The sequence below is a fragment of the Pseudomonas sp. GL_091 genome (assembly GCF_057837725.1).
Genome location: NZ_CM174451.1, coordinates 4548145 through 5009517, shown reverse-complemented (window position 1 = coordinate 5009517; position 461373 = coordinate 4548145). Strand labels below are relative to the sequence as shown.

General features: G+C 61.0%; 412 protein-coding genes and 6 pseudogenes (2 of these 418 cut by a window edge). 198 read left to right on the top strand and 220 right to left on the bottom strand.

Going from position 1 to position 461373, the window contains the following annotated elements; translation table 11 throughout:
- A protein-coding gene (locus AC3ITY_RS22690) for a type I secretion system permease/ATPase (protein WP_489305096.1) crosses the window boundary here: on the bottom strand, positions 1-644 show its start. The gene continues 1093 nt to the left of window position 1, outside the view; only the first 644 of its 1737 coding nucleotides appear in the window; its start codon is at positions 642-644; the stop codon falls past the left edge of the window.
- 670 nt (positions 645-1314) lie between these two features.
- On the opposite strand from AC3ITY_RS22690, the gene AC3ITY_RS22685 reads away from it, so the two are divergent.
- Entirely contained in the window at positions 1315-12066 is a 10752-nt protein-coding gene (locus AC3ITY_RS22685) for a peroxidase family protein (RefSeq protein WP_489305094.1), read from the top strand.
- Between the two features lie 199 nt (positions 12067-12265).
- Here AC3ITY_RS22685 and AC3ITY_RS22680 read toward each other — a convergent pair whose 3' ends face one another.
- Positions 12266-12643, bottom strand: coding sequence for a hypothetical protein (locus AC3ITY_RS22680; protein WP_489305093.1), 378 nt, complete (start codon positions 12641-12643; stop codon positions 12266-12268).
- A gap of 468 nt (positions 12644-13111) precedes the next feature.
- On the opposite strand from AC3ITY_RS22680, the gene AC3ITY_RS22675 reads away from it, so the two are divergent.
- The 5 genes from AC3ITY_RS22675 (at position 13112) to AC3ITY_RS22655 (ending at position 29674) form a co-directional block, all read left to right on the top strand.
- Complete coding sequence (locus tag AC3ITY_RS22675) at positions 13112-24343, top strand: peroxidase family protein (RefSeq protein ID WP_489305092.1); 11232 nt, start codon at positions 13112-13114, stop codon at positions 24341-24343.
- A 200-nt stretch (positions 24344-24543) separates the two neighbouring features.
- Positions 24544-25125 (top strand): hypothetical protein, encoded by a 582-nt coding sequence (locus tag AC3ITY_RS22670; protein WP_489305090.1) that lies wholly within the window; start codon positions 24544-24546, stop codon positions 25123-25125.
- 613 nt (positions 25126-25738) lie between these two features.
- Positions 25739-26386 carry a hypothetical protein gene (locus AC3ITY_RS22665; RefSeq protein WP_489305089.1) on the top strand — a complete coding sequence of 216 codons (648 nt, stop codon included), beginning with the start codon at positions 25739-25741 and terminating at the stop codon, positions 26384-26386.
- Positions 26387-26636: 250 nt separating this feature from the next.
- On the top strand, positions 26637-28676 hold the full coding sequence (locus AC3ITY_RS22660) for a 2,4-dienoyl-CoA reductase FMN-binding domain-containing protein (protein ID WP_489305088.1): 2040 nt from the start codon (positions 26637-26639) through the stop codon (positions 28674-28676).
- 71 nt (positions 28677-28747) lie between these two features.
- Positions 28748-29674 (top strand): 1-aminocyclopropane-1-carboxylate deaminase/D-cysteine desulfhydrase, encoded by a 927-nt coding sequence (locus AC3ITY_RS22655; RefSeq protein WP_489305087.1) that lies wholly within the window; start codon positions 28748-28750, stop codon positions 29672-29674.
- 57 nt (positions 29675-29731) lie between these two features.
- Here AC3ITY_RS22655 and AC3ITY_RS22650 read toward each other — a convergent pair whose 3' ends face one another.
- The 3 genes from AC3ITY_RS22650 to AC3ITY_RS22640 all read right to left on the bottom strand — a co-directional run bounded on the left by AC3ITY_RS22650 (position 29732) and on the right by AC3ITY_RS22640 (position 32576).
- Positions 29732-30292 (bottom strand): cytochrome b, encoded by a 561-nt coding sequence (locus tag AC3ITY_RS22650; protein ID WP_489305086.1) that lies wholly within the window; start codon positions 30290-30292, stop codon positions 29732-29734.
- 183 nt (positions 30293-30475) lie between these two features.
- The gene (gene phnX / locus AC3ITY_RS22645; RefSeq protein ID WP_489305084.1) at positions 30476-31303 is read right to left on the bottom strand and encodes a phosphonoacetaldehyde hydrolase; all 828 of its coding nucleotides are present in this window, start codon (positions 31301-31303) and stop codon (positions 30476-30478) included.
- A 163-nt stretch (positions 31304-31466) separates the two neighbouring features.
- Positions 31467-32576: a 2-aminoethylphosphonate--pyruvate transaminase gene (locus AC3ITY_RS22640; protein ID WP_489305083.1), complete on the bottom strand. Its 1110-nt coding sequence runs from the start codon at positions 32574-32576 to the stop codon at positions 31467-31469.
- A 109-nt stretch (positions 32577-32685) separates the two neighbouring features.
- On the opposite strand from AC3ITY_RS22640, the gene AC3ITY_RS22635 reads away from it, so the two are divergent.
- Complete coding sequence (locus AC3ITY_RS22635) at positions 32686-33549, top strand: LysR substrate-binding domain-containing protein (RefSeq protein ID WP_489305081.1); 864 nt, start codon at positions 32686-32688, stop codon at positions 33547-33549.
- 49 nt (positions 33550-33598) lie between these two features.
- On the opposite strand, the gene AC3ITY_RS22630 is transcribed toward AC3ITY_RS22635, so the two are convergent.
- Positions 33599-34471 (bottom strand): LysR family transcriptional regulator, encoded by an 873-nt coding sequence (locus AC3ITY_RS22630; RefSeq protein WP_489305080.1) that lies wholly within the window; start codon positions 34469-34471, stop codon positions 33599-33601.
- Positions 34472-34741: 270 nt separating this feature from the next.
- Here AC3ITY_RS22630 and AC3ITY_RS22625 point away from each other — a divergent pair, with 270 nt between their 5' ends.
- Positions 34742-36067 (top strand): MFS transporter, encoded by a 1326-nt coding sequence (locus AC3ITY_RS22625; RefSeq protein ID WP_489305079.1) that lies wholly within the window; start codon positions 34742-34744, stop codon positions 36065-36067.
- A 70-nt stretch (positions 36068-36137) separates the two neighbouring features.
- A complete protein-coding gene (locus AC3ITY_RS22620; RefSeq protein ID WP_489305077.1) occupies positions 36138-37529 on the top strand; it encodes an FAD-dependent oxidoreductase in 1392 nt (463 codons plus the stop codon).
- Positions 37530-37532: 3 nt separating this feature from the next.
- Here AC3ITY_RS22620 and AC3ITY_RS22615 read toward each other — a convergent pair whose 3' ends face one another.
- Positions 37533-38954, bottom strand: coding sequence for a type VI secretion system Vgr family protein (locus tag AC3ITY_RS22615; RefSeq protein WP_489310974.1), 1422 nt, complete (start codon positions 38952-38954; stop codon positions 37533-37535).
- Between the two features lie 225 nt (positions 38955-39179).
- Here AC3ITY_RS22615 and AC3ITY_RS22610 point away from each other — a divergent pair, with 225 nt between their 5' ends.
- Positions 39180-39884, top strand: a complete 705-nt coding sequence (locus AC3ITY_RS22610) for a YebC/PmpR family DNA-binding transcriptional regulator (protein ID WP_489305075.1) — start codon at positions 39180-39182, stop codon at positions 39882-39884.
- A 141-nt stretch (positions 39885-40025) separates the two neighbouring features.
- Here AC3ITY_RS22610 and AC3ITY_RS22605 read toward each other — a convergent pair whose 3' ends face one another.
- The 9 genes from AC3ITY_RS22605 to AC3ITY_RS22565 form a co-directional block, all read right to left on the bottom strand.
- Positions 40026-41345, bottom strand: a complete 1320-nt coding sequence (locus AC3ITY_RS22605) for a leucine-rich repeat-containing protein kinase family protein (RefSeq protein ID WP_489305074.1) — start codon at positions 41343-41345, stop codon at positions 40026-40028.
- 108 nt (positions 41346-41453) lie between these two features.
- Entirely contained in the window at positions 41454-42578 is a 1125-nt protein-coding gene (zapE, locus tag AC3ITY_RS22600; RefSeq protein ID WP_489305073.1) for a cell division protein ZapE, read from the bottom strand.
- 203 nt (positions 42579-42781) lie between these two features.
- Entirely contained in the window at positions 42782-43843 is a 1062-nt protein-coding gene (locus AC3ITY_RS22595) for an ABC transporter substrate-binding protein (RefSeq protein WP_489305071.1), read from the bottom strand.
- An 18-nt stretch (positions 43844-43861) separates the two neighbouring features.
- Positions 43862-44977 carry an NAD(P)/FAD-dependent oxidoreductase gene (locus AC3ITY_RS22590; RefSeq protein ID WP_489305070.1) on the bottom strand — a complete coding sequence of 372 codons (1116 nt, stop codon included), beginning with the start codon at positions 44975-44977 and terminating at the stop codon, positions 43862-43864.
- Entirely contained in the window at positions 44974-46329 is a 1356-nt protein-coding gene (locus tag AC3ITY_RS22585) for an FAD/NAD(P)-dependent oxidoreductase (protein ID WP_489305068.1), read from the bottom strand. The genes AC3ITY_RS22590 and AC3ITY_RS22585 overlap by 4 nt, the downstream gene beginning before the upstream one ends.
- Positions 46330-46370: 41 nt before the next feature.
- Positions 46371-46661 (bottom strand): (2Fe-2S)-binding protein, encoded by a 291-nt coding sequence (locus AC3ITY_RS22580; protein WP_223444668.1) that lies wholly within the window; start codon positions 46659-46661, stop codon positions 46371-46373.
- A 7-nt stretch (positions 46662-46668) separates the two neighbouring features.
- The gene (locus AC3ITY_RS22575; RefSeq protein ID WP_108219103.1) at positions 46669-47463 is read right to left on the bottom strand and encodes an ABC transporter permease; all 795 of its coding nucleotides are present in this window, start codon (positions 47461-47463) and stop codon (positions 46669-46671) included.
- A 6-nt stretch (positions 47464-47469) separates the two neighbouring features.
- Entirely contained in the window at positions 47470-48339 is an 870-nt protein-coding gene (locus tag AC3ITY_RS22570; protein WP_489305067.1) for an ABC transporter permease, read from the bottom strand.
- Positions 48336-49361, bottom strand: coding sequence for an ABC transporter ATP-binding protein (locus tag AC3ITY_RS22565; protein WP_489305066.1), 1026 nt, complete (start codon positions 49359-49361; stop codon positions 48336-48338). The genes AC3ITY_RS22570 and AC3ITY_RS22565 overlap by 4 nt, the downstream gene beginning before the upstream one ends.
- A 244-nt stretch (positions 49362-49605) precedes the next feature.
- Here AC3ITY_RS22565 and AC3ITY_RS22560 point away from each other — a divergent pair, with 244 nt between their 5' ends.
- Entirely contained in the window at positions 49606-50442 is an 837-nt protein-coding gene (locus tag AC3ITY_RS22560) for an IclR family transcriptional regulator (RefSeq protein WP_489305064.1), read from the top strand.
- 61 nt (positions 50443-50503) lie between these two features.
- On the opposite strand, the gene AC3ITY_RS22555 is transcribed toward AC3ITY_RS22560, so the two are convergent.
- Entirely contained in the window at positions 50504-51256 is a 753-nt protein-coding gene (locus AC3ITY_RS22555; RefSeq protein WP_489305062.1) for an anti-sigma factor family protein, read from the bottom strand.
- On the bottom strand, positions 51253-51759 hold the full coding sequence (locus tag AC3ITY_RS22550; RefSeq protein ID WP_489305060.1) for a sigma-70 family RNA polymerase sigma factor: 507 nt from the start codon (positions 51757-51759) through the stop codon (positions 51253-51255). Before AC3ITY_RS22550 ends, AC3ITY_RS22555 begins: the two co-directional genes overlap by 4 nt.
- 163 nt (positions 51760-51922) lie before the next feature.
- On the opposite strand from AC3ITY_RS22550, the gene AC3ITY_RS22545 reads away from it, so the two are divergent.
- A complete protein-coding gene (locus AC3ITY_RS22545) occupies positions 51923-53008 on the top strand; it encodes a catalase family peroxidase (RefSeq protein WP_489305058.1) in 1086 nt (361 codons plus the stop codon).
- Complete coding sequence (locus tag AC3ITY_RS22540; RefSeq protein WP_489305056.1) at positions 53005-53550, top strand: cytochrome b; 546 nt, start codon at positions 53005-53007, stop codon at positions 53548-53550. Before AC3ITY_RS22545 ends, AC3ITY_RS22540 begins: the two co-directional genes overlap by 4 nt.
- A 62-nt stretch (positions 53551-53612) precedes the next feature.
- Here the strand turns inward: AC3ITY_RS22540 and AC3ITY_RS22535 are convergent, their stop codons facing one another.
- Positions 53613-54764 carry a M14 family metallopeptidase gene (locus tag AC3ITY_RS22535; RefSeq protein WP_489305055.1) on the bottom strand — a complete coding sequence of 384 codons (1152 nt, stop codon included), beginning with the start codon at positions 54762-54764 and terminating at the stop codon, positions 53613-53615.
- Positions 54765-55247: 483 nt separating this feature from the next.
- A complete protein-coding gene (locus AC3ITY_RS22530; protein WP_489305053.1) occupies positions 55248-55589 on the bottom strand; it encodes a DUF6124 family protein in 342 nt (113 codons plus the stop codon).
- Positions 55590-55718: 129 nt separating this feature from the next.
- Between AC3ITY_RS22530 and AC3ITY_RS22525 the strand changes: the two genes are divergently transcribed.
- A complete protein-coding gene (locus AC3ITY_RS22525) occupies positions 55719-56366 on the top strand; it encodes a LexA family protein (RefSeq protein ID WP_489305051.1) in 648 nt (215 codons plus the stop codon).
- A 39-nt stretch (positions 56367-56405) separates the two neighbouring features.
- Here AC3ITY_RS22525 and AC3ITY_RS22520 read toward each other — a convergent pair whose 3' ends face one another.
- The 4 genes from AC3ITY_RS22520 to AC3ITY_RS22505 all read right to left on the bottom strand — a co-directional run bounded on the left by AC3ITY_RS22520 (position 56406) and on the right by AC3ITY_RS22505 (position 62085).
- A complete protein-coding gene (locus tag AC3ITY_RS22520; RefSeq protein ID WP_489305049.1) occupies positions 56406-58361 on the bottom strand; it encodes an acetyl/propionyl/methylcrotonyl-CoA carboxylase subunit alpha in 1956 nt (651 codons plus the stop codon).
- Positions 58361-59173, bottom strand: coding sequence for a gamma-carboxygeranoyl-CoA hydratase (locus AC3ITY_RS22515; protein ID WP_489305047.1), 813 nt, complete (start codon positions 59171-59173; stop codon positions 58361-58363). Before AC3ITY_RS22515 ends, AC3ITY_RS22520 begins: the two co-directional genes overlap by 1 nt.
- A 128-nt stretch (positions 59174-59301) precedes the next feature.
- Positions 59302-60909 (bottom strand): carboxyl transferase domain-containing protein, encoded by a 1608-nt coding sequence (locus AC3ITY_RS22510; protein ID WP_489305046.1) that lies wholly within the window; start codon positions 60907-60909, stop codon positions 59302-59304.
- A 12-nt stretch (positions 60910-60921) separates the two neighbouring features.
- Positions 60922-62085: an isovaleryl-CoA dehydrogenase gene (locus tag AC3ITY_RS22505; RefSeq protein ID WP_223459915.1), complete on the bottom strand. Its 1164-nt coding sequence runs from the start codon at positions 62083-62085 to the stop codon at positions 60922-60924.
- A gap of 204 nt (positions 62086-62289) precedes the next feature.
- On the opposite strand from AC3ITY_RS22505, the gene AC3ITY_RS22500 reads away from it, so the two are divergent.
- Positions 62290-63987, top strand: coding sequence for an AMP-binding protein (locus AC3ITY_RS22500; RefSeq protein ID WP_489305044.1), 1698 nt, complete (start codon positions 62290-62292; stop codon positions 63985-63987).
- 692 nt (positions 63988-64679) lie between these two features.
- Here AC3ITY_RS22500 and AC3ITY_RS22495 read toward each other — a convergent pair.
- From AC3ITY_RS22495 to AC3ITY_RS22485, 3 genes are all read right to left on the bottom strand, one after another.
- A complete protein-coding gene (locus tag AC3ITY_RS22495; protein ID WP_489305042.1) occupies positions 64680-65579 on the bottom strand; it encodes a hydroxymethylglutaryl-CoA lyase in 900 nt (299 codons plus the stop codon).
- Positions 65580-65734: 155 nt separating this feature from the next.
- Complete coding sequence (locus AC3ITY_RS22490; RefSeq protein WP_460157330.1) at positions 65735-66136, bottom strand: MerR family transcriptional regulator; 402 nt, start codon at positions 66134-66136, stop codon at positions 65735-65737.
- A gap of 216 nt (positions 66137-66352) precedes the next feature.
- Positions 66353-67282: a LysR family transcriptional regulator gene (locus tag AC3ITY_RS22485; RefSeq protein ID WP_489305040.1), complete on the bottom strand. Its 930-nt coding sequence runs from the start codon at positions 67280-67282 to the stop codon at positions 66353-66355.
- Positions 67283-67447: 165 nt separating this feature from the next.
- On the opposite strand from AC3ITY_RS22485, the gene AC3ITY_RS22480 reads away from it, so the two are divergent.
- Positions 67448-68677 carry an acyl-CoA dehydrogenase gene (locus AC3ITY_RS22480; protein WP_489305039.1) on the top strand — a complete coding sequence of 410 codons (1230 nt, stop codon included), beginning with the start codon at positions 67448-67450 and terminating at the stop codon, positions 68675-68677.
- 107 nt (positions 68678-68784) lie between these two features.
- On the opposite strand, the gene AC3ITY_RS22475 is transcribed toward AC3ITY_RS22480, so the two are convergent.
- Positions 68785-70125, bottom strand: coding sequence for a substrate-binding domain-containing protein (locus AC3ITY_RS22475; RefSeq protein WP_489305038.1), 1341 nt, complete (start codon positions 70123-70125; stop codon positions 68785-68787).
- Positions 70126-70250: 125 nt separating this feature from the next.
- The gene (xthA, locus tag AC3ITY_RS22470) at positions 70251-71063 is read right to left on the bottom strand and encodes an exodeoxyribonuclease III (RefSeq protein ID WP_007999540.1); all 813 of its coding nucleotides are present in this window, start codon (positions 71061-71063) and stop codon (positions 70251-70253) included.
- 315 nt (positions 71064-71378) lie between these two features.
- On the opposite strand from xthA, the gene AC3ITY_RS22465 reads away from it, so the two are divergent.
- The 7 genes from AC3ITY_RS22465 (at position 71379) to AC3ITY_RS22435 (ending at position 82492) form a co-directional block, all read left to right on the top strand.
- Positions 71379-72029, top strand: coding sequence for a GNAT family N-acetyltransferase (locus AC3ITY_RS22465; protein ID WP_489305037.1), 651 nt, complete (start codon positions 71379-71381; stop codon positions 72027-72029).
- Between the two features lie 78 nt (positions 72030-72107).
- Positions 72108-73835, top strand: coding sequence for an autotransporter assembly complex protein TamA (locus AC3ITY_RS22460; RefSeq protein ID WP_489305035.1), 1728 nt, complete (start codon positions 72108-72110; stop codon positions 73833-73835).
- Entirely contained in the window at positions 73832-77503 is a 3672-nt protein-coding gene (locus AC3ITY_RS22455) for a translocation/assembly module TamB domain-containing protein (RefSeq protein ID WP_489305034.1), read from the top strand. The genes AC3ITY_RS22460 and AC3ITY_RS22455 overlap by 4 nt, the downstream gene beginning before the upstream one ends.
- Positions 77504-77740: 237 nt before the next feature.
- A complete protein-coding gene (locus AC3ITY_RS22450) occupies positions 77741-78214 on the top strand; it encodes a MarR family winged helix-turn-helix transcriptional regulator (RefSeq protein WP_489305032.1) in 474 nt (157 codons plus the stop codon).
- Positions 78211-79680 (top strand): efflux transporter outer membrane subunit, encoded by a 1470-nt coding sequence (locus tag AC3ITY_RS22445; RefSeq protein WP_489305031.1) that lies wholly within the window; start codon positions 78211-78213, stop codon positions 79678-79680. The genes AC3ITY_RS22450 and AC3ITY_RS22445 overlap by 4 nt, the downstream gene beginning before the upstream one ends.
- A gap of 15 nt (positions 79681-79695) precedes the next feature.
- Positions 79696-80898, top strand: a complete 1203-nt coding sequence (locus AC3ITY_RS22440; RefSeq protein WP_489305030.1) for an EmrA/EmrK family multidrug efflux transporter periplasmic adaptor subunit — start codon at positions 79696-79698, stop codon at positions 80896-80898.
- Between the two features lie 64 nt (positions 80899-80962).
- Positions 80963-82492 (top strand): DHA2 family efflux MFS transporter permease subunit, encoded by a 1530-nt coding sequence (locus tag AC3ITY_RS22435; protein WP_489305028.1) that lies wholly within the window; start codon positions 80963-80965, stop codon positions 82490-82492.
- Positions 82493-82551: 59 nt separating this feature from the next.
- Here AC3ITY_RS22435 and lpxH read toward each other — a convergent pair whose 3' ends face one another.
- Both lpxH and AC3ITY_RS22425 read right to left on the bottom strand, forming a co-directional pair.
- Positions 82552-83304: a UDP-2,3-diacylglucosamine diphosphatase gene (gene lpxH, locus AC3ITY_RS22430; RefSeq protein ID WP_489305026.1), complete on the bottom strand. Its 753-nt coding sequence runs from the start codon at positions 83302-83304 to the stop codon at positions 82552-82554.
- A complete protein-coding gene (locus AC3ITY_RS22425) occupies positions 83301-83804 on the bottom strand; it encodes a peptidylprolyl isomerase (protein ID WP_008053603.1) in 504 nt (167 codons plus the stop codon). The genes lpxH and AC3ITY_RS22425 overlap by 4 nt, the downstream gene beginning before the upstream one ends.
- Before the next feature lie 250 nt (positions 83805-84054).
- Between AC3ITY_RS22425 and AC3ITY_RS22420 the strand changes: the two genes are divergently transcribed.
- The gene (locus AC3ITY_RS22420) at positions 84055-85752 is read left to right on the top strand and encodes a glutamine--tRNA ligase/YqeY domain fusion protein (protein ID WP_489305025.1); all 1698 of its coding nucleotides are present in this window, start codon (positions 84055-84057) and stop codon (positions 85750-85752) included.
- A gap of 20 nt (positions 85753-85772) precedes the next feature.
- Complete coding sequence (gene cysS / locus AC3ITY_RS22415) at positions 85773-87155, top strand: cysteine--tRNA ligase (protein WP_007970481.1); 1383 nt, start codon at positions 85773-85775, stop codon at positions 87153-87155.
- Positions 87156-87353: 198 nt separating this feature from the next.
- On the opposite strand, the gene AC3ITY_RS22410 is transcribed toward cysS, so the two are convergent.
- Entirely contained in the window at positions 87354-89186 is a 1833-nt protein-coding gene (locus AC3ITY_RS22410) for a sigma-54-dependent Fis family transcriptional regulator (RefSeq protein WP_489305024.1), read from the bottom strand.
- A 397-nt stretch (positions 89187-89583) separates the two neighbouring features.
- Between AC3ITY_RS22410 and AC3ITY_RS22405 the strand changes: the two genes are divergently transcribed.
- From AC3ITY_RS22405 to AC3ITY_RS22370, 8 genes are all read left to right on the top strand, one after another.
- The gene (locus AC3ITY_RS22405; RefSeq protein ID WP_489305023.1) at positions 89584-90678 is read left to right on the top strand and encodes an ABC transporter ATP-binding protein; all 1095 of its coding nucleotides are present in this window, start codon (positions 89584-89586) and stop codon (positions 90676-90678) included.
- The gene (locus AC3ITY_RS22400) at positions 90678-91793 is read left to right on the top strand and encodes an ABC transporter ATP-binding protein (RefSeq protein ID WP_489305021.1); all 1116 of its coding nucleotides are present in this window, start codon (positions 90678-90680) and stop codon (positions 91791-91793) included. The genes AC3ITY_RS22405 and AC3ITY_RS22400 overlap by 1 nt, the downstream gene beginning before the upstream one ends.
- Entirely contained in the window at positions 91790-92656 is an 867-nt protein-coding gene (locus AC3ITY_RS22395; RefSeq protein ID WP_489305019.1) for a carbohydrate ABC transporter permease, read from the top strand. Before AC3ITY_RS22400 ends, AC3ITY_RS22395 begins: the two co-directional genes overlap by 4 nt.
- Positions 92657-92664: 8 nt before the next feature.
- Entirely contained in the window at positions 92665-93465 is an 801-nt protein-coding gene (locus AC3ITY_RS22390) for a carbohydrate ABC transporter permease (protein ID WP_489305018.1), read from the top strand.
- Between the two features lie 10 nt (positions 93466-93475).
- Positions 93476-93748 carry a DUF2160 domain-containing protein gene (locus AC3ITY_RS22385; RefSeq protein WP_095943787.1) on the top strand — a complete coding sequence of 91 codons (273 nt, stop codon included), beginning with the start codon at positions 93476-93478 and terminating at the stop codon, positions 93746-93748.
- 47 nt (positions 93749-93795) lie between these two features.
- Complete coding sequence (locus AC3ITY_RS22380) at positions 93796-95538, top strand: ABC transporter substrate-binding protein (RefSeq protein WP_489305016.1); 1743 nt, start codon at positions 93796-93798, stop codon at positions 95536-95538.
- 217 nt (positions 95539-95755) lie between these two features.
- Complete coding sequence (locus AC3ITY_RS22375) at positions 95756-95956, top strand: co-regulatory protein PtrA N-terminal domain-containing protein (RefSeq protein WP_489305015.1); 201 nt, start codon at positions 95756-95758, stop codon at positions 95954-95956.
- 73 nt (positions 95957-96029) lie between these two features.
- Positions 96030-96362, top strand: coding sequence for a DUF2790 domain-containing protein (locus AC3ITY_RS22370; protein ID WP_223453946.1), 333 nt, complete (start codon positions 96030-96032; stop codon positions 96360-96362).
- A 118-nt stretch (positions 96363-96480) separates the two neighbouring features.
- Here the strand turns inward: AC3ITY_RS22370 and AC3ITY_RS22365 are convergent, their stop codons facing one another.
- From AC3ITY_RS22365 to AC3ITY_RS22245, 25 genes and pseudogenes are all read right to left on the bottom strand, one after another.
- A complete protein-coding gene (locus AC3ITY_RS22365) occupies positions 96481-96858 on the bottom strand; it encodes a type II toxin-antitoxin system VapC family toxin (RefSeq protein WP_223453948.1) in 378 nt (125 codons plus the stop codon).
- Positions 96855-97238 carry a type II toxin-antitoxin system Phd/YefM family antitoxin gene (locus tag AC3ITY_RS22360; protein WP_223453950.1) on the bottom strand — a complete coding sequence of 128 codons (384 nt, stop codon included), beginning with the start codon at positions 97236-97238 and terminating at the stop codon, positions 96855-96857. Before AC3ITY_RS22360 ends, AC3ITY_RS22365 begins: the two co-directional genes overlap by 4 nt.
- Before the next feature lie 266 nt (positions 97239-97504).
- Positions 97505-98968, bottom strand: coding sequence for an NADH-quinone oxidoreductase subunit NuoN (gene nuoN, locus AC3ITY_RS22355; RefSeq protein WP_108217843.1), 1464 nt, complete (start codon positions 98966-98968; stop codon positions 97505-97507).
- A 7-nt stretch (positions 98969-98975) separates the two neighbouring features.
- A complete protein-coding gene (nuoM, locus tag AC3ITY_RS22350; protein WP_489305013.1) occupies positions 98976-100508 on the bottom strand; it encodes an NADH-quinone oxidoreductase subunit M in 1533 nt (510 codons plus the stop codon).
- A gap of 39 nt (positions 100509-100547) precedes the next feature.
- Complete coding sequence (gene nuoL, locus AC3ITY_RS22345) at positions 100548-102401, bottom strand: NADH-quinone oxidoreductase subunit L (protein WP_489305012.1); 1854 nt, start codon at positions 102399-102401, stop codon at positions 100548-100550.
- A complete protein-coding gene (nuoK, locus tag AC3ITY_RS22340) occupies positions 102398-102706 on the bottom strand; it encodes an NADH-quinone oxidoreductase subunit NuoK (RefSeq protein ID WP_007946416.1) in 309 nt (102 codons plus the stop codon). Before nuoK ends, nuoL begins: the two co-directional genes overlap by 4 nt.
- 2 nt (positions 102707-102708) lie before the next feature.
- A complete protein-coding gene (gene nuoJ / locus AC3ITY_RS22335; protein WP_057399869.1) occupies positions 102709-103212 on the bottom strand; it encodes an NADH-quinone oxidoreductase subunit J in 504 nt (167 codons plus the stop codon).
- Between the two features lie 9 nt (positions 103213-103221).
- Positions 103222-103767, bottom strand: coding sequence for an NADH-quinone oxidoreductase subunit NuoI (gene nuoI, locus AC3ITY_RS22330; RefSeq protein WP_223453956.1), 546 nt, complete (start codon positions 103765-103767; stop codon positions 103222-103224).
- Positions 103768-103779: 12 nt separating this feature from the next.
- Complete coding sequence (gene nuoH, locus AC3ITY_RS22325) at positions 103780-104787, bottom strand: NADH-quinone oxidoreductase subunit NuoH (RefSeq protein WP_046037838.1); 1008 nt, start codon at positions 104785-104787, stop codon at positions 103780-103782.
- Complete coding sequence (gene nuoG, locus AC3ITY_RS22320) at positions 104784-107498, bottom strand: NADH-quinone oxidoreductase subunit NuoG (RefSeq protein ID WP_489305009.1); 2715 nt, start codon at positions 107496-107498, stop codon at positions 104784-104786. The genes nuoH and nuoG overlap by 4 nt, the downstream gene beginning before the upstream one ends.
- Before the next feature lie 137 nt (positions 107499-107635).
- Entirely contained in the window at positions 107636-108991 is a 1356-nt protein-coding gene (nuoF, locus tag AC3ITY_RS22315) for an NADH-quinone oxidoreductase subunit NuoF (RefSeq protein ID WP_489305008.1), read from the bottom strand.
- A complete protein-coding gene (nuoE, locus tag AC3ITY_RS22310) occupies positions 108988-109485 on the bottom strand; it encodes an NADH-quinone oxidoreductase subunit NuoE (RefSeq protein ID WP_008020715.1) in 498 nt (165 codons plus the stop codon). Before nuoE ends, nuoF begins: the two co-directional genes overlap by 4 nt.
- Before the next feature lie 2 nt (positions 109486-109487).
- Complete coding sequence (gene nuoC, locus AC3ITY_RS22305) at positions 109488-111272, bottom strand: NADH-quinone oxidoreductase subunit C/D (RefSeq protein ID WP_223453962.1); 1785 nt, start codon at positions 111270-111272, stop codon at positions 109488-109490.
- Between the two features lie 73 nt (positions 111273-111345).
- On the bottom strand, positions 111346-112020 hold the full coding sequence (locus tag AC3ITY_RS22300; protein WP_007970441.1) for a NuoB/complex I 20 kDa subunit family protein: 675 nt from the start codon (positions 112018-112020) through the stop codon (positions 111346-111348).
- A gap of 10 nt (positions 112021-112030) precedes the next feature.
- Positions 112031-112444: an NADH-quinone oxidoreductase subunit A gene (locus tag AC3ITY_RS22295; protein ID WP_003223812.1), complete on the bottom strand. Its 414-nt coding sequence runs from the start codon at positions 112442-112444 to the stop codon at positions 112031-112033.
- 648 nt (positions 112445-113092) lie between these two features.
- Positions 113093-114419, bottom strand: a pseudogene (gene aceA / locus AC3ITY_RS22290) (isocitrate lyase).
- 473 nt (positions 114420-114892) lie between these two features.
- A complete protein-coding gene (locus AC3ITY_RS22285) occupies positions 114893-115654 on the bottom strand; it encodes a secretin N-terminal domain-containing protein (protein WP_223453964.1) in 762 nt (253 codons plus the stop codon).
- Between the two features lie 295 nt (positions 115655-115949).
- Positions 115950-116375, bottom strand: a complete 426-nt coding sequence (locus AC3ITY_RS22280) for a GNAT family N-acetyltransferase (RefSeq protein ID WP_223453966.1) — start codon at positions 116373-116375, stop codon at positions 115950-115952.
- Positions 116368-117537 (bottom strand): ribosomal protein uL16 3-hydroxylase, encoded by a 1170-nt coding sequence (locus AC3ITY_RS22275; protein ID WP_489305006.1) that lies wholly within the window; start codon positions 117535-117537, stop codon positions 116368-116370. The genes AC3ITY_RS22280 and AC3ITY_RS22275 overlap by 8 nt, the downstream gene beginning before the upstream one ends.
- 86 nt (positions 117538-117623) lie before the next feature.
- Positions 117624-118994, bottom strand: a complete 1371-nt coding sequence (gene purB / locus AC3ITY_RS22270; protein WP_007972090.1) for an adenylosuccinate lyase — start codon at positions 118992-118994, stop codon at positions 117624-117626.
- 124 nt (positions 118995-119118) lie between these two features.
- Positions 119119-119742, bottom strand: coding sequence for a high frequency lysogenization protein HflD (gene hflD / locus AC3ITY_RS22265; protein ID WP_046037849.1), 624 nt, complete (start codon positions 119740-119742; stop codon positions 119119-119121).
- Complete coding sequence (gene mnmA / locus AC3ITY_RS22260) at positions 119739-120872, bottom strand: tRNA 2-thiouridine(34) synthase MnmA (protein WP_007972086.1); 1134 nt, start codon at positions 120870-120872, stop codon at positions 119739-119741. Before mnmA ends, hflD begins: the two co-directional genes overlap by 4 nt.
- A 59-nt stretch (positions 120873-120931) precedes the next feature.
- Positions 120932-121378 carry an NUDIX hydrolase gene (locus AC3ITY_RS22255; RefSeq protein ID WP_489305002.1) on the bottom strand — a complete coding sequence of 149 codons (447 nt, stop codon included), beginning with the start codon at positions 121376-121378 and terminating at the stop codon, positions 120932-120934.
- Positions 121379-121469: 91 nt separating this feature from the next.
- Positions 121470-123695 carry an NADP-dependent isocitrate dehydrogenase gene (locus AC3ITY_RS22250; protein WP_489305000.1) on the bottom strand — a complete coding sequence of 742 codons (2226 nt, stop codon included), beginning with the start codon at positions 123693-123695 and terminating at the stop codon, positions 121470-121472.
- Positions 123696-124021: 326 nt separating this feature from the next.
- The gene (locus AC3ITY_RS22245) at positions 124022-124189 is read right to left on the bottom strand and encodes a hypothetical protein (protein ID WP_489304998.1); all 168 of its coding nucleotides are present in this window, start codon (positions 124187-124189) and stop codon (positions 124022-124024) included.
- On the opposite strand from AC3ITY_RS22245, the gene icd reads away from it, so the two are divergent.
- Entirely contained in the window at positions 124188-125444 is a 1257-nt protein-coding gene (gene icd / locus AC3ITY_RS22240) for an NADP-dependent isocitrate dehydrogenase (protein WP_007972065.1), read from the top strand. The genes AC3ITY_RS22245 and icd overlap by 2 nt on opposite strands.
- A gap of 80 nt (positions 125445-125524) precedes the next feature.
- Here icd and cspD read toward each other — a convergent pair whose 3' ends face one another.
- Complete coding sequence (gene cspD, locus AC3ITY_RS22235) at positions 125525-125791, bottom strand: cold shock domain-containing protein CspD (protein ID WP_223453974.1); 267 nt, start codon at positions 125789-125791, stop codon at positions 125525-125527.
- Positions 125792-126015: 224 nt separating this feature from the next.
- Between cspD and clpS the strand changes: the two genes are divergently transcribed.
- Together clpS and clpA are read left to right on the top strand one after the other, a co-directional pair.
- Positions 126016-126378, top strand: a complete 363-nt coding sequence (gene clpS / locus AC3ITY_RS22230; RefSeq protein WP_015094394.1) for an ATP-dependent Clp protease adapter ClpS — start codon at positions 126016-126018, stop codon at positions 126376-126378.
- A gap of 30 nt (positions 126379-126408) precedes the next feature.
- The gene (clpA, locus tag AC3ITY_RS22225; protein ID WP_056723817.1) at positions 126409-128679 is read left to right on the top strand and encodes an ATP-dependent Clp protease ATP-binding subunit ClpA; all 2271 of its coding nucleotides are present in this window, start codon (positions 126409-126411) and stop codon (positions 128677-128679) included.
- 264 nt (positions 128680-128943) lie between these two features.
- Here the strand turns inward: clpA and infA are convergent, their stop codons facing one another.
- The 4 genes from infA to trxB all read right to left on the bottom strand — a co-directional run bounded on the left by infA (position 128944) and on the right by trxB (position 131741).
- On the bottom strand, positions 128944-129162 hold the full coding sequence (infA, locus tag AC3ITY_RS22220; RefSeq protein ID WP_002553999.1) for a translation initiation factor IF-1: 219 nt from the start codon (positions 129160-129162) through the stop codon (positions 128944-128946).
- A 111-nt stretch (positions 129163-129273) separates the two neighbouring features.
- Positions 129274-129981, bottom strand: coding sequence for an arginyltransferase (locus tag AC3ITY_RS22215; RefSeq protein ID WP_223447812.1), 708 nt, complete (start codon positions 129979-129981; stop codon positions 129274-129276).
- 57 nt (positions 129982-130038) lie between these two features.
- On the bottom strand, positions 130039-130719 hold the full coding sequence (aat, locus tag AC3ITY_RS22210; protein ID WP_489304995.1) for a leucyl/phenylalanyl-tRNA--protein transferase: 681 nt from the start codon (positions 130717-130719) through the stop codon (positions 130039-130041).
- 62 nt (positions 130720-130781) lie between these two features.
- Complete coding sequence (gene trxB, locus AC3ITY_RS22205; RefSeq protein ID WP_489304993.1) at positions 130782-131741, bottom strand: thioredoxin-disulfide reductase; 960 nt, start codon at positions 131739-131741, stop codon at positions 130782-130784.
- Between the two features lie 306 nt (positions 131742-132047).
- Here trxB and AC3ITY_RS22200 point away from each other — a divergent pair, with 306 nt between their 5' ends.
- The 6 genes from AC3ITY_RS22200 to cysG all read left to right on the top strand — a co-directional run bounded on the left by AC3ITY_RS22200 (position 132048) and on the right by cysG (position 139689).
- Positions 132048-134459, top strand: a complete 2412-nt coding sequence (locus AC3ITY_RS22200) for a DNA translocase FtsK (RefSeq protein WP_489304991.1) — start codon at positions 132048-132050, stop codon at positions 134457-134459.
- 67 nt (positions 134460-134526) lie between these two features.
- Positions 134527-135150, top strand: a complete 624-nt coding sequence (gene lolA, locus AC3ITY_RS22195; protein ID WP_223453983.1) for an outer membrane lipoprotein periplasmic chaperone LolA — start codon at positions 134527-134529, stop codon at positions 135148-135150.
- 150 nt (positions 135151-135300) lie between these two features.
- The gene (locus tag AC3ITY_RS22190) at positions 135301-136623 is read left to right on the top strand and encodes a replication-associated recombination protein A (RefSeq protein ID WP_489304988.1); all 1323 of its coding nucleotides are present in this window, start codon (positions 135301-135303) and stop codon (positions 136621-136623) included.
- Complete coding sequence (gene crcB / locus AC3ITY_RS22185; protein ID WP_008049383.1) at positions 136623-136997, top strand: fluoride efflux transporter CrcB; 375 nt, start codon at positions 136623-136625, stop codon at positions 136995-136997. Before AC3ITY_RS22190 ends, crcB begins: the two co-directional genes overlap by 1 nt.
- A 16-nt stretch (positions 136998-137013) precedes the next feature.
- Complete coding sequence (serS, locus tag AC3ITY_RS22180; protein ID WP_489304986.1) at positions 137014-138294, top strand: serine--tRNA ligase; 1281 nt, start codon at positions 137014-137016, stop codon at positions 138292-138294.
- Positions 138295-139689: a siroheme synthase CysG gene (gene cysG / locus AC3ITY_RS22175; RefSeq protein ID WP_489304984.1), complete on the top strand. Its 1395-nt coding sequence runs from the start codon at positions 138295-138297 to the stop codon at positions 139687-139689.
- A 117-nt stretch (positions 139690-139806) separates the two neighbouring features.
- Here cysG and AC3ITY_RS22170 read toward each other — a convergent pair whose 3' ends face one another.
- The 9 genes from AC3ITY_RS22170 to AC3ITY_RS22130 all read right to left on the bottom strand — a co-directional run bounded on the left by AC3ITY_RS22170 (position 139807) and on the right by AC3ITY_RS22130 (position 144735).
- The gene (locus tag AC3ITY_RS22170; protein ID WP_489304982.1) at positions 139807-140808 is read right to left on the bottom strand and encodes a glutathione S-transferase family protein; all 1002 of its coding nucleotides are present in this window, start codon (positions 140806-140808) and stop codon (positions 139807-139809) included.
- 91 nt (positions 140809-140899) lie between these two features.
- A complete protein-coding gene (locus tag AC3ITY_RS22165; protein WP_489304980.1) occupies positions 140900-141901 on the bottom strand; it encodes a glycosyl transferase family protein in 1002 nt (333 codons plus the stop codon).
- On the bottom strand, positions 141898-142233 hold the full coding sequence (locus tag AC3ITY_RS22160) for a TusE/DsrC/DsvC family sulfur relay protein (protein WP_223447804.1): 336 nt from the start codon (positions 142231-142233) through the stop codon (positions 141898-141900). The genes AC3ITY_RS22165 and AC3ITY_RS22160 overlap by 4 nt, the downstream gene beginning before the upstream one ends.
- A complete protein-coding gene (gene tusB, locus AC3ITY_RS22155; protein WP_489304978.1) occupies positions 142230-142523 on the bottom strand; it encodes a sulfurtransferase complex subunit TusB in 294 nt (97 codons plus the stop codon). The genes AC3ITY_RS22160 and tusB overlap by 4 nt, the downstream gene beginning before the upstream one ends.
- Positions 142523-142885: a sulfurtransferase complex subunit TusC gene (tusC, locus tag AC3ITY_RS22150; protein WP_489304976.1), complete on the bottom strand. Its 363-nt coding sequence runs from the start codon at positions 142883-142885 to the stop codon at positions 142523-142525. The genes tusB and tusC overlap by 1 nt, the downstream gene beginning before the upstream one ends.
- Before the next feature lies 1 nt (position 142886).
- Entirely contained in the window at positions 142887-143279 is a 393-nt protein-coding gene (tusD, locus tag AC3ITY_RS22145) for a sulfurtransferase complex subunit TusD (protein ID WP_489310972.1), read from the bottom strand.
- 127 nt (positions 143280-143406) lie between these two features.
- Positions 143407-144111 carry a YoaK family protein gene (locus AC3ITY_RS22140; protein ID WP_489304974.1) on the bottom strand — a complete coding sequence of 235 codons (705 nt, stop codon included), beginning with the start codon at positions 144109-144111 and terminating at the stop codon, positions 143407-143409.
- 25 nt (positions 144112-144136) lie between these two features.
- Positions 144137-144466 (bottom strand): DUF6388 family protein, encoded by a 330-nt coding sequence (locus AC3ITY_RS22135; protein ID WP_489304972.1) that lies wholly within the window; start codon positions 144464-144466, stop codon positions 144137-144139.
- Between the two features lie 20 nt (positions 144467-144486).
- Entirely contained in the window at positions 144487-144735 is a 249-nt protein-coding gene (locus AC3ITY_RS22130) for a hypothetical protein (protein ID WP_489304970.1), read from the bottom strand.
- A 148-nt stretch (positions 144736-144883) separates the two neighbouring features.
- Between AC3ITY_RS22130 and AC3ITY_RS22125 the strand changes: the two genes are divergently transcribed.
- Positions 144884-145234 (top strand): hypothetical protein, encoded by a 351-nt coding sequence (locus tag AC3ITY_RS22125; protein WP_489304968.1) that lies wholly within the window; start codon positions 144884-144886, stop codon positions 145232-145234.
- Between the two features lie 68 nt (positions 145235-145302).
- Here AC3ITY_RS22125 and AC3ITY_RS22120 read toward each other — a convergent pair whose 3' ends face one another.
- Positions 145303-145728 (bottom strand): GNAT family N-acetyltransferase, encoded by a 426-nt coding sequence (locus AC3ITY_RS22120; protein WP_489304966.1) that lies wholly within the window; start codon positions 145726-145728, stop codon positions 145303-145305.
- A 166-nt stretch (positions 145729-145894) separates the two neighbouring features.
- Between AC3ITY_RS22120 and AC3ITY_RS22115 the strand changes: the two genes are divergently transcribed.
- Entirely contained in the window at positions 145895-146488 is a 594-nt protein-coding gene (locus AC3ITY_RS22115) for an NUDIX domain-containing protein (RefSeq protein ID WP_489304964.1), read from the top strand.
- On the opposite strand, the gene AC3ITY_RS22110 is transcribed toward AC3ITY_RS22115, so the two are convergent.
- Entirely contained in the window at positions 146489-147001 is a 513-nt protein-coding gene (locus tag AC3ITY_RS22110; protein ID WP_489304962.1) for a methylated-DNA--[protein]-cysteine S-methyltransferase, read from the bottom strand.
- A gap of 136 nt (positions 147002-147137) precedes the next feature.
- On the opposite strand from AC3ITY_RS22110, the gene ggt reads away from it, so the two are divergent.
- Positions 147138-148865, top strand: coding sequence for a gamma-glutamyltransferase (ggt, locus tag AC3ITY_RS22105; RefSeq protein ID WP_489304960.1), 1728 nt, complete (start codon positions 147138-147140; stop codon positions 148863-148865).
- A gap of 69 nt (positions 148866-148934) precedes the next feature.
- Complete coding sequence (locus AC3ITY_RS22100; RefSeq protein WP_489304958.1) at positions 148935-149468, top strand: cysteine hydrolase family protein; 534 nt, start codon at positions 148935-148937, stop codon at positions 149466-149468.
- Between the two features lie 20 nt (positions 149469-149488).
- Here AC3ITY_RS22100 and AC3ITY_RS22095 read toward each other — a convergent pair whose 3' ends face one another.
- Positions 149489-150391 carry a LysR family transcriptional regulator gene (locus tag AC3ITY_RS22095; RefSeq protein WP_489304956.1) on the bottom strand — a complete coding sequence of 301 codons (903 nt, stop codon included), beginning with the start codon at positions 150389-150391 and terminating at the stop codon, positions 149489-149491.
- Between the two features lie 199 nt (positions 150392-150590).
- On the opposite strand from AC3ITY_RS22095, the gene AC3ITY_RS22090 reads away from it, so the two are divergent.
- The 7 genes from AC3ITY_RS22090 to AC3ITY_RS22060 all read left to right on the top strand — a co-directional run bounded on the left by AC3ITY_RS22090 (position 150591) and on the right by AC3ITY_RS22060 (position 160078).
- The gene (locus tag AC3ITY_RS22090) at positions 150591-152090 is read left to right on the top strand and encodes a purine-cytosine permease family protein (protein ID WP_489304954.1); all 1500 of its coding nucleotides are present in this window, start codon (positions 150591-150593) and stop codon (positions 152088-152090) included.
- Positions 152087-152929 (top strand): nitrilase family protein, encoded by an 843-nt coding sequence (locus AC3ITY_RS22085; RefSeq protein WP_489304952.1) that lies wholly within the window; start codon positions 152087-152089, stop codon positions 152927-152929. The genes AC3ITY_RS22090 and AC3ITY_RS22085 overlap by 4 nt, the downstream gene beginning before the upstream one ends.
- Before the next feature lie 87 nt (positions 152930-153016).
- Positions 153017-154039 (top strand): helix-turn-helix transcriptional regulator, encoded by a 1023-nt coding sequence (locus AC3ITY_RS22080; protein ID WP_489304950.1) that lies wholly within the window; start codon positions 153017-153019, stop codon positions 154037-154039.
- Positions 154040-154240: 201 nt separating this feature from the next.
- Complete coding sequence (locus AC3ITY_RS22075) at positions 154241-156037, top strand: amidohydrolase (protein ID WP_489310970.1); 1797 nt, start codon at positions 154241-154243, stop codon at positions 156035-156037.
- 18 nt (positions 156038-156055) lie between these two features.
- Positions 156056-157795 (top strand): amidohydrolase, encoded by a 1740-nt coding sequence (locus tag AC3ITY_RS22070; protein WP_489304948.1) that lies wholly within the window; start codon positions 156056-156058, stop codon positions 157793-157795.
- Between the two features lie 108 nt (positions 157796-157903).
- Positions 157904-158644, top strand: a complete 741-nt coding sequence (locus tag AC3ITY_RS22065; protein ID WP_489304946.1) for a TorF family putative porin — start codon at positions 157904-157906, stop codon at positions 158642-158644.
- Positions 158645-158689: 45 nt separating this feature from the next.
- The gene (locus AC3ITY_RS22060) at positions 158690-160078 is read left to right on the top strand and encodes a purine-cytosine permease family protein (RefSeq protein WP_489304944.1); all 1389 of its coding nucleotides are present in this window, start codon (positions 158690-158692) and stop codon (positions 160076-160078) included.
- An 83-nt stretch (positions 160079-160161) separates the two neighbouring features.
- Here AC3ITY_RS22060 and AC3ITY_RS22055 read toward each other — a convergent pair whose 3' ends face one another.
- From AC3ITY_RS22055 to AC3ITY_RS22025, 7 genes are all read right to left on the bottom strand, one after another.
- Positions 160162-160878 (bottom strand): L,D-transpeptidase family protein, encoded by a 717-nt coding sequence (locus tag AC3ITY_RS22055; RefSeq protein WP_489304942.1) that lies wholly within the window; start codon positions 160876-160878, stop codon positions 160162-160164.
- Positions 160875-161633 carry a M15 family metallopeptidase gene (locus AC3ITY_RS22050; protein WP_489304940.1) on the bottom strand — a complete coding sequence of 253 codons (759 nt, stop codon included), beginning with the start codon at positions 161631-161633 and terminating at the stop codon, positions 160875-160877. The genes AC3ITY_RS22055 and AC3ITY_RS22050 overlap by 4 nt, the downstream gene beginning before the upstream one ends.
- 33 nt (positions 161634-161666) lie before the next feature.
- Positions 161667-162656 carry a lipoyl synthase gene (lipA, locus tag AC3ITY_RS22045; RefSeq protein ID WP_489304938.1) on the bottom strand — a complete coding sequence of 330 codons (990 nt, stop codon included), beginning with the start codon at positions 162654-162656 and terminating at the stop codon, positions 161667-161669.
- A gap of 142 nt (positions 162657-162798) precedes the next feature.
- Positions 162799-164055 (bottom strand): serine hydroxymethyltransferase, encoded by a 1257-nt coding sequence (glyA, locus tag AC3ITY_RS22040; protein ID WP_489304936.1) that lies wholly within the window; start codon positions 164053-164055, stop codon positions 162799-162801.
- 41 nt (positions 164056-164096) lie between these two features.
- Complete coding sequence (gene gcvH / locus AC3ITY_RS22035) at positions 164097-164480, bottom strand: glycine cleavage system protein GcvH (protein WP_489304934.1); 384 nt, start codon at positions 164478-164480, stop codon at positions 164097-164099.
- A gap of 272 nt (positions 164481-164752) precedes the next feature.
- The gene (locus tag AC3ITY_RS22030) at positions 164753-166261 is read right to left on the bottom strand and encodes a sigma-54-dependent transcriptional regulator (protein ID WP_056723748.1); all 1509 of its coding nucleotides are present in this window, start codon (positions 166259-166261) and stop codon (positions 164753-164755) included.
- Between the two features lie 68 nt (positions 166262-166329).
- On the bottom strand, positions 166330-167244 hold the full coding sequence (locus AC3ITY_RS22025; RefSeq protein ID WP_008049321.1) for a LysR family transcriptional regulator: 915 nt from the start codon (positions 167242-167244) through the stop codon (positions 166330-166332).
- A gap of 151 nt (positions 167245-167395) precedes the next feature.
- Here AC3ITY_RS22025 and speB point away from each other — a divergent pair, with 151 nt between their 5' ends.
- The 5 genes from speB (at position 167396) to AC3ITY_RS22000 (ending at position 174202) form a co-directional block, all read left to right on the top strand.
- Positions 167396-168397, top strand: coding sequence for an agmatinase (gene speB / locus AC3ITY_RS22020; RefSeq protein ID WP_095943760.1), 1002 nt, complete (start codon positions 167396-167398; stop codon positions 168395-168397).
- 53 nt (positions 168398-168450) lie between these two features.
- Positions 168451-169962 (top strand): aldehyde dehydrogenase family protein, encoded by a 1512-nt coding sequence (locus AC3ITY_RS22015; RefSeq protein WP_489304931.1) that lies wholly within the window; start codon positions 168451-168453, stop codon positions 169960-169962.
- A 334-nt stretch (positions 169963-170296) separates the two neighbouring features.
- Entirely contained in the window at positions 170297-171871 is a 1575-nt protein-coding gene (locus AC3ITY_RS22010) for a purine-cytosine permease family protein (RefSeq protein ID WP_223454032.1), read from the top strand.
- A 17-nt stretch (positions 171872-171888) separates the two neighbouring features.
- The gene (gene betA, locus AC3ITY_RS22005) at positions 171889-173577 is read left to right on the top strand and encodes a choline dehydrogenase (RefSeq protein ID WP_489310968.1); all 1689 of its coding nucleotides are present in this window, start codon (positions 171889-171891) and stop codon (positions 173575-173577) included.
- A 166-nt stretch (positions 173578-173743) separates the two neighbouring features.
- A complete protein-coding gene (locus AC3ITY_RS22000) occupies positions 173744-174202 on the top strand; it encodes a GNAT family N-acetyltransferase (protein ID WP_489304929.1) in 459 nt (152 codons plus the stop codon).
- Between the two features lie 13 nt (positions 174203-174215).
- On the opposite strand, the gene AC3ITY_RS21995 is transcribed toward AC3ITY_RS22000, so the two are convergent.
- The gene (locus AC3ITY_RS21995) at positions 174216-174521 is read right to left on the bottom strand and encodes an NIPSNAP family protein (protein ID WP_489304927.1); all 306 of its coding nucleotides are present in this window, start codon (positions 174519-174521) and stop codon (positions 174216-174218) included.
- A 230-nt stretch (positions 174522-174751) separates the two neighbouring features.
- Between AC3ITY_RS21995 and AC3ITY_RS21990 the strand changes: the two genes are divergently transcribed.
- The 6 genes from AC3ITY_RS21990 (at position 174752) to AC3ITY_RS21965 (ending at position 178452) form a co-directional block, all read left to right on the top strand.
- Entirely contained in the window at positions 174752-175414 is a 663-nt protein-coding gene (locus tag AC3ITY_RS21990) for an ATPase (protein ID WP_489304925.1), read from the top strand.
- Between the two features lie 67 nt (positions 175415-175481).
- On the top strand, positions 175482-175820 hold the full coding sequence (locus AC3ITY_RS21985) for a hypothetical protein (protein WP_489304924.1): 339 nt from the start codon (positions 175482-175484) through the stop codon (positions 175818-175820).
- Positions 175821-176105: 285 nt separating this feature from the next.
- Complete coding sequence (locus tag AC3ITY_RS21980) at positions 176106-177035, top strand: Ppx/GppA phosphatase family protein (RefSeq protein ID WP_489304922.1); 930 nt, start codon at positions 176106-176108, stop codon at positions 177033-177035.
- Between the two features lie 23 nt (positions 177036-177058).
- Positions 177059-177502, top strand: coding sequence for an arsenate reductase ArsC (locus tag AC3ITY_RS21975; RefSeq protein WP_489304920.1), 444 nt, complete (start codon positions 177059-177061; stop codon positions 177500-177502).
- Between the two features lie 62 nt (positions 177503-177564).
- The gene (locus tag AC3ITY_RS21970) at positions 177565-177960 is read left to right on the top strand and encodes a DUF1801 domain-containing protein (RefSeq protein WP_489304918.1); all 396 of its coding nucleotides are present in this window, start codon (positions 177565-177567) and stop codon (positions 177958-177960) included.
- A 102-nt stretch (positions 177961-178062) separates the two neighbouring features.
- Positions 178063-178452 (top strand): c-type cytochrome, encoded by a 390-nt coding sequence (locus AC3ITY_RS21965; RefSeq protein WP_489304916.1) that lies wholly within the window; start codon positions 178063-178065, stop codon positions 178450-178452.
- Here AC3ITY_RS21965 and AC3ITY_RS21960 read toward each other — a convergent pair whose 3' ends face one another.
- On the bottom strand, positions 178453-179328 hold the full coding sequence (locus tag AC3ITY_RS21960; protein ID WP_489304915.1) for a LysR substrate-binding domain-containing protein: 876 nt from the start codon (positions 179326-179328) through the stop codon (positions 178453-178455). It lies immediately after the preceding gene.
- A gap of 134 nt (positions 179329-179462) precedes the next feature.
- Between AC3ITY_RS21960 and AC3ITY_RS21955 the strand changes: the two genes are divergently transcribed.
- From AC3ITY_RS21955 to AC3ITY_RS21940, 4 genes are read left to right on the top strand one after another with little or no spacing between them, the layout of a single operon-like run.
- On the top strand, positions 179463-180515 hold the full coding sequence (locus AC3ITY_RS21955; RefSeq protein ID WP_489304913.1) for an agmatine deiminase family protein: 1053 nt from the start codon (positions 179463-179465) through the stop codon (positions 180513-180515).
- Between the two features lie 4 nt (positions 180516-180519).
- On the top strand, positions 180520-181428 hold the full coding sequence (gene aguB, locus AC3ITY_RS21950) for an N-carbamoylputrescine amidase (protein ID WP_223454054.1): 909 nt from the start codon (positions 180520-180522) through the stop codon (positions 181426-181428).
- Between the two features lies 1 nt (position 181429).
- The gene (locus tag AC3ITY_RS21945; protein ID WP_489304912.1) at positions 181430-182530 is read left to right on the top strand and encodes an extracellular solute-binding protein; all 1101 of its coding nucleotides are present in this window, start codon (positions 181430-181432) and stop codon (positions 182528-182530) included.
- Between the two features lie 48 nt (positions 182531-182578).
- A complete protein-coding gene (locus tag AC3ITY_RS21940; protein ID WP_489304910.1) occupies positions 182579-183703 on the top strand; it encodes an agmatine deiminase family protein in 1125 nt (374 codons plus the stop codon).
- A gap of 137 nt (positions 183704-183840) precedes the next feature.
- Here AC3ITY_RS21940 and AC3ITY_RS21935 read toward each other — a convergent pair whose 3' ends face one another.
- The 9 genes from AC3ITY_RS21935 to AC3ITY_RS21895 form a co-directional block, all read right to left on the bottom strand.
- Positions 183841-184269, bottom strand: a complete 429-nt coding sequence (locus tag AC3ITY_RS21935) for a nuclear transport factor 2 family protein (protein ID WP_489304908.1) — start codon at positions 184267-184269, stop codon at positions 183841-183843.
- A 2-nt stretch (positions 184270-184271) separates the two neighbouring features.
- On the bottom strand, positions 184272-185006 hold the full coding sequence (locus AC3ITY_RS21930; RefSeq protein ID WP_489304906.1) for an SGNH/GDSL hydrolase family protein: 735 nt from the start codon (positions 185004-185006) through the stop codon (positions 184272-184274).
- Between the two features lie 6 nt (positions 185007-185012).
- On the bottom strand, positions 185013-185585 hold the full coding sequence (locus AC3ITY_RS21925) for a chorismate mutase (RefSeq protein ID WP_489304904.1): 573 nt from the start codon (positions 185583-185585) through the stop codon (positions 185013-185015).
- An 80-nt stretch (positions 185586-185665) separates the two neighbouring features.
- The gene (locus AC3ITY_RS21920) at positions 185666-185956 is read right to left on the bottom strand and encodes a DUF7693 family protein (protein ID WP_489304903.1); all 291 of its coding nucleotides are present in this window, start codon (positions 185954-185956) and stop codon (positions 185666-185668) included.
- A gap of 252 nt (positions 185957-186208) precedes the next feature.
- Complete coding sequence (locus AC3ITY_RS21915) at positions 186209-187762, bottom strand: amino acid permease (protein ID WP_489304901.1); 1554 nt, start codon at positions 187760-187762, stop codon at positions 186209-186211.
- Positions 187763-187896: 134 nt separating this feature from the next.
- Positions 187897-189057: an iron-containing alcohol dehydrogenase gene (locus AC3ITY_RS21910; RefSeq protein ID WP_489304900.1), complete on the bottom strand. Its 1161-nt coding sequence runs from the start codon at positions 189055-189057 to the stop codon at positions 187897-187899.
- A 3-nt stretch (positions 189058-189060) separates the two neighbouring features.
- A complete protein-coding gene (locus AC3ITY_RS21905; protein ID WP_489304898.1) occupies positions 189061-190452 on the bottom strand; it encodes an aldehyde dehydrogenase family protein in 1392 nt (463 codons plus the stop codon).
- Positions 190453-190459: 7 nt separating this feature from the next.
- Complete coding sequence (locus AC3ITY_RS21900; RefSeq protein ID WP_489304897.1) at positions 190460-191833, bottom strand: glutamine synthetase family protein; 1374 nt, start codon at positions 191831-191833, stop codon at positions 190460-190462.
- Between the two features lie 244 nt (positions 191834-192077).
- Positions 192078-193667, bottom strand: a complete 1590-nt coding sequence (locus AC3ITY_RS21895) for a winged helix-turn-helix domain-containing tetratricopeptide repeat protein (protein ID WP_489304895.1) — start codon at positions 193665-193667, stop codon at positions 192078-192080.
- 259 nt (positions 193668-193926) lie between these two features.
- Here AC3ITY_RS21895 and AC3ITY_RS21890 point away from each other — a divergent pair, with 259 nt between their 5' ends.
- Together AC3ITY_RS21890 and AC3ITY_RS21885 are read left to right on the top strand one after the other, a co-directional pair.
- Positions 193927-194679: an SDR family oxidoreductase gene (locus tag AC3ITY_RS21890; RefSeq protein WP_489304894.1), complete on the top strand. Its 753-nt coding sequence runs from the start codon at positions 193927-193929 to the stop codon at positions 194677-194679.
- A gap of 44 nt (positions 194680-194723) precedes the next feature.
- Positions 194724-195137 (top strand): cupin domain-containing protein, encoded by a 414-nt coding sequence (locus AC3ITY_RS21885; protein ID WP_489304892.1) that lies wholly within the window; start codon positions 194724-194726, stop codon positions 195135-195137.
- Between the two features lie 64 nt (positions 195138-195201).
- On the opposite strand, the gene AC3ITY_RS21880 is transcribed toward AC3ITY_RS21885, so the two are convergent.
- The 4 genes from AC3ITY_RS21880 to AC3ITY_RS21865 form a co-directional block, all read right to left on the bottom strand.
- The gene (locus AC3ITY_RS21880; RefSeq protein ID WP_489304891.1) at positions 195202-195525 is read right to left on the bottom strand and encodes a hypothetical protein; all 324 of its coding nucleotides are present in this window, start codon (positions 195523-195525) and stop codon (positions 195202-195204) included.
- Positions 195526-195773: 248 nt separating this feature from the next.
- Complete coding sequence (locus tag AC3ITY_RS21875) at positions 195774-196466, bottom strand: RES family NAD+ phosphorylase (protein ID WP_489304889.1); 693 nt, start codon at positions 196464-196466, stop codon at positions 195774-195776.
- Complete coding sequence (locus tag AC3ITY_RS21870; RefSeq protein WP_489304888.1) at positions 196460-196864, bottom strand: antitoxin Xre-like helix-turn-helix domain-containing protein; 405 nt, start codon at positions 196862-196864, stop codon at positions 196460-196462. The genes AC3ITY_RS21875 and AC3ITY_RS21870 overlap by 7 nt, the downstream gene beginning before the upstream one ends.
- Positions 196865-197402: 538 nt before the next feature.
- Entirely contained in the window at positions 197403-199013 is a 1611-nt protein-coding gene (locus tag AC3ITY_RS21865) for an ArnT family glycosyltransferase (RefSeq protein ID WP_489304887.1), read from the bottom strand.
- Positions 199014-199563: 550 nt separating this feature from the next.
- Here AC3ITY_RS21865 and AC3ITY_RS21860 point away from each other — a divergent pair.
- Entirely contained in the window at positions 199564-202527 is a 2964-nt protein-coding gene (locus AC3ITY_RS21860; RefSeq protein WP_489304886.1) for a multicopper oxidase domain-containing protein, read from the top strand.
- Between the two features lie 67 nt (positions 202528-202594).
- Here the strand turns inward: AC3ITY_RS21860 and AC3ITY_RS21855 are convergent, their stop codons facing one another.
- Positions 202595-202867, bottom strand: coding sequence for a hypothetical protein (locus AC3ITY_RS21855; protein ID WP_154862424.1), 273 nt, complete (start codon positions 202865-202867; stop codon positions 202595-202597).
- A 440-nt stretch (positions 202868-203307) separates the two neighbouring features.
- Between AC3ITY_RS21855 and AC3ITY_RS21850 the strand changes: the two genes are divergently transcribed.
- The 3 genes from AC3ITY_RS21850 to AC3ITY_RS21840 all read left to right on the top strand — a co-directional run bounded on the left by AC3ITY_RS21850 (position 203308) and on the right by AC3ITY_RS21840 (position 206291).
- Positions 203308-204666, top strand: coding sequence for an MATE family efflux transporter (locus AC3ITY_RS21850; protein ID WP_489304884.1), 1359 nt, complete (start codon positions 203308-203310; stop codon positions 204664-204666).
- Between the two features lie 232 nt (positions 204667-204898).
- A complete protein-coding gene (locus tag AC3ITY_RS21845) occupies positions 204899-205570 on the top strand; it encodes a phosphoribosyltransferase (RefSeq protein ID WP_489304882.1) in 672 nt (223 codons plus the stop codon).
- A gap of 136 nt (positions 205571-205706) precedes the next feature.
- Positions 205707-206291 carry a YceI family protein gene (locus AC3ITY_RS21840; protein WP_489304881.1) on the top strand — a complete coding sequence of 195 codons (585 nt, stop codon included), beginning with the start codon at positions 205707-205709 and terminating at the stop codon, positions 206289-206291.
- Between the two features lie 131 nt (positions 206292-206422).
- On the opposite strand, the gene AC3ITY_RS21835 is transcribed toward AC3ITY_RS21840, so the two are convergent.
- Positions 206423-209821 (bottom strand): Ig-like domain-containing protein, encoded by a 3399-nt coding sequence (locus tag AC3ITY_RS21835; RefSeq protein WP_489304879.1) that lies wholly within the window; start codon positions 209819-209821, stop codon positions 206423-206425.
- Between the two features lie 446 nt (positions 209822-210267).
- Here AC3ITY_RS21835 and AC3ITY_RS21830 point away from each other — a divergent pair, with 446 nt between their 5' ends.
- Positions 210268-210990 carry a GNAT family N-acetyltransferase gene (locus AC3ITY_RS21830; RefSeq protein ID WP_489304878.1) on the top strand — a complete coding sequence of 241 codons (723 nt, stop codon included), beginning with the start codon at positions 210268-210270 and terminating at the stop codon, positions 210988-210990.
- A 76-nt stretch (positions 210991-211066) separates the two neighbouring features.
- Here AC3ITY_RS21830 and AC3ITY_RS21825 read toward each other — a convergent pair whose 3' ends face one another.
- The gene (locus AC3ITY_RS21825) at positions 211067-211507 is read right to left on the bottom strand and encodes a hotdog fold domain-containing protein (protein ID WP_489304877.1); all 441 of its coding nucleotides are present in this window, start codon (positions 211505-211507) and stop codon (positions 211067-211069) included.
- 165 nt (positions 211508-211672) lie between these two features.
- Between AC3ITY_RS21825 and AC3ITY_RS21820 the strand changes: the two genes are divergently transcribed.
- Positions 211673-212293: a TetR/AcrR family transcriptional regulator gene (locus AC3ITY_RS21820; protein ID WP_489304875.1), complete on the top strand. Its 621-nt coding sequence runs from the start codon at positions 211673-211675 to the stop codon at positions 212291-212293.
- Positions 212294-212513: 220 nt separating this feature from the next.
- Here AC3ITY_RS21820 and AC3ITY_RS21815 read toward each other — a convergent pair whose 3' ends face one another.
- Positions 212514-213644: a DmpA family aminopeptidase gene (locus AC3ITY_RS21815; RefSeq protein ID WP_489304873.1), complete on the bottom strand. Its 1131-nt coding sequence runs from the start codon at positions 213642-213644 to the stop codon at positions 212514-212516.
- Between the two features lie 178 nt (positions 213645-213822).
- Positions 213823-214926: an extracellular solute-binding protein gene (locus tag AC3ITY_RS21810; RefSeq protein WP_489304871.1), complete on the bottom strand. Its 1104-nt coding sequence runs from the start codon at positions 214924-214926 to the stop codon at positions 213823-213825.
- Positions 214927-215036: 110 nt separating this feature from the next.
- Here AC3ITY_RS21810 and AC3ITY_RS21805 point away from each other — a divergent pair, with 110 nt between their 5' ends.
- On the top strand, positions 215037-215810 hold the full coding sequence (locus AC3ITY_RS21805; protein ID WP_489304870.1) for a helix-turn-helix transcriptional regulator: 774 nt from the start codon (positions 215037-215039) through the stop codon (positions 215808-215810).
- 44 nt (positions 215811-215854) lie between these two features.
- Here AC3ITY_RS21805 and AC3ITY_RS21800 read toward each other — a convergent pair whose 3' ends face one another.
- A complete protein-coding gene (locus AC3ITY_RS21800; RefSeq protein WP_489304869.1) occupies positions 215855-216790 on the bottom strand; it encodes a class I SAM-dependent methyltransferase in 936 nt (311 codons plus the stop codon).
- A 281-nt stretch (positions 216791-217071) separates the two neighbouring features.
- On the opposite strand from AC3ITY_RS21800, the gene AC3ITY_RS21795 reads away from it, so the two are divergent.
- The 8 genes from AC3ITY_RS21795 to AC3ITY_RS21760 all read left to right on the top strand — a co-directional run bounded on the left by AC3ITY_RS21795 (position 217072) and on the right by AC3ITY_RS21760 (position 226033).
- On the top strand, positions 217072-217689 hold the full coding sequence (locus AC3ITY_RS21795; RefSeq protein WP_477753147.1) for a cytochrome b/b6 domain-containing protein: 618 nt from the start codon (positions 217072-217074) through the stop codon (positions 217687-217689).
- A complete protein-coding gene (locus AC3ITY_RS21790) occupies positions 217686-218471 on the top strand; it encodes a molybdopterin-dependent oxidoreductase (protein WP_489304868.1) in 786 nt (261 codons plus the stop codon). The genes AC3ITY_RS21795 and AC3ITY_RS21790 overlap by 4 nt, the downstream gene beginning before the upstream one ends.
- A gap of 53 nt (positions 218472-218524) precedes the next feature.
- Positions 218525-218806 carry a pentapeptide MXKDX repeat protein gene (locus tag AC3ITY_RS21785; protein WP_489304867.1) on the top strand — a complete coding sequence of 94 codons (282 nt, stop codon included), beginning with the start codon at positions 218525-218527 and terminating at the stop codon, positions 218804-218806.
- Between the two features lie 48 nt (positions 218807-218854).
- Positions 218855-221122 carry a hypothetical protein gene (locus AC3ITY_RS21780; RefSeq protein WP_489304865.1) on the top strand — a complete coding sequence of 756 codons (2268 nt, stop codon included), beginning with the start codon at positions 218855-218857 and terminating at the stop codon, positions 221120-221122.
- Positions 221123-221509: 387 nt separating this feature from the next.
- Positions 221510-222022 (top strand): formaldehyde-activating enzyme, encoded by a 513-nt coding sequence (fae, locus tag AC3ITY_RS21775; RefSeq protein WP_075948975.1) that lies wholly within the window; start codon positions 221510-221512, stop codon positions 222020-222022.
- Between the two features lie 10 nt (positions 222023-222032).
- Positions 222033-223067: an aldo/keto reductase gene (locus AC3ITY_RS21770; RefSeq protein ID WP_489304863.1), complete on the top strand. Its 1035-nt coding sequence runs from the start codon at positions 222033-222035 to the stop codon at positions 223065-223067.
- Positions 223064-224497, top strand: a complete 1434-nt coding sequence (locus AC3ITY_RS21765) for an NAD-dependent succinate-semialdehyde dehydrogenase (protein WP_489304861.1) — start codon at positions 223064-223066, stop codon at positions 224495-224497. The genes AC3ITY_RS21770 and AC3ITY_RS21765 overlap by 4 nt, the downstream gene beginning before the upstream one ends.
- Positions 224498-224668: 171 nt before the next feature.
- Positions 224669-226033: an MFS transporter gene (locus AC3ITY_RS21760; protein WP_489304860.1), complete on the top strand. Its 1365-nt coding sequence runs from the start codon at positions 224669-224671 to the stop codon at positions 226031-226033.
- 143 nt (positions 226034-226176) lie between these two features.
- On the opposite strand, the gene AC3ITY_RS21755 is transcribed toward AC3ITY_RS21760, so the two are convergent.
- The 6 genes from AC3ITY_RS21755 to AC3ITY_RS21730 form a co-directional block, all read right to left on the bottom strand.
- On the bottom strand, positions 226177-227052 hold the full coding sequence (locus tag AC3ITY_RS21755) for a LysR substrate-binding domain-containing protein (RefSeq protein ID WP_489304859.1): 876 nt from the start codon (positions 227050-227052) through the stop codon (positions 226177-226179).
- A gap of 223 nt (positions 227053-227275) precedes the next feature.
- On the bottom strand, positions 227276-228424 hold the full coding sequence (locus tag AC3ITY_RS21750) for a hypothetical protein (protein WP_489310966.1): 1149 nt from the start codon (positions 228422-228424) through the stop codon (positions 227276-227278).
- A gap of 128 nt (positions 228425-228552) precedes the next feature.
- Positions 228553-230202: a dipeptide ABC transporter ATP-binding protein gene (locus tag AC3ITY_RS21745; protein ID WP_489304857.1), complete on the bottom strand. Its 1650-nt coding sequence runs from the start codon at positions 230200-230202 to the stop codon at positions 228553-228555.
- A 2-nt stretch (positions 230203-230204) separates the two neighbouring features.
- Positions 230205-231041 carry an ABC transporter permease gene (locus AC3ITY_RS21740; protein ID WP_489304856.1) on the bottom strand — a complete coding sequence of 279 codons (837 nt, stop codon included), beginning with the start codon at positions 231039-231041 and terminating at the stop codon, positions 230205-230207.
- A complete protein-coding gene (locus tag AC3ITY_RS21735) occupies positions 231038-231991 on the bottom strand; it encodes an ABC transporter permease (RefSeq protein ID WP_489304854.1) in 954 nt (317 codons plus the stop codon). The genes AC3ITY_RS21740 and AC3ITY_RS21735 overlap by 4 nt, the downstream gene beginning before the upstream one ends.
- A gap of 76 nt (positions 231992-232067) precedes the next feature.
- Positions 232068-233702 carry an ABC transporter substrate-binding protein gene (locus AC3ITY_RS21730; protein WP_489304853.1) on the bottom strand — a complete coding sequence of 545 codons (1635 nt, stop codon included), beginning with the start codon at positions 233700-233702 and terminating at the stop codon, positions 232068-232070.
- A gap of 562 nt (positions 233703-234264) precedes the next feature.
- On the opposite strand from AC3ITY_RS21730, the gene AC3ITY_RS21725 reads away from it, so the two are divergent.
- From AC3ITY_RS21725 to AC3ITY_RS21695, 7 genes are all read left to right on the top strand, one after another.
- Positions 234265-235197 carry a LysR substrate-binding domain-containing protein gene (locus AC3ITY_RS21725; RefSeq protein WP_489304852.1) on the top strand — a complete coding sequence of 311 codons (933 nt, stop codon included), beginning with the start codon at positions 234265-234267 and terminating at the stop codon, positions 235195-235197.
- A 145-nt stretch (positions 235198-235342) separates the two neighbouring features.
- Complete coding sequence (gene aldA, locus AC3ITY_RS21720) at positions 235343-236767, top strand: aldehyde dehydrogenase (RefSeq protein ID WP_489304850.1); 1425 nt, start codon at positions 235343-235345, stop codon at positions 236765-236767.
- A gap of 85 nt (positions 236768-236852) precedes the next feature.
- Entirely contained in the window at positions 236853-238187 is a 1335-nt protein-coding gene (locus tag AC3ITY_RS21715; RefSeq protein ID WP_489304848.1) for an MFS transporter, read from the top strand.
- A gap of 1 nt (position 238188) precedes the next feature.
- Positions 238189-239406 carry a mandelate racemase/muconate lactonizing enzyme family protein gene (locus tag AC3ITY_RS21710; protein ID WP_489304846.1) on the top strand — a complete coding sequence of 406 codons (1218 nt, stop codon included), beginning with the start codon at positions 238189-238191 and terminating at the stop codon, positions 239404-239406.
- A gap of 185 nt (positions 239407-239591) precedes the next feature.
- Positions 239592-241202: a GMC family oxidoreductase gene (locus AC3ITY_RS21705; protein ID WP_489304844.1), complete on the top strand. Its 1611-nt coding sequence runs from the start codon at positions 239592-239594 to the stop codon at positions 241200-241202.
- Between the two features lie 115 nt (positions 241203-241317).
- Entirely contained in the window at positions 241318-241725 is a 408-nt protein-coding gene (locus AC3ITY_RS21700; RefSeq protein WP_489304843.1) for a response regulator, read from the top strand.
- A 60-nt stretch (positions 241726-241785) separates the two neighbouring features.
- On the top strand, positions 241786-242451 hold the full coding sequence (locus AC3ITY_RS21695) for an HAD family hydrolase (RefSeq protein WP_489304841.1): 666 nt from the start codon (positions 241786-241788) through the stop codon (positions 242449-242451).
- A 34-nt stretch (positions 242452-242485) separates the two neighbouring features.
- On the opposite strand, the gene AC3ITY_RS21690 is transcribed toward AC3ITY_RS21695, so the two are convergent.
- A complete protein-coding gene (locus tag AC3ITY_RS21690; protein ID WP_489304839.1) occupies positions 242486-243145 on the bottom strand; it encodes a methyltransferase family protein in 660 nt (219 codons plus the stop codon).
- A 72-nt stretch (positions 243146-243217) separates the two neighbouring features.
- Entirely contained in the window at positions 243218-244162 is a 945-nt protein-coding gene (locus AC3ITY_RS21685; protein WP_489304838.1) for a GlxA family transcriptional regulator, read from the bottom strand.
- A gap of 124 nt (positions 244163-244286) precedes the next feature.
- Between AC3ITY_RS21685 and AC3ITY_RS21680 the strand changes: the two genes are divergently transcribed.
- A complete protein-coding gene (locus AC3ITY_RS21680) occupies positions 244287-245078 on the top strand; it encodes an SDR family NAD(P)-dependent oxidoreductase (RefSeq protein ID WP_489304835.1) in 792 nt (263 codons plus the stop codon).
- A 103-nt stretch (positions 245079-245181) separates the two neighbouring features.
- Positions 245182-246114 carry a pyridoxal-phosphate dependent enzyme gene (locus AC3ITY_RS21675; RefSeq protein ID WP_489304833.1) on the top strand — a complete coding sequence of 311 codons (933 nt, stop codon included), beginning with the start codon at positions 245182-245184 and terminating at the stop codon, positions 246112-246114.
- Positions 246115-246167: 53 nt separating this feature from the next.
- Here the strand turns inward: AC3ITY_RS21675 and AC3ITY_RS21670 are convergent, their stop codons facing one another.
- The gene (locus tag AC3ITY_RS21670; RefSeq protein WP_489304832.1) at positions 246168-246488 is read right to left on the bottom strand and encodes a DUF2388 domain-containing protein; all 321 of its coding nucleotides are present in this window, start codon (positions 246486-246488) and stop codon (positions 246168-246170) included.
- 118 nt (positions 246489-246606) lie between these two features.
- On the opposite strand from AC3ITY_RS21670, the gene AC3ITY_RS21665 reads away from it, so the two are divergent.
- From AC3ITY_RS21665 to AC3ITY_RS21655, 3 genes are all read left to right on the top strand, one after another.
- Positions 246607-247716: an NAD(P)/FAD-dependent oxidoreductase gene (locus AC3ITY_RS21665; protein WP_489304830.1), complete on the top strand. Its 1110-nt coding sequence runs from the start codon at positions 246607-246609 to the stop codon at positions 247714-247716.
- 72 nt (positions 247717-247788) lie between these two features.
- Complete coding sequence (locus AC3ITY_RS21660) at positions 247789-248385, top strand: DinB family protein (RefSeq protein WP_477777997.1); 597 nt, start codon at positions 247789-247791, stop codon at positions 248383-248385.
- 265 nt (positions 248386-248650) lie between these two features.
- Positions 248651-249679: an IS110 family RNA-guided transposase gene (locus AC3ITY_RS21655; RefSeq protein ID WP_223460745.1), complete on the top strand. Its 1029-nt coding sequence runs from the start codon at positions 248651-248653 to the stop codon at positions 249677-249679.
- A gap of 262 nt (positions 249680-249941) precedes the next feature.
- On the opposite strand, the gene AC3ITY_RS21650 is transcribed toward AC3ITY_RS21655, so the two are convergent.
- The gene (locus tag AC3ITY_RS21650) at positions 249942-250841 is read right to left on the bottom strand and encodes a LysR substrate-binding domain-containing protein (protein ID WP_489304829.1); all 900 of its coding nucleotides are present in this window, start codon (positions 250839-250841) and stop codon (positions 249942-249944) included.
- Positions 250842-250971: 130 nt separating this feature from the next.
- Here AC3ITY_RS21650 and AC3ITY_RS21645 point away from each other — a divergent pair, with 130 nt between their 5' ends.
- From AC3ITY_RS21645 to AC3ITY_RS21635, 3 genes are read left to right on the top strand one after another with little or no spacing between them, the layout of a single operon-like run.
- Entirely contained in the window at positions 250972-251988 is a 1017-nt protein-coding gene (locus AC3ITY_RS21645; RefSeq protein WP_489304828.1) for an aldo/keto reductase, read from the top strand.
- Between the two features lie 2 nt (positions 251989-251990).
- Entirely contained in the window at positions 251991-252788 is a 798-nt protein-coding gene (locus tag AC3ITY_RS21640) for an SDR family NAD(P)-dependent oxidoreductase (protein ID WP_489304827.1), read from the top strand.
- Between the two features lie 26 nt (positions 252789-252814).
- Positions 252815-253225: an SRPBCC family protein gene (locus AC3ITY_RS21635; protein WP_489304826.1), complete on the top strand. Its 411-nt coding sequence runs from the start codon at positions 252815-252817 to the stop codon at positions 253223-253225.
- Between the two features lie 130 nt (positions 253226-253355).
- On the opposite strand, the gene AC3ITY_RS21630 is transcribed toward AC3ITY_RS21635, so the two are convergent.
- The 3 genes from AC3ITY_RS21630 to AC3ITY_RS21620 form a co-directional block, all read right to left on the bottom strand.
- The gene (locus tag AC3ITY_RS21630; RefSeq protein ID WP_489304825.1) at positions 253356-254759 is read right to left on the bottom strand and encodes a sensor histidine kinase; all 1404 of its coding nucleotides are present in this window, start codon (positions 254757-254759) and stop codon (positions 253356-253358) included.
- On the bottom strand, positions 254737-255420 hold the full coding sequence (locus tag AC3ITY_RS21625) for a response regulator transcription factor (protein ID WP_020796732.1): 684 nt from the start codon (positions 255418-255420) through the stop codon (positions 254737-254739). The genes AC3ITY_RS21630 and AC3ITY_RS21625 overlap by 23 nt, the downstream gene beginning before the upstream one ends.
- A 210-nt stretch (positions 255421-255630) precedes the next feature.
- Positions 255631-256236, bottom strand: coding sequence for a glutathione S-transferase (locus AC3ITY_RS21620; RefSeq protein ID WP_489304824.1), 606 nt, complete (start codon positions 256234-256236; stop codon positions 255631-255633).
- A 370-nt stretch (positions 256237-256606) separates the two neighbouring features.
- Between AC3ITY_RS21620 and AC3ITY_RS21615 the strand changes: the two genes are divergently transcribed.
- From AC3ITY_RS21615 to AC3ITY_RS21605, 3 genes are all read left to right on the top strand, one after another.
- Positions 256607-257011, top strand: coding sequence for a TraR/DksA family transcriptional regulator (locus AC3ITY_RS21615; protein WP_007907888.1), 405 nt, complete (start codon positions 256607-256609; stop codon positions 257009-257011).
- Between the two features lie 235 nt (positions 257012-257246).
- Positions 257247-258854 (top strand): methyl-accepting chemotaxis protein, encoded by a 1608-nt coding sequence (locus AC3ITY_RS21610; RefSeq protein WP_489304822.1) that lies wholly within the window; start codon positions 257247-257249, stop codon positions 258852-258854.
- 129 nt (positions 258855-258983) lie between these two features.
- Complete coding sequence (locus tag AC3ITY_RS21605; protein WP_489304820.1) at positions 258984-259187, top strand: hypothetical protein; 204 nt, start codon at positions 258984-258986, stop codon at positions 259185-259187.
- Positions 259188-259274: 87 nt separating this feature from the next.
- On the opposite strand, the gene AC3ITY_RS21600 is transcribed toward AC3ITY_RS21605, so the two are convergent.
- Positions 259275-259505: a hypothetical protein gene (locus tag AC3ITY_RS21600; RefSeq protein WP_489304818.1), complete on the bottom strand. Its 231-nt coding sequence runs from the start codon at positions 259503-259505 to the stop codon at positions 259275-259277.
- A gap of 161 nt (positions 259506-259666) precedes the next feature.
- The gene (locus AC3ITY_RS21595; protein ID WP_489304817.1) at positions 259667-259915 is read right to left on the bottom strand and encodes a hypothetical protein; all 249 of its coding nucleotides are present in this window, start codon (positions 259913-259915) and stop codon (positions 259667-259669) included.
- Between the two features lie 413 nt (positions 259916-260328).
- Between AC3ITY_RS21595 and AC3ITY_RS21590 the strand changes: the two genes are divergently transcribed.
- The 4 genes from AC3ITY_RS21590 to AC3ITY_RS21575 all read left to right on the top strand — a co-directional run bounded on the left by AC3ITY_RS21590 (position 260329) and on the right by AC3ITY_RS21575 (position 262673).
- On the top strand, positions 260329-260799 hold the full coding sequence (locus AC3ITY_RS21590) for a hypothetical protein (RefSeq protein ID WP_007986246.1): 471 nt from the start codon (positions 260329-260331) through the stop codon (positions 260797-260799).
- Complete coding sequence (locus tag AC3ITY_RS21585) at positions 260799-261002, top strand: hypothetical protein (protein ID WP_489304816.1); 204 nt, start codon at positions 260799-260801, stop codon at positions 261000-261002. The genes AC3ITY_RS21590 and AC3ITY_RS21585 overlap by 1 nt, the downstream gene beginning before the upstream one ends.
- Before the next feature lie 118 nt (positions 261003-261120).
- On the top strand, positions 261121-262134 hold the full coding sequence (locus AC3ITY_RS21580) for an ABC transporter substrate-binding protein (RefSeq protein WP_489304815.1): 1014 nt from the start codon (positions 261121-261123) through the stop codon (positions 262132-262134).
- Positions 262135-262235: 101 nt separating this feature from the next.
- Positions 262236-262673, top strand: coding sequence for a DUF3995 domain-containing protein (locus AC3ITY_RS21575; RefSeq protein ID WP_489304814.1), 438 nt, complete (start codon positions 262236-262238; stop codon positions 262671-262673).
- 147 nt (positions 262674-262820) lie between these two features.
- Here AC3ITY_RS21575 and AC3ITY_RS21570 read toward each other — a convergent pair whose 3' ends face one another.
- The 7 genes from AC3ITY_RS21570 to AC3ITY_RS21540 form a co-directional block, all read right to left on the bottom strand.
- Positions 262821-263183 carry a Na+/H+ antiporter subunit G gene (locus tag AC3ITY_RS21570; RefSeq protein WP_007973772.1) on the bottom strand — a complete coding sequence of 121 codons (363 nt, stop codon included), beginning with the start codon at positions 263181-263183 and terminating at the stop codon, positions 262821-262823.
- Positions 263180-263458, bottom strand: a complete 279-nt coding sequence (locus AC3ITY_RS21565) for a K+/H+ antiporter subunit F (RefSeq protein WP_007986253.1) — start codon at positions 263456-263458, stop codon at positions 263180-263182. The genes AC3ITY_RS21570 and AC3ITY_RS21565 overlap by 4 nt, the downstream gene beginning before the upstream one ends.
- On the bottom strand, positions 263455-263943 hold the full coding sequence (locus AC3ITY_RS21560) for a Na+/H+ antiporter subunit E (RefSeq protein ID WP_489304813.1): 489 nt from the start codon (positions 263941-263943) through the stop codon (positions 263455-263457). The genes AC3ITY_RS21565 and AC3ITY_RS21560 overlap by 4 nt, the downstream gene beginning before the upstream one ends.
- Positions 263940-265625, bottom strand: coding sequence for a monovalent cation/H+ antiporter subunit D (locus AC3ITY_RS21555; RefSeq protein ID WP_489304812.1), 1686 nt, complete (start codon positions 265623-265625; stop codon positions 263940-263942). Before AC3ITY_RS21555 ends, AC3ITY_RS21560 begins: the two co-directional genes overlap by 4 nt.
- A complete protein-coding gene (locus AC3ITY_RS21550) occupies positions 265622-265966 on the bottom strand; it encodes a Na+/H+ antiporter subunit C (RefSeq protein WP_007973781.1) in 345 nt (114 codons plus the stop codon). The genes AC3ITY_RS21555 and AC3ITY_RS21550 overlap by 4 nt, the downstream gene beginning before the upstream one ends.
- Positions 265966-268884, bottom strand: a complete 2919-nt coding sequence (locus tag AC3ITY_RS21545) for a monovalent cation/H+ antiporter subunit A (RefSeq protein ID WP_489304810.1) — start codon at positions 268882-268884, stop codon at positions 265966-265968. The genes AC3ITY_RS21550 and AC3ITY_RS21545 overlap by 1 nt, the downstream gene beginning before the upstream one ends.
- 159 nt (positions 268885-269043) lie before the next feature.
- Positions 269044-269979: a DMT family transporter gene (locus AC3ITY_RS21540; RefSeq protein ID WP_489304809.1), complete on the bottom strand. Its 936-nt coding sequence runs from the start codon at positions 269977-269979 to the stop codon at positions 269044-269046.
- Between the two features lie 84 nt (positions 269980-270063).
- Here AC3ITY_RS21540 and AC3ITY_RS21535 point away from each other — a divergent pair, with 84 nt between their 5' ends.
- Positions 270064-270627, top strand: a complete 564-nt coding sequence (locus AC3ITY_RS21535) for a helix-turn-helix domain-containing protein (protein ID WP_489304808.1) — start codon at positions 270064-270066, stop codon at positions 270625-270627.
- 14 nt (positions 270628-270641) lie between these two features.
- The gene (locus tag AC3ITY_RS21530) at positions 270642-272093 is read left to right on the top strand and encodes an FAD/NAD(P)-binding protein (RefSeq protein WP_489304807.1); all 1452 of its coding nucleotides are present in this window, start codon (positions 270642-270644) and stop codon (positions 272091-272093) included.
- 537 nt (positions 272094-272630) lie between these two features.
- Here AC3ITY_RS21530 and AC3ITY_RS21525 read toward each other — a convergent pair.
- Together AC3ITY_RS21525 and AC3ITY_RS21520 are read right to left on the bottom strand one after the other, a co-directional pair.
- A complete protein-coding gene (locus AC3ITY_RS21525) occupies positions 272631-274880 on the bottom strand; it encodes an Ig-like domain-containing protein (protein ID WP_489304805.1) in 2250 nt (749 codons plus the stop codon).
- A 35-nt stretch (positions 274881-274915) separates the two neighbouring features.
- A complete protein-coding gene (locus tag AC3ITY_RS21520; protein ID WP_489304803.1) occupies positions 274916-276262 on the bottom strand; it encodes a hypothetical protein in 1347 nt (448 codons plus the stop codon).
- Between the two features lie 276 nt (positions 276263-276538).
- Between AC3ITY_RS21520 and AC3ITY_RS21515 the strand changes: the two genes are divergently transcribed.
- From AC3ITY_RS21515 to AC3ITY_RS21500, 4 genes are all read left to right on the top strand, one after another.
- Positions 276539-277984, top strand: coding sequence for a sensor histidine kinase (locus tag AC3ITY_RS21515; protein ID WP_489304802.1), 1446 nt, complete (start codon positions 276539-276541; stop codon positions 277982-277984).
- Between the two features lie 201 nt (positions 277985-278185).
- Positions 278186-279286: an SCO family protein gene (locus AC3ITY_RS21510; protein ID WP_489304800.1), complete on the top strand. Its 1101-nt coding sequence runs from the start codon at positions 278186-278188 to the stop codon at positions 279284-279286.
- Positions 279287-279388: 102 nt separating this feature from the next.
- The gene (locus AC3ITY_RS21505; protein ID WP_489304799.1) at positions 279389-280882 is read left to right on the top strand and encodes a sensor histidine kinase; all 1494 of its coding nucleotides are present in this window, start codon (positions 279389-279391) and stop codon (positions 280880-280882) included.
- Positions 280851-282284, top strand: a complete 1434-nt coding sequence (locus AC3ITY_RS21500) for a sigma-54-dependent transcriptional regulator (RefSeq protein ID WP_489304798.1) — start codon at positions 280851-280853, stop codon at positions 282282-282284. The genes AC3ITY_RS21505 and AC3ITY_RS21500 overlap by 32 nt, the downstream gene beginning before the upstream one ends.
- A 271-nt stretch (positions 282285-282555) precedes the next feature.
- Here AC3ITY_RS21500 and AC3ITY_RS21495 read toward each other — a convergent pair whose 3' ends face one another.
- Positions 282556-282936, bottom strand: coding sequence for a hypothetical protein (locus tag AC3ITY_RS21495; protein ID WP_489304797.1), 381 nt, complete (start codon positions 282934-282936; stop codon positions 282556-282558).
- A gap of 172 nt (positions 282937-283108) precedes the next feature.
- On the opposite strand from AC3ITY_RS21495, the gene AC3ITY_RS21490 reads away from it, so the two are divergent.
- Both AC3ITY_RS21490 and AC3ITY_RS21485 read left to right on the top strand, forming a co-directional pair.
- Positions 283109-283915 (top strand): class I SAM-dependent methyltransferase, encoded by an 807-nt coding sequence (locus AC3ITY_RS21490; protein ID WP_489304796.1) that lies wholly within the window; start codon positions 283109-283111, stop codon positions 283913-283915.
- Positions 283916-284260: 345 nt separating this feature from the next.
- The gene (locus tag AC3ITY_RS21485; protein WP_489304795.1) at positions 284261-284716 is read left to right on the top strand and encodes a hypothetical protein; all 456 of its coding nucleotides are present in this window, start codon (positions 284261-284263) and stop codon (positions 284714-284716) included.
- 243 nt (positions 284717-284959) lie between these two features.
- Here the strand turns inward: AC3ITY_RS21485 and AC3ITY_RS21480 are convergent, their stop codons facing one another.
- The 16 genes from AC3ITY_RS21480 to AC3ITY_RS21405 all read right to left on the bottom strand — a co-directional run bounded on the left by AC3ITY_RS21480 (position 284960) and on the right by AC3ITY_RS21405 (position 303474).
- A complete protein-coding gene (locus tag AC3ITY_RS21480; protein WP_150752979.1) occupies positions 284960-285754 on the bottom strand; it encodes a ChbG/HpnK family deacetylase in 795 nt (264 codons plus the stop codon).
- A complete protein-coding gene (locus AC3ITY_RS21475; RefSeq protein ID WP_489304793.1) occupies positions 285726-286943 on the bottom strand; it encodes a GNAT family N-acetyltransferase in 1218 nt (405 codons plus the stop codon). Before AC3ITY_RS21475 ends, AC3ITY_RS21480 begins: the two co-directional genes overlap by 29 nt.
- 4 nt (positions 286944-286947) lie before the next feature.
- The gene (locus AC3ITY_RS21470; protein WP_489304791.1) at positions 286948-287634 is read right to left on the bottom strand and encodes an N-acetyltransferase; all 687 of its coding nucleotides are present in this window, start codon (positions 287632-287634) and stop codon (positions 286948-286950) included.
- A gap of 84 nt (positions 287635-287718) precedes the next feature.
- Positions 287719-289638, bottom strand: a complete 1920-nt coding sequence (locus AC3ITY_RS21465) for a hypothetical protein (RefSeq protein ID WP_489304790.1) — start codon at positions 289636-289638, stop codon at positions 287719-287721.
- Positions 289635-290939, bottom strand: a complete 1305-nt coding sequence (locus AC3ITY_RS21460) for a lipopolysaccharide biosynthesis protein (protein ID WP_489304788.1) — start codon at positions 290937-290939, stop codon at positions 289635-289637. Before AC3ITY_RS21460 ends, AC3ITY_RS21465 begins: the two co-directional genes overlap by 4 nt.
- Positions 290936-291934 (bottom strand): polysaccharide deacetylase family protein, encoded by a 999-nt coding sequence (locus AC3ITY_RS21455; RefSeq protein WP_489304786.1) that lies wholly within the window; start codon positions 291932-291934, stop codon positions 290936-290938. The genes AC3ITY_RS21460 and AC3ITY_RS21455 overlap by 4 nt, the downstream gene beginning before the upstream one ends.
- Before the next feature lie 12 nt (positions 291935-291946).
- Positions 291947-293083 carry a glycosyltransferase gene (locus AC3ITY_RS21450; protein WP_489304785.1) on the bottom strand — a complete coding sequence of 379 codons (1137 nt, stop codon included), beginning with the start codon at positions 293081-293083 and terminating at the stop codon, positions 291947-291949.
- Entirely contained in the window at positions 293076-294044 is a 969-nt protein-coding gene (locus tag AC3ITY_RS21445) for a glycosyltransferase (protein ID WP_489304783.1), read from the bottom strand. The genes AC3ITY_RS21450 and AC3ITY_RS21445 overlap by 8 nt, the downstream gene beginning before the upstream one ends.
- Entirely contained in the window at positions 294041-295408 is a 1368-nt protein-coding gene (locus tag AC3ITY_RS21440) for an O-antigen ligase family protein (RefSeq protein WP_489304781.1), read from the bottom strand. The genes AC3ITY_RS21445 and AC3ITY_RS21440 overlap by 4 nt, the downstream gene beginning before the upstream one ends.
- The gene (locus AC3ITY_RS21435; RefSeq protein WP_489304780.1) at positions 295405-296499 is read right to left on the bottom strand and encodes a glycosyltransferase family 4 protein; all 1095 of its coding nucleotides are present in this window, start codon (positions 296497-296499) and stop codon (positions 295405-295407) included. The genes AC3ITY_RS21440 and AC3ITY_RS21435 overlap by 4 nt, the downstream gene beginning before the upstream one ends.
- Positions 296496-298088 carry a GumC family protein gene (locus AC3ITY_RS21430; protein ID WP_489304778.1) on the bottom strand — a complete coding sequence of 531 codons (1593 nt, stop codon included), beginning with the start codon at positions 298086-298088 and terminating at the stop codon, positions 296496-296498. Before AC3ITY_RS21430 ends, AC3ITY_RS21435 begins: the two co-directional genes overlap by 4 nt.
- A gap of 15 nt (positions 298089-298103) precedes the next feature.
- On the bottom strand, positions 298104-299135 hold the full coding sequence (locus AC3ITY_RS21425) for a polysaccharide biosynthesis/export family protein (RefSeq protein ID WP_489304777.1): 1032 nt from the start codon (positions 299133-299135) through the stop codon (positions 298104-298106).
- A 22-nt stretch (positions 299136-299157) separates the two neighbouring features.
- Positions 299158-299805: a CpsD/CapB family tyrosine-protein kinase gene (locus tag AC3ITY_RS21420; RefSeq protein ID WP_489304776.1), complete on the bottom strand. Its 648-nt coding sequence runs from the start codon at positions 299803-299805 to the stop codon at positions 299158-299160.
- Entirely contained in the window at positions 299806-300552 is a 747-nt protein-coding gene (locus AC3ITY_RS21415) for a sugar transferase (protein WP_489304774.1), read from the bottom strand. It lies immediately after the preceding gene.
- A 131-nt stretch (positions 300553-300683) separates the two neighbouring features.
- Positions 300684-302036 (bottom strand): UDP-glucose dehydrogenase family protein, encoded by a 1353-nt coding sequence (locus AC3ITY_RS21410; protein ID WP_489304773.1) that lies wholly within the window; start codon positions 302034-302036, stop codon positions 300684-300686.
- A gap of 397 nt (positions 302037-302433) precedes the next feature.
- Positions 302434-303474 carry an AraC family transcriptional regulator ligand-binding domain-containing protein gene (locus AC3ITY_RS21405; RefSeq protein WP_489304772.1) on the bottom strand — a complete coding sequence of 347 codons (1041 nt, stop codon included), beginning with the start codon at positions 303472-303474 and terminating at the stop codon, positions 302434-302436.
- A gap of 71 nt (positions 303475-303545) precedes the next feature.
- Between AC3ITY_RS21405 and AC3ITY_RS21400 the strand changes: the two genes are divergently transcribed.
- A complete protein-coding gene (locus tag AC3ITY_RS21400; protein WP_489304770.1) occupies positions 303546-304460 on the top strand; it encodes a LysR family transcriptional regulator in 915 nt (304 codons plus the stop codon).
- A 49-nt stretch (positions 304461-304509) separates the two neighbouring features.
- On the opposite strand, the gene AC3ITY_RS21395 is transcribed toward AC3ITY_RS21400, so the two are convergent.
- Positions 304510-305430 carry a LysR family transcriptional regulator gene (locus tag AC3ITY_RS21395; protein WP_489304768.1) on the bottom strand — a complete coding sequence of 307 codons (921 nt, stop codon included), beginning with the start codon at positions 305428-305430 and terminating at the stop codon, positions 304510-304512.
- A gap of 94 nt (positions 305431-305524) precedes the next feature.
- Here AC3ITY_RS21395 and AC3ITY_RS21390 point away from each other — a divergent pair, with 94 nt between their 5' ends.
- The 6 genes from AC3ITY_RS21390 to ycaC all read left to right on the top strand — a co-directional run bounded on the left by AC3ITY_RS21390 (position 305525) and on the right by ycaC (position 311340).
- Positions 305525-306364: an AraC family transcriptional regulator gene (locus AC3ITY_RS21390; RefSeq protein ID WP_489304766.1), complete on the top strand. Its 840-nt coding sequence runs from the start codon at positions 305525-305527 to the stop codon at positions 306362-306364.
- 867 nt (positions 306365-307231) lie between these two features.
- Entirely contained in the window at positions 307232-307591 is a 360-nt protein-coding gene (locus tag AC3ITY_RS21385; RefSeq protein ID WP_489304765.1) for a DUF6124 family protein, read from the top strand.
- A gap of 196 nt (positions 307592-307787) precedes the next feature.
- Positions 307788-308204, top strand: a complete 417-nt coding sequence (locus AC3ITY_RS21380; RefSeq protein WP_489304764.1) for a DoxX family protein — start codon at positions 307788-307790, stop codon at positions 308202-308204.
- On the top strand, positions 308197-308805 hold the full coding sequence (locus AC3ITY_RS21375; RefSeq protein WP_489304763.1) for an antibiotic biosynthesis monooxygenase: 609 nt from the start codon (positions 308197-308199) through the stop codon (positions 308803-308805). Before AC3ITY_RS21380 ends, AC3ITY_RS21375 begins: the two co-directional genes overlap by 8 nt.
- Positions 308805-310643: an amidohydrolase gene (locus AC3ITY_RS21370; RefSeq protein ID WP_489304761.1), complete on the top strand. Its 1839-nt coding sequence runs from the start codon at positions 308805-308807 to the stop codon at positions 310641-310643. The genes AC3ITY_RS21375 and AC3ITY_RS21370 overlap by 1 nt, the downstream gene beginning before the upstream one ends.
- 70 nt (positions 310644-310713) lie before the next feature.
- Positions 310714-311340 (top strand): isochorismate family cysteine hydrolase YcaC, encoded by a 627-nt coding sequence (ycaC, locus tag AC3ITY_RS21365; RefSeq protein ID WP_489304759.1) that lies wholly within the window; start codon positions 310714-310716, stop codon positions 311338-311340.
- Positions 311341-311463: 123 nt separating this feature from the next.
- Here ycaC and AC3ITY_RS21360 read toward each other — a convergent pair whose 3' ends face one another.
- The gene (locus tag AC3ITY_RS21360; RefSeq protein ID WP_489304757.1) at positions 311464-312891 is read right to left on the bottom strand and encodes a mechanosensitive ion channel domain-containing protein; all 1428 of its coding nucleotides are present in this window, start codon (positions 312889-312891) and stop codon (positions 311464-311466) included.
- Positions 312892-313036: 145 nt separating this feature from the next.
- Here AC3ITY_RS21360 and AC3ITY_RS21355 point away from each other — a divergent pair, with 145 nt between their 5' ends.
- The gene (locus AC3ITY_RS21355) at positions 313037-313933 is read left to right on the top strand and encodes a LysR family transcriptional regulator (protein WP_489304755.1); all 897 of its coding nucleotides are present in this window, start codon (positions 313037-313039) and stop codon (positions 313931-313933) included.
- 96 nt (positions 313934-314029) lie between these two features.
- Here the strand turns inward: AC3ITY_RS21355 and AC3ITY_RS21350 are convergent, their stop codons facing one another.
- From AC3ITY_RS21350 to gspG, 3 genes are all read right to left on the bottom strand, one after another.
- Positions 314030-314650 (bottom strand): hypothetical protein, encoded by a 621-nt coding sequence (locus AC3ITY_RS21350; protein ID WP_489304754.1) that lies wholly within the window; start codon positions 314648-314650, stop codon positions 314030-314032.
- 172 nt (positions 314651-314822) lie between these two features.
- Positions 314823-316010, bottom strand: coding sequence for a type II secretion system F family protein (locus AC3ITY_RS21345; protein WP_489304753.1), 1188 nt, complete (start codon positions 316008-316010; stop codon positions 314823-314825).
- A 14-nt stretch (positions 316011-316024) separates the two neighbouring features.
- Positions 316025-316459: a type II secretion system major pseudopilin GspG gene (gene gspG, locus AC3ITY_RS21340; protein WP_489304751.1), complete on the bottom strand. Its 435-nt coding sequence runs from the start codon at positions 316457-316459 to the stop codon at positions 316025-316027.
- A 207-nt stretch (positions 316460-316666) separates the two neighbouring features.
- Here gspG and AC3ITY_RS21335 point away from each other — a divergent pair, with 207 nt between their 5' ends.
- Positions 316667-317275, top strand: a complete 609-nt coding sequence (locus AC3ITY_RS21335; protein ID WP_489304750.1) for a lytic transglycosylase domain-containing protein — start codon at positions 316667-316669, stop codon at positions 317273-317275.
- A 115-nt stretch (positions 317276-317390) separates the two neighbouring features.
- Here the strand turns inward: AC3ITY_RS21335 and AC3ITY_RS21330 are convergent, their stop codons facing one another.
- Positions 317391-317555, bottom strand: coding sequence for a hypothetical protein (locus AC3ITY_RS21330; protein WP_489304749.1), 165 nt, complete (start codon positions 317553-317555; stop codon positions 317391-317393).
- Between the two features lie 40 nt (positions 317556-317595).
- On the opposite strand from AC3ITY_RS21330, the pseudogene AC3ITY_RS21325 reads away from it, so the two are divergent.
- The 14 genes and pseudogenes from AC3ITY_RS21325 to AC3ITY_RS21260 all read left to right on the top strand — a co-directional run.
- A pseudogene (locus tag AC3ITY_RS21325) lies at positions 317596-317841 on the top strand (hypothetical protein); the annotation flags it as partial.
- 27 nt (positions 317842-317868) lie between these two features.
- The gene (locus tag AC3ITY_RS21320; RefSeq protein WP_489304748.1) at positions 317869-318534 is read left to right on the top strand and encodes an SCO family protein; all 666 of its coding nucleotides are present in this window, start codon (positions 317869-317871) and stop codon (positions 318532-318534) included.
- Complete coding sequence (locus tag AC3ITY_RS21315) at positions 318531-318956, top strand: SCO family protein (protein WP_489304747.1); 426 nt, start codon at positions 318531-318533, stop codon at positions 318954-318956. The genes AC3ITY_RS21320 and AC3ITY_RS21315 overlap by 4 nt, the downstream gene beginning before the upstream one ends.
- A gap of 9 nt (positions 318957-318965) precedes the next feature.
- Positions 318966-320516, top strand: a complete 1551-nt coding sequence (locus AC3ITY_RS21310; protein ID WP_489304745.1) for a cytochrome c/ABC transporter substrate-binding protein — start codon at positions 318966-318968, stop codon at positions 320514-320516.
- A gap of 390 nt (positions 320517-320906) precedes the next feature.
- Complete coding sequence (locus AC3ITY_RS21305; RefSeq protein WP_223448898.1) at positions 320907-321440, top strand: response regulator; 534 nt, start codon at positions 320907-320909, stop codon at positions 321438-321440.
- An 84-nt stretch (positions 321441-321524) separates the two neighbouring features.
- Positions 321525-323231, top strand: a complete 1707-nt coding sequence (locus tag AC3ITY_RS21300) for a GspE/PulE family protein (RefSeq protein WP_489304744.1) — start codon at positions 321525-321527, stop codon at positions 323229-323231.
- Positions 323212-324015, top strand: a complete 804-nt coding sequence (locus AC3ITY_RS21295; protein ID WP_489304743.1) for a hypothetical protein — start codon at positions 323212-323214, stop codon at positions 324013-324015. Before AC3ITY_RS21300 ends, AC3ITY_RS21295 begins: the two co-directional genes overlap by 20 nt.
- Before the next feature lies 1 nt (position 324016).
- Positions 324017-324562, top strand: a complete 546-nt coding sequence (locus AC3ITY_RS21290; RefSeq protein WP_489304742.1) for a PilN domain-containing protein — start codon at positions 324017-324019, stop codon at positions 324560-324562.
- Positions 324549-325097 (top strand): pilus assembly protein PilO, encoded by a 549-nt coding sequence (locus AC3ITY_RS21285; RefSeq protein ID WP_489304741.1) that lies wholly within the window; start codon positions 324549-324551, stop codon positions 325095-325097. Before AC3ITY_RS21290 ends, AC3ITY_RS21285 begins: the two co-directional genes overlap by 14 nt.
- Positions 325097-325615 (top strand): hypothetical protein, encoded by a 519-nt coding sequence (locus AC3ITY_RS21280; RefSeq protein WP_489310964.1) that lies wholly within the window; start codon positions 325097-325099, stop codon positions 325613-325615. The genes AC3ITY_RS21285 and AC3ITY_RS21280 overlap by 1 nt, the downstream gene beginning before the upstream one ends.
- Complete coding sequence (locus AC3ITY_RS21275; protein WP_489304740.1) at positions 325612-327438, top strand: secretin N-terminal domain-containing protein; 1827 nt, start codon at positions 325612-325614, stop codon at positions 327436-327438. Before AC3ITY_RS21280 ends, AC3ITY_RS21275 begins: the two co-directional genes overlap by 4 nt.
- Positions 327439-327440: 2 nt before the next feature.
- The gene (locus tag AC3ITY_RS21270; protein WP_223458509.1) at positions 327441-327914 is read left to right on the top strand and encodes a type II secretion system protein; all 474 of its coding nucleotides are present in this window, start codon (positions 327441-327443) and stop codon (positions 327912-327914) included.
- Between the two features lie 4 nt (positions 327915-327918).
- A complete protein-coding gene (locus AC3ITY_RS21265) occupies positions 327919-328293 on the top strand; it encodes a type II secretion system protein (protein ID WP_223458511.1) in 375 nt (124 codons plus the stop codon).
- Positions 328268-328807, top strand: a complete 540-nt coding sequence (locus AC3ITY_RS21260; RefSeq protein WP_489304739.1) for a type II secretion system protein — start codon at positions 328268-328270, stop codon at positions 328805-328807. Before AC3ITY_RS21265 ends, AC3ITY_RS21260 begins: the two co-directional genes overlap by 26 nt.
- A gap of 993 nt (positions 328808-329800) precedes the next feature.
- Here AC3ITY_RS21260 and ppnN read toward each other — a convergent pair.
- A complete protein-coding gene (gene ppnN / locus AC3ITY_RS21255) occupies positions 329801-331174 on the bottom strand; it encodes a nucleotide 5'-monophosphate nucleosidase PpnN (protein ID WP_489304738.1) in 1374 nt (457 codons plus the stop codon).
- A 234-nt stretch (positions 331175-331408) separates the two neighbouring features.
- Between ppnN and AC3ITY_RS21250 the strand changes: the two genes are divergently transcribed.
- Entirely contained in the window at positions 331409-331936 is a 528-nt protein-coding gene (locus tag AC3ITY_RS21250) for a DUF3087 family protein (RefSeq protein WP_489304737.1), read from the top strand.
- Between the two features lie 84 nt (positions 331937-332020).
- On the top strand, positions 332021-333565 hold the full coding sequence (locus tag AC3ITY_RS21245) for a sensor domain-containing diguanylate cyclase (protein WP_223458519.1): 1545 nt from the start codon (positions 332021-332023) through the stop codon (positions 333563-333565).
- 10 nt (positions 333566-333575) lie between these two features.
- Here AC3ITY_RS21245 and AC3ITY_RS21240 read toward each other — a convergent pair whose 3' ends face one another.
- From AC3ITY_RS21240 to AC3ITY_RS21225, 4 genes are all read right to left on the bottom strand, one after another.
- Positions 333576-334493 (bottom strand): LysR family transcriptional regulator, encoded by a 918-nt coding sequence (locus AC3ITY_RS21240; RefSeq protein WP_489304735.1) that lies wholly within the window; start codon positions 334491-334493, stop codon positions 333576-333578.
- Positions 334494-334523: 30 nt separating this feature from the next.
- The gene (locus AC3ITY_RS21235; RefSeq protein WP_489304733.1) at positions 334524-334886 is read right to left on the bottom strand and encodes a DUF2784 domain-containing protein; all 363 of its coding nucleotides are present in this window, start codon (positions 334884-334886) and stop codon (positions 334524-334526) included.
- Positions 334887-334946: 60 nt separating this feature from the next.
- The gene (dapA, locus tag AC3ITY_RS21230; RefSeq protein WP_489304732.1) at positions 334947-335822 is read right to left on the bottom strand and encodes a 4-hydroxy-tetrahydrodipicolinate synthase; all 876 of its coding nucleotides are present in this window, start codon (positions 335820-335822) and stop codon (positions 334947-334949) included.
- 285 nt (positions 335823-336107) lie between these two features.
- Positions 336108-337043 (bottom strand): GGDEF domain-containing protein, encoded by a 936-nt coding sequence (locus AC3ITY_RS21225; RefSeq protein WP_489304730.1) that lies wholly within the window; start codon positions 337041-337043, stop codon positions 336108-336110.
- 168 nt (positions 337044-337211) lie between these two features.
- On the opposite strand from AC3ITY_RS21225, the gene AC3ITY_RS21220 reads away from it, so the two are divergent.
- From AC3ITY_RS21220 to AC3ITY_RS21210, 3 genes are all read left to right on the top strand, one after another.
- Positions 337212-337910, top strand: a complete 699-nt coding sequence (locus tag AC3ITY_RS21220) for an AzlC family ABC transporter permease (protein ID WP_223458531.1) — start codon at positions 337212-337214, stop codon at positions 337908-337910.
- On the top strand, positions 337910-338221 hold the full coding sequence (locus AC3ITY_RS21215) for an AzlD domain-containing protein (RefSeq protein ID WP_167362889.1): 312 nt from the start codon (positions 337910-337912) through the stop codon (positions 338219-338221). The genes AC3ITY_RS21220 and AC3ITY_RS21215 overlap by 1 nt, the downstream gene beginning before the upstream one ends.
- Positions 338222-338286: 65 nt before the next feature.
- Positions 338287-338433 carry a hypothetical protein gene (locus AC3ITY_RS21210; protein WP_008051909.1) on the top strand — a complete coding sequence of 49 codons (147 nt, stop codon included), beginning with the start codon at positions 338287-338289 and terminating at the stop codon, positions 338431-338433.
- Between the two features lie 190 nt (positions 338434-338623).
- Here the strand turns inward: AC3ITY_RS21210 and AC3ITY_RS21205 are convergent, their stop codons facing one another.
- Positions 338624-339304, bottom strand: a complete 681-nt coding sequence (locus AC3ITY_RS21205; protein WP_489304729.1) for an SOS response-associated peptidase family protein — start codon at positions 339302-339304, stop codon at positions 338624-338626.
- A gap of 197 nt (positions 339305-339501) precedes the next feature.
- Between AC3ITY_RS21205 and AC3ITY_RS21200 the strand changes: the two genes are divergently transcribed.
- The gene (locus AC3ITY_RS21200; RefSeq protein WP_489304727.1) at positions 339502-340401 is read left to right on the top strand and encodes a polysaccharide deacetylase family protein; all 900 of its coding nucleotides are present in this window, start codon (positions 339502-339504) and stop codon (positions 340399-340401) included.
- 131 nt (positions 340402-340532) lie between these two features.
- On the opposite strand, the gene AC3ITY_RS21195 is transcribed toward AC3ITY_RS21200, so the two are convergent.
- Positions 340533-341420 (bottom strand): LysR family transcriptional regulator, encoded by an 888-nt coding sequence (locus AC3ITY_RS21195; protein WP_489304725.1) that lies wholly within the window; start codon positions 341418-341420, stop codon positions 340533-340535.
- Between the two features lie 127 nt (positions 341421-341547).
- On the opposite strand from AC3ITY_RS21195, the gene AC3ITY_RS21190 reads away from it, so the two are divergent.
- The 10 genes from AC3ITY_RS21190 (at position 341548) to AC3ITY_RS21145 (ending at position 350125) form a co-directional block, all read left to right on the top strand.
- Positions 341548-342687, top strand: coding sequence for a muconate cycloisomerase family protein (locus tag AC3ITY_RS21190; RefSeq protein WP_223458537.1), 1140 nt, complete (start codon positions 341548-341550; stop codon positions 342685-342687).
- A 10-nt stretch (positions 342688-342697) separates the two neighbouring features.
- A complete protein-coding gene (gene catC, locus AC3ITY_RS21185; protein ID WP_060541777.1) occupies positions 342698-342988 on the top strand; it encodes a muconolactone Delta-isomerase in 291 nt (96 codons plus the stop codon).
- Positions 342989-343040: 52 nt separating this feature from the next.
- The gene (catA, locus tag AC3ITY_RS21180; RefSeq protein ID WP_223458539.1) at positions 343041-343970 is read left to right on the top strand and encodes a catechol 1,2-dioxygenase; all 930 of its coding nucleotides are present in this window, start codon (positions 343041-343043) and stop codon (positions 343968-343970) included.
- A 196-nt stretch (positions 343971-344166) separates the two neighbouring features.
- Positions 344167-345126, top strand: a complete 960-nt coding sequence (locus AC3ITY_RS21175; RefSeq protein ID WP_489304724.1) for an AraC family transcriptional regulator — start codon at positions 344167-344169, stop codon at positions 345124-345126.
- A 268-nt stretch (positions 345127-345394) separates the two neighbouring features.
- A complete protein-coding gene (benA, locus tag AC3ITY_RS21170; protein WP_489304723.1) occupies positions 345395-346759 on the top strand; it encodes a benzoate 1,2-dioxygenase large subunit in 1365 nt (454 codons plus the stop codon).
- Positions 346756-347244, top strand: coding sequence for a benzoate 1,2-dioxygenase small subunit (gene benB, locus AC3ITY_RS21165; protein WP_223458543.1), 489 nt, complete (start codon positions 346756-346758; stop codon positions 347242-347244). Before benA ends, benB begins: the two co-directional genes overlap by 4 nt.
- Before the next feature lie 10 nt (positions 347245-347254).
- Positions 347255-348268, top strand: coding sequence for a benzoate 1,2-dioxygenase electron transfer component BenC (gene benC / locus AC3ITY_RS21160; protein WP_489304721.1), 1014 nt, complete (start codon positions 347255-347257; stop codon positions 348266-348268).
- A gap of 24 nt (positions 348269-348292) precedes the next feature.
- Complete coding sequence (locus AC3ITY_RS21155) at positions 348293-349066, top strand: 1,6-dihydroxycyclohexa-2,4-diene-1-carboxylate dehydrogenase (RefSeq protein WP_489304719.1); 774 nt, start codon at positions 348293-348295, stop codon at positions 349064-349066.
- A 42-nt stretch (positions 349067-349108) separates the two neighbouring features.
- Positions 349109-349807, top strand: a complete 699-nt coding sequence (locus tag AC3ITY_RS21150; RefSeq protein WP_489304717.1) for an alpha/beta hydrolase — start codon at positions 349109-349111, stop codon at positions 349805-349807.
- A 117-nt stretch (positions 349808-349924) separates the two neighbouring features.
- Entirely contained in the window at positions 349925-350125 is a 201-nt protein-coding gene (locus AC3ITY_RS21145; protein ID WP_489304716.1) for an SPOR domain-containing protein, read from the top strand.
- Positions 350126-350277: 152 nt separating this feature from the next.
- Here the strand turns inward: AC3ITY_RS21145 and osmE are convergent, their stop codons facing one another.
- Complete coding sequence (osmE, locus tag AC3ITY_RS21140) at positions 350278-350628, bottom strand: osmotically-inducible lipoprotein OsmE (protein ID WP_489304715.1); 351 nt, start codon at positions 350626-350628, stop codon at positions 350278-350280.
- A gap of 13 nt (positions 350629-350641) precedes the next feature.
- On the bottom strand, positions 350642-350881 hold the full coding sequence (locus AC3ITY_RS21135; protein WP_223458556.1) for a hypothetical protein: 240 nt from the start codon (positions 350879-350881) through the stop codon (positions 350642-350644).
- A gap of 269 nt (positions 350882-351150) precedes the next feature.
- Here AC3ITY_RS21135 and AC3ITY_RS21130 point away from each other — a divergent pair, with 269 nt between their 5' ends.
- Entirely contained in the window at positions 351151-351486 is a 336-nt protein-coding gene (locus AC3ITY_RS21130; RefSeq protein WP_489304714.1) for a hypothetical protein, read from the top strand.
- Positions 351487-351586: 100 nt separating this feature from the next.
- On the opposite strand, the gene AC3ITY_RS21125 is transcribed toward AC3ITY_RS21130, so the two are convergent.
- Complete coding sequence (locus AC3ITY_RS21125; RefSeq protein ID WP_489304712.1) at positions 351587-352147, bottom strand: RrF2 family transcriptional regulator; 561 nt, start codon at positions 352145-352147, stop codon at positions 351587-351589.
- 309 nt (positions 352148-352456) lie between these two features.
- On the opposite strand from AC3ITY_RS21125, the gene AC3ITY_RS21120 reads away from it, so the two are divergent.
- The 4 genes from AC3ITY_RS21120 to AC3ITY_RS21105 all read left to right on the top strand — a co-directional run bounded on the left by AC3ITY_RS21120 (position 352457) and on the right by AC3ITY_RS21105 (position 357035).
- Positions 352457-353659, top strand: coding sequence for an NAD(P)/FAD-dependent oxidoreductase (locus AC3ITY_RS21120; protein ID WP_489304711.1), 1203 nt, complete (start codon positions 352457-352459; stop codon positions 353657-353659).
- 139 nt (positions 353660-353798) lie between these two features.
- Entirely contained in the window at positions 353799-355088 is a 1290-nt protein-coding gene (locus tag AC3ITY_RS21115; RefSeq protein ID WP_489304709.1) for an NAD(P)/FAD-dependent oxidoreductase, read from the top strand.
- Between the two features lie 25 nt (positions 355089-355113).
- The gene (locus AC3ITY_RS21110) at positions 355114-355668 is read left to right on the top strand and encodes a helix-turn-helix domain-containing protein (RefSeq protein WP_489304708.1); all 555 of its coding nucleotides are present in this window, start codon (positions 355114-355116) and stop codon (positions 355666-355668) included.
- Positions 355669-355688: 20 nt separating this feature from the next.
- On the top strand, positions 355689-357035 hold the full coding sequence (locus tag AC3ITY_RS21105) for a glutamine synthetase family protein (protein WP_489304707.1): 1347 nt from the start codon (positions 355689-355691) through the stop codon (positions 357033-357035).
- Between the two features lie 183 nt (positions 357036-357218).
- Here the strand turns inward: AC3ITY_RS21105 and AC3ITY_RS21100 are convergent, their stop codons facing one another.
- The 5 genes from AC3ITY_RS21100 to AC3ITY_RS21080 form a co-directional block, all read right to left on the bottom strand.
- Entirely contained in the window at positions 357219-358583 is a 1365-nt protein-coding gene (locus AC3ITY_RS21100; protein WP_489304706.1) for a purine-cytosine permease family protein, read from the bottom strand.
- Positions 358584-358588: 5 nt separating this feature from the next.
- Positions 358589-359266 (bottom strand): cysteine hydrolase family protein, encoded by a 678-nt coding sequence (locus AC3ITY_RS21095; RefSeq protein ID WP_489304704.1) that lies wholly within the window; start codon positions 359264-359266, stop codon positions 358589-358591.
- A gap of 91 nt (positions 359267-359357) precedes the next feature.
- Positions 359358-359510, bottom strand: coding sequence for a hypothetical protein (locus tag AC3ITY_RS21090; RefSeq protein ID WP_223444509.1), 153 nt, complete (start codon positions 359508-359510; stop codon positions 359358-359360).
- A gap of 108 nt (positions 359511-359618) precedes the next feature.
- On the bottom strand, positions 359619-360662 hold the full coding sequence (locus AC3ITY_RS21085) for an LLM class flavin-dependent oxidoreductase (RefSeq protein WP_489304703.1): 1044 nt from the start codon (positions 360660-360662) through the stop codon (positions 359619-359621).
- A 280-nt stretch (positions 360663-360942) separates the two neighbouring features.
- Positions 360943-361428, bottom strand: coding sequence for a flavin reductase family protein (locus AC3ITY_RS21080; protein WP_223533798.1), 486 nt, complete (start codon positions 361426-361428; stop codon positions 360943-360945).
- Between the two features lie 323 nt (positions 361429-361751).
- On the opposite strand from AC3ITY_RS21080, the gene AC3ITY_RS21075 reads away from it, so the two are divergent.
- Positions 361752-363158, top strand: coding sequence for a purine-cytosine permease family protein (locus AC3ITY_RS21075; RefSeq protein ID WP_489304700.1), 1407 nt, complete (start codon positions 361752-361754; stop codon positions 363156-363158).
- A gap of 144 nt (positions 363159-363302) precedes the next feature.
- Here the strand turns inward: AC3ITY_RS21075 and AC3ITY_RS21070 are convergent, their stop codons facing one another.
- Positions 363303-363923, bottom strand: coding sequence for a glutathione S-transferase family protein (locus AC3ITY_RS21070; RefSeq protein ID WP_489304699.1), 621 nt, complete (start codon positions 363921-363923; stop codon positions 363303-363305).
- Positions 363924-364278: 355 nt separating this feature from the next.
- Here AC3ITY_RS21070 and AC3ITY_RS21065 point away from each other — a divergent pair, with 355 nt between their 5' ends.
- Positions 364279-365604 (top strand): OprD family porin, encoded by a 1326-nt coding sequence (locus AC3ITY_RS21065; RefSeq protein ID WP_489304698.1) that lies wholly within the window; start codon positions 364279-364281, stop codon positions 365602-365604.
- A 179-nt stretch (positions 365605-365783) separates the two neighbouring features.
- On the opposite strand, the pseudogene AC3ITY_RS21060 reads toward AC3ITY_RS21065, so the two are convergent.
- Positions 365784-365914, bottom strand: a pseudogene (locus AC3ITY_RS21060) (IS110 family transposase); the annotation flags it as partial.
- A 267-nt stretch (positions 365915-366181) separates the two neighbouring features.
- Between AC3ITY_RS21060 and AC3ITY_RS21055 the strand changes: the two are divergent.
- On the top strand, positions 366182-367282 hold the full coding sequence (locus AC3ITY_RS21055) for a polyamine ABC transporter substrate-binding protein (RefSeq protein ID WP_223460836.1): 1101 nt from the start codon (positions 366182-366184) through the stop codon (positions 367280-367282).
- Positions 367283-367453: 171 nt separating this feature from the next.
- Here the strand turns inward: AC3ITY_RS21055 and AC3ITY_RS21050 are convergent, their stop codons facing one another.
- Positions 367454-368242, bottom strand: coding sequence for an AraC family transcriptional regulator (locus AC3ITY_RS21050; RefSeq protein WP_489304696.1), 789 nt, complete (start codon positions 368240-368242; stop codon positions 367454-367456).
- 85 nt (positions 368243-368327) lie between these two features.
- Between AC3ITY_RS21050 and AC3ITY_RS21045 the strand changes: the two genes are divergently transcribed.
- Positions 368328-369326 carry a bile acid:sodium symporter family protein gene (locus AC3ITY_RS21045; protein WP_489304694.1) on the top strand — a complete coding sequence of 333 codons (999 nt, stop codon included), beginning with the start codon at positions 368328-368330 and terminating at the stop codon, positions 369324-369326.
- A gap of 45 nt (positions 369327-369371) precedes the next feature.
- Here the strand turns inward: AC3ITY_RS21045 and AC3ITY_RS21040 are convergent, their stop codons facing one another.
- From AC3ITY_RS21040 to ribBA, 6 genes are all read right to left on the bottom strand, one after another.
- Positions 369372-371087, bottom strand: a complete 1716-nt coding sequence (locus AC3ITY_RS21040; RefSeq protein WP_223460841.1) for an amidase — start codon at positions 371085-371087, stop codon at positions 369372-369374.
- A gap of 264 nt (positions 371088-371351) precedes the next feature.
- On the bottom strand, positions 371352-372506 hold the full coding sequence (locus tag AC3ITY_RS21035; protein WP_489304692.1) for an ABC transporter ATP-binding protein: 1155 nt from the start codon (positions 372504-372506) through the stop codon (positions 371352-371354).
- A gap of 16 nt (positions 372507-372522) precedes the next feature.
- Positions 372523-373332, bottom strand: coding sequence for an ABC transporter permease (locus AC3ITY_RS21030; RefSeq protein WP_007976227.1), 810 nt, complete (start codon positions 373330-373332; stop codon positions 372523-372525).
- A 6-nt stretch (positions 373333-373338) separates the two neighbouring features.
- Entirely contained in the window at positions 373339-374283 is a 945-nt protein-coding gene (locus AC3ITY_RS21025) for an ABC transporter permease (protein ID WP_056723593.1), read from the bottom strand.
- On the bottom strand, positions 374280-375305 hold the full coding sequence (locus AC3ITY_RS21020; RefSeq protein ID WP_489304690.1) for an ABC transporter substrate-binding protein: 1026 nt from the start codon (positions 375303-375305) through the stop codon (positions 374280-374282). Before AC3ITY_RS21020 ends, AC3ITY_RS21025 begins: the two co-directional genes overlap by 4 nt.
- Positions 375306-375594: 289 nt before the next feature.
- Positions 375595-376701, bottom strand: a complete 1107-nt coding sequence (gene ribBA / locus AC3ITY_RS21015) for a bifunctional 3,4-dihydroxy-2-butanone-4-phosphate synthase/GTP cyclohydrolase II (RefSeq protein WP_489304688.1) — start codon at positions 376699-376701, stop codon at positions 375595-375597.
- Between the two features lie 70 nt (positions 376702-376771).
- On the opposite strand from ribBA, the gene AC3ITY_RS21010 reads away from it, so the two are divergent.
- Entirely contained in the window at positions 376772-377068 is a 297-nt protein-coding gene (locus AC3ITY_RS21010; protein WP_489304687.1) for a DUF1330 domain-containing protein, read from the top strand.
- A 78-nt stretch (positions 377069-377146) separates the two neighbouring features.
- Here the strand turns inward: AC3ITY_RS21010 and AC3ITY_RS21005 are convergent, their stop codons facing one another.
- A complete protein-coding gene (locus AC3ITY_RS21005) occupies positions 377147-378451 on the bottom strand; it encodes an IS4 family transposase (RefSeq protein ID WP_489304686.1) in 1305 nt (434 codons plus the stop codon).
- A 378-nt stretch (positions 378452-378829) separates the two neighbouring features.
- Here AC3ITY_RS21005 and AC3ITY_RS21000 point away from each other — a divergent pair, with 378 nt between their 5' ends.
- From AC3ITY_RS21000 to AC3ITY_RS20975, 6 genes are all read left to right on the top strand, one after another.
- A complete protein-coding gene (locus AC3ITY_RS21000) occupies positions 378830-380656 on the top strand; it encodes a DUF1302 domain-containing protein (protein WP_489304685.1) in 1827 nt (608 codons plus the stop codon).
- A gap of 11 nt (positions 380657-380667) precedes the next feature.
- Positions 380668-382005, top strand: coding sequence for a DUF1329 domain-containing protein (locus tag AC3ITY_RS20995; RefSeq protein ID WP_489304683.1), 1338 nt, complete (start codon positions 380668-380670; stop codon positions 382003-382005).
- A 97-nt stretch (positions 382006-382102) separates the two neighbouring features.
- The gene (locus AC3ITY_RS20990; RefSeq protein WP_489304682.1) at positions 382103-383452 is read left to right on the top strand and encodes a DUF1254 domain-containing protein; all 1350 of its coding nucleotides are present in this window, start codon (positions 382103-382105) and stop codon (positions 383450-383452) included.
- Entirely contained in the window at positions 383449-384834 is a 1386-nt protein-coding gene (locus AC3ITY_RS20985; protein ID WP_489304681.1) for a DUF1254 domain-containing protein, read from the top strand. The genes AC3ITY_RS20990 and AC3ITY_RS20985 overlap by 4 nt, the downstream gene beginning before the upstream one ends.
- A gap of 290 nt (positions 384835-385124) precedes the next feature.
- On the top strand, positions 385125-386429 hold the full coding sequence (locus AC3ITY_RS20980; RefSeq protein ID WP_489304645.1) for an IS4 family transposase: 1305 nt from the start codon (positions 385125-385127) through the stop codon (positions 386427-386429).
- A gap of 633 nt (positions 386430-387062) precedes the next feature.
- Positions 387063-388493, top strand: coding sequence for an IS1182 family transposase (locus tag AC3ITY_RS20975; RefSeq protein ID WP_489304679.1), 1431 nt, complete (start codon positions 387063-387065; stop codon positions 388491-388493).
- A gap of 500 nt (positions 388494-388993) precedes the next feature.
- Here AC3ITY_RS20975 and AC3ITY_RS20970 read toward each other — a convergent pair whose 3' ends face one another.
- Both AC3ITY_RS20970 and AC3ITY_RS20965 read right to left on the bottom strand, forming a co-directional pair.
- Entirely contained in the window at positions 388994-389410 is a 417-nt protein-coding gene (locus AC3ITY_RS20970) for a DUF3010 family protein (RefSeq protein WP_223537759.1), read from the bottom strand.
- 18 nt (positions 389411-389428) lie between these two features.
- A pseudogene (locus AC3ITY_RS20965) lies at positions 389429-389590 on the bottom strand (helix-turn-helix domain-containing protein); the annotation flags it as partial.
- Positions 389591-390136: 546 nt separating this feature from the next.
- Between AC3ITY_RS20965 and AC3ITY_RS20960 the strand changes: the two are divergent.
- Complete coding sequence (locus AC3ITY_RS20960; RefSeq protein ID WP_223537764.1) at positions 390137-391477, top strand: MATE family efflux transporter; 1341 nt, start codon at positions 390137-390139, stop codon at positions 391475-391477.
- Positions 391478-391687: 210 nt separating this feature from the next.
- Positions 391688-391837 (top strand): annotated as a pseudogene (locus AC3ITY_RS20955) (helix-turn-helix domain-containing protein); the annotation flags it as partial.
- Positions 391838-392001: 164 nt separating this feature from the next.
- On the opposite strand, the gene AC3ITY_RS20950 reads toward AC3ITY_RS20955, so the two are convergent.
- On the bottom strand, positions 392002-393975 hold the full coding sequence (locus AC3ITY_RS20950; RefSeq protein WP_489304678.1) for an alkyl/aryl-sulfatase: 1974 nt from the start codon (positions 393973-393975) through the stop codon (positions 392002-392004).
- Positions 393976-394112: 137 nt separating this feature from the next.
- On the opposite strand from AC3ITY_RS20950, the gene AC3ITY_RS20945 reads away from it, so the two are divergent.
- The 4 genes from AC3ITY_RS20945 to AC3ITY_RS20930 all read left to right on the top strand — a co-directional run bounded on the left by AC3ITY_RS20945 (position 394113) and on the right by AC3ITY_RS20930 (position 399028).
- Positions 394113-394781 carry an ABC transporter ATP-binding protein gene (locus AC3ITY_RS20945; RefSeq protein ID WP_489304676.1) on the top strand — a complete coding sequence of 223 codons (669 nt, stop codon included), beginning with the start codon at positions 394113-394115 and terminating at the stop codon, positions 394779-394781.
- A 1-nt stretch (position 394782) separates the two neighbouring features.
- The gene (locus tag AC3ITY_RS20940; RefSeq protein WP_489304674.1) at positions 394783-397254 is read left to right on the top strand and encodes an ABC transporter permease; all 2472 of its coding nucleotides are present in this window, start codon (positions 394783-394785) and stop codon (positions 397252-397254) included.
- Positions 397244-398317 carry a lipocalin-like domain-containing protein gene (locus AC3ITY_RS20935; RefSeq protein WP_489304673.1) on the top strand — a complete coding sequence of 358 codons (1074 nt, stop codon included), beginning with the start codon at positions 397244-397246 and terminating at the stop codon, positions 398315-398317. Before AC3ITY_RS20940 ends, AC3ITY_RS20935 begins: the two co-directional genes overlap by 11 nt.
- A 132-nt stretch (positions 398318-398449) precedes the next feature.
- The gene (locus AC3ITY_RS20930; RefSeq protein ID WP_489304672.1) at positions 398450-399028 is read left to right on the top strand and encodes a hypothetical protein; all 579 of its coding nucleotides are present in this window, start codon (positions 398450-398452) and stop codon (positions 399026-399028) included.
- Between the two features lie 350 nt (positions 399029-399378).
- Here AC3ITY_RS20930 and hglS read toward each other — a convergent pair whose 3' ends face one another.
- From hglS to AC3ITY_RS20915, 3 genes are all read right to left on the bottom strand, one after another.
- A complete protein-coding gene (hglS, locus tag AC3ITY_RS20925; RefSeq protein ID WP_489304670.1) occupies positions 399379-400785 on the bottom strand; it encodes a 2-oxoadipate dioxygenase/decarboxylase HglS in 1407 nt (468 codons plus the stop codon).
- 374 nt (positions 400786-401159) lie between these two features.
- Positions 401160-402116, bottom strand: a complete 957-nt coding sequence (locus AC3ITY_RS20920; protein ID WP_489304668.1) for an alpha/beta fold hydrolase — start codon at positions 402114-402116, stop codon at positions 401160-401162.
- A gap of 22 nt (positions 402117-402138) precedes the next feature.
- On the bottom strand, positions 402139-403593 hold the full coding sequence (locus AC3ITY_RS20915) for a flavin-containing monooxygenase (protein ID WP_489304667.1): 1455 nt from the start codon (positions 403591-403593) through the stop codon (positions 402139-402141).
- A gap of 198 nt (positions 403594-403791) precedes the next feature.
- Between AC3ITY_RS20915 and AC3ITY_RS20910 the strand changes: the two genes are divergently transcribed.
- Positions 403792-404865 carry a diguanylate cyclase gene (locus AC3ITY_RS20910; protein WP_489304665.1) on the top strand — a complete coding sequence of 358 codons (1074 nt, stop codon included), beginning with the start codon at positions 403792-403794 and terminating at the stop codon, positions 404863-404865.
- Between the two features lie 56 nt (positions 404866-404921).
- Here the strand turns inward: AC3ITY_RS20910 and AC3ITY_RS20905 are convergent, their stop codons facing one another.
- The 3 genes from AC3ITY_RS20905 to AC3ITY_RS20895 all read right to left on the bottom strand — a co-directional run bounded on the left by AC3ITY_RS20905 (position 404922) and on the right by AC3ITY_RS20895 (position 408034).
- Entirely contained in the window at positions 404922-405791 is an 870-nt protein-coding gene (locus tag AC3ITY_RS20905) for an isocitrate lyase/PEP mutase family protein (protein ID WP_489304664.1), read from the bottom strand.
- A 142-nt stretch (positions 405792-405933) separates the two neighbouring features.
- Positions 405934-406968: an arginine N-succinyltransferase gene (gene astA, locus AC3ITY_RS20900; RefSeq protein ID WP_223459851.1), complete on the bottom strand. Its 1035-nt coding sequence runs from the start codon at positions 406966-406968 to the stop codon at positions 405934-405936.
- A gap of 49 nt (positions 406969-407017) precedes the next feature.
- Positions 407018-408034, bottom strand: a complete 1017-nt coding sequence (locus tag AC3ITY_RS20895) for an arginine N-succinyltransferase (protein ID WP_223459849.1) — start codon at positions 408032-408034, stop codon at positions 407018-407020.
- 563 nt (positions 408035-408597) lie between these two features.
- On the opposite strand from AC3ITY_RS20895, the gene AC3ITY_RS20890 reads away from it, so the two are divergent.
- Together AC3ITY_RS20890 and cobF are read left to right on the top strand one after the other, a co-directional pair.
- Positions 408598-409173 carry a histidine phosphatase family protein gene (locus tag AC3ITY_RS20890; protein WP_223459848.1) on the top strand — a complete coding sequence of 192 codons (576 nt, stop codon included), beginning with the start codon at positions 408598-408600 and terminating at the stop codon, positions 409171-409173.
- The gene (cobF, locus tag AC3ITY_RS20885) at positions 409170-409931 is read left to right on the top strand and encodes a precorrin-6A synthase (deacetylating) (RefSeq protein WP_223459846.1); all 762 of its coding nucleotides are present in this window, start codon (positions 409170-409172) and stop codon (positions 409929-409931) included. Before AC3ITY_RS20890 ends, cobF begins: the two co-directional genes overlap by 4 nt.
- Positions 409932-410070: 139 nt before the next feature.
- Here the strand turns inward: cobF and ftrA are convergent, their stop codons facing one another.
- Complete coding sequence (gene ftrA, locus AC3ITY_RS20880) at positions 410071-411039, bottom strand: transcriptional regulator FtrA (protein ID WP_489304662.1); 969 nt, start codon at positions 411037-411039, stop codon at positions 410071-410073.
- 101 nt (positions 411040-411140) lie between these two features.
- Between ftrA and AC3ITY_RS20875 the strand changes: the two genes are divergently transcribed.
- Positions 411141-411575 (top strand): rhodanese-like domain-containing protein, encoded by a 435-nt coding sequence (locus AC3ITY_RS20875; protein WP_489304660.1) that lies wholly within the window; start codon positions 411141-411143, stop codon positions 411573-411575.
- 153 nt (positions 411576-411728) lie between these two features.
- Here the strand turns inward: AC3ITY_RS20875 and AC3ITY_RS20870 are convergent, their stop codons facing one another.
- Positions 411729-412370, bottom strand: a complete 642-nt coding sequence (locus AC3ITY_RS20870) for a type 1 glutamine amidotransferase (protein ID WP_489304658.1) — start codon at positions 412368-412370, stop codon at positions 411729-411731.
- Positions 412371-412700: 330 nt separating this feature from the next.
- Here AC3ITY_RS20870 and AC3ITY_RS20865 point away from each other — a divergent pair, with 330 nt between their 5' ends.
- From AC3ITY_RS20865 to AC3ITY_RS20855, 3 genes are all read left to right on the top strand, one after another.
- Positions 412701-413480, top strand: a complete 780-nt coding sequence (locus tag AC3ITY_RS20865; protein ID WP_150752940.1) for an ABC transporter substrate-binding protein — start codon at positions 412701-412703, stop codon at positions 413478-413480.
- 107 nt (positions 413481-413587) lie between these two features.
- Complete coding sequence (locus AC3ITY_RS20860) at positions 413588-414700, top strand: succinylglutamate desuccinylase/aspartoacylase family protein (protein ID WP_489304657.1); 1113 nt, start codon at positions 413588-413590, stop codon at positions 414698-414700.
- A gap of 201 nt (positions 414701-414901) precedes the next feature.
- Positions 414902-415618 (top strand): alpha/beta hydrolase, encoded by a 717-nt coding sequence (locus AC3ITY_RS20855; protein ID WP_489304655.1) that lies wholly within the window; start codon positions 414902-414904, stop codon positions 415616-415618.
- Between the two features lie 3 nt (positions 415619-415621).
- On the opposite strand, the gene AC3ITY_RS20850 is transcribed toward AC3ITY_RS20855, so the two are convergent.
- The 4 genes from AC3ITY_RS20850 to AC3ITY_RS20835 all read right to left on the bottom strand — a co-directional run bounded on the left by AC3ITY_RS20850 (position 415622) and on the right by AC3ITY_RS20835 (position 418220).
- Complete coding sequence (locus AC3ITY_RS20850) at positions 415622-416188, bottom strand: DcrB/PsbP domain-containing protein (RefSeq protein WP_489304654.1); 567 nt, start codon at positions 416186-416188, stop codon at positions 415622-415624.
- Between the two features lie 98 nt (positions 416189-416286).
- Positions 416287-416613 (bottom strand): putative quinol monooxygenase, encoded by a 327-nt coding sequence (locus AC3ITY_RS20845; RefSeq protein ID WP_489304653.1) that lies wholly within the window; start codon positions 416611-416613, stop codon positions 416287-416289.
- Positions 416614-416644: 31 nt separating this feature from the next.
- Positions 416645-417316 carry a glutathione S-transferase family protein gene (locus AC3ITY_RS20840; RefSeq protein WP_489304652.1) on the bottom strand — a complete coding sequence of 224 codons (672 nt, stop codon included), beginning with the start codon at positions 417314-417316 and terminating at the stop codon, positions 416645-416647.
- A 97-nt stretch (positions 417317-417413) separates the two neighbouring features.
- A complete protein-coding gene (locus AC3ITY_RS20835; protein WP_489310962.1) occupies positions 417414-418220 on the bottom strand; it encodes a hypothetical protein in 807 nt (268 codons plus the stop codon).
- A 166-nt stretch (positions 418221-418386) separates the two neighbouring features.
- On the opposite strand from AC3ITY_RS20835, the gene AC3ITY_RS20830 reads away from it, so the two are divergent.
- Entirely contained in the window at positions 418387-418917 is a 531-nt protein-coding gene (locus tag AC3ITY_RS20830; protein ID WP_223459833.1) for a chalcone isomerase family protein, read from the top strand.
- Between the two features lie 186 nt (positions 418918-419103).
- Here the strand turns inward: AC3ITY_RS20830 and AC3ITY_RS20825 are convergent, their stop codons facing one another.
- From AC3ITY_RS20825 to AC3ITY_RS20815, 3 genes are read right to left on the bottom strand one after another with little or no spacing between them, the layout of a single operon-like run.
- Positions 419104-420285: an acetyl-CoA C-acetyltransferase gene (locus AC3ITY_RS20825; protein ID WP_223459831.1), complete on the bottom strand. Its 1182-nt coding sequence runs from the start codon at positions 420283-420285 to the stop codon at positions 419104-419106.
- A gap of 11 nt (positions 420286-420296) precedes the next feature.
- The gene (locus AC3ITY_RS20820) at positions 420297-420962 is read right to left on the bottom strand and encodes a CoA transferase subunit B (RefSeq protein WP_008026717.1); all 666 of its coding nucleotides are present in this window, start codon (positions 420960-420962) and stop codon (positions 420297-420299) included.
- A 36-nt stretch (positions 420963-420998) separates the two neighbouring features.
- Positions 420999-421697 (bottom strand): CoA transferase subunit A, encoded by a 699-nt coding sequence (locus AC3ITY_RS20815; RefSeq protein ID WP_046043267.1) that lies wholly within the window; start codon positions 421695-421697, stop codon positions 420999-421001.
- A 175-nt stretch (positions 421698-421872) separates the two neighbouring features.
- Here AC3ITY_RS20815 and AC3ITY_RS20810 point away from each other — a divergent pair, with 175 nt between their 5' ends.
- Positions 421873-422775 (top strand): LysR family transcriptional regulator, encoded by a 903-nt coding sequence (locus tag AC3ITY_RS20810; RefSeq protein WP_489304651.1) that lies wholly within the window; start codon positions 421873-421875, stop codon positions 422773-422775.
- A 38-nt stretch (positions 422776-422813) separates the two neighbouring features.
- Here the strand turns inward: AC3ITY_RS20810 and AC3ITY_RS20805 are convergent, their stop codons facing one another.
- Both AC3ITY_RS20805 and AC3ITY_RS20800 read right to left on the bottom strand, forming a co-directional pair.
- Positions 422814-423656, bottom strand: a complete 843-nt coding sequence (locus tag AC3ITY_RS20805) for an NAD-dependent protein deacetylase (protein WP_489304650.1) — start codon at positions 423654-423656, stop codon at positions 422814-422816.
- A 122-nt stretch (positions 423657-423778) separates the two neighbouring features.
- Positions 423779-424825: a class I SAM-dependent methyltransferase gene (locus tag AC3ITY_RS20800; protein ID WP_489310961.1), complete on the bottom strand. Its 1047-nt coding sequence runs from the start codon at positions 424823-424825 to the stop codon at positions 423779-423781.
- A 411-nt stretch (positions 424826-425236) separates the two neighbouring features.
- On the opposite strand from AC3ITY_RS20800, the gene AC3ITY_RS20795 reads away from it, so the two are divergent.
- The 4 genes from AC3ITY_RS20795 (at position 425237) to AC3ITY_RS20780 (ending at position 429823) form a co-directional block, all read left to right on the top strand.
- Positions 425237-426571, top strand: a complete 1335-nt coding sequence (locus AC3ITY_RS20795) for an acetamidase/formamidase family protein (protein WP_489304648.1) — start codon at positions 425237-425239, stop codon at positions 426569-426571.
- A gap of 171 nt (positions 426572-426742) precedes the next feature.
- Positions 426743-427573: an HvfB family MNIO-type RiPP peptide maturase gene (locus AC3ITY_RS20790; RefSeq protein WP_489304647.1), complete on the top strand. Its 831-nt coding sequence runs from the start codon at positions 426743-426745 to the stop codon at positions 427571-427573.
- Positions 427574-427576: 3 nt separating this feature from the next.
- Complete coding sequence (locus AC3ITY_RS20785; RefSeq protein WP_489304646.1) at positions 427577-428323, top strand: HvfC family RiPP maturation protein; 747 nt, start codon at positions 427577-427579, stop codon at positions 428321-428323.
- Positions 428324-428518: 195 nt separating this feature from the next.
- On the top strand, positions 428519-429823 hold the full coding sequence (locus AC3ITY_RS20780) for an IS4 family transposase (protein WP_489304645.1): 1305 nt from the start codon (positions 428519-428521) through the stop codon (positions 429821-429823).
- A gap of 894 nt (positions 429824-430717) precedes the next feature.
- On the opposite strand, the gene AC3ITY_RS20775 is transcribed toward AC3ITY_RS20780, so the two are convergent.
- Together AC3ITY_RS20775 and AC3ITY_RS20770 are read right to left on the bottom strand one after the other, a co-directional pair.
- Positions 430718-432028 (bottom strand): ATP-binding protein, encoded by a 1311-nt coding sequence (locus tag AC3ITY_RS20775; RefSeq protein ID WP_489304644.1) that lies wholly within the window; start codon positions 432026-432028, stop codon positions 430718-430720.
- Entirely contained in the window at positions 432025-432765 is a 741-nt protein-coding gene (locus AC3ITY_RS20770; protein ID WP_489304642.1) for a response regulator, read from the bottom strand. The genes AC3ITY_RS20775 and AC3ITY_RS20770 overlap by 4 nt, the downstream gene beginning before the upstream one ends.
- 306 nt (positions 432766-433071) lie before the next feature.
- Here AC3ITY_RS20770 and AC3ITY_RS20765 point away from each other — a divergent pair, with 306 nt between their 5' ends.
- The 3 genes from AC3ITY_RS20765 (at position 433072) to AC3ITY_RS20755 (ending at position 435002) form a co-directional block, all read left to right on the top strand.
- Positions 433072-433335 (top strand): DUF2790 domain-containing protein, encoded by a 264-nt coding sequence (locus tag AC3ITY_RS20765; RefSeq protein WP_489304640.1) that lies wholly within the window; start codon positions 433072-433074, stop codon positions 433333-433335.
- Positions 433336-433383: 48 nt separating this feature from the next.
- Positions 433384-433638, top strand: a complete 255-nt coding sequence (locus AC3ITY_RS20760; protein ID WP_489304639.1) for a hypothetical protein — start codon at positions 433384-433386, stop codon at positions 433636-433638.
- 146 nt (positions 433639-433784) lie between these two features.
- Complete coding sequence (locus AC3ITY_RS20755) at positions 433785-435002, top strand: cytochrome c biogenesis protein DipZ (protein WP_489304637.1); 1218 nt, start codon at positions 433785-433787, stop codon at positions 435000-435002.
- Positions 435003-435011: 9 nt separating this feature from the next.
- Here AC3ITY_RS20755 and AC3ITY_RS20750 read toward each other — a convergent pair whose 3' ends face one another.
- Entirely contained in the window at positions 435012-436004 is a 993-nt protein-coding gene (locus tag AC3ITY_RS20750; protein ID WP_489304635.1) for an AraC family transcriptional regulator, read from the bottom strand.
- Positions 436005-436182: 178 nt separating this feature from the next.
- Between AC3ITY_RS20750 and AC3ITY_RS20745 the strand changes: the two genes are divergently transcribed.
- Entirely contained in the window at positions 436183-436452 is a 270-nt protein-coding gene (locus AC3ITY_RS20745; protein ID WP_223457785.1) for a DUF4242 domain-containing protein, read from the top strand.
- Between the two features lie 45 nt (positions 436453-436497).
- Complete coding sequence (locus tag AC3ITY_RS20740) at positions 436498-437310, top strand: class I SAM-dependent methyltransferase (RefSeq protein WP_489304634.1); 813 nt, start codon at positions 436498-436500, stop codon at positions 437308-437310.
- Between the two features lie 129 nt (positions 437311-437439).
- On the opposite strand, the gene AC3ITY_RS20735 is transcribed toward AC3ITY_RS20740, so the two are convergent.
- Together AC3ITY_RS20735 and pcsA are read right to left on the bottom strand one after the other, a co-directional pair.
- On the bottom strand, positions 437440-437826 hold the full coding sequence (locus AC3ITY_RS20735; protein WP_489304633.1) for a DUF488 domain-containing protein: 387 nt from the start codon (positions 437824-437826) through the stop codon (positions 437440-437442).
- Between the two features lie 2 nt (positions 437827-437828).
- Positions 437829-438551 carry a phosphatidylcholine synthase gene (pcsA, locus tag AC3ITY_RS20730; RefSeq protein WP_489304632.1) on the bottom strand — a complete coding sequence of 241 codons (723 nt, stop codon included), beginning with the start codon at positions 438549-438551 and terminating at the stop codon, positions 437829-437831.
- A gap of 258 nt (positions 438552-438809) precedes the next feature.
- Here pcsA and AC3ITY_RS20725 point away from each other — a divergent pair, with 258 nt between their 5' ends.
- Positions 438810-439541, top strand: a complete 732-nt coding sequence (locus AC3ITY_RS20725) for a tellurite resistance TerB family protein (RefSeq protein WP_489304631.1) — start codon at positions 438810-438812, stop codon at positions 439539-439541.
- Between the two features lie 102 nt (positions 439542-439643).
- Here the strand turns inward: AC3ITY_RS20725 and AC3ITY_RS20720 are convergent, their stop codons facing one another.
- The 8 genes from AC3ITY_RS20720 to potE form a co-directional block, all read right to left on the bottom strand.
- Positions 439644-440318: a DUF3313 domain-containing protein gene (locus tag AC3ITY_RS20720; RefSeq protein ID WP_489304630.1), complete on the bottom strand. Its 675-nt coding sequence runs from the start codon at positions 440316-440318 to the stop codon at positions 439644-439646.
- Positions 440319-440368: 50 nt separating this feature from the next.
- Positions 440369-441637: an OmpP1/FadL family transporter gene (locus tag AC3ITY_RS20715; protein WP_489304629.1), complete on the bottom strand. Its 1269-nt coding sequence runs from the start codon at positions 441635-441637 to the stop codon at positions 440369-440371.
- Between the two features lie 68 nt (positions 441638-441705).
- The gene (locus tag AC3ITY_RS20710) at positions 441706-443319 is read right to left on the bottom strand and encodes an arylsulfatase (protein WP_489304628.1); all 1614 of its coding nucleotides are present in this window, start codon (positions 443317-443319) and stop codon (positions 441706-441708) included.
- Positions 443320-443539: 220 nt separating this feature from the next.
- Positions 443540-443818, bottom strand: coding sequence for a DUF3303 domain-containing protein (locus tag AC3ITY_RS20705; RefSeq protein ID WP_489304626.1), 279 nt, complete (start codon positions 443816-443818; stop codon positions 443540-443542).
- Between the two features lie 203 nt (positions 443819-444021).
- The gene (locus AC3ITY_RS20700; RefSeq protein WP_489304625.1) at positions 444022-444561 is read right to left on the bottom strand and encodes an HD domain-containing protein; all 540 of its coding nucleotides are present in this window, start codon (positions 444559-444561) and stop codon (positions 444022-444024) included.
- The gene (locus AC3ITY_RS20695; RefSeq protein ID WP_489304624.1) at positions 444561-444962 is read right to left on the bottom strand and encodes a hypothetical protein; all 402 of its coding nucleotides are present in this window, start codon (positions 444960-444962) and stop codon (positions 444561-444563) included. Before AC3ITY_RS20695 ends, AC3ITY_RS20700 begins: the two co-directional genes overlap by 1 nt.
- Before the next feature lie 228 nt (positions 444963-445190).
- Positions 445191-447476: an Orn/Lys/Arg family decarboxylase gene (locus tag AC3ITY_RS20690; RefSeq protein ID WP_489304623.1), complete on the bottom strand. Its 2286-nt coding sequence runs from the start codon at positions 447474-447476 to the stop codon at positions 445191-445193.
- Entirely contained in the window at positions 447473-448882 is a 1410-nt protein-coding gene (gene potE / locus AC3ITY_RS20685; RefSeq protein ID WP_046040324.1) for a putrescine-ornithine antiporter, read from the bottom strand. The genes AC3ITY_RS20690 and potE overlap by 4 nt, the downstream gene beginning before the upstream one ends.
- Before the next feature lie 182 nt (positions 448883-449064).
- Here potE and AC3ITY_RS20680 point away from each other — a divergent pair, with 182 nt between their 5' ends.
- Both AC3ITY_RS20680 and AC3ITY_RS20675 read left to right on the top strand, forming a co-directional pair.
- On the top strand, positions 449065-449394 hold the full coding sequence (locus tag AC3ITY_RS20680; protein WP_489304622.1) for a hypothetical protein: 330 nt from the start codon (positions 449065-449067) through the stop codon (positions 449392-449394).
- A 124-nt stretch (positions 449395-449518) separates the two neighbouring features.
- Positions 449519-449935 carry an organic hydroperoxide resistance protein gene (locus AC3ITY_RS20675; protein ID WP_150725279.1) on the top strand — a complete coding sequence of 139 codons (417 nt, stop codon included), beginning with the start codon at positions 449519-449521 and terminating at the stop codon, positions 449933-449935.
- 120 nt (positions 449936-450055) lie between these two features.
- On the opposite strand, the gene AC3ITY_RS20670 is transcribed toward AC3ITY_RS20675, so the two are convergent.
- The 6 genes and pseudogenes from AC3ITY_RS20670 to AC3ITY_RS20645 all read right to left on the bottom strand — a co-directional run.
- Positions 450056-450565 carry a copper chaperone PCu(A)C gene (locus AC3ITY_RS20670; RefSeq protein WP_489304621.1) on the bottom strand — a complete coding sequence of 170 codons (510 nt, stop codon included), beginning with the start codon at positions 450563-450565 and terminating at the stop codon, positions 450056-450058.
- A gap of 1 nt (position 450566) precedes the next feature.
- Entirely contained in the window at positions 450567-451172 is a 606-nt protein-coding gene (locus tag AC3ITY_RS20665; protein WP_095945888.1) for an SCO family protein, read from the bottom strand.
- A 188-nt stretch (positions 451173-451360) separates the two neighbouring features.
- Entirely contained in the window at positions 451361-452245 is an 885-nt protein-coding gene (locus AC3ITY_RS20660; RefSeq protein WP_489304620.1) for a ChaN family lipoprotein, read from the bottom strand.
- A gap of 52 nt (positions 452246-452297) precedes the next feature.
- A complete protein-coding gene (locus AC3ITY_RS20655; RefSeq protein ID WP_489304619.1) occupies positions 452298-453065 on the bottom strand; it encodes a heme ABC transporter ATP-binding protein in 768 nt (255 codons plus the stop codon).
- Entirely contained in the window at positions 453065-454048 is a 984-nt protein-coding gene (locus AC3ITY_RS20650; protein WP_489310959.1) for a FecCD family ABC transporter permease, read from the bottom strand. Before AC3ITY_RS20650 ends, AC3ITY_RS20655 begins: the two co-directional genes overlap by 1 nt.
- 166 nt (positions 454049-454214) lie before the next feature.
- A pseudogene (locus tag AC3ITY_RS20645) lies at positions 454215-454358 on the bottom strand (hemin-degrading factor); the annotation flags it as partial.
- Positions 454359-454472: 114 nt separating this feature from the next.
- Here AC3ITY_RS20645 and metE point away from each other — a divergent pair.
- Positions 454473-456761, top strand: coding sequence for a 5-methyltetrahydropteroyltriglutamate--homocysteine S-methyltransferase (gene metE / locus AC3ITY_RS20640; protein WP_489304618.1), 2289 nt, complete (start codon positions 454473-454475; stop codon positions 456759-456761).
- 72 nt (positions 456762-456833) lie between these two features.
- Here the strand turns inward: metE and AC3ITY_RS20635 are convergent, their stop codons facing one another.
- From AC3ITY_RS20635 to AC3ITY_RS20605, 7 genes are all read right to left on the bottom strand, one after another.
- The gene (locus AC3ITY_RS20635) at positions 456834-457505 is read right to left on the bottom strand and encodes a class I SAM-dependent methyltransferase (RefSeq protein WP_223457833.1); all 672 of its coding nucleotides are present in this window, start codon (positions 457503-457505) and stop codon (positions 456834-456836) included.
- Positions 457506-457616: 111 nt separating this feature from the next.
- Entirely contained in the window at positions 457617-457835 is a 219-nt protein-coding gene (locus AC3ITY_RS20630; protein ID WP_150725287.1) for a DUF4287 domain-containing protein, read from the bottom strand.
- 111 nt (positions 457836-457946) lie between these two features.
- A complete protein-coding gene (locus tag AC3ITY_RS20625; protein ID WP_489304617.1) occupies positions 457947-458468 on the bottom strand; it encodes a cytochrome C in 522 nt (173 codons plus the stop codon).
- A 228-nt stretch (positions 458469-458696) separates the two neighbouring features.
- Positions 458697-459218, bottom strand: a complete 522-nt coding sequence (locus AC3ITY_RS20620) for a methylamine dehydrogenase light chain (RefSeq protein ID WP_008050506.1) — start codon at positions 459216-459218, stop codon at positions 458697-458699.
- 18 nt (positions 459219-459236) lie between these two features.
- Positions 459237-459863: a methylamine dehydrogenase accessory protein MauD gene (mauD, locus tag AC3ITY_RS20615; protein WP_489304616.1), complete on the bottom strand. Its 627-nt coding sequence runs from the start codon at positions 459861-459863 to the stop codon at positions 459237-459239.
- A gap of 5 nt (positions 459864-459868) precedes the next feature.
- A complete protein-coding gene (locus AC3ITY_RS20610) occupies positions 459869-460408 on the bottom strand; it encodes a MauE/DoxX family redox-associated membrane protein (protein WP_489304615.1) in 540 nt (179 codons plus the stop codon).
- 11 nt (positions 460409-460419) lie between these two features.
- Positions 460420-461373 carry the 3' portion of an amine dehydrogenase large subunit gene (locus AC3ITY_RS20605; RefSeq protein ID WP_489304614.1) on the bottom strand. Its footprint extends 195 nt past the window's final position, so 954 of the gene's 1149 nt are visible here — the last part of the coding sequence; the start codon falls outside the window, past its right edge — the gene reads right to left on this strand; its stop codon occupies positions 460420-460422.

Here is a 461373-nt window from a genome sequence, read left to right as displayed (position 1 = left end):
GACGGCAGCATGCCCATGGCCTCGATGACCTCGGCATTGCGCAGGTTGTTGTTGGCGTATTGGGCGGAGGAGAGGGCGGCCTGATTGGCATCGGCCAGCGGCTTCTGCGTCGCCTTCTCGGTGAGCCAAGCCAGGGCCACCAGAATCAGCGAGCCGATCAGCGTGAGCAGTCCGAGCAGTGGGTGGATCAGATAGGCGACCAGCAGGTAGATCGGCGTCCACGGTGCATCGAAGAAAGCGAACAGGGAATTGCCGGTGACGAACTGACGAACCTGGGCGAGATCTTGCAGGGCCTGGGCCGGATTACCTCCGGCGCGGCTCAGGTTGCGCTCGAATGCAGCGGTGAAAATACGTCGGTTGAGGTCCATGTCGAGGCAGTTGCCGACCCGGATCAGCACGCGGGTGCGGACCATTTCCAGCGTGGACATCAGCAAGAACAGGCCCACCACCAGAACGGTCAACATCGTCAGCGTCGTGACGTTGCGACTGACCAGGGCTCGATCATAGACCTGCAACATATAAACGGCTGGCGTCAACATCATGACGTTTATGACGCCGCTGAACGCTGCCAGCGAGTAAAAACTGTGGCGCATGCGAAAGAGCGCGTCGGCCAGTTCGGAACGGATGCTCGACTGCTTGGGCATGTTGGTCCTCCCACTTCGAAAAGCCGGTTGCCCTTGTGGCGCAACAGCTAACGGTAAATGTAGTTCCGTAAACAGCTTATGGACACGCAGGCTGGTCGCTCTATGGATGGCGAGTCTCCCGAAATCGCTGCGTTGCTCCCTTATGCAGCAGCGTAGGTGGCGATGAAACAGTTAGAAATAACATTTCGCTCTATACCTGCACTCAACTGCCTATATGTCTTTTAAAAACAGCTAGTTGGGATACCTACCACCGGTCGTCTGTTTTAGCGACGTAATATTGACAAAATTTTGCTATGGAACTTTAGTCTTAGTTATCGGGGGGGCCGCCCGCCTGAAACCTGCCATCGCTTTGGCAACGCAAGGTGCGGTGATTTTCCCGAGAGGAGCCGAATCATGTCGATCATTTCGTTCTTTTTCAGAGGGAAGGAGCTGTCCAGGACGTTCGCCTTCACTTCCAGATTCCATGGCCCGCCCAGGGCTCGAATTCGCTCTGCCTGATCGCCCGGCGAGCAATTCATTTCGCGAATTCCAGGCGCGTATCCCGGGTCCCGGGTAACGCCAGCTCTCGCTAAAAAACATAACCAACAAACTGCGCAAGCCAGCACTTGACTTGGCGCGGCGGGACTTTCTCGTCCCGTGCCTTTACCCAGACATATCGAGGGCAATCCAAATGGCCAACTTTAATCAATCCGATCTTGAGTTCATTCTCCAGCAGATTTTCATCTCGGAGGCAAACTCGGCTGGTCAGTTGCTTGTCGACCTGATACCGAGCCCGGAATTTGCTTTCGGTCTGCGTACGGTCGACGGGACGTTTAACAACCTGGGTCTGGGTCAGAGCGAGTTCGGCGCAGCCGACAACTTTTTTCCGCGCTTGACCACTCCAGTCTTCAGCCCGGCTGAGGCGGGCACCTCTTACACCCAGACCAGCGGCCTGGTGATCGACTCGCAGCCGCGCACCATCAGCAACCTGATCGTCAACGATACCGCCACCAACCCGGCGGCGGTCGCGGCCACGTTCGATCCCGGTCTGGATGGCATCCTCGGCACGGTTGACGATGTCTTGAAGGCCGGTGCGCAGGTCGTTACTGGAACCCGTACCGACGGCACGACTTTCCAGACCTTTTTCATTCCTAACCAGTCGCCGGACGCGGGCCTGTCCGCGCCGTTCAACTCGTGGATGACCTTCTTCGGTCAGTTCTTCGACCACGGCCTCGACTTGGTGACCAAGGGCGGTAGCGGCACGGTGTTCATCCCGCTGCAGCCGGACGATCCGTTGTTTGTTCCGGGTAGCCCGACCAACTTCATGGTGTTGACGCGGGCCACCAACCTGCCCGGGCCCGATGGCATCCTTGGCACCGCCGATGACATTCACGAGGCTTCAAACACCACCACGCCGTTCGTCGACCAGAACCAGACCTACAGCTCGCATCCCTCGCACCAGGTGTTCCTGCGCGCCTATGAATTCGATGCCGCCGGCAAGCCGATGGCGACCGGCGAACTGATCACCAATCGTGACCTGGGCGCCGATGGCCTGTTCGGCACTGCCGACGACGTCGCAATCGGCGGGATGGCCACCTGGAAAGTGGTGAAGGCGCAGGCGCGCGACCTGCTTGGCATTAATCTTACCGATGCCGACTTCGACAACGTGCCGCTGCTCGCCACCGATGCCTACGGCAATTTCATCAAGGGCCCGAACGGCTTCCCGATGGTCATGATGAGGGGCGCGGATGGTATTGCTGATACCGCCGATGATGTTCTCGTCGAGGGAAATCCTGCTGCGCCGATCAGCCTGGTCAATGCCGTGCGCACCGGCCACCAGTTCCTCATCGATGTCGCCCATAATGCCGTTCCGGTGGACAGCCAGACCGGTGCGCCACTGACGGCCGATGCCGACCTCGTTGCCGGCGGCCCTCTGGCCGCAGGCTTCTACGACAACGAACTGCTCGACGCGCACTACATCGCCGGCGATGGCCGGGTCAACGAGAACATCGGCCTGACCACCGTCCACTCCATCTTCCACTCGGAGCACAACCGGCTGGTCCAGCAGACCAAGGACACGATCCTCGCCTCAACGGCCGCCGGCGACCTGACGTTCCTGAACCAGTGGCTGCTGACGCCCGTCACGGCTGTTCCTGCTGATCTGTCGACCTTGAACTGGAACGGTGAGCGCCTGTTCCAGGCGGCCAAGTTCGGCACCGAGATGCAGTATCAGCATCTGGTGTTCGAAGAGTTCGCGCGTACCGTTCAACCGCAAGTCGACGCCTTCTTGGACTTCGATGACACGATCAATCCGTCGATCGTCGCCGAGTTCGCGCACACGGTCTTTCGCTTCGGCCACTCGATGCTGACCGAGACCATTGACCGGCTGGACCCCAACTTCGTCTCCAGCGAGATCGGCCTGATTCAGGCCTTCCTCAACCCGCTGGCGTTTGCGACCAGCGGCCTGACCCCGGAGCAGGCGGCCGGCGCCATCGTCCGCGGCTTGACGCGCCAGGTCGGCAACGAGATCGATGAGTTCGTCACCGAAGCGGTGCGCAACAACTTGCTGGGCCTGCCGCTCGACCTGCCCGCCCTCAACATCGCGCGCGGCCGCGATACCGGCATCCCGTCCTTGAACGCGGCGCGCCGTGAATTCTACGCCGGCACCGGCGACAACCAACTGAAGCCCTACACCAGCTGGGTTGATTTGGTGCAACACCTGAAGCACCCGGAATCGCTGATCAACTTCATCGCCGCCTACGGCACGCACGCCTCCATTACCAACGCCACCACGCTCGACGCGAAACGCGCAGCGGCCACGCTCCTGGTGTTGGGCGGCGTCGGTGAGCCGGCGGATCGCCTGGACTTCCTCAACAGCACCGGCGTCTATGCCAACCTGGCAAATGGGGCAACCATTACCGGCGTTGATGCCATCGACTTCTGGGTCGGCGGCCTGGCCGAGGAAAAAATGCCGTTCGGCGGCATGCTCGGCTCGACCTTCAACTTCGTCTTCGAGGACCAGCTCGAGAAGCTGCAGAACGGCGACCGGCTCTACTACCTGCACCGCACCCAGGGACTCAACTTCCTGAGCGAGCTCGAGAACAACTCGTTCGCCAAGATGGTGATGCTCAACACCGACGCGACCCATCTCCCGGCCCTCATGTTCTCGACCCCGACCTTTACTCTCGAGGTCGACCCCACCAGGCAGTTCAACCGGAGCGTGATTGCCGGTCTGGACGGCATTGTGGGCACCGCCGACGACCTGCCTGGCAACACCGATCCCACTGGCGGCACCATGATCAACGGCGTCGTGATCACGCCGCTGGTCATCCGCGACAACCCCAACACGGTCGGGCCCGATACCAACTACCTGCAGTACACCGGCGAAGACCATGTCGTGCTCGGCGGCACCGCCGGCAATGACATTCTCGTCTCTGGCGACGGCGACGACACGCTCTGGGGCGACGCCGGTAATGATCGCCTCGAAGGCGGCTACGGCAATGACGAGATCGAGGGTGGCGATGGCGACGACATCATCACCGACATGGGCGGCGACGACGTCATCCACGGTGAGGCCGGCAACGACGTCATCCACGGCGGCAACGGCACCAATATCATCCTCGGCGGTGACGGCAACGATTTCATCGTCACCGGCGAGGACTTTTCGGAGGTCTTCGCTGGCGCTGGCGATGACTTCATGCTCGGCAGCCGGCTGAACTTACAAATGATGGGCGGCGATGGCGACGACTGGATCGAGATCGGGACCCAGGACGGCGCCCCCGGCGACAATTTCGCCGGTAACCTGCCACTGGCTTTGCTGACAGAGTTGATCAGCGGCAACGACGTCTTCAGCGGTGACGGCGGCTTCGATGAAATGATCGGTGAAGGCGGCGATGACATCTTCATCGGCAGTGAGGGCCCGGACAAGATGTTGGGCATGTCCGGTTTCGACTGGGCCACCTACAAGAATGATCATTACGGCGTAACTGTGGACATGAGCCGCATCGCATTCGAGCAATCGGCCCTGTCGCCTTCAGTTGCAGGCGTGCATACCAAGTTCCCTCAGGTGGAAGGTCTGTCGGGGTCGGCGTTCAGCGACATGCTGACCGGCGATGATGCCGACGCGGCCACGATCGCCGCTGCCGGTGCCCAAGGCAGCGTGCTCACCAATATTGACCTCGTCGCCGGTCTGCGGGCGTTTCTTGGCGCGGCTGCAGCCGGCCCGGACGGTATCCTGGGCACGGCAGACGATCAGTTCGGCGCGGGCAACATCCTCCTCGGCGGTGGTGGCAGCGACATCATCGAAGGCCGCGGCGGTGACGACCTGATCGACGGCGACATGTGGCTGAATGTGCGCATCAGCGTGCGCCAGAACCTTGACGGAACTGGGCCGGAGATTGCCACCTTCGACAGCATGGAGCCCATGATCCCGTTCATGCTCGATGGCACCTACAACCCCGGTCAGTTGGTCATCGTCCGCGAGATCCTGACGGCGGCCCCCGCCTTCGACACGGCCTTGTTCACTGGCAACCGGCTCGACTATACCGTCACCACTGTGGGCGGCGTGACCACCGTGGCCGACAGCGTCGTCGGGCGCGACGGCACCGACCGCCTGACCAATATCGAGCGGCTGCAGTTCAACGATCAGTCGCTCACCCTGCCAGGCGGGGTCGGGCTCAACAACGACCCGCTGGGCTTGCTGGCCATCCTCGATGCTGCCAGCAACACCCCGGACGCTACGCCAACCACGGGTCAACTGCTGAGGGTATCGGCTGCCGGCGTGACCGATGCCGACAACGCCGGCGGTGCCATCACCGGACCGATCGCCTTCTACTGGCAGTTCGAAGCAGTCCCGGGTACGGGCGTCTTTCAGGACATCACCCGTATTGCGGACGGGGGCGCAGCATTGGCGCACATAACCGGGCCGACCTTCAGGGTGACCCCGGATCTCGCCGGGCTGGAGTTGCGCGTCAGGGCCGTTTATAAGGATCAAAATGGTGTGCTTGAGACTGCGTTCTCTGCTCCAACCGCAGCGGTCGTAGCCGGCGTTGCTCCGCCACCGGCAGCCCCGCTGCCGGTCGAGACTCCGGTCGCCAGCACCGGTGTGCACTATATCCGGGCCGATCTGCAGTTCATTCTCGATCAGATTCTGATCTCGGAAAGGAATGCGGCCGGTGAGGATCTTCTCAGCATGCTGCCAAATGCACGGGTGCCTTTGGGCCTGCGCACGGTCGACGGGTCGTTCAACAACCTGGTGGCGGGTCAGAACGCGTTCGGTGGAGCCGACACGATCTTCCCGCGACTGGTTCCGGCGCAGTTCGATACGGCGGAGGCGGGCACCTCTTACGCCCAGACCAGCGGCCTGGTGACCGACTCGCAGCCTCGCACCATCAGCAATCTGATCGCCGACAACACCGCCACCAACCCGGCGGCGGTCGCGGCCACGTTCGATCCCGGTCTGGATGGCATCCTCGGCACGGTTGACGATGTCTTGAAGGACGGTGCGCAGGTGGTTACTGGAACCCGTACCGACGGCACGACGTTCCAGACCTTTTTCATGCCTAACGAGGCGCCGGACGCAGGTCTGTCCGCACCGTTCAATACCTGGATGACCTTCTTCGGTCAGTTCTTCGACCACGGCCTCGACCTGGTGACCAAGGGCGGCAGCGGCACGGTGTTCATCCCGCTGCAACCGGACGATCCGCTGTTCGTCCCGGGCAGCCCGACCAACTTCATGGTGTTGACGCGGGCCACCAACCTGCCCGGGCCCGATGGCATCCTCGGCACCGCCGACGACATTCACGAGGCTGCAAACACCACCACGCCGTTCGTCGACCAGAACCAGACCTATACCTCGCACCCTTCGCACCAGGTGTTCCTGCGCGCCTACGAGTTCAATGCCGCCGGCGAGCCGGTGGCGACCGGCAAGCTGATCACCAATCGTGACCTGGGCGCCGATGGCCTGTTCGGCACTGCCGACGACGTCGAAATCGGCGGGATGGCCACCTGGAAAGTAGTAAAGGCGCAGGCGCACGACTTGCTTGGCATTAATCTTACCGATGCCGACTTCGACAACGTGCCGCTGCTCGCCACCGATGCCTACGGCAATTTCATCAAGGGCCCGAACGGCTTCCCGATGGTCATGATGAGGGGCGCGGATGGTATTGCTGATACCGCCGATGATGTTCTCGTCGAGGGTAATCCGGCGGCGCCGATCAGCCTGGTCAATGCCGTGCGCACCGGCCACCAGTTCCTCATCGATATCGCCCACACCGCCGTTCCGGTGGACAGCCAGACCGGCGCGCCACTGACGGCTGATGCCGACCTCGTTGCCGGCGGCCCGGTGGCCGCAGGCTTCTACGACAACGAGCTGCTCGACGCGCACTACATCGCCGGCGACGGCCGGGTCAACGAGAACATCGGCCTGACCACCGTCCACTCCATCTTCCACTCGGAGCACAACCGTCTGGTCCAGCACACCAAGGATGTGGCCATCGCCTCCAACGATGTCAACTTCCTGAACCAGTGGTTGATGCCCGATGCCCAATTGTTGGTGTTGCCAACAACCGCGGCTGAGATCGCTGCCCTGCACTGGAACGGAGAGCGCCTGTTCCAGGCGGCGAAATTCGGTACCGAGATGCAGTACCAGCACCTGGTGTTCGAAGAGTTCGCGCGTACCATTCAGCCGAACATCGATCCCTTCCTTGGCGAACACCAAAATTATCAAACCGAGATCGACCCGGCGATCGTCGCCGAGTTCGCGCACGCGGTCTACCGCCTCGGCCACTCGATGCTGGTCGAGACCATCGACCGGCTGGACCCCAACTTCGTCTCGAGCGAGGTCGGCCTGATTCAGGCCTTCCTCAATCCGCTGGCGTTTGCGGCCAGCGGCCCGACCCCGGAGCAGGCGGCCGGTGCCATCGTCCGCGGCGTAACGCGCCAGGTCGGCAACGAGATCGATGAGTTCGTCACCGAAGCGGTGCGCAACAACTTGCTGGGCCTGCCGCTCGACCTGCCCGCCCTCAACATCGCGCGCGGTCGTGATACCGGGCTTCCGACCCTGAACGAGGCGCGTCGTGAGTTCTACACCGCGACCGGCGACAGCAACCTGAAGCCCTACATCAGCTGGTCCGATTTGGTGCAACACCTGAAGCACCCGGAATCGCTGATCAACTTCATCGCCGCCTATGGCACGCACGCCTCCATTACCAGCGCCACCACGCTCGACGGGAAGCGCGCCGCGGCCTCTCTCCTGGTGTTGGGCGGCGCCGGCGAGCCGGCGGACCGGCTGGACTTCCTCAATAGCACCGGCACCTGGGCGAGTGGCCCGACCGGCGTCACCATTACCGGTCTGGACAACATCGACCTCTGGATCGGTGGCCTCGCCGAGGAAAAAATGCCGTTTGGCGGCATGCTCGGCTCGACCTTCAACTTCGTGTTCGAGACCCAGATGGAGAAGCTGCAGAACGCCGACCGCTTCTACTACCTGGAACGCAACGCGGGGCTTAACTTCGTCACCGAGTTGGAGAACAACTCGTTCGCGAGACTGGTGATGGCCAACACGGATGCGACCCACCTCCCAGCCGTCATGTTCTTGACTCCGGCCTTTACCCTCGAGGTCGATCCGACCAGGCAGTTCAACGCGAGCGTGATTGCCGGGCCGGATGGCATATTGGTCGACAATCCATTGACGCCAGTCAATGAGGCAGCCGACAACCTGCCGGGCAATGCCGACCCTGTCGGCGGCATCCTCCTCACGCCGCTGGTCATTCGGGACAACCCTGCGACGGTCGGCCCTGATACCAACTACCTGCAGTACACCGGCGAAGACCATGTGGTGCTCGGTGGCTCGGCCGCCAATGACATTCTCGTATCTGGCGACGGCGACGACACGCTCTATGGCGACGGTGGCAATGACCGCCTCGAGGGTGGCAACGGCAACGACTTCATGGTCGGGGGCGACGGCGACGACATCATCACCGACATGGGCGGCGACGACACCATTCATGGCGGCGACGGCAACGACGTCATCCACAGTGGCAACGGCCTGAATCTGAACCTCGGCGGCTTCGGCAAGGACTTCATCGTCACCGGTGAGGACTCCTCGGAGGTCTTCGGTGGCGCGGGCGACGACTTCATCATGGGCAGTATCGCCGACGAACAACTGATGGGTAACGAAGGTGACGACTGGATCGAGAGGGGAACCGCCGATGGTGCTCCCGGCGACAATTTCGACCCGAACGGGCTCGACTTGATACGCGGTAACGACATCTTCATCGGCACCGGCTCGCCCGACAGATTCATGGCCGAAGGCGGCGACGACATCATGTTCGGCAACGGCGGCGCGGGCGACCGCTACCTGGGTGGTTCCGGTTACGACTGGGCCGGTTTCAAGGACGACCCGTTCGGCGTGTCCGTCGACCTGGGCCTCGCCGACATCGCTATCGCGCCGCCACTGCCGGAGTTGGCCGCAACCGTGGCTCGGTTCCAACTGGTGGAAGGTCTGACTGGATCGCACTTCAGCGACATCCTGCGTGGCGATGATGCCGATGCCACCGTGATCGCGGCTGCCGGTGCTCAGGGCAGCGTGCTCACCAACTTCGACCTGGTCAGCGGCCTGCGCTCGTTCGTCGGCACCGCAGCAGCCGGCCCGGACGGCATTGTGGGCACGGCAGACGATCAGTTCGGCGCCGGCAACATCGTCCTCGGCGGCGGCGGCAGCGACATCATCGAAGGTGGTGGTGGCGATGACCTGATCGACGGTGACAAGTGGCTCAACGTACGTATCAGCGTGCGGCAGAACATTGATGGCACAGGTCCGGAGATCGCAACGTTCGACAGCATGGTCCCGTTGGTGCCGCTCATGCTCAACGGCACTTACAACCCCGGCCAACTTGTCGCCGTCCGTGAGATCCTGACGGATGCGCCTGACCCCCTTAACCCTGGCCATTCCTTCGACACGGCCCTGTACACCGGCCTTCTGGCCGACTACACCGTCATCGAGAACGTCGACGGCACGATCACCGTGACCGACAGCGTCGTCGGTCGGGACGGTACTGACAGGCTCAGCAATGTCGAGCGGCTGCAGTTCGCCGATCAGTCGCGGGTCCTGGTGTCGGGCTTGAACGCCGAGCCGGTGGGCTTGCTGAGGATCGACGATGGCACGCCGGCCGTCGGCCAGGTGCTGACGGTATCGGCGGCAGGCGTCACTGATGCCGACAATACCGCGACCGGCGGTGCGATCACCGGTCCCATCGCCTTCGTATGGCAGGTCGAAACGAACCCAGGCACCGGTATCTTCGACGACATTGGTATTGCGATCGGAGGTGGACTAGGAACCGCGACCGGCTCGACCTTCACGGTGACCGCGGCTGAGCTGGGACTGGCGCTGCGCGTCAGGGCCATCTATCAGGACGGCCACGGCGTGCTGGAAAGCATATTCTCGGCGCCGACCGCGCCAACTGCGCCGCTCGGCGGCAGCCCCGTCAACGTCCTGCCGGTTGGCACTGTGCTGATCAGCGATACGACCCCGACGGAAGGCTCAGCCTTGACCGCCACGGATGCGTTCACCGACGCCAACGGGACCACGACCTCGGTGATTACCCATCAGTGGCAGGTGGGGAGCGGTGCGATCTTTGCCGACATCGCCGGCGCGACGGGCACGACCTTCACGCCCGGCCAGGCGCAGGTCGGTCAGCAACTGCGTGTCGTCGCGAGTTACACCGATGACCTCGGCACACTTGAGCAAGTCACCTCTGGCGCAACGACAGTGGTCGGTGATCTGTTTGTCGGTACCGCCGGTGTCGACATATGGACCGGCACGGCAGGCGACGACGTGGCCAGCGGAGGTGCTGGCAACGACATCCTGAACGCCTTGGGCGGCAACGACATCCTCAATGGTGACGCGGGCAACGACTTCCTCAATGGTGGTGCGGGTGCTGACCAGATGGTCGGTGGCACCGGCAACGATACCTACCGCGTCGATTCAGTCGGGGACGTGGTGGTCGAGTTGGCGGGTGAGGGTCAGGATTCCGTACAGACCTCGCTGGCCAGCTTCACACTGAGCGCCAATCTCGAGCACCTGCTCTACCTCGGAGTCGGCAACTTTGTCGGCACCGGCAACGCGTCGAATAACGTCATGACCGGAGGGGTGGGTAATGACACCCTCAGCGGCGGCGCCGGCAACGACACCTTGATCGGCGGCGCCGGCAACGATTTCCTCAATGGCGGTGCGGGTAATGACCGGATGGTCGGCGGAGCCGGCAACGATACCTACCGCGTCGATTCCGCCGCGGACGGGGTGGTCGAGTTGGCGGGTGGCGGTGCGGATTCGGTACAGACCACGCTGGCCAGTTACACACTGGGCGCCAATGTCGAACATCTGCTCTACCTCGGAACCGGCAACTTCGTCGGCAATGGCAACGCGTTGAGTAACGTCATGACCGGTGGGGTGGGTAATGACAGCCTCAACGGCGGTGACGGCAACGACACATTGATGGGGGGCGCCGGCAATGACGTCCTCACGGGTGGTGCGGGTAATGACGCGATGGTCGGCGGAGCCGGCAACGATACCTACCGCGTCGATTCTGCCGGGGACCTGGTGGTCGAGTTGACGGGTGAGGGTGCGGATTCCGTACAGACGTCTGTAACCAGTTACACACTGGGTGCCAATGTCGAGCATCTGCTCTACACCGGCGTCGGCGACTTCGTCGGCACCGGCAACGCGTCGAACAACGTCATGACCGGTGGGGTGGGTAATGACAGCCTCAACGGCGGTGACGGCAACGACACATTGATGGGTGGCGCCGGCAACGACGTCCTCACGGGTGGTGCGGGTGCTGACCGGATGGTCGGCGGAGCCGGCAACGATACCTACCGCGTCGATTCTGTCGCGGACGCGGTGATCGAAGTGGGGAATAACGGTGAGGACTCCGTACAGACGTCGCTGAGCAGTTACTTACTGGGGGCCAATGTCGAGCATCTGCTCTACACCGGAGCCGGCGACTTCGTCGGCACCGGCAACGCGTCGAACAACGTCATCACCGGTGGGGTGGGTAATGACAACCTCAACGGCGATGCCGGCAACGACACACTGTTGGGTGGTGCCGGCAACGACATCATCGATGGCGGTGCCGGCAACGATAGTGTTGCTGGCGGTGCTGGCAACGATACGATGAATGCCGGCAGTGGCGAGGATGTCTTCGTGTTCACCGCGGGCTTCGGCAACGACCGGATCACCAGCTTCGATACCAACGCGGCGGGCGGCCAGGATCTGCTCGATTTCACCGCGCTCAACATCACGGCTGCGACCTTTGGCAGCAGCGTCACCATCGCCGATGTCGGTGCGGATACGTTGGTCACCTTCGGCGCTGACTCTATCACCCTGGTAGGTGTGGCCGACGCAACAACCGTCACTGCCACAGACTTCGTTCTGGCCACTTGAGGTCCCGGTCAGTACTGGCGCAGGGAGCGTGCACATCAGAGGGGAGGGCAATGGATGCCCTCTCTTTCTCCTTCCACTCAATTGCCTCATGAATGCATTCGTTGTGGGAATTCAGGGAGGGCTGAATCGACCAGGTTTTTGCAGCGATAGCGATGATCATGGCGTTGCGAGCTGCTCTCGCATAATCGGAGACGTTTTTCTATTTTTCCGGCGTGAAATAGCTCTTTTCAATAGCTTTGCGGGTCGAGGCAATGATTTCCTTGTGAGTTCGTTCATTCTCGACTGCTCGGGACAGGACTAGCGCTCCCACACATTGAGCGATGACGGCCCATGCCGCATCAGGGCTACCGAGACGATCGGCCCAGGCTTTCTGTATTTGCTTCAGGCCTTTTTCGACGGCCAGCCGTACCTCCGGTTCGGCGCGTGCAATCTCTCCACCCAAGGCTGGAAGGACACAACCCTCTTCTGGATGAAGGACATGAAAGGTACTTGGGTAGTTACGCGCTGCGACGTTATTCCTTTGTTTTATGCACTCCGGGCAGTAAGAAATAACATTTCGCTCTATACCTGCACTCAACTTCCTATATGTCTTTTAAAAACAGCTAGTTGTGTCGCCTAACGCCAGTCGTCAGTTTTAGCGACGTAATATTGACAAAGGTTTGCTATGGAACTTTAGTCTTAGTTATCGGGGGGACCCGCCCGCCTGAAGCTTGCCATCGCTTTGGCAACGCAAGGCGCGGTGATTCTCCTGAGAGGAGCAGAATTATGTCGATCATTTCGTGCTTTTGCAGAGGGAAGGGGCTGTCCAGGACGTTCGCCTTCACTTCCAGATTCCATGGCCCGCCCAGGGCTCGAATCCGCTCTGCCTGATCGCCCGGCGAGCAATTCATTTCGTGAATTCCAGGCGCGTATCCCGGGTCCCGGGTAACGCCAGAGCTCTCGCTAAAAAACATAACCAACAAACTGCGCAAGCCAGCACTTGACTTGGCGCGGGAGGGTTTTCTCGTCCCGTGCCTTTACCCAAATAGATCGAGGGCAATCCAAAATGGCCAATTTCAGCAAGTCGGACCTGGAGTTCATCCTCAAGCAAATCTTCATCGCAGAAGCGAATGCAGACGGCGCCAGCCTCATTGATTTGCTTCCCAACACTCAGGTGCCATTCGGCCTGCGTACCGTCGATGGCAGCTTCAACAACCTGGTCACCGGCCAGGCCGAGTTTGGCGCCTCGGACAATACCTTCCCGCGCCTGCTTGATCCCTCGTTTCTGGATGCATACGCCGGGACAGGGAATGTGACCGATCCGCAACCACGGATTATCAGTAACCTGGTTGTCGATCAGACCGCCAACAACCCGGCGGCCTATGCCTCAGCGTTCGACCCGGGCCTGGACGGTGTGCTCAACTTCGGCGTGGTGGGTGCGGGTAATGACGACGTACTCAAGGATGGCGTACAGATAGTCACCAGCCCCGGGCTGGATGGCGTGTTCGGCACGGCCGATGACAAGGATGTGTTCTTCTTTCCCAACGTGTCGCCGGACGTCGGCCTGACCGCCAGCTTCAACTCGTGGATGACCTTCTTCGGCCAGTTCTTCGACCACGGTCTCGACCTGGTCACCAAGAGCGCTACCGACTTCGTGTTTATTCCGCTGCAGGCGGACGATCCGTTGTTCGTACCGGGCAGCCCGACCAACTTCATGGTACTGCCACGTGCGGTGCGTACCGCCGGCGCGGACGGAATAGTCGGCACCACCGATGATGGCCAGACCAACACCACCTCGCCATTCGTCGACCAGAGCCAGACCTACAGCTCGCACCCGTCGCATCAGGTGTTCCTGCGCGAGTACGTCCTCAACGCGGCAGGTGATCCTGTTGCAACGGGGCGCTTGATTACCAACCGCGATCTCGGCGCCGATGGCCTGTTCGGCACGGCCGATGATGGCAGTGGCGAAAATGGCGGCATGGCGACCTGGAAGGTGGTCAAGGCCCAGGCCCGTGACATTCTCGGCATCAACCTGACTGACGCCGATGTACACAACGTGCCGTTGCTGGCAACCGATGCGTACGGCAACTTCATCCGCGGGCCGAACGGCATGCCGCAGGTGGTGATTCGCATCAGTAACGGCGCTGACGGCATCGCGGGGACGGCTGATGACGTCACTCAACTGGTCGAAGGCAACCGGGCAGCTCCGATCAGTCTGGCCAACGCCGTGAGCGCCGGGCATGGCTTCCTCGACGACATCGCCCACAATGCCGCGCCGGTCGTCGTCGGTGGGGTACTGCAGGCGGATGCCGACATCGCTGTCGGCAATGCGCAGCCCGTTGACGCGGGCGGCAACAACCTGACCTATGACAACGAACTGCTCGACGCCCACTACATTGCCGGCGACGGCCGGGTGAACGAGAACATTGGCCTGACCACCGTGCACCATGTGTTCCACTCTGAGCACAACCGCCTGGTCCAGCAAACCAAGGACACCCTCATTGCCGCCGGCGATCTGGTCTTCCTCAATGAGTGGCTGGTAGTCGACGTGGCTGCAATACCGACTACACCTGCCGAGATCGCGGCGTTGGTGTGGGACGGCGAACGCCTGTTCCAGGCTGCCAAGTTCGGCACCGAGATGCAGTACCAGCACCTGGTGTTCGAGGAATTCGCGCGGACTATCCAGCCGCAGGTCGACGAATTCCTTGCACCCAGCGGCTATGACACTTCGATCAACCCGGCAATTCTCGCCGAGTTCGCCCACGTGGTGTACCGCTTCGGTCACTCGATGTTGACCGAGACCGTCGATCGCTTCGACCCCGCGTTCAATCCGCTGCTCACTGACCCGACCAACCCGGACTCGCAACTCGGCCTGATCGCGGCCTTCCTCAATCCGCTGGCGTTCGCCAGCAGCGGGGTGACTGCGGACCAGGCGGCAGGAGCGATCATTCGCGGTGTGACCCGCCAGGTCGGCAACGAACTCGATGAGTTTGTCACCGAAGCGTTGCGCAACAACCTGCTCGGTTTGCCGCTCGATTTGCCGAGCCTGAACATGGCGCGTGGTCGCGACACCGGCATCCCCACGTTGAATGAGGCGCGCCGTGAGTTCTACGCGTCAACCGGCGACAGCCAACTCAAGCCGTATATCAGTTGGGCTGACCTGGCGGACAGCCTCAAGCACCCCGAGTCGCTGATCAACTTCATCGCGGCCTATGGCACGCATGCCTCGATCACGGCGGCGACCACGCTGGCAGACAAACGCGCTGCGGCCTTTTTGCTGGTATTCAATGGTGCGGGTTCGCCGGCTGACCGCCTGGACTTCCTCAACAGCACCGGAGCCTATGCCAACGTAACGACGGCCGGCAGGGATGGAGTACTGGGTACTGCCGATGACCTGACGGGTGTGACAGTCACGGGCGTCGACGACATCGACTTCTGGGTCGGTGGCCTCGCCGAACAGAAGATGCCGTTCGGCGGCATGCTCGGCTCGACGTTCAACTTCGTGTTTGAAACCCAGATGGAGGCGTTGCAGAACGGCGACCGCTTCTACTACCTGTCGCGTACCGCGGGCCTGAACTTCGGCACTGAACTTGAGAACAACTCCTTTGCCAAGCTGATCATGCTCAACACCGATGTCACCCACCTGGCGAACACCGTGTTTCTGACGCCGACGTTCACTCTCGAAGTGAATCAGGCCGCCCAGTTCACAGGCCTGGGCGTGGACAGCCGTGCCGATCCGACGGGCGGCATCATGATCAACGGCGTGGAAGTCGTGCCGCTGGTGATTCGCGACAACCCCGACACCGTGGGGCCGGACACCAATTATCTGCAGTACACCGGTGAAGACCATGTCGTCATGGGCGGCACCGCCGGCAATGACATCATCATTTCCGGTGACGGCGATGACACCCTTTACGGCGACGCCGGCAACGACCGTCTCGAAGGTGGTGCCGGGAACGATGCGGTACTGGGCGGCGCGGGCGATGACATCATCTCCGACTCGTTCGGCGACAACCGTCTGGAGGGCAATGCCGGTAACGATGTGATCGTGGCCGGCAGCATGCTTGCTGCAGGCAACCTGATCCTGGGTGGCGATGGCCAGGATTTCATCATCACCACCGAAGACATCAGCATCACCTTCGGCGGTCAGGGTGACGACTTCATCCTCGGTGCCAAGACCAACCTGCCACCTACCGGCAACGAAGGTGATGACTGGATCGAGAAGGGCACCCAGGACGGTGCGCCTGGCGACAACTTCTCGCCGTTGCTCAATGACGATGTGATCGGCAACGACATCTTTGTCGGTGGTGGCGGCTTCGACGAAATGATCGGCGAGGGTGGCGATGACATCTTTGTCGGCAGCGATGCCCAGGACAAGATGGACGGCATGTCCGGCTTCGACTGGGTAACCTACAAGAACGACAAGGTTGGCGTGACCGTTGACCTGAGCCTGGCCGCACTGGCGCAGCCCCACGGCAATACACCCAACCAGAATGCCGGCATATTCAATCCGGTCGGCGCCTCGCCCGCCTCGATTCTTGACCGTTTTGCCGAGGTCGAAGGCTTGTCCGGTTCGAGTTTCGGCGATGTGCTCAAAGGCGACAATGTTGATGCAGTCACTATCATCAACCACGGCGGTACCACGGGCAGTGCGCTGACCAATGTCGCGTTGATCCGCGGCCTGGATCAGTTCCTGGCCGATGCCGGTTTGCCGGTCACCGGCTTTGCCACTGGCAACATCATCCTCGGCGGCAATGGCAGTGACCTGATCGAAGGCCGCGGTGGCGATGATCTGATCGATGGCGACAAATGGATCAACGTCAGAATTGCCGTTTATGCCGCCGGCGACGTCAACCATACCGGCCCTGAGATCGCTACCTTCGACAGCATGGTCGATATGATTCCGTTCATGCTGGACGGTACCTTTAACCCGGGTCAACTCAAGGCCGTGCGGGAAATCATGCCCGGTACCTCAACGGGCGGGGCGGCCTTCGACACCGCCATTTTCTCCGGGCTTCAGGCCGAGTATACGGTTACTGTTGACGACCGCGGCACGGCCACTTTGGCGGACGATGTCTATACAGTGATAGATAGCGTAGCGGGTCGCGACGGCACCGATACTCTGCTGCATATCGAACGCCTGCAATTCGCCGATGACCAGCTAGTGCTGGTACCGGGGCAGAATGCCCAACCGGTTGGCAGTCCGACCGTTTCGGATGGCAACGGCGGGGCGATAACAGTGGGCGACACGCTAACGGTCAGTGTGGCCGGGGTGCGCGATGCCAACAACGTCGCGGCGGGTAATCCGCAGGGCTTTATCACCAACTCCTCGGTGTCCTACATCTGGCAGTTCGAGGCAACCCCAGGCAGCGGCGTATTCGAGGACATCATCCTGTTGCCGGCTGGCGACCTGGCGTTCCAAAGCGCCGACGGCACCGCGTTCAAGGTCTCTCCTGACCTCGCCGGGTTGTCGTTGCGGGTCAAGGCGATCTATCAGGACGGTCACGGCACCACGGAGATCCTGTTCTCCACGCCGACGGCTGCCATAGTCGCCGGTGCACCGGTCACGCCAACGGCGGCGGTACCTGTAGTCGATGCCACCTCGGGTGGTGCAGGCCTGCACATGGTCCGCTCCGACCTCAACTTCATCCTCGACCAGATCAAGATTGCCGAGGCTGATGCGGCCGGTCAGGACATCCTCTCGCTGATCCCGAACATCCGCGCGCCGTTGGGCCTGCGTTCGGTCGACGGGTCGAACAACAACCTGATGAACCTCAACGGCAACAATCACACCGAGTTTGGTGCCGCCGATAACGTCTTCCCTCGCTTGACCGATCCGGTCTTCAATCCGGCGGAAGGGGGAACGTCGTATGCGCAGAACAGCGGCCTTGTGATTGACTCGCAGCCACGCACCATCAGTAACCTGATCGTCGATCAGACGGCGAACAACCCGGCGGCCTATGCCACGGCTTTCAACCCGGGCCTGGACGGTGTGCTCAACTTCGGCGCGGTGGGTAACGACGATGTGCTCAAGGATGGCGTACAGATTGTCGCCAGCCCCGGCCTGGATGGTCAGTTCGGTACTGCCGATGATCACGATGTGTACTTTTTCGAGAACACCACGGCGGACGCGGGGTTGTCCGCGCCATTCAACGCCTGGATGACCTTCTTCGGGCAGTTCTTCGATCATGGTCTGGACCTGGTCACCAAAGGTGGTTCGGGCACCGTCTTCATTCCGCTGCAACCGGATGATCCGCTGTTTGTGCCAGGCGGCAACACCAACTTCATGGTGCTGAGCCGCGCGACCAACCTGCCAGGGGCGGATGGCATTCTCGGCACGGCCGACGACATCCATGAGCAAACCAACACCACCTCACCGTTCGTGGACCAGAACCAGACCTATAGCTCGCACCCGTCGCACCAGGTGTTCCTGCGCGCTTATCAAATGACCGCCGACGGCCCCATAGCGACTGGCAGGTTGATCACCAACCGTGACCTGGGGGTGGATGGCCAGTTTGGTACCGCGGACGACGTCGAAATCGGTGGCATGGCGACCTGGAAGGTGGTCAAGGCGCAAGCCCGTGACATTCTCGGCATCAACCTGACCGATGCCGACGTCGATAATGCCCCGCTGTTGGCGACTGACGCCTATGGCAATTTCATCAAGGGGCCGAACGGCTTCCCGATGGTCGTGATGAAGGGTGTTGACGGTCTTGGCGGCACGCCTGATGACGTCCTTGTCGAAGGCGATCCGACTGCTCCCCTTGACCTGACCAATGCTGTGCGCACCGGTCACCAGTTCCTCGTCGACATTAACCACAATGCCGCGCCGGTAATCGTCGGTGGGGTTCTGCAGGCGGATGCCGACACCGCTGTCGGCAATGCGCAGCCCGTTGACGCGGGCGGCAACAACCTGACGTATGACAACGAACTGCTCGACGCTCACTACATCGCTGGCGACGGCCGGGTCAACGAGAACATCGGCCTGACCGCGGTGCATGCGATCTTCCACTCCGAGCACAACCGCCTGGTCCAGCAAACCAAGGACACCGTGCTCGATTCGGGTGACGTGGCCTTCCTCAACGAGTGGCTGCTCACTCCGGTGGCCGCATTGCCAGCTACCCAGGCTGAGTTCGATGCGCTGGTGTGGAATGGCGAGCGCTTGTTCCAGGCTGCCAAGTTCGGCACCGAGATGCAGTATCAGCACCTGGTGTTCGAGGAGTTTGCGCGGACCATCCAGCCCAACATCGACCTGTTCTTCGCACCGACCCAGGTCTATGACGTCGACCTCGATGCCTCGATCGTCGCCGAGTTCGCCCACACCGTGTACCGGTTTGGTCACTCGATGCTGACCGAGACCGTCGATCGCTTCGATATCAACTTCAACGTGGTGGGCGACGGCAATCCGAATGCCCTGGGCAATCAACAGACTGGCCTGATCGCGGCATTCCTCAACCCGTTGGCGTACGCCGCCAGTGGCGTGTCGCCAGAGGATGCGACCAGTGCGATCATACGTGGGGTAACTCGGCAAGCTGGTAACGAAATCGACGAGTTCGTCACCGAGGCGCTGCGCAATAACCTGCTCGGCCTGCCGCTCGACCTGCCGGCGCTTAACATCGCCCGTGGCCGCGACGTGGGGATTCCCTCGCTCAATGCGATCCGCCGCGACATCTACAGCCAAACCGGTGATACCCAACTCAAGCCGTACAACAGCTGGGTCGATCTGGTGCAGCACCTCAAACATCCGGAGTCGTTGATCAACTTCATCGCGGCCTATGGCACGCATGACACGATCACGGCGGCGACCACGATGGATGGCAAACGCGCTGCAGCACTGGCGCTGGTCTTCGGTGGTGTGGGTGCTCCGGCTGACCGCCTGGACTTCCTCAACAGTACCGGTGCCTTTGCCAACGTAACGCTGGCCGGCAAGGATGGGCTGGTGGGTACTGCCGACGACCTGAAGGGTGTGACGGTCACGGGCGTCGATGCCATCGACCTGTGGATTGGCGGCCTGGCCGAACAGAAAACCCCGTTCGGCGGCATGCTCGGCTCGACCTTCAACTTCGTGTTCGAGAACCAGCTGGAAAAACTGCAGGACGGCGACCGCTTCTACTACCTGGAGCGTACCTCTGGCCTGTCGATGAATGCGGAACTTGAAAGCAACTCGTTCGCCAAGCTGATCATGGCCAACACCTCGGCCACGCACTTGCCGGGCCTGGTGTTCTCGGACATGGCGTTCTATCTGGAAGTGGACCCTGGCAAGCAGTTCAACGAAGGCCTGCTCGCCCTTGATCCGCTTGGTCCGAACGGCGCGCAGGTGGTGTTCCGCGACAACCCGCTGACCGTGGGGGCGGACACCAACTACATCAAGTACACAGGTGAAGAGCACATCGTGCTGGGTGGCACCGACAACGCAGACATCCTTCTCTCGGGTGATGGCGATGATACGGTCTGGGGTGATGGCGGCAACGATCGCCTGGATGGCGGTAATGGCAACGACCAGCTGCGTGGTGGCGCCGGCGACGACATCATCACCGACACCGGTGGCGACGATAACATCCAAGGTGGCGACGGCAACGACGTGCTGCACGGAGGCAACGGCATCAACCTGATCATTGGCGGGTTCGGCAGCGACTTCATCGTGACCGGTGAGGATGCCTCCGAGGCCATTGGTGGCCAGGGTAACGACTTCATCCTGGGCAGCAAAGCCAACGAACAGGACATGGGTAACGAAGGCGACGACTGGATCGAGAAGGGCACCTCGGACGGTGCACCTGGCGACAACTTCGATCCGCTCGGCAACGATCCGGTGATCGGTCATGACGTCTACATCGGCGGCAACGAGAACGATAAGTTCAACGGCGAAGGTGGCGACGACATCATGGTCGGCAGTCTCGGCTTCGGTGACCGCTATATCGGCGGCTCCGGCTATGACTGGGCGACCTTCAAGGATCTCGCCCAGGGCGTGACCATCGATTACAGCGACCGCTTCTTCGATGTGCCAGTGCAGCCGGGTTCGGGGGCTTCGGCACTGGTGCGTTTCGACATCATGGAAGGGCTGTCGGGTTCGTCCCACGGTGACTTCCTGCGCGGTGATAACGAAGATGCGACATCGCTACCCACCGCGGGTGCCACCGGCAGTGTGCTGACCAACATCAGCCTGATCAACGGTCTGGCGGGTCTGTTGCCAGTCGGAGCGACGTTCTTCGACGGCGGCAACATCATCCTCGGTGGCAGCGGCAGCGACCTGATCGAAGGTCGCGGTGGTGACGACATCATCGATGGTGACAAGTGGCTGAACGTACGCATCAGCGTACGGGCGAACGCTGATGGCACTGGCGCGGAAATCGCCACGTTCGACAGCATGGCGCCGATGGTCCAGGCGATGCTCAACGGTACTTACAATCCGGGCCAGCTGGTCATCGTGCGGGAGATTCTGACCGGCACTGACAACTTCGACACCGCGGTGTTCTCCGGTAATGCGTCGGAGTACAGCGTCGCTGTCGATGGCAACGCCGTCATCGTGACCGACCTGGTGGCCGGGCGTGATGGCGTCGATCGCCTGACGGGCATCGAGCGTCTGCAGTTCGCAGACCAGGCGCAGGCGTCCGGCGTTGGCACCGCCTTGAACAGCGCTCCTGTGGGGCGTCTGGCGATCCTCGATGCTGCCACCGGTGCGCGTACCGATGCGTCTGTCGCCGGCCAACTGTTGCGCGTCAGCGATCAGTCGATCCGCGACGCCGACAGCGTGAGTGCGGCCAATCCGACCGGAGCGGTTACCGGTCCGGTGGCTTACTACTGGCAGGTCGAAAACATCCCTGGTTCGGGTGTCTTTGAAGACATCACCTTTTTCGCCGCTGGCGAGGTATCACGGTCGGTCGGCGCCACCTATCGGGTGGCAGATGATGTCGCCGGTCTGAGCATCCGCGTTCGGGCGGTGTATCAGGATGGCAATGGTACGCTGGAGATCGTCGATTCTGCGGGGAACAGCGCAGCGACCGCAGGACCGACCATCCTCGGGCTTGCGGTGCAGAACCAGGTGTTGACCGCCGACCCGTCGACCATCATCGACGTTGATGGTCTCAGCAATCCGCAGTTCACCTTCCAGTGGCAGGAGACCAACGGGGTCACCTTCGTTGACATCGTCGGAGCCACCGCTAGCACCTTCACGCTTGGTCAGGCTCAGGTCGGCGATCAGGTGCGCGTGGTGGTCAGTTACGTGGATGACTTTGGTACGGCCGAAAGCGTTGCGTCCGACGCCACGGCCCCGGTGGGCAATGTCAACGATGCACCGACTGGTGCGTTGCTGATCAGCGATACGACACCGGATCAAGGGCAAGTACTAACCGCACTGACGGCCGGGATTGCCGATCCGGACGGACTGGGCACATTCAGCTTCCAATGGCAGCAAGGTGTCGGGACTACCTTCACCAATATCGCCGGCGCGACTGGCGCGACCTTCACCCCTGGTGCGGCGCAGAGCAATCAGCAACTGCGGGTGATCGCGCGCTACACCGACGGCTTCGGCACACTGGAGTCGGTGACCTCTGCGGCGACGGCGGCGGTAGTGCAACTGGGTGCGGTGCAAACGGGCGACGCCCTGGCGAACACCCTCAACGGTACCGCGGGTAGTGATGTGCTGTTTGGCCTGGGCGGGAACGATACGCTCAATGGCCTGGGCGGTGTCGACCAGTTGTTTGGCGGCACTGGCGACGACATTCTCAACGGCGGGGACGGCGACGACCTCCTCAATGGCGAGGAAGGCAACGACCTTCTCGATGGCGGTGCGGGCAATGACCAGATGCTGGGCGGCGTCGGCAACGATACCTTCCGCGTCGATTCCGTCGGGGACGTGGTGGTCGAGTTGCCGGGTGAGGGTCAGGATTCCGTACAGACCACGCTGGCCAGCTTCACACTGGGTGCCGATGTCGAGCACCTGCTCTACCTCGGAGTCGGCAACTTTGTCGGCACCGGCAACGCGTCGAATAACGTCATGACCGGTGGGGTGGGTAATGACACCCTCAACGGTGGTGCCGGCAACGACACATTGATGGGTGGCGCCGGCAACGACGTCCTCACTGGCGGTACGGGTAATGACCGGATGGTCGGCGGAGCCGGCAACGATACCTTCCGCGTCGATTCCGCCGGGGACCTGGTGGTCGAGGCGTCGGGTGAGGGTGAGGATTCGGTACAGACCACGATTGCCAGTTACACACTGGGCGCCAATGTCGAGCATCTGCTCTACACCGGAACCGGCAACTTCGTCGGCACCGGCAATGCGTTGAACAACGTCATGACCGGTGGGGTGGGTAATGACACCCTCAACGGCGGTGACGGCAACGACACATTGATGGGTGGCGCCGGCAACGACGTCCTCACGGGTGGTGCGGGCAATGACCGGATGGTTGGCGGAGCCGGCAACGATACCTACCGCGTCGATTCAGCCGGGGACCTGGTGGTCGAGGTGACGGGTGAGGGTGCGGATTCCGTACAGACCACGCTGACCAGCTACACGCTGGGTGCCAATGTCGAGCATCTGCTCTACACCGGCGTCGGCAACTTCGTCGGCACCGGCAACGCGTTGAACAACATCATCACCGGTGGGGTGGGTAATGACAGCCTCAACGGCGGTGACGGCAACGACACATTGACGGGTGGCGCCGGCAACGACGTCCTCACGGGTGGTGCGGGTGCTGACCGGATGGTCGGCGGAGCCGGCAACGATACCTATCGCGTCGATTCTGCCGCGGACGCGGTGGTCGAGGTGGGGAATAACGGTGAGGACTCCGTACAAACCTCGCTGACCAGTTACTTGCTGGGGGCCAATGTCGAGCATCTGCTCTACACCGGAGTCGGCAACTTCGTCGGCACCGGCAACGCGTCGAACAACGTCATCACCGGTGGGGTGGGTAATGACACCCTCAACGGCGCTGCCGGCAACGACACACTGTTGGGTGGTGCCGGCAACGACATCATCGATGGCGGTGCCGGTAACGATAGTGTTGCTGGCGGTGCCGGCAACGATACGATGAATGCCGGCAGTGGCGAGGATGTCTTCATGTTCGCCGCGGGCTTCGGCAACGACCGGATCACCAGCTTCGATACCAATGCGGCGGGCGGCCAGGATCTGCTCAATCTCACCGCGCTCAACATCACGGCTGCGACCTTTGGCAGCAGCGTCACCATCGCCGATGTCGGTGCGGATACGTTGCTCACCTTCGGCGCTGGCTCTATCACCCTGGTAGGTGTGGCCGACGCAACAACCGTCACGGCCACAGACTTCATTCTGGCCACTTGAGGTCCTGGTCGGTACTGTCGCAGGGAGCGTGGACCACGGAGGGGAGGGCAATGGATGCCCTCCCTTTCTCTTTCCACTCTTCGGTTTTTTGTCAGCAATGCCATTAGTTATCGGGGTGCCAGCAGCGTACTGGAACTCATCAAAGCAGGTTGGAACCGAGCGGCGAAAACAAAAAATAATGGAAAAAAGGAAGCCCGGCCTTGAACATTTCAGCCATCTGCCTCTTGAGCAGCCTATTGGTTTCGGTCGCGGTGTCTGCTACCGGTGGGACTCCGCTCTTCGACCTGGACTTCACCAGATCAGCCACGGAAACGCTGAAAAAACTGGATATCAACGACGCTTGTATTATCGCCGTCTCAAGTCCTGCAGCGTTTACCTTCTGCCGAAAAGGGTCGTCAACGCTCTGGAAGTATCAGGTGTTGGATCTGGAGCAACTGGCGGCGATCCAGACTGGCCCAAAGCGCTCTTCGACGGATGATCAGCGAATTACCATTGAGGAAGTCGATAGCGCTGCCTGCGAGCAGGATCACCTTGCGCTATTGGTTAATCCGGTTGTCAGGCGTGGACTTGTCCTCGGCCTGATCAGCCTGTTTCTGTTGATTGGCCTGCGACAGACCTACCGGGCAATCCTGTATTGCCGATATGACCAATCCGGGTTTTCGAAGTCCGGCTTGCGGCGGTTGAGCGAATCCCGGTTACCGCACAATTCAACGGTAATGGCGTTGGCCGCGTGGGGTGTAGCTGCAGCCATGGCATTTGTTTACTTCGGGTTTTGGGCATGACCACAGATGACGATTAAGTAACTTTATTCACGCCCTGATTGATTCAATTGATCCTGCGTTGCGGCCTGCTTGAAGTGGTGGCCGGATTATCGTGGAATCCGCAGTTGGAGTTGGCTCTGGATGAGACTCGCTCGCTATTGTGCGTGTTGTCGGATGTATAACAACTAGTGGATCCAATGTGCAGTTATAAAAGTGCATGTAGTCAAGCAGACCAGTTGTGGTGGGGCATAGAGTGAAAGTTGGCTCATTACTGTCGCTTCAGGCGCACTTGCGCTACGCACCGTTTGTCGGTGGTTTGTTTAAGAAATGAACATTGGAGCGTCTGTGGCCTCTGATTCCTAAGCACGTCAGTCATGACCTGCCCCTGCAATCGCAAAAAAAGAAGTGGAAGTTGAGTCTCAAGTGCAGTGAATGCACATGGGGGGAGTTATCTGAAACTCATGGAGGTGATAAACCAGTCGGTCATTGATTTGCCAGGCGAGTCAATGAGGTTAACAGTGCCGAGTCCATGATTTGGCTTATCTTTTAGAAGTAAGGTCGTGCAGGGTTTTTAATAATTAAAGATTCTGTCAGGTGGTCGATCCGTACTCTCGAATAAGGTGGAGAAAATACCGTGGCGATAAATACCATTATGAGTCTGCTGGAAAATAAGGAATTCCTGGAGTTTTTGCGTCTGGGCGTTATTTACGTTCATTTGGTGGCGTGTTGTGTGGCCATCAGTTTGGTGCTGACCAGTGATGTTGCGATGGTTAGAGATCTTTTAAAACGGAAAGTATTTACTGAGCATGATAATGCTCACATGGAAAGTCTTCAGAAGTCGGTCATCGTTGCACTAATAGCGCTGTGGGTAACGGGTGTCGCTGTCGTCGGTATTGATTACCTGGGTAAAGGTGTCGAATACTTCATGAATCCAAAGCTTCAAGCCAAAGTCATTATTGTCGCGCTGCTGAGTTACAACGGCGTCTTGTTGCATCGCCTGGTACTGCCGGCACTGCAAAAGGCAGGCTCGTTGCTCAACCTCGGATTCAGTGCGCGGATGCTGGCGTTGGCCTGCGGGTCGTTGTCGGCAGTGTCCTGGATGTATGCCGCCATGCTGGGTGTCGGACGTCCTCTGGCCTGGAAGTTTTCCCTCTCCGAACTGTTGATGGCTTATCCGGTACTGATTGTGCTCGGGTTCCTGACGATGGTGGCGTTGACCCAGCGAGCGAAACAACGGGACGACTACGTTGCGCCTGCGCGGACGGTAGCAAGCGCATGCTAAGCCGGTTCTGCGCGTAAATCTTGCGGGCTTGTCCAGAGTCTGAAAGGTAGCGACCTTCCTGGAGCAGGGTTCAACCCGGACCTGCACCGGAAGGTCGTTTTAGTTTTGAGTTGTAGCTGCTCACTTCGATCATTAAGTTGTCAGTTACGGTCATTGAGCGACAGCGTCGCGACTCTTAGTCTGTCGAACATGACTGATGGGGGCCGTAGAGCTTCCGCACTTTCCGTGATCGCTCGATGTGGAGTTACCGATGACCACCGCTCAATACCCGCACCTGTTGGCTCCGCTGGACCTGGGGTTCACCACGCTGCGCAACCGCACCCTGATGGGGTCGATGCACACTGGCCTTGAAGAGAAACCGGGTGGCTTCGAGCGCATGGCGGCGTACTTTGCCGAGCGTGCCCGTGGCGGTGTCGGCCTGATGGTCACCGGGGGTATCGGCCCGAACGACGAGGGTGGCGTGTATTCCGGTGCGGCCAAGCTGACGACCGAAGAAGAGGCGCTCAAGCACCGTATCGTCACCCGTGCCGTGCATGATGCGGGCGGCAAGATCTGCATGCAGATCCTCCATGCCGGTCGTTATGCCTACAGCCCGAAACAGGTTGCGCCCAGCGCAATTCAGGCGCCGATCAACCCGTTCAAGCCCAAGGAGCTGGACGAGGAAGGCATCGAGAAGCAGATCAGCGATTTCGTCACCTGCTCGGTACTGGCACAAACCGCCGAGTACGACGGCGTGGAAATCATGGGCTCGGAAGGTTATTTCATTAACCAGTTCCTCGCCGCCCACACCAACCACCGCACCGACCGCTGGGGCGGCAGCTACGAAAACCGTATGCGCCTGCCGGTGGAAATCGTGCGTCGCGTGCGCGAAGCGGTAGGCCCGAACTTCATCATCATCTTCCGTCTGTCGATGCTCGACCTGGTCGAAGGCGGCAGCACCTGGGAAGAGATCGTGCAACTGGCCAAGGCCATCGAGCAGGCCGGTGCGACCATCATCAACACCGGTATCGGCTGGCACGAAGCGCGGATTCCGACCATCGCCACCAAAGTGCCGCGCGCGGCCTTCAGCAAGGTCACGGCCAAACTGCGAGGTTCGGTCAATATTCCGCTGATCACCACCAACCGCATCAACACCCCGGAAGTGGCCGAGCAGATCCTGGCCGAAGGCGATGCCGACATGGTGTCCATGGCGCGGCCGTTCCTCGCCGACCCGGATTTCGTCAACAAGGCCGCTGAAGGTCGCGCCGATGAAATCAACACCTGCATCGGTTGCAACCAGGCCTGCCTCGATCACACCTTCGGCGGCAAGCTGACCAGTTGCCTGGTCAACCCGCGTGCCTGCCACGAAACCGAGCTCAACTATCTGCCCGTGCAGCAACTGAAGAAAATCGCCGTGGTCGGTGCCGGCCCTGCGGGTTTATCCGCCGCGACCGTGGCCGCCGAGCGTGGTCATCAGGTGACGCTGTTCGATTCGGCCAGCGAAATCGGCGGTCAGTTCAACATCGCCAAGCGCGTTCCGGGCAAGGAAGAGTTCTTTGAGACCATTCGCTACTTCAACCGCAAATTGCAGACCACCAACGTCGAGGTGTGCCTGAACACCCGCGTGGACGTAGCGCAACTGGTCGAAGGCGGTTACGACGAGATCATTCTGGCCACCGGCATTGCGCCGCGCCTGCCGGCCATTGCGGGGGTGGAAAACGCCAAGGTGCTGAGCTATCTGGACGTGATCCTGGAGCGCAAGCCGGTTGGCAAGCGCGTCGCGGTGATTGGTGCCGGTGGTATCGGTTTCGACGTCTCCGAGTTCCTTGTGCATGAAGGTGTCGCTACCAGTCAGGATCGCACCGCGTTCTGGAAGGAGTGGGGCATCGATACGCACCTTGAAGCACGCGGCGGTGTCGCTGGTATCAAGGCCGCACCCCATGCCCCGGCCCGCGAGGTATTCCTGCTGCAACGCAAGAAATCCAAGGTCGGCGACGGCCTGGGCAAGACCACCGGCTGGATTCATCGCACCGGTCTGAAGAACAAGCAGGTGCAGATGCTCAACAGCGTCGAATACCTGAAGATCGACGACGAAGGCCTGCACATCCGCATCGGCGAAACCGGCGAGCCGCAGGTGCTGCCAGTGGACAACATCGTGATTTGCGCCGGGCAGGATCCGCTGCGTGAGTTGCATGACGGTCTGGTGGCGGCGGGGCAGAGCGTGCATCTGATCGGTGGCGCGGACGTTGCGGCAGAGCTGGATGCCAAGCGGGCGATCAATCAGGGTTCGCGGTTGGCGGCGCAGTTGTAATCCACTTCCGACAAGCTCCCTCGCCACAAAGGTGCTGCTAAGATGCCGGATCACTCCAATGATCCGGCATCATGCTTTCTCCTCCTGACAACTGGCTTCCTCAAGTCCCCCTCGACCCCCTTCACCTCGACTGGCTCACTCACGCCGGCATCGAAGTGGCGATCCTGCGCCTGGACCAGATCGACCCGCTGATCAGCGGCAACAAATGGTTCAAGCTCATCGAGCACCTGAAGACCGCCGAGCGCCTCGGTGCCGAAGGCATCATCAGTCTCGGTGGCGCGCACTCCAATCACCTCCACGCGTTGGCGGCGGCGGGCAAGCGTTTCGGCTTTTCCACCGTCGGCCTGTTGCGCGGGCACCCTCAGCAAAACCCGACGGTCAAGGACTTGCAGGCGTTCGGCATGCAGTTGCACTGGCTGGGTTACGAAGGCTATCGAGCGAGGCATGAAGAGGGCTTCTGGCAACCCTGGCAAACCCGCTATCCGACGTTGCATCCGGTGCCTGAAGGGGGAGGAGGTTTGCCTGGCGCCCTGGGTTGCACGCAACTGCGGGCCAGCGTTTGCGCGCAATTGGAGGGTTTGGGCTGGAGTGACTACGACGGCTGGTGGCTGGCCTGCGGAACCGGCACGACCCTGGCCGGCCTGGTGCTGGGCGAAGCGGGGGATCATCCGGTGTACGGTGCCCTGGCGGTGCCGGACGATCATGGGGTGGCGCAGCAGGTCGAGAGGATCGTGCAGGAAGCGGGTGTGGTCGATGCGGCGTATGAGCTGTTCGAGGCCAGTCGCGGCGGGTTTGCCAAGGTTGATCCGCTGCTGCTCGACTTTATCGAACAGACAGAGCAGGCGGGAAGTATTCCACTGGAGCCGCTGTATACCGGCAAGGCACTGCTGGCACTCAAGCACCAAGTCGAAGCGGGCCGATTCGCCCAAGGTACGCGACTGATCTTCATCCACACCGGCGGCTTGCAGGGGCGGCGGGGATTGAGTTCAAAAAACTGAGCGGCGCTGCGATCCAATGTGGGAGCAAGCCCGCTCCCACATTGGAATTCATTGGTCTCAGGAATCGTGGTTCACGCGCTTGGGCATCATCCGCAGCAAGGTGTTATCGCCGACCACATAGTGGTGATACAGCCCGGCCACGGCATGCAGGCCGATCAGCCAATAGCCGATAGTGCCGCCGAGTTCGTGCCAGCCCTGGAGCTGTTTGGCCAGGTCCTTGTTTTCCGCTACCAGCATCGGCAGGTCGAAACCGTAAAACATCACCTGATTGCCTTTGGCGCTGGTGACCAGCCACCCGAGAATCGGCGTGACGATCATGAAAATGTACAGCGCCCAGTGCATCAGCCTGGCCAGCGTCGTTTGCCAGTGCGGCGAGGCCGGGAAGATCTGCGGCGCCGGGCCGAGACTGCGGGCGAACAATCGCACCCAGACCAGAACGAATACGGTCAGGCCGAGCAGGAAGTGTGATTCGACGATCAGCGTGCGCCCGCCACTGCCCTTGGGAAAGATCCCGCGAAACTCGATACAGGCGTAAACCAGCACCAACAGGACCAGCATCAACCAATGCAGCGCGATCGACACGGTGCTGTAGCGCGATTCGGAGTTTTTCCACGGCATACGGTGTTCCTCAGAGGTCCGGTTTAAAGCCACCGTTCTTGTCCGACGGTGTGCTCTAACTGTAATCCTGTTTCACCGGGTTTGCCTGAGGCGATTGGTCGCTGGATGCTCTGGTTCGGGTAATACACAGAAAAAAACTGTAGGAGCGAGCAAGCTCGCTCCTACAGGGGGGAGTTGCGTTTTTTAGCTCGATTGTGGCATTTCACCGTTGGCCAGACGCTTGTTGATGTCGGCGATCACTTCCGGCAGATCAGTGATGGTGTCGATCATGTAGTGCGGGCGCGAACCTTCGAACATTGCGTGGATACGCTTGCGCTCGCTGTCCAGTTGATCGCTGCCCAGAGCGCGATAACCTTCGTAGTCCAGGCCCAGGGCGTTGCCCGAGCAGATCAGCGCCACGGTCCACATGCCAGCGCGGCGACCTTCGAGAATGCCCGGCACCGTGTCGTCGATCTTCACGCACGCGGCGACATCGTCGATGCCCAGGGCGATGACGTTGGCCAGCGCCTGGGCGGGCCATGGGCGGCCATTCGGGACTTCGTCGGTGGCAACCACGTGATCGGCGACGTAGCCGTTGCTGGCGGCCAGTTCGACCACTTTGTCCATGACCTGTTTCGGGTAACCGGAGCAGGAGCCGATCCTGATCCCTTGCTGGCGCAGGTTGGCGATGGTCTCCAGCGCCCCCGGAATCAGCGCGGAGTGTTCGGCGATTTTTTCGATCTGCAGCGGCATGAAGCGTTGGTAAATCGCGGTCACGTCATCGTCGGTCGGCGTGCGGCCGAACGCTTTGCGATAACGCTCGGCAACTTGCGGTTGATCGCACAGGGTGCGGATGTGGTCCCACTTGCCCATGCCCATCGGGCCACGGGCCTCTTCGATGGACACCTGGACATCGAACTCGGCGAAGGCCTCGACGAAAATCTGCGTCGGGGCGAAGGAGCCGAAGTCGACCACGGTGCCGGCCCAGTCGAGGATGGCGGCTTGCAGTTTGGTTGGGTTGGTGTAGTTCATGGTGATCTGAGTCCTGTAATAACTGGCTATTGGAGAGCAGCTTTACTGTAGGAGCGAGCTTGCTCGCGATGGTCTTTCATTCAACATGTGAGTCGACTGACCGGGCCTCATCGTCGGAGCGCCGCCCGGAGCAAGCTCGCTCCCACAGGGGATGTGGTGTGGGTTAGATCTCTAACACTTCCATCTCGCGCAACACTTCAGCAATCGCCGCCACGGCTTCGCGCATTTCGGCTGGTTGGACATGGCCGATGCAGCCGACGCGGAAGGTTTCGACCTGGGTCAGTTTGCCGGGGTAGAGGATGTAGCCCTTAGCCTTGACCCGCTCATAGAACTCCTTGAATGCGTAGCGCGGATCTTTCGGGGCGTGGAAGGTGGCGATGATCGGCGCCTGGATAGCCGCCGGCAGGAAGCTGCGCAACCCCAGTTTGCTCATCTCTTCCATCAATGCCTGGCAGTTGGCGGCGTAGCGTTCGTGCCGCGCCGGCAAGCCGCCTTCTTCGTTGTATTGCAGCAGGGCTTCGTGCAGCGCCGCGACCACATGGGTTGGCGGGGTGAAGCGCCACTGGCCGGTCTTGGCCATGTAGGCGTGCTGGTCCTGCAAATCCATGGCCAGCGAATGCGAGTTGCCGGCGGCGCTGGCCAGGGATTCTTTGCGAGCGAAGACAAAACCCATGCCCGGTACGCCCTCCAGGCATTTGCCCGAGGCGGCGATCAGTGCGTCGAACGGCACTTGCTGTGCATCCACTGGCAGGGCGCCGAAGGAACTCATGGCGTCGATGATCAGGCGCTTGCCGTGTTCTGCGACGACCTGGGCGATCTGCGGCAGCGGATTGAGGATGCCGGTGCTGGTTTCGCAGTGAATCAGGGCGACGTGGGTGATGCCGCTATCGGCGCGCAGCAGGCGGTCGACGTCGGCGGCGGTGGTCGGCTCGTCTTCTGCGGTTTCGAAGGTGCTGAAGGAGCGGCCCAGCACTTCGCAGATTTTTGCCAGGCGTTTGCCGTAGGCGCCGTTGATCAGTACCAGAATCTTGCCGTCCCGAGGCACCAGCGTGCCGATCGCTGCCTCGACCGCGAAGGTGCCACTGCCTTGCAGTGGCACGCAGTGGTGGGTGGCGGTGCCGTTGATGATTGCCAGCAGTTGCTCGCAGAGGCTGGCGGTCAGTTGGTTGAAGCGGTCATCCCATGAACCCCAGTCGATCATCATCGCCTGTCGGGTGCGGGGCGAAGTGGTCAATGGGCCGGGGGTGAGCAGGATGGGTTCGGCAGTACTCATTCTCGTGTCCTCGCAATCGATGGGATGAAGCGTTGGTGCCTAAATTGCAATTTGCCGTGTTATCAATCAAATTGTTTGTTGTTATGCCAGCTATCAGCGAGGGTTATTAATGAACCTGTTCCAGCTCCGCGCCTTCGATGCCGTGGCCCGGGAAGGCAGCTTTACCCGGGCGGCGGCGCGGCTGTTCATCAGCCAGCCGGCGGTTACCGGGCACATCAAGGCCCTGGAGGAGCACTACCAGATCACCCTGCTGCGTCGCACCGCCCGCCGCGTGGAACTGACTGAGGAGGGCATCAAACTGGCGGCAATCACCCGGGCGATGTTCGGCCTGGCCGAAGAGGCGCAGGTGATGCTCGAAGCCAACCGGCAATTGCTGACCGGGCGCCTGGAGGTGGCGGCGGACGGTCCGCACATGGTCATGCCGATGCTCGCCAGCCTGCGTGCGCGCTATCCCGGGATCACGGTGAACCTGCGCCTGGGCAATGCCCAGGAAACCCTGGCGGCGTTGTTGTCCGAGCATGCCGACGTGGCGGTACTGACCGAGGTCGAGCCGCGCAAAGGCTTGCATCTGCAGGCGCTGAACGAATCACGGATATGCGCGCTGGTGCCCGACGGGCATCCTTGGGCGCAGAAGACCAAAGGCGTGCAGCTCAAGGAACTGGATCAGGTGATCATGGTGCTGCGCGAACCGAGTTCGATTACCCGGCGCACCTTCGATGAGGCGTGTGCCCAGGCCAAGGTCAATCCACGGGTGTTGCTGGAACTGGACAGCCGCGAAGCGGTGACCGAGGCGGTGGCCGCCGAACTGGGGGTGGGGGTGGTGTCGTCGGTGGAGGTCAGTCACGATCCACGGGTGGCGGCGGTGCCGATCATAGGTGAGGGGTTGGTGAATCGGCACATGATCGGGTGCATGGAGCGGCGTCGGGATTTGCGGTTGATTCAAGCGTTTTTCGGGTTGGCACCCGTCAGGTAGACCGAGCTGCCTGCCATCGCGAGCCTGCTCGCGATGGCGTCGGTCCTGCCTACACCAGACTCTCGCGCACCATCTGCAGAAAAGTCGCCACCACCCGCCGCGAACTCTGCTCGCGCAAACACACCAGGGTTTCAGTCAACCGTCGCTTGCAATCGATAATCGGCAACGCACACACCCGCGAATCCGCACCAAACTCGGCAGCCGACACCACACCCACCCCAATCCCCACCACCACTGCCTCCCGCGCTGCCTCCCGACCTTCAACCTGAATCGCCGGGCGAATGCGGAACCCGGCACCGGCCATTTCCTCCTCCAGCGTCTGCCGGGTCACCGAACCGATTTCCCGCAACACCAGTGGCGTGTCGTCGAGGTCGGCGAGGGTGATGGATTCGCGCTCGGCCCACGGATGATTGCGCGACACGAATGCCACCATCGGGTCGTTACGCAGGGGCAGGGAAATCAGTCGTTCATCGCTGACGTCACGGCCCAGCAACGCCAGGTCGGCCTGATAGTTGAACAGTCGGAACAGTGATTCATCGGTGTTGCCGGTTTCGATCTTCACGCTGATCCCGGGGTAGCGCTCACAGAACCGGGCGATCTGCGGCAGCACATGCACCGGCGCATCCACCGCCAGAATCAGGCTGCCGGTCTGCAAGGCCTGGGAGTCCTGCAACAGTTCCTGGGCCTCGGCTTCGATGACAAACAATTTCTGCGTCACGCTCAGCAGGCGTTCGCCCAGATCGGTCAGGCGCACCGAGCGCTTGTTGCGGTGAAACAGCAAAACGCCGTAGCGCTCTTCGAGTTTGCGCACCTGGTCGGAAATCGCCGGTTGCGTCAGAAACAGGCGTTCGGCGGCCTTGGTAAAGCTTCCATGGACCGCCACGGCATGGAAAGCTTTGAGCTGGGCGTGGGACACCGACATGGGAATCTCCAGTAACAAGCTGAACTTATATTTGAAATACGATAAATCGATTTCACTTATTAATCAGTAATTGTTTTTATCCACCTCAGCCCCGGTGACTGGTCAGTCGAACAGCAGCGGGTGCCATGAGCCTGGGCGTGCAAAAAAACAGGACTCATCTGACCGGTATCCGCCGTAGGGACAGGGCGATATCGCAGTGCTCAACAATAAAAAGACAGGCGTTTTCTTCCAATTCTGCCGGCACACTCACACCCTGAGGTCAGAACCACAATGAACAAGCACATCGGCACCATCAAGCGTTGGCGCGTGCAGATCTTCGCGATCACCTGGCTCGCCTACGCCGCGTTCTACTTCACCCGCAAAGCATTCTCGGTCGCCAAGCTCGGTATTGGCGAAGACCCGACCTTCATGCTCGACAAAATGGCCATGGCCAACCTCGACGCCATCTACCTGACGGCTTACGCCGTCGGCCAATTCACCTGGGGCATCCTCGCAGACCGTTTTGGCCCGCGGGTCGTTGTGCTCGGCGGGTTGCTGATTTCCGCCGCCGCGGCGCTGGTGATGGGCAACTTTGCAACGTTACCGATATTCGCTACCTGCATGCTGATACAAGGCCTGGCGCAGTCCACCGGTTGGTCGGGGCTGTGCAAGAACCTCGGCAGCTTCTTTCCCTCCGATCAACGCGGACGGGTATTGGGCCTGTGGAGTTCCTGTTACGCCTTTGGCGGTCTGGTAGCCTCGCCGTTTGCCGGTTGGTGGGCGTACACGCTCATCGGCAGCTGGCATGCGGCGTTCATTTCCAGTGCGGCGGTGGTTGGGCTGGTCGCCGTGCTGTTTTTTATTTTCCAACGCAACAAACCGGAAGACGTCGGCTTGCCGGCGGTGGAACCGGAACCCGAGCTGACCGCCGAACAGGCTGACGCGCAAAGCAAAATCAGCATGTGGGCGCCGTTGAAGGAAATCCTGCGCAATCGCACGGTGCTGGTACTCGGGTTGGCGTACTTCATGCTCAAGCCGGCGCGCTACGCGATTCTGTTGTGGGGGCCGGTGATCGTCTTCGAACAGATGCCTTCGGTGGGCAAGGTCGGTGCGGCGATCATTCCGACCGCGTTCGAACTGGCCGGGTTGCTCGGGCCGATCCTGATTGGCCTGGCCTCGGACAAGCTGTTCGGCGCCCGGCGCATGCCGGCCTGCGTGATAAGCCTGTTGGCGCTGACGGTGTCCCTGGCGTTTTTCATGGGCGCCCTGCATACCGGCAGCGTGCTGCTGGTGGTGGCGCTGCTGTTCGTCATGGGCCTGACCCTCTATGGGCCGGACTCGATGATCAGCGGCTCGGCCGCCATCGACTTCGGCACCGCCAAGGCCGGCGCCACGGCAGCCGGTTTCGTCAACGGCTGCGGCTCGGTTGGGGCGATTCTCGGCGGGTTGCTGCCGGGCTACTTCGACACCGTTACCGTGTTCATCGTCTTCGCCGGCTGCGCCATGTTCTCGGCGCTGGTGTTGATCCCGCACTGGAACAGCCGCCCCGGTGGCCTGGGTACTCACTTCGCCTACGTGCCCAATAAAGCGATGACCATCAAACCCCTGCGTACCTGAATCCTGTCCCTCGTCGCCTGCTGCACCTGCGGCAGGCTGGCGTGTGGGCAACTGACCGGAGATTGACCCCATGAGACCCTTTTGGCTGGACCAGGCCTTGAAGGCTGATGCATCCGAAACCTGTCCGCCACTGCAAGGCGACAGCCGCGCCGACGTGTGTATCGTCGGTGGTGGTTACACCGGGTTGTGGACCGCGATCATGCTCAAGGAACAGAACCCCGAGCTGGACGTGTTGCTGATCGAAGCGGACATCTGCGGTGCCGGGGCCAGTGGACGCAACGGCGGTTGTGCGTTGTCGTGGTCGGCCAAGTATTTCACCCTTGAGCGTTTGTTCGGCGTCGAAGAAGCCGTGCGACTGGTCAAGGAGTCCGAGCGCAGCATTCACGCCATTGGCGCCTTCTGCGAACAGTATGCGGTGGACGCCGATTACCGCCTTGATGGCACGCTCTACACCGCTACCAACCGTGCGCAATGCGGCTCGACTGATGCGGTCATCGCCGCCCTGGAGCGCAATGGCATCAACTCGTTCACCCAGCGACCTGTGGCCGATGTGCAGCGCATGGCCGGTTCCAGCAAACACCTGGAAGGCTGGTTTTCCCCGGCCGCGGCCAGTGTACAACCGGGCAAGCTGGTGCGTGGCTTGCGCCGGGTGGCCTTGCAACTGGGGGTGAAGATTCATGAAAACACTGCCATGACCGGGCTGGAAGAAGGCAAACCGGTAGGGATCGAAACCCGTAACGGCACCATTCGCGCCGACCGCGTGGTGCTGGCGATGAACGCCTGGATGGCCCGGGCGTTCCCGCAGTTCGAACGCAGCGTGGCGATCGTTTCCAGCGACATGCTGATCACCGAGCCTCGACCGGATTTGCTCGATGAAATCGGCTTGACCAGCGGTGTCACGGTGCTCGATTCGCGGATTTTCGTGCACTACTACCACAACACCCCGGACGGCCGGATCATGCTCGGCAAGGGCGGCAATACCTTCGCTTATGGCGGGCGCATGCTGCCGGTGTTCGACCAGCCTTCGCCTTACGCCGGTTTGCTGCAGAACAGCCTGGCGGATTTCTTCCCGGCGTTTGCCGACGTTAAGGTCGAAGCGACCTGGAATGGTCCGTCGGATCGTTCGGTGACCGGGCTGCCGTTTTTCGGGCAGATGAGCGCCAGTGGCAATGTGTTCTACGGTTTCGGCTATTCCGGCAGCGGCGTCGGACCCTGCCATATGGGCGGGCAGATTCTGGCGTCGATGGTCCAGGGCCTGGACAACCCTTGGACCCGCTCGCCGCTGGTCAATGGACCGCTGGGTTTTTTCCCGCCGGAGCCGATTCGCTACATCGGCTCGCTGATGGTGCGCAACGCCATCCGCCGCAAGGAGCGGGCTGAGGATCATGGACGTCGGCCACGGCACCTGGACGTGCGTCTGGCGAAGTTCGCCGCCGCGGCCGGCAAGGCCGACAAGGGCTGAGGGTCAGGGCGCAAGGTCCGAGCGGCTGAGCAGCCAGTCGAACAGCAGGCGGGTATCGCCACGGGGCTCACGCGGACGAGGTCCGCGAGGTTGTGGCCGATGGCCCATGGCCGTACAGAGCACCGGGCGATCCGGGTCACTGTCGAGGAAAACCACCAGTACCTCGCTGCCAGCCACGGGCAAGCGGGCCGGATCGATCCAGTCCTCGGCGGTGGTCAGCGCCAGCGGCAACCACAGGCCGGTGGACGCCTCTGCGGTTGATTGTGTGGCGGGCCAAAGGTGCACCTGAACCCGGCCATCCTCATCCACTGTCGCCGGTTGCCCGACCCGGCCGCACACCTGGCCGGGCTGATACCCGGGGATACTCGGCCTGGGTTGTTTGAGCGCGGGCCGGAACACCGTCGACCAGGGGATGGCGCTGAATTGATTGCGGTAACCCGGGGCCGTGCCCGCTGTGTCGTCGAGCAGAATGGACGACTGACGCCCCTGATGGCGGATTTCGGTGACCAGCCATTGATCATTGAAATTCGCCAGCGGATGCTCGGCTACCTGAACGATCCGGCCGCTACGTAGTGCACCCTGGTTACTTTGACCGTGGATCTTCAGGTGTCGGCAGCGCAGGCGTTCCAGTTGTCGACGGCTGAGCTGGTCGCGATGTTGTTGCTCGCGAGCGCAAAGGTGCCTTGCAGTGGCGAACGAGTGATTGGCTGCGCCTTCGCTGATGTCCGCTGCACCCGGATTCCTGGCGCCTGGGCGCACAGGGGAGAGCGGAGCATCATGGCGCTGGAACAGTTCGCTGATCACAGGTTCGAGATGTTTGTCGAGGGCATCGCTGCGCATCGGCATGAGCAGCGGTTCCTGGGGAAAACTCAGGCTGTCATCGGCCAGCACCAGCACATGGCCGTCGCGTTGATGCTCGAAGTGATAATGGATGCCTTCCTCCTCGCACAGTCGTTGCAGCAACGCCAGGTCGGTTTCTTCGTACTGAATGCAAAAAGGGCGCAGGGGATAGTGCCCGGTTGCCAGTTCAAAGCGATAGCTGCCGACGGGCAACCCATGTTCCTCCAGCAACTGGCGCAGGATCATGGGCACGCTGGCACGCTGGAAAATACGTCGGCATCGTTGCTGTTCCAGCGCCTGGACACGGGGTACCAGCGCCAGTTTGTAAGCGACCCGGTATCCGCTTCGATGTTCACAACTGGCGCTGTGCACCACGCCATGAATGCCTTGGTCGTGGCCGAAGTCGAGGAATGCCGGTTGGTGCAGTAATCGCTCAAGGTTCAGGGCCGGTGCCAGCCCGATCACCTCGATGTCGAATCGATAGGGCTGGTTGAGAGCTTCATGACCACTGAACCGGACCACCTGGAAGCTCAGGTCGTCGTCCAGAAGCGTCAGGGTGGTGGGACTTTCCTTGTCGTTGTGCATCGAATGCGCTACCGCCGTGGAGTAGGGTGCAAAGCGTACGAAACCCCGGCGCATTGCGGGCACGGTAAAGCGACATTTCCGAATCGCCCTACAACCGCTGGTGAAGATGTCGATGCAAGTCGGGATTTTTTGGTCGATTGCCAACTTTAGGCCGTATAAACTTGTGCAAAGCGTCGGCCAATAGATGTCTCGGCGCCACAGATGCCACAGATAAGAGAGTGAGAAATGGGCGCACAGTGGAAGGTTAAACACAAAGAAGCGGCAGCCAATGCCAAGGGCAAGATCTTCGGCAAACTGGTGAAAGAAATCACCATTGCTGCGCGCAACGGCGCTGATATTGCTACCAACGCACACTTGCGCCTGGTGGTTGAACAGGCCAAGAAAGCTTCGATGCCCAAGGAAACACTGGATCGCGCCATCAAGAAGGGCGCGGGCCTGTTGGGCGAGACCGTGCAATACCATCGCGTGACGTATGAAGGGTTCGCCCCGCATCAGGTGCCGTTGATCGTTGAATGTGTGACCGACAACATCAACCGTACCGTCGCCGAGATCCGCGTGGCGTTCCGCAAGGGTCAACTGGGCGCTTCCGGTTCCGTGGCCTGGGACTTCAACCATGTCGGCATGATCGAAGCGTCGCCGGACACCCCGGACGCCGATCCGGAAATGGCCGCCATCGAAGCCGGTGCACAGGATTTCGAGCCGGGTGAAGAGGGTGCAACCCTGTTCCTGACCGAGCCGACCGACCTCGACGCGGTACAGAAAGCCCTACCGGAACAAGGCTTCACCGTGCTGTCGGCCAAACTGGGCTACCAGTCGAAAAACCCGGTCAGCGGCCTGAGCGATGAGCAGATGGCGGAAGTCGAAGCGTTCCTCGAAGGCCTCGATAACCATGACGACGTGCAGGATATGTTTGTCGGCTTGGCGGGTTGATCGAACTGGCCTGGATCTGACTTGTGGCGAGGGGGCTTGCCCCCGTTGGACGGCGAAGCCGTCCCAAAAGCGACGGCTGCTGCGCAACCGAACGGGGCGGTTCGGCGTTCCGACAAGCCCCCTCGCCACATTGTTTTGTATTTACAATTTGAACTCAGCCAATTCCTGAACAACTTCATCAAACCCCGGCCGCGCCAGCACTTGCGGCTGACAGCAACGCCGCTCCAGATCTTCCAGCACCCCACGCTGTTCATCGCTCAACCCCGAGTCGATTCGCTCCAGCAACTCCCCCAGCAACACCCCGAACGCCCGCACCTCGATTCGCTGCAAGGCACGGCTTTCAAGGCTGTCGGAAATCGCGTGGAATGACGCCGCGCCAAAATCCCCCAACAAGCAGTCACCCTGTTCATTCCACAGAATATTGTGCCCGTAGAGGTCGCCGTGGGTGATGCCATGGCCGTGCAAGTGCTCGGCCACCGAGGCAATGCCCGAGGCAATGCGCAGCGCCACCGCCGCACTGAAGCGCAAGTCGTCGGGATAAATGTCGCGGCTGCACGACGCCAGGCTCGGCAGGCTGGCGAGGTTGCGAAAACTCGGCGGGATCAACTGCATGACCAGCCCTGCCGTTTGTTGTGGGTGATCGACAATCCGCCCTTCGACGCGAATCAGGTTCGGGTGCAGGCCGGCGGTGATGCAGGCGTTCATCTCGTGCAGTGGCGAACCGTCGCTGGTCATTTCGCCCTTGTAGAGCTTCACTGCAACGGCCATGGGCGGCTGATCAGCCGGTTGCCAGACGGCCTGATGAATCACCCCGGACGCCCCTTCGCCGAGTTTTTTCTCCAGGTGCAATGCCGACCAGTCAATGCGCGGTGTGGCGTCGAGGGCGGCGGCATCGGCTTCGGTTTCCAGCGGGTTACCGGCGTAGGCCAGCCAGGTCAGGCTCGGCAGCGTCAGTAGCCATTGCGGCAAGTCGGTGAGCTGGTTGGCGGCGATGCGGATCAGCTCCAGCCGATGACAATTGCGCATCGACTCCGGCAATGCCTGCAGGCGATTACCGGCAAGCATGAGCTTTTGCAGGTATGGCCGCTCTCCCAACTCGCTCGGCAGCGTCTCGATGCAATTGTCGGTCAGGATCAGCCAGCGCAGCAGCGGTGGGAGTGCCGCAGCGGGCACGTGAGCGATGCGGTTGGCCTTGAAGCCGATCATCGTCAGTGCAGCGCATTGACCAACACAGGCCGGCAACTCGGTGAAACGGTTATCGGAGCAGAACAGCACGCGCAAACGGGTCAGGCGATGCAAGTCCTCCGGCAGGGCGCTCAAGGCGTTGCCGCTGAGGTTGAGCACTTGCAGCGAGTCTGCCAGATCGAAAATCTCCCGAGGGAATTCGGTGAGGTTGTCGACCAGATCCAGCCGCGTGATGCCGGACAACTCGCCGGCACGCAATTGAGCAAGGGTATGCATGAACAGATTCGCTATTGATCAAGGAAAAGGCGCGTGGCCCCGGAAATGCGCGACATGATAGCGGCAATGACGGCTGATCTGTCAGGCCGTGCAGTCGACAAACATCGCTCATGCCGGTTCGCTGACTTCGACCAGTTGCCCCAATCGGCTGCGGGTGCGCGCCAGATCAATGGCATCGCCACCCAGGCTTTCGCGCAATGAGTGCTGCCCGAGCAACGTCAGGTGCTTGTCCTGGTCGTACAGCACGTCGATGAGATTGATAAAACGCTGCTGGGCGGCAATCGTGCAATCGCCCAGCAGTGGCAGTTCATCGATGATCCAGCGGTCAAACTGGCGGCACAGCTCCAGATAATCCATCACCGCCGTGGGCTGATCGCACAAATCGGTGAAAGTAAAACCGATGCCGCGCCCTTCACAGAAACGCGCTCGCAAATGCCGGGTGCCCACCGGCAACGAAACAGGCGAGGCATTGCGCTTGGGCAGGTTCAGCGATTGTCGTTGCGCCACGCTCGCCGGCCAGACGTAGTGACCTTGAGTGAATAACTGATGCGCATGGGTGCGGGCCTGGCTGCGATAGTCGTGGGCCCCGCCGACTTCCATCACCTGCATGCGCGTATTGATCAAGTCGATCACCGGTTTGAAGCGGGCGTGGTACAGCGGATTGGGCAGCAGGCCTTCGGGCGGGTAATTTGAGGTGACCAGCAACAGGATGCCGCGCTGAAACAGTGCCTTGAACAACCGGGTGATGAGCATCGCATCGCCGATGTCGTGCACATGGAATTCATCGAAACACAGTACCCGGCAATCGCTGAGCAGTTCATCGAGGGTGATCCCCAGGGCGTCGGCCTGTTCGCGGTGCTTGAACATGCCCTGGTGCAGTTGGGCGAAGAACTGATGGAAGTGCAGGCGTTGTTTTTGCGCGAGGGGAATGGCCTGGAAAAACCCGTCGAGCAACCAGCTTTTGCCGCGCCCCACGGCACCATGCAGGTAAAGGCCGGGAAGGGGGTTCGCCGCAGTACCCATCAGCATGCAGGCATGCCGGGCCATGCAGTCGATCACCCGCTGTTGGCTGTGACTGAGGGTGTAGCCCTGGGCATGGGCCTGCTGGCGAAAGTAGTCGTGGATGACTTGGCCTGCCGCGCCGCTGCCCGCTGCCGGTGCCTTGCCGAGAAGGCGACGCAACGTTTGCCAGCGCGATTTGATTCGCGAACGGTTGGGCGGTCGAACGGCCACTGGGATATCACCTCTGGTGTACGGGCAGGCTCTTTGTGCTGCGGCGCCATAGTGTAACCAGAGCCGGGAATTTGCTTCCAGCTGTGTCGGCATATTCTGGGCTAACGTCACTGGGTTCTAAAGGAACACCGCAAACCCTGTGGGAGCAAGCTCGCTCCCACAAGGTTATGCCAATGTCCAGACCACTGCGCCTGGCCAGTGACCTAGCGCTCGATACTGCGGTTCCACCGCGCACTCCATGCCGGGCGTTGTTCGTTGACCTGATCCCAATCCACGGCAATCGCCGTATCGAGGTACTGTTTCATGGCTTCGACCTGACCATGGGTTCGCTCGGTGGTCGGGGTGTTGGGGTTGGACGGAATCTGGTCGCCATCCTCGAGTGCGACGGCCTGGGCTTCGGGGGTCAGCAAGAAGGCGGCAAGTTTTTGCGCCAGCTCCGGTTGCGTGTTGTTGGCGATTGCGCATTCGGCGACGTTGAGCACCACGGCGCCTTCCTTCGGCTGTGCGTATTCCACTGGCATGCCCTTGAGCTTGAGAGCCGTCACCTGGGTCGGCGTCAACGGGAACAGTGCCGCTTCGTCGGTCTGAAGCATTTCGGAGATCTTCGCCGAGCTCGGAATGTATTCCAGTACGTTACGCCCAACGGTGTTCGGCCAGGCCTTGAAACCAGGGTCGACATTGGTTTCAGTGCCGCCCTGGATCCGGTTGAACATCAGGAAACCGTGCAAGCCGAACGTCGAAGAGGCCATCGACTGGAACACCAGTTTGTCCTTGAAACGCGGGTCGGCCATGTCCATCCACGAGGTCGGCGCGCTCCAGCCTTTTTCTTTGAACAACCGGGTGTTGTATGCCAGCCCGGTGACCCCGAGGCTGACCGCCACGGCCTGGTCCTTGATCCGCCCCTTGGCCGGAATCTGTTCCAGCGTCGGGCTGTCCTCGAGTTTGTCGCACAGGCCCATGGAGATCGCGCGGTACATGATGCCGTCGTCGAGGAACATCACGTGCATCTGCGGGTTGCCCTTGCTGGCCTGGACCTTGGCCAGGATATCGGCGGAGGTGCCCGGCACGATCACCACTTTGACGTTGTTGGCCTTCTCGAAAGCCGGCAGCACCTTGTCGGCATAGAGCCGTTCCATGGTCCCGCCGTTCATGCCCAGATAAAGTGTCGGCTCAGCCTGGGCCTGAGTGACCGTGAGCAGGGCGCCCACGCAAGAAAAACTTAGCCAAGAGAAACCGAGCAGTGCAGTGCGTTTGACATTATTCATTGGCGCGACCTTCCTCTATCAAGCTACGGAGATGGAGTGAAACCGGGTGATGGAAAACGCATCCAGCGACGTCTTTGACGCGCCGCTACAGATGATTTCGGTGAGCGCCTGGCCCACCGCGGGACCGATCTGGAAACCGGCGCCGGCAAAGCCGAACGCGTGCAACAGACCGGGTTGGGTACGACTGTGGCCGATCACCGGTTGGCGATCGGGCAGATAACCTTCGGTGCCGCTCCAGGTACGAATCGCCTGGGCACCTTCCAGAAACGGGTAGAGCTCGACGGCCTGGCGGAGTATTTCCAGCACGGCGCTTTGACCGGGGCGGGCGCGGGCCTCGTCGAGGGCAAAGCCCTGGCCGCCGCCCAGTACGCAATTTCCCCGGGTAACCTGACGGGCATAAATGCCTCCGCCCTCGACGCCGGTGCTGGCATCCATCACCAGCGGCAACGGTTCGGTGACCAGCATCGCCGGGTGACCTGAATGCATCGGCACCGGTTCGCCGAACTGCGTGGCCAGGCTGCCGGCCCAGGCTCCGGCGCAGTTCAACAGCCAGGGTGCACGCCATTCCAGGCCAGTTTGCGTACGCACACGAAATCGTTGTCCGTCATGTTCTACAGCGCTCACCGCGCATTGTTCGTAAACCTGCGCGCTCTGTTGCCGCGCCGCCCGAGCGAACGCCGGAGACACCAGGCGCGGGTTGGCGTGACCATCGTCTGGGCAATAGGACGCGCCTGCCGCCACGTCTCCGACCCACGGAAAACGCGCGCGCAATTCGCTTCGGTCGAGCACTTGCAGATCGAGACCGAACCCCCGACTGCTATCTGCGTAGTCCTGCAGGGCTTGCAGATCGTTGAGGCTGCGGGCCAGTTTCAGGTGACCGCTACGCTGGTATTCGCCGTCGATTCCGATCAGTTGTGGCAACTGCGCCCAGATTTCGTGGGCCTTTTGCGACAGCGGCAATTGCGCCAGGGGACGACCCTGACGCCGCACGCCGCCGTAGTTCACGCCGCTGGAATGTGAACCGCAAAAATCTCGCTCCAACAACGCCACGCGCCGGCCGGCCCGACTGAGAAACAGGGCGGCGGAAGCACCGACAATGCCACCGCCAATGATGACTGCATCGACTTCGTTCAAAGCTCGATCTCCAGGCCAAACGGCAGCGGTTTGATCGGTGCCTGGGCGCGCAACCGGCCGATATCGGACACGGCGCGCTGGCTCTGGCAGGCAATGATTTCTGCTGCGGCGGCACCGCACATCCGACCCTGGCAACGCCCCATGCCGACACGACAATGAGCCTTTACCCGGTTGATTTCCCAATGACCTTCGCGCACCACCTCGCGAATATCCCCGGCGCGCACTTCTTCACAGCGACAGACCATCACGTCATCGGCGAGACCAGCGGCCCAGTTGTCGGGAAATGTAAAGGCGCGTTCGAGACCCTGGCGAAATTCGCCAATGCGTTCCAGGCGGAATTCCAGTTGCGCAAGGCGCTGTGCTGGAATCAGATGCCCCATGTCTTCGAGCAACGCCAAAGCGGCGCGCTCACCGGCCATTTCCGCCGCGTCCGCACCCATGATGCCGGCGCCGTCACCCGCCAGATAAACCTCGGCGACACTGCTGCGGCCCGCACGGTCACGCTGGGGTAACCAGGCGCGATTGAGCGGGTTCCAGGCGAATTCACAGCCGAGCAGATCGGCCAGTTGGGTTTCACTGCGCAGGCCGTGAGCGAAGGCCACCGCGTCGCAGTCGAGTGAGTGGTTGCACTTGGCGTTGGACCAGCGCAGCGATTGCACGCGTTGCTCGCCGTCGATGGCTGCCAGGGTCGCGCCTTGATGTACAGGGATGCCGTGCGCGGTCAGCCAGCCGCGGTAATAAATGCCTTTGGCCAACGTTGACGGTTGCGCCAGCAGGCCGGGCAGGGCTCGGGCCTGTGCGCTGAAGGGTGAGCTGTCGAGCACCGCGACCACGTTGGCCCCAGCCTTGGCGTATTGATAGGCGACCAGATACAGCAACGGGCCGCTGCCGGCGAACACCACGCGTTCGCCGATGGCGCAGCCCTGGAACTTCAAGGCGATTTGCGCCGCGCCGAGGCTGTAGACCCCCGGCAATGTCCAGCCCGGTACGGGCAGAATCCGGTCGGTGGCGCCGGTGGCGACGATCACCCGGGAGAACTCCAAACGTGCTGCGCGGCCGTTCTGCAAGGTGTCGAGGGTGCCGTCTTCGGCATTCCACACCAGGGTTTCGGGGCGGTAATCGATTTGTTCGCGCAGTGCGTCAATCGTCTGATGCAGCGCATTGGCTTTGCCTGTTTCAAAGCCATACAGTTTGACCGGCGATCGTTTGAAGTTGGCCGGTTGACGCCGATAAATCTGCCCGCCGCCGCGTGCGGCTTCGTCCAGTAGCACCGGACGCACGCCATGGGCAACCAGCGTTTGTGCCGCACGAATGCCCGCCGGACCGGCGCCGACGATGACCACAGACTTCATACTCCCACAAGGGATTCGGTTTCTGCAGATGGAATGTTTATTCATAACGATCGCCCCGGTTCGCGGCAGACCTGCTGCCCGGCTTCGAGCAGCGTCGAGCAGGCGCGCACCCGGCGGCCATCGCCCAGTCGCACCCAGCAATCCTGACAGGCCCCCATCAGGCAGAAGCCGGCGCGGGGTTCGGCGCTGAAGTCGCTGCCGCGCAGGTGTTCGCTGCAAGTCAGCACGGCGGTCAGCACGGTATCGCCGAGCAAACCACTGGCGGGATGGCCGTCAAGGGTAAAGTCCAGGGCCGGGCGGTCAGCTTCGGCCAGTCGTTTCAGCAGAGCCATGGCGCCCTCATTGTTTACCCACCAGAACCCGATCCAGGCCGTAGACCCGATCAAGCAGAATCATCGTCAGCGCGGTCAGCGCAATCACCAGTGCCGACACCGCCGCCATCATCGGATCGATGGATTCAGTGGCGTACACGTACATGCGCACCGGCAGGGTTTGTGTGGCCGGCGAGGTGACGAAAATCGACAGCGTGACTTCGTCGAAACTGTTGATGAACGCCAGCAACCAGCCACCGGCCACCCCCGGCAGAATCATCGGCAGGGTGATCTGGCGGAACAGCGTGAAGCGCCCGGCACCCAAGGATTGCGCGGCGTGTTCGGCGCTGCGATCCAGGCCAATGGCCGAGGCCAGCACCAGACGCAGCACATACGGTGTAATCACCAGCACGTGGGCGAAGATCAGCCAGACGAAGCTGCCATTGACACCCAGCAATGCAAACAGGCGCAGCAACGCCACACCGAGTACCAGGTGCGGAATGATAATCGGCGACAGAAACAGGCCGTTGAGAAAGTCTCGACCGGGAAACTCGAATCTGGTGATCGCCAGCGCGGCGGGCACCGCAATCAGCGTCGCCAGGGTGGCGGCACTGAACGCCAGGATCAGGCTGTTGTAGAACGCATCGACAAAATCGGCACGCTCGAACACCGCGCGAAACCAGCGTAGAGAGAACTCCGTGGTCGGCAGGCTCAGGGTGTTTTCCGGGGTGAAGGCCACGAGGCAAACCACCACCAGCGGCGCCATCATGAACAACACCACCAGGGTATGAAACAGCAAGGCGAAAGGACCGTTCCTGGACATGACGAATTATCCCAATGACTTCTTGTAGCGGCCTTCGATCATGCGATTCCACGACAGCATGATCAGCAGGTTGATGAGCAGCAGAGCCACGGCAATAGTCGCGCCCATGGGCCAATTGAGTTCCGACAGGTACTGGTCGTAGATCAGCGTGGCAACCATCTTCAGCCGACGACCGCCGAGCAGGCCGGGGATCGCGAAAGAGCTGGCGGCCAGGCCAAACACGATCAATGTGCCGGACAACACACCGGGCATGACCTGTGGCAGCACGACCTGGCGAATCACCGTGAAGTGACTGGCGCCCAGCGACTGCGCGGCTTGTTCGGCGGCGGAGTCGAGTTTCTGCAGCGAGGTCCAGACCGGAATGATCATGAACGGCAGCATCACGTGCACCAGCGCAATTACCACCGCGAACGGCGTGTAGAGCAGCTTCATCGGCGCGCCGCCGAGGGCTTGCAGGGTCTGGTTGACCAGGCCGTCGGCGCCGAGCAACAGGCTCCAGCCGAAGGCGCGTACCACCACCGAAATCAGCAGCGGGGTGAGGATCAGAATCAGGAAAATCGAGCGCCAGGGTGTACCCATGCGGCTGAGGATGTAGGCCTCGGGCACCCCGATCAGCACGCAGAGCAAAGTGGTCAGGGCGCTGATCCACAAGGTGCGCAGAAAGATCTCGTAGAAATACGGATCGCCCAGCAGGCTGCTGTAGTGCTCGACGGTGTAGGCGTCGCCGTTGATCCCCGAGCTGTAGTCGAAGACGTTGAATGACAGCACCAGGGTCAATCCCAGCGGGATGATCAGCAAACTGAGGTACAAGGCCAGGGCCGGTGCGGACAGCCAATACCCCTGGCGTCCCTGGCGGGTGGCGGTGAGCGTACTCATGCGGGCACCTCGTCGACACTCAGCACTCGCAGCAGCGCCGCGTCCCAGTCCAGACCGACTGCAGTACCTTCGTTCATCGGCGCCGAGCCATCGTTGCGGCGCACCACGCAGAGTTCGCCCAGGCTCGTCCCGACGCCGTACAGCCATTGGCTGCCGAGGAAAAACCGACTGACGATCTTGCCTTGTAAACGACCGTGGCCGGCATCGCGCAGATCGATTTTTTCCGGACGCAGGCTCAGGGTCAGATCGCCTTTGCCAACACTGCACACCTGAACCGCGCCGGCACCATTGCGCTCGCCGGGCAGCAGATTGGCCTTGCCGACGAATCCGGAAATGAACTCGGTGCGCGGGTGTTCGTAGAGGGTGTAGGGCGCGTCGATCTGGGTGATGCGCCCGGCCTGCATCACCACGACACGGTCGCTGATGGACAGCGCTTCCGACTGGTCGTGGGTGACCATCAGCGTGGTGATTGCAACTTCGCGCTGGATGCGGCGGATCTCGAATTGCATCTCTTCGCGCAGATTGGCGTCGAGGTTGGACAGTGGCTCATCCAGCAACAGCACCGGCGGCTGAATCACCAGGGCGCGGGCCAGGGCGACGCGCTGGCGCTGGCCACCGGAAAGCTCCCGCGGGTAACGCTCGGCGTGCTGGTTCAGGCGCACCAGTTTCAATACCCGGTCGACCCGTTGCTGGATATCGGCGTTCGGCACCTTGCGCATGCGCAGGCCAAAGGCGACGTTGTCCTTGACGGTCATGTGCGGGAACAGCGCGTAGCTCTGGAAGACCACCCCCAAACCGCGGCTGGCGGGTTTGGCGTGGGTGATGTCGCGGCCATCGAGCACGATGCACCCGCTGGTGACTTCGACGAAGCCGGCAATCATTTGCAGGGTGGTGGTCTTGCCGCATCCCGAGGGGCCGAGCAAGGACACGAATTCACCTTTCTCGACCGAGAGGTCGGTGGCGACGACGGCGTCGATTTCGCCGTAGCGTTTGCAGAGTTTTTCAAGTTGCACAAAAGCCATGACTGCGCTCCACCTGAGATTGTTATGCGTCACCCAAAGGCGCGCTTTTTTGTATGGGCAGATACGAAAAGATGTTGCCGGGGTGCGTGGCGCTCGACTTGAGTCGGCTGCCGCTGTTGTTCGAATCGCACCTGTCTGGACGCAGAGTAGGACGAAGACTAGGATGGGCTCAATGGCCTATTTCACTGAGGCGATGACTATTTTAAGTTTTATTCGATCAGTAAATTAATTTACGGAAAACAAGATGCCAGATTCCATTGAGCGGAATGAAAACAAAAATGAAGTCGGTGTCGGCGCCGTCTCAAGGTTGTTTGCGGTACTGCGAACACTGGGTGATACCGTCGAGGGCGGCGAGCGGGTTACGCAACTGGCGCAGCGCATTGGTTTATCGCAACCGACCACGCATCGGTTGCTGCGCAGCCTGATGGACGAGGGCATGGTCGAGCAGGATGCGCGCAGTAAGCGCTATCGCCTGAGCCTGGATTTTTTCGCTCTGGCGGCTCGTGCGGGCAACACCGGAAACTTGCGCGAACTGGCACGGCCGGCGCTACTGAGACTCTCGGCGTCGCTGGGTGATTCGTTGTTTTTGCTGGCGCGCTGCGGCTTTGATGCGATCTGTCTGGACCGCAGCGAAGGGCCGTTCCCGATCCGCACCTTTACCGGGGATATCGGCGGGCGTGTGGCGCTTGGCGTGGGTCAGGGCAGCCTGGCGATTCTGGCGTTCCTGCCGGAGGAGGAGCGCGACACCGTCATCCATTACAACTTGCCGCGCCTGAAAGACTTCCACCTGTATGACGAGGTGTTCCTGCGTTCGGAAGTCGACAACGTGCGCGCCCTGGGGTACGCCGGGCGCAATACCGGCGTGCTGCAGGGCATGGCCGGGGTGGCCGTGCCGATTCTCGATCGTGAAGGTCGCGCGGTGGCGGCGTTGAGTGTGGCGACCGTGAGTGACCGATTGGGACCGGATCGCCTGCCGACTGTGGTGGACATGCTCAAGCGCGAAGCGGCGCTGATCGGGCCACGGATCAATCCGTTCGACCCGATACTGCGGCGGCCTTCGCAGGTGTTTGGGCAGGGGTGAAAACTTCCCCAATCCCTGTAGGAGCGAGCAGGCTCGCTCCTACAGGGGGCTGGTGTGGTCATCAGAATTGCGTGGTCTGTTTGAGCATCCGCGCCGCCGGCGTATCCGCCGGGCTGACCATTGCATAGTTGTAGCCGCTTCCCGACCAGTACTCGGCCTGCAACTCGCCATCACTGCGACTTCCCCTCGGCAGCAGGAAGTTTTTCGGCCCTGGCGGGCGCACGTAGAAACTGATTTTCTGCCCGCTCTGGTTCTCGTAAACCACCATCGCCGCCGGGCCTTGCTCGGTACTCAGCAGGCGCCCGCTGACCGGATTGAAACCCGCATCCGAAAGGTCGGGCAGGCGATTGGCCTGAGTGAAGTAACGGTCGAGCCAGCCTTGCATATCGCCGTCTTCGCCGACTTTGTAATCGGCCGGCAGGATGCCTTGCTGGGCAATCAGACGATAGGCCTGCATTGCGTCGGCCATCGGTGCCTGAGCGCTGACCAGGGTCATTTCCCGTGCTTGCCAACCGCTGAAACCGCCGACGCTGACCGCGATCAACAGCACCGCTGCGCTGGCCAGATGCCGACGGGACTGGCGTTGCAGGCGTTGGCGAATCACCGCTGGATCGAGGTCCGGGTTGGCCGGTTGCTGCAAGGCGCCACCGAGGGCTGCACGCAGTTGCCGGGCGTCCAGTTGCCAGGCGCGTACTTGCGCGGAAATTTCCGGATTGCTCGCCAGAAAAGTCTCCACCAGGCGTCGGTCGGCGTCGCTCAGTTGGTGGTCGACGTAAGCGTGCAGGTCTCGTTCGCTGGGGGGCATGCTGATCATTTGAGTCTCCGCAGGGAAGGGCGGTTGATTTCGCCATCGCTGAGTTGGCGCAGGGCCTGGCGAGCCCGGGACAGGCGGGACATCACGGTGCCGGTGGGTACGTCGAGAATCTCGGCGACCGCTTTGTAACTCAAGCCTTCCACCGACACCCAGAGCAGCAGCGCGCGTTGCTCGGTGGGCAGTCGGTCGAAGGCGTTGAGGGTCGATTGCGCAATCACGGTGCGTTCCACCGAGGGCTGGGCATCGTCACGCCCGGTGAAGAATTCAAGCATGCGCGCATAGCGCCGGGAGCGGCGGTGGGCATCGAGAAACTGCCGATAGAGAATCGAGAACAGCCAGGCGCGCAAGTCGCCCTCGGCGCGTTTGCCAGCCCAACTCGACAGAGCCCGCTCCAGGCTCGCCTGCACCAGGTCGTCAGCGCTGCTGGTGTTGCGCGTCAACGACACGGCAAACCGCCGCAGTCCGGGAATGATTTCTCTGAGTTGTTCGTCGATATCGTTCATGAAGTTCTGGCTAGTCACTACGCTGGACTGTGGACCAGGAAGACGCCCGGCATTCGAGGTTATTCCACGTCAGAAAAAATAAAAACCGCGCGTGGGAATAAACCTGCGTGGGGTTCGTCTGCTTGATTCCTCTCATTTGTGGCCGATGGCCCTGGAGTCTTTCATGGTAGATCGATCATCACCGCCACCCCGGCCACCCTTGAGTGCGGCGAGCCTGACGTTGCGTCTGGCTGGCATCGCCGTGGTCGTTGCCGCCGTGGCTGGGGCGTTTGCCTACGTCAATGGCACCTTTGACCCGCAGCGCCTGACCCCGAAGAAACTGATCAACGTGCTGGAAACCAACAATGGCGTGCACCCGGGATTCCGTCGCAACCATTCCAAAGGCGTGTGCGTGATCGGGCATTTCGAGAGCAGCGGTGAGGCGCGCAGTTATTCCACCGCCCAGGTGTTCAACGAAGCGCGGACGCCGGTGGTCGGACGATTCGCCTTGCCGGCCGGCAACCCATACGCGCCGGACAGTGCCGTGCCGATCCGCAGCATGGCCTTGCGCTTCACTCAGGCCAACGGCCAGCAGTGGCGCACGGGGATGAACAGCATGCCGGTATTCCCGGTTGGCACGCCCGAGGCGTTCTATCAACTGCAAAAAGCCCAGTCGCCAGACCCGGCTACCGGCAAACCGGACCCCAAGGCCGTGCCGGCGTTCTTTGGTTCACATCCCGAATCCGCACCGTTCCTGGCTTGGATCAAAACTGCCAAGCCGTCGGCCAGCTACGTGACCGAAAACTACAACAGCGTCAATGCGTTCTACCTGGTCAACGCGGCCGGCCAACGCCAGGCCGTGCGCTGGAACATGGTGCCGATGGTCCAGGACGCACCAGGAGCCACGGCACCGGAGGGCAATGATTTCCTGGAGAAAGATCTGGTTCAGCGAATCGCTGCAGGCCCGTTGCGCTGGCAGTTGAGCATCACCCTGGCCAACCCCGGCGATCCGGTCAACGACGCCAGCAAGGCCTGGTCCGAAGGGCGCAAAGTGTTGAACGCGGGCACCCTGGTGCTGGAAAAAACCCAGCCGCAACTCAATGGCGAATGCCGTGACATCAACTACGATCCGCTGGTATTGCCCGCCGGCATCGAAGGCTCCGACGACCCGTTGCTCGCCGCTCGCTCAGCCGGTTACGCCAATTCCTACCTGCGTCGCACCAGCGAAGTCAGCCAGTTGCCCGCCGCCAAACAGGAGGCCCAGCAATGAGCGCCCAACCGAACCACTTCGCCCCGCTGGCGCGCCTGCTGCACTGGCTGATGGCGCTGATGATCATCGCCATGCTGTTTATTGGTGCCGGCATGGTCGCCTCGGTGTCCGAGCGGCATGAATGGCTGATTCATCTGCACAAACCCTTGGGCGTTGCGATCTTGCTGCTGGTGATCGTGCGCCTGGTGGTGCGTTTCTCCACCACACAGCCACCGCTGCCGGCGGATCTGCCGGGTTGGCAGGTGCTGGCGGCGAAGGCGTCGCATGTGTTGCTGTACGCCTTGATGCTGGTCTTGCCGCTGCTGGGCTGGGCGATGATTTCGGCGTCGGGTGAGCCTGTGATGCTCAGCAGTTCGTTGCAGCTGCCATCGATTGTGCCGGCCAACGCGCAGCTGTTTGCGTTTTTGCGCAAGGCGCATGGGTATTTGGCGTACCTGCTGTTTCTGACCGTGTTGCTGCATTTGGCGGCCGCGTTGTTTCACGGCTGGGTGCGTCGCGATGAGGTGCTGGACAGCATGTTGCGGGGCAAGGATCGCAGCTAGTTGCAATGGAGAAAAAGATCGCAGCCTACGGCAGGCGGCGATCTTTTGATCTTGAGGGGTGATCAGCGCAAGGTGTCGACCATATCTGCAAGCGTGGTCAACACATCCTTGCCCAGCTGTTTAGAACGCTTGCCCGACCAACCGGTTTCCGCGTTCGGGTGGTCGTCGTGATCCTTGAACGGCATTTCCAGGGTCAGCGACAGGCAGTCGTACTTCTGCCCCACACTGTTGCAGGCTAGCGTCATGTTGGCCTGGCCCGGTTCGTCGCGGGTGTAGCCGTACTTGGTCTGGAAGTCTTTGGTGGTGTGCTTCAGGTGGCTGCGGAAGTGCTCTTCAAGCTTTTCGATCCGTGGCGTGTAACCTGGATTACCTTCGCAACCGGCGGTGAACACGTGAGGAATTTCCTCATCACCGTGAGCGTCGAGGAACATATCGACGCCGTACTTTTCCATCTGCTGCTGTACGAACAGGACTTCCGGGCTGATTTCCTGGCTGGCGTTCTGCCAGGCTCGATTGAGGTCCTGGCCCATGGCGTTGGTCCGCAAGTGACCGTGGAAAGCGCCGTCCGGATTCATGTTGGGCACCAGGTACAGGTCGGCGCTGGCCAGCAGTTTGTTCAGCACAGGGTCGTCGTGTTTTTCCAGGCGCTCGATCACGCCTTCCATGAACCACTCGGCCATGTGCTCGCCCGGATGTTGCTGGGCAATTATCCACACCTTGCGTCGGCCTTCGGCCCCGGTGCCTTTACGCAACAACTGGATGTCGCGGCCTTCGACACTTTTGCCGGTTGCCAGCAACTCGGTACCGGCCTTGGTCAGCGCCTGCTCGATCAGCCAGTCGTGGCGGCCACGGCTGTAGGGTTCGAAGTAGGCGAACCAGGCGTGGGTCTGCTCGGCTTCGAGGCTGAATCGCAGGCAGTCGCCTTCGAAAATGGTGGGTACGCGGAACCAGTTGACGTGATCGTAGGACGCCACCGCCTGATAGCCGGTCCAGGCCTTGTTATAGGAGGATTGGCTGGCATTGTTCAGGCGAAACCAGTGCTCCTGGCCGACATGCAGGCCGCTGGCCTTGAAGTGGAACCATTGGAAATGGTTGCTTTTGGTATCGGGGCGGATCGCCAGCAGGGGCTTGAGCGGGTCGCTGACGTCGATCACCTGGATGTTGCCGCTATCGAAGTTGGCACTGATGTCGAAAGAGGATTTAGCCACGCTCATAATCGGGTCCTGAATATGATTTTTATGGCGGCTACTTTACACGCAAGAGTGGGGTGAAACCGAGGGAAATTGCGGGGTGCAGAGGTGGGGGCGTCCTCCTTGACGCCGTCGCAGCTTAGAGGCTGTGCGATTGATTCTCAAGTGCTATCTGTCGCTGGTTTCAACCCATGATGCCGGGCTTCTCTTGCCAACCGGCATTCTTTTGATATCATCCGCGCCATCGAATTTGCGGCACCCAAAGACTTCATTAGCCTGAAGCCAAAGCCAGAAAACTGGCAAAAAAAGACCCGGCAAAAAGCCGGGTCAAAAACCGTGATTAGCCTGATGAGGAGATAGTCCAGGAGACCGACCTAAGGTCACCTGGTCCATCGACTGATCTCGCGATCAGTTGATGCAATAATAATCATTCTCGTTTGCGGGTCAAGCGTTTTTACCTGCGCGATAGGAAAATTCTTTCCTGTCCTCTCGATTTGCCTTCTCACCTCAACCGTTTTCATACTTCTCCAGTGATCGATCGACCATCGCCTTGGCCATGTCGATCATGTGCACCGTCGAAAACGCCAGGTCGCGGTTTGCGCCTTGCAGGTGATTGGCTGACTCGTACGCAGTGGCGGCAGCACAGCGCAACAGGTCCAAAGCATGGACCAGCGCCTCTTCGCCGCTGATATTGCGGTTCACATCAAAAAAACGCGGCTCGGCCGCTTCCTCCGAAATAGCTGGTTTCAAGTAATAGTCCAGCGCGCGTTGTGCCGCCGCTGAGCCCAGGGGTGAGGTGAAGGTGGTGTCGATTTGCATGTCCGGCAGGTCATTGGTGGGTTGGTTCATGGCGATGGCAAGCTCCGTGTTAGATTCAGATCCGTGAATCGATCCTAATACGAACTGTATTTGTGACGATAATTTAAATACTACAATTTGTGTTTTGATGGCCGGAGTCGCCCACGTATCGTGCCGCACATGGATAAATGGATTGAATTGGTCAAGGCCAAGATGAGTGAACTCAAAATCACTCAAGAGATACTCGCCGAGCGCCTCGGGATGTCCCAGGGCGGCATTGGCCACTGGCTCAACAAACGTCGTGAACCCGGCATCGAAGACATGAACCGTGTGCTTCGGGCGCTGGGCCTTGAGTTTCTCGAAGTGGCGCTGGTGATCCGGGAACCGCAGGCGTCAACGGATGACGAAATCCCCCTGACACAGAAGTACAACCCGTACTTTCGCTACCCGGTCAGTGACTGGCGCGAACCTGCCGAAGTGCGCGACGGCGAGGTCCCGGCGTATGGAAAAGGGCACTTTGAGCTGTCCGATTACCACGCCAGGGGGCCGGCATTCTGGTTGAGAGTGGCAGGCGATGCGATGACCGCACCCAATGGCATCAGCATCCCGGAAGGCATGCTGATTCTGGTGGACCCTGCGGTGGACGCCGAGCCTGGCAAACTGGTCATTGCCCAGTGGCCGGACAGCACCGAAGCCACGTTCCGCAAGCTCATCGAAGAGGGCGGGCAGCGTTATCTGGTCCCGCTCAATCCGACGTATCCGAAAGCCTTGTACGCCGAAGAATGTCGAATCATCGGCGTAGTGGTTCAGGCAACAGCCAGGTTCTGATCAGATCGGTCCTCGCGATGCGTAGGACCGATCTTCATTTCACACTTCTTCCAGTTCGACCAGCGCACTGCCTTCACTGACCATCTCGCCTTCCTGGCAATACAGCGACTTGATCACCCCGGCGTGGGGCGCGCGGATGCTGTGCTCCATCTTCATCGCTTCAAGTACCACCAATTGCGCCCCGGCTTCGACCGATTGCCCGGCCTCCACCAGCACGCGCACGATGCTGCCGTTCATTGGGGCGGTCAGCCCGCCGTGATGGCTGTGGCTGGCCTCGACGGCGCTGATCGGGTCGTAAGCCTCGATGCGGTGCAACTCGCCATCCCACTGCAAGTACACATGTTCGCCACGGCGTATTGCGCGGTGTTGACGGCGCACGCCAGCTTGCTCGGTCAGCAGATGCTCGCCCTTGAGTCGAGCGCTGTGGGCATTGATGTCGCCCAGCGTCAGCGCTCGGTCCTGGCCTTCACAGCTCAGGTGAAGAGTGATTTCGCTCGGCAATCCAGCGCGCAGCCCGTTACCCGCCGCCCATGGTGAACTCGGGTCATCGGATCGGGTGGCAGGCGGCTGGCTCTGGGCAAACGCTTGGGCGGCGGCTTGCCAGAAATCATCGCTGAGTTCCGCTGAGGCCGGCAGTAACTGCTCCTGATAGCGCGGAATGAAGCCGGTATCCAGTTCGGCAGCAGCAAATGCCGGGTGGCCGATGATGCGCCGCAGAAAATTGATGTTGGTCTTCAGCCCGCCGATGGCGAACTCGTCGAGCATGCTCAGCAGGCGCAAACGCGCTTGTTCACGATCCTCGCCCCAGGCAATCAACTTGCCGAGCATCGGGTCATAGAACGGCGAGATCTCGTCGCCTTCTTCAACGCCGCTGTCCACTCGACGCCCCGGCCCCGGGGCGGATTCGCGATACAGCTCCAGACGACCGGTCGCCGGCAGGAAATCATTGCCCGGGTCTTCGGCATACAGCCGCACTTCAATCGCGTGACCCACCAGCGGTACCTGGTCCTGAGTCATCGGCAATGCTTCGCCACGAGCCACGCGAATCTGCCAGGCCACCAGGTCGAGGCCGGTGATGGCTTCGGTGACTGGGTGTTCCACTTGCAGACGCGTGTTCATCTCCATGAAGAAGAACTCGCCCCGCGCATCCAGCAGAAACTCCACGGTGCCAGCGCCGACATAGCCGATGGCCTGGGCCGAACGCACGGCGGCCTCACCCATGGCGCGCCGCAGTTCCGGGCTCAGGCCTGGCGCCGGGGCTTCTTCGACGACTTTCTGGTGCCGCCGCTGAATCGAGCAGTCACGTTCGTTGAGGTACAGGCAGTTGCCGTGTTGGTCGGCGAACACCTGGATTTCCACATGACGTGGCTTGAGCAGGTATTTCTCCACCAGCATCCGCGAGTCGCCGAACGACGATTGCGCCTCACGCTGGGCCGAGGCCAGGGCTTCGGCCAGTTGGCTGACGTCCTCGACCACTTTCATGCCTTTGCCGCCGCCCCCGGCCGTGGCCTTGAGCAGCACCGGGTAGCCGATGCGCTCGCAGGCATCGCGGAAGGTGTCGAGGTCTTGAGCCTCACCGTGATAACCGGGCACCAGCGGCACGCCAGCGATTTCCATCAAGGCTTTGGCGGCGGATTTGCTGCCCATGGCGTCGATGGCCGAGGCGGGCGGGCCGAGGAATATCAAGCCGGCGTTTTCGATGGCGCGGGCGAATCCGGCGTTCTCCGACAGAAAACCGTAGCCGGGGTGAATCGCCTGGGCGCCGCTGGCCTTGGCGGCAGCGATCAGTTTGTCGATCTGCAGATAGCTGTCGGCGGCTTTGCTGCCACCGAGGTCGACCCGAATGTCGGCTTCGCGGCTGTGCCGGGCGTCACGGTCGGTGGCGCTGTGCACGGCCACGGTGGTCAGGCCCAGGGCCTTGGCGGTACGCATCACCCGGCAAGCGATTTCGCCACGGTTGGCCACCAACAGGGTGGTGAGGACAGGTGCGCTCATCAGCGGGGCTCCTTGGTTGATTCGGCTTGCCAGCTCGGCGGACGTTTTTGCAGGAAGGCGCGCAGGCCTTCCTGGCCTTCTGGGCTGACGCGAATGCGGGCGATGGCGTTTTCGGTGTAGCGACGCAATGCCGGGGTCAGTGAGCCGTCGCCGACTTCACGCAGCAGGTCCTTGCTGGCGCGCATTGCGGCTGGACTGTTGAGCAGCAGATTGTCGATCCACTGCTCGATTTTTTGCTCCAGTTCAGCGAGCGGATAGCTTTCCGACAACAGGCCGATTTCCCGTGCCCGTTGCCCGCCGAAGCGCTCAGCGGTCAAGGCATAGCGACGGGTCGCGCGCTCGCCAATGGCTTGCACCACGAACGGGCTGATCACCGCCGGCGCCAGGCCGATGCGCACTTCCGAGAGGCAGAACTGTGCGTCATCGGCACCGATGGCCATGTCGCAGCAACTGATCAGGCCCAGCGCGCCACCAAAGGCTGCGCCTTGCACCACTGCCAGGGTCGGGATTTTCAGTTTGGCCAGGTTGTACATCAACTCCGCCAGTTCCCGGGCGTCATCGAGGTTGGTGGCGTAATCGAGCTCGGCCGATTGCTGCATCCATGCCAGGTCGGCGCCGGCGCTGAAATGCTTGCCGCGACCGCGCACGATCAGAAACCGCAGGCTGGCATCGCTCGCGACTTTGTCGAGGGCGAGGATCAGCTCGCGGATCATTTCGGCATTGAAGGCGTTGTTCTTTTCTTCACGGCTGAGCCAGAGGGTGGCAAAACCCCGGGGGTCGGTCAGCAGTTCGAGGGTGTTGAAGTCGTTCATATTCGTCCGTCTCCACGGTCCTTGTAGGGGCGAGCTTGCTCGCGATGGTTTACAGGGCGGCGCGTTTATTCAGAAAACACGCGTTATCGTTAACGTCCATCGCGAGCAAGCACGCTCCTACAAAAAAATCACATCCGGAACACGCCGAAGCGGCTCGGTTCGATTGGCGCGTTCAACGACGCGGACAAGGCCAGGGCCAGTACGTCGCGGGTCTGGGCCGGGTCGATGACACCGTCGTCCCACAGGCGCGCGCTGGAATAGTAGGGGTGACCCTGTTCTTCGTACTGGTCGAGGATCGGTTGCTTGATCTCGGCTTCCTGCTCGGCGCTGAAACCCTGGCCGCTGCGTTCGGCCTGTTCGCGCTTGACCTGCACCAGCACGCCGGCCGCCTGCTCGGCACCCATCACGCCGATGCGCGCATTCGGCCACATCCACAGGAAGCGTGGATCGTAAGCTCGACCGCACATGCCGTAGTTACCGGCACCGAAACTGCCGCCGATGATCACGGTGAACTTCGGCACCTTGGCGCAGGCCACTGCCGTCACCAGCTTCGCGCCGTGCTTGGCGATGCCGCCGGCCTCGTATTTCTGGCCGACCATGAAGCCGGTGATGTTCTGCAGGAACAGCAGCGGGATACCGCGCTGGCACGCCAGTTCGATGAAGTGCGCGCCTTTCTGCGCCGCCTCCGCAAACAGGATGCCGTTGTTGGCGAGGATCGCGATCGGGTAACCGTGCAGGTAAGCAAAACCGCAGACCAGCGTCGTCCCGAACAGCGCCTTGAACTCGTCGAACACCGAACCATCCACCAGTCGTGCAATCACTTCGCGCACGTCAAACGGTTGCTTGGCGTCGGCCGGAACCACACCGTACAACTCGTCGCTGCTGTAGAGCGGGGCGATCGGCGTGCGCTGCTGAACCTCACCTTGCTTGCGCCAGTTGAGGTTGGCGACGCTGCGGCGTGCCAGTGCCAGGGCGTGTTCATCGCTCTCGGCGTAATGGTCGGCCACACCGGAAATCTTGCAGTGCACATCGGCCCCGCCGAGGTCCTCGGCGCTGACCACTTCACCGGTCGCGGCTTTCACCAGCGGCGGGCCGGCGAGGAAGATCGTCGCTTGCTCGCGGACCATGATCGCTTCGTCGGCCATCGCCGGTACATAGGCGCCGCCAGCCGTGCAGGAACCCATGACCACGGCAATCTGCGGAATGCCCATGGCGCTCATGTTGGCCTGGTTGAAGAAGATCCGCCCGAAGTGCTCGCGGTCCGGAAACACTTCATCCTGGCGAGGCAGGTTGGCGCCGCCGGAGTCCACCAGGTAGATGCACGGCAGACGGTTCTGCTGGGCGATGGTCTGGGCGCGCAGGTGTTTTTTCACCGTCAGCGGGTAATACGAGCCACCTTTGACCGTGGCGTCGTTGGCAACGATCATGCACTCGACGCCTTCCACACGGCCGATCCCGGCAATCACGCCAGCGGCGGGGACGTCTTCGCCATACACCTCGTAAGCCGCCAGTTGGCTGATCTCCAGAAACGGCGAACCCGGATCGAGCAAGCGGTTGATGCGCTCGCGAGGCAGCAGTTTGCCCCGCGAGGTGTGGCGTTCCTGGGCCTTCGGGCCGCCACCTTGCGCCACTTGGGCGAGCAGGGTGTGCAGGGCGTCGACCTGTTTGAGCATCGCCGCGCTGTTGGCGGCGAACTCCGCTGAACGGGGGTTGAGCTGGGTATGCAGGGTAGCCATGGACAGCTCCGATTAGCGGGTTTCGTTAAACAGTTCGCGACCGATCAGCATGCGACGGATCTCACTGGTGCCCGCGCCGATTTCGTACAGCTTGGCATCACGCAGCAGACGACCGGCCGGGAATTCATTGATATAGCCGTTGCCACCGAGAATCTGGATCGCGTCGAGGGCCATTTGCGTGGCGCGTTCGGCGCTGTAGAGGATCACACCGGCAGCGTCCTTGCGCGTGGTTTCGCCGCGCTCGCAGGCCTGGGCCACGGCGTACAGGTAGGCGCGGCTGGCGTTGAGTTGGGTGTACATGTCGGCGACCTTGCCCTGGATCAACTGGAATTCGCCGATGCTTTGGCCGAACTGCTTGCGGTCGTGGATGTACGGCACGATCAGGTCCATGCACGCCTGCATGATCCCGGTCGGGCCACCTGAAAGGACAACGCGCTCGTAGTCGAGGCCGCTCATCAGCACTTTCACGCCGCCGTTGAGCACGCCGAGGATGTTTTCTTCCGGCACTTCGACGTCATCGAAAAACAGCTCGCAGGTGTTCGAACCGCGCATGCCGAGCTTGTCGAATTTGTTGCTGCGGCTGAAGCCTTTCCAGTCGCGCTCGACGATGAAGGCGGTGATGCCATGAGGGCCTTTTTCCAGGTCGGTCTTGGCGTAGATCACGTAGGTGTTGGCGTCCGGACCGTTGGTGATCCAGGTCTTGCTGCCGTTGAGCACGTACTTGTCGCCGCGTTTTTCGGCGCGCAGTTTCATCGATACCACGTCGGAACCGGCATTCGGCTCGCTCATGGCCAGGGCGCCGATGTGCTCGCCGCTGATCAGTTTGGGCAGGTACTTGGATTTCTGTTCGTGGTTGCCGTTGCGGTTGATCTGGTTGACGCAGAGGTTGGAGTGCGCGCCGTAGGACAACGCCACCGATGCCGAGCCACGGCTGATTTCTTCCATGGCCACCACGTGGGCCAGGTAGCCCAGGCCGGCACCGCCGTACTCTTCCGGCACGGTAATGCCCAGCAGGCCCATGTCGCCGAACTTGCGCCACAGGTCGGCGGGGAACAGGTTGTCGATGTCGATCTGAGCGGCGCGCGGGGCGATCTCCTTGGCGACGAAGGACTGAACCTGATCGCGCAGCATGTCGATGGTTTCACCGAGGGCAAAGTTCAGGGATGGATAGCTCATGGGTCACCTTTTGGCTTTTTTGTCGGTTGGTGAGACTGTCAATGGGTTCTCACCTTTACGTTAACGTAAGCCTGTGACGAATGGCTGTCAATCACCCTTTACGTTAACGTCAACTTGAGCGAGAGTAGAGCCAGTTCAAGATAGAACGCGGACCACGCCTGTGGGACCGCCGGTAGCCCATAAATAAAGACAATAGGGGTCGTCATGGATCAACCCAGTGCAAGCCCGCAACGCAGTTACACCCGTGGTTCCCAGGACAAAGCCTTGCTGGCGATGACCATTGGCCAGGCGTTTGACAACATGGTTGCGCAGTACCCGGACGGGGAGGCGCTGGTGGTGCGCCATCAGCAGCTGCGTTACACCTGGCGGCAATTGGCCGAGGCCGCGGACCTGCACGCCAGAGCACTGCTGGCTCTGGGGCTTCAAGCCGGGGACCGCCTTGGCATCTGGGCGCCGAACTGTGCACAGTGGTGCATCAGCCAGATTGCCACCGCGAAAATCGGCGTGATCCTGGTCAACATCAATCCGGCGTATCGCAGTTCCGAACTCGAATACGTATTGAAGCAGTCCGGCTGCCAATGGCTGGTGTGTGCCGGGGCCTTCAAGTCCTCGAACTATCACGCGATGCTGCAAGGCCTGGTACCGGAACTGGCCGGGCAATCCATCGGCAAGTTGCAGAGTGAGCGGTTGCCGGAACTGCGTGGCGTCATCAGCCTGGATGCGCAGCCACCGTCGGGGTTCCTGCCATGGTCGCAACTGGCCGATCTGGCGGGCAGCGTGACGGTCGGGCAACTGCTTGAGCGCCAGGACAGCCTGCATTTCGATCAACCGGTGAATATCCAGTACACCTCCGGCACCACCGGTTTCCCCAAGGGTGCGACCCTCAGTCACTACAACATTCTCAACAACGGTTACATGGTCGGCGAAAGCCTCGGCCTGACCGCGGCCGATCGCCTGGTGATCCCGGTGCCGCTTTATCACTGCTTCGGCATGGTCATGGGCAACCTTGGTTGTATCACCCACGGCAGCACCATGATTTACCCAAACGATGCGTTTGATCCGCTGCTGACCCTCAGCACCGTCGCCGAAGAGAAAGCCACTGCGCTGTACGGCGTGCCGACCATGTTCATCGCCATGCTCGATCAGCCCCAGCGTGCCGAATTCGACCTGTCGAGCCTGCGTACCGGGATCATGGCGGGCGCGACCTGTCCTATCGAGGTGATGCGCCGGGTCATCAGCGAAATGCACATGAGCGAAGTGCAGATCGCCTACGGCATGACGGAAACCAGTCCGGTGTCGTTGCAGACCGGTCCTTCAGACGACCTGGAACTGCGCGTGACTACCGTCGGCCGCACCCAGCCGCAGCTTGAAAGCAAGATCATCGACGAGGCGGGCAACCTGGTGCCGCGTGGCACCATCGGTGAACTGTGCACCCGTGGTTACAGCGTGATGCTCGGCTACTGGAACAACCCCGAAGGCACGGCGGACGCCATCGATCAGGCAGGATGGATGCACACCGGTGACCTGGCGAGCATGAATGACGAGGGTTACGTGTGCATTGCCGGGCGCAACAAGGACATGATCATCCGCGGCGGTGAGAATATTTACCCGCGGGAGCTGGAAGAGTTTTTCTTCACTCATCCGGCTGTCGCGGACGTGCAGGTGATCGGCATTCCTTGTTCGCGCTACGGCGAAGAGATCGTCGCCTGGATCAAGTTCCACCCCGGCCACAGCGCCACCGAGCAAGAGCTGCAAACCTGGTGCAAGGAGCGCATCGCGCACTTCAAGACGCCGCGTTACTTCAAGTTCGTCGAGGAGTTTCCAATGACGGTGACCGGCAAGATCCAGAAATTCAGGATGCGCGAGATCAGTATCGAGGAGTTGCGTAGCAAGCAGGTCTGACGAAGGCCGACTGTAGGAGCGAGCTTGCTCGCGAAGAACGTCAACGATAACGCGTGCAGTCTGGAAATACGCGGTGCCCTTGTGTTCTTCGCGAGCGAGCTCGCTCCTACCAAGGGCTGCGGAAATCTCAAACGTCAGACAGCACAAAGGGGAGCCGAAGCTCCCCTTTAATTTTCGTTGCGCGTGCTCTTTTTTTATTATTGAGGGTCGGTCTGTTTTTGTTTTTGGCAACCGTTGCCCTTTACCGCTGTTTTTGGCGATCCCCATTCGGGATCAAGAGCAAACGTATTTTTTTGAGCGCTGATCTACTTTCTCGCTGAGCGATCCAACCAGTACGGGAGCTACCTGAAGGTAGTTTTATTATTCTCTGTCCGGTTGCGGGTAACTCCGAAAAGCACCCTGAAAAGTACATCTTCTCCAAAAAAATCTGTTAGCTGCGTCTCTGCCGTGTTGTTTTTGTTATGTCAGAGTCGTTACGTCTTGTTTTTATTAGGTTTGCCGCAATTTTTTTATTCTTGTTGTGCGATAGATATAGCAGGAGGCGTGCCAACTTTATAAAATCCTTTAAAAACAATGATTTGCGAATTTGTAGGGTTTTACTCCTCAGGCAAAACCCTACATTTTGTTTCCGTGTTACTCGCTTACGCCCACGTTTCAGACACAGCGGTAACACCCGGACACACTCAGCGCACTCACTGTGCGCTGCGGGCCTTGGCCACGCGGGAGCCGGTAGGGCGACCCAATACTGCGCAAATCTGCTGACCGGCGAGCATCAAGGCGTCGAGGTTGATTCCGGTATCGATGCCCAGGCCGTTGAGCAGGTAAACCACGTCTTCGGTGGCGACGTTACCGCTGGCGCCCTTGGCATAGGGGCAGCCGCCGAGACCGGCGATGGAACTGTCGAACACCGAGATGCCTTCCAGCAGACTGGCGTAGATGTTGGCCACAGCCTGGCCGTAGGTGTCGTGGAAGTGCCCTGCGAGTTTCTCCCGGGGCACATCCTTCGATACCACTTCAAACATCCTGCGGGTTGCGCCAGCGGTGCCGGTGCCGATGGTGTCCCCCAGCGAGACCTCATAGCAGCCCATGGCATACAGCTCGCGGGCGACCACGGCGACCTGCTCCGGGGCGACGTTACCTTCATAGGGGCAGCCCAGCACGCAGGACACATACCCGCGCACAGTCACTCCATGTTGTCTGGCCGCCTCCATGATCGGCCCGAAACGCTCCAGGCTTTCGCTGATCGAGCAATTGATGTTGCGCTGGGAAAACGCTTCGGACGCCGCCGCGAACACGGCCACTTCCTTGACCCCGGCGGCGAGGGCATCTTCGAAACCGCGCAGGTTGGGGGCGAGCGCGCCGTAGACCACGCCCGGTTTACGCTGGATCTGCGCGAAAACCTCGGCGGAGCCGACCATCTGCGGCACCCACTTGGGCGACACGAAACTGCCGACTTCTATATAGCCGAGCCCGGCTGCGGTCAGCGCATCGACCAGTTGCACCTTGTCGGTAACACTGATGGGCTGGGCCTCGTTCTGCAGGCCGTCGCGTGGGCCGACTTCGACAATGCGTACGTGGGTGGGGAGGGGCATGGGGTTCGACCTGTTTTATTTGTCTGAATGAACAGAAAACCCTGTAGGAGCGAGCTTGCTCGCGATGGACTCCCAGGCACCGCGTTTATTCAGCAGACACGCGTTATCGTTAACGACCATCGCGAGCAAGCTCGCTCCTACAAGGGGGGCGGGTTTTATTGAATGACTTCCTGGTTCTTGAGCGTCTGCTCCAGCGCCTGCACGCAGCGCTCTTCGGCAGTATCGAGTTCCAGTTTCATCTGTTCGATGTCGAGCATTTGTTGTTCAAGCTGCTCCCGGCGCTCGCTGATTTTCGCCAGCATGCTGTGCAGTTGCTTGGTGTTACCGCTGGACGGGTCGTAGAGCTCGATCAGCTCGCGGCATTCAGCCAGGGAGAAACCGATGCGCTTGCCCCGCAGGATCAGCTTCAGGCTGACCTTGTCGCGGGGCGAGTAAATGCGTTCCTGGCCACGGCGCTCGGGGCTGAGCAGGCCTTGCTCTTCATAAAAGCGAATGGCGCGGGTGGTGATGTCGAGCTCGCGGGCGAGGTCGGAAATGCTGTAGGTCTGGCTGCTCATGGGCGCGCTCGCAAAAGGTCATGGCGCTAAGCTAATGTCAGGTTGACGTTTACGTCAAGTGGCAGGGTTTTTCTGTGTGCTGACGGGCCTCATCGCGGGCAAGCCGCTCCCACAAAGATTTTCGGTGTACACATTTCTGTGCATGACCAAGATACCTGTGGGAGCGGGCTTGGCCGGGCGGCGATCCGACGATGAACGATAACGCGGTGTGACGGCTTACACCTTCTCGAGCTTCTTCTCTTGCGCCGTCACCTGCTGGCACAACTCGATCATCTGCTCGCGCATCCAGCGGTTCGCCGGGTCCTGGTCAGTGCTTTCATGCCAGTAAAGATGGGTTTCCACCGGCGGCACATCGTTGACCGGCAGATAAAAGGCATGCAGGTCGTTTCGGCGGGCGAAGCGTTCCGGCACGGTCATGACCATGTCGGTCTGTTGCAACACTTGCGAGGCCATCAGGTAATGCTGGGAGCGCAGGGCGATCTTGCGCTGGATGCCCATCTTGCCCAGGGCCAGGTCGACATAGCCGAGGCCGCTGCGACGGCTGGAAATATGGATGTGGGTCAGGCCCAGGTAATCATCCAGCGTGAGTTTCTCCTTGCCCGCCAGCGGATGCCCCTTGCGCATGGCGCACACGTAGCGGTCCTCCATCAACTTGACGTGACGCACCTGCGGGTCAGTGTTGAGCGGCGCATCCACCGCGAAGTCGAGGCGACCGGCCGCCAGTTCCTTGGTGGTTTCACGGCGTTTGGACAGGAAGCTTTCGATGATCACCGCCGGCGCCAGGCGACGCAGGCGTTGGAACAGCGGCGGCAGGATCACCGCTTCGGTGAGGTCGGTCATGCTGATGCGATAGGTCTTGACCGCTTGCTGCGGGTTGAAAATGCGGCTTTCCTGCACCGACACGCGCAGCAGCGAGAGTGCGTTGCGCACCGGGCCGATGATGTTCTGCGCCATGGGCGTCGGCACCATGCCCTGGGCGGTGCGCACGAACAGCGGGTCGTTGAAGGTCTCGCGCAACCGGGCCAGTGCGTTCGACACCGCTGGCTGGGTAATGCCCACAATCTGCCCGGCACGGGTCAGGTTGGCTTCGGTGTAGATCGCGTCGAAGACGATGAAAAGGTTGAGATCGACCTTGCTCAGATTCATTACGCGGCTCTCTTATTGTGTGGGCGGACTGACCGTGACGATCAGCCGATCATATATCGGTGATGAATGTTTATACACGCCGAGAATAGGCTAGGTAAATTATCAACGCTGTTCTAGCATCGATACATGACCTAAAACAACCTCCCCCAAGAAGGTATCTCGCTCATGGATTTCGCTTATTCGCCCAAGGTTCAGGAACTGCGTGAGCGCGTAACAGCGTTCATGGACACCTACGTCTATCCCGCCGAAGCCGTGTTCGAGCGCCAGGTCGCCGAAGGCGATCGCTGGCAGCCGACCGCGATCATGGAAGAACTCAAACTCAAGGCCAAGGCAGAAGGCCTGTGGAATTTGTTTCTGCCTGAGTCCGAACTGGGTGCCGGGTTGACCAACCTCGAATACGCGCCGCTGGCGGAAATCATGGGCCGCTCGCTGTTGGGGCCAGAGCCGTTCAACTGCTCGGCACCGGACACCGGCAACATGGAAGTGCTGGTGCGTTACGCCAACGAAGAGCAGAAACAGCGCTGGCTCGAACCCTTGCTGCGCGGGGAGATCCGCTCGGCATTCGCCATGACCGAACCGGATGTCGCATCCTCCGACGCTACCAACATGGCCGCCCGTGCCGTGCGCGATGGCGACGAGTGGGTGATCAACGGCAAGAAGTGGTGGACGTCGGGTGCTTGCGACCCACGCTGCAAAATCCTGGTTTTCATGGGGCTGAGCGATCCGGACGGGCCACGTCATGCCCAGCACTCGATGATTCTGGTGCCGGTCGACACCCCTGGGGTAAAAATCCTGCGTCCACTGCCAGTGTTCGGCTATGACGATGCTCCTCACGGTCACGCCGAAGTACTCTTTGAAAATGTCCGGGTACCGTACGAAAACGTCCTGCTGGGCGAAGGACGCGGCTTCGAAATCGCGCAAGGTCGCCTTGGCCCGGGCCGGATTCACCACTGCATGCGTTCGATCGGCATGGCCGAGCGCGCGCTGGAACTGATGTGCAGACGCTCGGTGAACCGCACGGCGTTCGGCAAGCCTCTGGCACGCCTGGGCGGCAACATCGACAAGATCGCCGACTCGCGGATGGAAATCGACATGGCACGCCTGCTGACGTTGAAAGCGGCGTACATGATGGACACCGTCGGCAACAAAGTGGCGAAAAGCGAGATCGCGCAGATCAAGGTCGTGGCGCCAAACGTTGCATTGCGGGTGATCGACCGGGCGATCCAGATCCATGGCGGGGCAGGGGTTTCCAACGATTTCCCGCTGGCCTACATGTATGCGATGCAGCGCACCCTGCGCCTGGCCGACGGCCCGGACGAAGTGCACCGTGCGGCGATCGGCAAGTTCGAAATCGGCAAATATGTGCCGAAGGAGATGATGCGTAGCGGACAGTAAGACCGCGTTATCGTTCATCGCGAGCAGGCTCACTCCCACAGGTTCACTGCGATCCCTGTAGGAGTGAGCCTGCTCGCGATGACGTCAGTAAATTCACCCTCTCAACCTCAATACACCCAAACCTCAACCCGCCGATTCTTGATCCTTCCCTCATCGGCGCTATTGGCCGCCACCGGCATTTCGGCACCGAATCCGCGAATCTCGCGAAACACCACGCCGCTCTTCACCAACTCCCGCCGTACCGCCATGGCCCGCAACTTCGACAACAGATCGGCGCGTGCCGAGTCACTCTTGGCATCGCCAAACCCTACCAGCGTCACTTGCCCAGACATTTTGTCTTGCTGCTTTATATAGTCGAGCACGCGCGTCAGGTCTTGCCGCGCCTTGTTGTCCAGGCTGGCACTGCCTTCTTCAAAGCGAAAGTTCACCGACAGCCGCTGGGCATGACGACTGAGGGACTGGTATCCCTCGGGCATCAGCGCATTCGGCGTGACGGCCATGGCCTGGACGGTCTGGGCAATAAACCCGTTGGCGGCGACAATCGCTTGTCCTTTGCTGCTTTGGGCATAGGCCACCAGCGCTTGGGCCCAGGGATTTTTCCCCGTCGGTGGCAGGTAAAAGAACAACCGACGGGACAGCGGATAATCTTCCGTGGCAATCAGGCTGTTGAGCGGCAGCATGGCTTGCGATTGACCGTCGACAATGGCCACGGTTTTGGACTGGCGCACGTAGGGCAAACCGATAAAACCGATGCCTTGTGGGTCGGCGCTGACCGCATCAGAGAGTTGCTCGCTGGACTCGAAGCGTTTCGCCGCGCTGGCGAGGGTTTTCCCACGGCCACTGAGGACCAGTTCCTTGAAGGTGTCGTAGGTCCCGGACTGATCATCCCGCGCATACAGATGAATCGGCCCGCCGCGGCCGCCGATGTCTTCCCAGGTCTTCACCTCGCCACTGAAGATACGCGCCAGTTGCACAGTGTCGAGCTGGTTCAGCGGATTGTCCGGGTGAAGGATGATCGCCAGGCCATCGATGGCAATGACCTGTTCGGCGCTCGGGCTTTTCAGGTCACCGAGGGATTGCAGGCTGGCCAGTTCGCTGTCCTTGATCGGGCGCGACGAGGCGGCAAGATCGGCACTGGCGGTTTTCAGCGCGGTGAAACCGGTGCTGGAACCATGGGCCGCCACCTCCACCACGACCCGATGGCCTTGAACGGTTTCGCCGACGATGCGCAGCTCGTTGGCGGTGTCCGGGGTTTCGCGGTGAATCTTGCGCAGGCCCTGTTCACTGAGCAGGCCCTCGACCAGCGCCGGTCCCAATGCCGCACCGATGGTGTTGGAGCCCTGAATCCGCAGCACCGGGCCGTGTTCGGGTGTCGGCAAGTCGCCGGCCGAGGCCGCCTGCGGCAAGCCCGTGCACAGCAACAACAGGAACAACACGCGCAGCATCATGCCGGCACCTTATATAACCAAAGGAGGTGTCGGGAGATTAAGTCAGTAAGGTTTCCGAAAAATGACACTTTCTCATGTGGGAGCGGCGATGCGGCGATCCCACATTCGAGTTGTGTTAGACAGGATCAGCTCAACTCAAGCCAGATCGGCGCATGGTCCGAAGGTTTTTCCATGCCACGCAGTTCGTAGTCCACACCTGCAGCCTTCACCCGTGGCAGCAAGCCGTGGGAGGCGAGGATCAGGTCGATACGCAGGCCACGCTTGGGCTCGTCTTCGAAGCCACGGCTGCGGTAGTCGAACCAGCTGAAAGTGTCGGTCACGTCGGGGTTCAGGTGGCGGAAACTGTCCACCAGGCCCCAGTTCTTCAGGCGGGCCATCCACTCGCGCTCTTCCGGCAGGAAGCTGCATTTGCCGGTTTTCAGCCAGCGTTTCATGTTGTCCGGGCCGATGCCGATGTCGCAGTCTTCCGGGGAGATGTTCACATCCCCCATCACTACCAGTGGCTGGTCGTTCTTGAACTGGCTTTCCAGCAGTTGCTGCAAGTCGCTGTAGAAACGTTCCTTGGCCGGGAACTTGGTCGGGTGGTCGCGGCTTTCGCCCTGTGGGAAATAACCGTTCATGATGGTCACCGGCACGCCGTTGGCGTCGGCGAAGGTGCCCCAGATGAAGCGCCGCTGGGCATCTTCTTCGTCGGTGGCGAAACCTTTATGCAGGGCCAGCGGCTCCTGGCGCGAGAGCAGGGCGACGCCGTAGTGGCCTTTTTGCCCGTGGAAATACACGTGGTAGCCCAGTGCTCTGACTTCATCGAGGGGAAACTGGTCGTCGTGGACCTTGGTTTCCTGCAAGCCGATCACATCGGGTTGGTGCTTTTCGATCAGCGCCGCCAGCTGATGGGGACGGGCGCGCAGCCCGTTGATGTTGAAGGAGACGATCTTCATGGTCGGCAGTCCTGGCAAAAGGGCGATGCTAGCTGACATGTGGGAATCGGGCCAGTGTGGGGTGAGGGGATTTACTGGGTTCTGTCAGATCTGTGTAGGCAGTCCTGGCCCCTTCGCGAGCAAGCCCGCTCCCACAGTGGGTTGTATCGTCCACAGAATTTGCTCACTCCACGGCACCTGTGGGAGCGGGCTTGCTCGCGAAGGCAATTTCATTGCCTACACTGATTGCGAATCTGTAAGGAACTGTGTCAGCGCCGATCAGCTCGTAACAACAAGAGCGCAGCCACCCGAGCTGTGCCGGGGAGATCAACCGTCATGCCCGAAACCTCGACCGTCATCGCCGATATTCACATGCTCGACAGCGGCTACGCCCGCGAAGCGCGTTCGCTGCTGTACCAGGCTTATCGACACGAGCCGACCTTCGGCTATCTGTTCGAAGCCGAACGCCCCGGCTATGAACAGCGGGTTCGCGCCACCGTGCGCGAGCTGGTGACCCAGCATTTTCTTCAGGACCTGCCGGCCATCGGCCTGCTGGTCAACGACCGCCTGATCGGCATCGCCCTGATCGCACCGCCGCAACGTCGCCTCGGCGTCACCGAAAGTTGGGCCTGGCGCCTGCGCATGGTGCTCAGCACGGGATTTCGCTGCACCCGTCGCTACCTCGAATATCACGCTGCCGTGGAAGCCTGTGTGCCGAACGACTCGGTGCATGTCTTGCCATTGCTGGGGGTGCATCCACAGTTCCAGGGCAAGCATTTCGGCGAGCAACTGTTACAAGCCGTGCACAACTGGTGCGCAGTGGATGAAAATTCACAGGGCGTGATCCTCGATACCGGGAATCCTCGCTATCTGGAGTTCTATAAGCGCCAGGGGTATGAGGAAATCGGTGAAGTTGCTGTAGGACCGATTCGCGAGCACGTATTTTTTCACCCCAATCCCCAGGTGTTACAAACAGCAACGGCTTGAACCGCGAACTTTCTTTGCATGTCAGGCTCTATCACGCTTCCATGTTCATGATCCATGCTCGTGATAGCATCCGCGCCTATGAAGTTTCCAGGAAGAATTACCAGCGGCGTACTGATGCTGATGACCAGCTGTGCGGCGCTGGCACAAAGTGAATTGGATGTACGGATCAAACCGTCCAATGATGAGCTGAAAGCCAATATTGAAGGCTATATCGGCAGCCTCGGCGATCGCGATGAGGAAGCGTTGCTGCGCTTCAGCCGTGGCGCCGAAGAACAGGCGCGCAAGGCCGCCCAGGCCTTGGGTTATTACCAGCCGCACATCGACAGCGAGGTGAAGGGCGGCGAAAAGCCGCGCCTGGTGCTGAAGGTCGACCCCGGCGAGCCGGTGCATCTGCGCAACGTCACGGTGCGTGTCGACGGTCCGGCAGCCGCCCTCAAATCCTTTCGAGTCCCCAAAAGCGACGCGCTAAAACCCGGCGCCGTGCTCAACCATGGGCATTACGAGGACGCCAAGCGCCTGATCCAGAATCAGGCTTCGCGTTATGGTTTTTTTAGTGGCCGATTCACCCGTTCAAAATTGTCGGTCGACCCCCGTGCCGGCGTCGCCGATATCGAACTGATCTATGAAAGCGGTCCGCGCTATACCTTGGGCAAAGTCAGTTTCGAAGGTGATACGCCGTTCGATGACGAGCTGCTGCAACGCATGGTGCCGTTCAAGGCCGGTACGCCGTATGACTCGGAGCTGATCGCCGAACTCAATCAGAACCTGCAGTCGAGCGGTTACTTCGAAGGCGTGCGGGTGGACGCGGCGCCTGCGGCGTCCAAGGACGATGCGATCCCGGTGGACGTCAAACTCGAAACCCGCAAGCCCCGGACCATGGGCCTGGGCCTGGGTTTCTCCACCGACGTCGGTCCACGGGCCAAGGCCAACTGGACCCGGCACTGGGTCAACGCACAAGGGCACAGTTATGGCTGGGAGACCGAAGTCTCGGCGCCTCGGCAAAACGTCGGGTTGTTCTACGACATTCCGCTGGACCCGCCACTGACCGACAAACTGCGTTTTGCCGGCGGCTATCAGAATGAGGACATCGCCGGCACCGACACCCACAGCAAGCTGTTGACCCTCGGCCCCGAGTGGCACAGCAAGTTGCCCAGCGGCTGGCAGCGGGTGGTATCGCTCAAATGGCAGCGCGAGGATTACCAGCTCGGCGACGACTCGGGCCTGAGTAACTTGCTGATGCCAGGTGTGAGCTATTCGTACCTCAAAAGCGACAACCGCATCGACCCGCACAACGGCTATCGCCTGCAATTCGAATCCAAAGTGGCCAAGGAAGGTCTGGGTTCCGACAGCAACCTGATCTACGGCACGGCGCTGGTCAAAGGCTTGACCACGGTGTTCGATAATCACCGCTTCCTCGGGCGGGTGCAGGTTGGCGGCAGTGCCACCAACGGTTTCAAATCGGTGCCGCCATCGTTGCGCTTCTTCGCCGGTGGCGACCAGAGCGTGCGTGGCTACGACTATCAGAGCCTGTCCCCGGAAAACTCCGACGGCGACCGCATCGGTGGCCGCTACATGGTCGCCGCCAGCGCGGAATACCAGTATTCCATCGCCGAAAAATGGCGGATCGCGACCTTTGTCGATCAGGGCAACTCCTTCAATACACTCGAACTGCCGAACCTCAAGACCGGGGTCGGTATCGGCGTGCGCTGGGTATCGCCGGTGGGGCCGATCCGCCTCGACCTGGCCCACGCGCTGGACGACGATGGCGGCATTCGATTGCACTTTTCCATGGGGCCTGAGCTGTGACGCGTGGTTTGAAAGTAACGCTGCTGACGATGACGGCGCTGTTGATGCTGGTCGTCCTGACGCTGGCCACGGTGTTGGGCACGGCGACGGGCAGCCGCTGGGCATTGGGTTTTGTGCCCGGCTTGACCCTGGAAAACTTCCAGGGCCGGCTGGGCGGGCAGTGGAGTGCCGACCGGGTGCTGTGGCAGCAGGACAGCAACCGGGTTGAACTGAGCAAAGTGATTTTTGCCTGGTCGCCGTTGTGCCTGACCCGAATGACCTTGTGCATCGAGCAATTGCAGGCCGATCAGGTCAGCCTGACGTTCCCGCCGGGTGCCGAAGAGCCAGACAGCGGCCCGATCACGCTCCCGGAGCTCAAGTTACCGTTGGCCCTCGAACTGGGGGAGATCAAGGTTGGCAGCCTGTTGTTCAACGGCAGCGAAGAGCTCAAGGGCTTGCAACTGGCGGCTCACTGGACGACAGCCGGTTTGAAGATCGACGCGGTGTCTTTGCAGCGCGATGACCTGAGCCTGAACCTGTCCGGCCTGCTGCAACCCTCCGGCAACTGGCCCCTCAGCGCCTCCGGCAAGCTGACCCTGTTGTCGACGCCTGAGCCCCTGGCGTTGGCGCTGAAAGTCGACGGCGACCTGCTCAAGACCCTGAACCTGAAAGCCGACAGCAGCGGTTACCTCAACGGGCAACTGACCGGTGAACTGCAACCTCTGGTGGAAAACCTGCCGGCCAAAGTGCGGATCACCGCCGACGGCTTCAAGCCCAGTGCCGATCTGCCGGACACCCTGCAACTCAATCAGCTTGAACTCACCGGCGCTGGCGACCTGAAGAACGGCTACGTGCTGCTCGGCAAAGCCACACTGCCCGCCGAGCAAGGGCCAGTCGCACTGGCGCTGCAAGGCACGGTCGACGCCAAGGGCGCGCGGATCGCCGCGCTCGACCTGACCGCCAGCGACAAGCAAAGCCTCAAGCTCACAGGGCTTCTGGACTGGAGCAAAGGCCTGAGCGCCGAGGTGAAGATCGACTGGCTGGACTTCCCGTGGCACCGTCTCTATCCGTTGATCGACGAGCCCGAGGTGGCGTTGCGCCGCTTCAACGGTGAGGTGTCTTACACCGACGGCAAGTACCTCGGTCATTTCGACGCCGCGGCGGATGGTCCGGCCGGCGCCTTCACCCTGGCCAGCCCTTTCGCGGGCGACCTGACGAAAATCTACCTGCAACAGATTCAACTCCAGGCCGGGCAGGGCAAGGCTGAAGGGCACCTGAACCTGCAATTCGCTGACGGCATTGCCTGGGACACCGCGCTGGACCTGTCGGCGATCAACCCTGCGTACTGGGTCGCGGAGCTGCCGGGCACGCTGGCCGGGCCGTTGCGCAGTCAGGGCGAGATGAAAAACGAAGTGCTCAGCCTCAATGCCGACCTGGACCTCAAGGGCAAACTGCGCGGGCAGCCGGCGGTGATCCAGGCCAAGGCCGATGGCCGTGGCGAGCAATGGAACCTCAACGCCCTGCAAGTTCGCCTCGGCGACAACAGCATCAGCGGCAAAGGCAGCCTGCAACAGAAACTCGCCGGCCAGATCGATCTCAAGCTGCCGCGCCTGGCCCAGCTCTGGCCGCAACTGCGCGGCCAGCTCAATGGCCGCGTGGATGTCGCCGGCACGCTCAAGGCGCCCCAGGGCAAGCTTGACCTGCAAGGCTCGCAACTGGCTTTCCAGGACAATCGCCTGCAAAGCCTGAACCTGGACGCCACGCTGGACAGTGCGCAACGGGCGAAAATCGACCTCAAGGGCAGCGGCATCCGGGCGGGCGATACTTCACTGGGAACGCTGACCGCCAGCGGCCAGGGCGACATCAAGAACCAGAAGTTGAGCCTCGACCTGCAAGGGCCGAAGCTGAAACTGACGCTGGGTCTGGACGGTGCGCTGGATAAAGGCAATTGGCGCGGACGCCTGGCCAGCGGTGATATCCAGGCCGGTGGCCAGGACTGGAAGCTGCAAGGGCCGGCGAAACTCGAACGCCTGGCGGACGGCAAAATCAACTTTGGTGCCCATTGCTGGGCATCCGGCCAGGCCAGCCTGTGCGGGGAAGACTCGCGCCTGATGCCCGAGCCGAAGTTGCGTTATCACCTCAAGCAATTCCCGATCGACAGCCTCGCGCAGTGGTTGCCGAAGGATTTCGCCTGGCAGGGCCGGCTCAACGCCGACCTGCAACTGGACCTGCCGGCCAGTGGCCCGAACGGCCAGGTCAGCGTCGATGCCGGCGGCGGCACGTTGCGCATCAAGGAAAAGGACCAGTGGCTGGACTTCCCGTACCAGACCCTGAAGCTCACCAGCAAACTCACGCCCAAACGCATCGACACCGAGCTCAATTTCGTCGGTGGCAAACTCGGCGAGCTGATGGTCCAGGCACAGCTCAATCCCTTGCCAAAGAACAAACCGTTGAGCGGCTCGTTCCGCTTGAGCGGGCTGGACCTGTCGGTGGCGCGGCCGTTCGTGCCGATGGTCGAGAAGCTGACCGGGCGCTTGAATGGCAGCGGCACGATTTCCGGTGGGCTGCTGGCGCCGCAGGTCAATGGCAGCCTGCAACTCAGCGACGGTCAGATCTCCGGGCCTGAATTGCCAATGGAGCTGAAAAACCTGCACGTTCAAGCGCTCATCGCCGGTGAAAACGTGCAATTGAACGGTGGCTGGAACAGCGGCAAGGCCGGGCAGGGCAGCCTGAACGGCAACATCGCCTGGGGCCAGGCGCTGGTGATGGACCTGGCGCTCAAGGGATCGCAGTTGCCGGTCACCGTCGAGCCTTACGCCAAGCTGGAAGTCGCACCGGACCTGAAAATCTCTATGAAGGGCGATGAACTGGCCATCGCCGGCAAAGTGCTGGTACCCAAAGGCGACATCACCATTCGCGAGTTGCCGCCGTCGACGGTCAAGGTCTCCGATGACACGGTGATCGTCGGTCAGCAGACCGAGGAGGGCAAACCGCCGCTGGCAATGAAGATGGACATCGAAGTGGTGGTCGGCGAGGACAAGCTGAGCTTTGCAGGATTTGGCCTGACGGCGAATGTGCAGGGGCATGTGCACATTGGCGACAACATGGACACCCGTGGCGAGCTGTGGCTCAACGACGGCCGTTATCGCGCCTATGGCCAGCGGCTTTCGGTGCGCCGGGCGCGTTTGCTGTTTGCCGGGCCCATCGATCAGCCGTACCTGGACATCGAGGCCATTCGCAAGACCGACGACATCATCGCCGGCATTCGATTGAGTGGCAGTGCCGAGCAGCCGACCACGCAGATCTTCTCCGAGCCGGCCATGAGCCAGGAGCAGGCCCTGTCCTATCTGGTGCTCGGGCGTCCATTGAGCAGCAATGGCGAAGACAACAACATGCTCGCCCAGGCCGCCCTCGGTCTGGGCTTGATGGGCAGCTCCGGTGTGACCAGCGGCATCGCCAAAAACCTGGGCATCCAGGACTTCCAGCTCGATACCCAGGGCAGTGGCGATGCCACCAGTGTGGTGGCCAGCGGCAATATTTCCGAGAAGCTCAGCCTGCGCTATGGCGTTGGCGTGTTCGAACCGGCCAACACCATTGCCTTGCGCTACAAGCTGAGCAAAAAGGTCTACCTCGAAGCCGCTGGCGGCGTGGCCAGTTCGCTGGACATCTTCTACAAGCGGGATTTCTAAGCCTGCGTTTTCTTTAAAACCGAGTCGCCCCCATCGCGAGCAAGCTCGCTCCCACAAGGTCCAGTGCAATCCCTGTGGGAGCGAGCTTGCTCGCGATGGCGTCAGTGTGGCCGCAACAAATCCCGACGCCATTGGTCAACTATTTACAAAGCATCCTAACTATTACGTTGACATTCGCTGCCTAGGCAGTAACATCTCGACATACATTCACTGCCTAGGCAGCTAATTGGTGGTCAGATGAAGCATTTCACCCCAGACGATTTCCACAATTGCCATCTCGGCCTGTTGCTCGGGCGCGCTGCGCTGCTCAAGGACCGGATCATCGACACCCACATGGAACCCCACGGCATCACCGCCGCGCAGTTCAAGGTGTTGATCATCATCGCCCAGTTCGGCGTCGATTCGCCGGGCGAGCTGTGCCGGCACCTGTCCCTGGACAGCGGTTCGATGACGCGCATGCTCGATCGTCTGGAACAGAAAGGTTTCCTCGCTCGCCAACGCTCCGAGGCGGATCGCCGTCAGGTGCAGCTTGTGCTCACGGAAGAAGGGCAGAAGCTCGCCGGGCTGCTGCCGCACATCGGCGCCGAAGCCATGAATGAACTGGCCGGTGCCATCACTCCAGAAGAGTTGAAAACCCTGGAGCTGATCCTGAAGAAAATTTTGGTGGCAGCCGGTGACGCGATCACCCTGCTGCGGGTAGGTGACAAATGAGCAGTAACCCCTTGCGTACCGGCCTGAGCCTGGTGCTGTTGGCCATGAGCGTCGCCGGTTGCGCCAGTTACAGCGGCCTGAAAACCGAAGGCGTCAACCTCGATGCGAAGAGCCTCAAGGCAGGGCAATCCCTCAGCGGTGTGACGTTGTCGCCGGCCGCCTGGCCGAAAAGCGACTGGTGGAAAAGCCTCGGCGACCCGCAGCTCGACGGCCTGATCCGCGAGGCCCTGCGCGACAGCCCGGACATGCAGATCGCCGACGCCCGTGCCCATCAAGCCAGCGCTGCCGCTTCCGCCGCCGACGCCGAGCGGATGCCGACCCTGGATGCCAGCGCCGGTGTCAGCCGCTCGCGCCTGGCCCGGGACCAGGACCCGCGCGGGCAGGGCGACACGTACGCCACCGTGCGTAACATCAGCACCAGTTTTAATTACAACTTCGACCTCTGGGGCGGTCAGCGCGATGCCTGGGAAGCGGCCTTGGGCCAGGCCCGTGCCGCCGAAGTCGACCAGCAGGCTGCGCAACTGACACTGGCCGCCGATGTTGCCCGCGCCTACAGCGATCTTGGTCAGGCGCACATCGTCTACGACCTGTCCAACGAAGACCTCAAGCGCACCCGGCAAATGCTCGACCTGAGCCAGCGGCGTCTGACTGCCGGGATCGACAGCCAGTACCAGTTCCAGCAGACCGAAAGCCTGGAAGCCACTTCCCAGGCCAACCTGATCGACGCCGAAAAGCGCCTGAACAGCGCGAAAATTGCTCTCGCGGTGCTGCTCGGCAAAGGCCCGGACCGCGGCAATGAAATTGCCCGCCCCAACATTCTTCAGCCGAGTGCGGTAGCGCTACCTTCGGTGCTGCCGGCCGAGTTGCTCGGGCGTCGCCCGGACCTGGTGGCCGCGCGCTGGCGGGTCGAAGCGGCGAGCAAAAGCATCGACGCCGGCAAGACCCGGTTCTATCCCAACTTGAACCTCAGTGCCGCTGCCGGCGCCGAATCCTTGTTGGGCGATGCGATGTTTGGATCGGCCAGCCGCTTCTTCAACATCGCACCGACGATCTCGGTGCCGATCTTCGACGGTGGCCGCTTGCGCGCCGACCTCGACTCCCGCGACGCCGATTACGACCTCGCCGTGGCGCAGTACAACAAAAGCCTGGTGAAGGCGCTGGGGGATGTCAGCGACAGCATTAACCAGCTGCGTGATATCGGCCGGCAGATCGCTGCCCAGCAACACGCCACCGACATCGCCCAGGACTCCTACAACACCGTGGTCCAGCGTTACGGTTCCGGCATCGGCAACTACCTGGACGTGCTCAGCATCGAGCAGCAACTGCTCCAGGCCCAGCGCCAACTCGCCAACCTGAATGCCGAGCAGATTGACCTGTCGATCCAACTGATGCAGGCGCTGGGCGGCGGTTTCCAGCCTGAGGCCATCGCCTCGGCCAACGCCACGCCAGCCACGCTGACCCACTAATTCAAGGTACTTGTCATGGCCACTGCCGATACAACTCAACCTCCTGAAAACATCCAGGGCAACCCCAATTCGGGCAAGCGCAAGTTCATGCTGCTGGTCCTGGCGGCCGCCGTCGTGCTGAGCGGCGCGGGCGTCTGGGCCTACCACGAGTTTTACGGGCGCTGGAGCGAAAGCACCGACGACGCCTATGTGAACGGCAACGTGGTGGAAATCACGCCGCTGGTCACTGGCACCGTGGTCAGCATCGGCGCCGATGACGGCGATCTGGTCCATGAAGGCCAGGTGCTGGTGAACTTCGACCCGAACGATGCCGAAATCGGCCTGCAAAACGCCCAGGCCAATCTGGCGCGCACCGTGCGTCAGGTGCGTGGCTTGTACAGCGATGTGGATGGCATGAAGGCCCAGGTCAACGCCCAGAAAGCCGAAGTGCAAAAGGCCCAGGACAACTTCAGCCGGCGCAAGAACCTCGCCGCCGGCGGGGCGATCTCCCAGGAAGAGCTGTCCCACGCCCGCGACGACCTGACCTCGGCGCAAAACGCCCTGGCCAACGCCGAACAAAAGCTCAAGACCACCAGCGCGCTGGTCGATGACACCGTGGTTTCATCGCACCCGGACGTGATGGCCGCCGCCGCGCAATTGCGTCAGGCGTACTTGAACAACTCGCGCAGTACGCTGATTGCACCGGTGACCGGTTACGTGGCCAAGCGTTCTGTACAACTTGGCCAGCGCGTACAACCGGGTACCGCGCTGATGGCGGTGATTCCCCTGGATCAGCTGTGGATCGACGCCAACTTCAAGGAAACCCAGCTGCGTGACATGCGCATCGGCCAACCGGTGGAGATCGAGACCGACCTGTATGGCAGCAGCGTGAAATACAGCGGCACCATCGACAGCCTCGGTGCCGGGACCGGCAGCGCCTTTGCCTTGCTGCCGGCGCAGAACGCCACCGGCAACTGGATCAAGATCGTGCAACGCGTGCCGGTACGGGTTCACGTCAACGCCGAGGAACTGGCCAAACATCCGCTGCGGGTCGGTCTGTCGACCATGGTCGCTGTGGACCTGCACGATCAGAGCGGGCCGGTGCTGGCGCAACAGCCACCGCAGAAGGCTTCGTTCAGTACCAACGTCTACGATCGTCAGTTGGCCGAGGCCGACGCGATGATCACTCAACTGATCCACGACAACAGCGCCGCGGTCAGCAAAACCGCGCAACGCTGATTCGCCAATCCGTCAGCTGCGCCGGCAACCGGCGCAGCGCCAGACCTGTTTCAAAGGATTCGCGATGAGCAATAACGCGTCTTTCACGCCGCCCAGCCTGCTGCTCAGCACTATCGGCCTGTCGCTGGCGACCTTCATGCAAGTGCTCGACACCACCATCGCCAACGTGGCGTTGCCGACGATTTCCGGCAACCTCGGCGTGAGTTCGGAGCAGGGCACCTGGGTCATCACCTCGTTCGCCGTGAGCAACGCCATCGCCTTGCCGCTGACCGGCTGGCTCAGTCGGCGTTTCGGCGAGGTGAAGCTGTTTGTCTGGGCGACACTGCTGTTCGTGTTGGCTTCGTTCCTGTGCGGGATTTCCACCTCGATGCCGGAACTGGTGGGCTTCCGGGTGCTGCAAGGGGTAGTGGCCGGGCCGCTGTACCCGATGACCCAGACCCTGCTGATTGCGGTTTACCCCCCGGCGAAACGGGGGCTGGCGCTAGCACTGTTGGCGATGGTCACGGTGGTCGCGCCGATTGCCGGGCCGATCCTCGGCGGCTGGATCACCGACAGCTACAGCTGGCCGTGGATTTTTTTCATCAACGTGCCGATCGGTCTGTTCGCCGCGTGGGTGGTGACCCAGCAGATGAAAAAGCGCCCGGTGGTCACCAGCCGCCAACCGATGGATTACGTCGGTCTGATCGCGCTGATCATCGGCGTCGGGGCGCTACAGATCGTGCTCGACAAGGGCAACGATGCCGACTGGTTCGAATCCAGCTTCATCGTGATCGGCTCGGTGATTTCGGTGGTGGCCCTGGCGTTCTTCGTGATCTGGGAAATGACCGACGAACACCCGGTGGTCAACCTGCGCCTGTTTGCCCATCGCAACTTCCGCTACGGCACCATCGTGCTGATCCTGGGCTATGCCGGGTTCTTCGGGATCAACCTGATCCTGCCGCAGTGGCTGCAAACGCGATTGGGATACACCGCGACCTGGGCCGGGTTTGCCGTGGCGCCGCTGGGGATCCTGCCGGTGCTGCTGGCGCCGTTTGTCGGCAAATACGCACCGAAATTCGACATGCGCCTGCTGGCGGGCGGGGCGTTCCTGGCCATCGGCCTGAGCTGTTTCATGCGCGCCGGCTTCACCAATGAAGTGGACTTCCAGCACATCGCACTGGTGCAGTTGTTCATGGGGATCGGCGTGGCGCTGTTCTTCATGCCGACCCTGACCATCCTGCTCTCGGACCTGCCGCCGAGCCAGATTGCCGACGGTTCGGGGCTGGCGACATTCCTGCGGACCCTGGGCGGCAGTTTCGCGGCGTCGCTGACCACCTGGATCTGGATTCGCCGCGCCGATCAACACCATGCCTACCTGACTGAAAGCATTACCCCCTTCGATCCGGCGACCCGAGAAGCACTGACCAACCTGGGCGGGGCAGGGGCCAAGGCCTATACGCAACTGGAGCAGACGGTGATCAGCCAGGCGTACATCATGTCCACGGTGGATTACTTCACCTTGCTGGGCTGGATGTTCTTCGGGCTGATATTGATCGTGTGGCTGGCGAAGCCGCCGTTTACGGCGAAGGCCGGGCCTGTGGCCTCAGGACACTAAGGCACACATAACCTGTGGGAGCGGGCAAGCCCGCTCCCACAGGTTTTTGTGTTCGGCTGTTAGTTGGCGGGTGCAGCCAGTTGCGGTGGCGGAGTGAAATCAAAGGGCGCCAGCGCAAACCCTTGCTCATCCACCTGCAATGCCCACCCTTGACGATCCCAATCCCCCAGCACAATGCGCCTGGCCGCTTGCTCGCCAAGCTGCAACTTGTGAATCGCGGGACGGTGGGTGTGCCCGTGGATCAAGGTCTTCACGCCGTATTCCTGCATGATCCGCGGAATCTCCTCGGGCGTAACATCGACGATGTCATTGGCCTTCATCCGCGTTTGCGCACGGCTTTCACTGCGCAGCTTGCGCGCCAGCTTGTGCCGGGTGCGCAGGGGCAGATGCCGCAGGATGAACAGGGTGATCGGATTGCGCAGGTAGCGACGCAGCTTCATATAGGCTTCGTCGCGGGTGCAGAGGCTGTCGCCGTGCATCAGCAGCACCGGCTCGCCGTTGAACTGCACGACACTCGGATCTTTCAGCAAGGTGCAGCCGGCTGCTTTGCAGAAGGCCTTGCCCAGCATGAAGTCTCGATTGCCGTGCATCAGGAAAATGGCCGTGCCGCTGTCGCTTAACTCGCGCAGGGCCTGGCAGATGGAACGCTGGAAGGGCGTCATGGCGTCGTCGCCAATCCACACCTCGAAGAAGTCGCCCAGAATGTACAACGCACTCGACGAGCGGGCGCGTCCGGCGAGCAAATCCAGAAACGCCCGGGTAATGTCCGGGCGCTCCTCTTCCAGATGTAAATCTGAAATCAGCAATATCACTCAATGATCTCGGCTTTCTCGATGATCACGTCGTCTGCTGGTACGTCCTGGTGGCCGGACTTGGAGGTGGTGGCCACGCCTTTGATCTTGTCGACAACGTCGGTGCCGGCAGTCACTTTACCGAATACCGCGTAGCCCCAGCCCTGCACGTTCTTGCCGCTGTGGTTCAGGAAGCTGTTGTCGGCCACGTTGATGAAGAACTGCGCGGAAGCCGAATGCGGCTCCATGGTGCGGGCCATGGCGACGGTGTACTTGTCGTTGGAAAGACCGTTGTCCGCTTCGTTCTGGATGCTTGGGCGCTTGTCTTTCTTTTCTTTCATGCCTGGCTCGAAACCGCCGCCCTGGATCATGAAGTTACCGATGACACGGTGGAAAACGGTGTTTTCGTAGTGACCGGCTTTAACGTACTCAACGAAGTTGGCCACGGTGATCGGGGCTTTGTCGGCGTTCAGTTCGAGGACGATGTCGCCGAAGTTGGTAGTCAGTTTGACTTGGGTCATGATCGTTACTCTTTTAAGAAATTCGTGGTGTTGGAACATCACGTCCCGCCACCGGTTCAGCCTTTTTGGCCAAGGTGCGCAGTTTAGCGTGCCAGACGCGAATTTCGAGGCAGTTTTTTCATTTACGGCCTATTAAATGCGACGGTTTACAGAGTGCGCTCTGTCAGGTACTTGACGGCATCGGCTATGATAGCGGCTTTGTTTTGTCCGGCCTTCATTACGGCCACGCACTTGTACGTTCAAGGATCCTATGAGCAAGCCCACTGTCGACCCTACCTCGAATGCCAAGACCGGCCCTGCCGTGCCGGTCAACTTCCTGCGGCCGATCATCCAGGCAGACCTGGACTCGGGCAAGCACACGCAGATCGTCACCCGTTTTCCGCCTGAACCCAACGGCTACCTGCACATCGGTCACGCCAAGTCGATCTGCGTGAACTTCGGCCTGGCCCAGGAGTTCGGCGGCGTCACGCACCTGCGTTTCGACGACACCAACCCGGCCAAGGAAGACCAGGAATACATCGACGCGATCGAAAGCGACGTCAAATGGCTGGGCTTCGAATGGTCCGGCGAAGTGCGCTACGCCTCGCAGTATTTCGACCAGTTGCATGACTGGGCGGTGGAGTTGATCAAATCCGGCAATGCCTACGTTGACGACCTGACCCCGGAGCAAGCCAAGGAATACCGCGGCAGCCTGACCGAGCCGGGCAAGAACAGCCCGTTCCGCGACCGCAGCGTCGAAGAAAACCTGGACCTGTTCGCCCGCATGAAAGCCGGCGAGTTCAAGGACGGCGCACGGGTGCTGCGGGCCAAGATCGACATGGCCTCGCCGAACATGAACCTGCGTGACCCGATCATGTATCGCATCCGCCACGCTCACCACCACCAGACCGGTGACAAGTGGTGCATCTACCCGAACTACGACTTCACCCACGGTCAGTCGGACGCCATCGAAGGCATCACCCATTCGATCTGCACCCTGGAGTTCGAAAGCCACCGTCCGCTGTACGAGTGGTTCCTCGAGCACTTGCCGGTGCCGGCCAACCCGCGCCAGTACGAGTTCAGCCGCCTGAACCTGAACTACACCATCACCAGCAAGCGCAAGCTCAAGCAGCTTGTGGACGAAGGTCACGTCAACGGCTGGGACGACCCGCGCATGTCCACGCTGTCGGGCTTCCGCCGCCGTGGCTACACGCCGAAATCGATTCGCAACTTCTGCGAAATGATCGGCACCAACCGTTCCGACGGCGTGGTGGACTTCGGCATGCTCGAATTCAGCATCCGCGACGACCTCGACCACAGCGCTCCGCGCGCCATGTGCGTACTGCGTCCGCTGAAAGTCGTGATCACCAACTACCCGGAAGGCCAGGTCGAGAACCTCGAACTGCCGTGCCACCCGAAAGAAGACATGGGCGTGCGCGTCCTGCCGTTCGCCCGTGAAATCTACATCGACCGTGACGACTTCATGGAAGAGCCGCCGAAGGGCTACAAGCGCCTGGAACCGGCCGGTGAAGTGCGTCTGCGTGGCAGCTACGTGATCCGTGCCGACGAAGCGATCAAGGACGCCGATGGCAACATCGTCGAACTGCGCTGCTCGTACGATCCGGACACCCTGGGCAAGAACCCTGAAGGCCGCAAGGTCAAAGGCGTGGTCCACTGGGTGCCGGCCGCTGCCAGCGTCGAGTGCGAAGTGCGTCTGTACGATCGTCTGTTCCGCTCGGCCAACCCTGAGAAGGCCGAAGACAGCGCCAGCTTCCTGGACAACATCAACCCTGATTCGCTGCAGGTACTCACCGGTTGTCGTGCCGAGCCTTCGCTGGGCAATGCACAGCAGGAAGACCGTTTCCAGTTCGAGCGCGAAGGTTACTTCGTCGCCGATCTCAAGGACTCGAAACCAGGTCAGCCGGTGTTCAACCGTACCGTGACCCTGCGTGATTCGTGGGGCCAGTGATTTAGCGTCAAGGAAAAAACGTGCTTACGATCTACAACACGCTCACCAAGAGCAAAGAAGTCTTCAAGCCGCTCGATGGCAACAAGGTGCGCATGTACGTGTGCGGCATGACCGTGTACGACTACTGCCACCTGGGCCACGGCCGCAGCATGGTCGCGTTCGACCTGGTGACGCGCTGGTTGCGCTTCAGCGGTTACGACCTGACTTACGTGCGCAACATCACCGACATCGATGACAAGATCATTAACCGGGCCAACGAGAACGGCGAGTCGTTCGAAGCCCTGACTGAGCGCATGATCGCGGCGATGCACGAAGATGAAGCGCGCCTGAACATCAAGAAGCCGGACATGGAGCCGCGTGCCACGGATCACATCCCGGGCATGCACGCGATGATCCAGACCCTGATCGACAAGGGCTATGCCTACGCCCCGGGCAATGGCGACGTGTACTACCGCGTCGGCAAGTTCATGGGCTACGGCAAGCTGTCGCGCAAGAAGATCGAAGACCTGCGCATCGGCGCGCGCATCGAAGTCGACGAGTCCAAGCAGGACCCGCTGGACTTCGTATTGTGGAAAGCCGCCAAGCCGGGCGAGCCGAGCTGGGAATCGCCGTGGGGCGCCGGGCGTCCGGGCTGGCACATCGAATGCTCGGTGATGTCCACCTGCTGCCTGGGCGAGACCTTCGACATTCATGGCGGCGGCAGCGACCTTGAGTTCCCGCACCACGAAAACGAAATCGCCCAGAGCGAAGCGGCCACAGGCAAGACCTACGCCAACGCGTGGATGCATTGCGGCATGATCCGTATCAATGGCGAGAAGATGTCCAAGTCCTTGAACAACTTCTTCACCATTCGCGACGTGCTCGACAAGTACCACCCGGAAGTCGTGCGTTACCTGCTGGTGTCGAGCCACTACCGCAGCGCCATCAACTACTCGGAAGACAACCTCAAGGACGCCAAGGGCGCCCTGGAGCGTTTCTACCACGCGTTGAAAGGCCTGCCGAACGTGGCGCCAGCAGGCGGCGAAGCCTTCGTCGAGCGTTTCACCCAGGTGATGAACGACGACTTCGGCACGCCGGAAGCCTGCGCGGTGCTGTTCGAGATGGTCCGCGAGATCAACCGCCTGCGTGAGAGCGATCTGAACGCAGCGGCCGGTCTGGCAGCGCGCCTCAAAGAACTGGCCAGTGTGTTGGGTGTGTTGCAACTGGAAGCCGATGACTTCCTGCAGGCCGGCGCTGAAGGGCGCGTGGATGCAGCGGAAGTCGAGGCGCTGATCGCAGCGCGCCTGGCGGCACGTGCCGGCAAGGACTGGGCCGAATCCGACCGCATCCGCGACCAGCTCACCGCCATGGGCGTGGTGCTGGAAGACGGCAAGGGCGGTACGACCTGGCGTCTGGCTGACTGATAGATGTAATGCTTAAAAACAAAACCCGCCAAGTGCGGGTTTTGTTTTTAAGGGCAGCTCGCTAATTCTGCGGTGACAGGGCCGGCGCCTTCGCTGGCAAGCCAGCTCCTACAAGGTCGCGCCGTTCGCCAAAATTACATACACCACGGACACTGTAGGAGCTGGCTTGCCAGCGATGGGGCCCGTCCGGCCAACCCATCATTCAGCCTGGCGCAACCGCTTGTAAAGGGTATTCCTGCTCACCCCCAACCGCCTCGCCAGATACGAAATATTCCCCCCAGCCGCCTGCAACTGCCGGTTCAAATCCTCGGCATCATTCAGATCCACGGCCAACGGTTCCGGCGTATCGACCGGCTCCATCTCCAGATCAACAAAAAAATCATCCGGCAAATGCTCCGGCCTTATCGGTTGTTCCTCGGCCATCGCCAATGCCACCTGCATCACACTGCTGACCTGACGCAAATTCCCCGGCCAGGGGTGGCGGTCGAACAGCTCAAACACCTCGCGGCTCAGTCCGGCCCATTGGCTGGGTTCGCGGTGTTGTTCCCACAGGCGTTTGAACAGCGCCTCCTTATCGCTGCGTTCGCGCAGGGGTGGCAGTTCCAGGGTCAGGCCGCCGATGCGGTAATACAGGTCTTCACGAAACCGCCCCAGCTGTACCTGCTCGCGCAGCGAGCGATTGGTCGCGGAAATGATGCGCAAGTCCACAGGAAACAACTCGCTGCTGCCCACCGGCTGCACGCAACGCTCCTGCAATACACGCAGCAACCGGGCTTGGGTTGGCAGCGGCATGTCACCGATTTCATCGAGGAACAGCGTGCCTTTGTCAGCCTTGCGGATCAGCCCGATGCTGCCTTTCTGGTTGGCTCCGGTGAACGCGCCTTTTTCGTAGCCGAACAACTCGGACTCCACCAGTTCGGCGGGAATCGCTGCACAGTTGACGGCGATGAACGCTTGTTTGCTGCGCGAGCTGGCCTGATGCAGGGCTTTGACGAACACTTCCTTGCCGACCCCGGTTTCACCGTGGATCAGCAGTGGAATGTCTTTTTCCAGCAAGCGCTCGGCCTGACGCACGGCTTTTTCCACGCGACTGTCGCCGAAATGCAGGGTGTTGAGGCTGATGGCCGCGGGTGCAGTTACAACCGGCTCGGTGAATACTCGGGGTTGAATTGATGCCTGTTTCGGCCGCTTCAACAGGCACTGGAAGCGGATGCGCCCCGAGGTTTGCAGGGCGAAGGGCAGGCCTTCTGGCTGGTTCAGCAACTCCAGCAGCGAGACCTTGAACAGGCTTTCGACACTGACCCGCGACAGGCTGATGCCCAGCAGATTGTCGGCCCGGCGGTTGGCCGACAGCACCTGGCCGGTTTCATCGAAGATCAGCAAGCCGGCCCATTGGCTGTCGAGGTTGTTCAGCCCGGTATTGAATGTCAGCTGGAAATGCTGGCCATGGAACAGGTTGAGGATCAACCGGTTTTCCACGGTCTGGCTCATCATCTTGACCATGCCCAGGGTGTGGGAGGGCGGCAGGTAGCTGTCACTGGATACGTCCAGCACCGCGATCACCTTGCGCTCGGCATCGAAAATCGGCGCGGCGGAACCGGTCATGAAGCGGTTGGCCTTGAGATAGTGTTCATCGTGCTCGATGTGCACCGCTTGTTCGCAGGCCAGGGCGGTGCCAATGGCGTTGGTGCCGGTGCAGCGCTCCATCCAGCTGGCGCCGGCGCTGAAACCCCGGGCCAGTTTCGGTTCGATAAAGCGCTGAGTGCCCCAGGACGTGAGTACCTGGCCCTGATGGTCGGCGAGCATGATCAGGCAATTGGAATTGCTCAGGATGTTCTCGTAGTAGGGCAGCACTTCCTGATGGGTGGTTTGCACCAGTGAATGCTGACTCTCCAGCAGTTGCGCGATGCCCGCGGCCGGCAATTGGTCGAATGCCGGCGTGCTCTGATGACTGAGGCCGAACGCGCGGCAACGGGACCAGGAGTCCTGGATGATGGCGTCGTGGGACAACGGCGATGCGGGTGCGGCCATGGCAGTCGATCTCTGAGCAAGCTTTTATTGTTTTTATGGTGGCTTCAACTACACACGGTCACTGTAGGAGCGAGCTTGCTCGCGATGGACGTTAACGGTGATGAGGGCTGCCTGAATAAACGAGGCGCTCTCAAGTGCATCGTCGGAACGCCGCCCGGAGCAAGCTCGCTCCTACAGGGGGGCGTGAGCAGTCCGTAGAGTGTTGTTCACTATTGTTCACTGTCAATGGGTGAACTGTTCAATTGTTCATTTCCGATTGTTCATTTGTGTTCAGCAACGAACGCGTTTTTGCCGTCTTGTTCTGGAATTTGAAGCTGAATCAAAGGCTTGGGTTTTTTGGCATGGATGTCGCTATGTAGCTCCGGTCGCTTGACTCCAATAATAAAAAGGCCGAGCCATGTCACTCACCCTGGAGCACGTCAGCCGCACCGTCGAGGGCCAGACCTGGATCGACGATGCCAACCTGAGTTTTGAACCCGGTTCCTTCAATGTTTTGCTGGGGCGCACCTTGTCCGGCAAGACCAGCCTGATGCGCCTGATGGCCGGTCTGGACAAGCCCGACAGCGGCCGCGTCCTGATGAACGGCGTCGACGTCACCCAACGCCCGGTGCGCTTGCGCAATGTGTCGATGGTCTATCAGCAGTTCATCAACTACCCGACCATGACGGTGTTCGACAACATCGCCTCGCCGCTGCGTCAGGCCGGTGTATCCAGCGAAGTGATCCAGAACAAGGTGCTGGAAACCGCGAAGATGCTGCGCATCGAGAAGTTTCTCAAGCGCTATCCACTGGAGCTTTCCGGCGGACAGCAACAACGCACGGCCATGGCCCGGGCGCTGGTCAAGGATGCCGAGCTGATCCTGTTCGACGAGCCACTGGTCAACCTCGACTACAAGTTACGCGAAGAACTGCGCCAGGAAATGCGCGAGCTGTTCAAGGCGCGCCATACCATCGCGATCTACGCCACCACCGAACCCAACGAGGCCCTGGCCCTGGGCGGCACCACGACCATTCTTCACGAAGGCCGGGTGATCCAGAGCGGCCAGTCGGCCTCGGTCTATCACCAGCCGCAAACCGTGCTGGCGGCCGAACTGTTCTCCGAACCGCCGATCAACCTGATGCCGGGGCGCATTGCCGGCAACGAAGTGAGTTTCGCCAACTTCGTGCATTTCCCGCTGAACGTCGATCTGCGCCCGGTGGGCGAGGGCGAGTTCCGTTTCGGCGTGCGGCCCAGCCATATCTCGCTGGTGCCGAGCAACGACGATGACCTCGAATTGGCGGTGACCGTCGAAGTCGCGGAAATCAGCGGCTCGGAAACCTTCCTGCACGTGCGCAACGAGCATTTCCTGCTGGTGCTGCACTTGCCGGGTGTCCACGAATACGACGTCGATGCGCCGATCCGCATCTACATCCCGACCCATAAACTGTTTGTGTTCGATACGCAGGGGCGGCTGGTCCAGGCGCCAGGCCGGCGTGTCACGAGGGTTGCCTGATGGCCGAAATCCGTTTGCAGAACCTCGCCCACAGCTACACCAAGACCCCGGCGGGACCGGAGGACTACGCGATCCGCGAGATGGACCACATCTGGGAACAGGGCGGCGCCTACGCGTTGCTCGGTCCATCGGGCTGCGGCAAATCAACGTTGCTCAATATCATTTCCGGGCTGCTCAGCCCGTCCCAGGGCCATGTGCTGTTCGACGGCAAAGCGGTCAACAACCTGACCCCGGAAAAGCGCAACATCGCGCAGGTTTTCCAGTTTCCGGTGGTCTACGACACCATGACGGTGTTCGACAACCTGGCCTTCCCGTTGCGTAATCAGGGCATGGCCGAGGCCAGGGTTCATAGCAAGGTGCAGGAAATCGCCGAAGTCCTCGACCTGCAGAACCTGCTGAGCAAAAAGGCCCGCAACCTCACCGCCGACGAAAAACAGAAAGTCTCCATGGGCCGCGGGCTGGTGCGCGACGACGTGTCGGCGATCCTCTTCGACGAGCCGCTGACGGTGATCGACCCGCACCTGAAGTGGAAACTGCGGCGCAAGCTCAAGCAGATCCACGAGCAGTTCAACATCACCATGGTCTACGTCACCCACGATCAGCTGGAGGCCTCGACCTTCGCCGACAAGATCGCGGTGATGTACGGCGGGCAGATCGTGCAGTTCGGCACGCCAAGGGAGTTGTTCGAGCGACCGAGCCACACCTTTGTCGGCTACTTCATTGGCAGCCCTGGGATGAACCTGATCGACGTGCAGCCGCAAGCGGGTGGCGTCGGGTTCGCCTCGACCCATCTGCCGCTGTCCGAGGCCATGCAGCAGCGTATTGCTGAATCGGAGTGGAAAACCCTCAAGGTCGGCATTCGTCCGGAGTTCGTCCATGTGTGGGACGAAGCGTTCGATGAAGCGTTGCGGGCACAGGTCGTACACGTCGAAGACCTGGGCACCTACAAGATCATGACCCTCAACCTCGATGGCGCCACCCTGAAGGTGCGCTTGGCCGAAGACAAACCGGTGCCGCAAGGCACGGCGTACATCAGTTTTCCGGCGCAGTGGCTGATGGTCTATGTCGACGAATTCCTCCTGGAAGCCCAAGCCAACATTGAGGTGCAGCCATGAACAAGGTGCAGAACAACAAGGCCTGGTGGCTGGTGCTGCCGGTGTTCCTGCTGGTGGCGTTCAGTGCGGTGATCCCGATGATGACCGTGGTCAATTATTCGGTGCAGGACATTTTCGACCAGTCCAGCCGCTACTTCGTCGGCGCCGACTGGTACAAGCAGGTGCTGCTCGACCCGAGGCTGCACGACTCGTTGCTGCGCCAGTTCATCTACTCGGCCTGCGTGCTGCTGATCGAAATCCCCCTGGGGATTGCGATTGCCCTGACTATGCCGACCAAGGGCCGCTGGTCTTCGGTGGTGTTGATCGTGCTGGCGATCCCGTTGCTGATCCCGTGGAACGTGGTCGGCACCATCTGGCAGATCTTCGGCCGGGCCGACATCGGTCTGCTGGGGGCGAGCCTCAAGGCCATGGGCATCAGCTACAACTATGCGGCGAACACCATGGACGCCTGGGTCACCGTGCTGGTGATGGACGTCTGGCACTGGACCTCGCTGGTGGCGCTGTTGTGCTTCTCCGGACTGCGGGCGATTCCGGACGTGTACTACCAGGCAGCACGGATCGACCGTGCTTCGGCCTGGGCGGTGTTCCGGCATATCCAGTTGCCCAAGCTCAAGAGTGTGCTGCTGATCGCCGTGATGCTGCGGTTCATGGACAGTTTCATGATCTACACCGAGCCGTTCGTGCTCACGGGCGGCGGTCCGGGCAATTCCACGACCTTCTTGAGCCAGACCCTGACGCAAATGGCGATCGGGCAGTTCGACCTGGGGCCGGCGGCGGCATTTTCGCTGGTGTACTTCCTGATCATCCTGTTGGTGTCCTGGCTGTTCTACACCGCCATGACTCACTCCGACGCCAACCGCTGAGGCCCGCCATGAGCAAGAGAAAGCTTGTTCCACTGCTGCTCTACATCCTGTTCCTGCTGGTGCCGATCTACTGGCTGCTGAACATGTCGTTCAAGAGCAACAGCGAAATCCTCGGCGGCCTGACGTTGTTTCCCCAGGACTTCACCTTCCACAACTACAAGGTGATCTTCACCGACCCGAGCTGGTACACCGGTTACCTCAACTCGGCGTACTACGTGAGCCTGAACACGATCATTTCCCTGACCGTGGCCTTGCCGGCGGCCTATGCGTTTTCGCGCTACCGATTCCTCGGCGACAAGCACCTGTTCTTCTGGCTTCTGACTAACCGCATGGCGCCACCGGCGGTGTTCCTGCTGCCGTTCTTCCAGCTGTACTCCTCTATCGGCTTGTTCGATACCCATATCGCCGTGGCCCTGGCCCACTGCCTGTTCAACGTGCCGCTGGCGGTGTGGATTCTCGAAGGTTTCATGTCCGGCGTGCCCAAGGAAATCGACGAAACCGCCTACATCGATGGCTACAGCTTTCCCAAGTTCTTCGTGAAGATTTTCATTCCGCTGATCGGCTCCGGCATCGGCGTCACGGCGTTCTTCTGCTTCATGTTTTCCTGGGTCGAACTGCTGCTGGCACGAACCCTCACCTCGGTGAACGCCAAACCCATCGCGGCGGTAATGACCCGCACCGTCTCGGCATCCGGTATCGACTGGGGCGTGCTGGCGGCGGCGGGGGTGTTGACCATCCTGCCGGGCATGCTGGTGATCTGGTTTGTTCGCAACCACGTGGCCAAGGGCTTTGCCCTGGGCCGGGTATGAGGAACTGATGATGGAATGGATGAGCTGGACCGTCCCCACGGCGGCATTCTTCAGCGTGATTGCCCTGATCCTGGTGGTCATGACCACTTGGGAATTGCGCTCGCCGAGCATCCTTCGGCGTGGTTTTTTACCGATTGCCACCACCCGTGGCGATCGGTTGTTCATCGGTCTTCTCGGCAGCGCCTACCTGCACTTGCTGGTAATCGGCGTCACCGACTGGAGCATCTGGGTCGCCTTCGCGATGTCCCTGGTGTGGCTGTTGGCTGTGATGCGTTGGGGCTAGTCGAATCGCTCGGCAATGTTGCTCCGAAACTTAAACAGGAGGTCTCTATGTTCGACAAAAACAATAAGCTGCGACATAGCATTTCATTGGCAGCCATGCTGGCACTCAGCGGTTTGAGCGCTTCGGCCTGGGCCGATGCCTATGAAGACGCCGCGAAGAAATGGATCGGCAGTGAATTCAAGCCATCCACCCTGACGGCCGATCAACAACTCGAAGAGCTGAAGTGGTTCATCAAGGCCGCGGAGCCGTTTCGCGGGATGAGCATCAAAGTGGTGTCGGAAACCATCGCCACCCACGAGTATGAGTCCAAGGTACTGGCCAAGGCCTTCACCGATATCACCGGGATCAAGCTGACTCACGACCTGCTGCAGGAAGGCGACGTGGTGGAAAAACTGCAGACCCAGATGCAGTCGGACAAAAATATCTATGACGGCTGGGTCAACGACTCGGACCTGATCGGTACGCACTTCCGCTACGGCAAGACCGAATCGATCACCGACCTGATGGCCAACGAGGGCAAGAACTTCACCTCGCCGACCCTCGACATCAAGGACTTCATCGGCATCTCCTTCACCACCGCGCCGGACGGCAAGATCTATCAATTGCCTGACCAGCAGTTTGCCAACCTGTACTGGTTCCGCGCTGACTGGTTCGAGCGTGCGGACCTGAAGGCCAAGTTCAAGGAAAAGTACGGCTATGAGTTGGGCGTACCGGTGAACTGGTCGGCCTATGAAGACATCGCCAAATTCTTCACCGAAGACGTCAAGGAAATCGACGGCAAGCGCGTCTACGGGCACATGGACTACGGCAAGAAAGACCCGTCCCTGGGCTGGCGCTTCACCGATGCCTGGTTCTCCATGGCCGGTGGCGGCGACAAGGGGCTGCCCAACGGTTTGCCGGTGGACGAGTGGGGCATCCGCGTCGAGGATTGCCACCCGGTGGGTTCCAGCGTAACCCGCGGCGGCGATACCAACGGCCCGGCCGCGGTGTTCGCCACCACCAAGTATGTGGACTGGATGAAGAAGTACGCGCCACCGGAAGCGGCAGGCATGACCTTCTCCGAATCAGGTCCGGTGCCGTCCCAGGGCAACATCGCCCAGCAGATCTTCTGGTACACCGCATTCACCGCCGACATGACCAAACCGGGCCTGGCGGTGATGAACGCCGACGGCACGCCGAAATGGCGCATGGCGCCGTCGCCGCGCGGACCGTACTGGGAGGAGGGCATGAAGCTGGGCTATCAGGACGTGGGTTCCTGGACGTTCATGAAGTCCACGCCTGAGAAGCAAAAACTCGCGGCCTGGCTGTATGCGCAGTTCGTGACCTCGAAAACCGTGTCGCTGAAGAAAACCATCGTCGGCCTGACGCCGATCCGCGAGTCGGACATCAACTCGCAAGCCATGACCGACCTGGCGCCGAAACTCGGTGGCCTGGTGGAGTTCTACCGCAGCCCGGCTCGCGTGCAATGGACCCCGACCGGGACCAACGTGCCTGATTATCCTCGCCTCGCGCAGTTGTGGTGGAGCCACATCGCCGAAGCCGCCAGCGGCGAGAAAACCCCGCAAGAGGCGCTGGACGGTCTGGCCAAGGATCAGGACGCAATCATGAGCCGTCTGGAGCGCTCGAAGGCACAAGCCACCTGCGCCCCGAAAATGAACCCGGAACGCGACGCGCAATACTGGTTCGACCAGCCGGGCGCACCGAAACCGAAACTGGCGAACGAGAAGCCTAAGGGCGAGACCGTGAGCTACGCCGAACTGCTGAAGTCTTGGGAGGCGGCGCGTAAATAATCGTCTGTAATGTGAAACGCTAACGGCACCGAAAGGTGCCGTTTTTTGTTTGTGTCTGTTCCACCGCCTTCGCGAGCAAGCCCGCTCCCACATTAGTTATTTACCCTGATTCAACAGAGTGGCAGCTACATAACGGATATGTAATCTCCACGCCACCGTCATGAAAGGTTCGGATTGTTACCTTGGCCTCGTTAGTTAATTAAACGAGGAATCAAACATGAAACTTGCACAACTGAGTGCGTTTGCAGCGGCGTTGGTGATGTCTACTGTTGTTTTGGCTGAAGGTGGCGGCGACAGAACCTTTGAAAAAATGATGGCGGCCAATGACCGTTCGGTGGAGAAGTTTGTCGCGAAGCAACAGGCGCGTGACCCCGTTGTCGTGAATGAAAAGAAGGACGACAAGACCAAAGACTTGTAAGCGTGTCGCACTTGAACTAGCCCGTCATCGAATGCCGATGATGGGCTTTTTTTATGAGCTGAAGGTACAGAATATGACGTTGATTAAGTTGCTTGCGTTCGCCGGGGTGATGGCGATGTCCATGAATGTGCTCGCTGAAGGTGGCGGTGACAGGACGTTCGAAAAGATGCTGAGCGCCAACACCCAAGCCATGGAAGAGTACGCCGCCAGCCAGGGCAAACCCGCACCGGTGGTGAAAGACTACCAATACGGAATGAAGCTAGATGTGGTGAAAGTAGTGAGTGTCGTGCGGCCACAAGTTACCTGCGCCGTAGTACCCACCGCAATGACCTATGAAGATTCTCAGGGCCGACTCAACACCATCAAATACACAGTGGCAGGCGATTGCCGCAACCGCGGCGGATAACACGGCTCCTGCACAGTGCCTGTTCCATTGCTATCGCGAGCAGGCCATCTCATTCATCCGGTTTCTCCAACCGAATAAACATTTCCTGAACAAATGATCACTTGTGGTGGTGGGCCGATCAGACCAAAACAGCCAGATCCGTGTACCTGGCAACCAATGGATCGGCGGTGAGAAGTTTCATGGGTTCTGTCATGGCCGTTGCAACAATGAGGCGGTCAAACGGGTCCCGATGGTGATGTTCGAGGTCCTTCACGGCAATGGCGTGTTCTGAGGTCACAGGCAGCTCGATGAACCCGCTGTCGAGGCAGTACTGGCGGATTTCTTCCAGGTCAACGTTCAGCTTTCCCAGCCCGACCTTGATCGCCATCTCCCAGAATGTCGCTGCGCTGATGTAAATGTCGGCAGCACTCTCAATGAGCTTTCTGGCTTTGCCGGATAGCCTGGGGTCATCGCTGAGCGTCCAGAGCAAAATATGCGTGTCGAGCAGAAGCCTCATTCTTGAGTGCCTTCAAAAGCATCGAGCATGTCGTCCGGCAGTGAGGCGTCAAAGTCTTCGGGAAGCACCAGTTTGCCTTTCATCGCTCCGATACGCTGTCCGCGGGGTTTTCCCACCGGAACCAGACGCGCAAGGGCCCGACCATGTTTGGCAATCGTGATGATCTGTCCGGCGGCCGCGTCATCGACGAGTTTGGACAGATTGTTTTTTGCTTCGGCCAGCGGAACGACGATCATGGTTTTTCTCCCATATTCTGGACAAATATAGCCAGAATTCAGAGCGCCGACAAAGGCAAGCTGACGATAGGTCAAATCGTCATGTGTCAAATTGGGTGAGTAATCAAAACTGCTGTCCCGCAACGTATATGTTTCCCGTTTCATGGAGTGCTCCGAATGGTTTTTCACGCACCATAGCGCTCGGTAGCGATGATCGGATGTCAGCTATTGCATACCGTCGTGCAAGCATCTTCCTGAAAGGGGTAGGGTAAGAAGCTCAAAAGATCGCAGCCTGCGGCAGCTCCTACAGGGTGTAGGCCATCCTGTTGTAGGAGCTGCCGCAGGCTGCGATCTTTGCTTTTGAATTCCTAAACGCAAAAACGGCACCCGAAGGTGCCGTTTCCGTTTTCTACCAAGTGTCGCTCAAGCGATCAACCCGCCAGGCCCGACTGTTGAACCAGGTTCAGCAGCGGTTGCGGATACAGGCCGAGGAAGAACGCCAGTACCGCAATCGCCAGCAGCATCACGCCGCCCGCACGTTGTTCCCAGTGCAGCTGGGCGTCGACGCGACGCAGGTTCGGTTCGATCAGGTACAGGGTGACCATCACACGCAGGTAGTAGAACACGCCAATGGCGCTGCCCAGTACCAAGGAACCGACCAGCCACCACTGATGGGACTCGACGCCGGTGGCGATGATGTAGAACTTGCCGATGAAGCCCGCGGTCAGCGGGATACCGGCCAGGGACAGCATCATCACGGTCAGGACGGCGGTCAGGTACGGACGGCGCCAGAACAGGCCGCGGTATTCGTACAGGGCGTCTGCGTCACGGCCTTTGTACGGCGAGGACATCAGGGTGATCACGCCGAAAGCACCGAGGCTGGTGATCACGTAGGTGACCAGGTACACGCCGATCGCTTCCACGGCCAGGCCCTTGCTCGCCACCAGGGCGATAAGCAGGTAGCCGAAGTGGGCGATGGACGAGTAACCCAGCAGACGCTTGAGGTTGCTCTGGGTCAGGGCCAGCAGGTTACCGAACAGGATCGACGCGATGGCGATGATGGTCAGCACGTTGCTCAGCACGCCGCTGCTCGCCGCTGGCGAAATCTGGAACAGACGCACCATCACCGCGAACACGGCTACTTTCGAAGCGGTAGCCAGGAACGCTGCAACCGGTGCCGGAGCACCTTCGTACACGTCCGGGGTCCAGAGGTGGAAGGGTACCAGCGACAGCTTGAACGCCAGGCCGATCAGCATCATGCCCAAGCCCAGTTGTGCCAGCGAGCTTGGCAGGCCAGTAGCCGCCAGCGCCTGGCCGATGCCGACGAAGCTCAGGGAACCGGCGTCAGCGTAGAGCAGGGCCATACCGAACAACAGGAACGCGGAACCGGCCGCCGACAGCACCATGTACTTGATGCCGGCTTCCAGCGAACGCTTGTTGAAGAAGGCGTAGGCCACCAGACCGTAGACCGGCACCGACAGCAGTTCCAGGCCGACGAACAACCCGGCCAGGTGCTGCGCGCTGACCAGAACCAGGCCACCGGCGGCGGCCATCAGGATCAGCAGGTACAACTCTTCACGGTTGCCCGGGTAACCCGTGCCGCCATCGCCGAGGTAGGCGTGGGCGAGGGTCACACAAGCGAGGGTGGCGACCAGGATCAGCGCCATGTACAAGCAAGCGAAGCTATCGATTTGCAGCAGTGGGGTCACAGCCAATGGCGCGACCTTCAAGGCTGGCAGGATCGACAGCAACGCCAGGTTCAGACCCGCCACCGACAGCAGGAAGGTCTGGGAGTGGTTGCGGCGCCAGGCGATCGCCAGCATCACCACGATGATCGTGGCGCTGGTGATCAACAACGGCGCTAGCGCGATAAAGTGTTGAGTCGTGAATTCCATAGCGCTCTTACCGGGCCGAAGCGAGTTGAGTGAAGGCGGTGCCGAGCCACTGCTGCACGCCATGCATCGTAGCGGCAGAGGTATCGAGGAACGGTTGTGGGTACACGCCGATGTAAATCAGCAGTGCGGCCAGACCGACCACCATGATCAGTTCGCGACCGTCCATGCCATGCAACACCGCGTCCGATTTCGACGGGCCGAAGTAGGCACGGTGGATCATGATCAGCGAGTAGACCGAACCGAACACCAGGCCGGACGTCGCGATGATGGTGACCCATGGAGCGATCGGGAAGGTGCCGATCAGGATCAGGAACTCACCGACAAAGTTACCGGTCGCCGGCAAACCCAGGGACGCTGCTGCGAAGAACAGGCTTAAGGCTGGCAGGTAAGCGATCTTCGACCACAGGCCACCCATCTCGCGCATGTCGCGGGTGTGGGTACGCTCGTACAACTGACCGGAGAGGATAAAGAGTGCCGCCGCCGACAGGCCGTGCGCCAGCATCTGCATCACCGCACCCTGCAGCGCCAGTTGGCTGCCGGAGTAGATGCCGATCAGTACGAAGCCCATGTGGGAAACGGACGAGAAGGCAATCAGACGCTTGATGTCGGTTTGCGCGAACGCCAGGAACGCACCGTAGAAGATCCCGATCAGACCCAGGGTCATCGCAAACGGCGCAAACTCGGCCGAGGCATTCGGGAACAGCGGCAGGGCGAAACGCAGCAGGCCATAGGCCGCGGTCTTCAGCAAGATACCGGCGAGGTCGACGGAACCCGCGGTCGGCGCTTGGGCGTGAGCGTCAGGCAGCCAGGAGTGGAACGGCACGACCGGCAGCTTGACCGCGAAGGCGATGAAGAAGCCGAGCATCAGGATGTACTCGGTGGTCATCGACATCTTGGTCTTCAACAGGTCGGCGTAGTTGAAGGTAATCACGCCAGTGTCGTTGAAGTTGACCAGTACCAGGCCCAGGATCGCCACCAGCATGATCAGGCCGGAAGCCTGAGTGAAGATGAAGAACTTGGTCGCCGCGTAGATCCGGGTTTTCTTGCCGTCCGAAGAACTGTGACCCCAGAGCGCGATGAGGAAGTACATCGGCACCAGCATCATTTCCCAGAAGAAGAAGAACATGAACAGGTCGAGGGCGAGGAACACGCCGACGACACCGCCCAGGATCCACATCAGGTTCAGGTGGAAGAAGCCCACATGACGCTGGATCTCTTTCCACGAGCAGAGTACCGAGAGGACACCCAGCAGACCGGTCAGCAGGATCATCAACAGCGACAGGCCGTCGAGGGCCAGGTGCACGTTGATGCCGAAGCGCTGGATCCAGACGTGCTTGAACTCAAGCGCCCAGGTCGGGTCGGCGCCAGGCGCCGGGGCAAATGAATAGTCACCGTTGGCCCACAGCCAGAGGCCGAGGGAGAGCAACAGGGACATGGTGATCAGCGCAATCCAGCGCGGGAGGGTGGCGCCGAAGCGCTCACCCATCCAGCACAGCAGGCCGCCGATGAAGGGGATCAGGATTAGCCAGGGCAGAATCATGACGGGCTCGTTTCCTTTCGCAAATTCGCAAGGTTCATATCAGACCGCTACCAGCACGACGGCGCCGATTACCAGCACGGCACCAGCAGCCATCGAGGCGGCATACCAACGCAGTTGACCGGTCTCGGTACGGCTCAGGGCGGTGTGACCGCCTTTGGCCATGCGCGGGATCAGACCGATGGTCTGGTCGAGCGGGTCTTTGCGCAGGATGTGGTTGATCGCCAGGTATGGCTTGACGAACAGTTTGTCGTAGATCCAGTCGAAGCCCCAGGCAGCGAACCACCAGGCCGAGAGGAAACGGCCGATGCCGCTGTTGGCGACGGCAGTCACGAAGCGACGCTTGCCGAGGAACAGCAGCGCGGCCAGCAGGATACCGGCCAGGGCGATGGCGCCCGAAGCGATTTCCAGGCTGTGCTTGGCTTCGCCGCCGGCATGGCCGACGCTTTCCGGTAGCACGCCGTGCAGCGGTGGAACGATCATCGCGCCGATGGCGGTGGACAATACGATCAGCACCGACAGTGGCAGCCAGTGGGCGATGCCGTGACCGGCGTGGGCTTCGGTCTTCACTTCACCGTGGAACGCGATGAAGATCAGGCGGAAGGTGTACAGCGAGGTCATGAACGCGCCGACCAGACCGGCATAGAGCAGACCGTGGTTGCCGCTGGCGAACGCTTCCCAGAGGATTTCGTCCTTGGAGTAGAAGCCTGCGGTCACCAGAGGCAAGGCCGCCAGGGCCGCGCCGCCGACGATGAAACTGGCGTAGGCCAGTGGCAGTTTCTTCCACAGACCGCCCATCTTGAAGATGTTCTGCTCGTGGTGGCAGGCAACGATCACCGAACCGGACGCAAGGAACAGCAGGGCCTTGAAGAAGGCGTGGGTCATCAGGTGGAAGATCGCGCCATCCCAGGCACCGACGCCCAGGGCCAGGAACATGTAGCCGATCTGGCTCATGGTCGAGTAGGCGAGGATACGCTTGATGTCGGTCTGAACCAGAGCCGCGAAGCCAGCCAACACCAGGGTCACGCCACCGACGATTCCTACTAGATGCAGGATTTCCGGCGCCAGGGTGAACAGGCCATGGGTACGGGCGATCAGGTAGACACCGGCGGTCACCATGGTTGCGGCGTGGATCAGTGCCGAAACCGGAGTCGGGCCGGCCATTGCGTCCGCCAGCCAGGTTTGCAGCGGCAGTTGCGCGGATTTACCGACAGCACCACCGAGCAGCATCAGGGTGGCCATGACCATCCAGAAGTCGCCGGACTGGAATTTCTGCGGAGCTAGCACCAGCAGTTCCTGGATGTTCAGGGTGCCCAGTTGGGCGAACAGGATGAACAGGCCGATGGCCATGAACACGTCGCCGATACGGGTCACGATGAAGGCCTTGAGTGCGGCGTTACCGTTGTTGCGGTTGCTGTAGTAGAAACCGATCAACAGGTACGAGCACAGGCCCACGCCTTCCCAGCCGAAGTACACGAACAGCAGGTTATCGGCCAGTACCAGGAACAGCATGCTGGCGATAAACAGGTTGGTGTAGGCGAAGAAACGCGAGTAGCCGTCTTCACCGCGCATGTACCAGGAGGCGAACAGGTGGATCAGGAAGCCGACGCCGACGACCACACCGAGCATGGTCACCGACAGGCCGTCCAGGTGCAGGGCGAAGTTCGGCGTGAAGCCTTCCACCGCCATCCATTGCCACAGTACCTGGGTGTAGTGACCACCCTCGGGTGGGGCGACGTTGAACTGCCAGATCACATAGACAGCGACGATCGCCGACAGGCCAATGGAGCCGACGCCGATCAGCGCCGAGAGGTTTTCCGAGAGGCGTCCCCGGGAGAACGCCAGCAGCACAAAACCGATCAGAGGGAACAGGAAAGTCAGATAGAGAAGGTTCATCCGCGCATCTCACTGGCAGCGTCGATATCGAGCGTGTGGAAGCGGCGATACAGTTGCAGCAGGATCGCCAGGCCAATACTGGCCTCGGCGGCTGCCAGGCTGATCACCAGGATGAACATGATCTGTCCATCCGGCTGCGCCCAGCGGCTACCGGCAACGATGAACGCCAAAGCGGAGGCATTCATCATGACCTCCAGGCTCATCAGCACGAAGAGGATGTTGCGGCGGACCATCAGGCCGACCAGACCGAGGCAGAACAGGATGCCGGCGACCGCCAGACCATGCTCCATAGGGATAGCAGGCATCGTCATTGCTCCTTGGCTTCGTTGCGGCCCAAGTGGAACGCCGTGACGGCTGCGGCGAGCAGCAGCATCGAGGCGAGTTCGACCACCAGCAGGTAAGGACCGAACAGGCTGATGCCCACGGCCTTGGCGTCTACGGTGGTGTGGCCGACGGCCTGGCCGCTCTGGTGGGAGAGCAGCACGTACAGCAATTCCACCAGCAGCAAGGCTGCGAGAGCGACCGGGCCGCCCCAGATGCCGGGCTTGAGCCAGGCGCGCTCTTGCTGAACCGAGGCCGGGCCCAGGTTCAGCATCATCACCACGAACACGAACAGCACCATGATGGCGCCAGCGTAGGCGATCACTTCCAGGACACCGGCAAACGGTGCGCCGAGGGCGAAGAAGGTCATCGCCACGGCGATCAGCGAAATGATCAGGTAGAGCAGGGCGTGCACAGGGTTGGTGTTGGTGATCACGCGAAGCGTGGACACCACAGCGATACCCGATGCGAAATAGAAAGCGAATTCCATCTTTCTTCCTTAAGGCAGCAAGCTCTTCACGTTGATCGGTTCGGCTTCATTCTGCGCGGAGCCTTTGGGCTTACCGGCAATCGCCATACCTGCAACACGATAGAAGTTGTAATCAGGGTTTTTGCCGGGGCCGGAGATCAGCAGATCTTCTTTCTCGTAAACCAGGTCCTGACGTTTGAACTCGGCCATTTCGAAATCCGGTGTCAACTGGATCGCGGTGGTCGGGCAGGCTTCCTCGCAGAGGCCGCAGAAAATGCAGCGCGAGAAGTTGATGCGAAAGAACTCCGGGTACCAGCGACCGTCTTCGGTTTCAGCTTTCTGCAGCGAGATGCAACCGACCGGGCACGCCACGGCGCACAGGTTGCACGCTACACAACGCTCTTCGCCGTCGGGGTCGCGGGTCAGGACGATACGCCCACGGTAGCGCGGCGGCAGGTAGACCGGTTCTTCCGGGTACTGCAGCGTGTCGCGCTTGCGGAAGGCGTGGCTGAAGATCATCACCAGGCTACGAAGCTGGGTGTAGAAGCCATGCACGATGTCAAAAATGTACTTCATGATTCTCTATCCTCACTGAGCCGCGACGGCGGGCGTGTTGAGCAACACGATCGCAGCGGTCACCAGCATGTTGACGAGGGTCAGCGGCAGGCAGAACTTCCAGCTGAAATCCATCACTTGGTCATACCGTGGGCGCGGAATCGAGGCGCGCAGCAGGATGAAGAACATGATGAAGAACGCGGTTTTCAACGCGAACCAGATGAACGGGATCTGCGGCAGAATGCCGAACGGACCGTGCCAGCCACCGAAGAACAAGGTCACCAGCAGCGCCGAAATCAACACGATGCCGATGTACTCGCCGACGAAGAACATGCCCCATTTCATGCCGGCGTATTCAATGTGGTAACCGTCGGCCAGTTCCTGTTCCGCTTCCGGCTGGTCGAACGGGTGACGGTGAGTTACGGCCACGCCAGCGATGAAGAAGGTCAGGAAACCGAAGATCTGCGGAATGACGAACCACAGGTTCTGCGCTTGATATTCAACGATGTCGCGCATGTTGAACGAGCCGACCTGGATCACGATGCCCATCAGCGACAGGCCCATGAACACTTCGTACGACACGGTCTGCGCCGAAGCACGCAAGCTGCCCAACAGGGCGAACTTGTTGTTGCTCGACCAGCCGGCGAACAGCACCGCGTAGACCGACAGACCCGCCATGGCGAAGAAGAACAGGATGCCGATGTTGATGTCCGCGACACCCCAGGTCGGGGTGATCGGGATGATTGCGAAGGCAATCAGCAAGGCGCTCATGGCCACGACCGGCGCCAAAGTGAAGATCACTTTGTCGGCGAACGGCGGCGTCCAGTCTTCCTTGAAGAACATCTTGATCATGTCGGCGGCGATCTGGAACGCGCCGAACGGACCGACTCGGTTCGGACCGTAACGGTCCTGCCAGAGGGCGAGCAGACGACGCTCGACCCAGCTCAGCAGGGCGCCGCAAACCACTACGGCGAGCAGAATCACCACGGCCTTGAGGACCGCGATGATGATGTCGATCACTTCAGGAGTGAACAAGGTCATTGAGCTGCCTCCTGCAGACCGTCAACGGAAAAGCCTGCGATCGCTGGCGGAATGCCGGCGATGCCCGCAGGCAAAGCCACCAGACCGGCGCCCAGCTCTTCATTGATACGCAGTGGCAGACGCAGGGTCTGACCAGCGACGTTCAAGCTCAGCATGGCGCCGTCATTGACACCCAGGCGGTCGGCTTCGGACTTGGCCAGAGCAACATAGGCAGCCGGAATGCGTTCCTGAACCGGAGCGGCTTTCGAAGAGTTCTCTTCGCTGCCGAACAGGTGGAAGAACGGCACAACCTGCCAGGTGCCTTGGGCCGGGTTGAACGCGCGCGGAACACTGGCGAACCAGTTCAGCGAGTCACCAGTGCTTTCGATTAGGCGGGTGCCCGGGTCGCCAGCGCGGATGTGACCACCGACTTCGTCCTGGAACTTGTTCCAGGCTTGCGGCGAGTTCCAGCCCGGAGACCAGGCGAATGGCACTTGCTGACGCGGTTCGGCCGAGCCCGAGTAACCTTCCATCGAGAAGTTGAACGCGGTGTCGTTGTCTTGCGGGGTACGCGGTTCGTGCACGTTGATGTCGGCACGCATGGCGGTACGGCCGGAGTAACGCAGCGGTTCGCGGGCCAGTTTCATGCCCTTGATGCGAAACGAGGCGGACGGTGCAGCATCAACGATACGCGCCAGTTGCGGCGTGCTCGACGCGACAGCAGCGGTGACGTGGTCCAGCTGGGTCCAGTTGATCGGCTGGTTCAGCAGGGTCGCGCGCAGGGCATGCAGCCAGCGCCAGCCTTCGTGAACCAGGATGCTGGCATCCATGTATTTCGGATCGAAGACCTGGAAGAAGCGCTGGGCGCGGCCTTCCTGGCTGACCAACGTACCGTCGCCTTCGGCGAAGCTGGCGGCTGGCAGAACCAGGTGCGCGCGATCGCTGGTGGCGGTTTTCTGATGGTCGGCAACGATCACCACTTTCGCGGCGGTCAGGGCGGCATCAACCTTGGCTTTGTCGGTGCGGGTGTACAGATCGTTTTCCAGCACGACGATGGCGTCGGCACGGCCGTCGATCACGGCTTGCAGCGCGGCGTCGACCGAGTCACCACCGAGCATGGCCAGGCCGAGGCTGTTGGCCTCAGGCACGATCAGGCTGATGGAACCGTTCTTCTCGCGCAGCTTCAGGGCTTTGGCGATGTTTGCAGCCGCTTCGATCAGCGCCTTGGAACCCAACGAGGTACCGGCAATGATCAATGGACGCTTGGCCGCGAGCAGGGCGTCAGCGATGCGCTTGGCCAGTTCGAGGGCTTCAGCATCGAGGCCTTCAACTGCTGGGGCGCTGGCGTCGAGTACGTGAGCAACGGCGAAACCGATGCGGGCGAGGTCGTCGGGAGCGGCGTGAACGCATTCTTCAGCGATGTCGTCGAGCTTGGTTTCAGCCAGGCTGGCGATAAACAGCGGGTTCAGAGCGTTCTGACCGATGTTCTTCACCGCAGCGTCGAGCCAAGGCTGAACGCGCATGGCGTCGGCCATGTCTTCGGCTTTGCCTTTGACCGATTGGCGCAGGGACAGGGCCATGCGCGCAGCGGTCTGGGTCAGGTCTTCACCGAGGACGAAGATTGCATCGTGGTCTTCGATGTCGCGCATGTTCGGGATTGGCAGCGGGCTGTCTTTCAACACCTGCATGACCAGACGAATGCGTTCCAGCTCAGCGGCTTCGATACCGGAGTAGAAGTGCTCGGCGCCCACCAGTTCGCGCAACGCGTAGTTGCTTTCGAGGCTGGCACGCGGCGAACCGATACCGACGATGTTGCGACCGCGCAGCAGGTCAGCGGCCTTGTCCAGCGCTTCGTCGAGGCTCAGCTTGGTGCCGTTGGCCAACAGCGGCTGACGCGGGCGATCTTCGCGGTTGACGTAGCCATAGCCGAAACGGCCACGGTCGCACAGGAAGTACTGGTTTACCGAACCGTTGAAACGGTTTTCGATACGACGCAGTTCACCGTAGCGCTCGCCCGGGGAGATGTTGCAACCGCTGGAGCAACCATGGCAGATGCTCGGCGAGAACTGCATGTCCCACTTGCGGTTGTAGCGCTCGGAGTGAGTCTTGTCGGTGAACACACCGGTCGGGCAGACCTCAGTGAGGTTGCCGGAGAACTCGCTTTCCAGGGTGCCGTCTTCAACGCGACCGAAGTACACGTTGTCGTGGGCGCCGAACACACCAAGGTCGGTGCCGCCAGCGTAGTCTTTATAGAAGCGCACGCAGCGGTAGCAAGCGATGCAGCGGTTCATCTCGTGGGAAATGAACGGGCCCAGTTGCTGGTTCTGGTGGGTACGCTTGGTGAAGCGGTAACGGCGCTCGTTGTGGCCGGTCATTACCGTCATGTCTTGCAGGTGGCAGTGACCGCCTTCTTCACAGACCGGGCAGTCGTGAGGATGGTTGGTCATCAGCCATTCGACAACACTGGCGCGGAAGGCCTTGGATTCTTCATCTTCGATGGAGATCCAGGTGCCGTCGGTGGCAGGGGTCATGCAGGACATGACGATACGACCACGGGTGTCGTTCTCGTCGGTGTACTGCTTGACCGCGCACTGGCGGCAAGCGCCAACGCTGCCAAGGGCAGGGTGCCAGCAGAAATAAGGGATATCGAGGCCTAGCGACAGACATGCCTGTAACAGGTTGTCTGCCCCATCGACTTCGAGCTCTTTGCCGTCTACGTGGATAGTGGCCATGGTTCAAAGTTCTTCGTTGGCCCGGTGTCAGCGGGCGTGGCTAATGGAATCTTGTTATCCGCGTGAATCAACACAGCCGTTAAAGGCGTCATCACACGAAAAGCGAAAGGCACGGACCCTTCGCCTTTTTTAAGCGTTTACGCGCCGACCAGGATCGGCCTTGCCAGAGGCGGGACGGCGGCGCTGACAGGCGCGATACCGGCTTCGAACTCTGGACGGAAGTATTTGATTGCGCTGCCCAATGGCTCCACGGCGCCCGGTGCGTGAGCACAGAAGGTCTTGCCTGGGCCGAGGAAACCGACCAGACCCAGCAGGGTCTCGATGTCGCCGGGCTGGCCTTCACCGTTCTCGATGGCCATCAGGAGCTTGACGCTCCATGGCAAGCCATCGCGGCACGGGGTGCAGAAGCCACAGGACTCGCGAGCGAAGAACTGCTCCATGTTGTGCAGCAGGGACACCATGTTGACGCTGTCGTCCACCGCCATGGCCAGGCCGGTACCCATACGGGTGCCCACTTTGGCGATGCCGCCGGCGTACATTTGTGCATCCAGGTGTTCCGGCAACAGGAAGCCGGTACCGGCGCCGCCAGGCTGCCAGGCCTTGAGCTTGTAACCGTCGCGCATGCCACCGGCGTAGTCCTCGAACAGCTCGCGAGCGGTAACGCCGAACGGCAGTTCCCACAGGCCAGGGTTCTTGACCTTGCCGGAGAAGCCCATGAGCTTGGTGCCCATGTCTTCGCTGCCTTCGCGAGCCAACGATTTGTACCAGTCCACGCCGTCGGCGATGATCGCCGGCACGTTGCACAGGGTCTCGACGTTGTTCACGCAGGTCGGCTTGCCCCACACGCCAACGGCGGCAGGGAAGGGCGGCTTGGAGCGCGGGTTGGCGCGGCGGCCTTCGAGGGAGTTGATCAGTGCGGTTTCTTCACCGCAGATGTAACGCCCGGCACCGGTGTGGACGAACAGCTCGAAATCAAAACCCGAACCCAGGATGTTCTTGCCCAAGAGGCCTGCGGCCTTGGCTTCTTCCACGGCACGGTTCAAGTGCTTGGCGGCGGTGGTGTACTCGCCACGCAGGAAGATGTAGCCACGGTAGGTTTTCAGCGCGCGGGCACTGATCAGCATGCCTTCGATCAGCAGATGGGGCAGTTGCTCCATCAGCATGCGGTCTTTCCAGGTGTTGGGCTCCATTTCATCCGCGTTGCACAGCAGGTAGCGGATGTCGATGGACTCGTCCTTTGGCATCAGGCCCCACTTCACACCAGTGGGGAAGCCTGCACCGCCGCGACCCTTGAGGCCGGAATCTTTCACGGTCTGGACGATGTCGTCCTGAGCCATGTCGGCGAAGGCCTTGCGCGCAGCGGCGTAACCGTTCTTGGCCTGGTACTCGTCGAGCCAGACAGCTTCGCCGTCGTCACGCAGACGCCAGGTCAGCGGATGAGTCTCGGCCGAACGCTTGATGAGGTTGGCCGGACCGAAGGAAGTCAGGGTCATACGTAGCCCTCGAGCAATTTGGCAACGCCTGCTGGCTGCACATCACCGAAAGTGTCGTCGTCGATCATCAACGCCGGCGCCTTGTCGCAGTTGCCGAGGCAGCAGACCGGCAACAGGGTGAAACGACCGTCGGCAGTGGTCTGACCCAGGCCGATGCCGAGCTTGCTCTGGATTTCGCTGACCACGGACTCGTGGCCGCCGATGTAGCAGACCATGCTGTCGCAGACGCGAATGATGTGACGGCCGACCGGCTGACGGAAGATCTGGCTATAGAAAGTCGCCACGCCTTCAACGTCGCTGGCCGGGATGCCGAGGATCTCGCCGATGGCGTACAGAGCGCCGTCCGGCACCCAGCCACGTTCCTTCTGGACGATTTTCAGGGCTTCGATCGACGCCGCGCGCGGGTCTTCGTAGTGATGCAACTCGTGCTCGATGGCCGAGCGCTCGGTTTCACTCAAGGTGAAACGGTCTGTCTGGATAAGCGTGCTGTTCATGCTTAGCGGTCCACGTCGGCCATAACGAAATCGATACTACCCAGGTACGCAATCAAGTCCGCGACCATGCTGCCTTTGATCACCGAAGGGATCTGCTGCAGGTGCGGGAAGCTTGGGGTGCGAATCCGGGTGCGGTAGCTCATGGTGCCGCCATCGCTCGTCAGGTAATAACTGTTGATGCCCTTGGTCGCTTCGATCATCTGGAAGGATTCGTTGGCCGGCATGACCGGGCCCCACGAAACTTGCAGGAAGTGCGTGATCAAGGTTTCGATGTGCTGCAGGGTGCGCTCTTTCGGCGGCGGCGTGGTCAGCGGGTGATCCGCCTTGTACGGGCCTTCCGGCATGTTGCGCAGGCACTGGTCGATGATCTTGATGCTCTGGCGCATCTCCTCGACACGCACGATGCAGCGGTCGTAGGCATCGCCATTGGCGGCCAGCGGCACTTCGAATTCGAAGTTCTCGTAGCCCGAGTACGGGCGCGCTTTACGCAGGTCGAAATCGCAACCGGTCGAACGCAGGCCGGCACCGGTGACGCCCCATTCCAGGGCCTCTTTGGTGTTGTAGTCGGCGACGCCGATGGTCCGGCCACGCAGGATGCTGTTGTCCAGTGCGGCTTTCTGGTATTCGTCCAGACGCTTTGGCATCCACTCGACGAAATCCTTGACCAGTTTTTCCCAGCCGCGCGGCAGGTCGTGGGCGACGCCACCGATGCGGTACCAGGCCGGGTGCAGACGGAAACCGGTAATGGCTTCGATCACCGTGTAGGCGCGCTGGCGGTCGGTAAAGGTGAAGAACACCGGGGTCATGGCGCCGACGTCCTGGATGTAGGTCCCCAGGAACAGCAGGTGGCTGGTGATCCGGAAGAACTCGGCCATCATGATGCGGATGACGTCGACCTTCTCCGGCACCTTGATGCCGGCCAGCTTCTCGACCGAGAGCACGTACGGCAGGTTGTTCATCACGCCGCCGAGGTAGTCGATACGGTCGGTGTACGGGATGAAGCTGTGCCAGGACTGGCGCTCGGCCATCTTCTCGGCACCACGGTGGTGGTAACCGACGTCCGGTACGCAGTCGACGATTTCTTCGCCGTCCAGCTGCAGGATGATGCGGAACGCACCGTGCGCGGACGGGTGGTTCGGGCCGAGGTTGAGGAACATGTAGTCCTCGTTCGGGCCGGAACGCTTCATGCCCCAGTCTTCAGGCTTGAAGCGCGCGGACTCTTCCTCGAGCTGTTGCTTGGCCAGGTTCAGGGTGAACGGGTCGAACTCGGTGGCGCGGGCCGGGAAGTCCTTGCGCAGCGGGTGACCTTCCCAGGTCGGCGGCATCATGATGCGCGACAGGTGAGGGTGGCCTTTGAAGTCGATGCCGAACATGTCCCAGACTTCACGCTCGTACCAGTTGGCGTTCGGCCAGATGCTGGTGACGGTCGGCAGGCTGAGGTCGCTCTCGGACAAGGCGACCTTGATCATTACGTCACTATTACGTTCGATCGACATCAAGTGATAGAACACGGAGAAGTCGACGCCGTTCGGCAGCCCTTGACGCTTGGTACGCAGACGCTCGTCCACGCCGTGCAGGTCATAGAGCATGACGTACGGCTTGGGCAGGTTACGCAGGAAAGTCAGGACTTCGACGAGTTTGGCGCGGGCAACCCAAAGCACCGGCATGCCGGTGCGGGTTGGCTGGGCGGTGAACGCCTCCGGGCCAAAACGGTTGTTCAGTTCGACGACCACATCCTGGTCGTCTGCCTTGTAAGGCGGGATGTACAGAGCACTGCCTGTAGTCATGGTTATTTTATCGCTTTCGGTCAACGTAAAGAATGAAGCCAGGTTCTCGTTCTTTTTAAGAAGCAGATCTGGATCAGACTTCGTCGGGGCTGCGCAGGTTGGTTACCTGAATACGCTGTTCGCGGCGCTTTTCCTTTTCGGAAGGCATCTCGGCGCGATAGACGCCTTGATCACCAACGACCCAGGAAAGTGGGCGACGCTCCTGGCCAATCGACTCCTGCAACAGCATCAAGCCTTGCAGGAAAGCCTCAGGGCGGGGCGGGCAGCCAGGCACGTAGACGTCCACGGGCAGGAACTTGTCCACCCCTTGAACGACGGAGTAGATGTCGTACATGCCACCGGAGTTGGCGCACGAACCCATGGAAATGACCCATTTAGGCTCGAGCATTTGCTCGTAGAGACGCTGAATGATCGGCGCCATCTTGATGAAGCAGGTACCGGCGATAACCATGAAATCCGCCTGACGCGGCGATGCCCGGATAACCTCGGCGCCAAAGCGCGCGATGTCGTGGGGCGCCGTGAAGGCGGTGGTCATTTCCACGTAGCAGCACGAAAGACCGAAGTTGTACGGCCACAGGGAGTTCTTGCGCCCCCAGTTGATCGTGCCGTTAAGCACGTCTTCGAGCTTGCCCATGAAAATGTTTTTGTGGACTTGATCTTCTAACGGATCGGAAACGGTTTCCCGTTGGCCAATCGGATACTGCTCGTTAGGAGCATCGGGGTCGATCCTGGTGAGATTGTATTGCATTGCCAAAGCCTCATTGTTTCAGCTTCGCTTGCCGCTTGCGCCGAGCTTCCGGAGCCCAGTCAAGGGCGCCCACTCGGAATAGGTAGACAAGGCCTGCCAACAGAATTGCTATGAAAACGAGAGCTTCGACGAATCCGGTCCAGCCGCTTTCGCGGACGGACACAGACCATGCAAAGAGAAAGAGGGCTTCGATATCGAAGATCACGAAGAGCATCGCGACCAGATAGAATTTGGCTGAGAGCCGCAAGCGGGCGCCACCTGTAGGTAGCATGCCGGACTCGAACGGTTCGTTTTTGCTGCGGCCCCAGGCTTTTGACCCAAGGAGGCTGGAAACACCGAGCATGAAGGCACAGAGGCCGACAACACCTAGAAGGAAAATGGCAAAGCCCCAGTTGTGGGCCATGAGTCCTGTCGCTTCGGGCATGCTGGTAATCCTTAACAGAGAGCAAAGGTCTCTGAGCTTGAAAAGAAACAAAAGCAGTGACGATATGTCGCAGCAATCAATCCCGCTGATTTTATGGCTAAACACCCGGCAAGTAAAATTCCTATAGCGAAATTTATTATAGGAATAAGGACATAGCGTGCCTCAAAACCCCCACAGGCCTTGCGGCTCGGGCATTAGCCGGCATTTCGTCAATTATGTTTTGTAGGGAATGTAACGAACATTGTTTGTGCTAAATGATAATCAGTATTGTTTGGCGTGATTTTTAAACTGCTTGTCCTTCGGATACTCGGGAAGTTGTCTTATATGGGCGTTACAGCAAGTAGCGGTGGTGAGCGTTTTAGCGGATTTTCGGACGGTGGATGACGCGCTGGATCAATGTTTTTGTCGAGGCCGCCGCCGATCCTTGTAGGAGCGAGCTTGCTCGCGATGGTCGCGAACGATAACGCGCAAAACCTGACTCCCAGCGGTGCTCTTGAGTTTTTCGCGAGCAAGCTCGCTCCTACAGAGGGGCGTTCATTGAATCGCGCGCAAAAAAAAACGCCCCGAACCAGTCGGGGCGTCAGATGTGCAGCGCTGCGGTTAGCTTTCTATCGGGTCCGCAGCGGCTGATGTCTCAGTCGAAGCAGATCAGTGGAACTGTTCTTCTTCAGTCGAACCGGTCAGCGCGGTCACCGAAGACGAGCCACCCTGGATCACGGTGGTCATGTCGTCGAAGTAGCCGGTGCCCACTTCCTGCTGGTGAGCCACGAAGGTGTAACCCTTGGCGGCGTCAGCGAATTCCTGCTCTTGCAGCTTCACGTAGGCAGTCATGTCGTTGCGGGCGTAGTCGTGCGCCAGGTTGAACATGCTGTGCCACATGTTGTGAATGCCGGCCAGGGTGATGAACTGGTGCTTGTAGCCCATGGCGGACAGTTCGCGCTGGAACTTGGCGATGGTCGCGTCGTCCAGGTTTTTCTTCCAGTTGAAGGAAGGCGAGCAGTTGTACGACAGCAATTGGTCCGGGTATTCCTTCTTGATCGCTTCAGCGAAGCGACGGGCTTCGTCCAGATCAGGCTTGGCGGTTTCGCACCAGATCAGGTCGGCGTACGGAGCGTAAGCCAGGCCGCGGGCGATCGCCTGGTCCAGGCCGGCGCGTACTTTGTAGAAGCCTTCCTGGGTGCGCTCGCCAGTCACGAATGGCTGGTCGTACGGGTCGCAATCCGAAGTCAGCAGGTCAGCGGCGTTAGCGTCGGTACGGGCCAGGATGATGGTCGGAGTACCGGCAACGTCAGCTGCCAGGCGAGCAGCGGTCAGCTTCTGTACAGCTTCTTGGGTAGGAACCAGTACCTTGCCGCCCATGTGGCCGCATTTCTTCACGGAAGCCAGCTTGGTCTTCGAAGTGAACGCCGGCGGCGCCTGCTTCGATCATGCTCTTCATCAGCTCGTAGGCGTTCAGTACGCCGCCGAAGCCGGCTTCGGCGTCAGCCACGATTGGCGCGAAGTAGTCGATGTAGCCAGCGTCGCCCGGGTTCTTGCCGGCTTTCCACTGGATCTGGTCGGCACGACGGAACGAATTGTTGATGCGCTTGACCACGGTTGGAACCGAGTCCACCGGGTACAGCGACTGGTCCGGGTACATCGATTCGGCGGAGTTGTTGTCCGCAGCCACTTGCCAGCCCGACAGGTAGATCGCCTGGATACCGGCCTTGACTTGTTGTACAGCCTGGCCGCCGGTCAGGGCGCCCATGCAGTTGACGAAATCTTTCTCAGGACGGAAGGCTGGCTTGGCACCCTGGGTGACCAGGTTCCACAGCTTCTCGGCGCCCATTTTTGCAAAGGTGTGCTCAGGTTGAACCGAGCCACGCAGGCGGACGACGTCAGCAGCGGAGTAAGTGCGTGTCACGCCTTTCCAGCGCGGGTTTTCAGCCCAGTCTTTTTCGAGGGCTGCAATTTGCTGTTCGCGTGTCAGTGCCATGGGAGATAAACCTCGTCGCGTCTTTATGAAAAGTTGTTCTGCGGTGGAAAATTCCTGCGCTCGCTGACCAGAAGCTTAAGCGGTCAAGTCGGATTCGGCGGGGAGGGCGACGGGATGAACGATCGGCTCGAGGGGAAGTGAGCAGGTAAAGGCGAACTGCGGGCGCATTCGGGCGTCGTGGGCCTTGGTGCGAACAACAGTGTGGTGCCGGGTTACCTATTACGCTTCCGTCCCTCGGGACAACTTCGTTCCAGTCGACAACCTCGTCAAACACACCTTGTGGGCGGTACAGACACGAAGCGGTTCGCGGGGTAGGTGCGAACATCGCCTCGAAGGCCCTTGCCAGGGCCTCTGATTAGCGGGAGCGAGGCCATCATGCCTTTGCTTTTTTGGCTCGTCAAACGTTTTGTAGTGCTTTTTTTCGGGCACTACATCTTTGGTCTAATACGACTCGTCAGTCAGTTTTTGGTGCTTTAGTCCAAGGTGTCGACTTTCACCCGCAATGTCATGTCGTTGCGGCTCTGGGTCGAGTAGCTGCGGGTCAGGCCCTGTTTGTCGGCCTGGGTCTGGCCGTTGACCCCGGCCAGCAGGATCCACTCACCGAGGTGGCCGGTGACGGTTGTGTCGGTGCTTTGTACGTTCACTACATCGGGACGTTCCTGGCTCATGCGGTCATGGTTGGTACTGATCGACAGGTGAACGATGTCGCCGGTGACGTTTGCGGTGACGTAGAAGCCCTGGGTGACGTTGCGGTATTCGGTCTGGCTACGCAGGTCGCCGTAGGAGTCGGTCTGCGAGCTGGTCAGCGGCACGCTCTGGCCCACCTGGATCAGCGCCGGTGCGCCTTCGCTGGCCTGCACTTGCTGAATGCCGCCGTCGCGGCTATCGGTGCTGTAGTTGATGATGCGGGTCTGGCTTGGCTTGGCGCCGTTCACCGAATAACCCTGGTCACCCTGGAAGTTGTTGTCGCTGGTGTCGACGGTGATCAGCAGGCGCTTGGGTGCGGTGTCGAGTTGCGAAAGAAGGGCTTTAAGTTCGTCGATCTTGCGCTGATCGGCGTTGACGATGAGTTGATTGCCATAGGCGCTGACCTGGCCATCCTTGCCGATGAAATCCTGCGCCACGGGCAGCAGGTCGGCGCTGGTACGGTAGTTCAGGGGCACGATTTCGGTGGCTGCCATGGCCGAAAGGCTGCAGGCCACCAGCAAGGTGCTGAGCAGGGTGCGTAGGGACATATCCGTTATCTCCGCCAACTTGAATTGATGATAGTGCCACTTTGTCGGCCCGGGGCGTGTAGGAGCGAGCTTGCTCGCGATGAATTTGAAGGCGGTGCGTTTTTCCAGGTAGTGCACGTCATCGTTCACGTCCATCGCGAGCGAGCTCGCTCCTACAGGTCAGTTTGTCGGCCTGGGGTGGGGCAAGTTGAATCGTAGATAGCAAAACGCCCCGGCATCGAGTAATGACGGGGCGTTTTGTGGTGCTCTCAAGATGTGTTTGTGGCGAGGGGGCAAGCCCCCTCGCCACAGGGTCTCAGGCCGAATGGCGCACCATGTCCACATGCGGAATCCCGGCTTCCAGGAACTCCTCACTGACCATGTGAAAGCCCAGGCGCTCATAGAACGCCGTGGCTTGTACCTGGGCGCTGAGCATCTGCTGCTTGAGTCCGCGCTCTTCGGCTTCACCGATGACCGCTTGCATCAGTGCATCGCCGACTTTCAGGCCGCGCCAGTCTCTGAGTACCGATACCCTGCCGACGTGGCCGTCGGGCAACAGGCGGGCGGTGCCAATCGGAAAGTCGCCTTCGTAAGCGAGGAAATGCACTGCATCAATGTCATCGGCGTCCCATTCCAATTCTGGCGGAACGGATTGCTCGGCGACGAACACCGTCTCACGAATGCGCCGGATCTCGGCGTTGTCCTTCTGCCAGTCTGCGACACGTACGTGAATCTTATTCATCGGCAAACCCCAGGCTTCCTTGCTTGACCAGTTCGCACAGCAGGCCGCGACCGTCTTCGTCGCTCAGCCAGTCGCCAAGGTTGTCGGTGTGCAGCGAGTCGGCGGCGCAGATCATCTTCAGCAGTTCGCGCAGTTTGCCCGGCAGGTAACGGCTCTGGCCGCTGGCGAACAGCAGCAGGTCGTCATCGACTTCAGACCACGCCAGGCGTGCGCTCGGGTTGCGAATCAGGATCGCGCCTTGCTCCAGGGCGGACATGAAGTCGTCTTCTTCGACGTCTTCCGGGCCCACCACCAGTTCCGGGTAGCGAGGCTCGGTCATGAACTGGCCGAACCAGGTCAACAGCAGGCGCTCGTCGCTCATGTGCTCGGCCAGCAGGCCTTTGAGGCGGTCGAGTGCGTCGCGCTGGATCTGGTGAGGATCGGCAGTCGGCAATGCGTCGGCGTCGGTGTAGCGTTCTTCGTCCGACAGGAACTGGCTGAGGAAGTCGGTGAAGTGGGTCAGCACTTCAGCGGCGCTCGGTGCGCGGAAGCCGACCGAGTAGGTCATGCATTCATCAACGGCAACGCCGCAATGGGCCAGGCGCGGTGGCAGGTAGAGCATGTCGCCCGGTTCCAGCACCCATTCATCGGTGGCTTCGAATTCGGAGAGGATGCGCAGGTCGGCGTGGGCCAGCATCGGGCTCTCGGTGTTGCACATCTGGCCGATCTTCCAGTTGCGCTTGCCGTGGCCTTGCAGCAGGAACACGTCGTAGTTGTCGAAGTGCGGACCAACGCTGCCACCCGGTGCGGCGTAGCTGATCATCACGTCGTCGATGCGCCAGCTCGGCAGAAAGCGGAAATTTTCCAGCAGTTCGCTGACTTCCGGGACGAACTGATCCACGGCTTGAACCAACAGGGTCCAGTCACGTTCAGGCAGCTTGCTGAACTCATCTTCGGCGAACGGGCCGCGACGCAGTTCCCACGGACGCTCGCCATTCTCGATGATCAGTCGCGATTCGACTTCTTCTTCCAGCGCCAGGCCGGCCAGTTCGTCGGCGTCGATCGGGCTTTCGAAATCAGGAATTGCCTGACGGATCAACAGCGGCTTTTTCTGCCAGTAGTCGCGCAGGAATTCCCGTGCCGTGATGCCGCCCAGAAGTTGAAGAGGAATATCAGGATTCATGTGTAACCTATTGAAAAAATGCACTTTTCAGACGGGAATAAAAACGCCCGGCGCGGCCGGGCGTCTTAAAAGGGTCTAGCGGTCGATCAGATGCGCTTGGCTTGTTCTACAGCGTTGCCGATGTAGTTGGCCGGGGTGAGCAATTTCAGCTCGGCCTTGGCGGCGGCTGGCATGTCCAGGCCGTCGATGAAAGTCTGCAGCGCTTCTGGGCTGATGCCCTTGCCGCGGGTCAGTTCTTTCAGTTTTTCGTATGGGTTTTCGATGTTGTAGCGACGCATCACGGTCTGGATCGGCTCGGCCAATACTTCCCAGCAGGCGTCCAGATCAGCGGCAATCTTCTGCTCGTTGAGCTCAAGCTTGCTGATGCCCTTGAGGCTGGCTTCGTACGCGATCACGCTGTGGGCGAAGCCGACACCGAGGTTGCGCAGTACGGTGGAGTCGGTCAGGTCGCGCTGCCAGCGGGAGATTGGCAGCTTGCTCGCCAGGTGCTGGAACAGTGCGTTGGCGATACCCAGGTTGCCTTCGGAGTTTTCGAAGTCGATCGGGTTGACCTTGTGCGGCATGGTCGACGAACCGATTTCGCCAGCAATGGTGCGCTGTTTGAAATAACCCAGGGAGATATAGCCCCAGATGTCGCGGTCGAAGTCGATCAGGATGGTGTTGAAGCGGGCGATCGCGTCGAACAGCTCGGCAATGTAGTCGTGCGGTTCGATCTGCGTGGTGTACGGGTTGAAGCCCAGGCCCAGCTCGTCTTCGATGAAGGCGCGGGCGTTGGCTTCCCAGTCGATCTCAGGGTAGGCCGACAGGTGGGCGTTGTAGTTGCCGACAGCGCCGTTGATCTTGCCCAGCAGCGGAACGGCAGCGACTTGAGCGATCTGGCGCTCCAGGCGGTAAACCACGTTCGCCAGCTCTTTGCCCAAGGTGGTCGGCGAGGCCGGTTGACCGTGGGTGCGCGACAGCATCGGCACGTCGGCGAAACGGATCGCCAGTTCACGGATGGCGTTGGCGGTCTGGCGCATCAGCGGCAGCATCACGTCATCACGGCCTTCGCGCAGCATCAGGGCGTGGGACAGGTTGTTGATGTCCTCGCTGGTGCAGGCAAAGTGGATGAACTCGCTGACCTTGGCCAGTTCCGGCAGCTTGGCCGCTTGCTCTTTGAGCAGGTACTCGATGGCCTTGACGTCGTGGTTGGTGGTGCGCTCGATCTCTTTGACGCGCTCGGCGTGCTCCAGAGAGAAGTTTTCCGCCAGGGTGTTGAGCACAGCGTTGGCTTCGGCGGAGAACGCCGGCACTTCACTGATGGCAGGGTGAGCGGCCAGGCGCTGGAGCCAGCGCACTTCAACCAGGACGCGGGCACGGATCAGGCCGTACTCGCTGAAAATTGGGCGCAGGGCCTGGGTTTTGCCGGCGTAGCGGCCGTCAACAGGGGAAACCGCAGTGAGCGAAGAAAGCTGCATGGGGTGTTCTCGGACAGTCGGGCAACGAAATGGGGCGCGTATCATACATGAAAAAATCCGCCGGTCCGTCGCCAACTGACCGGCGTATTACGCGTATTGCTAAGTTCGGTTCTGTCGATGCGGGTTATTCGTTACGCATCAAGGGGTAAAGCTCTTTGAGCAATTTGCGGCGGCTGATCACCAGCTGCCAGCGATGACCGCCCAACTGCCGCCAAAGGCGCGCCGAACGAATGCCGGCCAGCAGCAGGGCGCGGATTTTCGAGGCGTTGCTCGGTTGTTGCAGGTTGCGCATGTCACCGTGTACCTGGATGCGTTGGCGCAGGGTGCTCAGGGTGTCCTGATACAGTGCGCCGCAGGCGGCGATTACGTTTTCGTGGGCCGGGCCGAAGTGTTCGACCTGGGACTGAATCTGCGGCAGGCGCTTGCCGATCACGTCGAGCATGTCGTTGCGTTTGGCCAGTTGACGCTCAAGGCCGAGCATGGCCAGGGCATAACGCAGCGGCTCGCGCTGCAGGGCGCTCGGGTCGCGCTCTAGGGCGCCGATCAGCGCGCGGTAGCCCTCACGCAGGTTGATGTCGTCGCCGCCATAGACTTCCAGCGTGTCCTTGGGGTCGCGGATCAGCAGGCTGCCGAGCATGCAGGTCAGGCCGGCTTCGTTGGTCTGGCCGGTCTTGGCGATCCTGTCCACCAGCACCGCGGCGAGAAACACGCCGCCCAGTGCTGTCAGTTGCTCCTGAATCGGGTTCATAGGGCCTGGCCCTTGCTCGTCCACGGCTCGGCTACTTCAATCACGCCGCCGCCGAGGCAGATTTCGCCGTCGTAGAACACCACGGACTGGCCTGGGGTGACCGCACGCTGCGGATCATCGAAGGTTGCGCGGTAACCGGTGGCGGTCTTTTCCAGGGTGCACGGTTGGTCGCTCTGGCGATAACGAACCTTGGCGGTCAGCTTGCGTGGCTGGCTCAGGTCGATCGGGTTGACCCAGTAGATATCGGAAGCGAGCAGCGCGCGGGAGAACAGCCACGGGTGATCATTGCCCTGGCCAACGATCAGCTCGTTGTGTTCCAGGTCCTTGATCAGCACGTACCACGGTTCATCGCTGGCATCTTTCAGCCCACCAATGCCCAGGCCCTGGCGCTGGCCGATGGTGTGGTACATCAGGCCGTGGTGGCGGCCGATGATTTCACCTTCGGTGGTCTTGATCTCGCCCGGTTGCGCCGGCAGGTACTGCTTGAGGAAGTCGCTGAAGCGGCGCTCGCCAATAAAGCAGATCCCGGTGGAATCCTTCTTCTTCGCGGTCGCCAGTTCGTATTTCTCGGCAATGGCGCGCACTTGCGGTTTTTCCAGCTCGCCAACCGGGAACAGGGTCTTGGCGATCTGTTCGCCGCCGACGGCGTGCAGGAAGTAGCTCTGGTCCTTGTTCGGGTCCAGGCCCTTGAGCAGTTCGGTACGGCCGTCGATGTCGCGGCGACGCACGTAGTGACCGGTGGCGATCAGGTCGGCGCCAAGCATCATGGCGTAGTCGAGGAACGCCTTGAACTTGATTTCGCGGTTGCACAGGATGTCCGGGTTCGGCGTGCGTCCGGCCTTGTATTCGGCGAGGAAATGCTCGAATACGTTGTCCCAGTACTCGGCGGCGAAGTTGGCGGTGTGCAGCTTGATGCCAATCTTGTCGCACACGGCTTGAGCATCCGCCAGGTCATCCATGGCGGTGCAGTATTCCGTTCCATCGTCTTCTTCCCAGTTCTTCATGAACAGGCCTTCCACCTCATAGCCCTGCTCAATCAGCAGGAGGGCGGAAACGGAAGAGTCCACGCCGCCGGACATGCCGACAATGACGCGCTTCTTTTGTGTGTCAGAAGGGGCTGGATCACGCATAGGGATTCAATGAGTGTCTTGAAAAAGGACGCGATTCTAGCAGGCTCGGGCCCGCAAGGCTAAAGAGAAGGACGGATCAATTCGAGGCCGAAGTGTTGGCCTGCCAGATAGTCGTCGATGCAGCGGATAATCAGCTCGCTGCGCCAGTTGTCGCGCTGCTCGATTAATTCGTCGCGGGTCAACCACTTGGCGCCGATGATGCCGTCATCCAGTTGATAATCCGCGTGGTGTTTCAGTGGTTTGGCGATGAAGCAGACCCTCTGGTAGGTCACGCCGTTGCTCGGGGCGGTGTACAGGTAAATGCCCAGTACGCCGGTGGGTTCGACGTCCCAACCGGTTTCCTCGAGGGTTTCGCGCACGGCGGCTTCGGTCAGGGTTTCATTCGGGTCCAGATGACCGGCGGGTTGGTTGAGTACCGTGCGTCCGCTCTTGAGTTCTTCGACCATCAGGAAGCGGCCGTTGTCTTCGACGATGGTGGCGACGGTGATGTGGGGTAGCCAGGTCATGAAATATCCTCCGGTCGCTCCTGCAGGGTTTTGTATGTTGGAAACACAAACCCCGGCACAGGGCCGGGGTTTGTGATGTTCCCTTACAACCTTAAACCAGCGCAGCGACAGCCGCGTTGAAGGTTGCGCTCGGGCGCATGGCCTTGCTGATCAGCTCGGCGTCGGCGTGGTAGTAACCGCCGATGTCCACTGGCTTGCCCTGAACGGCATTGAGCTCGGCAACGATGGTCGCCTCGTTCTCGGTCAGGGTCTTGGCCAGGGTCGCGAACTGCGCTTGCAGTGCAGTGTCTTCGGTCTGGGCAGCCAGGGCTTGAGCCCAGTACAGCGCCAGGTAGAAGTGGCTGCCGCGGTTGTCGATGTTGCCGACTTTGCGCGATGGCGACTTGTTGTTGTCCAGGAACTGGCCGGTGGCCTGGTCCAGGGTCTTGGCCAGAACCAGCGCCTTAGGGTTGTTGTAGGTCACGCCCAGGTGTTCCAGGGACGCGGCCAGGGCCAGGAATTCACCCAGCGAATCCCAGCGCAGGAAGTTCTCTTCCAGCAACTGCTGAACGTGCTTCGGAGCCGAACCGCCGGCGCCGGTTTCGAACAGGCCACCGCCGTTCATCAGCGGCACGATCGACAGCATCTTGGCGCTGGTGCCCAGCTCCATGATCGGGAACAGGTCGGTCAGGTAGTCGCGCAGTACGTTGCCGGTCACCGAGATGGTGTCGAGGCCAGAGCGGGTACGCTGCAGGGTGTACTTCATCGCGTCGACCGGCGCCATGATCTGGATGTCCAGGCCGGCAGTGTCGTGATCCTTCAGGTAAGCCTGAACTTTCTCGATCACTACGCCGTCGTGGGCGCGCATCGGGTCCAGCCAGAAGATCGCCGGGGTCGCGCTTGCGCGAGCACGGTTGACGGCCAGTTTGACCCAGTCCTGGATCGGGGCGTCTTTGGTCTGGCACATGCGGAAGATGTCGCCGGCTTCAACAGCCTGTTCCATCAGCAGGGTGCCCTTGCTGTCGGTGACGCGAACCACGCCGTCAGCCTTGATCTGGAAAGTCTTGTCGTGGGAACCGTACTCTTCGGCTTTCTTCGCCATCAGGCCAACGTTCGGCACGCTGCCCATGGTGGTCGGATCGAACGAACCGTTGGCTTTGCAATCTTCGATCACAGCCTGGTAGATGGTGGCGTAGCAGCGATCCGGGATCACAGCCTTGGTGTCGTGCAGCTGGCCGTCGGTGCCCCACATCTTGCCGGAGTCACGGATCATCGCCGGCATCGAGGCGTCGACGATGACGTCGCTCGGCACGTGCAGGTTGGTGATGCCTTTGTCGGAGTTGACCATCGCCAGGGAAGGGCGAGCGGCGTAGACCGCCTGGATGTCAGCTTCGATGGCCGCTTGCTGCTCGGCAGGCAATGCCTTGATGCGAGCGTACAGGTCGCCGATGCCGTTGTTCAGGTTGAAGCCGATCTGTGCCAGCACGTCAGCGTGCTTGGCCAGCGCGTCTTTATAGAACTCGGCAACGATCTGGCCGAACATGATCGGGTCGGAGACCTTCATCATGGTGGCTTTCAAGTGAACCGACAGCAGCACGCCTTGTGCCTTGGCGTCTTCGATTTCGGCCGCGATGAAGCTGCGCAGGGCGTTTTTGCTTAGTACCGCGCAATCGAGGATCTCACCGGCTTGTACGCTGGTCTTTTCTTTCAGGACGGTGGTGGTGCCGTCTTGAACGATCAATTCGATCTTCACTGCGTCAGCGGCGTCGATCAGGGCAGCTTTTTCGCTGCCGTAGAAATCGCCGGTGCTCATGTGCGCGATGTGGGACTTGGAGTCCTTGGCCCAGGCGCCCATTTTGTGCGGGTGCTTGCGTGCGTAGTTCTTGACCGACAGCGGAGCGCGGCGGTCGGAGTTGCCTTCGCGCAGAACCGGGTTCACGGCGCTGCCCTTGATCTTGTCGTAGCGGGCCTTGGCTTCTTTGTCGGCGTCGCTGGTGACGGTCTCAGGGTAGTCCGGCAGTGCGTAGCCCTGAGCTTGCAGCTCTTTGATCGCGGCTTGCAGTTGTGGAACCGAGGCGCTGATGTTCGGCAGCTTGATGATGTTGGCTTCAGGCGTAACGGCCAGGGCGCCCAGTTCGGCGAGGTGGTCGGCTACGGCTTTGTCACCCAGTTGCTCGGGGAAGCTGGCCAGGATGCGCCCTGCAAGAGAGATATCGCGGGTTTCAACGGCGATATCAGCCGAGGCGGTGAACGCCTCTACGATAGGCAACAGTGAATAGGTGGCGAGGGCAGGAGCTTCGTCGGTGAAGGTATAGATGATCTTCGAGCGGGTGGGCATATTCGGATTAACTCTCTCTTCTTTGCTAAAGCGTGCGCAGAAACTCGAGGGCGCCGGGTAAGCGCGTTCGTTCAAAGTCATCCATGAGCCGAATATCGAGGTTTCGTTGCTGTGATGTTGGGTGCATCAGTAGGGCGTCAAGTAGCCGGACTGCGATAACAGGCCGACTTGCCGGGCGGAAAGTCTCGTCGTAGAGCACTTCAGCCGTCGTGACCCTGTGGTCAGCGGCGGCATTATACATAGGTAGCTGGCAATCTGCCGATGGTTCATACGCAACGAATGTCGTCCATTGGTCTAAAGGTCGCAGGGGCAAGTCGGGCGTAGAGTCATTCGTCGTGCTTGGTTTTGGCGCTTTTCCCTTTGCTTTCAGGCTTGTAGCGCACGAGTTGCAAGGCTTTGCGGCAGATGCATGGAACATAGGGTTTGCGCGCCGATTCAACTGGGTTACGCTCGAACCAAGCCAGATGTTCAATCCAATCAATGGAGTTCAGCATGGGTTACAAGAAGATTCAGGTTCCAGCCGTCGGCGACAAAATCACCGTCAATGCAGACCATTCTCTCAATGTTCCTAATAACCCGATCATCCCCTTCATCGAAGGCGACGGCATTGGTGTCGACATCAGCCCGGTCATGATCAAGGTTGTCGATGCTGCTGTTAAGAAGGCTTACGGTGGCGAGCGCAAGATTTCCTGGATGGAAGTGTACGCCGGGGAGAAAGCGACTCAGGTTTACGATCAGGACACCTGGCTGCCTCAGGAAACCCTGGACGCGGTCAAGGATTACGTGGTTTCCATCAAGGGCCCGCTGACCACCCCGGTCGGTGGCGGCATTCGTTCCCTGAACGTGGCCCTGCGTCAGCAACTCGACCTGTACGTCTGCCTGCGCCCGGTACGCTGGTTCGAAGGCGTGCCTAGCCCGGTCAAGAAGCCAGGCGATGTCGACATGACCATCTTCCGCGAGAACTCCGAAGACATCTACGCCGGCATCGAGTGGAAGGCCGGCACACCGGAAGCCACCAAGGTCATCAAGTTCCTCAAAGAAGAAATGGGCGTTACCAAGATCCGTTTCGACGAGAACTGCGGTATCGGCGTCAAGCCGGTGTCCCTGCAAGGCACCAAGCGTCTGGCGCGCAAGGCCCTGCAATATGTGGTCGACAACGATCGCGATTCGCTGACCATCGTGCACAAAGGCAACATCATGAAGTTCACCGAAGGTGCCTTCAAGGAGTGGGCCTACGAAGTGGCGGCTGAAGAGTTCGGCGCGACCCTGCTTGACGGCGGTCCGTGGATGCAGTTCAAGAACCCGAAAACCGGCAAGAACGTCATCGTCAAGGATGCCATCGCCGACGCCATGCTCCAGCAGATCCTGCTGCGCCCGGCCGAGTACGATGTGATCGCAACCCTGAACCTGAACGGCGACTACCTCTCCGACGCCCTGGCGGCGGAAGTGGGCGGTATCGGTATCGCGCCGGGTGCCAACCTGTCCGACACCGTGGCCATGTTCGAAGCCACCCACGGTACTGCACCGAAGTACGCCGGCAAGGATCAGGTCAACCCCGGTTCGCTGATCCTGTCCGCTGAAATGATGCTGCGCCACATGGGCTGGACCGAAGCAGCCGACCTGATCATCAAGGGCACCAACGGCGCGATTTCCGCCAAGACCGTAACCTATGACTTCGAGCGTCTGATGGAGGGGGCCAAGCTGGTTTCGTCTTCCGGCTTCGGTGATGCGCTGATCTCGCACATGTAAGGCAACGCAGGCACACAAAAACCGCCTGATTCAAGTATTTGAGTCAGGCGGTTTTTTTATGGCGGGATGACGGTGTGGTCTTAAACTGTAACGGTCTGTTGCGGGGCGGATGTCGTCGCTTTCGAAGCATCCACCGGGTTGCCGATGTTGATCGCGTGCAGGCCTTTGGGGCCCTGGATGATGTCGAATACGACAGCTTGCCCGGCTTTCAGGGTTTTATAACCTTCCATCTGGATGGCGGAGTAGTGGGCAAACAGGTCTTCTGTCTTGCCGTCCTCGATGATGAAACCGTAACCCTTGGCGTTGTTGAACCATTTGACCTTGCCGCTGACCTTGCCGCCTGACATACCCAACTCCCTCTGCAACAGACTCCATCACTGGAGTATCATTCCGTACATCCGCAGTCGAATCTGTAAATAAGATTGACTCCGCGGACCTTTTTTACCCACTGTGGGCTCTATTGGTTGTAACACCGTTTTGCCGATAGTCAAGCTGACCCGGCAGTCGGAGTTGAAATCGCTGATAGCCGCCCCCACCACTGTATTTGAACAACTGACGAACCTTTCTTTCCATGCATGCAATCAGCCAGATTCGACTAACATTCAATCAGGATCGCCCTGATTTACACGACGACGATTCCGCAGGCATTGCTGTTCAGGAGGCAAAGCCTGCACTACAGGCGCCGCCGATGTACAAGGTGGTTTTGTTCAACGATGACTACACACCGATGGATTTCGTCGTCGAAGTGCTCGAGGTGTTTTTTAACCTGAATCGCGAGCTGGCGACCAAGGTCATGCTGGCCGTCCACACAGAAGGGCGGGCAGTATGTGGAGTGTTTACCCGTGACATCGCCGAGACCAAGGCCATGCAGGTCAACCAGTACGCCAGGGAAAGCCAGCATCCGCTACTCTGTGAAATCGAGAAGGACGGTTAATCGCCGACCACTTGGGTATGAGGTGAAGCTATGTTAAACCGCGAGCTCGAAGTCACCCTCAATCTTGCCTTCAAGGAGGCCCGTTCGAAGCGTCATGAGTTCATGACCGTCGAACACCTCTTGCTGGCCCTATTGGACAATGAGGCTGCCGCCACCGTTTTGCGTGCGTGCGGCGCAAACCTCGACAAACTCAAGCATGACCTGCAGGAGTTCATCGACTCCACCACGCCATTGATCCCCGTGCATGACGAGGATCGCGAAACCCAGCCAACCCTGGGCTTCCAGCGTGTACTGCAACGTGCTGTGTTTCACGTACAGAGCTCGGGCAAACGCGAAGTGACTGGTGCCAACGTGCTGGTCGCGATCTTCAGTGAGCAAGAGAGTCAGGCGGTGTTCCTGCTGAAACAGCAGAGCGTTGCCCGCATAGATGTCGTCAACTACATCGCCCATGGCATTTCCAAGGTGCCGGGGCATGGCGATCACTCTGAAGGTGAGCAAGATATGCAGGACGACGAGGGCGGTGAGTCTTCTTCCTCTGGCAATCCCCTGGATGCTTATGCCAGCAACCTCAACGAGCTGGCGCGCCAGGGTCGTATCGATCCGTTGGTAGGTCGTGAGCTGGAAGTCGAGCGCGTCGCGCAGATCCTGGCGCGTCGTCGCAAAAACAATCCGCTGCTGGTGGGCGAGGCGGGCGTGGGTAAAACCGCGATTGCCGAAGGCCTGGCCAAGCGCATTGTCGACAACCAGGTGCCGGACCTGCTGGCCAACAGCGTGGTTTACTCCCTCGATCTGGGGGCCTTGCTGGCCGGTACCAAGTATCGTGGCGATTTCGAGAAGCGCTTCAAGGCGTTGCTCAATGAGCTGAAAAAACGTCCGCAGGCGATCCTGTTCATCGACGAGATCCACACCATCATTGGTGCGGGTGCCGCGTCCGGTGGCGTCATGGACGCCTCGAACCTGCTCAAGCCACTGCTGTCGTCCGGTGATATCCGCTGCATCGGTTCGACCACCTTCCAGGAATTCCGCGGCATCTTCGAGAAGGACCGTGCTTTGGCCCGGCGCTTCCAGAAGGTCGATGTGTCGGAGCCTTCGGTGGAAGACACCATTGGCATTCTGCGCGGCCTGAAGGGGCGTTTCGAAAGCCATCACAATATCGAATACAGTGATGAAGCCCTGCGCGCGGCTGCCGAACTGGCCTCGCGTTACATCAATGACCGTCATATGCCGGACAAGGCCATCGACGTCATCGACGAAGCGGGTGCCTACCAGCGCCTGCAACCGGTCGAGAAGCGTGTGAAGCGCATCGAAGTGCCGCAAGTCGAGGACATCGTCGCGAAAATCGCGCGGATTCCGCCAAAACACGTCACCAGTTCCGACAAAGAGCTGCTGCGTAACCTCGAGCGTGATCTGAAGTTGACCGTGTTCGGTCAGGATGCCGCGATCGACTCGCTGGCAACCGCGATCAAGCTGTCCCGTGCCGGCCTCAAGTCCCCTGACAAGCCTGTCGGTTCGTTCCTGTTCGCAGGGCCTACCGGTGTCGGTAAAACCGAAGCGGCGCGTCAGTTGGCCAAGGCCTTGGGTGTCGAGCTGATTCGTTTCGACATGTCCGAGTACATGGAGCGCCACACCGTATCGCGTCTGATCGGTGCGCCTCCGGGTTATGTCGGATTCGATCAGGGCGGTTTGCTCACCGAAGCCATCACCAAGCAGCCACACTGCGTGCTGTTGCTCGATGAGATCGAAAAGGCGCATCCGGAAGTCTTCAACCTGCTGCTGCAGGTGATGGACCACGGTACGTTGACCGATAACAACGGGCGCAAGGCGGATTTCCGTAACGTGATCGTCATCATGACGACCAACGCCGGTGCCGAGACCGCGGCCCGCGCTTCGATCGGTTTCACCTATCAGGATCACTCGTCCGATGCGATGGAAGTGATCAAGAAGAGCTTCACGCCGGAATTCCGCAACCGTCTGGACACCATCATCCAGTTTGGTCGCCTCAGCCATGAGGTGATCAAGAGCGTGGTGGACAAGTTCCTTACCGAGCTTCAGGCGCAGCTGGAAGACAAGCGTGTGTTGCTGGAAGTCACCGATGCAGCCCGCAACTGGCTGGCCGAAGGTGGCTACGACGCGGCGATGGGTGCGCGCCCAATGGCTCGCCTGATCCAGGACAAGATCAAGCGTCCGCTGGCGGAGGAGATTCTCTTTGGCGAACTGGCCGAGCATGGCGGTGTGGTACACATCGACATCAAGGACGGCGAGCTGACCTTCGAGTTCGAGACCACGGCCGAGATGGCCTGACGTTCAGAAGCAAAACAAAAAGGCGCCGAGAGGCGCCTTTTTGTTGTCTGCAGGTCATACACAAATCCAGTGTGGGAGTGCGGCAGGCAAATCGCAGACAAACAAAAACGCCCGGCAATGCCGGGCGTTTTGTGTTGACTTGATTAGCGAGCTGGCCCTACGCCTGTAGGAGCGAGCTTGCTCGCGATGTTCGTCAACGATGATGCGGGGAGTCTGACTTGACGCGGCGCCCTCAGGTTTTTCGCGAGCAAGCTCGCTCCTACCTTAACGAGCGCGGTAAGTGATGCGCCCTTTGCTCAAGTCATAGGGAGTCAGCTCTACGCGCACTTTGTCGCCGGTAAGAATACGGATGTAGTTCTTGCGCATCTTGCCGGAGATGTGCGCGGTTACGACGTGCCCATTTTCCAACTCCACACGAAACATGGTGTTGGGCAGGGTGTCGACGACAGTGCCTTCCATTTCGAAGCTGTCTTCTTTCGACATGCAGTAAAGCCCTCGGTGTCCAATGAATGGCCCGGTGCAACTGCGCCAGGCAAAAGCGGCGTGCATTGTGCCCGAAAAGTGGGGTTTAAGCCAAGGGGTTTAGGGCCAGCTCTAGTTTAGAACCACCCAGCGCTGATTAATCAGCAACTCAATGGGGCGATATTGAGTCTTGTAGTTCATCTTTTTGCAGTTTTTGATCCAGTAGCCGAGGTAGACCGCATCCAGCCCCAACCGCCTGGCCTCGGCGATTTGCCAGAGGATCGCATAGCGCCCAAGGCTGCGGCGCTCTTCGGCCGGTTCGTAGAAGGTGTAGACCGCCGAAAGACCGTTCGGCAGTAAATCGGTGACGGCGACGGCCAGCAGCTGGCCGTTCAGGCGGAACTCGTAAAATCGGGAAAACGGCAGGTCCCGAACCAGGAATGTCGAAAACTGGTCGCGACTCGGCGGGTACATATCGCCGTCGGCGTGACGCTGTTCGATATAGCGCTGGTAAAGGTCGAAGTACTCTTCGTTGAAGCCGGGCTTGGCCGGACGCACCTGCAAATCCACGTTGCGCTTGAAGATGCGTTTCTGTTGCCGGTTGGGCGTGAACTGCCCCACGGGAATGCGTGCCGGAACGCACGCATTGCAATTCTGGCAATGCGGCCGGTAGAGATGATCGCCACTGCGACGAAACCCCATCTCCGACAGGTCTGCATAGACATGCACATCCATGGGCTGGCTAGGGTCGAGGAACAGGGTTGTGGCCTGCTCATCGGGCAGATAACTGCAAGAGTGCGGCTGAGTGGCATAGAACTTCAAACGCGCCAACTCGGTCATGATCAACCCTCGGGATAATGCTTTTGAATAAGTGTAAGCCACGCGCGCAAATGTCGCTCAGCAAACCCAATTGGCGCTGCTGGGCTGGTCCAGATACTGCGCAAGGTAATTGGCAAAGTCGCGGCGAGGAATGGCCCGCGCTCCCAGGCTGTGCAGGTGATCGGTCGGCATCTGGCAATCGATCAGTACAAAACCCGAGTCTTTCAGATGCCGCACCAGTGTGGCAAAACCGAATTTCGAGGCGTTGTCAGCGAGGCTGAACATGGACTCGCCGAAAAACAGCCGGCCCATCGCCAGGCCGTAGAGGCCGCCCACGAGTTCATCTCCGTCCCACACTTCCACCGAGTGCGCGTGTCCGCGCCTGTGCAACTCGATATAAGCGTCCTGCATGGCCTCGGTGATCCAGGTACCGTCGGCGTAATCCCGAGGGGCCGCACAGGCGCGGATGACGGCGGCAAAGTCCTGGTCAAAGGTCACTTGATAGCGTTGCTGGCGCAGCAATTTGTTCAGGCTGCGCGAGACGTGCAATTCGTCGGGAAACAGAACCGTGCGCGGGTCCGGTGACCACCAAAGGATCGGCTGGCCTTCGGAAAACCATGGGAAGCAGCCGTGGCGATAAGCCGAGATCAGCCGATCGGCGGACAGGTCACCGCCGGCAGCCAGAAGCCCGTTGGGGTCGCGCATGGCCTTTTCCAACGGTGGGAAATGCAAGGAATTGCGTTGTAACCAAGTCAGCATGGCATCCGGGCTTACAGAAGGGGAGGGCAGTGGCGGGTGTTGGCCCGCCATAAAGTTTGCCTTTAAACGGCAGGAATGTCGTCGAGGTATTTTTCAGCGTCCAGCGCCGCCATGCAACCGGCCCCGGCAGACGTAACGGCCTGGCGATAAACGTGGTCGGCCACGTCGCCGGCGGCAAACACCCCTGCAATTGCCGTGGCGGTGGCATCGCCTTCGCTGCCACCCTTGACCAGCAGATACCCGTCGCGCATTTCCAGTTGGCCTGTGAACAGGTCAGTGTTGGGTTTATGGCCGATAGCGATAAACACCCCGGCCAGCGGCAGTTCCCTGGTTTCACCCGTTTGGCTGTCCCGCAGGCGGGCGCCGGTCACACCGCTAGCATCGCCGAGCACTTCGTCCAGGTTCTGGTTCCAGTGCAGGCGGATATTGCCATTGGCGGCTTTTTCGAAGAGTTTGTCCTGGAGGATCTTCTCCGAGCGCAGCTTGTCGCGCCGATGCACCAGGTGCACTTCCTTGGCGATGTTCGACAGGTACAAGGCTTCCTCGACCGCCGTATTGCCGCCGCCCACCACCGCAACCACTTGGTTACGATAGAAAAATCCATCACAGGTCGCGCACGCCGACACCCCTTTGCCGGCAAACGCTTCTTCCGACGGCAGGCCCAAATATTGCGCGGAAGCACCGGTGGCAATGATCAAGGCGTCGCAGGTGTAGGTTCCGCCATCGCCAATCAGCTCGAACGGCCGTTGTTGCAACTTGGCGGTATGAATGTGGTCGTAAACGATCTCGGTGGCAAAGCGCTCGGCGTGTTTTTGCATGCGGTCCATCAGGACTGGCCCGGTCAGGCCCTCGACGTCGCCTGGCCAGTTATCCACCTCGACGGTAGTGGTGAGCTGGCCACCTGCCTGTATGCCGGTAATGACAACGGGATTGAGGTTGGCGCGGGCGGCATAAACGGCTGCGCTGTAACCGGCAGGGCCGGAGCCCAGGATAATCAGGCGTGAATGCTTCGCTTCGCTCATAAAAACACCTCATAAGCCTTTGTCACAAAAGAGAATGCATGCTCAAATTGAACAGCATGTCATATGCTTTTGACTATGCTACACCCAAGGGTCTCAAGCATGGCGTCGTGCGTACAAACCCGTACAATGCCCTGCGTGTTACATATATTCAGTGCGCGCCATGTTTATAAAAACCGGGGCGCAGTGTTAAAAGTAGTCCCGGTAACGCGTGTTAACTTTTTTACCTGCCTGGATTGGGCAGTTTTTTCGCAGTTTTTATAGACATTCATCAGATGGACGCGCCATTGGCGCAGGAAAAGAAGCGTTTTGAAGAAATCCACCGCAGCACCTAAACCAGCCGTCGTACCGCTCTGGCGCCAGCACTTGCACTACCGACTCAAGGAAGGTGCGCTGATCGCCATCGGTGCCTTGTGCCTGTTCCTGATGATGGCCTTGTTGACCTATGGCAAGGATGATCCGGGCTGGAGTCATAACAGCAAGATCGACGACGTGCAGAACTTCGGCGGGCCAGCGGGCTCCTACAGCGCCGATATCCTGTTCATGGTGCTGGGTTACTTCGCCTACATCTTTCCGTTGCTGCTGGCCATCAAGGCGTACCAGATCTTCCGCCAGCGTCACGAGCCGTGGCAGTGGAGCGGCTGGCTGTTCTCCTGGCGCCTGATCGGCCTGGTGTTCCTGGTACTGTCGGGCGCCGCCCTGGCCCATATCCATTTCCATGCCGCGACCGGTCTGCCGGCCGGTGCGGGCGGTGCGCTGGGCGAAAGCCTCGGCGACCTGGCCAGGAACGCCCTGAATATCCAGGGCAGTACGCTGTTGTTCATTGCGTTGTTCCTGTTCGGCCTGACCGTGTTTACCGACCTGTCGTGGTTCAAGGTGATGGACATCACCGGCAAGATCACCCTCGACCTGTTCGAACTGTTCCAGGGCGCCGCCAATCGCTGGTGGGCGGCCCGTACCGAGCGCAAACAGCTGGTTGCCCAGTTGCGTGAAGTCGATGACCGTATGGATGAAGTGGTCGCGCCGAGCGTTACCGACAAGCGCGAACAGGCCAAGGTCAAGGAACGTCTGATCGAACGTGAGCAAGCCCTGAGCAAGCACATGTCCGAGCGTGAGAAGCAGGTGCCGCCGGTGATTGCACCCGCGCCGCCAAAGCCCGTCGCACCGAGCAAGCGCGTCGAGAAAGAGAAACAGGCGCCGCTGTTCGTCGACAGCGCCGTGGAAGGCACCTTGCCACCGATCTCGATTCTCGACCCGGCGGAAAAGAAGCAGCTCAATTACTCGCCTGAATCCCTGGCTGCGGTTGGCCACTTGCTGGAAATCAAGCTCAAGGAATTCGGCGTTGAAGTCACGGTGGATTCGATTCACCCGGGCCCTGTGATCACCCGTTACGAGATCCAGCCGGCGGCCGGGGTCAAGGTCAGCCGTATTTCCAACCTGGCCAAAGACCTCGCGCGTTCCCTCGCCGTGACCAGCGTGCGCGTGGTGGAAGTGATTCCGGGCAAGACCACGGTCGGTATCGAGATTCCCAACGAAGACCGGCAGATCGTGCGTTTCTCCGAGGTGTTGTCGACCCCCGAGTACGACAACTTCAAATCCCCGGTCACCCTGGCCCTGGGCCACGACATCGGCGGCAAGCCGGTCATCACTGACCTTGCGAAAATGCCGCACTTGCTGGTGGCTGGTACCACCGGTTCCGGTAAGTCGGTGGGTGTGAACGCGATGATCCTGTCGATCCTGTTCAAGTCCGGCCCGGAAGACGCCAAACTGATCATGATCGACCCGAAAATGTTGGAACTGTCGATCTACGAGGGCATTCCGCACCTGCTGTGCCCGGTGGTCACCGACATGAAGGACGCCGCCAATGCCTTGCGCTGGAGCGTTGCCGAGATGGAGCGACGCTACAAGCTGATGGCCAAGATGGGGGTGCGAAACCTGTCGGGCTTCAACGCCAAGGTCAAGGAAGCCCAGGACGCCGGCGAGCCGTTGAGCGATCCTCTGTACAAGCGTGAAAGCATCCACGACGAAGCGCCGCTGCTGCAAAAGCTGCCGACCATCGTGGTAGTGGTCGACGAATTCGCCGACATGATGATGATCGTCGGCAAGAAGGTTGAAGAGCTGATTGCCCGTATCGCGCAAAAGGCTCGTGCGGCCGGTATCCACTTGATCCTTGCGACCCAGCGTCCGTCGGTGGATGTGATCACCGGTCTGATCAAGGCCAACATCCCGACCCGCATGGCGTTCCAGGTGTCGAGCAAGATCGACTCGCGGACCATCATCGACCAGGGCGGTGCCGAACAACTGCTCGGCCACGGTGACATGCTCTACATGCCGCCGGGTACCAGCCTGCCGATTCGTGTTCACGGTGCTTTCGTGTCCGACGATGAGGTTCACCGCGTGGTGGAAGCCTGGAAGCTGCGGGGCGCGCCGGAATACAATGACGACATTCTCAATGGCGTCGAAGAGGCGGGCAGCGGCTTTGAAGGCAGCAGCGGTGGCGGCGACGGTGACGATCCCGAGGCCGACGCACTGTACGACGAAGCCGTGCAGTTCGTGCTGGAAAGCCGTCGCGCCTCCATTTCCGCAGTTCAGCGCAAGCTGAAGATCGGCTACAACCGCGCCGCGCGCATGATCGAAGCCATGGAAATGGCCGGGGTCGTGACGTCCATGAACACCAACGGTTCGCGTGAAGTCCTGGCCCCGGGCCCGGTGCGCGACTGACCCGAGTATGAAAGGGGGGGCGCCCATTGGCGCCGCCCGCACTCCCACGAATGTTATGAGGACTCCCATGCGTCTGATCCGCATGCTGTTGCTGCCGGTACTGGCCTTGACCACGCTCCAGGCTAACGCCGATGACAAGGACGTGGCACGCCTGACCCAACTGCTGGAAAAATCCCAGACCCTGACCGCACGTTTCTCGCAACTGACCCTCGATGGTACCGGCACCCAGTTGCAGGAAACCGCCGGCGAGATGTCGCTGCAGCGTCCGGGCCTGTTCTACTGGCACACCGATGCACCGGCCGAACAGACCATGATCTCCGATGGCAAGAAAGTCACCCTGTGGGACCCGGACCTGGAACAGGCCACCATCAAGAAACTCGACCAGCGCCTGACCCAGACCCCGGCGTTGCTGTTGTCCGGTGACGTGTCCAAGATCAGCCAGAGCTTCGACATCAGCGCCAAGGAAGCCGGCGGCGTGATCGACTTCACCCTCAAGCCGAAAACCAAGGACACCCTGTTCGACAGCCTGCGCCTGTCGTTCCGCAATGGCCTGGTCAACGACATGCAGTTGATCGACAGCGTCGGCCAGCGCACCAATATCCTGTTCACCGGGGTGAAGGCCAACGAGCCGATCCCTGCCTCCAAGTTCAAGTTCGACATCCCCAAGGGTGCGGATGTAATTCAGGAATAAAGTGCAGAACCTCTGTAGGAGCGAGCTTGCTCGCGATAAACCCGAGCACGCCTCGGGGTGTCAGACTTACAGCGTTATCGTTGGCGACCATCGCGAGCGAGCTCGCTCCTACGTGATCGCATCAGAGCCAGTGAGGTTTCGTAGGTAGTCATGGACCTGTTTCGCAGCACCCCCATCGCCCAGCCCTTGGCCGCCCGCCTGCGTGCGGCCAATCTGGACGAGTACGTCGGTCAGGAGCACGTGCTCGCTCGCGGCAAGCCCTTGCGCGAAGCCCTGGAGCAGGGTGCCCTGCATTCGATGATTTTCTGGGGGCCGCCCGGGGTGGGCAAAACCACCCTGGCGCGATTGCTCGCGGAAGTCTCGGATGCGCACTTCGAAACGGTCTCGGCGGTACTGGCCGGGGTCAAGGAGATCCGCCAGTCGGTGGAAATCGCCAAGCAGCAGGCCGCGCAGTACGGCCGCCGCACCATCCTGTTCGTCGACGAAGTGCATCGCTTCAACAAGTCCCAACAGGATGCGTTCCTGCCCTATGTCGAAGACGGCACGCTGATTTTCATCGGCGCGACCACGGAAAACCCCTCGTTCGAGCTCAACAATGCCTTGCTCTCCCGGGCGCGGGTCTATGTGCTCAAAAGCCTCGACGAAGCGGCCCTGCGCAAGCTGGTGCACCGCGCGCTGACCGAAGAGCGAGGCCTGGGCAAGCGCAACCTGACCCTCAGCGACGAGGGCTTCCAGATGCTGCTGTCGGCCGCCGATGGCGATGGCCGGCGTCTGCTCAACCTGCTGGAAAACGCTTCGGACCTGGCGGAAGACAACAGCGAAATGGGTACCGAGCTCCTGCAAAGCCTGCTCGGCGATACCCGCCGGCGGTTCGACAAGGGCGGCGAAGCGTTCTACGACCAGATTTCCGCGCTGCATAAATCGGTGCGCGGCTCCAACCCCGATGGCGCCTTGTATTGGTTCGCACGGATGATCGACGGCGGTTGTGATCCGCTGTACCTGGCCCGGCGCGTGGTGCGCATGGCCAGCGAAGACATCGGCAATGCCGACCCCCGTGCCCTGAGCCTGTGCCTGGCGGCGTGGGAAGTGCAGGAGCGCCTCGGCAGCCCCGAAGGCGAGCTGGCGGTGGCCCAGGCCATCACCTATCTGGCCTGCGCGCCGAAAAGCAACGCGGTGTACATGGGCTTCAAGACTGCATTGCGCGCCGCCGCCGAGCACGGTTCGCTGGAAGTGCCGCTGCACCTGCGCAACGCGCCGACCAAGCTTATGAAGCAGCTGGGCTACGGCGATGAATACCGTTATGCCCACGATGAGCCGGACGCCTATGCCGCCGGGGAAGATTACTTCCCGGAAGAACTCGACCCGATCCCGTTCTATCAACCCGTGCCCCGTGGCCTGGAATTGAAGATCGGCGAAAAACTCAATCACCTGGCAAAACTCGACCGTTTAAGCCCAAGGCAGCGGAGAAAATAGTGCTTCCCTTGATCGTTGCGGTTTCCGTCGGCGGGATGGCCGGCACTCTGTTGCGCTTCGCCACCGGCAACTGGATCAACGCGAATTGGCCGCGGCACTTCTATACCGCGACGCTGGCCGTTAATATCGTGGGCTGTTTGCTGATCGGCGTTCTATACGGTCTGTTTTTGATACGCCCGGAGGTGCCCATCGAGGTGCGTGCCGGGTTGATGGTTGGCTTCCTCGGGGGGCTGACGACTTTTTCATCCTTTTCACTGGATACGGTGCGCCTGCTGGAAAGCGGGCAGGTGCCGCTGGCCCTGGGCTATGCGGCGCTCAGCGTATTCGGCGGGCTGCTTGCCACCTGGGCCGGCCTGTCCTTGACCAAACTTTGATAAACGAGAAACCGACATGCTCGATTCCAAACTGTTACGTAGCAACCTTCAGGACGTAGCGGACCGCCTGGCATCCCGTGGCTATACCCTGGATGTTGCGCGCATCGAAGCGCTGGAAGAACAGCGCAAGACCGTCCAGACCCGCACCGAAGCACTGCAGGCTGAACGTAACGCGCGCTCCAAATCCATCGGTCAGGCCAAGCAGCGCGGCGAAGACATCGCGCCGCTGATGGCGGACGTCGAGCGCATGGCGGGCGAATTGAGCACCGGTAAAGTCGAACTGGACGCGATCCAGAGCGAACTCGACTCGATCCTGCTGGGTATCCCCAACCTGCCGCACGAATCGGTACCGGTCGGTGAAGACGAAGACGGCAACGTCGAAGTGCGCCGTTGGGGCACCCCGACTGCCTTCGATTTCCCGGTTCAGGACCACGTGGCCCTGGGCGAGAAGTTCGGCTGGCTGGATTTTGAAACCGCCGCCAAGCTGTCCGGCGCCCGTTTCGCCCTGCTGCGCGGCCCGATCGCCCGTCTGCACCGCGCCTTGGCGCAGTTCATGATCAACCTGCATGTCAGCGAGCATGGCTATGAAGAGGCTTACACGCCTTATCTGGTCCAGGCCCCGGCGCTGCAAGGCACCGGCCAGTTGCCGAAGTTCGAAGAAGACCTGTTCAAGATCGCGCGCGAAGGCGAGGCTGATCTGTACCTGATCCCGACCGCCGAAGTGTCGCTGACCAACATCGTCGCCGGTGAAATCGTCGACTCGAAACTGCTGCCGATCAAGTTCGTCGCTCATACACCGTGCTTCCGCAGTGAAGCCGGCGCATCGGGCCGCGATACCCGCGGCATGATCCGCCAGCACCAGTTCGACAAGGTCGAAATGGTGCAGATCGTCGAGCCGTCGCAGTCGATGGAAGCGCTGGAAGGCCTGACCGCCAACGCCGAGAAAGTCCTGCAACTGCTGGAACTGCCTTACCGCACCCTGGCGCTGTGCACCGGCGACATGGGCTTCAGCGCGGTCAAGACCTACGACCTGGAAGTGTGGATCCCGAGCCAGGACAAGTACCGCGAAATTTCGTCGTGCTCCAACTGTGGCGACTTCCAGGCCCGCCGTATGCAAGCGCGTTTCCGCAACCCGGAAACCGGCAAGCCGGAACTGGTACACACCCTGAACGGCTCCGGTCTTGCAGTCGGTCGTACCCTGGTGGCGGTGCTCGAGAACTATCAGCAGGCCGACGGTTCGATCCGTGTGCCTGAGGTCCTCAAGCCGTACATGGGTGGCCTTGAGGTCATCGGCTAAATGAACTATCTGCCGCTGTTCCATAACCTTCGCGGCAGTCGTGTGTTGGTCGTCGGCGGGGGGGAGATTGCCTTGCGCAAATCCCGCCTGCTGGCCGATGCCGGTGCGCTGCTGCGGGTGGTTGCACCTGAAATCGAAGCGCAACTGCGCGAACTGGTTGCCGGCAGCGGTGGCGAGTGCCTGCTACGTGGCTACGCCGAGGCGGATCTGGACGGTTGCGGGCTGATCATTGCCGCCACCGACGACGAAGCGCTGAACGCACAAGTTTCCGCCGATGCCCATCGGCGTTGCGTGCCGGTCAACGTGGTGGACGCGCCAGCCCTGTGCAGCGTGATCTTCCCGGCCATCGTTGATCGTTCCCCACTGATTATCGCAGTGTCCAGCGGCGGCGATGCGCCGGTGCTGGCACGTTTGATCCGCGCCAAGATCGAAACCTGGATTCCTTCCTCCTACGGTCACCTGGCCGGTTTGGCGGCGCGATTCCGTCATCAGGTCAAAGGTCTGTTTCCGGATGTGCAGCAGCGTCGGGCGTTCTGGGAAGATGTTTTCCAGGGACCGATTGCCGACCGGCAACTGGCCGGGCAGGGCGGTGAAGCCGAGCGGTTGCTCCAGGCGAAAATCGATGGCGAAGCGCCAGTGGCGACCGGTGAGGTCTATCTGGTGGGCGCAGGGCCAGGTGACCCCGACTTGCTGACGTTCAAGGCATTGCGTCTGATGCAGCAAGCCGACGTGGTGTTGTACGACCGCTTGGTGGCGCCAGCGATTCTCGAACTGTGCCGTCGCGATGCCGAGCGGGTTTACGTCGGCAAGCGCCGTGCCGATCACGCGGTGCCGCAGGACCAGATCAACCAGCAATTGGTGGACCTGGCCAAGCAGGGCAAGCGCGTGGTGCGATTGAAAGGCGGTGATCCGTTCATCTTCGGTCGTGGTGGTGAGGAGATCGAAGAACTGGCGGCCCATGGCATCCCGTTCCAGGTCGTGCCGGGGATCACGGCGGCCAGTGGTTGCGCGGCCTATGCCGGGATTCCGCTGACCCACCGCGATTATGCGCAGTCGGTGCGTTTCATCACCGGCCACCTCAAGGACGGCTCCAGCGATTTGCCATGGGCCGATCTGGTGGCCCCGGCGCAAACCCTGGTGTTCTACATGGGGCTGGTGGGCTTGCCGGTCATCTGCGAACAGCTGATTAAGCATGGTCGCGCCGCCGATACCCCGGCGGCACTGATCCAGCAGGGCACCACGGTCAATCAGCGGGTGTTTACCGGCACCCTGGCGGACCTGCCACGACTGGTGGCGGAGCATGAAGTGCATGCGCCGACATTGGTGATCGTCGGCGAAGTGGTGCAACTGCGCGAGAAACTGGCGTGGTTCGAAGGGGCTCAATCAGACGTCTGAGCACCGCGTCGACCTCAATCGCGAGCAGGCTCGCTCCTACAGGGGATGTGTAAACGACACAAATCCATTGTAGGAGCGAGCCTGCTCGCGATGGGGCCTTCAAAACCTGCACAAATCTCAAGCTCTACGCCAAACCCCTTTCCCGCTCAACCGCTCCCGATCATGGGCCGCGGTAAAGTCCTGCGCCGGACCTTTGGGCACCACACCCGTCGGGTTGATGGTGCGGTGGCTGGCGTAGTAGTGGTTCTTGATGTGGGTGAAGTCCACCGTCTCGGCGATCCCCGGCCACTGATAGATTTCCCGCAGCCAGTTCGACAGGTTCGGATAATCGGCGATCCGCCGCAGGTTGCACTTGAAGTGCCCGTAGTACACCGCATCGAAGCGAATCAGCGTGGTGAACAGGCGGATGTCCGCTTCGGTCAGGTACTCGCCAGCCAGATAGCGGTTGGCGCCCAGCAGCAGTTCCAGCCGGTCCAGTTCGGCAAACACATCATCGAACGCTTCTTCATAAGCCTGTTGCGAGGTGGCAAACCCGGCGCGGTACACGCCATTGTTCACTGCCGGATAAATCCGCTCGTTCAGCGCATCGATCTCTCCGCGTAGCGCCGCCGGGTAGAAGTCCAGGTCGTTACCGGTCAAATCGTCGAAGGCGCCATTGAACATGCGGATGATTTCCGATGATTCATTGTTGACGATGCGATTCTGTTGTTTGTCCCACAGCACCGGTACGGTGACGCGGCCGGTGTAGTCGGCGGTGTCGGCGGTGTAGCGCTGGTGCATGAAGTCGAAGTGATCGAGCCTGTCGCCGGTCGAACCGAGGCTCTGGTCGAAGGTCCAGCCGTTTTCCAGCATCAACCAACTGACCACCGAGACATCGATCAGTTTTTCGAGGCCTTTGAGCTTGCGCAGGATCAGCGTGCGATGGGCCCATGGACAGGCCAGGGACACGTACAGGTGATAGCGCCCGGGCTCGGCCGCAAAACCGCCGACGCCGGTCGGTCCCGGCTTGCCGTCAGCGGTCAACCAGTTGCGACGCTGCGCCTGTTCACGCTGGAACGCGCCGTCCTTGCTGCTTTCGTACCACTTGTCCTGCCAGCGGCCATCAACTAACAAACCCATGTTCAAGACTCCCGAAACCCATAATCGATGGAGTCGAGTCTATTCCGATGAGTTCGAACAAAAAGCGCAAAGATCGGGCGTAAATGATCGATTAAATCGATTTGTCCCGCGCAGCCCAGTATTTTTCAGCGGTTTCGAAGGCCTGTTCGCGGCTCTGTCCGAGGCCACGCAGTGCCAGGGCCATGGTCGAGATCAGGGCCATTTGCGGGTAGCTGTCGACGACATCGCCACGCCATACCGCTTTCAAATGTTCAGGTTCAAGCGAGGCAGGTTTGACGTGACGCTGCGCTGACAACTGCGGCCATTCCTCATCCCAACTAACACCGCCGGTGGTGCCGTACAGGTGACTGTCGGCGTCCGGGTTGATCTCGATCTCGCCGCCATCGCCCTTGATCACGATGGCGGTGTCACCCAGCAAGCCGCTGGCATCGCGATGCACCGCCTGATAACCCGGGTGGAAAATGCTCTGCAGGCCGCAACGGGCGCCCAGCGGATTGAGAATCCGCGCCAGGGAGTGGATCGGCGAGCGCAGGCCCAGGGTGTTGCGCAGGTCGATCATCCGTTGCAGCTGTGGCGCCCAGTCCATCAATGGCATGAAGGCCAGGCCGCCGTTATCCAGCGCCGAACCCACCTGTTGCCAGTTGCGGCACAGCGGGATGTTCAGTTCGCCCAGCAGTTGTTCGCTGTACAAGCGGCCGGCCGTGTGGGCGCCACCGCCGTGCATGAAAATCCGCACGCCGTTTTGCGCCAGGCACTTGGCTGCCAGCAGATACCACGGCAGATGGCGTTTCTTGCCGGCATAGGTCGGCCAGTCCAGATCCACCGCCAGTGCCGGAGGATTCAGACGCTCACGCAAGGCCTCGGTGAAGCCCGCCATCTCTTCCGCGCTTTCTTCCTTGTGCCGCAACAGCATCAGGAATGCGCCGAGTTGGGTTTCCTCGACCTTTTCATCGAACACCATGCCCATGGCTTCGCGGGCTTCGACCCGGGTCAAATCGCGGGCGCCGCGCTTGCCTTTGCCAAGGATCCGCACGAACTGGGCGAACGGATGTTCGGCGGGCGTTTCGAGTGTCAGTGCTGGGTAATCGGTCATAAGCAATTCGTCGGTTTGGGCAGGCCCGCCAGTTTCGCGGCGAGTTTGGCGGGAGTGCCTTTGAACAGTCGGTTCAGGTGCAGGCTGTTGCCTTTTTCCGGGCCGAGTTTCAGGGCGGTGTATTTGATCAACGGGCGGGTGGCCGGTGACAGCTGGAATTCGGCGTAGAAACTGCGCAGCAGTTCGAGGACTTCCCAGTGTTCGGGCGTCAACTCGATGTCTTCGGTAGCCGCCAGGGCACTGGCCACATCGGCGGACCAGTCACTCAGTTCGACCAGGAATCCATCCTTGTCCAGCTCGATGGCGCGGGCGCCGACCGTCAATGCATTCATAGCCAACTGTTGACCTTGTCGTAGTGAATCGACAGCTCGACGAAGGCCGGGTAATCGATGGCTTTGGCCCAGTCTGGAACCGCAAGCGCACGGGCCTGAGCATCCTCGGCCAGGACGAACAGCTTCAGGCCACGCGCGCTGAGTGTCGTGAACGGCGCGGTGCCTGGCTGCAACGCATAGGCGGCATCACCGGACAACAGCAACCCGTCGTTGGCGCCGATCACGCGCAGGCAACTGGTCAGGCGTTCGTCGCCGAACGGGGAATGAGACAACACATGCAAAGTCGACATCAGAGGGTGATCACCTGGTCGTAACGGTCAATGAGGGCGGTGATTTCGTGGGCGGCCAACACCTGGGCTTCTTCCAGCGCCAGGCCGCTCGGGTCCAGGCCGCGCTGGGTAATGCTGTCGCCGCAGGCAAACAGTTCCTCGACACCGAACATCGGCAGGGCTTGCAGGTTGGCGCTCAGGTCCTTCTGTTGCAGGGCCTTGGCGTTCTGGCCGGCGGCCAGCTGGAACACACCGTCATCGAGAAACAACAGGCCAATCGGCAGATCGAAGGCGCCGCCGGCCAGCACGATATCCAGCGCTTCGCGCGCGCCTGGGCCGGACCATGGCGACTGGCGGCTGATGATCAATATGGATTTGGCCATGTCATGCGCCTCCGAAACAGATCAGACGGTCGGCATCCTGCGCGGCGTCATGCAATTGGCCGAGGCCGGACAATTCCCACGGCGCACCGACGGCTACCGCCTCGCGCTGATAGCGCCTGGCTTCTTCTTCATTCAACACGCCACGACGCAGGGCGGCGGCGATGCACACCACGCCATCGAGTTGATGGTCGCTGACAAAGGCGCGCCATTGCCTGGGCAAGTCCAGTTCATCCTGGGGCGTGACCACGCTGGCGGACGCGTTGTAGACGCCGTCCTGATAGAAAAACAACCGGACAATCTCGTGCCCGCCTGCCAGCGCGGCCTGGGCGAACAGCAGGGCGCGGCGCGAGGAAGGCGCATGGGCGGCGGATAACACGGCGATGGCGAACTTCATGACGGACTCGATCAGCGAAACTGCGGCCATGATAATGCTTTATCGGCGGGGCGGCTAAAGTGATGTTGTCTGGGCGGGCCTCTTCGCGGGCTTGCCCGCGATGACGGCCTCACAGTCAACACCAGTTTCAGCGCGGCATATACCCCAACTGCCAGCGCCGCGGGATCTTCAACGACAACACCCCGAGCCCGGCCGCCAACAGGCCACTGGCAAACAATGCCTTGAGCCCCAGGTGATGTTCCAGCACGGCACCGAGTACCGCGCCGGCGAACATGCCGGTCCAGGGGATCAGTTGCACGCGCCAGCCGTTACGGCGCTCGCCGAGCATCCAGCGGCCCAGCCCGCGGCCGAAACGCGACAGGGCACCGGTGACGTAAGTCAGGCCGACCGGCAGGCCGTTCACTTCTTCCACCGCAGCGTTGAGCATGCCCATTGCAATGATCGCCGCCAGCAGGGCTGGCAACTGCACGTCATAAGGCCAGGCCGCGGCGGTGCACAGCAGGGTGGCGATGCACAACAACAAGGGCAGGGCCCGGCGCCTGCCTAGCCGGCTGATGATAATGCCCAGCGCGTTGCCGACGATGAAAGTGGCGACGAGGATCACCAGGCGCAGGGTCAACCCAAGGTCGCCAGTACTGATGGCGACAGCCATCCGGGTGGTATTGCCGCTCATGAACGAGACGAAGTCGCCGCTGGCCATGAAGCCGATGGCGTCGGTCATGCCGGCGAGTACCGAGAGCATGGCCACCAGGCTCAGGCCTATGCGCCCGCGCCATTTCTGCGTGTGCAAGTGACCGGGGCTGGCGTGGGTCCTGGCGGTGTTGGGCAGCATCGGCGACGGTATCCCTGAACAGTGCTTAGGGTTTTATCCCATTCAACTCGCAATATTCCAGCCAGTCCATGCCGGCCATTTCCGCCACTTCCCGGTGCACTTCCAGGCGCTGCGCTTGGTAATCCTGGGGTGTGGCGGTGGTTAACTGCAACGTCAGTTCCCAAGCGAACAACTGCTGGCGTTCTGCTTCAGCTTCAAACGCTTCGTGCAGCCGTTCCTCGCGATACTGAGCCGCCGTTTCACCCTTGGCCTGAGCCAATAGCGGGTTGAGGTGATCGAGTTCTTCGCGCAACTCGGGGCGCGCATCGAGAAACTTCTTGAGTGCTTGCTCATGCTGCAGTTCGGTTGCCGCCATGGTCGCTCCTTGAGAACGGATTACGAGGATTGCTTCTTGCTGGCCTTGGCCGCTGCCGCCAGGCATTCGAGGGCAAACTGTTCGGTGTAGGTCATCTGGATCGGCGTGGTTTCGCCTTTGACAGTTCTTTCACCCTCGAGGATGTAGCGAATCCGTTTGTCGGTGACACCGATTCGCTTGGCAATCCAGGAAGGCGTCTGACCGATCTGGCTGATCAGCTTGTCGGCATATTCAGTGCTCGGTTTGTAGAACTCGGCATTAGGTGTCATCAGGTTTCCAGTCAGGGGTGCGATGGGGCGTTATTGGCGCGACAGGGTGCGCGAATCGTTGCGCGCTGTCGCGGTATAAATGCAGTAAAGCAGAACGATACGGGCTGCCGGGGTGATAAAGTCCGCTTTTTCCTGATGAGTGAATGCAATGCGAATTCTGATGGTGGCGCTGGCCGCGACGTTGCTGGCGGGATGCGCCGGCTCGGTGATGAACGACGCCCGCACCAAGGCCCCGTACAAGACCCTGAACTCGGAAAAACCGGCAAAGGACGTCGCCCAGTGCGTGCAGTTTTCCTGGCAGGACGAGGCCGTCTTCGGCGTCGATGCTGCTGCCTATTTGCAACCAGGGGAGAAGGGCGGCACGACCGTTTACACCCGTTCGGCGGAGTCCTTCGTCGACGTGACCACCGATGCCTCGGGCACGGTGTTGAGCTACTACGCACAGAAGGATGATTTCGTGGCCAAGCGCCGGTTGGCGGCGTTGGCGACTTGCCTGTGATTTGAAAACTTATTGCATTACCCCTGTGGGAGCGAGCAGGCTCGCTCCCACAATGGTTTTTGTACTGATCAGTAGTTCAGGCGCTTCTGGAAGAAGAAGTGCTTGTGGCCCGGCGGGTAATCGGCAATGTGCCCGATCTCGCTGTAGCCGCATTTCTTGTAGAACTCAGGTGCCTGGAATTCAAAGGTGTCGAGCCACAGCCCGACGCAATGCCGTTCCCGCGCCAGGTCTTCGGCCATCTGCATCAGTTTCGAACCCAGGCCCTGTCCCCGGGCCTGTTCCGGCACCACCAGCAAGTCGACGTACAGCCACTGGTAAAACAATCGGCCATGCAGGCCGCCGAGGATCTCGTCGTTGTCGTCGCGCACCAGCAAGGCGATGTGCTCAGGCACGTTACCTTCGGCCTTCGAGCCGTTGTAGGCGCGCAGCGGTTTGAGGATGGCCTGGCGTTGTTCATCCGTGGGGTTTGGCGACAGTTCGATACGCAGGTTCATGGCTATATCCATATGGCATTGAAGCCGCAGCCTATCCCGGTTGCAGCGATTGTTCCATCCCCGGAAAAGTTGAACCATCGCCAACGCGCAGCTTGCTTGAGGGGACAAGTGCTGTCCGTTTTCACTTAACATGTGGACCCTCAGACAAATAACAGGACGCGTTGTCATGTCGAACACAGCCGAGCGGGTCAACATCCTTGAGTCTCAGGTGTTGTCCCACGACTGGTACCTGCTCAAGAAAATCACCTTCGATTACCAACGCAACAACGGCGAGTGGCAACGCCAGACGCGGGAGGTCTACGACCGTGGCAACGGCGCGGCGATTCTGTTGTACAACCGCGAAAAGAGGACCGTGGTACTGACCCGGCAATTTCGCCTGCCGGTGTTCGTCAACGGCCACGATGGGCTGTTGATCGAAGTGGCGGCGGGGCTGCTGGAAGGCGCGGCGCCTGAAGACCGCATCCGCGATGAAGCGGAGGAAGAGACGGGGTACCGCGTGCACCATGTGCAGAAGGTGTTCGAGGCGTACATGAGCCCCGGTTCGGTAACGGAAAAACTGCACTTCTTCGTTGCCAAATACGACGCAAAGTCGAAAGTCAGCGACGGTGGCGGGCTGGAGTCGGAAACCGAAGAACTGGAAGTGCTGGAGTGGGCGTTCGAGGACGCGCTCGAAGCGTTTTACCGCGGCGAAATCTGCGACGCCAAGACCATCATGCTGTTGCAGTATGCGGCGATGAATAACCTCTTCGCCCAAGCATGATCAAAAGCCTGGTAGGCGTGCCGTGCCGGGCCATTGTCCACCCTCTAGCGTCAGCAACTTCTCCTTCGCCTCCAGCCCGCCGGCAAACCCGGTGAGCTTGCCCGACGCGCCAATCACCCGATGACAGGGCGCAACAATCGAAATCGGGTTCTTGCCATTCGCCGCGCCCACCGCCCTGACCGCCGCCGGGTTGCCGATCTGTTCGGCGATCTGGCTGTAGCTGCGGGTCTCGCCGAACGGGATGGTCAGCAGCGCCGCCCAGACCTTCTTCTGGAATTCCGTGCCGGCAAAATCCAGATCCAGTTCGAAGCGATCGCGGGTGCCGGAAAAATATTCGCGCAACTGCGCAGCCGTGCGCACCAGGATCGGGTTGTCCGGCGCTTCGCTCATCGGCCCCAGGCGCACCCGGCCGGGTTTGTCGTTTTCCCAGAGGATGGCCGCCAGTCGTGAACCGTTTGCGACCAGCTTCAATTGGCCCACAGGTGACGCCACGGTGGTGCAGGTATAGGTCATGCCAGGGCTCGCGGGAAATTGCTGAACAGGCGTTAAGGATACTGTCTCGACGGGGAGGCGCAAACCGTAATCCCGACCATACTTGGCTACGGCTTTTGAAGCGTTTTCCTACGAAATAACAAGAAGAGACTGACTCATGAAGTACGAACCTTTTGCCAAATCGCTGATTGCGACCTCGTTGGCGCTCAGCTGCCTGACCGCCCATGCCGCCTCCGTGGCCCCGGCTACCGGGGAAAACGGCATGGTGGTCACGGCCCAGCACTTGGCCAGCCATGTGGGCGTGGATGTGCTCAAGAACGGCGGCAATGCCGTGGATGCGGCGGTCGCGGTCGGCTATGCGCTGGCGGTTGTGTACCCCGCGGCAGGCAACCTCGGTGGCGGTGGTTTCATGACCATTCAACTGGCGGACGGGCGCAAGACCTTCCTCGACTTCCGTGAAAAAGCCCCGCTGGCCGCAACCGCCAACATGTACCTGGACAAGGAGGGCAACGTCGTCCCTGATCTGAGTACCCGTGGCCACCTGGCCGTGGGCGTGCCGGGCACCGTTTCGGGCATGGAACTGGCGCTGTCCAAGTACGGCACCAAACCGCGCAAGGAAATCATCGCCCCGGCCATCAAGCTGGCCGAAGACGGTTTTGTGCTGGAGCAGGGGGACGTCGATCTGCTGGACTACGCCACTGACATGTTCAAGAAGGACATCAAGGATTCCGGCTCGATCTTCCTCAGCAAGGGCGAGCCGATGCAGGTCGGCCAGAAATTGGTGCAGAAGGACCTGAGCAAGACCCTGCGGGAGATCTCCGAGAAAGGCACCGACGGTTTCTATAAAGGTTGGGTGGCCGATGCCATCGTCACCTCCAGCCAGGCCAACAAGGGCATCATCACCCAGGCCGACCTCGACAAATACAAGACCCGCGAACTGGCGCCCATCGAGTGCGACTACCGTGGCTACCACGTGGTTTCCGCACCGCCACCGAGCTCCGGCGGCGTGGTGATCTGCGAGATCATGAACATCCTCGAAGGCTATCCGATGAAGGACCTGGGCTATCACTCGGCTCAGGGCATGCACTATCAGATCGAGGCGATGCGCCACGCCTACGTGGACCGCAACAGCTATCTGGGCGACCCGGATTTCGTGAAGAACCCGATTGCCCACCTGCTGGATAAAAACTACGCGACCAAGCTGCGCGACGCGATCAAGCCACAAAAAGCCGCGGTATCCAGCGAACTCAAGCCCGGTGTAGCGCCCCATGAAGGCAACAACACCACCCATTACTCCATAGTCGACAAGTGGGGCAACGCGGTGTCGGTGACCTACACCCTCAACGACTGGTTCGGTGCCGGCGTGATGGCAAGCAAGACCGGGGTCATCCTCAACGATGAAATGGACGACTTCACCTCGAAAATCGGCGTACCGAACATGTACGGCCTGGTGCAGGGCGAGGCCAACGCGATCGCCCCCGGCAAGGCGCCGCTGTCGTCCATGAGCCCGACCATCGTCACCAAGGACGGCAAAGTGGTGATGGTGGTCGGTACGCCGGGTGGCAGCCGCATCATCACCGCGACCTTGTTGACCATGCTCAACGTGATCGACTACGGCATGAACATCCAGGAAGCGGTGGATGCACCGCGTTTCCACCAGCAGTGGCTGCCGGAAGAAACCAACCTGGAAGCCTTCACCACCAGCCCGGACACGGTGAAAATCCTCGAGAGCTGGGGCCACAAGTTCGCCGGTCCACAGGATGCCAACCATCTGGCGGCGATCCTGGTCGGCGCGCCGTCCCTGGGTGGCAAACCGGTAGGCAAGAATCGTTTCTACGGGGCGAACGACCCACGGCGTAACACCGGGTTGTCGCTGGGTTATTGAGGGTTGTGTCTGGAGGGGGACGGGCTTATGTTCGTCCCCTGACCCCTCGACAATTCAAGGAAGGAAATCATGACCACTGCACTGTTAATTATCGACGTTCAGCAGGCATTGTGCTCCGGTGAATACGAGTGTTTCGAGATCGGACGGGTTATCGATACGATCAACGATCTCTCGGCCCGGGCCCGCAAGGCCGAAGTTCCCGTGGTGCTGATCCAGCACGAAGAAGCGGACAGTCCTCTGGCGCATGGCGCTGCCGGCTGGCAACTGGCCGAAGGGCTGGAAACCTCACCCAAGGATCACCGCGTGCGCAAGACCACCCCGGATTCGTTCTACCAGACCAATCTGCAAAAACTGTTGCCGAAAGAGGACTTTGAGCGCTTGGTCATCTGCGGCCTGCAGACCGATTACTGCGTCAACGCCACCGTGCGCCAGGCCCTGAAACTGGGCTACGACGTGGTGCTGGCGGGCGACGCGCACTCCACCGTCGACAACGGCAACCTGACCGCCGAAGACATCATCGCCGAGCACAACAAGGACCTGAAGCGCCTGACCGGTTCCGTGGCGCGGATCGATGTGATACCGGCCAAGGACATCCACTTCTGAAACCACCGCTCCCACAGGACCTACGGCGCTCCGAAAATCTCGATCAGTTCGTTCAGAAACGCACTCACCAGATCCCGCTGCCGTGCCGAATGCCTTACCGCCGCATGAAAGCTGACCTCATAGCGAAACAGGTCCGGGTTCAGCGGGTGTAACTGCCCCAGCTGTTCATGACGGGTCGCGTAGTGCTGTGGCAGAAACCCCAGGTGCTGGCCGGACAGGATCAGCAAGGCCGCGCCGTCCATGCTGTCGGTGAGCACGGTCAGGCGCTCGATGGAGGTGGGGGCCGGCATTTCCGGCAGCGGATGGCTCGGCCAGACCCAGTCGAATCCGCTGACATCTTCCCGGGTCAGCGCGCCGACTTGCCCGAACAACGGATGCGAGGGCGCGCAGTAGGCGATCTGGGTTTCCGGGAACAGCGGGAAATAATCGATGCTGGGCAAGCGATGCCAGAAGTAACCGATGGCCAGGTCGATATGGCCGTTGATGATTTTTTCTTCCAGCAGCGACGACGACAGTTCGGTGAAGTGGAAGTACAGCCCCTCGTGCCGCGCCCGCAATCGGGCAATGGCCTGGCCGATTTTCTTGTTCGCCACCGGATCGATTTGCCCCAGCAGGCCGATGTTGATGCTGCCCGAGACTTTGCGATTGATGTGCTGCACCTCGACTCGAAAACCTTCGGCCGCTGCCAGCAAGCGCCGGGCCGCGTCGATGAACTGAGTGCCTTTGGGCGTTACCGAAAACCCGCCGCGCCCGCGTTCGCACAGACGGAAACCGACTCGGGCTTCCAGCGTCGCCAATTGCGCGCTGATCGTGGGTTGCGTGGTGTTGAGGGCGGTTTGCGCCGCCGAGATGCCGCCCGCTTCGACGACGGTCAGAAATACCCGGATCAGGCGCAGATCCAGCTCCGTTACAGTTCCCAGCATGGGGGCTCCCGATTCTCGCTTACATAGATGTTGATCTATGTGAACAGTGTGCCTGCGATATTTTACTGCCCGAACTCACGCCCTACATTGCCGTGAAACCAGCGTCATCGTCAGCTTTTTCTGGAGTTTTACCTGATCTGGACGTCGTAGCGAGCGCTCTACCCACAAAAACAACAAACAACAGCATAGGAACAATCGTATGTCAGGTTCCCCAGTGTCTGCGCAAGCCGCCGAGGCGAGCGGCGGGTTGGCCATCGAAGGCCATTCCATCGACTACATCCCGGAAAACGAACGCCACGCCAAACTCAGCAGCCAGGGGCCTTTCTGGTTCCTCGGCAATTTCCACTTCTTCACCATCTCCATCGGCTTTGTCGGCCCAAGCCTCGGCTTGTCCGCGCTGTGGACCATGCTCGCCGGTGCCCTGGGCATTATGTTCGGCACCATTTTCATGGCGTTCCACGGCTCCCAGGGCCCGGAAATGGGCCTGCCGCAGATGATCCAGTCCCGCGCCCAGTTCGGCTATCGCGGGGTGATCCTGGCGTTGATGGCGACGATGTTTGTGTTCGTCGGTTTCAACGTGGTGAACATCTCGCTGATCATGAATGGCCTGGAGCATGTGTTCGGCATTAACCCGACCATCGTCGCCGTGGCCGTGGTGCTAATTGGCGCGCTGTTGTCGATCTACGGCCACGACCTGATGCACAAGGCCTTCAAGTGGGCCTTGCTGGCGACCTTGCCGCTGTACGCACTGGTGACCATCGCCCTTATGTTCGGTGCGGGTCAGGAAGGTGTCACGCCGGCGACCGACCTGGGCTTCAACTGGGTGGCCTTCGCCACGCTGTTCGCCATCGGTGCCAGCTACAACATTTCCTATGCCCCCTACGTGTCTGACTATTCCCGCTACCTGCCGAAAAACACCAGCCGGGCGAAACTGATCGCGGCGGTGTTCATCGGCGCCTCGTTGTCCGGCAGCTGGATGATCGGCCTCGGCGCCTGGCTGGCGCAGGAGCTGAAAGCGGCGGATGCGCTGGTGGCGTTGAATCAGGTCGGCTCCGCGATGGTGCCGGGGCTGGGCAATCTGCTGGTGATCGTGTCGGTGGTGGGTTTCCTGCCGATCATCGCGCTCAACACCTACAGCGCCATGCTGACGTTGCTGACCGGCGTCGACTCGATCAGGAAAATCACCCCGACACCCCGCGCCCGTGTGCTGTCGATCAGTGTGATCAGCATCATTCTGTTGACCTGCGTGCTGTCGATCAAAGGTGACGGCATCGCGCTGTTGAACACCTTCCTGGTGTTGTTGCTGTACTTCCTCGTGCCGTGGACGGCGGTCAACCTGGTGGACTACTTCTTCGTGCGCAAGGGCCGTTATGCGATCCCGCATTTCTTCACGCCAAACGGCATCTACGGCGCCTGGCAATTTCGCGGCATCGTCTCGTACCTGATCGGCTTCGCCGCGATGGTGCCGTTCTTCTACATCTTCGATGCCGCAGCCGGCAAAGAGGTGTTCGTCGGCCCGCTGGCGCGAGTGCTGGAAGGCGTGGACATCGCCTGGCTGGTGGGCCTGGTGGTGTCGGGCCTGACCTACTACCTGCTCAGCCGCTCGATTGATCTGGCCGCCGAACGCCGGGTGATCGATGCGCTGAGCGAGAGCGACATCGTCGCCATGACCCATTCATCTGCGGAGGCAGGGCGTTGAACAGCGTAAAGAATACCGTGGTCGCCTGTTGCCAACTGGCACCGAAAATCGGCGATCTGGCCCACAACCGCACGCTCACCGAACGCGCGATTCGCCAGGCAGCCTTACAGGGCGCGCAAGTCGTGGTGCTGCCCGAGCTGGTGCAGAGCGGCTATCTGTTCGCCGATCGCTTTGAGGCGCTGTCGCTGGCGGAAACTACTGATGGCCCGATATTGCAGCTTTGGCAGGCCCTGGCCCGTGAGCTGGACCTGGTGATCGTCGGCGGATTCTGTGAGCGTCTACCCGATGATGAACTGGCCAACAGCGCGGCGATGATCGACGCCAATGGCCTGCGCGCGGTGTACCGCAAGGCGCATTTGTGGGATGCCGAAAAGGACATCTTCACGGCCGGTGATGCGCCACCGCCGGTGGTCGAAACGGTGCATGGACGGCTCGGCATGCTGATCTGCTACGACCTGGAGTTCCCCGAGTGGGTGCGTCTACCGGCGCTGGCCGGGGCCGATCTGCTGTGCGCGCCGGTCAATTGGCCCGACGGTCCACGGCCGCAGACCGAGCGCCCGGCCGAAGTGCTGCGGGTGCAGGCCAATGCCTCGGTCAACCGCATGTTCATCGCCGCCTGTGATCGCTATGGCCATGAACGCGGGGTTGGCTGGGTCCAGGGCTCGGTCATAGTCGACGCCGACGGCTACCCGTTGGCCGGGCCGGCGGAGCAGGGCGGCGAGCAAATCCTGCTGGCCACGCTGAACCTTGCCGAAGCGCGCAACAAGCGCATCAGTGCGCGCAACGACCTGCATCAGGACCGCAGGCCGCAGTTGTACGGGGTGAACAGCACTTTGTAACCGTTGATGTCATTGCGTACTGGACGCCCGTCACGGGCCTATGGCATCGTCGAAACGAAAGGCCATGCAGTGAACGGGATCGCAAAGATGGGGGAGGGAAATAGAGTCGACGGTGACGCAACGATGGTCACGCTCAAGGCGTTCAATCATTGCGTATTGCACCTTGGCCGGCTGGCGCGGGAGAGCGGGGCGTCGCGATTCATCGCCGATGGTCTGCAGGCATTCGGTCAACTGGTGCCCTTCGCGTCTGCCTGGTGGGGCGAGATGTCGACGCCAGGTCCTGATGTTCCCCCCCAGAGCTGGATGCACGGCAGCATCAATCTCCCCGAGTCCTTTGCCGCCGAATGGCATCCGGTGGCGGCAAACGATCAGTTCTCCCACGCCACGCTCAATCGTCCCGGTGAGGTGGTGCGCGACAACGGTTTCAACGACCCGTGCGAAGCGGTCAACGATTTCGCCCGGCGCTACGATCTCTACCACTTGATGAGCATCACCTATGAGCTGCCCGAAAGCGGCTTGATGTTTTTCGTCTGCCTCTACCGTGGCCAGCATGAACAGGCGTTCGAGGAGAATGAAGCCGAGCTGTTTTCGGCATTCTGCGATCACCTGTTCCAGCTGTGGCGGTTCCAGGTGCAGGACATGATCCGCTTTGATAGCGAAAACGGCGCGAGTGATTTTGGCGTGGCGCGCATGGATGGCAGCCTGTTGTATGTAGGCGCCAGGTTGTGCGCCGCCATTCAACGCGAATTACCCGGCTGGAGCGGTTCAATGCTGCCGGGCGAGGTGATCGCGCAACTGTCGAAGGCGCCCTGCGTGATCCGCCTGGGCCGCTGCGCCCTGACCCTGAGCCCCAACGGCGAACACGTCATCCTGTCCCTGGAAGCACCGTCGGGCGGGGACGGCCTGGCGCCACGGGAGCGCACGGCAGCGATGCTGTTCGCCGCCGGCCACTCCTACAAGGAAATCGCCAAAATGCTCGCCCTGAGCCCCGCGACCGTGCGCACCTATTTGCGTAACTGCTACTTGCAGCTCGGAGTGAAAAGCAAGGTGGAGCTGGGCTCGGCCCTGCGTTCGCCGGGTGCGCTGGCGGAGTCCGTGCGCCGGGATTAATCCCAGCCGTTTCAATTATTTGCCTTACCCCTCCTCATTTGCAGAGGTCCATTCGAACGCTGCGCCCTATAGGGTAGGCCCTGTCTATCAGGGGCTGACGCAGTCGCTTCGGGCCGCTTCAAAACAATAAGAACAGGGGTGAGGCATTTGAGACTTTCCAGGCTTTTTGTCGCCGTTGCGGCGACGACGGCATTTTCCGGCATGGCGTTGGCGGCGACACCCGCCGACACGGTCATGCGCAATGGCTACGTCTACACCGTCGATGGCCAGAATTCCGTGCAGCAGGCCATTGCCATTTCGGGCGGCAAGATCGTCTATGTCGGCAGCGATGCCGGGGTCGACGGCTACATCGGCAAGCAAACACAGCTGATCGACCTGGCCGGGCGCATGTTGATGCCGGGCTTCGTCGATGCGCACATGCACCCGGGGGATGGCGGTCGCGCCATGACCTTGTGCGACCTGAAATACCAGACCATGACCCGCGCGCAGTTTCAGGCGAGCATCCAGGCCTGCCTTGATGCCGACAAGGACAAGGGCCCGGACGTGTGGCTGGAAGTGGGCAGCTGGGACCGCATGGGCATGACCGGGCTCGACGGCGACGCGGACAAATCGACCCTGGACGCGCTCAAGACCAAGCGTCCGATCCAGGTGCGCTCCACCGACTTCCACACCGTGCTGACCAACTCTCGCGGCCTGGAACTGGCCGGAATCAACAAGAACACCGCCGACCCTGAAGATGGCAAATACCGACGCGACAGCGCCGGCAACCCGAACGGCATCTGTGAAGACGGCGCCGCCGAATCGTTGGCCGCCGTGGTGCCGCCTGCCACCGACGCGGAAAAACTCAATCAGGTTCGCGCAGCCCTCGACGCCATGCGCCAGCAAGGCATCACCAGTTTCATGGATGCGCTGTCCGGCCCGGAAAACGGCAAAGCCTTCACCAGCCTGCAAAAGTCCGGCGAGCTGACCGCCCGGGCCTTGCTGGCGATCAAGCTGGACCCGGCCGCCGCTGCCGCCGACCCGGTGAAAACCATCGCCGAGGCCAAGGCCCTGGCCAGCACCTACGACCAGGGCGAAGTGAACGTCGCGCCGGGCGTTAACATGCGCCACGTCAAACTGTTCATGGACGGCATCATCAATGCCCCGGCGGACACCGGCGCCATGTTGACCCCGTACCTGCACAACAGCGGCACCGACAAGGCGCCGAAGTGGACGCCGGGCAAGAACCTGGGCGAACTGTACTTCCCGCCGCAAGTGCTCAATCCGTTGTTGCTGCAAGCGGTCAAGGCCGGTTTCGATCCGCACCTGCACGCCACCGGCGAGCGCGCGGTGCGCGATGCACTGGACAGCGTCGCCTACGTGCGCAAGGAACTGCCCGGTCAAGACTTCCGCCCGGCCATCGCGCACGCCGAGTCAGTCGATCCTGCCGACTACTCACGCTTCAAGGCACTGGACGTCACGGCCACCATGTCGTTCCAGTGGGCACAACAGGCCCCGTCCACGGTCGACGGTACCAGTGATCACCTTGGCGCCGCGCGTTTTGCGCGCATGGAACCCTCGGGCAGCATCGCCCATGCCGGCGGTCGAGTGGCGTTTGGCAGCGATTGGCCGGTCGATCCCCTCGATGAGTTCCTGGCGCTGAAAGTCGGTGTCACCCGTTCCGGCGACCCGACCAATCCGCACAGCTATGGGCCGAAGTATGCCGGGCGACTCAACGCCGATCCGGCGCTGTCGCGAGCCGAAGTGCTGCGCAGCATCACCCTCAGTTCCGCCGAACAGTTGAAGCTGGACGCGGTGCTGGGCTCGGTCGAAGTCGGCAAGTTCGCTGACCTGATCGTGCTGGACAAGAACTTCATGCAGGTTCCCGAGGAGGAGCTGGGCCGCAATGACGTGCTGCTGACGCTGGTCGGCGGCAAGGTCGTGTGGGCCAAGGCGCCGTTCCTCGGGCTTGCGCCACACGTGGTTTCCCAAGCGGTTACTTCCCGATCCGCCCCATAAAAACTAGAGAGCGTTCCGATGCGATTGATTCCAAACCTGTTGGCCGCCGCGCTGGCCCTGTCGTCGGTGCAGGCCATGGCCGCCGCTGACCTGGTGTTGTTCAACGGCAAGGTCTTTACCGCCGAACCCGGCCAGGCACTGGTGCAGGCTGTTGCGGTGCAAGACGGCAAGATTCTGAAAGTGGGCAGCGATGCCGAAATCAATGCCCTGGCCGATGCCAAGACCCAGCGCATCGACCTGGCGGGCAAAGTGTTGATGCCGGGCATGATCGACACCCACAGCCACCCGGTCACGGGCGCTTTCGACAGCATGAAGGCCAACCTGCTGGATGAGGTCAAACCCTTGCCGGAACTGGAGCAATGGTTGATCGAAGAAGACAAGGCCGGACGTGCCCGCTCCGGTGATGTGATCAGCGTGGCTGGGGTTAGTTCGGCCTACTGGGAGAAAAGCCGTGAGCTGGGCAAGGTGTTCAACCAGGGGCGCTGGGCCGATCAGCCCATCGTCTTCAGCGGCATCGACGGGCACACCGGTTGGGCCAACAACGCGATGCTCAAGCGCCTGAACATCGACGCGGCGCTGGTCAAGAGCCTGCCGGAGAAAGAACGCGGCTACATCGGCCATGAAGCGGACTTCACGCCGAACGGCTACTTTGCCGAATCCCGCTGGGACGTGGTGCGCAACGGTATTCCGGCGCCTACCCCGGAGGCCATGCTCAAGGCCGCTCGCGAGGCGGTGAAGATCAACAATCAATTCGGCGTCACCGCCTGGATGGACGCGGCGGCGAACGGCGGCAGCGAAGATTCGCTGTTCGATTTCCATGCCACCGCGGAAAGTGTCGGCGTGCTGCCGCTGTACAAGGAGCTGGCGCAGAACGGCGAACTCAGTGCCCACGTCGCCGCGTTGATGGTCACCAACCCGAAGAGCAAACCCGCCGACCTGGAAGTGATCGCCACGGTGATGAAGCAGTTCGAGGGCGTGCCTAACCTGACGTTCCCCGGCATCAAGGTGTTTGTCGACGGCATTCTTGAATTCCCCGGGCAGACCGCAGCGGTCATCGTGCCGTTCAAGAACAGCCATAAAAATGGTCAGTTGCTGACTGATCCGGCGCACTTTGGCGAACTGGTGGTGGCGGCGGAAAAACGCGGCTGGATCGTGCACATGCATGCCGTCGGCGATCGCGCGGTGCGTGAAGCACTCAATGGCGTGGCGTATGCGCGCAAGCTCAGCCCGACGCCCGTGCCCCACAGCATTGCGCACCTGCAATTGGTCAACCCCAAGGAGTTTCCGCGCTTCAAGCAACTGGGCGTGATCGCCTCGATGCAACTGCTGTGGGCCACCGGCGAGTCCTACACCGTCGAACTGGTCAAACCCTACATCAGCGCCTTTGCCTACGGTTACCAGTATCCCGCGCGGTCCTTGCATAACGCCGGCGCGACGATTGCCGGTGGCAGCGACTGGCCGGTGTCGAGCGCCAACCCGTTCAACGCCATTGCCCAGGCCAGCACGCGCAAAGGTCCGTTGGGCGTACTCAATGCCAAGGAAAGCATCGACCGCCAGACCATGTTCTACGCCTACACCATCAACGCGGCGAAAACCCTGCGCCTGGAGCAGCAGATCGGTTCGCTGGCACCGGGCAAGCAGGCCGACCTGATCATTCTCGACCGTGATGTGTTCAAGGTCAGCGATGACGACCTGTTCGAAACCAAAGTCCTGAACACCTTCTTCGCCGGCAAGCAGGTCTACGCCCCCGCGTCCTGACCTGCGAACACCCAGCACCCGCAAAAACCAGCCAGCCCCTCGTAGCGCGAGGGGCCTGGCATCGCCATGCCTGAAATTCCCCGTACGCCATAACAACAAGAGAACTGTATGAACGCATTTTCAGCATTGACCCTCGCGACACTGGCATTGATCCCCCTGAGCAGCCAGGCCCTGACTCTCAACGATAATTTCAGCCTGGAAATGACCCTGGGCGTCGTCAGCGACTACCGTTCCCGGGGCATCTCGCAAACCCTGGGCGATCCGGCGGTACAGGGCGGCGCAACGCTGCTGCACAGCAGCGGCCTGTACATCGGCGCCTGGACCTCCAACGTGGATTTCGGCGGCGGCTTCGACACCCGGCAGGAGCGTGAGTACTACGCCGGTTACTACTGGCAGGCGACGGACGCGATCAGCCTGGATCTGGGCTACATCAAGTACGACTACCCGAAAAATTCCGAATTCAACCTGAGCGAAATCTACGCCGTCCTCGACCTGTACGGCGTGAAGCTGGGTGCCAATTACTCGAAGGACACGCCGAACGTTTTCGGCGAAGACCAGGACACGCTCTACACCTACGTCGGCTACAAGTTCACGCTGCCGGCCGAAGTCGGCCTGGAGTTGCGCGTGGGGCGCAACGACGTGAAAGACCCGGCTTTCTGGTCCGCCAACGGCGATAACCGCGAGGCCTACTACGAGTGGGAGGCCAAGTTGACCCGTGATTTTGTTGGCGTGACCTGGGGCCTGAGCTATGTCGACACCGACCTGACGAAAAGTGAATGCAGTGGCTGGTATGGCTATAACGACCTGTGCTCGGCCACGGTCGTTGCAAGTGCCACCAAGACCTTCTAAGTTCAACCCCGACAACAAAAACAGCTCCTCAAAGGAAACACCGTCATGAGTGCGCAACGCAGTCCCCTGGTCGAGACCCGCTCGATCGATTTCATTCCCGAGGCTGAGCGACACGGCAGTCTCTACAGCCAGTTCACCCTGTGGCTCGGCGCCAACCTGCAGATCACCGCCATTGTCACCGGCGCCCTGGCCGTGGTGCTGGGCGGCGATGTGTTCTGGTCGCTGATCGGCTTGCTGATCGGGCAAGTGCTCGGCGGTGCCGTGGTGGCGCTGCACGCGGCGCAAGGGCCGAAGCTCGGGCTGCCGCAGATGATCTCCAGCCGCGTGCAGTTCGGGGTGTATGGCGCGGCGATCCCGATTGTTTTGGTGTGCCTGATGTACCTCGGTTTCAGCGCCACCGGCGCGGTGCTGTCGGGGCAGGCGATTGCGCAGTTGATCAGTGTCAGCGACAGCACCGGCATCCTGATTTTCGCGGCGAGCATCGCGTTCCTGACGATCTTCGGTTATCGGGTGATTCACCTGGTCGGGCGGGTGGCCAGCGTGCTGGGCATCATCGCCTTCGCCTACCTGTTCACCCGGTTGATGACCCTCAACGACATCGGCCTGCTGCTCGACAATCGTCATTTTGCCTGGAGCACCTTCCTGCTGGCGGTTTCGCTCTCGGCGTCCTGGCAGATCGCCTTCGGCCCCTACGTGGCGGACTACTCGCGCTACCTGCCGAGCAAGACTTCGTCCTGGAAAACCTTCACCGCCGTGGGCCTCGGCACAGTGCTGGGAGCTCAGACTTCGATGGTGCTGGGGGTGTTCGCCGCCGCACTGGCGGGGGCGAATTTCCGTGGGCACGAAGTGGCGACCATTGTCGGCCTGGGCAGTAGCGGTGTGATCGCGTCCTTGCTGTACCTGAGCATTGTGTTCGGCAAGGTCACGGTGTCCACCCTCAACGCCTACGGCAGTTTCATGTGCATCGCCACCATCATCAGTGGCTTTAGTCGTCGCCTGGAAATCACCGCCCGCCAGCGCATGCTGTTTGTGCTGCTGATCGTCGCGGCGTCCACCGCGCTGGCATTGCTGGGGCAGTACTCGTTCCTCAACTCGTTCAAGTACTTCATCCTGTTTTTGCTGACGTTCTTCACCCCGTGGAGCGCGATCAACCTGGTGGATTACTACTTCATCAACAAGGAACGTTACGACGTTCCGGCGCTGTCCGACCCGAACGGGCGCTACGGTCGCTGGAACGTGCTGGGGATCAGCGTCTATGTGATCGGCGTGTTGATCCAGTTGCCCTTTGTCGACACCCATTTCTACTCCGGGCCGATGGTTGCGCAGTTGGGCGGCGTGGATATTTCCTGGATCGTCGGGTTGTTGGTGCCGGGTGTGATCTATTACGCGCTGGCCAAGCCGTCGATGAGTGCTGTGGTGGTTGAGCGGGGGTAATACCCGCATTTGTGGCGAGGGAGCTTGTCGGGTCGCCGCACCGTCCCGACAAGCTCCCTCGCCACAGGTTAAGCGTTTACCAGTTAGCGCTTCGGCAGTTTCCAGCGCTCACGCAACTGCTCGTACTGCGCTTCCGGCAGTTGCACCAGCACCGGGGATTTGCCCGGGTCCAGCCAGTTGAACAACCGCGCGATATCCGCCGGGTCCATGGCCGTACAGCCACGGGTCGGCGCCGTGGAGCCGCGCCAGATGTGGAAGAAAATGCACGAACCGGCAGCGGGCGTGGCCGGGGTGTTGTGCTGGATGACGATGCCTTGGCGGTACAGCTCATCCGAGCGGCGCATCCGTTCGGAGCTGCTCCAGTCTTTTTCGACGATCGCTCCGTCGACCAGTTCGTTGTAGCGAGTCGATTGGCTGTCATCCACGCATTCGATGGTCGGCGTCAACGGGAGATAAGGCAAGCGGGTTTCGGCCGAAGGCTCATAGCCAAACGCCGTGCCCAGCTTGAACATTCCGGCTGGCGCCTTGCCATCGCCTTCCTGTTTGACCGGTCCTTCAGGTTGCCCGATATCGAGCAGCCCCTTGCCCCAGCCCATGCCGTTCTTGCCGAGCACCACTGCAAAGGGCGCTTCGAATTTCTGCAAGGTCTGCCCGTGTCGCTCATAGCGCTGGGCATTGCCCTGGATGTCATCCCAGCCTTTACTGGTGACCACGATCAACTGATCGCTGCCATCAAGCCCCTGAGCCATCGCAGCCAGCGGAAAAAACGCCACCGACAGGGCCTTGAGCAGAATGTTCATGGCTGCAGAGGCGTGATGGGAAAGTCCATGACGTCCGGCTTCTGCGGATTCCCGCTATACGTGAAGTGCCACCACTCGGCCGAATAACCCACAAAGCCTTCCTTGGCCATGGCACTGGTCAGGCGCTGGCGATTGGCTTTGGCCGTGGCGTTGATCAGCGCCGAGTCGGTGTGCGCCCGCTCATCGAAGCAATCGAAACCGGTGCCCATGTCGAGGGCGCCGTCGTACCAGCGCTGGCCGTAAGGGGCGGTGCAATCCACCGGCGTAGCCGAAGGTGTCCAGCTGTCGGCGGGCGGGGCGTCGGGGCCGGTCATCGTCAGGTCGACGGTGTTGCCCCGGGAATGATTGGACACCCGGGCCACATAACCCAGGCGCCAGAAGTCTTGCTTGTCGACCCGTGGATAGAACTCGGTCTTCAGTGGGTCACCAGGTTCGGTGGCGAAGCGGCCCATGTCCGCCACTGCGCGGGTCGGGCGATAGCAGTCGAATACTTTCAAGCCGTAGCCTTCGGCTTTCAGTGAGCTTTGCACTCGGGCCAATGCCTTTGCAGCGTCCTCCGACAGCAGACACTCCGCCGCCTGGTAACCGTCGAGCGGGTGCCCGGTGAAATTGTGCGCGCCGGCGTAGCGGATGTCCTGCTCGATGCCCGGGTCGACGCTGCGCACATACACCATGTGCCGGGGTTTCGACTCGTCGGCCATGCACGGCGTGGCAAGGCTCAGGCACAGCAACAACAGACAGGGTGAACGCGACATCGGAAACGGCTCCATGCATGACCAGTCATTCCATCATGGCTTGAAACCGTCCGTACCTCCATGAAGTTGTTGATCGGCGTGATAGGACGAACGCACCAGCGGGCCGGACGCCACGTTCTTGAAACCCATGCGCGTACCTTCCTCGGCGAACCAGGCAAAGGTGTCCGGGTGTACGAAGCGCTGCACCGGCAAGTGACTGCGCGAGGGCTGAAGGTATTGGCCGAGGGTCAGCATGTCGATCTCGTGCTCGCGCATGCGCTGCATGACCTCGATGACTTCCTCGTCGGTTTCGCCAAGGCCCAGCATCAGGCCGGATTTGGTCGGCACACGGGGCACCGCTTGCTTGAATTTCTGCAGCAGGTCCAGCGACCACTCGAAGTCCGAACCCGGCCGCGCGGCCTTGTACAGGCGCGGTACGGTTTCCAGGTTGTGGTTGAACACATCCGGCGGCTCATTGGCGGTGATCGCCAGGGCCACGTCCATGCGTCCGCGATAATCCGGCACCAGGGTTTCCAGTTGAATGCCGGGGGACAGCTTGCGGATTTCCCGCAGGCAATCGACAAAGTGTTGGGCACCACCGTCGCGCAAATCGTCGCGGTCCACCGAGGTGATCACCACGTACTTCAGGCGCAGCTCGGCGATGGCCACGGCCAGGTTCATCGGTTCGTTGACGTCCAGCGGCTTGGGCCGGCCATGGCCGACATCGCAGAACGGGCAGCGGCGGGTGCAGATGTCGCCCATGATCATGAAGGTCGCCGTGCCACCGGAGAAACATTCACCGAGGTTCGGGCACGAGGCTTCTTCGCAGACGCTGTGCAGCTTGTGCTTGCGCAGCAGCTGCTTGATCCGGTCGACCTCGGGAGAGATCGGCATGCGCACACGAATCCAGTCGGGTTTGCGCGGGAATTCATCCGTGGGAATGATCTTCACCGGAATCCGCGCAACCTTTTCTGCGCCGCGCAGCTTGGTGCCGATTTCCACTTTCGCCGGGCTTTTGCCGGTCGATTCGACAATGGCATTCATCGTTATTTCCTTGTGCACAGAACCTGTAGGAGCGAGCTTGCTCGCGATGGTCGCCAACGATTACGCGCGCATTCAGGATTAACGCGGTGCCTTTGGGTTCTTCGCGAGCAAGCTCGCTCCTACAGGGGGGGGTGTTGTGTGATCAGTCGCGGTAGACCGGGAAGTCGGCGCACAGGGCGGCGGCTTGTCGAGCGACATTGGCCTCGATATCGGCATCGCCCAAGTGATCGAGGATGTCGCAGATCCACCCAGCCAAGGCGATGCTCTGCGCTTCCTTGAAGCCACGGCTGGTGATCGCCGGCGTACCGATGCGCAAGCCCGAAGTCACGAACGGCGATTGCGGATCGTTGGGCACGGCGTTTTTGTTCACGGTGATGCCGGCGCGACCGAGGGCTGCGTCAGCGTCCTTGCCGGTCAGGCCTTGGCGGATCAGGCTGACCAGGAACAAGTGGTTATCCGTGCCGCCGGACACCACGTCATAACCGCGCTCGATAAACACCTGCGCCATGGCCTGGGCGTTGCGGATCACTTGCGCCTGATAGGTCTTGAATGCTGGTTCCAGCGCTTCCTTGAAGCACACGGCCTTGGCGGCGATCACGTGCATCAGCGGGCCGCCCTGACCACCGGGGAATACGGCGGCGTTGAATTTTTTCTCAAGCTCCGCATTGGCCTTGGCCAGAATCAGACCGCCACGCGGGCCGCGCAGGGTCTTGTGGGTGGTGGTGGTGACCACGTCGGCGTAGGGCAGGGGATTGGGGTACAGACCGGTCGCCACCAGGCCGGCGACGTGGGCCATGTCGACGAAGAAGTACGCGCCGACCTTGTCCGCGATCTGGCGGAAGCGCGGGAAGTCCAGGGTCTTCGAATAGGCTGAGAACCCGGCGATGATCATCTTCGGCTTGTGCTCGACCGCCAGGCGCTCGACTTCGTTGTAGTCGATCAGGCCCGTGGTGGTGTCGATGCCGTACTGCACGGCGTTGTACAGCTTGCCGGAAAAACTCACCTTGGCACCGTGGGTCAAGTGACCGCCATGGGCCAGGCTCATGCCCAGCACAGTGTCGCCGGCTTGCAGCAGGGCCAGATAAACCGCGGCGTTGGCCTGGCTGCCGGAGTGCGGCTGGACGTTGGCGTAGTCGGCGCCGAACAGCTGCTTGGCGCGGTCGATGGCCAGTTGCTCGACCACATCGACGTGCTCGCAGCCACCGTAGTAACGCTTGCCCGGATAGCCTTCGGCGTACTTGTTGGTCAGGCCGCTGCCCTGGGCTTGCATCACCCGCTGGCTGGTGTAGTTTTCCGAGGCGATCAGTTCGATATGGTGTTCCTGCCGCGCATCCTCGGCGTTCATCGCCGCCAGCAGTTCGTCGTCGTAGCCTTTGATCTGGTCGTGCTTGCTGAACATGGTGTGGTCCTTTTGCGGATTCGGGATATGCGTAGGGGGCTTCAAGCGTCGGCGTGTTCTGCGGTCAGGCGTTCATAGGCGTCTTGATCCAGTAGATCGCTCAACGCCTCTACATCGACCGGTTTGAAGCGAAAGAACCAGCCTTCGCCCAATGGGTCTTCGTTGACCAGTTCCGGGGTGCTCTCCAGCGTCGCGTTGATCTCGACCACTTCTCCGTCCAGCGGCATGCCGATACTGCTGGCGGCTTTCACCGATTCCAGCACCGACACTTCAGCGCCTGCATCGAAGGCGCCCAATTCAGGTACCTGAACGAACACCACATCCCCCAGCGCCTGCTGGGCAAACGCCGTGATGCCCACGGTGACCAGGCCATTGCTCTCGAGGCGCAACCATTCGTGATCGACGGTAAAACGCAATTGGCTCATATCAACTCCTTATTGTTTTAAGGCTCGTGGCGGGGCGACGAGCGGGGTTGGAGGAGTGATAGCAAGGGCGGTGCCAAGGTTGATTAGTTGTTTTAAATCAATTACTTGAAGTTATTTTATTAAGTGCGAGAGATTTAATCCGTATTGAAATCAATACAGACAAGCAGGGCTGTGGGCGCAGACGCCGTAATTGCGGGTGGGAAAGGTTTTGTCTTGGTTTCGCTACGCTGTATCGATTTGCAGACGAAAAGTGCAGATGCAACACAGTCCACTCAGGGCTTGGCGGGAATCCCATACTTGCGCAACCGAATCGCAATAGCGCTATGGGAAGTCTGCAACCGCGCAGCCAGCAACCGGCTGGACGGATAGCTGCGATAAAGCTGTTCCAGCAGGTTCTTCTCAAAGTCGCCAACCGCCTCTTCCAGGCTGCCGACTTCACCGTCGTTCTGCCGCTCTACCGCCGTGCGGGCGATGTCCAGGTCGTCGATGTCCACCAGCGGGTTTTCGCAGATCGCCGCTGCGCGAAAGATCACGTTTTGCAGTTGCCGCACGTTGCCCGGCCAGCGGTTGCCGAGCAGGGCGCTGAAGGTACTCGGTGCCAAACGACACGCCGGTCGCTGGATCTGCGCGCAGGCCTGTTGCATGAAGTGATTGGCCATCAACAGGATGTCGTGACCGCGCTCGCGCAGCGGCGGTACCTGCAGGTTGAGCACGTTGAGGCGGTAGAACAGGTCTTCGCGAAAACGTCCTTCGGCGACCATTTTTTCCAGGTCGCGGTGGGTCGCGCTGAGCACCCGCACATTGACCCGGACCTCTTTGTCGCCACCGACCCGGCGGAAGCAGCCATCGCTCAGGAAACGCAGCAACTTGGCTTGCAGATAGGGTGACATTTCCCCCACTTCATCGAGAAACACCGTGCCCTGATCGGCCAGTTCCAGCAGGCCGAGCTTGCCGCCCCGTTGCGCGCCGGTGAAGGCGCCGGGGGCGTAGCCGAACAGCTCGCTTTCGGCCAGGCTCTCCGGCAGTGCCGCACAGTTCAGGGCCAGAAACGGCGCATCGTGCCGTGGGCTGATGGCATGGCAGGCGCGGGCCACCAGTTCCTTGCCGGTGCCGGTTTCACCCTGGATCAGCAACGGCGCATCGAGGGCCGCCACCCGCTGAGCGCGGGCCTTGAGCGCACGGATCGGCGGCGATTCGCCGAGCAGCGCATCGAAACCTTCGGCATGGTCATGGTGCAGCGCCGACAGACGTTCACCAATGCGATTCGGTTGATACAGGGTGAGCAGGGCGCCGGCGTCGGTGATCGGCATCGCGTCGAGCAGCAAGGTTTGGCCACCGAGGCTGACCTCGTGCATCGGCAGGCGGAAATGCTGAGCGATCAAGGTGCGTTGCAAATCGGCATCGTCGAACAGTGCGGTCAGCGATTCACCGGCCGGTTCGCGGCCACAGAGGGCGATCAGCGCCGGGTTGGCCAGCAGCACGTGACCACGGTCATCCACCGCCAGCACCGGGTCGGAACTGGCTGCCAGCAACGCGTCCAGTTGCAGGCGCCGGCGTTGCCCCGGAAGGATGTCGACCATGGTCACCGCTTGCACGCCGCGCACGTCGAAAAGCGCCTCGCGCAACTCCTCCAGCACCTCGGCGCCCAGGGTCGGCGCATCGATGTAGACGTTCGGCGGCACCATCTCCACGGCGTCCAGGTTGAAACTGCGACCACCGAGCAGGGCCAGCACTTCCTGGGTGATGCCGACGCGGTCGATGAAGGTGACGTGGATGCGCATGACGGGCCTGCAAGGTTGGAGAACCGAATCAGTATGCCCGGCAAAATTTGAATTTGGCGAGTGTCACATCACGGCTGTCCGGTTTTACGGGCGCTGGCGGCCAGGTCTTCAAGGAACGCCTGGAGGATCGGTGGCGGTGCCGTGCCGCGACGGGTGATCACGTCGAACGGCGATTTCAGGCGCAGGCTAGCCGGCGCGAGTTGGTGCATCTCACCGCTCTTGACCCACTGGGCGGCGAAGTGCTCAGGCAGAAAACCCAGGTAGGCGCCGGAAATGATCAGGATCGCCGTGGCTTCGATGTTGTCCACGGTGGCGGCCGCCTTGCTGACGCCAAGGTGTTCGAGGTCGTATTGCTGCATGTAGCCGCGCACGACGATGCGCCCCGCAGCGACTTCTTCGAGCAGCTCCTCACCTTCGGCGTGGCTGCCGTACAACGGGTGACGCCGGCCGCAATACAAGCCCAGGGCTTCCTGGTACAGCGGCGATTGCAACAGGCCCGGCACATGGATCGGAAAGTGCCCGATGGCCAGGTGCAGGCGACCGTCGAGCACCCGTTCTTCGAGTTCAGCCGGGGTGCCGACGTACACGTTCAGGTGCACGTCATGGCCCCGTGAAACGAAGCGCTGGGTGGTGCGCGGGATCGGCGAATCGGGGTCGGTAATCGTGGTGTCGATGATTCCCAGGTTGAGCTTGCCGCTGATGTGCTGCTTGAGCACGTCGGCGTCCATGCAGAAGTTTTCCACCGCCGACAGCAGGCGCTGGGTGGCTTCATGAATGGCCACCCCTTGTTCGGTCAGGCGAAAGCCGCTGCGCCCGCGCTGGCAGAGTTTGACCCCGAGACGGGTTTCCAGGTGGGTCATCTGTTCGCTGATGGTCGACTGCCCGGCATTGAGCGCCGCCTGCGCGGCCGAGAAACCGCCGCAGCGGACAATCGTGGCAAACACCCTGAGCAGTTTCAGGTCGACATCGTGCAGCTGGATCATCTTGGACCTCCGGCATGGGGACGCATCGGGAATACCGATATGAGTATCTGATGTTTAGCATTTTTTCCACGAAAACCTGCGCCCATAGTCTTTCCAACGGCGGTCGCCTTGCAGTCCGCCAAGCCGATAACAAGAAGTGGAGAGGCTAGAAATGTCGAACAATGGTTATGAATCCGGTCGCCTGAACCTGCCATTCGTAGGTCATTGCACCTTTGGCAAATCCCCGGTGTGCACCGATTGGGATGCACTGGATGCCGACGTCGCGGTGCTCGGCGTGCCCAACGATATGGGCACCCAGTGGCGCTCCGGCGCACGCTTCGGACCACGCGGGATTCGCGAAGCATCGACGCTGTTTTCCTTCGGCCACGCCGGCGCCTACGATCACGAAGATGACGTGATGTACCTCACCGCATCGGACGTGCGCATGGTCGACGTCGGTGATGCCGACATCGTCCACACCGACATGGTCACCAGCAACAAGAACACCGAATACGCCGTGCGCAAGATCCTCGACGCCGGCGTGATGCCGGTGGTGCTCGGCGGCGATCACTCGGTACACGCGCCAGTGATCAAGGCCTTCGAAGGCCGCGGCCCGATCCACATCATTCACTTCGATGCGCACCTGGACTTCGTCGACGAACGCCACGGCGTGCGTTACGGCCACGGCAACCCGCTGCGCCGCGCTTCGGAAATGAACCACATTGTCGGCATGACCCAGATGGGCATCCGCAACGTCTCGTCATCCAACCGCGACGACTATGAAGCGGCCCATGAAGCCGGTTCGAAAATCCTCTCGGTGCGTGACGTGCGTCGCCTTGGCGTCGAGGGTGTTTTGGCGCTGATCCCACAGAACATCAACTACTACATCACCATCGACATCGACGGTTTCGACCCGTCCATCGCCCCCGGCACCGGCACCCCGAGCCACGGCGGCTTCCTCTACTACGAAGTGCTGGAAATCATCCAGGCCCTGGCCAAGCGCAGCAAAGGCAACATCGTCGGCATGGATCTGGTGGAGGTTGCACCGGTCTACGACCCGACCGGCATGACCTCGATCCTCGCCGCGCAACTGCTGCTCAACAGTATCGGTTTCATCTTCCACGAGCGTGGCAAAGTGCGGGCAGCCGCCGAGAGCGAAGCCGCATCAGCCTGATCATCGAAACCAGTGACCCGGCAGGCTCTGACTGCCGGGCAGAGAGAACAAAAATGGACACGATCGTCAAAAGTTACCTGCAGAAATTCGGCGTCAGCGAAGCCACCCAGACCTTCCTCAGCAAGGTCCAGAAAATGTTCATCGGCGGCGCCTGGGTCGAAGCCAGCGATGGCCAGACTTCCGATGTGATCGAACCCTCGACCGAAGGCCTGATCACCCGCATTCCCATGGGCACCACCGATGACCTGGACCGCGCCGTGCAAGCCGCCCGCGCGCAGTTCGACGGCGGCGCCTGGCGTCAGGCCAAACCGGCCGAACGCGAGCGCATGATGCAGCGCCTGGCCGACCTGATCGAGCAGAACGCTGCTGAACTGGCGGAAATCGAATCCATCGACATGGGCAAATCGGTGGCCTTCGCCAAGGACGTGGACATCCAGGGCACCGTCGATACCCTGCGCTACTTCGCCGGCTGGGCCACCAAGCTGCACGGCCGTACCGTTGAACCTTCTCTGCCGGGCAATTACCTGGCCTATACCCGCAAGGAAGCGGTGGGCGTAGTCGGCGCCATCGTGCCGTGGAACTTCCCTCTGCAAACCATGGCCTGGAAGCTCGGCGCAGCGCTGGCGACCGGTTGCACCGTGGTGGTCAAGCCCGCCGAACTGACTTCGTTGTCGGCCCTGCGTTTCGCTGAACTGGTGCAGGAAGCGGGCATCCCTGACGGCGTGATCAACATCGTCACCGGGCGCGGCAGCGTGGTTGGTGCGGCCATGGCCACCCACCCTGGTATCGACAAACTGACCTTCACCGGCTCGACCCCAGTGGGCCAGACTGTCGGCCGCGCAGCGCTGGATGACATGAAGCGCCTGACCCTCGAACTCGGTGGTAAATCACCGGTCATCGTCTGCGCCGACGCCGACATCCCGGCCGCCGCCCAAGCGGTCGCGAATGGCGTGTTTTTCAACTCCGGGCAGGTATGCGACGCCGGTACACGGGCCTATATTCATAGCAGTGTCTACGACGAATTCCTGCGCGAGCTGATCGCCTACACGCGCACCCTGAAAATGGCCCCGGGCCTGGATCCTGATTGCTTCATCAGCCCGCTGGTTTCGGCCCTGCAAAAGCAGCGCGTGACCGAGTACATCGAAACCGGCAAGGCCGAAGGCGCCGAACTGGTCTACGGCGGACAACCGGTCGATGGCCCTGGCTTCTTCGTCGAGCCGACCATCTTCGCCAACTGCCGCAACGACATGCGCATTGTCCAGGAAGAAATCTTCGGCCCGGTGTTGGTCACCGCACCGTTCGACGACGAGGAAGAAGCGCTGGCCCTGGCCAACGATTCGCCCTACGGCCTGGCGGCGGCACTGTATTCCAACGACCTGGGCAAGGTGCACAGCCTGATTCCACGCTTGAAAGCAGGCTCTGTCTACGTCAACGCCCACGGCACCCTCGATCCGTCGATGCCGTTTGGTGGCTACAAGCAGTCCGGATTCGGCAAGGACCTGGGCGCCGAGCAGCTCGATTACCTGCTCGAAACCAAGGCGGTGTGGATCACGCTGCCAAGCTGACGCTAGCCCTTTGTAGGAGCGAGCTTGCTCGCGATGGTCGTTAACGAATACGCGTGCTTGCTGGTTAAACGCGGCGCACCCGAATTCATCGTCGGAACGCCGCCCGGAGCAAGCTCGCTCCTACAGTCCTGTACGGTTTCAGCAACAACGCCAGGTAGGCACGGGCAACACTGAACCTGTGGCGAGGGAGCTTGCTCCCGCTGGGGCGCGAAGCGGCCCTGAAAATGGGCCTGCTACGCAGTCCAACGGGAGCAAGCTCCCTCGCCACAGGGGAGTCGTTCACCCGAAAGAACGCGGTTATCTCGTCATGATCTTCCAACAATAAGAGTCCATCATGAACACTAACGCCAAGTCCGCCCCGAGCGTGTCCAGCCTCGACGAAAAATCCGTCGTCGAGGGGCATTCGATTGATTTCATCCCCGAGAACGAGCGCACTGACAAGCTGGCCAGTCAGGGCCCGTTCTGGTTCCTCGGCAATTTCACCTTCTTCACCATGACCATCGGCTTCGTTGGCCCAAGCGTCGGCCTGACCGCGCTGTGGACCACGCTGGCCGGTACGCTGGGCATCATGTTCGGCACACTGTTCATGGCGTTTCACGGCTCCCAGGGCCCGCACCTTGGCTTGCCGCAGATGATCCAGTCCCGTGCGCAGTTCGGTTATCGCGGGGTGATCCTGGTGCTGCTGGCGACGCTGTTCGTGTTCGCCGGCTTCAACATCGTCAACCTGGTGCTGATGATGCAGGGGCTGCATACGCTATTCGGGTTCAACCCGGCGGTGATCGCGGTGGCGGTGACCATACCGGCGGCGGTGCTGGCGATTCTCGGCCATGACTGGATGCACCGCAGCTTCAAATGGGCGTTGTACCTGTCGTTGCCGCTGTATGGCCTGGTGACCGTGGCGGTGGTGATGGGCTGGGTGCCGGATGCAGTGCTGCCGGCACTCGCGGAAGGCGAAGTGGCCCGGGAGCCGCTAGGTTTCAACTGGACCGGTTTCATCGCGCAATTTGCGGCGGCCGCCAGCTACAACATCGCCTATGCGCCTTATGTGTCGGACTACTCGCGCTACCTGCCGAAAAACACCTCCAGCGGCAAGCTGATTGCCGTGGTGTTCCTCGGGGCTTCGCTGTCCGGTGCGTGGATGATTTCCGTGGGTGGCTGGCTGGCCGATCACCTGCACTCCACTGACGTGCTGGTGGCCCTTGGGCAAGTTGGCAACACCGTGTCGCCGCTGGTGGGCACGGCGGTGGTGGTGGTCACCATCCTGGCGTTCCTGCCGGTGATCGCGATGAACATCTACAGCGCCAAGCTGACCACGCTGACCTGCGTTGACTCGATCAAGCACATCGAACCAACCCGCAGGGCTCGCATCCTGGCGATCGGCTTCGTGATCCTGCTGCAACTGGGCGTGGCCCTGAGCATCCAGAGTTCCGGCAAAGGCCTGTCGGTGCTGGGGATCTACCTGGTGGTGATGCTGTACTTCCTGGTGCCCTGGACCTCGGTCAACCTCACTGACTACTTCTTCGTGCGCAAGGGCCGCTACGCCATCCCGCACTTCTTCATGCCCCACGGCAACATCTACGGCAGCTGGGGACTGCGCGGTATCGCCGCCTATGCCATCGGTTTTATCTCGATGATCCCGTTCTTCTACATATTCGACGGCGTTGAACAACGCGAGGTGTATGTCGGCCCGCTCGCCAAGGCGCTGGGCAGCATCGACATCGCCTGGCTGGTCGGGCTGATCGTATCGGGCCTGGCGTACTACTGGCTGAGCCGCTCGATTGATCTGAAACGCGAAGAAGCGGTGATCCAGCAGATCGAGAAGAACTCCCCGCAATACACCACCGGTGACACGCTGACCCACAAACAGCAGCCACAGCCGGTATTCACTGAATCGACGGTCGGGAGATAGTCATGACCACGCAAAAAATGGCTACGCAAAAATACGACTACATCATCATTGGCGCAGGCTCGGCAGGTTGTGTGTTGGCCAACCGCCTGAGCGAAGACCCGGCCACCTCGGTGCTGGTCCTGGAATTCGGCGGCAGTGACAAGAGCGTAGTGATCCAGATGCCGAGCGCATTCTCGATCCCGATGAACACCAAGAAGTACAACTGGCGCTACGAGACCGAGCCGGAGACCCACCTCAACGGCCGACGCATTCACTGCCCACGGGGCAAGGTGCTGGGCGGTTCGTCGTCGATCAACGGCCTGGTGTACATCCGTGGCCACGCGCTGGACTTTGACGAGTGGGAATCCCTGGGTGCCGAAGGCTGGGGCTATCGCAACTGCCTGCCGTACTTCAAGCGCGCCGAGAGCTACGAGTCGGGCGGCGATAGCTATCGCGGGCAGACCGGGCCGCTGCACACCACCAACGGCAACCACATGAAAAACCCGCTGTACGGCGCCTGGGTCGAAGCCGGTGCCGAAGCGGGCTACATCAAGACCGAAGACTGCAACGGCTACATGCAGGAAGGTTTCGGTGCCATGCACATGACCGTGAAGAACGGCGTGCGCTGCTCCACGGCCAACGCCTATCTGCGCCCGGCCATGGGCCGTCCGAACCTGACGGTGATCACCCACGCGATGACGCGCCAGATCATTCTTGAAGGCAAGCGTGCGGTGGGGGTCATGTATGACCACGGTGGCCAGACTCACCAGGTGTATTGCAACCGTGAAGTGCTGATCTCGTCCGGGCCAATCGGCTCGCCGCACCTGCTGCAACGCTCCGGCATCGGCCCGGCGGACGTCCTGCGCAAGGCCGGGATCGGCGTGCGCCATGACCTGCCGGGGGTAGGGGAGAACCTGCAGGATCACGCCGAGGTGTACATCCAGTTCGGCTGCAAGGAACCGGTGACCCTCAACAACAAGATGGACCCGCTGAGCAAGCTGATGATCGGTCTGCGCTGGCTGCTGTTCAAGGATGGCCTGGGCGCCACCAACCACTTCGAGGCCGGTGGTTTCATCCGCTCCGAGAAGGGCCTGCGCTGGCCGGACATCCAGTTCCACTTCCTGCCGGCGGCGATGCGCTACGACGGCAACAAGCCGATCAAGGGCCATGGCTTCATGGTGCTGACCGGTCCGAACAAACCGAAAAGCCGTGGTTATGTGCGCGTGCGCTCGGCCGATCCGTACGAGCATCCGGAAATCCGCTTCAACTATCTGGAGCGGGAAGAGGACCGCGAAGGTTTCCGCCGCTGCATTCGCTTGACCCGCGAGATCATCGGCCAGAAAGCCATGGACCGCTTCCGCGACGGCGAAATCGCCCCGGGCGCGCAGGTGACCAGCGATGAAGACCTCGACGCCTTCGTGCGCGACAACCTGGAAAGCACCTACCACCCATGCGGTTCGTGCCGCATGGGCGAGGACGACATGGCGGTGGTCGATTCCGAATTGCGCGTGCGCGGCATCGCCGGTCTGCGGGTGATCGATTCGTCGGTGTTCCCGACCGAGCCGAACGGCAACCTCAACGCGCCGACCATCATGCTTGCTGAACGGGCGTCCGATCTGGTGCGTGGCTCACAGATGTTGCCGTCAGCGGATGTGCCGGTGGGGCTGGTCGAAGGCTGGGAAAGCAGCCAGCGTACTTCGTTGCCGGGGCGTAACGTGAGGGTCTGATCCAAAAGCAAAGATCGCAGCCTGCGGCAGCTCCTACAGGGAAACACATTCCAATGTAGGAGCTGCCGCAGGCTGCGATCTTTTGATCTTGCTTTGAAAAATATCCCTCTTGGCTTCACCTCCATTGCTAGTCTGTAACTCCTTGAGACCGCAATGGAGCACCCTCATGGCTATTCAGGCCCTGCGCGCCGACGCATCGCATATCGACCAGATCGCCCCTCTTTTTGACGCCTACCGGATGTTCTACCAGCAGCCGTCGAACCTGGCGCAATCGCGCGCCTTTATCGCCGAGCGCATCGCCCGGGACGAGTCGGTGATTTTTCTTGCCCAGGACACCGATGGTGAAAACCTAGGCTTCGTCCAGCTGTTCCCGACCTTTTCCTCGATCGATGCCCATCGCACCTGGCTGCTCGGTGATCTGTTCACCACGCCCGCCGCCCGGGGCAAAGGTGTCGGCACCGTGCTGATGAACACCGCCCGGGATTTCGCGAAGCTGGCCGGCGGCAAAGGCATGACCCTGGAAACCGCCACCGACAACCTCACTGCCCAACGCCTGTATGAATCCCTGGGCTGGGTGCGCGACCCCGGTTACTACACCTATTGCCTGGATCTGAAAAAAGACTGACTCAGCGATCCAGTCAGCCAAGCACCGGCCGCATGAACGAACGCTCGTAGCTGAGGATGAATTTCTTCTCCTCGGCGTACTTGAACGCCGCGATGCATTCCGGATCGTTCATCGACTGCTGCCGGTAATGCTCGTACTCCGCCAGGCTGGGGAAGGTGAACAGCGCCAGGGCGATGTTGTTGGCACCCTCCGAAGGCAAAAAGTAGCCGTGGTGCTGGCCGCCGAACTTTTCCACCAGGGGAATCCACAACTTGCCGTAGTGTTCGAAAGCTTCGAGCTGGTAGGGGTCGAGCACGTATTTCAGGTAGCAGGTCACCATTGTTTCGTTCCTTGATCAGGTTTTGAGGGCAGTCGCCACTGTAATCAACAGTGGGCGTCCGGCACAGCCGCTTGTTCGACATTGACCAGTAACTTTGCGCCAGAGGCATGCGCTGGCGTCGCCGCACTATTGGTTCAGTCAATAGTCACCATCAAGAATCGCAAGTTCTGTTTTTTGCGCAAAGGCGGAAAATTGCCTGCATTGAACACGCGGCTCAAGGAACCTGCGCGATGAAAATCTTGACCCGACTGGCTGTGATTGCCTTGTTGCTGGGCAGTGTTGCATCCACCGCATCGGCCTTTGCCGACGAAGCACGCACCTGCCATCTGCCGCCCATCACCGGTAGCCAGGGCGGATTGCAATACGGGCAGACGGTCGGGGTGCTGTACAGCGAAAATACCCTGGAAAACCTGCAATACCTTGAGCAATACCACTCGGTGGCCGTCAACGGTGCAAAAAACGCACTGGATGCGCGGATTCGCCAGGCGTTCGTCAACAGCTCCGATCCGCAACTGGCCATTGACTGGTTGATGAGTTCGCTGCACCACACCTTTCTGTCGGTGACGGTCTACGACAACCTCGATGCCCTGGTGCAGGCTCGCCCGGATGTGGTGGTGATGCTCGATACCCACAACCAGTTGCTGACCCAGCGTAACGATCGGGTCGAGGCGCGTTTCGCCGCGCGGTTCTACGACGCCAACCTGCAGTACATCGGCAAGGCCGAAGGCGCGGTGGAAAAACAACTGCCGTCGGTGTGGGTGCATGACAAGGCCGCACCCGAGATCGCCGCGCAAATCGAACAGCAACGCGACCTGCAACTGACCGCGCTGAAACAGTTCGATGCGTCGCTGAAGGCGCTGGTAACCGCCGGATTAACCGCAACAACAAATTAATCAGCCCAACGCCCATTGAGCGGCGGGCAACCCGATCCATCGTAGATTTCTTTTCAGGACCTGATTCATGCGCACTGTTTTTGCCCCAAGCCTGGCCTTCGCCTCGCTGCTGCTGGCCGGTTGTGCCACGCCGAACAATCCGACCATGACCTTGCACACCAGCAAGTCGCCCGAGGAGTACACCCATTGCGTGTTGCCGAAGTTGCAGGACGATGCGCTGGTGCCCACGGTGTCGCAGACCCAGCGCAGCTACCGGATCGTCGTATCGAGCAAAGTGTCGGCGGACAACGTGCTTGAAACCTATAAAGCCTCGAACGGAGGCAAGGTGTTCCTGTACGAGCGCAAGCTGCTGGCCTCGGCGTTCGTGCCGTCGACGTTCGAGCGTGCGGCGCAGGAGTGTCTGTAAGCAGAATTCCAGGCAAAAAAAAGCCACCAGAATTGGCAGCAGAAAGTTAAAGCACGCATTGAATGACTTGAGTATGGCGCCCGGTTCATGACGATTCGATGACAGCTTGATGGACATTCATCAGGATGCCGTTAATTCGCTGACTGCCGACTAATTGTGGCGAGGGTCAGATCTCCAGGCTGTGTCATCTCGGTGTCATCGAAGTAATGGCAAGATCCTCGCAATCCGTCTTGAGTGCCCGACGGCCGCCAGTCCGCCGGCAGATGAATGTGCAAGGAACCCCGTATGAAAGACGCCCCGCTGTTTGCCGCCATCGACCTGGGTTCCAATGCGTTTCGCCTGATGATTGGCCAGTCGGTGAGACGGAACCAGCAGATGGTCATCCAGGAAGTGAAAACCCTGCGTGAACCGGTGCGTCTGGCCGAAGGCCTGCAGGGTGGGGCGCTCGATGAGTTGGCGCTGGACCGGGGCTGGCAGGCTCTGGCGCGATTCGGCAAGAAACTGCGCGGTTTCGAGGCCGGGCGGGTGCGGGCGGTGGCCACCAGCGCGGTACGCGAAGCGGACAACGCGCCGCTGTTCCTGGCCAGTGCCGAACGGCACCTGGGCTTTCGCATCGACGTCATTTCCGGCCACGAAGAGGCGCAACTGGTCTATGCCGGCGTGGCCCACACCTTGCCGGCGCAAACCACGCGGCTGGTGGTGGATATCGGCGGTGGTTCCACGGAGATGATCATCGGCCGTGGCGACCAGCTACTGGTCACCGAGAGCATTGCCATCGGCAGCGGCACTTTCGGTGCGCGTTACTTCCATGGCGGGCGGATCGTGGCCGAAGCGCTATTGGAAGCCGAGCGCGCGGCCACGGTGCAATTCGAACGCATTGCCCGCCGTTACCGCGCCATGGGCTGGCAGCAGGCGATCGGTTCTTCCGGGACGGCGCGGATGCTGGCCAAGGTGCTCAAGGCCAATGGCCTCAATGATGACGGGCAAAGCGGCATCACCTACGGTGGCCTGTTACGCCTGTCGTTGCGCCTGCTGGAAGTCAAACATGTGAAACACCTCAAGTTGGCCGGTTTGCCCACCCATCGCCTGAGCATTTTGCCCGGCGGTCTGGTAGTGATGCTGGCAGCGTTCAAGGTGTTCGGGATCACGCACATGATTGCGTCTGAACCGGGGTTGCGGTTCGGCGTGCTGCATGGATTGATGAGCAAACACTAAAGTCCGCCAGCCGAGGTACACCCATGACCGCCCCCCGTCGCGTGCTGTTCGTCTGCGGCCGAAACGATGTCCGCTCACCCATGGCCGAAGCCCTGCTGCGTCATATCGATCCTGCCGACTTCCAGGCCTTCAGCGCCGGGCTTGAGGCCACCGAGATCGATCCACGCACGTTCGCATCCCTGGATCACATCGGCGTCGATGCCAGCGGTCTGCGCAGCAAATCTCTCGAAGATTTCGAAGGCCAGGCGTTCGACTACGTCATCACCCTGTGCGACAAGTCCTCCGAAGAGGCCGCGCGCATGCCGTTTACCGGTGAAGTGATGGTCTGGAACTTCGAAGACCCGACCACCAGCGAACGACACGACCCATTCCGCCATACCCTCCAGGAAATCGGCGACCGCATCAAAATGTTCGTCACCGTGAAAACCCGCCCCGTGCCCCAGGCGCCGTCAGTCAGCGATTCCTGACAACCTTCGAACACCGTCTACCCTCATCGGTCACAACCATCATGATGAGGGTCGAAACGGTGATGAAAACGGACAAGGTTGAAACAAACGAAGCCTCGGCGCTGATCGACGAACGAATCCGGGAACTGGCTGACTGGCGCGGCGAAACCTTGGCCCACGTCCGCCAGATCATCCGCCAGGCCGACCCCGAAGTGATCGAGGAGTGGAAGTGGCGGGGTGTGCCGGTGTGGTCCCTTGCCGGCATCATCTGCACCGGCGAGACCTACAAGCAAGTGGTGAAGCTGACCTTCGCCAAGGGCGCTTCGCTGGACGATCCGTCGGAGCTGTTCAATGCAAGCCTTGAAGGCAATACCCGGCGTGCCATCGATATTCGCGAGGGTGAGCCGATCGATGAAAAGGCGCTGACGGCGTTGATTCAGGCGGCAATTGAGCTCAATACCTCCCGAACCAAAAAGTAAGCCAGTACGCGGAACCCCTGTGGGAGCGAGCCCACCCTGACCGTTTTGGATATCCCCGACTGGCATGTTCCAATAGCCAGAATCGCAGACTGGAAACGCAACATGAAGAAAATCGCCGCACCGACCCTCGCCCTGGCGCTCACCGCCGGCCTGCTCAGCACTCCCACCCTTGCTGCCGGCGATGTCCAGGCCGGGGAGAAAGTGTTCAAGCGCCTCTGCAGTGGCTGCCATCAGATCGGTGAATCGGCCCGCGCCTTCTTTGGCCCGCAACTCAATGGCGTGATCGGTCGCCACTCCGCCGTCAGCACGGACTACGTGTATTCCGACGCAATGAAATCCGCCAACCTGGTCTGGGACCGCGAAACCCTGATTGCCTACCTCGAAGCGCCGAAGAAAGTCGTGCCCGGCACCCGCATGATTTTCTGGGGGCTCAGCGACCCGGAAAAAATCGAAGACCTGCTGGCCTACCTGCAAACCTTCCCGGCGCAATAATCAGGCCGTGGGCTGCTGCTCGGCTGCCAGATTGTCGACCAGCCATTGGGTGAAGGCCCGTGCCATCGCGATGTTTTCGCTGTCACGGTGGGTCAGCAGCGCCCAGTTCGGGCCGCGGATGGTTTGCTCCACCATCGGCTGCAACAGCCCGGTGGCCCGCGCCTGCCGACTCAGCAACTGGCTCACCAGCGCAATGCCCAGTCCGGTGCAGGCCGCGTCAAGCAGCAAACCCGGATCGGAAAAATTCAGCCCCTGATCCATCTGCCCCACATCGATTCCCGATTCCACCGCCCAGTGGCTCCAGTCCATTTCCCGTTCGCCATGCAGGGTGGTGCGCTGCTCCACCGGCACGGCCAACAGGCTCGGGTGACACGCCGGGTAGAGGCGGTCGGCGTGCAGCACCCTGAAACTGCATTCGGCCTGGGAACCGATGTCGTCGCGCACCGCCAGATCGACGGTCTGGCTGACCATGTCCGGCACTTCATCGGTGCTGAAAATCCATAGATCGACCTGCGGATGCTGGCGACGGAAATCCCCCAGGCGCGGCAACAACCAGTGCCGGGCAAACGCCGGGGTGGTGTTGAGCACCAGTTGATTGGGTTTCTGGTATTGCCCCAACCGGCGAATGCCCACCGCCAATTGCTGCAACAACGCCTGGGTGGTGCTCAGCAGATCATGCCCGGCATCGGTCAGGCTGACGCTGCGTCCGCTGCGATGGAACAACGGTTGTTCCAGGTAGGCCTCAAGGCTGCGGATCTGCTGGCTGATCGCCGATTGAGTGAGGTGCAACTCGTCGGCGGCCTTGTGAAAACTGCCCAGCCGGGCGGCGGCTTCGAAGCCGCGCAGGGTGCTCAGGGGCGGCCAGTGTTTGAGCATATTGATAAGCTCCTCTAATCAGTTGTCTGCAAAATCCATCGTTTGTTTGCCCGTTTTTCCAGCCGTAGCATGCATGCCAAGACCGCCAAGGCCGTTTTCATTGAACACAATGACTTAACTCAGAGGTGCTTGTCATGCAACAGAACGAAATTCAAAACAGCGGTTGGACGATGCCGGCCGAATGGGTCACCCACGCCGCCACCTGGATGGTCTGGCCGCACAACAAGACGCTTTGGGAGTCAGGCTGGCGGGTGACACTGCCACAGGTTCAAGAGGACTTCGCCCGGGTGGCCAACGCCATCGCCCGCTTCGAGCCGGTGAAACTGGTGGTCGATCCTTCGGCCGTCGCCAGCGCCAAGGCCTTGTGCGGGCCGAACATCGAGTTGATCGAACTGGTGGTCAACGACAGCTGGTGCCGCGACTCCGGCCCGAGCTTCGTCTGCCACCCGCGGCAAGGCCTGGCCGGTGTGAGCTGGCGCTTCAACGCGTGGGGCGGCAAGTCGGCCCACGATCTGGACGAAAGCCTGGCCCGCCGTGCGCTCAATCATTTGGGGCTGGAGTGTTTCGGCACGGCGCTGAGCAACGAGGGCGGCGCCATTCACGTGGACGGCGAGGGCACGCTGATCACCACCGAATCGGTGTTGCTCAACCCCAATCGCAACCCGGGCGTGACCAAGGCCGAGATCGAAGAGATCTTCACCCGCCTGCTGGGCGTGAAGAAAACCATCTGGCTGCCGGGCGATCCGGACTACGTGACCGGCGACATGACCGACGGCCACGTCGACGGCGTGTGCGCCTTTGCCCGCCCCGGTGTGTTGCTGGTGGACGCCACCCACGACCAGAGCTCTGTGTACGCCGCAGTCGCACGGGAAAACCGTCGCGCCCTTGAACTGGCCACCGATGCCCAGGGCCGCAAGTTCGAGCTGATCGAACTCTATGAAGCCTCCGATGCGGTAGACACCGAGGCCGAAGTGTTCTGCGCCTCCTACACCAACTTCTACATAGCCAACGGCGCGATCATCATGCCGGCCTATGGCATCGATGCCGACAAGGTCGCTGCTGAAGTGCTGGCGCAGGCATTCCCCGGTCGTGAAGTGGTGCCGGTGCGCATCAATCATCTGGCCCATGGCGGCGGCGGTGTGCATTGCATCACCCAGCAACAGCCGGCCTGGCCGGTGCGGGGTTGATGCCATGACACTGCTGACCATCGCCACCACCCAGATGCCCTGCACCTGGGACCTGAAACTCAACCTCGACCAGGCCGAGCAACTGGTCCGCGAGGCAGCGGCCAAGGGCGCGCAAGTGATCCTGTTGCAGGAGCTGTTCGCCACGCCGTACTTCTGCATCGAGCAACACCACAAACACCTGGCACTGGCCGAAGAGTATCGCGACAGCCACGTGCTCCAGCGCTTTGCCGCATTGGCCAAAGAGTTGGGCGTGGTACTGCCGCTGAGCTGGTACGAGAAGGCCGGCAATGCCTACTTCAATTCACTGAGCGTGGCCGACGCCGACGGGCGCCTGCTGGGCGTGTACCGCAAGACCCACATCCCCAACGCTATCGGCTATCAGGAGAAGGAATACTTCAGCCCCGGCGACAGCGGGTTCCGGGTCTGGGACACCGCGTTCGGGCGCATCGGCCTGGGCATCTGCTGGGACCAGTGGTTCCCCGAAACCGCCCGCTGCCTGGCCTTGATGGGCGCCGAAGTGCTGCTGTTCCCCACGGCCATTGGCTCTGAACCGGGTTGCGCCACGCTCGATTCCCGGGATCACTGGCAGATGACCATGCGCGGCCACGCCGCCGCCAACCTGCTGCCGGTGGTGGCGGCCAACCGTGTCGGCCGGGAAGCGGCGACCACCGACCCGACCCTGCAAATGAACTTCTACGGCTCGTCGTTCATCTGCAACCACAAGGGCAAATTGCTCGCCGAAGCCGACCGTGACAGCACCGGCGTGCTGGTCCACAGCCTGGACCTGGCGGCCATGCGCGAAGACCGCCTGACCTGGGGCATCTACCGCGATCGTCGTCCGGACATGTACGGCGCCTTGCTGACCCAGGACGGTCGTCAGATCCACTCACGCTGGGCAACCCAAGGGGTGTGACATGAACACGATCAACAAGCTGTGCCTGGCGATGGGGTTGGCGCTGACCTGCGCGGTGCCTGCGCTGCACGCCGAAGAGAAAACCCTGCGGCTGTACAACTGGGCCGATTATTTTGCCGAGGACACCCTGAGCAAGTTCACTGCCGAAACCGGGATCAAGGTGATCTATGACGTCATGGACGGCAGTGAAACCCTGGAAGCGAAAATGCTCGCCGGCGGCAGCGGCTACGACCTGGTCTTCCCCGGCGACACCGTGGCCGAACGTCTGATGCGCGCCGGCAGCCTGCAACCGCTGGACCAGTCCAGAATCATCGCCCTGAACGACGTCGAGCCGGGGTTGCAGAAATTGCGCTCGCACTATGAGCATTCGAGCCAGGCCACGGTCCCGTATACCTGGGGCACCATCGGCCTGACCTACAACGCCGAGCAGATCGCCAAGCGTGCGCCGGACGCGCCGGTCAATAGCCTGGACATGCTGTTCAAGCCGGAACTGGCGGCGAAGTTCGCCGACTGCGGCATCTCGATGATCGACTCGCCGGACGAAGTGCTGGCGGTGGTGCTCAATTACCTCGGCCGCGATCCGCGCAGCGCCAAACCGGCGGACCTGGCGGCGGCCAGTGACTTGCTGATGAAGTTGCGGCCGTACATCCGCAAGTTCCAGTCACAACCGGTGACCGACCTGGTCAACGGCAACCTGTGCATGTCCCTGGGCTACAGCGGCGACATGACCCAGGCGCAACGCACGTCGGACAGTGCCGGCAAGAAAACCACTTTCCACTACCGCATTCCCCGCGAAGGCACCACGGTATGGATGGACACCATGGCCATTCCCGTCGACGCCCGGCATCCGGAGTACGCCTACGCCTTCATCAACTTCGTGATGCGCCCGCAGAACATGGCGGCCATCAGCAACTTCACCGGCTACCCGACCTCCAATGCCAAGGCACGCCCGGACGTCGATGCCGTGATGCGCAGCAATCCGGACATCTATCTTGATGAAGCCACCTACGGGCGGCTGATTCCCGGCAAGGACATACCCCAGGCCGACATGCGGGCACGCATGCGCACCTGGACCAAATTCAAGACCGCTACCTTTAAATGATCACCGGCCGGCCCGAGGGCCGGCCAAACCTCGATTTCAGGAAAACACATGCCGACACGTCGAACATTCATCAAGCAGGTATCGGTCGCCGCCGGACTGGGCGCGGTGACGTCCATGGGATTGGGCTTTGCCGACCTGCCGGTGCGAGCGGCCGGCAACGGCAAGTGGTACATGCCCGATGAAGGGGACAAACACCAGCGGGCTTTCATCGCCTTCGGCGCACAGGCCGCGATCTGGGAGGACTTCACCCCCCACGTACAAGACGCCCTTGGCCGGATCGCCCGGAGCATTGCCGAATACGAGCCGGTCACCGTGTTCTGTCGCCAGAGCGAACGGCGCCTGGCCGAAGCCAAATGCGGCAGCCGCAACACCACCTTCGTGATCACCGAACTGGACGACATCTGGATGCGCGACATCGGCGCCAATTTTGTCGTCGATGGCAACGGCGGCCTCGGCGCCGTGGACTTCAACTTCAACGGCTGGGGCAACAAACAGCAGCATGCGGACGATGCGCAACTGGCCACCCAGGTCGCGGAAAACGCCGAGGCGGATTATCTGCGCAGCGAACTGGTGGGCGAGGGCGGTGGCATCGAAGTGGATGGCCACGGCACCGGGATCATGACCGAAAGCAGCTGGATCAACCGCAATCGCAATCCCGACTGGACTAAGGCCGAGGTCGAAGAGGAACTGAAACAACGCCTGGGCCTGCGCAAAATCATCTGGCTGCCGGGCATCAAGGGCAAAGACATCACCGACGCCCATGTCGACTTCTATGCGCGCTTCGTCAGGCCCGGCGTGGTCATCGCCAACCTCGACAACGACCCCGAGTCCTACGACTACAAGGTCACTCGCGCCCATTTGCAGATCCTGGAAAACGCCACGGATGCCGATGGCCGCAAGTTGCAGGTGCATACCGTTTCGCCGCCACTCAACCCGCGCAGCAGCCAGTTCAGCAAAGACAATCAGGACTTCGCTGCGGGCTACATCAACTACTTCGTGATCAACGGCGCGATCATCGCTGCGCAATTCGGCGACGAAGAAGCCGATGCCAAAGCCTTCGACCTGCTATCCGAGCTCTACCCGCAGCGCAAGGTGGTGCAACTCGACATCGACGCGATCTCCGCCGGTGGTGGCGGGATTCACTGCGTGACCAGTCATCAGCCGATGGTGTGAAGATTCCAGGCTTTACACAAAACCTGTGGGAGCGAGCCTGCTCGCGAAAGCGGAGTGTCAGTCAACATCTCTATCGACTGGTTCGCCGCCTTCGCGAGCAGGCTCGCTCCCACATGAGTTGTTGGTGAATCGGGAAATCAGGTCTTGCTGGCCTTCAGATAAGCCCCCAACCGCCGCCCCATTTCCTCACCCAACGCCTGCAAGCCACTCAACGGCCGCACCATCACTTCAAACTCGACAATCTTGCCCTGTTCGTTGAAGCGGATCATGTCGATGCCCTTCAGCTCTTTCCCGCCGACCTTGGCGCTGAATTCGAGAATCACGTTCAAGCCGTCCGCCGTCGCCAATTCGCGGTGATAGGCCAAATCCTCGAACACGTTGATGACCGTGTTGAGGATCATCGACACCACCGGCGCTCCCGGATACGGCGTGTGCGCCATCGGCGAACGGAACACCGCCTGCGGATCGAGCAGTTCCGGGAAGCCGCTCAAGTCGCGGTTTTCGATCATCGCGTGCCACTGCTTCAGGGACGCTGCGACGTTGTGGTTCAGGTTCAACTCAGACATCTTCAACTCCTGTTTTTTATTGTTGTGCTGCGAAAGCGTTGGTCGATGACCCTGGCGGCATCGTCGGCCCATTGACGGTAGAGCATCGGCCCCGGATGGAAACCATCACTGGCCATCAAGCCAGGTTCGGGCGCCAGCGGGGTGGTAAGCATCGTACATTGATCCAGGCGTGCGGCCAGATCCGCCAAATGTGCATTGAAACGCTGCGCCCTGAACCCCAGGAACCAGCGCAATGGTTGCGGCAGCGCGGGGAACAAATGCATCGGCGGAAGCGGCGACACCACGATCTGCCTCACCGCGAACTTGTCGCACAACAGCGCCATCAAACTCCGTTGCCGAGCGAGCCACTGATCCAGGGTGAGTGAGCTGGTGACATCGTTGACGCCAATCGACAACAGCGCCACATCGAACGGCTCGGGGGCGTGCTGTTCGAGCAGCTCCAGCAGCCCTTGCGAATCCAGGCCCGTGCGCGCCCAGAGTTTCCACGACACCCGGTAATCATCGGCCAGGCGCTCCACCAGCCGACCGCTGAGGGCTTCACCTTGAGTCGCCGCACCCACCCCTGCAGCGGCGCTGTCGCCGACAATCAACAACCGCAGAACGTCGCCGTTGCCGGCCTCGCCTTGACGCTCGCCCTCGGCCTCCGGCAACTTGGGCGTCACCCGCCTGGTGTAGAGACCTTGAGCCAGCAACACCGGGCCGAGGAAGATTTTAGCGAGGGTTTCAGTGTGGCTCATTAGACGTCATCGCCCCGCAATACACAGCTCCCCGGTCGCACGAATCATCGCCTGGCCATGCAGGTAATCCTTGATCAGCGCGGAGCGTTCGGTGGCCAGCCATTGCAGGCAGTTCGGGTCTTTGCGATAGGGCAGGAACGCGGCGTACTGCTTGAGCAGCAGGTCTTGCAGCTTGTCGAGCTTGGGCCGGATGTCGTTGTTGAGGTCCGGCCGTGGCGTGTCCGGTGCCTTGTGCGCTGCTTGCCATTGCGCGAGTCGGCCATATTGCACCAGTTTGCTGGCTTCGATCTGGGCCGCGATCAGGTCGGCGACATCATCGGGGTCAAGCTGGCGCTGGGCCGCCTGCTTCCTGGCGTTGGCGATGACTTGCGCTTCCCGGGCGCTGTCCTGGACCGGTTTGCCGCTGTCCCACTTGGTCAGCGCCACCAGCTCGCTGATGTACAACCGCTCATTCATCGTCGCCAGCAAGGGTTGCAAGGCATCGGGCGCCGGGGGTGTCGTGCCGGCCTGGGCGCCGCCAGCGAACAAACCGAGCAGGGCGCAGGTCAGCCAGTGCGGCAGGCGTGGGGAACGGGGCATGGGCAGAACCTCCTTGGACGCGAAAATCACTCCGACTTGTTTATCACAAGTGCGGCCAGGGAACGACAGGTGCGAAGGATTCAGGCCAGCAACCGTTCAATCTGCGCCAGCTCCCAGGTGCTGAGCAAACTCACCGGGTCGGTGCCGAAGCGTTGCCCGTTGTCGAACACATATTCACGGCCATCGGGGCTTTGGCCGTGCAGGCAGTGGCGCAAGTGGCCGGCATCGACTTCGAGGGTCAGGCACCAGCCGTCGATGTCGACCCGTACATGGCCAGACTCGCAAGCGTCGTCGACTCGCTGGAAAGTGCAAATGCCTTGGGCGGCATCGCGCAACGGCTGGTAAACCTCGCGGGCGGTGAGGGCGGGCACAGGTGTCTCCGGGGTGAAATCAGGGAGGCACAGGATAGATGATCGCCATGAAAAAAAGCCCGGCGAATCGAGCCCCATTTTGTTCACCAGGCACTGCACGGTGCTTGTGGCGAGGGAGCTTGCTCCCGCTGGGCTGCGTAGCGGCCCCAAAAATTTCGGCAATAACGCCGATTTTTGTGAGTGCTGCGCACTCAAGCGGGACGGTGCGGCGATCCGACAAGCTCCCTCGCCACAGATGACTTGTTGCTGGCTCTATTTTTTATTCAACGCCGCCTCCGCCGCGGCAATTTCAGCCTGGCGCTTGACGATCATGTCGCCCACCGGCGGCCCCTGGAAGCGCCGGGCTTCAAAGCCGAACCAGACGATGGCCGTCAGCACCAGGAAACCGATGGTGATGTACAGCGCCCAATCATTCGGTGGCTGGATGCCGATGACGAAAATGATGATCATCGAAAGGATCGAGAGAATGGCGAACACCGAGTACCAGAACCGCCCCATGTTCCACGGCCCCATGGTCGGCCACTTCGAGGTCCCATAGGTAAACAGGCCGAGCACGATGGGAATGGCGAAGGAGAAAAACAGGAAGATCACCGTGCAGGACACCACGATCGTATAGACCGGCGTTGCCCCGATCGAGATCACCGACGAGCCCCAGTCGAACAACACCGCGAGGGTGGCACCGGTCCAGATCGCTGCCACCGGGCTGCGATGGGTCGATGAGACCGAGGACAGCGCTTTCGAACAGGGCAGGCCACCGTCCCGGGAGAACGCGAAGATCATCCGTGAAACCGAGGTGACGGTGGCCAGCCCGCAGAGCACCTGCGAGATGAAGATCGCCACGTAAAGCACCAGTTTCAAGGTCGGGTTGACCTGGGTGTTCATGGCCCAGAAAAACACGTTCCAGCCTTGCTTGGCCGCCTCGTCCATGTTCGGCAGCATCAGCACGAATGCGCTGAGCATCAGCCAGCCGAACAGCAACGACCAGACCACCGACATGACCATGCCGCGCGGCACCGACATGGCCGCATTGCGGGTTTCTTCGGAGGTATGCGCAGAGGCGTCATAGCCGGTGATGGTGTAGATCGGCAACAGCAGACCGAGCATGAAAACCCAGCCGTTCGAGACCTGCGGCCAGACGCTGCCGCCCACCTCGCCGGAATAGTTGCTGAAGGTCCACAACCGCGCGAATTCATAGCTGGGTGCCGACATCAGGCAGACGATGGTCAGTGCCAGCGCCGTGGCGAAGATCAGGTAACCGGAGAAGTCAGTGAGCTTGGCGGTCAGGCCAATGCCCAAGTGGTTGCACAAGGCCTGCAGGCCGGTGAGGATCGCCAGGAAAATCACCCGGACCGTGGTCGTGTCCTCCATGCCCAGTGCCGGTCCGAAGGCACCGAAAAAGAAGTAATAGGTGCCGACGTTGATCGCGCCCAGCACCGTGACCAGCCCCAGCAGGTTGAACCACGCAGTCAGCCAGCCAGTGAAGCGGTTACCGAGAATCGAGCCCCAGTGGTACAGGCCGCCGGCGGTGGGGTAGGCCGAGGAGATCTGCGCCATGGCCATGGCGAACACCCCGGAGATCAGGCAGCCGATCGGCCAGCCGATGCCGATGGATATCCCCCCCGCGCCCGAGGTGCCCTGGGCCAGGGAGTTGATGCCACCCGAGAGGATGCAGATGATCGAAAAGGAAATGGCGAAGTTGGAGAAAACCCCCATTCGTCGTGAGAGTTGCTGGGCATAGCCCATGCTGTGCAGCACCTTGATGTCATCGTCGTGCGTTTCGGTGCCCGGCTGGCTTGCTGGGTTCATGATGTGTGCCCCTTCAGGTGTTCATACGCAACCATCCGGGTCGCCGGATGGGCTGGCTTTCAACCCCTTGTCGTACTGCTCCTGTCGCCAACGGATCACACCTGTCCATGCGCAGTGCTGGCCAGGCGACTGCTCTACAGGCGGCCGTGAAACGCCGCGTCGAAAATCTTTGCCACGCCGTCCCGGGTCAATGGCAGCGGGTTGCCGCCGGCGGAGGGGTCGACAATCGCCATGTCCGCGATCAGGTCGGCCTGCCGGTCATCCACGCCCAGTTCAACCAGGGTATGGGGCACGCCGATGTCCTTGCGCAGCTTGAGGACGAAGGCCAGGAAACTGTCGAACCCCGGCGAGGGCAGGCGCAGGTACGCCGCCAGGCGGGTGATGCGCTCCTCGATGGCCGAGCGATTGAACTGCAGGACATAGGGCATGAAGGTGGCGTTGGTCATGCCGTGATGGGTGTCGTACAGCGCACCCACCGGATGGGAGAGCGCATGCATCCCGCCCAGGCCTTTCTGGAATGCCGTGGCGCCCATTGCCGCCGCCGCGAGCATTTGCGCGCGTGCCTCCAGGTCCGACGGCGTGTGTACCGCCTTCACCAGTGAGTTGGCCACCAGGCGCATGCCTTCCACCGCAATGCCATCGGCCAGGGGGTGAAAACCGGGGGCGCAGTACGCCTCCAGGCAATGGGATAAAGCGTCCATGCCGGTGCCTGCGGTGATTTTCGCCGGCATGCCGACGGTGAGGGCCGGATCGCTGATCACCACGCGTGGCATCATTTTCGGGTGGAAGATGATGCGTTTGGTGTGGGTGCGCTCGTCGATGATCACCGCCGCACGGCCGACTTCGGAACCGGTTCCCGCCGTGGTCGGCACGGCAATGACCGGGGCGATGCGGCTGTCGTCGGCGCGGGTCCAGTAGTCGCCGATGTCCTCGAAGTCCCAGACCGGGCGGGTCTGGCCGCTCATGAAGGCAATCAGCTTGCCCATGTCCAGGCCACTGCCACCACCGAACGCGATCACGCCATCGTGCTGGCCGGCACGCCAGGCGTCGAGCCCGCCGGCCAGGTTGGCTTCGACCGGGTTGGGCTTGAGGTCGCAAAACAGCGCCACGCCAAGACCGGCGGCGCGCAATGCGTCGAGTGCCGCCGTGGTGATCGGCGCGCGCGCCAGGCCGCTGTCGGTCACCAGCAAGGGTCGCTGGATGCCCTGGCTGCGACAGACCTCGGCCAGTTCAGAGATGCGCCCGACACCGAAACGAACGCTCGTGGGGTAGTTCCAGTTTCCTGTCAGGTTCATGGTCTACACCTCGTGACGCAGATGAAAGGATTTGGCCCGGGTCAGGTGTTCGTAGCCCAGTGGCGACAGGGTGACGCCGCGCCCGCTGTTCTTCACGCCGGTCCAGGCCAGCGCCGGGTCCAGGTAATCGCAGCGGTTCATGAACACCGTGCCGGTGGCGATCTCGTTGCCCAGGCGTTCGGCCGCTGCGAGGTCCTGGGTCCAGATGGACGCGCTGAGCCCGAACTCACTGTCGTTCATCAAGGCGATGGCTTCTTCATCGCAGGCCACCGGCATGATGCCGACCACCGGACCAAAGCTTTCGTCGCGCATGACCGACATTTGATGGGTCACGTCCACCAGCACTTGCGGCGCGAGGTAGGCGCTGCCCGGTACGTCGGCGGCAAAGGACTTCGGATCGATCAGCGCCGTCGCGCCCTGGGCCAACGCTTCGGCGATCTGGCCACGAACGAAGAATGCGGCGCCTGGTGTCACCAGCGGACCGAGGGTGGTGGCTTCGTCCAGCGGGTTGCCCAGCACGTATTGGCGGGTCAGTTCGGCGAAGCGCTCGACAAACACCGGGTAGATGTTCTGGTCGACATAGATGCGTTCCACGGCGCAGCAACTCTGCCCGGAATTGAAGAAACTGCCGTCCACCAGATTTTCCACCGCCTGTTCAAGGTTGGCGTCTGCCCGGACATAGGCCGGGTCTTTTCCGCCGAGCTCCAGGCCCATGCCGAGAAATTGTCCGCTGGCGGCGCTTTCCATGACTTTGCCAGCCTCTACGGAACCGGTGAAGTTCACTTGTTGCACGCGCCCGGAAGCAATGATCGCCCCGGTCGACACATGGTTGAGCAGCAGATTCTGGAACAACCCCTCGGGCAGTTTTGCGCGACGCATGGCCTCGGCGAAACGCTCGCCCACCAACAGGGTTTGCGACGCATGCTTGAGGATCACGCTGTTGCCGGCCATCAGCGCCGGGATGATCGTGTTCACCGCCGTCAGATAGGGGTAGTTCCACGGAGCGACCACCAGCACTGTGCCCAGCGGCTCGCGTTTGATAAAGCGCTGGAAACCCACCTTGGGCTCCGGCTCTATAGCGGCCAGGGCCTGTGGTGCAATGGCGATCATGTGCCGGGCGCGTTCGGCAAAACCGCGCAGTTCGCCGGCGCCGTAACGCACCGGGCGGCCCATCTGCCAGGCCAGTTCCGGCACGATGTCGGCCTGCATCGACAGCATCGCGTCCACCGCGGCGCTGCAAAATGCCGCACGTTCGCTCAGAGAGCGGCGTTGCCATGACGCCTGTGCGCTGGCCGCCGCGGTCAGCGCATGCTCGACCTGCGCCGCATCGGCAAGATCGCGTTCGACGTACACCCGGCCATCGACCGGGGAGATCAGTTGCACCTTCGCAGTCATGATGTTCTCAATAGCGCTCGAAACCGCGCTGCAATTCCCAGTCGGTGATTCGCCGGTCGTACTCTTTCTGCTCCCACTCGGCGGTGTGCACGTAATGGTCGACAACCTCATCACCGAACGCCTCGCGCAACATGCTTGAGCTCTTGAGTGCGGCGCTCGCCTCGCGCAGTGTCTTGGACACTTCCGGCAAATGCTCATCCAGGTAGGCATCACCTTCGAACGGCGGCGCAAGATCGAGCTTCTCGTCGATACCTGCCAAACCTGCCGCGATCAACGCGGCGAAGGCCAGATAGGGGTTGAGGTCGGCTCCGCCAATGCGGCATTCGATGCGGATGGCCTTGCTGCCCTCGGCACACAAGCGAAAGCCGGCGGTGCGATTGTCGCGGCTCCAGACCGCCCGCGTCGGCGCAAAAGTGCCAGCCTGGAAACGCTTGTAGGAATTGATGTAGGGCGCGAGAAAACAGGTGATGTCGTTGGCGTACTTGAGCTGCCCGGCGACCCAGGCCCGCATCAGTTTTGACATGCCGAACTCGGCTTTCGCGTCGAAGAACAGCGGCTTCTTGGCGTTCTTGTCCCACAACGAATTATGGATGTGACTGCTGGAGCCGGCGGCGTCGTATCGCCACTTGGCCATGAAGGTGATCGCCTTGCCCTGCAACTGTGCGATCTCTTTGCAGGCGTGCTTGATGATGACGTGGTGGTCGGCCATGGTCATGGCATCGGCGTAGCGGATGTTGATCTCTTCCTGCCCCGGGCCCCATTCACCCTTGGAGTTTTCCACGGGAATGCCCGATGCCTGCAAGTGCTTGCGAATCGCCCGCAGCACCGGCTCTTCGCGGGTGGTCTGGAGGATGTTGTAGTCCTCGATGTAATGGCCGGCGGTTTTCGGTTTGTGATAGTTGCGCTTGTGGATCGCCTCGTAGGTCTCATCGAACAGATAGAACTCCAGTTCCGAGGCAAACATGCCGGTATAACCGCGCTCGCGCAGGCGCTCGACCTGTTTTTTCAGAATCGCCCGTGGGCTGTGGGGCAGGTCCTGGCGATGGTGATGATCGAGCACGTCGCACAGCACCAGCGCCGTGCACTCAAGCCAGGGCACGCGCCGCAGGGTGGACATGTCGGGCTTGAGCACGAAATCGCCGTAGCCCTTGCTCCAACTGGCCGCGGCGTAACCCGGCACCGGCTCCATGTCGATGTCATCGGCCAGCAGGTAGTTGCAGCAGTGGGTTTCTTCGTGGCCGCTGTCGATGAAAAACTCGACCTGGAAGCGCTTGCCGACCAGGCGTCCCTGCATGTCGACCATGCAGACCAGCACGGTATCGATTTCGCCAGCGGCAGCGGCGCGCTTGAGTGCATCAAAGCTGAGGAGGGGCTCTGTCATCACGGCAATCCTGCGTGAAAGGTTTTGGCCAGTCTGGGATAGCTGTTGCAGACGCTCTCCAGAAAAAACCAAAACCTGCAGAACCGAGCATCGTGAGCAACGAGTTGATCAAAGCTTAGCCTACCTTGTAGGAGCGAGCTTGCTCGCGATGGACTTGAAGACACCGCGTTTAATCAGAAAACCCGCGTCATCGTTGACGACCATCGCGAGCAGGCTCGCTCCTACAGGGTAAGGTGGGTCTTCCTCACTCTGGCAACCCCGCCAGCCGCAGTCCATCGACGAAACGGGTGAAGTCTTTAGGCCGTTGAATGGGCAGCCAATCCCTGAGGGTGCAAAGGCGCAAAGAGGGATCCAGCTTTTGCAGACGCTGCATCGCCAGACTCGCTTTTTCCATTCGACCGCCAAGCGCATGACTGGCCGCCACCAGCGCCGCCGCGATCAGCAGACTGGGCAGGTTGCCCAGCGCCTTTTCCGCCCAGTCCGCAGCGGCATCGAAGTGCCCGGCGAAGAAATGCGCGAGCGCCATCCCGACCTGCATCCTGAACATTTCCGGATCCAGCGGACTCAAGCGAACGGCATGGTTCAAATTCTCGATGGCGGCGTCTGTTTCGCCGTGCAGCGCCCGCAGGATACCGCCCAGGAACCAGGCGGGGGCGAGGTTGGGATTGAGCAGGCGCGCCCTGTCGAGCAGGGCAATGCCGGCATCGACTTCGCCGGCGAGATGAGCAAGCGCATGTCCGCCCCGGGTCAACGCGACGGCATCATCGCGGCCAAGGGTCACCGCCAGACGCGCCAGCCGTATGCCCTCGGCGATTTCTGCAGGCCGATCGGTCATCCAGCCATTGAGCTTGCGCCAGAAGTGGCACCAGGCGGCCATGCCATAGGCCGAAGCAAATTCCCCATCGAGTTCGATGGCCTGGTAGAACATCGGCAGCGCCTGCTCGATGGCTTCCCGGCTGCCGCTGTGCAGTTTTGCCATGCCGCGCAGGTAGTAGTCGTAGGCGTCCAGGCTTTCCGTCGGCTTGCGTTTGGCGCGTTCAATTTCTGCCCGTTCCAGTTGCGGCGCGATAGCACCGACGACGCTTTCGGTGATTTGGTCCTGCAGCTCGAAGATGTCGTCGAGCAGGCCTTCGAAGCGCTCCGCCCAGATATGCGTCCCGCTCGTCGCGTCGATCAGTTGTCCGGTAATGCGCAGCTTGTTGCCGCACTTGCGCACACTGCCTTCGAGCACGTAGCGAACGCCCAGCTCCTGGCCAACGCCTTGGGCGTCCACGGCCTGGCCCTTGTAGGTGAAGCTCGAATTGCGCGCGATGACGAACAGCCAGCGGATCCGCGACAGGGCGGCGATGATGTCCTCCACGACGCCATCGGCGAAATACTCCTGCTCCGGATCGCCGCTCAGGTTCTGGAACGGCAGGACGGTGATCGAAGGTTTGTCCGGCAGGACGAGCGCAGGGGAGGGGATTTGCTTCGGGGCAGCGCTCGGGCGTTCATCGCTATCGGGCTGTCGCGCTTCCCCGGCCATGTTGCCGTTGATCCGGCCAACGAAGCGGTAGCCTTTGCGGGCGACGGTGCGTACCAAGCGCTGCTCCTCACCGGTATCGCCGATGGCCTTGCGCACGGCATTGATGTGGCTGGTGATCGTCGATTCCGAAACGATCCGGTCGCCCCACACCGCCTTGAGCAATTCGTCCTTGCTGACGACGCGTTCGGGATTGTTGACGAACAGCAGCAACAGGTCGAAGACCTGCGGTCCGACGGCCACGACCTGACCGCGCAAGGTCAGCTCCCGGCGCTCCTGATCGAGCACGTAGTCTTCAAACGCGAATGGCAAGTCGAGCATCCCCTGGCGAAGCGCCCTCAACTCTGTGTCCCAGGCGGCTGGCGGTTGGTAACTGAGGCAGATGATACGGCAGCTCGACACCCGCTGCACCGTCTGCGGCAAGGACGGCTGGACGAACAACATCGGCTTTGGACATAAATCCAAGCACTCGCCAAGGCAAACCCAAGCCCGGCGCAAGGACTTGCCTCACGCGTGCAGGCAATCTCTCTACACCGACGCAATGGTTGCAGTCGACAAGTGGAGAAAAGTCATGAAGATCGTCGTCATCGGAGGCTCCGGCCTCATCGGATCGAAACTTGTGAACACCCTGCGCGAGCGCGGCCATGACGCGCTTGCCGCCAGCCCCAGCTCGGGCGTGAACAGCATTACCCGCGAAGGCCTGGCCGAAGCGATGGATGGTGCTGATGTGGTGGTCGACGTGGCGAACGCGCCATCGTGGGAGGACCAGGCCGTTCTCGATTTCTTTGAAACGTCGAGCCGTAACCTGCTGGCCGCCGAAGCCGCTGCCGGGGTAGGCCATCACGTTGCCCTGTCGATTGTCGGCAGCGAACGGCTTCCCGATACCGGTTATTTCCGGGCCAAGGTCGCGCAGGAGGCCCTTATCAAGGCGTCCAGCGTTCCCTACACCATTGTGCGTGCCACGCAGTTCTCCGAGTTTGCCGGCGGCATTGTCCAGTCGTTCGCCGTTGGCGAGGAAATTCATGCTTCGCCGGCGCTGATCCAGCCGATAGCGTCCGACGACGTGGTGGCGGCGTTGGCCGATGTCGTACTGGCTGCACCGCTCAATGGCACCGTTGAAGTCGGCGGCCCGGAAACCATGCCGATCGACGAACTGGCCAGGCGCTATCTGCGGGCGACCCAGGACAACCGCAAGGTCGTGCCGGACGTGCATGCGCGCTACTTCGGCGCCGTGCTCAACGATCAATCGCTGGTCACCGGCAAGAACGCACGCCTGGGGGCGATCCGCTTCGACGACTGGCTGGCCCGGTCGACGGCGCAGTAACGGATCGCACCCGCACATTTCCCTACGAATCCAGGAGAAATCCCATGGTTACCCGATTGCTAATGGCCGCTGTCTTTGCAGCGCTCTCGATCAGCGCCGCATCGGCCGCCGAGCCGCCCCACGGCAAGGTGACGGTGGTGTTCGACCGTCCCGTCCCCAACATCCCTGGCAAGAGCATGAGGGGCGTGGTCGTCGAGTATGGGCCGGGTGCTGCGTCGCCGGCCCACACCCATCCGAAAACGGCCTTCATCTATGCAACGGTGCTGGAGGGCGCGTTTCGCATCCAGGTCAAAGGCCAGCCGGAAAAGATCTACAAGGTCGGCGAAAACTTCGTAGAAGAGCCGGGTTCCGTGCACCTGGTCAGCGCCAACGCCAGCGACACCCAACCTGCACGCCTGTTGGCGGTGTTCGTCCTCGACACCGACGAAAAGGTACTCGTAACACCGATCAAACAGTGAGCCACGAAAAAGCCCGGCTGTTGAGGCCGGGCTTTTTGTTGAGTCCTGCGGTCAAGCACTGCATTCAGACAGCGCGGCTTTCGATCAGACGATCCGAACCGCCTTCGGCAACGCGGTTTTGCAGCAGCTTGTCGGAGCCGCCTTCAGCGACGCGATTTTGCAGGAGCTTGTCGGAACCGCCTTCGGCAACACGTTGTTCCAGTAGGCGATCCGAGCCACCTTCAGCCACACGATTCTCGATCAGGCGATCGGAACCACCTTCGGCCACACGGCTTTCAATCAGACGATCCGAGCCGTCTTCAGCGACCTCAGGTTGAGCAGAGGTGGCGGCAAAAGCGTTAACTGCGAAAACCGAGAAAGCGATGCTGAGGAGGATCTGGCGTTTCATGATGGTGTGCTCCGGGGTGCTTATGGGTTGGTATGGAGCAGATGTTACGCCAGGGATTTTTTAAGAGAACTTCATTGAATCAATGGTGACTATCGACGCAGTCAATGGATCGAATACGGCCTGTATAAGCACCTCTTTTTGTGGCGAGGGAGCTTGCTCCCGCTGGACTGCGTAGCAGTCCTCCATTTGGGGCCGCTACGAGACCCAGCGGGAGCAAGCTCCCTCGCCACAGAGTTATCGCAAGGCAATCAGGCTTCGCTGATCTGGCTCACGCTGGTGATCTGCCCATTCCAGACCATCTCGTAATGCGCCGTCTGCACAATCGACGAAACCGACCTCGGCGTCATCAGCGCCCAGCAACAACTGCCCGGCATCCGTACCGAGTGATAACGCAAACCGGGACAACCGGCGTCCCGCACCGCGCGCCCCAGAACACGGGAATGGCTGTAGTCGTCCGGCGCATACACCGGATCGCTCATCGGCAGGGCGGTGGCGTCTTTCAACCCGGCATCGCCAAATGCACAAGCCAACCCACGAAACACAAAGCGCTCATAGTTCAGGCTCGGCACCTTCGACCAATACAGAGCCTGGTGATGCCGCACTTCGGCCAGCGCCGCTTCCATCGAATCCGCCAAGTACAACACGCCAAAACTGCCGTCACCGAAGCGCGAACCCGCCGGATTAACGTGGGTAAAGGGCGCGATGGCGTAGGAGCAACCCGGAATACCGAACGGAATCTCGCTGCGCGCAATCAACTCCAGCTGCCCCAGCTCATTCTTCAACCGCGGATTGGTCAACGCCTGAATCTCGAACAACAGCTCGAACTCATCCGCATCCGCCACATCGTCAAACAACGCAATCGGCGGAAACTTCGAATTGACCAGGCGATAAGCCTGCAACGACTGACCGGCAAACACCGCCAGCTCACTCGCCATCACCATTGCGCACCCCGCAGCATGTCGATGCGGCGGAAGGTTTCATACAGCGAAATCATGTCGCCCTGGGCCATGATCTTCAGCGGCGAACGCCCGTTGAAAAACTCGTTGTCATTGGCCATCGAGGCAAAGCCATAGACGTTATCCGGGTTGTCGAACACCAACCGCAACGTCGCGTGAATGTTCAGCACAAAACTGATGCGCTGCATCTGGTCCGCATCCAGCGCCACCGCCCAATCCGGGTCCCGCTGCCGGGCGCGGGTGTAGGTGCTGCGGGAAATACGCAGGATGCGACAGGCCTGGTCGCTGGTGGCTTGCCACTTTTCCAGAATGCTCACGGCGGCGCGCAGGCCGGTGACGCATTGGTTTTTGCTGAAGGATTGGGCTTGGGCGGGGACGGCCATGGTTGTGTGCTCGTTTTGAATCTGTAGATTCAAATTTAGATATATTGAGTCTGTAGAGCAATGTTAGTGCGACGGGTGGGCCTAGCGTGCCAATTCAATAGGGCTGCGATCTTGCTGAGGCTATGTGATGCAGGTCGGGAAAGACATCCAGGTAAACCAAGCGGGCAGACCGGGGGCACAACTGTAGATTTTTCGGCAAAGAAGTGAGTTCAGGCAAGCCGATGACGGTAGTCAGCGAAGGTATCAGCGGACGGCGAGGTCTGTTTGGCGACCAAAGCTTGACTGAATGTATTGCAGCATCGCCTCAAAAGCTGACGCGTCTGGTGCATCATGTTTGCCGACGGCGGTTCTTCACATTTCTTTTCATATAGAAAATCGTTTAGAAAGCCCTAAATTGTTGGGTGCTAGGCAATTTTTAGAGGTTCTTAACAGGGCTACCTTCGTATTTTTTTGCACGATTTTCTGGAATGTCTTCAGGGGTAAAAGTGCCAGTCGCCAGCGAATACAAATCGGGCACCTATCAGGCGCCCGCATTCAATTACTCCGCAGCTTGCGCCTGCAAAACGCCGCCCGCCGCTTGCCCAGCCACCGGGTTACCCGCCGTTTTCCCATTGGGAATAAACGCCGCACTGCCATATTCATGCGCATGAAACAGCCGTGCGCCGTTGTTGGGCTTGGTGGTGATCAACTGATGGTCGGCCGTCAGATAATTCAGCGGCAATTGCTGGATGTCCTTGTACTGCTCCACGATGATCGTGCGCTCGGGATTCCAGGCCTCACCACTTTTCTTTTCCAGCCACGCCATCAGTGCAGCGCTGTCGCCGGCTTGTGGAATGTCCGAATCCGGGAGCACGTAGTAGAACGATGCGCCGTGATTTTGCAGGTACATCGGCAGCTTGTTGTCGATGTCCACCAGCACCATGCGCCATTCGTTCCATGGCGCCGTCTTGATGGCTTCGGCGCGCACATCCTGGGTGAATTGCATGACGCCGCCCGCGCCGCCGTTGGTCCAGGGGTAGACAACGCCCAGCACCAAAAACAGGAACCCGGCCGCTCCGGCAATGCCTCTGGTCCAACCAGCCCCGCTGACTTTAACGGCCGCCTTACGCGCAGCCATGCGCCGGGTGACCCACCAGGCCGCCAGCAATTGCGCGAACGGCACCAGCGGCAATACGTAATAGCTGCGCCGGCTGCCACTGGCGGTGAAGAACAGGAACAGCAACCCCAGGCCCCAGATCAGCCAGCGAACGTTGGGTTCGGTATGCTTCCAGCCGCGCACGGCCACCCACAGGCCGAGCATCCAGCAGGGTGCCCAGGGCAGGGTGTAGACCGGCAGATACAGCAGATAGGTATAGATCGGGCCGATGTTGTCGAACGGCTTGAAAAACCGAACCACGTTTTCCTGAAACACCAGGCCCAGCCCACTCGGCCCATAAGTCGGGGTGCCATAGCGGTGCGACAACATGAACGGCAGCATGTAGACCACGCCACCCACCAGCATCGCCAGAAACAGACGTGGATTGAGATGGTTTTTCCAGCGTCCTTCGCCAAGCAGATGCGGCAACAGCATCAGCCCCGGCAGGATGATCCCGATCAAGCCCTTGAACAGCGAGGTCAGTGCCAGCATCAGGAAAAACACGCTGTACCGGCTCAGCCGCGTGTCGTCCGGGCCGCGCCAATACCACCAGACCGCGGCCAACACACCGCAAACCGTCAGCACGTCCGCCGTGGCGACCCGCGCCCAGAACACGAAAAAGAACGTCGTCGCCAGAAACCAGCCGGCAATCAGGCCGGTGCCTTTGCTATAGAGCCGCTCCCCGATCAGGTAGACCAGCCAGACACTCAGCCAGGCCGCCAAAACCGAGGGCAGGCGCAGTGACCAGTGCCCGAGGCCACCCATCAAATGGGCAGTGGCCGTAATCAACCAATAGGAAGGCAGCGGCTTGTCGTAATAGGGCATGCCCTTGAGGTAAGGGTCGAAATAATCGCCGCTTTGCAGCATCTGCAACGCGATGTTCGCCCAGCGCGTTTCCGCCCCCCAAAGCTCCCTGGCGCCCAACCCGAACAGCAATAGAAACGCGGATACACCAAGCAGAAGGATCAGCGCACCCCGGTCACTTTTCAGAAACCTGACTAACGAATTGTTCATCACTGTTTCGCACGTTGCGCTCGCCGTGGCGATGCCGGAGTAGCAAGGCTATCCGGCGAAATGTGATGGGATTGTCAGTAGATTGCGAATAAAGCGTTGGTTCTGATTGAGGCGAGGTTGCTCCACCAGGTGATCTAAGGCCGTGATGTACACGATGAAAAATTGTTCATGTAAATCACGGCTGCATCATTGATGAAACGTACGCTCCAGCGCATCCAGGCGCGTGGCAACCGGCGACAAGCGGCCATCGATACATTCAGAAAGTGGCCACTTCTCTTAACCCAGACACCCCGCACAATTGCACCCGGTATTGGGGGATATTCCCCGTCATCGGGGGCTTTCATCCTGGCTGCTCATACGCCTGCTTGAAGCCAGCAGACAAGGGGGGCGTGGCGTAGAGCCATTAGACACCTCCTGTCACTTTCGGCGGGAAATATGCATCGTTCCCATCCCGGGTCGAAATCAAACATTTCGCCAGCCCGGCCAGGAGCTGTGGCTCGTTGCCCATGTATTGCCACGCGCTCCGAGGAACCCGTCAGAGGTGTTTGCGATGAAACTGGATGCCGGAAGACCGAAACCTAGTCCATTGTTCAAAACCAGGCTGGCGTTGAGTATCTCTGCTGCCGTGATCATGTTGGGGCTGGGCTTGTCCCAGACCCAGGCAGTCCCCCTCGACAACACCGATCCACCGCCTCCTACCGATCCATCGACGTTCACCAACCCGCCCGCCGACCCCGATGCCGCATCGCGGGACTTGCAAAAGCTGCCTCCCGCAAACGTCGGCGCCTTCGACTTACCCAATGGTGTGACCGGTAACCGCCAGACCCCCTTGGTCGACAATGTGCTACCACCCGATCTGCAAACCAGCTTCAATATCCCCACTAACGGTAATCCCAGCCCGGTGTTCGGGGCTCAACCGTTCACCCAGAAGCTTGAACTGTTCGAGGAATTCGGCTCGAACAAACTGGATGCGACCGACCCGCCATCACCTGTTCCGTTTCCGGTTCCGACGGTGGGCCCCGCACCGGCGCAAGATCCATTGAACGTGGCGCGTAGCGGCCCGTCGCCGGATGCGCTGGATGCCTTTCTCAGGCAGCCAGCCTTGACGCCCTTCCCGACAGAGTTCTCCAATGTGCTGGACCGCAACCCCTGGAAGGCGCAGATCGAGCTTTTCCTCAATCGCCGAGTCGATTCGCCCGCAGAAGGCCGGCCACCAGGAAAAGGCTGGTCGCACCAGCGTTTCAATGAGTTTTTCCCGCGCGACGCCTTCAAGACGGTGCAAGCAGGCGCGCACGTCAACAGCGGCTTGCGTGATCGTATGCAACGGCATAACTACGCCGTGGGAGAATTTGCGCCCGGCGGGCTCTATCACAACACCAGCGGCGACCCGGCCAACGAGGGCACCACCAAGGGCATTCAAGTGCAGTTTCACCCCAACTTCCCTGTCCAGGACCATAATGCGGTGTGGACATTCGACGGCACCTTTCCGCCCAAACTGCTTCTAGTACGCTATGGCCAAGCGATGCTGATGCGTCATTACGATGCCTTGCCCATTGACCCATCGGCCAACCGGGGCTTTGGCCTGCACACCCTCACCACCCATGAACATAACGGCCACTCGCCCGCCGAAAGCGACGGCTTTACCAACGCGTTCTTCTTCCCCGGCCAGTACTACGACTATCGCTGGCCGATCCAGTTGGCCGGTTACGACACCATCAATACCAGCGCTGAGGATCCGCGTGCGGCATTCCCCTGCGACCCCGGTGAAATCCTGTTCGTCAACGACGCCAGCCCCGGCTTCAAGACCTGCAACAACGGCACCATCAAGATCCGTGGCGACTGGCGCGAAACCATGAGCACCCACTGGTTCCACGACCACATGCTCGATTTCACCGCGCAGAATGTCTACAAGGGCAATGCGACGATGATGAACTACTACAGCGCCGTGGACCGTGGCAACGAGACGGTCGACGACGGGGTCAACCTGCGCGTGGCCAGCGGTTCGGCGCTGGGGTGGGGTAACCGCGACTATGACGTCAACTTGACGATCGCCGACAAGGCCTGGGACCAGGCCGGCCAGTTGTGGTTCAACCCCTTCAACACCGACGGTTTTCTCGGTGACCAGGTGCTGACCAACTGGGAGTACAAACCCTTCCTGGACGTACGTGCCCGCCGCTACCGTTTCCGCATTCTCGACGGATCGGTTTCTCGCTACTTCAAGCTGGCGGTGGTGCGTCAGGTCAATGGTAATGGTGGTGAGTTTCCTGGCCCGAACAACTCCGGGATTTCCTATAACCGGGTGCCGTTCCACATGATTGCCAACGACGGCAATATCATGGAGCACGCGGTGCCGTTCGATGGCAGCCTGGACCTCGATGGCGACGGCGACACACAGGACAACAATGCCATTCTGCCGATGCTGGGCGTTGCCGAACGCTATGACATCGTCGTCGACTTCGCGAAAAACGGCATCAACCCGGGCGACAGGATTTTCTTCGTCAACATTGAGGAGCATGAAGACGGCAAGCGTCCAAAACGTGACATTCCATTGGCGGATGTACTCTCCGAGAAGTACCTGCCCGTTGTCAGGCAAACCAGCAACGGGCCACAGTGGGTCAACGGTGACCCGGGCGTGGGCCTGTTCCTGCAACTCAACGTCCAGCCATACACCGGCCAGGATGTCAGCATGAATCCGGTCGACTTCGAGCCCGCCAAGCCTGGCAAGCCCGAGGGCAGGTTCATGATCCCCTTGCCCTTGCATCGTGATGACCCCCGGCTTGCCCAGGCGCGGCACCGCACCTTTATCTTTGGCCGCTCCAACGGCACAGATTTTACGCCCTGGACGATCAAGACCGATGGCGGCAGAGGCTTCCCCATGGACCCGCGGCGGATTTCAGCCGCGCCACAACTGGCCACTGGCCCGACACCGGCAGGGTTCAAGGGTGAAGGCACGCTGGAAATCTGGAAGATCCAGAACGGCGGCAATGGCTGGACTCACCCGGTGCATGTGCACTTCGAGGAAGGGGTCATTCTCACTCGAGGTGGCAAACCGCCGCCAGAATGGGAAAAAGGCGCGCGCAAGGATATCTACCGTGTAGGCCGCGATTCCGACAGCCTCGACGATGTCGAAATGGCCATACACATCCGTGAGTTTGCCGGTACCTACATGGAGCACTGCCACAACACACAGCATGAGGACACCTCGATGCTGCTGCGCTGGGACTCTGAGCACCCGGGCCAGTTCCAATTGATGCCCACACCCTTGCCTAGCTGGGACGGCGTGAAGTTCGTGGCCTCGGTTGCGTTACCGACATTCCGTACGGGAGATGGCGTCGGGCCACAGGCCGGGGTCAACAATGACCCGGAAGGTAGCAGTGGCAGTGGCAGTGGCAGTGGTGGCAGTGGCGGCAGCAGTAGCAGTAGCGGCAGTGGCGGTGGTGGCAGCAGTAGCGGCAGCGGCAGCAGTGGCAGCAGTGGCAGCGGAGGCAAAGGCAAAGGCAAAGGCAAAGGCTAGCGTCGTCTATCAAGCCACTTTTCTCGTCGGACAAAAAAACGGGCGCCTCTTATGCGCCCGTTTTCATTTACTCCGCCACCTGCGCCCGCAGTCGCCGTCCAATCACATCCATCAAATCACAACCATCGCGCAACGGAATGACCAGCAGCTTGGAAAAGTCCTCCAGCACCACGGTGTCGCAACCGAGTTCGGATCGGTAGGCGATGTTTTCCAGCACCTGGGTGACAGTGCGAATGCGGTAATCCGCCATGGCTTGCAGGACGTCGAGTGGCGCTTGGGTGTCGATGAGCAGGGAGGCCGGAACCAGGTCGATTCCGGTGAGGGGCATGTATCTTTCCATAGATGAAACTCCGATCAGTGCAAAGGTTGACTGTCCCTCACTCGTCGCCAAACGAATGGGTGACAGCTGTACGCAGGTTGGCGAACCGGGATCGGAAAACCGGCAGACCCGAAGGTCTCCCGCGCACAGCTGCCATAAAGACAGCTTTGCGTAGGTGCAACAGCATCTGCAAAAAAGCACAGAGCTTTTGCATCCGATCAAACAGGTCGCCAAACCTGGCCGCCATTTGGGCGACGGGGCGGACTATAAACTTCATCAAGGCGGTGGGCAAGGTGAGGGCTTCTGAGGTTGTCGTAGGATCGCCACTGATGAAACTTCAGACCTTTCACCTCACGTCGCTGGAAATATAAACACAGACCTGAGATGTTCAGCGCCCCTTGGTTTCAGCCACCAACGCTATCCTTACTCATCGCTCACGCCGTCGAGATGGACCTTCCCGAATGCAAACCCCAAACCCCCAACGTCCCCTCTGGAAAACCTACCTGCTGTTCCTCGCCCCCATGGTCCTGTCGAACTTCCTGCAATCCATGTCCGGCACGGTCAACAGCATCTACATCGGCCAGATGCTCGGCACTCAAGCCCTGGCGGCGGTGTCGGGGATGTTCCCCATCGTGTTTTTCTTCATCGCCCTGGTCATCGGTCTAGGGGCTGGCGCGGGAGTGTTGATCGGGCAGGCGTGGGGCGCGCGGGAGACGCATCTGGTGAAGGCAATCGCCGGGGCGACGTTGTTGTTGGGGGTGTTGATCGGGTTGGTGGCGGCGGTGGTGGGGAGTGTGTTTGCGCGGTCGGCGTTGGTGGGGTTGGGGACGCCGGCGGATGTGCTGGACGATGCGGTGGCGTATGCCCATGTGATGTTGTGGATCATGCCGTCGCTGTTGGTGTTTGTGCTGTTCACGCAGTTGTTGCGCGGGGTAAGCGATACGTTGTCGCCGTTGCTGGCGCTGGTGGTGTCGACCTGTGTCGGGCTGGCGCTGACGCCAGCGTTGATTCGCGGGTGGTTGGGTTTTGCGCCGATGGGGATTCAGAGTGCGGCGTTTGCCGGGTTGGTGGGTAACCTGGTGGCGATGGGGTTGTTGGCGTGGCGGTTGATTGGCAAGGGCCATCCGCTGGCACCGGACCGCGAGTTCTTTGCGGCGATGAAGCTGGACTTGGCGATCCTCGGCAAGGTGCTGCGCATCGGTTTGCCCACCGGGTTGCAGATGGTGGTGTTGTCGCTGTCGGAGCTGGTGATTCTGGCGCTGGTGAACCAGCACGGTTCCCAGGCGACGGCGGCGTATGGCGCGGTGACGCAGATCGTCAATTACGTGCAGTTCCCGGCGCTGTCGATTGCGATTACCGCGTCGATCCTCGGGGCGCAGGCGATTGGGGCGGGGCGCATTGAGCGAATCGGGCCGATCTTGAAGACCGGGCTGATGATCAACCTGTGTTTGACCGGTGGTCTGGTGGTTCTCGGGTACTTGTTGTCGAGCTGGTTGCTGGCGTCGTTCCTCACCGAAGAAGCGACGCAGACCATGGCTCAGCACCTGTTGCACATCATGCTCTGGAGCCTGTTGGTGTTTGGCTTCCAGGCGATCATCGGCGGCATCATGCGCGCCAGCGGCACGGTGATGGTGCCGGTTGCGATTTCCATTGTCTGCGTGGTGGGCGTGCAGTTGCCGGCGGCGTATCTGCTGGATGCGAAGTTCGGGCTGCAAGGGGTGTGGATGGCGTTTCCGGTGGCGTATCTGGGGATGCTGGTGCTGCAGACGCTGTATTACAAACTGGTGTGGCAGCATCAGAAGATTGAGCGGTTGGTGTAGGCGGGGTAAAGGGGCGGATAATGCTATGGACCAAGTTTGTGGCGAGCGAGCTTGCTCGCGCTTGAGTGCGTAGCACTCACAAAATTCGGTAATCGTTATCGGTTTTTTGGGGCTGCTGCGCCCGAACGCGGTCCGGCCCAGCGGGAGCAAGCTCCCTCGCCACAAAAGCCCCTGCCACAAAAGGCAGGTTTGGCTGAAGTTCGCAGGCGCGATCGCCTGGGGAGGTTTTCACATGAGCCCCTTGTCCCATTCCATCCTGCAAGACCGGCCAGCGGCCGGACGGCGTTTGGTAGAGCCGCTGCTGCCTTACGCTAATCGCTCCGATGTCATCGTTCTGGCCTTGCCTCGTGGCGGCGTGCCGGTGGCTTATGAAGTGGCCACGGCGCTGAAGGTTCGCCTGGACCTGATGCTGGTGCGCAAGCTCGGCGTGCCGTCCCACCCTGAGTACGCCATGGGTGCGATTGCCAGCGGTGGCATCCAGATTCGTAATGAACAGGCACTGCGGGTGCACCCGATTGATCGCGCCGCGTTCGACGCCGTGGTCGAACGGGAAACCCGCGAGCTGCTGCGCCGCGAGAAGGTCTACCGCGGCACGCGGCCGGCGGTGCAGCTCAAGGATCAGGTGGTGATCCTGATCGACGACGGCCTGGCCACCGGCGCTTCGATGAGGGCGGCGATCCAGGCGCTGCGGGCGCAGGCGCCATCGCGCATCGTGGTGGCGGTGCCGGTGGCGCCGATCGAAACGGTGGAGGCGCTGCGCAGCGAGGTGGATGAGTTGATCTGCCCACTGCTGCCCGAGTGGTTCACTTCGATTGGCCATTGGTACATGGACTTTTCCCAGACCTCGGATGCCGAGGTGATCGACCTGTTGCGGCGGGCCTGGCAACGCGGGGAGTGCGGGTAGCGCGGACGGCCATCGGCAGGTGGTCGCAAATCAACGCGCGAAGTGGAATAAACGCCGGTTGTTTGCTTTAGTCATCTGATGCCACCCCTCGTGTGCGGCACGCCAACTCAAGACGGGAGCCCTCCCGGAGAGTGTCATGAACCTTCGATCCGCGCGTTGCGTCGCTCTGGCCGGAACGTTGGTGTTCGGCCCGGTGCAGTTCAGCCTGGCGCCGTTCGCTGAAGCCGTGGAATACAAGAAAGTGAACGCCAAGGCCAGCACCTTGAGTTTCACCTATCAGCAGATGGGTTCGCGAAGCTACGGCACCTTCGGCAAGTTCGAGGCCAATCTCGACTTCGACACCGATAACCCTGGCGCGGCCCACGCCACGCTGACCATCGACCTGAACAGCATCGACGCCGGCAGCAGCGACGCCAACACCGAGTTGCAAAAACCGGCGTGGTTCGATACGGCGACTTATCCGGTGGCGACCTTCGAGTCGACGTCCATCAAAGCCCTCGGCAATAACCGCTACACCATCACCGGCAAGCTTTCCCTGCGGGGGCTCACTCGGGAAGTGAGTGTGCCGGTGCTGCTGAAATCGGAGAGCTCCATTGGCATCTTCGATGGTGAACTGGTCCTCAAGCGTGACGACTTCAAGATAGGCGAGGGCGAGTGGGCGGACAGCGTGGTGTCCAACGAGATCAATATCCGCTTTCGGATGGTGGCGCCGCAAAGGTGACCGTCAGCGCAAATGCCAGGCGCTTTGCGGATAGAACCGATAGTCAGTAAACCCCACCTCGGCACCACCGTACGATCCAAAAAAAAAGCGCCCGATCCACATTGCATGGACCGGGCGCCGATCAATCCGCTCTAGTTCGCCACTACTGGCACCGTCACGGTTTTGCCGAGGGATGATTTGATGGTCGCCGTCGGGCTAGGCGACGGGACACTGCCGACGGTCGTCACCGCTATGTTCCAGCGCGCTCCTGTCGCCGTAGGCGTCAGGGTGGCGGTGCCAAGGTTCGCCGTACCGGTTGTGACCGTGGCAGTCGCCGTGATGGTATTGCCCGTGCCACGCGAGGTGGTGCCGGACAGGACCCAGTAGTAGCGGCCGTTGCTGCGGGCGGTGACGGTAGCGCTGGTGACGATCAGGCTCTCGTTGACCGCTGCCGAGACCGCCACGGACACCGTTGCCGATGCCGACTCCGCGCCCTTCGTATCGGCGGCTTTATAGGTAAAGGTCGCGGTGAACGGCGCGGGGACCGTGGCCGGTGGTGTGTAGGTCACGCGCAGACCATCGGTGCTGACCACGCCCTTGCCGGAGTCCGGTTGCTCCAGCCCCACCACTTTAAGTGGCACGTTACCGTCAGGGTCGCTGTCGTTGGCCAGGACGTTGATGGTCAGCGGTTGGCCGTTGTTGCTGACGGCGCTGTCGGGGTTGGCGATCGGGTTTTTGTTATCGCCATCGTTATTGGCACGGGTATCGCCAGTGCGGAAGGTCGGCAACGCGGAGGAGTTGACGTAGGTGACGCCGTCCCAGCCGGGCAGGGGCGCTGGCATCAACTGGAACTGGCCGGGGTGCTCGATATCCCAGCGCAGCAGCATGGACGTGTCTTCGTGCTGGGTGTTGTGGCAGTGCTCCATGTAGGTCCCGGCGAATTCACGGAAGTGAATCGCCATTTCCACATCCACCGAGCTGTCGATGCCCTCGCCGATGCGATAGACGTCTTTGCGCGCCCATTTTTCCCATTCCGGCGGTGGGTTGCCATCCCGGTGGAGGACGATCCCCTCTTCGAAGTGCACGTGGACCGGGTGGTTCCAGCCGTTGCCGCCGCTCTTGATTTTCCACACCTCAAGGGTGCCGTCGCCGGAGAACCCGGCAGGGGTCGGGCCGTTAGCCAGTTGCGGAGCGGCGCTGATGATTCGAGGGTCCATGGGGAAGCCGAATGCACCGCCGTCGGTCTTGATGGTCCAGGGGGCTTCATCGGTGCCGTCGGAGCGGCCGAAGATGAACTCGCGATGCCGCGCCACCTTCAGCTTGGCCTGCACCGCTGGGTCGTCGCGGTTGAGGGTCAGCGGGATCATGCTCTTGCCGGCCGGTTTGCCTGGTTTGGCGGGCTCGTAGTCGGCGGGATTCATGCTCACGTCCTGGCCGGCATAAGGCTGGACCACCATTTGCATGAACTTGCCCACCCCCGGGTCGCCGGCGTCCCATTCCAGCCCTTTGCTGCCCAGTTTGAGCACCGCCTTGTACTTGCCGGACAGGACATCGGCCAGGCTCAGCAGTGTAGCCTCCGGCCCCTTGCCGTCGTGGTGCTCCATCAGGTTGACGAAGTACAGCTTGTCGCCGGTGTTGATCCCGTTTTTCGCGAAGTTGACGATGATGTCGTAACGCTCGGCGATGCCCATGGTGGGCAGGATGGCGTTGTGGTTCTGAATGTTGCCATCACCTTCCAGGTCCATGCTGCCGTCGAACGGCACGGCGTGTTCCATGAGGTTGCCGTCGTTGGCGATCAAGTGGAACGGCACGCGGGTATAAGACAGGCCGGAACCGGCCGGGCCGGGGAATTCACCGCCGGTGCCGGCGACTTCACGCACCAGCGCGATCCTGAAGTAGCGCGACACCGAGCCATTGAGGATGCGGAAGCGATAGCTGCGCGCCCGCACGTTCAGGCGTGGCTGGTACTGCCAGTTGACCAGGACCTGATCGCCGAGGAAGCCGTCGGTGTTGAACGGGTTGAACCACAGTTGGCCATTGGTGTCCCAGGCCTTGTCGGCCACCATCAGGTTGACGTCATAGTCGCGATTGCCCCAAGGCATCGCCGAACCGCTGGGCAGACGCAGGTTGACGCCGTCTTCGAAGGCTTCGTTACCGCGATCCAGGGCGCTGTAGTAATTCATCATCACCGCGTTGCCCTTGTAGACGTTCTGCGCGGTGAAATCGACCATGTGGTCGTGGAACCAGTGGGTGCTCATGGTTTCGCGCCAGTCACCACGGATCTTGATGCTGCCGTTGTTGCACGTCTTCAGGCCCGGAGTGGCATCGTTGACGAACAGGGTTTCGCCCGGAGCGCAAGGGAACGCCGCGCGCGGATCCTGAGCGCTGGTGTTGATGGTGTCGTAACCGGCCAACTGGATCGGCCAGCGATAGTCGTAGTACTGTCCCGGAAAGAAAAACGCACCGGAAAAGCCATCGCTTTCGGCCGGGGAGTGGCCGTTGTGTTCGTGGGTGGTGAGGGTGTGCAGGCCAAACCCCATGTTGGCCGCCGGATCGATCGGCAGGGCGTTGTAGTGGCGCATCAGCGCGGCTTGACCGTAACGCACCATCAACAGTTTTGGCGGAAAGGTGCCGTCGAAGGTCCAGAGCGCCTTGTGGTTCTGAATCGGCATGTTGGGGTGAAAACGAACATTTATGCCTTTGGTGGTGCCCGCAATGACCGGGGTGCTCGAGGTCTGGTTGTAGAGCCCGCCAGGCCCGAACTCACCGACGGCGTAGTTGTGCAACTGTCGGCGGTCGCGCATGCCGCTGTTGAGCTGGGCGCCCGCTTGAGCGGTTTTGAAGCCGACCTGTGGGTAAAACTCGTTCCAGCGCTGATGCGACCAGCCTTTTCCTGGTGGACGACCTTCGGCCGGTGAACCGACCGGATGGCGGTTGAGGAAGGCTTCGATCTGCGCTTTCCACGGGTTGCGGTCCAGCACGTTGGAATACTGCGATGGAAACGGGTACAGCCCCGGCTGGCGCATGAAGGCTACCAGCGCCGTGGGCGAAGGGCCGCTGCGGGCGATGTTGTTCGGGTCCTGCGTGGGCGCCGGGCCGACGAGCGGAACCGGGAAGGTCAGGGGCGGTGCCGGCAGAGTCGGGTCGAGTTTTTCCGTGCCGAATTCTTCGAACAGCAGCAGTTGCTGAGTGTACGGCTGCGCCCCGAACAATGGGCTGGGTTTGCCATTGGTGGGGATTTTGAATGATGTCTGCAGGGCTGGCGGCAGCACGTTGTCGGTCGTTGGCGTGGTGAGGCGGGTACCAAAAGCGCCATTGGGCAGGGCGATGGAGCCCTGGTTGACGGGTGGCATGGCCCGTAAGGCAGCCGCCGCGGCATCGAGGTCGGCCGGCGGGTTGCTAAACGCCGAGGGGTCCGTCGGTGGTGGCGGGCCGAAATCATCCAGCGGTACGGCGTTGGCGTTGCCGAGGCTGATGTTGATCAGCATCACAGCGGCGATGCCCGGTTTCCTGAAAAAACCGAGCGATTTGAGGTCAGGCATTTTTTTCATGTTGTTCCCCTCGGGGCGCGCCGGTGTGGCTGACGTTCGCAATTCGCTCAATGCAAGAGGTGCGCCAAGCGCGAGGAGATCCGGGGGAAACAAATAGCTGTTTGATATCAAACGCTTGATGGATAGGACTTTGGTCGTAGTGGCGCAGTGGGTAGGAACCCTCAAAGTTGGGGGCCTTCACCCACCTAATCCCCCCCACTCACACCACAGACCGGTGTGGTGGTGGACGCTTTCGCGAACAGGCGAGCTCCCACAGGAGATCGAGGAGTGGGCAAAACCGCAGTCCCCTGTGGGAGCGAGCCTGCTCGCGAAGCCCCCTGCTCATCCAGCACAAAGTGTGCCTGATTCACTGCTGTCAGCCTCGAAAACGCAACGCCTCCATTCGGACCGCAGGTGTCAGGCACGCTATGATAGGCGGCCCTTGCCTCCCGGAGCCTGTCACCGCAATGCCCCTGATCAGCCACTTCAAGACCCCGTGCCCCGAGCACATCAATAGCCAGATCCTGCAGATGGTGGTCGACAACCTGACCGACATCAGCATGGTCGCGATCCCGCCCAGCAACCTGCTGTACAACCTCTATCAATACGCGATCGGCTATGAGGTGCACCTGTATCTGGAGGCGCTGAACGGTGAAAAAGGCATTGCCGTGGAGTTGATCGTCGCCACGGACGAAGACGACCCGCAAAAGGTGACTGGCTTTGTGCTGTACCTGCCGGTGCAGGACGACCCCGAGGCCTGCGGCGTGGCGTACATGGCGGTGCAGGCGGAGTATCGGCGCCAGGGCGTGGCCCGGCGGATGCTGCGGGAAATGGTCGGCCGCTATCCCCATGCCGAGCTGACCTGCGCGGTGGCGAAGGTGCCGTATTTCGAGGCGATGGGCTTTCAGGTGCTGGGCGTGCGTGCGACCCAGGTGTTGATGAACACCCGCGACCACGCCACCGATGGCTTGATGGCGCTGCTGGATGTGGCGTCGATCTACAGCTCGCTGGAGGTGCGGCAGATTCATACCTACCTGCTGCAAAAGCATGGCAAGCGGGCCATGACCGACGCGGAAAAACAGCGCGACCGGCATCTGGACCAGTTGACGCGCAAGGCCAATGAATTTGTGCGGGGACGGCTGGGTGGCAATGCGGTGCCGGCTAGCGGACCTCGATTGCGCCTGGTCTGACTGCACTCTCCCAAACACCACAGCTCCCCCTGTGGGAGCGAGCAGGCTCGCTCCCACATTTAATTGCGGTCAGCGTTTAGGCCAGCTTCACATTCATGGTTATCCGAGCCGTGAACACCTTCTTGCCATCGGCATCGTGAATGTCCACCGGCACGATCTTGTCGCCTTCGGTGGTCCAGTCCACCGCATCCCCCTCGGCCACCGCCGTCACATCACTCTTGGCCTTGGCCAGGTATTCCACGGTCATGCCTTTGGGGATCCAGCGTGCGCCGGCGGGAATGGATACGTCGGTCATCATCCCGGCGGCCAGTTCGGCGGCGTTGCACATCGCAATCGCATGCACCGTCCCCAAATGATTGGTGATTTCCCGGGCAAATGGCACGTGCACGGTAGCGGAGCCTTTGCGCAGGTCCTTGACCAGCGGGTTGATGGTGGAGAAGTAGGGCGCCACCTGGCAGGCCATTTTGCTGAATGCTTCCGGGCCTGCGTTGTTGAACATGCTGAGGAACTGACTCATTTTTTTGCCTCTTGAGGATGACGGGTTGCAGAATAATGTTCCGAAACAGAATAATGTTCTGTGGCGGAACAGTATTCTGTCGAAGGGAAATCTGTCAACCTAGCGCCACTTGTTCGCTGGTAACCGCCAGCCCTCACCTATGACTTTTCCGGACTGTCTTTGCGCATGGAAACCGCCGATCTGCTCGAACGCTGCTACCCCGGACGACGCGCCGAACTCAAGCGCGACATCTTCAGAAAGGCCCTCGGCCTGTTCAACGAACAGGGGATCGAGGCCACGACCATCGAAATGATCCGCGTCGAATGCGATACCAGTGTCGGTGCGATCTATCACCATTTCGGCAACAAGGAAGGCCTGGTGGCGGCGCTGTTTTTTACCGCCCTCGATGATCAGGCCCGCTTGCGCGACAGCTACCTGGCTGAGGCCAAAACCACTCAAGCAGGGGTGCATGCGCTGGTGCACAGCTATGTGGATTGGGTCGATAGCCAGCCGGAGTGGGCGCGGTTCCAGTACCACGCGCGGTTTGCCGTTACCAAGGGGCCATTCAAGGACGAACTCGCCACCCGCAACAAGACGCGCAACAGGCAGTTGCTGGAATGGCTGGGCGCCCACGGAAACGAGCTGGGGAGTTTTCCCGCGGAGTTGATCCCGTCGCTGATCGTCGGCCAGGCAGACAGTTACTGCCGCGCCTGGTTGTCGGGCCGGGTCAAGGGCAGCCCGAAGGCGTACCGGGACATGCTGGCGGAGGCGGCGTGGCGGTCGCTGTGCACCACCGACCCTCAATGAAAATCTCCCACATTGGAGATGTATTGATAGGTAGATGGTTTTCAGAGGTAAAAAAAGAGCCTCAAAGCTCTTGATGGGGAGGAAGTGGAGCCGTGAGGCTCAAGATGCGCATGAAGCAGGCGGTGAGCTTGGTAGTGGTTCAGTTCACTCACCACCTACGCAGCGGTTTGCACAAGCAAGCGGCTGCGTAAGTTCATCCTAAAAAGACCGAGTGTTTCACTCAAGTACCGCTAGTCGCATCCCCAGGCCAGCCGGCGCGACGCAACGCCTTGAGCAACGTTTCGGCATCCAGCCCCTGCACCCCATGCCCGTTGCCTTCGGCGGTGTCGGCGGCGAGCAGGGCATTGATGATGGCTTCTTCCACAGCTTCGGTGGCAGCCAGGAACAGCTCGCTGATGTGGTCGTTGTTGACCATGCTCAGGTTGTCGGTGGTCGGCGCTTTCTTGCTCTCATAAGCGGCCGGTGGCACGCGGTCGTTACCGGTGGCGAAGGCGATGAAGATGTCGCCGCTGTGGTCTTCATTGCCGCCGCCGGTGCGGGCCAGGCCGAGGCTGGCGCGCTGGGCCAGGCGGGTGCACTGGTGCGGCAGCAACGGCGCATCGGTGGCCAGGCAGACCACGATCGAACCCATGCCCGGATGGGGCAACGAGGCCTTGAGGAACGGCGAATCGACCTGTTCCATGTAGCGCCCGACCGGGTAGCCATCGACGCGCAATTCATGGCGGATGCCGTGGTTGGCCTGGACAATCGCCCCCACCGTCCAGCCGCCCTGGGCGCTGTTCAAGCGGCGCGACGCGGTGCCGATGCCGCCCTTGAATTCGTGGCAGATCATGCCGCTGCCACCGCCGACATTGCCTTCGGCCACCGGGCCACCCGTCGCCGAGTGCACGGCCTGGGCCACGTGTTCCGGCTTCACGTGAAAACCGTTGATGTCGTTGAGCAGGCCGTCGAAGGTCTCCAGCACCACCGGCATGTTCCAGTAGAGGCGCCCGTCATCCGGCTGCTGTTCGCGGTCGAGCACGATCAGCGCGTCGCGCACCACGCCCAGGCTGTGGGTGTTGGTGAAAGCGATGGGGCTGGTCAGCAAGCCGGCCTCGCGTATCCACTCCAGCCCCGTGGCATCGCCGTTGCCGTTGAGCACATGCACACCGGCAAAGCAGGGTTGCTGACTGGTGGAACCGGCGCGCGGTTCGATGACGGTGACGCCAGTGAGGATGTCGCGGCCGTTGGCAGTGCGTCCTCGTACATCGCTGTGGCCGACCCGTACGCCGGGGACGTCGGTGATGGCATTGAGCGGGCCGGGTTGCAGTTGGCCGATGGGGATGTTCAGGTCACGGGCGCGTGGTTTCATGGGTTTTCTCATCGTTAATTCATTCCAGAAAATTTGCAGGCCAACTCGATCTTGTGGCGAGGGAGCTTGCTCCCGCTGGGCTGCGCAGCAGCTCCAAGATCTCGGTTAACACGTCGATTTTGTGAGTGCTGCGCACTCAAGCGGGAGCAAGCTCCCTCGCCACAGAACAGAGCTGGATTCACTGGCCGTTTTTGACCTTGCTCCAGATCCGCGTGCGCACGCGCTCTGTAGCGGGCGGCAGTGGCTGGAGGGTGAACAAGGTCGCCATCGCTTCGGCAGGTGGATAAACCGCCGGGTTGCTGCGGGTCGCTTCGGCCACCAGCGTGGTCGCACTACGGTTGCCGTTGGGGTAGTTGAGGTGGTCGCTGACCGGGGCGATGACTTCAGGGCGCATCAGGTAGTCGATGAAGGCCATGCCTTGTTCCGGGTGCGGGGCGTCCTTGAGCAGCACCAGCGTATCGAACCACACCGGCGCGCCTTCCTTGGGCAGGCTGTAGGCGATCTTCACGCCGTTACCGGCCTGCTCGGCGGTGGCCTTGGCTTCGAGCATCGCCCCGGACCAGCCGACCGCCACGCAGATGTTGCCGTTGGACAGGTCGCTGATGAACTTCGACGAGTTGAAGTAGGCGATGTGCGGGCGCAGCTTGAGCAGCAATGCTTCGGCCTTCTTGTAGTCTTCAGGGTTGGTGCTGTTGGGCGGCAGGCCAAGGTAGTGCAGGGCCACCGGCAGCATCTCCGACGGCGAGTCGAGCATGGCCACGCCGCATTCGCCGAGCTTGGCCAGGTTCTCTTCCTTGAATACCAGGTCCCAGGAATCCACCGGCGCCTTGTCACCCAGCAGCGCACGTACTTTGTCGATGTTGTAGCCGATGCCGTTGGTGCCCCACAGGTAGGGCACGGCGTACTGGTTGCCCGGATCGTTGTTGGCCAGTTTCGCCAGTAGATCGGCATCCATGTTCTTGAAATCCGGCATTTGCGCACGGGGCAGGGGGGCGAGGGCACCGGCCTTGATCAGCGTGGGCAAACTGAAGTTGCTGGCAACCACCACGTCGTAGCCACTGCGGCTGGTGAGCAGTTTGCCTTCGAGCACTTCGGCACTGTCGAAGGTGTCGTAGACCGGCGCAATCCCGGTGTCGCGCTTGAAGTCCTGCAGGGTGGTGGGGCCGATGTAGTCGTACCAGTTGTACACGTGCACGGTCGGGGCTTCGACAGCAAAAGCCGATAGCGACACCGCCAGGCAGGCGCCAAACCCCAGATTGAAATACAAGCGGTGACGACTCATGATGCGGCACTCCTGGCCTGTTGCGGCCGGTGGTAATCAGGAGTTTGCAGCGTATCGACCGGGGTGGCCTTCACCCATTCCCATCATGGGTTACTCAAAAGGGGTAGAGCGTGGATGCGTTGTTGAAAGAGTTGCCGGTGCACCAGGGGCTGGCGCGGGTTTTCACGGCGGTGGGGCGGGACAGTTTCTGGCGTGCGCTGGTGGATACCCTGCGCTTGCTGGTGCCGCTGGACAACGCGCTGGTAGCGCTGATGCGTCCGGGCCATGTGCCGCGCCTGCTGATCGATTTCGATGCCAAGGGCAGTACCGAAGAACATGAAGATCTGGCGGACTACAGCGCCGGCATGTACCTGCTCGATCCGTTCTATCAAGCCGCCTGCGCGGGCATCACCGACGGTTTGCACAGCCTCGAATCGGTGGCCCCCGACCAGTTCCAGCACAGTGAGTATTACCTGAGTTACTTCAGCGCCGTGGTCGGTGGCGACGAGTTGCAGTTCATGGTCAACGTCGACGGCGCCGTGCTCGGCCTGTCCCTCGGGCGTTCGACGCGCTTCAGCCTTGAGGAGCAGGGCCGCCTGCTGTGCGTGCGTGACTGGGTGCTGGCAGCGATGCGCCGACACCTGGATTTGCTGCCGCCGGAAGGGCCGGCCGCCGAGCCACCGGCCGGCGACCTGGCGACCTTGCTCGATCGCTTCGACGCGCGCCTGACGCTACGGGAAATCGAAACCGCGCGCCTGATTCTCCAGGGCTTCTCCAGCAAGGCCATCGCCCAGCAATTGGGCATCTCCCCGGAGACGGTGAAAGTGCATCGGCGCAACCTCTATCACAAGCTCAACGTGAGCGGGCATGGCGAGTTGTTTGCGTTGGTGTTGCAGCCGCGCTGAACTCCTGTGGGAGCGAGACTGCTCGCGAAGGGCGCGACTCGGTGTTACTGCCGAAACACCAACGCCTTCAACCCACACTCCACATCAGCATCCGGAAACTCCGGCGGATTCTCCAGCCGCTGCTCAAACTTCAGGCTCGGCGCCTCACGAGTCACGCCATCAATCAGGAAATCGGCACCGAACGCCGGGTCGTTCATGCACGCCAGCACCGTACCTTCAGGGCTGAGCAATTCCGGCAACCGGCGCAGCACACGCTGGTAATCCTTGGTCAGCAAAAAGCTGCCTTTCTGGAACGACGGCGGGTCGATGATCACCAGGTCATACGGTCCCTTGCCGATCACTTTGCCCCAGGATTTGAACAGGTCGTGGCCGAGAAAGGTCACGTTGCTCAGGTCGTGGCCGTTGAGCCGGTGGTTGTCGCGGCCACGGCTCAGGGCCGGGCTGGACATGTCGAGGTTGACCACATGCGTCGCGCCACCTTCGATGGCCGCCACCGAGAAGCCGCAGGTGTAGGCGAACAGGTTCAATACCCGTTTGCCTTCGGCATTGGCGCGGACCCAGTCGCGGCCGTAGCGCATGTCGAGGAACAGCCCGGTGTTCTGCTTGCGGCCCAAATCGACCCGATACTTCAACCCGCCTTCGGTGATGGTCATTTCCTCGATGACGTCCCCCAGCAGCCACTCGGTGGTGCTTTGCAGCAGGTAGCGATGTTGCAACAGCAGCGTGTGGGCACCGGATTTTGCCCATTGCTCAGACCGGGTGACCGTCATCAGCACCTGCTTCAGGTCTTCCATTTGCGCCTCTTCCGGCTCCTTGAACAGCGCCACCAGCACCACGCCCTGTAACCAGTCCACGGTCACTTGCTCCAGCCCCGGCCAGCAGCGGCCACGGCCGTGGAACAGGCGACGGGTTTCGGCGGGGGCGGCCGCCAGGGCGGTGAGCAGGTGCTGGTTGAGGGTGGCGAGGGCTTCAGGGTTCATCGGGTCGGGTCGGTCATTTGTGGGGGGCGGCATTTAAACATAACTGAGTCTTTGCCGGGCCATACAAAACAGGGTGGGAGCGAGCTTGCTCGCAATAGCGGTGGGTCATTCAGCAGTTGTATCGCCTGACACGACGCCATCGCGAGCAGGCTCGCTCCCACAGGTTTTCCGGTGCTCGTCAGGAGCGAGTTATCACGTTTAATTTAACTTTACGTGAGGATTTGGCGATCTTCCGGCTCCCATAATCGGTTCCAACGAACAACAACAAACCGGAGCCGGACATGTCGCAGAGCACTGCTTCACCCAAGTCCAGTCATCCACGCTGGCTACGCCTGACCCACTGGCTCAACGCCCTGGCGGTGCTGGTGATGGTCACCAGCGGCTGGCGCATCTACAACGCCTCGCCGATCTACGAATTCAGTTTTCCCAAGTCGATCACCCTCGGCGGCTGGCTGGGTGGCGCGCTGCAATGGCATTTCGCGGCGATGTGGTTCCTGGCGATCAACGGCCTGATCTACCTGGCCTTCAACCTGTTCAGCGGGCGCCTGAAGCGACGTTTCTTCCCGGTTTCGCCCAAAGGCGTGCTGCATGACCTGTGGGCCGCCTTGCGCGGAAAACTCGGGCACGCCGACCTCAGTCATTACAACCAGGTGCAGCGGGTCGCTTACCTGTTCGTCATGGTCGACATCACGCTGCTGGTGCTCTCCGGGCTGGTGTTGTGGAAGTCGGTGCAGTTCCCGCTGTTGCGTGAATTGCTGTTCGGTTACGAAGGCGCGCGTCGTGTGCATTTCTTCGCCATGGCGCTGTTGGTGGCCTTCGTGGCGGTGCATCTGCTGATGGTGGCGCTGGTGCCGAAAACGCTGTTGGCCATGATCGTCGGCCGCAAGGAGCAGGTATGAAAAAGCGCATTCAGATTCCAGGGCTGGACGAGGCTACGATCCTGACCGATGCCCGCAAGATCCTCGCCCCGCAGATCGAAGACCGCTCGCGCCGCTCGTTCCTGTTGCGTGGCCTGACCCTTGGCGGCGTGGCGATGTTGTCCGGCTGCAACATCACCGACAACGAAAGCGTCGAGACCGCGCTGTCGTCCATGTCGCGCTTCAATGACCGGGTGCAGGGCTGGCTGTTCAACCCCAACGCGATGGCGCCGACCTATCCCGAATCGATGATCACCCGGCCGTTTCCCTTCAATGCCTTCTACGGCATCGACGAAGCGCCGACGGTGGAGGAGGAGAGTTATCGCCTGGAAGTCACGGGCCTGGTCGCCGACAAACGCAGCTGGCGCCTCGAAGAGCTGCGCGCCATGGCCCAGACCGAGCAGATCACCCGGCACATTTGCGTCGAAGGCTGGAGCGCGATCGGGCGTTGGGGCGGCGTGCGCTTCAGCGACTTCCTCAAGCGCATCGGCGCTGACACAGACGCCAAATACGTCGGTTTCAAATGCGCCGACGACTACTACACCAGCATCGACATGGCCACCGCACTGCATGCGCAAACCCTGCTGACGCTGACTTATGACGGCGCGGTGCTGCCGCGCGAATACGGCTTCCCGATGAAGCTGCGCATGCCCACCAAGCTCGGCTACAAGAACCCCAAACATATCCAGGCGATTTTCGTCACTAACACCTATCCGGGTGGCTTCTGGGAAGACCAGGGCTACAACTGGTTCGGTGGCAGCTGACAGGTGCCTGACCATTTCACACCTCCACAACCCACGCTCCAAGGAGTTTCATCATGAAAAAGTTGACCACTGTTGTTCTGTCCATGTGCCTGGCCGTTGGTGCTGCCAGTGTTTTTGCCGCCGATACTATGAGCAACGACAGCATGAGCAAGGATTCGATGTCCAAGGACGCCATGTCCAAGGATGCCATGTCCAAAGACGCGATGAAGAAAGATGCAATGTCCAAGGACGCGATGAAGAAAGACGCGATGTCCAAGGACTCCATGAGCAAGGACGGCATGAAAAAAGACGCCATGTCCAAAGATGCGATGAAGAAGGACGCCATGTCGCAGTAAACATCAGCAGCCTCCAGTGGGATCCCCCACTGGGGGGAGCGGTAAGCGATGGGGAAGGTGCGCCGCAGCCAGCAAACAATTAGTTACGATACTAGTCTTGCCGAAAGTGCACGCGCAACCAAAACTGCACGTTTAAAGCGCTGTACTCAATTCGCGGTAGAAAGAAATAACATGTTTCCACCTGGCATCTCATCATTAAACAGTGCACCCATTAACAATCAAGCTGGCGCATCGGCAGTGGCGGCAACATCTTCCGAGCACTATTTTCATTCTTCTTTTTTTTCCGCCAAAGGCGATCTGGTGTTAGGCCAGACATCCATTGCAAGCAAGGAAGACTCAATGTGGACGCCAGATCGTCTGCGGGAAAGTCTGTTGTCAATGTTTAATATAATGGTTGAGCAGCCTGAATTGTTTGGTTTTCAAGGTGCGAAGTGCACGAAAATAAACGACAGGCCAGATTCGATCGTGGATTTGGTGGGCGCGATGGCTATGGTCTTGAAGGAGGAAAGACAGCGTAAAATATCAAGTGTGAATAACGAGACTGCCAGGCAATCCGACAATATAGCTATTCACAATTCTAACGTTGATTTGGCGGGGGGCTCAGTCGATGAGAGTGCTTGCGTCAGGAACTTTTGTAATGGTTTTCTTGGTGCGATGTATGAGATTGAGGAAAGTATGCGAGGCTCCAATGTCAGTGATGGCAGCGTATTGACGGATTATCGCGGTATTTTTTTACGCAGTAATCTTGATCAATTATTTTCAGGGTTGTGTGAGCACTCTCGTTACATTCCGGCAGGCAGGCTTCTCGAAACTGCAAGTGATCAGAAAGAACCCGTCGGTGGAAAATCATGGCAGTGTATTCATAAACCCGCCGCCCATTTATTTTCGGCTATCAGTAAGGGCATGATTGAAGGGTTCATTCGGCAGCAAAGCAAGTCCGAGCCTACAGCCCGCATTCATTTTTTTCTGGATGGCATCCAGATGCATGATGTGGTTGACAGGACTGGCGCAGATGCCATTGGAACAACGTCTGAGGAACTGCGTCATCTATATCAATGCAGGGATGAGTTGGGCGATACGGTGAGGTTCTATCAAGATAACCTGATGGTACCACCGCCGTGGGAGCAGGATCCGAAATTGTGGAGTCGATGCGCAATCGGTGCCAATGTGACTCCATCGCCGTCAGCACCTGAAGAAACGATAAGCACAAACTTTCAAGCCGACTCAAAGGGAGAGATGAGTGCATCGGTTTCATCTCTGTTGACAGATAGTTATTACTTTCATTTCCGTGATTTCGGTCTTGGAGTTGAGTACGCCAAATGTAATATAGGTTCTCCGGCGGAAATTAGTAAGGCGTATGAGGAAGGAAAGTGGGGCAGTATTATTACCCAGGAAGAATATGCCTCTCTTTTAGCCTATAAAAAGGGATTTGATAAGCATATAGATCCTTATATGGGTGCGGTGAATTCAGAAAGAAAGGGTTTTAATACAGTAGTATCCTACATAGTGTCTGCGTTGGATAAGTTGAGAAAATTGGGGTGTTCAAAATATTGTGACGAGTTTCGCATAGACAAGTTTTTTGCGAAATATCCGGAGCTTCCAATTAAATTTCTCGAGGAAAGCTACTTGCGAAGTTCTGTTGTGCCGATAAAGCCGCTTCCTGATTTTTTTGAAGAAAAATCAGCGCGCCCTGATCAGGTATTCGACTTCAAGAGAAATGATAAAGGTGATTATGAGTTTGTCCGGCAAAGCAATGGCGAAAGCTGCAAGCTGAACGGCGTGTTTACCTATGTCATCCTTGCAGATGAACCTGATCATGTTTATTGCGGTGTGGGAAATGGTCAGCAGAATTCGAAAGGGGAGCCGAACGAATATCGGCATCGTAATCGAGACTACGTAGAAGGTCACAGTTCACTGGCTCAAGGTAAAGATGTGCTGTTTGCTGGTGAATTTTTGTTTGCAGGCGGACAGCTCAAGCTCTGGACTAATGGCAGTGGTCATTATCTGCCAGTAGCTGAGCTTCGTTTAACTAACTTAACGGAAGTGGTTAAGCGCATACTTCCTGAGAGTTTATTTCGAGATCACGATGGGCTGACGGCAACTGAAGTTCAGGAACTCAATACGTATATACGGATTTCGGAGAAGGACGAAGGCATTTTGCGGGCTCGTTACTCCGTACCTGCCGACTCTGATTCCGACTCTGATTCCGGCTCTGAATCCGATGCAAAAGCCTTCAGGGAATTAATGATTAAGAGAGGGTTGGGACACCGGGTGCCCGTACGGACTGTTGGTCCGAAAAACGGAGGCGCAGTATGAAGAAAAAAATTAGATGAAGTAACCGCTCCCATCGACGCCGCCACGAGCAGAGTCCTCTTCTGTCTACTCCGAGGATGATTAATCCGGATCTGCGTCTGAAGGGCGGTCATAGGCCATGGCCAGAGTACTCTGGGGGTATGACTTGAAGTCATGCCCCCATGACTTTTAATGGTTACAGCCCAGCCAACCCCCGGTGTTAAAAAATCGCAAACCAGCTCATCAACAACAAGAAAGAGCGTTTGCAACCATGACTCATCATCACTGCCGCGTCTTCGCAAGCTTCCCGCAGCGCTCTTTGAACCCAGACTTTTGCCACGCCAGGCCTCGTGCTTGCGTGCGCTGCTGAACACCCAAACAAATCCCTCTGCGTCCCCAAGAGTAATGATCATGAAAGAACTCGACCTGTACATCGGTGAAGGCTTCGAAGGCCCTGGCGTGAACGCCGCGCACATCAACATTCTGATCGGCCCGCGCAACGGTCCGGCCGGGCAAGCATTCGCCAACAGCCTGGCCTCGCCAAGCCAGGGTCACTGCCCGTTCATGGTGATCGCCCAGCCGAACATCCCGGTCAAGCCGATGACCCTGTATGTGAACAAGGCCGCGATCGGCAGCGACCTGCACGGCAACGCCACCTGGGGCGCGTCCCAGGCCGGTATCGCCAAGGCGGTCCTCGAAGCGCTGCTCGACGGCACCCTGCCGCCGGAAGCCGAGGACGAGTGGGCCATCGTTACCGCCAACTGGGTCAACCCGGCCTGCGACGACCTCGATGCGGTGTACCTGAACAACTACAACGCCTGCCGCACCGCGATCCGCGCCGCCCTGACCGGCAAGCCGGAAACCGCGCAGCTCAAGGACGTGGTCAATCACATCAGCAACCCTTTCTACACGCCTAAAGCCTGAGGTCCGCGCCATGCAATATATTCGTTTGGGCAACTCCGGCCTCGAAGTCTCCCGCCTGTGCCTGGGCACCATGAACATGGGCACCCCGGACTGGAAACCGTGGATCTTCGATGAGAAGAAAAGCGAGCCGATCGTCAAGCACGCGCTGGACAACGGTGTGAACTTCATCGACCTCGCGGACTTCTATTCCGCAGGTACAGGTGAGGAAGTGGTGGGGCGCATCGTCAAGCGCCTGGCCCGTCGCGAAGACCTGGTCATCACCACCAAGGTCGGCTACGGCACCCGCAGCGGCATCAACGCCAGCGGTCACTCGCGCAAGCACATCATGGACAGCATCGATGCTTCGCTCAAACGCCTGGACATGGATTACGTCGACGTCTTCATGCTGCATTACTTCGACGTCAACACCCCGGTCGAAGAGACCATGAGCACCATGAACGACATCGTGCGTTCCGGCAAGGCCCGCTACATCGGCGTGTCGACCATGCTCACCGGGCAACTGGCAAAAATCCTCATGGCCTGCGAGCGCAATGGCTGGGTCAAGCCGATCAACATGCAGTTGCAACTGAACTGCGCCTACCGCGAAGAAGAACGCGAGATGATCCCGTTCTGCCGCGACCAGGGCCTCGGTGTGTCGGTGTTCAGCCCGCTGGCTCGCGGCCTGCTGACCGGCGATGCGCAGTCGACCCGTAACCAGACCGACTTCTTCACCCAGCAGATGTACAGCGACGAGGCCTCGTTCGAAATCGCTCATTCGGTACAGCGCGTGGCCCGTGCCCGTGGTGTGTCCAACGCGCAGATTGCCCAGGCGTGGGTGGCCAACCATCCGGGCGTGGATTGCATGCTGGTCGGCGCCGACACCACCGAGCAGTTCGACAGCGCCCTGGCGGCCCTGGAGACCAGACTCGACGCCGAAGAACTGCACGAGCTGGAACGCAACTACACGCCGTGCGACGTGATCAACGATTACACCGCCGGCAAACGCATCCTGCGCACGGCCCGTCCGGGTCTGGATCGCTTCACCCTGACCGAGGCCGTGGCATGAGCGCGTTGATCCGTCACGGTAATTTCATCGATGGCCAGTGGTCCAGCGGCGGCGCCACGTACCCGGTGCTGAACCCGGCGAACGGCGAGTTGATCGCCGAGGTGCAGAGGGCCGGCGCTGAAGAGACCAATCTGGCCATCGAAGCGGCCAACCGCGCCTTGCCGGCGTGGCGCAAGCTGACCGCGAAGGAACGCAGCCAACGCCTCAAGCGCTGGAGCGACTTGATGCTGAGCCACCAGAAGGATCTGGCCACGCTGCTTAGCCGCGAACAGGGCAAGCCGCTGGCCGAAGCCATGGGCGAAGTGGTCTATGCCGCGAGCTTTCTGGAGTGGTTCGGCGAAGAAGCCAAGCGCGCCTATGGCGACGTGATCCCGAGCCACAAGGCCGATGCGCGGATCATCGTGGTCAAGGAAGCCATCGGCGTGGTCGCGGCGATCACACCCTGGAACTTCCCGCTGGCCATGGTCACCCGCAAGGTCGGCCCGGCACTGGCCGCCGGTTGCACGATGATCCTCAAGCCTTCGGAAGAAACCCCGCTGTCAGCTTTTGCCCTGGCGGTGCTGGCTGAGCAGGCCGGGATTCCGGCCGGTGTGTTCAACGTCGTCTCCGGTGATGCCGTGGCGATTGGCGGTGCGCTGCAAGCGTCCGGCATCGTGCGCAAGCTGTCGTTCACCGGCTCGACCCGCATTGGCAAACTGCTGATGCGCCAGGCCGCCGACACCTTGAAAAAGGTCTCGCTGGAACTGGGCGGCAACGCGCCGTTCATCGTGTTCGACGACGCCGACCTGGATGCGGCGGTCAAAGGCGCGATGGCCTCGAAGTTCCGCAACACCGGGCAAACCTGCGTTTGTGTAAACCGCTTCTTCATTCAGGACGGCGTGTACGAAGCCTTCACCGGCAAACTCGCCGAAGCGGTGGCAGCGATGCGTGTTGGCAGTGCTTTGGACGGCGAAACCGAACAAGGCCCGCTGATCAACGCCGCTGCCCTTGCCAAGGTCGAACTGCACGTGAGCGATGCGGTGGAGAAGGGCGCCAAGGTCTTGTGTGGTGGTCGTCGCCACACGCTGGGCGGCACCTTCTACGAGCCGACCATCCTCGCCGAAGCCAACAGCGAGATGTTGATCGCCCAGGATGAAACCTTTGGCCCGGTAGCTGCCTGCTTCCGTTTCAAGGACGAAGCCGAGGTGCTGCAAAAGGCCAACGACACGCCGTTCGGTCTGTCGGCCTACTTCTACAGCCGCGACATCGGCCGCGTCTGGCGCATGGCCGAAGGCCTGGAAGCCGGCATGGTCGGGATCAACGAGGGGATCATTTCCACGGAAGTGGCGCCGTTCGGCGGCATCAAGGAGTCGGGCCTGGGCCGCGAGGGTTCGAAGTACGGCCTGGATGACTACCTGGAAATCAAATATCTGTTGATGGGCGGCCTCTAACCCCGCCCTACCAACCACTGTAGGAGCGAGCCTGCTCGTGATGGTCGTCAACGATTACGCGGTGCGTCTGATACCCCCGCGGTGTTTTCCGATTCATCGCGAGCAGGCTCGCTCCTACAGTAAAAGCGATCAGTTTCATTTCTCCATCAATAACAACAACTGGAGACGAACATGTCCGTAAAACCGGTAAAAATCGACGACCTGCCCATCGGCCGCTTTCACATCAAGATCGCCGGCCTGACCTTCGGCGCGCACTTCACAGACGGCTACATCCTCGGCCTGATCGGTATCGCTTTCACCCTGCTGAGCCCGCAGATGCAACTGGACGCATTCTGGCAGGGCCTGATCGGCGCTTCGGCATTGATCGGCCTGTTTCTCGGCAGCCTGTTTTTCGGCTGGATTTCCGACAAGGTCGGCCGGCAGAAAATCTTCCTGGTCAGCTTTGTGCTGATCACCCTCGCTTCGGTGATGCAGTTCTACGTCGAATCGGCCATGGCTCTGTTCCTGTGTCGGGTGCTGATCGGCATCGGCCTGGGCGGTGACTTCAGTGTCGGCCATGCGATGCTCGCCGAGTTCGCACCGAGAAAGCATCGTGGCGTATTGCTTGGTTCGTTCAGCGTGATCTGGACCTTCGGCTACGTCGCCGCGACCTTTGTCGGCACTGCGATGCTCAGCCTCGGCGACGATGCCTGGCGCTGGATGCTGGCCTCGTCGGCGATCCCGGCGGCACTGATTCTGATTGCCCGTATCGGCACCCCGGAATCGCCGCGCTGGCTGGTCAATCAGGGCCGCATCGCCGAGGCCCGGGCCATCGTCAAGAAACACCTGGGCGAGCACGTCGAACTCGACGAAACCCCGTCCACCGAAACCCGTTCCGGCTATGCGGTGCTGTTCAGCCGTGAATACCGCAAGCGCACGGCGTTCAACTGCCTGTTCTTCGTGTGCATCGTGATGCCGTACTTCGCCATCTACACCTTCCTGCCGTCGATCCTGCAGAAGATGGGCCTGGCCGAAGGCTTCGGCACCGAACTGATGCTGAACATGCTGCTGATCCTCGGCGCACTGATCGGCATCTGGTGCACCATCAAGTTCACCCGGCGCGGGTTCCTGATCAACTCGTTCATCATTCTGGCGGCGGCGTTGTTCCTGCTGGCGGTGTTGCCGGGTAGCGCGGCGTGGCTGATGGTGCTGGTGTTCGGAGTGTTCACCTTGGTGCTGTCGGCGGTGAGTAACCTGGTGGGCGTGTTCCCGGCCGAAAGCTTCCCGACCGAAGTGCGCGCCAGCGGTATCGGCCTGGCCACGGCGGTGAGTCGTCTGGGCTCGGCGATCAGCACCTTCCTGTTGCCGGTGAGCGTGGCGGGCATTGGCTTGAGCCCGACCATGGGCATTCTTGCGGCGATCCTGGCGATCGGCGCGTTGTTGTCGTGGGCCTGGGCGCCGGAGACCAAGTCGCTGACCTTGAGTCAGGCGTGCAAGGCGCAGAGTCCGGTGGAGGGGGGGGCGCCGGTGGGCGTGAAGGTCGCGACATCCATCTAGTACTTGCAATAATCCCTGTAGGAGCAGCCGGTCGACGCTCGATTGCTCGCGATGGTCTTCAACGATAACGCTGGGTGCCTGATACCCCGCGGTGTTTTCGGATTCATCGCGAGCAAGCTCGCTCCTACAGGGGGGTATCGGTGTCAGGGATTGCTGACCAACCCTAACCACTCGGTAAACAGCCGCACCTTCGACAAGCCCTGCTTGTCATTCGCCACATCCAGCCAGTAGCCGTACGGCCCGACCACCTCCACCGGCGTGATCGGCAGCAGGCTGCCATTGGCCAGTTCCTTTTCGATCATCTGCCGGTCGATCACCGCCAGCCCGCCTCCCGCCAGTGCGGTGTGGATCACCTGGTCCAGGGTGCTGAATTCCAGCCCTTGCCCGGCATCGACATCCTCCCGGCCCATGGCCGCCAGCCAGTTCTCCCAGACCTTCAAGCGTTTGCCATCGTGCAGGATGTGCAGCAACGGAAATTGCCGCAGATCCGGCGACTCGCCGTCGTTGAACAGTTCGGGGCTGGCCACGGCGATGTGCCGTTCCATTACCAGCAGGCTGCTGTTGCAATGGTTGGCGGCTTCGAGGCCGAAGCGGATGTGGCAGTCGATCTCCGCGAGGCTGTCGTGGCCCATCTGGTTGGTCACGCTCAGGCTGATGTCGGGGTAGCGTTGCACGAACGCGCGCAGGTGCGCCGACAGCCAACGGGTCGCCCAGGTGGGCGGCGCGACGATGCGCAGGCGTTGCCGCAGATTGGGTACGCGCACTGCTTGCAGCGCACGTTCGATGTGGTCGAAGGCGTCGCTCAGGTGCGGGGAGAGGGCGATGCCGGATTCGGTCAGGGTCAGCCCCTGGGGCGTGCGGATAAACAGCGCGACACCGAGGTAGTCTTCCAGTTGTTTGATCTGCCGGCTGACGGCGCCCTGAGTGACGTTCAATCCCAGGGCTGCCTGGCTGAAACTGCGATGCCGCGCGACCTCTTCGAAGACGCGCAGCATATTGAGCGAGGGCAGTTGACGCATGAAAGAAGGGCTCCGCACCAGCCGCCAGTGTTGGGTGGGGCAGGTTGAATGTACAAAATGTCCGAAGGCCCTATCTGACTATTAGTGATGAGCTGATGCAAGTGTTGTTTGGTCTGGCCCCTTCGCTGGCAAGCCAGCTCCTACAGAGATTTGCGCTGTTCACAGAACCTGTAGGAGCTGGCTTGCCAGCGAAGACATCCTGAAGGGTGCTACAAATCCCGGATCAGAAGTAATACCCAATGTTCATGTACAACTGATTCTCCCAATGATCCGTCCCGCCCGCCCCAAGGCTCTGGGTATAGCTGCTGCCGCCAATGTACGGATCGTTCTTGCCGAATATCCATTCGGTGGCGATCCACAGCTTGCTGAACGAAAACGAGGTACCGAGGATCGCCCGCTCGGAGGTCTTGAAGTCATCGGCAGATTTGTCGAAGGCGCTGTAGTTGGCGTAAAGCTTGACCCCGCTGATCTGGTCGAACAGGTACTTGCCGGCCACGTCATAACTCACGTCCGCGACGTACAGGTTGCCTCGGCTGGCGACGTTGTAGGTGCCGTCGTAACCGCCGAGGGTCACCAGTTCATCGGTGCCGGGGTTGCGTGGCGACATCTGCTGCCGCGCCGCTTGCAGTTGCACACCCCACGGACCGTTCTTGCCCAGGTAGTGCACGGCCACGGCATTGCGCCGGCCGTCATTGTCCGTGTCCCGGTTCTGAATGCTGGAGGTCAGGCCGGAGAGGCCGACCTCGGATTTCCAGGGCCCCAGGTCCATTGCCTTGGCCACGCGCAGTACCACGGTGTTGCGTTCCTGGTTGTCGCTACCATCGGCCACATAACTGTCGGCTTCCGACACCACGCTGGAGTAGGTGACGCCGTTGCTGGTGCCTTTGCCTTGCCAGGCCGGACGCAGGTAGTAACCGGCCTGGACGTTCCAGTCACCGCTTTGCTGGATGTACTTGGCGCCGATTTGCTGCACATCTTCCAGGCCGATGACGTTGCCCAGGGTCTCGTAGAAGGTGCTGCCGAAGTACGGCTGCAAACCGAACGGCACAGTGTTCAGGCCCACTTGCACCTGCTGGTCGGGGTTGAACTTGTAGCCGGCCCACGCGTACTTGGCGAACTGGATGTCGCCATAGTTCTTGGTGTACTGGTAGGGATAGGATCGACCGTAGAAGCGGTACTGGGCCTCACCGATCCAGGTGTCGGAGTTGTACTTGGCGCTGAGGAATACCGTGTCCAGGCCGAACTTCTGGATGTCGCGATCCGGGTCGTAGTCCCAGCGGGCACGGACGGCGCCGCCGAGGTCGAGGTTGTCGGTGACCTGGACCGCCATGGCCGGTTCTGCCAGGGCGCCAAGCACCGGTATCAAGGCCATGCAATGGATAGCGCGAAGGGTAGGTGTGCGCAAAGTCTTACTCCCGTTTTTGATTTTATGTTGGCAACAGCAACCCCGGCCGCAGCGAATGCTGCAGCGTGGGGGAAAGGGTTTTGCGGGCCGAAGGCCTAGGGGTGGATCAGTCTCAATGCAGGGCCATCGACAGGCGTGGCCGCTATCGCCGAAGCGCCGGGGGCCGCAGCGAGCAGTGTCTGGGTGTAGCTGTTCTGTGGCCGCAACAGCACTTGTTCAGCGGTGCCGTATTCGACGACTTCGCCCTGGCGCATCACCGCGATGTAGTCGCTGATCTGCGCCGCGACCCGCAGGTCGTGGGTGATGAACAGGATGCTCAGGTTCAGTCGTTGTTGCAGTTCGGCCAGCAACTCCAGCACCTGCTTTTGCACCGAGACATCGAGGGCCGAAACGCTTTCGTCGGCGATCAGCACTTGCGGGCGCATCGCCAGTGCCCGGGCAATGCCGATGCGCTGGCGCTGGCCACCGGAAAACTGCCGGGGCTTGCGTTTGAGGGCGTCGCGCTTGAGCCCGACCTGCTCCAGCAAATCACCGGCTTCGGCCCAGGCGTCCTTGGCCGACAATCCACGCAATTGCGCAGCGCGAGCAATGATGTCGCCGACCCGGTGGCGTGGATTGAGCGAGCCATAGGGGTCCTGGAAAATCATCTGGATCCGCCGTCGATTCGCTGCCAGTGCCGCACCGCGCAAAGCCAGGAAGTCGGTATCGCCAACCCAGACATGACCGCTGTCGCTGTCCACCAGACGAATCGCCGCCTTGACCAGCGTGCTTTTGCCCGAGCCGGACTCGCCGACGATGGCCAGGGTCTTGCCCCGTGGCAGTTGCAGCGAGACATCCCGCAGCGCTGCCACCGAGCGACCGCCGACGTTGTAGGTCTTGTTCAAATGCTCGATACGCAACGCCAGTTCGCCGTCGGCACTCGGTACGTGCAATTCCGGGTGCAGCGCCGGCACCGCCGCGATCAGCTTGCGGGTATACGGGTGCGCCGGGGCGTTGAGCACCTGGTCGCGTTCACCGATTTCCACCAGGCGGCCACCTTCCATCACCGCAATGCGATCGGCGATCTGCGCGACCACACCGAAATCGTGGGTGATGAACAGAATCCCGTGCTGGCCGCGTCCGCGCAGCTCGCGCACCAGTTTCAGCACCTGCGCCTGGGTGGTGACATCCAGCGCCGTGGTCGGTTCGTCGGCGATCAGCAGGTCCGGGTTCATCGCCAACGCCATGGCAATCACCACACGCTGGCATTGGCCACCGGAAAGCTGGTGCGGGAAGCTGTTGGCGATCCGTGGCGGGTCGGGCAAATGGGTTGAGTCGAGCAGGGCGAGCATGCGTTCGCGGCGCTCGGCTGCAGGCATTTGCGGGGCATGAATGTCGAAGATTTCCTCGACTTGCCGGCCGATGCGGATCGCCGGATTCAGTGCCGCCATGGGCTCCTGGAAAATCATCGCGATGCGGTTGCCGCGCAACTGACGCAAGGCATCGTCCGGCATGCGGCAGATGTCGTCGCCAAGGAAATCGATCACCCCTTCGCTGTGGCGCAGGCCCTTGGCGTAGTCACCCATGATCGCCGCCGAGAGCACGGATTTGCCTGAGCCTGATTCACCGATCACGCAGAGGATTTCGCCCTTGCGCACATCCAGGCTGATGCCATGCACGGCGTGGCTGCGGTCGGCGCCGGCAGGCAGTTCGATGGAGAGGTTCTCCACGCGCAGCACTTGTTGCAGGTTCTGTGGGTTGCTCATGCTCAGCTCCTTGCGCCTTTCTGGGCGTGTTCGTCCAGGCCGTCCGCCAGCAGGCTCAGGCCCAGCATCAGGGTGGAGATGGCAATGCACGGGAAGATCACCAAATGCGGGAAGGCGATGGCCATGCTGCGGCCTTCGTTGACCATGCCGCCCCAGTCCGGGGTCGGCGGTGGCAGGCCGAGGCCGAGGAAGCCGAGGGCGCCGATCATGATCGCGGTGTAGCCGATGCGCAGGCAGAAATCGACGATCAGAGGCCCGCCGCAGTTGGGCAGGATTTCCACCAGCATGATGCGCAGCGAGCCTTCGCCCTGGGTGATGGCGCTGAGCACGTAGTCCCGGGAACGGATGTCGATAGTCAGGGCGCGCATGATGCGAAAGATCGCCGGGGCACTGGTGAAGGTCACCGCGATCAGGATGTTCAGCGCCGAAGCGCCGAGAGCGATGATGATCACGATGTACAGCACCAGCACCGGGAATGAAAGCACGGTGTCGGCGACATAGGACAGCAAGGCGTCGACCTTGCCATTGAAGTAACCGGCGCACAGGCCCATGGCGATGCCCACGGCGAACGCGGTCAGGGTGGCCAGGATCGACCAGAACAGCACGGTGCGGGTGCCCCAGATCAGCCGCGAGAGAATGTCCCGGCCAATCATGTCGGTGCCCAGCAGAAACGACTGGCCATCGGGGTCGGCGGTCATCGGCGTGAGCAGCGGGCTGAAGCTTGCCAGCGGATCATGGGGCGCCAGCCACGGCGCGAACGCAGCGACCAGCACCCAGCCGCCCACCAGCAGCAAACCGAGCAGGGCCAATGGATGTTTGAACGATTGCAGGAAGCTCATTGGCCACCTCCGCCAAGACTGCGCAAGGTGATGCGCGGGTTGAGCCAGGTGTAGGCCAGGTCGGAAAAGATCTTGGTTGCGCCAACCACTGCGCCGCTGATCATCGCGCAGGCTTCGATCAGGTACACGTCGTGGTTCAGCGAAGCGGTATACAGCAACGAGCCGAAGCCTTTGTAGGCGAAAAACACCTCGACCACGATCACGTTCGACAGCAGCCACGGGATGTACAGCATGATTACCGTGATCGGCGCGATCAGCACATTGCGCAGGGCATGACGCAGCACGATCCGCGAAGTCGACGCCCCCTTGAGGCGTGCGGTGCGGATGTAGGGCGCCTGCATCACTTCGACCATAGAGGCGCGGGTGATGCGCGCCAGGTAACCGATGCCGAACAGGCACAGCACCATCAGCGGCAGGGCCAGTTCGGCGGCGCTGAAACCGTCGCTCATGCTGCTCACGCCCGGCAGCCAGTTGAGCCAGAAGACGAAGATCGCCGAAACGAACACTGCACTGGCGAAGTCCGGAATCGACGTGGTGACGATCGACAGGAACGACACCAGGCGGTCCACCAGCGAACCCTGGCGAATACCCGCCAGAATGCCCAGGGTCAGGGCCACCGGCACCATGATCAACAGCGCCAGTCCGGCGAGGATCAGGGTCTGCCCAAGGTTAGGCAGCAGCAGGTTGATCACAGGTTCACGAAAGTGCACCGATGTGCCCCAGTCGCCGCTGACGAAATCCTTCAGCCATACCAGGTAGCGCCACAGGAACGGCTGGTTGTAGCCATGTTCCACCAGCCACGCGGCACGCTGGTCGGCGGCGGAGTAGGGGCCGAGGACGTTGATCGCCACGTCCTCGATATTCAGCTCGAGGGCGACGAACACGATCAGCGACACCGACAACAGGGTCGCGATCAACGCCATCAATTTGCGTAACAGAAATTCAGCCATGCTTGCAGGCTCCGGCTAATCAAGGGATGCCGGCCCGCCGCACCAGTCGGTGGGCGGGCACGGGTGGGGTTGCGCGTCAGGCGCTCAACCAGACTTCATCCATTGGGTAGAAGTCCGAAGGGTGAACCTTGAACCCCTGGACCTTCTTGCTGGTAGCGGTGAACTTGTCGGCCCAGAACGGTTGCACCATCACGGCGTCGTCCTGCAGGATGCGCTCGACGTCCTGCATGGCCAGGGCGCGTTGCTGCGGATCGATGATGCCCATGGCCTTGTCCAGCGCGGCGTCAAACGCCGGGTTGCTGTAGTGGCTTTCATTCCAGGCGGCGCCGCTGCGGTAAGCCAGTTCCAGGGACATCACGCCCAGCGAGCGGTGGGCCCAATAGGTCAGGCTGAACGCGGCTTTGTCCCAGATCGGCCAGTACTGGGTGGCCGGGATGACCTTGAGGTTGATGCGGATGCCGGCTTCCAGACAGTTCTGTTGCAGGATCTGCGCGCAGTCCTGCTCGTAGCGGCCCTGGGTGTTGCCGACAATCAGGTCGATGTCGATGCCATTGGGATAACCGGCTTCGGCCAGCAGCTTTTTCGCCCCGGCGACATCCCGCTCGCGCTTGGGCAGTGGCGAGTATTCCGGGTGGGAGGGCGCGACGTGGTGGTCTTCACCGAGGGTACCCATGCCGCGATAGGCGATCTTGAGCATCTGCGCGTTGTCGGCACACAGCACCACGGCTTTGCGGATGCGCACATCGGTGAACGGCTTCTGGTCGCAGGCCATGCGCATGACCACGGTCTGCGCCGACTTGCAGCTGAGCAATTGCGCGCCCGGCAAGCGTTTGGCCAGGTCCAGTTCGGCGACGGTGACGCGGTACAGCACGTCGACCTGACCGGCCTGCAAGGCTGCCAGGTGGGTGGAAATGTCGGTGCCCATGTCGACGTAACGCAGTTCGTCGAGGTTGGCCGGTTTGCGCCAGTAATCCGCACGTTTGGCGAAAGTGGCCTGCTTGTTGACCGCGAATGAAACCAGCTTGAACGGACCGGTGCCGATCGGGTTTTTCGTCCAGTCGTCACCGGCCTTGAAGCTGCGGTGCACCAGGGTGCAGGTGAACGCGCTGAGCATTTCCGGAACGGCCAGGATCGGGCGCTTGAGCACCAGGCGGAACTGGTAGGGGCCGGTTTTTTCGAAAGCTGCTACGTCCTGGAACGCGGTGCGGTTGACCGATTTGGAATCGGCGGCGATCCAGCGATTGATGTTGTGCTCGACGTCGTCCGCGGTGAACTCGTCGCCGTTGCTCCACTTGACGCCCTTGCGCAGGTTGAAGGTCCAGGTCTTGAGATCTTCGGACGGGCTCCAGCTTTCGGCCAGGTACGGGTGAGTGATGTTCTCGGCGTCGACCCAGGTCAGGAACTCCAGGGAATTGCGCAGCAGGTTCGAGGCTTCGATCCAGGTGATCAGCATCGGGTCCTGGATTTCCTGGATCGCACAGGCAAAACGCAGGCTACCGCCCTGACGTGGAGGTTGATCCTCGGCGGCGAATGCCGAATCACCGAGCAGCGCCGAACCGATAAAAGTGCTGGCGCTGGCCACGGTGACGCCCAGCAGAGCGGTGGTGCGCAGGAATTGCCGACGGTTGATCTGGCCATGCCTGACCTGTGTACACAGGTCCTCGACGGCGGGGTGCGGCGCGGTGCCGTCCAGTGTTTTCAGCTCGTTCATAAAGCCTCTCCGATACGTAGCAAAGTGCGTTTTTCGACTGGCCGCAGGCGGGGCGTGCGGCCTGGAACTCAAGGGATCAAGTCAGCGAAAGAGTCAGTGGCGAACACCGTGCAGGCGCAGGCGAGGCGGGCGGGAAGCCGTTGGCTGAAGCGGTCGGGACGTATTCGGGAGGGCGCTGGTGAAGTAGGGCATGGGGCAGCTCTCATGTTGTTTTTATTAGAGATGGCTGCAGTTTTGTCAGCGGGGCGAAGAACGACAAACGATAAATTCAGCGGGGAAACGTTCGATAAATGCATGTTACTGGGGCGGGGCTGCGCGAGCGCTTGAAATAGACAGGCTGGACACCGTCCCTGTAGGAGCGAGCCTGCTCGCGATGACGGTGTGTCAGTCGACATTTGTGTGTCAGATCTGTCGCCATCGCGAGCAGGCTCGCTCCTACAGAAAAGCTGTTCGCGGTGATGGCTGAATTGTCCTACACAACACAAAACTGCATGTTACTCAGGAAATTTCCTACGAGGCGTGGGATGCTTATGACCTGGTCAGCCTTCCACGAGTGCCTTTCATGAAACGCAAAATGCCCGGCCTGAATGCCCTCAAAGCCTTCGAAGTGGCCGGCAGCACCGGCAGTTTTACCCGCGCCGCCGAGTTGCTCAATGTCACCCAGAGTGCGGTCAGCCGCCAGGTGCGCCAGCTCGAAGAACAGTTGGGCGAGAGCCTGCTGGAGCGACGGCATCACCACCTCGACCTGACCAGCGCCGGCCGAGTGCTGTTGCGGGCCCTGCACCAGTCGTTCGACAAGATCGAGTTGACGGTGCGCAGCATCCAGCAGAAAACCCACTCCAACCGCCTGCACATCAACGCGCCGCCGACCTTTACCAGCCGCTGGTTGATGCCGCGTCTGGGGCGCTTGCGCGAGCAGCATCCGGAGCTGGAACTGAGCATCACCACACGTTTGCAGGACAGCCTGGCGGAGACCAGCACCCTGGACTGTGCGATCCGTTTTGGCGATGGCGAATGGGACGGGCTGGACAGTTCGCTGCTGATCCAGGAGCGGCATATCGCGGTGTGCGCGCCGTCCCTTTATGCGCGGGAGTGGAGCGAACAGGGCCTGGACCTCAATCGACTGACGTTGCTGCATGTGCTGGCCCGGGAAGACCAGCGCTACCTGACCTGGAAACACTGGCTGGACGCGGCGCGCATCAGCGGTGTCGACACCCAGGGCGGTTATGAATTCGACCTGCTGGACCTGGCGATCCAGGCGGCCACCGATGGCCTGGGGATCACCATTGCCGACTGGCACATGGTCGCCTCGGAACTGGCCAGCGGGCAGTTGACCCAGGTGCTGAATGTGCACGTCGAAGGGCACCAATCCTACTGGCTGGTGACCCGGCCGGAGCAGACAGAGATGCCGCAATTGCAGGTGTTCAGCCAGTGGTTGCAGGAGGAAATCTGGTTGGCGCAGAGGCAGTTGGAGCCTTCTACCGCCGCCATTTGAAACACCGCAGCCCACAGGGGAATTCATTGCTCCAAGGGGTAACCTGCATTTTTCGAATGTTTCACCGCTCAATAAATCGTTTGTTCAACGCGGGTCAGGCGCCAAAACTGCCTGCACTGGATAAAAACAACGATGGGCGATTCACATGCGACTCGAGCGAAACTTTGTTAACGGCCACTTCACTGAACCGGCCAGCGATGCGCTGATCGCGGTCTATAACCCCGCGACCGAAGCGCTGGTGGGCCACGTCTCGGCGGCCACCGCCGATGAAGCCACGGCGGCGGTCGAAGCGGCCCAGGCCGCACAAAAAGTATGGGGCAAGCTCACCAGCATCGAGCGCGCTGACCACCTGCGTGCCTTCGCCGATGCCCTTGAAACCAACGCACAGCACATCGGCGAAGCCCTGGCTGGCGAATCCGGCAAGAGCGTGGACGACGCCAGCAACGAGGCCCGTTACGCGGCGCAAATCACCCGCTATCACGCTGAATGGGCGCGCCGTATCGAAGGCGAGATCATTCCCAGCGATTCGCCGAACGAAAACCTGTTCCTGCACCGCGAGCCGATTGGCGTGGTCGCGTGCCTGATTCCGTTCAACTACCCGGTCTACACCCTGCTGCGCAAAATCGCCCCGGCGCTGATTGCCGGCAACACAGTGGTGGTGCGCCCAAGCAATAACACGCCGACCTCGGCTTTCGAAATCGCCAAGGCCGTGCAGCAATCCGGTCTGCCGGCCGGCGTGGTGAACATCCTGACCATGGACCATGGCACCGCTGCGGTCGTCTGCACCCATAAAGCCGTGGGCCTGATCACCCTGACCGGTAGCGTCAATGCCGGGCGCATAGTGCTCGATTACTGCAAGGCCAACATCGCCAAGCCGTCCTTGGAACTGGGGGGCAAGACCCCGGCGATCATCGAGGCCGACGCCGACCTTGAAGCTGCCGCCAGCGCCATCGTCGCTTCCAAGACCACCCACTGCGGCCAATTGTGCACGGCGGTGGAGCGGGTCTATGTGCAGGAAAGCGTCTACGACAAATTCCTCGGCCTGCTGAAAGAAAAAATCAGTGCCGTGAAGTTCGGCGACCGTGGCACCGATGCCAGCCTGATGGGGCCATTGGTCAACGCCAGTTCGCAACAGAACATTCACGCCATGGTCGAGCGAGCCATCGCCGACGGCGCGGTGCTGGAAACCGGCGGTGTATTGCCTGAGGGCAAGGGCCATTTCTACCCGCCGACCCTGCTCAGCGGCTGCCGCCAGGACATGGAAATCATCCAGGAAGAAATCTTCGGCCCCGTACTGCCGGTGCTCAAGTACCGCGACATCGACGAAGCGCTGGCCATGGCCAACGACCACCAGTTCGGCCTGTCGTCGGTGCTGTATACCGAGAACTACCGCACCGCGCAGAAAGTCGCCAATGCCATCGAGGCTGGCGAACTGTACGTCAACCGCACCCCGGCCGACCCGTACCAGGGCTTCCACGCCGGCTGGAAACGCTCGGGCCTGGGCGGCGATGACGGCAAGCACGGCATGCTCGAATTCACCCAGACCCGTCTGGTGGTGATGAAGTACTGATCCACCGGCACCACGCTTCACGCGGCATTTATAAAAACAATTATTCAGGGGCGCCCGGACACCGGGCTGCCCGAGGTTTCTCCAGATGTCCAAGCAAGCATCCACTGCTGCCGCTGTTCAGGGTTCGAGCGCGGGTTCAAAAAGCCACAGTGACAAAGGAAGTCGCTATTTCCAACTGATGCTGTTGGTGCTCGCCGCCGGTGCGATCTACCCGATCCTGTACCTGCGCCAGGTCTACCAGACCACCATGCTCGAAGTGTTCCAGATCAACCACAGCGAACTGGGTTACCTGTACTCGATGCTCGGCACGATCTTCCTGCTCTCGTACCTGCCCAGCGGCTGGCTGGCGGATCGCATCGCACCGCGCTTCCTGATTTTCTTCTCGCTGGTCGCCACCGGAGCCTTGGGCTTGTGGTACTCCACCGCGCCGTCGATGACCGGTTTGATGATCATCTTCGGTTGCTGGGGCCTGACCACCGGCCTGACCTTCTGGGCTTCGGTGCTCAAGCGGGTGAAGATGATTGCCCTGCACAGCGAGCAAGGCCGGTTCTTTGGCATCCTCGACGGCGGCCGCGGCCTGGTCGAAGCGCTGCTGGCAACGGTTGCCCTGGCGCTGTTCGCCTTCGCCACCGAAACCCGTGGCGAGTCGGTGGCCGAAGGCTTCAAGCATGTGGTTTACCTGTATTCCGTCACCTGCATCGTCATCGGCTGCGTGCTGGTACTGATCAAGGACCCGAAGGCAATGGAGGACACGCCGGCGGTGGAGAAGGGCAAGTTCAACCTGCTCAGCGACCTGACCACCCTGGTGAAAATCCCCGAGCTGTGGCTGGTCACCGCCATTGTGTTCTGCGGTTATCACATCTTCTGGGCCACCTACAGTTTCTCCGATTACCTGCAGGGCGGCGGCATGACGGCGGTGATGGCCGGCACCATCACCACCATCAAGTTGTGGATGCGCCCCATCGGCGGTATCGGCGGTGGCTGGCTGGGTGACAAGTTCTCCAACATCTCGGTGCTGTGCGTGGCGTTGTTGCTGGCGAGCCTGGCGATGATCGGCCTGATCGTGTTCCCGGCCCTCAACAGCCTCGGCCTGCTGATCGGCACGGTGATTTTCATCGGCCTGATGACTTACGCCATTCGCGGTCTGTACTGGGCAATCCTCGACACCTGCAACATTCCGCTGCGCATCACCGGCCTGGCCATCGGCATTGTCTCGGTGGTGGGTTACCTGCCGGATGCCTTCATTCCCTTGATCAACGGCTACCTCACCGAACATTTCCCCGGTGCCTTTGGTTACAAGCTGTATTTCGGCTACATCGCCTTCGTCGGCCTGCTCGGGACCCTGGCGGCCCTGACCTTGCGCGCACGTATCAACCGTAAATCCTTGAACAAGACCTCTTTGAACAAGACAGGTGCCTGAGATGAAAATCGTCGCCCTTGAAACCCATATCGTTGCTGTTCCGCCACCGCACATCGGCGGGATGTACTGGCTGTTCGTCAAGCTCAAGACCGACTGCGGCATCGAAGGCGTCGGCGAAATCTACGCCGCGACCTTCGGTCCCAAGGCCATGCTGCCGATCATCGAAGACGTGTTCGAGCGCTACCTGCTGAACCAGGACCCGCACCACATCGAGCGCTTTTTCCGCCAGGCCTATTCGAGCGGTTTCACCCAGCGGCCGGACCTGACCATGATGGGCGTGGTCAGCGGCCTGGAGATGGCCTGCTGGGACATCATCGGCAAGGCGGCGAACAAGCCGGTCTACGAGTTGCTCGGCGGCAAGGTCAATGAACGCCTGCGTTCCTACACCTACCTGTATCCGGTCAACAGCAAGGGCGAGTACGACTACGACGACCCGGACCTGGCTGCCGAGTGCGCCATCGAGAACATGAACAAAGGCTTCACCGCCGTGAAGTTCGACCCGGCAGGCCCGTACACCGCGTACTCCGGTCACCAGATCTCGCTGGAAGTGCTGGAGCGCTGCGAGACCTTCTGCCGCAAGATCCGCGAAGCGGTGGGCGACAAGTGCGACTTGCTGTTCGGCACCCACGGGCAAATGGTGCCGTCCTCGGCGATCCGCCTGGCCAAGCGCCTGGAGAAATACGACCCGCTGTGGTTCGAAGAGCCGGTGCCACCGGGCCAGGAAGACGCCATGGCGCAAGTCGCGGCCAAGACCAGCATTCCGATTGCCACAGGTGAGCGGCTGACCACCAAGTATGAATTCTTCAAGCTGTTGCAGGCCGGCGGCGCGTCGATCCTGCAAATGAACGTCGCCCGCTGCGGCGGCCTGCTGGAGGCGAAGAAGATCGCCAGCATGGCCGAGGCTTATTACGCGCAGATCGCTCCGCACCTCTACAACGGGCCGATTGGCGCGGCGGCGAGTTTCCAGTTGGCGACGTGCACGCCGAACTTCCTGATCCAGGAAAGCATCATGACCTGGGGTGGCTTCCATGCCGAAGTCCTGACCAAACCGTTGCAGTGGGAGGACGGCTACATCATCCCGTCCACCGAGCCGGGCCTGGGCGTGGAGCTGAACATGGACGTGGTGCGCAGGCATTCGCCGTACACCGGTTCACGCCTGCACCTGCAAATGGCGCCGACCCCGGCGGATGTCAAGGACACTTCGCCGGCCAGGGGCTGACGGGATTACTTGCCCTTCATGGGAAATGTCTGCTGTAGGAGCGAGCTTGCTCGCGATGAACCTGAGAGCACCGTGGGGTATCAGGCTCACAGCGTTATTGTTGGCGACCATCGCGAGCAAGCTCGCTCCTACAGGGCATCACCCATTCCGGTTTTTTTGTACAACGACTTACGCGGTAACCGTGCATGACATACGACTACATCATCGCAGGCGCCGGCGCAGCAGGCTGCGTCCTGGCCAATCGCCTCTCGGCTTCCGGGAAACACACGGTGCTGCTACTGGAAGCGGGCGGGAAAGACAGCTCCTTCTGGTTCAAGATCCCGGTCGGCTTCGCCAAAATGTATTACAACCCGACCTTCAACTGGATGTACTACAGCCGCCCGCAAAAGCAGCTGAACAACCGCGAGATCTACGCCCCGCGCGGCAAGGTGCAGGGTGGTTCGGGCTCGATCAACGCGATGGTCTACGTGCGTGGCCAGGCCCATGACTTCGATGACTGGGCGGCCAACGGCAACGACGGCTGGGGTTTCAAGGACGTGCTGCCGTACTTCCGCAAGCTGGAAAACCACCCGCTGGGTGACAGCGAGTACCACGGCGGCAGCGGCCCGATCAGCATCACCCCGATGAAGGGCCAGACCCATCCAATCTGCGATGTGTTCCTCAAGGGTTGCGATGAACTGGGCTACCCCATCAGTGACGACTTCAACGGGCCGAAATTCGAAGGTGCGGGCATCTATGACGTCAACACCCGCGACGGCCAGCGCTGTTCCAGCAGCTTCGCCCATTTGCACCCGGCATTGAGCCGACCGAACCTTGTGGTCGAGCATTTCGCCCTGGTGGACCGGGTGCTGTTTGACGAGCGGCAGCGCGCGACTGGGGTCTCCATCACCCAGCATGGCGTGGTGCGCACTTTCAGTGCCAACAAGGAAGTGATCCTGTGTGCCGGTGCCGTGGACACGCCAAAGATTCTGCAACTGTCCGGCGTGGCCGATCAGGCGCTGCTGGCCAGGCACAACATCCCGATGGTCAAGCACCTGCCGGCGGTGGGGCAAAACCTGCAGGATCACCTGTGCGCCAGCTACTACTACAAGGCAAATATCCCGACGCTCAATGACCAGCTCAGTTCGCTGTTCGGCCAGTTCAAGCTGGGCCTGAAGTACCTGTTCACCCGCAAGGGCGCGCTGGCGATGAGCGTCAACCAGGCCGGCGGGTTCTTCCGTGGCAGCGAGCAGCAGGCCAACCCGAATTTGCAGTTGTACTTCAACCCGCTGTCGTACCAGATCCCGAAAAACAACAAGGCCAGCCTCAAGCCAGAGCCGTACTCAGGCTTCCTGCTGTGCTTCAACCCGTGTCGGCCGACCAGTCGCGGGCATATCGAGATCGCTTCGAAAAACCCGCGGGATGCGGCGCTGATCGACCCGAATTACCTGAGCACCCAGAAGGACATCGACGAGGTGATCCAGGGCAGCCGCCTGATGCGCAAGATCATGCGGGCACCGGCGCTCAAGGGCATCACCGTCGAAGAAGTGTTGCCGGGGCCGGCGGTCGAAACCGACGAACAGATGTTGCAGTACTTCCGCGAAAACAGTGGCTCGATCTACCACCTGTGCGGTTCCTGCGCCATGGGGTCGGACGAGCGGAAGTCGGTGGTGGATAAACAGCTCAAGGTTCATGGGCTGGACGGTTTGCGCATCGTCGATGCGTCGATTTTCCCCAATGTGACGTCGGGCAACACCCACGCCGCGGTGCTGATGGTGGCGGAGAAGGGGGCTGACCTGATCCTGCAGGACGCTTGATACCGGTCACCTGGTTGCATCAAAAATGAATTTCCACCGAGTCCGCTGCTCATACCTTTTAGGTGGCGGATCAGAGCCCGCGAAATCATTGAGGCAATCAGGGAGCGGCACGGTCATGAGTCGAATACCGACGGCGGGTGGAGATCTTCCTGGCGGGTTGATTCTGGTGATTGAGGATGACCCGCTGATCCTGGAGTTTCTCTGTGAAATTCTTCAGGAGGAGGGTTTTGTCGTCGAGCCGCAAATCAGTGCGGATGCGGCAGCGATCTATCTGGAACAGCATGCGCCGCAGGTGGGCATGCTGCTGACGGACATCACCATGCCCGGCACGCTCAATGGCGCGGACTTGGCCAACCAGTTCGGCGATCGCTGGCCGGACAAGCCGATCATGATCATGTCCGGTTTCGAAACCCCTGAAAGCGCAGGCGTGCGGCACGCGGTCTCGTTCATCAAGAAACCCTGGATGATTGGCGGACTGCTCGATTGCGTGGGCCAGACCTTCAAGTCCAAACGACTCAACTGACTTGCGCGCAGATGCTACATTGCCGGGCAAATCCGTCCGGCACCTGCGAGGTTCTTTTCCTTGTCCGATCACTCTGTTTTCAACTCGACTTACCGTGCCTTTCTGTTCGACATGGACGGTACGGTCCTGACGTCCATTGCCGCTGCCGAGCGGGTCTGGACCACCTGGGCCGTGCGCCATGGTGTCGATGTCGACAGCTTCCTGCCGACCATCCACGGTGCCCGCGCCATCGACACCATCAGGCGCCTGGGCTTGCCCGGGGTGGACGCCGAAGCTGAAGCAGCGTGGATTACCGAAGCGGAAATCATCGACGTCGATGGGGTATTCGAAGTGGCTGGCGCGGCGAAATTCTTGCGGTCTTTGCCAGCCAGCCAATGGGCGATTGTCACTTCCGCCCCGCGGGAGCTGGCGTTGCGGCGGATGGCGGCGGCGGGGATTCCCGAGCCTGAGGTGATGGTGACGGCAGAGGACGTCACGGCTGGCAAACCCGACCCCGCGGGGTACCAACTCGCGGCCCGGCGTTTGGGCGTCGAGCCTGGGCAGTGCCTGGTTTTTGAAGACGCCACGGTGGGGATTCTGGCGGCCGAGGCGGCGGGGGCGGACTTGATGATTGTCACGGCGACCCATGAACAGCCGATCAAGACGTTGCATGGGACGTTGGCGGGTTATGACATGGTTGCCGCGAGCGTGGATGCCGGCGGTCTGATTCGTTTGCAGTTTTTGTGAACGACACATTTCCCCTGTGGGATCAGTGTTCCTGTCAGTAAAGTCCCGGGATTAACCGCCAACTGCGGGCGCTATAGGCCTCGTATTCGCTGCCGAACTGCGCCCTCAACAAGGCTTCTTCCGAGTGAATGCGCGCAATCAGCGGGATCAGCGTCAGCGCCACCAATATCAGCCCGACACCAGAACGAAAGGCCAGTGCCCAACCCATGCCGATGACCATCATCCCCAGATAACTGGGGTTGCGCAGGTTGCGGTAAATCCCCTCGGTGACCAGTCGATGCCCCTGCTGAATCGCCACCAGCCCGCTGAAGCGCTTGCCCAGCACAAACACCGGCCATAACCGCAGTGCGCCGCCGACGATGAACAACAGCGCCCCGAGCCAGCGCACGCCCTCTCCGCCAAAGGTCCAGAAATCGATGCGGTCGGTATAGGCCGGCAGAAAGCCGCTCAGTAAGCCGATCACGCCGAAGGCTGGAATGACCCAGCGGTTGGCCCGGTCTTCGCGTTCCCCCGAACTCAGGTTGACTTCGGTGAACAGTGATACGACGGCCATAATCAGGGTGGCCAGGGCAATGACGACCAGTGAGCCGTGGCTGAAGTAAGCCGCGAAACCACCCAGCCCCCAGATTGCCAGGGCGAGGTAGGCGAGGGTGCTGGCGACAGCGAAAAACGCCAGTTTGGCCGAGATTTTCATGGTGCCTCCAAAAGTAACCTCCGTCAGGTTCAGTGTAGATACCGATGCTTCCCACGCCGGGCGAGGGTGCGATCAAGGCACCTCTGATCTTGCATTGCGCCGAATCACCTGTGGCGGTTGCCCGAACACCCGCAGGAACGTTTCGCGCATGCGCCGGCGGTCAGTGAACCCGGTTTCCAGGGCGATCTGGTCGAGGGTCAGGCGTCCGCGTTCGAGCATCTGGCGCGCCGCTTCCAGGCGCAGGTTTTCGATGGCCTTGGCCGGCGATTGCCCGGTTTCGGCGCGAAACGCCCGGCTGAATTGCCGGGGGCTGAGGTTGGCCACTTGTGCCAGTTGCTCCACCGAAAGGGGCTGGGCGAGGTGTTCCCGGGCGTAGCCGAGCACGGTTTGAATACGATCGGATTTCGGCTCCAGCTCCAGCAACGCCGAGTGCTGCGACTGGCCGCCCGCGCGGCGGTGGTACATCACCAGTTTTTGCGCCACGGCCCGGGCCAACTCGGCGCCGTGGTCCTTTTCCACCATGGCCAGTGCCAGGTCGATGCCCGCCGTCATGCCGGCGGAGGTCCAGATTGAACCGTCGATCACATAGATGCGATCGGCCTCGACCTTGATCGCCGGAAACCGCGCCTGCAGTTCCCGGGCGTAGGCCCAGTGGGTGGTGGCCCGCCGCCCGTCGAGCAAGCCGGCCTGGGCCATGACGAACGCCCCGGAGCAGATCGACGCCGTACGGCGCGCCGTGTTGATGCTGGCCCGCAGGTAATCCAGCACGGCCTCGGGCGCCTGTTCGACGATGGAGTCGCCGCCGACCACGATCACCGTGTCGAACTCACGCCCGTCGAAGGCCTCGGTGCCGACGCTCAAGCCGCCGGAGGCGCGCAGGTTGTGACCTTTTTCGGACAGCACGCGCACGTCATACAGCGCCTCTGCGGCACTGAAATTGGCGTACTCGAACACCGGCATGGCGGCCAGCGCCATGGACTGGAAACCCTCGAAAACCACGAACGCCACGCTGATCATCGGCCTGCCCTCAAACGGTTATGTCCTAAAAACGTACTTTAAACGTCATTTGAGACAATCGTAAGTCCCTTTATAACGGTCAGCACGCGGCGAATCTCTCGCCTCACCGTAGAGGAATTGCACCATGGCGCTTTCATCCAAAGGCACTGCACTGATCACCGGCGCTTCTTCGGGCATTGGCGCGGTGTATGCCGACCGCCTGGCCCGGCAGGGTTACGACCTGATCCTGGTGGCCCGCAGCCAGGGCAAGCTTAATGCCCTGGCCAACCATTTGAGCGACGAAACCGGGCGCACCGTGGAGGTGGTGGCTGCCGACCTGACGAACAAGGCGGATTCGCTGCGGGTCGAACAGATCCTGCATAACGATGCCAGCATCACCTTGTTGGTCAACAACGCCGGGGTCGGTGGCGTCATGCCGCTGCTCGCCAGTCCCGTGGACGACATGGAAGCGATGATCAACCTCAACGTGACGGCATTGATGCGCCTGGCCTATGCCGCCGTACCGGGTTTCGTCTCCCGGGGCACCGGCACCGTGATCAATATCGCCTCCATCGTCGCCATCGCTCCGGAGATCCTCAACGGCGTGTACGGCGGGACCAAGGCGTTCGTCTTGAGCCTGAGCCAGTCGATGCAGCATGAACTGGCGGACAAAGGCATACGCATCCAGGCGGTGTTGCCGGGGGCGACCGCCACCGACTTCTGGAGCGAGGCCGGCAACCCGGTGGAAAACCTGCCGAAGGAAATCGTGATGTCCGCCGAAGACATGGTCGATGCCGCACTCGCTGGCTTGGCGGCTGGCGAAGTGGTGACCATTCCCGGGCTGCACGATGGCAGCCAGTGGGACCGTTTCGAAGCCCAGCGCCGGACGCTGTCCGGGTTGTTTGGCAATAGCGTGGCGGCGCCGCGTTATCGCTGAGACGGTCACCCCGGACCGGGTGAACTAGACTTGCATGAGAGGACCGTTCACCGCTGGCTCGTTGACCCGTTCGGCGAGCCGGTGGCGTGTAACAGGAACCGACATGCTTCACATCCGAACACCTTTGATCCTGCACCCAGGCCTGTCGACCCCGACCCGCCGTATCTGGCTGAAACTGGAAAACCTGCAACCCAGCGGCTCGTTCAAATTACGCGGCATGGGTTTGCTGTGCAGCCAGGCTCAGCAGCAGGGCAAGCGCAAGGTGGTCTGTCCCTCTGCCGGGAACGCGGGGCTGGCCACGGCCATGGCCGCTGCCCGCCTGGGGCTCAAGGCATGCATCGTGGTACCGCACACCACCCCGCAAAGCACTCGGGCGCGGATCAGCAAGACCGGCGCCGAAGTGATCGTGCACGGCAAGGTCTGGGACGAAGCCAATCAACGGGCAAAGGAACTCGCCCAGGACCCACGCAGTGAATTTGTGCCGGCCTTCGACCACCCGCTGTTGTGGGAAGGGCACAGCACCATGGTCGATGAAATCCTTGAAGACTGCCCGCCAGTGGATGTGCTGGTGACATCGGTGGGCGGCGGTGGCTTGCTGGCAGGGCTGCTCACCGGACTGATTCGTCATCGGCACACCGATTGCCGTATCGTAGCCTGCGAAACCGAAGGCGCGGCGTCGTTCGCCGCGGCGGTGGCGGCCGGGTACCCGGTCAAACTGGCGAAAATCGACACCGTCGCCACTTCCCTGGGCGCCGCGCAAGTGGCCGCCTGGCCGGTCAGGCACATCGGCGATTTTTCCCATGAGTGCGTGGTGCTCAGTGATGATGACGCGATCATGGGCGTGGTGCGTTACGCCAATGATTTGCGTCAGCTGGTCGAACCGGCGTGCGGTGTTTCATTGGCGATTGCCTACCTCGATCACCCGGCGATTGCCGACGCCCGGGACGTGGTGATCGTGGTATGCGGCGGGGTGAGTATCAACGCGCAACTCGTGGCCGGGTGGGCACGCTTGTCCACTGGCACGCACGCCAGGTAGGGCTGGAAACGCTATCCCGGTGTCACAAGCCCCACCGCTGGCAATGACGATCTTCAGTGATCGGTGGCAACGCCTTCCTGGACGAGAATGGCGCGGGCCAGGTCTTCGTCGCTTGCGTTGTTGAGGGCGGGATTGTCCTGACGGATCTTTTTCAACACCGACTCCAGATACGCACCACGAATCGCACCGCCACTGGCGACGAAGCTGGATGCGTCATCCCGGGCGGGAATCATGAGTTTGTCGTCTTTGAACGTTGAGTACAGCGAGGCGGAAACCCCGGCCGAGGTGGCGACATCTTCGGCATCCACTTTGGCCATAGCGGAACCTGCGGGCAAACAAAGTACCAGAGAAGAAATGATAAACAGACGGCGCATGACGGTGTCCTCCGACAGCATGAAGCATAAGGGAAGTACCACATAGTTTAGGATGCGCGGTGGTTGCCGAGAGTTCCGTGGCATTAACGAGGAGTGGGGTGAGTGGGAGGCTGGGTCGTTGAACGTCGATGTTCAAAGTGTGGTGATCGGGGCCGGTGTCGTCGGATTGGCAGTGGCCCGGGCCTTGGCAATGAGCGGGCGCGACGTGCTGGTGGTCGAGGCGGGTGAGGGCATCGGCACGGGCATCAGCTCACGTAACTCGCAAGTGATTCACGCCGGTATCTATTACCCGGGCGGCAGCCTCAAGGCGCAGTTGTGCGTGGAGGGCAAGCAGCGTCTCTACGCTTTTTGCGATGAGCATGGTGTTGATTACCGGCGCGTGGGCAAGCTGATCGTGGCCACCGATGAGCAACAGCGCTTGGCTTTGCAGCGTCTGTTGCAGCAGGGGCGTGTCAATGGTGTCGATGACCTGCAATGGCTGGAAGGCGCCCAGGCCCGGGCGCTTGAACCGGCGTTGTCCTGCGTCGCGGCGCTGTGGTCGCCGTCTACTGGCATCGTCGATTCTCACGCCCTGATGCTGGCGCTACAGGGCGATGCCGAGCGGTTCGCAGCGACGCTGGCCTTGCGCACGCCGTTGCTGTCGGCCCGTTGCATCGAGCAGGGCTTCGAGCTGCACATGGGCGGCAGCCAACCCATGACCCTGTGCTGCCGCGAATTGATCAACTGCGCGGGGCTGTCCGCTCCCGAGGTGGCGAGCAGCATCGTCGGTCTGCCGGGGCCATTCATTCCCCAGGCGCATTTGTGCAAGGGCAGTTATTTCAGTTTCAGCGGCCGGGGACCGTTTCGGCATCTGGTGTATCCGGCCCCGGAGAGCGCGGGACTGGGTGTGCACATGACGCTGGACCTGGGCGGGCAGGTGCGCTTCGGGCCGGATGTCGAATGGGTCGAGCACATTGATTACCGCGTCGAGCCCCGCCGGGCCGAGGGGTTCTATCAGGCGATCCGCCGTTATTGGCCGGGGTTGCCGGACAACAGCCTGCACCCGGCCTACAGCGGCATTCGCCCGAAAATCAGCGGGCCGACCGAGCCGGCCGCCGATTTTCTCATCAGCGGATGCGCCGAACATGGCGTGCCTGGGCTGGTGAATCTGTTCGGCATTGAATCACCGGGGCTGACCAGTTGCCTGGCGCTCGCCGAGCGCGTGGTGAAACGCCTGAACGACCGATGATCAGTGCTGGCGCTGCTTTGCGGCCATCGGGTCTATGCTAGGGGGTGCGCTTACTGCCATCGGAGAACTCTGATGATCACCGTACGCACTGCCTGCCTGCTGGCCGATTACAAACGCTGGGCCAATCAGCGCCTCTTTGACAGCCTCGCGGCGCTCCCTCCGGGCGAAGTCAAAAAAGAACGGGTGTCGGTGTTCAAAAACATGATTGGCACCCTCAATCACGTGTACGTGGTGGATTGCATCTGGCAGGCGCACCTCGAAGGCCGGGGGCATGGCTTCAAGACTTCACACGACCTGCTGCATGCCGATCTGTCCGAACTGCGCCTGGCGCAAAAAGACATCGATCGCTGGTACTGCGACTGGAGCGCCCGGCAAACCGATGCCTCCCTGGACAAGCCCCTGGAGTTCACTTTTGTCTCAGGCGAAAGCGGCACCATGAGCGCCGGCGCGATGCTGATGCACGTGGTCAACCACGCCAGCTATCACCGTGGCTGGGTGGTGCAGATGTACTTCGAGATTCCGGCCATGCCACCGGTGACCGACATGCCAGTGTATTTGCGCGAGTCCGAGCCGGTGGTCCTGCAGTCGATCAATGCCCCGATAGTGGCGCCGCCATGTGCTGTGCAATTTTCGAGCGCAACCAGCGTTCTGCCGGATCGTTATCGTTGACCCCGTTCCAGACCATCGACACCAGACAAGCGACAGGCAAACGATAGAACCCGGCCACAAGGCACGCAAGCCGGTGGATTCTGGCGTCAGTCGACATCAACGTTGCCTGACACGCCGCCATCGCGAGCAGGCTCGCTCCCACACTGGATCTTCCGCGGGCACAAATGCTGTGTACGACACCCATCAACTAATGAAATGGCTACCCCCGCTGCCCCCTGTGATCGCCCACTAAGCTTTCGCAGGGGGCTCATCGGAGATCGTTGCCATGAACAAAGTAGCTATTGCCGCCATCGACTTGGGAAAACACACCTTTCATCTACATGCACAGGATGATCGTGGTCACGAGCTGTACCGAAAAAAATTCAATCGGGTAACGCTCATGCAGCACCTGGCAAATCTCGAGCCCTGCACCATCGTGATGGAAGCCTGTGGCGGCGCCCACTTCATGGCACAGGAGGCCATCAGGCTGGGACATGCGCCCAGGCTCATCGCACCTCATCTCGTACGCCCTTACGTGAAAAGCAACAAAAATGACTTCGCTGATGCCGAGGCGATCTGCGAAGCAGCGACTCGTCCGACGATGCGTTTTGTGCCGGTAAAAACTCAGGCCCAGCAAGTGCTAGCCATGCTGAACTCCACCCGAGACTCGTTCATCAAGGATCGCACCGCAACCGTCAATCGGATTCACGCCGCGCTTCTGGAGGTTGGCGTGAGCCTGGCCCCGGGCTTCAAGTCGATCAACGCTCTACCGGAGCTGCTTGAGGCGAGTTCAATTTCTGAGCCCTACAAAAAAAATCTGATGAGACTGTATCGACATCTCAAGCATGTGGAGGAGGAGATCAAGTCGCTGGATAAGGACGTGGAATGCCAGGCCGCTGAAGATGATCTGGCGACTCGTTTGATGACTCTGCCGTGTGTCGGCCCGATCACCTCCACCGTCCTGGCTGCCGAGCTGGGCGATGGCAAGCAGTTCAAATGCGGCCGAGGCTATGCAGCTTCCATCGGACTGGTCCCCAAGCAGCATTCCACGGGCGGGAGGTCTGTCCTGCTGGGCATCAGTAAGCGCGGTGATCGCAACCAGCGACGCCTGCTCGTCCAGTGCGCTCGTGTTTACTTGATACAACTGGAGCGACAGAAAGGCGCTTTGGCGGACTGGGTCCGCCGGTTATTGGCGTCGGGACATCACTCCAATCTAGTGGTTTGTGCGCTGGCCAACAAACTGGCAAGAATCGCCTGGGCGATAGCGGCACACCACACTGAATTCGATGCGGGGCCAGCCGCGATGAACGCCTGACCCCGCTGTCACCCAAGCACCACCCACCTGGTTTTGCGATGCTGGATAACTGATGACGTGAACGGCCAACCGGCCTGACGACAACCCTGGGCTCTCACACGGCTGAAAGGCCGTTCCACTAATTAGGGTCGTTGGGCATCGATTCTCATCGAGGCGCGGGGCGACAACCCCAACTCAGACGCCGGATAGATGAAAGCAAGCCAAACACGACATCAACAACAGTATTGCAGAAAAGGGGGTAACCATAGATGTGGGAGCCGTTTCAGGTGGCGGATTCAGGCTCTGTCAGCACCTTCCGGAATGTCTCCACCAAAGGTCGCAAATTGATCCGGTGCCATGCTGCCCACAGCGGCGTGGTGAAGGAAATCCACGGCACTTCCCGCAGCACTACACCCGGCGGGGCATTGCGGCTCAGACCTTTCTGGATCATCGCGATGCCTAGTCCCGACGCCACCAACCCAAGCGCGGTGAAAGGCTCGGTGGCTTGCATGCGGATGTCCGGCGTGAAGCCGGCCCGGATGCAGGCGCTGACGAAGTCGTCGTGGCAGCTGGCGTTCTGTCGGTGCTGCACGCCGATCCATTCCTGGTCGGCGAGGTCCGCCAGCGTCAGCACAGTCTGCTGCGCCAGCGGATGGTGCTCAGGCAGGGCCAGCAGCATCGGATCGTCCAGCACCTGGAAACCCAGCAGATCCGGGTCGTCATCGGTCGGTGGTTCGCTCACCAGGGCAATATCCAGGCTTCGCTGGCGCAAGCCTTCGAGTTGTTCGGCCGAGCTGAGGTTGTACAGCGCCACGTGTACCTTCGGCCGGTCGACCCGCAGCACGCGCAAGGCATTGGGCAGCACGCCGGCGTGCATGGCATTTTCGATGTAGCCAATGCACAGGCCGCCTTCTTCGCCGCGCCCCAGACGTTTGCCGAGGGATTCCAGTCGATTGGCGTGGGTCAACAGGGCGCGGGTTTCGGTGAGGAAGGTCTGGCCGTCGCGGGTCAGGCGGATACGTTGCTGGCTGCGCTCGAACAGAGTCAGGCCCAGGCGTTCTTCGAGCTGGGCGATCTGCCGACTCAGGGGTGACTGGGAAATGTGCAGGCGCTCGGCGGCGCGTCCGACGTGTTCTTCCTCGGCGACGGCGACGAAGTAGCGCAATTGGCGGATGTCGATCATGTCAGACCCTTAGGGACTCAAGTGCTGCGCATTATGTCTTGGACGGTCCGATCATCGCAATCTAGGATCTGCTCAACGGTCACTGCACTACTCAACAAGAGATGGCCACTGACACTCAAGAGGATCAATCATGAGCTTGAAAGACAAACTGCCCGGCGCGCTGGGTTTCGGCACCGCGCCGTTGGGCAACATGTTCCGCGCCATCCCGGAAGAGGAAGCGCAAGCGACTGTCCATGCCGCCTGGGATGCCGGCGTGCGCTACTTCGATACCGCGCCGTTCTACGGTTCGGGTCTGTCGGAGATTCGCCTTGGCGGCGCACTGTCGCGCTACAACCGTGACGACTTTGTGCTCAGCAGCAAGGTCGGCCGGGTGATCCTCGATGAAGTCGAAGACGCCGCCGCCCGTGACTTGGGCGAGAAGAGCGGAGTGTTCGAGCACGGCCGGCCGAACAGGATCGTCAACGACTACAGCGCCGATGCAACGATGCGTTCGATTGAAGACAGCCTCAAGCGCCTGCAAACCGATCGCCTGGACATCGTCTGGGTGCACGATATCGCCCAGGATTTCTACGGCGACCAATGGCTGGAGTACTTCAACCAGGCCCGTACCGGTGCCTTCAAAGTGCTGACGCGTTTGCGCGAAGAGGGCGTGATCAAGGGCTGGGGCCTGGGTGTGAACAAGGTTGAGCCCTGCGAGCTGACCCTTGATCTGAGCGAAGCGCAACCGGACGGTTTTCTGTTGGCCGGCCGCTACACTCTTCTCGACCATGATCGTGCCTTGCAGCGTCTGATGGATGCTGCCCTGGCGCAGAACGTCGAAATCGTGGTCGGTGGCCCGTACAGCTCGGGCATCCTCGCCGGTGGTGCGCACTTCGAATACCAGAAGGCCAGCCCGGCGATCATCAACAAGGTCGAGCAGATCAAACGCATTGCGACGGCCCACGGTGTCGACGTCAAAGCCGCTGCATTGCAATTCTCATTGGCTAACCCGGCAGTGGCCGCGGTGATTCCCGGTTCCAGCCGCCCGCAGCGGATTGCCGAAGATGTGGCCGCGTTGTCGGCGGTGATTCCCGCTGCATTCTGGCAGGCGATGCGTGAGGCGAAGCTGGTTTCCGAGCGCGCACCCTTGCCCCTCATTGGAGCTTGAGCATGAGAATCGATTTGAGCGGAAAACTTGCAATCGTCAGCGGCAGCACCGCCGGCATTGGTCTGGGCATCAGCAAGGCACTGGCCGAGGCGGGCGCCACGGTGGTGGTGATCGGCCGCGACACGGCCAAGGTCGAGCAGGCAATGGCGAGGATTCGCCAGCGTGTTCCTGCTGCGCAATTGCGTGGGGTGACCGCTGACCTCGGCACAGCCGAAGGTGCCGAAATATTGTTCGCCGCCGAACCTCGGGCGGACATCCTGGTGAACAACCTCGGGATCTTCAATACAGTGGATTTCTTCGACGCACCGGACAGTGAGTGGACACGCTTCTACGAGGTCAACGTGATTTCCGGCGTGCGCCTGTCTCGGCACTACACGCCGGAGATGGTCAAGCAGGGATGGGGGCGGGTGATCTTCCTGTCTTCGGAATCCGGCGTGGCGACACCGGCGGACATGATCAACTATGGCGTGACCAAAAGCGCCAACCTGGCCGTGTCCCATGGCCTGGCCAAACGCCTGGCCGGCACCGGCGTGACGGTCAATGCGATCCTGCCCGGCCCGACCTTTACCGATGGCCTGGAAGACATGCTCAAGGACGCCACGGCCGAATCCGGGCGCAGCGCCCGGGACGAAGCCGATGCGTTCGTGCGCAAGGCCCGGCCGACGTCGATCATCCAGCGCGTGGCGGACGTCGAGGAAGTCGCCAATCTGGTGGCCTACATCGCTTCGCCGTTATCCTCGGCCACTACCGGCGCTGCCTTGCGGGTCGACGGCGGTGTCGTCGACAGCCTGGCCATCTGAACCTTATTGATTGGAGAGAGTATTTCATGGCAACTGCATCAGCCTTCATCGACATCCCGGCTTCGGCCGCTCAGGTCTGGCAATTGATTGGCGGTTTCAATTCGCTGCCGGACTGGCTGCCGTTCATTCCCAAGAGCGAGCTCAGCGAAGGCGGGCGCGTGCGCAGCCTGCAAACGGCGGACGGCGCAGTGGTGATCGAACGCCTGCAAGCCTTCGACAACGCGAGCCAAACCTACAGCTACTCGATTTTGCAGGCACCGTTTCCGGCGACTGATTATCTGGCGACGATCAAGGTTCAAGCGCAAGGCGAGGGCGCGCGGGTGACCTGGTCCGGGAGGTTCGAACCGGTGGGTGTGAGCAACGAGGAAGTGGAGGCGTTGTTTACCGGCATCTATCAGGGCGGGCTTGAAGCGCTGCGGGCCAATTACCCGGCTTGATAAACACCACCAATCCCTTGTAGGAGCGAGCTTGCTCGCGATGGACGTCAACGAAAACGCTTACTGTCTGAATGAGCGCGTCGACCTTGCGTCCATCGCGAGCAAGCTCGCTCCTACAGGGTCGTGGGTATCAGGTCTGCGGAATCAAACTCTCCTGGCAGTCCAGCACCAGCCGCGCGCCACCCAGTTCGCTGCTGCCCACTTCCAGGGTAAACCCGTGCAGGCTGACAATCGCCGCGACGATGGACAGCCCCAGCCCGAAGCCGCTTTTATGATTGCCCGCCTCGGCGCGATAGAAACGCTGGAACACCGCTTCACGTTCCGTTTCGGGAATGCCCGGGCCGGAGTCGAGCACTTCGATCTGCGTGTGCCCGCCAGCATTGACCCCGCGCAAGACCACCGCGCCACCGGGCGGGGTGAATTTGATCGAGTTGCTGAGCAGGTTCGCCACCGCTTCGAACAGCAGTGCGCGGTCGCCATGGAGGGGTGGCAATGACGCGGGCAGGTGCAGCTGGAACACCAGGCCGTCGTCCTCCGCCAGGGGCAGGTAGAACTCATGCAGCTCTTGCAGCAACGCCACCGGGTCCACTTGCACGAAACCGGAGCGGCGCTGGCGGTCTTCCAGTTCGGAAATTCGCAGCAATCCACGGAAGCGCGCCATCAGCGTATCGGCCTCGGCCAGCACCAAGTCCAGTTGCATGGCCTGCGGCGAGCCTTCGCCGGCTTGCTGCTGCATGCGGTAAAGCTGCGCGCGCAGACGGGTCAGGGGCGTGCGCAGGTCATGGGCGATGTTATCGCACACGCCCTTGACCTCGTTCATCAGGCGCTCGATGCGTTCGAGCATGGCGTTGACGATGGCGGCGAGCATGTCCAGTTCGTCACGCCGATTGGACAGTGGCAAGCGCCGGCTCAAGTCGCCAGCGACGATGGCTTCGGCACTGGCCTGAATCCCGCGAATGCGCCGCAACGGCCGGCGGCGCAGCAATGACCAGCCGACGATACCGGGCACGATGGTCAGGGTCACACCCCAGAACAAGGCGTGAAGGATGATCCGGGTCACGGCGAACAGCGAACCGTTGTCGCGCACCAGCACCAGCCAGCGGCCGTCGAGGGTGCGGGTCGCCACGGCGTCGCAACTGTCGGCGGGCAGCGTCTGGTCGTCGCTGTCGTCGGAGGCATCGCAATCGCGCAGCATGTGGATCTTGCCATCGAGCGGCAAGCCGTCCGGAATGTAGCGCAGGGCGCCACTGAGGTAACGGTGTTGGGCATCGAACAGGCCGTAGGCGTCGATGCCGCGGATGTCGAAGGTCATGCTGACGGCGAGGGCGTCCACCAGTTGCTCGCCCGAGAAGCGCGAAAACAGGTGCTGGCGTTGCATCAGCGAATGCTTGGCCAGGTTGTCCAGGTAAGCGGAAACCTCGTAGTACATGACCCCCATGAGAATCCCGCTCCAGATCACGAACAGCGAACTGTAGAGCGCCAGCAGACGACTGCTGGAAGAGCGCCAGCCTTTAGACGGGTTCGGCAATGACATAACCCGAGCCTCGCACGGTCCGAATCAGTGGGACATTGCCAGGCGGGTCGATCTTCTTGCGCAGACGGCCGATGTGTACGTCGATCAGGTTGGTGCCGGGGTCGAAGTGGTAACCCCAGACTTCTTCGAAAATCATCATCCGCGAGAGGATTTGCCCGGTATTGCGCATCAGGAACTCCAGCAGTTTGTATTCGGTGGGCAACAGCGTCAGCAGTTGACCGTCGCGGCTGGCTTCGTGGCTGATCAGGTTCAGCTCCAGATCCGCCACCCGCAGCGTTGTGGCCTGGGCGGTCACGGTGTTCTGCCGGCGCAGCAGGACTTCGACCCGGGCGGCCATTTCATCGGTGGCGAAGGGTTTGGTCAGGTAGTCGTCGCCGCCAGCGCGCAAGCCGCGCACGCGCTCATCGACGTCGGACAGGGCGCTGATCATCAGGATCGGCGTGGCCACGCCCATGGTCCGCAGGGTGGTGACGATCGCCAGGCCATCGAGCTCGGGCAGCATGCGGTCGAGGGTGATCAGGTCATAGTTGCCGCTGACCGCACGCTCCAGCCCTTCGCGGCCATTGTCGACCCAGTCGACGTCGAGGCCGTGGCTACTCAGTTCGGCGACAATTTCCCGGGCGGTCACGGCGTCGTCTTCGATGGTCAAGATGCGGGTCATAGGGCTGGCCTGATTAAATGTTCACAACGTTGTGCGGCATTTTGCCAAGAAATGATCGCAGGCTTTTTAAATAAAAGTTCATGGAAATTCCGCGCTTCGGTCAATGCGCAGATCCCGCTGAACATACCCGTTCACCGCAATCCCCTGTGGGAGCGAGCCTGCTCCAGGCGGCGTTCCGCCGATGACGGCAGAACAGGCAAAGTGAATCTGTCAGTCAATCGGCGTACTGACAAACACCTCAAGCCCTTCGGCATACGCCGTGAACGCAGCTATCCGCGGAAACTGCGCCGCACTCACCTGATCCGGCACCACCAGGTTGGTGAAGCTCCAGGCCACCGCCAGGGTAATGCCGTCCTGCTCAAGCGAACCGTCAGTCTTCAGCGGCTGCTTTTCCAGCTCCCGCTCCAGTGCCGAATAGGCTGCCTTCAGCTGTCCTTCCACCCGCTGCACCCAGGGTTCGAATTGAATCTCCTCGGGCCGCAGATTGCGCTCGTAGTAAAGCTGCACGGACTTTTCGCTGGCGGCCAGCGCCAGGCCAATCAGGCGCAACGCGCGCAGGCGCTGACTCGGCTCGACGGGCAGCAGAGTGGTGTCGGCCAGGGTTTCCAGGTAATCGATGATCAGTGTCGAGTCCATCAACACCTCACCGTCATCCAGCACCAGGGTGGGCGCCTTGACCACCGGGTTGATCTGCTGGAATTGTTCGAAGTGGCGGAACACCGAGACCGATTGATGTTCCAGGGCGATTCCCAGGCATTTGGCAGAAATGGCGGCGCGCCTTACATAGGGCGAATCCAGCATACCGATCAGCTTCATGGTCCTTTCCTTTATATGGCCATTTCGGGAGGGACAACCTTAGCTGAGGTTCGCAACCCTGCAAATGACCGTGAATAATGCCCGGTGCAAGCCGTTTGTCTTCTATATACAGCCGCTCGATTGAATTTCTTGCTATAAACGCACTCCGATTACCGCCTCAAAGCCTGCCATAGAGCATTTTCAGGGCTTTGTCGGACAAATTCGCTGTCTTTTCGGTTGCTGAGGCCTCAAGTCGGCCGTAGACTGCCGCCCCTCGTAAATTGAGTGCCGGGTGGCGCTTGGAACAAACGGCGCCTTTCCGATGGCCTGCCCAGGTCTGCCGGAACGCTCCCTTATTCGCCTTAATGCACGTTTTTTTATAGAGATATCAATGACAAAGGACAAGTTGCTGGCCATGCCGGCGGATGACTACATGAATGCCGAGCAACATGCTTTTTTCTCCGAGCTGTTGCAGAACATGAAAGTCGAAACCCATGAGCGCATCGAACAGAACCGCATTGCCATCGAAAGCCTGGATACCCCGGCTGATCCGGCAGACGCGGCTTCGGTCGAAGAAGAACGCACCTGGCTGGTGAACGCGATCGATCGCGACCAGCGCATGCTGCCTCAGTTGGAACAAGCCCTTGAGCGCATCAAGGAAGACAGCTTCGGCTGGTGCGACGACAGCGGCGAGGCGATTGGCCTCAAGCGCCTGCTGATCAGCCCGACCACCAAGTACTGCATCGAAGCTCAGGAACGTCACGAGCAAATCGACAAGCACCAGCGTCAGGCCTGATTCCGCGGGGCAGCCCCTTTGATCCGGGCTGCCTTGAAAAGATCGCAGCCTGCGGCAGTTCCTACGCAATTGAAGTAGGGCGCTGCCGCAGGCTGCGATCTTTGTTTTCTGCCGTCTTCGATTTCCCGGTTCTTCTATTGATCTGCTGCAACGTTCGCGACTAAAGGCTCATGGATAATGGCTTTATAGTGGCGTTTAATGCGAAGACAACAATTAGAAGCTTTCCGGGGTGACGATGATGACGAGAGACGGGTCTCTGGTTGCGGCAGTGCCCGCACCCGTGCTGTTGCCGAACAACCGCTGGCTGACGCCAACGCTGCAAAGCATCGCCCTGATGCTGTTGTTAAGTGGCATGACGCTGGGCGACGGATCGCTCTACCTTGGCCTGCCCCTGGCCGTATTGATTATCTGGCTGCTTCGACTGCGCGCGCGCGCGACCCCGAAGGCTGCTTGCCCCGCCAACCCCGATGCCATCGGCGAGTTGACTCGCGATCTTTCCTGCACCACCAGCCATAACGCACTGTCAGCCGCCGGTGTGGCGTTTTCGGTTCGGCAATTGGCGGAAAAACTGCAATCGCAGCTCAAGGCGGCGGCACAGATCGTCAGCAATGCCGAGGTCATGATCACCACCGAGCAGGCCACCTCGACGCTCAGTCGCCAGGCGCTCAGTGCCGCCAGCGAAGCTCATCAGAGCGGAGTGGTCGGGCGTACGGAATTGATCGAGTCCATTGCGCGCATGCATCAGCTCAGCCAGCGCGCCGGCAACAGCCGTGAACTGATCGAAGCCTTGAGCCTGCGCAGTGATGATATCCAGCGGGTGACCCTGGTGATTCAGTCCATCGCCAGCCAGACCAACCTGCTGGCGTTGAACGCAGCGATAGAAGCGGCGCGGGCGGGGGAGCACGGTCGCGGGTTTGCCGTGGTGGCCGACGAGGTTCGCGGGCTTGCCGCACGCACGGCGACCGCCACTGGCGAAGTGGGCGAAATGGTGGCCGACATCCAGCAACGCACGGCGGAGGTGGTGGAGCAGATCCGCCAACTGTCCGGCGACCTTGACTCCGGCGTCGAGCAGGTAGAGCGCACGGGACAGCACCTGGAAAACATTGCCCGTCTGGCGGCCAGTGTCGAGTCCCAGGTCGGAGAAATCGCCCAAGGGGCAGACACCAACCGCGAACAGCTCGACAGCCTGTTTCACGCCATCGAACAGATGCGCAGCGATCTGGCGGTCAGCGACCAGCAGACTCAGCGTCTGGCCCATGCGGCGGTGCAAATGGAGGGGCAAGCCGAAACCATCAGCGAGCGTCTTGCCGAGGTGGGGCTGGATGACTATCACCAGCGGATCTATGACCTGGCCCGGGACGCCGCGAGCCAGATTGCAGCGCGTTTTGAGGCGGATGTCGACGCCGGTCGAATCAGTCTCGATGATCTGTTCGACCGCAATTACCAGGTCATCCCCAATACCAGCCCGGCCAAGTACCAGACGCGTTTCGACCGCTACACCGATCAGGTGTTGCCAACCATTCAAGAACCGTTGTTACCTCGTCACGAAGGATTGGTGTTCGCCATCGCCTGCACCCAGCAGGGTTATGTGCCGACCCATAACAAGGCGTTCAGCCAGCCGCTGACGGGCGACGCGCAGATCGATGCCTTGCAGAACCGGACCAAACGCAAGTTCGCTGACCGCACCGGGATCCGTTGTGGCAGCCATCAGAAGGCCGTGCTGCTGCAAACCTATACGCGCGACACCGGCGAGTTGATGCACGATCTCTCGGTGCCGATCATGCTCAAGGGCCGGCATTGGGGCGGTTTGCGCCTGGGCTACAAGCCGGAAAAGCCACGCTAGAAACCCCGGGCTGCCGGACGATTGTTACGAATCCTGCAATGAACCTGTGCAGGGATTTGCTGTTTCCTCGTCGGAAATCTGATTAACATACCTATTAATTAGGTTGCTAATTAATTTCGAGGGGTCAGCATGCAAGGCAAAGTTGATGTCGCGGTCATGATCGGCAGCGGTGTACCGGCCAATTTGCGATCCATGGGGCACAAGGTCTGCTGGGTGGTGTTGCTCAATGGCGAGCGCCGGGGCACGGCGTTCTCCAGTCGCGACGAAGCGCAAGAGTGCAAGGCCGCCTGGCTGGCGCAATTGAGCGCCGAAAGTCCTGACAGCCTGCATTGAGGTGGTCAATGCGTCTGGTGCATGCGCAGGTCAGGTCGTCGACCACCCGCGCCCAGTCAGCTTCTTCGCTCACCGCCAATCCGACAATCAGGCTTTCAATGCACCCGCATCGACCGCGGCCTTCAGTTCCTGGGCCGATTCCTGGGCCGCAATGGCGGCGACATCCGGGGTTTTGAACCAGCGATCCTTTTCGACCTGGTGATACGTCACGGTCTTCAGCGGTGGTTTGGCCCGCATGACAATCACGGCCTGGAATTCACCCTCGACTTCTCTGGCTTCACCCCGGATAAAAAACTCGCCAATATCAAATTCCGTCACGTTGCCGACTTCCCCTGGAAATACATTGTTGTTGTCAACGCAACCCGATTTTCTGCGGATCCGTTTTATATGGCGGGCAGTATGGCAGTAGTTGCCCGTCGACGGCTCAGATAAGTCGGCAGGCAGACGAAACGTCGATGGCGATGAGTGCGGCGGGCATGTCAACAATGTGATTCCAGAAACCGGGCGAGGGCACAGGCTTCGTTATGATCGGCTCGGAAACCTCTTACGCAGCCTGTCGAAATATCCTTGATATGAAAGAAGGCAATGCCCGCCATCACCACCTGAAATCGCGGGCGGGCCGGGACATCGTGAGGCGGTTCGTGGTGGCGGAACCGTATCGGATGCGAGGTTGGCGCTGTTTCCGAGTCAGGCACCAAGGGATAAGCAAAGTGAGTCAGCGTGCACATATGAAGTCCTTTTCATGGTTTTATCGACGTATGTACGTCGTTTTGGCTAGTCTCCAAGAGCATCGCTGCTCTAGAATCACCCTCACTGGCGGGTGATCGATGTTTATCTAAAGCAATTTTTTGCGGACGATATGTAGGAAAAGATTTTTTCTTGATGAGATTTTTCCCCGAAGTTGATAGTCCATAATTTTCTGGCAGCAGGAAGGGCGTTTTCCTTCAGCCTGTGACGAACGCCAGTCAGGACGACGCGAGTGACGTTCCAGTAGTCTTCTCAAGCTTCGTGATGAATGAGTGCACTGCTCATTCAGGACTTCAATCCGGGTTCTTTGGCGACACCTTCGGCATTGCCGCTTTTTTGGCTGTGCGTTTATTTTTCGCGCACGGCACCATTTTTCAGATGTGGGGATGTTTCCTTGGCAGTAAGTAATCTCGATATGCATGCTTTGTTCGTGCTGGGTGATTTGCGCGCAAAGCTGGTCAAGCAGTTTCAGTCACGTTTCGTTTACATCACTGAACAGAACGCTGAAGGCATTTACATTGCCGAAATCGACACCGAATCAGCCCTGGTGGTGGACGACAAACCCGGACTCAAACTCAAGGTCGGCGATCATTTCAGCGCGTCCGTGCTGCCCAGTCGCGAAGGCGGCAAGCTGGACATCAAGTTCCGCGACATCAAGCTGACGGTTTACGGCATTGGCGATTACGCCTTCGTGACCACGGCCGACGGTCAGGGGATCGTGTTCAAGGAAGGTCACAGCGTGGTGATGGTGTTCGCCGCCCATCAACAGTTGCAGGAAGGCCTGACCAAGACCCTCAAAGCCGTGACCGCCAAGGCGGCCAAGTGGCGCAAGGGCGAGTTGGTGACCTTCAAGGCCAGCGAGTGATGACCCTGACCCGCGCCGATTTCCACGAACAGAACCTGGCCAGCGCTCAAGACGAAGCGCGGCGGCTGTTCGGGCAGAAGACCATTCTGCAAGGAGCCTGGCTGAATTGGGTGGCGTCACAGCTTTACCGGCTGCAACCGGCAGAATACGCCAGCATGGTCAGGCGAGAGCTGATGCGTTTGCAGGAAACCTTGGAAAACTGACCCACGCACCTCGAAAGCACGAACCTCTACTACAGTCAGTGGACTGAGTATTCAGAGGCTTCGCGGTCTACTGCCAGGCCATCCTGCTATTGCTGTGAACAGCACGAGGTGCAAAAGCATGAACGGATTTCGACGGTTGCTGGCTGCTGTCCTGGCCACCTTCGCTTTGCTGGCGACGCCCGCCCAGGTGTTTGCCGCCCAGACACCGATCCACTTCGCCGACCTGAACTGGGAAAGCGGCAGCCTGATCACCGATGTCCTGCGCATCATTGTCGAGAAGGGCTACGGGCTGCCGACCGACACCTTGCCGGGCACCACCATCACCCTGGAAACCGCGCTGGCCAACAATGACATCCAGGTCATTGGCGAAGAGTGGGCCGGTCGCAGCCCGGTGTGGGTCAAGGCGGAAGCCGAAGGCAAGGTCGTCAGCCTTGGCGACACGGTCAAGGGTGCTACCGAAGGCTGGTGGGTACCGGAATATGTGATCAAGGGCGACCCGGCCAAGGGCATCAAGGCGCTGGCGCCGGACCTGCGCAGCGTCAGCGACCTGCCGCGTTACAAAGACGTGTTCAAGGACCCGGAAGCCCCGACCAAGGGACGTTTCCTCAATAGCCCTATCGGTTGGACCTCGGAAGTGGTCAACAAGCAGAAGCTCAAGGCGTATGGGCTGGACGACAGCTACGTGAACTTCCGCAGCGGTTCGGGCGCGGCACTGGATGCAGAGATCAGTTCGTCAATTCATCGTGGCAAGCCCGTGCTGTTTTACTACTGGTCACCCACGCCGTTGCTCGGCCGCTTCAAGCTGATTCAACTCGAAGAACCACCGTTCGACGCCGAAGCCTGGAAGACCTTGACCAACGCCGACAACCCCAATCCACAGCCGACCCGTTCCCTGGCCTCCAAACTGTCGATCGGTGTGTCCACCCCCTTCCAGAAGCAATATCCGCAGATTGCCGAGTTCTTTGCCAAGGTCGAGTTTCCGATCGATCCGCTGAACAAGGCGCTGGCCGAGATGAGCGAGAAACATACGCCGCCGCGCCAGGCTGCGCAGGCGTTCATGAAGGCTCATCCGGACGTCTGGCGAGCCTGGCTGCCCAAGGACGTGGCGGATAAAGTCTCCGCCGGAATGTGAGCTTGCGCCGGTATGAGCAATTGGTCTTGCACTCGGCCGCGCACTTCAGGAAAAGCCGACTAGCCTGTTCTGTTCATATCCCTTTCAAGGATCTCTGAACCATGACCTTGCTGTTGGCTCAATCGCTGGTGACGATCTTCGCCGTGATCAGTCTGGTGCATGTGTATTGGGCGTTGGGTGGCGAGTGGGCGGCGGTGGCGGCGGTCCCGCAAGTACCGCAGGAGGGCAGCGCACAACTGAGGCCAGCGTTCAAGCCACGAGGCTGGATCACGCTGGTGGTGGCCGGAGTGTTGCTGTTGATTGCGGTGCTGGTGTGCTTGCGGGTGGGTTGGTGCCTGCCACCGTTGCATCACCGGTCGTTGCAGTGGGTGATCAGCGCGATCGCGATTTTGCTGTTTGCCCGGGCCATTGGCGATTCGGAGCTGGTGGGTTTTTTCAAAGAGGTCAAAGGCTCGAAGTTTGCCCGGCTCGACACCTGGGTTTATTCGCCGTTGTGTGTGGTGCTGGGGGCCGGGTTGTTGGCGGTGGCCTGGGTCTGAGGCAGACCGGTCTTGCTGTGTTGGCTGGTCTATAGCCTTCGCGAGCAAGCCCGCTCCCACAGGGTTCAGCGCAATCCCTGTGGGAGCGGGCTTGGTCCGGGTGGCGATCCGACGAAGAGGCCGGTCCAGTCGATACAAAACTTTGGGCTAACTACCGCTCTCGGTCCGCCGGCTGCTCACTTCGGCCGGCACATCATCCCCGGCCATGCGTTTGCGAAACAGTGCTGCCCGGGCCAACAGCAAGGTCGTCACCGGCACGGTAATCGCCAGCAGGATCGGAATCAGCCAGGCGTGCAATACCGGCGCGGACTTGAGCGCCGAAAAGTAGATGATCGAAGCCAGCGCCACGCACCAGGCCCCGAGCGTCGACGCCAGGGCTGGTGGGTGCATGCGCTGGAAGTAGTCCTTCATGCGCAGCAGGCCGGTGGCGCCGATCAATGCAAACAGACTGCCGAGCACCAGCAGGATCGCCACCGGGATCTCCACCCACAACGACAATGGCGTATTCATTCGATCACCTCACCACGTAGCAGGAATTTCGCCAGGGCGAACGAACCGACGAAACCGAACAGGGCGATCAGCAGCGCCGCCTCGAAGTAGGTGTCACTGGCATAGCGAATACCCAACGCCAGCATCATCAGCATCGCGACGATGTACAGGTAGTCCAGCGCCAGGACCCGATCCTGGGCCGACGGCCCCTTGAACAGGCGGATCAGGGTCAGGATCATCGCCAGGGAAAAGAAGAACAGGCTCAGCAGGATCGCGTTCGACAGCAAGGGGCTCATTCGAAGATCTCCATCAACGGGCGTTCGTAGGTCGCCTTGAAGTGCTGGATGAACAGCGCCTCGTCGTCCAGATCGAAGACGTGCAACAGCAAAATGCTGCGGTCCAGCGCCAGCTCCGACCAGACCGTACCGGGCACTACCGTGGTGATCATCGACAGCGCGGCCAGACCGTTGGCGTCACGCAAGTCCAGCGGCACCTTGATGAATTGCGAGCGGGGCGGGCGGCGCCCCGCATTGAGCACGCTCCAGGCCACGGCGAGGTTGGACACCAGCACATCGCGCCCGACCAGCAGGACCAGGCGCAGGATCACGCCAGGGCGACGGATGCGCACCGGCAGCGGACGCAGCCTGCGCATCATCAATGGCGCACAGAACCCCAGCACCGCACCCAGCAGCAGGTTGCCGGGACTGATCGACAGGTTCAGCAGCAACCACAGCAGCCACAAGGCCAGCGACAGCAAGGGTGCCGGAAACAGGCGCTTCATGGCTGCACCTCCAGCGTGGTCGCATGGGCCGGCGGGTTCGGTACGACGCGCGTGTCGAGCACCGCCATCACGTATTGCTGCGGGTTGTACAAGGCATCGGCGGCGGCCTGGGTGTAGCGCAGCAGCGGATCGGCCTTGAAGGTCAGCGCAATGCTCAAGCCCAGCAGGGCGAAGATCGGTACGCATTCCAAGCGTCGCAGCAGGGGCGATGGCCGTTCCGCAGGCGTCCAGAAGCGCTGGATGCCCAGGCGCGAGAACGCGATCAGCGATGCCAGCCCGGACACGATCAACAACACCAACAGGCACCACGCTGCGCTGGAAATCGGCTGGTCGCCGCTGTTGCCCAGACCCAATGGATTGAGCAGGGCGCCGATCAGCCCCAGTTTGCCGATAAAGCCGGAGAGCGGCGGCATGCCGATGATCAGCAAGGCGCAGGCGATGAAGCTCAGGCCGAGAAAGGCCATGGTCCAGGGAATCACCTGGCCGACCACGGCTTTCTGGTCGTCGTCGAGGTTGGTGCCTTTGGGCGGATGCAGGGATTCCAGTGGCCGGGGCAGCAGTTCGGCTTCGTCTTCGAGCAGGATTTCGTTGGCCGAGCGCGAGCGCTCGATCAGTTCGGCCAACAGGAACAGCGCGCTCAACGCCAGGGTCGAGCTGAACAGATAGAACAGCGCCGCGCCGACCAGGTTCGGCTGGGCGAAACCGATGGTCGATAGCAGAATGCCCGCCGACACCAGAATGCTCAGGCTGGCCATGCGCTCCAGGCGTTGCGCAGCGAGGATCGCCATGGCAGCGCAGACGATGGTCGCCATGCCGCCGTAGATCAGCCAGTCACCGCCATAGAACGCCGATGCCCCGGCCTGGGCGGAGAACAGCAGCGTCCACAGGCGCAGCAAGGTGTACACGCCGACCTTGGTCATGATCGCGAACATCGCCGCCACCGGCGCACTGGCCGAGGAATAGGCCGGCACCAGCCAGAAGTTCAGCGGCCACATGCCGGCCTTGGCCAGGAATGCGATGGCCAGGATCCCCGCACCGGCGTGCAGCAAGCCGCGATCAGCTTCGGACACCAGCGGGATCTTTACCGCCAGGTCGGCCATGTTCAGCGTGCCGGTGACCCCATAGATCAGCGCCGCGCCAATCAGGAACAGCGACGAGGCCAACAGGTTGATCGAGATGTAATGCAGCCCCGACGACACCCGCGCCCGGCCCGAGCCGTGGAGCATCAACCCGTAGGACGCGGCCAGCAGCACCTCGAAGAACACGAACAGGTTGAACAGGTCCGCGGTGAGGAACGCGCCGTAAAGACCCATCAACTGGATCTGGAACAGCGCGTGAAAACTCGAACCTGCGCTGTCCCAGCGTGCCATGGCGAACAGCAGGGCACTGACGCCGATGATGCCGGTCAGCACCAGCATCAGCGCCGACAGGCGATCGACCACCAGCACCAGGCCGAACGGCACTTGCCAGTTGCTTGGCAGGTACACACCGATGGAGCCGGGCACGCCGGTGGTTTGTGTCCATTGCAACAACGCCACGGCAATGCCCAGGCCGAGCAGGCTGGAGAACAGATTGATCTTCGCCTTGAGCGGCCGGTGCTTCTCACCGAGCATCAGCATGATCGCGGCGGTCAGCAGCGGCAGCAGAATGGGCGCGACGATCAGGTGAGTCATCGCCATCATTCCCTGGGCTCCCGGCCATCCACATGGTCGGTGCCGGTCAGGCCTCGGGAGGCCAGCAGCACTACCAGGAACAGTGCGGTCATGGCAAAGCTGATGACGATCGCCGTCAGCACCAGTGCTTGTGGCAGTGGGTCGGTGTAGTGCAACAGATCCTGCGGCACGCCGTCCTTGATGATCGGTTCCTTGCCGATGAACAGGCTACCCATGCTGAAGATGAACAGATTGACGCCGTAGGACAGCAGGCACAGGCCCATGACCACCTGGAACGTCCGTGGACGCAGGATCAGCCAGACGCCGGACGCGGCCAGTACGCCGATGGCGATTGCGATGACTTCTTCCATCAGACGGCTCCTTTGGTGACAACGGATCTGGGCTGGGCGGCGGTTTTGTGGCCGCGCACCGATTGGTGGGCGAGGGCGGTGAGGATCAACAGGGTCGAGCCGACCACCACGCCGTACACGCCGATGTCGAAGAACAGCGCGCTGGCCAGGTGAATGTCACCCAGCAGCGGCAACGAGAAATGCCAGGTGTGGGTGGTCAGGAACGGATAGCCGACCAGCATCGCCCCCAGCCCGGTGGCCGTGGCAAACAGCAGTCCGGTACCCATCCAGCGCAACGGCCGCAGGCTCATTTGCGCCTCGACCCACTGCGTGCCGGCGACCATGTATTGCAGGATGAACGCCACCGACATCACCAGCCCGGCGACAAAACCGCCGCCCGGTTGATTGTGCCCGCGCATGAACAGGTAGAACGACACCACCAGCGCCACCGGCAACAGCAGGCGCACCAGCACCGCCGGCACCATCATGAAGCCGAGCGCGGTGTCGCTGGCGTGGCGCGGGTTGACCAGGTCGGTGACCACATCCGGCGCGAGCAAGCGTTGCTGGGCCGGCAGTTGCAGGCTTTCCTTCGGCGGACGGAAGCGGCGCAGCAGGGCGAACACGGTCAGGGCCACGGCCACCAGCACGGTGATTTCACCGAGGGTGTCGAAGCCACGGAAATCCACCAGCATCACGTTGACCACGTTGCTGCCGCCGCCTTCGGGCAAGGCACGACTCAGGTAGAACGAGGAAATGTCGTTGGGGGTCTGGCGCGTCAGCATGGCGTACGCCAGCAACGCCATGCCGACACCGACCGCGGTCGACAGCAGCAAGTCGCGGATACGCCGCACCCGCGCCCGGCGCAGACTGCCCGGCAACGGCGAGACCTCCTCGATCCGCCGTGGCAGCCAGCGCAGGCCCAGCAGGATCAGCACCGTGGTCACCACTTCGACCGCCAGTTGGGTCAGGGCCAGGTCCGGCGCCGAAAACCAGACGAAGGTGACGCAGGTCATCAGGCCACAGACGCTGACCATGGTCAGGGCCGCGAGCCGGTGATACTTGGCCTGATAGGCCGCGCCCAAGGCGCAGGCGATGGCCAGCAACCACAAGGTGACGAACACGATCGACCCGGGGATTTTCGGCCGGTCACCCCAGTGAAGGCTGCTGTGCAACATGGGAATCAACCCCGCCAGCACGGCGGCGAGCACCACCAGGAACAACTGCATTTGCAGGCGCCGGGTGCCAATCCTGGGCTCCAGGCGACGGGCCAGGCGCACAATCGCGACCAGCGCGTATTCGAACAGGTGCTTGCCGTCCAGGCGCCCGACGACGGGCGGACGGTCGAAGCGCCCGCGCTTGAATTGATTGCGCAGCAGCAGATAGAGCACGGAGCCGCAGGACAAGGCGATCAGGCTCATGATCATCGGCGCGTTCAGGCCGTGCCAGATGGCCAGGCTGTATTCGGGCAGCGTGCCGCCGACCACCGGTTGCGCCGCGGCAGCGAGCAGCGGGCCGACTATCTGGGCCGGGAAGATCCCCACCAGCAGGCAGGTGAACACCAGCAACTCGACCGGCGCGCGCATCCAGCGCGGTGGCTCGTGGGGCGTGTGGGGCAAGTCGGTCGCGGGCGGGCCGAAGAACACATCCACGGTGAAACGCAGGGAGTAAGCGACGCTGAAGGTACCGGCAATGGTTGCCACGATCGGCAAGCTCAGTTCGACCCAGCGCGTGGCATTGATGAATACGGTTTCGGCGAAAAACATTTCCTTGGACAGGAAGCCGTTGAGCAACGGCACGCCGGCCATCGAGGCGCTGGCGACCATCGCCAGGGTGGCGGTAAACGGCATCAGCTTGTACAGACCGCTGAGTTTGCGGATATCGCGGGTGCCGCTTTCGTGGTCGATGATGCCCGCGGCCATGAACAACGAGGCCTTGAACGTCGCGTGGTTGAGGATGTGGAACACTGCGGCGACGGCGGCCAGCGGACTGTTCAAGCCAAGCAACAGGGTGATCAGGCCCAGGTGGCTGATGGTCGAATAGGCCAGCAATCCCTTGAGGTCGTTCTGGAACATCGCGCAGTACGCCCCGAGCAACAGGGTGCAGGCACCGGCGCCGCTGACGATGTAGAACCATTCTTCACTGCCCGAAAGCGATGGCCATAGCCGCGCGAGCAGGAAGACCCCGGCCTTGACCATGGTCGCCGAGTGCAGGTACGCCGACACGGGCGTCGGCGCGGCCATGGCGTGGGGCAGCCAGAAGTGAAAGGGAAATTGCGCACTTTTGCTCAGGGCGCCGATCAGGATCAGGGGCAACAGGATCGGGTAGAGGGCATGGGCGCGAATCAGGTCACCGGCGGCCAGGACCTTGTCCAGGTCATAGCTGCCGACCACATGGCCGAGCAGCATGACCCCCGCCAGCAGGCACAAACCGCCCGCACCGGTCACCATCAACGCCATGTAGGCACCGCGCCGGGCATCGGCGCGATGGTGCCAGTAGCCAATCAACAGGAACGAGAAGAGACTGGTCAGTTCCCAGAAAAACACGATCTGGATCAGGTTGCCGGAGATCACCAGGCCAAGCATGGCGCCCATGAAGGCCAGGAAAAACGCGAAGAATCGTGGCACCGGATCGTTCGGCGACATGTAGTAGCGGGCGTACAGCGAAACCAGAGTGCCGATGCCCAGCACCAGCATGGAGAACAGCCAGGCGAAACCGTCCATGCGCAGGACGAAGTTCAGGCCCAGGCTGGGCAGCCATGAAAACTCTTCGTGAATGACGCCGCCATGGGCGATCTGCGGGTACAGGAATGCGACCTGAAGGGTGCCGATCAGGGCGATCAGGCCAGCCAGCAGGGATTCGGCGTTACGTGCATTGTGCGGCAACACGGCCGCCAAACAGCTACCTATGAAAGGCAGAAGCAGTAGAACTATCAGGGACATAGGCTTCTAATCTGCGGAAGTTTGTGAAGCATCATACGTGCCAGTTCCCGGATCACCAAACGCCAAGCTGTCGCAGAATCCTACACGGTAGACGGAAAAGTCCTGATTCACATTGTTTCAGAGAGGGGGCGGCCTATCCGGCCATACAGAACCTGTGGTTTATCGCTGAGTTTCCTCTTCCAGTTCTTCCTCGGCCGCCGCAGCCTTGCCCTTTGTCTTCAACTCACTGACGATCACCGCCGCTACAATCAACCCGGCCCCGACCAGGGCAATCGCCGGCAAACGTTCCCCGGCAATGCGCCCGACAATCCCGGCCCAAACCGGCTCGCCGGCATAGATCAGCGTGGCGCGGGTCGGTGACACGCTTTTCTGTGCCCAGTTCATCGCCACCTGAATCGCCGCACTCGCGGCCCCCAGGCCCAATGCGCTGCACAGCAGCAACCAGGAGAAGTCCGGTATCGCCTCGTTGGTCGGCACCACCATCAGGAACGACAGCACCGAAGTGACCGCCAGTTGCACCGTCGTCACCCGGCGTACATCGACCTGGCCGGCATAGGTGCTGATCAGGATGATCTCGGCCGCAATGGCCACGGCGCTGATCAAGGTGGCGATTTCACCGGGGCTGAAGTTGAACGACGCACCGGCCGGCCCGGACAACAGCATCAACCCGGTAAAGGCCAGCATGATGCCGATGCTCGGCATCAACCCCGGACGCCGTCCCAGCACCAGCCATTGCAGCAACGGCACGAAAGGCACGTATAGCGCGGTAATGAATGCCGATTGGCTGCTGGGAATGCTCTGCAACCCGACCGTCTGCAAGCCGTAGCCGAGCATGATCGCCACGCCGATAAACGCTCCGGCCTTGAGTTCGAACAGAGTCAGGTCGCGCAGGTGACGCCAGGAAAACAGTGCGACGATGCTCGCGGCGGCGGCAAAGCGCAGGCCGACGAAAAACATCGGGCCGCTGACGGTCATCGCATGCTGTACCAGCAGGAAGGTACCGCCCCAGACCATGGTGATCAGCACCAGCACGCATTCGGCCTTGCTGAACCTTGTAAAACGGGAGGGAGCCTTTGGGGAGTTCACCGACGTCATGACCTTGCACGCTACTGGAGGGAGACGCACAATGCGCCGAATGTTGCGCAGTATACTGCCCAACCCCACTCAGTGAGCAATATAGTGCACAAAGATTCTACCCAACGGGCTTCGGTCCTCCAGCACGTCAGTCAAAACGTCCGTCGTTTGCGTCATGCCGCCGACCTGAGCCAGACCGCGCTGGCCGAAAAGTCCGGTGTCAGCCGCCGAATGCTGGTGGCGATCGAGGCGGGGGAAAAGAACGTCAGCCTGGCCACCCTCGACCGCGTGGCCGAAGCCCTCGACGTCGCCTTCAGTGATTTGATCCAGGCGCCCGACGCCCGCGATCCCAGCCGTATCAACGAGCTGGCCTGGACCGGCACGATCCCCGGCAGTAAAGCGGTGTTGCTCTCCAAAGCCCACGCCAGCCGCGAAGTCGAGCAGTGGGAGTGGTGCCTGCAACCGGGCGAGGTATATCCGTCGGAGCCGGACGCCGATGGCTGGAGCGAGCAGATTTATGTCTTCGAAGGTTGCCTGACCGTTATGCTCGGCGACCAGGCGCAAAATATCGCGGCGGGTGAATTCTTCATGTTCGCCAGCAACCAGCCGCACTGTTATCGCAACGACGGGGCGGTGGCGGCGAAGTTTGTGCGTAATGTGGTGATCTGAACAGGGAGTGCACGATGGGCCAGACCTTGACCAATGACGCCGACATCCTGATTGTCGGCGGCGGCCTCAGTGGCGCGCTGCTGGCGGCGCAATTGATGCGTTTGCCGGGCCGGCGCCGGGTGCTGGTGATCGAGCCCCGGGCCGAGTTGGGGCGGGGCGAAGCCTATAGTGCGGTGGAACTGGGCCATACGCTCAACGGCAATGCGGCGCGGATGAGTGTCGACCCGGACAACGCCGACGACCTGACCCAATGGTTGACCGGGTACATCGAAGCTGGCGGCTGGCCGGAATCGGATCAGCAGCACGTGCCGATCAGCGAACTGTTTCCGCCACGGGGGATTTTCGGCCTGTACGCCCGGCAGCGCCTGGCCGAAGCGCAGGTGGTGGGCGACTTGAACGGTTCGACGGTCGAACATGTGCAGGCCGAAGTGGTCGATTTGCAAGTCGATGCCGACGCCGTGCGCTTGACCTTGAGTGATGGCCGATGCTTGCAGGGCGCTTTTGCGGTACTGGCCACCGGGATGTTTCCCGCGGCGCGTACGCCACAAACCCGGTCCAGCGGTTTGAATGCGGCCGCCCTCGATCCGTGGGACGTGGCGGCCATGCAGCGGCTCGATCCGCAATCGACGGTCATGATCATCGGCTCGGGCCTGACCATGGTCGACGCCGTGGTGTCCCTGGAACAGGCCGGGCATCGCGGCCCGATCGAAGTGTTTTCCCGCCATGGCCTGCTGCCCCATGTGCGGCGCCAGCCTCCGGCCTGGGTGGATTTTCTCGCTGAGGATCAGAGCATCCGCACACCCCGCCAGTTGATGCGCGAACTGCGTCGGCACTGCCGGGACGCCATCGCCCAGGGCATCGACTGGCAGGCGCCGCTGGACACGGTGCGGGCACACATCGGCCGCTTGTGGCATCAGGCGACGGACGTGCAACGTCGGCAGTTCGTGCGGCATGTGCGGCCGTGGTGGGAAAGCCATCACCACCGCTCGCCGCCCTTGAGCGCCGAACTGGTGGAGCGCTTATATAAAGAAGGGCGATTGCGTATTCATGCGGCCTCGTTCAAGGGGCTTGAGCCTTCGCTGAATGGCGAGGTGAGTATTCGCCTTCGACGGCGCGGCGAGGCGCACACCTGTGTGGTCAGCGGTGCCGGCCTGATCAACTCAAGCGGTATCGAGTACGACTGGCGCCGGGTTGCGCGGCCGCTTCCCCGGCAACTGCTCGCCCGTGGCCTGGTTCGGCCGGGGCCGTTGGCCTTGGGCATCGCGGCAGCGGTCGATGGCGCGGTCCTGAATGCCGAGGGGCTGCCCGCCAGCCGTTTGTTTGCCATGGGGCCGCCTTTGCGCGGTATGTGGTGGGAAAGTACCGCCGTCACCGACGTGGCTAGCCAGGCCAAGGCGTTGGCCGGGCGGCTGACGGGACTCGTCGATCAGGTTGTGGGTATGAGTACATATCCGTTGTTGCGGTAACGGCGGCTGGCGGTTTCGCCCTGACGGCGACTCACTTTTTTTACAAGCGCCTAAAAAAAGTAAGCAAAAAAACGCTCGCCCCGAACGTCCGGCCCCTCGCCAAGGCTCGGGGTTCCTTCGCTCTGGCATTCATCCGGGGGCATTGCCCTCCGGTCGGCTTCGCGCGACCTACATGCAATGAGTTCGACTGCGTCGAACGGCGCTGCGCGCCCATCCCCGGATGAACACCTCCGCTCAGCCTGCCGAGGGGGCGGGTGGATCAAGATCAAGAGCTGCAGGCGAGCTAACGCTCGGCCCTGTAGGAGCGAGCTTGCTCGCGAGGCGGCCTGACAGCCGACCATTTTCTTTCAGATGCCACCCAGTCCAACTGCAGGATTGAGCTTGGTCGGGCACCGGTCCAGGTCTGGTAGCTAGACCACCGCTGGATTGCTTCCATCAATGCACCTGGCAAAAAACCGCGGCCCCCCACCCGAGGCCGCGGTTTTCCATGGGGCTGAAGCCGGCCCCATCAACCAACGTGACTTATGGGGCGTGGGCTCAGTTGGCGATCACCGGCACCGTCCGCACGGAGCCTTGGGACGAGGTGATCGTGGCGGTCGGGTTCGCCGACGGTACGACCGTGGTGGTGTTGTTCACCGTCAACCGCCAGCGACCGTTCCCCGGTACGGTGGTGGTGCCCAGGGTGACGAGCCCGGTCGGCGTGGTGACCTTGATGGTGATGGTGTTGCCGGTGGTCACCGATGAGGTGCCGGCAAAGTTCCAGGTGAAGCGGTTATTGGAACGGGCGCTCACCGTTGCGGTGGTCACTGCGAAGGTTTCCGCAGCAGGCCGTGGCGAGACCTGCACCGTGACCGTGGCCGGCGACGTCGACTGGGCGCCGAAGCTGTCCCGGGCGATGTAGGTGAAGGTCGTGGTGAAGGCCGTGGTGATGGTGGCCGGTGGGGTATAGGTGAGCACCGTGCCGTTACTGCTGACGGTGCCGCGACCTGCCGGTGGTTGAGTGAAGCTGGCGACCGCTAGCGGCACATTGCCTTCCGGGTCGCTGTCGTTGGCCAGCACGTTGATTGGAATCGCCACACCCAGTGTCGTGACTGCATCGGCGACTGCCACCGGAGGCCGGTTAGGCGCCACGGTAATGGTCACGGTTGCCGCTGTCGTCGAGGCCAGGCCTTTGACGTCCTGGGCCTTGTAGGTGAAGGTCGTGGTCAGCGGCGCGTTGACGACAGCGGGAGGGGTGTAGACCACCGCCGTAGTGCCGCTCAATGCCACGCTGCCCTGGCCGGCGGCCGGTTGGGTTAGCGCGGTAATGCTCAGCGGCGTATTGCCGTCCGGGTCCCTGTCGTTGGCCAGCAGGTTGAGGGTGATCGGCACGCCGAAGCTGGTGCCGCCGGTATCGGCGACGGAGATCGGTGCCTGGTTCGCGCCGGTGTCCGGTGCAGTGCCGACAACTACGACCGGCTCGGTGTCATTGCCGCCGGCGGCGGACTTGACCGTAACGGTTGCAGGGGGTTGGGTCAGGTCAGCCACCGTCAGGCGTTGCAGGGTGCCGATTTTTGATAGCCGTCCGTAACCCTGGGCGACCATGTCCGGTACCACCACTTCGTCTGTGGAGGTGGCCTCGATCAGCAGGCTGTGGTTGCTCCAGCTATAACGAGCGGTCTGGATTTTCACCACGTCCGAGAGCTTGCTCGACACCGCAGTCGGGCGGGTGGTCCCGGCGGGGTTGGTGGCGGTGACCACCACGACCGGCGGCACGGTTCCATTGGCCAGCAGATGCTGGGCGAAGAACACGCCGTTGTTATCGCTCACCATGGAGGTCTGGCAAGGCGACACAGGCGGGCCGGGAACGAGGGCGATGCTTTCGCGAAAGCACAGGGTCGAACCGTTGGCGGCTTTGGCAAATACTTCGACCCGGGTGTTGTTGCCGCCCGTGCCGGCTATGCGGCGGTAGGTGGCACGGGTCATGTCCACCGCGGTTTGCGCGCGGTTGTCGAGCACCTTGCCGGACAGGGTGAAGAGGTTGGTCTGGAGGGTCCCGGCCGGGCCTTGGATGCGCACGAAGTTGGTGTTGTTGGGGCTGCCGGTCACGGCTTCGGTGAGGTTCGGGTCGCCGACGAAGGTTTCGACGGCGCCGGTGTCCGGGTTCACCTCGGTGTAGGGGCCGTTGACGCTGCGCAGGAACGGCCCGATCGCCCCGTTGACCGCACCGCTGAAAACCCCCGGTGCACCGACGCCGACATCCCTGGTGATGTTGATCGCCCGGCGGCCGGGGGTGGTGACGTTGACCGTTTCCACGCCATAGGGGTGGGTAATGATGTAGGTCCCGGCAACGGGAATGTTCACCCGCATACGAATCCGCGCGAAGCTGATCTGGTCGCCATCGAGCGGGTTGCCGCCAGCAAATGCAGCCTCGATCCCGGCGACATAGGCGTCCATGCCATAGCCGGCGGTGTTGTTGGGGATGCTGGTCTCGGCAAGGAACCAGAAGGCTTCGTCTGGCCAGTTATCCGGGAACACCATCGGCAGGGTGTCGTCGAAAACGCCAGGTGTCGGCAGCAGGGTGCACATGTAGGCCGGTGGCACGCTGGCTGCCACCCGCGAGCTGGCGGCGCGTGACTGGCACAGCTCCATCGACAACAGATTGTTGTCCTGATACCAGATCGGGAATTTCCCGGTGGCAAAGGTGTAGGGGCCGGGATCGACGGCGGCGAGTTGCGCGAAGGCACTGCCGGACAGCGATAGAGTCAGTCCCAGGGTGTTGAGCGCCAGGCGTGGCCATTTGTTCATGATGCCTCCTGATGAGGAACCGGGCATGTGGGCGTTCATTGCACGATGACCACTTCTTCGGTATCGCTGCCGCCATTGGACGACGACACACGAACCTGGGCTGGCGGAATCGGCGAGATGCCGGTGGCCAGGCTTTTCACCGCGCCGTCACCACTCAGGGCGCCGATGGCGATACCGGTGCCGGAGGTGGCGGTGAGTACCGGTGGCGACGTTTCATCGCTGGTCGAGGCCACGATGGTAATTTGCCCGGTGCTCAGGCTGTACTCGGCGCGTGAAATCGTCACCAGGTCGGTCAGCGGCATGGGCAAGGTGGTCGGCGTGCTACTGGCGATGGCCAGGTGGTTGTCGGCGGTCACCTGCAAGGTGCTCGGCAGCGTCGGATTGTTCGGCGACTGCGCATACCAGTGGCCGGTGGTGTTCGCTTCGGTGAAGTTCAGCACCGGGTTGTTGCTGTCCAGGGTCACGCTGGCCGGTGGTGGCGGGGCCAGCACGAACACGTCCTGCTGGGCCACCGGGGCGCTGGTGCCGGCCTGTCGCGAGTAGGTGCTGCGCTCGGCGATCACCGGGGTCGGCCGGATCACCGTCGACAACTTGCCGGATACGGCGAAGAGATTGGTGCGCAAGTCCAGGCCATTGGGGCCTTCGATACGCACGTAGTTGGTGTTGAACGGGCTGCCAGTGACGGCTTCGGTGAGGTTCGGATCGCCGACGAATTGTTCGGTCTGACCAGTGGTCGGGTTGGTCTCGGTGTAGGGGCCATTGACGCTGCGCAGGAACGGCCCGACGTCGCCCTTGAGCGCGCCGCCGTAGGTTTTTGGTGCACCGATGCCGATGTCCCGGGTCATGTTGATCGCCCGCCGGCCGGGAGTGTCGACATTGAACACTTCGACGCCGTAGGGGTGGGTGATGACATAAGTACCGGCGGTGGGCACGTCGATGCGAATACGGATACGGGCGAAGCTGATCTGGTCGCCCTCCAGTGGATCGCCGCCACTGAAGGCTGCCTCAACCGCCGAGACATAGGTCAGGTCGATGCCTCGGGCGGCATCGACGATGGTGGTTTCGCCTGTGGCCCAGAACGCTTCGTCGGGGAAATTGGTCGGGAAGACCAACGGTTGAGTGTCGTCGAAAATACCGGGGTTCGGGATCAACGAGCACATGTAAGTCGGGGCACCCAGCGCGCTGGCAACCCTGGAACTGACAGCCTTGGATAAACACAGGTCAAGGGTTCGGCCATGGCTGTCTTGATACCAGGCGGCGAAATTGCCATTGGTTGGCAGGTAGGGTCCGGGGTCTACGGCAAACAGCGCTGCCTGGGCAATGCCTTGGGCTAGAGCGGTTACGGCCAGGGCGGTCGCGGTTTTGCGCAGTAAAGGGTGCATGAGTATTCCCTCTATCGAAGTACCTGCCCCTTGGGGATGGGTCAGTTGGCAGGGAGTTCGGCAACTTCCATACCAATCAGCGAAAACGCCGGTGGGAAGCCCGGAGCAAAGGCATTGGCGCAGTCGCGGGTGACAGACCGGGAGGCTGGGGCGCGGGCGGCTTTCCCCAGTTTTGGGGGTGGATAGGGGGCGCGGGGCGGGAGGGGGTCGTAGTACACCGGGCAAACGGCCATGCGTGGGCTATAAACCTATAGGGGGTTTCCGGGAACCGTGTCCATGAACAGCATCGCCAAAGTACTTGCGACCGAAAGCGAAGTTCGCTTGAACACGCGCAAGGAGCCGTTCGATCTGCTGCGCTGGTTTTCGCTGGTCAGCATGGTGGTGATCGGCACGGTGGCGGTGGCGCTGGGGGCGGTGTCCTCGCGGTTCGTGATTACCGAAAGCGTGCAGCGCGATGCGCTATTGACCTCACAATTCATACAGGCGATTGCCTCGGCCGAGGTGCGCCATGTGTCGATTCCCAACGTCCGGACCATGGGCGAGTTGCTCGACCCACGAAAAGACAAGGACTTTCCTGACGTCGACCCGCTGTCCCGAGCCAGTGCCCGTGATGATTTCCTCGACCATATCGAAAATTTGCCGGACGTGATCCTGGCCAACATCTATGCGCCCGACCGCATGGTGATCTGGTCGACCAACCCGGCCTTGATGGGCACCACGATCCATGGCGATGAAGACCTCGACCGGGCATTCAACTCGAAAATTTCCGTGTCGACCAGTTACCACGATGTGGACAAATCCCGCATGGAGCAGAAGTTCCTGGAGCCACCCAAATACACCTTCATCGAAAACTACATTCCCCTGTTCGACGCCGATGGCAGCACCGTCACGGCGATGGTCGAGATTTACAAAGAGCCGCAGGACCTGATCAACCGCATGGAGCGCGGCCTGGTGCTGATCTGGCTGGCGACCGCCCTGGGCGGCAGTCTGATTTACCTGGGCCTGTACTGGATCGTGCGGCGGGCGGCGATCCTGTTGGCGACGCAGCAGAAGCAATTGATCACCAACGAAACCTTTGTGGCTCTGGGGGAGGTGTCCTCGGCGGTCGCCCACAGTCTGCGCAATCCGTTGGCGAACATCCGTTCAAGCGCCGAGCTGGCGATGGAGTTCGACAGCGGTCCGGCACACGGAAACATCAACGACATTATTGGTCAGGTCGATCGCATGTCGACGTGGGTCCGGGAGTTGCTTCAGTCCTTGCGACCGCTCAATGACGAGGCCGAACCTGTGAACCTGGTGGCGGCCCTGCATGACAGCCTGATGGCTTACGAGCATCAGATCAGCAAGGCCAGGGTCAACGTGGTGTTCGAGCCGGACCAGACGCCCATGGTACTGAGCCAGCACGTGCAATTGACCCAGATCCTCAACAGCCTGCTGTCCAATGCGGTGGAAGCCATGGACGGCGGCGGTACGCTGACCATCCAGATCGAGCCGCGCGATGCCCAGCGCGTCAGCGTGAGGGTGAGCGATACCGGCAAAGGCATGAGCGAAGAACAGCGCACCATGGCCTTCCGGCCGTTCTTCACTACCAAGCAGGGCGGGCTGGGAGTCGGGCTGGTGCTGGTCAAGCGGATCATGGAGCGTTTTGGCGGTGCGGTGACCCTGGATAGCCGTGAAGGCGAGGGCACCACTGTCCGTCTGTTGTTTAATCTGGTCCCCTGAAAACGGGGATGAACTATCCCCAATATCGGGGGTTCAATCCCCGGTCATTTCCACGGTCATCGCCCATTGATTTTGATAAATCATTGTTTTGTTGAGTGTTAGTACTTTTTTATAAAAAAAACACATGATTGGCGAGGTCCTTGCAAAACCATCATGACCCCCTTCACCACATCGAGGCGGCTGGTGATGGAAAAAAAAGAGATGCATTCACCACGCTCACGGGCCTTGGGCATGCACCTGGTACTGATGTTGGTGACCGGTTTGCTGGCCAGCCAGCTGCTGGTCGCCAGCCAGCCGACGTCGACGCCCGCACCTGCTCCCGCATCCACTGGCGAACCCGCTGTCGTTGAAGACAACACTCCGTGGGGTGGCAACTATTTCCCCAACACCCTGCTGACCGACCAGGACGGTCAGCAACTGCGTTTTTTCGATGACATGATCAAAGGCAAGGTGGTGGTGATCAACTTCATCTTCACCTCGTGCAGCGACTCCTGCCCCCTGGAAACCGCGCGCCTGCGCCAGGTGCAGAAACTGCTGGGGGATCGGGTCGGCAAGGACGTCTTCTTCTACTCCATCAGCATCGACCCCTTGAGTGATACCCCCGAGGTGCTCAAGGCCTATGCGCAACGCTTCCAGGTCGGGCCCGGGTGGAAATTCCTCACCGGGGAATTCGCCGACGTCACCGACCTGCGCAAAAAACTGGGGCTGTTTATCGAAGGCATCGATAACGGGCGCAGCAAGGACCACAACCTGAGCCTGATCGTCGGCAACCAGGCAACGGGCCGCTGGATGAAATCCTCGCCGTTCGAAAACCCGTGGATTCTGGCCGACCAACTGGCCAATACCTTGCAGAACTGGAAACAGCCCAGTGTGGAAGAAAGCTATGCCGATGCACCGCAAATCCGTCCGCCGAGCAATGGTGAAGAGCTGTTCCGCACCCGTTGCGCGTCTTGCCACAGCCTCGGTCCGCTGGACGGACAGGGCATCGGCCTGCACAGCATCGGCCCGGACCTGATCGGCGTGACCCATCAGCGCGATCCGGCCTGGCTCAACCGCTGGATCCGCGAACCTGACCGCATGCTCGCGGAAAAGGACCCGATTGCGATGGAGCTGTTCGATCGCTACAACAAGATCCCGATGCCCAACTTGCGGCTGGATGAGCGTTCCGTCCAGTCCATCATCGATTTCTTGCAAGAAGAAACCAACCGTCAGCATCCGCCGGTGGTGCCATTGGCCAGTGGTAACGAGGAGCCTGAACATCATCATTCGGTCGCGCAACCCGACATGCCCAAGGTGCAATAGTGTCAAAAAAATTACGCGGGCCAGTCAATGGCTATCAATGCCACCTACACTGATCCAGAACGCGGCTGAACAGGCTCGATTTCAAGCATCCAGGACACCGCCATGCAGATACTCGAACAACAAAAAGTAGCTGCGCCGCAGGCTCCGGCAGTACAACGCAAGGGGTGGCGGCCGCAGTTCAATTTACTGCGCTGGTTTTCCCTGGCGAGCTTTCTGATCATCGCGGTGGTGGCGCTGGGGCTGGGATACATCTCCACACGCTTTGTGGTCGACGAAAGCATCGAGCGCGATTCGATGCTGACTGCGCAGTTCATCCAGTCCATTGGCGAGGCTGAAATCCGGCATGCCGGGATTTCGCCGGGCAAAACCATTGGCGAAATGCTCGACCCGCGCATGGACCATGCCTACCCCGACGTCAACCCGGGATCCCGGGCCGCCGCGCGCGTGGAGTTTCTCGACCATGTGGAGCATCTGCCGGACATCCTGCTGGCGACGGTGTACGCCCTGGACCGCACCGTGGTCTGGTCGACCAACCCCGAGCTGATTGGCGTGCGCATCGAAGGCGACGATGAGCTGGACGAATCCTTCGAAATGAAATCGCCGGTGTCCACCAGCTACCACGAAGTCGATGAGGCGCGTCCCGAGCAGCGCTTGCTGCGCGAACCGGAGTATTTGTTCGTCGAGAACTACATTCCGATGTTCAACGCCGACAGAAGCAAAGTGATTGCCATGGTGGAAATCTATAAAGAGCCGCTGGACCTGGTGGAACGCATCCAGCGTGGCTTCAAGGCGATCTGGCTGGCCACACTGATCGGCGGGGCGGCCATTTACCTGGGGCTGTACTGGATCGTGCGACGCGCGGCGACGCTGTTGCAGAGCCAGCAGAAACAATTGATCGCCAACGAGACCTTTGTCGCCCTTGGCGAGATGTCTTCGGCGGTCGCCCACAGCTTGCGCAACCCGCTGGCCAATATCCGTTCCAGCGCCGAACTGGCCCAGAACATTGCCAGCCAGACCGCGCAGAAAAACATTGGCGACATCATCAATCAGGTCGACCGCATGTCGCGCTGGGTCCGTGAATTGCTGGTGTCGTTGCGGCCGATGAATGATGACCGTGAAACGGTCGACCTGGTGCTGGCCATCGAAGACACCTTGAGTGCCTTTGAGTCCCTGATCAAACGTTCGGACGTCGAAGTGCGTTTCTCTCCTGTCAGCGTGCCACCGATCGTCAGCCAACAGGTGTTGCTCACGCAAATACTCAATAGCCTGTTTGCTAATGCACTGGAAGCCATGCCCAAGGGTGGCGTGCTGACGATCGAGATCGATTCCTCGGTGCCCGGCGACGTGAGCATGACCCTGACCGACACCGGCAAGGGCATGTCCAAACAACAGCAACAAATGGTCTTCAAGCCGTTTTTCACCACCAAGCAAGGTGGGTTGGGCGTGGGCCTGGCCCTGGTCAAAAGAATAATGGAACGGTTTGACGGCTCGGTCGAACTGACCAGTCGGGAGCAGGAAGGAACCCGCGTTTGTCTCAATTTCAAAGTGGCAACGGGAGGGGCATATGGAGCACAGCATTCTGCTGGTCGAGGATGACGAAATCCTCGCCGAGAATATTCAGACTTACCTGGAGCGCAAGGGCTTCGAGGTGACCGTTTGCCACTCGGCCGAAGATGCACTGGAGCAATTGGGTTCTTTCGCGCCTGACGTGGTACTGACCGACAACTCGTTGCCGGGCATGAGTGGTCACGACCTGATCCAGAAGCTGCGCATCAGCGCGCCGGATCTGAAAGTGATCATGATGACCGGCTACGGCAACGTCGAAGACGCCGTGGTGGCGATGAAAGAGGGCGCTTTTCACTACGTCACCAAACCAGTGGCCCTGCCAGAGCTCAAGCTTCTGCTGGACAAGGCCCTGGCCACCGACCGCATGGAGCGCACGCTGTCGTTTTACCAGGAGCGCGAGGCCCAGAAGTCGGGGGTGCAGGCACTGATTGGCGAGTCGGCACCGATGGCGTACCTCAAGGGCACCATCACCCAATTGCTCGACGCCGAACGGCGGATGGCCAACAGTGATCTGCCGCCGGTCCTGGTGGAAGGCGAGACGGGCACCGGCAAGGAACTGGTGGCCCGGGCCCTGCACTTCGACGGCCCGCGCGCCAAGGGCCCGTTCATTGAATTCAACTGCGCTTCGATCCCGTCCAATCTGGTGGAGTCGGAACTGTTCGGCCACGAGAAGGGCGCCTTCACAGACGCCAAGGAGCGCCGCCTGGGGCTGGTGGAAGCGGCCGATGGCGGCACGCTGTTCCTCGATGAAATCGGTGAAATGGACCTGTTGCTGCAAGCCAAGCTGCTGAAGCTGCTGGAAGACCGGACCATTCGCCGGGTTGGTTCGGTGAAGGAGCGCAAGGTCAATCTGCGGGTGATCAGCGCCACCAACTGCAACCTCGAACAGATGGTCCAGCAAGGCAAATTCCGCCGCGACCTGTTTTTCCGCCTGCGCATCATTTCCATCAAGGTGCCGCGCCTGTATGCCCGTGGCGCCGATATTCTGCTGCTGGCCCGGCACTTTTTGGCGCTACACGGCAAACGCTACGGTAAACCGGATCTGCATTTCAGCGACCAGGCCGAAGATTTGCTGCTCAGTTACAGCTGGCCGGGCAACGTGCGCGAATTGCGCAACATGCTGGAGCAAACCGTGTTGCTGGCGCAAAGCGACACCATTGCCGCCCATCAGTTGAACGTCTGCCTGAGCTTGATGGATGAGCCACCGATGTTTCATCACGAGCCGCAACATTTCAGCGAACCGCGTCCGTCCTACAACGGCAGCGAATCCATGAACCTGCCGGAAGTGGAGCGCGACATGGTGCGCAAGATGCTCGACAAGACGGACTGGAACGTCACCAAATCGGCACGCCTGCTGGGCCTGAGCCGTGACATGTTGCGCTACCGGATCGAAAAACTCGGCCTCGCCCGTCCGGACAAGCGCCAGTGGTAGGGGGCGTTCTCAATTAGTTTCCCTACCGCGCCGGGTCTGCTGTTGTGCAGGGCAAGGCGCGAGAAGCGCAGTTTGGTCATTCCAAATCAGCTTCGAGCAACACAGCCCTGCACAACAGCAGGCCCGGCCCTTCGGGTTGTGCCTTAAAGCTGGCCATGCTGCGTTGCAGGCCTTGGAAAGGGAACAACCATTCCCAGCGGCCTACGCCTTGCCTGGCCAGCTTTAAGGCGACAACGCGGTGGGGAAACCAATTGAGAACGCCCCCTAGTGCTCACTGCAACACCGGGCCCTGCCTCAGACAGGACATCATGCAACTGGGGTTCTCGACTTCCTGGTTCACGTACACGCCGCGCTCCGGATCGTAGGAGCGGATAAACACCCGAACCGTGGCGTCGGCCACGGTCGGCAGGCGCGAGTCGGAGAACACGTGCTCACTTGAAACCGGAATGAATTCCCCGGGTGCGGTCGGGATGTACGAACCTGGTGGCACGATGCTCATGGACAGTGGTGCGGGGTGCGCGAAGGGTTGGTCGGCGCCGTAATAGTTGAACTCACTGCTGTAGTCAGTGGTGTTTGGCATGTCGTCGGCGTGGGCGACAGCGGTCGTGCTCAGGTAGAAGGCGACCAAAAGCGTCAGATTGGTTTTTTTCATGGCAACACCTGCTAAATCGGTTTAACCACATTTCTCCCAAGGTTATTAACTATAGCTGCCGCCGTGGACAGCCGTCGGCGCTGCGCGGATTACAAGTTCGCAACACCTGCCAGGATGAGGTTGATCTAGACTCCGGCCGGTCAAATCGACGACCCAAGCCCTGGAGCGTGCAATGGAACTGCCGACAAAAGAACAAGCCATCGCCAGCAACCGCGATGCCTGGAATGACTCCGCCCGTCACCACAAAGACTCCTGTGAATGGCAAGCCTTGTTGAAGGGCGTGGCGCACGCGGGTTTTTCCTGCCTGGACGACACCCTGACCGCTTTGCTGATCCAGACAGGTGTCGACGGCAAGGAGGTGGTGCAACTGGGCTGCAACAACGGCCGCGAAAGTCTGTCGCTGTTTGCCCTGGGTGCGCGCAGCGTGGTGGGCGTCGACCAGTCTGAAGCATTTCTCGGGCAGGCACGGGAACTGGCGTCCCGCTCGCCCCATGCGCCGCAATTCATCGAAGCGGACATTCACCACTTGCCTGCTCAATTGCAGGAGCGCTTTGACTTGGCGCTGATCACCATCGGCGTCTTGAACTGGATGCCGGACATCGGCGAATTTTTCCGTCATGTGGCGGGCACGCTGAAGCCGGGTGGGGCGCTGGTGGTGTATGAAACCCACCCGTTCCTGGAAATGTTCGACCCCGAGGCAGCCGATCCTTTTCGTCTGGCCAGTTCATACTTCCGTCGCGAACCGTTCGTGCAGCACGAACCGATCGTCTACGAAGGCAAGGTCGAACAGCCATCGGCGGCGTCCTACTGGTTCGTCCACACCCTGGGCGACCTCTTCAGCGCCGCCATTGCGGCAGGGTTGCAGATCCGTCACTTCAAGGAGTACCCGCATTCCAACCGCGAAGAGCTCTATGACCGCTATCAACAGCAGGTGGCGCAGTTGCCGTTGTGTTTTACGTGGGTGGTGGTGAAGAGCTGAGTGATGTGTAGCTCGGACTGACACATATCTGGTTTTTTGGTAACGGCGGCTTATGGTTTCGCCCTTACGGCGAGTCACTTTTTTTACAAGCGCCTAAAAAAAGTAACCAAAAAAACGCTCGCCCCGAACGTACGGCCCCTCGCTAAGGCTCGGGGTTCCTTCGCTCCGGTATTCATCCGGGGGCATTGCCCTCCGGTCGGCTTCGCGCGACCTACATGCAATGAGTTCGACTGCGTCGAACGGCGCTGCGCGCCCATCCCCGGATGAACACCTCCACTCAGCCTGCCGAGGGGGCGGGTGGATCAAGATCAAGAGCTGCAGGCGAGCTAACGCTCGGCCTGATGAGTGGTGAAGAGCAGTGGTGTACGCCGATCTGCCTTTGCTTTTCTGTGGGAGTGGGCTTGGTCCGGGCGGCGCTCCGACAATGGCGGCCTGAAAGCTGGCCTGAATTGTACGGATGTACTCGGCCCCTGTGGGAGCGGGCTTGCCCGCGAAGGCGGCCTGCCAGCCGACCGAAATCTTGCGGATGTACTTAGTCCCTGTGGGAGCAAGCCTGCTCGCGAAGGCAGCCTGCCAGACGATCAGGTACATCAAGGCGAACGAACCCAGCAAACAGGCCGGCCGGTAGGCCGCCTCGCTTTTGCTTTTGCTTTTGCTTTTGCTTTTGCTTTTGCTTTTGCTTTTGCTTTTGCTTTTGCTTTTGCTTTTGCTTTTGCTTTTGCTTTTGCTTTTGCTTTTGCTTTGGCTTTGGCTTTGGCTTTGGCTTTGGCTTTGGCTTTTGATCTTCTTGCCCCCTCGTGAGGCCGAGCGGAGGTTCTGCGCAGCGGGCCCACGGAGCAGGACCGGAGCAAGGGCATGCCGAGCCTTGGCGAGGCACCGAACGTAAGGGGCAAGAGCCCTTGGTTACTTGGGGCTTTTCCAAGTAACCCGCATAAGGGCGGAACCATTAGCCGCCGTTACCGCAGAAACGGATATGCACACCATCAAAACAGATGCACCTGACACATAGCCATCGCGGGGCCACACTCCCACAGGGATTGCGGATTATTCCAGAACGCCCTGTGCGCGGTGAGGCGCAGCATCGCCCGCAGCGGTATAGGCCACCCGCGGCACACCCGGCAAGCGCTGTTCCAGCAGTGCACTCAAGGACTCGCCCGGTTCCAGGTAGGCATCGCCGAAGTCGGCACCGAGCTGGTTCGGGTGGGCGACGATTTCCAGCAGTCCATCGGGTGGCGGCTCGGCGTTGCGCAGATCCACCGGGGTGCACACGTAGTCGGCGGTGGCGCCGGCCAGGTTGCTCAGGCGACGGTTGAGCAGGTCCTTGAACACGCGCTTGGGCAGGCTGAGGTTTTGTCCCAGATTGCGCGCCAGACGCACCGGTACCCCCTGGCGGGCGGCGAAGCGCGCGACGATCTCGCCGATCGGCCAGATGTTGTGCACGTGTTGATGGGAGTCCAGGTGGCTGGGGCGCAGGCCGTTGTCCAGGCAGCGCTGCCACTGGGCTTCGAGTTCTTCGAGCACGGCGTGGCGATCACGGCGTCCGAGCCAGAGGCGGGTGCGGGGCAGGTTGAGGTCGAACACGCCGGCACCGTCGCAAAACGTCGGACGCTGCACAATGCTCTGGCTCAACGGCCGGCCGTAGGTCAGGTTGAAGTGCAGGCCAATGCGGCCTTCGAGCAACGGATGCCGGGCCAGGACGCAGGCCGCTTCGAACGCCGGCATGTTGGCCATGGCGGTGGCGGAGCTGATGAGCCCGGCCTGGAACGCGCCCAGGATCACCGCGTTTTCGCAGGCACTGAGGCCGAAATCGTCAGCGTTGACTATCACTTGCCGAGGCATGTTTACCCTCCTTGAGGTTTTCCGTAGGTGCAGGCGCTTTGACAGCAGGCGTCGCGACGGGCGCCGGGGTGGCGACTGCGACCGCCGCGCGCCGGGCGCGCCATTGCTGCAATCGGGGTTTGAAGCGTTGCCAGATCCGCAAGGCCAGCCCCAGCAGCAGACCGCTGGGGCGCCCGGAGTAAAAACTCCAGCGCCAGTGTTCCAGTTGCCCGGTCATGCGTTCGTGCAGTTGATGGCTGGAGTTTTCCAGGCTGACCCGTGACGCATCGATCCACTGCCAGTTGTCTTCCAGGCCCCAGCGAATCCACTCTTCGAGCAGCACCCGGCCGCTACCCAGGTCGGCATATTGCGGCAGGAACGCCAGGTTGTAGTCGTACAGTCGGCCCTGTTCCAACAAGCCGAGTCGATAGCTGATGCAGCGCCCCTCCAGCTCCAGCACTACCACGCGCACCAGGCCTCGGGCCGCCAGGGCGGTGAAGGCGCGGTCCATCCACTGGCGATGGCGGGCATCGGAAAAAATCCCGACCCCTTCATCGCCTTTCCAGCTCACGGCTTCGACTTCACTGATTTCCTGCAATAGCGGCCCCATGGTCAGGGAGTCGGGGGTAATCCGCCGCACCTGGGCACCACACGCGGCGATGCGTTTGCGCGCGCGGCGCAGTTTGTAGCGCGGGTCACCGGAGACTTCCTGATGGTCGGCCTCGCTGATCAGGTGCACCGGCACTCGACAGCTGAGGCGTTGTTCGGCGGTCGAACTCAGTGCCTGCCACGGCGCCAGGGCCTGTGCCTGGGCCGTGGAACCGGCCAGTTCGTTGAGTTGCAGCACGGCATGGGGCAGGCGTTGCCGGATCTGCGTCAGCGCCTTGCGTAAATTGTCGTCGTCCAGCCTCGTCAGCAGTGCGAGGCGGTCGGCGAGGGGATAGCCCAAATGATGCAGGACCCGAAACGGCAAACGCGCAAAGCGCTCCACGGACGCCACCAGCGGCAGGCACAGCGCCAGTTCTTCACCCTGCCAGCCAAGCAATACGTGCAACTGCTCGCCCGGGTTGAGTGCCAGTTCCGAGGCGTACAGCCAGGCCAGGGTGTTGAACGGCGTGTGGTCCGTTACGCGCAGGCGCAACGCTTCGTAAGCCGCTATCGGAAAGTCGTCGGTGCACAGCGAAGTGCGCCATTCGAATCGTGCAGACATAAGATCAGCTCGCCTCGGCCGGAACAGGAGAGGGTGCCGGTTTGCGCAAGGCATTCAGGCGGGAACCGCTGTAGCGGGTTTCGCGGAAGAAGCGCCAGCCGAACAGGTGGTAGATGTTCATGATCCGTCCCTGCTCGCGATACCCCATGCGCATGTGCATCTTGAGCGCGGGAATGTTGTGGGACTCGCAGATATCCACCACTTTGTTGCTACCCTGATCAGCCATGGCTTTCCACAGGTTCAGCTGGAAATCGACCGACAGCGTGGTGCCCCGGTAGGCAGGAATCTGCTCGATGGCGAACTCGAAGAACTCACCTGGCTTCACCGGGAACATGCAGCCGTAGTAATGACGGTCGAGATAATCGCGTGTGCTGCCCCAGATAAAGGCCACGGTATCGCCGTTTTCATCCAGGTACATGTGCCCGGTGTACCCGTCGGACGCCAATTCGGCCATGGTGCCCACGCGATCGCCGAAGTGTTTGGCGAACGCCACGGCGTTCTGTGGGGTGATGGTTTCCAGTCGCAGCGGTGAATAGGGCCGAAGGTTGTGTGGTGGCACCGGGCTTACCAGATCACGCTCCATCCACAACAGTTCTTCGTGGAAAAATACGTAGTGTTTCCACACTTTGCCGACGGTGGCGCGCAAGCCTTTTTGCTTGATGTGATCGCTGAGTTTTTTCAGAACATTCATGTTTTTGACTCCTGACGGTGTTGGCCGTGAGTGGTTTGACTCAAGGCGCGACGAATCGTCCACGCGGTAAAAAATCAATGACGTTCATGAGGTGCTCCAGCTGAGGGCAAACAGGGTTTCTCCTGGTAAATCGAAGTTGATGTGACCCTCCAGGCATTTGAAAGATGCGTCGCGACTGCGGTTGTCGGCGCCGAAATAGCGCAATGATCCCTGGGTCAAAGGACATTGCGTGCCGGCCAGGCTCACACGCTGCAAGCGTGAGCCTTTGTTGACGCCCAGCAGGCTGCGTTGGTGCCCGGCAGACATGGCCAACACGTCAACCTCGAAGGCGTCGTTCTCCAGGCGCATGACATCGTGTAGCCAATGCTGGCGGATAAATTGCTGCGCCAGGCCCACGGGCTTGAGCTCGAATTCATCCTCGCCGAGCACGCGCAACATGCCCTTGGGATACTCAGGTTCGTCGGCGGCCTGGAACCAGCCGAGCATGTCGAGCAAGCCGTCCTGGGAAGCATTGATGATGACCGAGGCCCACCATAACGAGGCGTAGTGGGTTTCCTGATCGTAAGGGCTGAGGCTGGCCCCGCTGGACATGTTGGTCTGGTCCAGCAACAGGGCTTTGCGCGGTCGTCCCTGGGCGTCTAGCCCCACCAGCTCTGCCGCTTTGCGTACGCTATCGCGGTAGACACGGGTCGCCAGCAGGTCGCGGACCATCCATTCGTGCCAGGCCAGCGCATCGATCTTGTCGCCGGACTCGGCCAGCAAGCGTCGGGCCCAGTCGATGCCGCGCTTGTCGGCGGCATGGTCGACGAACGGGCCATTGACGAACCGGGAACTGGCCGGCATGGCGATGCGTACGCCGGCTTTGGCGTTGTCCGGGTTGCTGCGCACTTGCCAGGCCATGCTGTTGAAGATGCGCTGGTAGCTGGCGTAGTCCGGGTAGTTGAGGTTCGGTTCGTCGGCAAAGCCGATGTAGTGCGTGCCCTTGCCGCCAAGTGCACGTGTGGCGGCGAGCCAGGCGTCGAGGCCGGCGTTGCTGGTGGTGTCGGCGCGCAGGTCGGCCCGGCGCTGTCTGCCGGCCAGCAGGGTGATGTCCTGGGTGATGCCCAAGCGATCCTGATACAGCCGGCGGAACACGTCTTCGTAATGTGGCCGCGTCGCCATGATGTCGACCAGGCTGTAATAGGTTCCGGCCTGTGGTTGCAGGGCATCGAGCACGGCGAAACTGGAATCCGGCAGTCGCGCATAGGGCAGGGCGATCCCCAGGTTCGGGGTCTTGCCGAGCACGTCGTTGTGCAGCGTCAGCCGGGTCTGGCCTTCGTCTTCGCGCAAGGGTTTGAGCTGTTGCGGGTTCTGGGCGAACAGGTTGGCCGTGCCGTCGAGCCAGAATGCGACCTTGCCGCTACCGCTCAGGTGCAGGCGCCAGACTTGATCGGTGGCTGCAACGGGCAACTCGGCTTTGTCGAACTGCCAATAGGCGGGGTAAGGCTTCAGAGACAGTGAACGTTGTTGGCCGTCACTCACGCGCTGCGCTTGCAACGCGCCGACGCCGCCGTGGAATTTACCGGCCAGCACCGCGTGCTCACCGGCCGCAACCTTGAAATACAACTCGTCACCGTCCTGGGGCTCGGCGCTGAAATGCACCTTGGCCGGGGCGAACAGTGCGACGGTGTGGTCGTCGTGCTCAACCGTATAACGGCGGAAGCTGTAGCCAGGAATTTCCAGTCGATAACTGGCGGCGCCCGGCGCCAGGTTCCAGCGTTGACTACCGCGGGGCTCATTGGCGGCAATCAGTCGTTCGCTCTGGAGTTTGCCCTGGCCGTCGAGCAAGTACAGGTGTTCCTCGTTGGCTTCAGCCTGCCACACCGGGGCCCAGAGCACGGTCAGGGTGTCGGGGCGGTCCGTTTGCAGGTACAGGCTGCCATCGCGGATATCGGCCCAGCGCATGGTTGCGGCTTCGGCGCTCAGCCCGAGGCCAAGACTCACCAGCAATAACAGGCGTTTCATGCCGATTTCCGTTGCAGCATCAGCAGCATCGGCGCGATGTCGCCGGGCAGGACGATGAGCGTTTGCCAGACCGGCACGTGGCTCAATCGGCAATACACCACCAACAGCGCCAGGGTCACGGCCAGGTACGCGATAGAGGATGCGGCGGCTGCGCCAACGATGCCGTAGGTTGGGATCAGCAGCACATTGAGCGCCAGGTTGAGCAGGGCGCTGAGGCCCATCAACAACGAAATCGTGCCGGGCCGGTTTTTGCCCAGCAGGTCCAGGCGCAGAATGCTCATGTAGCACAGACCCAACAGGCCCGGCAGCAGCGCCAGCAGCGCAGGATATGCAGGCTGATAGGCCTCGCCAAACAGCGTCACGATCAACCATTCACCGACCACTGCCATGGTCAGGCAAGCGCCGAGCATCACCGTAGCGGTCAAGCGCAAGGCCAGTGGCGTGACTTTTTCGATGCCTTCTTCCTGTTGCAGCAGGCGCTTCATCAGCGGTGTGGTCACTGCTTCCGGAACGATCAGCAGCAACTCGGCGGCCGCGCTGGCCATGGCGTAGTGACCCAGCGCCGTGGTGCCGAGCAGGGCACCGATGAACAGGTAGTCGGAGCGCAGAATCACTTGCTGGAACAGCAGGTCTGGATGACTGCGGGCGCTGTAGCGCAGCAGTTCGTTTTGACTGGCGCGGTCCCATTGCAGGTTCAGCGGATGCTCGCGCTTGAGCCACACCGAACCGGCCAGCACCACCAGGCTGATTCCCGTCAGCCAACTGATCAGCGCTGCTTCCAGGGCTGCGCTTTTCCACATCCAGAACAGGGCAAGGAACACCAGCAGCGGCGCCAGCGACTCGATCAGGCGCAAGGCATTGAAGGCGACCACGCCGCCCGAGGCGTTGTGCAGGGTCAGCAAACCGCTTTTGAGCACGGTCAGCGGCACCGCCAACAGCAACAGCCAGGCGAGCAGGCCCAATTGCGTGGTGATGTCCAGTTCACTGCCAAACTCGCGGGTCAGCGCCACCACCAGTAAGGTCAGCAACGCCGCCGGCAGACAACCGAACAGCAGCACCTGGCTGAGCAGCAAGCCCATCGGTCGCTGCTTGGCCGCCTGGTAGCCCACCGCTGAATTCAAGCCGCCGCTGGTGGCAGCGCTGATCAGGTCGGGCAGGGCGCTGAGCAAGGCAAACAAGCCCCGTTCGCTGGGGCCGAGAATCCGCGCCAGCAACACGTTGCGCAGCAAGCGCAGGGCGATCATCACCAGTTTGGTGCCCATGCTCAGGGCCAGGTGCCTGAGGTAGTTGTTGCGGCTCATGGACGCGCCCCACGGTAGATGCGCCAGGACAGCAACCCGGGATTGCGCGCGGTACGCTGGCTGACGCCGAAGCGTGGCAGGGCCAGTGGATCTTCGGTTCCTCGATAAATGCCGGTGCCGGTGCCCAGGGCAAACGGGAAGTGATGCCTGGCCACCTGTTGGCGCACCCGCGCATCGTTGTCGCCATTGGGGTAGCAGTAAACCGGCAACGGCCGGTTGCAACCGTGGAGCAGTGCCTCGCGACTGCGGCTCAGTTCTTCATCCAGGCGTTGATCGTCGAGACCGGTGAGGATGGCGTGGCTGGCGCCGTGGGGGCCGAAGCGCACCAGGCCGGACGCTTCCAGGTGGCGCACTTGCTGCCAGTCCAGCGCCTGGGGCAACGACTCTTGCGGGCAGTCGTCGGTCAGGCGATTGAGGTCCAGCGGCGACAGGGTTTTCAGGCTCTGCAAAAAGTTCAGCAACGCCAGGCTGCGGCGTTGCTGATCCGGGTCATCGCACAGTGTCGGCAACGGGCGCCCCAGGTGCTGCAAGTGTTCGATCAGCTGCAGGCGTGCCTGTTCGCCATGGCTGTTCCACAGGGTTTCGCCGATGCTTTCCCACCAGAACCGCTGGCGGCTGCCGATGAAATCGGTGGACAGAAAGATGCTCGCCGGCACTTGGTGTTTTTGCAGCAGCGGGAACGCGTTCAGCGCGTTGTCGCGCCAGCCGTCGTCGAAGGTCAGCGCCACTTTCGGCCGCTGTGAGCGCGCAGCCGGTTGCAGAATGTCCATCAGCGGCACGCAGTCGAAGTGTTTTTTCAACCACACCAGCAGATGTTCAAACGCCTTTGGCCCGACGCACAGTTCATTGCGATGGGGCAGTTCGGCGGCCTGGTCGCTGGCCAGCACCCGGTGCAGCATCAGGATCACTCCGGCGCCGTGCAGTTGATTGCGCCCGACCGGGGAGTTCAGGTACAGCCAGCCACTGGTGCGTTTTAACAGTTGTTTGATCGCCACGGCACGCGCCTCTCATCGATTTTGCTCGGGGTTCCATTGGGCGTAACGCTGACCGCGCAGGAACTGCCACAGGCCGATGCTCATCCCGGCAAGGGTCACCAGAAGGAATGCGGCCAGGCGAAAGGGTTTGGGCAAGCGGTGTTGCGAATCCAGCAGGCCGGCAATGGCCATCGTGTAACCGAGCAGTTGTGCGATCAGGCTCAGGCGATAAAAGCCGTGATCCTCCCACAGCCAGAAATTGCTCAGCAGCAACGGCAGCAACAGGATCGGCGCCAGCCGCCGGATCAGCTTGTGGCTGATCAATGCAATCGCATACAGGCCATGGGTCAGCGGATTAAGCAGCTCCCGGCGCTGGGCCAGGCTTTGCAAGCCACCCACCGTGACCCGCTGGCGGCGGCGAAATTGCTTGTCGGCTTCGTCCACACCCTGGTCGATTACCCGGGCCTGAGGCACGTAGACAATCCGCTTGAACGCGACGGGTGCGCAGGTGCTGATGAAGAAGTCGTCGTTGACCTCCGCCGGCACGTTCTGGAACAACTCGCGGCGCAGGGCGAGCAATGCGCCGTCGGCGGAGACCATGCAGCCAGTGCGATTTTCCACATAGCGCAGCCAGCCTTCATAGTGCCGATACAGGCTGTCGCCAACGCTCAAGCCCTTGCCGGTCACCGGGATCACCATGTGCCCGGCGCAGCCACCGACCTGCGGGTCGTTGAGCGGCGCGAGCAAATGGCCGAGGGTGTCGGTGGACCATTGGTTGTCGGCATCGGTAAACACCAGGATCGCGCCACTGCTGATCTCGACCCCGGCATTGAGCGTCGCCGCCTTGCCCTGGCGGGGCAGATCGAGCACGGTGATGCGCGGGTCCTCGACCCGGCGCGCGCAGGCCACTGTGTCGTCGGTCGAGCCGTCGCTGGCGAGGATGATTTGCAGCGAGTGGGCCTGATAATCCTGGGCCAGCACGGTGCGCAATTTTTCTTCGATATGCCGCGCTTCGTTGTGTGCGGCAATCACGATGCTCACGTCCATCGGTTGAGCCGGTCCGTGGCGCGGTGCCGGGTAAAACGGTGCCAGCAACGTCAATAACAGGGGATAACCGAGGTAGGCGTAAACCGGTAGCAACAGGCACAACCAGAAAATGAATTCAGCCACGGGCGGGCCTCCTGGCATTCCAATGACAAAGGCTGAGGATGAGCCCGGCGCCCGCCAGGTGCAGGCGCACCCAGTGCAGGCCCCAGAGTTGCAGGGTCAGGAGCGGGTCGCGGTGCCTGGCACTCTGACGCAGGCTCAGGGCCAGGGCGGGCAGGACGGTCAGCAGCAGCATCAGCAACGAATGACGGGGGAAACCGTCGAACAGGGCGGAAATAGCCATGAAATCGATCACCCAGGCGGCAATCGACAGCAGCGGAAAGCGCAGCAAGCGCAGGCTCGGTCCATGGGTGCGCAGCAGTTGCAGATGACTGCCCTGGCGCCATAATTCCTTGCCCATCCATTCCCGCCAACTGCATTCGTAACCCCAATGCAGCGCCACGCTTTGGTTGACCGAGCGCAGCTTGGCACCGGCGTCGACCAGGCGCATGGTCAGTTCCTTGTCCTCGCCGGTGCGCAGTTGTTCATTGAAACCACCGACCTTGTCGAACCAGCGACGGCGCATCAGCAGGTTGCAAGTGGGCAGCCATTGCGCGACATGCAGCGGCTGCTTATCGGGGCGCAAGGTGCGGCGCTGCCAGGCGTCGGCGTACCACGGCGCCTCGGCCGGTGTGTGCAGGTCCAGGCCGATGACATCGGCCTGGCCGCCGGACTCGAGGTCGAACAACAGCTTGAGCCAGTTCTCGGGCATCTCGACGTCGGCATCGATAAAGGCCAGCCATTCACCGCTGGCAATCGCCGCTCCGCGATTGCGCAATGCGCCGATGAGCAGGCCGGGCAGGACCAGCACCTGGGCGCCGAACTGTCGGGCAATGTCCGGGCCCTGATCATCGGAGCCGTTGTCGACCACGATCAACTCGCATTCGGCGTTGGCCGCCTCGGCGGCATGTCGTGCCGCTTGCAGGGTCCGGGCGATGTGCCGGGCCTCGTTGTACATCGGGATGACGATACTGATGCTGTTCATGCCCTGACCTCTTTCAGCGGGGCCTCATTGGCTTTTGTGCGCAGCACGCCGGTCAGCGCCAGCATGATCCACAGGTACTTATGGTTCGGTGCGCTGAGGAACATCAGGAACAACGTCAATGACAGAAAACTCATGCCCAAGTGGGTCATCAGATCGGCCTGATGCCTGTCTCCTCGCAATAGCCAGGTGTGGCGGGCGCGAATCAGGTTGTACAACCCCAGGGCCAGCATGCCGACGAACATCAGGCCGGCGGGAATCCCCAGTTCACTGAAGATTTCCAGGTAGGTGTTGTGGGCGCGGCGGTACAGGTCGTCGGTCTTGCCGCTGACGGAAAAGGTCTTGGCATAACCGGTGGTGGCGTAGTGCAGCGGGAACGTGCCGGGGCCGGTGCCGAGCAAGGGGTTCTCGGCGATCATGGCGCTGCCGACCACAATGTAGGAGGCGCGACGGCCCAGGGACGCGTCCTGACTCTTGGCCCCGGAGCTGAGGATGCTCAGCGACTGGATGCGCGCCACGTAACTGGCCGGCATCGCATACAGCCCCAGCGCAATCACAATCGTCAGGCCAAGCATGGCAAAGCCCAGGTGGCGTGGACGAATATGTGGCAACTGTGCGCGGTAGTGCCACGTGCCGATCAACAGGCTGAGGAGCAGCACCACCAGCCCCGAACGGGATTCAGTCTTGGTCATGCCGGCCAGCAGCACGAGGGCACAGGCCCCCCAGAACAACCGGTGCAACCGGTTCGGGCTACGGACCACCAGCAACAGCGCCATGGGAACGGCGAAGGCGATCATCAGGGCAAATTCGTTCGGGTCATTGAGCATACCGGACGCACGGCCTTCGTCCTGGTATTTGGCCGAGAACATCGCCATGGCGCAGGTCATCGCGACACTGACGGCAACCAGTTTGGCGAACATGTCGAGGTTCAACTCACGCCCGACCAGCAGGGTGATGACAAACAGAATCAGGCCAACGCTCAATTCGCGCAGGTGGCCCAGGGAGAAGCCCATGTCGTCGGTGTTCAACAGGCTCAGCAGGTACAGCAACATGAACCCGACCAGGAAACGCCAGATATTGCTGCGCAGGCGCTCGGACGGCAGTTGGTGAATCGCCAGTTGCAGCATCAGGATCAGCGCCAGCGAAGCACCGAGGAACTTGGAGCCCGACAGCGCGCTGTCCTTGAACAAACCCTCGAAAGGCAGGATGGCGACAATCCCCAGCAGGCCCCAGGCAGGCTTGCGGTACAGCACCGCGACACCCACCAGGCCCAGCACCGCTCCCGGCGCCAGATACGGATAGGGGCTGGCCAGCAATCCGAGGCAGACCAGGCCGAGCAAACTGACGATCGAGAGCGGAACAATCATGCGCGTGCCTCCCGTGCAGTCCGGATGTAAAGCTGCGACCAGCGTTCGGCCAGGACCTTGAGGTCGTAGCGATCCCGTTGCGTACGTTTTGCGTTGTCGATCAACTCGCTGGCCAGCGCCGGGTCACCCAGCAGCGCGCCGATCTGGCGGGCGAGGGCGGCGCTGTCGGTGGGCGCGGCCAGCAGGCCGTTGTGGCGGTCCTGCAAGACATCGGGAATCCCGCCGACGCCGAAGGCCACCACCGGCACCCCGGCCTGCATCGCTTCGAGCAGAATCATCGGCGTGCCTTCGGTGCGCGAGCTGATCACCAACGCATCGAGTTGCCGCCACCAGGCGCGCATGTCGGTCTGGTAGCCTGGCAGCGTGATGCGCGCCTGCAATCCGGCTTCGTCTATGCGCGTCTGCAGGCTTTCGCGCTCCGGCCCGTCGCCGAGCATCACCGCGTCCAGTTGCGGGTACTGCTGACACAACGGGATCAGCGCATCGAGAAACAGGTCAGGGCCTTTTTCGCTACTCAGGCGCCCGACGTAGCCAGCCAGCCAGCGTTGTCGCTCGCCACTGTGCGGCAGCAAGTCGTCGGCCTCCGGCAGGCCGTTGGGGATCACCTGCAGTTTGTCCGTGCGCACATTGGCCTGGCGGTGCAGCGCCGCAATGCTTTCGGCGACACACACCACCCGGTTTACCGAGGCCGTGCGGCACAGTTGCAGGCTCAGCCAGGTGTAGAACTTCTGCTTGCGACTGCGCGGGGTGAAGCCGTGCTGGGTGATCACCAGTGGCAGGCGCAACAGCGTCGCACCGATCCAGCCGAACAACAGGCCCTTGAAGTTGTGCGTATTGATCAGTGGCCGCTGGTCCCGTCGCTGGCGCAAATGCCCAAGCAATGCGCCCAGGCCTGCACAGCCGAGGCAATCGACACCGGCCTCACGAAATCGCGCGATCAGTTCTGGCGGCGCATCGAGAAACAGCACCTGGTGCTGCCCCGGCGTTGCCAGGCAATGATCCAGCAGCATCCGCTCGGCCCCATAGAAGCCGCCGCTGCTGAGCAAATGAATGATCGGCAGGTCGTGGGTGGTGCCGAGCGGCGCGTTCAATTGCGCACCCAATGCAGGAGGGCCGGTACGCTCCAGTTCTTGTGCGGATTGTTCGCCAGGGTGCTTTGATCGTTGATCACCAGCAGCACCGGCAAGCCCAGTTCATGGGTGATTTGCGCAGGGTGCTTGAAGCGGTGGTCGAAGAACTCACGCACATAGACCAGGGCAATCGCCAGCAGCAAACCGGTGAACAGGCCGAACGGAATGATCAGCATCGGCTTGGGGAACGCCGCTTCGGTCGGTTCGAACGGCGGGCTGAGTACCCGTGCGTTGGACAGGTCGTTGTCCAGCGCGCGCGCGGTGCTGCTTTCGGCGAAGCGCTGGGCATAGGTGCCGAACGCCTTGTGCAGCGCGTTGATTTCGGTGTCCATCTGCCGCAGCTTGCTCCGGGTTTCCTGCAACTGGTGGATGCGATTCTTGAACTCGGCAATGCGCGCGGTTTTCTGGTCGATGACCGAGCTGATCGTCGCCAGGTCGCTGGTGCGCTCCTGAATCCGGTTGCTGACAATCTTCAGGAATTGCCCACGGGCCCGGATGATTTGCTCGCGGACCATTTGCATCTGCTCACTGCCGGGCTGAAAGACCGCCAGGTCGTCCATGTAGCGGCTGACCAGGGTCGTCAGTTGCTCACCCAGTTGCTTGATCTCGCGGTCTTCGAAAGCGACGCTGTCGACCGTGGTGGTGAAGGTGTAGGGGAAGGTGTAGTCGTTGAATCTGGCATTGTTGGCGGTCGCCAGGCTGGTTTTCAGGTAATCGAGCCAGCGCTGGCTTTGCAGCAGTCGGTCCTGATACAGGTTGAGCGCCTGCTCCTCGGTGTTGATCGCGTTGAGGCGGAAGGTGATTTCTTCCTTGGGGTCGGACGAACCGATGCTTTCGAGCAAGGCCAGGCGATTGGCTTCCAGGCCATCGAGACGCACCTGGTACTGCAATTTCTTGGTCTCGTAGAAACTCTGCGGCAGGTCGATCGATTGCATTTCCTGGCGGGTGACCAGGTAGTTTTGCAGCAGGGCAGTGACGAATCGGGTGCCCTGGGTCGGGTCAGGGAAGTGGTAGACGATCGAGATCACGTTGGAGCCCGGCAAGGTTTCAACCTTGAGGGCAGCGGACGCTTGTTGCGTGAGGGCATCGAGCAGGGTGTCGCGTACCGGATCGGTCTGCAGCCCGAGCAGGCTGCGAACCGGGTTGATCACGTGTTCGCGAACGGGATTGATCACAAACCGTTTGAGCGGCTGCACCAGCAGTTTGTTGAAGGCGCTCACGGGCTGCGTGTACTCACCCTTTTCGCGCAACTGGCCGATGGTCTGGCGGATCAAGGCCGGCGAACGCAGGATATTGCTCTCGGTCTCCATGTCGGCCAGCGACGGCGGGATGAAGGAAGCGTTTTCCTGAGTGAGGGTGCTGGTGGCATCCCCCTGGGAGATTTTCTTGGACTGCACGATCACCTGGGCGGTGATATCGAAACTCTGCTTGAGCAACAGCGGCAAGACCACGGCGATCACGGCAAAGATCAGGAAGACTCGCTTCACCAACTGCTTGTTGGCGAAGAAGATCCTGAAGAACTCATGCAGGTAGTTTTCCTTTGGATTCATGTGGGTACCTGAGAGTTAGTTGCTGCTGTCGTCTTTGTTGTCGACGCGGTAGCTGAAGCTGAGGCCCATGCCCTGGAACAACACGACGTCCGCCAGTTGCCGCGCGAGCTCACCGGCGCTGGCCAGTTTGGTCTTGGGCACGTACAGCATGTCGTCCGCTTGCAGGTAGGCGATCTGGGTGGCGTCGCCGGACAAGGCTTTTTCCACGTCGTAACGATGCGCGACCACCTGGTTGCCGTTGCGCCGCATGATCATCACCGAGTCCAGGCGTGCCTTGGCGTTGGAACCGCGGGCCATGGTCAGGGCTTCGAGCACCGACACCGGGCGGCGGATCGGATAGGAGCCCGGCTGGCCGACTTCACCCAGTACATAGATTTCGTTGCCGGCGGTGGACTTGAGCAGCACGTCTACGGTCATGCGCCCCGGCAGGGTGGCATAGCGATTATTCAGGTAGGCCTCCAGTTGGTTGATGGTCATGCCTTGCAGCGGCACGGCACCGATTTCCGGGAAGCTGGCGTAGCCGTCGCTGCCCACGGTGATTTCCCGGCTCATGCCGGTGGCGGGGTGGTTGAGCACGGACTTGAGGTTCCATTCACTGGCCAGCGGGTTCACCACCATCACTGACAGCTGATTGCGGTTGGGCTGGAACAGCTGTTTGCGATCGTAGGCGCGCTGAATCGCGTCCCGTGCTTCATCGCGGGTCAGGCCCTCGATTTTCACCGTGGTGTGGGCCCCCGGCAGTTCGATGGTGCCATCGGGCAGCACCAACTGGTTGCCGTTGAACTGGCTGGCGGCGGTGAAGTTCAGCGCGATCGTGTCCCCGGACTGCACGCGATAGGCGGCCGAGCCACTGGTGCTGATGTGGAAGATCACGTCCAGCACATCCTGTGGGCGCAGGGTCTGCTCGACCTTGGGCACGTCGGTTGCCTGGGCGTTGGCCGGTGGGGCCGTGAGGATTTGCACCGGCATGCTTTGTGAATCGTCGGAGGAAGTGCTGGAGCAACCTGCAAGGGGCAGCAACAGCAGGACAAGCATCTTGGCGTTCATGGCGTCATCCTTGTCTGACTGCTCACAGGTTTTTGTACAGCCATTCGGGCATGTAGTACTTGCGTCGGTTGAACACGCTGCCGACCAGCTTCGCTCCCGCCTGGCTCAAGCGCTTGGCCGCGGCCTGGGCCACTTCCCAGCGGGTGTCTTCCGCGGGCACGACCAGGACCACACCGTCGACCTGGGTGCTGATGACCAGGGTGTCGGAGGCCGAATACACCGCGTCGCCGTCGATCACCACGAAGCGGTAGCGGATGCCGAGTTGATCGAGCAGCGGGCTCAGGCGCTCGGGTGTCAGGTGCTCGTTGCCACGGAAGTAGCGGCCAAATGGCAGAACGTGAAAGGGCAGGCTGGAGACGTCCACCACGCAGTCCTGCAACAAGGGCGGGCTCTGGGTGTTGAACATCAAGTCGCGAAACCCCCGTTCCTTGCTCAGCCCCAACTGTTGCGTGAGGTTGGTCGCCGACTGGCTGGCATCCACCAGCAGCACCAGGCCGCTGCTCATCTTCGCCAGTTGACTGGCCAGCGCCAGGGCACTGGTGGTGGTGCCCGCGCCGGGGTTGGCGGCGGTCAGGTACAGGATCCGCAGGTTCTGGTCGAGTACGGTCGATGTCAGGTTGGACTCGCTCGGGCTGGCAATGCTGAGGCTTTTAGCCGATGAACCGTCCATTTAACTCGCTCCGTGACCGCTGAACACTTTGAAGGGGGTTTTCAGCAGAATCTTCAGATCAAGCAGCAGGCTCTGCTGGGCGATGTAGGTGAGGTCCAACTCAACGCGCTGGTCGAAGTCGATATTGCTGCGCCCGGAGATTTGCCACAGGCCGGTCATGCCGGGGTAGATGCTCAGGCGCGCGAGATGCTTGTCCTCGTAGCGGTAGGCGTTGAACGAAGTCGGCCTGGGGCCTACCAGGCGCATGTCGCCGGTTACCACGTTGAACAGGTTCGGCAGCTCGTCGAGACTGGTGCGCCGCAGGAAACCGCCGATACCGGTGATGCGCGGGTCCTTGTCGATCTTGAAGTCGATGGCGTCGGCGCCGTGCTTGTTCAGGTGCCGCAGGGAGTCCTTGAGCTCCTCGGCGTTGACGACCATGGTGCGAAATTTGTACATGCCGAACATGCGGCCGCGGTAGCCGGTGCGTTTCTGCACGAACATCACCGGCCCCGGGCTGGTGAATTTGACGGCCAGCGCCAGCCCCAGCAGCACCGGGGAAATCAGCACCAGGATCAGCAGTGCGCCGAAGCCGGCCAGAACGCGGTTGGTGCGCGACAGGGTCCACGGCCGGCCACCTTCGCGACCGGTTATCCAGCCACAACCCTGCATGTGGATGGCGGCATCCATGCGCTTGCGTTGCTCGGGGTCGAGGCGCTTGTCCCTATGCATTTTGTTAAGGGGCACACTTTTTTCGTGTTCAGACATAGATTCTCCGCAGAGTTAAGCCGTGTGCGGCATGGGCGACGCAGTCAGTAGTAAGTGCGGAACCAGGCAACGAAGCGCCCCAGTCCCTCATCGGGCACCCATAAAACCGGCCACTCCGGTGACGAGAGTCTTCATGAATGGACGGCCTCGGGCACGATGTGGCGTAAGCCAATGCCGCTGTAGTGCAGGCCGGCGGCCGCCACCTGTTCCGGGCTGTACAGGTTGCGCCCGTCCACGATCACCCGTTCACGCAGTTTGCTCGCCAGCATGTCGAAGTCGACCACGCGGAAGTTCTTCCACTCGGTGCAGATCACCAGGGCGTCAGCGTCTTCGAGTGTGTCATCGCGGGTGGCGCACAGATGCAGATCGTCGCGGTAACCGTAAATACGCCGGCATTCGGACATGGCTTCCGGGTCGTAGGCATGCACGCTCGCACCTTCGGCCCAGAGTGCCTCCATCAGGTAACGGCTCGGTGCTTCGCGCATGTCATCGGTGTTGGGTTTGAACGCCAGGCCCCACACGGCGATGGATTTGCCGGCCAGTCCGCCGGGAAATTGCGCCTTGAGTTTGCTGAACAGGATATGCCGCTGGTGGTCGTTGACGTCGGTCACGCTACGCAGCAACTTCAGGGGCATTCCGGCGTGTTCGGCGGTGTGCAACAGAGCGCGCAGGTCCTTGGGGAAGCAGGAACCGCCGAAGCCGCAACCGGGGTAGATGAAGTGGTAACCGATGCGCGGATCCGAACCGATGCCTTTGCGCACCGCCTCGATGTCCGCGCCCAACAATTCAGTGAGGTTGGCCAGTTCGTTCATGAAGCTGATACGCGTGGCCAGCATCGCATTCGCCGCGTACTTGGTCAGTTCGGCGCTGCGGTTGTCCATGAACATCAACTTGTCGTGGTTGCGGCAGAACGGCGCGTAGAGCTCACTCATCTGGCTGCGGGCTTCATCGTCACCGGTACCGACGATGATCCGGTCCGGGCGCATGCAATCGGCCAGGGCACTGCCTTCCTTGAGAAACTCCGGGTTGGACACCACCCGTACCTTCAGCGAACCTTTGCCGCGGCGCTGCAACTCTTCAAAGGCGGTGGCGCTGACCTGGTCTGCCGTGCCGACCGGCACCGTGGACTTGATGATCAGGGTGCGGTCGGCCTCCATGAAACCGGCAATCTGCCGAGCCACGTTCAGCACATGGCTGAGGTCGGCCGAACCGTCTTCGTCGGCGGGCGTACCGACGGCGATGAAGATCAGCTCGGCGTGCTCTACCGCATCGCTGGCCTGGGTGGTGAAGAGCAGGCGACCGGCCTTGATGTTTTCTTCAAGGGTGCCGGAAAGCCCCGGCTCACTGATCGGAGGCACGGCCTGTTGCAGTTGCCGGATCTTGTTCGGATCGATGTCGACACACAGGACGCGATGCCCGACATCAGCCAGTGCTGCTGCTTGTATCAGGCCAACATAGCCCGTACCAAATACGCTCACGTCCATATTAGCGTGCCTCGTAAAACGGTGGAGAGTTGCGAAATAAGACTGTCAAAAGGGGTATAGACCAGCCTAGGCAAGCCGTGTCAGCAAACCGGCATGTAAAAGAGGCGAGATACCCCCAAATGTGGGGGCTGTTGCCATCAAAGTCGCACCACCATTGGGTTTCCCCTCCGGCTTTGGCTGTTTGGTGAAAATCTCAAGAAAGCGACAAACGGTCGTAAGCCTTGAAGTACAAGGGTTGTAGCTACTTTAGTGTGTCATGTTTGAGTCACCGAATTAATGACGATTTCTAACAGAGTCCGACAGTTTTTACGCAAAGATGGCGCAACGCCGGTGTTAAAAAATGTCCGACAACCCATGGGTCCAGTGCCTGTCGAGTCATAGCAAATTGCGTGGTTTTTTATTGACCTTGCCGGGTTCGCCATGAGCCCGGTGCGCACCCCAGCCACCGCAGGCAGGCACGGTTGAAGCTTTGCACATCGCTGTAGCCCAGGCGGTCGGAAATCTCCACCAGTTCCAGGTCTGTCCCCTGCAAAAAGTCTTCGGCCCGGTAGCGGCGGTATTCGTCGAGCAACTCTGAAAAACTCCAGCCCAACGCCTTCAAGCGTCGGGCGGCGGTGCGCTCGAGCAAATGCTGGGTGGTACAGAATTGCTGCCAGTTGGCCACGGCGAGGTCGCCGATCAAATGGTCGCAGACTTGCTCCAGCAAGGTCGGTTCGCTGTTGCGTCGGGTCTGCTCCAGCAACTCGACCAGCGTGTGCTCCAGTTCATGATTGCCCGGCGTCAACGGGATGACGAACAGCTGTGGATCGAGGCGGATCGAGTGCTGCGCCTGCCCCCATTGCACCGGAGCGCGGAAGGCTTGTTGATGTTCCTGCGGATTGGCCGTGCAGACACCGGCCAGCCCGACGCCCAGAACCGGATCACGCTCCAGGCCGCTGGCGAGGAATTTGCGCCGCAACATGCTGCACAGGCTGATGAGGATGTAATCGGTGGTTGCCGCGCTGGTTTTCACGCTGCCGCGGTCGAGCAGGTGCAATTCGACGCTGTCGTCGCCGCGCACGATCTGCGCCTGGAAGTGCCCGTTGAAAAACGGAAAGAAGCGCACGAAATACTGGCAGGCGCTGTCCAGTGAGTCGGCCACGTCGAACAAGTACGTCAGGCCATTGGTGGCGGTGGAAACGAAACGCCGGCCGGCCGCCAGGCCGATCAGCGGATCGCCGGTCTGTTCCAGGGCAAACGCCCAGAAGCGCCGCGACATGAACAGCGGAATGCGCATGAATGGCGTGCGCAACTCGAACAGGCTGCGACGAAACAGGCCTTCGATGCGTTCCCGGTCCACGCCACGGGCCAGCAACTCTTCGATGGCCGGCAGCAGGGTCGGCGCGTAGAACGCATTGGGGATTGATTGATCGTGCAGTGGCTGATCGCTTTTTGTCATGTAGGGCTCACAGCTTGTTGCGGAACACTGGTTAGGCTGCCCGACGTTAAGCGATTTGCCGGAGCAAGACCATGCTTGATTTACGCCAGCTCGATTTGAACCTGTTGCTCGCCTTCGATGCGATTTACCAGCAGCGCAGCGTCACCCGTGCGGCCGAGGTGATGTGCCTGTCGCAACCGGCCATGAGCAATGCGTTGCGTCGCCTGCGCGAACTGTGCGGCGACCCGCTGTTCATCAAGAGTCGTCTGGGGGTGACGCCGACACTGGTCGCCCATCGTCTGGCCGACTACGTGCGTGCCGCGCTCGAGTCGTTGCGCGATGGCTTGCGCATGATTCCCGCCGCACGGCAGAACAATCCGCTGCTGCGCATCAGTTGTCTGGATTGCCTGCAACCGGTGCTGCTCGATGCCTTGCTCGAATCGCCCCACGCCGATTGGCAGGTACGTTATTTCCAGCCCCGGCGCCGCGACGCCTTGCAGGACCTGGCCAGCGGCAAGCTGGATATCCTGATCGACCTCGACCAGCCTCTGGCCGGGCTTGCCGGCCTGCACAAACAGGCATTGCCCGCCGACTATTACGTGTTCGCCTATGGCGCCGCACTCAAGGAACCGCCGCGGACTCTGCAGGACTATCTGGAGCAGCCACAGATTCAGGTATCCAGCCGCCGCGACGGGCTCAGCCCGGTGGACTTGCAGCTTGGCTTGAAAGGCCTGCGCCGCAATGTGGCGATGAGCACCCAAAGCACCCTGGCCGCAAAGCTCATCGCCGACCGCCAGCCGTTCGGCATCAGCCTGCCAAGCCGGGTCGCCAGTGTGCTGGGCTTGCAACACGTGCCGCTGCCGCTGGACGAACCGGTGGAGTTGAAACTGGCGCTGTACATCGAGTCGCGCTATCGCTTCGAGCGCAGCCGCGAGGAGGCGATGCACTGCCTGCTGCGCGCCCTCGGTGAGCCCCGGGCATTGCAGGCGCTGGCGCGGCGTGCGTGAACTCGAGGTGACATCAAACCCTGTGGGGGCGTGTGTAGTTCAGATGCACCTAATTCGACGCCAGCAAGCGCCGGTCGACCGTCAGCACCGCATCGACCATCGCCAGCGCGGCCGGTGTCAGGGAATGGCCGGCGCGGCTGACGATGCCGTAGTGCAATTGCAGGCCGGGGTCCTCCTTGGGGACATCGGTAAATTCCAGCAGCCGGATCAGACCCTGGTCGACCAGTTCGGCCAAGGCCTCCACGGTGGCGATGCCCACCGCGTCGGAGCGCATCACCACGCGGCGGATGGCATCGAATTGCGCGCATTCCACGCTCGGGTTGAAGTCCGCCTCGCCCTGCACGTCGGCGAGGATCTTGCGGATCATCGGCGGTATTCGCGTGCCGACCACCGCGTAGTCGAGCAAGGCGCGCAGGGACAGGTTCTGCTGCTGCACCAAGGGATGACCGATACGGCAAAAGAACCGACCACGTCGAGGGCGCAGCAGTTGCACCTGATATTGCGGGTCACCGGTGAAGTACCGCGCGTCGGCCACGAGGAATTCGATCTGCTGTTCGCGAAGCCAGACCGCCAGTTGCTCCCAGTCGCCCTGGTGGAAGCTGATGCGGATCGCCGGATGAGCCTGGATGAATTGTGCCAGCGCCTCGGGCACCAGCAACTGGGCCGGGTACGGGCCGCAACCGAAGTGCAACTCGCCACCGGTCAGGCCGTTGTATTGCGTCAGTTCGTTGTGCAGGGCCTGGCTGCCGGCGAGCAGGCGCCGGGCGTGTTGCAGCACCAGTTCACCCTGGCCAGTCAGGCGGAATTCGCGGCTGCTGCGTTCTACCAGCGCGCAGTCGAGGTCGCGCTCCAGGGTCTGGATGCTGCGACTGAAGGCGGGCTGGCTGAGGTTGATCGCCTCGGCGGCACGGCCGAAGTTGCGGTAATCGGCCAGGGCGACAAGGTGGCGGAGTTGTCGTAGGTCCATCATGCACCTCCTGCATTATGCGGATACTTTTAATGCATTGGATCGATAGCACAGAGGCTGGCATAAGTACACGCCTGTCTTCTCGCCGTAACGTGCCATGACCCGTCAACTGTTCATTTCCAGCGCCTTCACCCGCACCATTCTCAGCCATGCCCGGCAGTCCGGCCTGTGTCAGGACCAACTGCTGCAACGGGCCGGCATCTGCCTGTCGTTGCTCGAAGGGCAGGACCTGCATGTGCCCGTGCACCTGGTCGAACGCCTGTGGAATGAATGCGAACGTGCGGGCGCGGGGGTGTCGTTTGGCTGCGAACTGGTCAACGGCATGGCGACCACCACATTGCGGGGGTTGAACATTCTGCTGGACTCCGCCGCGACCCTGCGCGCGAGTCTGGCGTGCTTCACCGAATTTCTGCCACGGGTGACCAACTATGTGGTGGCGGAACTGGAGGAGGGTGACGGGCAGGCTCGCTTGCATTTGCGCAGTGTTGACCGGCAGCCGCATTTTTTCGGACTCGATGCGGCGACCCTCACGTTGGTGCGTAACATTGCCCGGCGTTTGGGGCGAGCGCCGGCGCAGGTGTTTGTCGCGGTCCACCTGACTCCGCAACAGGCTGCCGGGCAGTGGTTGCGTAGCGTGGGTATCGAGGTGCTGGAGGGGGCACATCCGTGTTTGAGCCTGTCAGCGGCTAGCCTCGATGAGCCTTTGCTGGGGGCCAATGGTTTTTTGCATCAGAGCATGTTGCGGCACTGGCAGACTGCTGCGGCGCAACCTACTCGCAGTGACAGTCTGGAGTTGGCGCGGCACTGGTTGACGGCGGGGGATCAGCCGATTGAGCGGATTGCCGAGCGGTTGGGGTATCGGCAGCCGAGTAATTTTATTCGGGCGTTTCGTAAGCAGTTCGGGATTACTCCGAAGCAGTTTCGTCTGGGGTTGTAGTCTTGGTTGAGTACATATCCGTTATTTAGGTAATGGCGACTTATGGTTTCGCCCTTACGGCGAGTCACTTTTTTTACAAACGCCTAAAAAAAGTAACCAAAAAAACGCTCGCCCCGAACGTACGGCCCCTCGCCAAGGCTCGGGGTTCCTTCGCTCCGGCATTCATCCGGGGGCATCGCCTCCGGTCGGCTTCGCTCGACCTCCTCTCGATGTGTTCGACTCCGTCGAACGGCGCTGCGCGCCCACCCCCGGATGAACGCCTCCACTCAGCCTGCCGAGGGGGCGGGTGGATCAAGATCAAGAGCTGCAGGCGAGCTAACGCTCGGCCTGATGAGTGGTGAAGAGCGACACGGTGGTGTGGGCTGCTCTGCTTTTGCTTTTCTGTAGGAGCGACGGTGCGGCGATCCGACCTGCTCGCGATAGCGGTGCATCAGTCAACACCAATGCCGGATGTAATGCCGCCATCGTGAGCAAGCTCGCTCCCACTGGGGATATGCAGTGTTCTGACAGCCCTGTTTAAAAGCCGTCAGCCACTATTCCTGAAAGCCACACCGCCTTGCGTCGTTGCCTACAACTACGCCAGAATCCGCCGGCTTGTGAGTCTTGTACCCGGCCTTTATCGTTTCCCTGTCGCTGCAATTTCAGCGGCCGGGTTTAGCGACCCGACCAGGTATAAGCGCAACAAGGCTCCAGTCTCTATTGCACATATTCGTGTGTTTGCAATTTTCGACATGGTGGCTGTGCGCGGGAGGCCTTCGGGTCTGCCGGGTCTTATACCTCCCGGTTCGCTAACCTGCGTACAGCTGCCACCCTTACTTGTTTAGCGACGGGTTTTGGTGGTTTCACCAGGTATAAAGGAGCTCCGCCATGTTCAAACCAACCCCGAATCCCCCGCAATCCGACGACGTTTCCCCCTACGATTCACTCGACTCCAGAAAGCTCCACGAAGCCGCCGACCGCGCACTGGATCACTACCTAAACCCCGTAAAAGATCCGGCTCCATCGCACAAACCCAGCACGATGTTTGTCATCGCCCCCGACATCAATACCGAAACTCTATTGGCCCACGCCTGCGAATCCCTGGCCTCGGCCAGCATCATGGCCAGTGACCTTGCGGGATTTCTGCAAAGCCCTCATCGCAACGCGCTGCTGGGGATTGCGCAGATCATCATGCTCGGTGAGCTGGCGGTGAATCGCGCGCTGGATAATCTCGACCCGCAGGAATAACCCGGTAGAAACAACAACAAATAAACCTGTGGGAGCGAGCAAGCTCGCTCCCACAGGGATCTGTGTCGATGGGCAGTTCTCAGTCCACACTGCAAACAGAGCACGTACATTCAATTTTTCCTCCCCCCGTCCCGTCACTATCGAACCCGGTCCCGGCGCATCGACGCCGGTGGTTTTTCATTTGTGCGGGTGGGCCATGGACGCTTCGCGACGCGATGATCGGGCGCAAGACTGGGGGCTGCTGTTCCTGCGGGGCAGCGGCGGGTTGTTCCTGTTGTGGGTGCACGGTTTGCCCAAGCTGCTTCACTACAGTGCCGAACTGCAAAACATCGAAGACCCTTTCCACCTGGGCGCGAACCTGACGCTGATGCTGGCGATTTTCGCCGAAGTGGTGTGCCCGCTGCTGATCGTCGCCGGGTTGCTGGCGCGTCTGGCGTGTTTGCCTATTCTGTTTTTGCTGTGGGTGTCGATGTTGGTCGTGCATCCGCAGTGGACCTTCTTCGAAGGCCAGTTCGGCTGGCTGTTGCTGATCGTGTTCACCAGCATTTTCATCGCCGGGCCGGGACGGCTGGCGCTCAATGTCCGTTTCGCCGGAGCCTTGCGTTATGTCTGAACTCAATCGCCGTGAGCCGGCCAGTCCGGGGCCTGATGAGGTGGTGACCCTGATCGTCAAGCACCGGGTCAAGGCCGGTTTTGAAGTACCTTATGAAGCCTGGCTGCGCAACATCGTCAAGGTGGCCGCGCAGAACGTCGGGCATTTGGGCGTGGATGTGGTGCGCGGCAAGCACGCCGGCCTCGACACCTACACCAGTGTGCTGCGCTTTTGCTCGACCGAGGCGATGCAACGCTGGCTCGATTCGCCGCAACGCCAGGAACTGGTCAACGAAGCCGCGCCGATGCTGGCCGATGGCGACCAGACCGAAGTCAATCCGGTCAACGAGTTCTGGTTCTCGCCCCAGGCCGAGGCCGGTACGCCACCGCCGCGCTGGAAGCAGGCCGTGGTGACGCTGCTGGTGATCCTGCCGCACACCTTGCTGGTGCCGCTGCTCTGGGGGCCACTGCTACGGCTCAACGCATTTCTTTCCAACTACGTGGTGGCCACGTTCCTGATCACACTGACCATCGTGCTGTCGGTGGTTTACATCTTCATGCCCATGGCGACGCGCCTGTTCGCGTCCTGGCTGTCTCCCTCAACATTGCACGAGGAACCGTGATGAACGCCGATCTGATTCTGTTCAATGGTCAATTCCATACCGTTGACCGCGAAAAACCGCTCGCCAGCGCCGTGGCGATCAGCGACGGGCGTTTTGTCGCGGTCGGCAGCGATGCCCAAGCCATGGCCTTGCGTGGTTCAGGCACACAAGTGATCGACCTCAAGGGTCGCTGCGTGATTCCCGGGCTCAACGACTCGCACTTGCACCTGATCCGTGGCGGCCTGAACTACAACCTGGAACTGCGTTGGGAAGGCGTGCCGTCCCTGGCCGATGCCTTGCGCATGCTTAAGGATCAGGCTGACCGCACGCCAACGCCGCAGTGGGTGCGGGTGGTCGGTGGCTGGAACGAGTTCCAGTTCGCCGAAAAGCGCATGCCGACCCTGGCGGAGCTCAACCAGGCGGCACCGGACACGCCGGTGTTCGTGCTGCACCTGTACGACCGCGCCTTGCTCAACCGTGCCGCGTTGCGCGTCGCCGGTTACACCCGCGACACGCCGAACCCGCCGGGTGGCGAGATCGTGCGTGACGCCAATGGCGAGCCGACCGGCATGCTGGTGGCGCGGCCCAACGCGATGATTCTGTACTCGACCCTGGCCAAGGGGCCGAAGCTGCCGCTGGAGTATCAGGTCAACTCGACCCGGCAGTTCATGCGCGAACTCAATCGCCTGGGCCTGACCAGCGCCATTGATGCCGGCGGCGGTTTCCAGAATTACCCGGACGATTACCAGGTGATCGAACAGTTGGCGAAGGACGAGCAACTGACCGTACGCATCGCCTACAACCTGTTCACCCAGAAGCCCAAGGAAGAGTTGACTGACTTCAAGAACTGGACCGGCAGCGTGAAGCTGCACCAGGGCGACGATTACCTGCGGCACAACGGCGCCGGGGAAATGCTGGTGTTCTCGGCGGCGGACTTCGAAGACTTCCTCGAACCGCGCCCGGACCTGCCGCAAACCATGGAAGCCGAGCTGGAGCCGGTGGTGCGCCACCTCGTCGAGCAACGCTGGCCGTTCCGTTTGCACGCCACCTACAACGAATCCATCAGCCGCATGCTCGACGTGTTCGAGAAGGTCAACCGCGACATTCCGTTCAACGGCTTGCCATGGTTTTTTGACCACGCCGAAACCATCACCCCGCAGAACATCGAGCGGGTGAGGGCGCTGGGTGGCGGCATTGCGATTCAGGATCGCATGGCGTTCCAGGGTGAATATTTCGTCGAGCGTTACGGCGCGAAAGCGGCCGAAGCCACGCCACCGATCAAACGCATGCTGGCCGAGGGCGTACCGGTGGGCGCCGGTACCGACGCGACGCGGGTGTCGAGTTACAACCCGTGGACCTCGCTGTACTGGATGGTCAGTGGTCGCACCGTCGGCGGCATGGAGTTGCACGCCGAAGGCCTTTCACGCCTGACGGCGCTGGAACTGTTCACCCACGGCAGCGCCTGGTTCTCTTCGGAGCAAGGCAAGAAGGGCCAGATCAAGGTCGGGCAACTGGCTGACGTCGCCGCTCTCAGTGCGGATTTTTTCAGCGTCGATGAAGAGGCGATCAAGTGGATCGAGTCGGTGTTGACGGTGGTCGGCGGCAAGGTGGTGTACGGCGCCGGTGACTTCGAGAAGCTCGGGCCGGCCAGCGTACCGGTGCTGCCGGACTGGTCGCCGGTGGTGAAGGTGTCGGGCCACTGGCGCCCGACGTCGCCGATGCAGGCCCAGGTTCACCATTGCAGCGGCCCGTGTGCGGTGCATTCCCACAGTCATGAACGAGCGCGCCTGTCGAACGCGCCGGTCAGCGATTTTGCCGGTTTCTGGGGCGCCTTTGGCTGCTCGTGTTTTGCCTTCTGACGAATTCAAAAAAAGCGCCGGCCCGACAGGTCGGCGCTGACTGCGACAACCATCCATCAAGGAGCTTCCAATGAGCAACGTTCCGTACAAACGCCTGAACAAAGACGATGCCGTGGTATTGCTGGTCGACCACCAGACCGGTCTGATCTCGCTGGTACAGGATTTCTCGCCCAACGAGTTCAAGAACAACGTGCTGGCGCTGGGCGACATCGCCAAGTTCTTCAAACTGCCGACCATCCTCACCACCAGTTTCGACAGCGGCCCGAACGGTCCGATCGTGCCGGAGCTCAAGGCGCAGTTCCCGGACGCGCCGTTCATTGCACGCCCGGGCCAGATCAACGCCTGGGACAACGAAGACTTCGTCAAGGCGATCAAGGCCACCGGTCGCAAGCAACTGATCATCGCCGGTGTGGTGACCGACGTGTGCGTGGCGTTCCCGACCCTGTCGGCCATTGCCGAAGGCTTTGAGGTGTTTGTGGTGACCGACGCTTCCGGCACCTTCAACACCACCGTGCAACAAGCTGCCTGGGCGCGCATGTCGGCCGCCGGTGCGCAACTGCTGAACTGGTTCTCGGTAGCCTGCGAGCTGCAAGGCGACTGGCGCAACGACATGGAAGGCCTGGCCAACCTGCTGTCCGAGCGCCTGCCGAACTATCGCAATCTGATCAACAGCTACACCAAATTTACGGCCAGGTAAGTACGCTGCACTTGTAGGAGCGAGCCTGCTCGCGATTGCGGTCTGCCATTCAATATCGATGCTGGCTGATCCACCGCTATCGCGAGCAGGCTCGCTCCTACAGGGCTTTGTGTGATCTGTTGATCAGCGGTTCTGCAACCAACTCAAAAAACCACCTTTCTTGACCGCCACCGGCTTGGCCATCAGCGCCATCCGGCTGTTCTGCTGGCGCACTGCTTGCAGCTTGTTCAACGCCCGGTCGACTTCCCGTCGTTGCTCCATGCAACTGCGGGTCAGGGATTTGTCGAGACGGTAGATGATGCTTGAGGTCATGGCGGTGAACCGTGCCTGGGACGGGGTGTCGGCGAGGATGCTTTGTTCGCCCATGACTTCACTCGGCCCCATACGGCCGGCTTCGATCTGCGTGCTGCCATCGGGGACGGTAGCGCTGACCACGCCGGTGGCGATGACGAACAAACTGTCCGGCACTTCCTCCAGATCCAGCACCACCTCACCGGCCGCGTATTGCTGCGCCACCATGTTCTGGGCCAGGCGATCACGTTCCTCGGCGCTCAGGGAACGGAAGATCTTCACTTCATCGAGCAAGGCCCGTGCGCGGGTCGACGGCTCGATCACGCCATCGGGCTGCCGGGAAATGCCTGCAGCTTCGAGGTGCCGATGGGCCAGGTCGAACAGTTGATTGCGCACTTCACCCTTTTTGCCCAATTCGGCGATGAAACCGCTGGCCACGTATTCGGACATGGTTTCGCCGGCCTCCTTGAGCACGGCTTTCGGCGCCGGATCGAGCAGCAGACTGCTGCTGCCCTGAAGGGTGCGGTCCAGGGCATCGAGTACCCGACGCGGGCGGATGTGGTTGGGCACCTGAATGCTGATCGACACGCCGTGCATGTTGGTCGGGCGGCTGAGGTTGACGATCTTTGCCTTGGCCGCCACCGAGTTCGGCACCACCGCGGTGCTGCCGGCGCTGGTCAGCAGGTGGGTGGCGCGCCAGTCGATGTCCAGCACCTTGCCTTCGACACCGTCGATGGAGACCCAGTCATCGACCTGGTACGGCTTGGTGGTGTTGAGCACGATGCCGGAGAACACGTCGCTCAAGGTGCTCTGCAATGCCAGGCCCACCACGATGGCGACGACGCCGGAGGTCGCCAGCAAACCTTTCACCGGCAGCTCCAGCACGTAGCCGGCGGCGGCCACCACGGCAATCAGGAACACCAGTGCGCCGATGACATCCTGCAACAGCCGGCCGCTGTGGCCGATGCGCCGCATCAGGGCCAGGCCGATCACTTCGGTGAGCACCCGCGCGGCGTACAGCCACCAGAGAATCCCAAGTGCCGTGGCCCCCAGTTGCGCCACGCGATCATCGGCAAACAATGGCGCCTGCAACGGGCTGACGCCGGCGTTGATGAGCACCGCGCTGAACAGTAGAAACAGCACCAGGCGCACGCCGACCCGGCTGACGCGATGCTTGAACGGCGCGAGGTGCCAGAGCAGGGCGTCGATGGCCAGCAGCAGGGTGCTCAGGGAAAGCAAATGCTCAAGGAGCAAGGACATGGGGAAACTCCATTTAAATGTTTGCGGCAAACTGATCGCAGATCCTTCGGAGAAGGTGATTTCAGCGCGGTGAACGAAGATTAATGGTGTGCCTGGAAGGGAAAAAGCGGCTATAAAGTGTTTGACTGTCAACCGGAAAGTGACAATGAACCCCTTCGAAGATATGCGTATTTTTTGCCAGGTCATGGACTCCGGCAGCTTCACGGCCGCGGCCGATCAACTGGGCCTGTCCAAGCAGTTTGTCAGCCGCCGCTTGATGCAACTCGAAGAGCGCCTGGGCGTGCGCTTGCTCAATCGCTCGACCCGGCGACTGGATGTCACGCCGCTGGGGCAGAGCTATTACGAGTCAGCCTTGCGCCTGCTCAGCGAAGTCGAACAAGTGGAGCAGGGCATCGCCGGCCAGACCACCGAGCCACGGGGGACCATTCGTGTGAGTGCCCCGCTGTCGTTCGCACTGGCGCATCTGGGGTGCCTGTTGCCAGTGTTTTTGCAGCGTTATCGCGACGTGACGGTGGAGATGGATTTGAGCGATCGTCCCGTGGATTTGCTTGGCGAGGGCTACGACCTGGCGCTGCGCATCGGCACGCTCGAGGACTCGACGCTAATTGCCCGGCGGATTGCCTCCATTGAGCGGGTGTATTGCGCAAGCCCCGCATACCTGACCGAACGCGGCACACCGCTCAAGCCTGAAGACTTGCACGGTCATGACTGTCTGCCGTACGGCCATGGTCGCCAGGTGCAATGGCGTTTTGTGGGGCAGGGCAAGCCATTGAGCGTCAATGTCAGCGGGCGGATGCGGGTCAACAACGGTGAATTGCTCAAGGATGCGGCGATCGCCGGGCTGGGGATCACGTATTTGCCGACGTTCATTGTCGGCTCGGCGTTGAAGGATGGACGGCTGGTGGAGGTGCTGGAGGATTTTCGGCCGGAGCCGCTGACGTTGTCGGCGGTCTATCCGCAACACCGACAGAGTTCGCGGCCGGTGCAGGCGCTGGTTGAATTCTTGCGCGAGGAACTGGATCAGTCTGAGGGTGGGTTGTAAGGATATGGTTCACACAATCTATTGTGGGAGCGAGCAAGTCGGATCGCCGCACCGTCGCTCCCACAGGGTTTTGTGTTGTATGGGAATCAGCGCGGATCAGGTCCTTTTGTCATCGCCGGGTTCGGCATGGGCGCCACGGTCATCACCGGGCTCGCCATTGGCATGGACACCACGGTCATCGCCGGGCTCGCCATTGGCATGGACGCCACGGTCATCGCCGGGCTCGCCATTGGCATGGACGCCACGGTCATCGCCGGGCTCGCCATTGGCATGGACGCCACGATCATCGCCGGGTTCGCCATTGGCATGGACGCCACGATCATCCCCGGGTTCATCATGGGTGCCGCTGCGTCCTGAGGACGAGGCCGTTCCGGAGTGACTCGAACCGCTGTTGGCACTGCCATGGCCGCTGTTGCTGCCATGGTCGCCGCTATGGCCGCTGCCGCTGTTGCCACCACTGCCGCTTCCACCGTGACTGCCGCCGCCACCACCACCGCTGCCTCCACCGCCTCCACTGCCGCCGCCACCGCCGCCGCCACTTCCACCGCCGCCACCACTACCGCCACCGCCACCACTTCCGCCACCACCACCGCCGCCACTACCCCCATCCTTGGCCTGAGCACTGGATACTCCGGACAGGCTGTCCGGAATCAATACGGTAGACGCCGACAGAACCGCGCCAATAGCTACTGCCAGTAAAAGCTTATTGATGAGCATGTCGTTCTCCGTCTTTTTATTCAGATTGGAACGTTGATGAACATTGCAATGTGTTGCTTTTTTCCCGTAGGAACTTAATGAACAGTTCAACGAACCGATTTATTCGGTTGCAGCGTTGAAAAAGAATGCGACGTACAGCCAGGCCCAGTTCTAAAGGGGCAGCTCCAAAGGGTCAGTGGATGCTCGAGGCCAGTTCGAAAATCGGGATGTACATCAGGATCACGATCACCCCGATCAACAGGCCGATGAAGGTCATGAGCAAGGGTTCGAACAGCCGCACGAACCATTCGATCCAGCGGCTGATTTCTTCGTCGTAGAAGTCGGCGCTGCGCTCCATCATCTGCCCGAGGTTGCCGGACTGTTCGCCGGCGCGCAGCAGGCGCAGGGATACGGGGGTCACCAGGTGATTGAGTTCCAGCGCGGCAGACAGTGATTGCCCCTCGCGCACCCGCTCGCAGGCCTGGTCCAGGCGCGTGCGGGAGGCGACGCTGAGCAAGCCACGGACCATGCCCATGGCGGTGACCAGTGGAATGCCGCCTTGCAGCAGAATCCCCAGCGAGCGGTAGAAGCGCGCCAGTTCATACATGAAGATGCGCTGGTGCACCGCGGGGAGTTTTTCGATCATGCGGTCCAGCCCCCGACGAAAGGCCGGTTGGCGCTGGAGCAGGATGAGGGCGACGATGATGGCCAGCAAGCCCCCGAAGAATTCGCCCTGGTGGGCATGCAGGAACATGCCGCTGCTCATCAGGATCTGCGACAACCACGGCAGGTTCGATCCCAGCCCTTCGAACACCAGGCTGAAGCGCGGTACGACATAACCCATCAAAAACAAAACCACCCCACCTCCGACCACCAGCAACAGCATGGGGTAGATCGAAGCGCTGACGATCTTCTGGCGAACCTCGTCCATGCGTTGGCGATAGCTGACATATCGGCCCAGGGCATCGCCCACGGCACCGGTTTTCTCACTGGATTGCACCAGCGCCACGTACAAAGGCGGGAAAATGGCCGACAGCTGCCCCAAGGCCTGGGAAAACGATTTGCCCTCGTACAGCAAGCGCACCAGTTCACTCAGGGTCTTGCGGGCTTGTGGCGCGTTTTCCTTTTCCGCCAGGCTTTCCAGCGCATCGATCAACGGCAGGCCGGCGTTGAGCAAGGTGGTCAGTTCCTGGCTGAACAACACCAGGTTGAACGTCTCGCGCTTGTGCAGGCGCAACGCGCGCCAATGTCGCTCGGCGTGCAGGCTGACCACCCGCAGGCCCTGGTCTTCGGCGATGCGCCTGGCTTCGCTGTGCCCCGGCGCCTCGACGGTCATCGAGATGACACCGGCCTTGCCGACGGCCTTGAGATGAAAGCGCATGGTCGCCATTCCCGTCAGTTCCAGTTGGTGACTTCGGCGTTCTCGCCTTCGCCACCGGGCTGCCCGTCTTTGCCCATGGACAACAGGTCGTACTCGCTGTTTTCACCGGGATAGCGATAGCTGTAGTTGCGGCCCCAGGGGTCTTGCGGGAGTTTTTTCTGCAGGTACGGGCCGGTCCAGTGCGGTTCGTCGGCAGGGGCAGTGACCAGCGCCTGCAAGCCCTGTTCGGTCGACGGGTAATGGCCAACCTCCAGGCGGTAAAGGTCCAGGGCTTTGCTCAGGCCTTCTATTTGCGCCTTGGCCACTTTCACTTCGGAACGGCCCAGTTGGGCGAAATACTTCGGCGCCACGATGCCGGCCAACAACCCCAGTACCACCAGCACCACCAACAGTTCGAGCAAGGTGAAACCGCTTTGGGGTCGCCGGGCATAACACAGTCGCTGATTCATGATGACCTCATAACAGTCGGCAGCAGAGTTGCCATGTAGTTGCTATGTAACTGCATGCAATTGCCATGCTCACGATTGGTGATCCTTGCGCACCCCCCGTGCTACGGGCTTTCTCACTAACGGCACAGTGCTTGCGTATGGCTGGTGCACGACTGGCCATTGGGTCAAAACCCCCAATTTTCGGGGCCGGGAAGGGGAGGTATAACAATGAAATCACTCACCACCGGGTTGCTGGGAATTCTTGCGTTGGCCGGCGTCGCACAGGCCGATGTGTTTGTTTCCGTGGACGCCAATGGCAGCTACGTCCTGTCCAATGTCCACCGCCCCGGACGCCACTATGAACGGGTGATTCATGAGCCCGATGCGGCGGTCGTCAGCCTCGATCAGCAACCGCAGATGATCGCCGCGCAACCCTATGCCGAGCTGGTGTCGGCGGCAGCCAGGGCCAATGAACTGCCGGCGGCGCTGCTGCACGCAGTGATCAAGACCGAATCCAGCTACAACGCCCGCGCTACCTCGCCCAGGGGCGCGCGCGGGCTGATGCAGTTGATGCCCGACACCGCCCGCGAAATGGGTGTGACCAACGTCTACGACCCCAAGGCCAACATCCAGGGCGGCGCCCGCTATCTCAAGCGCCTGATGACGATGTTCGACAACGATATCCGCCTCGCCGTGGCCGCCTATAACGCCGGCCCGCAAGCGGTGCTCAGCCGGGGCAACGTGGTCCCGCCGTTCGCCGAAACCCAGCGTTATGTACCCAGTGTGCTGAACCAGTACCGGCGTTTGCAGGGATTGTCCGCGGATGCGCCGCTGTGATCGAAAATCGGGGGAGTGGGGCGGTTTTCCCCAATAGTGGGGAATAGTGGCCCCGGCGAGAAAGTGGGGGGGTTGGGTGGGGAATATCCCCCGGCTTATCAAGTCGTGATTATAACTAGCTGATTAATAACGTATTATTTTGTGGCATGCGGATTGCTCCGGACGATTTGTCGAGAAGTGTTCCCCGATAACCCGCAGCGAGGCCCGAGTCCATGATCGGCATATCCCAGGCTTCGTCCTTGATTAGTTTGCTGTTGTTGGTGACATCGATGCTCGGCATCGAGATTGCCGGCTAGCAGATTCCGAAGGGGAGTTTTGACATGGACAGGACCATCACAGTCGCTGGCAGCGCGGTGATTCTCGGGATGGCCTTGATCGGGTACGGGGTATGGCGGACCGCGCCCCCGACTGCACTCAATGAAGTCGCTTTGCCCGACACCTGGAGCGAGCAGACGCTGGAGCGTGACGGGGTTTCGCTGGCCGTTGCCGACGTGCAATTTCGTGTGACGGACAAAGCCTCGGGCCAACCCTTGTCCGGCGTCGCGCCGGGTGTTCGGGTCGAACCCGGCGATACCCACTAAGAGGAAGCTGACATGAACCGATTCGCGCATCGCGCACTGCTGACGTTCTGCCTGTTGGCCTTCGGTATCGGCCTGGCGCTGGCTCACTCGGCGGACGAGCACACCGGGCACAATATGGCGGCCAGCACCGCCAGGACCGCCAGCCCGGAGACCGCCCGGATCAAGTTTGCCGACGTGGCCCTGCTGGACCAGAACGGCAAGGTCGTCAGCCTGGAAAAAGACCTGGTGAGCAACAAGATCGTGGTCATGGGCTTCATCTACACCAGCTGCACCACGGTCTGCCCGGTGGTGTCCTCGATCATGGGCAAGGTGCAGAAACAATTGGGTGCGCGGGTCGGCACCGAGGTGCAACTGGTGTCGATCAGCATCGACCCGCAGCGTGATGATCCCCAACGCCTGAACGACTACGCCCGCACCTTCCAGAAGGGGCCGGGCTGGAGCTGGCTGACCGGTTCGCCGCAGTCGGTCAATGCCACACTCGAGGGCCTGGGCGCCTACAGCGGTGACTTCGAGAACCTCTCGCCGCTGATTTTGGTGGGGGACGGCAACAACCGATTCTGGACCCGCTACTACGGTCTCACCGAACCGACGGAGCTGGCCCGGGCCGTCGAGAAGCTCAGAGGTGAACGCAACGCCCACGCCAAGCACACCGCCATCGCCATGGAGCATCAGCCATGAGAGTCATCGATGGGTTCGCCCTGGGCATCTGTTACTGCATTTTCAGTTCAATGGCATTTGCCCACGAAGGGCATGGCGCGAAAGCCTGGTTCACCGACACGCCGTTGCAGGTCCAGAACGGCAGCACCTTTATCTCCCTTACCAGTGATCCGCTGCGGGACACCCCGGCGGTACTCAAGGCTTGCACCTTGAAACAGGGCATCGATGGGCCCCACTGGTTTTTTCTTACCGGCGACAAGGTGCAAATGGACCTTGTATTGGGCCGCATCGCCCAGATTGTGCCGACCCCCGAGCAGCACTCCAGCCGGTTGATCGTCGGTGACGTGGCGAACAAGCGCTGGAGCAAAATCCGTCCCGATGTCCCGGCCACCGCCATTGCCCAGCGCTTGCAGTGGCTGACAATGCCTGTGGCCGGTCGCTGAGTCACGGCCATGAATACTGCCCTCGTCCTTGGCCTGCTGCTCCTGGGCGGCATCACGTTCACCGCTCAGGCGTTGCCCCTGAGCCTCAGCGAAAGTGCCGGCAAGCGGTTGTACCACGAAGGCGTGTCGGCCAGCGGCGAGCCGATCATGGTCCGGGTCGGCGCATCGGGCATGCTGTTGCCGGCCACCCGCCTGCCGTGCGCCAATTGTCATGGCGAAGACGGCCTCGGGGGCCCGGAAGGCAGGGTGCGACCGCCGGACCTGAGCTGGTCGCGGCTGGCCAGCAGCCATGGCCAGCAGCACATCAACGGCCGCAGTTATCCGGCCTACAGCGAAAGCACCCTGGTGCGGGCAGTGCAGGAGGGGCGCGATCCGGGCAACAATCGGCTCGATCCGTCGATGCCACGGTTCGTGTTGTCGATGAACGATCAACGCAACCTCACGGCGTATCTCAAGCGCCTGGACGAAGACGGCGATCCGGGCCTGGCCCCCGACAGTCTGCACCTGGGCACGTTGTTGCCGGGTTCCGGGCCGTTGAGCGAGGAGGGCGTCACGGTGGCGGCGGTGCTCAACGGCTGCGTGGCGCGTATCAACGAGGCGGGCGGAATTCATGGCCGGCAGTTGCGCCTGACCATCCTCGACCCCGGCGCCGACCGTGCCAGTGCCGAAAAGGCGCTGGACCGGTTGATCGATGAAGAACAGGTGTTTGCCCTGATCGCACCGCTGGCACCGGCATTGGACATGGACCTCGCCGTGCGTCTGGAACAGGCCGGCATTCCCCTGATCGGACCGCTGTCCTTGCAGGGCACGCCCCACACCAGTCCGCAGATATTCGAACCGCTGCCGGGCCTTCGCGAGCAATTGATTGCCCTGGCCGACTACGCTGGCGCCAGCCTGCGGGTGCTTCAGGGGCCGACGCTGATCGCCTACCCGGACGAATCCGGCCAACGGCTGGCGGCGCAGGAACTCAGCCAATACTTGCAGGGGCACGCCTGGCAAAAGGTGAGCCTGCAAGCCTACGACCCGACCAGGGATGATTTTCCCTTGGGGTCGCGCTCGGTGTTTTACCTGGGCAGCAGCAGCGGCTTCAGTCGTCTGGCCGAGCGTTTGCAAACGGCAGGGCAGGTGCCTTACCTGTTCGCCGCCTCGAACCAGGTGGCGGGCAATCTGATGCAGGTGCCCAGCGGATTTTCCCGGCGGGTGTTCCTGGCTTATCCGTTCGTGCCCAGCGACTGGACCCTGGCCGGGCGCCTGGCCTTGACCCAGTTGCGCGAACACCAGGGCCTCGGCGGCCAGCACGCGGTGCTGCAAGTGGGCGCGTTCAGTTCGATGATGCTGCTCAGCGAAGGCATGAAGCAGGCCGGGCGCAATGCCAGTCGCCAGAAGCTGGTCAGTGCCCTGGAGGGCCTGCATGACTTCGATACCGGGCTGACGCCGCTGATGAGCTTTGGTCCGGGCCGGCGCCTGGGCTTGAGCGGTGCCCATATCGTCACGGTGGATCTGCCGGGCCAGCGTTTCTATCTGGTCGCCCCCTATAAACCCATTTCTGCCACGCCCTGACCGGAGGCCGATCATGAAACCCGACACCGCCCGGCATATCCTGATCAAGGTAGCGCCCGGTGCAGACGCTTCCACTGTCGAAACCGTGCGGCTACGCTTAACCGCAATGAGGGCGTCGGCGCCATTGCGCTCGCGCAATCGAATCGAGTGAATTGACGATCAATAGGGGGGTTCCCCAACAGTGGGGAAAAAACTTCAATGCCAATCCGGTCGCTTTCCCCGTTTTTGGGGGGATGGGATTTCTGTACGGGAAGGCATTGTTTTTAAATTCAAGGACATGAAGACCTAAAATTACCGGCGCCCAGCCTGGCGTGAAGTGTGCATTAGTCCTGTCAGGGCGCGCACTCCGTCAGGTTCAAAACCCGGACCTGCGGTTTCAAGGAGTCCACCTTGTTAAACAAAGTACTGGTTGTTGATGACGAACAGTTGCTGGCGGAGAACCTCCAGGGATACCTGCAGGCGCAAGCACTGGAAGTCCGGATTGCCCACGACGGTGCGCAAGGAATCGTTGAAGCTGACGATTTCGCGCCCGATGTGATGGTGTTCGATTACCGCTTGCCCGATATGGAAGGCTTTCAGGTGCTCGATGCCGTCCGCCAGAACAGGAAGTGTCATTTTGTGCTGATTACAGGGCACCCCACCGCAGAGGTTTGCGAGCGGGCCCGGCAGCTGGGAGTCAGCCATATCCTGTTCAAACCGTTTCCATTGGCGGAATTGGCCCGTGCCGTGCTTGATCTTCTGGGCAGGCAACGCGAACCCAAAGCGGGGGTGGGCACTTGCGAAGGCTTTGTCGAACGACGCCAGAGCAGGACCGAGAGTTTCCCCCTGCAGTTGTACGACGGTAGCTGGGTGCTTGCAGATCGCCGAAAAAGTACATCGGCCTCCATGGCGCCAGACGACGAACAATTGCTCACCGGGGAGTAGTGGCGCGACAAGACGTTCCGGCCCCCGCCGAAATGGCTCGCCGTGCCGACAGGGCCCAAAGCCCCGGGCGTTGGAGAGCAAGCCATGGACCGTCTATCCCTTGCCGTAGAGCCGGCGCAACCGGAATGTGCACCGACTCGTTTTACCAGTGAACAACTGGCCCAGGCCCGAGCCCTGGCCACCAGTTCCGGCGAACGGATGCTGGACGCCCTGGGGGGGCTGTGCGAACTGGCTCCCATGCCTTTCATTCAATGCCTCGGCGTAACCCTGCACTACCCGGTGCTCGACACCGACAGCCTGTTCAAATCCACTCCGGTGTTCGACCGGGTGACCCTGGCCCAATGCCTCAAGCGCGAATTCATTCTGTTGCGTCATAACGATGCGGTCATCGGTGTGTTCGCCGACCCCTTCGACAGTGCACGCCTGGCCTGGATCGATGAATGCCTGCAAGGCGCGCCGTTGTATCTGGTGCATGCCGACGACCTGAAAGCCTACCTGGCGCGTCACGAAGAAAGCTTCCATGCGGTGGAGTCGCTCAACGCCCAAAGCGACGCCGGCGCAGAAATCGATAACCTGCAAAGCCTTTCCCTGACCAGCATCAGCGAAGATTCCAGCGTGGTGGTCAAGCTGGTCAACTCGACCCTGTACGACGCGCTGAAAATGCACGCCAGCGACATCCACCTCGGCACCACCGGCAGCGGCCTGGTGATCAAGTACCGGATTGACGGCGTACTCAACAACATCAGCAAGATCCAGGGCAGCGAGTTCGCCGAGCAAGTGATTTCCCGGGTCAAGGTCATGGCTGAACTGGACATCGGCGAAAAACGCGTGCCCCAGGATGGCCGCTTCAAGATCGGCATCAGCGGCCGGCAGATCGACTTCCGGGTGTCGATCATGCCGAGCATTTTCGGGGAAGACGCGGTGCTGCGGGTACTCGACAAACAGGACCTGGCGGACAAGGTCTGCGGTGTGCAACTGCAGGCCCTGGGCTTTGAAGAAGAAACCCTGCGCCAGCTGCGCCGGCTGGCCGCCGAACCCTACGGCATGGTGCTGGTGACCGGGCCGACCGGTAGCGGCAAGACCACCACCCTGTACGCGATGATCACCGAGATCAACCACGGTGTGGACAAGATCATCACCATTGAAGATCCGGTGGAGTACCAGTTACCGGGCGTGCTGCAAATCCCCGTCAATGAGAAAAAGGGCCTGACCTTCGCCCGGGGCCTGCGCTCGATCCTGCGGCATGACCCGGACAAGATCATGGTCGGTGAAATCCGCGACCCGGACACCGCACAGATCGCCGTGCAATCGGCGCTCACCGGTCACCTGGTGTTCACCACCATTCACGCCAACAACGTGTTCGACGTGATTGGCCGATTCACCCAGATGGAAATCGATCCCTACAGCCTGGTCTCGGCACTCAATGCCGTGCTGGCCCAGCGCTTGATCCGCCTGGTCTGCACCAGTTGCAGCAGCCCTTACAGCCCGACAGCAGAAGAGCTGGAGGTCTCGGGGCTGGATCCGCAAAAGGTCGCTCATTACCAGTTCGTCCACGGCAAGGGCTGCGGGCATTGCCGGGGCACCGGTTATCGCGGGCGTAGCGCGATTGCCGAGCTGCTGCACCTGGACGACGAACTGCGGCAAATGATCGTCGAGCGCCAACCCATTTCGAAAATCAAGGCGCATGCCTGCAAACGTGGCTTGCGCCTGTTGCGCGAGTCGGCGCTGGAGATGGTGGAACAAGGCCGGACCACTCTCGAGGAGATCAATCGTGTCACTTTTGTCTCGTGAGCAATTTGTCGCCGTGCTCGGCGCCAGTGGTGTTGGCCTGGGGCAACGGCAAGGCAGTGCAACCCACTGGCTGGGCAGCGTCGGCTACATCGACGAAGGCTTCCAGGCCTGGACGGTGGCCCTCGACACCCTCGACCGTTTGCTGGCCGAACACACCGTTGCCAGGGCGGAACTGACCGTGGTGATCTCCGGGCACTTCAGCCGCTATTGCCTGGTGCCCTGGAGTGAGCAGATCAGCAGCCCGGCCGAATTGCTCGGCTTCGCCCAATTGTGTTTCGAAGACCTCTACGGTACCCCGACGCGACCCTGGAGCCTGGTGCTTTCGGCCGAACCCGCCGGTTACGACCGCATCGCCACCGCGCTGCCACAGGACTTGCTCGAACGCCTGCGTGCCCTGGTCAGTGCTCGCGGATTGCGCCTGCGTTCGGTGCAGCCGTACCTGATGGCGGCGTTCAACTATTTCGATAAGAGCTTTGAGGCCGGGGACTTTCTGTTCGTGGTCGCCGAACCGGTACGCAGCGTGTTGCTGTTGGCCCGGGAAGGGCGCTGGACCTCAGTGCACTCGGTGGGCAGCAGCGACAGCGATGCCGCGCTGACGGCGCTGATCGGCCGTGAAAACCAGTTGCAGGCTTCCACCAGCGAACGGCCGTTGACTGTCTACCTGCATGCACCGGCGCGCATCGATTCGCCTCCCGACGTGCCCGGTGTGCATCTGCGCACCCTCGAAGAAGACCGGACAGCCGTACGCGATTGCCTGTACGTCATGTCTCGGGCGGTGGCCTGACATGCGCCCCCTGATGCTCGACTTTCAGCCGCGCCGCCGTGCAGGTCCCTTGGGCTGGAGCCTGCTGGCCGGTGGCATGGTGCTGACACTGACCTGCCTTGTGGTGCAACAGCACCTGAGCAACGAGGCCGAACAACAGCAAGGTCATCTGCAAACTACACAGCGGGTGCTCACCGGCGATACCGGCACCAAGCTCAGCCTGACCCCGGCGCAAATCCGCGAGCAGGCGCAGAACCTGGCGGAAATGCGCAAGGTCTCCCAGCAGTTGCGCCGCCCCTGGGAACGCCTGTTTGCCACCCTCGAAGCCATGCCGCGGGACAACATTGCCCTGCTGGCCCTGACCCCGGACGCCCGCAAAGGCCAGGTGCGGATCAGTGCCGAGGCGCTGGACCTGGACGCCATGCTCGATTTCCACCGCCGCCTCGAAGCCAGCGACGAGCTGTCCGACGTGTCGCTGCTGAGCCACGAAATTGTCGCCAACGTGCCGGAGCACCCGGTGCAGTTCAACCTGTCGGCTACCTGGGAGATCGGCGATGCAAATCCATAAATTGATCGTCCACGAATACCTGCAAGGCCTGGGCGTTCCGGGGCTGGCAGGGCTGACCATGCTGGTGCTGGCGCTGAGCTATGGCCTGGTCGGGTTGCTGCCGGACTGGGAGTCGCTGCAAAGCCTCAGCCAGCAGACTCGCGAAGCCACCGAGTATCTGGCCAAGGTCGAAGACGGCAGCGTGGCTGCGCCGGTGGTGCCGCAGCGCCAGCTCGACGATTTCCGCAGCAAGTTGCCGTCCCAGCCTCAGGCCACCGTGGCCATCGACAAGATCTACGCCCTGGCCGCTCAGGAGCGCATCACCTTGTCCCGGGGTGAATATTCCCTGGGCGTGGACCCCAAGACGCACCTGGCCCGTTATCAGATTCTGCTGCCGGTGCGTGGCAGCTATCCGCAACTGCGGCGTTTCCTGCACGCCTTGCTGGGCCAGTTGCCGGCGGTGGTGCTGGAGGATGTGGAGTTTCAGCGCAAGAACATCGCTGAAACCGACCTGACCGGGCGGATCCGCATGACCCTTTACCTGTCGAGGTCATGATGAATACCAAGCGAGTGGTGGGTTGGGTGGCGTTCTTCGGTGTGGCGGCAGCGCTGGCCTGGTTCCCCGAATACTTCAAACAGGCTGACGACAGCGACCCTGTGGTGGCCGCCGTGGCCACGCCAGCCAAGGGCAAGGCCCCTGGCGCATCGGCGGCTGTATCGAGCGCCGCGGCGGCAGCGCCGATCAAGGACCTGAGCCCGGCAGGCGACCTGTTCGCCGCCCGCAGCTGGAAAGCGGCGCCGGCCCTGGGCACCGTCACTGAACAACCGGTCGTCGCGACTCCGGTGGTGCAAGTCCCCACTGCACCACCGTTGCCCTTCCAGTTTGTCGGCAGGCTGGATGACCGTTCCGATCTGCAGGTGTTTTTGCAGAACGGCGAAAAAATATACGTCGTGCGCAAGGGGGATGTCATCGACGAAACCTGGCGGATCGAGCGGATTTCCGATGAGGAACTGAGCCTGGTTTACCTGCCTCTGCATTTATCGCAGACCTTGTCTGTGGGGAGTACGGAATGAACAAATCCCGTTTGCTGATGAGCCTGTGTCTCTGTGCAGGGCTGGCCGCATGCAGTTCGGCGCAGGTCGCCAGGGATGAAGCTTCGGCCCTGATCGAATCGGGCCAGTACGAAGCCGGTCTGGCCCGCATCGAAGAGGGATTGCGCGAAAATCCTCGCGATACTGATCTGCACATGGCCCTCAACAACGGACGGGCCCTCGCCGTGAAGGCGCTGCTGGCCCAGGCCGACATGGACCGGGCCCAGCGTAATTTCGCCGGGGCCCGCATGACTTACAGCCGGGTCTTGAACATCGAACCGAACAACCGTCGTGCCCAGGATTCCCTGCGCCAGCTCGACTATCTGCGCAGCATGGATGAGAAACTCGAACTGGCCCGTGGCGACCTGCGTCGCGGTGACATCTACGGTGCCGACCGCCAGGTCAAACAGATTCTCGAACTGGACCCGAAGAACGACGGCGCCCTGGAACTGCAGGACAGCATCCGCCTGGTGCAGAGCCGCAATGTGGTGCAGTACCCCCAGCTGCGCACGCGCCTTGACCGGCCGGTGACCCTGGAATTTCGCGAGGCCAACCTCAAGACCATTTTCGAAGTGCTGTCCCAGGTCGCCGGCCTGAACTTCATCTTCGACAAGGACCTGCGCCCGGACATGAAAGCCACGATCTTCGTACGTGACGTGCGTATCGAAGATGCCGTTGAGCTGCTGCTGCAACAGAACCAGCTGCATCAGAAAGTGGTGAATGAAAACACCTTGCTGATCTACCCGGACTCGCCGCAGAAGATCAAGGATTACCAAGAGCTGGTGATGCGCACCTTCTACCTGACCAGCATCGATGCCAACACGGCGCTGAACATGATCAAGACCATGCTCAAGACCCGCGACGTGTTTGTCGATGAGCGCCTCAACACGCTGACCATGCGCGATACCGGTGACGCGGTGCGCATGGCGGAAAAACTCCTGCAATCCCAGGACCAGTCCAACCCGGAAGTGGTGCTGGAAGTGGAAGTGATGGAAGTCGCCCGTCAACGCATTCTCGACCTTGGCCTGCAATGGCCCAACACCTTCGGCGTGGTCAACAGCGACGGCTCGGCGGTGACCATTCTTGATCAACTCAAAGGCATCGACTCCAGCCGGATTACCATCTCGCCATCGCCGCAGGCCAAGATCAATGCCCAGGACAAGGACATCAATACCCTGGCCAGCCCTGTGATTCGGGTGAGCAACCGCGAGCAGGCGCGCATCCACATCGGTCAGCGCGTGCCGATCATCAGCGCCACCTCGGTGCCTTCGACCCAGGGCCCGGTGATCACCGAAAGCGTGACCTACCTTGACGTCGGTCTCAAGCTCGAAGTGCAACCCATCGTGCACCTGAACAACGAAGTGGCGATCAAGATCGCGCTGGAAGTCAGTAACGCCACGCCGCTGACGCCGACCGCTCAGGGCACCATTCCGGTCCAGGTCGATACCCGCAACGCCCAGACCACCTTGCGTCTGCATGACGGCGAAACCCAGATCCTCGCAGGGCTCGTGCGCAACGACCACGGCGCCACCGGCAACAAGATTCCCGGCCTTGGCGACATTCCCGGCCTCGGTCGCCTGTTCGGCAGCAACAAGGACGACGTCAGCAAATCCGAACTGGTGCTGTCGATCACCCCGCGGATCGTGCGCAACCTGCCGTACCAGAGCCCGTCTGACATGGAGTTCCCGACCGGTACCGAAACCAGCATGCACATCCAGGCACCGGACCGTTCGATGAACACGACGGTTCAGTCCGGCCCCATGAGCGCACCGATCGCCACCACCGTTACCGTTGGGAAGCCTTGATCATGAATGCCTCACAACGCGGTTTCAGCCTGATCGAAGTCGTGGTGACGCTCGCCCTGGTCGGCCTGCTGGCCGGCATGGCCGCACCGCTGACCGAGACGGTGGTGCGCCGGGGCAAAGAGCAGGATCTGCGGACTGCGCTGTACGAGATCCGCGATGCCATCGACGCCTACAAACACGCCTTCGACGCCGGCTACATCGAGAAGTCGCTCGACAGCAGCGGCTACCCGCCGAACCTGAAAGTGCTGGTCGAGGGTGTGCGTGACACGCGCAGCGCCAAGGGTGCCAAGTTCTACTTCCTGCGACGCATCCCCCGTGACCCGCTGGCAGTCGTCAAGCGTGACGACGAGGGCGGCTGGGGCCTGCGTTCCTATGACAGTTCGGCTGAGAACCCGCGGGAGGGCCAGGACGTCTATGACGTTTACTCCAAGGCCCGGGGCAAGGGTCTCAACGGTATTGCCTACCGAGAGTGGTGAGCCTATGCGTCGGCAAAAGGGTTTTACCCTGATTGAACTGATGGTGGTCCTGGCAATCATCGCGACCCTGATGACGATCGCCTTGCCACGCTACTTCAACAGCCTGGAGGCCTCCAAAGAGACCACCCTGCACCAGAGCCTGTCGTCTATGCGCGAGGCGCTGGATCACTACTACGGCGACACCGGGCGTTATCCCGATTCCATCAATCAACTGGTCGAACTGCGCTACCTGCGTAACCAGCCGCTGGACCCGATTGCCGAGCGCAAGGACACCTGGATAATAGTCGCGCCACCGGATGGCGTGGCGGGCGGGGTTGCCGATATCAAGAGTGGGGCCAGCGGGAGGGCGCGTGATGGCAGCCTGTATTCCGAGTGGTAAACCTTCGAGCCAGGACGGCTTCACCTACCTGGGTGTGCTGTTTCTGATCGTCGTGATAGGCATGGGGCTGGCCAGTGCCGGCGAGTTGTGGGCCACCGCTTCGCGCCGGGATCGCGAAAACCAGTTGCTCTGGGCCGGTACGCAATATGCCCAGGCGCTGCGCAGCTATTACCGCAGTTCGCCCGGGATGGCCCAGTACCCGAAAGAACTCAAGGACCTGTTGCAGGACGAGCGCTTCCCGACGGCCAGGCATCATCTCCGGCAGTTGTACCCGGAGCCGATGACGGGTGGCGAGTGGGAGCTGATGCGCGATTTCGACGGGCGGATCAGTGGTGTGTACTGTCCATCCGAGCAAAAGCCACTCAAGCAGGCGAACTTCCCCAGCGAGTGGTCGGACTTCAACGGCATGGCCAGCTATAAGGATTGGCAGTTCGTGGCCGAGAAAGTGGTCCTCGATGGCACCAGTGGACCGCCGAAAGCACAGTCCACCGCGCCCCAGGCATTGCAGCCTTGAGCCGCAGGAGCGGGCCTGCTCGCGAAGGCGGCCTGACAGCCGGCCTGTCTTTTATTGACTGTGTACATATCTGTTTTTTGGTAACGGCGGCTTATGGTTTCGCCCTTACGGCGAGTCACTTTTTTTACAAGCGCCTAAAAAAAGTAACCCAAAAAACGCTCGCCCCGAACGTACGGCCCCTCGCTAAGGCTCGGGGTTCCTTCGCTCCGGCATTCATCCGGGGGCATCGCCTCCGGTCGGCTTCGCTCGACCTCCTCTCGATGTGTTCGGCTGCGCCGAACGGCGCTGCGCGCCTACCCCCCGGATGAACGCCTCCACTCAGCCTGCCGAGGGGGCGGGTGGATCAAGATCAAGAGCTGCAGGCGAGCTAACGCTCGGCCTGATGAGTGGTGAAAAGCAGTGGGTGTACGCCGCTCTGCCTTTGCTTTTCTGTGGGAGCGACGGTGCGGCGATCCGACCTGCTCGCGAAGGCGGCCTGCCAGCCGACCAGGTGCATCACAGGTGAACAAAACCCGCGAACAGGCCGGCCGGTAGGCCGCCTCGCTTTTGCTTTTGCGGTACACGCCCCCTCGTGAGGCCGAGCGCAGGTTCTGCGCAGTGGGCAACCCGGCATGGATGCCGGGTTAGCCGCCGCCGGCCATGGATGGCCGATGGCGGCGGGCCCACGGAGCAGGACCGGAGCAAGGGCATGCCGAGCCACAGCGAGGCACCGAATGTCAGGGGCAAGAGCCCTTGGTTACTTGGGGCTTTTCCAAGTGACCCGCTGTAAGAGCGGAACCATAAGAGGCCGTTACCGCTAAAACGGATATGTACATCCTCAAAAATCCATGCCGCCTGCCACACCGCCATCGCAAGCAAGCCCGCTCCCACAGAGACCTTCAGTGGCCACAAGTCCCGCGTAAAACCGGGAACCCAATGTGTGGGAGCTTGCTCGCGATAGCCATGGCTCAGTCTTCACTGTGGCCCGCAGCGGTAAAGCTCATACCGTTTTTGCTACGCCACCACCCGATAACACGGCACATACGCCGCGCCGCCCGGCAGTTTCATGCGGTGCTGGGCGACGAAGGCTTTGAGCAGCAGGTCCAGCGGTTGCATGATCGCCGCGTCGCCACGGATCTGGTACGGCCCGTGTTCTTCGATCAGGCGGATGCCCTTGTCCTTGACGTTGCCGGCGACGATGCCGGAGAACGCGCGGCGCAGGTTGGCCGCCAGTTCGTGGGACGGCAGGTCGAGGCTCAGTTTCAGGTTGGCCATGTTTTCGTGGGTCGGGTCGAACGGGCGCTGGAAGCCTTCGTCAATTTTCAGCAGCCAGTTGAAGTGGAACGCGTCGTTGCGCTCGCGGCGGAACTGCTTGACCGCTTTGAGGCCCTGGGTCATCTGCCGCGCCACTTCGGCCGGGTCATCGATGATGATCTGGTAGTGCTGCTTGGCGGTTTCGCCCAGGGTCGCACCGACGAACGCGTCCAGTTGTTCAAGGTACGGTGCGGCATGTTTCGGCCCGGTGAGGACGACCGGGAAGGGCAGGCCTTTATTGTCCGGGTGCATCAGGATGCCCAGCAGGTACAGGAACTCTTCGGCCGTACCGGCGCCGCCCGGGAAGATGATGATGCCGTGGCCAACGCGAACGAATGCTTCCAGGCGTTTTTCGATGTCCGGCAGGATCACCAGTTCGTTGACGATCGGGTTCGGCGCTTCGGCGGCAATGATTCCGGGTTCGGTCAGGCCCAGGTAGCGGCCGCCGTGGATACGTTGCTTGGCGTGGGCGATGGTCGCGCCTTTCATCGGGCCTTTCATCACGCCGGGGCCGCAACCGGTGCAGATGTCCAGGCTGCGCAGGCCCAGTTCGTGGCCGACTTTCTTGGTGTATTTGTATTCCTCGGTGTTGATCGAGTGCCCGCCCCAGCACACCACGATCTTCGGCTCGACGCCGGGGCGCAGGGTGCGGGCGTTGCGCAGCAGGTGGAAGACGTAGTCGCTGATGCCCTGGGAGTTGCTCAGGTCGATGCGTTGGCTGTCGAGTTCGTTTTCGGTGTAGACGATGTCACGCAGGGCGCTGAACAGCATTTCCCGGGTGCTGGCGATCATTTCGCCGTCGACGAAGGCGTCGGCCGGGGCGTTCAGCAGTTCCAGGCGCACGCCGCGGTCCTGCTGGTGAATGCGGATTTCAAAATCCTTATAGGCTTCAAGGATGGTCTTGGCGTTGTCGACATGGGCGCCGGTGTTGAGGATGGCCAGGGCGCACTGGCGGAAGAGGGTGTAGGTGCTGCCGGAACCGGCTTCGCTCAATTGCTGGACTTCCCGTTGCGAGAGCGTTTCCAGGCTGCCTTTGGGACTGACGGAGGCGTTGATAACTTGGCGTTGGGTCATTCAATGATCCTTAAAACGATGTCATTCACACAGCAACTACGAATGGCATCCGAATAATGTGTATTCATGAAAGAAGATGGCACGAACTACGCAGTCTCGCCATGTCCCCCGCTTGACGATGAAAAGATGAAAAGGAGCCCCAGCATAGCTAAATCCCGCGCAGAGGCGATAATGGCCCGCTGTCTTTTTGCCTCAGACCCCTTTTTACCATTGAAGCTCAGGAAACCCGACGCAATGTTCGAAATCCAGCCGATGAACGCCCAGACCTACCGGCAACAGACACGGCGCAGCACGGTCATCATTGCCCTGATCTTTCTGGCGCTGGCGATGGTGCTGTCCACGGCGGCGGTGGCTCTGTTCGGCACGCCGGGGGGCGACAATCTGCGCTTCAACGTCGGTGGCGTGTTTGTTGCGGTGCTGGCGATGGCGGCGCTGATGCGCCAGGTGTTCTGGCGCCAGGAATGGATGGCGCCAGCGGTCTATAGTTGGCAACTCAAGCGCAGCCTGATGAGCATCACCAATGTCATGCATCATGTAACGGCGGCCGTGGAAAAGGCTGATCCGGTTGCCATGAAGCTGTTGCGTTTCTACCATTTGGGGTTGAACCAGATGCATCAGCTCGATGGCAACTCCAGCGACCACGGCCAGTTGATCCGCGAAATGGATCAGCACTATGAACGAATGCAAGCGCTGGGGATCGATACCGAACAGACGCGGCTGGATCCGGCGTGGCTGGAGGCGGTAAAGCAGGCCAGGCGCTAACATCATCGCGAGCCTGGATCAGGCATAGTGAGCAACAGCGGCGATCAGGAAGACTCGTCCGGTCATAGACACTCAGGGAGCACCATGGGACATCCGTCGATCAACGATCATATTGAAATGCTCCGGCCAGCCGTGACCCGGCTCAAGGTCCGCTCGGCGGTGATCCTGCTGGTCGCGGTGTGCCTGTCGATGACGGCGATCGTGATCTGGGAAGCCTGGAGCTCGCGCCAGTACTACCTGCATGACAAGGAAGTGGCGATGTCCAACCTTGCGCAGACCCTGGCATCGCAAGCGCAGGCAACGATCAAGCAGGCCGACACGCTGTTGTTCACCTTGGTCGATCGTCTGGAGCACGACGGTGTGGATCAATCCCGGTTGCCGCTATTGCTCAACGCCCAGCGCAGTGAGCTGAGCCAGCTCCATGGCGTATTTGTTTTCGACGAAAAAGGGCAGTGGATCGCCAATTCCAATGGTGCCGGGCAAACCGGCGTCAACAATTCCGACCGTGAATACTTCATCTTCCATCGCGATAACCCCAGCCGTGGGCCGCACATCGGGCCGTCGATCAAGAGCCGTTCGAGCGGTGAATGGATCATGACGGTTTCGCGCCGGGTCAATCATCCCGATGGCAGCTTTGCCGGGGTGGCGCTGGCGACGATTTACCTCAGCCATTTCCTGCAGCTCTACGATAGCATCGACATGGGCAGTAACGGCGTTATCAACCTGATCGCCGACAATGCCACCATTATCATTCGCAGACCCTTCAAGGAGACGGAGATCGGCACCAGCCTCGCCAAGAGCCCCTTGTTCACCCAGTTGTTGTCCAAGGGCGATGCGGGTACGGCCACGATCAGGTCGGTCATCGACGGTGTCGAACGGGTGGCGGGGTATCGCCGGGTCGAGGGTTATCCGTTGACCGTTTTTGCTGCGCTGAACAAGGATGAAGTGCTCGGCAGCTGGCGCAAGGAGACGCTGCTCAGCGCCGGCATCGTCACGCTGTTGCTGGGTTTTCTCGGGGTACTGGGGTTGCGGCTTATCAAGCTGATGAAGCAGCAGAATCTGGTGCAGGTCGAGTTGCTGGACACCCAGGACAGGCTCCTGGAGGTCAATCGCAACCTCGAAGGCCTGGCCCTCAAGGACGCACTGACGGGGCTGCCCAACCGGCGTCAGCTCGACGCTTTCATCGAAACGGAAATGGGACGTGCCCGGCGCAGCCAGACCGAGTTGGCACTGCTGATGATTGATGTCGATCATTTCAAGCCGTTCAACGACCGCTACGGCCACCTGGCCGGTGATGAGTGTTTGCGTAAGGTCAGTGCGATCATCACGGACAATATCAAGCGCCCCGGTGGCCTGGCCGCCCGTTATGGCGGCGAAGAGTTCGCCGTGGTGCTGCCCGGCACCGACTACGTGGGGGCATTTCTGGTGGCGGAGAAAATCCGCCACGCGGTGCTACAGGCCGACATTGCCCACAGCGACAGCCCGGAAGGCACCGTGACCGTCAGCGTCGGCGTATGTGCCTGCAATACCGCTTCCCAGGTCCGCCCCGAAGACCTGATCGGTGCGGCAGACAAGGCGCTGTACGTGGCCAAGGCCGGTGGGCGGAACATGAGCGTGATTGCCAACTGAACGTCCGGCGTCAGACAAGCCGGTCCGTTCCCTGAACCAGTCGGGTGGCCAGGTTGGGTTTTTCAAGCTGCTCCAGCCACCAGCCAAGGGCGCGACCGTCATGATCGCCACGCCAGCCGGCGTACAGGATGTTCGGCTCGCGCGGGTCGGCCATCGGCTTTTCAACCAGCGTGCCGTTTTTCAGCAGCGAGCCAATCCGATGCCGCGGCAGCCAGCCCACCCCCAGCGCATTGCATTGGGCGAGGATTTTTGCGCGCATGGTTGGCACGGCCAGCACCGGTTGGCCCCCGGTGACGCCGTAGGTGCTGCCCTCGGTGACTCTGGACGAATCGGCCACCACAATCGCCCGGTGCTGCGCGACCATGGCCCGGGTAATCGGGTCTTTGGCCTTGGCCAGCGGGTGCTTGGGCGACACCGCAAACACCCATTCCATTTCCCCCAATTGCATCCAGCGCAAATTGGCAATGGCCGGCGGTTCATTGGTGGCACCAATAACCAGGTCCGCACGGCCTTCGCGCAGGGCTTCCCAGACCCCTTTGAGCACTTCCTGGGTGATGCGCAGCGGCACGCCGGATTGCAGCGCATCGAATTCGTGGATCACCGGGATCAGGGTTTCGAACTCCAACAGTTCGTCGGTCACGATCCACAAGCGGCTCTCCCAGCCGTTGGCGACTTGCTGGACCCGTTGGGTCAGGCGCGAGACGTCCTGCATCAGCCGCGCCGCTTCATTGACCAGCAGCTCGCCCGCCGGGGTCAGTTGCAAACGGTAGCGGCGGCGGTCGAACAGCAATGCATCGAAACGCTCCTCCAGTTGCCGCGCCGCATAGGACACGGTGGACGGCGCCTTGCCCAGGTGCGCCGCCGCCCGCGACAGGCTGCCGGTTTCGCGGATCGCTTCGAGCAGTGCCAGGTCTTCGGTCGACAGCATGTGTTCAATCCTTAGCGGGTGATTGACGGTTCAGACGACCCATCGCTTGATCAATCGAAGATAGACCAGCAGGTTGATTACCAGCACCACGCTGCCCAAACCCAGTTGAATGGTCGGCGTCAGGCCAGCCGGGTAAATCACCGGCCAAATGTAATGCTCGATGAATCCACCGCCATAGCCGGTTTGCCCAGCTCCATGGCGCATGCGGTTTTCCCAATCGGTCAGCGGGCAGGGCAGGTGGAAGAATTCCACCGCCATACCCCACAACGCAGCGGGCGGATGCCACCAGATCAGGTGGCGCCATTTGAGTACCAGCAGCCCGCCGAACAACACAAACACAATGAACAGCAAGTGAAACAGCATCAGCCCATCGGCGGCGATTCGGTACAGCATGTCGGTGCCCCTGAAGGCTGAACGAATCGCTCCATGGTACTCGGGCCGGCGGCGGACGCTCTATCGATTGTCGCGGCCTAATGCGCCGAGCACGCCTTTCAAACGCTCGGTCATCCATTCACTGCTGCGTTGCATCGGTGCGCGCAGTTCGTCACCGATCAAGCCTTCCAGGGCCAGCGCGGTTTTCACCGGGGCCGGGTTGGGCTCCAGGAACAGGCTGTTGATCAGCGGCAGCAACCGGAAAAACGTGGCGCGGCCTTCAGCCAATTGGTTGTCGCGGATCTGCCGGTGCAACTGCACGAACAGTTCGGGATGGACATGCGCCGACGCGGCAATCGCGCCTTTGGCGCCCAGGCACAGGGCATTGAAGATCTGGTTGTCTTCGCCGCACAGCACGTCGACCTGGCCGCTATCGAGCAAGGCGAGGGTGTTCGAAAAATTACCGCCGCAATCCTTGATGGCGACGATCCGCTCGTGGGCGACGATGTTGAGCAGGGTCGCCTGTTCGAAGGCCACGCCAGTACGGTAAGGGATGTCGTAGAGAATCAGCGGAACGCTGGAGGCATCGGCGACCGTGCGGAAAAACGCTTCGAGGCCGGCCTGGGAAGGGCGGATGTAATACGGCGCCGGCACCAGCAGGCCCGCCACCGGGCGCTTGAGGATCTCGCTCTGGAACTGCAACAACTCGGTCAGGTTGTTACCGGCCAGGCCCATGACCACCCATTGCGCCGGCACCAGCTCCAGCACCGCATCCAGCACCGCCAGTTGCTCATGCTTGCCCATCGCCGCCGGTTCGCCGGTGGTGCCGCAAACGATGAGACCGTCGACACCTTTTTCCAGCAGATGGCTGACCAGCCGGCGCAAGCCGACGAAATCGATGGCGTCGTTGTGGAACGGTGTGACCAGTGGAACCCAGATACCTTGAAACGCTGACATGCACTTTCTCCTGATGGTTGACCGATTTCGTCACCGTCAGGAGCGTGGAAGGAGAGCAAGCAAGGGGAGGGTGGTCCGTCGCGCTCAATGTCCTGTCAGCTCATCTGACGGGACAGCGCGCCCCGGTCACATGAGCGACTGTTTCTTCGATTTGAGGGCGTGCGCAACGCAACCTTGCGCCTTGGCAATCAAGCCAATGACGGAAGAGTCGAGATTGAAGGTTGCGGACATACTTGCTTACACCCTGAGTGAGGCGCCCAGTTTTAAAAGCCGGCGCGCCGTTTGTCAATCACGAAAATCAGCGAACTCGGCGCGCATCCGGCCTTTGTGCTTGGCCTTGTAGAGCAGATGATCGACCTGTTCGACGAATTCCAGCGCCGTGGCATGCGGTGAAACGGCGGTGGTACCGACACCGAGGCTGACGCTCAGCAGGTTCGACACCCCGGAGAATTCATGGGGGATCTGCTGCTGGCGAATCAGGTGCAGGCATTTGTGCGCCACCATCCGCGCGGACTCGGCATCGGTTTCCGGCAGCAGCCAGACAAACTCTTCACCGCCGATCCGCGCAATGAAATCCCGTGGCCGGTTGGCCGCCAGGGACAAGGTCTGCGCGACGCGGCGCAGGCATTCGTCGCCCTTGATGTGACCATAATGGTCGTTGTACTGCTTGAAGTAGTCGATATCCAGCACCAGCACCGACAATGGCAAGCCGGTGCGCTGGGCGTGGTTCCACTCACGCTCCAGCACGGTGTCGAACATGCGCCGGTTGGCTATGCCGGTCAGGCCGTCCTGGAAGGAATACTCTTCAAGCTGCTTTTGCAGGCGGATCAGGTGCTCTTCGGTTTTCTTGCGCTCGCTGATATCGAACATGAACCCCACCAGCGCCTCGACTTCACCGTTCTTGCGCACCACATGCACCACATCGCGGATCCAGACGTACTCGCCGCTTTCGGTGAGTGCGCGATAGTCGGCTTCGTGATCGATACCGGCGCGCGATTGCGAGACGCAGTAGTCCATCACGTAGTCGCGGTCATCCGGGTGCATGCGCTCGACCCAGTCATTGACCGAGACCCAACTGTGCTGCTTCCAGCCCAGCAGTTCTTCGATCTGTGGCCCGATGTAGCTGAACGTCATGGTTTTCCAGTCGATGCTCCAGGGAATCGCCCGGGTTGACTCAAGCAGGGTTTTATAAACGTCGCTGTCGGTTTCCACTGAACTCATGAAGGGCCTGCCTCGATGAAAATGCAGCGCAATCATGTTGCTAGCACTTTGGCGAATCAAGCGGGCAGCCGATGAATGGCACGTTGTCGTATGAGTGAGCAAGATTGTTCAAGCCTTCGGCCGCGACTGCTGGCAAAGTCTGGGGTCTTTCCCTGTCTGTAGAACGTTATGTCCAACTCAATCATGCCGCGCAGTGCCTTTTTGCGCGGCGCTGCGGCGATCATGCCGTTGTCCCTGGCCACTGCGCCCTGGGGCTTGCTGGCCGGTTCCATGGCCATCGAAGCCAACCTCACGCCCCTGCAAGGCCAGGGCCTGTCGGGCATTGTGTTTGCCGGTGCGGCGCAACTGGTGGCCATCGGCATGCTCAAGGGCGGTGCCGGGATTTTTTCGATCTTGCTGACCACGCTGCTGCTGACCTCCCAGCATTTGCTCTACGGGATGAGCATGCGCTCGGTGATTTCGCCATTGCCGGGGCGCTGGCGTGCAGGGCTGGGGTTCTTGCTCACCGATGAGTTGTTCGCCCTGACCAGCCAGCACGACAAACAGCAGTTCAACCGTTGGTACGCGTTGGGCGTGGGCTTGACGTTCTACATCGCCTGGAACCTGTTCACCCTGGCGGGCATTGTGCTTGGCAGCAGCATTCCCGGCCTTGAACACCTGGGCCTGGATTTCTCCATCGCGGCGACCTTCATCGCCCTGATCACCCCGGTGGTACGCAACGTGCCGACTGTGGTGTGCGTGGCGGTGTCGCTGTTCTGTTCGGTGCTGTTCAGCTACTGGCAATGGGGCTCGGCGCTGGTGCTGTCGGGGCTGGCGGGCATGACCGCCGGGTTTGTCTGCAATAAATTCTACGGTGGACGCACATGATGGTCTGGGCAGTGATTATCGGAATGGGCGTGTTGGTGTTCCTCAACCGCTATGTTTTTCTGGAGCCGCGACTGCCGCTACGCTTGAGCAGCAATGCCCGGCAGTTCCTGGGGTTTGCCGTACCGGGCATGTTGACTGCCATCTGCGGGCCGATTGTGTTCATGCCGGAAAAACAGCTGAATCTGCACTGGGACAATCCCTATCTGATCAGCTCGCTGGTGGCGGTCGGGCTGGTGCTTTACACGCGCAATACGTTGCTCAGCATGCTGTTGAGCATGGGGTTCTTCTTTTTGCTGCGCTGGTGGCTCTGAGCAGGGCAGGGGAACTGATCTAAGCTTAAAGTTGATGACCGATCCCTTCAGGAAGCGAGGTGAACATGGCCAATGAACCCAAGCAACCGGACCTGGAAGAAGACGAGGACGAACCCACGGAAGAAGAGATTGAGCAGCAGAAGCGTTCGGTACCGGACTGGAAGCATCCTGACGACGGTAAGGAACTGTCGGAGCCTGACCGCAAGTTCTGACCGGCACGCGAATACGACAAAGCCCCGCCATTGTAGGAGCGAGCTTGCTCGCGATGGTCGTTAACGATAACGCGTGTTTACTGGCTAAACGCGACGCTCTTGAGTCCATCGCGAGCAAGCTCGCTCCTACAAAGTCTTTAAATGAACGGTATTACGCTTTTTAAGCGGGGCTTTGTCGTGATTGATAGGTTCATGGAACTTTATTGATGAGCGCGGCGCCCTGGTTCCTGACATTGCCAATGGCCTTGTCGACCTTGTACCACTCAAATACCTCACTGACCTCACCCTGGGATAACGCCATTTCCTCGGCCCGTTCCTTGGGCGTGGCCGGGTCCAGCCATTCCCGCGCCAGTTCGGGCGAGAACACCACCGGTCGCCGGTCATGCACGTCAAGCAGGCCGCCTGCGCTGTCGGCCGTCAGGATGACGAAACCATCGTGTTCCCTGTGAGGCGCTCCGCCGATGGGGTACTGGCCGATGGCCGCGCAGAAAACCGGTGCCCGGTTCCGTCGCCGGATCAACCACGGTTGTTTGTTGCCGTCACCGGCGTCGACCCATTCGAACCAGTTATCAATCGGGCAGATCGCACGATGGGGCCAGATCGCCCGGAAGTAGGGGCCGTGGGCGACTTTCTCGACCCGGGCATTGACCGGCTCCGTGCGATCCGTCGACCAGTGCGGTCGCCAACCCCAGCGCACGGCGTCGGCGTGCAGTCGCTCATTCTCCAGGTGCAACAGGGCGAGTTGCGTGGTGGGGGCGGCGTTGTAGTGCGCCAGGGGTTCATTGCCGACGTGATTGATCAGCGCGTCGGGGATGCTCAGCACCGCCACGAAGTCGTGGATTCCGCGGTATTGCGACAGTCGTCCGCACATGGCCTGGTACTCTGGTTGAGCATTTTTTTCAGTTTAGTTGGTGGCGACGAAACGGGCTTGGCAAGCACTGGAACCAAACCCTGTGTACCTTATCCAAACTCGGCCCGTCGTCTCGATGCGGGCCGACGACGGATGAGCGGGCGAAGGATCCTTGCCCATTGAAGTATCGACCGTGATGGTCTGGCCCAAGGCAAAAGATGAAACGATTGTTCAAGTGTTTAACGGTGTGCGCCCTGGCAGTGGGTCTGCTGGGCTGTATCGCCGCACCGATCGAAATGACTCCGCAGACCGAGCAGCGTTTGCAGGCGCAACCCCCCATCCGTTTTCTGCTGACCTTCGATGACGGTCCCAGTGCATCGAGTTGGTGGAATCCGACCGTCACGGTACTGGAGAGCCTGGCGCAAAACCCGCTGCAACCGGACATCAAGGCCGTGTTCTTCGTGCAAACCCGGGCTCCGCGAGCCGGTGGCAGCGAGTTGGGCCGGGACATCATGCGGCGTGAACACGCCGAAGGTCATATCCTGGGGTTCCACACGGCGACGCCCTGGCACACCAATCATCGCTCGCTGGAGCCGCAGGAGCTGGAACAGTCCCTGACCGATGGCAGCGCCGACATCGCGGCGATCACCGGTACCCCGCCAACCCTGCTGCGCCCGCCATTCTGGAACTACGACAAACGCACCTTCGCCGCTTATCAGAAGCATGGCCTGCACGTGCTGCTCACCGACTTGAGCGCCAATGACGGCAAGATCTGGGGCTTCAACGCCAGCCCCCGGCGCCGCTCGCACATGCTGCGCTCGATGTCTGAAGTTCGCGAACGCATTGCCCGTGGCGAATTGCCGGTGGTCGATGGCGTGATTCCGGTGGTGGTGACCTTCCACGACCTCAATCGCTATACCGCCCGGCATACCCGCGAATACCTGCAGATTCTGCTGGACAGCGCCCGGGAGACCGGGGTGAAAACCGCCGCCAAGCCGTTTTACGACGACCAGTCCGCGTTGCAGCGTGCGGCCATGGCGCGAACCGTGCACGACGATTCGCAGCCGGTCGAGCTGCCGGGGTTCTGGAACTGGATCTGGGGCGGGAACGCCCATTAGACGTTTTGTCCGCGAGTTGCGTATCGAGATGAAGGCAGGGTGCCGGGCCTTTGCCGGCTGATCATTGCTGGCAGGGTAAACACTGACCTGCGGCGATCCGACAAGCCCCCTCGCCACAGGTGATCATCGCCTTACGCTCCCGGTGGCAGCAGCTCATCTATCATCCGCAAACAATGGTTCAACCCCGGCGATACATCGCCCACCCGTCGGCTGAGAATGATCGGCGAGGTGGCGTTGTCTTCCAGCAGCGGGGTGAAGCCGATGTCGTCGCGGTGCAGCAATTGCACCGAGGCCGGTACCAGCGTGACTCCGATTCCTGCCCCAACCAGACCGATCGCCGTTTGCAGTTCGTTGGTCCATTGCGCGACGTGGATGCGCACGCCGTAGGACTCGAACAGGGCAATCACATGGTCGGCGTAACTCGGCCGTGGATTGCCGGGGTACAGCACAAAGGGTTCCTTGGCCAGTTCCCGCAGGCTGATGGGACCGGCGAGCAACGGGTGCCCGGCGGGCAGGGCGGCGACCAGGCGGTCTTCCGTGAGCACGGTCTGGACGATGGCCGGGTCGTCGATACGGATCCGGCCGAAACCGATGTCGATGCGCCCGGCCTTCAACGCCTGCACCTGTTGCAGGGTGGTCATTTCCGAAAGCCCCAGCTCCAGCTCCAATGGCTCGCCACTGCGTAACCGGCGGATCAGTTCCGGCAACACGCCGTACAGCGTCGACGGCGCAAAGCCGATCCCCAGCCAGGTTTTCTCACCCAACCCGATACGCCGGGTGTTGTCGCAGACCTTGTTCAGTTGTTCGAGCAGGGCGGTGGAGTGCTCATGGAAAAACCGCCCGGCGTCGGTCAGCTTCAGCGGTCGGCCGCGCTCCAGCAGCATCACCCCCAGTTCGTCCTCCAATTGCTGGATCTGCCGGCTCAAGGGCGGTTGGGCGATGTGCAGCAGCTCGGCGGCGCGGGTGAAGTTGAGGGTTTGAGCCAATACCTGGAAGTAACGCAGGTGACGCAGTTCCATGGAGCCTCCAGACGCGGATCGGTTGCATACCTTTAAGGTATCAAGTCAGACCAATTCTATATTGGCATCAGGAAAAAAGCCGTACGAGAATCGATTCCAGAACTTCAAGAACCTGACGGGTATCGAAATGCTTGCAACAGCCATTGAATCGATCGAGACGATCATCGTCGATCTGCCGACCATCCGCCCGCACAAGCTGGCGATGCACACCATGCAGAACCAGACCCTGGTGATCATTCGCGTGCGTTGCACCGACGGCATCGAAGGCATCGGCGAATCCACCACCATCGGTGGCCTGGCCTACGGCAATGAAAGCCCGGACAGCATCAAGACCAACATCGACAGGCACTTCGCACCGCTGTTGATCGGCCAGGACAGCAACAACGTCAACGCTGCCATGTTGCGCCTGGAGCGCAGCATCCGTGGCAACACCTTCGCCAAATCCGGTATCGAAACCGCACTGCTCGATGCCCTGGGCAAACGCCTCGGCCTGCCGGTCAGCGAATTGCTCGGCGGCCGTGTTCGCGACGCGCTGCCCGTGGCCTGGACCCTGGCCAGTGGCGATACCGAGAAGGACATCGCCGAAGCGGAAAAAATGCTCGACCTGCGCCGCCACCGCATCTTCAAACTGAAGATCGGCGCCGGGGAGGTCAACCGCGACCTGGCTCACGTCATCGCCATCAAGAAAGCCCTGGGTGACCGCGCCAGCGTGCGGGTCGACGTCAATCAGGCCTGGGATGAAGCAGTGGCACTGCGGGCCTGCCGGATCCTCGGCACCAACGGCATCGACCTGATCGAACAGCCGATCTCGCGCAACAACCGCGCCGGCATGGCCCGCCTGAATGCCATGAGCCCGGCGCCGATCATGGCCGACGAATCCATCGAATGCGTGGAAGATGCGTTCAACCTGGCTCGCGAAGGCGCGGCCTCGGTGTTCGCCCTGAAGATCGCCAAGAACGGCGGCCCACGTGCTGTATTGCGCACCGCCTCCATCGCTGAAGCGGCCGGTATCGCCCTGTACGGCGGCACCATGCTTGAAGGTGGCCTGGGCACCATGGCCTCGGCCCATGCCTTCGTCACCCTGAACAAACTGGCGTGGGACACCGAGCTGTTCGGCCCGCTGTTGCTGACTGAAGACATTCTCAGCGAACCGCTGGTGTACCGCGATTTTGAACTGCACGTGCCGAACACCCCGGGTCTGGGCCTGAGCCTGGATGAGGAGCGCCTGGCGTTTTTCCGCCGCGACAAGACCATTCATCAAGCCTGAGGAGAGCATTATGCTGTTCCACGTAAAAATGACCGTGAACCTGCCGGTCGACATGAACCCGGAGGCAGCCGCCAAACTCAAGGCTGACGAAAAAGCCCTGGCCCAGCGTCTGCAAGAGCAGGGCAAGTGGCGCCACCTGTGGCGCATCGCCGGACACTACGCCAACTACAGCGTGTTCGATGTCGACAGCGTTCAGGAACTGCATGACCTGCTGATGCAATTGCCACTGTTTCCGTACATGGCCATCGAGATCGACGCGCTGTGCCGGCATCCTTCTTCCATCCGTGACGATGACCGCTGAGCCCAGCCTGTTCAGCGCGCTACCCTAATAATTACAAGATGAGGAACCCAGAATGAACGTCAAGATTTCCCACACTGCCGAAGTCCAGAAATTTCTCGAAGAGGCCAGCGGCCTGCACAACGACGCCGGCGACCCACGGACCAAGGCATTGGTCTACCGCATCCTGCGTGATTCGGTAAACATCATCGAAGACCTGGTCGTGACCCCGGAAGAGTTCTGGAAAGCGGTCAACTACCTCAACGTGCTGGGCGCGCGCCAGGAAGCCGGGCTGGTGGTGGCCGGTCTCGGTCTGGAGCACTACCTCGACCTGTTGATGGACGCCGAAGACGAGCAGGCCGGCAAGTCCGGCGGCACGCCGCGCACCATCGAAGGTCCACTGTACGTGGCGGGCGCGCCGCTGTCGGAAGGCGAAGCGCGCCTCGACGATGGCGTCGATCCGGGTGTGACCCTGTTCATGCAAGGCCGCGTATTCAACACCGCCGGCGAACCTTTGGCCGGCGCCGTGGTAGACGTCTGGCATGCCAATACCGGTGGTACCTACTCGTACTTCGACACCGCCCAGTCGGAATTCAACCTGCGTCGCCGCATCGTTACCGACGCCGAAGGCCGCTACCGTTTCCGCAGCATCGTGCCGTCGGGCTACGGCTGCCCACCGGACGGTCCGACCCAGCAACTGCTCGATCAACTGGGCCGACATGGCCAGCGTCCGGCGCACGTGCACTTCTTCATTTCCGCGCCGGATCATCGCCACCTGACTACCCAGATCAATCTGGATGGCGAAAAGTACCTGCATGACGATTTCGCCTACGCCACCCGCGACGAGCTGATCGCCAAGATCACCTTCAGCGACGATCAGCAGCGCGCAGCGGCCCATGGTGTGAGCGGTCGCTTTGCCGAAATCGAATTCGATTTCACCCTGCAGTCGTCTGCACAGCCTGAAGAACAGCAGCGCCACGAGCGGGTTCGCGCACTGGAGGACTAACAACACAATCCTGTAGGAGCGAGCCTGCTCGCGATAGCGGTTTAACATTCAACATCTATGTTGTTTGATACTCCGTCATCGCGAGCAGGCTCGCTCCTACAGGGTGTTTGTGCAACTCGCCGGAAATATCTCAAGGGACTGATGCACTGTTCTAGAATGGCCCGATGCAACCTATAAAAACAATGAGAGTGACCCGATGATGCAAGCTCAACTGTTGAGTCAGCGCAGCAGAGTATTCGACCAGGCCGACCCCTATGCGGTGTCGGGCTACGTCAATCAGCATGTCGGTAACCACTGCATTCTCATGCCCCGTGCCGGCAGCCCGCTGGCCAGCCTTGATCATCGCAAGTTCGCCAGCCTCGACCTGTGCCGCATCAGCTACGGCGCCAGTGTGCGGGTGACGTCGGGCGCACTGGAGAACATCTATCACCTTCAAGTGCTGCTGCGCGGCAATTGCCTGTGGCGCGGCCACGGCCAGGAACATTACTTCGCCCCCGGCGAGCTGCTGTTGATCAACCCCGACGATCCGGTGGACCTGACGTATTCCGCCGATTGCGAAAAATTCATCCTCAAAGTCCCGACCCGCTTGTTTGAATCGGTCTGCGATGAGCAGCGCTGGCGCTATCCAGGGCAGGGCGTGCGGTTTCTGGAAAACCGTTATCAGCTCAATGAACTGGAAGGTTTCGTCAACCTGTTGGCGATGATCTGCCAGGAGGCCGAATCCACCGAGCAGATCCCCAGGGTGCAGGAGCATTACACGCAGATCATCGTCAGCAAGATGCTCAGCCTGATGAAAACCAATGTCTGCCGCCTCGAGCTGGGCTCGCAGACGGCCACGTTCGAGGCGATTACCGATTACATCGCCAATAACCTCAAGCAGGACATCGACAGCGAAGCACTGGCGCGCCAGGCGCACATGAGCCTGCGCTCGTTGTACGGACTGTTCGAGCGCAATGCCGGCCTTACGCCGAAAAACTACCAGCGCCAGAAACGCCTGGAACGCATCAACGCCTGCCTGAGCGACCCGACCTGCAACGTGCGTAACGTCACCGAAGTGGCGATGGACTACGGCTTCCTGCACCTGGGACGGTTCTCCGACAGCTACCGCAAGCAGTTCGGCGAATTGCCGTCCGATACCCTCAAGCGCCGGCATTGAGTTCACTGAGTAACCTGTGGCGAGGGGGCTTGCCCCCGTTGGGGCGCGAAGCGGCCCCCGACTGAATGTCAGTCACCACCGAATTCACAGGACCAACGACTGCTTCGCAGCCGAACGGGGGCAAGCCCCCTCGCCACAGGTTTAGCGTTGTCCTTTCGAATTCTCCCTGCACAAAACGGATAAAGGTCTGCACCCCGCGGATATTCCAGCCTGCCCCCCCCGTCCTAGCATGACCCCTGCCTGAACAATAACAATGGAGGCGGCGGCCATGTCCCTGCGACCCGAATATTTGCATTCCCTGCTTGAAGACGATCCCGAGCAGGGCCTCTATCGCTGCAAACGCGAGATGTTCACCGACCCCCGGTTGTTCGATTTGGAGATGGAACACATCTTCGAGGGCAACTGGCTGTACCTGGCCCACGAAAGCCAGATCCCCAACATCAACGATTTCTACACCACCACCATGGGGCGCCAGTCGATCTTCATCGCGCGCAACAAGGACGGTGTGCTCAAGGCCTTCATCAACGCCTGCAGCCACCGTGGCGCGACCCTGTGCCGGCACAAGTCCGGCAACAAGAGCTCCTACACCTGCCCGTTCCACGGCTGGACCTTCAACAACTCCGGCAAGCTGCTCAAGGTCAAGGATCCGGCCAACGCCGGCTACCCGGCGAGCTTCAACTGCGAAGGCTCCCACGACCTGACGAAGGTCGCGCGTTTCGAGTCCTATCGCGGCTTCCTGTTCGGCAGCCTGAAAGCCGATGTGCTGCCACTGGTCGAGCACCTGGGCGAGTCGGCGAAGATCATCGACATGATCGTCGACCAGTCCGTCGATGGCCTGGAAGTGCTGCGCGGCTCTTCCAGCTACATCTACGAAGGCAACTGGAAACTCACCGCGGAAAACGGCGCCGACGGCTACCACGTCAGCTCCGTGCACTGGAACTACGCGGCCACCCAGAACCAGCGCAAGCAGCGCGAGGCCGGCGACAGCAATCCGACCATGAGCGCCGGCAGCTGGGCCAAGCAGGGCGGTGGTTTCTATTCCTTCGACAAGGGCCACATGCTGCTCTGGACCCGTTGGGCAAACCCCGAGGACCGTCCGCTGTACGAGCGCCGCGATGAGCTGGCGCAAGACTTCGGCAAGGCCCGCGCCGACTGGATGATCGAGAATTCGCGCAACCTGTGCCTGTACCCGAATGTGTACCTGATGGATCAGTTCAGCTCGCAGGTCCGTATCGCCCGGCCGATCTCGGTCAACCGCACGGAAATCACCATCTATTGCATCGCCCCCAAAGGCGAAAGCGACCACGCCCGTTCGAGCCGAATTCGCCAGTACGAGGATTTCTTCAACGTCAGCGGCATGGCTACGCCCGACGATCTGGAGGAGTTCCGCTCCTGCCAGACCAGTTACCAGGGCAGCGTCACCACCTGGAACGACATGTCCCGTGGTGCCGAGCACTGGATTGAGGGTGCCGACGAGGCAGCCAAGGAAATCGACCTGCATCCGCTGCTCAGCGGCGTGCGCACCGAGGACGAGGGCCTGTTCGTGCTGCAGCACAAGTATTGGCAGCAGACCATGCTCAAGGCCCTGGCGGCCGAACAGTCGAAGCTGATCGTCGTGGAGGACGTGCAATGACCATTTCCTATGACGCCGTGCGCGATTTCCTCTACCGCGAAGCCCGCTACCTCGACGATCGTCAGTGGGACGAATGGCTGGAATTGTACGCCCCGGACGCGACGTACTGGATGCCGTCCTGGGACGACAACGACGAATTGACCGAAGACCCGCAGCGGGAAATCTCGCTGATCTGGTACGGCAACCGCACCGGCCTGGAAGACCGCATCTTCCGCATCAAGACCGAGCGCTCCAGCGCCAGCGTGCCGGACACCCGCACCTCCCACAACATCAGCAACATCGAGCTGCTCGAACAGGCCGACGGCCTGTGCAAGGTGCGCTTCAACTGGCACACCCTGAGTTTTCGCTACAAGACCGTCGACAGCTATTTCGGCAGCAGTTTCTACACCCTCGACGTGCGCGGTGAGAACCCGCTCATCAAGGCCAAGAAAGTGATCCTGAAGAACGACTACGTTCGCCAGGTCATCGATGTTTACCACTTGTGAGACTGCCGTCATGACCCATTCCATTGCGTTCAATTTTGAAGACGGCGTCACCCGGTTCATCGACGCCAATGCCGGCGAAACCGTGGCCGATGCCGCGTACCGCCAGGGCATCAACATCCCGCTGGACTGCCGCGACGGCGCTTGCGGTACCTGCAAGTGTTTTGCCGAAGCCGGCACCTACGATTTGGGCGAGGAGTACATCGAAGACGCCCTCAGTCCTGAAGAGGCCGCACAGGGTTTTGTCCTGACCTGCCAGATGCGCGCCCAAAGCGATTGCGTGGTGCGCGTACCGACGTCCTCCGAGGTCTGCCGCACCCGTCAGGCCAGCTACGACGCGACCATCAGCGCCGTGCGCCAGTTGTCAGACAGCACTATCGCGCTGTCGATCAAGGGCGAAGCCCTGGGCAAGCTGGCGTTCCTGCCGGGGCAATATGTGAACCTGGGCATTCCCGGCAGCGAGCAGACCCGCGCCTACTCGTTCAGCTCGTTGCAGCGCGACGGTGAGGTCAGTTTCCTGATCCGCAACGTGCCCGGCGGCTTGATGAGCAGCTTCCTGACCGGCATGGCCAAGGCCGGCGACTGCATGAGCCTGGCAGGTCCCTTGGGCAGTTTCTACCTGCGCGACATCCGTCGGCCGCTGTTGCTGCTGGCCGGTGGTACCGGGCTGGCGCCGTTCACCGCGATGCTGGAGAAGATCGCCGAGCAGGGCAGCGATCATCCGCTGCATCTGATCTACGGCGTGACCCACGATTTCGACCTGGTGGAAATCGACCGCCTCGAAGCCTTCGCCGCGCGCATCCCCAATTTCACCTTCAGCGCCTGCGTCGCCAGCCCCGAGAGCCAACACCCGCTCAAGGGCTATGTGACCCAGCACATCGAGCCCAGGCATTTGAACGATGGCGACGTCGACGTCTACCTGTGCGGCCCGCCGCCGATGGTCGAAGCGGTCAGCCAGTTCATCCGCGAACAAGGCATCGCGCCTGCCAACTTTTACTTCGAAAAATTCGCCGCCAGCGCGGCGTGAGTCGCGTTGTTGTGGGAGACAGAGATGAACAGATTTCACGAAAAAGTCGCCCTGATCACCGGCGCTGCCCAAGGCATCGGGCGGCGGGTGGCCGAGCGTATGGCCGCCGAAGGGGCGAAGCTGATCCTGGTGGATCGCTCCGACCTGGTGTTCGAAGTCCAGCAACAGTTGGCGTCAACCACCCAGGTACTGGCCCTGACCGCCGACCTTGAGCAATACGAGGAATGCAGTCGGGTGATGCAAACCGCCGTCGAGCGCTTCGGTCGCCTCGATGTGCTGGTCAATAACGTCGGCGGGACGATCTGGGCCAAGCCGTTCGAGCACTATGAAGCGTCGCAGATCGAGGCCGAGGTTCGCCGTTCGCTGTTCCCGACCTTGTGGTGTTGCCATGCCGCGCTGCCGTTCATGCTGGAGCAGGGCAGTGGTGCGATCGTCAACGTATCTTCCATCGCCACCCGCAGCCTCAACCGCGTGCCCTACGGTGCGGCAAAGGGAGGGGTCAATGCCTTGACCGCTTGTCTGGCGTTTGAAACCGCCGGTCGCGGCGTGCGGGTCAACGCCACGGCGCCTGGCGGCACCGAAGCACCGCCGCGACGCATACCCCGCAACGGTGCCGAGCAGAGTGAGCAGGAAAAACTCTGGTACCAGCAGATCGTCGACCAGACCCTCGACAGCAGTCTGATGAAACGCTACGGCACCCTGGATGAGCAGGCGGGGGCTATTCTGTTTCTGGCCAGCGACGATGCGTCCTATATCACCGGCATGGTCATGCCCGTGGGCGGTGGCGATCAGGGCTGACGCGAGCGATTAACAATCCGATCCGCAAACGGAGTCATGGTGATGAGTGACAAACCCACGATCGTGCTGGTCCATGGTTTTTGGGGCGGCGCTGCCCACTGGAACAAGGTCATCGTCAAATTGCTCAGCCGGGGTGACACGCACATTCGTGCCGTCGAGTTGCCACTGACTTCGCTGGCCGAGGATGCCGAACGCACGCGCAAGATGGTCGCCCAGGTGCCCGGTCCGGTGCTGCTGGTGGGGCACTCCTATGGCGGTGCGGTGATTACCGAAGCTGGCGACCAGCCGAATGTGGTGGGCCTGGTGTACATCGCCGCGTTCGCGCCGGACGCCGGCGAAAGTCCTGGCGGCATCACGCAACGGCACTTGCCTGCGGCAGCGGCTAACCTGACGCCGGATAGCGACGGTTACCTGTGGGTCAAGCCTGAGCTCTACCACGAGAGCTTCTGTCAGGACCTGCCGGCGACCGAAGGGTTGGTCATGGGCCTCACCCAGAAAGCGCCGCTGGCGAGTACCTTCGGCGACACCATTGGCACGGTGGCCTGGAAGAACAAGCCATCGTGGTATCAGATCTCGGCCGCAGACCGGATGATCGCGCCACAGAACCAGCAATGGATGGCCGCGCGGCTCAACGCCCGGGAAATCCTGACCTTGAACGCGAGCCATGCGTCCTTGGCGTCGATGCCCGCCGAAGTGGCGGCGTTGATCGACAGGGCAGCGACGGCGTTGACCCAAGGCTAGGGGCCAAATGCAACTGGAATGGGGGATTTCCATGGCGACGTCTGGTCGGTATTTTGGACAAGGGTGGGTGTAAGGTAAGCAAGTCAACCTGAGATCACTGCCCAAGAGGAGGTGACTATGAGCGTTCCGATGCTGAACAAAATGCACATGAACGGTTACGACGTACTCAGCGTCAACAACGGCCCCTGGCGGGTGTGCACCCAAGGCGACCGGCTGGGTTCGTTTGCCAGTCGGGAAGAAGCACTGGCGTTTGCCGCGTCGCTGCCCGGCTACAGGGCGCGCGCTGTCAGGCCTGCGGGCAGCCATCAAGCAAAGTGAAGTCGTGCCCGAAGCCCCCGGTTCTCCGGTAATCTCCTGTAGGAGCGAGCTTGCTCGCGATGGACTCAAGCGCGCCGAGTTTAGCCAGGAAACACGCGTTATCGTTAGCGACCATCGCGAGCAAGCTCGCTCCTACAAAGTCCTTAAGGGCGCTAGTAGCCGCCGCCTCCGCTGGGGCGGGAGGGTTCCCGGGCCTTTTGTTGCGTGTGGCTCCACTCCGCGCAGGTCATGAAGCTTTTGTGGTCGACCATGCCTCGGCCGTCAAAGCTGACATTGAACGCTTGTTGATGGCCGGACTGAGTCAGTTTGTAGTCAAAGCACGTACCAGGTTCGACGCTCCGATCGCTGATCGCCAGCGGCTGGCCGCCGATTTGTCGGACTTGCTCCTGGGTCATGCCGGTGTCGACTTTCGCGACCAGCGGCTGATCCTGGTAGATCGAGTTGGTGCTGCAGCCTGCCAACGCGGTCAGTACGACGACCAGCGTGAATAGAGGCCTGTTCATGGCAGCGCTCCCGCTATTGAGTCTTGTTGCGGCTAATGACCTTGGCTTTCACTTCCTCGGCGTAGCCGGACAGTTTTGCTTCATCTCCCTGAAACAAAGAACACAGTTTCTGAACGGCTTGCGCGTCGATGTCGTTGCCGAGCAGGCGCAATTGCTGCTCGATGCGCAACAGCTCCACGGCCGACCAGCGCAAATCTGACGCCAGCCCTTGCAGATCACGCCGAAGTTCCTGTTCCGATTCGTTAAGCCACATGATGACCTCCTGAACTCTGCACACCAAAATTTTAGACCTGTTTACCGCACCGGATGTTGTGTTCGTCTGATTCAGCGGGGTTTCCTTTGGTCGGGAAAATAAATGCGAACATGAAAGTACTCAGTCCTGCTCAAGAAAGATGGATGCCTTATCTGAATGCAAGGAACTAACCGGGCAAAGTGATATCAATGAAAGTCGCCGAATCGTTGGGGATGGATGTAGGGACGACGGCGAGCTACATTCTCTTTTTTCTAATTTAAGGAAGCAGCATGCGGATGTTGATGGGGGGAGTCGTGCTGGCATTGCTGGCCGGGTGTTCGTTGCCCGCTTCACTGGTACCGGGCGAGCCGAATGTCAGCAAGCACAGCGTGAAGGTGCCAAAAGAGTATGCGGCGTGTGTTTTGCCTGCCTGGCAAAAGGAAGTAGCGAATACGACCCAGGTTTCGATATCCAACGGATTTCGCATCACTGCGCCGAGTGTGATCACGGCCGACGAAGTACTGGATATCGTGAAGTACAAGGACGGCAGCCAGATTTCGCTGTATCAGGGGCCACCTTGGGCCAAATCCGGCTACCTGCGCAAAATCGTGCACGACTGTTTGTAAGTTGTAAGCGCGGGACAGTGAAAATCGGTCGCCGACCGTTTTTCGACTCAATTGAGAAAAAACCGGATGCCTGGCGTGCATCCGGTTTTTTTTGTGTGGATCAGTCTACAAGGTTGGTGGTCGGGATGATTTGCTCGCTCGCCTGGGCGGCACTTTTACGTTCCCGACGCTCGTTCATCCAGCTTTCCACTTTTACGCCGAATTCTGGCGGGGCCTTGCGCCCGAATTTCCTGGCGATGTCGAGGATGGTTTGTTGGGCGAGTGCCTCTTCCATGCGTTTTTGCGCAACCATCATCGCGCCATGGATCGCGCATAGTCCGTCCAATGCCCATTCAGGCGGGGTGCCGTCAAACACTGCGCAACGGCCACGGATCTCCCGGCAATCGAAGATCGACTTGCGGCCGTCGATGGCATTGACGATATCCAGCAAGGTGATTTCGTCAGCGGGCCGGGCCAGCTTGAAGCCACCGCGCATGCCTTCGGTGGCGACCACCAGATTGGCCTTGGCCAGCTTGGTGAAGATTTTCGCCAGATAGTCCTGGGGGACGCCTTGCAGATCGGCAAGGTCGCGCACGCTCGCTTCGCGCGAGTCGCCGCCATTGCCCACCAGGAAAAGCAGGCAGTGGATGCCGTATTCGACACCCGCGCTGTAAAGCGACATACATATCTCCGACTTATTTAGTCGCAAATATTAGCAGCCGAAAGCTAGCCAGGCAACGAATCCCTCCTCGTTCAATCTTTTTTCATGACAGCGAACGCTCCTGTGGTGCGCTGAATACGGGGTGTTCAGCTCATGGATCACGGTTTTCGATGGCAGCCCTCGGTAAAAACCTGTTGCAGGATTTAACTTGGATCAATACAGTCGTAGTTATTCGGTCAGGAGTGACAGACGCTTATCCGGGTACAACCCGGCGTCGGTCCGTAAACCCTCAACGATTTTCAACACCTGGTTATCCCCCTGGAGTCAAAAATGAAGCAGCACATTCTGGTAATCGGCGCAGGTTTCGGTGGCATGTGGACCGCTTTGAGTGCCACGCGCCTGTTCGACATTCACGGCCACAACGACGTTGAAGTGACCGTGCTGGCTCCCCAGGCCGAGTTGCGTGTGCGTCCGCGCTTCTACGAACCGAACGCCCACCAACTGGCCGCGCCGATTGGCGACCTGTTCGATGCCGTAGGGGTCAAGTTCATCAAGGGCGCGGCACAGACCATCAACGTCGATCAGAAACAGGTCGGCTATGTCGATGCGGCGGGTGCCCAACAAGTCTGCAGCTACGACAAACTCGTTCTGGCCACCGGCAGTCGCCTGGCTTCGCCGAACACTCCGGGCGTGGCTGAACATGCCTTCGACGTCGATCAGATCGAACAGGCCGTGCGTCTGGAAAACCACCTCAAGGCGCTGGCCAATCAGCCCGAAAGCAAGGCGCGCAACACGGTGGTGGTGGCCGGTGGCGGTTTCACCGGGATCGAAACGGCGACTGAAATGCCGAGCCGACTGCGGGCCATCCTCGGCGACCGTGCCGACATCAATGTGATCATCGTTGACCGTGGCGATAAAATTGGCGGCTCGATGGGTGAGGAAATCGCCGAATCGATCGTCGAGGCCAGTGTGGCGACCGGCGTGAAATGGCACTTGAAGGCCTCGGTTGTGTCGGTCGATGCCAATGGCGTGACCCTGTCCGACGGTGCTCGTATCGACGCCAACACCGTGGTCTGGACCACCGGCGTTCGCGCCAGCTCCCTGACCGAGCAGATTCCGGCCGAACGCGATCACTTGGGCCGTCTGCATGTCGACGCACACCTGAAAGTCATTGGCCAGGACGACATCTTCGCCACCGGTGACGTTGCCTATGCGGCCAGTGACGAGATCGGCAACTACGCCTTGATGACCTGCCAACACGCTATTTCGCTCGGCCGCCATGCCGGTAACAACGTCGCCGCGCAGCTTCTCGGTGTCGACCCGACGCCCTACAGCCAGCCAAAGTACGTGACCTGCCTCGATCTGGGCGCCTGGGGCGCGGTGTACACCGAGGGTTGGGACCGTCAGGTCAAGTTGGTCAAGCATGAAGCCAAGGCATTGAAGACTCAGATCAACACCCAGTGGATCTATCCGCCAGCAGCTGATCGTGTCGCTGCATTGGCTTCGGCGGATCCGATGATTCCTGTGGCCTGATTGATTCGAAGATCGCGTCTGAATAAAAAAATCCCGCTCGGGTTCGCCTGAGCGGGATTTTTTTACGCCTTGATTGCCTGCATGAAATTTACCGTGTATTTTTTCATGAAATTAAAAATACAAAATTTCACGAGGCCGTATGTTTCAGCAATCCACCCGGCATGTCGCCAGTTACTACGCCCATACCTGCGCCGATCGTCTGGTCGATCGAGCCGCACTGGAAGGTGAGCAAGACACCGAAGTGTTGATCATCGGGGCCGGTTTCAGTGGATTGCACACGGCTTTGCGCCTGGCGCTGGCCGGCAAGCGCGTGACCTTGCTCGAAGCCAGCCGGGTGGCCTGGGCCGCGTCAGGGCGCAATGGCGGGCAAGCGATTCTCGGCTGGTCGTGCGACATGCCACCGCTGGAAGCGGCGCTGGGTTACGAACGGGCGCGGCGACTGTGGGACGGCATGCGCTGGGCCGCGCGCGAGCTGCGTGACTTGCCCGGCCGCCATGAGTTCGATTGCGACTACCGCACCGGCCATCTCTGGACCTCGGTGATGCCCCGGCGAGTGGGCCTGCTGACTGAATGGCAATACGAGGCCAGCCACAAGTGGGGCCACGACAAACTGCAATTTATCGAGCGCAGTGATTTGCCGCAGTGGGTTGCCAGCGAGCGTTATCAGGCCGGCCTGTTCGATCCCGAAGGCGGGCATTTGAATCCGCTGAAACTGGCCCTCGGCCTGGCGGATGCGATCGAGCGGGCCGGTGGGCGCATCCACGAGCAAAGCAAGGCGCTGAGTTATGGCGAGGAGGGCGACGGGTTTGTGGTGACTACCGAGCGCGGTCGTATTCGCGCCGACGTGCTGGTGCTGGCGTGCAACGCTTACCTCGACCGACTCGACCCGCAACTGGCCAGTTGCGTATTGCCGGTCGGGACTTATCAGGTCGCGACCGCGCCGCTCACCGAGGAGCAAGCCACCGCGCTGCTGCCGAGCAACGTGTGCGTGACCGACAACCAGTTCGTGCTCGATTATTTCCGGCGCACCCCGGATAACCGCCTGTTGTTCGGCGGCGGTTGCACTTACCTGGGCGGCATGCCCAAGGACATCGCCGCCGCGACCCGGCCGTTCCTGGAACGCGTGTTCCCGCAACTCACGGGCGTCGGGCTGGAGTTTGCCTGGGGCGGCCACATCGACCTGACCCTCAAGCGCACACCGGATATCGGACGGCGCGGCGATCTGTACTGGATGCAGGGGTATTCCGGGCATGGCGTGTTGCCGACACTGGCCGCGGCGCGGGCGGTGTCCGACGCGGTACTCGGTCAGCCCGACGAGTTGTCCCTGTACCAAGGCTTGAACAACGGCAGTTTTCCCGGCGGCAAATACCTGGCCGCGCCGCTGGAAGCCATCGGCAAGGCCTGGTATCGACTGCGCGACAGCATTTGAAGCGACACTTTCTGGAAGCCTCTAGATGGACATGCAAGAAGAAATCTCGGCGCTGGCGATCCTGATCCAGGACCTGCGCAAACACAAGAAGTACACCCTGAAGGAACTGGCGGACAAAATCGGTCGCTCCGTGGGTTTTCTGTCCCAGGTCGAGCGCGGCCTGTCGCGCCCGACCGTGGCGGACCTGACCGCCATCAGCGAAACCCTGGGGGTGCCGACCACCTATTTCTACAGCCTGCCCAAACCCATGGCCTTGTCCTGGGTCACCCGTCCCGACGAGCGCCGCACGTTGTACTACGCCGACGGCGTCACCGACATCCTCGTCTCGCCAAAAATGCGCGCGTCCTTTTCGATGCTCGAAAGCCAGCTCGAACCCGGCGCCAGCAGCGGTGACCGACACATGAAGGACAGCTCGGAGCAGGGCGGATACGTCCTGGAAGGGCAGTTGACCCTGTGGCTCGACAACAATGACCCGGTGACCCTGCATCCCGGCGACAGCTTTCAACTGGCCAGCCATGCGCACTGCCGCTACGGCAACCTGTCCGACCAACTGACCCGTGTGCTTTGGGTTTACACCTGATAACAACAAGGAACAAAACGATGGATGCTGTGTGCTCTGAACTGCTGGCCGAGGTTCGCAACTTCCGCCACACCAACCCCGAAGTGCGTTACGTCGACCTGATCTCCCTGGACATTCCGGGGCATTTCTACGGCAAGCGCTACCCGATCGAGATGCTGGAAAAAGTCGCTGCCGGCAGTGCACTGAAACTGCCGCAGAACTGCGTGCTGCTCGGCACCCAGGGCGGGCTGTTCAAGATCGGTGATTACTGCTTCAACGATGGTGACCCGGACGCGCTGCGCCGTTTGGTGCCTGGCACCTTGAAGTTGGTGAGCTGGGAAAAACAGCCCTTGGGCCAGATGTTGATCACCTCCGACGGCACGGAAAAACCTATAGAATTCGAACCTCGTGAAGTGCTGGCGCAGGTGCTGGACCGACTCAAGCGCAAGGGCATTTTCCCGGTGGTGGCCTTCGAACTGGAGTTTTACCTGTTCGACAGTCGCTTGAAGGACGGCTTGCCGCAATTTCCCCGTGATGAGCTGAGCGGCGATGCCGACGATCAGCCGAACATGCACATCGAACGCTTGTCGCGCTTCGCCCCGGTGCTCGATGAAATGGTCGAGACCGCGCGAGCCCAAGGCGTCGATGCCACGGTGATCACCGCCGAACTCGGCCCGGGCCAGTTCGAAATCAACTTCGGCCATTGCGATGACGGCCTGCGCGCCGCCGACTGGGCCGCCCTGTTCTGCCGCAGCACCCGCGGTGTGGCGCTCAAGCACAACTACCGCGCCAGCTTCATGGCCAAACCCTACCTGCAGCACCCCGGCAGCGGCATGCACGTGCATGTCAGCCTGTATGACCAGGCCGGCAACAACCTGTTGGCGGCGAACGGCCAGCGGGCGCTGCGCCATGCAGTGGCCGGTTGCCTGGATGTGTTGCCGCACTGCATGCCGATCTTTGCCCCGAACCACAATGCCATGCGCCGCTTGAGCGGCACCGTGAACGTCGCGTCCCGCGCCAGTTGGGGCTTCGAGGATCGCGATGCCTGTTTGCGTATTCCGGAGTCGGACATCAAGAACCTGCGCATCGAACATCGCCTGGCGGGCGCCGATGCCAACCCGTATCTGGCGTTGGCGGCGATTCTGGTGGGGTTGGAGCAAGGTCTGGAAGGGGAGCGCGAGCCGATTGCACCGCTCAACGAAGACCGCAGCAGTGGCATCGATTTTCCGTTGGAAATGCTCGAAGCGGTGCAGTCCATGCACAGTCATTCGGCGCTGCGCGAAGGCTTGGGGGCGGAGTTTGTGGACGTTTATTGCGAAAACAAACGTCAGGATCATCTGGCATTTCTGCATGACATCAGCGCGCGGGAATATCGCTGGTTCCTGTAGTCGCCCTTAGGAAACATGTGGATATTGAAGGGGTTAGGAGGATTAGTAACTGGATAGTGAATAAAAATATCTTGTTACAGCCGGAAATATTCCGTAATATCCGCGCCGCGTTCACCACCACGGTTTATGCATTTTTAAATCCCAGGCGTCCATCAGCTGCCTGGGATTTTTTTTGCCTGAAATTTAGTCGGCCGCTGACTCCATCATCGGCGCTCGCTTGCCGAGCTTCATCAGCCAGTAATAACTCAACGCCGGCACCAGCAACCCGACGATCCACGCCAGATCCACCCCGTCCAGCGCCGTAGCGATCGGGCCGACGTACAGCGTGGTGTTCATGAACGGAATTTCCAGGGCAATCGCCAGCAGGAAACTGCCGCAGGCAATCCGGTTAACCCGTCCGTAGATCCCGTTCAGGTCGAAGATGTCGTCAATCCGGTACTGGCCTTTGCGCAGGCAGTAGTAGTCCACCAGATTGATCGCCGTCCACGGGATCAGGAAGTAGCTCATGAAGAAGATGAAGTTGAGGAAGAAGTTGATGAAGTCGTCCTGACTGATGGTGCACAGGGCCGTGGCCACCAGGCTGATCAGCAGCATGAACACACCGCGTACTCGCGGGGTCACCTTGAGCCGGGCGAAGGGTTCGATCACGGTGATGGTCGACATGAACGCGCCGTACAGGTTGAACACGTTGATCGACACCTGGCCGTAGACGATGAAGGCGAACAGCAGCACCGCGCCAGCGCCGAACAGACCGGCGACATGCCCGCCGACGTTGCTGGAGAAATCACCGATGCCGACGCTCAGGATCGCCCCGAGAATCATCATCCACGCGCCGCCGCTGACCGTGCCGGCGTAGCTGTACCAGAACACCTGGGCGGTCGGCGTGTTGCTCGGCAGGTAGCGCGAATAGTCGGCGACGTAAGGTGCGTAGGACAGTTGCCAGGTCACGGCGATGCTCACCGCCACCAGGAACTTCGACAGCGAGAAGCCTGTCGGCAGCCATTGTTCGGCCGGGATCGGCAACTGCAAGGCGAGCACCGTGGCGGCGACGAACACCACCAGTGACAGAATCGACAGCAGCTTCTGCAAGCGGTGAATCAACCGATAGCCATAGAGCGCGACGACGAAGCACAACGCGCCGATCAGGTAGATATTGCCGGACATCGGCAGCGGGCTGACGGACTCCAGCGCCTGGGCCGCGAGCAAGGTGTTGCTGACGAAGAAACCCAGGTAGATCAGCATCACGAACAGCAGCGGCAACACCGCCCCCAACACGCCGAATTGCGCCCGGCTCTGGATCATTTGCGGAATGCCCAGTTTCGGTCCCTGGGCCGAGTGGGAGGCCATGAAAATCGCCCCCAGCAACGAGCCGATGATGATTGCCAGCGCACTCCAGAACAGGTTGAGCCCCATCACCACCGGCAACACGCCGGAGGCGATGGTGGTGATGTTCATGTTGGCGCCGAACCAGATATAGAACAGCGAACCTGGCTTGCCGTGGCGTTCGGTCTCGGGGATGAAATCGATGCTTCTTTTTTCAACTTGCATGGCGATCACTCCTGAGTCCGGACGAGGTGGGATTGCAGGCGGGCGATGGTGCTTTGCAGCTCATGGGGCTGGTGGGCAAACAGGTCCGGCTGCTCGGGGATCAGGCTGATGTAATCGCGGTGTTGCAGGGCGTGCTGGCACTCGGTGGTGGTGAGGATTTCCAGCGCGTAGACCCAGTTGGCCATGATCAGCAGGGCCGAGTAATGCCCGGCCTCGGTGGTCGTGGTGCAGGCATCGCTGACCAGGCGCACGCGATAGCCCAGGGCGAAGGCATCGAACACGCTGGTCAGCACGCAGACGTCAGTCAGTACGCCGCAGACGATCAGTGTGTCGACCTCCATTGCCTTGAGTCGGGCATCGAGGTCGGTGCGGTGAAAGGCACTGTAACGGCCCTTGTCGATGATCAATTCACCGGGCTGCGGCGTCAGCGATTCGATGATTTCCACTTGCCGGGTGCCGGCGCGGTAACTGCCGGGGCCACCGTCGGCGGCCAGGGGTTCGCCGCGGGGCAGGTCACTGCCGTCGGCCTGATTGACGTGGCGGGTATAGATGACAGGCATCCGCCGATGGCGGGCGATATCGAGCAGGGCGGCGGTATGGGCGACAACCCTGTCGAGGTTTTCCAGGACGAAGCCGTCCTCCTGCTGCATGTCGATGATCAACAGCGCGTTGTTATTGTTCATTGGGCAAACCTGATCAAAGGCGAAACACGATGCACCGTACGCGCCATGCAATGGCGAGACGCGGGGTGCGTGATTGGCTGTTCGGGTGGGCTCAGTGAACTGTTTGCCAGAAGCCGTTCTGCTTGGCCGAAACGCTGGCGCGCAGGCGCTTGAAATGCAGGTGCGAAGCGGTCCATTCACCGCGCAGGTAGGCCCGCGCGGCGCCGGAGGGAAGTGCGAGTGATGGGAGGCGACCAGTAATCATTGGAATCGACCCTTGTGGGAGCGAGCCTGCTCGCGAAAAACTTCTGGACAACGCGGTCATTCAGATGGCGCGCGTTATCGTTGGCGTCCATCGCGAGCGAACTCGCTCCTACCGGAACGCTGGCACCACGTGCTTGATGAACAGCTCCAGGGATTTTTTCTTCTCCGCATGGGGCAGGCTGTTATCGCACCAGAAGCTGAATTCGTCGACCCCCAGTTCCTGGTAGTACTTGATGCGCGGAATGATTTCTTCCGGGGTGCCGATCATGGCGGTCTTGTGCAGGCTTTCCAGTTCGAACTCAGGGCGACCGGCGAATTTCTCTTCCGGGCTCGGCGCGAGGAAGCCGTTGACCGGGGTGGCCTTGTTGCCGAACCAGGCATCGAAGGTGCGGTAGAACTTCGAGATCGCCTTGGCCCCGACTTCCCAGCCCTGCGGATCGTCGGCGGTGTGCACGTGGGTGTGACGCAGCACCATCAGTTGCGGGCGCGGTACGCCCGGGTTGTTGTCCAGCGCTGCCTGGAATTTGTTCTTAAGGTCGAGGACTTCCTCGTCGCCTTTCATCAGCGGCGTGACCATGACGTTGCAGCCGTTGGCCACGGCGAAGTTGTGCGAGTCGGGGTCGCGGGCAGCGATCCACATCGGCGGGTTCGGCTGCTGGATCGGCTTGGGCACGCTGGTGGAGGTCGGGAATTTCCAGATGTCGCCGTCATGGGCGTAGTCGCCGTTCCACAATGCCCGCACCACCGGGACCATTTCCCGCAACGCCTGGCCGCCGGAGGACGCCGGCATGCCGCCGGCCATGCGGTCGAACTCGATCTGGTAGGCACCACGGGCCAGACCGACTTCCATGCGTCCGTTGCTGATCACGTCGAGCAACGCGCATTCACCGGCCACCCGCAGCGGATGCCAGAACGGCGCGATGATGGTGCCGGCGCCCAGGTGAATGGTGGTGGTCTTGCCCGCCAGATAAGCCAGCAGCGGCATCGGGCTTGGCGAGATGGTGTACTCCATGGAGTGGTGTTCGCCGATCCACACGGTGCTGAAACCACCGGCCTCGGCCATCAGCGTCAGTTCGGTCAGGTCTTCGAACAACTGGCGGTGGCTGACGCTTTCGTCCCAACGTTCCATGTGTACGAACAGGGAAAACTTCATGACGCTTACCTCGGATCTTTTGTTGTTGGCCTGTCGACTGCGGGCCTGCTGGTTGTTGGTATACCATAATACTAAATTGTAGAAAAATATATTCTGACGAACAGTCCGGATCTCAGTCAGTAAAAGGTAGATCAAGCGCCGACTAACCTGTGGCGAGGGAGCTTGTCGGATCGCCGCACCGTCCCGTCAGGTCGCGAAGCGGCCTCAATAGGGGACTGCTTCGCAGTCCAGCGGGAGCAAGCTCCCTCGCCACAGGTTTTATGTCTGTCATTTGATCGGTTCAGGCCAGAACGGGCAGGGCGCCCATCTTGCCGTGGCAATACACCAGTGGCCCGCTGGTCTGCCGGGGCACGATCAGGTTTTTCACCGCGCCGACCATGATGGCGTGGTCACCGCCTTCATATTCGCGCCACAGTTCACATTCGATGACCGCCGTGGCGTTGGCCAGAATCGGGTTGCCCAGTTCGCTCAACGTCCACTCGATCCCCTGGGCCTTGTCCTTGCCCTTGCGCGCGAAGGCATAGGCTTCGTTTTGCTGGCCGCCGGACAGCACGTGGATGGCGAAGCGTTTGTTCTTGATCAGGACCGGGTATGAATCGGAGCTGTAGTTGGGGCAGAACAGCACCAGGGCCGGGTCCATCGACAGCGAGCTGAAGGCGCTGGCGGTCAGGCCGACGATTTGCCCGTCGTCATCCAGGGTGGTGATCACGGTCACTCCGGACGGGAACGAACCCATGACTTGTTTGTAGATGGCGGCATCGATCATTGGACGGTCCTCGGGTGGTGTGACGCGTTTTTATGTGTTTGTAGGTCTGATGGTATACCGTAATACATCGTTTGCAAGGTCTTTTTAGGTGAACCGATAAACGTACGGCCTTCGTCGGGAACCCAATGATTACAGGGCTTTCAGCTAGCCAGCGCTGGCGTGAATCGGGCAGGATGCCGGCTCAGATGCTTGTTCAACGACCTGATCAGTCTTGTTTAAAGTTTGGAATACCATAATATGGTCGTCATCTGAGGGGCGGCCAGAGAGTCCCCCCGGTTTGGCTTCATACAAAGATAAGAACAGACAAACTCGAGTTCATGCACATGTCCCAGATGTCCCGGCAAGATCCGTTGATCGAGAACCACACGGTCGACTACGTTCCACTCGCAGAGCGCCACGGGAAGGCCCGCGATCTCTTCACCCTGTGGTTCAGCACCAACATTGCGCCACTGCCCATCGTCACCGGCGCCATGGTGGTCCAGGTGTTCCACCTCAACCTGTTCTGGGGTTTGCTGGCGATTGCCCTCGGGCACATGGTCGGCGGCGTGGTGATTGCGCTGGCGTCGGCCCAGGGGCCGTGCATGGGCATCCCGCAGATGGTGCAGAGCCGTGGTCAGTTCGGCCGCTATGGCGCGCTGCTGATCGTGTTCTTCGCGGCGTTGATCTACATCGGTTTCTTCATTTCCAACATCGTGCTGGCAGGCAAATCGATAGTCGGCATTGCGCCGTCGGTTCCGGTGCCGGCCAGCATCCTCATCGGTGCCCTCAGCGCCACCGCCATCGGCGTGATTGGCTACCGTTTCATCCACACCCTGAACCGCATCGGCACCTGGGTGATGGGCAGTGCCTTGCTCGCCGGTTTCCTCTATATCTTCGCCCATGATCTGCCGGCGGACTTCTTCACCCGCGGCGGGTTCAACCTGTCCGGCTGGCTGGCCACAGTGTCGCTGGGCATCATCTGGCAGATCAGCTTCTCGCCGTACGTGTCGGACTACTCGCGCTACCTGCCGGCGGATATCGGCATCTCCCGGCCATTCTTCGCCACCTATCTGGGGGCGACCCTGGGCACGATCCTGTCGTTCACCTTCGGTGCCGTGGCGGTACTGGCAACCCCGGAAGGCACGGAGGCGATGGCGGCGGTCAAGCAGTCCACCGGTTGGCTGGGGCCGATCCTGATGGTGTTGTTCCTGCTCAACATCATCAGCCACAACGCCTTGAATCTGTATGGCGCGGTGCTGTCGATCATCACCTCGATCCAGACCTTCGCCAGCCAGTGGACGCCCAGCATCAAGGTGCGGGTGGTGTTGTCGAGCATCGTGCTGGCGGGTTGCTGCGTGGTGGCGCTGGGTGCCTCGGCGAATTTCATTTCGCAGTTCATCGGCCTGATTCTGGCGCTGTTGCTGGTGCTGGTGCCGTGGGCCTCGATCAACCTGATCGACTTCTACCTGATCAAGCGCGGCCGCTACGACATAGCCTCGATTTTCCGCGCTGACGGCGGTATCTACGGTCGCTTCAACCTGCACGCGATCATTGCCTACTTCATCGGCATCATCGTGCAGCTACCGTTCGCCAATACTTCACTGTACGTCGGACCGTACGCCAATCTGGTGGACGGCGCAGACCTGTCGTGGCTGGTGGGACTGGTGGTGACGTGCCCGTTGTATTACTGCCTCGCTACGCGGAGCCAGGCGCAGGAAAGCCGTTCGGTGAAGTTCGGCTACACCGACTGATCTAATGGAATGCTGCACTTTGTAGGAGCGAGCCCTGCTCGCGAAAGACTCAAGTGCGGCGCGTTTAACCGGTAAGCACGCGTTATCGTTGACGTCCATCGCGAGCAGGGCTCGCTCCTACATAAGCGTCAGCACATCGACCACTCAGGCATCCTTGAACGCATTCAGGCCGCGTTGTACCGCCGGCCTGGCTTCGACCGAGTCGAACCAGTGCGAAAGTTGCGGAAGCTCTTTCCATTCCAGTCGATCACGGAACGCTGTGACGATGGTGAACGCCGAAATGTCGGCCATGGAGAACTGCTCTCCGGCCATGTAGCCGGCAGTCAGAAAACTTTCCGCGTAAGTCAGTTGCTCGATCACCCGCAGATCGATGATCGCCGCCGCCTTGTCCTGCCCCGCCTGGTGCAGAAAAAAGGCGGCATGGCTGGGGGCGATGACATCGGTCACGAAAAAGAAATAGCGGTCGATCACCCGGATGCGCGCAGGTCCCGGCTGCGCTGGTGCCAGCCGTCCAGGCGCCTGGGCATCGGCGTACTGGATGATGGCGTTGGACTGGTTGATGACCAGCGTCGGCGTTGTCCCGTGATCGATCAGGGTCGGGACTTTTCCGGCCGGGTTCAGCGCCAGGAAGGCCGGGCCACGGTGTTCCTGCGCATACAGGTCGAGCCGGCGTGCGGTGTAGGCGATGCCCGACTCTTCCAGGGCAATCGCTGCCCGCAGGCTGTTGCCGGTGTTCGCGCCGTACAGTTCGATTTGATCGTTCATGGCTCATTGCTCTTGTTGGGACATGCAAGCAGTCACCGAACACTGCCGATGATGTCAGTATGATGAAAATCCGCCGCACCGATATGCAAAAACAGTGATCGTCCATACCCCGGCGCGACAAGGCTTATCCCTCCACGAAAACTACTTACACCTCGTTTGATAATAGCCTCTCGAAATGTTTTAAGAGTTTCACAAACCAGTCAGTCAACCCTCACCTCGAACGTCCGATGCTCATGTCACTCATCGAGCGCGCCTGTTTTCGCGCTCGTGTTGAGCGCTGTTGCGTGGGCGGCAATCGGGTTCTGTCTGGCGGTGAAACCTTCAAATAACGATAAGAAACACCCAGGAGCACCCTATGTTCAAACGAGCCATTCCTACCGCAGTCCTGCTGGCCACCAGCTCGATGGGCGCACAGGCTGCCGATACCGCCGGCCATGGATTTCTGGAAGACAGCAAGGCCAGCCTCTCGATGCGCACCTTGTACTTCAACAGCGATAATCGCGATGGCAGCGCTGCCCCTTCGAAAACCGAAGAGGCGGCCCAGGGTTTCGTGTTGCGCTATGAGTCCGGGTTTACGCAGGGTGCGCTGGGGTTCGGGCTCGATGCCCAGGCGTTGCTTGGCATCACACTGGACAGCGGAGCGGGGCGCCACGTCGGTAGCGGCATGATCCCGACTGACGGCGACGGCGCTGCCGACGCCTGGAGCAGCTTCGGCCCTACGGCGAAGATGCGCCTGGCCAGGACTGAATTTCGCTACGGCACCTTGCTGCCGAAATTGCCGATTCTCCTGGCGAACGATGCCCGTGTGTTGCCGCAATCGTTTACCGGCGCGCAGGTTACCTCGAACGACATCGATGGCCTGACGTTGACCGGCGGTGTGCTGGAGCACGCGGTAGGGCGCGCCTCGACGGACCGCACAGGCCTGTCGGTCGCCGGCAGCACGCAGGACAGCAACAAGTTCTACTACGCCGGCGGAGACTACAACCTCACCAGGAACCTGAAGACCCAGTATTACTTCGCGCAGCTGGAAGACTTCTACAACCAGAACTTCCTTGGCCTGACGCACATCCTGTCCATCGACAGCGCAAGCTCACTGACCACCGACCTGCGCTACTTCCGCACCACGTCGAGCGGTGCCAACAGCTCTGCCTCCGGCCGCGCGCAAGGCTATCGGGTGTCGGGTTACACCGACGACAACGACGGTGAAATCGACAACAGCACCTGGGCTGCGATGGTCACCTACACCCATGGCGGGCACGCGGTGTCGGTGGGGCATCAACGGGTGGGCGACGGCAGCAACTTCGTCCAGCCCAACCAGGGCAGCCTGGTGGACAAAGGGGCGGGCGGCGGCAGTGTCTACCTGCCCACCGACAAGATGATCCAGAACTTTGCCCGGGCCGGCGAGCAGACCAATTTCGGCCAATACACCTACGACTTCGCGCCCTTGGGCGTGCCGGGCCTGAAAGCCTCGATCGTGTATCTGAAGGGCACTGACATCAAGGCGAAAAACGCCAGTGACCAGTCCGAGTGGGAGCGCGACATGACCCTGGACTACGTGTTGCAGTCGGGCACGTTCAAGGGGGTGGGGTTCACACTGCGTAACGCCAAGTCCAATACCGATGCCGGGCGCAATGTGGATCAGAACCGGTTCATCATCAATTACACCTTGTCGTTGTTGTAATCACACACAACCCCTGTGGGAGCGGGCCTGCTCGCGAAGGCGGTGTGTCTGGTCACATCGATATTGAATGTGCCGGCCTCATCGCGGGCAAGTCCGCTCCCACAGGGTTCGTGGCTATCCGCAAAATCCGTGAGCAACCAACACGACTGTGGGAGCAACTGTCTTCACTGTGCCACTCGTCACCGCCATTCGGTGCCATCGCGCAACATGGCATTCAGCCTAATCAGTAAGACCCGCATGCAGGCAAGAGCGCGACTATCGCGCTCTTGCCTCGCTCCCGAAGAGCGTCATAGCGTGCGTTGAAGTCTGGCTGTTTGGACTAACCCTCGGTGAAAGGCCTCGTGCCGCTGATCAATGCGGACACCTATTTTGGCCATTTCGGTCTCCTTTTGGCCTGCCTCACGCTGTGAACCGGCGACGCCGTCAGCAAGAATCAGACGCGGGTGGCTGAGTCGGCCACCCGCGCTGAAACCACAACCAGACGCCTCACTTCCTTGCCCTTGGCTATTTTCAAGGCCGCTGCCGTGTACAGAACATAAAAACCATCGAACTCACGCCACACTTGGGGAAACGATCCATGGACTCAATGAAACGCATACTGGGCGCCACCGTTTGCGGACTGTCGCTGCTGGCCAGCGCGGTGCACGCCGAACAGGGCGAATTGCGGGTGTACAACTGGGCGGACTACATCCTGCCGTCCGTGCCCAAGGATTTCGCGAAGGACACCGGGATCAAGGTGACCTGGGACACCTTCGACACCAACGAGTCCCTGGAAGCCAAGCTGCTCACCGGCAACTCGGGTTACGACCTGGTGGTGCCCTCGAACCAGTTCATCGAAACCCAGATCAAGGCGGGGGTGTTCCAGAAACTCGACAAGTCCAAACTGCCGAACTGGTCGCACCAGGACCCGGCCTTGCTCAAGCTGCTGGACAAGAACGACCCGGGCAACCAGTACGGCGTGCCCTACATGTATGGCACCGTGCTGATCGGCTTCAACCCGGCCAAGGTCAAGGCGGCGCTGGGCGAGAATGCGCCGGTGGACAGCTGGGACCTGGTGTTCAAGCCCGAGAACATGGAGAAGCTCAAGGCCTGTGGCGTCGCCATGCTCGACTCGCCTTCGGAGATCCTGCCGCTGGCCCTGCATTACCTGGGGCTGGACCCGAACAGCCAGAACCCCGATGACTACGAAAAAGCCAAGGCGCTGATGCTCAAGGTTCGCCCCTACGTCACCTACTTCAACTCCGCCAAGTACATGACCGACATCGCCAACGGCGATATCTGCGTGGCCATCGGTTACTCCGGCAGCTTCTATCAATTCGGTAATCGCGCCAAAGAGGCGGGCAACGGCGTGGTCGTCGACTGGCGCCTGCCGAAAGAAGGCGCGCCGATCTGGTTCGACACCTTCGCCATCCCGAAAAGCGCGAAGAACGTTGCCGAGGCCCACGAATTCCTCAACAACCTGCTGGACCCGAAAGTCATCGCGCCGATCAGCGACTTCCTCGGTTACCCGAATGCCAACAAGGACTCGCTGGCGCTGATCGACAAAGACATCACCGGCAACCCGAACCTGACACCGACCAGCGAGGCATTGAAGACGCTGTACGTCGTGCAGCCATTGCCACAAAAGCTTGAGCGGGTGCGTACGCGGGTCTGGACCAGCATCAAGTCGGATCAGTAACACCGGGATATTTATGTGAAATCCCTGTAGGAGCGAGCTTGCTCCGGGCGGCGTTCCGACGATGGTCGTTAACGATAACGCGTGTTTACTGGCTAAACGCGGCGCTCTTAAGTCCATCGTCGGAACGCCGCCCGGAGCAAGCTCGCTCCTACAGGTCGTCCTGTGTCGAATTTATCGAAAGAACTCCCCCGGTGTTTCGCCGAACTGCTGGCGGAAGGCAGCGATAAACGCTGACGTCGAGTCGTAGCCACAGGCCAACGCAACGTCGGTCACGCGCTCGCCCTGTTCCAGTGGCGTCAGGGCGCCAAGCAAACGCAAGCGCTGGCGCCAGGCGCGAAAGGTCAGGCCGGTGTCGCGCAGGAACAAGCGACTGAGGGTTTTCTCGGTGACGCCGAATTGCTCGCTCCAGTGGCTGAGCGTGGTCTGTTGCTCCGGGTGCGACTCCAGGCTTTGAGCGATTTGCCGCAATCGGCTGTCCTGGGGCAGGGGCAGCATCAAATCGATCTGTGGCGCCTGCGCCAATTGATCCAGAATCACCTGGGCCAACCGACCGTGCGGACCGTCCTGATCGTATTCCACCGGTATCTGACTGAAGGCACGGATCAACTCGCGCAACAAATCGCTGACCCCCAACACATGACAGCCCGGCGGCGCCCACGTCGAGACACTGCAATCGATGTACAGGCTGCGCATTTCCGTGCGCGGCGAACTGAACACCCGGTGCGGCATGCCCGCCGGAATCCACACTGCACGCTCCGGCGGGGCGACGAAGCGGCCGACGCCGGTCTGTATTTCGAGCACGCCCGCAATCGCATAGGAAAGCTGCACCCACGGGTGGCTGTGGCGCCGGGTCAGGGCGCGATTGGGCAGCGATTCGGTACGGCCATAGAGCGGTCGTGGCAGGCTGGACAGCCCGGGAATACTGCGTCGAACACTCTTGTCATGTCCTTTAGGCGGCATCAGCTGGCTCATCGGCGTTAGTCGGTAATTCCCAGTCACGTTAGAGTCGCTTTCACGTACTGGCAACCCCCGGATGATCAACCCCATGACTCGCCCCCGTCTGTTACCTGACAACTTCACCCTGACCCTGATCGGCGTGGTGACGCTCGCCAGCCTGCTGCCCGCCAGCGGCCAGGTCGCGGTCGGTTTTGGCTGGCTGACCAACATCGCCATCGCGCTGCTGTTTTTCCTGCATGGCGCCAAGCTGTCCCGCGAATCGATCATCGCCGGTGCCGGGCATTGGCGCCTGCATTTGCTGGTGTTCAGCCTGACCTTCGTGCTGTTTCCGATGCTCGGCCTGGCGCTCAAGCCGCTGCTGTCGCCGCTGATTGGCAATGACCTGTACATGGGTATGCTTTACCTGTGCGCGCTGCCTGCCACGGTGCAATCGGCGATTGCCTTTACTTCGCTGGCGAGGGGCAACATCCCGGCGGCGATTTGCAGCGCGGCGGCATCCAGCCTGTTCGGGATTTTTCTCACGCCGTTGCTGGTGACCCTGCTGTTGAACGTGCACGGCGAAGGCTCCTCGACCCTCGACGCCATCCTCAAGATCAGCGTGCAGTTGCTGCTGCCGTTCATTGCCGGGCAAATCGCGCGGCGCTGGATCGGCAATTGGGTGGCGCGCAACAAGAGCTGGTTGAAGTTCGTCGATCAGGGCTCGATTCTGCTGGTGGTCTACGGCGCGTTCAGCGAGGCGGTGATCGAAGGCCTCTGGCACCAGATTCCGTTGCTGGATCTGGTTGGGCTGGTGGTGGCGTGCTGCGTGGTCCTGGCGTTGGTGTTGGTGGCCTCGACCGTACTGGGCAAGGCATTCGGTTTCAACCAGGAAGACCGCATCACCATTCTCTTCTGCGGCTCGAAGAAAAGCCTGGCGACCGGCGTGCCGATGGCGCAGGTGCTGTTTGCCGGTAGCACCATTGGCTTGCTGATCTTGCCATTGATGCTGTTCCACCAGATTCAACTGATGGTCTGTGCGATGCTGGCGCAGCGTTATGCCAATCGACCGGAATCGATTCCGGAACTGATGGCCCAGGTTGATCCCTGATTTGCCAGCCATGGCGGCTCGAGTGAGCCGCCACGGTTTTACCGGTCAGCGCTTGTCAGCGACCAATGGCGGGGTGCGCGGCGGGATCATGCGTTTGTTCCCGGTCGACTCGAATGCCGACGCCAGGTGCAGCAGCGACGAGTCGTCATAGGCGCGCCCGGCAAACGTCAGGCCGACCGGCATGCCGATGTCCGGCATCACGCCCATCGGCACGGTCACCGTTGGCACGCCCAGGTGGCGGATGGCGAGGTTGCCGTTGGCGACCCACACGCCGTTGCTCCAGGCGATATCCGCCGATTGCGGATCGACATCGGCGTTCGCAGGGCCCACGTCGGCAACCGTCGGGAACAGCACCGCGTCGAGCCCCAGGCGATCCATCCAGTCTTCCAGATCGATCTTGCGGGTCTTTTCCAGTCCGCGCAGGCCATCGGGCATCGTGCTGATCTGGTCCCACGGGGTGATGCCACGCTCGGCCATGCGCACGTATTCGTCCATGCCGGCAACCAGGTCGCCCTCGCGGTTGGGCAGGGTGCCCGGGTCGTGAGGGAAGATCTGCGGGCCATCGACATCGACCAGACGATTCAGTTTTGGATCGCCGTTGGCTTGCAGGAAATCATCGAAGGCCCAGGCCGTCAGGTCCCACAATTCGTGGTGCAGGAACTCCTTGGAGACGATGCCGCGATTGAACACGGTCGGCGCGCCAGGACGATCGCCCTCGCAATTGGAGACCAGCGGGAAGTCCACTTCGAGCACTTCGGCGCCCGCGGCTTCGAGGGCCTTGCGCGCCTGTTCCCAGAGCCCGATCACCGAAGGACGGGTGTTGATGCGCTGGCCGGTCGGGCCACCGATGCCCGGCGCTTCGGAAGTGCCCGCTTCAGGGTCGGCGTTGATGTACATGCGTGGAATGCCAAACTTCTTGCCTTTGAGCGCCTCGCTGTTGGCGGCCAGCGCCGCGTAGGATTTGGGGCGCACCAAGGACGAACTCGGAATCGGCACCCAGGGTTGCAGGCGCCACAGGTCGCCACGGGTGTCCGGGTCATCGGCCACTACCACGTCGAGCACTTCCAGTAGGTCAGCCATGGTCCGGGCGAACGGCACGACCACGTCCATGGTCGGCGTCAACGGCCAGTTGCCGCGCACCGAGATCACCCCGCGCGAAGGGGTGTAGGCGCACAAGCCATTGTTCGAGGCCGGGCCACGACCGCTCGACCAGGTTTCTTCCGCCAGGCCGAAGGCCGCGAAACTCGCTGCAGTGGCAGTACCCGCGCCGTTCGACGAGCCGGAGGCGAACGGGGCGGTGAGGTAGTCAGCGTTGTACGGGCTCTCGGCGCGGCCGTAGACGCCGCGCTGCATCCCGCCGTTGGCCATTGGCGGCATGTTGGTCTTGCCCAGGCAGATTGCCCCGGCGGCGCGCAGGCGTTCGATGGTGAACGCATCGCGATAGGCGACCAGGTCCTTGAAGGCCGGGCTGCCGGAAGCGGCGGTGAGACCCTTGACCAGATAGCTGTCCTTGGCGGTGTAAGGGATACCGTCCAGCGCTCCCAGCGTCTGGCCCTTGGCGCGACGGGCGTCGGACGCCTGCGCTTCGGCGAGCGCCTCGGGGTTGCGCACCACGACCGCGTTCAGGGCGGTAGGGGTTTCGGGGCCGTCATAGGCGTCGATCCGCGCGAGATAAGCCTGGACCAGTTCAACCGAGGTGGTCTGGCCGGATTCGAGCGCGGCGCGCAGCTCGGCAATGGAAACTTCGGTAACTTCGATCATGCTGCCACCGCCGCTTGCAGGTGGAGGGTCCCAAACACTTCACTTTTCTCGAAATGGACTTTCATATCGTTATTCTCGTTGCACTGTGTGGCACGACAGGGTCGGGTGTTAAAAATACTGAGCACTATTTAGCATTAAACCGGGATTTTAGGAATCCGTTGTCCAATTTATCTTACAGGCGACAGAAAAAAGGCCACCACAACCCGACGTTGTGGTGGCCCGAGGGTGACTCATTATAGTGGCCTGCGCGCGCAGGCCAATGGATCAGTGAGCGCCGGCAGCCTTGTTCAGGTCGCTTTCGGCCCATTCGGTGTACACACAGGCATCGGCGGTGGCCCAGCGCACTCGCACCGGGTCACCGGCCTTGAGCGGCATGCCGGCGGCGGACAGTGCCTTGACCGTCATCGAGGTGCCACCAGCAGTGACCACGCTGCAGGTCTGGCTTTCGCCGAGAAACAACACTTCCACGACCTTGGCCGAGACTTCGTTCCAGCCGGCGGCCAGCGGTTCGGCAAGGGCTTGTTCATTGCTCAGGGCCAGGGCTTTTTCCGGACGCACCATCAACAGCACGCCTTGATCGGTTTGCAGGCCGGCGGTGAGTCGGATCGACAGCGGCTGCCCTTCGAAGGTCGCCACCGCATTGCCCCGGGCTTTGAGCTTGAGGAAGTTCGAGTTGCCGAGGAACGAGGCGACAAAGGCATTCGGCGGGTTCTGGTACAGGTCATAGCCGCTGCCCAGGCCGACGATCTTGCCGTGGCTGAAGATCGCGATGCGCTGGGACAAACGCATGGCTTCTTCCTGATCGTGGGTCACGTAGACAATGGTGATGCCCAGGCGCCGATGCAGCTGACGCAGTTCATCCTGCAAGTCTTCGCGCAGTTTTTTGTCCAGGGCACCGAGGGGTTCGTCCATCAGCAGGATGCGCGGCTCATAGACCAGCGCCCGGGCAATGGCGACCCGTTGCTGCTGGCCACCGGAGAGTTGCGAAGGGCGGCGATGGGCAAATTGCTCAAGCTGCACCAGTTTGAGCATCGCATCGACCCGGCGCTCGCGTTCGGCGGCGGCCAGTTTGCGGATGGCCAACGGGAACGCGATGTTGTCGCGCACGGACAGGTGCGGGAACAGCGAGTAGCGCTGGAACACCATGCCGATGTCGCGTTTGTGCGGCGGCACGTTCACCAGCGACTGGCCGTTGACCAGGATCTCGCCGCTGCTCGGGGTTTCGAAGCCGGCGAGCATTGACAGCGTGGTGCTTTTGCCCGAGCCGCTGGAGCCGAGGAAGGTGAGGAATTCGCCGTCCTTGATGTCCAGCGAGATGTTGTCCACGGCGGCGAAGTCGCCGTAGTGCTTGTTCAGGTTACGCAGGCTGACCAGGGGTTTGTCATTTTGCTGCGCGGAATCTTTGATCACTGCACTCATGTCGTACTCCTGGCGCTCAAGCGCTGATTTCGTTGCGCCGGCGCAGAGCGGCGGCGATCACCATGACCAATACCGAGAGGCCGATCAGCAGCGTCGAAGCGACGGCGATCACGGGCGTCAGGTCCTGGCGCAGGGTGGTCCACATTTTCACGGGAAGGGTTTGCAGGGTCGGGCTGGCCATCATCACGCTCAGCACCACTTCATCCCACGAGACGAGGAAGGCGAAGAGGGCGCCGGCCACCATGCCCGGACGGATCGCCGGGAAGGTCACCTTGAACACCGCTTGCAGGCGCGAGGCGCCGCAGATCACCGCCGCATCCTCGATCGACTGGTCGAACAGCTTCAGCGAATTGATGATCGAGATGATGGTGAACGGCAACGCGACGATGACGTGGCTAACCACGAAGGCGAACATGGTCCCGGTGTAGCCGAGTTTGAGGAACAGCGCGTACACCGCCACGGCGATGATCACCAGCGGCACGATCATCGGCAGGGTGAACAGGCCGTAGAGCATTTCCCGGCCGGGGAAGCGGCCACGCACCAGGGCGAACGCGGTGGGCAGGCCCAAAGCGACGGCGAAGAACGTTGTCAGCACCGCGACCTTGAGGCTGGCCATGGCGGCGTTCATCCAGTCGGCATTGGAGAAGAACTGGCCGTACCATTTCAGCGTCCAGCCCGGTGGCGGGAACACCAGCCATTGCGACGATCCGAACGACAGCAGCACGATGAACACAATCGGCAGCAGCAGGAACAGACCGATCAGCCCGGTGGTGGCATACAGGCCGAAGCGCATGCGCCGGCTCATGGCATTGGGGGTCAGGAGCATGACGGATTACCTCGCGTTGCTGGCGCCAACCGGGGATTCCGGCTGAAGCTTCAGGTAGAAGTAGAACAGCACCAGCGTGATCACGATCAGCAACGCAGCGCCGGCGCTGGCCAGGCCCCAGTTGAGGAACGATTGCACCTGCTGAATGATGAACTCGGGCAGCATCATGTTCTGCGCACCGCCCAGCAACGCCGGGGTCACGTAGTAACCGAGGGACATCACGAACACCATCAGGCCGCCGGAGAACAGCCCCGGCCGGCACAGTGGCAGGAACACCCGGAAGAAGTTGGTCCAGGGGCTGGCGCCGCAGATCGAACCGGCCTGCAGGATCATCGGGTCGATGGCCTGCATGGTCGCCTGCAACGGCAGCACGATGAACGGGATCATGATGTAGCTCATGCCGATCACCACGCCGGTGAGGTTGTGCACCATCTCCAGCGGCTGATCGATGATGCCCATGGCCATCAACGCCTTGTTGATCACTCCGGAGGCCTGCAGCAACACCAGCCAGGAGTAGGTGCGGGCGAGCAGGCTGGTCCACATCGACAGCAGCACGATGTTCAGGATCCAGCGACCCCAGCCACGGGGCACCAGGGTGATCGCCCAGGCCAACGGGAAGCCCAGCAACAGGCTGAACAGCGTCACCAGGCCGGCCACCGAGAAGGTGTTGAGCAACACCCGGGCATAGGCCGAGTTGGCGAACAGTTGTTCGTAGTTGCCAAGGCCCGGCACTGGTTCCAGCACGCCGCGCAGCAGCAGGCCAATCAACGGCGCCAGAAAGAACAGGCCGAGAAACAGCAGGGCGGGCACCAGGTTGCTCGCGCCACGCCAGCGCTGCGCCAGGGAAGGGGATTGCGTCATCACAGCTGCCTTGGCGGGCGCCGAACCGGCAGCGCCAGTGGCGCTCCCGGTGGCAGTGGATGGACGAGACGCGGTTGCCGTCATTTTCATTTGACCAGCCATTCGTTCCACCGTGTCGCGATGGCCGGACCGTTCTTGGCCCAGTACGCGAAATCAAGAGTGATCTGATCCTTTGCGTAAGCGGTCGGCAGGTTAGGGGCCAGTACCGAGTCCAGGCGCTGCACGCTGTCGACGTTGACCGGGGCGTAGGCGGTCAGGTTGGAGAAGTCCGCCTGGCCCTTGGCGCTGCTGGCATTGGCCAGGAACTTCATCGCCGCATCCTTGTTTTTCGAACCCTTGGGAATGACCAGGATGTCGGCCATGACCAGGTTCTGCTTCCAGCTTACGCCGACCGGGGCGCCGTCTTCTTGCAGGGCATGAATCCGGCCGTTCCAGAACTGGCCCATGCTCGCTTCACCGGAGGCCAGCAGCTGCTGCGACTGCGCGCCGCCGCCCCACCAGACGATGTCTTTCTTGATGGTGTCGAGTTTCTTGAACGCGCGGTCCAGGTCCAGCGGGTAGAGCTTGTCCGCCGCTACACCGTCGGCCAGCAGCGCCAGTTCCAGCACGCCAGGGCTTGGCCATTTGTAGAGGGCGCGTTTGCCGGGGTAGGTCTTGGTGTCGAACAGTGCGGACCAGTCTTGAGGCTTGTTGGCGCCGAGCTTGCCTTCGTTGTAGCCGAGGACGAAGGAGAAGAAGAACGAGCCGACGCCGTGATCGCTGACGAAGCGCGGGTCGATCTTGTCGCGTTCAATGACTTTGAAATCGAGGGGTTCGAGCAAGCCTTCGGCGGCGGCGCGCAGGGCGAAGTCGGCTTCGACGTCGACCACGTCCCACTGCACGTTACCGCTCTCGACCATGGCCTTGAGTTTGCCGTAGTCGGTCGGACCATCCTGCACCACGGTGATGCCGCTGGCCTTGCTGAACGGGTCGGCCCAGGCCTGCTTCTGCGCATCCTGGGTGCTGCCGCCCCAACTCACGAAGTTGACGCTTTCAGCCGCCATCAGTGCCTGGCTGGTCACGCTCAGCAGTCCCGCAAAAAGAACCGCGGTCGCACGTTTGTTCAACACCATTTTCACGCCCTCATTGTTGTGTTTGTGAGCGGGGCTTTCGAGTGCCCGCCTATCGGGAGCAGCAGGTCCGTCGAGTCAGTGCTGACTGTCCGGTCTATGGAATATCATATTATGGTATTCCAAACTTTGTGCAAGCACTTTGCCGTACCGGCTATCAGCCGAAACACGTTGTTCAGGAACGTCAGTTGCCTTTTTGTAGGAGCTGGCTTGCCAGCGATGGACCCAAAAGCACCGCGTTGATCCAGGCAACACGCGTTATCGTTGACGACCATCGCTGGCAAGCCAGCTCCTACAGGAATGGAATACTCTCCACCACCTCCAGGTCATACCCGGTCAAACCCGCATACTTCAGCGGCGGGCCGAGGTGGCGCAGCTTGCCGACACCCAGGTTCTGCAAGATCTGCGCTCCGGTGCCCACTTCCGAGTAAATCCGTGACTGCGAACGGCTGAACTGCCGGGGCGGCTGGGTCAATTGCGGCACACGTTCCAGCAAGGCCTGAGAGGATTCGTGATTGGCCAGCACCACCACCACGCCGTGGCCTTCGGCGGCGACACGCTGCAAGGCGGCCCACAACGTCCAGTTGGTCGGCCCGCTGTATTCGGCACCGACCAGGTCGCGCAACGGATCGATCACATGCACGCGCACCAGTGTCGGTTGCTCGCGGCGCAAATCGCCCATGACCATGGCCATGTGGACACCGCCTTCGATGCGATCCTCAAAGGTGATCAGACGAAAGGTGCCATGCACGGTCGGCAGGTCACGTTCACCGATGCGCACGATGGTGTGTTCGGTGCTCAGGCGATAGTGGATCAGGTCGGCGATGGTGCCGATCTTGATCCCGTGCTTGCGCGCGAACACTTCAAGGTCCGGGCGCCGGGCCATGGTGCCGTCGTCATTCATCACTTCGACAATCACCGAGGCCGGGGTATGGCCGGCCAGGCGTGCCAGGTCGCAGCCGGCTTCAGTGTGGCCGGCGCGGGTCAGCACGCCGCCTTCCCGGGCGCGCAGCGGGAAGATGTGGCCGGGTTGCACGATATCGGCGGGGCCGGCATGGGCGGCGACGGCAGCGGCCACGGTGCATGCACGATCTGCTGCGGAGATACCGGTGGTCACCCCGACGGCGGCCTCGATGGATACGGTGAAGGCGGTGCTGAACACGCTGCCATTGCTCGGGACCATCTGCTCCAGGCCCAGGCGTTTGCAGTGTTCGTCGGTCAGGGTCAGGCAGATCAGGCCCCGGGCTTCGCGGGCCATGAAGCTGATTGCCTCGGGTGTGCAGCAATCGGCGGCCAGCAACAGGTCGCCTTCGTTTTCCCGGTCTTCATCGTCGACCAGCAGGACCATTTTGCCGAGGCGGTAATCTTCGATGATTTCTTCGATGCTGTTGAAGGCCATGCTGGAGTCTCAGTATTTGTTGGGTTGGTAATGTGGTATACCATAATACAAAATAAACCGAGAGGTCACTATGAAGGCGTACTGGATTGCTCATGTGGATGTCACTGACCCCGATCAATACAGCCAATACACTCAGCGGGCGCCGCAGGCGTTTGCCCTGTATGGCGGTCGGGTTCTGGCGCGGGGTGGGCGTAGCGAGGCGATGGAAGGTCGGTCTACGCCGCAACGCAGTGTGGTGATTGAGTTTGATTCCTATGAGCAGGCGGTGGCTTGCTATCACTCGGCGTTGTATCAGGAGGCGCGTGGGTACCGTGACGGGGTGGCTTTGGCTGAGGTCATTATTGTCGAGGGGGTGACGCCGCTCTAAAAAACGCTTTGTTGACTGAGTGCATATCCGTTTCTTCGGTAGCGGCGGCTGGCGGTTTCGCCCTTACGGCCAGCCCTTTCAAGGTGTTTTCCCTTTATGGGCCTTAAGCACCCGATCCGTCGACACATGAGCGTGCGCAGCTTTGCCGTCCAGCCACTCCTTGGGTTTGGCGATTTTGGGACCACGTATGCTTTTGGCCACTTGCTTGGGCTTGATATTCCTGGCGAGCGCCAACAGTCGCGTTGCCAGCGTTTCTAAGGTCGTTTGAAGTGTCAGGTAATCTGAGGGCAGTGCGATCTGCATGCCCTCGTATCCGCTACGCACTTGTACCGTCAGGTGGAAGATCGAAGCTTCCCAGCCTTCGGGCAATGTCTCGCGATGAGCCTGTTCCACGCTGCGTTTGAGCACTGCCAGGACGTTGTAGGCCAGGATCGCCGAGGCAAAACCCAGCAACGCCGCCCGCGGAGCGCCAAGGCTTTCGATTTCACTGTCCAGCACCGATTCCAGGCGCTGGAACATCCCTTCGATACTCCAGCGACGACGGTATAACTCGGCGATCTGCCCGGCGCTGACGGTGTCTGGCAAGTTGCTCCAGAACCACATCACAGTGTCGCCTGAGTCAGTAGGTGTCTGTAGGTTCAGTTCAACTCGACGCCAGCGGTGACCACCTTTGAGTTCGATGATTTGCTCGCGCACCGTTGCGGATTCGATGGCCACAGATTCTTGCCAGCCGCCTTCCTCAATCAACCGTGGATGTTTGCTTTGCTGGCGAATAGTGAACGAAGCCCCCGCTTCCTCGCAGGCTTGCATGACGGGCAGCGTGCAGTACAGCCGATCGGCCATCCATAGCTGGCCCTTAGTGGCGTGGGCCAACAGCGGCAGCACGCTGACGCGCTCACTGGCGTAGGCATCCTCGCATGGCTGCAAGTCGACGATCTGATCGAGGTCCGGGTCGTAGACCACTACTGAAAACCCTGGTCGCGCCGCACCTCGCTCACGCCGCAAAGCCCCCAAGCGTTTTTCAGTAGAAGGCAGGTGGTTGCCGTCGACAATGCGCAGCTGCCAGCCGGGCAAAATGGCTGAGCAGCCCAACTCTTTTATCGTCGGAGCCAGGCGCTCGGCGCTTCCTGTAACCAACGCCCGCAGCAACGCGGGCTCTGTGCGGCTGACCTTGTCATAGAGCGCCGCCAACGTAACCGGCAGCCCCTCCATTTGCCGGGCAGCGGCATGCAAAGAAGGGCGCAAACCCAATGAAACAAGGGACATCAGCTCAACGATGGTCGAAAACAAAAGCTCACGCGGGTACTGGCGTTGACGGTGTTCTTCAAACACCTGATCAACCCATTCGGCAGGAACAGCCTGCTCCAGTATCAAGTTCGTCATGACACTGGCCGGTGTCTTTTTTTCAAACCGCGCTAGAACTTCTGCCCACATCGTTTTCGTCACCCTGACTGGTTTTTAGGGGATTCTAAACGAAGACCTTGAAAGGGCTGGCCGTAAGGGCGAAACCCTAAGTGGCCGTTACCGCAGCAACGGATATGTACACCCACAAAAAATACGTCGCCCAACACATAGCCTTCGCGAGCAAGCCCGCTCCCACAAGCGGCCGTTACCGCAGTAACGGATATGTACACCTTCAAAACAAATACCGTCTGCCCCGCAGCCACCCCGATGATTATTTTTTGTCGGCCATCGCTTGCGTGTCGCGCTCGATAGTTGGGCACCGTGTCCGGGCTGAGCAAACCTGACCGGAGCCCAATAATGATAAAAAAACGCTCGGCCACAGCCGGAGTCCGTCCGCGGCTTCACCGGCTTGGCCACACTCGCCCGCAACCCCTTGCGCTGGCGATTCTTGCCGTACTGACGGGGCCAACGTACGCCACCACATTTGACCTCAACGAAGACTGGAGCCTGTCGACCAAGACCAGCCTGAGCCTGGGCAGCAGCTGGTCGACGCAAAACCCCGACAAAAGCCTGATGACCCGCGCCAACGCCTTGCAGGCTCAGGGCGTGAACGCCAATGGCACCAGCGTCAGCGCCGACGACAACCGGCTGAACTTCGAGAGGGGCGACCCCATCTCGCAACTCTTCAAGGGCCTCACCGATGTCAGTCTCGATGGCCAGGGCCAGGGCGCGTTCATCCGCTTCAAGTACTGGTACGACCATGCCTATGAAACCGGCAATGGCCGCTTCAAGGATTTCGACGATTCGGGCTGGGACGACCTGGCCAAGTTCAAGGGCTTCGAGGTGCTCGATGCCTACGTCTGGAAAGACTTCCAGGTGGCCGAGCATCCGCTGAGCGTGAAGGTCGGTAACCAGGTGTTGTCCTGGGGCGAAGCGCTGCTGATCCAGAACGGTATCAACGTGATCAACCCGCTGGACATCTCGGCGTTCAACCGTCCCGGCGTGGAAATCAAGGAAGGCCAATTGCCGGTGGAGATGGTCTCCTTCAGCTTCGGCCTGACCGACACCACCAACCTCGAAGGTTTCTACCAGTACAACTGGCGCCCCAGCGTACTTGACGGTTGCGGCACCTTCTTCGCCAGCAGCGATGTTATCCAGCCAGGTTGCGGGCCGCTGTTCCTGAGTCAGGTACAGACCGATCAACAGATGCAGGCCGCGGGTTTGTTCGCCACGTCCCGGGGCAACGAATCGCCGTCCGACAACGGCCAGTTCGGCTTCGCCCTGCGCCAGATGATCCCGGCGCTCAACGATGCGGAAGCGGCGATCTACTACATCAACTATCACTCGCGTTTGCCGTATTTCACCATTAATGCCAGGAATACCGCGTTGCCCGGCACCTTCCCCGGTGGCATCCAGGGGCCGAGCTATGCGGCGGCCTTCCCGGAAAACATTCACCTGTATGGCATCAGCCTCAACGGCGTCGAGCCTGTCACCGGGATTTCCCTGGCCGGTGAGTTGAGCTACCGGCCGAACATGCCGATCGCGATCAACGCGCCCGACGTCAACGTCGCCGTGATCTCCGGGCCAGGGGGCAGTTCCTGGGTGCAGTTGCCGCAAGGCTTCAGCACCACCAATGGCAGCCAGTTCGATGCGTGGGAGCGCAAGGGCGTCTGGCAGCTGACCGGTTCGGCCACCCAGGCCATCGACAACGTGCTGGGCGCCACGCGCCTGAGCCTGTTCGGTGAAGCCGGGGTCGTGCACATCGACGATCTCGGAGACGAGCGCCTGGGCCGCAACGCCGCGTTCGGTCGCAGCGCTCCGCGCAACGGCACGCCGTGCAACACGGTGGCTTCAGGTGTCACCAACCAATACTGCACCGACAAGGGCTTTGCCACTGATTGGTCGTGGGGTTATCGCCTGCGCGCCAGCCTCGAATACAGCGATGTGTTGCCGGGCATCAACCTGATTCCGGCCGTGAACTGGCGGCATGACGTCTCGGGCTATTCCTACGATCCGCAAGGGCCGTTCCAGGAAGGCCAGCAAGCGCTGGGCGTGAGCCTGACCGGCGTCTACATGAACGATTACAGCGTGGAACTGGCCTACAACGCGTTCTTCGGTTCCAACGACTACAGCACCCTCGACGACCGCGATTTCGCATCCGTCAGCTTCAAGGCAGACTTCTAAGGAGAACCGTTATGCGTATGCAATTGTGCGTGCTGGCCCTGGCCTGCACCGTCGGCCTGGCTCAGGCCAAAGGCACCGATTCGGCGGCACTGGGCAAGACCCTGACTCCCATGGGCTCGGAAATGGCGGCCAATGCCGACGGCAGCATTCCGGCCTGGACCGGTGGCCTGGCGAGCAACGCCGGCACCGTCGACAGCAAGGGCGGCTACAGCGACCCATATGCCGCCGAGAAACCGTTGTTCACTGTCACCGCGCAGAACCTGGCGCAGTACCAGAAGTTTCTCAGCCCCGGGCAAATCGCGTTGTTCAAGCGCTTTCCCGACACCTATAAGATGAACATCTACCCGAGCCATCGCAGCGCCAACCTGCCCAAGGAGGTACTGGCGGCCAGTCGTGAGAACGTCGCCAAGACCAGCATGGCCGACGGCGGCAACGGCTTGCACGACTATGCCAGGGGCATTCCGTTTCCGTTGCCCACCGAAGGCCTGGAGGTGATGTGGAACCACATGACCCGTTATCGCGGCGGCAGCTACGAGCGCATCAGCAGCGCCGCACTGGTGCGTGAAAACGGCGCCACCAGTTACGTGCGCAACCAGTCGCTGATCAACTTTGCCGATACCGTGGGCGGGTTGGAGCCGGGCTCGAACATTCTGTTCATGTTCAAGAGCCGGGTGCTGGAACCGGCGCGTCTGTCCGGCGAGGCGGTGCTGGTGCATGAGCCGATCGACCAGGTCGCCGAGCCGCGATCGGCCTGGCAATACCTGCCGGGGCAACGTCGCGTGCGTCGTGCACCGATGATCGCCTACGACAACAGCGCCCGTTACAGCAACGGCCTGATCACCGCCGACAACATCGACGGCTACAACGGCGCGCCGGACCGTTTCGACTGGAAACTGGTGGGCAAGCAAGAGCTGTTCATCCCTTACAACAGCTACAAAATCGGCAGCCGCGACCTCAAGTACGACGCCGTGATCAAGCCCAACCACGTCAACCAGGACCTGGCTCGTTACGAGAAGCACCGCGTGTGGGTGGTGGAGGCGACCCTCAAGCCTGATGCGCGGCATATCTACGCCAAGCGCCGGTTCTATGTGGACGAAGACAGTTGGCAGATCGCCCAGTCGGACCAGTACGACAGCCGCGGCGAACTGTGGCGCAGCGGTGAACTGCACGCGATTCAACAGTACGACCACGGCTTCACCTACAACGTGCTGGAAACATCGTATGACTTGATCTCCGGACGCTACTACGCCGGCGGCCTGGCCAACGAAGAGACCGAGCCGATGCGCGTGGGCTTCGCCGCCAAGACCGACGACTACACCCCGTCGGACCTGCGGCGCTGGGCCAAATAAACCGTATTGCATTTCCACCACAAGTCCCTGTGGGAGCGGGCAAGCCCGCTCCCACAGGGGCCGGTGTGTTGATATTTATCTGCCAAGGAGATCTACCGTGCGCTACTGGATATCCGCTCTGGCCCTGGGTGCGAGCCTGGGCACTGTTCACGCCGCAACCCTCGATCAGCAGCAAGCGAAAGCCCTGGCGCAGGAGGCCTACGTGTTCGCCTACGCCACTGTCGAACACGACAAGGTGCTCAGCGCCATCGCCGCGAAACTGCCGTTCAACCGCCTCTACAGCGAACCGCGCCTGCTCGGTCCGCAAGACAACAAAGTGGTGTCGCCGAACAACGACACCTTCTATTCCCGCGCCTTGGTGGATTTGCGCGGCGAACCGATGGTGCTGGACGTGCCGGCCGTGCACGGGCGCTACTACAGCTTTCAACTGGTGGACATGCGCACCGACAACCTCGACTACATCGGCACCCGCGCCACGGGGGATCAGGCAGGGCGCTACCTGATTGTCGGGCCGGACTGGAAGGGGCCAGTGCCATCGGGTTTCAGCGCGGTGATTCGCTCACCGAGCCGGCTGGTCTTCCTGTTGGGACGGACCGAAGTCAAAGGCGAAGCGGATCAGAAAGACGCCGCGCAAGTGCTGAAGGGCTACGCTTTGCAACCACTGTCCACAGTGAGCGGCGACGCGACGCCTGAACCATTGGCACCGCTGCAACTGCCGGCGTATGCGGACACCAAACAAGGGGCGGCCCAGACGCTGTTCAACACCTTCAACGCGCTGGCACCCTTGCATCAATGGACCGCCAGCGAACAACAGAAACTGGCCCGTTTCGCCGCCATCGGCGTGAAGCCGGGGACCGAATTCCAGGCCCCGGAAGACTTGAGCGAAGCCGTCGCCCAAGGTGCCGAGGCCGGTCGCGAACAGATCCGCGCAGCCTCCAGCCAGCTGTCGGTGGAAAAGCAGGGTTGGTTGCCGTCGCCTTCCAACGTCGGCAAATACGGCGACGATGACCTGACCCGTGCCGCAGTCGCCTGGCGCTACATCTACGCCAACGATCCGGTGGAAGCGCTGTACCCGATGGCGCTGCACGATGCCCATGGGCAGGCGCTCAACGGCCAGCACGCCTATCGCCTGCATTTTCCCGCCGGGCAATTGCCGCCGGTGAATGCGTTCTGGTCGCTGACCCTGTATGACGGCAAAACCCAGTTGCTGGTGGCCAACCCGATCCAGCGTTACGCCCTGGGCGATCGCAGCCCTGGTCTACAATACGATGCCGACGGCGGCTTGACTCTTATCCTGCAAGCCGATGCGCCCAAGGCTGCGCCGCAGGGCAACTGGCTGCCGACGCCGCAAGGTCCGTTCAACCTGCTGTTGCGCCTGTACCTGCCCAAGGGCGGGGCATTGGACGGGAATTATCAGTTGCCGACGATCGCGAGGATCGAATCATGAACCTGATTTTAAGTCGCCGCCGGGTGCTGGGCAGCATGGGGGTATTGAGCGGCAGCCTGATGTTTCCACGCTGGTTGCTGGCCGGTGATTCCGATGACCCGCGGCAGATTGCCAACGAGGCGTGGATTTACGCGTACCCCATGCTCATGCATTACCAGACCATGGAAAAACAGGCGCTCAACCCGGCCGCGTCGGAGTACGTCGGCGGCTTCAACCGCTTTCGTCATTACAGCAAGTTGTTCACCCCGAACAACCGCGACATCGTCACGCCGAACAACGATACACCGTACTCCTGGGCCTGGCTCGACCTGCGCAGCGAACCCCAAGTGTTGAGCGTGCCAGCGGTCGATGACCACCGCTATTACGTGCTTCAACTGGTCGACCAGTACACCCACAACTTTGCCTATGTCGGCGTGCTCAGCACCGGTCGCGAAGCGGGGAACTACCTGATCGCCGGGCCCGACTGGCAAGGCCCGACACCGGACGGCGTCAAGGCCGTGCTGCGCAGTGAAACCGAAGTCGTCATGGTGCTTGGGAGAACGGGCCTGAAAAACGCCGAGGACCTGCCGGCGGTGCGTGCCTTGCAGCAGCAATACGGTTTGCGTTCGTTGCATGAATACATCGGCAGTGCACCGCCCGTGGCTGCGCCGGCAATTGACTGGCGACCCTGGGATAGCAAGACCGGGTTGGGGCTGGAGTTTATCCCGGCGCTGAATCAGATCCTCAGCCTGTGCCCCACGCAACCGTCCGAACAAGCCTTGCGCGCACGCTTTGCCCGGATCGGCATCGTGCCCGGTCAGGGTTTCGACCCAGCGACGTTGCCGCCAGCAACGCACCAGGCACTGCTCGCCGGGATTCAAGACGCCCAGGCGCAACTGCAAACCGCGGTGAGCCAGGTGCGCACCACCCTCGGCCTGTTCGGCACGCGCCAAGCGCTGAACGGCAATTACCTCAACCGCGCTGTCGCGGCGAATGTCGGCATCTACGGCAACAGCGTGGAAGAGGCCTTCTACACCGGCACTCGCCTGGATAATCAGGGGCAACCCTTGCAGGGCGGGCGAAGCTATCGCCTGCGTTTCGCACCGGGTCAATTGCCGCCGGCCAGCGAGTTCTGGTCGCTGACCTTGTATGACTTGCCGGACCGGCAACTGGTGGCCAACCCGATCAATCGTTACTGCCTCAGCAGCCGGGATCGTTTGCAGATGGATGCGGACGGCGGGTTGACGTTGATCCTGCAGAACACGGCTCCGCCTGCGCAGAGCAACTGGTTGCCGACGCCGGAAAACGGGGCGTTCAGCCTGGTCCTGCGCCTGTATGGACCCGGGCAGCAGGTGGTTAATCAACGTTGGCAAATGCCGGTGGTTGAAGTGGTGTCTGCCTGACCGCATCGCGAACAGGCTCTCTCCCACAATGATCCAGGCTGTTCACAGCATCTGTGAGCGATACAGATCCAGTGTGGGAGCGGGCTTGCTCGCGAAGGCTTTGTATCAGGCGATGAGTATTTTGTTGGTGTACATATCCATTACTGCGGTCACGGCCACTTAGGGTTCCGCCCTTACGGCCAGCCCTTTCAAGGTCTTCGTTTAGAATCCCCTAAAAACCAGTCAGGGTGACGAAAACGATGTGGGCAGAAGTTCTAGCGCGGTTTGAAAAAAAGACACCGGCCAGTGTCATGACGAAATTGATACTGGAGCAGGCTGTTCCTGCCGAATGGGTTGATCAGGTGTTTGAAGAACACCGTCAACGCCAGTACCCGCGTGAGCTTTTGTTTTCGACCATCGTTGAGCTGATGTCCCTTGTTTCATTGGGTTTGCGCCCTTCTTTGCATGCCGCTGCCCGGCAAATGGAGGGGCTGCCGGTTACGTTGGCGGCGCTCTATGACAAGGTCAGCCGCACAGAGCCCGCGTTGCTGCGGGCGTTGGTTACAGGAAGCGCCGAGCGCCTGGCTCCGACGATAAAAGAGTTGGGCTGCTCAGCCATTTTGCCCGGCTGGCAGCTGCGCATTGTCGACGGCAACCACCTGCCTTCTACTGAAAAACGCTTGGGGGCTTTGCGGCGTGAGCGAGGTGCGGCGCGACCAGGGTTTTCAGTAGTGGTCTACGACCCGGACCTCGATCAGATCGTCGACTTGCAGCCATGCGAGGATGCCTACGCCAGTGAGCGCGTCAGCGTGCTGCCGCTGTTGGCCCACGCCACTAAGGGCCAGCTATGGATGGCCGATCGGCTGTACTGCACGCTGCCCGTCATGCAAGCCTGCGAGGAAGCGGGGGCTTCGTTCATTATTCGCCAGCAAAGCAAACATCCACGGTTGATTGAGGAAGGCGGCTGGCAAGAATCTGTGGCCATCGAATCCGCAACGGTGCGCGAGCAAATCATCGAACTCAAAGGTGGTCACCGCTGGCGTCGAGTTGAACTGAACCTACAGACACCTACTGACTCAGGCGACACTGTGATGTGGTTCTGGAGCAACTTGCCAGACACCGTCAGCGCCGGGCAGATCGCCGAGTTATACCGTCGTCGCTGGAGTATCGAAGGGATGTTCCAGCGCCTGGAATCGGTGCTGGACAGTGAAATCGAAAGCCTTGGCGCTCCGCGGGCGGCGTTGCTGGGTTTTACCTCGGCGATCCTGGCCTACAACGTCCTGGCAGTGCTCAAACGCAGCGTGGAACAGGCTCATCGCGAGACATTGCCCGAAGGCTGGGAAGCTTCGATCTTCCACCTGACGGTACAAGTGCGTAGCGGATACGAGGGCATGCAGATCGCACTGCCCTCAGATTACCTGACACTTCAAACGACCTTAGAAACGCTGGCAACGCGACTGTTGGCGCTCGCCAGGAATATCAAGCCCAAGCAAGTGGCCAAAAGCATACGTGGTCCCAAAATCGCCAAACCCAAGGAGTGGCTGGACGGCAAAGCTGCGCACGCTCATGTGTCGACGGATCGGGTGCTTAAGGCCCATAAAGGGAAAACACCTTGAAAGGGCTGGCCCTTACGGCGGGTCACTTGGAAAAGCCCCAAGTAACCAAGGGCTCTTGCCCCTTTCGTTCGGTGCCTCGCCCAGGCTCGGCATGCCCTCGCTCCGGTCCTGCTCCGTGGGCCCACTGCGCAGAACCTGCGCTCGGCCTCTCGAGGGGCAAGAAGATCAAAAGCCAAAGCAAAGCAAAAGCAAAAGCGAGGCGACCTACCGGTCGGCCTGTTTGCGGGTTTCGTTTGCCTGTGATGTATCTGGTCGGCTGGCAGGCCGCCATCGCAAGCCCGCACCCACAATGATCCAGGCTGTTCACAGCATTTGTGAATGACACAGATCCAGTGTGGGAGCGGGCTTGCTCGCGAAGGTCTGTCATTCGACGCTGGCTTGCGGGTGTACATATCCATTTCTGCGGTCACGGCCACTTATGGTTCCGCTCTTACAGCGGGTCACTTGGAAAAGCCCCAAGTAACCAAGGGCTCTTGCCCCTTTCGTTCGGTGCCTCGCCTAGGCTCGGCATGCCCTCGCTCCGGTCCTGCTCCGTGGGCCCGCCGCCATCGGCCATCCATGGCCCAGAGTGTGTCAAAACATCCAAGCCAACCCTTGCTATGATTCCCCAGGATTTCATCGCAAGGGTTGCCCATGAAACGCTTTATTCAAGGTGAACACCGAGGTCAAAGTACCTTGCTCCCCGAGAGCCTGGACGATTACGTCAGCGACACCAATCCGGTGCGCGTTGTGGATGTCTTCGTTGATGAACTCGATCTGATCACCTTGGGTTTTGAAAGCGCTGTCCCCGCTGAAACCGGCCGACCGGCTTACCACCCGGCAGTCCTGCTGAAGATCTACATCTACGGCTATCTAAACCGCATCCAGTCGAGCCGACGCCTTGAACGCGAGGCGCAGCGCAACGTCGAACTGATGTGGCTGACCGGTCGCTTGATGCCGGACTTCAAGACCATCGCCAACTTCCGCAAAGACAACAGCAAAGCCATTCGAGGCGTCTGCCGCCAGTTTGTTGTGCTGTGCCAGCAGTTGGGGCTTTTCGCGGAAAACCTGGTTGCTATCGACGGCAGCAAATTCAAGGCGGTGAACCACCGCGACCGCAATTTCACCAGCGCCAAGCTGAAGCGGCGGATGGAAGAAATCGAATCGAGCATTGGCCGTTATCTAAAGGCGCTGGATGCGGCTGATCGGGAAGAGCCCATGCCCTCGGGTCCCAAAAGTGGCGGCCTTGAAGAGAAAATCGCCAAACTAAAGGAGCAAATGAAAGCGCTTCAGGCGATTGAAGTTCAGCTTGAGGAATCGCCTGATAAGCAGGTTTCACTGACCGACCCGGACGCCCGCTCGATGATGACGAGCGGCAAAGGAATCGTGGGTTACAACGTACAGACCGCGGTCGATACCAAGCACCATCTGATTGTCGCGCACGAAGTGACCAATGTGGGTCACGACCGTGATCAGCTCAGCTCGATGGCGCTGCAGGCCCGTGAGGCGATGAAACTCGAATCTTTGTCGGTGGTGGCTGACCGAGGGTACTTCAAAAGCGGGGAAATCCTTGCCTGTTACGAGGCCGGAATTAGCGCTTATGTGCCGAAGACGCTGAGCTCGCGCGCCAAATTCGATGGCCGCTTCAACAATGACGAGTTTGTTTACGACGCGGACAAAGATGTGTACGTCTGCCCCGTCAAGGAAGTGCTGATCTGGCGAAACTCTTACGTCGACAATGGCAAGACGCTGAACAGTTACTGGAGCTCCAACTGCCGGGCCTGCTCGATAAAAGCACAATGCACACCGGCCAGAGAGCGAAAGGTTCGTCGCTGGGCACATGAGGCGGTGCTGGAGGAAATGCAGGTCCGCTTAGACAATGCGCCGCAGATGATGAGCATCCGCAAGCGGACCGTCGAACATCCCTTCGGGACGCTCAAACAATGGATGGGTGCGACACATTTTTTGACCCGACGGCTTGCCGGGGTGAGCACCGAAATGAGCTTGAATGTGCTCGCCTACAACTTGAAGCGAGTGATGAAAATCCTCGGTGCGCAGAATCTGATGAAAGCGCTGGCGGCCTGAAAAGCCTCCTTTTTTGCCCGATGGACGAGCTGAGAAGCGTTACTAGCGGCATTAAAAGCCGGCTGGAGCTACGAAGAACGCTTTAGGTGTAATTAGCCAGCCAAACATCGTCGGCGCTACGCGCCGACGATGTTTGAACTAGTTTTTACACACTCTGGGCCGGGGGCGGCTAACCCGGCATCCATGCCGGGTTGCCCACTGCGCAGAACCTCCACTCGGCCTCTCGATGGGGCAAGAAGATCAAAAGCCAAATCAAAAGCAAGAGCAAAAGCGAGGCGACCTACCGGTCGGCCTGTTTGCGGGTTTCGTTCGCCCGTGATCGGCTGGTATGCCGCCAAATGATCCAGGCTGTTCACAGCATTTGTGAGCGACACAGACCCAGTGTGGGAGCGGGCTTGCTCGCGAAGAGGGCATCACATTCAACATCATCGTTGCCAGACACACCGCTTTCGCGAGCAAGCCCGCTCCCACAGCGATCTGTTTTGAAAGGACAAAAAGGGTTACTTCTTCAAAAGCGCCGAACACGCTGCCTTGTACGCCTCATGCTGATACTTGTTCAGCGTCTGCGGCAGCTCGACATTGAATTTCTTGCACTGGGCGGTAATAGTCTGCGGCGACATCAACGTCACCTCGCAATTCTCCAGCAACTGGAAAACCCCTTCGATCTTGAACGTGGTCGGCCCGCCCGCGAACTCACCCTTCTTGCTGCGTTTCTTGATCACGATGCGGTCGATGGAATTCTCACGGACAAACGAAGCGACCTGAGCGCCAAACACTTTAACGTTGGCGGCTTCGTCGTCATCGTCCAGGGCGATTTTCTTGGTGGCGAGCGTGAGATGGCTCAGCGCCTGACCGTCCAGCGTGGCCACGGCGATGATTGCTTCGCTGCCTTTGATTTCGATGCCGCAGACTTTCATTTCGATCCCTTTCACAGCCTAAAGCTCAAGTTGATTAGCGGTAATGCCAAATGCCGCTGCTATTTTTTCGCGAGTGGCCTTCCGAGGCTTTGAGAGGGGCTCTTGCTGGGCAAATGCCGGCGGAGAGACACCCATCCGATTGGCCACTTCATCCCGTGTAAGGTTCAAGTGCTTGCGCCATGGAGCGCTGTCCGAGGGAAAATCAACGGACTGTGAAAGCTTGATTGAAATTGTCTTGCACCTTGTCGAGCAGAAATTTCTGTAGGATTTTTAGTATCCATTATTGCGAAGTTTCTTTTTCCTTCCGGTGACTGTGAGTTCGGCGGTACGAATTATTTAGTTTGTGCCGCATCATTCATGGACACCCATCACAGATAAGGATTTTGGAAATGAATGCTCCCCTCTCATCTGTGTACACCAATGAAACCTCCCCAGATTTTCTTCGCAGCCAAAAAAATTACCTTTTCTCGCAGCAACTTGAAGGGGCGAACAAAGATGTCTTGAGGACTATTGAGCAACAACGGGCTTACGCCAATGCTCATCCGCCCACAGCTATCTACCGTGTGGCAACCGCAGGTAGTCAGCCTCGTAATGGCAGGAGGATTCAGTGTGCAACTTCGTCGTGGGAGTTCGCATAGGATAAGCACCTAGATCGGGAGTACAGTCTTGACATCATCACTGATATATAACCGTGCCGCGAGGCTTTCCCGTAGATATACATCCGAGATGCGCGAGAGTTCCCGGCTCTCGCTAGCCTTCGTATCTGGCAATATCGCGCATGTGATTATTGCTACTACGGACGTAATAATGGCTGGGTGGATTAGTACCGAGGCGTTAGCTGCATCGACTTTGGCACAGGGCCTTTACTATCTTCTGTTTTTATTATTTTCCGGGCTACTCATCTCTACCATCCCGTTTATTACTGATGCATTGGGATCTAAGGCAAAAGAAGAACAATATGCATCTGTATCGACCAGCTGCATTCAGCTCATAGCAGCTGCGTTTTTAATATGCTTAGCAATGCTCTATTTTACGAAGGAAATATTAGTTTTTTTTGGCCAGGATCCGCTTTTGTCTCTCGAAGCTCAGAGATACATGAATAGCCTGATGTGGAGCATCGGCCCAGCGATTTTATTTGTACACCTCAGAAATGTTTTATCAATAATGGGGGTAGCGCGATATGCAGTTATCGCAATTATTATAGCCGCGATCTTTAACTTCGTTGCTAACCTGATTCTAATATTTGGTTTTTTGTGGATACCCCCCTTGGGTTTGTTCGGCGCAGGTATCGCCACGACGCTAACAAACATTTTGCTTTGTATGTTGCTGGTCATATTAGGCTTAATGAATCCGCAGTTCAGGGAGCGGCAGCACTGTATAAAATTGAAAGTAGTGAGAGGGTGGTTGATGCTGCCTATTTTAAGAAACGGTATTCCGGTCTCTTTAACGCAGGCAAATGACACGCTATTTTTCTTCATCCTCACAATCATAGTGGGTAAGTTTGGAGTCGTTGCGTTGGCTGCTCATGGTATCGCAATGCAAGTTCTTCAAGTCGTATTTACAATACCTAATGGCATATCTCAAGCTGCTACTACGAGAATAAGCCTCTGCTCTCCTTTGGGTGTGTATTCGCGGCGGACGAGTGGCGCCGGATGGAGTGCTTTATGGCTCGCCTGGATAGTACTCACTGTAATATCTTCTATCCTGATTATTTTTTCCCATGATATTGTTCAGCTATTTGTTGCTCGCGGTGAAGGTGGAGATGACGAGCTCATAAAGCTTTCTAGCCTTTTTGTCTGCATTTTAGGGATCTTCCATTTCTTTGATGGAAGTCAAATGGTACTACTCGGTATATTTAGGGGCTTGAAGCAGACCATCTTTCCGATGTTGCTTTCGATTATTTGTTTTTGGCTAGTGGGGCTACCGCTCGCTCTCTTCTTGGCATTTTATACTGACCTAGGAGCAGCGGGTGTATGGTGTGGCGTAGGGCTTGGACTTATAGCGCTGTTCTCTCTACTTCTATTTAGATGGATCCGATACAAGGCTCCGGCGCAGGTTGCGGCATGAAAAATCTATACGGTAGCCCGCTCAACTATTCGCGCGTTCTTTGACACCATCGATCACGAGTGGATGATGTGCTTTCTGCAACACCGAGTCGCGGATTGACGGGTGTTAGCGTTAATAGTCCGATGGCAGCGTACGGGTGTTCTTGAAAACGGAAAGCGAACTACTGCGGAGCAGGGCACACCACAAGGTGCGCCCATTTCACCGCTATTAGCCAATATTTATCTGCGCTTGCGGCTGGAAAAAGCGCGGCAGTTGCTGCGTCAGGCCGACATGAGCGTGCTGAAAGTGAACGTTGCGCGCGGCTTTGAATCGCCTTCGTATTTCACCCGCAGCTATCGAGCGAAGTATGAGCGCTGCTGAAAGGGCAGAGTGAATACCAACCGAAAGCAGGTTGAGGGCTTCCCCTCAACCATAGAATCTCCCACAGTTGGTGTGTGTCGTTCATAAATGCTGTGCACGACATGGATCTTTGTGGGAGCGAGCCTGCTCGCGAAGAAGGCGACGCGGTTTCCCGCGTCATCCGTTCAAGGCGTAACGATATTGAACTGCGGCGCAAACGTATCGAGGCTGCTCATCAACTCCCCAAGCTTCTTGCCATTGCCCTGCAACTTGATCAGGCCCTTCTGCATCGCCGTCGGGATATCCAGTTGCTTGAGGCTGATCTGTTCCAGGGTGGCCTTGCTCATGGTCACGCTGGCATCGGCCTGAGCATTGAGCCCGGCACGATGGGTCAACACTCCATTGCGCAGGGTCAGGTTGAAGTCCTTGTTCAGGTCATCGAAGGTCCAGTTCAGGGTCAGGTCATGGCCTACGGCCTTTTCACTGTCCAGGCGCACCGCCAGGAAGTCGAAGAACATCTGCGGGCTCATGGCCCGCACCATGTCCACGGATACCGAAGTGCCCGCATTGGGTGGCACACCGTTGCGCAGTTCCATGGCACCGGTCAGGTACATGTTGCGCCAGGTGGCGTTTTCACTTTGATAGCCCATTTGCTCCAGCGCCTGGGCCTGGGCTTTGCGGGCGTCGCCGTTGTTCGGGTTGGCGAACAGCACCTGATTGCCCAGTTGCGCGGCCCAGCGGTATTCGCCCTTGGCCATCGCCGCCTGCATTTTCCCCAGCACCGCCGCTTCGCCGCCCATGGCTTCGACCGAACGCTTGGCCGTTTCCACTGGCGGCAGCGGATTGAGGTTGGCCGGGTTACCGTCATAGAAGCCCATGTAGCGCTGATACACCGCCCGGGTGTTGAAACTCAGTGAGCCGTAGTAGCCACGGGTGTACCACTTCTGATCGAGGCTGCCGGGCAGTTTCTTGATCGAGTCGGCGATTTCCAGTGGCGTCAGGCCCTGGTTCAGCAAGTGCAGGGTGCGGTCATTGAGGAAGGCGTACATGTCGCGCTGGTCGGCGAGGAAGGTGCGGATGCGCTCGCCACCCCAGGTCGGCCAGTTGTGCTGGGCGAACAACACGTCGCTCTTGTCGCCGTAACGCGCCAGGCTGCCGTCCAGGTACTCGGCCCAGGCCTTGGCGTCACGCACTTGCGCGCCGCGGGGGGTGAGGATGTTGTGCATCATTTGCGTGGCGTTTTCCGCCATGCACAAGGCGCGCAACTGCGGCAGGTACAGGTTCATTTCCGCCGGCGCCTCGGTGCCCGGGGTCAACTGGAATTCCACGTCGAGGCCGGCGATGGTGCGGGTTTCCAGTTCCTTGTCGATCAGGTCGGTGGGCGGGATCAGGGTGACGGTGCCGCCGCTCGGCGTACTCTTGCCCAGGCCGGCATCGACCTGGCCTTTTTCACCGCGGGGCAGCAGGCTGCCGAACTGGAACTGCGCGCGGCGGCTCATGGCGTTGCCGGCGTAGACGTTTTCGCTCATCACGTGTTCCATGAACCCGGCGGGGGCGAACACCTTGACCTTGCCGGCTTTGACGTCAGCCTCGTCGATGACCCCGCGCACGCCACCGAAGTGGTCGACGTGGGTGTGGCTGTAGATCACCGCCACCACCGGTTTGTGCGGACGGTTCTGGTAGTACAGGTCCAGCGCCGCCTTGGCGGTTTCGGCCATGGTCAGCGGGTCAATGATGATCAGCCCGTCATCGCCTTCGATGATGGTCATGTTGGCCAGGTCAAGGCCGCGCACCTGATACAGCCGAGGGCTGACTTCGAACAATCCGGCATGGGCGCTGAGCTGGGCCAGGCGCCAGAGGCTCGGGTTGACCGACTCCGGGGCCTTATCCTTGGCGAGGAAGTCATAGGCCTGGATATCCCAGATGACCTTGCCCGAGGCGTCCTTGACCTGGCCCTTGAACGGCGCGATCAGCCCCTTGGTGACCGACTCGTAGTCGGTGCGGTCGGTGAAGGGCAGTTGTTGCAGCACGGCGGCGTTACTGGCCGTGGTTTGCGGGCTGGCCGCGACCGGTCCATCGGCGGCGACCACCGATTGCGCAAGGCAGGCAGTGATCAGGCAAGCGAGCAGCCCACAAGGGCTCAAGGTGAAACGAGGCATGGCGTCTCCGTTTTTTATCATTATGGTCAGACCAGCTTCGAGGGTAGGGCGGGGCTCGGGCGGGGCGATCATCAGCAACGGACAAAAAACATTCAGGCCCGCTATCCTTGGGCCATGCATATCCAGCAGGTCGACCCATGCTTGAAGTCCATGGCGTTTTCAAAAGCTACGCCACCCCGCAGGGACCGCTGCCGGTGCTGCAAGGCGTCGACCTGACGCTCAGGCCCGGCAGCAGCCTGGCGCTGATGGGCGAGTCGGGCAGTGGCAAAAGCACCTTGCTGCACCTGATCGCCGGGCTGGACAAGGTCGATCGCGGCAGCATCCGCAGTGGCGAGCATCATCTGGAACAGATGAATGAAGGGCAACTGGCGAACTGGCGCCGTACGGAAATCGGCCTGGTGTTCCAGCAATTCAACCTGATCGGCAGCCTGCGGGTTGAAGACAACCTCGCGATTCAGGCACGCCTGGCGGGGCGCCATGACCCACGCTGGCAGGCGCACCTGGTGCAGCGCCTGGGCTTGGGCGAGTTGCTGCGGCGCTACCCGGAGCAACTGTCCGGCGGTCAGCAGCAACGGGTTGCGCTGGGCCGGGCGCTGGCATCGCGCCCCCAATTGCTGCTGGCCGACGAGCCCACCGGCAGCCTCGATGAAACCACCGCCGCCGAGGTGTTGCAGTTGCTGCTGGAATTGCTCGACGACAGTCCCACCAGCCTGTTGATGGTCACCCACAGTCCCGGCGTGGCGGCACGGCTGGCAGAAAAAGCCATGCTATGCGGCGGTCGCCTGGCCAGTGCGGGCGAGCGCTGACATGCGCATTTTCAGCGAAACCCTGCGCGCGCTGCTCAGCCACTGGCGGCAGCACCCGGTGCAGTTTTTCAGTGTGCTGACCGGGTTGTGGCTGGCCACCGGTCTGTTGACCGGCGTTCAGGCACTCAACAGCCAGGCCCGCGACAGCTATGCCCGCGCCAGCCAGTTGATCGGCGGCGAACCCCAGGCCAGTCTCAGTGCGCCCGGTGGCGGCACGTTCCCCCAGCAATGGTTTATCGATCTGCGCCGCGCGGGCTGGCCGGTGTCACCGGTGCTGCAAGGCCGGGTCACGCTCAAGGGGCACGAAGAGCAGCGCTTGCAGTTGATGGGCATCGAGCCGGTGTCGCTGCCGGCGGGCGCGGCGGTGGCCGGGCAAGCCTTGGCGATTGAACAGGTGGTCGGCTTTTTCAGTCCGCCGGGCAGTACCTGGATATCGTCGCAGACTTTGCAGGCACTGGGTTTGCGCGAAGGTGACCGGCCACAGAACCTGGCGGGCGCGGCACTGCCGCCATTGCATGTGCAGGCCGACATGGCGCCCGGCGTGCTGCTGGTGGACATCGGTTTTGCCCAGCAGATTCTGGGGTTGCCGGAGCAACTGTCGCGCCTGCTGTTACCGAAGGATTTCACCGCACCGCTGCCGGAGCCGTTCAAGGGGCAGCTGCAACTCAAGAGTGCCGGCGAAGAAAACAACCTGACGCGCCTGACCGAAAGCTTCCACCTGAACCTCGATGCCCTGGGGGTGCTGTCGTTCGTGGTCGGCCTGTTTATCGTACACGCCGCCATCGGGCTGGCGCTGGAGCAACGGCGAAGCCTGCTCCGGACCCTGCGTGCCTGCGGTGTGAGTGCGCGGATGCTGATCGCTTGTCTCGCCGTCGAATTGGGTGGATTGGCCCTGATCGGCGGTGTGGCCGGGGTGGTCAGCGGCTACCTGCTGGCCAGCGTGCTGTTGCCCGATGTCGCCGCCAGCCTGCGTGGCTTGTATGGCGCCGAAGTAGCGGGGCAGTTGAGCCTCAGCCTGACATGGTGGTTCAGTGGTATCGGCCTGAGTCTGATCGGCGCGTTGCTGGCCGGGGCCAACAGTCTGCTGCGGGCGTCGCGTCTGCCATTACTGGCGCTGGCCGACCCGCAGGCCTGGCATCAGGCCCATGCACGCTGGTTGCGACGCCAGGGAGGGGTGGCGGCAATGGCCGGGGTGATCGCGCTGCTGGCGCTGATCTTCGGTGACAGCCTGGTCAGTGGCTTCGTGTTGATGGCTGCGCTGTTGATCGGCGCCGCACTGGCATTGCCGGTGGTGCTCAGTTCTCTGCTCAATCTCGTATCGCAGCGCAGTCGCTCGGTGCTTGGCCAGTGGTTTGTCGCCGATTGCCGCCAGCAACTGCCGGCCCTGAGCCTGGCGTTGATGGCGCTGCTGTTGGCCATGGCGGCGAATATCGGTGCCGGCAGTATGACCGCAGGCTTTCGCCAGACCTTCAGCGATTGGCTCGAGCAACGGCTCACGGCCGAGCTTTACCTCAATCCACAGAACCCGGCCCAGGCCAGGGAATTGCACAGCTGGCTCGACCAGCAGCCGCAACTGGCGGCGGTTCTGCCCAGCTGGCAGGTTTCGATCCAGTTGCAGGGCTGGCCGACGGATCTGTCGGGGATCATCGACCACCCGACCTATCGCCAGCACTGGCCGCTGCTCGAGGCCTTGGGCGATAACCCTTGGGAGCGACTGGCCAAGGACGATGCGGTGATGCTCAGCGAACAGCTGGCCCGACGCCTGCAGGTGCAACTGGGCGATCACCTGACGCTGCCGACTCCCACTGGCCCGTGGTCGCCGCGGATCGTCGGGATCTATGCCGACTACGGCAATCCCAAGGGCCACATTCTGGTGAACATCGGCCACCTGTTGCGCGGCTGGCCGCAACTGACACCGAGCCGCTTCAACCTGCGCATCGAACCGGCGTCGATCCCGGCGTTCGTCACGGCGCTGCAGGCGCGTTTTGCCCTGGACGACAGCCGCATCGTCGATCAGGCGCGGCTCAAGGGTTGGTCCACGCAAATCTTCGAACGCACCTTCGCCGCCACCGCCGCGCTCAACAGCCTGACGCTGTGCGTGGCCGGGGTGGCGCTGTTCATCAGCCTGTTGACCCAAAGCCAGAGTCGTCTCGGGCAACTGGCGCCGTTGTGGGCGCTGGGGGTGACGCGTCGGCATTTGATGTTGCTCAACCTCGGGCAAACCTGGTTGCTGGCGCTGCTGACCCTGGTGCTGGCGTTGCCGCTGGGCATCGCCCTGGCGTGGTGCCTGGACACGGTGATCAACGTGCAGGCCTTTGGCTGGCGCCTGCCGTTGCGGGTGTTTCCATTGCAACTGTTGCAATTGATGGGGCTGGCGCTGGTGGCGACGTTAATGGCCTCGGCCTGGCCGTTGTACCGTTTGTACCGCACGCAACCGGCGGACCTGCTGCGGACGTTTGCCCATGAAGATTAAGGTCGGCGTGTTGCTGCTGGCGCTGCTGGCGAGCGGTTGCGATCAACCGGCACCGGTAGAAAAGGGCTTTGCCGGGCTGGGCAACCAGGCCGTTGCGTTCACCCCGGTGGTACCCGGTCGGGTGTTCAGCTTCCCGGCGGATCACGCCCCACACGATGGCTTTCGCATCGAATGGTGGTATGTCACGGCCAACCTGAAGGATGATCAGGGGCATGAGTTCGGCGCGCAATGGACCTTGTTTCGCAGCGCATTGAAATCCAGCCCTGAGGTGGCGGGTTGGCAGAATCAGACGATCTGGCTCGGCCACGCAGCGGTGACGTCGGCGACGGCGCATCATGCGGCCGAACGATATGCTCGTGGCGGCGTCGGTCAGGCCGGTGTCAGCGTTGCACCGTTCAACGCGTGGATCGACGACTGGCAATTGCGCAGTCAGGCGCCTGCCGACGACCCGTTGGCCGACCTGCAACTCAGTGCCCGTGACCAGCGTTTCAGCTACCGGCTGCGGTTAATCTCGACAGGTCCGCTGGTGCTTCAGGGGGACCGGGGCTTCAGCCAGAAATCCGAACAGGGTCAGGCTTCTTACTACTACAGCCAGCCGTTTTTCCAGGCCAGCGGTACCCTGGACATCGACGGCAAGACCTTTCAGGTCAGTGGCCCGGCCTGGCTCGACCGCGAATGGAGCAGCCAGCCCCTGACGAGCAACCAGACCGGTTGGGACTGGTTTTCCCTGCACCTGGACAGCGGCGAGCAGGTGATGCTGTATCGCATGCGGCAAAAGGACGGCGAGCCTTACCTCACCGGCACCTGGATCGATACCCGGGGCCAGGCACAGTTGCTGCACGCTGGCGACATCAGCCTCACGCCGCAAGATACCGCCCGGGTTGCCGGGCGCGAGATGCCCATACGCTGGTCGATCAAAATCCCCGCCAGACACCTCGATATCGCCATCACCGCGCTCAACCCCCAGGCCTGGATGGACTTGCGCATTCCCTACTGGGAAGGCCCGGTGCGCCTCAGTGGCAGTCATGCAGGGCAGGGTTATCTGGAAATGACCGGGTACTAGACGCTCGTGTCACGAAAATCACCGCCCCGGCGCGACCACTCGCTGAACAGCGTCTATGCTCACTCGCACACATGGCGTTGAGCCTGGTTTCAACGCCGTCTGTTGCCATCTATCACAGGGAATGTTCTGCCTATGAAACGCCATGCACTGACCAAAGCCATCACCCTCGCTACCTTGCTGTCCGCCGCCAGTTTTGGCGCGGTTGCCGCCGATATCCCGTTGTCCGAAGTCGTGGTGGCTGATCAGGTCTCCACCAAAGTCGTTTCGGTTGATGCCGCGAACCATTCCGTGGTCCTTAAAGGCCCGCAGGGTAATGAGTTCCCTGTGCAATTGACCGACAAGGCGAAAAACCTCAATAACCTCAAGGCCGGCGATACGGTCGACATCAGGGTCACCAGCGCCGTTGCAGCCTACCTCGACACCGATATCGACAAAGGCCTGCCCGGCACCGCCGAAGCCACCGGCGAAGTGCGTGCTGCACCAGGTAGCGCCAACCCTGGCGGCGAAGCTTATCGCCAGGTGAAAGTGCAGTTGAAAATCACCCACATCGACCTGAAGAAACACCAGGTGACCTTCGAAAACCCGGAAGGCAAGTCCAAGACCGTCGATGTCAAACGACCTGAAGTCCAGGCCAAACTCAAGGACTTGAAAGTCGGGCAAAGTGTCAACGTGGTTTATACCGATATATTGACGGTGACCAGTAAGCACTAATATTGAGTAATGGCTCTATATGGGCTGATTATTTTTGTGCAAGTTTTGTATAGGAATAATCAGCTCGTATGGTCGAACTGGTGAGTTTGTGGCGCGGTGCGGGATTGGATTTAAGTCGACATTTTATTAAATAAGATGTCGATAAATTTCATCTTTACCGCACGGAAATATTTAGCCACTTCTACTAAAATACTTTCCGTTCGCCCAGTGTCAGGGCTCTTTACCAGTGCATGGATTGCCGAGGCCATTGCACTGGGCGAACACTTTGTTTGCTGTATTGAAAGTTTTGGATATAAAAAACCGGGCGACCTGTAGGTCGCCCGATTTTTTATTGAGTTATGAGAAATCGTTCAGTCATGCTTTTTATTGACTTGAACAACATCGGCCAATGCGGCGAAACACTGTTCGATCGAACGCCGCTGGCTCTCGGCATACAGGCCCAACTCATCGATCGTCGAACGCCCCAGGGCCTGTTCGAACGCCTGCTGGTTGGCATGGGCGCCGTAACGGGTTTGCGCCGCATCCCCCAGGTTTGACTGAAAAATCCCCGCTGCGCTCACCGGCAGGAAATCTTCGTACACCAGCGGTTCAACCCGCAGGCAAGCGCTGCTGATCAGGTCTTCCAGGGGCGCGTTTTTCAGGTCACCCGCCGCCAGGCCTTTTTCCGTCACGAAGTAGCGGAAGTAAGCCAGGCCCTGTTGGCGCATGCCTTCCCAGGTGTCAGGGAATTCGCTGAAATGCTGCGTCATCAGGGCGTTATAGCGCGCGGCGTTGGCTTCGTTGGGGAAGTCCTTGAGTTCGTCCCGTGCGGCATTGAGCAAGCGGTCGTACAGTGCGCGGCCTTTGGGCGTGAGGGCGGCACCGCGCTGTTCGATCTCGCCGAAACGGGCACTGTGGCTGCCGCGAGCCTCGCTTTGATCGGTGAAGGCAATCGGCTCGTCCAGGGCCTTGAAGCTGGTCTGGCGCAGCAGGATCGGGCATTGGCGGCGGGGTGGGCCTTCGATCACCGCTTTGGGGGTGATGCCATGGGCCGGCATCTGCGCCTGCACGATGTCGATGTCCAGGGTCCGCGGTGTCAGGTGGTTGATGTGCGGGCCCTTGAACGCCACCACGTCGGCGATCAGGCGATGTTGGGCGCTGAGCTGTTGATACTGTTCGGCGGTGACGGTGGCGCTGTGGTGCCAGCGAAACGTTTCCAGTGCCTGTTCGACGAAATCCAGGGCTTCCTGCTCGGTCAGGCCACCCCGGGATTCGGCACGTTCGATGAGCGTGAGGGCCGTGGGGGTGAAGATCGAGCGCTGGTCGAGCATCGATTGGGCAAAGGCGCGCAGCGCCAGGTCTTCGATCAATTCCAGGCGCAACAGCGAGGTGAATACCCGGAACGGGCTGACCTGCAGCGAGGCTTCATGCACCGCGCGAAACGCCGTGGAATGCACTGGCACGCCGGCCGGTGTCAGGTCGTAGTAACCCACCGGTTGCATGCCCATCACCGCGAACAGGCGGGCGAGGGTCGCCAGTTCAGCGGCCGTACCGACGCGGATCGCGCCGTGACGTTCCAGGTCCAGGCGCTCTATTTCGCCGGTGCTCGTGAGCTGCTGCAGGATCTGTGGATCGTTGTCCAGTACGTGACGGTTGGTCCGCTCCACCAGTTCCATCAACGCGCCGTACAACGGCACTTCCTCGCGATACATGTCGGACATCGCTTTGGAGAAGCGTTGGCGGATCAGGTCAGGGCTGACGAAATTCGGGTGGTTCATGAACAGGATTCCTGGCGCGGTGACGTAAAGGATGGACGAAAGATCGCAGCCTTGCGCGACGCCGACAAACGAAGTTTCTGACGAACTTCATTCTGCAAAGGACTGCCAGGGGGCGTTCTCAATTAGTTTCCCTACCGCGCCGGGTCTGCTGTTGTGCAGGGCAAGGCGCGAGAAGCGCAGTTTGGTCATTCCAAATCAGCTTCGAGCAACACAGCCCTGCACAACAGCAGGCCCGGCCCTTCGGGTTGTGCCTTAAAGCTGGCCATGCTGCGTTGCAGGCCTTGGAAAGGGAACAACCATTCCCAGCGGCCTACGCCTTGCCTGGCCAGCTTTAAGGCGACAACGCGGTGGGGAAACTAATTGAGAACGCCCCCCTAATGCAGTCGTTGATCCTGTGGGCTTTCCGAACGCAGCGATGCCAAAAACTCGCGATACAGGCGCGCCGAACCGTATGGCGCTTCCACCATGGGCATGTGCCCGATGGCGTCCCAGATATGCACGCGCAGGTCGGCGATGCCCTTGCTCCAGACCGCCACGCTGCTGACATCGATCAGCCGGTCCTTGCGTCCCCACAGCAACAGCGCCGGGGCGGTGATGTCGGGCAAATGCGGTTCCATCGGTGGGCTGGCGCGAAATTCGCGGAAGATTTCTTCCAGCTCATCGCGGGACTGTTCATAGCGTTGGGCGACGGCATCGAGTACGAGTTTCGGTACCCAGGGTGGCGAAGCCATGGTCATGGCGTAGAAGCGCTGGAATTCTTCGCGCGAGTGAATCAGAAACGGGTTGTGGCCCTTGGCCAAATGTCTCTCGAGGTCACTGGGCTCGGGCGCGGTGACACCCGCCGGGTCGATCAGCGCCACGGACACAATGCGCTCCGGGTAAGTGGCCGCGAGCCACGCCGCCATGTAGCCGCCCATGGAGTTGCCGATGACATGGACTTTTTCCACTCCGCACACGTCCAGCAGCTGGATCATGCGCTTGGCCTGCAGCGGGATGTCGTAGCCGCCGCCCGCCTTGAAGCCGGTTTCGCCATGGCCGGCGATGTCCGGGATGATCACCCGATGGCTGCCGACAAAGTGCCGGGCGAAACGCAGCCAGAGGTTCTTGTCGGCGCTGAAGCCATGGAGCATCAGCACATTGCTGGTGGCCTCGTACGGCCCGCCTTGCCAGGTCGAGACGGTCATCTCGGGGATGGGCACGACGATCTTGTGCAGCCGGTACAGCTTGGCCTCGGCCGCCATGCTCAAGTCATAGAGCCAGTAGCCGATGGCCGGGTAGGTCAGCCAGCTCCAGGCGACGAACACTGCGAGAACGACGAACAACAAAAGCATCACGCGTCTCCCTTGTATCTGCTCAGGACAAAATGTGATCGGCGGGTTTCAGCGCTCGGGTCAAACGATGAAAACTGAAGCTGAATCCCGGAAACATGGCAATCACATGACCGCTCTTGCTTTGATACCAACTGTGGCAACCACCGGATTTCCACACGGTGAGTTCCATTTCCCGGTGGATCATTTCAGTGTAGGTACGTTCCGCCTCATGGCGAACTTCGATGCTGCGTAAACCTTGAGTCTTCAAGGTGCGAATGCAATCGAGGATGTAATTCATCTGGGATTCGATGATGAATAGCGCCGAGGTGTGGCCGATGCCGGTGTTCGGCCCGGTGACGATGAACAGGTTGGGGAAGTCGGGCAGGGCGGTGCCGAGGTAGGCCCGCGGGTATTGCGCCCAGACCTCCTTGAGACGGGTGCCGTTTTTGCCCGTTACCGGGTGGGAGATCACCCCGTCGGTGGCGTCGTAGCCTGTGGACCAGACGATCAGGTCCAGGTCAATGTGCTGGCCATCGAGGGTCACGATGCCGGTTTCGTCGATGGCCGCGATACCTTGCTCGCGGCTGTGCAGGGTCACATTGTGGCGGGCCAGTGCCGGGTACAGCGTGCTGGACAGAATCACCCGTTTGCAGCCAATGGTGTAGTCCGGCGTCAGTTTGCGCCGCAGTTCGGCGTCCGGCACCTGGTGTTTGAGAAAATGCAGGGCCTGGCGCTGGACCCTGTGCACGGCCGGTTTCGAGTACTTGAAGCCAATCACCCGGGTTTCGAATTGCCAGTAGATCACCCAGCGCAATAGCTTGTAGGCGGGTTTGAGGCCCAGCAGCCAGCGTTGGAAGCGGCCGAAGCTGCGGTCAGCTCGGGGCAATACCCAGTGGGGCGTGCGCTGGAACACATGCAAGTGCCCGACGTCCGGGGCAATGGCCGGAATGACCTGGGCCGCACTGGCGCCGCTGCCGACGATGGCCACGCGTTTTTGCCGATAGTCGTAGCTGTGATCCCAGTTGTTGGTGTGAAACGTCTTGCCCTGAAAGCGTTCCTGTCCGTCGAAGTGCGGCACCACCGGCTGACTCAACGGCCCGGTCGCGTTGATCAGGAACTGCGCGCAAAACGTGCCTTTGCCGGCGGTGTATACCGTCCAGCGCTTATTGGCGTCGTCCCATTCGACGCGCTCGACATTCGCGCCCAGTTCCACTTTGTCCTGCAGGCCGAAGTGTTCCACCACGTGGCGGGTGTAGCGGTGCAATTCGGCCTGTTCGGCGAACATTTGCGTCCAGCGATACGGGGCGAAAGACAAGGAGTACAGCGGCGAGGGCACGTCGACTGCCGCGCCGGGGTAGGTGTTCTGGCACCAGGTGCCGCCGAAGAAATCCCGCCGCTCCAGCAGGCGGAAATTGTCGATTCCGGCCTTGAGCAAATTAATTGCGGCACACTGGCCGCCAAACCCGCTGCCGATGATCAATACTTGAAAGGTCTGCATGGGCCTCCTCTTATGGTCATTGATCAACCCTTCTTTCATGTATAGCCGTTTCTGGAGACGAGGCTTTTGCTTTTATGCGAGCGTGATGTCGCGATATTCAGCCTGTCAGTCGGTGATGGCTATTTGATTTCACCCTGATAGACTCCAGCACACAGGCACAGGCTGTTATCGCATTCCGTCGAGTGGCACAGAGGCCCTATGGCAAAAACGGGAGGAAACGGATTTTCATTGGCCAGGAGGCTCTATACATCGCGAATCCTGGGGGTGGCCCTTGGGTTGGTATGCGTGAGCGCGGCGATGTATCCACTCGATCCGGCGCCTTGGGTCTGGGGGTTCATGTGGTTCAATGGCCTGGTCTGGCCACACCTGGCCTACCAATGGGCGCGTCGGGCCAGAAAGCCTTATCACGCCGAACACCGCAATCTGCTGATCGATGCCTTTCTCGGCGGCTTCTGGATTGCCGCCATGCATTTCAATCCACTGCCCAGCGCGACCACCATTTCCATGATGGCCATGCACAACGTGGCCATCGGTGGCATGCGCTTCCTGCTCGCCGGGACGGCCGCGCAAGTATTGGGCGTGGGCGTTGGCCTGCTGATTTTCGCCCCGGCGTTCATTCCTGCCACCAGCCCGTTGCAGCTCTATGCCTGTTTGCCGTTGCTGTGCCTGTATCCACTGGCGCTGGGCTGGATCTGCTTCCGCCAGGCCCATACCCTCGGCCGTCAGAAGCGTGAACTGCTGGCACTGAGCCGCACCGACAGCCTGACGGGCCTGCTGAACCATGGCACTTGGAAGGACCAACTGGAGGTCGAGTTCCAGCGTTGCAAACGCCAGCAAAAAGGCGGGGCGATCGCGCTGATCGACATCGACCATTTCAAGACCATCAACGATACCTACGGCCATGTTGCCGGCGACATCGTCCTGCGTCGGTTGAGTAAAATGCTCAGGCAGAGCCTGCGAGCGGCCGATATGGCAGGGCGCTACGGCGGTGACGAGTTTTGCGTGATCCTTCCGGACCTGCCCCTGAACCGCGCCGCCGCCGTCATGGATGCCCTGCGCGATCGCTTCGCCACCTTGGGGTACGAGCAGAACCCGGCGCTGAAAGTCAGCCTGAGCATTGGAATGGCGTCATTCAACCCGGCCCATGCCGACGCGATGCTTTGGCTCAACGACGCCGATCATGCGTTATACGAAGCCAAGACCACCGGGCGCAATCTTGTGATCTGCTGCGGGAATGGGAAACCCCATCGCGAACTGCTCGACTCGGTGTGACTGTCCACCGCTAAACTGCGGACGCTCTCGCGATGGCGGCGTGTCTGTTTAAACCGTCATTCCTTCACGCTCATGAACTCCTCCGCGTAGCGGATGTATTCCTCCGGTTGCGTGTAGGTGTGCGTCAGTTCGGTCGCGTTCAGGTCCGAGGTCTGGGTGAGGATCTGGCGTTGCTCGCGCAGGCTGTCGTAGGTCGCCTTGATCGCGGCGAAGTACGCGCCATGGCCGTCGATGGTCACGCGCACACCCAGTTCGGCCAGGCGCTTGTCATCGCGTAGCAGCGGGTTGCCGTAGGTCACCAGCATCAGTGGCACGTTCAGGTGTTCGGCGATCTGCTCCAGATGGTCGAAGTCCTTTACGCCCACCATGCAGATCCCGTCGGCCCCGGCACGCTGGTATTGCCGGGTGCGGCTGATGATTTCCTGCACCGGCAGAATCCCGGCATGGGTGCGGGCGATGATCGCCATTTCCGTATCGCAGCGGGCTTCCAGTGCCGCGCGGATCTTGCCGACGCCTTCGGCGACCGTGATCAGGTCGGTGGATTTGCGGCCAAACTGCGCCGGCAGCAAGGTGTCTTCGATGGTCAGCGCAGCGACGCCGGCCCGTTCGAGTTCGACGATGGTGCGCATGACGTTGAGCGCGTTGCCGTAGCCGTGGTCGGCGTCGGCAATCACCGGCAACTGGGCGACACGACCGATGCGGGTGGCCTGTTCAGCGAACTCGCTCAGGGTGATCAAGGCAAAGTCAGGGGCGCCCAGCACTTGCAACGAGGCGACCGAACCACCGAGGATCCCGACTTCGAAGCCCAGGTCGGCGGCGATACGGGCCGACATCGGGTCGAAAACCGAGGCCGTGTGGTAGCAGGTGTTGGAGGCGAACAGTTGGCGAAAACTGCGGCGCAAATCTTGATGGGAAAGCCTGGACATATGAGTTCCACCAATGGAATGGAGGGGCTTGAGCAAAAGTGTCAACGCCAAAGAAATAAAAGGCTATCACGCGCGCCGCAGAACGAAGATGACGAATTTGCTGGGTAAGGCCGATTGACGTCGCAACGATGGAACTGATAAGTCACGCCGCCTCGGCCTGTTGCCGTTGGTCAAGCAGCGGCACCGCGCGCACCGAGTCGCCGGGTTGCAGTTGCAAGCGCTTGGCGGTCAGGCGATCAACCACCAGGCTGGTGCCCACCTGTCGGGCCGGGGCGCAGGTAATGCGACAGTTTTCCAGACGGCGGTTGTGAATCAGCCAGAGGGGCGCTTTATCGTCCGGCGAGTCGATGGCCAGTATCAGCGGTTGGCTGTCGCGCACGGTGCGGATCCCGGAAACCGGGGCTTCGATGACCGGTCCGCCGTCGAAGATATCGATGTAGCCTTTGTGGGCAAACCCTTCGCCGCTGAGGATTTTCAGGGCCGGCTCGGTATTCGGGTGGGCCTTGCCGATCACCGCCTGGGCCTGTTCGGTGAGCAGGCAGGTGTACAGCGGCTGGCGCGGCATCAGTTCGGCGATGAACGATTTGTTGCCCAGCCCTGACAAGTGATCGGCGTAGCTGAAGTCCATCTTGAAAAAGTGCCGGCCGAGGCTGTCCCAGAACGGCGAGCCACCTCGTTCGTCGGCGCTGCCGCGTAATTCGGCGATGAGCCGGTTGCCGAACAGCTGCGTAAACTCGGCCACAAACAACAAACGCCCGAGCGAAAGCAAACGGCCGTTGCTGCCCTGGCGCTGATCGGGGCGCAGGTACAACGAGCTGACTTCCGATTGCCCGGTCAATTCATTGCTCAGGAACAGGGTCGGGATCTGGCGCTGGATACCCAGGTCCGCTGAAGCGCTGACCGTCAGTCCGACCCGGTAGTTGTACCAGGGCTCGCGCAGACCGACGGCACCCGTCAGGGCGCTGACGCCCACCACTTGCTGCTCGTCATCCTCGAGCACGAACAGGTAATCGGCATCTGCCCGATCGACCTGCCCGGCGAAGGTGCGTTGGGCCCAGCGAATCCGGTGGGCCAGGCGTTCTTCGTCGGCCGGCAGGCTGGTAGGCCCAGGAACTGCCTGACGCACCAGCTTGAACAGGGCGGGCAGGTCGGTGATCTGCACCGGACGGACAATCATGCGGCGGCTCCTTGTTCGCGTGTGCTCGGGCGTTGAATCTGGCGGGTATTCACAGGGCGATCAGCCTGATCGGGCTGCCCTCGGTCACCTTCAGCGCCTCGCACATGGCGGCATCCAGCGTCACAGGTTGTCCGGCGATGTAATCAAGATCGGCGACGATGGCCCGATAATCCGTCAAGGACTCGTTGCTCACCAGAAAGCTGCCACGGGCATCGATCACCAGGCCAGGCTGCGTTACGCCGCACTGGCTGTGGGCGATGGAACGAATGCCTGAGGTGCGCGCATAGAGCGTCGGGCCTCCATCGAACAGATCGATGTAACTGTTGGTTTCGAAGCCTTCACGTTCGAGGACATCGAAGGCTTCCTGTCCATCGGGGTGGATGCTGCCGATGCAGTCCTGTGCCGCCTGGGGCAGCATGGGCACGTAAATCGGATACTGCGGCATCAGTTCGGCGAGAAAGGTGCGGCTCTGCAGGCCGCAAAGCCGTTCGGCCTCGACGTAGGGCAAGTCGAAGAAATGCTTGCCCACGGCGTCCCAAAAAGGCGAGTGGCCTTCATCACTGCTGTAGCCGACGATTTCGGTGATCACCGTTTCGGAAAAACGCCGGGCGTGGGCGGCGATAAACAACAGGCGCGCCCGCGACAGCAGTTCGGAGTGCGCGCTGCGTACCCGCGCGGCATCGATATGGAAGCCCCGCAGCAAGGTGTGGCCACTGAGGTCGTGACACAACGACAAGGCCGGTACACCGTGCTCGATGTTCAGTTCCCGCGAGGCACTGGTGAAGTGCCGGTTGCGCAAGCTGTAGAACGGCTCGTTGAACCCCGCCGTGGCGAGGATTTCCGAGCAGCCGACCAGATGCTGTGTCGTCAGGTCTTCGAGTACAAAGAAATAGTTTTCCGGGCCATGACCCTCGACGTCCTTTTCGAACGAGGCACAGGAATCGAGGATTTTTCCGCGTAACCGTTCGCTATCGTCGGGCAGGGACGTGACGCCCACGAGGCTTTCACGAGCCAGCCTCTGCAACTGGGGCAGGTCGGCCAACTCGACTGGACGCAAGACCAGCATGGAGACACTCCTGTATCAAACGATTCGGCGATTTGAGCCGAACCTGACTATCACTGTCGGTTTTCCCCCACATTAAATCGGTGGTCGTCTGAACGTTGTCAGGCGCCACTCTTTTTCTTGTCAGATGTTTCTTGGGATGGACCGCATTAAACAAGGAACGGGCAATTCGGCCGGATGCGATGCCTGGCCAGGCGCATTGATGGGGAGTTTGAGAAAGGGCATCCGGGCTCCTGCTGGATGAGCGTGGTACATGTTTTAACAGTCCGTTGAAAGGAGTATTTAATTATCGTGTACTGCCTGTCTAGTGAATTTTTGCGTGGTTTGACCGTGTCCGAAAAGGGGCGAAGTGCCTGTACCAAGGGGCTACGCCGATGTCGTAAAGTCTTGTAGGTGATTGCCTGTATTGCGGTCAGCCATGACAGAAAATCTGGCAGGAAATGACTGAAGGAATCTGTTTCAAGCAGGAAAATTAAACACCACCCGGGCCTGCTTTGTTGCGGCACAATTGCGCAATGGCGGTCACCTGACGCCGTCGTTCCTTTCCATCTTTAGAGTGATTGCTGGTGCAGGCAACCCGTTTAACCCTGATTTGCCACGCTCGAACCGTCGCACAGAAATTGGCGCGTTTTCCTCTGGACGAACCTCTGGAGATGGATTGGCAAACGCTCAGGCTTTCCCGTTGCAATCAGTTCAAGGGCGCTCCACGCCTTGTCTGTGGCCCGGAGTTGCGCACCCGGCAAACCGCTGAACTGTTCGGCAGTGCACCGGAGATTACCGACGCACTGAGGGACTGCGACTTCGGGCGCTGGGGCGGTGTGCGCATCGGTGAGCTGCAAAAAAATGCAGCCCAGGCGCTCCAGTATTGGTTGGTGGACCCGGCTTCGGCACCCCACGGTGGTGAGTCGCTGGTGCAACTGGAGGAGCGGGTGGGCGCGTGGTTGACAACCTTGCAGTCGACACCGGGGCACATCGTGGCCATTACCCATCCCTTCGTCATCCGTGCCGCACTGACGCAGGTATTGCAGGGGGCATCGTCCAGCCTGATCGACGTCGAACCCCTGTCGGCTGTCGAGTTGCGGTTCCATGGCCGCTGGCGGCTACGCTTGCCGGGCACCGACCCCGAGGACCTGCTTAGATGAAAAAACTCCTGGTCATCGGGATCGGTGCCGGCAATCCCGACTACATCACAATGCAAGCGGTGAAGGCGTTGAATCAGGTCGATGTTTTTTTTCTCATGGACAAGGGCCAGGGCAAAGACAAACTCATCGAATTGCGGCGCGAAATCTGCGAACGCTACATCACTGACCACGATTACCGTTTTGTCGAAGCCCACAGCCCGGAGCGTGAGCGCGAGCGCGGTGAGGTGGACTACAAGACCAGTGTCGACGACTTGAACCTGGCCAAACAACAGACCTTCGAACGCCTGATCAATGAAGAAGTGTCCGACGGCCAGTGTGGTGGTTTTCTGGTGTGGGGCGACCCGGCGCTTTACGACAGCACCATCCGTATCCTTCAGGCGATCCAGGCCTCGGGCGCCTGCGCGTTCGAGTTCGAGGTGATCCCTGGCATTACCAGCGTTCAGGCGTTGGCGGCCCGGCACAAGGTGGCGCTCAACCAGATTGGCCGCTCCGTTGAAATCACCACCGGCCGGCGTCTGGCGGCAGGCCAGGTGAGCGATGCCGACAGCCTGGTGGTGATGCTCGATGCCCAGGATGCTTACCAGCAGGTGGTGGATCAGGACACCGAGATTTACTGGGGGGCCTATCTGGGGACGCCGGATGAAATCCTGATCAGCGGCAAGCTCAAGGATGTGGCGGATGAAATCGAACGGGTGCGCAAGGCTGCAAGGCTGGCCAATGGCTGGATCATGGATACCTATTTATTGCGCAAACCTTGAGAGTTGAGGTGACCGGGCTGACGCCATCGTCGGATCGCCGCCCGGAGCAGGCTCGCTCCCACAGTGAACCTCCGGTGTTCACTCCATCCGTGTGGGAGCGAGCCTGCTCGCGAAGGGGCCTTGAAGGCCTACCGAAGGTTCAGCATTGCCCCCCACGCCCAAACCGCTCCCGATACACCGAAGGCGGCACGCCAACCACCGTTCGAAAGGCCACCCGAAAGCTTTCCACCGAGCGATAACCACAACGTTCGGCTATCTGCTCGGTGTTCTGCTCGCTGCTTTCCAGCAGTTCGCGGGCGCGGCCCAGACGTTCGTGCTGCAACCAGGTTTTCGGTGACTGGCCACTGGCTTCGGTAAAGCGGCGCAGGAAGGTGCGTTCGCTCATGGCGGCTTCGCTGGCCAGGTCGCGTACCTCCATCGGCTCGTGCAGACGCTCACGTGCCCACTGCATGACGCGGGAAAGATCGCTGCGCGGTGTAGGACTGACCGGTGTCGGAATGAATTGCGCCTGGCCACCGCTGCGTTGCGGCGACATGACCAGGCGCCGGGCCACGGAGTTGGCCACCTGGGTGCCGAAATCCCGTGCCACCAGGTGCAGGCAGGCATCGATGCCCGCCGCGCTGCCGGCGGATGTGATCAATTGGCCGGAATCGACATACAGCACGTCCGGGTCCACCAGGATGCCGGGAAACCGTTCGGCCAGTTCCGAGGTGTAGCGCCAGTGCGTGGTCGCGCCGTGGCCGTCGAGCAACCCGGTGGCGGCGAGGACGAAAACACCGGAGCAGATCGACAGCAACCGCGCCCCCCGCGCATGGGCCTGGCGCAGGGCGGCGATCAGCTCAGCGGGTACCGCGGCGCTGCGGTCGCGCCAGCCGGGAATGATGATGGTGCGGGCATCGGCGAGCAATTCCATGCCGCCATCGGCCAGGACCTGGATGCCGCCCATGGCACGCATCGGACCTTGATCGACCGCGACGATGCGGTGCTCGTACCACGGAAAATCGAACTCAGGTCGTGGCAGGCCGAAGATCTCCACGGCAATACCGAACTCGAAGGTGCAGAGGCCGTCGTAGGCCAGAATCGCGACCGTTCCTGGGGTGGGGTGCATTTGGCGGAAAGTTCCCGGTGAGTGTCTTGTGCGCCACTGTAGTCGCAAGTGGCTGGCGGATAAAGTCTTCCTACACCCACCGCCTCTTTGGAGTACAGCCCATGACCAGCCTGGTTCGCGAAATTCCCGCCGCCCCATCGGCCATCGCCCTGATGCATTTCAGCAACCGTCTGACCTTCGAAACCGATTGTTCCGACGTCCACGGCAGCCAGCGGGCTGGCGAAGTCGATTTCGTTCTGGTGGATGTTCGTGGCCCGCTGGCGTTTGAGCGCGGGCATGTACCGGGAGCGATCAACATTCCCGGGCGCTTGCTGACTACCGAAGGTTTGGCGGGTTATCCGAAAAGCAGCCTGTTCGTGGTGTATTGCGCCGGGCCTCACTGCAACGGCGCGAACAAGGCGGCGGTGAAACTGGCGGCCCTGGGGTATCCGGTCAAGGAGATGATCGGCGGCGTGACCGGGTGGCTGGATGAAGGGTTTGAGTTGAGTGTCGGGGTGCAGCGGCCGGTGAATGCTGTGATTGGTTGTGAATGCTGATACCCAAACACCATTGATCATTGTGGTGAGGGGGCTTGCCTGTGGCGAGGGAGCTTGCTCCCGCTCGGCTGCGAAGCAGACGCAGTTTTTGGGGCCGCTTCGCGACCCGGCGGGAGCAAGCTCCCTCGCCACAAGAGTGGTGTTACACACGGATCAGTGTTCGTTAGCGGCCGCCCACCACTCATCCAGTGTTGCCTGCAACCACGCCAACACATCGGCATAGGCCGCATCGTCCTGTGGCCCCCGAGGCAACGGCGACTCATCGCCAAAATGCGCGTTGAGCATGGCCACCGACTCGGCATTCCACTCCGGATGAAACTGCAACCCCAGCCGCGCCGGCCCGGCGCGGTACATCTGCTGCTTGCACTGCTCGCTGCTGGCTAGCAATTGCGCGTTGGGCGGCAGGTCGATGGCGTCTTCGTGCCACTCCAGCACCTTCAACGTTTGCCCATCGATAAAGGTCACGGTGGTCCATCCGGTTTCGCTCCGGTCCATCCGCCGTACATTCCCGCCCAGGCTCAACGCCAGCAACTGTGCCCCCAGGCATATGGCGAACACAGCCGCGTCCTGATCGAGACTGCCTCTGAGCCATTGCCGTTCGGCTTCCAGCCAGGCCGGACCGGCATTGGATTCGTAAGGCCCGCCCAACAGGATCACGGGATTGGTGCTGACGGGCGGCAATTGGCCGAGGTCGGCGCGAAACACCTTCAGCGTCAGCCCTCGGGATTCGGCCCAGATGGCGATGGCGCCCGGACCTTCGGCGGGGTGGTGCTGGATCAGGTTCAACGTGGGCATCACGCTACTCTCGATGGGACGCAAGGGCGCTCAATGTGCCGTAAAACACCCGGTATCGCCAGTCGTCCCATTCTGTCGGATGGAGCCGGAAAACCTGTAGGTCTGGTCTGAAAACGCGGTATGTCTGACAGACTTTGCACCGTCAAGGCGCGTTCACCTCGATGCCTCCCTCCGGGTGCCACTTTTCTATAAATATTTGTCGCCTTGGCGTAATTTGCCCTCCTGTAGCCGCTCTAGACTGCCGGCCACTTCGGTTCCCGCTCACGAAGCGATGACCGAACGCTGCCAATCGAAGCTGCCAATAAAAGCCTCCGCACACAGGAGTTATAAATGAAGAAGCTAGTGATGTTCGGTGCCCTGGCACTGTCGATGTTGTCCCTGACCGCCGTGGCCGAAGACGCCAAGCCGATCCGCATCGGTATCGAAGCTGGCTACCCGCCATTCTCGATGAAAACCCCTGACGGCAAACTCACCGGTTTCGACGTGGACATCGGCGACGCGCTGTGTGAGCAGATGAAAGTCAAATGCACCTGGGTCGAGCAAGAGTTCGACGGCCTGATCCCTGCGCTGAAGGTCAAGAAAATCGATGCCATCCTGTCGTCCATGACCATCACTGACGACCGCAAGAAGAACGTCGATTTCACCATCAAGTACTACCACACCCCGGCGCGCTTCGTGATGAAGGAAGGCAGCGACGTCAAGGATCCGCTGACCGAACTCAAGGGCAAGAAAGTCGGTGTCCTGCGCGCCAGTACCCACGACCGCTTCGCCACTGAAGTGCTGCAACCGGCAGGGATTGTCCTGGTGCGCTACGGCTCCCAGCAGGAAGCCAACCTGGACATGGTGTCCGGCCGCATTGATGCGCTGCTGGCCGACTCGGTCAACCTGGACGACGGTTTCCTGAAAACCGACGCCGGTAAAGGTTTTGCCTTCGTCGGCCCTGAGTACAACGATCCGAAATACTTCGGTGGCGGCGCCGGCATTGCCGTGCGTAAGGGCGATACCGCCCTGGCCGAGAAATTCAACACAGCGATCACCGAAATCCGCGCCAACGGCAAGTACAAGCAAGTGCAAGACAAGTACTTCAAGTTTGACGTTTACGGCGAGTAATCCAGCCGTTTGGAAAAGTGGCAACCGTCAGACGCGGTTGCCATTTTTTTTGTGCAATCATTTTCAGCACAGGTGATCTCGCCGTTCTGACATCAGGAGTTCCCCCCATGCAACGCATCGATCACAAACTGCCCTGGAGCCACCTGGGCAGCGAGCGCACCCTCAGCGTGTTTCGTTATGGCGCGGGCACGCGCAAGGTCTACATCCAGGCCAGCCTGCACGCCGACGAATTGCCGGGCATGCGTACGGCCTGGGAGTTGAAGAAACGCCTGGCCGAACTTGAACAACAGGGGCAATTGAAGGGTGTGATCGAACTGGTGCCGGTGGCCAATCCCATTGGCCTCGACCAGCACTTGCAAGGCAGCCACATGGGGCGTTTCGAGCTGGGCAGCGGCAAGAACTTCAACCGCTCGTTCGTCGAACTCAGTGCGCCGGTGGCCGCGTTGATCGGTGATCGCCTTGGCAGCGACGCCCAGGCCAACATCGCGCTGATTCGCCAGGCCATGGGCCAGGTCCTCGACGGCTTGCCGCCAGCGGCATCGCAGCTGGAAGCGATGCACCGCCTGTTGCTGCGCCATGCCTGCGACGCCGACATCACCCTCGACCTGCATTGCGACTTCGACGCCGCGATCCACATCTACGCTTTGCCGCAGCACTGGCCACAATGGCAATCCTTGGCGGCGCGCTTGAAGGCCGGCGTGGCGTTGTTGTGTGAAGACTCCGGCGGCAGCTCGTTCGATGAATCCTGTTCTTCGCCATGGTTGCGTCTGGCCAGGGCGTTCCCGGCGGCGGCGATTCCACCGGCCAACCTGGCGACCACCCTGGAACTGGGCAGCATGGGCGACACCCGGGTCGACCAGGCCCAGGCCAATTGCGAGGCCATCCTCGGGTTCCTCGCCGAGCAGGGTTTGATCTCCGGCACCTGGCCGGCGGCACCGGCCGAATGCTGTGAAGGCATGCCATTCGAAGGCACCCAGTACCTGTTCGCCCCGCATCACGGCGTGGTCAGTTTCCTGCGTGAGGCCGGGGAGTGGGTGGAGAAGGGTGATGCGCTGTTCGAGGTGGTCGACCCGTTGCACGACAAGGTCACCACAGTGCAGGCCGGCACCAGCGGTGTGCTGTTCGCCATCGACCGTGGGCGCTATACCCAGCCGGGCAGCTGGCAGGCGAAGGTCGCCGGGCGCGAGGCGATTCGGGTGGGGAAGTTGATCAACGACTGAGCCAGAGATTTTTGCAGGCTGTTCGGGCCTCATCGCGAGCAGGCTCGCTCCTACATTGGAAATGTGCTCCCACAGGGTTTAGGTGATCCTTGTGGGAGCGGGCTTGCTCGCGAAGGCGGCATCAGCCACACCTGAGATGTTCCTGCCTACTGACCAGTGTTAGGCTCTTCCCCGAATCCTGCATTCCGTGAAGGAAGACCCATGTTGAAGATTCTCGCGCTGCTCACGCTCCTGGTATCCACTGCTGTCCACGCCCAAACCCCGCTGCAGACCGACTTGCCGCTCAAGTACCTGGAGCAGGCCAGCGCCGATTCGAACCATCAACCCCTGGTGATTTTCCTCCACGGTTACGGCAGTAACGAGCAGGACCTGTTCGGCATCAAGGACGATTTGCCCGCGTCCTACACCTACCTGTCGGTGCGGGCACCTTTGGTGATGGAGGCGGGCAGTTACCAGTGGTTTCGCAAGAAGGGCGAAGGGGCCTACAACGGCGAGACCGATGATCTGAAGTCCAGCGGCCAGTTGCTGCTGGATTTCGTCGCACAGGCCACGAAGAAATATCAAACCGAACCCGAGAAGGTGTTCCTGGTCGGCTTCAGTCAGGGCGCAATCATGTCCTACGAAACTGGCCTGCGGCATCCCGAGGCACTCGGTGGGATCGCTGCGTTGAGCGGGCGGATTCTGCCGGTGCTCAAGTCCGAGCTTCAACCGGATGAAAAACGTCAGTCGCTGGCGATTTTCATCGGTCATGGCGAGCAGGACAAACGCCTGCCATTCAGCGACGGCACCGAAGCCAACAGCCTGTTGCAGAGCGTGTCACTCGAACCGGAGTTCCACGGCTACCCCGGCGTCGGTCACAACATCAGCGCCGACGAGATACAGGATTTGAGCGCCTGGTTGCAGCGACTCAACCCCTGAGCCTTATTTTCCGCTGACGATCTGTTTGACCAGGGTTTCGTGGGCCGCCATGTCGCCGGGGCGGGAAATCACCTGGATCACCGCCATGCGAGTGCCGGATGCGGCCATCAGCGTGGTGGTGAGGGTCATGCCACCGCCTTGCGTGGCTGTGCCGTCGACCTGGCGCAGGCCCAGCCCGGTTTTCCGGGTCAGGGCTTTCTCGCTGAGCTTGTTGTAGTCGGGCAGGGATTTGTGTTGCGCCGCTTCGAAATCGGCCACGGTGCCGTCGAGGAACCCGCCGTCGTTGTCCTTGACGCTGACACCGTTGGGCAGGGTGTTTTCAGCGGCGATCACCACGGTCTTGGTGGTTTCATTGCTGTACAGGGTACCGCTGGCACCTTCAGGGCTGGCCGGCAGCGGGTTGGCGATGAAACCCTTGGGCAGGTTGAAGGTGAACTTGTCGCCGAGCATCGAGACTTTCTGGGCGGGTGCATCGCTGGAAGTGGCCTTGGCGGCCTGCGCATTCAAAGCCCCAAGGCCGGTAGCGGCGGCCAGCAGCAGGACAAGGGCTTTTTTACTCAACAATGACATCGGAATCTCCAGGGATGGGCGCGCGGTGGGGCGCGATCATCCCATGGAGGTTGTGATGCGTTCCAGTGTGCTCTACCGAGCGGTCACTTAATGTGCAGTCAAGCTTCCCGACGCGACGGATAACTCTGGATCACGTCGAGAAACTCGATCCGCCGCTCGCTGGCCAACAGTTCCGGCAGCAACTTCTCGTATTCCTGGCGGTACGGCTTGCTCAGGTGACGGGCGATGAAGTCTTGCTTGCTGCAGTTCCAGGTTTCGTACAGCACCAGGGTATTGGGCTCGTCCTGCAACTGGTGCACCCAGGTGTTGACGAAGTCCGGCTCGGCCGACATCTGGTGCACCACGTCCAGCAGGCGTGATTTGGTTTCGGCAAAACGTTCCGGTTTGGCCGGCAGGTAAACGATAAATGCGACTTGATCACTCATTTCATTACCCTCGAAGGCTGGAACCGGCGGGTTACGCCTGATTTTGCGGGAACAGGTTGCGACGGGTTTCTTCGTCGAATTCGGCCTTGAGCACCAGTTTCTCTTTCAGGCCGTGGGCACGCTGGGCGGCCGGGCGGGCGCTGATTTCATCGTACAGGCGCTTGACGTTCGGGTACGCCGCCAGACCGCTCTCGCCGAGGATGTAGGGTGCGTAGTTGGCCCAGCCCCACAATGCAATGTCGGCGATGCTGTAGGTGTCGCCCGCCAGGTACTGATGTTGGGCCAGGCGCTCGTCGAGGATGCGGTAGTGGCGTTCGACTTCCTTGAAATAGCGGTTTTTCGCGTAGGGCAGATCTTCCGGTGCGTGGTGCAGGAAGTGCACCGCCTGGCCGGAGAACGGCGACAGGCCGGTGCCGATGAACATCAACCACGACAGCATCTCGGCCTGGCCGGCAGCGGAGGTCGGCAGGAAACGCTGATGTTTGTGCGCCAGGTGCAGCAGGATCGCCTGGGAGTCGAACACGGTGGCATCGCCATCTACCAGCGCGGGTACCTTGGCGTTTGGGTTGATCGCCAAAAAGGCTGGCTGGTGTTGCTCGCCCTTGAAGGTGTCGACGCCGATCAACTCGTATGGGGTTTGCAGCTCTTCGAGCAGCAGGGCAACTTTCATCGGGTTCGGCGAAGGGTGGAAAAAGAATTTCATGGTGCAGGCCTCAGTCGGGTAGGGGGTGGAACTGAGGCTGATGTTGAAGCAAACCCGTTCGATTGACGTGCAACGTTGTTGTTCTACTCGTGCGAAATCATCGAATGGGTTTCGTTGCTTTGACGGTTCCTTCAGTGTCCGTCGCCGGGCTGGCTGGCCGCGCCAGCAGGCGTTTGGTCACGCCCAGCATGGCCACCGACACCGCGATGCCCAGCACAAAAGCGTTCATCCCCATCGTCGGCAGGGCCAGGGCCAACACCAGGCAGAAGGCGGCGAACGAGTACATGCCGGTGGCGGTGGCGCGCAACAGTGCGGCGGTGAAGGCCGCACCACGGGTTTGCTGGGAGAATACCGCCATTACGCTGCCCAATACCGGGAACACTGCCAGCAGGCCGCTCCAGCGGTCGCCGACAGTGCTGGCTAACAGTGTCACAACCAAGGTGAGCAATGCACCGGCCACCATGCGCAGCAAGAGCTTGTCGGATTTTGGCGCAGGGCCACTGAGCACCGGTTGCACGGTGGGGAACAGGTACGGTGCGGCGAGCAGCGCGGTGGCGGCGGCGCACACCGAAAACACCAGGGATGCAGGGATCAGCGACAGGACAACCGCCACCAGCGCCCAGACCGACAGCGAGATCAACAGCGCCAGCGGCCATCCGGCCCGTTGTGCGGCCTGGGCGTAGGTCACGCAAAACGCAATCATCGCGAACATGGCTGACAGCGCGGCGGTGGCCGATTGCGCGGCGAACGCCTGGCCTTGTTCGAGGGCGAGGAACAACAGGATCGGCCCGACCACCACCGGCAACCCCGACAACCAACCGGCCACGCTCGGCCCCCAGCGTTTGCCAGCCAGGGAAATCAGTAGCAGGAAGCCTGGGATCACCAGCAGTTTGAGGATCAACACGCGCACGTCTCCGACCTGTGTGAGGTGGCAACGGTAACATTGCATCGGATAGATTGCTTTATGTGTATGTGCATTTTGTATACAAAAATAGAGGCCTTTGAAAATTGTACGAAAGAGTCTATTGCGCATACTTTTTTTGGGCATCCCGCGATGAGGCCAATCTGCCATGAACCGCCAACGAACACCGCTGCGCCATGGTCTGTGGCTGCTTGTCTTGCTGAGCTGCCAAGCCCTGGCCAATTGGCAGGATTCGCTGCCTGGTGCGCAAATCCTCGGCAGCGGTGAGTTTCGCAAGTACGGCTTCGATGTCTACAGCGCACGGCTCTGGAGTACTTCGCGGCCCCTGGCGGGCGATCAGCCGTTCGCCCTGGAGCTGATCTACCAGCGCAGCATTTCCCGTGATGACCTGGTGAACGCCAGCGTCAGGGAAATCAAGCGACTCGCCGGCACCTCGGTCAGTGCCGAGCAACTAGCGTCCTGGCAGGCGCAGATGCAACAGTCGTTCGTCGACGTGAAGGCCGGCACGCGGCTGACCGGGGTCTATCTGCCGGGGCAGGGCGCTCGTTTTTTTCTCGGTCAGCAGTTACTGCGTGATGTGAAGGACCTGCAATTCGCCAAGGCGTTTTTTGCCATCTGGCTCGATCCGCGCACCAATAATCCCGAGTTGCGCCAGCAGTTGCTGGGTGCGGCCCCGTAGACTTTGCGTTTTGCCGGGTCTGGCCCGAGGTTTGTGGTGATCAGTGGGGCCAAGAACGATGACTCGGTCTAACTGAAAAAAAGCCAGGCAAAAAAGAACCCGGTGCGACTTGCATCGCACCGGGTGTTTTTCCAGACGGTCACGGATCTTCGTGGGTCCCCGCACCCCCTGTTGAACGCTGTTGGCTTACGCCCGCTCGAGCGCCAGCGCCACGCCCTGACCACCACCGATACACAGGGTGGCGAGGCCTTTCTTGGCGTCACGCTTGAGCATTTCATGCAGCAGGGTCACCAGCACCCGGCAACCCGAGGCACCGATCGGGTGGCCCAGGGCAATGGCGCCGCCGTTGACGTTGACCTTGTTCAAGTCCCATTCCAGGTCCTTGGCCACCGCCAGGGATTGCGCGGCGAAGGCTTCGTTGGCTTCAACCAGCTCAAGCTGGTCGATGTTCCAGCCGGCCTTGTCCAGGCAACGCCGGGTGGCCGACACCGGGCCGATGCCCATGATCGCCGGGTCGACACCTGCGTTGGCGTAGGCGGCGATTTTCGCCAGTACCGGCAAGCCGAGGGCCCGGGCTTTGTCGGCGCTCATCAGGATCACGGCGGCGGCACCGTCGTTCAGTGACGAAGCGTTGCCAGCGGTCACCGAACCGTCCTTCTTGAAGGCTGGCTTGAGCTTGCCCAGGGATTCGGCGGTGGTGCCGGCCCGTGGCTGTTCGTCGGTGGCGAAGGACAGCGGATCGCCCTTGCGCTGCGGGATCAGGATCGGGGTGATTTCATCGACGAAGCGCCCGGCTTCGATGGCGGCCACGGCTTTCTGCTGCGAAGCGGCGGCGAACGCGTCCTGCTGCTCACGAGTCAGGCTGTACTTCTCGGCCAGGTTCTCGGCGGTGATGCCCATGTGGAAATCATTGAACGCATCCCACAGGCCATCGCTGATCATGGTGTCGACGATTTGCCCGTTGCCCATGCGCAGGCCGGTACGGGCACCGGGCATGACGTAGTTGGCCAGGCTCATGTTTTCCTGGCCACCGGCGATGATCACCTCGGCGTCGCCGCAGCGAATCGCCTGGGCGCCCAGGTGCAGGGCCTTGAGACCCGAGCCGCAGACCTTGTTCAATGTCATGGCCGGCACGGCGAATGGCAGCCCGGCCTTGATCGCGGCCTGGCGCGCAGGGTTTTGCCCGGCGCCGGCGGTCAGCACCTGGCCCATGATCACTTCATCGACTTGCGCAGGGTCCAGGCCGGTTTGCGCCAGCAGTTGGCGGATCACCGCGGCGCCCAGGTCCACCGCGGACACATTGGCCAGGGATCCCTGGAAGCTGCCGATCGCGGTGCGCGTGGCGGCAACAATGACGACTTCTTGCATGGAATGATTCCTCACTGGGCAGCGAACTGCATTTCCGGCACGTGGTCCGGCACGATCAGTTTACCGGCAGTCTTGGCGACGATCTCTTCGACGCTGACACCCGGTGCACGTTCTTTCAAAATGAACGCGCCGTTTTCGATTTCCAGGTAGGCCAGGTCGGTCAGCACACGCTTGATGCACCCGGCGCCGGTCAGCGGCAGGCTGCATTGGGACAACAGCTTGGACTCACCGTCCTTGGAGGCGTGAGTCATGATGACGATGATGTTGTCGGCGCCGGCAACCAGGTCCATCGCGCCGCCCATGCCCTTGACCAGTTTGCCGGGGATCATCCACGAGGCGATGTTGCCTTGCACGTCCACTTCAAAGGCGCCCAGCACGGTCAGGTCGACATGACCACCGCGGATCATCGCGAAGGACTCGGCGGAGGAGAAAATCGACGCGCCGGTACGTGCGGTCACAGTTTGCTTGCCGGCGTTGATCATGTCGGCATCGATGGTTTCTTCAGTAGGAAAAGGACCCATGCCCAGCAGGCCGTTTTCCGACTGCAGCATGACTTCCATGCCTTCGGGGATGTAGTTGGCGACCAGGGTCGGAATGCCGATGCCCAGGTTCACGTAGAAGCCGTCCTGCATTTCGCGGGCGACGCGTTGAGCCATTTGTTCGCGGGAAAGTGCCATTGTTGTTATTCCTTCATTCGGTCCGGGGGCAGGGGATCACTTACGCACGGTGCGCTGTTCGATGCGCTTCTCGAACGTGCCGCAGATGATCCGGTCGACGTAGATGCCAGGGGTGTGGATCTGCGCCGGGTCCAGCTCGCCGGGTTCGACGATTTCTTCGACTTCGACCACGGTGATCTTGCCGGCGGTGGCCGCCAGCGGGTTGAAATTCTGTGCGGTGTGGCGATAGATCACGTTACCGAAATGGTCGGCTTTCCAGCCTTTGACGATGGCGAAGTCGCCGGTAATGGATTCTTCCATCAGGTACTTGCGGCCATGGAATTCGCGAACTTCCTTGCCTTCGGCGACTGGAGTGCCAACGCCGGTGGCGGTGAAGAAGGCCGGGATGCCGGCACCGCCTGCGCGCATTTTTTCAGCGAGGGTGCCTTGCGGGGTCAGGGTGACTTCGATTTCGCCCTTCAGCAGCTGCTCTTCGAACAGCTTGTTTTCGCCGACGTAGGACGCCACCACTTTGCTGATCTGGCGGTCGGTCAGCAGTACGCCGAGGCCGAAACCGTCGACGCCGCAGTTGTTGGAGACCACGGTGAGGTCGCGAGTACCTTTGCGCTTGATCTCGTTGATCAGGTTCTCCGGGATCCCGCACAGGCCGAAGCCGCCGGCGATCACGGTCATGCCGTCTTCAAGACCTGCCAGAGCTTCCTCATAGGAACTCACGCGCTTGTCGAAACCTGCCATATGCACCTCTTTTATTCTTTGTGGGCGGCTGGCTAGCCGAATGGGATGGAGTGTCTCGCTGCAAGATTCATTTGTTAAGTTGTTTTTTAGAGCGGATTGATTGATAAAGCTCAATAATGTGCTGCCCCGTCCCTTGCAGCTTAGAACCTGTAGCTTACAACTGGAGCATTGCCCCATGACCGTCAAGCAGATCCGCGCCTTTCTGGCCGTGGCCCAGAGCCTGAGCTTTGCCGTGGCCTGCGAGCGCCTGCACCTGTCGCAATCGGCCCTGAGCCTGACCATCAAGGCGCTGGAGGAGGGCCTGGGCGGGCGCTTGTTCACCCGCAATACACGCAACGTGGCGCTCACCGCCGAAGGCGAATCCCTGCTGCCGCTGGCGCGCCGGTTGATCGCCGACTGGGACAATGTCGAGGATGAAATGCGCCAACGCTTCACCCTGCAGCGTGGTCGCGTGACCCTGGCGGCGATGCCGTCGTTCGCCGGCAACCTGCTGCCGCCGATCCTCAAGACCTTCCGCGCCCGTTATCCGAATGTCAACGTGACGGTCAATGACGTGATCAACGAGCAGGTGCTGGAGATGGTCCGTGACCGCCAGGTGGAGCTTGGGGTGGCGTTCGAGCCGACCCAGAGTTCGTTGCTGCAATTCACGCCGTTGTACATTGACCGTTTCGTTGCGGTGGTGCCCCTGGATTCGGCACTGGCCGAACTCGATGACATCGACTGGCAGACCTTGCTCAAGGAGCCGTTCATTACCTTGCAGCGTCCGTCGACGGTGCGGGTGATGCTCGAAGAGCATTTGCAGGCCCGCGGGATGAAGTTGCCGGTGGAGTTTGAAAGCCATCAACTGGCGACGGTCGGGCGCATGGTCGCCAGTGGCCTGGGCGTGAGCGCGGTGCCGGCCTTGTGTGCCGGGCAAATGCGTGAATTGGGGGCGCGTTGCATTACCTTGCGCGACCCGGTGGTGGAGCGGGCGCTGGGGGTGCTGACGTTGCCTGGGGGAGAGCTGTCGGCGGCGGCGCAGGCGTTGTTTGATGTGTTGAAGGAGGAAAACCTTGGGCAACGTGTAGCCATGAGCTGATCACAATCCTCTGTACTGATCACAGGGTACTGTGTTGATCAGGAAGAGAGACGTTCGGCCAATAACGGCAACAACCGCTCGCACGACCCCTCGATCTTCAAGTCCAGCATCTCATCGGCCCGGGTCTTGCCCAGGTTGATCGCAATCAACGGCTTGCCCTGATCCACCACCGCCCGGCACAAGCGAAACGCCGAATAGGCCATCAGCGACGAGCCGACCACCAACAGCCCGGCAGCCTGTTCGACGGCGGCCATCGCCTTGGCCGCTGTGGCCTGCGCGACGTTCTCGCCAAAAAACACCACATCCGGCTTCATCCGTTCACCGGCGCAATGCGGGCAGTGCGGGACCTGGAAGCGCGCCTCGAAGGCCGGGTCGAGCAAGGTGTCGCCGTCCGGCGCCTGCACCGCGTCGACGCCGGCCAGGTACGGGTTCTGAGTTTCCATCAGGTGCTGGATCGAATCGCGCTCACTACGCTGGCCGCAATCGAGGCACAACACCCGGTGCAAACTGCCGTGGAGTTCAATTACGTCATGGCTGCCGGCCTGGTCGTGCAGGGTGTCGACGTTCTGGGTGATCAACCCGCTGATCTGCCGCGTGCCTTGCAAACGGGCCAGGGTGTCGTGGGCCACGTTCGGCTGCGCCAGACGCACCCTCGGCCAACCGAGCATCGCCCGCGCCCAATAGCGACGCCGGGACTCCGGGGCGGAGAGAAACTCCTGGTACATCATCGGCTGCCGGCCCCGGCGCACGCCCTGGTTGTCGCGATAATCCGGGATGCCCGAGGGCGTGCTGATACCGGCACCGGTCAGCACGGCAAACGGCTGATCCGCCATGAGCTGATGGAGGCGATCGAGTTGGTCACGGGGCTGGCGGTCGAGCATGCCGGGAAACCTGTAGGAGCGAGCTTGCTCGCGATGGAGTGTCAATCGACATCAATATAGCTGACACACCATCGTCGGAACCCCGCCCGGAGCAAGCTCGCTCCTACAGATGGCAGCGGGGATTACTTACGCGCCTCCAGAATCAGGTTGAACGGCGTTTCCGTGGCCCGGCGGAAACGGGTGAATCCGGCCTCGCTGAACACCTTGCGCAACCGCGCTTCACCGGCCTGCGCACCGAGGCCCAGACCGACTTCCTGGGACAGCGAGTTCGGCGTGCAAATAAAGGTCGAGGCGGCGTAGAACAGACGTCCGACCGGGTTGACGTTGTCGTCGAGCAAGTCGTTGGCGTAGGGCTCGACCAGCAGCACCGTGCCGTCGTCCTTCAGCGATTCATAGGCATGTTTGGCCGCACCCACCGGGTCGCCCATGTCATGCAGGCAGTCGAAGTAGCAGATCAGGTCGTAGTCGCTGCCGGGGTAGCTTTTGGCCGTGCCCTGGAAGAACCTGGCCCGGTCGGATACACCCCCTTCTTCGGCCCGTTGGGTGGCAACGGTAATGGATGGCGCGTGGTAGTCGAAACCGACGAAGCGCGAATCCGGAAACGCCTGGGCCATGATCACCGTCGAGGCGCCATGGCCGCAGCCGATGTCCGCCACTTTGGCCCCGGCTTCCAGTTTGGCCACCACGTCGTCGAGGGCCGGCAACCATTCGGCGACCAAATGGGCTTTGTAGCCGGGGCGGAAGAAGCGTTCGGTCCCGCTGAACATGCACGGATGGTGATCGCCCCAGGGCAGGGCGCCGTTGCCGCGCATGGCGTTTACCAGTTTGTCCTTGTCATGGAAAAAAGACGCGACCACGCTGATTCCGCCCGCCACATAAACCGGTGAGTCTTCGTTTGCCAAAGCCATGGCTTGCTCTTCGGGGAGGCGGAACTGGCCGTCACGGTGTTCCATGTAGCCGGAGGCGGCATGGGCACTGAGCCATTCGCGCAGCAGGCGGGGGTTGCAGCCGGTTTTCTCGGCAAGGGTTTCGGGGGTGATGGGCTGACTGTCGGCCATCGCCCGGTACAGGCCGAGCTCTTCGCCGAGGATGACGTTGGCGAGCATCGCCGCGCCGCCCATGTCATTAACCAGTTTGCCCATGAAATCGTTGAGTCTGGCCTCGTCCATCATGTGTGCTCCTTCAGCAGGATCACGGTCCAGGGGCAGTGTTTGGCGAGGCGTTCGCCGCTGGGCGGTGGTCGTGGGAATGTACAGGGCACCAAGCGGGTCCTGTGTGCAGTAAGTTTAGTTCGGGCCTTGTACCGCGCGGCCTGGCGCGACGAAAGCAACGTTTCTTTCTGCCGGTACACGACCCTGTGGGAGCGTGATGTATCTCACTGTATCTCACCCGCCTTTCGATACAGTCCCGCGCAACTTCAGGCCCCAGCCGAACACAGAACCGATACAAACCTGCGATGAACTGTGAAGGCCGTTTTGGCGCCGTTAAACCGTGGCGGCCAAGACTCTTTCCCTGGCCGTCGCAACCGGCGGCCGTACGCTCGACTCTGTTCCGCGCCTGATGCGGTCAAGGGGACTTCCATGACAACGCTTGTGTCTCAACCCGATCCCAACGTCACACCCGTGGATCGACTGCGGGTCGATCACTACACCAACGGCATCATTGGCCCGAGCCAGCCGATGCTCGGGCCGTTGGTCGACGGTGGTACGCTGATCACCGGTACGCCACCGGGCTGTTGGGGGCCGATGATCACGCCCGCTTTCGAGGGCGGGCATGAAGTGACGCAACCGGTGGCGATCGCCGGGGCGCAAATCGGTGATGCCGTGGCCATCAAGATCAAAAGCATGCGCGTGACGTCGCTGGCGACTTCATCCGGGGTGATGAGCTTTGTTGAGGGGCGGTACAACGGCGATCCGTTCGTTTCTAAATTCTGTTCCATGTGCGGCACCGATCATCCCGCCAGCCATGTCGAGGGCATCGGCGCCGAGGCCATTCGCTGCAACCACTGTGGTGCCGAGGTCAGCGCGTTTCGTTTCAGCCACGGCTATGTGATTGTGTTCGATGCGCAGAACCAGGTCAGCCTGACGGTCAATCAGGACATCGCCAATCGACTGGCAGGTAACGCATCAGAGATGTCGGCGCTGCCGGAATTCGCCGCACAGCATTCGATCCTGTCCCTGGCCCGTGCCGACATTCCCGGTGTTGCGGCTCACATGCGGCCGTTTCTCGGCAACATCGGCACCCTGCCATCCCGGGACTTGCCCGATTCCCACAACTGCGCCGACTTCGGCCAGTACCTGATCAATGCACCGCACCGTTTCGGCATGACCCGCGAAGAACTGCACGCGGCGAAAACCGACGGCCACATGGACACCAACTCGATTCGCGAAGGCTGCGTGCTGATTTGCCCGGTTAAAGTTCCCGGTGCCGGGGTGTACATGGGCGACATGCATGCCCAACAGGGCAACGGCGAAATCGCCGGGCACGCCACCGATTGTTCCGGGGAAACCGAAGTGGTGGTGCAAGTGGTGAAGAACCTGACCCTGGAAGGGCCGATCCTGTTGCAAAATCTCGATGACTTGCCGCCAATGGCCCGGCCAATGAACGCCGAACAACGGGCAAGAGTCCGTGAGCTGGGTGAGCGTTGGGGCCAGCACGAGATCGAACAGAGTGGGCCGATCACCTTCATCGGCAGCGGCGAGAACCTCAACCTGGCGGTGGAAAACGGCCTGCAACGCGCCGCTTCCGTTACCGGCCTGCCTTATGACGAAGTCCTCAACCGCGCCACCATCACCGGATCGATCGACATCAGTCGCCTGCCGGGCACCGTGCGTGTGACGTTCCTGTGCCCGATGTATGTGCTCGATCGCATGGGCATCGGCCATCTGGTGCGTGAGAAATACGACCTGGCCTGACAGCCAGTGGCGGGTCTGTACCGCAGTGTGTATGGACTTGCTGGCGATACACACGCTGGCATTTACCGGCACAAGTGAACACAGGCCCGATACACCGCTTCGATTAACTGTGTCTGACGGCGGGCATCGATTCGGTGCCCGTACCCCCAGCCATCGTCTGAGATCGACATCATGCAAACCCCCGTCACTCCCGTAGCGAAGGCCAGCGTCGGCCTGGGCCTGCGCCGCGGTTTAATGAAAGACCTCCAGGCCGCACCGGCAGGCGATTTCGACTTTCTGGAAGTCGCCCCGGAAAACTGGATCGGCATCGGCGGTGCCCACGGCGCGGCATTGCGCGCCCTGGCTGAACGCTATCCGTTGTCCTGTCACGGCTTGTCCCTGTCCCTGGGTGGGGTGTCGCCGCTGGACGTCGGTTTTTTGCGGGAAGTCCGGGGTTTTCTCGATCACTACAACGTGCCGCTGTACAGCGAGCATTTGAGCTATTGCAGCGATGACGGTCACCTGTACGACCTGTTGCCGCTGCCGTTTACCGAAGAAGCGGTGCACCACGTCGCGGCGCGTATCCGTCAGGCCCAGGACATTCTCGGGCGACGCCTGGCGGTGGAAAACGTCTCTTACTACGCCGCCCCTCAACAGGACATGGACGAGGTGACATTCACCAATGCCGTGCTGCGCGAGGCCGATTGCGACCTGTTGCTGGACGTCAATAACGTCTACGTCAATTCGATCAACCACGGCTTCGATCCGCAGGCGTTTCTGGCTGGCATCGATTCGGGCCGGGTGGTGGCGATGCACATTGCCGGGCATTTCGACGAGTCCGACTCCTTGAAGATCGACACCCACGGTGCTTCGGTCAAACCGGCGGTGTGGTCGTTGCTGGCTCAGGCTTATGCCCGGTTCGGCGCACAACCGACCTTGCTGGAGCGCGATTTCAATTTTCCGGCATTCGCCGAACTGGTGGCGGAATTGCAGACCATTCGCCGCTTGCAACAGGAGGTTTGAATCGTGGAGAAGTCGAGTCTTTTGCATCAACAAACCACCATGGGCCTGTACCTGCGCGACCCTGAACACAACGCGCCACCCATCGAGATGGACCCGGCGCGGGCACAGGTTTATCGCGATCTGGTGTTCGCCAACCTGTCTTCGCTGCTCAGTGGCACTTTTCCGGTGCTGGTGAAGATTCTGGGTGATGAACGCTGGCGGTCGCTGGTGCGGATCTTTCTGCGGGACTACCGCGCCCGCACGCCGAAATTTGGTGAGATTGCTCAGGAGTTTGTCGAGTTTCTTGCGGCCGGGCCTCTGGCATTGAGCGATGGGCTGTGGCCGCCGTTCATGGTGGAGCTGGCGCATTACGAGTGGGTGGAAATGGCGCTGCAACAATCTGACGCCGAGCCTCTGGTTGGCGGTGATGCCGCGTTGCTTCTGGATCGGCACTTGCGGGTGTCGCCGCTGGCCTGGCCGTTGGCTTACGCCTGGCCGGTGCAACGGGTGGGGCCGGATTGTCAGCCGGACGTTTTACCTGCTCAGCCGACATTGTTGCTGGTGCGGCGGGCGGAGGACTGGAGTGTGAGGTTTTCTGAACTGAGTCCGTTGGCGTGGCGGTTGTTGCTGCGTGTTGGTGAGTTTCCCGAGTTGACCGGGCGTGAGCAGTTGCAAGGATTGGCGGTGGAGGCGGGGGCTTCGGAGTTTCTGGATGGCGGGTTGGTGTTGTTGCAGCAGATGCATGGGGAGGGGGTTGTTGGGGTTGTTTAATCTTTTTGGGCCGACCAGGTTTCTGAGTGGTCGAGTACATATCCGTTTCTTCGGTAACGGCGGCTTATGGTTTCGCCCTTACGGCCAGCCCTTTCAAGGTCTTCGTTTAGAATCCCCTAAAAACCAGTCAGGGTGACGAAAACGATGTGGGCAGAAGTTCTAGCGCGGTTTGAAAAAAAGACACCGGCCAGTGTCATGACGAAATTGATACTGGAGCAGGCTGTTCCTGCCGAATGGGTTGATCAGGTGTTTGAAGAACACCGTCAACGCCAGTACCCGCGTGAGCTTTTGTTTTCGACCATCGTTGAGCTGATGTCCCTTGTTTCATTGGGTTTGCGCCCTTCTTTGCATGCCGCTGCCCGGCAAATGGAGGGGCTGCCGGTTACGTTGGCGGCGCTCTATGACAAGGTCAGCCGCACAGAGCCCGCGTTGCTGCGGGCGTTGGTTACAGGAAGCGCCGAGCGCCTGGCTCCGACGATAAAAGAGTTGGGCTGCTCAGCCATTTTGCCCGGCTGGCAGCTGCGCATTGTCGACGGCAACCACCTGCCTTCTACTGAAAAACGCTTGGGGGCTTTGCGGCGTGAGCGAGGTGCGGCGCGACCAGGGTTTTCAGTAGTGGTCTACGACCCGGACCTCGATCAGATCGTCGACTTGCAGCCATGCGAGGATGCCTACGCCAGTGAGCGCGTCAGCGTGCTGCCGCTGTTGGCCCACGCCACTAAGGGCCAGCTATGGATGGCCGATCGGCTGTACTGCACGCTGCCCGTCATGCAAGCCTGCGAGGAAGCGGGGGCTTCGTTCATTATTCGCCAGCAAAGCAAACATCCACGGTTGATTGAGGAAGGCGGCTGGCAAGAATCTGTGGCCATCGAATCCGCAACGGTGCGCGAGCAAATCATCGAACTCAAAGGTGGTCACCGCTGGCGTCGAGTTGAACTGAACCTACAGACACCTACTGACTCAGGCGACACTGTGATGTGGTTCTGGAGCAACTTGCCAGACACCGTCAGCGCCGGGCAGATCGCCGAGTTATACCGTCGTCGCTGGAGTATCGAAGGGATGTTCCAGCGCCTGGAATCGGTGCTGGACAGTGAAATCGAAAGCCTTGGCGCTCCGCGGGCGGCGTTGCTGGGTTTTACCTCGGCGATCCTGGCCTACAACGTCCTGGCAGTGCTCAAACGCAGCGTGGAACAGGCTCATCGCGAGACATTGCCCGAAGGCTGGGAAGCTTCGATCTTCCACCTGACGGTACAAGTGCGTAGCGGATACGAGGGCATGCAGATCGCACTGCCCTCAGATTACCTGACACTTCAAACGACCTTAGAAACGCTGGCAACGCGACTGTTGGCGCTCGCCAGGAATATCAAGCCCAAGCAAGTGGCCAAAAGCATACGTGGTCCCAAAATCGCCAAACCCAAGGAGTGGCTGGACGGCAAAGCTGCGCACGCTCATGTGTCGACGGATCGGGTGCTTAAGGCCCATAAAGGGAAAACACCTTGAAAGGGCTGGCCCTTACGGCGACTCACTTTTTTTAACAAGCGCCTCAAAAAAAGTAAGCAAAAAAAGCGCTCGCCCCGAACGTACGGCCCCTCGCCAAGGCTCGGGGTTCCTTCGCTCCGGCATTCATCCGGGGGCATCGCCTCCGGCCGGCTTCGCTCGACCTCCTCTCGATGTGTTCGGCTGCGCCGAACGGCGCTGCGCGCCCACCCCCCGGATGAACGCCTCCACTCAGCCTGCCGAGGGGGCGGGTGGATCAAGATCAAAAGCTGCAGGCGAGCTAACGCTCGGCCTGATGAGTGGTGAAGAGCGACGCGGTGGTGTGGGTTGCTCTGCTTTTGCTCTTCTGTGGGAGCGGCGGTGCGGCGATCCGACTTGCTCGCGACGACGGCCTGTCAGCCGACTCAATTCTCACAGGCGAACGAACCCCGCGATCAGGCTGGCCGGTAGGCCGCCTCGCTTTTGCTTTTGCTTTTGCTTTTGCTTTTGATCTTGATCTTCTTGCCCCCTCGAGAGGCCGAGTGGAGGTTCTGCGCAGCGGGCCCACGGAGCAGGACCGGAGCGAGGGCATGCCGAGCCTAGGCGAGGCACCGAACGTCAGGGGCAAGAGCCCTTGGTTACTTGGGGCTTTTCCAAGTGACCCGCCATAAGGGCGGAACCCTAAGTGGCCGTTACCGCAGCAACGGATATGTACACCCACAAAATATTCATCGCCTGACACAAAGCCATCGCGAGCAAGTCGGATCGCCGCACCGTCGCTCCCACAGGGATCTTCAGTGGCCACAAGTCCCGAGTAAAACCGGAGACCCAATGTGCGAGCTTGCTCGCGATAGCGGCCTGACAGCCGACCATTTTTTACAGCTGGCCTGGCATTCCTCGCCCCCGAACCGAAAATTTCTACACCGGCAATCGCAACTCCGCACACAACCCGCCACCCTCACGATTGCTCAAGGTCAACGACCCGCCAATCGCGACCGCCAGTTGCTGGGCGATTGCCAGTCCCAGCCCGGTGCCGCCGGTGCTGCGGTTGCGGGAATTCTCAACGCGATAGAACGGCGCCATCACTTGCTTGAGTTCTTCCTCGGCGATCCCCGGGCCACGGTCGAGGATCCTGATCGACAGGTTGCCATCGGCCTGTTTTTCCACCCGTAACTCGGCGGCACCGGCAAACTTCAATGCGTTGTCCGTCAGGTTGACCAGCACCCGGCGCAAGGCGTGGGGGCGGGTGTCGATGACGGCTGCGCTCTTGCCTGTGAGCTGAACGTCCTTGCCCACGTCCTGATAGTCGAACACCAGGCTGTCGAGGAACGAGTCGAGGTCGGTGCGGCGGCTTTCTTCGGTGGCGCCGTGGATGCTGCGGGCGTAGGCCACGCCTTCGCGTACCAGGTGCTCCATCTCGCTCAGGTCGTTCCACAGTTTGTCTTTTTCACTGGAGTCGTCCATGAATTCGGCGCGCAGTTTCATGCGGGTGATCGGGGTTTGCAGGTCGTGGGAAATCGCCGCGAGCAGTTGCATGCGTTCCTTCAGGTACGCCGCGATGCGTGCCTGCATCGAGTTGAAGGCCCTGGCGGCGTGGGCGACTTCGGTCGGGCCTTTTTCGTCCAGGAGTACGGGGTGCGCGTTGGGGTCCAGGGTTTCGACGGCACTGGCGAGGCGGGTGAGGGGGCGGATGGCGATTCTCACCGCCAGCCAGGAACAGGCAAGCATCAGTGCCAGTTGCCCGAGCAACACGATGGGCAGCCAGGGCGACAATGGCACCATCGTCGGACGGACGTCGATGGTCAGAGGGCTGCCATCCGCCAGGTTCAAGTGCACTTGAAAATGTTTTTTCGGCCCGGGGATGTCGGTAAAGGTCATCGGGTAATCGTGGCCGATGGCGTCTTTGATCGAGGCAATGGCAATGGGCGCATCGGGCATGTCGGTGCGGATGGGCGTGCCCGGTGAACCCTCATTGAGCATGTAACTGTAATTGCGCCGCTCCAGTTGTTTGAGCCAACCGGCTCGCTCATCGGCGGGCAAGCGGTCGAGGATGGCAACGGAGGTGGAAACGTCGGTTTCCAGGTTGCCGAGCATGGTGGTTTTCGAGGATTCGTAGCGTTCGTAGTACTGCGCGCCGAAGGACAGCGCCTGAGCAAGGATCAGGCCGATCAGGAATATCAGCGACAGCCGCGAGGCCAGGGTGCGCGGCCAGTGCAGCGCCAGGGTCATGATTGATCGCCCAGGATTTCCACCGGTAGGGAAAACACATAGCCTTCGCTGCGTACGGTCTTGATGTAGGCCGGTTCGCGAGCGTCGTCGAGCAAGCGCTGGCGCAGGCGACTGACCAAAAGATCGATGGAACGGTCGAACAGGTCGGCGTCGCGGCCCTGGGTCAGGTTGAGCAATTGATCGCGGTTGAGCACCCGTTGCGGATGGTCGAGAAACACCCGCAGCAATCGATATTCGGCACCGCTCAGGGCCACCATGGTGCCGTCTTCATCGAGCAGGTGACGGGCCGAAGTGTCCAGGCGCCAGCGACCGAAAGCCAGCAGACGGCTGGCTTCGGTCACCACCAGGTTCGGCGGCAGCATGCGCGTGCGTCGCAGCACCGCATTGATCCGCGCCAGCAGTTCACGGGCAGCGAATGGTTTGACCAAGTAGTCGTCGGCGCCCATTTCCAGGCCGAGGATGCGATCGGTTTCATCGTTGCGGGCGGTGAGCATCAGCACCGGCGTGGCCTTGTGCTTGCCGACGCGCAGTTCGCGGCAGAGCACCAGGCCATCGTCTCCCGGCATCATGATGTCCAGCACGATCAGGTCCACCGGAGTGGTTTCCAGAAAAGCGCGCATCTGCCGTCCATCCGCCACGACGGTGGTGCGCAGGCCGTTCTTCTTCAGGTAGTTGCCAACCAGTTCGCGGATTTCGCGGTCATCGTCAACGATGAGGATGTGATCAACGTGATCCATTGGGCCAAACCTCTGGTAAATGGGGAATGCCACACAGTCTATCGAGCCTCGGCGGGCTCGCCTGTCGCCCTTTGTATTGCAGTGTATCTGGCTTGCCTGCGGATACACACGAAGGCAAAAAAGCCGATTTCCAGCGGTTTTGTATTGCTGTGTATCCAGGCGCCGTTCTGATACGCAGCGATTGATTCACGCCGATTCCCGACACAGACGAGATACCTCGCAGGCTTTTAATAGGTTCCATCGAGGCAAGCCAGACCGCCTCGGATCAACCAACGATCAACCTGTTGAAACCCTGAGGAACTCGCCATGAACACCAAGGCCATCTACGCCACCTGCCTGTTTGCCGCCTTGAACATCTGCACCTTGTCGGCCCGTGCCGAAGTCGATGTTGCGCCTAAAACCTACACCTACGGCACCCAACTGGATATCAGGAAAGTGGTGTCGCTGACCGAAGACGCTACGCCTTCCTGCGGCGTGGTGAATGCGCGGCTGACGTACCTCGACTCCCAGTCCAGGACCCAAGTGCTGGGTTACAGCAAGTTGGCTGACAACTGCAACTCGGAAAACTGAGTGTCGCGATCAACCACCGCTTAATCCATTTGAAACAGGAAGGACATCATGAACAACATTTCCCGCTACTTGACCGCCATCGCCTTTTCCGTCGCCGGTGCGGCAGCTCATGCCAACGCCGCTGTCGAGCAAAGCGCCTGCGCCAGCAACACCTGCTTCCAGCTCACGCCGGTGGCGGAGAAGGGCACCTATGGCTTCTTGGCGCAAGACGGTTCCAGTCGCACGCCGCAAGGGCAGATGCTCGCCGAGAACGGTTCCAGCCGCACCCCTCAGGGGCAGTTGCTGGACGAGCAGACCGCTTGAGAACACCCCCGATCCACTGTAGGAGCGAGCCTGCTCGCGAAAGCGATGGTTCAGTCAAGGATGTGTCGTCTGACCGGACGCCATCGCGAGCAGGCTCGCTCCTACAGTGGTGATGTGTTGCCCTCTAATGTGTATTAGGTGATCCCATGTTACTCATCGCTTTCCTGGGCGGCATATTGACCGTCCTCAGTCCGTGCATCCTGCCGGTCGTGCCATTCCTGTTTGCCGGAGCCGACCGCACACGCTCCTCGATCCTGCTGACCCTCGGCGGCATGGTCCTGACCTTTGCCCTGGTCTCCAGCCTGGCCGTGGTCAGCAGCGAGTGGGTGATCCAGGCCAGCAACACCGGCCGCCACGTAGCACTGGTGGTGATGGCGCTGTTCGCCCTGTCGCTGATTTCCGCCCGGGTCGGTGACTGGCTGGCGCGTCCTTTCGTGCTGCTGGGCAATCGCATCGATCCGAACTCGCGCAAGATGTCCGGGCCGCTGGCGTCGATCATGATCGGTGTCGCCACCGGGCTGCTCTGGGCACCCTGCGCCGGGCCGATCCTCGGGGTGATTCTCACCAGCGCCATGCTGCAAGGGGCGAACGCCGGCACCAGTCTGTTGCTGGTGGCTTATGGCGCGGGCAGTGCGCTGTCCCTGGGCACCTTGATCTTTGCCGGGCGCCGCCTGGTCAATCGCTTGAAACCGTCGATTCCGGTCACCGGCTGGTTGCGCCGTGGCGCCGGGGTTGCGGTGCTCGCCGGTGCGGCAGTGATTGCAACGGGGGCCAATGACCTGTTGCTGGCCAACACTTCCTCGGAAGGTGTCAGCAGCGTGGAGAAAGGCGTGCTGGAAACCGTGCCGAAAGTCGTCGATTACCTGGTCAGCAAGGTCAAGGCCGACAGCACCATGGGCGATGCCCAGGGCGCCATGCCGTCGCTGTCCGGCGCGGTGGATTGGCTCAACTCACCGGCACTGAGCAACGAGGCCCTGAAAGGCAAAGTGGTGCTGGTGGACTTCTGGACCTTCGACTGCATCAACTGCAAGCACACCCTGCCGTACGTGAAGGACTGGGCGAAGAAATACGAAAAGGACGGGCTGGTGGTGATCGGCGTGCACACGCCCGAATACGGCTTTGAACGTATCATCGACAACGTCAGGGCCAAGGTGAAGGAGTATGGCATCACCTACCCGGTGGCGATCGACAACAACTACGCGATCTGGCGCAACTTCGACAACCAGTATTGGCCGGCGCACTACCTGATCGATGCCAAGGGGCAGGTGCGTTACACCCACTTCGGTGAAGGCAGTTATGACACGCAGGAGAAGATAATTCAGCAGTTGCTGGAGGAGGCCAAGGCCAGCGCGCCAGCGGCGTAATCCGCTCGATCAATGGCTCACAGGTCCTGCCTCGTGGGTCATGGTCTTTTTCTCCTGACCGCGCCGCCACGCCGCCGGTGGCGCACCGAACTCGCGACGGAAGGCGCGGCTGAAAGCGGTATCGGTCTGGTATCCCACTTCTTCGGCAATGCGCGTCAATGAGCTGTTGCTGCTGCGTAACAGGTTGGCGGCGAGCAGCATCCGCCATTGCGTCAGGTACTGCATCGGCGACACCCCCACCAGTTGCTGGAAGCGTTCGGCCAACACCGATCTCGAGGTGCTGGCGGTGCGCGCCAGTTCGTCCAGTGTCCAGGCGTGGCAGGGTTTTTTGTGCAAGGCGTTGAGGGCGGCGCCGACGATGCGGTCGCGCACACCGGCCAGCCAGCCGGTGCGGCCTTCGCCCTGTTCGTTCATGTACAGGCGCAACACTTCGATGAACAGCACTTCGGCCAGTTTGGCCAATACACCTTCGCCGCCAGGGCGGGGCGAGCGGGCTTCGGCGAGGGCATAGCGCACGGAGGACTCCAGCCAGAGGCCGGCATCCGAGCCGCGCACATTGACCCGCACCACCGCTGGCAAGCCCTTGAGCAACATGCCCGCCAGGCGCGTGTCGCACGCCAGGTAACCGCACACCAACCGGGTGACCGCGCCACCTCCGCCATAGCTCAATTGCCGGGGGCGGCGCGCCAGCACCGCATCCAGTCGCGCACCCGTGGCCGGGGGCAATCCGGGATGTGAGCACATGCGATGGGCATCGCCCTGGGGGAAGATCACCACGTCGCCCGCACTCAGCAGCAGCGGCGGGTCATCGCCCAATTCCACGTAGCATTCGCCCTCGGTGATCAGGTGAAAGATCACCACCCGTTCCGCATCGGGCTCCAGAAACGGCGCGGCGGTGTCGGCGCTGGGCGACTGGTAGCACCAGGGCGCGGTGAACCGGGCGTTGATAAAGATCGCGCCGACCAGGTGCACGACGCGCAGGGTCTGTGACAGAGCGTCCATTGGGGTTTCCCCGTGGGAGGGTTCCTGATTGTGAACGCGCCTGCGCGCTACGTGGAATCTCCGGACGATCGGGCAGGGTTGGGCGACGATCGGACAGGACGCCGGCGCCCGTCAGGACGATAGTTTGATCACAGGGTGAGTGCCGCCCTGCCATCCAGAACAATAAAGAGAGGTTGCCATGCCTAAGTTCGTCATTGAACGCGAGATCCAGGGCGCCGGAGCTCTGTCGGAAAGGGATTTGAAAGCCGCTTCGCTAAAGTCCTGCCAGGCGTTGCGTGAGTTGCCAGAGGTGCAGTGGGTGCAGAGCTATGTCACCGGTGACAAACTCTATTGCGTGTACATCTCGCCGAACGAGGAGCAGATCCAGGAGCACGCCAGGATCAGTGGTTTTCCCGCCAATCGCATTTCCCAGGTCATGAACATCATCGATCCGACAACGGCGGAGTGAATGCCCGCCAGGCCCGATTCGTGTTTCAACCCAGAGACCGTCTCCATGAGTACACCCATTGATCTGACTGCCTTGAAAAACCGCCAGATGGCCTCCTGGGCCAGCGGTGACTACGCCGTGATCGGCACCACCTTGCAGATTGTCGGCGAGCAACTGGCCGAAGCCTGCGACCTGTTGTGCGATGAACGCGTGCTCGATGTTGCCGCCGGCAACGGCAATGCGACCCTCGCGGCTGCCCGCCGTGGCTGCCAGGTGACGTCCACCGACTATGTCGCCGCCTTGCTCGAACGCGGCGAAGAACGGGCCCGGGCAGAACGCCTGAACGTCTCCTTCCAGGTCGCCGATGCCGAAGCATTGCCCTTTGCCGACGGCAGTTTTGATGCCGTGCTGTCGACCTTCGGCGTGATGTTCACGCCGGACCAGCCCAAAGCTGCTGCGGAACTGGCGCGGGTTTGTCGTCCGGGTGGGCGGATCGGCCTGGCCAACTGGACGCCGGAAGGTTTCGTCGGCCAGATGTTCAAGACCCTGAGTCAGCACCTGCCACCCCCTCCAGGGGCCAATCCGCCCTCACGCTGGGGCAGCGAAGCCTGGTTGCACGAGCATTTCGACGAGCGTGAATTCCTGCTCCAGGTGACGCGCCGCACGTTCAATTTCCGCTATCGCTCGGCGGCGCACTTCATCGACACCTTCCGAGAATGGTACGGGCCGGTGCACAAGGCCTTCGCCGCGCTGCCCGCGGACGGTGCCAAAGCCCTGGAGACGGACCTGAGCGAGCTGATCAACCGGATGAACCGGGCGGGCGACAAGTCGCTGGTGGTGCCGAGTGAATATCTGGAGGTGGTGATCACGCGGCGCTAAGCGATAACAATGCAAAACCCTCTGTAGGAGCGAGCTTGCTCGCGATGGTCTTCCAGTCGCAGTTTCTGTGGCTGTCACACCGTCATCGCGAGCAAGCTCGCTCCTACAAAGGGCCAGAGTTAATGTCAGCTAAATGACCTTCGCACCACGGGCTTCCAGCAACTCGCGCAACACCGACCGATGACAATGCGCTTCATCCTCGCAATAACACCCCACGGCCAGGGAGGTCTGATGGGACAACGCGGCCAGCAGGTCCAGCATCTGACTGGCAGCGGGATGGCTCATCTCGGCCTTGAACTTGCGCCTGAACACCTCCCAGGCCCTGGCATCTTGCGCAGCCTTGGCCTCGGCCACCAACTGTGCACTGGGCGACAGCAGCGGCTGCCAGACATCATAAAAATCCCGACGGGCGAATTCGGCTTTCGGTACGCCACGGGGAGGGCGGCGTACCGTGCCCAGGCGCAAACCTTCGTCAGGTCGACGGGGTGATCCGAGTTGAACGATATGGACCGCCATGGCTACTTGAGCCGCGATTCGTCGAGCCACTCCAGCGCCGTGCGCCACAAGCAGATGCCCAGGAAGTACGCCGACATCAGCAGCCACAGCCCCATCACCAACGGGTTGATCTGCGGATGGTTGAGTACCAATGACAAGCTGCACAGCAACCAGATGGCCGTCACCGCAATGTTGATCGGCATGAACCGGCGCACGCGAAACGGGTGCAGGAATTTCATCCGGGTCACGGTCAGCAGCGCCAGGCCGATCACCGTGACGAAGGTGATCCACGGTGACGGGGCGATGATGTACAGGCACAGGGCAACCACGTTCCAGGCAGCGGGGAAACCCTGGAAGTAGTTGTCTGTGCTCTTCATGTTGACGTTGCAGAAACAGAACAGCGACGACACCAGAATCAGCGACACGCTCAGCAGCAAGGTGTAGTCCGGCAACGGGATGTAGCGATAGATGAACAGTGCCGGGATAAACACATACGTCAGGTAGTCGATCACCAGGTCGAGGATCGAGCCATCGAAACTCGGCAACACCGACTGCACGTTGACCTTGCGTGCCAGCGCACCGTCCAGTCCATCGACGATCAGGGCGACACCCAGCCACAGCAGGCAATGGGTCGGCTGGTTATCCAGCAGGGACAGGGTGGCGAGGAAAGCGGTGACCACGCCAGTGGCGGTAAAGCCATGGGCGCCCCATGCTTTGAGCCTGGCGATGTACAGGGTTGAAATCACGGGGGCGTTCTCCAGTGAATGAAGCAAGCCAGTTGTCACCCCGCGTACGGGGGCAGTGGCAAACCGGGTCGGGTTGCAGGTATCGACCGGGTATCCGGGAATAAGGTTCACCACCTATGAATCTTAGCTGCGCTGGCAAAAAGTACCCCGGACCCATCCGCGGTAGCGCGGGCGGGTCAGCCCAACGGTGCTGGCACATTCGCTTGCGGGGGCTATCGTTGCCTGACTGTATAAACGCCCTTTAAGAGGACAAACGGCATGAACACCAGCGATCTGCTCGAACAATTACTGCGCGCCGGCCAGGGCTCGATGGCGCAACAGGGAGGCGGTGGTGCGTCGGCCCAAGGCGGGCTCGGCGACCTGGGTGGATTGCTCGGCGGCTTGTTGGGCGGCGGGGCTGCTGCAGGTGGTGGCGGTGGTGGCGCAGGGTTGGGCGATTTGCTCGGTGGCTTGCTCGGCGGTGGTTCACCGATGGGTGGTGTACCGCAAAGTCGTTCCGCTGGTGGCACCCATTATGCGGCGCTGGCGTCCTTGGGCATGATGGCGTTCCAGGCGTACCAGGCCTGGCAGCGCAGTCAGGTGTCGGCTCCGCAAGAAGCGCCACGGACCGTGGACTTGCTGGCCGGCCCGGAGGCCGAGGAGCACAGCCATGCGATCCTGCGGGCATTGATTGCCGCGGCCAAGGCCGATGGCCGGATCGATGACGCCGAGAAGCAGATGATCAGCACTGAAATCGGCCGTCACACGGACGATCCGCAATTGCAGCAATGGCTGGACGACGAGGTCGCCAAGCCACTGGACGCCAATGAAGTGGCGCAATCGGCCACCGACCCCGGCATGGCCTCGGAGATGTACCTGGCCAGCGTGATGCTGGTGGACGACCAGCAGGACGCCGAGCGCAACTATCTGGATGAACTGGCCGCGGCGTTGCAGATCGAACCGCAGCTGCAATTGCATCTGGAGCAGCAGGCCAAGGGTAGTGCGGCCTAAATCGCCTTGGGCAACAGAAACCTGGGGATAAAGGAGTGACCGCAAGAGTCAGGAAGGAACTCCATGTGGCGAGGGAGCAAACCCCCTCGCCCCATGAGTGTGTTACTTGAGGAACGCCTGGAAGTCGGTGCCCAGTTTGTCGATCGCCGCCTTGAAGTCCTTGGCGGTAATCTTCTGGCTTTCATTTTCCAGGGCGGTGCCAAACACCTTGCGCACCACTTTGGCCACGGTCTGGTTGCTCTTCGCGTCGATGAACTCGGCTTCGATGAACAGGGTAGTGTCCTGGTCACGGTGACCGGTAGCAGCCTGAGTTGCCCCGACTACGGCCGCGATGGGCACCACTTCATACCACTTCATGCCTTCGTTCTCGGCGTTCACCCCGGTAATTGCCGCACGCATGATCAGAGGGCGGGAACCCGCCGGAGCGGACGAGGTGTTGGACACTACGCGGTACTTCTGACCCAGGGAGGCCTTGGCCTTGCTGGTCATGTAGTTCTGAATGTCGGTCAGCGTCTGCTGGTTGACACGCTCGTCGGGTTTGGGAGCCGGGTAGAGCTCCAGTTTGTTGAACACCACAGTGTCATAAGCATTCGGGTTCCACGAAGGGCTGACCCAACGCATCGCGGTACCGCCGCTCGGCGTTTGGACTTCCTGCAGGTTGTTGTAGTTGGACAGGAAACCTGAGTATTGCTCCTTCTCAGTCACTTTCGAAGTGCAACCGCCTAGCAACAGACTGGCCAGCGCGGCGCCGACGAGCAGTTTTCGGGATAGATTCATAGTGGTGTTTACTCCTTGGATGAAATCGTCGTTCTTTTGTTTACAAGACATCAAAATCGCCAGGTCATGTTCCCGGTCAGGGCTTGAATCCAGGCATTGTCGAATTGACCGGAAACTCGATTGCTCGATACGGATTTGGCCTGGTCAACCGGCATGTCGCCGAGCCAGACCATGGCCCAACTGACGTTGACATCGGTGTCCTTGTTCAGAGCATAGGTGGCTCCTGTGGCAATGCGCCAGGATTCGTTCATTGGCACCACCACACTGCGGTTGCTGTCCGAGACGGCGCTGCTGTCGTAGGCCACGCCGAAGTTCCACAACCACTGCTCGGTGGCCTGGTATTGCGCGCCAAGGGAGAGGTGCCAGGTGTCCTTGAAGCCGGCGTCGACCGTTTGCGATTGCGCACCAAAGGCCGTGGTGTCGACCTCTACGGCGATGTCGCCGAACTCGGACCAGTCCTGCCAGTTGGCCGAGGCCAGCAGCGCCCATTGCCGGTCCAGTTGCTGGAACAGGCTCAGGGTGACGGTTTGCGGCACCTTTATGTCGAGATCTGTGTTGGTGTTGTTGACTCTTTCGAGCAGGCGCCCGTCGCCCTTCACATCGAGCCGGTCCTCGAAGTCCAGGTCGACCTGGCTGGTGTAGGTCAGGCCGATGCGCGTGCCGGGTTGCGGGGCGTAGATCACGCCCACGTTGGCGCCATAGCCCCAGGTGTTGTCCCGGTACTTGTATTGGCCGTCAGAGCGGTCGGTGAAGCCGAAAGGGGAGCGGTCGATGGCGGTGTCCGCCTTCAGCATGCCGTACATGGCCTTGATGCCCAAGCCGACCGACCACTGCTCGTTGAAGCGATAAGCCACGCTCGGTACCAGCGACAGGCCGAGCAGGCTGGCGTTCTGTGCGAAGTAGCGGCCGGACCAGTCGTTGTCGTAATTGACCGCCAGGCCGAAGTCACCGTACTGGCCGAAACCGACGCTCCAGTGCTCGTCCAGTTCATGGCTGATGAAGAAGCTGCCACCGGGAATCGGATCGAGGGCATTGCCACTGCCGCTGCCCGGGGTGTTGGTGCCGGAGTCGCGGTCGAAGCTCAAATCACCGTACAGGACCTGCAGGCCGGCGGTGATTTGCGTACCGGGCAGAAAGCTCATGCCCGCGGGGTTGCTGGCGATGGTCGAGGGGCCTTGGGCACGGGCGGCGGCACCGGCGTTGGCCAGGCCGGCGTTATCGGTGCCGATTTCATAGAGCATGATGCCGCCGGCCCAGGCTTGCTGGCAGCACAGGGCAAGTAGCGCAGAGGCGGGCAGGGTAGTTGTTTTTATCTGCATTGAAATCCCTCGGCAATTGTCCATTTCGAATACGGGTGGACTGCACCAGCCACCCGTGGATTCGGCTGTTACTTGGCCATCTCTGCTCGAGCCTTGGCGATCTTGGCTTTAACCGAGTCGAGGTTGAAACTCGCGCCTTTTTGCATCGGCGGGAACTCGATCGCTGTTTCAGCCAGTTTGGCCACCTGCTGCTGGACGAACACGAAACGCCAGAATTGGAACTTGAACCAGTCGAAGTATTGTTGCGAACCCTGTGCGGCCTGATTTTCCGGCCAGCCCATGCGCTCGAATGGGTCGAGTCGAAGATTGGTCAGGTTCGGCACGTCCACATCAACTTTAGCCCCCAACCAGCCACCCGGTTGGTCAATGAAGCGATATTTGTAGTCGTCTATGCGCACTGCACCCAAGGAGCTTTCTCCGAAGTAGAAAACTTCATGTCGGTTCGACGGACCTTTTCCGGTGATCATTGGAGTTTGATCATAGCCGTCCAGGTGAACTTTGTAGGTGGTATCGCCCAATTGTTTGCCTTTGAGCAGTTCGGCGGTGATGTTCGGGTTGCCTGCCGCCGCGACCAGGGTCGGGAACCAGTCCATGCCGGACATGATGCCGTTGGCGATCTGATTGGCCGGCACCTTGCCTGGCCAGCGAATGATTGCCGGCACCCGGAAGCCACCTTCCATGACCGTGCCTTTGCCCATGGCGAACGGGGTGGTGCCGCCATCGGGCCAGGTGAAGTTTTCCGCACCGTTGTCGGTGGTGAAGATCACGATGGTGTTGTCGTCCATGCCGTCTTTCTTCAGCTTCGCCAGGACGTCGCCGACGATGTCATCGAGCTGCGCCATGCCGGCTTCCTGTTCCGACCAGCCATTCTGCGAGTTGCGCATGGCTTCGTACTTGTCGGACAGGTGCGTGACGATGTGCATGCGGGTCGGGTTGAGCCAGACGAAGAACGGTTTGTTGTCCTGTTTGGCCTTGTCGATGAAAGAGAAGGCCTTGTCGCGAATCTCCTCGTCGACGGTTTTCATCCGCTCCGGATAGAGTGTCCCGGCGTCTTCGATTTTCTGCTTGCCGACCTTGCCCCAGCGCGGCATCACGGTCGTGTCATCGGTGGTGGAGGCCCAGCTGTGGACCATGTTGCGTGGGCCCACGGTCGCGAGCAGTTCCTGCGGATAATTGGGGTGCGCCGGGTCTTCCATGGCATCGAGGTGATAGAGGTAGCCGAAGAATTCATCGAAACCGTGGACGGTGGGCAGGAACTGGTTCAGGTCGCCCAAGTGGTTCTTGCCGAACTGGCCGGTGGCATAACCCATGGCCTTGAGTGCGGTCGCGATGGTCACGGCTTCGGCGGGAATACCCACGGGCGAGCCGGCCTGGCCGACGGTGGTCATGCCCGTACGAATCGGCAGTTCGCCGGTGATGAAATTGGCGCGTCCGGCGGTGCAACTGGCTTCGGCGTAATAGTCGGTGAAACGCATGCCTTCATTCGCCAGTTGGTCGAGGTTAGGCGTTCTGCCAGCCATCATGCCCTGGTTGTAGACACCGATATTCGACCAGCCGATATCGTCGCCCATGATCACCAGGATGTTGGGGGACTTGTCGGCCGCCAGGGTCTGGCCGGGAAACGCCATTGCAGACAGCAACAGGGGTATCGCAAACATCGAGGAGAAGGTTGTCCGGTTCATGTTGAGCTCCTGCGTACTAGCGTGAGTACATCGAGACGAGCCCCCAGCCGCCGTTGAAATGCGTTATCCCCCGCGATGAGCGTAGGTTTGAATTGCGAAATATCCAGTAATGAGTAGTCAGAAAGTCAGTGTTTCAGGGGCGTTGCATCGAATTGGCATTCCGGCGAAGCAGCCGCTCAAGTCGGGCAGCGAGCGATACTCGCCGCCCCCTCCTTCGACATTACCGGGCGGTAGTTGCAGCCAGCAATGGTGCGATTTGCTCATCGGTCAATGCGGCGTGCACGTCCATGCTCATCAGGTCGTTCCACTCCAGCACCCACCTTTGAATCGGCACCAAATCACTCGCCTCGGCAATGCCGAAGCCGGCCGAGCTCCCTACGGCGTGCCAGCGCCCGTGCATGGTGACGCCTGCGGGCGGCGCGCCACCGGTCTTGAGGAAACGTGCGATTGCGGCATCACGGTTGTCCGGGCTGATTGTCCAACTGACGATGAATAACATCGGCCACCTCCTGTTGCGCATTGGCACCTGTTGTCTGCGCGTACCTGGCTGGCGCCGGGGCCGTGGCCACGCTTGGGTTTCCAGTTTCGTCCTGGCTGGCTTGCGGCAAAATCTCCCAAGGAAGGCATAGCAGTGCCCCGCGATTCATGTATGACCGCCGATCCTGTTCCGGTGCATTTTCGAGGGGGTAACAGACGCCTGTTTCACCAGCGCAACATGGGCAGAGGACGTAGCGGCGAGCGGAGCAATTGCCGGGCCGAAAGCTTCATTAGCATCGAGTGAAAACCGTGATCGGGAAAGGTCGCCTGCACGGTTTTGATGAAGCTTCGGGGCAAGCCGAAACGCACCAGGCCCAGGGACACATCCACCAGGTCGGCCCGGCGGAAGGGTTCGACGCTATCGGCGCAGGCGCCGCGATACCGGCGCAGCTTGTGATGCTCAAGTATCAACGCGCAGACTTCATCCTTCAGTTCCGGACGTTGTTGGCTGTCGAGATGTTCGGTGGCCAGGGCAATGGACGGGGACAGGTAATCAAGGGTGTCATCGGTCCAGATACCCAGGTCATGAAACGCCGCCGCGATTTGAACGGCCTCCGAGGGCAGGCCTTCGGCACCGCAAAGGGCGCCATGGAAATTCAGCACCCGGTAAATGTGGTTGCGGTAGCCCTGCAGGTCGGCACCGATGGCCAGGGCGAACGAGGTGAGAATCTCGTCGGTGAGGGGGAATTCGAGAATGGGTTTCATCAGGCGTCACGCAACAGGTCGTTGGCATTGAGCAGTTCGTAGGCAATCTCCGGGCGCTTTTCCATGGAGCGGCGAATGGCGGCGGGGATGTTGGCGCGGGTCTTGCGGCACAGCCCCGGCAGTTCGCCAATCTGGATGCCGATGCCGCGCATGGTGCGCACTTCGTTGAAACCGGGAGCGATGTTCACGCGGATGCCCAACTGCTCGAACATACGCCGTTGCACGAGCTCCAGATCGCTCAGGCTCTGCAGGTTCTCCAGGCGTTCGATCAGGCGTTTTTCTTCGTTGCGGGTCAAAAACAGAATGCGCAGGTCCGCCCCTGGTGTTTCCAGCAACGGGTCACGCCCGCAGTCGCAGGCGCCGGGCGGGCAGGGTGAGCGGATCGCAGCGGTGGTGGTCATGGGGATCAATCATAGAGCGCTGTGATCGAATTTGCCCATAGGGATTTTTGGGGGGATGCAAAGCAATGTGGGAGCGAGCTGTGGCGAGGGGGCTTGCCCCCGTTGGGTTGCGAAGCAGCCCCAAAATTTCCGATGTTTCGAAGATCTTGTGAGTGCTGCGCACTCAAACGGGGGCAAGCCCCCTCGCCACAGCTCGCTCCCACAGGTGTTGCGGTGAAGCTGCGTGACTTATTTCAGTACCAGCATCCGATAAACGCCATCCTCAACCTCGATCCCGTGGGTGTCATGGGTGAAGCCGGGGAAGGATTTGTCGAAGGCTTCCAGTGCCTTGAGATACGCCAGCAACGGACCGTCCGCAGGCCCTGCGTTCTCACCCGGCATGAGTAGCGGGATGCCTGGTGGGTACGGCACGATACCGGTGGCGGCAAGGCGTCCGGCGGCTTCGTTGAGGGTGACCAGTTCGATGTCGTTGCGCACCAGTTTTTCGTAGGCCTCCACCGGACTGAACTCGGCTTTTGGCAGGGTGCCGAAGGCCTGGGACATGTTGGCGGTGGTCTTGTGTTTCTTCATGGCGGCGAAGATTTCGTCGGCCAGATCCTTCAGGCCCATGCCGGCATAGCGTTGCTGGTTGGCGTTGTACAGGTCGGGCAGGCACAGCTCGAGCTCGGCGTTGTCGTCGTAGTCACGTTTGAAGTCGAGCAGGGCATTGAGCAGCGTGCCCCATTTGCCTTTGGTGATACCGATGGAGAACAGGAACAGGATGGTGAAGTCGGTGGTTTTCTCGACCACGATACCCTGACGACCCAGGTACGCGGTGACTACGCAGGCGGGGATGCCGTTGGCGAGCAGGTTGCCGTCGTCGCCCATGCCCGGGGCAAGTACCGAAACCTTGATCGGATCGAGCATGCAGTAGCCGTCTTCGATGTCGCCGAAACCGTGCCATACCGCGTTCGGGTGCAGGACCCAGCAGTTCGGGTCGGTTTTAAGCGTAGCCGGGTCGACCTCATGGAACGGCACGGTCGCTGCGCCAACCTGTACGGTCGGCGGCTGCCAGCAGGTGAAGAACCAGTCATCCTTGCTCAGCATCTCGTTGTGCATGCGCGAGAGGACCTGGCGGAAGCTGATGGCTTCTTCAATCGACTCGTTGGTGAGGATCTGCCCACTCGGTGCTTCCATCATCGCCGAGCTGACGTCGCAGGACGCCATGATCGCGTAGTTCGGCGAGGTCGAGGCGTGCATCATGTACGACTCGTTGAAGCGCGCATGTTCGATCGGGTTACGCCCGTCGCGCACGTGGATCATCGAGGCCTGGGACAGGGCGGCCAGCAATTTGTGGGTCGACTGGGTGGCGAACACGGTCGGCTTGGACTTGTCGTGATCGGCCGGATTGCCGTGCATGGCATGGCGTCCGCTGTACAGCGGGTTGAAACGCGCATAACCGTACCAGGCTTCGTCGAAGTGCAGACGGTCAACGCTTTCGCCCAGCAGGTCTTCGACGCGGGTGACGTTGTAGGTCAGGCCGTCGTAGGTGGAGTTGGTGACAATGGCGTGCACCGGCGTCGGGTCGATACCTGGCTTGACCAGCGGGTTGCTGGCGATGGCGGCTTTCACGCCTTCGGCGCTCAGGGTCTGCGGCAGGATCGGGCCGATGATGCCGTAGCGGTTGCGGGTCGGCACCAGGTAGGTTGGAATCGCCCCGGACAGGGTCATCGCATGCTCGGCGGACTTGTGGCAATTGCGGTCGCACAGGGCGATCTGGTTGCGCGTGACGCTGGCCATGAGGATGACGCGGTTGGACATCGACGAGCCGTTGGTCACGTAATACGTGCGGTGGGCGCCGAAGACCTTGGCGGCATAGCGTTCGCCCTGGCCGATAGGGCCGCTGTGATCGAGCAGCGATCCGAGTTCGCCAACCGAGATCGACAGGTCGGAACGCAGCAGGTTCTCGCCGAAGAACTCGTAGAAGGCCCGGCCTGCGGTGCTTTTCAGGAACGCGGTGCCGCCGGCATGGCCGGGGGTGTGCCACGAGTATTCATAGTTGCGGGCAAACTTCACCAGTGCGCCGAACATCGGCGGCAGGGCGGCCTGGCGATAGCGTTCGATGGCCGCCAGGATGCGCCCGCTGAGGAAGCGGGAGGTGTCCTCGGGCAGCCAGATGAAGTCGTCGGCGTGTTGCATGACCAATAACGGAATGGTCGACGCGGTGGTACGGTCACTGATCAGGAACACCGGCACCCGGGTGTTGCGCTCGCGCAGCTTGACCAGCAATTTGGTGCAGTCGGCGTGGCCTTCGCTGGTGTCCATTTCCCATCGGATGAGCACGCATTGAATGGCCGGGTCCGAGCGCAGGATCGAGGCGGCATCGGTGAGGCTTTCCGAGGCCAGTACACTGACACCACGGCCCTCTACGTCGTGGACCAGTTGATCCAGGGCGCGGCCAAACACCGTTCGTTTGTCCGGCGGACTGCTGACCAGTAGCGCCAACATGCCCAGCGAGTGTTTATATTCCGTCATGCTTGAACCTCCATAGTGGCTGTATTCAGATTGTTCACCGGCACTGGCTCGGCAGTGAGGTGCTGCGCGCTGACGGTTTGCGTCGGCACGCTGTTGTTGAGTGCTTCGAGGCGGATCAGGCGGTTGTTGACGAAGCCGAACAGGGTGTAACCAACGATCGTGGCCACGCCGCCCAGCATCAGGGCCTGTTCACCGGAACTGTACAGCGCCAGGTAGCTGTAGGCCGCCGCGATCAGGGCAATGACGTTGGTCACCAGTGCCTTGCCTTCCGGCACGTTGGAGACTTTCTGCATGGTCATCAGCGCGGCCATGGACAGGATGTAAGGCACCAGGTTGGTCACCACTGCGAGGTTGACCAGGGTATCGAACTGCTTGCTCAAGTCGGGGCTGATGGTGAGCAGGGCCAGTGCGGTCTGTGCAGCGAGCAGTACCAGCATGCCGACAATCGGGGTTCCTGCCTTGTTGGCCTTGGCGAAGATCGACAGGAAGTAACCGGTGTCCGCCGAGCTTTTGTACACTTGGGCGATGGTGAACTGCCAACCCAGCAGCGAACCGATGCAGGCGAGCACCATGGCCGCCATCACGATGTCCCCGACCATTGGGGTGAACATCTTGGCGAACACCAGGCCGAACGGCGCGGTGGATGCGACCAGTTCTTCGTTGCCGACGATACCGAAGATGACGTTGGTGGAGACGATGTAGATCACCGCCGCACCCAGGGTGCCGCCCAGCACGGCAATCGGTACGTTGCGCTCAGGGTTTTCCACCGCGTCGGTGTTGGCGCAAGCCGATTCCAGGCCGAGGAAGGCCCACAGGGTGATCGCCACCGAGGCGCCTGCCGCTTCGAACCAGCCCTTGTCGTGGGGGTTCCAGCCAGCGGCGTAAACGCTGCTGTCGAACCAGAACCAGCCCACCGTGGACACCAACACCACCGGAGCAATCACACCCCAGACGGTGATCGCGCCGATCCGGCCGGTAATGCTGGCGCCGCCAAAGTTGGCGAAGGTGGTGATCCACAACAGAGCAATAGTGGCCAGGCCTACTTGCAGCGAATCAAGTTTTATCCCGAACAACACCTGGATATAGCCGACCGCGGTAATACTGATCGCCACGTTGGCAATCAACAGCGAGAGACCGTAGGTGTAGTTGGTGATGTAGTTACCTGCTTTACCGAACGTGTATTCGGCATAACCGCCCATGCCGCCGGTCTTGCGGCTGAGCATCCCGCATCGTGCAAAGGCGTAGGCAAGAGCGAGGGAACCGGTGGCCGTCACCAGCCAGGAGAGGATCGAAATTGCACCGACTTCCGCGAGTTTCGTCGGTAGCAGCACAATGCCGGAGCCCAACATGTTGACGGCGGTCAACATTGTCAGTTGCCCCACACTCATTTTCTTTGCGACTGACATTCCGTTGCCTCACTTAGTTGGCGATTGAGAGTCTTAGCTATAGCAAAGGATTGAAAACTCGCAAGAAATGGCATCACCCATCTGGTTTTCGCATTAATTTGCAGAAAAGGCACGATGCTGGCCCACAAGTTTAAAAATCCTCAGCAAAATTAGTTGATTTTCAGCTAGTTAAATAGGTCAAGATGCGCAAGATATGGATCGCGTTAATTCCGCTAGTTGCTGCGGGTATAGCCCATTCGGCTCAAGCAAAAGAACTGGCCAGCAATGATCAGTACATGTGCAGTTGGGGCGCGGGCACCGCGGCAAGGGCTCAGGAACTCAAGCTTTCAGGCGTTTCCTTGTATGCCGCCCGCCAGAAAATCCAGGCTTACAAGTTCGCCAAAACCTGGATGCGCATGATGGCACTTGGTATTACAGAGCAAACTTATGACAGTCCGTCGCGATTGAAACCGACTGCTGTACGGCAGAGCTTTTATGAGGACTGCGTCAGGTACAAGTTGGCGCGTAAATAAAGAAGAAGCGGGCACCGGTCGGATCGACCACGGTGTGGGCCTGTGACGTCTATATTGATTGACCATCCCAGCGACCGGATGGGGCGTTAAAACCGGTTTCTTACAACTCAATCAGGAGGTCACCATGAACCAGATCGATAAAGTGTTGTACACCGCCCAAACCCACACCACCGGCGGGCGTGACGGCGCGTCCCGCAGCTCCGACGGAATCCTCGATGTGAAGCTGTCGTCGCCAGGTGCGGGCGGTGGCGGTACTAACCCCGAGCAACTGTTCTCTGCCGGCTGGTCAGCCTGTTTCATCGGCGCCATGCAGGTTGCGGCCAGGGAAATGAAAGTGGCGCTGCCCAAGGATGTGGCCGTCGATGCCGAAGTCGACCTGGGCACCAATGAAGGCGGCTACCTGCTGCAGGCGCGGCTCAATGTCAGCCTGCCGGGGCTGGACCGTGAAACCGCACAAAAAATCGTCGACACCGGGCACCAGTACTGCCCGTACTCGAAAGCCACGCGCAACAACATCAACGTCGTGCTCAAGCTCGTTTGAGTTGACATGAACAGGTCTTGATTTCTAAAAAAAAGATCGCAGCCTGCGGCCGCTCCTACACGGGTTTCACGGGAGCTGCCGCAGTCTGCGATCTTTTTGTGTTGCGATACTACGGGTAAATCAATTCATCTTGCTATGATCATGCATCATCTTGCTGTGATCCATGGTGCCAATCGCCTTGGCAACGGCTTCAACCTGAATCGACTGTTTCTCGCCCTTGGCGTCTTCGACGGTCAGGGTCAGTGGCACCTTGTCGCCTTCCTTGATCTGGGCCGTCAGGTTCATGAGCATGATGTGGTAGCCATTGGGATCGAAGCTCACCGCTTTACCGGCGGGCAGCGCGACGGCGCCCACCTGCTGCATTTTCATCACGTCGTCTTTCATGCTCATTTCATGAATCTGCACAAGCCCGGCAACCGGCGTTTGCACGCTCAGCAGTTTGCTGTCGCTGCTCGCGGTGACGGTCATGAAGGCACCGCTTGACGGCTGGCCGGCCACGGTGGCGCGGACCCAGGCGTCTTCGACCTCGGTTTGTGCCGACACCTGAAAGGCCAGGCCAACCAGGGACAAGCCCAGCGCCAGTTGCTTGCAGCGTTGTGCGAAACGGTTTTTAGCCTGCGGGGTATTCATTTCAGCAAACCTCCATCACGGTGAGCAGGTCTTCTGCGCACTCTTGGGCCGTCAGGGACGTGGACAGTCCCAGGCGCAGAGTGCCCCGGGAGTCGAAGACATAGCTGGTCGCGGTATGGGAGAGGGTATAGGTATCGCCGCTCGGCACTTTTTCAAAGAACACGCCAAATTCCTTGGCGGTGGCGGCGGTTTCTTCCAGGGTGCCGTACAGCGCTTCGAAACTCGGGTCGAAGGCTTTCACGTATTTATCGATCATCTCGGGTGTGTCGCGCTCAGGGTCCAGGGTGATGAAGATCACCTGCAGCCTTTCGCCATCGCGACCCATCAGCTTTTTGGCCTGGGCCGCACGGGCCAGGGTGGTCGGGCACACGGCCGGGCACTGGGTGAAACCGAAGAACACCATCGGCATCAGGCCGCGATAGCTGCCCAGCATCCGGGTTTCGCCCTGAGCGTTCTTGAGCTTGAAGTTACGCCCCATGATCTTGTCGCTGAGGTCTTTGCCGTACTTGAACGACAGCTTGCTGCTGTCGTCGCAACCGGCGAGCAGGCCCAGGCTCAACAGGCCCATGCCTTGCAGGACGGTTCGGCGGGTATACAAAGTACTCATGGAAAAAAGCATCCTGTTGAACAGGCTGAAATGACAGCGTGATGACTGTACAGACGAAAAAATCGCGGGGATGTTAACAAACTGTGCCGGTGCCGGAGGGGTGGATACGACCATTGGACCGACGTAGAGGCGTGACATAGTGTCGCGCCGCCACAGCAAGCCCCCTCACCACAATGTTTCGCCTGGGTTCAACGACGCAGCTCCGCACAATGATCCTGTTCCGGTTGCGCGGCGGTGTACCACACGTAATCCGCACTCTCGGCGGTCACGGTCTTGCCCGCTTCGGCCAGGATCAGCACCGTATTCCCTTCACCGGCACCGAGGTCTTTCAGGTGCAGCGGCACCCCCAGATCCTTGCGTACGTGGAAGGCACCGGCCAGCAGCAACGCCGGTGTCGGCGCGGCCATCAGGCGTTCGGCCATGCGCCGGTCACGCTGCTGCTGAACGGCGAGCATCGCCGGCATCTGCGCTTCGGGCAGCAGGCCGCAATGGGATTCGCGGATGTCGTCCAGCAAGGTCGCCCGCACCTGTTGGGTGGTGGACGCTTGCCCCGTGAGTACCGGGCGCTGTTTGTAGATCTGCATGATCTGCGCCCGGTCCAGGTTCGCCGCCAGCAGCGGATACGGTTGCCTTAGCGCGTAGGTGACCAGTGCGCCATACACGCTCCAGTCCCAATTGGCCTGCCAGGCCAGCGCCGTGAACGCATCGGCCGGTGGCTGACCAGCGTGGGTCGCGGCTTGCGCGGCATCGACCCTGGCCTGTTGATCGGGGTTGAGCATTTCCATCAGCAGGCTGCCCTGGGCCCGTTGCGCCGCCAGCTCGCGCAGCAGCCACAATTGCAGGGCGTGGTGGTCCGGGTTGTCGTGCTGCTCACCGATCAGAACACGCGGCGCAACGGTCAGACGTTCGACCAGTTCTTGCGGCGTCAGCGTACGGCCCGTGGCGAGTTCGCGGATGACCCCGAGGTCGGTGTGATCACGCCCTTGCGGGGCGATAGGCGCCGGCAGTGGTGTGACCTGATGGGTTTGGCAGGCAGCCAACAGGCTGAATGCACAGAGCAACACAAAGCGCATCGGTTTTCCTTATTGGACAGGTGCCCCCTCGATGACGGAAGAGGGGGCGGTATCAGCGCGCGATGATCAACGGGTGGCCGCGTTCCGGGTGTTGGTGAATCAGCACCTCCAACCCATACACCGCTGCCAGCGCTTCGGCGGTCAGCACTTCTGCCGGTGGACCGTAGGCGTGGGGCAGGCCCTGTTGCAACAACAGTAGTTGATCGCAGTAACGTGCGGCCAGGTTGAGGTCGTGCAGGATCACCAGCACCGCGGCGCCGCGCTCGGCGAAGTCACGCACGGCTTGCAAAATGGTGTGCTGGTGCAGCGGATCGAGCATTGACGTCGGTTCATCGAGCAGCAGGGTTTGCCCTTCGGCACCCGGCCAGAGCTGAGCGAGCACCCGCGCAAGATGCACGCGCTGGCGTTCACCGCCGGACAGGGCCAGGTAGCTGCGTCCGGCAAGATGAAGGGCGTCGGCGGCTTTGAGCGCCTCGGCGACGATTTCGGCATCGCGCACATGGCCGCTGGCATGGGGCAAGCGACCCATGCCGACGACTTCATTGACCGAAAACGCAAAGTTCAGGCTCGAACTCTGCGGCAGCACGGCCAGGCGTTTGGCCCGCTCCTGACCCGGCCAGTCGGCGAGTGGACGCTCGTCGAGGCGGACCGTTCCTACGCTGGTCGCCAGGTCGCCGCATAACGCGGCGAGCAGGGTGCTTTTGCCGGCGCCATTCGGCCCCAGCACGCCGAGCACTTCACCGGGGCGCAACTCGATATCGATGTTCGCCAGTACCGTGCGGTTGCCACGACGTACCAGCAAGTTGTTTGCCCGCAGCATCAGGAACGCCCTCGTACCAGCAGATAAAGAAAAAACGGAGCGCCGATCAGTGCGGTCACGATGCCGATGGGCAATTCAGCCGGCGCCAACAGCAGGCGCGCCGCCAGATCGGCCAGCAACAGCAGGCTGGCACCGGCCAGCAACGACGCGGGCAGCAACACCCGGTGATCCGGGCCGACCAGCAGGCGCATCAGATGCGGCACCACCAGACCGATAAAACCGATCAGGCCGGCCGCCGCGACTGCCGCGCCGACGCCGAGCGCCGTGCACAACACCAACTCAAGCTTGATCCGCTCGATGTCGAAGCCCAGATGACGGGCCTCCGACTCACCCAGCAGCAATGCATTGAGCGCCGCCGCCCGACGGGGCAACCACAACGCCACGCCCAGGGTGACGAACAGCAACGGCCACAAACGCGGGTAACTGGCACCGTTGAGGCTGCCCAGGTTCCAGAACGTCAGGGTACGCAAGGTCGCATCATCAGCCAGGTAGGTGAACAGCCCGACCCCGGCACCGGCCATGGCCGTCATCGCAACACCCGCCAAGAGCATGGTGGCGACGTCGGTTTGCCCGTTGCGGCGACCGAAGCGATACACCATTGCCGTGACGATCAAGCCACCGGCGAAGGCGCTCACCGACAGCAAGTAGGGTTCGATCGCCGGCGGCAAGCCACCGAGCAGGCTGCCGCCGACGATGGCAAGGGCGGCACCGAGCGCCGCACCACCCGAGACGCCGACCAGACCAGGGTCCGCCAAGGGATTGCGGAACAACCCCTGCATTGCCACGCCGGACAACGCCAGTACCGAACCGACGGCGATACCGAGCAGACTGCGCGGCAGACGAATCTGACCGAGGATCAGCTGCGCCTGCTGCGTGTCGCCACCTTCCAGCGGCAACCCCAGCAGACGCATCCCGCCCAGCAACGTATCGCCCAGGGGCAGGCTGACCGGCCCGAGGGCCAGGGACAACCAGAACACCAGCACCAGCAACAGCAGCAAAAAAATCAACGTCGGACGCGGCCGAAAAATGGCCGTCATGGGTTGATCCCGGCGGTCTGCGCCGTGGCGTCCGGGTAGAACGCCGTGGCACAGGCCAGCAGTGTTTTGATACGCATCGGGACTATTCCTTAGCCGATCAGAGGGGGTGGCGGGCATCGAAAACTTCGTAGCGGGTGATGATGCCATCGACGCCCGGCTTACGCACACGCCACGGTTCGGTCGCGCCAGTGGTTTTCAGGTGCAGGTTGAACATTGGGGCGAGCACGCTGAACCAGGTGTCCATCCAGTGCAGGCTGTGCAGTGTCATCGATCATGAGAAGGACTTGTGATCATCAAGATTAAAATGAGTTTGTCTCATTCGCTAGCACTGTCGACAATGGCCCCATTGAACGCATTGGAGTTAATTGACATGGCTGTGGCCCATTCCCTTGGATTTCCGCGCATTGGTCGCGACCGCGAACTGAAAAAGGCTCAAGAGGCGTTCTGGAAGGGCGAGCTCGACGAAGCCGGTCTGCGCACCGTGGGCCGCGACCTGCGCAAGACCCACTGGGACTTGCAGAAAAAGGCCGGCATCGAGCTGCTGCCGGTCGGTGACTTCGCCTGGTACGACCAGGTCCTGACCCACTCGCTGATGTTCGGTGTGATCCCGGAGCGGTTCCGCCCGCACGATGGCAAGGCCAGCCTGCAAACCCTGTTCGGCATGGCGCGCGGTGTGAGCGACAGTTGCTGCGGCGGCGCGCATGCCCAGGAAATGACCAAGTGGTTCGACACCAACTATCACTACCTCGTCCCTGAATTCAGCGTCGATCAGCAATTCCAACTTGGTTGGGACCAGTTGTTCGAAGAAGTCGAAGAAGCCCGCGCACTGGGGCACAACGTCAAACCGGTGATCATCGGCCCGCTGACTTACTTGTGGCTGGGCAAGGCCAAGGGCGCCGACTTCGACAAGCTGGAGCTGCTGGATCGCCTGTTGCCGCTGTACGGCCAGATCTTCCAGCGCCTGGCGGCACAGGGCGTCGAGTGGGTACAAATCGACGAACCGATCCTGGTGCTTGACCTGCCACAGGAATGGAAAAACGCCTTTGAACGGGCCTACAACCTGATTCAGCGTGACCCGTTGAAGAAGCTGGTCGCCACTTACTTCGGTGGTCTGGAAGAAAACCTGGGCCTGGCCGCCAACCTGCCGGTGGACGGCCTGCACATCGATCTGGTGCGCGCACCTGAGCAGTACCCGACCATCCTCGATCGCCTGCCTGCCTACAAAGTGCTGTCGCTGGGCCTGGTCAATGGCCGTAACGTCTGGCGCTGCGACCTGGAAAACGCTTTGGCCATCTTGCAGCACGCTCAAGAACGTCTGGGTGATCGCCTGTGGGTCGCGCCATCCTGCTCGCTGCTGCACAGCCCGGTCGACCTGGGGCGTGAAGACAAGCTCGATGCCGAACTGAAAAGCTGGCTGGCGTTTGCCGTGCAGAAGTGTGAAGAAGTCGCGGTGCTGGCTCAGGCGGTTAACGAGCCGGAAGCGCTAAAGGTGCTTGAAGCGCTGACTCAAAGCCGTGCCGTGCAGGCCAGCCGTGCGGCGTCGCCACGCATACACAAACCGGCCGTGCAGGCGCGTGTTGCGGCGATCACCGCCAAGGACAGCCAGCGTCATTCGCAGTTTGCCCAGCGTATCGAGAAACAGCGCGCTGGCCTGAACCTGCCGCTGTTTCCGACCACTACCATCGGTTCGTTCCCGCAAACCGCATCGATCCGTCTGGCTCGCCAGTCGTTCAAGCAAGGCAAGTTGACCGAAGCCGAATACACCGAAGCCATGCACAGCGAGATCCGTCACGCCGTGCAAGTGCAGGAACACCTGGGCCTGGACGTGCTGGTGCACGGTGAAGCCGAGCGTAACGACATGGTCGAATACTTCGCCGAGCAACTCGATGGCTACGTGTTCACCCGTTTCGGCTGGGTCCAGAGCTACGGTTCGCGTTGTGTGAAACCGGCGGTGATCTTCGGCGACCTGAGCCGTCCGAAAGCCATGACCGTGGAGTGGATCCGCTACGCCCAAGGTCTCACCGACAAGGTGATGAAGGGCATGCTGACCGGTCCCGTGACCATGCTGATGTGGTCGTTCCCGCGTGAAGACGTGAGTCGCGAAGTGCAGGCCCGTCAACTGGCCTTGGCAATTCGCGACGAAGTGGTGGACCTGGAAGCCGCCGGGATCAAGATCGTGCAGATCGACGAAGCCGCATTCCGCGAAGGCCTGCCGTTGCGTCAGGCGCAGTGGCAGCACTACCTGGACTGGGCGACCGAAGTGTTCCGCCTGTGCGCCTCCGGCGTGCGTGACGAAACCCAGATCCACACCCACATGTGCTACAGCGAATTCAACGATGTGATCGAGTCCATCGCCGCCATGGATGCCGACGTGATCACCATCGAAACCTCGCGCTCGGACATGGAACTGCTGGACGCGTTCGAAGCCTTTGCCTACCCGAACGAAATCGGCCCTGGCGTGTATGACATCCACTCGCCCAGGGTGCCGGATTCCTCGGAAATGGCCAACCTGTTGCGCAAGGCCGCCAAGCGTATTCCCGCCGACCGCCTGTGGGTCAACCCGGACTGCGGCCTGAAAACTCGTGGCTGGCCGGAAACCGAAGCGGCGCTGGTGCATATGGTCAACGCTGCGCGTCAGCTGCGTAAGGAATTGGCCTGACGCTTTAGTAGATGCGCCGCTCCCACAGGATTGCTTGGCAGTCAGCATCTGTGTGCTGGCTTTGAAAGCCACTCAGCGCCGCGGTTCGGCCACCAACAGCAATGACTGCGGCACTGGGCTTTGCGGGTGCTGTGGCTCCTGCAAGCCGGCCAGCATAAAACCCGCCATGTCCAACGCATTGAGCCAACTGGACAGGGTGCGGAAATACCACGGCATGGCTTGCCACTGCCCCTTGAAGCCAGAGAAAGTCTCTTCCCGCCAACCATCCTGATAATCCCCCGCCGCAGCCGCCCACGGGTGTAGCGTCTGGATCACCAGCGCGCCGCCAGGGGCGAGCAGGGTGTTCATGGCGGCGAGCAGGGGGATGATGTCCTGATGCAGCAGGGCGAAGTTGGCGCAGATCAGGTTGTAGTCGCGGCCGATGTCGACTTTCGCGTCTGCCAACTGTTCATAGCTCGCCAAATGCACCGGCGCAGCGCCCGCCGCCCGCGCCGCCTCCACCAGCGTCCCATCGCCATCGACACCGACCGCCTCGATACCCCGGTTTGCCAGCGCACGCAACAACCAGCCTTCGCCGCAACCCAGGTCGAGCACACGCTCGGGCTGGCGCCCCAGCACCGCTAGCAGGATGGCCTGGTCGGTGACCTTGAGGCGGCTTTCGATGGTGCCGCTGCGTATGGCGTCGATCCAGGCCCGGGCGTTGTGGTGCCAACTGTCGAGGAGGGTGGATTCGGGGGCTGACATGGTCGATGTCCGGCGTGATGGGTTGGATGAAAGGATAGGGCAACAGAAGATTTACGGTGGAGCCGGTTTTACCCGGCACCACCGATAGCGCAGAGAAGGATGGACCCGTGGCTAGGCGCTTTTGCTGGCTGCCAGATGATAGGCAACCAGCGCATTGGCGTGGCCATGACCCATGCCGTGTTCGGTTTTGAGCCAGGCCACCATCTCCATGTGTTTCTTGTCGCTGACGGTCTTGAGCAGGTCCAGCCAATGGCTGATCGGCTGCCCGTACTTTTTTTCAATGGACGGAAAGTACGAAGCCGGTCCTTTGGTTTTTGTCTCTTCGGTCACGATGCAAACTCCCTTTTCGATTTTCCAGGTTCGAAAACAGCTCCGGTTACGTTACTTATTTGCCGTCAACGCGTCCATCGTCCAGATAGTCGAACCTGAACCACGTCGCTCTCAGTCATTCATCCCGTCATCGATCGCGATGCCCTTGGCACGCATGGCCTTGATCAACTCACCACGGGTGCCGGGCAAGTTGAGCATGGTCTTGGCGCGCAATGCCGTGACTTCTTCGGCGGTGTAGGGCTGATAGTCGGCCGGCAGGCTGTTGCCCGCCATGCCGTCATCACGCATCAGCCAGTTGAGCAAGTCCGCCAGTTGCGCGTTGTTCAATGCCGACTGCGACATGCCCGGCACCCGCACGAGGAATTCGCGACCACCGGGGACTTTCAGGAAATTGCCGACAAAGCCTTTCATCCGTGGCGTGTCGTTGGCGGCGGAACCGCTGCCGTCGCCCAAGTGGCAACCGGCGCATTGCAGTTGGTAGTTCACGCCGACGCTGTAACCGGCCTGGGCGATCGGGGTTTGCAGCGATTCATTGCCCGGCGCGTGATGCTGGTTCGGGTCAGGAATGGCCCGGGCATAGGCGAGCGGGGCGCTCAGGGCGCAGACGAGACCGAGCAATATCAAACTACGCATGTAACCCAACTCCGCTGATGACCGGTTTGGCTCTGGACTCTGTAGGAGCGAGCTCGCTCGCGAAGGGCGTCAACGATAACGCGTGCTATCTGGTTAAACGCGTCGTGCTTGAGTTCTTCGCGAGCAAGCTCGCTCCTACACAGGTGCAGAGAGCAGTTAAAAAAAAGAAAAGCAGCCACAGAAAAAAAGCCGCCGATTGCGCGAACAACCGGCGCAAAGCGCGTTTTTTTAAACGGCGACGCCGCGGATGACCGAAACGGTGCAGTGGTAGATGTGGGATTTGGCGGCCAGGCACCAGTTCACATCGTTGTTGTTGAACGGGCGGTAGGCCGGTTCTTCACTGTCGTTACGGGTGCAGGCGCACTGGGCGCAGCTTTGCTTACCGCAGCAGTCGTTGTACGAAATGATGTAGTCCTTGCCGTCGGCCGGGTTGCGGCAGGTGCCGATCCAGGTCACTTGCGAGGCTTCGGTGCCCGGTGGGCAGGACGTCACCGACCCGCCGCAGCAGCTGCACAGAAAGCCGTCGATGGAGCAGTAGCGCCAGTAGTCGCAGCTGTTCGGATCACCCGGGTCGCCGGCCTGTGCAGGCTCCGCGGCCAGGGCCTTGCTGGTGCGATCCAGCGGCAACAGCAAGGGCAGGGCGGCACCGGCCACCATCAGCGAACCCATGCGTGCCAGCAGTTTGCGGCGCGAAGTGGTGTCGGCGACACGGCGGGACGAACGCTCAAACAACAGATCCAGCAGTTTCATAAAGGTCTCCCTGCCTTATCAGTGGCTATGGCCGTGGCTGTGGTCGTGATCGTGGCTGTGCGGTTGGGCATTGAGGTACTGCTGCAGCGTGGCGTGCTTCAGGTGCTCGACTTCGAACAGGCTGTCCAGGTGCTCGCGGGAGTTGACCAGGCCTTTGGCGCGCAGGGTGCCGGCCTTGTCGATCAGCGCGGCGTACGGCAGCTTGCCGATCTGGTAGGTCATGCCCACTTCCGGGCCGACCACATAAGTCGCGTCTTCCAGTTTGTGTTCGCGGATCAGCGCTTGCTGGGCGTCCATGTCGCCATCGCTGACGAACACCACGTCGAGGTTACCGGCCTGTTCCTTGGCGATGGATTTGATCGCCGGCAGCAGCGACTTGCAGATCGGGCAGGTCGGCGAGAGGAAGAACAGCAGTTGCGATTTCTCGCCGGCATAACCGAAGTTCACCGGACGACCGTGACGGTCGCTGGCAGTGATTTGCGGCGCAGGTTCATTGACCGCCACGCCTTTATCGACCATCAGCGCGCCGGCCGGCGCCAGGCGACCGTGCAGCACGCCAATCTGCCGCACCAGGCCCATGACGACAAACGCCACGGCCACCAGCAGCACCCAGAGCAGAACGTTGGAAACAATCAAGCCTTCCATTTCGATTACCTACCAATCAATTTGAGCAGAAGAGGGGAATTCGCCCGCAAGCCATCGGCCGCGGCGTAGATGAGCAGCGCGACCGCAGCGGCTGCCAGGGTCACGAAGCCATCGAACAGGTTGAGGTCGCGGACAACCGGCGCCACGCTGGCCACCAGCGCAAGAGCCACCAGTGCGCTGTTGCGTAGCAGCAGTACCGGGCGCAGCGGCTGTGCCTGGTCGGGACCGGCGCAACCGCAGTCGATGTCCGCGCGACCGCGCCACAGGTTGATGCCGATGGCGGCGGCGTACAGGGCCAACAGGCTGGCGGCGCTCAACGCGGCGTAACCACGGCAAACCGGCACCAGCAGGGCAAAGGCGATGGCCAGTTCCAGCAGCGGCACCAGCCGCGCCGTCGGGCGCACCAGCGCTTCGGGCAGCAGTTGATAGTCCGCCAGTTGCCGGGCGAAGCGGGCCGGCGCGCGCAACTTGTGGGTCGCGGCGCTGGCCAGCAACACCGCGATGGCGACGGCGCTGGCAATGATGAAGAGCGGATCTGTGTGCATGGCCGAACCTCTTAGTAGCTCAGGACCTGAGTCGCGGTTTTGGCGACTTTCGGCATGCTGCCGGTGAGCTTGTTGGTCTTCAGATCGAAAATCTGCAAACCGCCTTCCACATCAGCGCCGAGCAACAACGGCTTGTCGTCGCCGGTTGCCTGCATGCTCCACACCGGAACCGGGGCTTCCAGGGTCGCTACTTTCTTGTGGGTCTTGAGGTCAAATGCCCAGATCAGCGGGCTCGGGTCTTCCCACTTCAACGGTTCGTGGGCGTCGTGCATCAGCACGTACAGGCGGTCCAGTTTCGGCGCCACGGCCATCAGCTGCCAGCCACCCGGCGCCCATCCGGCTTTCTTGTCTTCGTCGGAAACCAGCGACCAGGACGGCAGGACCTTCGGCGCATCACCGGCGAAATCCACCGGGCGTACGGTGCCGGTCGTGGTGGTGAAGTAGTAGGTGTCGCCGACGTTGACGGCGCGCTCTACCAGTTTTTCCGCGTTCGGATCAAAGAACGGCGTGCGGCTGCGCGCGGTTTCCTGGCCTTGATCGTTGAGGGTCACCACCTGCAGGCTGCCGTCGCCGCACAGCGAGGCGAAGCGGCGGTTGCCGACCGGGTAGTTGAGCACGCAACCGGGGATGGCGATTTCCGTGGCAACGGCCTTGGCCTGGGTATCGACCACTGTCACCGAGGTCGACGGAGTGAAGTTGTAGACGTAGACGAACTTGTCGTCACCGCTCGGCTTGAGCGAATAACGCTGGGTCAGCGATTCGGCGCGTTTGTTCGGAATCAGCACTTCCCAGGCCGGCGACAGGGTCGAGCTGTCCCAGGCGGTGAGCACGTCGGTGCGGGTGCCGCGGGTGCCGCGGGAATACCAGATGTCCGCACTGTAAATGGTTTTCTTGTCGTGACTGAGGGTCGACGGTGCAGCAAAACCGGTCGGCACCATACCGAGGATGCGCTTCTGGTCCGGGTC

Excerpts from the sequence above, each read along its gene's own strand:
- AC3ITY_RS22685 (WP_489305094.1), top strand. The coding sequence starts at position 1,315 with ATGGCCAACTTTAATCAATCCGATCTTGAGTTCATTCTCCAGCAGATT.
- AC3ITY_RS22675 (WP_489305092.1), top strand. The coding sequence starts at position 13,112 with ATGGCCAATTTCAGCAAGTCGGACCTGGAGTTCATCCTCAAGCAAATC.
- AC3ITY_RS22660 (WP_489305088.1), top strand. The coding sequence starts at position 26,637 with ATGACCACCGCTCAATACCCGCACCTGTTGGCTCCGCTGGACCTGGGG.
- AC3ITY_RS22655 (WP_489305087.1), top strand. The coding sequence starts at position 28,748 with ATGCTTTCTCCTCCTGACAACTGGCTTCCTCAAGTCCCCCTCGACCCC.
- AC3ITY_RS22650 (WP_489305086.1), bottom strand. The coding sequence starts at position 30,292 with ATGCCGTGGAAAAACTCCGAATCGCGCTACAGCACCGTGTCGATCGCG.
- phnX (WP_489305084.1), bottom strand. The coding sequence starts at position 31,303 with ATGAACTACACCAACCCAACCAAACTGCAAGCCGCCATCCTCGACTGG.
- AC3ITY_RS22640 (WP_489305083.1), bottom strand. The coding sequence starts at position 32,576 with ATGAGTACTGCCGAACCCATCCTGCTCACCCCCGGCCCATTGACCACT.
- AC3ITY_RS22635 (WP_489305081.1), top strand. The coding sequence starts at position 32,686 with ATGAACCTGTTCCAGCTCCGCGCCTTCGATGCCGTGGCCCGGGAAGGC.
- AC3ITY_RS22630 (WP_489305080.1), bottom strand. The coding sequence starts at position 34,471 with ATGTCGGTGTCCCACGCCCAGCTCAAAGCTTTCCATGCCGTGGCGGTC.
- AC3ITY_RS22625 (WP_489305079.1), top strand. The coding sequence starts at position 34,742 with ATGAACAAGCACATCGGCACCATCAAGCGTTGGCGCGTGCAGATCTTC.
- AC3ITY_RS22620 (WP_489305077.1), top strand. The coding sequence starts at position 36,138 with ATGAGACCCTTTTGGCTGGACCAGGCCTTGAAGGCTGATGCATCCGAA.
- AC3ITY_RS22615 (WP_489310974.1), bottom strand. The coding sequence starts at position 38,954 with ATGCACAACGACAAGGAAAGTCCCACCACCCTGACGCTTCTGGACGAC.
- AC3ITY_RS22610 (WP_489305075.1), top strand. The coding sequence starts at position 39,180 with ATGGGCGCACAGTGGAAGGTTAAACACAAAGAAGCGGCAGCCAATGCC.
- AC3ITY_RS22605 (WP_489305074.1), bottom strand. The coding sequence starts at position 41,345 with ATGCATACCCTTGCTCAATTGCGTGCCGGCGAGTTGTCCGGCATCACG.
- AC3ITY_RS22595 (WP_489305071.1), bottom strand. The coding sequence starts at position 43,843 with ATGAATAATGTCAAACGCACTGCACTGCTCGGTTTCTCTTGGCTAAGT.
- AC3ITY_RS22585 (WP_489305068.1), bottom strand. The coding sequence starts at position 46,329 with ATGAAGTCTGTGGTCATCGTCGGCGCCGGTCCGGCGGGCATTCGTGCG.
- AC3ITY_RS22580 (WP_223444668.1), bottom strand. The coding sequence starts at position 46,661 with ATGGCTCTGCTGAAACGACTGGCCGAAGCTGACCGCCCGGCCCTGGAC.
- AC3ITY_RS22575 (WP_108219103.1), bottom strand. The coding sequence starts at position 47,463 with ATGTCCAGGAACGGTCCTTTCGCCTTGCTGTTTCATACCCTGGTGGTG.
- AC3ITY_RS22570 (WP_489305067.1), bottom strand. The coding sequence starts at position 48,339 with ATGAGTACGCTCACCGCCACCCGCCAGGGACGCCAGGGGTATTGGCTG.
- AC3ITY_RS22565 (WP_489305066.1), bottom strand. The coding sequence starts at position 49,361 with ATGGCTTTTGTGCAACTTGAAAAACTCTGCAAACGCTACGGCGAAATC.
- AC3ITY_RS22560 (WP_489305064.1), top strand. The coding sequence starts at position 49,606 with ATGCCAGATTCCATTGAGCGGAATGAAAACAAAAATGAAGTCGGTGTC.
- AC3ITY_RS22555 (WP_489305062.1), bottom strand. The coding sequence starts at position 51,256 with ATGATCAGCATGCCCCCCAGCGAACGAGACCTGCACGCTTACGTCGAC.
- AC3ITY_RS22550 (WP_489305060.1), bottom strand. The coding sequence starts at position 51,759 with ATGAACGATATCGACGAACAACTCAGAGAAATCATTCCCGGACTGCGG.
- AC3ITY_RS22545 (WP_489305058.1), top strand. The coding sequence starts at position 51,923 with ATGGTAGATCGATCATCACCGCCACCCCGGCCACCCTTGAGTGCGGCG.
- AC3ITY_RS22540 (WP_489305056.1), top strand. The coding sequence starts at position 53,005 with ATGAGCGCCCAACCGAACCACTTCGCCCCGCTGGCGCGCCTGCTGCAC.
- AC3ITY_RS22535 (WP_489305055.1), bottom strand. The coding sequence starts at position 54,764 with ATGAGCGTGGCTAAATCCTCTTTCGACATCAGTGCCAACTTCGATAGC.
- AC3ITY_RS22530 (WP_489305053.1), bottom strand. The coding sequence starts at position 55,589 with ATGAACCAACCCACCAATGACCTGCCGGACATGCAAATCGACACCACC.
- AC3ITY_RS22525 (WP_489305051.1), top strand. The coding sequence starts at position 55,719 with ATGGATAAATGGATTGAATTGGTCAAGGCCAAGATGAGTGAACTCAAA.
- AC3ITY_RS22520 (WP_489305049.1), bottom strand. The coding sequence starts at position 58,361 with ATGAGCGCACCTGTCCTCACCACCCTGTTGGTGGCCAACCGTGGCGAA.
- AC3ITY_RS22515 (WP_489305047.1), bottom strand. The coding sequence starts at position 59,173 with ATGAACGACTTCAACACCCTCGAACTGCTGACCGACCCCCGGGGTTTT.
- AC3ITY_RS22510 (WP_489305046.1), bottom strand. The coding sequence starts at position 60,909 with ATGGCTACCCTGCATACCCAGCTCAACCCCCGTTCAGCGGAGTTCGCC.
- AC3ITY_RS22505 (WP_223459915.1), bottom strand. The coding sequence starts at position 62,085 with ATGAGCTATCCATCCCTGAACTTTGCCCTCGGTGAAACCATCGACATG.
- AC3ITY_RS22500 (WP_489305044.1), top strand. The coding sequence starts at position 62,290 with ATGGATCAACCCAGTGCAAGCCCGCAACGCAGTTACACCCGTGGTTCC.
- AC3ITY_RS22495 (WP_489305042.1), bottom strand. The coding sequence starts at position 65,579 with ATGCCCCTCCCCACCCACGTACGCATTGTCGAAGTCGGCCCACGCGAC.
- AC3ITY_RS22490 (WP_460157330.1), bottom strand. The coding sequence starts at position 66,136 with ATGAGCAGCCAGACCTACAGCATTTCCGACCTCGCCCGCGAGCTCGAC.
- AC3ITY_RS22485 (WP_489305040.1), bottom strand. The coding sequence starts at position 67,282 with ATGAATCTGAGCAAGGTCGATCTCAACCTTTTCATCGTCTTCGACGCG.
- AC3ITY_RS22480 (WP_489305039.1), top strand. The coding sequence starts at position 67,448 with ATGGATTTCGCTTATTCGCCCAAGGTTCAGGAACTGCGTGAGCGCGTA.
- AC3ITY_RS22475 (WP_489305038.1), bottom strand. The coding sequence starts at position 70,125 with ATGATGCTGCGCGTGTTGTTCCTGTTGTTGCTGTGCACGGGCTTGCCG.
- xthA (WP_007999540.1), bottom strand. The coding sequence starts at position 71,063 with ATGAAGATCGTCTCCTTCAACATCAACGGGCTGCGCGCCCGTCCCCAT.
- AC3ITY_RS22465 (WP_489305037.1), top strand. The coding sequence starts at position 71,379 with ATGCCCGAAACCTCGACCGTCATCGCCGATATTCACATGCTCGACAGC.
- AC3ITY_RS22460 (WP_489305035.1), top strand. The coding sequence starts at position 72,108 with ATGAAGTTTCCAGGAAGAATTACCAGCGGCGTACTGATGCTGATGACC.
- AC3ITY_RS22450 (WP_489305032.1), top strand. The coding sequence starts at position 77,741 with ATGAAGCATTTCACCCCAGACGATTTCCACAATTGCCATCTCGGCCTG.
- AC3ITY_RS22445 (WP_489305031.1), top strand. The coding sequence starts at position 78,211 with ATGAGCAGTAACCCCTTGCGTACCGGCCTGAGCCTGGTGCTGTTGGCC.
- AC3ITY_RS22440 (WP_489305030.1), top strand. The coding sequence starts at position 79,696 with ATGGCCACTGCCGATACAACTCAACCTCCTGAAAACATCCAGGGCAAC.
- AC3ITY_RS22435 (WP_489305028.1), top strand. The coding sequence starts at position 80,963 with ATGAGCAATAACGCGTCTTTCACGCCGCCCAGCCTGCTGCTCAGCACT.
- AC3ITY_RS22425 (WP_008053603.1), bottom strand. The coding sequence starts at position 83,804 with ATGACCCAAGTCAAACTGACTACCAACTTCGGCGACATCGTCCTCGAA.
- AC3ITY_RS22420 (WP_489305025.1), top strand. The coding sequence starts at position 84,055 with ATGAGCAAGCCCACTGTCGACCCTACCTCGAATGCCAAGACCGGCCCT.
- AC3ITY_RS22410 (WP_489305024.1), bottom strand. The coding sequence starts at position 89,186 with ATGGCCGCACCCGCATCGCCGTTGTCCCACGACGCCATCATCCAGGAC.
- AC3ITY_RS22405 (WP_489305023.1), top strand. The coding sequence starts at position 89,584 with ATGTCACTCACCCTGGAGCACGTCAGCCGCACCGTCGAGGGCCAGACC.
- AC3ITY_RS22400 (WP_489305021.1), top strand. The coding sequence starts at position 90,678 with ATGGCCGAAATCCGTTTGCAGAACCTCGCCCACAGCTACACCAAGACC.
- AC3ITY_RS22395 (WP_489305019.1), top strand. The coding sequence starts at position 91,790 with ATGAACAAGGTGCAGAACAACAAGGCCTGGTGGCTGGTGCTGCCGGTG.
- AC3ITY_RS22390 (WP_489305018.1), top strand. The coding sequence starts at position 92,665 with ATGAGCAAGAGAAAGCTTGTTCCACTGCTGCTCTACATCCTGTTCCTG.
- AC3ITY_RS22385 (WP_095943787.1), top strand. The coding sequence starts at position 93,476 with ATGGAATGGATGAGCTGGACCGTCCCCACGGCGGCATTCTTCAGCGTG.
- AC3ITY_RS22380 (WP_489305016.1), top strand. The coding sequence starts at position 93,796 with ATGTTCGACAAAAACAATAAGCTGCGACATAGCATTTCATTGGCAGCC.
- AC3ITY_RS22375 (WP_489305015.1), top strand. The coding sequence starts at position 95,756 with ATGAAACTTGCACAACTGAGTGCGTTTGCAGCGGCGTTGGTGATGTCT.
- AC3ITY_RS22370 (WP_223453946.1), top strand. The coding sequence starts at position 96,030 with ATGACGTTGATTAAGTTGCTTGCGTTCGCCGGGGTGATGGCGATGTCC.
- AC3ITY_RS22365 (WP_223453948.1), bottom strand. The coding sequence starts at position 96,858 with ATGAGGCTTCTGCTCGACACGCATATTTTGCTCTGGACGCTCAGCGAT.
- AC3ITY_RS22360 (WP_223453950.1), bottom strand. The coding sequence starts at position 97,238 with ATGAAACGGGAAACATATACGTTGCGGGACAGCAGTTTTGATTACTCA.
- nuoN (WP_108217843.1), bottom strand. The coding sequence starts at position 98,968 with ATGGAATTCACGACTCAACACTTTATCGCGCTAGCGCCGTTGTTGATC.
- nuoM (WP_489305013.1), bottom strand. The coding sequence starts at position 100,508 with ATGATTCTGCCCTGGCTAATCCTGATCCCCTTCATCGGCGGCCTGCTG.
- nuoL (WP_489305012.1), bottom strand. The coding sequence starts at position 102,401 with ATGAACCTTCTCTATCTGACTTTCCTGTTCCCTCTGATCGGTTTTGTG.
- nuoK (WP_007946416.1), bottom strand. The coding sequence starts at position 102,706 with ATGCCTGCTATCCCTATGGAGCATGGTCTGGCGGTCGCCGGCATCCTG.
- nuoJ (WP_057399869.1), bottom strand. The coding sequence starts at position 103,212 with ATGGAATTCGCTTTCTATTTCGCATCGGGTATCGCTGTGGTGTCCACG.
- nuoI (WP_223453956.1), bottom strand. The coding sequence starts at position 103,767 with ATGAAGTACATTTTTGACATCGTGCATGGCTTCTACACCCAGCTTCGT.
- nuoH (WP_046037838.1), bottom strand. The coding sequence starts at position 104,787 with ATGACCTTGTTCACTCCTGAAGTGATCGACATCATCATCGCGGTCCTC.
- nuoG (WP_489305009.1), bottom strand. The coding sequence starts at position 107,498 with ATGGCCACTATCCACGTAGACGGCAAAGAGCTCGAAGTCGATGGGGCA.
- nuoF (WP_489305008.1), bottom strand. The coding sequence starts at position 108,991 with ATGACCCTGACTTCCTTCGGTCCGGCCAACCTCATCAAGCGTTCGGCC.
- nuoE (WP_008020715.1), bottom strand. The coding sequence starts at position 109,485 with ATGAACAGCACGCTTATCCAGACAGACCGTTTCACCTTGAGTGAAACC.
- nuoC (WP_223453962.1), bottom strand. The coding sequence starts at position 111,272 with ATGACTACAGGCAGTGCTCTGTACATCCCGCCTTACAAGGCAGACGAC.
- AC3ITY_RS22300 (WP_007970441.1), bottom strand. The coding sequence starts at position 112,020 with ATGCAATACAATCTCACCAGGATCGACCCCGATGCTCCTAACGAGCAG.
- AC3ITY_RS22295 (WP_003223812.1), bottom strand. The coding sequence starts at position 112,444 with ATGCCCGAAGCGACAGGACTCATGGCCCACAACTGGGGCTTTGCCATT.
- AC3ITY_RS22285 (WP_223453964.1), bottom strand. The coding sequence starts at position 115,654 with ATGTCCCTACGCACCCTGCTCAGCACCTTGCTGGTGGCCTGCAGCCTT.
- AC3ITY_RS22280 (WP_223453966.1), bottom strand. The coding sequence starts at position 116,375 with ATGAATAAGATTCACGTACGTGTCGCAGACTGGCAGAAGGACAACGCC.
- AC3ITY_RS22275 (WP_489305006.1), bottom strand. The coding sequence starts at position 117,537 with ATGAATCCTGATATTCCTCTTCAACTTCTGGGCGGCATCACGGCACGG.
- purB (WP_007972090.1), bottom strand. The coding sequence starts at position 118,994 with ATGCAGCTTTCTTCGCTCACTGCGGTTTCCCCTGTTGACGGCCGCTAC.
- hflD (WP_046037849.1), bottom strand. The coding sequence starts at position 119,742 with ATGAACCCGATTCAGGAGCAACTGACAGCACTGGGCGGCGTGTTTCTC.
- mnmA (WP_007972086.1), bottom strand. The coding sequence starts at position 120,872 with ATGCGTGATCCAGCCCCTTCTGACACACAAAAGAAGCGCGTCATTGTC.
- AC3ITY_RS22255 (WP_489305002.1), bottom strand. The coding sequence starts at position 121,378 with ATGACCTGGCTACCCCACATCACCGTCGCCACCATCGTCGAAGACAAC.
- AC3ITY_RS22250 (WP_489305000.1), bottom strand. The coding sequence starts at position 123,695 with ATGCCCACCCGCTCGAAGATCATCTATACCTTCACCGACGAAGCTCCT.
- icd (WP_007972065.1), top strand. The coding sequence starts at position 124,188 with ATGGGTTACAAGAAGATTCAGGTTCCAGCCGTCGGCGACAAAATCACC.
- AC3ITY_RS22245 (WP_489304998.1), bottom strand. The coding sequence starts at position 124,189 with ATGCTGAACTCCATTGATTGGATTGAACATCTGGCTTGGTTCGAGCGT.
- cspD (WP_223453974.1), bottom strand. The coding sequence starts at position 125,791 with ATGTCAGGCGGCAAGGTCAGCGGCAAGGTCAAATGGTTCAACAACGCC.
- clpS (WP_015094394.1), top strand. The coding sequence starts at position 126,016 with ATGCATGCAATCAGCCAGATTCGACTAACATTCAATCAGGATCGCCCT.
- clpA (WP_056723817.1), top strand. The coding sequence starts at position 126,409 with ATGTTAAACCGCGAGCTCGAAGTCACCCTCAATCTTGCCTTCAAGGAG.
- infA (WP_002553999.1), bottom strand. The coding sequence starts at position 129,162 with ATGTCGAAAGAAGACAGCTTCGAAATGGAAGGCACTGTCGTCGACACC.
- AC3ITY_RS22215 (WP_223447812.1), bottom strand. The coding sequence starts at position 129,981 with ATGACCGAGTTGGCGCGTTTGAAGTTCTATGCCACTCAGCCGCACTCT.
- aat (WP_489304995.1), bottom strand. The coding sequence starts at position 130,719 with ATGCTGACTTGGTTACAACGCAATTCCTTGCATTTCCCACCGTTGGAA.
- trxB (WP_489304993.1), bottom strand. The coding sequence starts at position 131,741 with ATGAGCGAAGCGAAGCATTCACGCCTGATTATCCTGGGCTCCGGCCCT.
- lolA (WP_223453983.1), top strand. The coding sequence starts at position 134,527 with ATGCGTCTGATCCGCATGCTGTTGCTGCCGGTACTGGCCTTGACCACG.
- AC3ITY_RS22190 (WP_489304988.1), top strand. The coding sequence starts at position 135,301 with ATGGACCTGTTTCGCAGCACCCCCATCGCCCAGCCCTTGGCCGCCCGC.
- serS (WP_489304986.1), top strand. The coding sequence starts at position 137,014 with ATGCTCGATTCCAAACTGTTACGTAGCAACCTTCAGGACGTAGCGGAC.
- cysG (WP_489304984.1), top strand. The coding sequence starts at position 138,295 with ATGAACTATCTGCCGCTGTTCCATAACCTTCGCGGCAGTCGTGTGTTG.
- AC3ITY_RS22170 (WP_489304982.1), bottom strand. The coding sequence starts at position 140,808 with ATGGGTTTGTTAGTTGATGGCCGCTGGCAGGACAAGTGGTACGAAAGC.
- AC3ITY_RS22165 (WP_489304980.1), bottom strand. The coding sequence starts at position 141,901 with ATGACCGATTACCCAGCACTGACACTCGAAACGCCCGCCGAACATCCG.
- AC3ITY_RS22160 (WP_223447804.1), bottom strand. The coding sequence starts at position 142,233 with ATGAATGCATTGACGGTCGGCGCCCGCGCCATCGAGCTGGACAAGGAT.
- tusB (WP_489304978.1), bottom strand. The coding sequence starts at position 142,523 with ATGTCGACTTTGCATGTGTTGTCTCATTCCCCGTTCGGCGACGAACGC.
- tusC (WP_489304976.1), bottom strand. The coding sequence starts at position 142,885 with ATGGCCAAATCCATATTGATCATCAGCCGCCAGTCGCCATGGTCCGGC.
- tusD (WP_489310972.1), bottom strand. The coding sequence starts at position 143,279 with ATGAAGTTCGCCATCGCCGTGTTATCCGCCGCCCATGCGCCTTCCTCG.
- AC3ITY_RS22140 (WP_489304974.1), bottom strand. The coding sequence starts at position 144,111 with ATGCTGCCCAACACCGCCAGGACCCACGCCAGCCCCGGTCACTTGCAC.
- AC3ITY_RS22135 (WP_489304972.1), bottom strand. The coding sequence starts at position 144,466 with ATGGCGGCAACCGAACTGCAGCATGAGCAAGCACTCAAGAAGTTTCTC.
- AC3ITY_RS22130 (WP_489304970.1), bottom strand. The coding sequence starts at position 144,735 with ATGACACCTAATGCCGAGTTCTACAAACCGAGCACTGAATATGCCGAC.
- AC3ITY_RS22125 (WP_489304968.1), top strand. The coding sequence starts at position 144,884 with ATGCGAATTCTGATGGTGGCGCTGGCCGCGACGTTGCTGGCGGGATGC.
- AC3ITY_RS22120 (WP_489304966.1), bottom strand. The coding sequence starts at position 145,728 with ATGAACCTGCGTATCGAACTGTCGCCAAACCCCACGGATGAACAACGC.
- AC3ITY_RS22115 (WP_489304964.1), top strand. The coding sequence starts at position 145,895 with ATGTCGAACACAGCCGAGCGGGTCAACATCCTTGAGTCTCAGGTGTTG.
- AC3ITY_RS22110 (WP_489304962.1), bottom strand. The coding sequence starts at position 147,001 with ATGACCTATACCTGCACCACCGTGGCGTCACCTGTGGGCCAATTGAAG.
- ggt (WP_489304960.1), top strand. The coding sequence starts at position 147,138 with ATGAAGTACGAACCTTTTGCCAAATCGCTGATTGCGACCTCGTTGGCG.
- AC3ITY_RS22100 (WP_489304958.1), top strand. The coding sequence starts at position 148,935 with ATGACCACTGCACTGTTAATTATCGACGTTCAGCAGGCATTGTGCTCC.
- AC3ITY_RS22095 (WP_489304956.1), bottom strand. The coding sequence starts at position 150,391 with ATGCTGGGAACTGTAACGGAGCTGGATCTGCGCCTGATCCGGGTATTT.
- AC3ITY_RS22090 (WP_489304954.1), top strand. The coding sequence starts at position 150,591 with ATGTCAGGTTCCCCAGTGTCTGCGCAAGCCGCCGAGGCGAGCGGCGGG.
- AC3ITY_RS22080 (WP_489304950.1), top strand. The coding sequence starts at position 153,017 with ATGGGGGAGGGAAATAGAGTCGACGGTGACGCAACGATGGTCACGCTC.
- AC3ITY_RS22075 (WP_489310970.1), top strand. The coding sequence starts at position 154,241 with ATGGCGTTGGCGGCGACACCCGCCGACACGGTCATGCGCAATGGCTAC.
- AC3ITY_RS22070 (WP_489304948.1), top strand. The coding sequence starts at position 156,056 with ATGCGATTGATTCCAAACCTGTTGGCCGCCGCGCTGGCCCTGTCGTCG.
- AC3ITY_RS22065 (WP_489304946.1), top strand. The coding sequence starts at position 157,904 with ATGAACGCATTTTCAGCATTGACCCTCGCGACACTGGCATTGATCCCC.
- AC3ITY_RS22060 (WP_489304944.1), top strand. The coding sequence starts at position 158,690 with ATGAGTGCGCAACGCAGTCCCCTGGTCGAGACCCGCTCGATCGATTTC.
- AC3ITY_RS22055 (WP_489304942.1), bottom strand. The coding sequence starts at position 160,878 with ATGAACATTCTGCTCAAGGCCCTGTCGGTGGCGTTTTTTCCGCTGGCT.
- AC3ITY_RS22050 (WP_489304940.1), bottom strand. The coding sequence starts at position 161,633 with ATGTCGCGTTCACCCTGTCTGTTGTTGCTGTGCCTGAGCCTTGCCACG.
- lipA (WP_489304938.1), bottom strand. The coding sequence starts at position 162,656 with ATGAATGCCATTGTCGAATCGACCGGCAAAAGCCCGGCGAAAGTGGAA.
- glyA (WP_489304936.1), bottom strand. The coding sequence starts at position 164,055 with ATGTTCAGCAAGCACGACCAGATCAAAGGCTACGACGACGAACTGCTG.
- gcvH (WP_489304934.1), bottom strand. The coding sequence starts at position 164,480 with ATGAGCCAATTGCGTTTTACCGTCGATCACGAATGGTTGCGCCTCGAG.
- AC3ITY_RS22030 (WP_056723748.1), bottom strand. The coding sequence starts at position 166,261 with ATGCGCATCCACGTCACCTTCATCGACCGCGTCGGCATCACCCAGGAA.
- AC3ITY_RS22025 (WP_008049321.1), bottom strand. The coding sequence starts at position 167,244 with ATGATCCAGCTGCACGATGTCGACCTGAAACTGCTCAGGGTGTTTGCC.
- speB (WP_095943760.1), top strand. The coding sequence starts at position 167,396 with ATGTCGAACAATGGTTATGAATCCGGTCGCCTGAACCTGCCATTCGTA.
- AC3ITY_RS22015 (WP_489304931.1), top strand. The coding sequence starts at position 168,451 with ATGGACACGATCGTCAAAAGTTACCTGCAGAAATTCGGCGTCAGCGAA.
- AC3ITY_RS22010 (WP_223454032.1), top strand. The coding sequence starts at position 170,297 with ATGAACACTAACGCCAAGTCCGCCCCGAGCGTGTCCAGCCTCGACGAA.
- betA (WP_489310968.1), top strand. The coding sequence starts at position 171,889 with ATGGCTACGCAAAAATACGACTACATCATCATTGGCGCAGGCTCGGCA.
- AC3ITY_RS22000 (WP_489304929.1), top strand. The coding sequence starts at position 173,744 with ATGGCTATTCAGGCCCTGCGCGCCGACGCATCGCATATCGACCAGATC.
- AC3ITY_RS21995 (WP_489304927.1), bottom strand. The coding sequence starts at position 174,521 with ATGGTGACCTGCTACCTGAAATACGTGCTCGACCCCTACCAGCTCGAA.
- AC3ITY_RS21990 (WP_489304925.1), top strand. The coding sequence starts at position 174,752 with ATGAAAATCTTGACCCGACTGGCTGTGATTGCCTTGTTGCTGGGCAGT.
- AC3ITY_RS21985 (WP_489304924.1), top strand. The coding sequence starts at position 175,482 with ATGCGCACTGTTTTTGCCCCAAGCCTGGCCTTCGCCTCGCTGCTGCTG.
- AC3ITY_RS21980 (WP_489304922.1), top strand. The coding sequence starts at position 176,106 with ATGAAAGACGCCCCGCTGTTTGCCGCCATCGACCTGGGTTCCAATGCG.
- AC3ITY_RS21975 (WP_489304920.1), top strand. The coding sequence starts at position 177,059 with ATGACCGCCCCCCGTCGCGTGCTGTTCGTCTGCGGCCGAAACGATGTC.
- AC3ITY_RS21970 (WP_489304918.1), top strand. The coding sequence starts at position 177,565 with ATGAAAACGGACAAGGTTGAAACAAACGAAGCCTCGGCGCTGATCGAC.
- AC3ITY_RS21965 (WP_489304916.1), top strand. The coding sequence starts at position 178,063 with ATGAAGAAAATCGCCGCACCGACCCTCGCCCTGGCGCTCACCGCCGGC.
- AC3ITY_RS21960 (WP_489304915.1), bottom strand. The coding sequence starts at position 179,328 with ATGCTCAAACACTGGCCGCCCCTGAGCACCCTGCGCGGCTTCGAAGCC.
- AC3ITY_RS21955 (WP_489304913.1), top strand. The coding sequence starts at position 179,463 with ATGCAACAGAACGAAATTCAAAACAGCGGTTGGACGATGCCGGCCGAA.
- aguB (WP_223454054.1), top strand. The coding sequence starts at position 180,520 with ATGACACTGCTGACCATCGCCACCACCCAGATGCCCTGCACCTGGGAC.
- AC3ITY_RS21945 (WP_489304912.1), top strand. The coding sequence starts at position 181,430 with ATGAACACGATCAACAAGCTGTGCCTGGCGATGGGGTTGGCGCTGACC.
- AC3ITY_RS21940 (WP_489304910.1), top strand. The coding sequence starts at position 182,579 with ATGCCGACACGTCGAACATTCATCAAGCAGGTATCGGTCGCCGCCGGA.
- AC3ITY_RS21935 (WP_489304908.1), bottom strand. The coding sequence starts at position 184,269 with ATGTCTGAGTTGAACCTGAACCACAACGTCGCAGCGTCCCTGAAGCAG.
- AC3ITY_RS21930 (WP_489304906.1), bottom strand. The coding sequence starts at position 185,006 with ATGAGCCACACTGAAACCCTCGCTAAAATCTTCCTCGGCCCGGTGTTG.
- AC3ITY_RS21925 (WP_489304904.1), bottom strand. The coding sequence starts at position 185,585 with ATGCCCCGTTCCCCACGCCTGCCGCACTGGCTGACCTGCGCCCTGCTC.
- AC3ITY_RS21915 (WP_489304901.1), bottom strand. The coding sequence starts at position 187,762 with ATGAACCCAGCAAGCCAGCCGGGCACCGAAACGCACGACGATGACATC.
- AC3ITY_RS21910 (WP_489304900.1), bottom strand. The coding sequence starts at position 189,057 with ATGAACCTGACAGGAAACTGGAACTACCCCACGAGCGTTCGTTTCGGT.
- AC3ITY_RS21905 (WP_489304898.1), bottom strand. The coding sequence starts at position 190,452 with ATGACTGCGAAGGTGCAACTGATCTCCCCGGTCGATGGCCGGGTGTAC.
- AC3ITY_RS21900 (WP_489304897.1), bottom strand. The coding sequence starts at position 191,833 with ATGACAGAGCCCCTCCTCAGCTTTGATGCACTCAAGCGCGCCGCTGCC.
- AC3ITY_RS21890 (WP_489304894.1), top strand. The coding sequence starts at position 193,927 with ATGAAGATCGTCGTCATCGGAGGCTCCGGCCTCATCGGATCGAAACTT.
- AC3ITY_RS21885 (WP_489304892.1), top strand. The coding sequence starts at position 194,724 with ATGGTTACCCGATTGCTAATGGCCGCTGTCTTTGCAGCGCTCTCGATC.
- AC3ITY_RS21880 (WP_489304891.1), bottom strand. The coding sequence starts at position 195,525 with ATGAAACGCCAGATCCTCCTCAGCATCGCTTTCTCGGTTTTCGCAGTT.
- AC3ITY_RS21875 (WP_489304889.1), bottom strand. The coding sequence starts at position 196,466 with ATGGTGATGGCGAGTGAGCTGGCGGTGTTTGCCGGTCAGTCGTTGCAG.
- AC3ITY_RS21870 (WP_489304888.1), bottom strand. The coding sequence starts at position 196,864 with ATGGCCGTCCCCGCCCAAGCCCAATCCTTCAGCAAAAACCAATGCGTC.
- AC3ITY_RS21865 (WP_489304887.1), bottom strand. The coding sequence starts at position 199,013 with ATGAACAATTCGTTAGTCAGGTTTCTGAAAAGTGACCGGGGTGCGCTG.
- AC3ITY_RS21860 (WP_489304886.1), top strand. The coding sequence starts at position 199,564 with ATGAAACTGGATGCCGGAAGACCGAAACCTAGTCCATTGTTCAAAACC.
- AC3ITY_RS21855 (WP_154862424.1), bottom strand. The coding sequence starts at position 202,867 with ATGGAAAGATACATGCCCCTCACCGGAATCGACCTGGTTCCGGCCTCC.
- AC3ITY_RS21850 (WP_489304884.1), top strand. The coding sequence starts at position 203,308 with ATGCAAACCCCAAACCCCCAACGTCCCCTCTGGAAAACCTACCTGCTG.
- AC3ITY_RS21845 (WP_489304882.1), top strand. The coding sequence starts at position 204,899 with ATGAGCCCCTTGTCCCATTCCATCCTGCAAGACCGGCCAGCGGCCGGA.
- AC3ITY_RS21840 (WP_489304881.1), top strand. The coding sequence starts at position 205,707 with ATGAACCTTCGATCCGCGCGTTGCGTCGCTCTGGCCGGAACGTTGGTG.
- AC3ITY_RS21835 (WP_489304879.1), bottom strand. The coding sequence starts at position 209,821 with ATGAAAAAAATGCCTGACCTCAAATCGCTCGGTTTTTTCAGGAAACCG.
- AC3ITY_RS21830 (WP_489304878.1), top strand. The coding sequence starts at position 210,268 with ATGCCCCTGATCAGCCACTTCAAGACCCCGTGCCCCGAGCACATCAAT.
- AC3ITY_RS21825 (WP_489304877.1), bottom strand. The coding sequence starts at position 211,507 with ATGAGTCAGTTCCTCAGCATGTTCAACAACGCAGGCCCGGAAGCATTC.
- AC3ITY_RS21820 (WP_489304875.1), top strand. The coding sequence starts at position 211,673 with ATGGAAACCGCCGATCTGCTCGAACGCTGCTACCCCGGACGACGCGCC.
- AC3ITY_RS21815 (WP_489304873.1), bottom strand. The coding sequence starts at position 213,644 with ATGAAACCACGCGCCCGTGACCTGAACATCCCCATCGGCCAACTGCAA.
- AC3ITY_RS21810 (WP_489304871.1), bottom strand. The coding sequence starts at position 214,926 with ATGAGTCGTCACCGCTTGTATTTCAATCTGGGGTTTGGCGCCTGCCTG.
- AC3ITY_RS21800 (WP_489304869.1), bottom strand. The coding sequence starts at position 216,790 with ATGAACCCTGAAGCCCTCGCCACCCTCAACCAGCACCTGCTCACCGCC.
- AC3ITY_RS21795 (WP_477753147.1), top strand. The coding sequence starts at position 217,072 with ATGTCGCAGAGCACTGCTTCACCCAAGTCCAGTCATCCACGCTGGCTA.
- AC3ITY_RS21790 (WP_489304868.1), top strand. The coding sequence starts at position 217,686 with ATGAAAAAGCGCATTCAGATTCCAGGGCTGGACGAGGCTACGATCCTG.
- AC3ITY_RS21785 (WP_489304867.1), top strand. The coding sequence starts at position 218,525 with ATGAAAAAGTTGACCACTGTTGTTCTGTCCATGTGCCTGGCCGTTGGT.
- AC3ITY_RS21780 (WP_489304865.1), top strand. The coding sequence starts at position 218,855 with ATGGGGAAGGTGCGCCGCAGCCAGCAAACAATTAGTTACGATACTAGT.
- fae (WP_075948975.1), top strand. The coding sequence starts at position 221,510 with ATGAAAGAACTCGACCTGTACATCGGTGAAGGCTTCGAAGGCCCTGGC.
- AC3ITY_RS21770 (WP_489304863.1), top strand. The coding sequence starts at position 222,033 with ATGCAATATATTCGTTTGGGCAACTCCGGCCTCGAAGTCTCCCGCCTG.
- AC3ITY_RS21765 (WP_489304861.1), top strand. The coding sequence starts at position 223,064 with ATGAGCGCGTTGATCCGTCACGGTAATTTCATCGATGGCCAGTGGTCC.
- AC3ITY_RS21760 (WP_489304860.1), top strand. The coding sequence starts at position 224,669 with ATGTCCGTAAAACCGGTAAAAATCGACGACCTGCCCATCGGCCGCTTT.
- AC3ITY_RS21755 (WP_489304859.1), bottom strand. The coding sequence starts at position 227,052 with ATGCGTCAACTGCCCTCGCTCAATATGCTGCGCGTCTTCGAAGAGGTC.
- AC3ITY_RS21750 (WP_489310966.1), bottom strand. The coding sequence starts at position 228,424 with ATGGCCTTGATACCGGTGCTTGGCGCCCTGGCAGAACCGGCCATGGCG.
- AC3ITY_RS21745 (WP_489304857.1), bottom strand. The coding sequence starts at position 230,202 with ATGAGCAACCCACAGAACCTGCAACAAGTGCTGCGCGTGGAGAACCTC.
- AC3ITY_RS21740 (WP_489304856.1), bottom strand. The coding sequence starts at position 231,041 with ATGAGCTTCCTGCAATCGTTCAAACATCCATTGGCCCTGCTCGGTTTG.
- AC3ITY_RS21735 (WP_489304854.1), bottom strand. The coding sequence starts at position 231,991 with ATGGCTGAATTTCTGTTACGCAAATTGATGGCGTTGATCGCGACCCTG.
- AC3ITY_RS21730 (WP_489304853.1), bottom strand. The coding sequence starts at position 233,702 with ATGAACGAGCTGAAAACACTGGACGGCACCGCGCCGCACCCCGCCGTC.
- AC3ITY_RS21725 (WP_489304852.1), top strand. The coding sequence starts at position 234,265 with ATGAAACGCAAAATGCCCGGCCTGAATGCCCTCAAAGCCTTCGAAGTG.
- aldA (WP_489304850.1), top strand. The coding sequence starts at position 235,343 with ATGCGACTCGAGCGAAACTTTGTTAACGGCCACTTCACTGAACCGGCC.
- AC3ITY_RS21715 (WP_489304848.1), top strand. The coding sequence starts at position 236,853 with ATGTCCAAGCAAGCATCCACTGCTGCCGCTGTTCAGGGTTCGAGCGCG.
- AC3ITY_RS21710 (WP_489304846.1), top strand. The coding sequence starts at position 238,189 with ATGAAAATCGTCGCCCTTGAAACCCATATCGTTGCTGTTCCGCCACCG.
- AC3ITY_RS21705 (WP_489304844.1), top strand. The coding sequence starts at position 239,592 with ATGACATACGACTACATCATCGCAGGCGCCGGCGCAGCAGGCTGCGTC.
- AC3ITY_RS21700 (WP_489304843.1), top strand. The coding sequence starts at position 241,318 with ATGAGTCGAATACCGACGGCGGGTGGAGATCTTCCTGGCGGGTTGATT.
- AC3ITY_RS21690 (WP_489304839.1), bottom strand. The coding sequence starts at position 243,145 with ATGAAAATCTCGGCCAAACTGGCGTTTTTCGCTGTCGCCAGCACCCTC.
- AC3ITY_RS21685 (WP_489304838.1), bottom strand. The coding sequence starts at position 244,162 with ATGATCAGCGTGGCGTTCGTGGTTTTCGAGGGTTTCCAGTCCATGGCG.
- AC3ITY_RS21680 (WP_489304835.1), top strand. The coding sequence starts at position 244,287 with ATGGCGCTTTCATCCAAAGGCACTGCACTGATCACCGGCGCTTCTTCG.
- AC3ITY_RS21675 (WP_489304833.1), top strand. The coding sequence starts at position 245,182 with ATGCTTCACATCCGAACACCTTTGATCCTGCACCCAGGCCTGTCGACC.
- AC3ITY_RS21670 (WP_489304832.1), bottom strand. The coding sequence starts at position 246,488 with ATGCGCCGTCTGTTTATCATTTCTTCTCTGGTACTTTGTTTGCCCGCA.
- AC3ITY_RS21660 (WP_477777997.1), top strand. The coding sequence starts at position 247,789 with ATGATCACCGTACGCACTGCCTGCCTGCTGGCCGATTACAAACGCTGG.
- AC3ITY_RS21655 (WP_223460745.1), top strand. The coding sequence starts at position 248,651 with ATGAACAAAGTAGCTATTGCCGCCATCGACTTGGGAAAACACACCTTT.
- AC3ITY_RS21650 (WP_489304829.1), bottom strand. The coding sequence starts at position 250,841 with ATGATCGACATCCGCCAATTGCGCTACTTCGTCGCCGTCGCCGAGGAA.
- AC3ITY_RS21645 (WP_489304828.1), top strand. The coding sequence starts at position 250,972 with ATGAGCTTGAAAGACAAACTGCCCGGCGCGCTGGGTTTCGGCACCGCG.
- AC3ITY_RS21640 (WP_489304827.1), top strand. The coding sequence starts at position 251,991 with ATGAGAATCGATTTGAGCGGAAAACTTGCAATCGTCAGCGGCAGCACC.
- AC3ITY_RS21635 (WP_489304826.1), top strand. The coding sequence starts at position 252,815 with ATGGCAACTGCATCAGCCTTCATCGACATCCCGGCTTCGGCCGCTCAG.
- AC3ITY_RS21630 (WP_489304825.1), bottom strand. The coding sequence starts at position 254,759 with ATGTCATTGCCGAACCCGTCTAAAGGCTGGCGCTCTTCCAGCAGTCGT.
- AC3ITY_RS21625 (WP_020796732.1), bottom strand. The coding sequence starts at position 255,420 with ATGACCCGCATCTTGACCATCGAAGACGACGCCGTGACCGCCCGGGAA.
- AC3ITY_RS21620 (WP_489304824.1), bottom strand. The coding sequence starts at position 256,236 with ATGAAGCTGATCGGTATGCTGGATTCGCCCTATGTAAGGCGCGCCGCC.
- AC3ITY_RS21615 (WP_007907888.1), top strand. The coding sequence starts at position 256,607 with ATGACAAAGGACAAGTTGCTGGCCATGCCGGCGGATGACTACATGAAT.
- AC3ITY_RS21610 (WP_489304822.1), top strand. The coding sequence starts at position 257,247 with ATGATGACGAGAGACGGGTCTCTGGTTGCGGCAGTGCCCGCACCCGTG.
- AC3ITY_RS21605 (WP_489304820.1), top strand. The coding sequence starts at position 258,984 with ATGCAAGGCAAAGTTGATGTCGCGGTCATGATCGGCAGCGGTGTACCG.
- AC3ITY_RS21595 (WP_489304817.1), bottom strand. The coding sequence starts at position 259,915 with ATGTGCACGCTGACTCACTTTGCTTATCCCTTGGTGCCTGACTCGGAA.
- AC3ITY_RS21585 (WP_489304816.1), top strand. The coding sequence starts at position 260,799 with ATGACCCTGACCCGCGCCGATTTCCACGAACAGAACCTGGCCAGCGCT.
- AC3ITY_RS21580 (WP_489304815.1), top strand. The coding sequence starts at position 261,121 with ATGAACGGATTTCGACGGTTGCTGGCTGCTGTCCTGGCCACCTTCGCT.
- AC3ITY_RS21575 (WP_489304814.1), top strand. The coding sequence starts at position 262,236 with ATGACCTTGCTGTTGGCTCAATCGCTGGTGACGATCTTCGCCGTGATC.
- AC3ITY_RS21570 (WP_007973772.1), bottom strand. The coding sequence starts at position 263,183 with ATGAATACGCCATTGTCGTTGTGGGTGGAGATCCCGGTGGCGATCCTG.
- AC3ITY_RS21565 (WP_007986253.1), bottom strand. The coding sequence starts at position 263,458 with ATGAGCCCCTTGCTGTCGAACGCGATCCTGCTGAGCCTGTTCTTCTTT.
- AC3ITY_RS21560 (WP_489304813.1), bottom strand. The coding sequence starts at position 263,943 with ATGAAGCGCCTGTTTCCGGCACCCTTGCTGTCGCTGGCCTTGTGGCTG.
- AC3ITY_RS21555 (WP_489304812.1), bottom strand. The coding sequence starts at position 265,625 with ATGATGGCGATGACTCACCTGATCGTCGCGCCCATTCTGCTGCCGCTG.
- AC3ITY_RS21550 (WP_007973781.1), bottom strand. The coding sequence starts at position 265,966 with ATGGAAGAAGTCATCGCAATCGCCATCGGCGTACTGGCCGCGTCCGGC.
- AC3ITY_RS21545 (WP_489304810.1), bottom strand. The coding sequence starts at position 268,884 with ATGTCCCTGATAGTTCTACTGCTTCTGCCTTTCATAGGTAGCTGTTTG.
- AC3ITY_RS21540 (WP_489304809.1), bottom strand. The coding sequence starts at position 269,979 with ATGACGTCGGTGAACTCCCCAAAGGCTCCCTCCCGTTTTACAAGGTTC.
- AC3ITY_RS21530 (WP_489304807.1), top strand. The coding sequence starts at position 270,642 with ATGGGCCAGACCTTGACCAATGACGCCGACATCCTGATTGTCGGCGGC.
- AC3ITY_RS21525 (WP_489304805.1), bottom strand. The coding sequence starts at position 274,880 with ATGAACAAATGGCCACGCCTGGCGCTCAACACCCTGGGACTGACTCTA.
- AC3ITY_RS21520 (WP_489304803.1), bottom strand. The coding sequence starts at position 276,262 with ATGCACCCTTTACTGCGCAAAACCGCGACCGCCCTGGCCGTAACCGCT.
- AC3ITY_RS21515 (WP_489304802.1), top strand. The coding sequence starts at position 276,539 with ATGAACAGCATCGCCAAAGTACTTGCGACCGAAAGCGAAGTTCGCTTG.
- AC3ITY_RS21510 (WP_489304800.1), top strand. The coding sequence starts at position 278,186 with ATGCATTCACCACGCTCACGGGCCTTGGGCATGCACCTGGTACTGATG.
- AC3ITY_RS21505 (WP_489304799.1), top strand. The coding sequence starts at position 279,389 with ATGCAGATACTCGAACAACAAAAAGTAGCTGCGCCGCAGGCTCCGGCA.
- AC3ITY_RS21500 (WP_489304798.1), top strand. The coding sequence starts at position 280,851 with ATGGAGCACAGCATTCTGCTGGTCGAGGATGACGAAATCCTCGCCGAG.
- AC3ITY_RS21495 (WP_489304797.1), bottom strand. The coding sequence starts at position 282,936 with ATGAAAAAAACCAATCTGACGCTTTTGGTCGCCTTCTACCTGAGCACG.
- AC3ITY_RS21490 (WP_489304796.1), top strand. The coding sequence starts at position 283,109 with ATGGAACTGCCGACAAAAGAACAAGCCATCGCCAGCAACCGCGATGCC.
- AC3ITY_RS21480 (WP_150752979.1), bottom strand. The coding sequence starts at position 285,754 with ATGCCTCGGCAAGTGATAGTCAACGCTGACGATTTCGGCCTCAGTGCC.
- AC3ITY_RS21475 (WP_489304793.1), bottom strand. The coding sequence starts at position 286,943 with ATGTCTGCACGATTCGAATGGCGCACTTCGCTGTGCACCGACGACTTT.
- AC3ITY_RS21470 (WP_489304791.1), bottom strand. The coding sequence starts at position 287,634 with ATGAATGTTCTGAAAAAACTCAGCGATCACATCAAGCAAAAAGGCTTG.
- AC3ITY_RS21465 (WP_489304790.1), bottom strand. The coding sequence starts at position 289,638 with ATGAAACGCCTGTTATTGCTGGTGAGTCTTGGCCTCGGGCTGAGCGCC.
- AC3ITY_RS21460 (WP_489304788.1), bottom strand. The coding sequence starts at position 290,939 with ATGAGCCGCAACAACTACCTCAGGCACCTGGCCCTGAGCATGGGCACC.
- AC3ITY_RS21445 (WP_489304783.1), bottom strand. The coding sequence starts at position 294,044 with ATGAACAGCATCAGTATCGTCATCCCGATGTACAACGAGGCCCGGCAC.
- AC3ITY_RS21440 (WP_489304781.1), bottom strand. The coding sequence starts at position 295,408 with ATGATTGTTCCGCTCTCGATCGTCAGTTTGCTCGGCCTGGTCTGCCTC.
- AC3ITY_RS21430 (WP_489304778.1), bottom strand. The coding sequence starts at position 298,088 with ATGAATCCAAAGGAAAACTACCTGCATGAGTTCTTCAGGATCTTCTTC.
- AC3ITY_RS21425 (WP_489304777.1), bottom strand. The coding sequence starts at position 299,135 with ATGAACGCCAAGATGCTTGTCCTGCTGTTGCTGCCCCTTGCAGGTTGC.
- AC3ITY_RS21420 (WP_489304776.1), bottom strand. The coding sequence starts at position 299,805 with ATGGACGGTTCATCGGCTAAAAGCCTCAGCATTGCCAGCCCGAGCGAG.
- AC3ITY_RS21415 (WP_489304774.1), bottom strand. The coding sequence starts at position 300,552 with ATGTCTGAACACGAAAAAAGTGTGCCCCTTAACAAAATGCATAGGGAC.
- AC3ITY_RS21410 (WP_489304773.1), bottom strand. The coding sequence starts at position 302,036 with ATGGACGTGAGCGTATTTGGTACGGGCTATGTTGGCCTGATACAAGCA.
- AC3ITY_RS21405 (WP_489304772.1), bottom strand. The coding sequence starts at position 303,474 with ATGACAAAAAGCGATCAGCCACTGCACGATCAATCAATCCCCAATGCG.
- AC3ITY_RS21400 (WP_489304770.1), top strand. The coding sequence starts at position 303,546 with ATGCTTGATTTACGCCAGCTCGATTTGAACCTGTTGCTCGCCTTCGAT.
- AC3ITY_RS21395 (WP_489304768.1), bottom strand. The coding sequence starts at position 305,430 with ATGATGGACCTACGACAACTCCGCCACCTTGTCGCCCTGGCCGATTAC.
- AC3ITY_RS21390 (WP_489304766.1), top strand. The coding sequence starts at position 305,525 with ATGACCCGTCAACTGTTCATTTCCAGCGCCTTCACCCGCACCATTCTC.
- AC3ITY_RS21385 (WP_489304765.1), top strand. The coding sequence starts at position 307,232 with ATGTTCAAACCAACCCCGAATCCCCCGCAATCCGACGACGTTTCCCCC.
- AC3ITY_RS21380 (WP_489304764.1), top strand. The coding sequence starts at position 307,788 with ATGGACGCTTCGCGACGCGATGATCGGGCGCAAGACTGGGGGCTGCTG.
- AC3ITY_RS21375 (WP_489304763.1), top strand. The coding sequence starts at position 308,197 with ATGTCTGAACTCAATCGCCGTGAGCCGGCCAGTCCGGGGCCTGATGAG.
- AC3ITY_RS21370 (WP_489304761.1), top strand. The coding sequence starts at position 308,805 with ATGAACGCCGATCTGATTCTGTTCAATGGTCAATTCCATACCGTTGAC.
- ycaC (WP_489304759.1), top strand. The coding sequence starts at position 310,714 with ATGAGCAACGTTCCGTACAAACGCCTGAACAAAGACGATGCCGTGGTA.
- AC3ITY_RS21360 (WP_489304757.1), bottom strand. The coding sequence starts at position 312,891 with ATGTCCTTGCTCCTTGAGCATTTGCTTTCCCTGAGCACCCTGCTGCTG.
- AC3ITY_RS21355 (WP_489304755.1), top strand. The coding sequence starts at position 313,037 with ATGAACCCCTTCGAAGATATGCGTATTTTTTGCCAGGTCATGGACTCC.
- AC3ITY_RS21350 (WP_489304754.1), bottom strand. The coding sequence starts at position 314,650 with ATGCTCATCAATAAGCTTTTACTGGCAGTAGCTATTGGCGCGGTTCTG.
- AC3ITY_RS21345 (WP_489304753.1), bottom strand. The coding sequence starts at position 316,010 with ATGCGCTTTCATCTCAAGGCCGTCGGCAAGGCCGGTGTCATCTCGATG.
- gspG (WP_489304751.1), bottom strand. The coding sequence starts at position 316,459 with ATGAATCAGCGACTGTGTTATGCCCGGCGACCCCAAAGCGGTTTCACC.
- AC3ITY_RS21335 (WP_489304750.1), top strand. The coding sequence starts at position 316,667 with ATGAAATCACTCACCACCGGGTTGCTGGGAATTCTTGCGTTGGCCGGC.
- AC3ITY_RS21330 (WP_489304749.1), bottom strand. The coding sequence starts at position 317,555 with ATGCCGAGCATCGATGTCACCAACAACAGCAAACTAATCAAGGACGAA.
- AC3ITY_RS21320 (WP_489304748.1), top strand. The coding sequence starts at position 317,869 with ATGAACCGATTCGCGCATCGCGCACTGCTGACGTTCTGCCTGTTGGCC.
- AC3ITY_RS21315 (WP_489304747.1), top strand. The coding sequence starts at position 318,531 with ATGAGAGTCATCGATGGGTTCGCCCTGGGCATCTGTTACTGCATTTTC.
- AC3ITY_RS21310 (WP_489304745.1), top strand. The coding sequence starts at position 318,966 with ATGAATACTGCCCTCGTCCTTGGCCTGCTGCTCCTGGGCGGCATCACG.
- AC3ITY_RS21300 (WP_489304744.1), top strand. The coding sequence starts at position 321,525 with ATGGACCGTCTATCCCTTGCCGTAGAGCCGGCGCAACCGGAATGTGCA.
- AC3ITY_RS21290 (WP_489304742.1), top strand. The coding sequence starts at position 324,017 with ATGCGCCCCCTGATGCTCGACTTTCAGCCGCGCCGCCGTGCAGGTCCC.
- AC3ITY_RS21285 (WP_489304741.1), top strand. The coding sequence starts at position 324,549 with ATGCAAATCCATAAATTGATCGTCCACGAATACCTGCAAGGCCTGGGC.
- AC3ITY_RS21280 (WP_489310964.1), top strand. The coding sequence starts at position 325,097 with ATGAATACCAAGCGAGTGGTGGGTTGGGTGGCGTTCTTCGGTGTGGCG.
- AC3ITY_RS21275 (WP_489304740.1), top strand. The coding sequence starts at position 325,612 with ATGAACAAATCCCGTTTGCTGATGAGCCTGTGTCTCTGTGCAGGGCTG.
- AC3ITY_RS21270 (WP_223458509.1), top strand. The coding sequence starts at position 327,441 with ATGAATGCCTCACAACGCGGTTTCAGCCTGATCGAAGTCGTGGTGACG.
- AC3ITY_RS21265 (WP_223458511.1), top strand. The coding sequence starts at position 327,919 with ATGCGTCGGCAAAAGGGTTTTACCCTGATTGAACTGATGGTGGTCCTG.
- AC3ITY_RS21260 (WP_489304739.1), top strand. The coding sequence starts at position 328,268 with ATGGCAGCCTGTATTCCGAGTGGTAAACCTTCGAGCCAGGACGGCTTC.
- ppnN (WP_489304738.1), bottom strand. The coding sequence starts at position 331,174 with ATGACCCAACGCCAAGTTATCAACGCCTCCGTCAGTCCCAAAGGCAGC.
- AC3ITY_RS21250 (WP_489304737.1), top strand. The coding sequence starts at position 331,409 with ATGTTCGAAATCCAGCCGATGAACGCCCAGACCTACCGGCAACAGACA.
- AC3ITY_RS21245 (WP_223458519.1), top strand. The coding sequence starts at position 332,021 with ATGGGACATCCGTCGATCAACGATCATATTGAAATGCTCCGGCCAGCC.
- AC3ITY_RS21240 (WP_489304735.1), bottom strand. The coding sequence starts at position 334,493 with ATGCTGTCGACCGAAGACCTGGCACTGCTCGAAGCGATCCGCGAAACC.
- AC3ITY_RS21235 (WP_489304733.1), bottom strand. The coding sequence starts at position 334,886 with ATGCTGTACCGAATCGCCGCCGATGGGCTGATGCTGTTTCACTTGCTG.
- dapA (WP_489304732.1), bottom strand. The coding sequence starts at position 335,822 with ATGTCAGCGTTTCAAGGTATCTGGGTTCCACTGGTCACACCGTTCCAC.
- AC3ITY_RS21225 (WP_489304730.1), bottom strand. The coding sequence starts at position 337,043 with ATGAGTTCAGTGGAAACCGACAGCGACGTTTATAAAACCCTGCTTGAG.
- AC3ITY_RS21220 (WP_223458531.1), top strand. The coding sequence starts at position 337,212 with ATGTCCAACTCAATCATGCCGCGCAGTGCCTTTTTGCGCGGCGCTGCG.
- AC3ITY_RS21215 (WP_167362889.1), top strand. The coding sequence starts at position 337,910 with ATGGTCTGGGCAGTGATTATCGGAATGGGCGTGTTGGTGTTCCTCAAC.
- AC3ITY_RS21210 (WP_008051909.1), top strand. The coding sequence starts at position 338,287 with ATGGCCAATGAACCCAAGCAACCGGACCTGGAAGAAGACGAGGACGAA.
- AC3ITY_RS21205 (WP_489304729.1), bottom strand. The coding sequence starts at position 339,304 with ATGTGCGGACGACTGTCGCAATACCGCGGAATCCACGACTTCGTGGCG.
- AC3ITY_RS21200 (WP_489304727.1), top strand. The coding sequence starts at position 339,502 with ATGAAACGATTGTTCAAGTGTTTAACGGTGTGCGCCCTGGCAGTGGGT.
- AC3ITY_RS21195 (WP_489304725.1), bottom strand. The coding sequence starts at position 341,420 with ATGGAACTGCGTCACCTGCGTTACTTCCAGGTATTGGCTCAAACCCTC.
- AC3ITY_RS21190 (WP_223458537.1), top strand. The coding sequence starts at position 341,548 with ATGCTTGCAACAGCCATTGAATCGATCGAGACGATCATCGTCGATCTG.
- catC (WP_060541777.1), top strand. The coding sequence starts at position 342,698 with ATGCTGTTCCACGTAAAAATGACCGTGAACCTGCCGGTCGACATGAAC.
- catA (WP_223458539.1), top strand. The coding sequence starts at position 343,041 with ATGAACGTCAAGATTTCCCACACTGCCGAAGTCCAGAAATTTCTCGAA.
- AC3ITY_RS21175 (WP_489304724.1), top strand. The coding sequence starts at position 344,167 with ATGATGCAAGCTCAACTGTTGAGTCAGCGCAGCAGAGTATTCGACCAG.
- benA (WP_489304723.1), top strand. The coding sequence starts at position 345,395 with ATGTCCCTGCGACCCGAATATTTGCATTCCCTGCTTGAAGACGATCCC.
- benB (WP_223458543.1), top strand. The coding sequence starts at position 346,756 with ATGACCATTTCCTATGACGCCGTGCGCGATTTCCTCTACCGCGAAGCC.
- benC (WP_489304721.1), top strand. The coding sequence starts at position 347,255 with ATGACCCATTCCATTGCGTTCAATTTTGAAGACGGCGTCACCCGGTTC.
- AC3ITY_RS21155 (WP_489304719.1), top strand. The coding sequence starts at position 348,293 with ATGAACAGATTTCACGAAAAAGTCGCCCTGATCACCGGCGCTGCCCAA.
- AC3ITY_RS21150 (WP_489304717.1), top strand. The coding sequence starts at position 349,109 with ATGAGTGACAAACCCACGATCGTGCTGGTCCATGGTTTTTGGGGCGGC.
- AC3ITY_RS21145 (WP_489304716.1), top strand. The coding sequence starts at position 349,925 with ATGAGCGTTCCGATGCTGAACAAAATGCACATGAACGGTTACGACGTA.
- osmE (WP_489304715.1), bottom strand. The coding sequence starts at position 350,628 with ATGAACAGGCCTCTATTCACGCTGGTCGTCGTACTGACCGCGTTGGCA.
- AC3ITY_RS21135 (WP_223458556.1), bottom strand. The coding sequence starts at position 350,881 with ATGTGGCTTAACGAATCGGAACAGGAACTTCGGCGTGATCTGCAAGGG.
- AC3ITY_RS21130 (WP_489304714.1), top strand. The coding sequence starts at position 351,151 with ATGCGGATGTTGATGGGGGGAGTCGTGCTGGCATTGCTGGCCGGGTGT.
- AC3ITY_RS21125 (WP_489304712.1), bottom strand. The coding sequence starts at position 352,147 with ATGTCGCTTTACAGCGCGGGTGTCGAATACGGCATCCACTGCCTGCTT.
- AC3ITY_RS21120 (WP_489304711.1), top strand. The coding sequence starts at position 352,457 with ATGAAGCAGCACATTCTGGTAATCGGCGCAGGTTTCGGTGGCATGTGG.
- AC3ITY_RS21115 (WP_489304709.1), top strand. The coding sequence starts at position 353,799 with ATGTTTCAGCAATCCACCCGGCATGTCGCCAGTTACTACGCCCATACC.
- AC3ITY_RS21110 (WP_489304708.1), top strand. The coding sequence starts at position 355,114 with ATGGACATGCAAGAAGAAATCTCGGCGCTGGCGATCCTGATCCAGGAC.
- AC3ITY_RS21105 (WP_489304707.1), top strand. The coding sequence starts at position 355,689 with ATGGATGCTGTGTGCTCTGAACTGCTGGCCGAGGTTCGCAACTTCCGC.
- AC3ITY_RS21100 (WP_489304706.1), bottom strand. The coding sequence starts at position 358,583 with ATGCAAGTTGAAAAAAGAAGCATCGATTTCATCCCCGAGACCGAACGC.
- AC3ITY_RS21095 (WP_489304704.1), bottom strand. The coding sequence starts at position 359,266 with ATGAACAATAACAACGCGCTGTTGATCATCGACATGCAGCAGGAGGAC.
- AC3ITY_RS21090 (WP_223444509.1), bottom strand. The coding sequence starts at position 359,510 with ATGATTACTGGTCGCCTCCCATCACTCGCACTTCCCTCCGGCGCCGCG.
- AC3ITY_RS21085 (WP_489304703.1), bottom strand. The coding sequence starts at position 360,662 with ATGAAGTTTTCCCTGTTCGTACACATGGAACGTTGGGACGAAAGCGTC.
- AC3ITY_RS21080 (WP_223533798.1), bottom strand. The coding sequence starts at position 361,428 with ATGATCGATGCCGCCATCTACAAACAAGTCATGGGTTCGTTCCCGTCC.
- AC3ITY_RS21075 (WP_489304700.1), top strand. The coding sequence starts at position 361,752 with ATGTCCCAGATGTCCCGGCAAGATCCGTTGATCGAGAACCACACGGTC.
- AC3ITY_RS21070 (WP_489304699.1), bottom strand. The coding sequence starts at position 363,923 with ATGAACGATCAAATCGAACTGTACGGCGCGAACACCGGCAACAGCCTG.
- AC3ITY_RS21065 (WP_489304698.1), top strand. The coding sequence starts at position 364,279 with ATGTTCAAACGAGCCATTCCTACCGCAGTCCTGCTGGCCACCAGCTCG.
- AC3ITY_RS21055 (WP_223460836.1), top strand. The coding sequence starts at position 366,182 with ATGGACTCAATGAAACGCATACTGGGCGCCACCGTTTGCGGACTGTCG.
- AC3ITY_RS21050 (WP_489304696.1), bottom strand. The coding sequence starts at position 368,242 with ATGCCGCCTAAAGGACATGACAAGAGTGTTCGACGCAGTATTCCCGGG.
- AC3ITY_RS21045 (WP_489304694.1), top strand. The coding sequence starts at position 368,328 with ATGACTCGCCCCCGTCTGTTACCTGACAACTTCACCCTGACCCTGATC.
- AC3ITY_RS21040 (WP_223460841.1), bottom strand. The coding sequence starts at position 371,087 with ATGATCGAAGTTACCGAAGTTTCCATTGCCGAGCTGCGCGCCGCGCTC.
- AC3ITY_RS21035 (WP_489304692.1), bottom strand. The coding sequence starts at position 372,506 with ATGAGTGCAGTGATCAAAGATTCCGCGCAGCAAAATGACAAACCCCTG.
- AC3ITY_RS21030 (WP_007976227.1), bottom strand. The coding sequence starts at position 373,332 with ATGCTCCTGACCCCCAATGCCATGAGCCGGCGCATGCGCTTCGGCCTG.
- AC3ITY_RS21025 (WP_056723593.1), bottom strand. The coding sequence starts at position 374,283 with ATGAAAATGACGGCAACCGCGTCTCGTCCATCCACTGCCACCGGGAGC.
- AC3ITY_RS21020 (WP_489304690.1), bottom strand. The coding sequence starts at position 375,305 with ATGGTGTTGAACAAACGTGCGACCGCGGTTCTTTTTGCGGGACTGCTG.
- ribBA (WP_489304688.1), bottom strand. The coding sequence starts at position 376,701 with ATGGCCTTCAACAGCATCGAAGAAATCATCGAAGATTACCGCCTCGGC.
- AC3ITY_RS21010 (WP_489304687.1), top strand. The coding sequence starts at position 376,772 with ATGAAGGCGTACTGGATTGCTCATGTGGATGTCACTGACCCCGATCAA.
- AC3ITY_RS21005 (WP_489304686.1), bottom strand. The coding sequence starts at position 378,451 with ATGACGAACTTGATACTGGAGCAGGCTGTTCCTGCCGAATGGGTTGAT.
- AC3ITY_RS21000 (WP_489304685.1), top strand. The coding sequence starts at position 378,830 with ATGATAAAAAAACGCTCGGCCACAGCCGGAGTCCGTCCGCGGCTTCAC.
- AC3ITY_RS20995 (WP_489304683.1), top strand. The coding sequence starts at position 380,668 with ATGCGTATGCAATTGTGCGTGCTGGCCCTGGCCTGCACCGTCGGCCTG.
- AC3ITY_RS20985 (WP_489304681.1), top strand. The coding sequence starts at position 383,449 with ATGAACCTGATTTTAAGTCGCCGCCGGGTGCTGGGCAGCATGGGGGTA.
- AC3ITY_RS20980 (WP_489304645.1), top strand. The coding sequence starts at position 385,125 with ATGACGAAATTGATACTGGAGCAGGCTGTTCCTGCCGAATGGGTTGAT.
- AC3ITY_RS20975 (WP_489304679.1), top strand. The coding sequence starts at position 387,063 with ATGAAACGCTTTATTCAAGGTGAACACCGAGGTCAAAGTACCTTGCTC.
- AC3ITY_RS20970 (WP_223537759.1), bottom strand. The coding sequence starts at position 389,410 with ATGAAAGTCTGCGGCATCGAAATCAAAGGCAGCGAAGCAATCATCGCC.
- AC3ITY_RS20960 (WP_223537764.1), top strand. The coding sequence starts at position 390,137 with ATGCGCGAGAGTTCCCGGCTCTCGCTAGCCTTCGTATCTGGCAATATC.
- AC3ITY_RS20950 (WP_489304678.1), bottom strand. The coding sequence starts at position 393,975 with ATGCCTCGTTTCACCTTGAGCCCTTGTGGGCTGCTCGCTTGCCTGATC.
- AC3ITY_RS20945 (WP_489304676.1), top strand. The coding sequence starts at position 394,113 with ATGCTTGAAGTCCATGGCGTTTTCAAAAGCTACGCCACCCCGCAGGGA.
- AC3ITY_RS20940 (WP_489304674.1), top strand. The coding sequence starts at position 394,783 with ATGCGCATTTTCAGCGAAACCCTGCGCGCGCTGCTCAGCCACTGGCGG.
- AC3ITY_RS20935 (WP_489304673.1), top strand. The coding sequence starts at position 397,244 with ATGAAGATTAAGGTCGGCGTGTTGCTGCTGGCGCTGCTGGCGAGCGGT.
- AC3ITY_RS20930 (WP_489304672.1), top strand. The coding sequence starts at position 398,450 with ATGAAACGCCATGCACTGACCAAAGCCATCACCCTCGCTACCTTGCTG.
- hglS (WP_489304670.1), bottom strand. The coding sequence starts at position 400,785 with ATGAACCACCCGAATTTCGTCAGCCCTGACCTGATCCGCCAACGCTTC.
- AC3ITY_RS20920 (WP_489304668.1), bottom strand. The coding sequence starts at position 402,116 with ATGCTTTTGTTGTTCGTCGTTCTCGCAGTGTTCGTCGCCTGGAGCTGG.
- AC3ITY_RS20915 (WP_489304667.1), bottom strand. The coding sequence starts at position 403,593 with ATGCAGACCTTTCAAGTATTGATCATCGGCAGCGGGTTTGGCGGCCAG.
- AC3ITY_RS20910 (WP_489304665.1), top strand. The coding sequence starts at position 403,792 with ATGGCAAAAACGGGAGGAAACGGATTTTCATTGGCCAGGAGGCTCTAT.
- AC3ITY_RS20905 (WP_489304664.1), bottom strand. The coding sequence starts at position 405,791 with ATGTCCAGGCTTTCCCATCAAGATTTGCGCCGCAGTTTTCGCCAACTG.
- astA (WP_223459851.1), bottom strand. The coding sequence starts at position 406,968 with ATGATTGTCCGTCCGGTGCAGATCACCGACCTGCCCGCCCTGTTCAAG.
- AC3ITY_RS20895 (WP_223459849.1), bottom strand. The coding sequence starts at position 408,034 with ATGCTGGTCTTGCGTCCAGTCGAGTTGGCCGACCTGCCCCAGTTGCAG.
- cobF (WP_223459846.1), top strand. The coding sequence starts at position 409,170 with ATGAAAAAACTCCTGGTCATCGGGATCGGTGCCGGCAATCCCGACTAC.
- ftrA (WP_489304662.1), bottom strand. The coding sequence starts at position 411,039 with ATGCACCCCACCCCAGGAACGGTCGCGATTCTGGCCTACGACGGCCTC.
- AC3ITY_RS20875 (WP_489304660.1), top strand. The coding sequence starts at position 411,141 with ATGACCAGCCTGGTTCGCGAAATTCCCGCCGCCCCATCGGCCATCGCC.
- AC3ITY_RS20870 (WP_489304658.1), bottom strand. The coding sequence starts at position 412,370 with ATGCCCACGTTGAACCTGATCCAGCACCACCCCGCCGAAGGTCCGGGC.
- AC3ITY_RS20865 (WP_150752940.1), top strand. The coding sequence starts at position 412,701 with ATGAAGAAGCTAGTGATGTTCGGTGCCCTGGCACTGTCGATGTTGTCC.
- AC3ITY_RS20860 (WP_489304657.1), top strand. The coding sequence starts at position 413,588 with ATGCAACGCATCGATCACAAACTGCCCTGGAGCCACCTGGGCAGCGAG.
- AC3ITY_RS20855 (WP_489304655.1), top strand. The coding sequence starts at position 414,902 with ATGTTGAAGATTCTCGCGCTGCTCACGCTCCTGGTATCCACTGCTGTC.
- AC3ITY_RS20850 (WP_489304654.1), bottom strand. The coding sequence starts at position 416,188 with ATGTCATTGTTGAGTAAAAAAGCCCTTGTCCTGCTGCTGGCCGCCGCT.
- AC3ITY_RS20845 (WP_489304653.1), bottom strand. The coding sequence starts at position 416,613 with ATGAGTGATCAAGTCGCATTTATCGTTTACCTGCCGGCCAAACCGGAA.
- AC3ITY_RS20840 (WP_489304652.1), bottom strand. The coding sequence starts at position 417,316 with ATGAAATTCTTTTTCCACCCTTCGCCGAACCCGATGAAAGTTGCCCTG.
- AC3ITY_RS20830 (WP_223459833.1), top strand. The coding sequence starts at position 418,387 with ATGAACCGCCAACGAACACCGCTGCGCCATGGTCTGTGGCTGCTTGTC.
- AC3ITY_RS20825 (WP_223459831.1), bottom strand. The coding sequence starts at position 420,285 with ATGCAAGAAGTCGTCATTGTTGCCGCCACGCGCACCGCGATCGGCAGC.
- AC3ITY_RS20820 (WP_008026717.1), bottom strand. The coding sequence starts at position 420,962 with ATGGCACTTTCCCGCGAACAAATGGCTCAACGCGTCGCCCGCGAAATG.
- AC3ITY_RS20815 (WP_046043267.1), bottom strand. The coding sequence starts at position 421,697 with ATGGCAGGTTTCGACAAGCGCGTGAGTTCCTATGAGGAAGCTCTGGCA.
- AC3ITY_RS20810 (WP_489304651.1), top strand. The coding sequence starts at position 421,873 with ATGACCGTCAAGCAGATCCGCGCCTTTCTGGCCGTGGCCCAGAGCCTG.
- AC3ITY_RS20805 (WP_489304650.1), bottom strand. The coding sequence starts at position 423,656 with ATGCTCGACCGCCAGCCCCGTGACCAACTCGATCGCCTCCATCAGCTC.
- AC3ITY_RS20800 (WP_489310961.1), bottom strand. The coding sequence starts at position 424,825 with ATGGACGAGGCCAGACTCAACGATTTCATGGGCAAACTGGTTAATGAC.
- AC3ITY_RS20795 (WP_489304648.1), top strand. The coding sequence starts at position 425,237 with ATGACAACGCTTGTGTCTCAACCCGATCCCAACGTCACACCCGTGGAT.
- AC3ITY_RS20790 (WP_489304647.1), top strand. The coding sequence starts at position 426,743 with ATGCAAACCCCCGTCACTCCCGTAGCGAAGGCCAGCGTCGGCCTGGGC.
- AC3ITY_RS20780 (WP_489304645.1), top strand. The coding sequence starts at position 428,519 with ATGACGAAATTGATACTGGAGCAGGCTGTTCCTGCCGAATGGGTTGAT.
- AC3ITY_RS20775 (WP_489304644.1), bottom strand. The coding sequence starts at position 432,028 with ATGACCCTGGCGCTGCACTGGCCGCGCACCCTGGCCTCGCGGCTGTCG.
- AC3ITY_RS20770 (WP_489304642.1), bottom strand. The coding sequence starts at position 432,765 with ATGGATCACGTTGATCACATCCTCATCGTTGACGATGACCGCGAAATC.
- AC3ITY_RS20765 (WP_489304640.1), top strand. The coding sequence starts at position 433,072 with ATGAACACCAAGGCCATCTACGCCACCTGCCTGTTTGCCGCCTTGAAC.
- AC3ITY_RS20760 (WP_489304639.1), top strand. The coding sequence starts at position 433,384 with ATGAACAACATTTCCCGCTACTTGACCGCCATCGCCTTTTCCGTCGCC.
- AC3ITY_RS20755 (WP_489304637.1), top strand. The coding sequence starts at position 433,785 with ATGTTACTCATCGCTTTCCTGGGCGGCATATTGACCGTCCTCAGTCCG.
- AC3ITY_RS20750 (WP_489304635.1), bottom strand. The coding sequence starts at position 436,004 with ATGGACGCTCTGTCACAGACCCTGCGCGTCGTGCACCTGGTCGGCGCG.
- AC3ITY_RS20745 (WP_223457785.1), top strand. The coding sequence starts at position 436,183 with ATGCCTAAGTTCGTCATTGAACGCGAGATCCAGGGCGCCGGAGCTCTG.
- AC3ITY_RS20740 (WP_489304634.1), top strand. The coding sequence starts at position 436,498 with ATGAGTACACCCATTGATCTGACTGCCTTGAAAAACCGCCAGATGGCC.
- AC3ITY_RS20735 (WP_489304633.1), bottom strand. The coding sequence starts at position 437,826 with ATGGCGGTCCATATCGTTCAACTCGGATCACCCCGTCGACCTGACGAA.
- AC3ITY_RS20725 (WP_489304631.1), top strand. The coding sequence starts at position 438,810 with ATGAACACCAGCGATCTGCTCGAACAATTACTGCGCGCCGGCCAGGGC.
- AC3ITY_RS20720 (WP_489304630.1), bottom strand. The coding sequence starts at position 440,318 with ATGAATCTATCCCGAAAACTGCTCGTCGGCGCCGCGCTGGCCAGTCTG.
- AC3ITY_RS20715 (WP_489304629.1), bottom strand. The coding sequence starts at position 441,637 with ATGCAGATAAAAACAACTACCCTGCCCGCCTCTGCGCTACTTGCCCTG.
- AC3ITY_RS20710 (WP_489304628.1), bottom strand. The coding sequence starts at position 443,319 with ATGAACCGGACAACCTTCTCCTCGATGTTTGCGATACCCCTGTTGCTG.
- AC3ITY_RS20705 (WP_489304626.1), bottom strand. The coding sequence starts at position 443,818 with ATGTTATTCATCGTCAGTTGGACAATCAGCCCGGACAACCGTGATGCC.
- AC3ITY_RS20700 (WP_489304625.1), bottom strand. The coding sequence starts at position 444,561 with ATGAAACCCATTCTCGAATTCCCCCTCACCGACGAGATTCTCACCTCG.
- AC3ITY_RS20695 (WP_489304624.1), bottom strand. The coding sequence starts at position 444,962 with ATGACCACCACCGCTGCGATCCGCTCACCCTGCCCGCCCGGCGCCTGC.
- AC3ITY_RS20690 (WP_489304623.1), bottom strand. The coding sequence starts at position 447,476 with ATGACGGAATATAAACACTCGCTGGGCATGTTGGCGCTACTGGTCAGC.
- potE (WP_046040324.1), bottom strand. The coding sequence starts at position 448,882 with ATGTCAGTCGCAAAGAAAATGAGTGTGGGGCAACTGACAATGTTGACC.
- AC3ITY_RS20680 (WP_489304622.1), top strand. The coding sequence starts at position 449,065 with ATGCGCAAGATATGGATCGCGTTAATTCCGCTAGTTGCTGCGGGTATA.
- AC3ITY_RS20675 (WP_150725279.1), top strand. The coding sequence starts at position 449,519 with ATGAACCAGATCGATAAAGTGTTGTACACCGCCCAAACCCACACCACC.
- AC3ITY_RS20670 (WP_489304621.1), bottom strand. The coding sequence starts at position 450,565 with ATGAATACCCCGCAGGCTAAAAACCGTTTCGCACAACGCTGCAAGCAA.
- AC3ITY_RS20665 (WP_095945888.1), bottom strand. The coding sequence starts at position 451,172 with ATGAGTACTTTGTATACCCGCCGAACCGTCCTGCAAGGCATGGGCCTG.
- AC3ITY_RS20660 (WP_489304620.1), bottom strand. The coding sequence starts at position 452,245 with ATGCGCTTTGTGTTGCTCTGTGCATTCAGCCTGTTGGCTGCCTGCCAA.
- AC3ITY_RS20655 (WP_489304619.1), bottom strand. The coding sequence starts at position 453,065 with ATGCTGCGGGCAAACAACTTGCTGGTACGTCGTGGCAACCGCACGGTA.
- metE (WP_489304618.1), top strand. The coding sequence starts at position 454,473 with ATGGCTGTGGCCCATTCCCTTGGATTTCCGCGCATTGGTCGCGACCGC.
- AC3ITY_RS20635 (WP_223457833.1), bottom strand. The coding sequence starts at position 457,505 with ATGTCAGCCCCCGAATCCACCCTCCTCGACAGTTGGCACCACAACGCC.
- AC3ITY_RS20625 (WP_489304617.1), bottom strand. The coding sequence starts at position 458,468 with ATGCGTAGTTTGATATTGCTCGGTCTCGTCTGCGCCCTGAGCGCCCCG.
- AC3ITY_RS20620 (WP_008050506.1), bottom strand. The coding sequence starts at position 459,218 with ATGAAACTGCTGGATCTGTTGTTTGAGCGTTCGTCCCGCCGTGTCGCC.
- mauD (WP_489304616.1), bottom strand. The coding sequence starts at position 459,863 with ATGGAAGGCTTGATTGTTTCCAACGTTCTGCTCTGGGTGCTGCTGGTG.
- AC3ITY_RS20610 (WP_489304615.1), bottom strand. The coding sequence starts at position 460,408 with ATGCACACAGATCCGCTCTTCATCATTGCCAGCGCCGTCGCCATCGCG.